405 protein-coding genes and 3 tRNA genes are annotated in these 457,574 nt (G+C 59.5%); 193 read left to right on the top strand and 215 right to left on the bottom strand.

The features are described 5' to 3' along the window. The coding region (locus tag A0251_RS06295) for a DJ-1 family glyoxalase III (protein ID WP_231874173.1) at window positions 1–565 on the top strand (565 nt) is incomplete at its 5' end. Between the two features lie 97 nt (window positions 566–662). After that, complete coding sequence (locus A0251_RS06290) at window positions 663–1,523, top strand: class I SAM-dependent methyltransferase (protein WP_062815974.1); 861 nt, start codon at window positions 663–665, stop codon at window positions 1,521–1,523. A gap of 141 nt (window positions 1,524–1,664) precedes the next feature. Here A0251_RS06290 and A0251_RS06285 read toward each other — a convergent pair whose 3' ends face one another. Beyond that, the gene (locus A0251_RS06285) at window positions 1,665–2,954 is read right to left on the bottom strand and encodes an alpha/beta fold hydrolase (protein ID WP_062815973.1); all 1,290 of its coding nucleotides are present in this window, start codon (window positions 2,952–2,954) and stop codon (window positions 1,665–1,667) included. Between the two features lie 229 nt (window positions 2,955–3,183). On the opposite strand from A0251_RS06285, the gene A0251_RS06280 reads away from it, so the two are divergent. The 24 genes from A0251_RS06280 to A0251_RS06170 all read left to right on the top strand — a co-directional run bounded on the left by A0251_RS06280 (window position 3,184) and on the right by A0251_RS06170 (window position 23,512). Then, window positions 3,184–4,440 carry a glutamate-5-semialdehyde dehydrogenase gene (locus tag A0251_RS06280; protein ID WP_062815972.1) on the top strand — a complete coding sequence of 419 codons (1,257 nt, stop codon included), beginning with the start codon at window positions 3,184–3,186 and terminating at the stop codon, window positions 4,438–4,440. After that, window positions 4,440–5,123, top strand: coding sequence for a nicotinate-nucleotide adenylyltransferase (gene nadD / locus A0251_RS06275; protein WP_062815971.1), 684 nt, complete (start codon window positions 4,440–4,442; stop codon window positions 5,121–5,123). Before A0251_RS06280 ends, nadD begins: the two co-directional genes overlap by 1 nt. After that, complete coding sequence (rsfS, locus tag A0251_RS06270) at window positions 5,113–5,469, top strand: ribosome silencing factor (protein ID WP_062815970.1); 357 nt, start codon at window positions 5,113–5,115, stop codon at window positions 5,467–5,469. The genes nadD and rsfS overlap by 11 nt, the downstream gene beginning before the upstream one ends. Then, a complete protein-coding gene (rlmH, locus tag A0251_RS06265; RefSeq protein ID WP_062815969.1) occupies window positions 5,469–5,939 on the top strand; it encodes a 23S rRNA (pseudouridine(1915)-N(3))-methyltransferase RlmH in 471 nt (156 codons plus the stop codon). The genes rsfS and rlmH overlap by 1 nt, the downstream gene beginning before the upstream one ends. Window positions 5,940–5,966: 27 nt before the next feature. Next, window positions 5,967–7,853 carry a penicillin-binding protein 2 gene (mrdA, locus tag A0251_RS06260; RefSeq protein ID WP_062815968.1) on the top strand — a complete coding sequence of 629 codons (1,887 nt, stop codon included), beginning with the start codon at window positions 5,967–5,969 and terminating at the stop codon, window positions 7,851–7,853. Then, the gene (gene rodA / locus A0251_RS06255; RefSeq protein ID WP_062815967.1) at window positions 7,850–8,995 is read left to right on the top strand and encodes a rod shape-determining protein RodA; all 1,146 of its coding nucleotides are present in this window, start codon (window positions 7,850–7,852) and stop codon (window positions 8,993–8,995) included. Before mrdA ends, rodA begins: the two co-directional genes overlap by 4 nt. 158 nt (window positions 8,996–9,153) lie before the next feature. Then, window positions 9,154–10,197, top strand: coding sequence for a lytic murein transglycosylase B (gene mltB, locus A0251_RS06250; RefSeq protein WP_063526839.1), 1,044 nt, complete (start codon window positions 9,154–9,156; stop codon window positions 10,195–10,197). Next, complete coding sequence (locus A0251_RS06245) at window positions 10,197–11,084, top strand: septal ring lytic transglycosylase RlpA family protein (RefSeq protein WP_062815965.1); 888 nt, start codon at window positions 10,197–10,199, stop codon at window positions 11,082–11,084. Before mltB ends, A0251_RS06245 begins: the two co-directional genes overlap by 1 nt. A 188-nt stretch (window positions 11,085–11,272) precedes the next feature. Beyond that, window positions 11,273–12,433, top strand: a complete 1,161-nt coding sequence (locus A0251_RS06240; protein ID WP_062815964.1) for a D-alanyl-D-alanine carboxypeptidase family protein — start codon at window positions 11,273–11,275, stop codon at window positions 12,431–12,433. 69 nt (window positions 12,434–12,502) lie between these two features. Further along, on the top strand, window positions 12,503–13,375 hold the full coding sequence (locus tag A0251_RS06235) for a D-amino acid aminotransferase (RefSeq protein WP_062815963.1): 873 nt from the start codon (window positions 12,503–12,505) through the stop codon (window positions 13,373–13,375). 3 nt (window positions 13,376–13,378) lie between these two features. Then, window positions 13,379–13,648, top strand: a complete 270-nt coding sequence (locus A0251_RS06230) for a DUF493 domain-containing protein (protein WP_062815962.1) — start codon at window positions 13,379–13,381, stop codon at window positions 13,646–13,648. 206 nt (window positions 13,649–13,854) lie between these two features. Then, window positions 13,855–14,157: a hypothetical protein gene (locus A0251_RS17150; RefSeq protein ID WP_082810780.1), complete on the top strand. Its 303-nt coding sequence runs from the start codon at window positions 13,855–13,857 to the stop codon at window positions 14,155–14,157. A gap of 429 nt (window positions 14,158–14,586) precedes the next feature. Then, on the top strand, window positions 14,587–15,273 hold the full coding sequence (gene lipB, locus A0251_RS06220) for a lipoyl(octanoyl) transferase LipB (RefSeq protein ID WP_062815960.1): 687 nt from the start codon (window positions 14,587–14,589) through the stop codon (window positions 15,271–15,273). Between the two features lie 16 nt (window positions 15,274–15,289). Continuing rightward, window positions 15,290–16,270 carry a lipoyl synthase gene (lipA, locus tag A0251_RS06215; RefSeq protein WP_062815959.1) on the top strand — a complete coding sequence of 327 codons (981 nt, stop codon included), beginning with the start codon at window positions 15,290–15,292 and terminating at the stop codon, window positions 16,268–16,270. 148 nt (window positions 16,271–16,418) lie between these two features. After that, window positions 16,419–17,927: a D-alanyl-D-alanine carboxypeptidase/D-alanyl-D-alanine-endopeptidase gene (dacB, locus tag A0251_RS06210; protein ID WP_062815958.1), complete on the top strand. Its 1,509-nt coding sequence runs from the start codon at window positions 16,419–16,421 to the stop codon at window positions 17,925–17,927. 126 nt (window positions 17,928–18,053) lie between these two features. Next, a complete protein-coding gene (locus A0251_RS06205; RefSeq protein ID WP_062815957.1) occupies window positions 18,054–18,722 on the top strand; it encodes a glutathione S-transferase in 669 nt (222 codons plus the stop codon). Window positions 18,723–18,726: 4 nt separating this feature from the next. After that, entirely contained in the window at window positions 18,727–19,392 is a 666-nt protein-coding gene (locus A0251_RS06200) for a bifunctional 2-polyprenyl-6-hydroxyphenol methylase/3-demethylubiquinol 3-O-methyltransferase UbiG (RefSeq protein ID WP_062815956.1), read from the top strand. Window positions 19,393–19,484: 92 nt separating this feature from the next. Beyond that, window positions 19,485–19,652, top strand: a complete 168-nt coding sequence (locus tag A0251_RS17375; protein ID WP_156478249.1) for a hypothetical protein — start codon at window positions 19,485–19,487, stop codon at window positions 19,650–19,652. A 69-nt stretch (window positions 19,653–19,721) separates the two neighbouring features. Next, the gene (locus A0251_RS06195) at window positions 19,722–20,159 is read left to right on the top strand and encodes a copper resistance protein NlpE (protein ID WP_062815955.1); all 438 of its coding nucleotides are present in this window, start codon (window positions 19,722–19,724) and stop codon (window positions 20,157–20,159) included. Between the two features lie 385 nt (window positions 20,160–20,544). Continuing rightward, the gene (locus tag A0251_RS06190) at window positions 20,545–21,216 is read left to right on the top strand and encodes a MotA/TolQ/ExbB proton channel family protein (protein ID WP_062815954.1); all 672 of its coding nucleotides are present in this window, start codon (window positions 20,545–20,547) and stop codon (window positions 21,214–21,216) included. Beyond that, entirely contained in the window at window positions 21,206–21,586 is a 381-nt protein-coding gene (locus tag A0251_RS06185) for a biopolymer transporter ExbD (RefSeq protein WP_062815953.1), read from the top strand. The genes A0251_RS06190 and A0251_RS06185 overlap by 11 nt, the downstream gene beginning before the upstream one ends. After that, window positions 21,583–21,996 carry a biopolymer transporter ExbD gene (locus tag A0251_RS06180; RefSeq protein WP_062815952.1) on the top strand — a complete coding sequence of 138 codons (414 nt, stop codon included), beginning with the start codon at window positions 21,583–21,585 and terminating at the stop codon, window positions 21,994–21,996. Before A0251_RS06185 ends, A0251_RS06180 begins: the two co-directional genes overlap by 4 nt. Beyond that, window positions 21,993–22,730, top strand: coding sequence for an energy transducer TonB (locus A0251_RS06175; RefSeq protein ID WP_062815951.1), 738 nt, complete (start codon window positions 21,993–21,995; stop codon window positions 22,728–22,730). The genes A0251_RS06180 and A0251_RS06175 overlap by 4 nt, the downstream gene beginning before the upstream one ends. Window positions 22,731–22,792: 62 nt before the next feature. Next, window positions 22,793–23,512 carry a ZIP family metal transporter gene (locus A0251_RS06170; protein ID WP_062815950.1) on the top strand — a complete coding sequence of 240 codons (720 nt, stop codon included), beginning with the start codon at window positions 22,793–22,795 and terminating at the stop codon, window positions 23,510–23,512. Between the two features lie 229 nt (window positions 23,513–23,741). On the opposite strand, the gene A0251_RS06165 is transcribed toward A0251_RS06170, so the two are convergent. From A0251_RS06165 to A0251_RS06150, 4 genes are all read right to left on the bottom strand, one after another. Next, on the bottom strand, window positions 23,742–24,344 hold the full coding sequence (locus A0251_RS06165) for a flavin prenyltransferase UbiX (RefSeq protein ID WP_062815949.1): 603 nt from the start codon (window positions 24,342–24,344) through the stop codon (window positions 23,742–23,744). Beyond that, the gene (locus A0251_RS06160; protein ID WP_062815948.1) at window positions 24,341–24,799 is read right to left on the bottom strand and encodes a DUF2214 family protein; all 459 of its coding nucleotides are present in this window, start codon (window positions 24,797–24,799) and stop codon (window positions 24,341–24,343) included. The genes A0251_RS06165 and A0251_RS06160 overlap by 4 nt, the downstream gene beginning before the upstream one ends. Before the next feature lie 158 nt (window positions 24,800–24,957). Further along, window positions 24,958–26,310, bottom strand: coding sequence for a UDP-N-acetylmuramate:L-alanyl-gamma-D-glutamyl-meso-diaminopimelate ligase (gene mpl, locus A0251_RS06155; protein WP_062815947.1), 1,353 nt, complete (start codon window positions 26,308–26,310; stop codon window positions 24,958–24,960). A gap of 61 nt (window positions 26,311–26,371) precedes the next feature. Next, window positions 26,372–26,896 carry a hypothetical protein gene (locus A0251_RS06150; protein ID WP_062815946.1) on the bottom strand — a complete coding sequence of 175 codons (525 nt, stop codon included), beginning with the start codon at window positions 26,894–26,896 and terminating at the stop codon, window positions 26,372–26,374. Window positions 26,897–27,076: 180 nt separating this feature from the next. Here A0251_RS06150 and A0251_RS06145 point away from each other — a divergent pair, with 180 nt between their 5' ends. Next, on the top strand, window positions 27,077–28,339 hold the full coding sequence (locus A0251_RS06145; protein WP_062815945.1) for a 6-phosphofructokinase: 1,263 nt from the start codon (window positions 27,077–27,079) through the stop codon (window positions 28,337–28,339). A gap of 345 nt (window positions 28,340–28,684) precedes the next feature. Here the strand turns inward: A0251_RS06145 and A0251_RS06140 are convergent, their stop codons facing one another. Both A0251_RS06140 and murI read right to left on the bottom strand, forming a co-directional pair. Further along, entirely contained in the window at window positions 28,685–29,089 is a 405-nt protein-coding gene (locus A0251_RS06140; RefSeq protein WP_062815944.1) for a VOC family protein, read from the bottom strand. Window positions 29,090–29,204: 115 nt separating this feature from the next. Then, a complete protein-coding gene (gene murI, locus A0251_RS06135; RefSeq protein WP_062815943.1) occupies window positions 29,205–29,993 on the bottom strand; it encodes a glutamate racemase in 789 nt (262 codons plus the stop codon). Window positions 29,994–30,379: 386 nt separating this feature from the next. On the opposite strand from murI, the gene A0251_RS06130 reads away from it, so the two are divergent. Then, a complete protein-coding gene (locus A0251_RS06130) occupies window positions 30,380–31,021 on the top strand; it encodes a DUF2459 domain-containing protein (RefSeq protein ID WP_197461857.1) in 642 nt (213 codons plus the stop codon). A gap of 206 nt (window positions 31,022–31,227) precedes the next feature. Here the strand turns inward: A0251_RS06130 and A0251_RS06125 are convergent, their stop codons facing one another. From A0251_RS06125 to upp, 3 genes are all read right to left on the bottom strand, one after another. Further along, window positions 31,228–32,304, bottom strand: a complete 1,077-nt coding sequence (locus A0251_RS06125) for a peptidoglycan-binding domain-containing protein (RefSeq protein WP_062815941.1) — start codon at window positions 32,302–32,304, stop codon at window positions 31,228–31,230. Window positions 32,305–32,525: 221 nt separating this feature from the next. Continuing rightward, on the bottom strand, window positions 32,526–33,824 hold the full coding sequence (locus A0251_RS06120; RefSeq protein WP_062815940.1) for a uracil-xanthine permease family protein: 1,299 nt from the start codon (window positions 33,822–33,824) through the stop codon (window positions 32,526–32,528). Window positions 33,825–33,906: 82 nt separating this feature from the next. Next, on the bottom strand, window positions 33,907–34,533 hold the full coding sequence (upp, locus tag A0251_RS06115; RefSeq protein WP_062815939.1) for a uracil phosphoribosyltransferase: 627 nt from the start codon (window positions 34,531–34,533) through the stop codon (window positions 33,907–33,909). A 316-nt stretch (window positions 34,534–34,849) separates the two neighbouring features. On the opposite strand from upp, the gene A0251_RS06110 reads away from it, so the two are divergent. Next, window positions 34,850–35,215, top strand: a complete 366-nt coding sequence (locus tag A0251_RS06110) for a rhodanese-like domain-containing protein (protein ID WP_062815938.1) — start codon at window positions 34,850–34,852, stop codon at window positions 35,213–35,215. Window positions 35,216–35,377: 162 nt separating this feature from the next. Continuing rightward, window positions 35,378–35,908: an inorganic diphosphatase gene (gene ppa, locus A0251_RS06105; RefSeq protein ID WP_062815937.1), complete on the top strand. Its 531-nt coding sequence runs from the start codon at window positions 35,378–35,380 to the stop codon at window positions 35,906–35,908. Between the two features lie 162 nt (window positions 35,909–36,070). Here ppa and A0251_RS06100 read toward each other — a convergent pair whose 3' ends face one another. Then, window positions 36,071–37,099 (bottom strand): AraC family transcriptional regulator, encoded by a 1,029-nt coding sequence (locus A0251_RS06100; RefSeq protein WP_062815936.1) that lies wholly within the window; start codon window positions 37,097–37,099, stop codon window positions 36,071–36,073. Window positions 37,100–37,192: 93 nt separating this feature from the next. On the opposite strand from A0251_RS06100, the gene A0251_RS06095 reads away from it, so the two are divergent. After that, window positions 37,193–38,056, top strand: a complete 864-nt coding sequence (locus A0251_RS06095; RefSeq protein WP_062815935.1) for a metal-dependent hydrolase — start codon at window positions 37,193–37,195, stop codon at window positions 38,054–38,056. A gap of 171 nt (window positions 38,057–38,227) precedes the next feature. Here A0251_RS06095 and A0251_RS06090 read toward each other — a convergent pair whose 3' ends face one another. Next, window positions 38,228–39,235, bottom strand: a complete 1,008-nt coding sequence (locus tag A0251_RS06090) for a DUF2333 family protein (protein WP_062815934.1) — start codon at window positions 39,233–39,235, stop codon at window positions 38,228–38,230. A gap of 440 nt (window positions 39,236–39,675) precedes the next feature. Between A0251_RS06090 and dsbD the strand changes: the two genes are divergently transcribed. The 12 genes from dsbD to A0251_RS06030 all read left to right on the top strand — a co-directional run bounded on the left by dsbD (window position 39,676) and on the right by A0251_RS06030 (window position 55,006). Further along, a complete protein-coding gene (gene dsbD, locus A0251_RS06085; RefSeq protein ID WP_062815933.1) occupies window positions 39,676–41,541 on the top strand; it encodes a protein-disulfide reductase DsbD in 1,866 nt (621 codons plus the stop codon). A gap of 231 nt (window positions 41,542–41,772) precedes the next feature. Beyond that, the gene (gene aroQ, locus A0251_RS06080) at window positions 41,773–42,213 is read left to right on the top strand and encodes a type II 3-dehydroquinate dehydratase (RefSeq protein ID WP_062815932.1); all 441 of its coding nucleotides are present in this window, start codon (window positions 41,773–41,775) and stop codon (window positions 42,211–42,213) included. Between the two features lie 3 nt (window positions 42,214–42,216). Next, window positions 42,217–42,675, top strand: a complete 459-nt coding sequence (gene accB / locus A0251_RS06075) for an acetyl-CoA carboxylase biotin carboxyl carrier protein (protein ID WP_062815931.1) — start codon at window positions 42,217–42,219, stop codon at window positions 42,673–42,675. Window positions 42,676–42,687: 12 nt separating this feature from the next. Further along, window positions 42,688–44,037: an acetyl-CoA carboxylase biotin carboxylase subunit gene (accC, locus tag A0251_RS06070; protein WP_062815930.1), complete on the top strand. Its 1,350-nt coding sequence runs from the start codon at window positions 42,688–42,690 to the stop codon at window positions 44,035–44,037. A gap of 166 nt (window positions 44,038–44,203) precedes the next feature. Beyond that, on the top strand, window positions 44,204–45,088 hold the full coding sequence (gene prmA / locus A0251_RS06065) for a 50S ribosomal protein L11 methyltransferase (RefSeq protein ID WP_062815929.1): 885 nt from the start codon (window positions 44,204–44,206) through the stop codon (window positions 45,086–45,088). A 131-nt stretch (window positions 45,089–45,219) separates the two neighbouring features. Then, window positions 45,220–46,422: a zinc-ribbon and DUF3426 domain-containing protein gene (locus tag A0251_RS06060; protein WP_062815928.1), complete on the top strand. Its 1,203-nt coding sequence runs from the start codon at window positions 45,220–45,222 to the stop codon at window positions 46,420–46,422. A gap of 254 nt (window positions 46,423–46,676) precedes the next feature. Continuing rightward, entirely contained in the window at window positions 46,677–47,717 is a 1,041-nt protein-coding gene (gene dusB / locus A0251_RS06055) for a tRNA dihydrouridine synthase DusB (RefSeq protein WP_063508533.1), read from the top strand. A gap of 44 nt (window positions 47,718–47,761) precedes the next feature. After that, window positions 47,762–48,043 (top strand): DNA-binding transcriptional regulator Fis, encoded by a 282-nt coding sequence (gene fis / locus A0251_RS06050; RefSeq protein WP_062815927.1) that lies wholly within the window; start codon window positions 47,762–47,764, stop codon window positions 48,041–48,043. A gap of 91 nt (window positions 48,044–48,134) precedes the next feature. Further along, window positions 48,135–49,703, top strand: a complete 1,569-nt coding sequence (gene purH, locus A0251_RS06045) for a bifunctional phosphoribosylaminoimidazolecarboxamide formyltransferase/IMP cyclohydrolase (protein ID WP_062815926.1) — start codon at window positions 48,135–48,137, stop codon at window positions 49,701–49,703. A gap of 111 nt (window positions 49,704–49,814) precedes the next feature. Continuing rightward, window positions 49,815–51,101 (top strand): phosphoribosylamine--glycine ligase, encoded by a 1,287-nt coding sequence (purD, locus tag A0251_RS06040; RefSeq protein ID WP_062815925.1) that lies wholly within the window; start codon window positions 49,815–49,817, stop codon window positions 51,099–51,101. Between the two features lie 82 nt (window positions 51,102–51,183). Further along, a complete protein-coding gene (locus tag A0251_RS06035) occupies window positions 51,184–52,239 on the top strand; it encodes a cyclic nucleotide-binding domain-containing protein (RefSeq protein ID WP_062815924.1) in 1,056 nt (351 codons plus the stop codon). Next, complete coding sequence (locus A0251_RS06030) at window positions 52,211–55,006, top strand: hybrid sensor histidine kinase/response regulator (protein ID WP_062815923.1); 2,796 nt, start codon at window positions 52,211–52,213, stop codon at window positions 55,004–55,006. The genes A0251_RS06035 and A0251_RS06030 overlap by 29 nt, the downstream gene beginning before the upstream one ends. On the opposite strand, the gene A0251_RS06025 is transcribed toward A0251_RS06030, so the two are convergent. After that, window positions 54,945–55,976 (bottom strand): AraC family transcriptional regulator, encoded by a 1,032-nt coding sequence (locus A0251_RS06025; RefSeq protein ID WP_062815922.1) that lies wholly within the window; start codon window positions 55,974–55,976, stop codon window positions 54,945–54,947. The two genes, A0251_RS06030 and A0251_RS06025, sit on opposite strands and share 62 nt — an antisense overlap. After that, complete coding sequence (locus tag A0251_RS06020) at window positions 55,963–57,438, bottom strand: AAA family ATPase (protein ID WP_062815921.1); 1,476 nt, start codon at window positions 57,436–57,438, stop codon at window positions 55,963–55,965. The genes A0251_RS06025 and A0251_RS06020 overlap by 14 nt, the downstream gene beginning before the upstream one ends. Before the next feature lie 125 nt (window positions 57,439–57,563). Here A0251_RS06020 and coq7 point away from each other — a divergent pair, with 125 nt between their 5' ends. Next, window positions 57,564–58,223 (top strand): 2-polyprenyl-3-methyl-6-methoxy-1,4-benzoquinone monooxygenase, encoded by a 660-nt coding sequence (gene coq7 / locus A0251_RS06015; protein WP_062815920.1) that lies wholly within the window; start codon window positions 57,564–57,566, stop codon window positions 58,221–58,223. 313 nt (window positions 58,224–58,536) lie between these two features. Here coq7 and speD read toward each other — a convergent pair whose 3' ends face one another. Both speD and A0251_RS06005 read right to left on the bottom strand, forming a co-directional pair. After that, on the bottom strand, window positions 58,537–59,343 hold the full coding sequence (gene speD / locus A0251_RS06010; RefSeq protein WP_062815919.1) for an adenosylmethionine decarboxylase: 807 nt from the start codon (window positions 59,341–59,343) through the stop codon (window positions 58,537–58,539). Between the two features lie 124 nt (window positions 59,344–59,467). Beyond that, window positions 59,468–59,893 (bottom strand): OsmC family protein, encoded by a 426-nt coding sequence (locus tag A0251_RS06005; protein WP_062815918.1) that lies wholly within the window; start codon window positions 59,891–59,893, stop codon window positions 59,468–59,470. 300 nt (window positions 59,894–60,193) lie between these two features. On the opposite strand from A0251_RS06005, the gene crp reads away from it, so the two are divergent. Continuing rightward, window positions 60,194–60,823 (top strand): cAMP-activated global transcriptional regulator CRP, encoded by a 630-nt coding sequence (gene crp, locus A0251_RS06000; RefSeq protein WP_062815917.1) that lies wholly within the window; start codon window positions 60,194–60,196, stop codon window positions 60,821–60,823. A 260-nt stretch (window positions 60,824–61,083) separates the two neighbouring features. On the opposite strand, the gene trpC is transcribed toward crp, so the two are convergent. Genes trpC through trpE form a run of 4 tightly spaced genes read right to left on the bottom strand, consistent with a single transcriptional unit; the run spans window position 61,084 to window position 65,028 of the window. Then, the gene (trpC, locus tag A0251_RS05990) at window positions 61,084–61,878 is read right to left on the bottom strand and encodes an indole-3-glycerol phosphate synthase TrpC (RefSeq protein WP_062815915.1); all 795 of its coding nucleotides are present in this window, start codon (window positions 61,876–61,878) and stop codon (window positions 61,084–61,086) included. Window positions 61,879–61,892: 14 nt separating this feature from the next. Then, complete coding sequence (gene trpD / locus A0251_RS05985) at window positions 61,893–62,936, bottom strand: anthranilate phosphoribosyltransferase (protein WP_062815914.1); 1,044 nt, start codon at window positions 62,934–62,936, stop codon at window positions 61,893–61,895. Next, a complete protein-coding gene (locus A0251_RS05980; protein WP_062815913.1) occupies window positions 62,933–63,535 on the bottom strand; it encodes an aminodeoxychorismate/anthranilate synthase component II in 603 nt (200 codons plus the stop codon). Before A0251_RS05980 ends, trpD begins: the two co-directional genes overlap by 4 nt. Next, window positions 63,535–65,028 carry an anthranilate synthase component I gene (gene trpE / locus A0251_RS05975; protein WP_062815912.1) on the bottom strand — a complete coding sequence of 498 codons (1,494 nt, stop codon included), beginning with the start codon at window positions 65,026–65,028 and terminating at the stop codon, window positions 63,535–63,537. Before trpE ends, A0251_RS05980 begins: the two co-directional genes overlap by 1 nt. A 365-nt stretch (window positions 65,029–65,393) precedes the next feature. Between trpE and A0251_RS05970 the strand changes: the two genes are divergently transcribed. The 3 genes from A0251_RS05970 to A0251_RS05960 all read left to right on the top strand — a co-directional run bounded on the left by A0251_RS05970 (window position 65,394) and on the right by A0251_RS05960 (window position 66,958). Continuing rightward, window positions 65,394–65,855, top strand: a complete 462-nt coding sequence (locus tag A0251_RS05970) for an MOSC domain-containing protein (RefSeq protein WP_062815911.1) — start codon at window positions 65,394–65,396, stop codon at window positions 65,853–65,855. Window positions 65,856–66,059: 204 nt separating this feature from the next. Further along, complete coding sequence (locus A0251_RS05965; RefSeq protein ID WP_156478252.1) at window positions 66,060–66,620, top strand: DUF1415 domain-containing protein; 561 nt, start codon at window positions 66,060–66,062, stop codon at window positions 66,618–66,620. After that, a complete protein-coding gene (locus tag A0251_RS05960; RefSeq protein ID WP_062815909.1) occupies window positions 66,617–66,958 on the top strand; it encodes a DUF3301 domain-containing protein in 342 nt (113 codons plus the stop codon). The genes A0251_RS05965 and A0251_RS05960 overlap by 4 nt, the downstream gene beginning before the upstream one ends. Before the next feature lie 175 nt (window positions 66,959–67,133). On the opposite strand, the gene A0251_RS05955 is transcribed toward A0251_RS05960, so the two are convergent. The 8 genes from A0251_RS05955 to cyoA all read right to left on the bottom strand — a co-directional run bounded on the left by A0251_RS05955 (window position 67,134) and on the right by cyoA (window position 74,511). Beyond that, on the bottom strand, window positions 67,134–67,556 hold the full coding sequence (locus tag A0251_RS05955) for a VOC family protein (protein ID WP_062815908.1): 423 nt from the start codon (window positions 67,554–67,556) through the stop codon (window positions 67,134–67,136). A 167-nt stretch (window positions 67,557–67,723) separates the two neighbouring features. After that, window positions 67,724–68,275, bottom strand: a complete 552-nt coding sequence (locus tag A0251_RS05950; RefSeq protein ID WP_062815907.1) for a response regulator transcription factor — start codon at window positions 68,273–68,275, stop codon at window positions 67,724–67,726. A 3-nt stretch (window positions 68,276–68,278) separates the two neighbouring features. Next, a complete protein-coding gene (locus tag A0251_RS05945) occupies window positions 68,279–69,607 on the bottom strand; it encodes an ATP-binding protein (protein ID WP_062815906.1) in 1,329 nt (442 codons plus the stop codon). Window positions 69,608–69,685: 78 nt separating this feature from the next. Beyond that, window positions 69,686–70,396 (bottom strand): SURF1 family protein, encoded by a 711-nt coding sequence (locus tag A0251_RS05940; protein ID WP_062815905.1) that lies wholly within the window; start codon window positions 70,394–70,396, stop codon window positions 69,686–69,688. A 111-nt stretch (window positions 70,397–70,507) separates the two neighbouring features. Then, a complete protein-coding gene (cyoD, locus tag A0251_RS05935) occupies window positions 70,508–70,864 on the bottom strand; it encodes a cytochrome o ubiquinol oxidase subunit IV (RefSeq protein WP_062815904.1) in 357 nt (118 codons plus the stop codon). Beyond that, complete coding sequence (cyoC, locus tag A0251_RS05930; protein ID WP_062815903.1) at window positions 70,861–71,496, bottom strand: cytochrome o ubiquinol oxidase subunit III; 636 nt, start codon at window positions 71,494–71,496, stop codon at window positions 70,861–70,863. The genes cyoD and cyoC overlap by 4 nt, the downstream gene beginning before the upstream one ends. Further along, a complete protein-coding gene (gene cyoB / locus A0251_RS05925) occupies window positions 71,489–73,489 on the bottom strand; it encodes a cytochrome o ubiquinol oxidase subunit I (protein WP_062815902.1) in 2,001 nt (666 codons plus the stop codon). The genes cyoC and cyoB overlap by 8 nt, the downstream gene beginning before the upstream one ends. Window positions 73,490–73,527: 38 nt before the next feature. After that, the gene (gene cyoA, locus A0251_RS05920) at window positions 73,528–74,511 is read right to left on the bottom strand and encodes a ubiquinol oxidase subunit II (protein WP_062815901.1); all 984 of its coding nucleotides are present in this window, start codon (window positions 74,509–74,511) and stop codon (window positions 73,528–73,530) included. 248 nt (window positions 74,512–74,759) lie between these two features. Here cyoA and A0251_RS05915 point away from each other — a divergent pair, with 248 nt between their 5' ends. Then, window positions 74,760–76,058 (top strand): MFS transporter, encoded by a 1,299-nt coding sequence (locus A0251_RS05915; RefSeq protein ID WP_062815900.1) that lies wholly within the window; start codon window positions 74,760–74,762, stop codon window positions 76,056–76,058. A 387-nt stretch (window positions 76,059–76,445) separates the two neighbouring features. Here the strand turns inward: A0251_RS05915 and A0251_RS05910 are convergent, their stop codons facing one another. Beyond that, window positions 76,446–77,555, bottom strand: a complete 1,110-nt coding sequence (locus tag A0251_RS05910) for an NADH:flavin oxidoreductase (RefSeq protein WP_062815899.1) — start codon at window positions 77,553–77,555, stop codon at window positions 76,446–76,448. A gap of 158 nt (window positions 77,556–77,713) precedes the next feature. Between A0251_RS05910 and A0251_RS05905 the strand changes: the two genes are divergently transcribed. The 4 genes from A0251_RS05905 to A0251_RS05890 all read left to right on the top strand — a co-directional run bounded on the left by A0251_RS05905 (window position 77,714) and on the right by A0251_RS05890 (window position 80,365). Next, on the top strand, window positions 77,714–78,175 hold the full coding sequence (locus A0251_RS05905; RefSeq protein ID WP_062815898.1) for a helix-turn-helix domain-containing protein: 462 nt from the start codon (window positions 77,714–77,716) through the stop codon (window positions 78,173–78,175). Further along, window positions 78,172–78,801 carry a hypothetical protein gene (locus tag A0251_RS05900; protein WP_197461855.1) on the top strand — a complete coding sequence of 210 codons (630 nt, stop codon included), beginning with the start codon at window positions 78,172–78,174 and terminating at the stop codon, window positions 78,799–78,801. Before A0251_RS05905 ends, A0251_RS05900 begins: the two co-directional genes overlap by 4 nt. Before the next feature lie 210 nt (window positions 78,802–79,011). Then, window positions 79,012–79,668: a hypothetical protein gene (locus A0251_RS05895; RefSeq protein ID WP_062815897.1), complete on the top strand. Its 657-nt coding sequence runs from the start codon at window positions 79,012–79,014 to the stop codon at window positions 79,666–79,668. After that, on the top strand, window positions 79,655–80,365 hold the full coding sequence (locus A0251_RS05890) for a hypothetical protein (protein ID WP_062815896.1): 711 nt from the start codon (window positions 79,655–79,657) through the stop codon (window positions 80,363–80,365). The genes A0251_RS05895 and A0251_RS05890 overlap by 14 nt, the downstream gene beginning before the upstream one ends. A 306-nt stretch (window positions 80,366–80,671) precedes the next feature. Here the strand turns inward: A0251_RS05890 and A0251_RS05885 are convergent, their stop codons facing one another. From A0251_RS05885 to A0251_RS05860, 7 genes are all read right to left on the bottom strand, one after another. Then, window positions 80,672–80,965, bottom strand: coding sequence for a hypothetical protein (locus A0251_RS05885; RefSeq protein ID WP_062815895.1), 294 nt, complete (start codon window positions 80,963–80,965; stop codon window positions 80,672–80,674). Window positions 80,966–81,089: 124 nt separating this feature from the next. Continuing rightward, the gene (locus tag A0251_RS05880; protein WP_062815894.1) at window positions 81,090–81,512 is read right to left on the bottom strand and encodes a hypothetical protein; all 423 of its coding nucleotides are present in this window, start codon (window positions 81,510–81,512) and stop codon (window positions 81,090–81,092) included. A gap of 76 nt (window positions 81,513–81,588) precedes the next feature. Then, a complete protein-coding gene (locus A0251_RS17370) occupies window positions 81,589–82,068 on the bottom strand; it encodes a hypothetical protein (protein WP_146063377.1) in 480 nt (159 codons plus the stop codon). 303 nt (window positions 82,069–82,371) lie between these two features. After that, window positions 82,372–82,977: an NlpC/P60 family protein gene (locus tag A0251_RS05875; protein WP_231874172.1), complete on the bottom strand. Its 606-nt coding sequence runs from the start codon at window positions 82,975–82,977 to the stop codon at window positions 82,372–82,374. A gap of 28 nt (window positions 82,978–83,005) precedes the next feature. Next, window positions 83,006–83,680: a ribulose-phosphate 3-epimerase gene (gene rpe / locus A0251_RS05870; RefSeq protein ID WP_062815893.1), complete on the bottom strand. Its 675-nt coding sequence runs from the start codon at window positions 83,678–83,680 to the stop codon at window positions 83,006–83,008. A gap of 160 nt (window positions 83,681–83,840) precedes the next feature. Continuing rightward, window positions 83,841–84,506, bottom strand: a complete 666-nt coding sequence (gene murU, locus A0251_RS05865) for an N-acetylmuramate alpha-1-phosphate uridylyltransferase MurU (RefSeq protein WP_062815892.1) — start codon at window positions 84,504–84,506, stop codon at window positions 83,841–83,843. Then, on the bottom strand, window positions 84,503–85,501 hold the full coding sequence (locus tag A0251_RS05860; protein WP_062815891.1) for an aminoglycoside phosphotransferase family protein: 999 nt from the start codon (window positions 85,499–85,501) through the stop codon (window positions 84,503–84,505). Before A0251_RS05860 ends, murU begins: the two co-directional genes overlap by 4 nt. Before the next feature lie 89 nt (window positions 85,502–85,590). Here A0251_RS05860 and A0251_RS05855 point away from each other — a divergent pair, with 89 nt between their 5' ends. The 9 genes from A0251_RS05855 (at window position 85,591) to A0251_RS05815 (ending at window position 97,419) form a co-directional block, all read left to right on the top strand. Continuing rightward, on the top strand, window positions 85,591–87,873 hold the full coding sequence (locus tag A0251_RS05855) for an LPS-assembly protein LptD (RefSeq protein WP_062815890.1): 2,283 nt from the start codon (window positions 85,591–85,593) through the stop codon (window positions 87,871–87,873). Next, the gene (locus A0251_RS05850; protein WP_062815889.1) at window positions 87,866–89,173 is read left to right on the top strand and encodes a peptidylprolyl isomerase; all 1,308 of its coding nucleotides are present in this window, start codon (window positions 87,866–87,868) and stop codon (window positions 89,171–89,173) included. The genes A0251_RS05855 and A0251_RS05850 overlap by 8 nt, the downstream gene beginning before the upstream one ends. Then, the gene (pdxA, locus tag A0251_RS05845) at window positions 89,170–90,174 is read left to right on the top strand and encodes a 4-hydroxythreonine-4-phosphate dehydrogenase PdxA (protein WP_062815888.1); all 1,005 of its coding nucleotides are present in this window, start codon (window positions 89,170–89,172) and stop codon (window positions 90,172–90,174) included. The genes A0251_RS05850 and pdxA overlap by 4 nt, the downstream gene beginning before the upstream one ends. Then, the gene (rsmA, locus tag A0251_RS05840; RefSeq protein ID WP_062815887.1) at window positions 90,171–90,965 is read left to right on the top strand and encodes a 16S rRNA (adenine(1518)-N(6)/adenine(1519)-N(6))-dimethyltransferase RsmA; all 795 of its coding nucleotides are present in this window, start codon (window positions 90,171–90,173) and stop codon (window positions 90,963–90,965) included. Before pdxA ends, rsmA begins: the two co-directional genes overlap by 4 nt. Before the next feature lie 87 nt (window positions 90,966–91,052). After that, window positions 91,053–91,430 (top strand): Co2+/Mg2+ efflux protein ApaG, encoded by a 378-nt coding sequence (apaG, locus tag A0251_RS05835; protein WP_062815886.1) that lies wholly within the window; start codon window positions 91,053–91,055, stop codon window positions 91,428–91,430. Window positions 91,431–91,457: 27 nt separating this feature from the next. Continuing rightward, entirely contained in the window at window positions 91,458–92,264 is an 807-nt protein-coding gene (locus A0251_RS05830; RefSeq protein ID WP_062815885.1) for a symmetrical bis(5'-nucleosyl)-tetraphosphatase, read from the top strand. A 333-nt stretch (window positions 92,265–92,597) separates the two neighbouring features. Then, the gene (locus A0251_RS05825) at window positions 92,598–94,520 is read left to right on the top strand and encodes a PrkA family serine protein kinase (protein WP_062815884.1); all 1,923 of its coding nucleotides are present in this window, start codon (window positions 92,598–92,600) and stop codon (window positions 94,518–94,520) included. Between the two features lie 98 nt (window positions 94,521–94,618). After that, entirely contained in the window at window positions 94,619–95,902 is a 1,284-nt protein-coding gene (locus tag A0251_RS05820; RefSeq protein WP_062815883.1) for a YeaH/YhbH family protein, read from the top strand. After that, on the top strand, window positions 95,899–97,419 hold the full coding sequence (locus A0251_RS05815; protein ID WP_062815882.1) for a SpoVR family protein: 1,521 nt from the start codon (window positions 95,899–95,901) through the stop codon (window positions 97,417–97,419). The genes A0251_RS05820 and A0251_RS05815 overlap by 4 nt, the downstream gene beginning before the upstream one ends. Before the next feature lie 203 nt (window positions 97,420–97,622). Here A0251_RS05815 and A0251_RS05810 read toward each other — a convergent pair whose 3' ends face one another. Next, complete coding sequence (locus tag A0251_RS05810) at window positions 97,623–98,540, bottom strand: DMT family transporter (RefSeq protein ID WP_062815881.1); 918 nt, start codon at window positions 98,538–98,540, stop codon at window positions 97,623–97,625. A 311-nt stretch (window positions 98,541–98,851) separates the two neighbouring features. Here A0251_RS05810 and A0251_RS05805 point away from each other — a divergent pair, with 311 nt between their 5' ends. The 4 genes from A0251_RS05805 to A0251_RS05790 are packed head-to-tail and all read left to right on the top strand — an operon-like array spanning window position 98,852 to window position 102,183. After that, window positions 98,852–100,102: a multifunctional CCA addition/repair protein gene (locus A0251_RS05805; RefSeq protein WP_062815880.1), complete on the top strand. Its 1,251-nt coding sequence runs from the start codon at window positions 98,852–98,854 to the stop codon at window positions 100,100–100,102. After that, window positions 100,081–100,818, top strand: a complete 738-nt coding sequence (locus A0251_RS05800; RefSeq protein ID WP_062815879.1) for a pteridine reductase — start codon at window positions 100,081–100,083, stop codon at window positions 100,816–100,818. The genes A0251_RS05805 and A0251_RS05800 overlap by 22 nt, the downstream gene beginning before the upstream one ends. Window positions 100,819–100,852: 34 nt before the next feature. Next, window positions 100,853–101,266, top strand: a complete 414-nt coding sequence (locus tag A0251_RS05795) for a DUF4124 domain-containing protein (protein ID WP_160052753.1) — start codon at window positions 100,853–100,855, stop codon at window positions 101,264–101,266. Further along, window positions 101,239–102,183 carry a DUF4124 domain-containing protein gene (locus A0251_RS05790; RefSeq protein ID WP_062815877.1) on the top strand — a complete coding sequence of 315 codons (945 nt, stop codon included), beginning with the start codon at window positions 101,239–101,241 and terminating at the stop codon, window positions 102,181–102,183. The genes A0251_RS05795 and A0251_RS05790 overlap by 28 nt, the downstream gene beginning before the upstream one ends. A 413-nt stretch (window positions 102,184–102,596) precedes the next feature. Here the strand turns inward: A0251_RS05790 and folK are convergent, their stop codons facing one another. Together folK and folB are read right to left on the bottom strand one after the other, a co-directional pair. After that, window positions 102,597–103,103, bottom strand: a complete 507-nt coding sequence (folK, locus tag A0251_RS05785) for a 2-amino-4-hydroxy-6-hydroxymethyldihydropteridine diphosphokinase (RefSeq protein WP_062815876.1) — start codon at window positions 103,101–103,103, stop codon at window positions 102,597–102,599. After that, a complete protein-coding gene (gene folB / locus A0251_RS05780) occupies window positions 103,096–103,458 on the bottom strand; it encodes a dihydroneopterin aldolase (RefSeq protein WP_035244902.1) in 363 nt (120 codons plus the stop codon). Before folB ends, folK begins: the two co-directional genes overlap by 8 nt. A gap of 202 nt (window positions 103,459–103,660) precedes the next feature. Between folB and plsY the strand changes: the two genes are divergently transcribed. After that, window positions 103,661–104,251, top strand: coding sequence for a glycerol-3-phosphate 1-O-acyltransferase PlsY (gene plsY, locus A0251_RS05775; RefSeq protein WP_255357608.1), 591 nt, complete (start codon window positions 103,661–103,663; stop codon window positions 104,249–104,251). A 291-nt stretch (window positions 104,252–104,542) separates the two neighbouring features. On the opposite strand, the gene tsaD is transcribed toward plsY, so the two are convergent. Continuing rightward, a complete protein-coding gene (gene tsaD / locus A0251_RS05770) occupies window positions 104,543–105,568 on the bottom strand; it encodes a tRNA (adenosine(37)-N6)-threonylcarbamoyltransferase complex transferase subunit TsaD (protein WP_062815875.1) in 1,026 nt (341 codons plus the stop codon). Between the two features lie 160 nt (window positions 105,569–105,728). On the opposite strand from tsaD, the gene rpsU reads away from it, so the two are divergent. The 5 genes from rpsU (at window position 105,729) to A0251_RS05745 (ending at window position 110,768) form a co-directional block, all read left to right on the top strand. Then, window positions 105,729–105,944, top strand: a complete 216-nt coding sequence (gene rpsU / locus A0251_RS05765; protein WP_007148705.1) for a 30S ribosomal protein S21 — start codon at window positions 105,729–105,731, stop codon at window positions 105,942–105,944. 14 nt (window positions 105,945–105,958) lie between these two features. Continuing rightward, window positions 105,959–106,405, top strand: coding sequence for a GatB/YqeY domain-containing protein (locus A0251_RS05760; protein ID WP_062815874.1), 447 nt, complete (start codon window positions 105,959–105,961; stop codon window positions 106,403–106,405). 229 nt (window positions 106,406–106,634) lie between these two features. Continuing rightward, a complete protein-coding gene (dnaG, locus tag A0251_RS05755) occupies window positions 106,635–108,536 on the top strand; it encodes a DNA primase (RefSeq protein ID WP_062815873.1) in 1,902 nt (633 codons plus the stop codon). 184 nt (window positions 108,537–108,720) lie between these two features. Further along, window positions 108,721–110,625 carry an RNA polymerase sigma factor RpoD gene (gene rpoD, locus A0251_RS05750; protein ID WP_062815872.1) on the top strand — a complete coding sequence of 635 codons (1,905 nt, stop codon included), beginning with the start codon at window positions 108,721–108,723 and terminating at the stop codon, window positions 110,623–110,625. A gap of 66 nt (window positions 110,626–110,691) precedes the next feature. Further along, a tRNA-Ile gene (locus tag A0251_RS05745) sits at window positions 110,692–110,768 on the top strand. A 165-nt stretch (window positions 110,769–110,933) separates the two neighbouring features. Here the strand turns inward: A0251_RS05745 and A0251_RS05740 are convergent. Both A0251_RS05740 and A0251_RS05735 read right to left on the bottom strand, forming a co-directional pair. Then, on the bottom strand, window positions 110,934–112,388 hold the full coding sequence (locus A0251_RS05740; protein WP_062815871.1) for a hypothetical protein: 1,455 nt from the start codon (window positions 112,386–112,388) through the stop codon (window positions 110,934–110,936). A 314-nt stretch (window positions 112,389–112,702) separates the two neighbouring features. Then, window positions 112,703–113,632, bottom strand: coding sequence for a DUF808 domain-containing protein (locus A0251_RS05735; protein WP_062815870.1), 930 nt, complete (start codon window positions 113,630–113,632; stop codon window positions 112,703–112,705). Window positions 113,633–113,780: 148 nt separating this feature from the next. On the opposite strand from A0251_RS05735, the gene A0251_RS05730 reads away from it, so the two are divergent. After that, window positions 113,781–114,473 (top strand): 4'-phosphopantetheinyl transferase, encoded by a 693-nt coding sequence (locus A0251_RS05730; RefSeq protein ID WP_062815869.1) that lies wholly within the window; start codon window positions 113,781–113,783, stop codon window positions 114,471–114,473. Here A0251_RS05730 and fhuF read toward each other — a convergent pair. The 8 genes from fhuF to A0251_RS05690 all read right to left on the bottom strand — a co-directional run bounded on the left by fhuF (window position 114,448) and on the right by A0251_RS05690 (window position 138,191). After that, window positions 114,448–115,212: a siderophore-iron reductase FhuF gene (fhuF, locus tag A0251_RS05725; protein ID WP_062815868.1), complete on the bottom strand. Its 765-nt coding sequence runs from the start codon at window positions 115,210–115,212 to the stop codon at window positions 114,448–114,450. The two genes, A0251_RS05730 and fhuF, sit on opposite strands and share 26 nt — an antisense overlap. After that, the gene (locus tag A0251_RS05720; RefSeq protein ID WP_062815867.1) at window positions 115,212–116,504 is read right to left on the bottom strand and encodes a lysine N(6)-hydroxylase/L-ornithine N(5)-oxygenase family protein; all 1,293 of its coding nucleotides are present in this window, start codon (window positions 116,502–116,504) and stop codon (window positions 115,212–115,214) included. The genes fhuF and A0251_RS05720 overlap by 1 nt, the downstream gene beginning before the upstream one ends. 99 nt (window positions 116,505–116,603) lie before the next feature. Next, window positions 116,604–117,584, bottom strand: a complete 981-nt coding sequence (locus tag A0251_RS05715; protein WP_062815866.1) for a GNAT family N-acetyltransferase — start codon at window positions 117,582–117,584, stop codon at window positions 116,604–116,606. Beyond that, window positions 117,574–119,907: a TonB-dependent siderophore receptor gene (locus A0251_RS05710; protein WP_231874171.1), complete on the bottom strand. Its 2,334-nt coding sequence runs from the start codon at window positions 119,905–119,907 to the stop codon at window positions 117,574–117,576. Before A0251_RS05710 ends, A0251_RS05715 begins: the two co-directional genes overlap by 11 nt. A 60-nt stretch (window positions 119,908–119,967) precedes the next feature. After that, window positions 119,968–125,457, bottom strand: coding sequence for a non-ribosomal peptide synthetase (locus A0251_RS05705; protein ID WP_062815864.1), 5,490 nt, complete (start codon window positions 125,455–125,457; stop codon window positions 119,968–119,970). Beyond that, window positions 125,454–136,259, bottom strand: coding sequence for a non-ribosomal peptide synthetase (locus A0251_RS05700; RefSeq protein WP_062815863.1), 10,806 nt, complete (start codon window positions 136,257–136,259; stop codon window positions 125,454–125,456). Before A0251_RS05700 ends, A0251_RS05705 begins: the two co-directional genes overlap by 4 nt. A gap of 32 nt (window positions 136,260–136,291) precedes the next feature. After that, on the bottom strand, window positions 136,292–136,492 hold the full coding sequence (locus A0251_RS05695; RefSeq protein WP_062815862.1) for an MbtH family protein: 201 nt from the start codon (window positions 136,490–136,492) through the stop codon (window positions 136,292–136,294). A gap of 40 nt (window positions 136,493–136,532) precedes the next feature. Further along, complete coding sequence (locus tag A0251_RS05690; RefSeq protein ID WP_062815861.1) at window positions 136,533–138,191, bottom strand: multidrug ABC transporter permease/ATP-binding protein; 1,659 nt, start codon at window positions 138,189–138,191, stop codon at window positions 136,533–136,535. Between the two features lie 227 nt (window positions 138,192–138,418). Between A0251_RS05690 and A0251_RS05685 the strand changes: the two genes are divergently transcribed. Continuing rightward, window positions 138,419–139,030: a TetR/AcrR family transcriptional regulator gene (locus tag A0251_RS05685; protein WP_062815860.1), complete on the top strand. Its 612-nt coding sequence runs from the start codon at window positions 138,419–138,421 to the stop codon at window positions 139,028–139,030. Between the two features lie 106 nt (window positions 139,031–139,136). Beyond that, window positions 139,137–139,772, top strand: coding sequence for an endonuclease (locus A0251_RS05680; RefSeq protein WP_062815859.1), 636 nt, complete (start codon window positions 139,137–139,139; stop codon window positions 139,770–139,772). Between the two features lie 157 nt (window positions 139,773–139,929). On the opposite strand, the gene A0251_RS05675 is transcribed toward A0251_RS05680, so the two are convergent. From A0251_RS05675 to A0251_RS05660, 4 genes are all read right to left on the bottom strand, one after another. Further along, entirely contained in the window at window positions 139,930–141,705 is a 1,776-nt protein-coding gene (locus tag A0251_RS05675) for an acyl-CoA dehydrogenase C-terminal domain-containing protein (RefSeq protein WP_062815858.1), read from the bottom strand. 185 nt (window positions 141,706–141,890) lie between these two features. Beyond that, entirely contained in the window at window positions 141,891–142,262 is a 372-nt protein-coding gene (locus tag A0251_RS05670; RefSeq protein WP_062815857.1) for a YbaN family protein, read from the bottom strand. 99 nt (window positions 142,263–142,361) lie between these two features. Next, the gene (locus A0251_RS05665) at window positions 142,362–143,840 is read right to left on the bottom strand and encodes a DUF945 family protein (RefSeq protein WP_062815856.1); all 1,479 of its coding nucleotides are present in this window, start codon (window positions 143,838–143,840) and stop codon (window positions 142,362–142,364) included. Window positions 143,841–143,972: 132 nt separating this feature from the next. After that, entirely contained in the window at window positions 143,973–145,769 is a 1,797-nt protein-coding gene (locus tag A0251_RS05660; RefSeq protein WP_062815855.1) for an acyl-CoA dehydrogenase C-terminal domain-containing protein, read from the bottom strand. Window positions 145,770–146,037: 268 nt separating this feature from the next. Here A0251_RS05660 and A0251_RS05655 point away from each other — a divergent pair, with 268 nt between their 5' ends. Continuing rightward, complete coding sequence (locus A0251_RS05655) at window positions 146,038–146,226, top strand: Trm112 family protein (RefSeq protein WP_062815854.1); 189 nt, start codon at window positions 146,038–146,040, stop codon at window positions 146,224–146,226. Between the two features lie 53 nt (window positions 146,227–146,279). Continuing rightward, window positions 146,280–147,374 carry a phospholipase A gene (locus A0251_RS05650; protein ID WP_062815853.1) on the top strand — a complete coding sequence of 365 codons (1,095 nt, stop codon included), beginning with the start codon at window positions 146,280–146,282 and terminating at the stop codon, window positions 147,372–147,374. Window positions 147,375–147,749: 375 nt separating this feature from the next. On the opposite strand, the gene A0251_RS05645 is transcribed toward A0251_RS05650, so the two are convergent. The 6 genes from A0251_RS05645 to A0251_RS05625 all read right to left on the bottom strand — a co-directional run bounded on the left by A0251_RS05645 (window position 147,750) and on the right by A0251_RS05625 (window position 153,735). Further along, window positions 147,750–148,877: a DUF3570 domain-containing protein gene (locus A0251_RS05645; protein WP_062815852.1), complete on the bottom strand. Its 1,128-nt coding sequence runs from the start codon at window positions 148,875–148,877 to the stop codon at window positions 147,750–147,752. Beyond that, complete coding sequence (locus A0251_RS17145) at window positions 148,868–149,104, bottom strand: DUF4266 domain-containing protein (protein WP_082810776.1); 237 nt, start codon at window positions 149,102–149,104, stop codon at window positions 148,868–148,870. Before A0251_RS17145 ends, A0251_RS05645 begins: the two co-directional genes overlap by 10 nt. Next, window positions 149,101–149,592 (bottom strand): TlpA disulfide reductase family protein, encoded by a 492-nt coding sequence (locus A0251_RS05640; RefSeq protein WP_062815851.1) that lies wholly within the window; start codon window positions 149,590–149,592, stop codon window positions 149,101–149,103. Before A0251_RS05640 ends, A0251_RS17145 begins: the two co-directional genes overlap by 4 nt. A 20-nt stretch (window positions 149,593–149,612) precedes the next feature. Further along, complete coding sequence (locus A0251_RS05635; protein ID WP_231866032.1) at window positions 149,613–150,161, bottom strand: outer membrane beta-barrel domain-containing protein; 549 nt, start codon at window positions 150,159–150,161, stop codon at window positions 149,613–149,615. A gap of 83 nt (window positions 150,162–150,244) precedes the next feature. Beyond that, entirely contained in the window at window positions 150,245–150,988 is a 744-nt protein-coding gene (locus A0251_RS05630) for an outer membrane beta-barrel protein (protein WP_103917496.1), read from the bottom strand. A gap of 137 nt (window positions 150,989–151,125) precedes the next feature. Beyond that, a complete protein-coding gene (locus A0251_RS05625) occupies window positions 151,126–153,735 on the bottom strand; it encodes a hypothetical protein (RefSeq protein ID WP_062815849.1) in 2,610 nt (869 codons plus the stop codon). Window positions 153,736–153,938: 203 nt separating this feature from the next. Between A0251_RS05625 and A0251_RS05620 the strand changes: the two genes are divergently transcribed. The 4 genes from A0251_RS05620 (at window position 153,939) to A0251_RS05605 (ending at window position 160,218) form a co-directional block, all read left to right on the top strand. Further along, the gene (locus A0251_RS05620; RefSeq protein ID WP_062815848.1) at window positions 153,939–155,123 is read left to right on the top strand and encodes a hypothetical protein; all 1,185 of its coding nucleotides are present in this window, start codon (window positions 153,939–153,941) and stop codon (window positions 155,121–155,123) included. Between the two features lie 4 nt (window positions 155,124–155,127). Then, the gene (locus A0251_RS05615; protein WP_062815847.1) at window positions 155,128–157,578 is read left to right on the top strand and encodes a LamG domain-containing protein; all 2,451 of its coding nucleotides are present in this window, start codon (window positions 155,128–155,130) and stop codon (window positions 157,576–157,578) included. 21 nt (window positions 157,579–157,599) lie between these two features. Then, complete coding sequence (locus A0251_RS05610) at window positions 157,600–159,180, top strand: hypothetical protein (protein ID WP_062815846.1); 1,581 nt, start codon at window positions 157,600–157,602, stop codon at window positions 159,178–159,180. Window positions 159,181–159,243: 63 nt separating this feature from the next. Next, window positions 159,244–160,218 (top strand): FAD:protein FMN transferase, encoded by a 975-nt coding sequence (locus A0251_RS05605; protein ID WP_062815845.1) that lies wholly within the window; start codon window positions 159,244–159,246, stop codon window positions 160,216–160,218. Between the two features lie 36 nt (window positions 160,219–160,254). On the opposite strand, the gene A0251_RS05600 is transcribed toward A0251_RS05605, so the two are convergent. From A0251_RS05600 to A0251_RS05590, 3 genes are all read right to left on the bottom strand, one after another. After that, window positions 160,255–160,866, bottom strand: a complete 612-nt coding sequence (locus A0251_RS05600) for a LysE family translocator (RefSeq protein ID WP_197461853.1) — start codon at window positions 160,864–160,866, stop codon at window positions 160,255–160,257. A 103-nt stretch (window positions 160,867–160,969) separates the two neighbouring features. Beyond that, the gene (locus tag A0251_RS05595) at window positions 160,970–162,838 is read right to left on the bottom strand and encodes a lipopolysaccharide assembly protein LapB (RefSeq protein ID WP_062815843.1); all 1,869 of its coding nucleotides are present in this window, start codon (window positions 162,836–162,838) and stop codon (window positions 160,970–160,972) included. Window positions 162,839–162,845: 7 nt separating this feature from the next. After that, a complete protein-coding gene (locus A0251_RS05590; protein WP_062815842.1) occupies window positions 162,846–163,343 on the bottom strand; it encodes a hypothetical protein in 498 nt (165 codons plus the stop codon). 125 nt (window positions 163,344–163,468) lie between these two features. Between A0251_RS05590 and A0251_RS05585 the strand changes: the two genes are divergently transcribed. Continuing rightward, window positions 163,469–164,224, top strand: coding sequence for an SDR family NAD(P)-dependent oxidoreductase (locus tag A0251_RS05585; RefSeq protein WP_062815841.1), 756 nt, complete (start codon window positions 163,469–163,471; stop codon window positions 164,222–164,224). Window positions 164,225–164,501: 277 nt separating this feature from the next. Further along, window positions 164,502–164,963: an LEA type 2 family protein gene (locus A0251_RS05580; RefSeq protein WP_062815840.1), complete on the top strand. Its 462-nt coding sequence runs from the start codon at window positions 164,502–164,504 to the stop codon at window positions 164,961–164,963. 139 nt (window positions 164,964–165,102) lie between these two features. Here A0251_RS05580 and A0251_RS05575 read toward each other — a convergent pair whose 3' ends face one another. Beyond that, window positions 165,103–166,110, bottom strand: coding sequence for an AraC family transcriptional regulator (locus tag A0251_RS05575; RefSeq protein ID WP_062815839.1), 1,008 nt, complete (start codon window positions 166,108–166,110; stop codon window positions 165,103–165,105). Window positions 166,111–166,211: 101 nt separating this feature from the next. On the opposite strand from A0251_RS05575, the gene A0251_RS05570 reads away from it, so the two are divergent. The 3 genes from A0251_RS05570 to A0251_RS05560 are packed head-to-tail and all read left to right on the top strand — an operon-like array spanning window position 166,212 to window position 169,343. Further along, window positions 166,212–167,669 carry an NAD(P)/FAD-dependent oxidoreductase gene (locus A0251_RS05570; RefSeq protein ID WP_062815838.1) on the top strand — a complete coding sequence of 486 codons (1,458 nt, stop codon included), beginning with the start codon at window positions 166,212–166,214 and terminating at the stop codon, window positions 167,667–167,669. Next, complete coding sequence (locus A0251_RS05565; RefSeq protein ID WP_062815837.1) at window positions 167,653–168,588, top strand: alpha/beta hydrolase; 936 nt, start codon at window positions 167,653–167,655, stop codon at window positions 168,586–168,588. Before A0251_RS05570 ends, A0251_RS05565 begins: the two co-directional genes overlap by 17 nt. Beyond that, window positions 168,585–169,343: an SDR family oxidoreductase gene (locus A0251_RS05560; RefSeq protein WP_062815836.1), complete on the top strand. Its 759-nt coding sequence runs from the start codon at window positions 168,585–168,587 to the stop codon at window positions 169,341–169,343. Before A0251_RS05565 ends, A0251_RS05560 begins: the two co-directional genes overlap by 4 nt. A gap of 90 nt (window positions 169,344–169,433) precedes the next feature. Here the strand turns inward: A0251_RS05560 and A0251_RS05555 are convergent, their stop codons facing one another. Then, a complete protein-coding gene (locus A0251_RS05555) occupies window positions 169,434–169,886 on the bottom strand; it encodes a 3D domain-containing protein (RefSeq protein ID WP_062815835.1) in 453 nt (150 codons plus the stop codon). A 30-nt stretch (window positions 169,887–169,916) separates the two neighbouring features. Here A0251_RS05555 and A0251_RS05550 point away from each other — a divergent pair, with 30 nt between their 5' ends. Both A0251_RS05550 and A0251_RS05545 read left to right on the top strand, forming a co-directional pair. After that, a complete protein-coding gene (locus A0251_RS05550) occupies window positions 169,917–170,780 on the top strand; it encodes an alpha/beta fold hydrolase (RefSeq protein WP_231874170.1) in 864 nt (287 codons plus the stop codon). A gap of 60 nt (window positions 170,781–170,840) precedes the next feature. After that, a complete protein-coding gene (locus tag A0251_RS05545) occupies window positions 170,841–171,674 on the top strand; it encodes an SDR family oxidoreductase (protein ID WP_062815834.1) in 834 nt (277 codons plus the stop codon). 122 nt (window positions 171,675–171,796) lie between these two features. Here A0251_RS05545 and A0251_RS05540 read toward each other — a convergent pair whose 3' ends face one another. Beyond that, window positions 171,797–172,393 (bottom strand): ACP phosphodiesterase, encoded by a 597-nt coding sequence (locus A0251_RS05540; protein WP_062815833.1) that lies wholly within the window; start codon window positions 172,391–172,393, stop codon window positions 171,797–171,799. A gap of 48 nt (window positions 172,394–172,441) precedes the next feature. Then, window positions 172,442–172,780: a histidine triad nucleotide-binding protein gene (locus A0251_RS05535; protein WP_062815832.1), complete on the bottom strand. Its 339-nt coding sequence runs from the start codon at window positions 172,778–172,780 to the stop codon at window positions 172,442–172,444. Window positions 172,781–173,027: 247 nt separating this feature from the next. On the opposite strand from A0251_RS05535, the gene A0251_RS05530 reads away from it, so the two are divergent. After that, window positions 173,028–173,936 carry a 6-carboxytetrahydropterin synthase gene (locus A0251_RS05530; protein WP_062815831.1) on the top strand — a complete coding sequence of 303 codons (909 nt, stop codon included), beginning with the start codon at window positions 173,028–173,030 and terminating at the stop codon, window positions 173,934–173,936. 333 nt (window positions 173,937–174,269) lie between these two features. On the opposite strand, the gene A0251_RS05525 is transcribed toward A0251_RS05530, so the two are convergent. Continuing rightward, window positions 174,270–175,217, bottom strand: a complete 948-nt coding sequence (locus A0251_RS05525; RefSeq protein ID WP_062815830.1) for a LysR family transcriptional regulator — start codon at window positions 175,215–175,217, stop codon at window positions 174,270–174,272. A gap of 351 nt (window positions 175,218–175,568) precedes the next feature. On the opposite strand from A0251_RS05525, the gene A0251_RS05520 reads away from it, so the two are divergent. Both A0251_RS05520 and A0251_RS05515 read left to right on the top strand, forming a co-directional pair. Then, entirely contained in the window at window positions 175,569–175,841 is a 273-nt protein-coding gene (locus A0251_RS05520) for an Arc family DNA-binding protein (protein ID WP_062815829.1), read from the top strand. 125 nt (window positions 175,842–175,966) lie between these two features. Then, window positions 175,967–177,196 (top strand): GGDEF domain-containing protein, encoded by a 1,230-nt coding sequence (locus A0251_RS05515; RefSeq protein ID WP_062815828.1) that lies wholly within the window; start codon window positions 175,967–175,969, stop codon window positions 177,194–177,196. A gap of 133 nt (window positions 177,197–177,329) precedes the next feature. Here the strand turns inward: A0251_RS05515 and A0251_RS05510 are convergent, their stop codons facing one another. Next, entirely contained in the window at window positions 177,330–178,148 is an 819-nt protein-coding gene (locus A0251_RS05510; protein WP_231874169.1) for a M23 family metallopeptidase, read from the bottom strand. A gap of 200 nt (window positions 178,149–178,348) precedes the next feature. Then, the gene (locus A0251_RS05505) at window positions 178,349–179,920 is read right to left on the bottom strand and encodes an HD domain-containing phosphohydrolase (RefSeq protein ID WP_062815826.1); all 1,572 of its coding nucleotides are present in this window, start codon (window positions 179,918–179,920) and stop codon (window positions 178,349–178,351) included. A 261-nt stretch (window positions 179,921–180,181) separates the two neighbouring features. Here A0251_RS05505 and thrS point away from each other — a divergent pair, with 261 nt between their 5' ends. From thrS to cysS, 3 genes are all read left to right on the top strand, one after another. Then, window positions 180,182–182,098, top strand: a complete 1,917-nt coding sequence (thrS, locus tag A0251_RS05500) for a threonine--tRNA ligase (RefSeq protein ID WP_062815825.1) — start codon at window positions 180,182–180,184, stop codon at window positions 182,096–182,098. A gap of 105 nt (window positions 182,099–182,203) precedes the next feature. Beyond that, complete coding sequence (hisI, locus tag A0251_RS05495; protein ID WP_062815824.1) at window positions 182,204–182,632, top strand: phosphoribosyl-AMP cyclohydrolase; 429 nt, start codon at window positions 182,204–182,206, stop codon at window positions 182,630–182,632. After that, a complete protein-coding gene (gene cysS / locus A0251_RS05490) occupies window positions 182,629–184,011 on the top strand; it encodes a cysteine--tRNA ligase (protein WP_062815823.1) in 1,383 nt (460 codons plus the stop codon). The genes hisI and cysS overlap by 4 nt, the downstream gene beginning before the upstream one ends. 150 nt (window positions 184,012–184,161) lie before the next feature. Here the strand turns inward: cysS and A0251_RS05485 are convergent, their stop codons facing one another. Beyond that, entirely contained in the window at window positions 184,162–184,821 is a 660-nt protein-coding gene (locus A0251_RS05485; RefSeq protein WP_231874168.1) for a hypothetical protein, read from the bottom strand. Between the two features lie 262 nt (window positions 184,822–185,083). Here A0251_RS05485 and yidD point away from each other — a divergent pair, with 262 nt between their 5' ends. The 5 genes from yidD to A0251_RS05460 all read left to right on the top strand — a co-directional run bounded on the left by yidD (window position 185,084) and on the right by A0251_RS05460 (window position 190,165). Next, the gene (yidD, locus tag A0251_RS05480; RefSeq protein WP_082810771.1) at window positions 185,084–185,359 is read left to right on the top strand and encodes a membrane protein insertion efficiency factor YidD; all 276 of its coding nucleotides are present in this window, start codon (window positions 185,084–185,086) and stop codon (window positions 185,357–185,359) included. Next, window positions 185,356–185,661 (top strand): hypothetical protein, encoded by a 306-nt coding sequence (locus tag A0251_RS05475; protein WP_062815820.1) that lies wholly within the window; start codon window positions 185,356–185,358, stop codon window positions 185,659–185,661. The genes yidD and A0251_RS05475 overlap by 4 nt, the downstream gene beginning before the upstream one ends. Before the next feature lie 146 nt (window positions 185,662–185,807). Further along, window positions 185,808–187,874, top strand: coding sequence for a TonB-dependent receptor domain-containing protein (locus A0251_RS05470; protein WP_062815819.1), 2,067 nt, complete (start codon window positions 185,808–185,810; stop codon window positions 187,872–187,874). Between the two features lie 78 nt (window positions 187,875–187,952). Further along, window positions 187,953–189,371 carry a hypothetical protein gene (locus A0251_RS05465; protein ID WP_062815818.1) on the top strand — a complete coding sequence of 473 codons (1,419 nt, stop codon included), beginning with the start codon at window positions 187,953–187,955 and terminating at the stop codon, window positions 189,369–189,371. Window positions 189,372–189,646: 275 nt separating this feature from the next. Beyond that, window positions 189,647–190,165, top strand: coding sequence for an outer membrane beta-barrel protein (locus A0251_RS05460; RefSeq protein WP_062815817.1), 519 nt, complete (start codon window positions 189,647–189,649; stop codon window positions 190,163–190,165). Window positions 190,166–190,272: 107 nt separating this feature from the next. Here A0251_RS05460 and A0251_RS05455 read toward each other — a convergent pair whose 3' ends face one another. The 12 genes from A0251_RS05455 to A0251_RS05405 all read right to left on the bottom strand — a co-directional run bounded on the left by A0251_RS05455 (window position 190,273) and on the right by A0251_RS05405 (window position 203,012). After that, the gene (locus A0251_RS05455; protein ID WP_062815816.1) at window positions 190,273–190,881 is read right to left on the bottom strand and encodes a PH domain-containing protein; all 609 of its coding nucleotides are present in this window, start codon (window positions 190,879–190,881) and stop codon (window positions 190,273–190,275) included. Between the two features lie 87 nt (window positions 190,882–190,968). Continuing rightward, the gene (locus A0251_RS05450) at window positions 190,969–191,334 is read right to left on the bottom strand and encodes a cupin domain-containing protein (RefSeq protein ID WP_062816013.1); all 366 of its coding nucleotides are present in this window, start codon (window positions 191,332–191,334) and stop codon (window positions 190,969–190,971) included. A gap of 103 nt (window positions 191,335–191,437) precedes the next feature. Then, window positions 191,438–191,746 (bottom strand): DUF3658 domain-containing protein, encoded by a 309-nt coding sequence (locus tag A0251_RS17725; RefSeq protein WP_082810770.1) that lies wholly within the window; start codon window positions 191,744–191,746, stop codon window positions 191,438–191,440. Window positions 191,747–191,816: 70 nt separating this feature from the next. Next, entirely contained in the window at window positions 191,817–192,392 is a 576-nt protein-coding gene (locus A0251_RS05445) for an FxLYD domain-containing protein (RefSeq protein ID WP_146063376.1), read from the bottom strand. A 21-nt stretch (window positions 192,393–192,413) separates the two neighbouring features. Next, window positions 192,414–192,707, bottom strand: coding sequence for a hypothetical protein (locus A0251_RS05440; RefSeq protein ID WP_062815814.1), 294 nt, complete (start codon window positions 192,705–192,707; stop codon window positions 192,414–192,416). Window positions 192,708–192,763: 56 nt separating this feature from the next. Then, on the bottom strand, window positions 192,764–193,372 hold the full coding sequence (locus tag A0251_RS05435) for a hypothetical protein (RefSeq protein WP_146063375.1): 609 nt from the start codon (window positions 193,370–193,372) through the stop codon (window positions 192,764–192,766). 90 nt (window positions 193,373–193,462) lie between these two features. After that, complete coding sequence (locus tag A0251_RS05430; protein ID WP_062815812.1) at window positions 193,463–193,879, bottom strand: hypothetical protein; 417 nt, start codon at window positions 193,877–193,879, stop codon at window positions 193,463–193,465. 89 nt (window positions 193,880–193,968) lie between these two features. Then, window positions 193,969–194,601, bottom strand: a complete 633-nt coding sequence (locus A0251_RS05425; protein WP_156478248.1) for a hypothetical protein — start codon at window positions 194,599–194,601, stop codon at window positions 193,969–193,971. A gap of 441 nt (window positions 194,602–195,042) precedes the next feature. After that, window positions 195,043–197,790, bottom strand: coding sequence for a peroxidase family protein (locus A0251_RS05420; RefSeq protein WP_062815810.1), 2,748 nt, complete (start codon window positions 197,788–197,790; stop codon window positions 195,043–195,045). 287 nt (window positions 197,791–198,077) lie between these two features. Beyond that, window positions 198,078–200,708: a LuxR C-terminal-related transcriptional regulator gene (locus A0251_RS05415; RefSeq protein WP_082810769.1), complete on the bottom strand. Its 2,631-nt coding sequence runs from the start codon at window positions 200,706–200,708 to the stop codon at window positions 198,078–198,080. 276 nt (window positions 200,709–200,984) lie between these two features. After that, complete coding sequence (gene folE2, locus A0251_RS05410) at window positions 200,985–201,944, bottom strand: GTP cyclohydrolase FolE2 (protein ID WP_231866133.1); 960 nt, start codon at window positions 201,942–201,944, stop codon at window positions 200,985–200,987. A gap of 183 nt (window positions 201,945–202,127) precedes the next feature. Continuing rightward, entirely contained in the window at window positions 202,128–203,012 is an 885-nt protein-coding gene (locus A0251_RS05405) for a TPR end-of-group domain-containing protein (protein WP_062815808.1), read from the bottom strand. Between the two features lie 471 nt (window positions 203,013–203,483). Between A0251_RS05405 and A0251_RS05400 the strand changes: the two genes are divergently transcribed. From A0251_RS05400 to A0251_RS05385, 4 genes are all read left to right on the top strand, one after another. Beyond that, entirely contained in the window at window positions 203,484–204,026 is a 543-nt protein-coding gene (locus A0251_RS05400) for a MarR family winged helix-turn-helix transcriptional regulator (RefSeq protein WP_062815807.1), read from the top strand. Between the two features lie 4 nt (window positions 204,027–204,030). Next, window positions 204,031–204,573: a diaminobutyrate acetyltransferase gene (gene ectA / locus A0251_RS05395; RefSeq protein WP_062815806.1), complete on the top strand. Its 543-nt coding sequence runs from the start codon at window positions 204,031–204,033 to the stop codon at window positions 204,571–204,573. A 52-nt stretch (window positions 204,574–204,625) separates the two neighbouring features. Then, window positions 204,626–205,930, top strand: coding sequence for a diaminobutyrate--2-oxoglutarate transaminase (gene ectB / locus A0251_RS05390; RefSeq protein ID WP_062815805.1), 1,305 nt, complete (start codon window positions 204,626–204,628; stop codon window positions 205,928–205,930). Window positions 205,931–206,000: 70 nt separating this feature from the next. Beyond that, a complete protein-coding gene (locus A0251_RS05385) occupies window positions 206,001–206,396 on the top strand; it encodes an ectoine synthase (RefSeq protein ID WP_062815804.1) in 396 nt (131 codons plus the stop codon). Between the two features lie 167 nt (window positions 206,397–206,563). Here the strand turns inward: A0251_RS05385 and A0251_RS05380 are convergent, their stop codons facing one another. After that, entirely contained in the window at window positions 206,564–207,757 is a 1,194-nt protein-coding gene (locus tag A0251_RS05380; RefSeq protein WP_062815803.1) for a DcaP family trimeric outer membrane transporter, read from the bottom strand. A gap of 199 nt (window positions 207,758–207,956) precedes the next feature. On the opposite strand from A0251_RS05380, the gene acs reads away from it, so the two are divergent. Together acs and A0251_RS05370 are read left to right on the top strand one after the other, a co-directional pair. Then, a complete protein-coding gene (acs, locus tag A0251_RS05375) occupies window positions 207,957–209,906 on the top strand; it encodes an acetate--CoA ligase (RefSeq protein WP_062815802.1) in 1,950 nt (649 codons plus the stop codon). Window positions 209,907–210,075: 169 nt separating this feature from the next. Then, window positions 210,076–210,732: a response regulator transcription factor gene (locus A0251_RS05370; protein WP_062815801.1), complete on the top strand. Its 657-nt coding sequence runs from the start codon at window positions 210,076–210,078 to the stop codon at window positions 210,730–210,732. A gap of 141 nt (window positions 210,733–210,873) precedes the next feature. Here A0251_RS05370 and A0251_RS05365 read toward each other — a convergent pair whose 3' ends face one another. The 6 genes from A0251_RS05365 to A0251_RS05340 form a co-directional block, all read right to left on the bottom strand. Next, window positions 210,874–214,353 (bottom strand): hybrid sensor histidine kinase/response regulator, encoded by a 3,480-nt coding sequence (locus A0251_RS05365; protein ID WP_062815800.1) that lies wholly within the window; start codon window positions 214,351–214,353, stop codon window positions 210,874–210,876. A gap of 34 nt (window positions 214,354–214,387) precedes the next feature. After that, window positions 214,388–214,603: a hypothetical protein gene (locus tag A0251_RS05360; RefSeq protein ID WP_062815799.1), complete on the bottom strand. Its 216-nt coding sequence runs from the start codon at window positions 214,601–214,603 to the stop codon at window positions 214,388–214,390. A 57-nt stretch (window positions 214,604–214,660) separates the two neighbouring features. After that, on the bottom strand, window positions 214,661–215,272 hold the full coding sequence (locus A0251_RS05355; protein ID WP_062815798.1) for a 3'-5' exonuclease: 612 nt from the start codon (window positions 215,270–215,272) through the stop codon (window positions 214,661–214,663). Between the two features lie 35 nt (window positions 215,273–215,307). Next, a complete protein-coding gene (locus tag A0251_RS05350; protein WP_062815797.1) occupies window positions 215,308–217,119 on the bottom strand; it encodes a DUF294 nucleotidyltransferase-like domain-containing protein in 1,812 nt (603 codons plus the stop codon). A 192-nt stretch (window positions 217,120–217,311) separates the two neighbouring features. Beyond that, on the bottom strand, window positions 217,312–219,108 hold the full coding sequence (locus A0251_RS05345) for a sodium:solute symporter family protein (RefSeq protein ID WP_062815796.1): 1,797 nt from the start codon (window positions 219,106–219,108) through the stop codon (window positions 217,312–217,314). A gap of 13 nt (window positions 219,109–219,121) precedes the next feature. Further along, window positions 219,122–219,379 (bottom strand): DUF4212 domain-containing protein, encoded by a 258-nt coding sequence (locus tag A0251_RS05340; protein ID WP_062815795.1) that lies wholly within the window; start codon window positions 219,377–219,379, stop codon window positions 219,122–219,124. Window positions 219,380–219,669: 290 nt separating this feature from the next. Here A0251_RS05340 and A0251_RS05335 point away from each other — a divergent pair, with 290 nt between their 5' ends. Continuing rightward, window positions 219,670–220,671, top strand: coding sequence for an MBL fold metallo-hydrolase (locus tag A0251_RS05335; RefSeq protein WP_062815794.1), 1,002 nt, complete (start codon window positions 219,670–219,672; stop codon window positions 220,669–220,671). Here the strand turns inward: A0251_RS05335 and A0251_RS05330 are convergent. Continuing rightward, window positions 220,625–221,569, bottom strand: a complete 945-nt coding sequence (locus A0251_RS05330) for a tRNA-dihydrouridine synthase family protein (RefSeq protein WP_082810768.1) — start codon at window positions 221,567–221,569, stop codon at window positions 220,625–220,627. The two genes, A0251_RS05335 and A0251_RS05330, sit on opposite strands and share 47 nt — an antisense overlap. A 338-nt stretch (window positions 221,570–221,907) precedes the next feature. Between A0251_RS05330 and dctP the strand changes: the two genes are divergently transcribed. From dctP to dxs, 8 genes are all read left to right on the top strand, one after another. Then, window positions 221,908–222,915: a TRAP transporter substrate-binding protein DctP gene (gene dctP / locus A0251_RS05325; protein WP_369798874.1), complete on the top strand. Its 1,008-nt coding sequence runs from the start codon at window positions 221,908–221,910 to the stop codon at window positions 222,913–222,915. A 179-nt stretch (window positions 222,916–223,094) separates the two neighbouring features. Then, window positions 223,095–223,670, top strand: coding sequence for a TRAP transporter small permease (locus A0251_RS05320; RefSeq protein ID WP_062815793.1), 576 nt, complete (start codon window positions 223,095–223,097; stop codon window positions 223,668–223,670). Window positions 223,671–223,676: 6 nt separating this feature from the next. Then, entirely contained in the window at window positions 223,677–224,960 is a 1,284-nt protein-coding gene (locus A0251_RS05315; protein ID WP_062816009.1) for a TRAP transporter large permease, read from the top strand. 35 nt (window positions 224,961–224,995) lie between these two features. Next, window positions 224,996–225,436 (top strand): universal stress protein, encoded by a 441-nt coding sequence (locus A0251_RS05310; protein ID WP_062815792.1) that lies wholly within the window; start codon window positions 224,996–224,998, stop codon window positions 225,434–225,436. Window positions 225,437–225,461: 25 nt separating this feature from the next. Then, complete coding sequence (locus tag A0251_RS05305; RefSeq protein ID WP_062815791.1) at window positions 225,462–226,529, top strand: porin; 1,068 nt, start codon at window positions 225,462–225,464, stop codon at window positions 226,527–226,529. Between the two features lie 514 nt (window positions 226,530–227,043). Continuing rightward, window positions 227,044–227,286, top strand: coding sequence for an exodeoxyribonuclease VII small subunit (locus A0251_RS05300; RefSeq protein ID WP_035244971.1), 243 nt, complete (start codon window positions 227,044–227,046; stop codon window positions 227,284–227,286). Then, complete coding sequence (locus tag A0251_RS05295) at window positions 227,276–228,172, top strand: polyprenyl synthetase family protein (protein ID WP_062815790.1); 897 nt, start codon at window positions 227,276–227,278, stop codon at window positions 228,170–228,172. The genes A0251_RS05300 and A0251_RS05295 overlap by 11 nt, the downstream gene beginning before the upstream one ends. A gap of 66 nt (window positions 228,173–228,238) precedes the next feature. Then, entirely contained in the window at window positions 228,239–230,155 is a 1,917-nt protein-coding gene (gene dxs, locus A0251_RS05290) for a 1-deoxy-D-xylulose-5-phosphate synthase (protein WP_062815789.1), read from the top strand. A 142-nt stretch (window positions 230,156–230,297) separates the two neighbouring features. On the opposite strand, the gene A0251_RS05285 is transcribed toward dxs, so the two are convergent. The 11 genes from A0251_RS05285 to glyA all read right to left on the bottom strand — a co-directional run bounded on the left by A0251_RS05285 (window position 230,298) and on the right by glyA (window position 239,988). Next, window positions 230,298–231,524 carry a diguanylate cyclase gene (locus A0251_RS05285; RefSeq protein WP_062815788.1) on the bottom strand — a complete coding sequence of 409 codons (1,227 nt, stop codon included), beginning with the start codon at window positions 231,522–231,524 and terminating at the stop codon, window positions 230,298–230,300. A gap of 178 nt (window positions 231,525–231,702) precedes the next feature. Next, a complete protein-coding gene (locus tag A0251_RS05280; RefSeq protein ID WP_062815787.1) occupies window positions 231,703–232,188 on the bottom strand; it encodes a phosphatidylglycerophosphatase A in 486 nt (161 codons plus the stop codon). A 118-nt stretch (window positions 232,189–232,306) separates the two neighbouring features. Next, a complete protein-coding gene (thiL, locus tag A0251_RS05275; protein WP_082810766.1) occupies window positions 232,307–233,260 on the bottom strand; it encodes a thiamine-phosphate kinase in 954 nt (317 codons plus the stop codon). A gap of 40 nt (window positions 233,261–233,300) precedes the next feature. After that, a complete protein-coding gene (nusB, locus tag A0251_RS05270) occupies window positions 233,301–233,753 on the bottom strand; it encodes a transcription antitermination factor NusB (protein WP_062815786.1) in 453 nt (150 codons plus the stop codon). Between the two features lie 60 nt (window positions 233,754–233,813). Beyond that, window positions 233,814–234,284: a 6,7-dimethyl-8-ribityllumazine synthase gene (gene ribE / locus A0251_RS05265; protein ID WP_062815785.1), complete on the bottom strand. Its 471-nt coding sequence runs from the start codon at window positions 234,282–234,284 to the stop codon at window positions 233,814–233,816. Window positions 234,285–234,374: 90 nt separating this feature from the next. After that, window positions 234,375–235,484, bottom strand: coding sequence for a bifunctional 3,4-dihydroxy-2-butanone-4-phosphate synthase/GTP cyclohydrolase II (ribBA, locus tag A0251_RS05260; protein ID WP_062815784.1), 1,110 nt, complete (start codon window positions 235,482–235,484; stop codon window positions 234,375–234,377). Between the two features lie 166 nt (window positions 235,485–235,650). Further along, window positions 235,651–236,316 carry a riboflavin synthase gene (locus A0251_RS05255; protein ID WP_062815783.1) on the bottom strand — a complete coding sequence of 222 codons (666 nt, stop codon included), beginning with the start codon at window positions 236,314–236,316 and terminating at the stop codon, window positions 235,651–235,653. Window positions 236,317–236,414: 98 nt separating this feature from the next. Further along, window positions 236,415–237,542 (bottom strand): bifunctional diaminohydroxyphosphoribosylaminopyrimidine deaminase/5-amino-6-(5-phosphoribosylamino)uracil reductase RibD, encoded by a 1,128-nt coding sequence (gene ribD, locus A0251_RS05250; RefSeq protein WP_062816007.1) that lies wholly within the window; start codon window positions 237,540–237,542, stop codon window positions 236,415–236,417. 254 nt (window positions 237,543–237,796) lie between these two features. After that, a complete protein-coding gene (nrdR, locus tag A0251_RS05245) occupies window positions 237,797–238,267 on the bottom strand; it encodes a transcriptional regulator NrdR (RefSeq protein ID WP_062815782.1) in 471 nt (156 codons plus the stop codon). Window positions 238,268–238,322: 55 nt separating this feature from the next. Then, complete coding sequence (locus tag A0251_RS05240; protein WP_062815781.1) at window positions 238,323–238,679, bottom strand: four helix bundle protein; 357 nt, start codon at window positions 238,677–238,679, stop codon at window positions 238,323–238,325. Between the two features lie 52 nt (window positions 238,680–238,731). Beyond that, on the bottom strand, window positions 238,732–239,988 hold the full coding sequence (glyA, locus tag A0251_RS05235) for a serine hydroxymethyltransferase (protein WP_062815780.1): 1,257 nt from the start codon (window positions 239,986–239,988) through the stop codon (window positions 238,732–238,734). Between the two features lie 253 nt (window positions 239,989–240,241). Between glyA and ettA the strand changes: the two genes are divergently transcribed. The 5 genes from ettA (at window position 240,242) to A0251_RS05210 (ending at window position 244,080) form a co-directional block, all read left to right on the top strand. Next, on the top strand, window positions 240,242–241,909 hold the full coding sequence (ettA, locus tag A0251_RS05230; protein WP_062815779.1) for an energy-dependent translational throttle protein EttA: 1,668 nt from the start codon (window positions 240,242–240,244) through the stop codon (window positions 241,907–241,909). 69 nt (window positions 241,910–241,978) lie between these two features. Continuing rightward, window positions 241,979–242,332, top strand: a complete 354-nt coding sequence (locus A0251_RS05225) for a PilZ domain-containing protein (RefSeq protein WP_062815778.1) — start codon at window positions 241,979–241,981, stop codon at window positions 242,330–242,332. 16 nt (window positions 242,333–242,348) lie between these two features. Continuing rightward, on the top strand, window positions 242,349–242,960 hold the full coding sequence (locus tag A0251_RS05220; RefSeq protein WP_062815777.1) for an RNA polymerase sigma factor: 612 nt from the start codon (window positions 242,349–242,351) through the stop codon (window positions 242,958–242,960). A gap of 9 nt (window positions 242,961–242,969) precedes the next feature. After that, window positions 242,970–243,203, top strand: coding sequence for a zf-HC2 domain-containing protein (locus tag A0251_RS05215; protein ID WP_062815776.1), 234 nt, complete (start codon window positions 242,970–242,972; stop codon window positions 243,201–243,203). 229 nt (window positions 243,204–243,432) lie between these two features. After that, window positions 243,433–244,080, top strand: coding sequence for a DoxX family protein (locus A0251_RS05210; protein ID WP_231866104.1), 648 nt, complete (start codon window positions 243,433–243,435; stop codon window positions 244,078–244,080). An 89-nt stretch (window positions 244,081–244,169) separates the two neighbouring features. On the opposite strand, the gene A0251_RS05205 is transcribed toward A0251_RS05210, so the two are convergent. The 5 genes from A0251_RS05205 to A0251_RS05185 are packed head-to-tail and all read right to left on the bottom strand — an operon-like array spanning window position 244,170 to window position 247,810. Continuing rightward, window positions 244,170–244,598 carry a hypothetical protein gene (locus A0251_RS05205; protein WP_062815774.1) on the bottom strand — a complete coding sequence of 143 codons (429 nt, stop codon included), beginning with the start codon at window positions 244,596–244,598 and terminating at the stop codon, window positions 244,170–244,172. Window position 244,599: 1 nt separating this feature from the next. Next, complete coding sequence (locus A0251_RS05200) at window positions 244,600–245,364, bottom strand: phosphate ABC transporter ATP-binding protein (RefSeq protein WP_062815773.1); 765 nt, start codon at window positions 245,362–245,364, stop codon at window positions 244,600–244,602. Continuing rightward, complete coding sequence (pstA, locus tag A0251_RS05195) at window positions 245,361–246,191, bottom strand: phosphate ABC transporter permease PstA (RefSeq protein WP_062815772.1); 831 nt, start codon at window positions 246,189–246,191, stop codon at window positions 245,361–245,363. Before pstA ends, A0251_RS05200 begins: the two co-directional genes overlap by 4 nt. Then, window positions 246,178–247,038: a phosphate ABC transporter permease subunit PstC gene (gene pstC / locus A0251_RS05190; RefSeq protein ID WP_062815771.1), complete on the bottom strand. Its 861-nt coding sequence runs from the start codon at window positions 247,036–247,038 to the stop codon at window positions 246,178–246,180. Before pstC ends, pstA begins: the two co-directional genes overlap by 14 nt. Further along, complete coding sequence (locus tag A0251_RS05185) at window positions 247,007–247,810, bottom strand: phosphate ABC transporter substrate-binding protein (protein WP_062815770.1); 804 nt, start codon at window positions 247,808–247,810, stop codon at window positions 247,007–247,009. Before A0251_RS05185 ends, pstC begins: the two co-directional genes overlap by 32 nt. A 174-nt stretch (window positions 247,811–247,984) precedes the next feature. On the opposite strand from A0251_RS05185, the gene A0251_RS05180 reads away from it, so the two are divergent. From A0251_RS05180 to A0251_RS05165, 5 genes are all read left to right on the top strand, one after another. After that, window positions 247,985–249,028, top strand: coding sequence for a methyltransferase domain-containing protein (locus A0251_RS05180; RefSeq protein WP_062815769.1), 1,044 nt, complete (start codon window positions 247,985–247,987; stop codon window positions 249,026–249,028). 93 nt (window positions 249,029–249,121) lie between these two features. Further along, window positions 249,122–249,259, top strand: a complete 138-nt coding sequence (locus A0251_RS17365) for a hypothetical protein (RefSeq protein WP_156478247.1) — start codon at window positions 249,122–249,124, stop codon at window positions 249,257–249,259. 18 nt (window positions 249,260–249,277) lie between these two features. Further along, a complete protein-coding gene (locus tag A0251_RS05175) occupies window positions 249,278–251,422 on the top strand; it encodes an FAD-dependent oxidoreductase (protein ID WP_062815768.1) in 2,145 nt (714 codons plus the stop codon). Between the two features lie 34 nt (window positions 251,423–251,456). Further along, on the top strand, window positions 251,457–252,236 hold the full coding sequence (locus A0251_RS05170; RefSeq protein WP_062815767.1) for a DUF547 domain-containing protein: 780 nt from the start codon (window positions 251,457–251,459) through the stop codon (window positions 252,234–252,236). An 18-nt stretch (window positions 252,237–252,254) separates the two neighbouring features. Beyond that, window positions 252,255–252,695 carry a hypothetical protein gene (locus A0251_RS05165; protein WP_062815766.1) on the top strand — a complete coding sequence of 147 codons (441 nt, stop codon included), beginning with the start codon at window positions 252,255–252,257 and terminating at the stop codon, window positions 252,693–252,695. Between the two features lie 182 nt (window positions 252,696–252,877). Here A0251_RS05165 and A0251_RS05160 read toward each other — a convergent pair whose 3' ends face one another. From A0251_RS05160 to A0251_RS05155, 3 genes are all read right to left on the bottom strand, one after another. Continuing rightward, the gene (locus A0251_RS05160; protein WP_062815765.1) at window positions 252,878–253,171 is read right to left on the bottom strand and encodes a hypothetical protein; all 294 of its coding nucleotides are present in this window, start codon (window positions 253,169–253,171) and stop codon (window positions 252,878–252,880) included. Further along, entirely contained in the window at window positions 253,164–253,430 is a 267-nt protein-coding gene (locus A0251_RS17360; protein WP_156478246.1) for a hypothetical protein, read from the bottom strand. Before A0251_RS17360 ends, A0251_RS05160 begins: the two co-directional genes overlap by 8 nt. Before the next feature lie 417 nt (window positions 253,431–253,847). Next, a complete protein-coding gene (locus A0251_RS05155; RefSeq protein ID WP_062815764.1) occupies window positions 253,848–261,500 on the bottom strand; it encodes a hemagglutinin repeat-containing protein in 7,653 nt (2,550 codons plus the stop codon). A gap of 179 nt (window positions 261,501–261,679) precedes the next feature. Between A0251_RS05155 and A0251_RS17355 the strand changes: the two genes are divergently transcribed. Further along, entirely contained in the window at window positions 261,680–261,820 is a 141-nt protein-coding gene (locus A0251_RS17355) for a hypothetical protein (protein WP_156478245.1), read from the top strand. 158 nt (window positions 261,821–261,978) lie between these two features. On the opposite strand, the gene radA is transcribed toward A0251_RS17355, so the two are convergent. From radA to rpsF, 7 genes are all read right to left on the bottom strand, one after another. Next, window positions 261,979–263,346: a DNA repair protein RadA gene (gene radA / locus A0251_RS05145; protein ID WP_062815762.1), complete on the bottom strand. Its 1,368-nt coding sequence runs from the start codon at window positions 263,344–263,346 to the stop codon at window positions 261,979–261,981. A gap of 275 nt (window positions 263,347–263,621) precedes the next feature. Beyond that, window positions 263,622–264,683 (bottom strand): alanine racemase, encoded by a 1,062-nt coding sequence (alr, locus tag A0251_RS05140; RefSeq protein WP_062815761.1) that lies wholly within the window; start codon window positions 264,681–264,683, stop codon window positions 263,622–263,624. 94 nt (window positions 264,684–264,777) lie between these two features. Beyond that, window positions 264,778–266,172, bottom strand: a complete 1,395-nt coding sequence (gene dnaB, locus A0251_RS05135) for a replicative DNA helicase (RefSeq protein WP_062815760.1) — start codon at window positions 266,170–266,172, stop codon at window positions 264,778–264,780. 278 nt (window positions 266,173–266,450) lie between these two features. After that, window positions 266,451–266,903: a 50S ribosomal protein L9 gene (gene rplI, locus A0251_RS05130; RefSeq protein WP_062815759.1), complete on the bottom strand. Its 453-nt coding sequence runs from the start codon at window positions 266,901–266,903 to the stop codon at window positions 266,451–266,453. 15 nt (window positions 266,904–266,918) lie between these two features. Next, on the bottom strand, window positions 266,919–267,149 hold the full coding sequence (rpsR, locus tag A0251_RS05125) for a 30S ribosomal protein S18 (protein WP_035245006.1): 231 nt from the start codon (window positions 267,147–267,149) through the stop codon (window positions 266,919–266,921). Between the two features lie 15 nt (window positions 267,150–267,164). Further along, window positions 267,165–267,479, bottom strand: a complete 315-nt coding sequence (gene priB, locus A0251_RS05120) for a primosomal replication protein N (protein ID WP_062815758.1) — start codon at window positions 267,477–267,479, stop codon at window positions 267,165–267,167. 2 nt (window positions 267,480–267,481) lie between these two features. Beyond that, window positions 267,482–267,823 (bottom strand): 30S ribosomal protein S6, encoded by a 342-nt coding sequence (gene rpsF, locus A0251_RS05115; protein WP_008927286.1) that lies wholly within the window; start codon window positions 267,821–267,823, stop codon window positions 267,482–267,484. Window positions 267,824–268,108: 285 nt separating this feature from the next. Here rpsF and A0251_RS05110 point away from each other — a divergent pair, with 285 nt between their 5' ends. Beyond that, window positions 268,109–268,843 (top strand): hypothetical protein, encoded by a 735-nt coding sequence (locus A0251_RS05110; RefSeq protein ID WP_062815757.1) that lies wholly within the window; start codon window positions 268,109–268,111, stop codon window positions 268,841–268,843. Between the two features lie 41 nt (window positions 268,844–268,884). Beyond that, window positions 268,885–269,478 carry a hypothetical protein gene (locus A0251_RS05105; RefSeq protein WP_062815756.1) on the top strand — a complete coding sequence of 198 codons (594 nt, stop codon included), beginning with the start codon at window positions 268,885–268,887 and terminating at the stop codon, window positions 269,476–269,478. Window positions 269,479–269,626: 148 nt separating this feature from the next. Here the strand turns inward: A0251_RS05105 and rlmB are convergent, their stop codons facing one another. Both rlmB and rnr read right to left on the bottom strand, forming a co-directional pair. Beyond that, complete coding sequence (rlmB, locus tag A0251_RS05100; protein WP_082810763.1) at window positions 269,627–270,394, bottom strand: 23S rRNA (guanosine(2251)-2'-O)-methyltransferase RlmB; 768 nt, start codon at window positions 270,392–270,394, stop codon at window positions 269,627–269,629. Between the two features lie 250 nt (window positions 270,395–270,644). Then, entirely contained in the window at window positions 270,645–273,062 is a 2,418-nt protein-coding gene (rnr, locus tag A0251_RS05095; RefSeq protein WP_062815755.1) for a ribonuclease R, read from the bottom strand. A gap of 130 nt (window positions 273,063–273,192) precedes the next feature. Between rnr and A0251_RS05090 the strand changes: the two genes are divergently transcribed. Then, a tRNA-Leu gene (locus A0251_RS05090) sits at window positions 273,193–273,279 on the top strand. 83 nt (window positions 273,280–273,362) lie between these two features. Further along, entirely contained in the window at window positions 273,363–273,590 is a 228-nt protein-coding gene (locus A0251_RS05085; protein WP_062816005.1) for a hypothetical protein, read from the top strand. Window positions 273,591–273,708: 118 nt separating this feature from the next. Here A0251_RS05085 and tatC (A0251_RS05080) read toward each other — a convergent pair whose 3' ends face one another. From tatC (A0251_RS05080) to A0251_RS04970, 23 genes are all read right to left on the bottom strand, one after another. Next, a complete protein-coding gene (gene tatC / locus A0251_RS05080) occupies window positions 273,709–274,443 on the bottom strand; it encodes a twin-arginine translocase subunit TatC (protein ID WP_062815754.1) in 735 nt (244 codons plus the stop codon). Further along, complete coding sequence (gene tatB, locus A0251_RS05075; protein ID WP_062815753.1) at window positions 274,440–274,727, bottom strand: Sec-independent protein translocase protein TatB; 288 nt, start codon at window positions 274,725–274,727, stop codon at window positions 274,440–274,442. The genes tatC (A0251_RS05080) and tatB (A0251_RS05075) overlap by 4 nt, the downstream gene beginning before the upstream one ends. A 7-nt stretch (window positions 274,728–274,734) precedes the next feature. Beyond that, the gene (locus A0251_RS05070; protein WP_062816004.1) at window positions 274,735–274,962 is read right to left on the bottom strand and encodes a Sec-independent protein translocase subunit TatA; all 228 of its coding nucleotides are present in this window, start codon (window positions 274,960–274,962) and stop codon (window positions 274,735–274,737) included. Window positions 274,963–275,138: 176 nt separating this feature from the next. Then, window positions 275,139–277,295: a PhoX family phosphatase gene (locus tag A0251_RS05065; protein ID WP_062815752.1), complete on the bottom strand. Its 2,157-nt coding sequence runs from the start codon at window positions 277,293–277,295 to the stop codon at window positions 275,139–275,141. A 253-nt stretch (window positions 277,296–277,548) separates the two neighbouring features. After that, complete coding sequence (locus A0251_RS05060) at window positions 277,549–278,841, bottom strand: adenylosuccinate synthase (RefSeq protein WP_062815751.1); 1,293 nt, start codon at window positions 278,839–278,841, stop codon at window positions 277,549–277,551. A 122-nt stretch (window positions 278,842–278,963) separates the two neighbouring features. Next, entirely contained in the window at window positions 278,964–280,142 is a 1,179-nt protein-coding gene (locus A0251_RS05055; protein ID WP_062815750.1) for an ATP phosphoribosyltransferase regulatory subunit, read from the bottom strand. Continuing rightward, window positions 280,143–280,334, bottom strand: coding sequence for a DUF2065 domain-containing protein (locus tag A0251_RS05050; RefSeq protein ID WP_062815749.1), 192 nt, complete (start codon window positions 280,332–280,334; stop codon window positions 280,143–280,145). 139 nt (window positions 280,335–280,473) lie between these two features. Continuing rightward, on the bottom strand, window positions 280,474–284,097 hold the full coding sequence (locus A0251_RS05045; RefSeq protein WP_062815748.1) for a CshA/CshB family fibrillar adhesin-related protein: 3,624 nt from the start codon (window positions 284,095–284,097) through the stop codon (window positions 280,474–280,476). Between the two features lies 1 nt (window position 284,098). Continuing rightward, window positions 284,099–286,957: a hypothetical protein gene (locus tag A0251_RS05040; protein WP_231874167.1), complete on the bottom strand. Its 2,859-nt coding sequence runs from the start codon at window positions 286,955–286,957 to the stop codon at window positions 284,099–284,101. Window positions 286,958–286,970: 13 nt separating this feature from the next. Then, window positions 286,971–287,555 (bottom strand): OmpA family protein, encoded by a 585-nt coding sequence (locus A0251_RS05035; protein ID WP_062815747.1) that lies wholly within the window; start codon window positions 287,553–287,555, stop codon window positions 286,971–286,973. Continuing rightward, window positions 287,552–293,827 carry a hypothetical protein gene (locus A0251_RS05030; protein ID WP_062815746.1) on the bottom strand — a complete coding sequence of 2,092 codons (6,276 nt, stop codon included), beginning with the start codon at window positions 293,825–293,827 and terminating at the stop codon, window positions 287,552–287,554. The genes A0251_RS05035 and A0251_RS05030 overlap by 4 nt, the downstream gene beginning before the upstream one ends. A 108-nt stretch (window positions 293,828–293,935) precedes the next feature. Next, window positions 293,936–295,732 carry a DUF11 domain-containing protein gene (locus tag A0251_RS17605; RefSeq protein WP_062815745.1) on the bottom strand — a complete coding sequence of 599 codons (1,797 nt, stop codon included), beginning with the start codon at window positions 295,730–295,732 and terminating at the stop codon, window positions 293,936–293,938. Further along, a complete protein-coding gene (locus tag A0251_RS17600) occupies window positions 295,707–296,861 on the bottom strand; it encodes a DUF11 domain-containing protein (RefSeq protein ID WP_062815744.1) in 1,155 nt (384 codons plus the stop codon). The genes A0251_RS17605 and A0251_RS17600 overlap by 26 nt, the downstream gene beginning before the upstream one ends. A gap of 164 nt (window positions 296,862–297,025) precedes the next feature. Further along, complete coding sequence (locus A0251_RS05015; RefSeq protein ID WP_231874166.1) at window positions 297,026–297,496, bottom strand: hypothetical protein; 471 nt, start codon at window positions 297,494–297,496, stop codon at window positions 297,026–297,028. A gap of 317 nt (window positions 297,497–297,813) precedes the next feature. Beyond that, window positions 297,814–298,878 (bottom strand): protease modulator HflC, encoded by a 1,065-nt coding sequence (gene hflC, locus A0251_RS05010; protein WP_062815743.1) that lies wholly within the window; start codon window positions 298,876–298,878, stop codon window positions 297,814–297,816. Further along, window positions 298,878–300,047 carry an FtsH protease activity modulator HflK gene (hflK, locus tag A0251_RS05005; RefSeq protein WP_062815742.1) on the bottom strand — a complete coding sequence of 390 codons (1,170 nt, stop codon included), beginning with the start codon at window positions 300,045–300,047 and terminating at the stop codon, window positions 298,878–298,880. The genes hflC and hflK overlap by 1 nt, the downstream gene beginning before the upstream one ends. Window positions 300,048–300,085: 38 nt before the next feature. Continuing rightward, complete coding sequence (hflX, locus tag A0251_RS05000; protein ID WP_062815741.1) at window positions 300,086–301,459, bottom strand: ribosome rescue GTPase HflX; 1,374 nt, start codon at window positions 301,457–301,459, stop codon at window positions 300,086–300,088. Window positions 301,460–301,612: 153 nt separating this feature from the next. Then, window positions 301,613–301,903 (bottom strand): RNA chaperone Hfq, encoded by a 291-nt coding sequence (hfq, locus tag A0251_RS04995; RefSeq protein WP_062815740.1) that lies wholly within the window; start codon window positions 301,901–301,903, stop codon window positions 301,613–301,615. Between the two features lie 254 nt (window positions 301,904–302,157). Further along, the gene (gene miaA, locus A0251_RS04990) at window positions 302,158–303,180 is read right to left on the bottom strand and encodes a tRNA (adenosine(37)-N6)-dimethylallyltransferase MiaA (RefSeq protein WP_082810762.1); all 1,023 of its coding nucleotides are present in this window, start codon (window positions 303,178–303,180) and stop codon (window positions 302,158–302,160) included. Beyond that, window positions 303,181–305,007, bottom strand: coding sequence for a DNA mismatch repair endonuclease MutL (gene mutL / locus A0251_RS04985; RefSeq protein WP_062815739.1), 1,827 nt, complete (start codon window positions 305,005–305,007; stop codon window positions 303,181–303,183). A gap of 179 nt (window positions 305,008–305,186) precedes the next feature. Continuing rightward, entirely contained in the window at window positions 305,187–306,539 is a 1,353-nt protein-coding gene (locus tag A0251_RS04980; RefSeq protein ID WP_062815738.1) for an N-acetylmuramoyl-L-alanine amidase, read from the bottom strand. Then, window positions 306,526–306,960 (bottom strand): tRNA (adenosine(37)-N6)-threonylcarbamoyltransferase complex ATPase subunit type 1 TsaE, encoded by a 435-nt coding sequence (tsaE, locus tag A0251_RS04975; RefSeq protein WP_062815737.1) that lies wholly within the window; start codon window positions 306,958–306,960, stop codon window positions 306,526–306,528. The genes A0251_RS04980 and tsaE overlap by 14 nt, the downstream gene beginning before the upstream one ends. An 11-nt stretch (window positions 306,961–306,971) precedes the next feature. Beyond that, window positions 306,972–308,483 carry a bifunctional ADP-dependent NAD(P)H-hydrate dehydratase/NAD(P)H-hydrate epimerase gene (locus A0251_RS04970; protein ID WP_062815736.1) on the bottom strand — a complete coding sequence of 504 codons (1,512 nt, stop codon included), beginning with the start codon at window positions 308,481–308,483 and terminating at the stop codon, window positions 306,972–306,974. Between the two features lie 45 nt (window positions 308,484–308,528). Here A0251_RS04970 and queG point away from each other — a divergent pair, with 45 nt between their 5' ends. Beyond that, window positions 308,529–309,584, top strand: coding sequence for a tRNA epoxyqueuosine(34) reductase QueG (queG, locus tag A0251_RS04965; protein WP_062815735.1), 1,056 nt, complete (start codon window positions 308,529–308,531; stop codon window positions 309,582–309,584). Between the two features lie 201 nt (window positions 309,585–309,785). Here the strand turns inward: queG and orn are convergent, their stop codons facing one another. Beyond that, entirely contained in the window at window positions 309,786–310,331 is a 546-nt protein-coding gene (gene orn / locus A0251_RS04960; protein WP_062815734.1) for an oligoribonuclease, read from the bottom strand. A gap of 67 nt (window positions 310,332–310,398) precedes the next feature. Here orn and rsgA point away from each other — a divergent pair, with 67 nt between their 5' ends. From rsgA to A0251_RS04935, 5 genes are all read left to right on the top strand, one after another. Continuing rightward, window positions 310,399–311,430 (top strand): small ribosomal subunit biogenesis GTPase RsgA, encoded by a 1,032-nt coding sequence (gene rsgA, locus A0251_RS04955; RefSeq protein ID WP_062815733.1) that lies wholly within the window; start codon window positions 310,399–310,401, stop codon window positions 311,428–311,430. 102 nt (window positions 311,431–311,532) lie between these two features. Then, complete coding sequence (locus A0251_RS04950) at window positions 311,533–312,348, top strand: sulfurtransferase (RefSeq protein ID WP_062815732.1); 816 nt, start codon at window positions 311,533–311,535, stop codon at window positions 312,346–312,348. Between the two features lie 19 nt (window positions 312,349–312,367). After that, window positions 312,368–313,246, top strand: coding sequence for an archaetidylserine decarboxylase (gene asd / locus A0251_RS04945; protein ID WP_062815731.1), 879 nt, complete (start codon window positions 312,368–312,370; stop codon window positions 313,244–313,246). A 209-nt stretch (window positions 313,247–313,455) separates the two neighbouring features. Next, window positions 313,456–314,601 (top strand): alpha/beta fold hydrolase, encoded by a 1,146-nt coding sequence (locus tag A0251_RS04940; protein ID WP_062815730.1) that lies wholly within the window; start codon window positions 313,456–313,458, stop codon window positions 314,599–314,601. 364 nt (window positions 314,602–314,965) lie between these two features. Further along, a complete protein-coding gene (locus A0251_RS04935) occupies window positions 314,966–316,048 on the top strand; it encodes a glycosyltransferase family 9 protein (RefSeq protein WP_231874165.1) in 1,083 nt (360 codons plus the stop codon). Between the two features lie 188 nt (window positions 316,049–316,236). Here the strand turns inward: A0251_RS04935 and A0251_RS04930 are convergent, their stop codons facing one another. The 7 genes from A0251_RS04930 to bioB all read right to left on the bottom strand — a co-directional run bounded on the left by A0251_RS04930 (window position 316,237) and on the right by bioB (window position 325,069). Then, on the bottom strand, window positions 316,237–318,348 hold the full coding sequence (locus A0251_RS04930; RefSeq protein WP_062815728.1) for a metallophosphoesterase: 2,112 nt from the start codon (window positions 318,346–318,348) through the stop codon (window positions 316,237–316,239). After that, complete coding sequence (locus A0251_RS04925; protein WP_062815727.1) at window positions 318,345–320,069, bottom strand: alkaline phosphatase; 1,725 nt, start codon at window positions 320,067–320,069, stop codon at window positions 318,345–318,347. The genes A0251_RS04930 and A0251_RS04925 overlap by 4 nt, the downstream gene beginning before the upstream one ends. A gap of 184 nt (window positions 320,070–320,253) precedes the next feature. Next, complete coding sequence (gene bioD, locus A0251_RS04920; protein ID WP_062815726.1) at window positions 320,254–320,898, bottom strand: dethiobiotin synthase; 645 nt, start codon at window positions 320,896–320,898, stop codon at window positions 320,254–320,256. 156 nt (window positions 320,899–321,054) lie between these two features. Next, a complete protein-coding gene (gene bioC / locus A0251_RS04915; RefSeq protein WP_231874164.1) occupies window positions 321,055–321,834 on the bottom strand; it encodes a malonyl-ACP O-methyltransferase BioC in 780 nt (259 codons plus the stop codon). A 7-nt stretch (window positions 321,835–321,841) separates the two neighbouring features. Further along, window positions 321,842–322,654 carry a pimeloyl-ACP methyl ester esterase BioH gene (bioH, locus tag A0251_RS04910; protein WP_062815724.1) on the bottom strand — a complete coding sequence of 271 codons (813 nt, stop codon included), beginning with the start codon at window positions 322,652–322,654 and terminating at the stop codon, window positions 321,842–321,844. Between the two features lie 75 nt (window positions 322,655–322,729). Further along, window positions 322,730–323,902: an 8-amino-7-oxononanoate synthase gene (gene bioF, locus A0251_RS04905; protein WP_062815723.1), complete on the bottom strand. Its 1,173-nt coding sequence runs from the start codon at window positions 323,900–323,902 to the stop codon at window positions 322,730–322,732. 3 nt (window positions 323,903–323,905) lie between these two features. Beyond that, window positions 323,906–325,069, bottom strand: a complete 1,164-nt coding sequence (gene bioB / locus A0251_RS04900) for a biotin synthase BioB (RefSeq protein WP_062815722.1) — start codon at window positions 325,067–325,069, stop codon at window positions 323,906–323,908. Between the two features lie 87 nt (window positions 325,070–325,156). Here bioB and A0251_RS04895 point away from each other — a divergent pair, with 87 nt between their 5' ends. From A0251_RS04895 to A0251_RS04855, 9 genes are all read left to right on the top strand, one after another. Then, window positions 325,157–325,840, top strand: a complete 684-nt coding sequence (locus A0251_RS04895) for a ComF family protein (RefSeq protein ID WP_231874163.1) — start codon at window positions 325,157–325,159, stop codon at window positions 325,838–325,840. 222 nt (window positions 325,841–326,062) lie between these two features. Beyond that, window positions 326,063–326,605 carry a hypothetical protein gene (locus A0251_RS04890; RefSeq protein WP_062815720.1) on the top strand — a complete coding sequence of 181 codons (543 nt, stop codon included), beginning with the start codon at window positions 326,063–326,065 and terminating at the stop codon, window positions 326,603–326,605. Window positions 326,606–326,630: 25 nt separating this feature from the next. Continuing rightward, complete coding sequence (locus A0251_RS04885) at window positions 326,631–327,320, top strand: 2-phosphosulfolactate phosphatase (RefSeq protein WP_062815719.1); 690 nt, start codon at window positions 326,631–326,633, stop codon at window positions 327,318–327,320. Window positions 327,321–327,414: 94 nt separating this feature from the next. Continuing rightward, entirely contained in the window at window positions 327,415–328,656 is a 1,242-nt protein-coding gene (locus A0251_RS04880; protein WP_062815718.1) for an acyl-CoA dehydrogenase family protein, read from the top strand. 165 nt (window positions 328,657–328,821) lie between these two features. Then, on the top strand, window positions 328,822–329,637 hold the full coding sequence (locus A0251_RS04875; protein ID WP_231874162.1) for a fatty acid desaturase: 816 nt from the start codon (window positions 328,822–328,824) through the stop codon (window positions 329,635–329,637). After that, on the top strand, window positions 329,634–330,038 hold the full coding sequence (locus A0251_RS04870) for a hypothetical protein (protein WP_062815717.1): 405 nt from the start codon (window positions 329,634–329,636) through the stop codon (window positions 330,036–330,038). The genes A0251_RS04875 and A0251_RS04870 overlap by 4 nt, the downstream gene beginning before the upstream one ends. Window positions 330,039–330,124: 86 nt before the next feature. Then, on the top strand, window positions 330,125–330,835 hold the full coding sequence (locus A0251_RS04865; RefSeq protein WP_062815716.1) for a hypothetical protein: 711 nt from the start codon (window positions 330,125–330,127) through the stop codon (window positions 330,833–330,835). A 185-nt stretch (window positions 330,836–331,020) separates the two neighbouring features. Then, on the top strand, window positions 331,021–331,362 hold the full coding sequence (locus tag A0251_RS04860) for a 4a-hydroxytetrahydrobiopterin dehydratase (protein ID WP_062815715.1): 342 nt from the start codon (window positions 331,021–331,023) through the stop codon (window positions 331,360–331,362). Between the two features lie 188 nt (window positions 331,363–331,550). Continuing rightward, on the top strand, window positions 331,551–332,009 hold the full coding sequence (locus tag A0251_RS04855; protein WP_062815714.1) for a PaaI family thioesterase: 459 nt from the start codon (window positions 331,551–331,553) through the stop codon (window positions 332,007–332,009). A gap of 162 nt (window positions 332,010–332,171) precedes the next feature. Here the strand turns inward: A0251_RS04855 and hemE are convergent, their stop codons facing one another. The 11 genes from hemE to A0251_RS04800 all read right to left on the bottom strand — a co-directional run bounded on the left by hemE (window position 332,172) and on the right by A0251_RS04800 (window position 347,815). Continuing rightward, window positions 332,172–333,233: a uroporphyrinogen decarboxylase gene (gene hemE, locus A0251_RS04850; protein ID WP_062815713.1), complete on the bottom strand. Its 1,062-nt coding sequence runs from the start codon at window positions 333,231–333,233 to the stop codon at window positions 332,172–332,174. A 163-nt stretch (window positions 333,234–333,396) separates the two neighbouring features. Beyond that, window positions 333,397–334,818, bottom strand: coding sequence for an FAD-dependent oxidoreductase (locus tag A0251_RS04845; protein ID WP_062815712.1), 1,422 nt, complete (start codon window positions 334,816–334,818; stop codon window positions 333,397–333,399). An 11-nt stretch (window positions 334,819–334,829) separates the two neighbouring features. Further along, window positions 334,830–339,293 (bottom strand): glutamate synthase large subunit, encoded by a 4,464-nt coding sequence (gltB, locus tag A0251_RS04840; protein ID WP_062815711.1) that lies wholly within the window; start codon window positions 339,291–339,293, stop codon window positions 334,830–334,832. Window positions 339,294–339,436: 143 nt separating this feature from the next. Continuing rightward, window positions 339,437–341,035 (bottom strand): SPOR domain-containing protein, encoded by a 1,599-nt coding sequence (locus tag A0251_RS04835; RefSeq protein WP_231874161.1) that lies wholly within the window; start codon window positions 341,033–341,035, stop codon window positions 339,437–339,439. Beyond that, window positions 341,025–342,104 carry a 3-dehydroquinate synthase gene (gene aroB, locus A0251_RS04830; protein ID WP_062815709.1) on the bottom strand — a complete coding sequence of 360 codons (1,080 nt, stop codon included), beginning with the start codon at window positions 342,102–342,104 and terminating at the stop codon, window positions 341,025–341,027. Before aroB ends, A0251_RS04835 begins: the two co-directional genes overlap by 11 nt. A 143-nt stretch (window positions 342,105–342,247) precedes the next feature. Beyond that, window positions 342,248–342,781: a shikimate kinase AroK gene (aroK, locus tag A0251_RS04825; RefSeq protein WP_082810760.1), complete on the bottom strand. Its 534-nt coding sequence runs from the start codon at window positions 342,779–342,781 to the stop codon at window positions 342,248–342,250. Beyond that, window positions 342,778–344,946, bottom strand: a complete 2,169-nt coding sequence (gene pilQ, locus A0251_RS04820; protein ID WP_062815708.1) for a type IV pilus secretin PilQ — start codon at window positions 344,944–344,946, stop codon at window positions 342,778–342,780. The genes aroK and pilQ overlap by 4 nt, the downstream gene beginning before the upstream one ends. Before the next feature lie 20 nt (window positions 344,947–344,966). Continuing rightward, window positions 344,967–345,500, bottom strand: coding sequence for a pilus assembly protein PilP (locus A0251_RS04815; RefSeq protein ID WP_062815707.1), 534 nt, complete (start codon window positions 345,498–345,500; stop codon window positions 344,967–344,969). A gap of 10 nt (window positions 345,501–345,510) precedes the next feature. After that, window positions 345,511–346,185: a type 4a pilus biogenesis protein PilO gene (locus A0251_RS04810; RefSeq protein ID WP_156478244.1), complete on the bottom strand. Its 675-nt coding sequence runs from the start codon at window positions 346,183–346,185 to the stop codon at window positions 345,511–345,513. Then, complete coding sequence (locus A0251_RS04805; RefSeq protein ID WP_062815706.1) at window positions 346,182–346,751, bottom strand: PilN domain-containing protein; 570 nt, start codon at window positions 346,749–346,751, stop codon at window positions 346,182–346,184. Before A0251_RS04805 ends, A0251_RS04810 begins: the two co-directional genes overlap by 4 nt. After that, complete coding sequence (locus tag A0251_RS04800) at window positions 346,748–347,815, bottom strand: pilus assembly protein PilM (RefSeq protein ID WP_062815705.1); 1,068 nt, start codon at window positions 347,813–347,815, stop codon at window positions 346,748–346,750. The genes A0251_RS04805 and A0251_RS04800 overlap by 4 nt, the downstream gene beginning before the upstream one ends. A 199-nt stretch (window positions 347,816–348,014) precedes the next feature. Here A0251_RS04800 and A0251_RS04795 point away from each other — a divergent pair, with 199 nt between their 5' ends. Then, window positions 348,015–350,591: a penicillin-binding protein 1A gene (locus tag A0251_RS04795; protein ID WP_062815704.1), complete on the top strand. Its 2,577-nt coding sequence runs from the start codon at window positions 348,015–348,017 to the stop codon at window positions 350,589–350,591. Window positions 350,592–350,684: 93 nt separating this feature from the next. On the opposite strand, the gene A0251_RS04790 is transcribed toward A0251_RS04795, so the two are convergent. Both A0251_RS04790 and rpmE read right to left on the bottom strand, forming a co-directional pair. Beyond that, window positions 350,685–351,959, bottom strand: a complete 1,275-nt coding sequence (locus A0251_RS04790; protein ID WP_062815703.1) for a malic enzyme-like NAD(P)-binding protein — start codon at window positions 351,957–351,959, stop codon at window positions 350,685–350,687. A gap of 129 nt (window positions 351,960–352,088) precedes the next feature. Beyond that, window positions 352,089–352,307: a 50S ribosomal protein L31 gene (gene rpmE, locus A0251_RS04785; RefSeq protein ID WP_062815702.1), complete on the bottom strand. Its 219-nt coding sequence runs from the start codon at window positions 352,305–352,307 to the stop codon at window positions 352,089–352,091. 147 nt (window positions 352,308–352,454) lie between these two features. Between rpmE and A0251_RS04780 the strand changes: the two genes are divergently transcribed. The 13 genes from A0251_RS04780 (at window position 352,455) to tatC (A0251_RS04720) (ending at window position 364,872) form a co-directional block, all read left to right on the top strand. Continuing rightward, a complete protein-coding gene (locus tag A0251_RS04780) occupies window positions 352,455–354,626 on the top strand; it encodes a primosomal protein N' (RefSeq protein ID WP_062815701.1) in 2,172 nt (723 codons plus the stop codon). Between the two features lie 101 nt (window positions 354,627–354,727). Continuing rightward, window positions 354,728–356,482, top strand: a complete 1,755-nt coding sequence (gene argS / locus A0251_RS04775; protein WP_062815700.1) for an arginine--tRNA ligase — start codon at window positions 354,728–354,730, stop codon at window positions 356,480–356,482. A gap of 21 nt (window positions 356,483–356,503) precedes the next feature. Next, entirely contained in the window at window positions 356,504–357,133 is a 630-nt protein-coding gene (locus A0251_RS04770; RefSeq protein WP_062815699.1) for an SPOR domain-containing protein, read from the top strand. A 203-nt stretch (window positions 357,134–357,336) separates the two neighbouring features. Next, window positions 357,337–357,861, top strand: a complete 525-nt coding sequence (gene hslV / locus A0251_RS04765; protein ID WP_035245145.1) for an ATP-dependent protease subunit HslV — start codon at window positions 357,337–357,339, stop codon at window positions 357,859–357,861. A 4-nt stretch (window positions 357,862–357,865) separates the two neighbouring features. After that, window positions 357,866–359,200 (top strand): ATP-dependent protease ATPase subunit HslU, encoded by a 1,335-nt coding sequence (gene hslU, locus A0251_RS04760; protein WP_062815698.1) that lies wholly within the window; start codon window positions 357,866–357,868, stop codon window positions 359,198–359,200. A 109-nt stretch (window positions 359,201–359,309) separates the two neighbouring features. After that, a complete protein-coding gene (locus tag A0251_RS04755) occupies window positions 359,310–360,005 on the top strand; it encodes an FFLEELY motif protein (protein WP_062815697.1) in 696 nt (231 codons plus the stop codon). Between the two features lies 1 nt (window position 360,006). Continuing rightward, window positions 360,007–360,759 carry a bifunctional demethylmenaquinone methyltransferase/2-methoxy-6-polyprenyl-1,4-benzoquinol methylase UbiE gene (gene ubiE, locus A0251_RS04750; RefSeq protein ID WP_062815696.1) on the top strand — a complete coding sequence of 251 codons (753 nt, stop codon included), beginning with the start codon at window positions 360,007–360,009 and terminating at the stop codon, window positions 360,757–360,759. Continuing rightward, on the top strand, window positions 360,756–361,427 hold the full coding sequence (locus A0251_RS04745) for an SCP2 domain-containing protein (protein WP_062815695.1): 672 nt from the start codon (window positions 360,756–360,758) through the stop codon (window positions 361,425–361,427). Before ubiE ends, A0251_RS04745 begins: the two co-directional genes overlap by 4 nt. After that, complete coding sequence (locus tag A0251_RS04740; RefSeq protein ID WP_062815694.1) at window positions 361,427–363,034, top strand: AarF/UbiB family protein; 1,608 nt, start codon at window positions 361,427–361,429, stop codon at window positions 363,032–363,034. The genes A0251_RS04745 and A0251_RS04740 overlap by 1 nt, the downstream gene beginning before the upstream one ends. An 81-nt stretch (window positions 363,035–363,115) precedes the next feature. Further along, on the top strand, window positions 363,116–363,451 hold the full coding sequence (locus A0251_RS04735) for a phosphoribosyl-ATP diphosphatase (protein ID WP_062815693.1): 336 nt from the start codon (window positions 363,116–363,118) through the stop codon (window positions 363,449–363,451). A 43-nt stretch (window positions 363,452–363,494) separates the two neighbouring features. Continuing rightward, window positions 363,495–363,728 (top strand): Sec-independent protein translocase subunit TatA, encoded by a 234-nt coding sequence (gene tatA, locus A0251_RS04730; RefSeq protein ID WP_062815692.1) that lies wholly within the window; start codon window positions 363,495–363,497, stop codon window positions 363,726–363,728. A gap of 39 nt (window positions 363,729–363,767) precedes the next feature. After that, window positions 363,768–364,121 (top strand): Sec-independent protein translocase protein TatB, encoded by a 354-nt coding sequence (gene tatB / locus A0251_RS04725; protein ID WP_062815691.1) that lies wholly within the window; start codon window positions 363,768–363,770, stop codon window positions 364,119–364,121. Continuing rightward, window positions 364,114–364,872, top strand: a complete 759-nt coding sequence (tatC, locus tag A0251_RS04720; RefSeq protein ID WP_062815690.1) for a twin-arginine translocase subunit TatC — start codon at window positions 364,114–364,116, stop codon at window positions 364,870–364,872. Before tatB (A0251_RS04725) ends, tatC (A0251_RS04720) begins: the two co-directional genes overlap by 8 nt. Before the next feature lie 12 nt (window positions 364,873–364,884). Here tatC (A0251_RS04720) and A0251_RS04715 read toward each other — a convergent pair whose 3' ends face one another. The 5 genes from A0251_RS04715 to pip all read right to left on the bottom strand — a co-directional run bounded on the left by A0251_RS04715 (window position 364,885) and on the right by pip (window position 369,767). Beyond that, entirely contained in the window at window positions 364,885–365,826 is a 942-nt protein-coding gene (locus A0251_RS04715; protein WP_156478243.1) for an alpha/beta hydrolase, read from the bottom strand. After that, window positions 365,805–367,634, bottom strand: a complete 1,830-nt coding sequence (locus tag A0251_RS04710; RefSeq protein ID WP_062815688.1) for a DUF4105 domain-containing protein — start codon at window positions 367,632–367,634, stop codon at window positions 365,805–365,807. Before A0251_RS04710 ends, A0251_RS04715 begins: the two co-directional genes overlap by 22 nt. 113 nt (window positions 367,635–367,747) lie before the next feature. Further along, on the bottom strand, window positions 367,748–368,230 hold the full coding sequence (locus A0251_RS04705) for a DUF3015 domain-containing protein (protein WP_062815687.1): 483 nt from the start codon (window positions 368,228–368,230) through the stop codon (window positions 367,748–367,750). A 179-nt stretch (window positions 368,231–368,409) separates the two neighbouring features. Further along, entirely contained in the window at window positions 368,410–368,847 is a 438-nt protein-coding gene (gene dtd, locus A0251_RS04700; protein WP_062815686.1) for a D-aminoacyl-tRNA deacylase, read from the bottom strand. Further along, window positions 368,844–369,767, bottom strand: coding sequence for a prolyl aminopeptidase (gene pip / locus A0251_RS04695; RefSeq protein WP_062815685.1), 924 nt, complete (start codon window positions 369,765–369,767; stop codon window positions 368,844–368,846). The genes dtd and pip overlap by 4 nt, the downstream gene beginning before the upstream one ends. Here pip and A0251_RS04690 point away from each other — a divergent pair. Beyond that, window positions 369,766–370,233, top strand: coding sequence for a nuclear transport factor 2 family protein (locus A0251_RS04690; RefSeq protein ID WP_062815684.1), 468 nt, complete (start codon window positions 369,766–369,768; stop codon window positions 370,231–370,233). The genes pip and A0251_RS04690 overlap by 2 nt on opposite strands. 139 nt (window positions 370,234–370,372) lie before the next feature. Here the strand turns inward: A0251_RS04690 and ntrC are convergent, their stop codons facing one another. From ntrC to A0251_RS04660, 6 genes are all read right to left on the bottom strand, one after another. After that, the gene (ntrC, locus tag A0251_RS04685; protein ID WP_062815683.1) at window positions 370,373–371,806 is read right to left on the bottom strand and encodes a nitrogen regulation protein NR(I); all 1,434 of its coding nucleotides are present in this window, start codon (window positions 371,804–371,806) and stop codon (window positions 370,373–370,375) included. A gap of 55 nt (window positions 371,807–371,861) precedes the next feature. After that, window positions 371,862–372,971: a nitrogen regulation protein NR(II) gene (gene glnL / locus A0251_RS04680; RefSeq protein WP_156478242.1), complete on the bottom strand. Its 1,110-nt coding sequence runs from the start codon at window positions 372,969–372,971 to the stop codon at window positions 371,862–371,864. Between the two features lie 139 nt (window positions 372,972–373,110). Then, a complete protein-coding gene (locus A0251_RS17130; RefSeq protein ID WP_082810759.1) occupies window positions 373,111–373,839 on the bottom strand; it encodes a DUF4124 domain-containing protein in 729 nt (242 codons plus the stop codon). A 153-nt stretch (window positions 373,840–373,992) separates the two neighbouring features. Further along, complete coding sequence (gene glnA / locus A0251_RS04670) at window positions 373,993–375,399, bottom strand: glutamate--ammonia ligase (protein ID WP_062815681.1); 1,407 nt, start codon at window positions 375,397–375,399, stop codon at window positions 373,993–373,995. A gap of 230 nt (window positions 375,400–375,629) precedes the next feature. Then, window positions 375,630–375,884 (bottom strand): sulfurtransferase TusA family protein, encoded by a 255-nt coding sequence (locus A0251_RS04665; RefSeq protein ID WP_231874160.1) that lies wholly within the window; start codon window positions 375,882–375,884, stop codon window positions 375,630–375,632. A gap of 149 nt (window positions 375,885–376,033) precedes the next feature. Continuing rightward, window positions 376,034–377,131 (bottom strand): tRNA (5-methylaminomethyl-2-thiouridylate)-methyltransferase, encoded by a 1,098-nt coding sequence (locus tag A0251_RS04660; protein ID WP_062815995.1) that lies wholly within the window; start codon window positions 377,129–377,131, stop codon window positions 376,034–376,036. A gap of 158 nt (window positions 377,132–377,289) precedes the next feature. Between A0251_RS04660 and A0251_RS04655 the strand changes: the two genes are divergently transcribed. Continuing rightward, window positions 377,290–378,228: a metallophosphoesterase gene (locus A0251_RS04655; RefSeq protein ID WP_231874159.1), complete on the top strand. Its 939-nt coding sequence runs from the start codon at window positions 377,290–377,292 to the stop codon at window positions 378,226–378,228. Here the strand turns inward: A0251_RS04655 and A0251_RS04650 are convergent. From A0251_RS04650 to A0251_RS04640, 3 genes are read right to left on the bottom strand one after another with little or no spacing between them, the layout of a single operon-like run. Further along, window positions 378,218–379,222 (bottom strand): alpha-L-glutamate ligase-like protein, encoded by a 1,005-nt coding sequence (locus A0251_RS04650; RefSeq protein ID WP_062815680.1) that lies wholly within the window; start codon window positions 379,220–379,222, stop codon window positions 378,218–378,220. The genes A0251_RS04655 and A0251_RS04650 overlap by 11 nt on opposite strands. 1 nt (window position 379,223) lies before the next feature. After that, window positions 379,224–380,750, bottom strand: a complete 1,527-nt coding sequence (locus tag A0251_RS04645) for an inactive transglutaminase family protein (protein WP_062815679.1) — start codon at window positions 380,748–380,750, stop codon at window positions 379,224–379,226. A 1-nt stretch (window position 380,751) separates the two neighbouring features. Then, the gene (locus tag A0251_RS04640; RefSeq protein ID WP_062815678.1) at window positions 380,752–381,345 is read right to left on the bottom strand and encodes a RimK/LysX family protein; all 594 of its coding nucleotides are present in this window, start codon (window positions 381,343–381,345) and stop codon (window positions 380,752–380,754) included. A 332-nt stretch (window positions 381,346–381,677) separates the two neighbouring features. Here A0251_RS04640 and typA point away from each other — a divergent pair, with 332 nt between their 5' ends. After that, the gene (typA, locus tag A0251_RS04635) at window positions 381,678–383,486 is read left to right on the top strand and encodes a translational GTPase TypA (RefSeq protein ID WP_062815677.1); all 1,809 of its coding nucleotides are present in this window, start codon (window positions 381,678–381,680) and stop codon (window positions 383,484–383,486) included. 106 nt (window positions 383,487–383,592) lie between these two features. Here the strand turns inward: typA and A0251_RS04630 are convergent, their stop codons facing one another. Then, window positions 383,593–383,913 (bottom strand): DUF2007 domain-containing protein, encoded by a 321-nt coding sequence (locus A0251_RS04630; RefSeq protein ID WP_062815676.1) that lies wholly within the window; start codon window positions 383,911–383,913, stop codon window positions 383,593–383,595. A gap of 19 nt (window positions 383,914–383,932) precedes the next feature. Then, a complete protein-coding gene (locus tag A0251_RS04625; protein WP_062815675.1) occupies window positions 383,933–384,259 on the bottom strand; it encodes a DUF4377 domain-containing protein in 327 nt (108 codons plus the stop codon). Window positions 384,260–384,550: 291 nt separating this feature from the next. Between A0251_RS04625 and trmL the strand changes: the two genes are divergently transcribed. Continuing rightward, complete coding sequence (gene trmL, locus A0251_RS04620) at window positions 384,551–385,021, top strand: tRNA (uridine(34)/cytosine(34)/5-carboxymethylaminomethyluridine(34)-2'-O)-methyltransferase TrmL (protein WP_062815674.1); 471 nt, start codon at window positions 384,551–384,553, stop codon at window positions 385,019–385,021. 154 nt (window positions 385,022–385,175) lie between these two features. Here trmL and secB read toward each other — a convergent pair whose 3' ends face one another. From secB to A0251_RS04605, 3 genes are read right to left on the bottom strand one after another with little or no spacing between them, the layout of a single operon-like run. After that, the gene (gene secB / locus A0251_RS04615) at window positions 385,176–385,649 is read right to left on the bottom strand and encodes a protein-export chaperone SecB (protein WP_062815673.1); all 474 of its coding nucleotides are present in this window, start codon (window positions 385,647–385,649) and stop codon (window positions 385,176–385,178) included. A 13-nt stretch (window positions 385,650–385,662) separates the two neighbouring features. Beyond that, the gene (grxC, locus tag A0251_RS04610) at window positions 385,663–385,941 is read right to left on the bottom strand and encodes a glutaredoxin 3 (protein WP_062815672.1); all 279 of its coding nucleotides are present in this window, start codon (window positions 385,939–385,941) and stop codon (window positions 385,663–385,665) included. A gap of 2 nt (window positions 385,942–385,943) precedes the next feature. Further along, a complete protein-coding gene (locus A0251_RS04605; RefSeq protein ID WP_062815671.1) occupies window positions 385,944–386,360 on the bottom strand; it encodes a rhodanese-like domain-containing protein in 417 nt (138 codons plus the stop codon). 112 nt (window positions 386,361–386,472) lie between these two features. Between A0251_RS04605 and A0251_RS04600 the strand changes: the two genes are divergently transcribed. The 3 genes from A0251_RS04600 to A0251_RS04590 are packed head-to-tail and all read left to right on the top strand — an operon-like array spanning window position 386,473 to window position 389,739. Beyond that, a complete protein-coding gene (locus A0251_RS04600) occupies window positions 386,473–387,633 on the top strand; it encodes a murein hydrolase activator EnvC (protein ID WP_062815670.1) in 1,161 nt (386 codons plus the stop codon). A 40-nt stretch (window positions 387,634–387,673) separates the two neighbouring features. Then, window positions 387,674–388,975 carry a S41 family peptidase gene (locus A0251_RS04595; protein WP_062815669.1) on the top strand — a complete coding sequence of 434 codons (1,302 nt, stop codon included), beginning with the start codon at window positions 387,674–387,676 and terminating at the stop codon, window positions 388,973–388,975. After that, a complete protein-coding gene (locus A0251_RS04590) occupies window positions 388,975–389,739 on the top strand; it encodes a divergent polysaccharide deacetylase family protein (protein WP_063508189.1) in 765 nt (254 codons plus the stop codon). Before A0251_RS04595 ends, A0251_RS04590 begins: the two co-directional genes overlap by 1 nt. Window positions 389,740–389,745: 6 nt before the next feature. Here A0251_RS04590 and A0251_RS04585 read toward each other — a convergent pair whose 3' ends face one another. The 5 genes from A0251_RS04585 to hisB all read right to left on the bottom strand — a co-directional run bounded on the left by A0251_RS04585 (window position 389,746) and on the right by hisB (window position 393,733). Further along, window positions 389,746–390,627, bottom strand: coding sequence for a bile acid:sodium symporter family protein (locus tag A0251_RS04585; RefSeq protein ID WP_062815667.1), 882 nt, complete (start codon window positions 390,625–390,627; stop codon window positions 389,746–389,748). 235 nt (window positions 390,628–390,862) lie between these two features. Beyond that, window positions 390,863–391,639 (bottom strand): imidazole glycerol phosphate synthase subunit HisF, encoded by a 777-nt coding sequence (gene hisF, locus A0251_RS04580; RefSeq protein WP_062815666.1) that lies wholly within the window; start codon window positions 391,637–391,639, stop codon window positions 390,863–390,865. Between the two features lie 12 nt (window positions 391,640–391,651). Beyond that, window positions 391,652–392,392, bottom strand: a complete 741-nt coding sequence (gene hisA, locus A0251_RS04575; protein ID WP_062815665.1) for a 1-(5-phosphoribosyl)-5-[(5-phosphoribosylamino)methylideneamino]imidazole-4-carboxamide isomerase — start codon at window positions 392,390–392,392, stop codon at window positions 391,652–391,654. 84 nt (window positions 392,393–392,476) lie between these two features. Then, window positions 392,477–393,118 (bottom strand): imidazole glycerol phosphate synthase subunit HisH, encoded by a 642-nt coding sequence (gene hisH, locus A0251_RS04570; RefSeq protein WP_062815664.1) that lies wholly within the window; start codon window positions 393,116–393,118, stop codon window positions 392,477–392,479. A 9-nt stretch (window positions 393,119–393,127) separates the two neighbouring features. Continuing rightward, entirely contained in the window at window positions 393,128–393,733 is a 606-nt protein-coding gene (gene hisB, locus A0251_RS04565) for an imidazoleglycerol-phosphate dehydratase HisB (protein WP_062815663.1), read from the bottom strand. Window positions 393,734–393,813: 80 nt separating this feature from the next. Between hisB and A0251_RS04560 the strand changes: the two genes are divergently transcribed. Then, entirely contained in the window at window positions 393,814–394,131 is a 318-nt protein-coding gene (locus A0251_RS04560; RefSeq protein ID WP_062815662.1) for an acetyl-CoA sensor PanZ family protein, read from the top strand. Between the two features lie 13 nt (window positions 394,132–394,144). Here A0251_RS04560 and A0251_RS04555 read toward each other — a convergent pair whose 3' ends face one another. Further along, window positions 394,145–396,088: a sensor histidine kinase gene (locus tag A0251_RS04555; protein WP_231874158.1), complete on the bottom strand. Its 1,944-nt coding sequence runs from the start codon at window positions 396,086–396,088 to the stop codon at window positions 394,145–394,147. Between the two features lie 100 nt (window positions 396,089–396,188). Between A0251_RS04555 and A0251_RS04550 the strand changes: the two genes are divergently transcribed. The 5 genes from A0251_RS04550 (at window position 396,189) to A0251_RS04530 (ending at window position 401,041) form a co-directional block, all read left to right on the top strand. Beyond that, window positions 396,189–398,396, top strand: coding sequence for an AsmA family protein (locus tag A0251_RS04550; protein WP_062815660.1), 2,208 nt, complete (start codon window positions 396,189–396,191; stop codon window positions 398,394–398,396). A 107-nt stretch (window positions 398,397–398,503) separates the two neighbouring features. After that, on the top strand, window positions 398,504–399,583 hold the full coding sequence (gene mutY, locus A0251_RS04545) for an A/G-specific adenine glycosylase (protein ID WP_062815659.1): 1,080 nt from the start codon (window positions 398,504–398,506) through the stop codon (window positions 399,581–399,583). A 34-nt stretch (window positions 399,584–399,617) separates the two neighbouring features. Then, the gene (locus A0251_RS04540) at window positions 399,618–399,902 is read left to right on the top strand and encodes an oxidative damage protection protein (RefSeq protein WP_062815658.1); all 285 of its coding nucleotides are present in this window, start codon (window positions 399,618–399,620) and stop codon (window positions 399,900–399,902) included. A gap of 53 nt (window positions 399,903–399,955) precedes the next feature. Beyond that, window positions 399,956–400,031, top strand: a tRNA-Phe gene (locus A0251_RS04535). A gap of 218 nt (window positions 400,032–400,249) precedes the next feature. Beyond that, window positions 400,250–401,041, top strand: a complete 792-nt coding sequence (locus A0251_RS04530; RefSeq protein ID WP_062815657.1) for a M48 family metallopeptidase — start codon at window positions 400,250–400,252, stop codon at window positions 401,039–401,041. An 81-nt stretch (window positions 401,042–401,122) separates the two neighbouring features. On the opposite strand, the gene A0251_RS04525 is transcribed toward A0251_RS04530, so the two are convergent. Further along, on the bottom strand, window positions 401,123–402,658 hold the full coding sequence (locus A0251_RS04525; protein WP_062815656.1) for an NAD(P)/FAD-dependent oxidoreductase: 1,536 nt from the start codon (window positions 402,656–402,658) through the stop codon (window positions 401,123–401,125). Window positions 402,659–402,764: 106 nt separating this feature from the next. On the opposite strand from A0251_RS04525, the gene A0251_RS04520 reads away from it, so the two are divergent. Then, window positions 402,765–403,784 (top strand): AraC family transcriptional regulator, encoded by a 1,020-nt coding sequence (locus tag A0251_RS04520; RefSeq protein WP_062815655.1) that lies wholly within the window; start codon window positions 402,765–402,767, stop codon window positions 403,782–403,784. A 16-nt stretch (window positions 403,785–403,800) separates the two neighbouring features. On the opposite strand, the gene hldE is transcribed toward A0251_RS04520, so the two are convergent. Continuing rightward, window positions 403,801–405,219 (bottom strand): bifunctional D-glycero-beta-D-manno-heptose-7-phosphate kinase/D-glycero-beta-D-manno-heptose 1-phosphate adenylyltransferase HldE, encoded by a 1,419-nt coding sequence (hldE, locus tag A0251_RS04515; protein WP_062815654.1) that lies wholly within the window; start codon window positions 405,217–405,219, stop codon window positions 403,801–403,803. 222 nt (window positions 405,220–405,441) lie between these two features. Here hldE and A0251_RS04510 point away from each other — a divergent pair, with 222 nt between their 5' ends. Together A0251_RS04510 and lpxL are read left to right on the top strand one after the other, a co-directional pair. Then, window positions 405,442–406,608, top strand: a complete 1,167-nt coding sequence (locus A0251_RS04510; RefSeq protein ID WP_062815653.1) for a hypothetical protein — start codon at window positions 405,442–405,444, stop codon at window positions 406,606–406,608. 18 nt (window positions 406,609–406,626) lie between these two features. Next, a complete protein-coding gene (gene lpxL / locus A0251_RS04505) occupies window positions 406,627–407,541 on the top strand; it encodes an LpxL/LpxP family Kdo(2)-lipid IV(A) lauroyl/palmitoleoyl acyltransferase (RefSeq protein WP_062815652.1) in 915 nt (304 codons plus the stop codon). Here lpxL and A0251_RS04500 read toward each other — a convergent pair. From A0251_RS04500 to A0251_RS17125, 3 genes are read right to left on the bottom strand one after another with little or no spacing between them, the layout of a single operon-like run. Further along, window positions 407,504–408,700, bottom strand: coding sequence for an O-antigen ligase (locus tag A0251_RS04500; RefSeq protein WP_062815651.1), 1,197 nt, complete (start codon window positions 408,698–408,700; stop codon window positions 407,504–407,506). The two genes, lpxL and A0251_RS04500, sit on opposite strands and share 38 nt — an antisense overlap. A 2-nt stretch (window positions 408,701–408,702) precedes the next feature. Continuing rightward, window positions 408,703–409,884, bottom strand: coding sequence for a glycosyltransferase (locus A0251_RS04495; RefSeq protein ID WP_082810757.1), 1,182 nt, complete (start codon window positions 409,882–409,884; stop codon window positions 408,703–408,705). Continuing rightward, on the bottom strand, window positions 409,875–410,810 hold the full coding sequence (locus tag A0251_RS17125) for a glycosyltransferase (protein ID WP_082810756.1): 936 nt from the start codon (window positions 410,808–410,810) through the stop codon (window positions 409,875–409,877). Before A0251_RS17125 ends, A0251_RS04495 begins: the two co-directional genes overlap by 10 nt. Before the next feature lie 102 nt (window positions 410,811–410,912). Between A0251_RS17125 and A0251_RS04480 the strand changes: the two genes are divergently transcribed. Further along, on the top strand, window positions 410,913–411,740 hold the full coding sequence (locus A0251_RS04480; protein WP_231874157.1) for a lipopolysaccharide kinase InaA family protein: 828 nt from the start codon (window positions 410,913–410,915) through the stop codon (window positions 411,738–411,740). Here the strand turns inward: A0251_RS04480 and A0251_RS04475 are convergent. The 10 genes from A0251_RS04475 to A0251_RS04430 form a co-directional block, all read right to left on the bottom strand. After that, entirely contained in the window at window positions 411,711–412,319 is a 609-nt protein-coding gene (locus A0251_RS04475; protein ID WP_062815647.1) for a lipopolysaccharide kinase InaA family protein, read from the bottom strand. The genes A0251_RS04480 and A0251_RS04475 overlap by 30 nt on opposite strands. Before the next feature lie 89 nt (window positions 412,320–412,408). Beyond that, window positions 412,409–413,551 carry a polysaccharide synthesis/modification protein gene (locus A0251_RS04470; protein ID WP_062815646.1) on the bottom strand — a complete coding sequence of 381 codons (1,143 nt, stop codon included), beginning with the start codon at window positions 413,549–413,551 and terminating at the stop codon, window positions 412,409–412,411. A gap of 14 nt (window positions 413,552–413,565) precedes the next feature. Beyond that, on the bottom strand, window positions 413,566–414,348 hold the full coding sequence (locus A0251_RS04465; protein WP_156478240.1) for a lipopolysaccharide kinase InaA family protein: 783 nt from the start codon (window positions 414,346–414,348) through the stop codon (window positions 413,566–413,568). Then, complete coding sequence (gene rfaP / locus A0251_RS04460; RefSeq protein WP_062815644.1) at window positions 414,345–415,178, bottom strand: lipopolysaccharide core heptose(I) kinase RfaP; 834 nt, start codon at window positions 415,176–415,178, stop codon at window positions 414,345–414,347. Before rfaP ends, A0251_RS04465 begins: the two co-directional genes overlap by 4 nt. Further along, entirely contained in the window at window positions 415,171–416,295 is a 1,125-nt protein-coding gene (locus tag A0251_RS04455) for a glycosyltransferase family 4 protein (protein ID WP_231874156.1), read from the bottom strand. Before A0251_RS04455 ends, rfaP begins: the two co-directional genes overlap by 8 nt. After that, window positions 416,265–417,290 carry a lipopolysaccharide heptosyltransferase I gene (gene waaC / locus A0251_RS04450; RefSeq protein WP_062815642.1) on the bottom strand — a complete coding sequence of 342 codons (1,026 nt, stop codon included), beginning with the start codon at window positions 417,288–417,290 and terminating at the stop codon, window positions 416,265–416,267. Before waaC ends, A0251_RS04455 begins: the two co-directional genes overlap by 31 nt. Before the next feature lie 23 nt (window positions 417,291–417,313). Further along, on the bottom strand, window positions 417,314–418,372 hold the full coding sequence (gene waaF, locus A0251_RS04445; RefSeq protein ID WP_062815641.1) for a lipopolysaccharide heptosyltransferase II: 1,059 nt from the start codon (window positions 418,370–418,372) through the stop codon (window positions 417,314–417,316). A gap of 8 nt (window positions 418,373–418,380) precedes the next feature. Further along, window positions 418,381–419,307, bottom strand: coding sequence for a branched-chain amino acid transaminase (locus tag A0251_RS04440; protein WP_062815640.1), 927 nt, complete (start codon window positions 419,305–419,307; stop codon window positions 418,381–418,383). Between the two features lie 36 nt (window positions 419,308–419,343). Next, entirely contained in the window at window positions 419,344–422,214 is a 2,871-nt protein-coding gene (glnE, locus tag A0251_RS04435) for a bifunctional [glutamate--ammonia ligase]-adenylyl-L-tyrosine phosphorylase/[glutamate--ammonia-ligase] adenylyltransferase (RefSeq protein WP_062815639.1), read from the bottom strand. Window positions 422,215–422,484: 270 nt separating this feature from the next. Then, complete coding sequence (locus A0251_RS04430) at window positions 422,485–424,221, bottom strand: GspE/PulE family protein (protein ID WP_231866159.1); 1,737 nt, start codon at window positions 424,219–424,221, stop codon at window positions 422,485–422,487. Between the two features lie 318 nt (window positions 424,222–424,539). Here A0251_RS04430 and A0251_RS04425 point away from each other — a divergent pair, with 318 nt between their 5' ends. From A0251_RS04425 to argA, 3 genes are all read left to right on the top strand, one after another. Then, complete coding sequence (locus tag A0251_RS04425) at window positions 424,540–425,220, top strand: TIGR00153 family protein (protein ID WP_062815637.1); 681 nt, start codon at window positions 424,540–424,542, stop codon at window positions 425,218–425,220. A gap of 10 nt (window positions 425,221–425,230) precedes the next feature. Continuing rightward, window positions 425,231–426,499, top strand: a complete 1,269-nt coding sequence (locus A0251_RS04420) for an inorganic phosphate transporter (RefSeq protein ID WP_062815636.1) — start codon at window positions 425,231–425,233, stop codon at window positions 426,497–426,499. A gap of 304 nt (window positions 426,500–426,803) precedes the next feature. Then, window positions 426,804–428,123, top strand: a complete 1,320-nt coding sequence (gene argA, locus A0251_RS04415; RefSeq protein WP_062815635.1) for an amino-acid N-acetyltransferase — start codon at window positions 426,804–426,806, stop codon at window positions 428,121–428,123. A gap of 146 nt (window positions 428,124–428,269) precedes the next feature. Here argA and A0251_RS04410 read toward each other — a convergent pair whose 3' ends face one another. Continuing rightward, a complete protein-coding gene (locus A0251_RS04410; protein ID WP_062815634.1) occupies window positions 428,270–430,057 on the bottom strand; it encodes an ATP-binding protein in 1,788 nt (595 codons plus the stop codon). A 99-nt stretch (window positions 430,058–430,156) separates the two neighbouring features. Continuing rightward, entirely contained in the window at window positions 430,157–430,666 is a 510-nt protein-coding gene (locus A0251_RS17350) for a hypothetical protein (RefSeq protein ID WP_156478239.1), read from the bottom strand. Window positions 430,667–431,290: 624 nt separating this feature from the next. Between A0251_RS17350 and ilvD the strand changes: the two genes are divergently transcribed. The 7 genes from ilvD to A0251_RS04375 all read left to right on the top strand — a co-directional run bounded on the left by ilvD (window position 431,291) and on the right by A0251_RS04375 (window position 439,886). Further along, the gene (ilvD, locus tag A0251_RS04405) at window positions 431,291–433,138 is read left to right on the top strand and encodes a dihydroxy-acid dehydratase (RefSeq protein ID WP_062815633.1); all 1,848 of its coding nucleotides are present in this window, start codon (window positions 431,291–431,293) and stop codon (window positions 433,136–433,138) included. A gap of 188 nt (window positions 433,139–433,326) precedes the next feature. Further along, window positions 433,327–434,643 (top strand): DsbA family protein, encoded by a 1,317-nt coding sequence (locus tag A0251_RS04400; protein WP_062815632.1) that lies wholly within the window; start codon window positions 433,327–433,329, stop codon window positions 434,641–434,643. A gap of 125 nt (window positions 434,644–434,768) precedes the next feature. Further along, on the top strand, window positions 434,769–435,155 hold the full coding sequence (locus A0251_RS04395) for an MAPEG family protein (RefSeq protein WP_062815631.1): 387 nt from the start codon (window positions 434,769–434,771) through the stop codon (window positions 435,153–435,155). An 89-nt stretch (window positions 435,156–435,244) separates the two neighbouring features. Beyond that, window positions 435,245–436,240, top strand: a complete 996-nt coding sequence (locus A0251_RS04390) for a 2Fe-2S iron-sulfur cluster-binding protein (RefSeq protein ID WP_062815630.1) — start codon at window positions 435,245–435,247, stop codon at window positions 436,238–436,240. Between the two features lie 222 nt (window positions 436,241–436,462). Further along, a complete protein-coding gene (locus A0251_RS04385; RefSeq protein WP_062815629.1) occupies window positions 436,463–437,749 on the top strand; it encodes a paraquat-inducible protein A in 1,287 nt (428 codons plus the stop codon). Further along, a complete protein-coding gene (pqiB, locus tag A0251_RS04380) occupies window positions 437,746–439,362 on the top strand; it encodes an intermembrane transport protein PqiB (protein WP_062815628.1) in 1,617 nt (538 codons plus the stop codon). The genes A0251_RS04385 and pqiB overlap by 4 nt, the downstream gene beginning before the upstream one ends. Next, on the top strand, window positions 439,359–439,886 hold the full coding sequence (locus A0251_RS04375) for a membrane integrity-associated transporter subunit PqiC (RefSeq protein WP_062815627.1): 528 nt from the start codon (window positions 439,359–439,361) through the stop codon (window positions 439,884–439,886). The genes pqiB and A0251_RS04375 overlap by 4 nt, the downstream gene beginning before the upstream one ends. Before the next feature lie 216 nt (window positions 439,887–440,102). Here the strand turns inward: A0251_RS04375 and A0251_RS04370 are convergent, their stop codons facing one another. From A0251_RS04370 to A0251_RS04340, 7 genes are all read right to left on the bottom strand, one after another. Continuing rightward, window positions 440,103–441,332, bottom strand: coding sequence for a heme biosynthesis HemY N-terminal domain-containing protein (locus A0251_RS04370; protein ID WP_062815626.1), 1,230 nt, complete (start codon window positions 441,330–441,332; stop codon window positions 440,103–440,105). Beyond that, window positions 441,329–442,294, bottom strand: coding sequence for a uroporphyrinogen-III C-methyltransferase (locus A0251_RS04365; protein WP_062815625.1), 966 nt, complete (start codon window positions 442,292–442,294; stop codon window positions 441,329–441,331). Before A0251_RS04365 ends, A0251_RS04370 begins: the two co-directional genes overlap by 4 nt. A gap of 335 nt (window positions 442,295–442,629) precedes the next feature. Then, the gene (locus tag A0251_RS04360) at window positions 442,630–443,328 is read right to left on the bottom strand and encodes a uroporphyrinogen-III synthase (protein ID WP_062815624.1); all 699 of its coding nucleotides are present in this window, start codon (window positions 443,326–443,328) and stop codon (window positions 442,630–442,632) included. A 5-nt stretch (window positions 443,329–443,333) separates the two neighbouring features. After that, the gene (gene hemC, locus A0251_RS04355; protein ID WP_062815623.1) at window positions 443,334–444,266 is read right to left on the bottom strand and encodes a hydroxymethylbilane synthase; all 933 of its coding nucleotides are present in this window, start codon (window positions 444,264–444,266) and stop codon (window positions 443,334–443,336) included. Between the two features lie 161 nt (window positions 444,267–444,427). Next, window positions 444,428–444,739 carry a TRL-like family protein gene (locus tag A0251_RS04350; RefSeq protein WP_062815622.1) on the bottom strand — a complete coding sequence of 104 codons (312 nt, stop codon included), beginning with the start codon at window positions 444,737–444,739 and terminating at the stop codon, window positions 444,428–444,430. 83 nt (window positions 444,740–444,822) lie between these two features. Continuing rightward, window positions 444,823–445,563 (bottom strand): LytTR family DNA-binding domain-containing protein, encoded by a 741-nt coding sequence (locus A0251_RS04345; RefSeq protein ID WP_062815621.1) that lies wholly within the window; start codon window positions 445,561–445,563, stop codon window positions 444,823–444,825. 15 nt (window positions 445,564–445,578) lie between these two features. Further along, window positions 445,579–446,616, bottom strand: coding sequence for a sensor histidine kinase (locus A0251_RS04340; protein ID WP_062815620.1), 1,038 nt, complete (start codon window positions 446,614–446,616; stop codon window positions 445,579–445,581). Window positions 446,617–446,808: 192 nt separating this feature from the next. Between A0251_RS04340 and argH the strand changes: the two genes are divergently transcribed. From argH to lysA, 3 genes are read left to right on the top strand one after another with little or no spacing between them, the layout of a single operon-like run. Then, a complete protein-coding gene (gene argH, locus A0251_RS04335; protein ID WP_062815619.1) occupies window positions 446,809–448,209 on the top strand; it encodes an argininosuccinate lyase in 1,401 nt (466 codons plus the stop codon). A gap of 57 nt (window positions 448,210–448,266) precedes the next feature. Next, window positions 448,267–448,434, top strand: coding sequence for an LPS translocon maturation chaperone LptM (locus tag A0251_RS17120; RefSeq protein ID WP_082810754.1), 168 nt, complete (start codon window positions 448,267–448,269; stop codon window positions 448,432–448,434). Between the two features lie 2 nt (window positions 448,435–448,436). Beyond that, a complete protein-coding gene (gene lysA, locus A0251_RS04330; RefSeq protein ID WP_062815618.1) occupies window positions 448,437–449,678 on the top strand; it encodes a diaminopimelate decarboxylase in 1,242 nt (413 codons plus the stop codon). A gap of 4 nt (window positions 449,679–449,682) precedes the next feature. Here the strand turns inward: lysA and nhaC are convergent, their stop codons facing one another. After that, on the bottom strand, window positions 449,683–451,167 hold the full coding sequence (gene nhaC / locus A0251_RS04325) for a Na+/H+ antiporter NhaC (protein WP_062815617.1): 1,485 nt from the start codon (window positions 451,165–451,167) through the stop codon (window positions 449,683–449,685). Window positions 451,168–451,389: 222 nt separating this feature from the next. Further along, window positions 451,390–452,232, bottom strand: a complete 843-nt coding sequence (locus A0251_RS04320) for a 23S rRNA (adenine(2030)-N(6))-methyltransferase RlmJ (RefSeq protein ID WP_062815616.1) — start codon at window positions 452,230–452,232, stop codon at window positions 451,390–451,392. 196 nt (window positions 452,233–452,428) lie between these two features. Between A0251_RS04320 and dapF the strand changes: the two genes are divergently transcribed. The 5 genes from dapF (at window position 452,429) to A0251_RS04295 (ending at window position 456,181) form a co-directional block, all read left to right on the top strand. Next, complete coding sequence (gene dapF, locus A0251_RS04315; RefSeq protein ID WP_062815992.1) at window positions 452,429–453,283, top strand: diaminopimelate epimerase; 855 nt, start codon at window positions 452,429–452,431, stop codon at window positions 453,281–453,283. Between the two features lie 14 nt (window positions 453,284–453,297). Further along, the gene (locus A0251_RS04310) at window positions 453,298–454,020 is read left to right on the top strand and encodes a DUF484 family protein (protein ID WP_062815615.1); all 723 of its coding nucleotides are present in this window, start codon (window positions 453,298–453,300) and stop codon (window positions 454,018–454,020) included. After that, window positions 454,017–454,946: a tyrosine recombinase XerC gene (gene xerC / locus A0251_RS04305; RefSeq protein WP_062815614.1), complete on the top strand. Its 930-nt coding sequence runs from the start codon at window positions 454,017–454,019 to the stop codon at window positions 454,944–454,946. Before A0251_RS04310 ends, xerC begins: the two co-directional genes overlap by 4 nt. 220 nt (window positions 454,947–455,166) lie before the next feature. Next, window positions 455,167–455,874 carry an HAD family hydrolase gene (locus tag A0251_RS04300; protein WP_062815991.1) on the top strand — a complete coding sequence of 236 codons (708 nt, stop codon included), beginning with the start codon at window positions 455,167–455,169 and terminating at the stop codon, window positions 455,872–455,874. Then, window positions 455,867–456,181: a YqcC family protein gene (locus A0251_RS04295; protein ID WP_062815613.1), complete on the top strand. Its 315-nt coding sequence runs from the start codon at window positions 455,867–455,869 to the stop codon at window positions 456,179–456,181. The genes A0251_RS04300 and A0251_RS04295 overlap by 8 nt, the downstream gene beginning before the upstream one ends. A 364-nt stretch (window positions 456,182–456,545) precedes the next feature. Here the strand turns inward: A0251_RS04295 and A0251_RS04290 are convergent, their stop codons facing one another. Next, window positions 456,546–457,508, bottom strand: a complete 963-nt coding sequence (locus A0251_RS04290) for a ChuX/HutX family heme-like substrate-binding protein (RefSeq protein WP_062815612.1) — start codon at window positions 457,506–457,508, stop codon at window positions 456,546–456,548. Window positions 457,509–457,574: the final 66 nt, after the last annotated feature.

Genomic DNA, 457,574 nt, shown 5'->3' with positions numbered 1-457,574 from the left:
TATATCTGGAGCTGTTATGCCCACCGCCCTGATCCCCATCGCCGATGGCAGCGAAGACATCGAAACCGTCACCCTGATCGACGTGCTGCGTCGTGCGGGCGTGGAAGTCACCGTGGCCAGCGTTACCGGCACACCTGACATTGTGGCCGCCCGTGGTACCCGTATCCGGGCCGACGCCTTGATTGACGATGTGATGGCACAGGACTTCGATCTGATCGTGTTACCCGGTGGCATGCCCGGCGCCAAGGCCCTGGCCGACAGCAAAAAGTTGATCGATAAACTTCACGGCCAGCGAGACAGCGGCCGCCTTTACGGCGCCATTTGCGCCGCCCCCGCGGTGGCTCTGGCCCCACACGGCCTGCTCGATGGCGTCGCGGCAACCGGCCACCCGGCCTTCACTGACGCCCTGCCGGATAAAAGTAGAATGGAAGAGAGGGTGGTCCACGACGGCCAGTGCCTGACCAGCCGCGGCCCGGGCACCGCTCTGGAATTCGCTCTGACGTTGGTAGAAACCCTGTGCGGCAGGGAGAAGCGCGATACAGTGGCATCGCCCATGGTGCTTTGAACCCTGACACCACCGGCAATTTGGCACAAATTGCCATCACTCAATGGCGGAATTCTGCTAGCCTGTCAGGCCTCTGCCACAACCAGCCAGAACAACAATGAGTGAACCCCGGGATACTTCATCCATCAGCTTTACCGCCCTGTACACCGGCCATGTATGGACCCGTGACGGCATCTCCGCCCCCTTCTTTCGCACCCGCGGCGGTGCCTTTCTTTATGGCGCCCTGGCCCCCTTCGAGTACGTGGGTCGCCATGTGGTCGGCGGCAACATCCGTACCTTCCTGCTACAGCGTCACCATCTGATTGATCATCGGCTTCATCAATTGATCAACGACGGGGTAACGCAGGTGGTGGAGATCGCCTGTGGCCTGTCACCCCGTGGCCACCGTTTCTGCCAGCAATACCCGCAGATCACCTATATCGAAACGGACCTGCCGGATATGGCCCGGCGCAAACAGCAACTGCTGAAAGAGCACGGTGTTCTGAGCGAGCGTCATCGCGTGCAGCCGATCAATATCTTCGCGGAAGACGGGGAACTGAGTCTGGGTCATGTGCTGGGCCAACTGGACCAGAGCAAACCTGTGGTGGTAATTACCGAAGGGTTGGTCAACTACTTCCCGCTGGAGGTGATTTCCGACTTCTGGCGCAAGCTGGCCAGCGCCCTCACCGCTTTTCCTCGGGGCACTTATCTCACCGACAATTACCCGCTCTACAAGGGCATGCCCTTCTACCGCACACTCAAGGTGCTGGGTGGCATGCTGGGCACTGTGTCCCGCAGCCAGGTAGGGTTCCACTTCCACTCCGACATGGAAGCCGTGGATCACTTTCATTCCCTTGGCTTTCACAACCTCACCATCCACAACCCGGCGGACTACTACGGCAAGCTACCGATTCCGAAAACGCGGGGGAATCCCATGGTCAGGATCATGGAAGCAACCGTTGGGGCAGTTAACAGTTAATAGTGAACAGTTAACAGCTCGCGAGCTGGTTTTTTATGGCCAACAACAAAGAGGCCGCGCCCATGCTTTGGGTGCGGCCTCTTTCGTTTTTATCTTTTTTAGCTGTTAACTATTAACTGTTTACTGTTAACTGCTTCCCCCTCATCCATAAATGCGATGCACATTCCCTTCGCTGTCCTGGTGCAGGAAATACTCGCTGTTTTTCAGCAGCTCGGTGAATCGCTCTGCGGCCTGGATATTGCCGTGCTTGAACAGGCAGCGCAGGTAACCGGCGTCGTCGTAATCAAACACCAGCAGCTCCAGTTTCAGCTCCGGGCTTTCCATGTAGAGCGTGCAGTCACGGGCGTGATCGGCGATGGAAAAACCGGGCTCGCTCAGTTTGATCAGACAACCAAAGAAATTGATGTCCACCACCTGTACCGGCTTGTTGAAGCGGAAGCGGTCGCCCACCCGGGATTCGCTGGTCACATAGCCGTGGTTGTTGCACGGCACCAGCCGCTCGGCACGACGGCGCTCGATACGCTGGTATTCTCCCTTGCCGAAACGGCGGATGCCCTGGACGCGTTCCAGTGACTCGCCCCGCAGGAAGGTAGAAAACAGGTCCAGAGACACTTCCCGCTTTTCCAGCTGCGGCAGGTGATCCGCCCCCTTGATCAGCGTGAACTGGGCATTGGGACACTTTTCGGCAAAAGAGGCGTTTTCCCAAGGCAGGGTAAAGCTGTCGAACTCGCCGGTAGTCACCAGGGTGTCGCATTCCGGATACCCCAACAGCCCTTCCACAGACAACAGACGCCGCCCGTTGATCTTGTAGCGTTCCCGCTCATTGTCGGATAGCTGCTTCATCTGCCGGTAGAACAGCTTGCGGGCCGTGGGCGTAATGCCGGTTTCCTTCATCTTGTCGTAGTTGACCAGGTAGAGCACCACCGCCTGGCTGAATTCATCCATGCGCCCCTGTTCCAGGACACGCACGGATTCTTCCACCAGCATGCGCCAGCTCTTGCGCGGACGGGTAACAATACCCGCCACAATCAGCTTGTCGGTGGCCCGGGGGTACTTGTAGGCAAAGGTGCTGGCAACGGCGGACCCCAACGACAGGCCCATCAGGTGGACTTTCTCGAGGCCGGACTGGCAGGTGAATTCGTATAGCAGGTCCGCCAGATCCTCCATGCTCAAATCCGGGGCAATCTGGGTGTTATTGCCCAGAGAGGGCAGATCCACCAGCACCACCGGGAAATCCTGGTAGATACGCTCAACACAGTACTTGTAGGAAGTGAAGTTCTGGAAGGCGCCACCCACCACCAGCAACGGCGGTTTGTGGGCATTATCCGGATGCGAGAACGCCAGGTAATCAATACGCCACTGGCCCACCCAGAGTTGAAACGGGGCAGCTTTAATGGCGGAGCGGGTGTATTCCTGGTAGCGAATGGCCATAAGTCTCTGGCTCCGTTCAAGTTTTTCTTGTTGTATCGGCTACCCTTACCCGGCAGGATGAGGCAGTCCGTGTTACGCCACACAAACGGTACATTCGTGCCACAAAATCAATAATTTAGGCCTACTTGTGTAGCAAAGGTTTTCAATTCTTCACCATTTGTGTGCAAGCGTAAAGGACCGGTTGTCGTTATAATGCCGCTCTTGACCACTTTTTTCAGCTTTGAGAACTATGGATATCCAGCAATATATGCAACGCCTTGGCGAGCAGGCCCGCGCGGCTTCACGGGCCATGGCCCGCGCCAGCTCCGGAGACAAGGACAAGGCCCTGGCCGCCATCGCCAGCGCCTTGCGCAGCCACCGCAATGCCGTGCTGCACGCCAACCAGCAGGATCTGGACAACGGTCGCAATAACGGCCTGGATGCCGCCCTGCTCGACCGTCTGGAACTCACCCCGGCCCGTTTCGACGCCATGGTGGAGGGCCTGGAACAGATTATCGGTCTGGCCGATCCGGTGGGCGTGATCACCGATCTGGCCTATCGCCCGTCGGGTATCCAGGTGGGCAAGATGCGCGTTCCGCTGGGGGTCATCGGCATTATTTACGAGTCACGCCCCAACGTGACCATTGATGCGGCGGCCCTGTGCCTGAAATCCGGCAATGCGGCCATCCTGCGTGGCGGCTCCGAAGCCATCCATGCCAATCAGGCCATCGCCGAGTGCATCCGCGTGGGTCTGCGCGAAGCGGGCCTGCCGGACACCGCCGTGCAGGTGGTGGAAACCACTGACCGGGCGGCGGTGGGAGAACTGATTAGCCACCCCGAGTACGTGGATGTCATCGTCCCCCGTGGCGGCAAGGGCCTGATCGAGCGTATCAGCAACGACGCGCGGGTACCGGTGATCAAGCACCTGGACGGCAACTGCCATACCTACATTGATGACCAGGCGGACATTGCCAAGGCCATCAAGGTGGCCTACAACGCCAAGACCCAGCGCTACGGCACCTGCAACACCACCGAGACCCTGCTGGTGGCCAATGCCATCGCCCAGCAGGTCCTGCCGGAGCTGGCGGCCAAATACCGCGATGCCGGTGTCGAGTTGCGGGGGTGCGAGCAGGCTCGCAGCCTGGTGGACGGCATGCTGGAAGCGACCGAGACCGATTGGGGTGAAGAGTACCTGGCGCCGATCCTGGCGGTGAAGCTGGTCCGGGACCTGGACGAGGCGATCGCCCATATCAACCGCTACAGCTCCGGTCACACCGAAGCCATCGTGACGGAAAACTACACCCGGGCCCGGCAATTCCTCACCGAGGTGGATTCCAGCTCGGTGATGGTGAACGCCTCCACCCGGTTCGCCGATGGCTTTGAATACGGTCTGGGTGCGGAAATCGGTATCTCCACGGACAAGATTCATGCCCGTGGACCGGTGGGACTGGAAGGCCTGACCAGCCAGAAGTGGGTGGTGCTGGGCGACGGACACATCCGCCAGTAGTGCGCCCCGCTCACGACACCACACCACTGGTGCTGTTCGGCGGCACCTTCGACCCCGTCCACCGGGCCCACATCAGTGCGGCCCGGTCGGTGTCCCGGGTGCTTGGCGAAGCCCCTGTGCATCTGCTTCCCAACTCAGTGCCGCCCCACCGGCCCCAGCCCCTGGCCAATGGTGAGCAGCGTCTGGCCATGCTGAAACTGGCCTGCAAAGGCCACCCAAAGCTGATTCCGGACGACTGGGAATTGAAGCAATCCGGTCCCAGCTACAGCCTCCTGACCCTGCAACACTATCGCAAACAGATCGGTGAGCGGCCGCTGGTATTCATGATCGGCGCCGACAGTTTCGCCAATCTGCACCACTGGCATCACTGGCAGGACTACGCCGCCCTCTGTCACCTGGCCGTGGTGCCCCGCCCGGACAGCCCGCTGGCGGACGACCGGGTCCAGGCCGCTTTCCCGGAAGCCGACGCGGACAGTCTGGCAGGACAAGCCTTTGGCCTGAGGTTGATGCTACAGAGGCCGTTTCTGGACGTGTCCGCCACCGCCATTCGTCAGGCGCTGACGGAAAAAGGCGACTGCCCGGCCCTGGACCCGGCAGTTGTTGACCATATTCATCGCCACCATCTGTATAATGTGGCCAAATCCTCCTCCCCCGAATCAGACACGAGGCCTCATGAGCGCTGACACCCCGCTATTGCAACTGGTTATTGACGCACTGGAAGAAGTCAAAGCCCAGAACATTACCCAGCTGGACGTGCGTGAAATCACCAGTGTGGCCGATAACATGGTCATCGCCAGCGGTACCTCCAACCGCCATGTGAAGGCTCTGGCCGACAACGTGGTGGAAGCGGCCAAGAACGCCGGCCACGAGCCCCTGGGCAGCGAAGGCCAGGACACCGGCGAGTGGATACTGGTGGATCTGGGCGACGTGATCGTGCATCTGATGCTGCCCGCCACCCGCGAGTTCTACGATCTGGAACGTCTGTGGCGTAATCCCCAGCATCACCCGGACCGCGAAACCAAAGAATAATGCGACTGTTCCTGCTGGCGGTGGGTACCCGCATGCCCGCCTGGGTCACCGAGGGCTTTGCCGAGTACCAGAAACGTATGCCTCCGGACATGCGTCTGGAACTGGAGGAAATCCCCCTGCCCAAACGGACCAAGGGAGACACCGCCAACCAGATACGCAACGAAGCCGACGCCATCCGCAAACGCCTGGAAAAATATCCGGGTGCCAAGGTCGTGGCGCTGGAGGTTAACGGGCGAGCGCTGGACACCCCTGCACTCAGCCGTAAACTGGGTGAACTGAAAGATCTGGGCCAGGATCTGGTCCTTTTGGTAGGGGGGCCGGATGGACTCTGCCCACAACTGTCCGCCAGTGCCCACGAGCGCTGGAGCCTGTCGACCCTGACCCTGCCCCACCCGCTGGTGCGGGTTCTGCTGGCCGAGCAGCTTTACCGGGGCTGGACGCTGCTTACCGGGCACCCCTATCATCGCTGACCTTTGCCCCCTGACGCAGACGCCACCATGCGCCGACCATTAACACTGAAAGACCACCACCATGAACAGCGCATTTTCAGCGTGCGTCTGGTCGTGGCTGTCTTTCTGGTGTTGTTGCTGACGCTGATCCTGATCAGCCGGATGATCTGGCTGCAGGTCATCCAGCACAGCCGCTATACCACCCTCAGCGATAAAAACCGAGTACAGGTGATTGCTGTTTCACCGCCTCGCGGTCTGATCACCGACCGTGACGGCGTCATCCTGGCGGAAAACAGACCGGATTTTTCCCTGGAAATCGTCATCGAGCAGGCCACGGATCTGGATGCGCTGATCGAAGATCTTGGCACCATGGTGGCGCTTGACGACAGTGATCTGGAGCGGTTCCACAAACGCAGGCAGACCGCCAGACGCCCCTGGGAACCCATTCCCATGCGCGCTCGACTCACGGAAGAGGAAATCGCCCGGTTGGCAGTCAACCAACATCGGTTGCCCGGCATTCGTATCTCCGCCAACCCGATTCGCCATTATCCCCACGGCGATGCCCTGTCCCACGTGATTGGCTACGTGAACCGCATCAACAGCCAGGACCTGGAAGCCATGACGCTGAACGAGCAGCGCGATTATGCCGGCACCCATTTCTATGGCCGCAGCGGGGTTGAGCGTTTTTACGAAGATCGTCTGCATGGTCAGGTGGGCTATCGTCAGGTAGAAACCAACGCCCGGGGACGGATTCTGCGAGTGCTTGAGGAACAGCCCCCGATTCCCGGCGAAGACATGCGCCTGCGAATTTCCATGCGTGTTCAGGAAGCCGCCAACAAAGCCCTGGGCGACCGCCGTGGGGCCGTGGTGGCAATTGATCCCCGCGATGGCAGTGTCCTGGCCTTTGTCAGCAAGCCCGGCTTTGACCCCAATCTGTTCGTCACCGGTATTTCCCACAAGGATTACTCGGCCTATCAGAGCGATCCGGACAACCCGTTGTTCAACCGGGCCCTGCAGGGCCGCTATCCCCCCGGTTCAACCATCAAACCCATGCTGGGTCTGGCCGGGCTCGACGCCGGCGTCACCAACTGGCAGCGCACCATCTCCGACCCGGGCTACTATCAACTGGAAAACAACCCCCATCGCTACCGGGACTGGAAACGTTGGGGCCATGGCCGGGTGGATATGCACAAGGCCGTCGTACAATCCTGCGATACCTATTTCTACGATATGGGTTTCAAGCTGGGCATCGCCCGCATGCATGAGTACATGACCAAGTTCTCGCTGGGCCAGCCCACAGGCATCGACCTTTACAACGAATCCCGCGGCGTCATGCCCTCCAAGGAGTGGAAGCGCGCCTACCGCAACAGCGCCTGGTTCCATGGCGACACCATCAACGCCAGCATTGGCCAGGGCTTTGTGCTGGCCACCCCACTGCAACTGGCCACTGCCACAGCGATTACCGCCTCCCACGGGAAGCAGATAGTCCCCACCCTGGGTGGAGAAACACACCCGGTGGAGCGTGACGATATCGTCCTCAAGAATGAAAGCGACTGGGAGAAAATGACCGAGGCCATGGTGGCCGTGACCGGCCCCAAGGGAACCGCTCGGGTGATGGCGGTGGATGCCCAGTACCCCATCGCTGCCAAGTCCGGTACCGCCCAGGTCTTTTCGGTGGGCCAGGATGAGACCTACAACGAGGAAGAGCTGGCAGAGCGAATGCTCGACCATGCACTGATGGTCTCTTTTGCGCCGGCAGAAACACCCGCCATCGCCGTGGCAGTGTTGATCGAAAACGGCCGCCATGGCGGTTCCGTGGCAGGGCCGGTGGCCCGCCAGGTTATGGATGCCTGGTTACTGGATGACAATGGCCAACTGGACGTACCGCCGGTATTCCAGGAATTCCTGCCCGTTCCCACCGAGGTTACGCCATGAGCCAGCGCGAATATATCCGTCAGATGCCGGGCCAGACCGGAGCCACACTGTCTCCGGGGCTGGCCATGCGACTGCACCTGGATGCCCCCTTGCTGGCGGGCTTGATGGTATTGATGCTTGGTGGCCTGGCTGTCCTTTACAGTGCCGGCGACGAAAGCATGGAGATGGTCGTGCGCCAGTGCATCCGTTTTGGCGCCGGACTCACCGCGCTGTTCCTGCTGGCCCAGATTCCTCCGCGCAGTTACCGGTTCTGGGCCCCGTTTCTTTATACCGCCGGCCTGTTTCTGCTGGTGTTGGTACTGGTGGCCGGCACGGAAGCCAAAGGCGCCCAGCGTTGGCTCAGCATCCCCGGCATCGGCCGCTTCCAGCCCGCTGAAGCCATGAAACTGGCGGTGCCCGCCATGGTCGCCTGGTACTTCAGTGAACGCACCCTGCCACCCAAGCTCATGGATGTACTGGTTGCCCTGGCATTGCTGGGAATCCCCGCAGCCCTGATCGGCATGCAGCCGGATCTGGGTACCGCCATCCTGATTGCCGCCAGCGGGCTGGTGGTGCTGTTCATGGCCGGGCTGTCCTGGCGATTGATCGCCGTGGCCGTACTGCTGGTGGTCACCGCCGCGCCGCTGATGTACTTCTTTGTCATGCACGACTACCAGCGCAACCGGGTGGATACCTTCCTGAACCCGGAAGCCGACCCGCGGGGTACCGGCTGGAACATTATCCAGTCGAAAACCGCCATCGGTTCCGGCGGCGTAGATGGCAAGGGCTGGCTGGACGGCACCCAGTCCCGTCTGGATTTTCTGCCGGAATCCTCTACCGACTTCATCCTGGCCGTCCTGAGCGAAGAGTTCGGTCTGGTGGGCGTCACCCTGTTGCTGATGGTTTATCTGGTGATTGTGGGACGGGGTTTCTTTATCAGTTGGCAGGCGCAGGACACCTTTTCCCGCCTGTTTGCCTCCAGCCTGACGATGACATTTTTTATTTATATTTTTGTGAACATCGGCATGGTGTCCGGACTCTTACCCGTGGTGGGGGTACCGTTACCCCTGATCAGCTACGGCGGCACCTCTATCGTTACCTTGCTGGCCAGCTTTGGCATGCTCATGTCGATTCACACCCATCGGCGACTGATGAGTTATTAGAAGCGAGGAGCGAGTTGCGAGAAGCGAAAACCCTGAAAAAAACGGTGTTGCTCTTCGCTCTTCCCAACTCGCAACTCGTAACTCGCCTTTTTCATCCAGCCGGGCACAAAACCGCCACAACGCGGTCAATGGATATAACGAAAACAGGAGATCACCCTTTGCGTCGTTCCTATCAAGCCATTCTGGCCACAGCACTGCTCTGTACATCCCTGCCGAGCCTGGCTGAGCATACCTGCCCGCAAAACAATGATTACCTGCAGCGGGATCTGGCCAAAACCATGATTCGTGAGCTGGTGGCCGAAGGCGGTGATGAGGCCCGTATTCGCCAGGTGCTCGGCAGTGCCGAATGCCAGCCGAAAATTCTGGAGTCCATTGCCCGTCCGGCGGAAAAAACCCACACCTGGGCGACTTACCAGAAAATCTTCCTGCAGGAGAGCCGGGTGCAGAAAGCGGTGGAATTTTACCGCGAACACGCCGATACCCTGGCCCGGGCCGAACAGACCTATGGGGTTCCCCAGGAAATCATCCTGGCCATCATCGGCGTGGAAACCCGTTACGGGCAGTATATGGGCTCCTACCGGGTGGTGGACGCCCTGGCCACCCTGGGATTTGACTACCCGCCCCGGGCCAGCTTCTTCCGCAAGCAGCTCAAAGCCCTGTTTGAGCTGGAGCAAAAGGCCCATATCGATGCCAACGTCATCACCGGCTCCTACGCCGGCGCCATGGGTTATGGTCAGTTTATCCCCACCAGCTACCAGGCCTATGCCGTCGACTTTGACAACGATGGCGTCACCGACCTGGTGAACAACCCGGTGGATGCCATCGGTTCCGTGGCCAACTACTTCCATGAGCATCGCTGGCAGCCGGACCTGCCGGTGGCGGCCCGCGCTCGTGTGGAAGGCAGTGGCTATCAACCGCTGGCGAAAAAAGGCTACAAGCCATCTTTCACCCTGGATCAGGCCCGCCAGGCGCAGGTGTCGCCAATCAGCTGCGAAGGTAGCGGCGTAAAGAGCGAATACTGCTTTGATCTGCCGGGAGACACCCGTGTCGCCCTGCTGGACCTGGAAGGCCTGCAAGGCACCGAGTTCTGGCTGGCCACCGATAATTTCTACGTCATTACCCGCTACAACCACAGTCGCCTCTACGCCATGGCCGTGCTACAACTGTCTCGAGAGATCGCTGCAGCCCTGGAGACCCACTAATGATGCGACTGGCATGGGCGCTGGCCACCTGCACGCTGCTGGGCGCCTGCGCCACCACCCCGGGCCCCTCTTCCTCCGGCGATAGTGTCCCCGACGATACTGTCAAAAACGGAGCACCGGGGTCGGACCGCTACAGCATGGACCAGGATACGCCACCGAAGGAACGGCGGGACGTCTCACAACTGCCTGAACCGGTGCCCAAGAACGAGCCCCGCAGCCGCTATGGCAACCCGGATACCTACAGTGTCTGGGGCAAGACCTACCGGGTGCTCCCCAGCGCCGAAGGCTACCAAGCCGAGGGGCTGGCGTCCTGGTACGGTCAGAAATTCCATGGCCACCGTACCTCCAGCGGCGAATCCTTCGATATGTACCGCTTCACCGCCGCCCATCGCAGCTTGCCCCTGCCCACTTATGCCCGCGTCACTAATCTGGATAACGGCAAGAGCCTGGTAGTGCGAATCAACGATCGCGGCCCCTTCCATGAGGACCGCATCATCGATCTGTCCTGGGCCGCCGCCGTGCGGCTGGGGATTGAACAGGCCGGCACCGGCCGGGTCAGAGTGGAAACCATCAGTGCAACCCCGGATCCCTCCCTGCCCGCAAGCAAAATACCCACGGCGGTGCGTGCCGCCGTGGACAGCCCGCCCCCGAACACCGGCAGCGAACCAAGACTGTTTCTTCAGGCCGGGGCCTTTCAGGACCGTGCTGCCGCAGAACGCATGCAGCAGAGCCTGCGGGATCAGCTGGGCCTGAGCAGCGAAATCCGCTCAGGCAAGGCGCTGCATCGCGTCTGGATCGGCCCCTATACGGACGACCAACAACGCCAACAGGTGCGTCAAACCATGGCCGACGCCGGGTTCGAACGGCCGGTGCCCATTACGCCCTGACAGGCAGTTTGGGCAAACTAAGCCGTTCCTCCGGTTAACAGCTCGGTTGCGCTCATCTAGAATGCAGCCATCCCGTGATGTCGGGGAATTTTTGCCCTTTTCTCTGTCAAAGACGCTCAGGGCTTCCCCCTTCGACTCACAGACCCCTGAATTTTCAGGCTGACAAGGACACAACAGGCAGGAAATCCATGCGCCCCCAGTCGTTTCGCTCTACCTTTTTTATCATCGTTGCCCTTCTCGGCACCCTGATGTCCCTGCAGGCCCAGGCCAGCACGGTCCCTCGGGCTCCGCAGGTTGATGCCCGTGGCTATCTGCTGATGGATGCGGCCAGCGGCAACATCATCGTCGAGCACAATGCGGATCAGCGGCTCCCTCCCGCCAGCCTGACCAAGATGATGACGGCATACATCGCCGAGGCAGAATTGCAGAAAGGCAATATCTCCGAACAGGATATGGCCCCGATCAGCGTACAGGCCTGGAAAATGGGCGGCTCACGGATGTTTGTCCGCGAAGGCACCCGGGTACCCGTTGGCGACCTGCTGCGTGGCATCATCATCCAGTCCGGCAACGATGCCAGCGTGGCAATGGCGGAATTCATTGCCGGCTCGGAAGACGCCTTTGCCGACCTGATGAATCAACACGCTCGTCGCCTGGGCATGAAAGACAGCCACTTCGTCAATTCCACCGGCTGGCCGGCTGAAAACCATTATACCACCGCCCGTGACATGGCCATTCTGGCCCGCGCTATTACCCGCGACTTTCCCGAACACTACGACATTTACGCGGAGAAGGAATACACCTACAACGGCATCACCCAGCAGAACCGTAACCTGCTGTTGTGGCGCGATCCCAGCGTGGACGGTCTGAAAACCGGCCATACCGAAGAAGCCGGTTACTGTCTGGTATCGTCCGCAGAGAAAGACGGCATGCGCTTGATTACCGTGGTCATGGGCACCGACTCGGAATCTGCCCGCGCGCGCGAGTCCCAGAAACTGCTCACTTACGGGTTCCGTTTCTTCGAGACCTACAAGGCCTACAGCGCCGGGGATATTCTCGATACCGTGGATGTCTGGATGGGCGAGAGCAAACAGCTGCGCCTGGGCCTGGCTGAAGATCTGGTGTTGACCATTCCCCGTGACAGCCATGAAAGCCTGAAAGCGGAAATGACGGTGAACCCGCAATTGAAAGCCCCTATCGTGCAGGGTCAGCAATACGGCACCGTGACCGTTCGTCAGAACAACGACGTGCTGATGGAAAAACCCCTGGTTGCCCTGGAAAACATTGAAGAGGCCGGCATCTTTACCAAGCTCTGGCATCATGTTCTGCTGTTCTTCAAGGGGCTGTTTTAAGCACGCCTGATGCTCGACGCCTGACACCCCACTGGCGGCGCCAGGCGTCAGACTGTCAGAGGAAACGACATGTCCCAGGTCTATCTCAATGGCGCCTTCATGGCGCCAGAAGAGGCTCGGATCTCTCCAATGGATCGGGGTTTTCTGTTTGCGGACGGCATCTATGAAGTGATTCCGGCCTTTAACAGCGTATTGTTCCGCTTCGAGGAGCATCTGCAACGGCTGGAACGGTCCCTGCGTGAAGTGGAAATCCGCAACCCCTTCTCGTCCGCACAGTGGCAGGCGCTGTGCGAAGAACTGATCGCACGCAATGGCGGCGGCAACCTTTCCGTCTATCTTCAGGTTACCCGTGGCGCCGCTCCCCGGCGTGACCACGCCTTCCCCACGCCACCGGTGTCTCCCACCGTGTTCATGATGACCAGCCCCATCGCCGTTCCCGCCGCCGATAGCCCGGACACCGCCACGGGGGGCAAGGCCATCACCCGGGACGATATCCGCTGGGCCCGCTGCGACATCAAATCCATTTCCCTGCTGCCCAACAGTCTGTTGCGGCAACAGGCAGCCACCAGCGGAGCCATGGAAACCATTCTGCTGCGGGATGGCTTCGTGACAGAAGGCTCCGCCAGCAACGTCTTCATCGTGCTCGACGGCACCATCCTCACTCCGCCAAAAAATCATGCCATTCTGGGCGGCATCACCCGCGATCTGGTAGTAGAATTATGCGCCCGACACAGCCTGCCCTTTGCGGAAACAGAAATCACCGAAGCCCAGTTGCGACAGGCAGAAGAGATCTGGATCACCAGCTCCACCCGGGAAGTGGTGCCGATCACGCAATTGAATGAGGCTGTGGTAGGCAACGGCAAACCCGGCGCCATGTGGAAAACACTGGCCCGGCACTATATCGATTTCAAACGCCGCCTGTGCGGCCTGGACCAGGAGTAAGCCATGGCGATTCAGGAACACCTCTGGGAGTTTCCCCACGATATGCAACTGAAGGTCATGGGCCTGGCGGACTCACCCCTGGAAACCGTATTAATCGAGATCCTTGAAACACACCTCGAGGACTTCGATGCTGACAACCACCTGGCGCGCAAGCCCAGTAGTAAAGGCAATTTTGTTTCCTTCACTGCCCAGGTGACCATGCGCAATCGCGAGCAGGTGGAAGCCATCTACAAAGCGCTCAATGAGTGCCCGCACGTGAAGATGTCGCTCTGACGTCACTCTCCCCAAACGCAGGGTTGGCAGAAAAATCCCGGACCGGGTTGCGAAAGCTGTCATTCCCTGTGTGTTTCACCGGCGCCATTACACAATTTAACCCTTGGTCACAGCCCGACACGCAAGCCTCACCAAGCCACCATTGGTTTGGTACCCGCGTGCCCGTATGGTCCCACCTATAAGAAGAATGTAACGGGATCACAAAAATGAAAACGCTGACCTTATTGTGTCTGTGCAGTTGCTTGCTGATTTTGGTCGCTGTTGATCTGCCGAGCCCCACGTCCCAAACGGTTCATTCCGTCAATATGCCCCATTCTGCGGACATTGTTCCCGCCATGCCGCGCAGCCCGCATATCCAGCAAAGCGTCCACGGCACCCCCGTACATTTCGACGCCTTTGAAACCATCAAACTTCGCGATGACGACCAGGACGGTATCGAGTACGGCATCAGCGTTCAGGAACTGAATCTGCATCTGGTAAACCAGAGGACAGGGAATCGCCTGATCTAGGCTAGTTATTCTGGTTCGATTGTTGTTACCCCAAACGGGGTCTGCCTTAAGCCCGGCTTTGCCGGGCTTTTTTTATGTTGACGGCAAGCGACAAGCTGCAACGCGAAGAAGCTCCTGTACCTCATGAATTCCCACAGGACTCCGCGCTGCCTGGCTGAGGGCCTGTCTGTAGGAGTTCCTCTTGAGGGACGAACCGAGCGTAGCGAGGCGGCAGAGCTCAACGGCTATCCACCATGGTTTCTGCGGAGACCTGTCGAGCCTTGATATTCCTGATCGCCCTACGGTCGATTTCCGCGCAAGCGCGGTTCGCACCTCAAGAGGTACTCCTACAGCGGCTTCGTAGAAACGCCAAGGTACCGGGAGCGTTCTAACCTTTCCCTATCCAACCGAGCGTAGCTTGTAGCTTGTAGCTGCCTTTATACTTCTCCCATGAACGATGCCTTGATTCGCTATCTCCCCCGGGTGGATTACACCCCCTGCTGGCAGGCCATGCGCACGCTTACCGATGGCCGTACCGCCGACACTGCCGACGAGCTCTGGGTGCTGGAACACCCACCGGTGTTCACCCTGGGTCAGGCCGGCAAACCGGAACATGTGCTCAATGCCGGCGAGATCCCGGTGGTCAACAGCGACCGGGGCGGGCAGGTGACTTACCACGGCCCCGGGCAGACGGTGATCTACCTGATGCTGGACATTAAACGCCTGGGACTCGGCAGCCGGGGGCTGGTCAGTGCCATTGAGCAGGGCATCATCGATTTTCTGGCCAGCCACGGCATCGACGCGGCCAACCGTGACGACGCTCCCGGTGTCTATGTGCAAGGCGCCAAGATTGCCTCACTGGGGTTGCGCATCCGCCGGGGCGCCAGTTATCACGGCCTGGCCATCAACCGCGACATGGACCTGTCTCCCTGGCAGCGCATCAACCCCTGCGGCCATGTTGGCCAGCCCATGACCACCCTTAGCCAGCAGGGCGTGGTGCTGGATCGCCACACCATGGAGCAACAGCTGGTGACGTTATTAGCCAAACGTCTGGGGCTGGCGCCACGGACAGCCCCCTTGCCAGACTGGTACAATGACGTTTCCGAATTTTCGCCGGCCCACAGCCCGGCACCCTGACAGTAACGGACACCCCATGAGCGAGCAGGCACAGGCCAAGCGCAAGGTTCAGATCGGCGACAAGCTGCGTGGTGCAGACAAGGTACGCACCATTCCCATGGTCAATGAAGAGACCGGCTACCAACGGAAGCCGGACTGGATCCGTGTGCGCGTCCCCGCCAACGGCGAGATCCAGCGCATCAAGTCCATGCTCCGCGAGCAGAAGCTGCACACCGTCTGCGAGGAAGCCGCCTGTCCCAATCTGCCGGAATGTTTCGGCGGCGGCACTGCCACCTTCATGATCATGGGCGACATCTGCACCCGACGTTGTGCCTTCTGTGATGTGGGCTTTGGCCGCCCCAACGCCCTGGACCCGGAAGAGCCCCTGCATCTGGCCGAATCCGTGGAAAATCTGGGGCTCAAGTATGTGGTGATCACCTCCGTGGACCGGGACGATCTGGCCGATGGGGGCGCCGAGCATTTTGCCGAATGCATCCGCCAGGTTCGCGCACGCACGCCGCAGACCAAGATTGAAATCCTCACCCCCGACTTCCGTCCTTGCCTGGATACCGCCGTGGATATTCTGGTGGACACGGCGCCAGATGTGTTCAACCACAACATCGAAACCGTCCCGGAGCTGTACAAGCACATCCGCCCCGGCGCGCGTTACCAGCATTCACTGGACCTGCTGCAGCGCTACAAGGCACGCCGCCCGGACGTGAGCACCAAGAGCGGCATCATGGTGGGCCTGGGTGAAACCTTCGAACAGGTGATCAACACCATCAAGAACCTGCGCGCCCACGATGTGGACATGCTGACCATTGGTCAGTACCTGCAGCCCAGCAAACACCACGCGCCGGTGGCCCGTTTCGTTCACCCGGACGAATTCCGCGAATATGCCCGTGTGGCGGAGGAGCTGGGCTTCCGCTCTGTGGCATCCGGCCCCATGGTGCGCAGCTCCTATCACGCAGACCTGCAACACAAAGGCATTGATGTGGGAATCCACAAACCCGCCTGATGCCGCCCCGCTCCAGCGCAGGAGTCGCGATGAATTTACATTTCATCGCGATTCCCCCCGCTGACCCGGCCCCGGCTTTGGTTTACGCTAGGGCCAGTTATTTTCTTGTGCCGTTCTACTTTCCGCCACTATCTGGCCAGGTCTGCTCATGTCTCACCCGGTTGCCGTCAAGGCACGCTTTTTACCATTGCTGTCAGCACTTTCATGCCTGACCCTGTTGAGCATGCTGGGCGCCATTCCCGCCCATGCCGGTTCACCCACCCCGCTTCTGGCTCCGGTACTGGAGGCAGCCAAGAATCTGCAGCTGGCCGACGAGCACCTGGCGGTCACCGCCATTCCCCTGAACGGCCCTGGTGATGCCCGCTTTCTGAATGCGGATACCCCCTTCAATCCCGGCTCCATCATGAAAGTGGTCACCACCTATGCGGCCCTGGAGCTGCTCGGTCCCACCTATCAGTGGCATACCCGGCTGTACACCGACGGCAAGATCAGTGGCAACACCCTGCAGGGCAACCTTTACTTTGCTGGCAGTGGCGACCCGAAACTGACCGAAGAGCGACTCTGGCTGTTGATGCGCGAGCTGCGCGCCATGGGCATTGACCATATCCAGGGTGACCTGGTGCTTGACGCCAGCGCCTTCAATCTGCCCAACGGTATTCCTGACTTTGATGATGACGGCGACAACCCCAATGCGCCCTTCCTGGTTGAACCCCACGCCTTGCTTACCAACCTGAATGTGTTGCGCATTCGTTCCCGCGCTGACGAGAGAGGCATCCATACCTGGACCGAACCCACCCTCAATGGGGTAGAGATCGATAACCGGATGGTCTTCAAGGATTACGGCCAGTGCCCGCGACGCTACCAGTTCGATTACCAACCGACCCTGACCGAAAATGGCCACACCCGCATCACTGTTACCGGCGTGCTGCCCAAAGGGTGCTCCACCAGCAGCTACCTGTCCGTCATGGACCAGGGCGACTACACCGGCGCCCTGATCACAGGCCTGTGGCAGCAACTGGGCGGCACTCTCACCGGTCAGATACGTCAAGGGCTGCGCCCCCGTGATGCCAACACCGAACTGCTCGCCACCACTTCCTCGCGAGACCTGGTCACCATGGTTCGTGACATCAACAAGTGGAGCAATAACGTGATGGTCCGCCAGCTGTTCCTCAGCCTGGGCGCCAAATTCCGTCAACCTGGAGACCGGGACGACCTGGCAGCGGCGGAAAGAACCATCCGCGAATGGCTGGCCACCAAGGGCATCGACAGCCAGGGCATGGTGTTTGAAAACGGCTCCGGCCTATCGCGCCTTGAACGGATCTCTGCCCGGCAGATGGCCAGCCTGTTGCAACAAGCCTGGGAAAGCCGTTTTGCGGCTGAGTTGATCGCGTCCCTGCCGCTGATCGCCATGGACGGCACCATGCGCCGGCGGCTTGGCAAGGCCGGCATGGCCGGCCTCGGCCATATCAAGACGGGCTCACTGAAAAACGTACGTTCCATCGCTGGCTTCACCCGGGATGAAAACAACACCACCTGGGCGGTGGTTGCCATGGTTAACCACCATCAGGCCTGGCGCACCGAAACCATTCTCGACTCGGTGATCAAGCAGGTTCATCTGGCGGCTCGCCCTCCCAGTATTGATACCGCCAGACACTGAAGTCCGGGGGGTTATGCCTTTGTTGCATGCTCCCCCCTCACCGATCACAGGTGTGCAGGGTGTCGCACGTGAATGGCGCATAACTCTGCTATGCTGCCGGGCAACACCGGATTAGCGAGACAGCCCATGATCACCCTTCACCACCTGGAAAACTCCCGTTCCCTGCGCATCGTCTGGCTGCTGGAAGAACTGGGCCTGGACTACGAGATTCGCCACTATGCCCGCGACAGCAAAACCATGCTGGCCCCGGCGGAACTCAAGCAGGTGCATCCGTTGGGGAAATCCCCGGTGATCACCGATGGCGACATCACCGTGGCAGAGTCCGGCGCCATTATTGAATATTTGATCCAGCGACACGGTGACGACAGCTGGAAAATCCGCACCGACGATCCACGCTGGGTGCAAGAGCGTTACTGGCTTCACTATGCAGAAGGCTCCCTGATGCCCCTGCTGGTGATGAAGCTGGTATTCAGCCGTATTCCCAAATCCCCCATGCCCTTTATTGTCCGTCCGGTCGCCAAGGGCATCAGCGGCAAGGTGATTGGCACCTTCATTGACCCGCAACTGGAAACCCAGCTGGCTGTCATTGAGGCTCACCTGGCCGACCATAACTGGTTTGCAGGCGAGACGCTCAGCGCAGCGGATATCATCATGAGCTTTCCGTTGCAGGCCGCCTCTGCCCGCGCCGATCTGAGCCGGTTGCCGGCAATCCAGCGCTTCCTGCAGCAGATGGAAGCACGTCCGGCGTACCAGCGAGCCGTGGAACGGGCGGGCCCACTGACCCCCATGCGCTGACCACATGACCCCGGAGCAACGCATCCTTGCCAGCTGGCAGGATAATGCCGCCCCCTGGACCCGCCTGATACAACAGCAGGGGCTGGCCAGCCGGCGCATCAGCGACCCGGCCATCGAACGGGCCATCCTCGCTCACCAGCCGAGCCGGGTGCTGGATGTGGGATGTGGCGAGGGCTGGTTGTGTCGCCGCCTGGCTGCCCGGGGCATTCACACCACCGGCATCGATGCCATCCCGGCCCTGGTGGAGGCTGCCCGCCAGCAACACCAACAGGGGGACTACCGCTGTCTGGCCTTCAGTGAACTGGCGCAGAACCTCACCGACTCCTTTGATCTGGCCGTGTGCAATTTTTCCCTGTTTGGCGAGCAATCCGTACAACAGTTACTGGCTGTGCTGCACCGCCGGCTCTCCCCCGGTGGCTTGCTGCTGATACAGACCCTGCACCCGTTGATGACCTGCGAAGGACACTATTGCGATGGCTGGCGAGAAACCCGCTGGCCAGCCGATTGCGTTGATTTCGGTGATGCTCCGCCCTGGTATTTCCGCACGTTGCAGAGCTGGCTGGCGCTGCTCCACAGTCAGGGCTATCGAGTCTCTCTGGAGGAACCTCTGGACCCGCAGCAGACACTGCCGGTTTCCGTCATTTTTCATGCCCGCCCAGAACCCCGATAACAGTAAACCAACAACTGATAACAAAGTGTTGCTGGTGACCTCCACCGTCCGGTTCTAGCCTGTCTGCACAACAATAACCGGGTAGGTGCTGCATGATTCTGTTCTATTTCCTGATCGTGTTCGCTTTCTTTCTGGCCATCATGCAATGGGTTTTCCGCAAGATTGATGCGCACCAGGCCCTGTCTGCCGAGCCCTCCGAGACTCCCTCCTGTCTACTGAGCAGTGCGCAAACGCGCCATGAAATTATCAAAAACTGTTAAAACGGCGAACCAAACACAAAAACACTTTTCAAAGGGGTATCTTTAAAGGAGTTGTCAGGGAGTACCAAGATGAAAACCTACCTCGCCGCCGCCGTGCTGGGCAGTGCCATTCTCGTTACCGGCTGCCAGAGCAAGCCACCGGAAGAACCGGTCAACCCTACCGCCCAGAAGCTGACATACAGCGGCATGCTGCCCTGCGCTGATTGTTCCGGCATTCGCACCACTCTGACGCTTTACCGAGATCAGTACGACAATCCCACTCGCTTTGAGCTGCGCGAGGAATACCTGAGCGGTTCCAAAGTGGAGTTGAGCGCGTCAGAGCGCGGTAACTGGGAGGCGGAAAAGCGCCTGCAGGGCAACATGCAATACGACATCTACACCATCAACCCCGATGATCCCGATGCCGACCGCCGTTATATCAAGGATGCCGTCAACGCCATTGAACAACTGGATCAGGACGGTAACCGCATCGAATCCAACATGAATTACCGCTTGCTGCTCAAATAACTCTGCCGGGCGTCCCACGGCGCCCTTCTGACTGGATGCCTCCCCCCGAAAGACCGCAAAGCGCTTTCGGGGGCGGCCACCAGCCTTACCCTCCCAGACGCCCGTTTTCTGTGGCTGTCGCCCGCTTCCCCATCGGCATAACCCCATCGTTCAGCAACACTGCGATGCAGTACCGTGAATGGCCCGCAAATAGGAATGACTTGCATTCAGGTGCCTGCGAACCTATTATTGCGACCCCTTATTCGAGCCTTCGCGCTGACCGTCTCGAATCCGTGTTCCCCGGTTTGTTGCTCAGTCACCGGGATGTCACAACCGCATGCCAGTATGCATGCTTTTTGAACTACTAACCGGGCCCGTTGGATTCGCCCGTAGCAGGAGTTTTTCCATGCCCCCGATTTCCCTGCAACTGCCTGACTGGTTTGTCAGTGGCGGCGCCACCATGTGGGTTCTGGCCTTGTTGTCCGTGATCGCCCTGGCCACCCTGATCTCCAAGATTCTGCAGTTCGCCCGCGTTCGCCCGGGCAGCGCCCGTCAGGCAGACCGTCTGCTGGACGCCTTGACCCGGGGCCAGCAGCCCGCCAAGCCCGGGAAACTGACCAGCCCGATTGATCAGGTGGTATGGCAATGCTGGCAGAACAGCAAACTGGAAGAAGCGGCCTGGCAGGAAGAAAGCCTGCGCCTGGCGCGCACCTCCCTGGATAATCTGCGCGGCGGCCTGCGCATCCTGGAAGTGATCAGCGCCGTGGCGCCCCTTCTCGGCCTGCTGGGTACCGTATTTGGCATGATCGGCGCGTTTCAGGCCCTGGAGACGGCTGGTTCACAGGTGGACCCGTCCATCCTCTCAGGCGGTATCTGGGAAGCCTTGCTGACCACCGCCGCCGGCCTGACCGTTGCGATCCCCACGCTGGCTGCCTTTCACTGGGCGGACCGCAGCTTGGAACTGTGCCGGGAAAAAATGCAGGACCGCTTGTCCCGTCTGAAGGTCCTTCGCAACAATCACGCGGAATCCGAGCCCCTGGAAGAGGACCGCGACCCGTCGGTGGCGCATGCATATTGAACCAGAGCGTCACCGTACGCCCTTTATCAGCCTCACACCGCTGATTGATGTAGTATTTATTCTGCTGGTGTTCTTTATGCTGGCGACCCGTTTCGGGCAGTTCTACGACCTGCCCGTCAACGTGCAGCCCGCTGAAAGCATGAATAAACCTGATGACAAGTGGCTGGTGATCGAAGTGGAGGCCGACGGCGACCTGAATCTGAACGGCGTCAGTTTCACCCCTGACGCCGTGGCAGATCGGCTCGACACCCAGAAAACCAAGGTCTGGGTCACCGTCAGTGCGGATGCCACCTTGCAGCAAGCCCTGGCCGCCGTGGATGCGATCAAGGCCGCCGGCGTGAAGGACGTACAACTGGAGCTGTTGCCATGATGATCATGGAAACCTCTTCCCGCCGCCCCCCACTGGAACCGGTGTTGCCACTGATCAATGTGGTATTTCTGCTGTTGATCTTCTTCATGCTGGCCGGCCAGCTGGCCAAGAGCCCCACCGTATCCGTGGATACCCCTCTGAGCCAGAGCGCCAATGGACCGGAAGCCCGGGACAAATTGTTGCTGGTATTGCAGAAGGACGGCCAGTGGTTCACCGAGGACAATGACACGGCGCTCACCGAGGCCACACTGCAAGAGTATCTGAAAGAACGCCCGGAAGGGGCGGAAGTCCGTCTGCTGGCAGATGCCGGCGTCACCATGACGACCCTGCGGGAAAGACTGGAAACCCTGCAGGAACTGGGCGTAGAGCAAGTGCGCCTGGTGACCCGCAATGACGGGGAGGGGCAATGAAATCCCGCACTCTTTTCGCCTGGGTCATCTCCGCCCTGATTCACGCCAGCGTCCTGGTTACCGTCGGAGCCCTTACCCTGGCCGGCGGACGGCCGGCCAAGCCCGGTGTCACGGAAATGGTGGTCAGCCTTGCGCCGCCAGCGGAAAAACCCGCCGCCCCACCCGCGCCGGCCAAAGCGGCGCCAGCGCCGACGCCCAAGCCCGAGCCAAAACCCAAGCCCAAGGTAAAGCCGAAACCCAAGCCCGTGGCCAAGCCCAAGCCGGAACCCAAACCGGAACCCACCCCGGAACCGGTTGTGGCCAAGAAAGAGAAGAAAACGGAGCAGGAAACCCGGGAAAAAAACGATAGCGAGCAGGCCGCCAGCCAGCCCCAACAAGTGGGCGCCAAAGGCATGGCCGGGGACCCGGGTGAAGGGGTGCATCAATCCGGCGACACGGAAAACGCCCTGAACAAATACCTGGCCAAGGTGCGCGATACCATCGACTACAACAAACAGTACCCGCACCGGGCCCGCATGCGTCGCCAACAGGGTACCGTGAAGGTCTCGTTCATGATCAACGCCTCCGGTCGGGCAGAACAGGTGGCGGTCGTGGAGAGCTCCGGCAGCCGGATTCTGGACCGGGCGACCCTGGAGCTGGTTTCCCGCCTTCGCTTTGATGCTCCCCCCAAGGATCTGAAACAGATTCCCGTGGAAGTCATCGCGCCGGTGGACTACAGCCTCAGTAACAGTTGATCGTCCACCGGTCAGACTTTAAGGTCTCTCGCTAACAGGCGTTTCACCTTCAAGGATGATCCATGACCCCACTTTATCTTGCATTACTGCTCAGCCTGGCCGCAGGCCTGAGCATGGCCGCCGGTGCCCTGATCGGTGTTAAACAGCACATCGCACGGGGCTGGCTGGAACAGGAGGTCCGCCATACAGTCATTGCCTTCGGTGGTGGCGCCTTGCTGGCCGCCGTGGCCCTGGTGCTGGTCCCGGAAGGGGCCCAACACCATAACCCGCTCTCTGCCACCCTGCTGTTCGTTGGCGGCGGCATTGCCTTTATGGTGGTGGACCGGGCACTGGCTGCCCATGGCGGTGCCATGTCACAACTACTGGCCATGTTGCTGGATTTTGTGCCCGAAGCCATCGCCCTGGGGGCGGCACTGGCAGTGGGAGGAGGCCAGGCCTACCTGTTGGCGTTCCTGATCGGCATGCAGAATCTCCCGGAAGGCTTCAACGCCTATCGGGAAATCCGCAACAGCGACGGCAATACCCTCTCCTCCCGCAAGATCATTCTGGCCTTCACCGCCCTGGCGCTGCTCGGCCCCGTCAGCGCCGCCCTGGGCTTCCTGGTGCTGGTGGACAGCCCACTGGTGCTGGGGGGCATCATGCTGTTTGCCAGTGGCGGGATTCTCTACCTGGTGTTCCAGGACATTGCCCCGCAGGTGCCCCTGAAAAAGCATTGGGCGCCAGCCCAGGGCGCCGTGGCCGGGTTTGCGTTGGGGTTGGTGGGGCATTTGCTGGTGCATTGAAACGAAGCCCCGTAGGAGCGCCGCTTGAGGCGCGAACCGAGCGACAGCGAGGCAGCAGAAACAAGCCCTATCCGCTATTCGGTCAGAAGCCTGTCAGACCCTGATAAACCTGATCGCCCGGCGGGCGATTTCCTTGCTTCGCAAGGTTCGCGCCTCGAGAGGCGCTCCTACGGGGCTTCGTAGAAATGAAAGCGAGTAGCTGCTTGTGTGGCTTTGTAGAGTGAGGAACTCATTCCCCCCAGCGCTTCACCAGCGTCTGTTCTACCCCCAGATGATCCAGTAACCGGGCGACGATGAAATCCACCAGGTCCTGCACCGTCTCCGGTTGATGATAGAAACCGGGGGCAGCCGGCATGATGGTCACACCCAGGCGAGACAGCTTCAGCATGTTTTCCAGGTGGAGAGGGGAAAAAGGCGCTTCCCGGGGTACCAGGATCAGCTTGCGCCCCTCCTTGATGGCCACATCGGCGGCCCGTTCGATCAGGTTATCGCTGGCCCCGCAGGCAATGGCGGAGAGGGTCCCGGTGGAGCACGGGCACACCACCATGGCGGCAGGCGCACCACTGCCGGAAGCAACCGGTGCGGTCCACTGTTCCAGCCCGCAGACCACCAGGTTGCCACGATCTGTCTGCACCCAATCGCGCAGGGCCTGCTCTGCCGCGCCGGTGCCGGCCGGCAGTTTCAGCTCGGTTTCCATGCCGATCACCACCCGCGCCGCCTTGGACAGGATGACGAAGACCTCGCAATCCGCATCCAGCAGACACTGCAGCAGACGCAATCCGTAGGGGGCACCGGAAGCGCCGGTGAAGGCCAGTGTGATCCGTTTTCTCATACACCCATTCCTACACCACGGGCCATCAATGCCGCGAGAATGGGCATCAACACCACCAGGTGGAGTTCCGCCACCAGCACACCGCGCAGATTGCGCTGCAGGGCGTCATCAATTTCCGGCACATGACCGGCCTTCACCGCTTTACGCCAGCCCAGCAACACCTTGGTGGGGTAAAGGCTCAACAGGCCGATCAGGACAAACAGGGTGACCTTGCCATGAAACCAGGGGTTGGACAGGTAAAAATCCCAGCCCTTTTCCGTCCAGCCGGCCCGCGCAATCCCGCTCACCAGTACCACCAGCGCCGCGAGACCATAGCCGATATCCAGCCATAGAAGAGTACGAATGTTGCGTTCGTTGATGCCGGTTCGCCACAACAGAAGTTCCCCGTAGAGGAAACCAAATAGCATCAGAATGCTGAGGTAATGCACCGATGCCCAGAATACGGACCAGAACATGACAACCTCCCGTGTTGATTCACGCCGAACACCAAGCTAACCGTAAAGCCGGCCACCGTTGGAGCTTTGCTTGCAAAGCGAAGGGCCCGGCCCCTGAGAGAATTCGCCTTGCGAGCAAGGCTCCAACGACCCCTCCGGAATAACATGTGGCGAAAAGCTTATGCTTTTAGCGCCTCCAGCAACTTCTGATGGATACCGCCAAAGCCGCCGTTGCTCATCACCACCACATTCAGTGGCTCGCCCTTGCGAGCCACCACCCGGGCAATGATGTCGTCAATATCATGACTCACCGAAGCGGGCACCGGCGATTCACTGACCACCGGGTCCAGCGACCAGTCCAGTCCCGGCGGCTGGTACCAGATTACCTCATCCGCCGCCCCGGTGCTGGCTGCCAGCGCTTCCTTGTGGCTTCCCATGCGCATGGTGTTGGAGCGGGGTTCGATCACCGCCAGAATCTTTCCGTCACCGACCTTGCGACGCAACCCGTCCAGGGTGGTGGCAATGGCCGTGGGGTGATGGGCAAAGTCGTCATACACCCGCACCCCATGAATCTCACCGCGTAATTCCATACGCCGCTTCACACCCTGGAATTCGCACAGAGCCGCCGCCCCATCCGCCAGCGTCACCCCCACATGGCGGGCAGCCAGCAAGGCGGCCATGCCGTTATTCACACTGTGCCGGCCAGTCTGATCCCAGCGCACCTGTGCCACTGGCTCACCGTTCTCCAGCACGGTAAAGGCGGAACCATCCGCGTTATCCAGCCGGTAGCCCAGGGAGTCGTTCTCACCGAAGCGTTCTATCTCGCTCCAGCAGCCTTTCTCCAGTGTCTCCTCCAGGGCGGTTTCGCCATGAGGAAGGATGAGCCGCCCGGAGGAAGGCACGGTGCGAATCAGGTGGTGGAACTGGGTCTGGATAGCGGCCAGATCGGCAAAGATATCCGCGTGGTCGAATTCCAGATTGTTGAGAATGACGGTGCGCGGACGGTAGTGAACGAATTTGCTGCGCTTGTCGAAGAAGGCGGTGTCGTATTCATCCGCTTCCACCACAAAAAACGGCGTCTCACCGAGTCGGGCAGAGACCCCGAAATTGCCGGGCACACCACCAATCAGATAACCGGGATTGAGCCCGGCGTGCTCCAGAATCCAGGCCAGCATGGAGCTGGTCGTGGTCTTGCCGTGGGTACCGGCCACCGCCAGCACCCAGCGCCCGGGCAGGATCACATCCTCCAGCAACTGGGCACCGGAGGTATAGGGCAGGCCCCGATCCAGCATGGCTTCCACGGCAGGATTGCCCCGACTCAGGGCATTGCCGACCACCACCAGATCCGGCGCCGGCTCCAGTTGCGCCGGGTCGTACCCCTGGGTCAATGCAATGCCCGCCGCTTCCAGTTGGTCACTCATGGGCGGATAGACGTTCTGGTCACTACCGGTAACACGATGGCCCTGAGCCTTGGCCAGCTGCGCCAGAGAGCCCATGAAGGTGCCACAGATACCGAGGATATGGATATGCATGGGAATAAACCGATCAAAAGAATCCCTGCACCTTAACGGCAAAGGGACTGTCAGGTGAAGCTTACCGGGTCACCGTCACCACTTCCGGCACCAGCATCACTACCGCGGCATAGCCGGCCACCAGCAGGGTCAGGGCGATCCCCAGGCCCAGGAACGGCCCCACATTCATGGCGCGATGGTAAACGAAGCTCTGGGCGGCCAGTTGCCAGCTCACCAGCAACAGATACAGCCCCTCGATCCAGCCCTGGGACTGGGCCATGCCCGCATTGATCGCCAGCAAAGGCAGAGTCACCAGGGTCAGCACCACGTCGATACCGACCAACGACAGGGCCGTCTGCAGCCAACGACTCTGCAGCCCCTTAAAGCCCAGCAGTACAAAAATCCCCGCCAGGATCACCGCCATTGAGGTGAGCTGGCTGCTCAGCAACACCAGCACCGGCAGGGCTGTCTGCAAGCTACCTACCAGCAGTTGCAGGGCACACCAGCCCAGCAACACCAGGCCCAGCAGGTTCGTTGAGTAAGGCGCGTTTTCGGGGCCGGCGCGAAATATGGCCAGCCGCCAGAACAATGTCATCAATGCAGTCATGGATCCTCCGGCGAGCTATTGTTCCAGAGCCGGGAGGAAATCACCATCAGGGGCAGTTGAAAGTTCAACATTCAACGTTGAACTTCCAACTGCCCTTTTCCTGTCATCGTCCGACAACACCGGGTGTGTTTCATGGCCTCCTTCGCTAGAATGCACGCAAATTGAATCAAGGGGTCTCTCATGGCGCGTAAAAACGCTTTCTATGCTCAGTCTGGCGGTGTCACCGCTGTCATCAATGCCTCCGCCGCCGGCGTGATCGAAGCCGCCCGCGAGAACAAGGATGTGATCGGCAAGGTCTACGCCGGGCGTAATGGCATCATCGGCGCCCTCACCGAAGAGCTGATCGACACCAGCAAAGAGAGCAAAAGCGCCATTGACGCGCTCAAGCATACCCCCGGCGGCGCGTTTGGCTCCTGCCGCTACAAGCTCAAGGACCTGAAAACCTCCCAGCGCGAATACGAGCGTCTGATCGAGGTGTTCAAGGCCCACAACATCGGCTACTTCTTCTACAACGGTGGCGGTGACTCCGCTGACACCTGCCTGAAAGTGTCCCAGCTGTCCGAAAAGATGGGTTACCCGATCCAGGCCATCCACGTGCCCAAGACCGTGGACAATGACCTGCCCTTCACGGATGTGAGCCCGGGCTTTGGCTCCGTGGCCAAGTACACTGCCGTGAGCTGCCGCGAGGCGGCCCTGGACGTGGCCAGCATGTGCGCCACCTCCACCAAGGTGTTCGTGATGGAAGTGATGGGCCGTCACGCCGGCTGGATCGCCGCTGCTGCAGGTCTTGCCAAGGAAGACAACGACGACGCGCCACACCTGATCCTGTTCCCGGAAATCGCCTTCGACAAGGCCGCCTTCATGAAGAAAGTGGAAGCCACTGTTCAGAAAGTGGGCTACTGCGTGATCGTGGTATCCGAAGGTGCCCGCTACGAAGACGGCACCTTCCTGGCCGACGCGGGTAACACCGATGCCTTCGGGCACAAACAGCTCGGTGGCGTGGCCCCGGTGATTGCACAAATGGTCAAGGATGAGCTGGGCTACAAATACCACTGGGCGGTGAGCGACTATCTGCAACGGGCTGCCCGCCACATTGCCTCCGCCACCGATGTGGAGCAGGCCTACGCCGTGGGCCGCGCGGCGGTGGAATTCGCCGTGGCCGGCAAGAATGCGGTGATGCCCACCATCGAGCGCAAGAAGACCAAGAAATACAGCTGGACCATCGGTGAGGCACCGCTGAAGAAAGTGGCCAACGTGGAAAAGAAGATGCCGCGCAAATTCATCACCAAGGATGGCTTCGGCATCACTCCGTTCGGGCGCGAATACCTGGCGCCCCTGATTGGCGGCGAGTCCTACCCGCCCTACAAGGACGGCCTGCCGCAATTCGCCAAGCTGAAACTGGTCCCGGTGGCCAAGAAACTGAACGACGCGTTCGAGGTGTAAGCGCACCCCGATACGACAAACGCCCCGCATTGCGGGGCGTTTTTATTTTACTCCGGGTTCACGCCTTCAACCCACTACGAATCTCTGTAGGAACGTAGCGGAGCGGAGTAACGCACGAAGTGCAGCCTGAAGGGTGAGCGAAGCGAATAAATTCCCTTCCAGGGGACGAACCCGAGCCTGGGCGAGGGAAACGGGTTAGGTTCACCTCATGCCTTCATTCAGTTTGTTCAAACCTGAAGTCCCTGACCGACCTTCGGTCGATTTCGTGCTTCGCACGGTTCGTCCCCGGGAAGGGAACTCCTTCAGAGGGGCTTGGTAGCCCGGACAGGAATCGGGGAGCCGGCACTAGCCCTCCATCGCCGCCATGTCCATCCACATCATTTCCCACACATGCCCATCCGGGTCCGCCAGGTTACGGTTATACATGAACCCCAGATCCTGAACCGGGTTGATATCTGCCGTGCCGCCATTGTCCGCAGCGGCCTTATTCACGGCATCTACCGCATCACGACTGTCAAAGGACAGTGCCAGCATCACTTCACTGGAAGAGGAAGGCGGAATCGGCCGGGCGGTAAAGGTCCGCCACTTGTCATGGGTCAGCAGCATCACATGGATGGCCTCACTCCACACCATGCAGGCGGCAGTCTCGTCGGTGAATTGCGGATTGTTCTCGAAGCCCAGCGCGGTATAAAACGCCATGGACGCTTTAAGATCTTCTACCGGCAGGTTTACAAAGATCATTCTGGTCATGCTGCTGTCTCCCAAGGGTTAGTTCAAAACAGCCATGCGTGCTGTCATCACCTTATCGAACTGCCCTTGGCGCTTTCGACACAGCCATCACGTTTTTTAGCGAGACGCTTCGCCCCTACAACGAATAAACCTCCTTCCCTGGCCCCCACAAGCGGTCGATCTGTCGGCTGAACACCGCCAGTTCGCCGCTGGTGTAAAACGCCTCATCCCCGGTTTTCCCGGATTCCGCCAGCAGCCCCTCGCACGCCAACCGCCGCACCACTTCCCGGGCCACCGCCGACTCGGTGCTGACGATCTGCACCCCGGGCCCTGCCACCTGCGCAATGCGGTCGGCCAGGTAGTTGTAATGGGTACAGCCCAGCACAATGGTATCTGCACCCTTCTCCAGCAGTGGTGAGATATAGCGATTCAGCAGTGCCAAGGTCCTGTCGTCATCAAAACGCAACGCCTCGATCTGGCCCACCAGGTCCGGACAGGGCTGCACCGCAATACTCACGGTGCTGGAAAACCGGGCCGCCAGAGCACTGAAGGAATGGGTCTGCAGGGTTCTGGGCGTGGCCAGCACCCCCACCACCCCACTGCGGGTGGCCAGCACCGCCGGTTTGACCCCTGGCTCCACGCCGATAATCGGCACCGACCAGGAGGCCCGTAGCTGTGCAATGGCGGAGGTGGTCGCCGTATTGCAGGCCACCACCACCGCCTTGGCCCCCTGCCCCAGCAGGAAATCCGTCACCGTGTTCATCCGCTCCAGAATGAAAGCATCGGACTTGTCGCCATAGGGCGCATGGCGGGAGTCGGCCACATAGAGGATATCGTCGTCGGGCAACAGCTCCCGGACTTTCGCGGCCACGGACAGGCCGCCGATACCGGAGTCGAAAATACCGATGGGATGGGAATGGGGCATGGCTGGATCTGTGGGTCGGGTTGGTCTTGGCTGGATAGTGTACTCGACCGGGATGCGAACAGGGAAAGACTTGCGCCAGGCAAGTCCGCTGATCACAGATTACCTCCAAGCCGCTCTGTCCAGAGATTGTCCTGCTTTTAATGCAAATTGCCCGTACCCTACTGGCGCAAATATGACATCTGGCCGACGGTGGCCTCGCCGTCTTGGCAAACGGTCTATTCCAACTGGCTACCACACCATCACAGCAGACTGCGCATATGCTTCATCAACGTATCGACGCGAATTATCGTGCCAGCCACGCTGCAGTTCTATAAAAACAAAAAAACAAGGAAAGTCGGCAAATCCGCATGCTTGATGGGACCGAATACGTATCACGGCGAGACTTGATGGCTTGGTACACTGTAGCCATGATGCGTTTATTGGCGATCTCTCTTACGGTGGTATTGGCGTTGCCGGCTCTGGCTTTAGCCGATGACGTGACGGTGCTGGTGGTACGCCACCGGTGGCATACCGGTATTGCCTTTCCGGCAGACCGGCTCTCCCCTGCCCTGGGGTTTCTTGAACCGCACTTCAGTGAGCCGTCGTTCTACGAGTTCGGCTGGGGGGATGATGCCTTTTATCGGCAGGATGACAGCTGGTGGCTACGGGTTCGGGCCATGCTGTGGCCAACCCGATCGGCAATGCACGTGGTAGGACTGGAGCGACATCCGGAACTGTTGCCCCATACAGATTTGCAGCCACTGTGCCTGAGTGCCGAGCAACTCGACCAGTTACAGGAGAGTCTGGCCGGGTATTTCCAACTGGATGTGCAGGGGCGGTTACCCGCCGGCGACCCGGGTCTGTACGGCGATAGCCGTTTCTTCCCTTCCAATGACACCTTCTGGTTCGGCAATACGTGCAACACCTGGACCGCCAGGCGCTTGCGCGAAGCAGGACTGCCGATACGTGCCTTTCTTACCCTCACTGCGGGCCAGGTTCTGGGCCAGCTACGCGAGGGCAATCAGGCCGGCGCCTGTGCCACCCGATAAACCAACATCAGGGATAAAGGGAGGCTTGGGCTGGTTGGGGCATGACCGGCCTGACCAAACCTCACCGGTGTTGCGACAGACCGTTTAATCTCTGGCCAGAAACATCTGCGAAATACCGGGGGTATCTTCGCTATTAACGCCAAGTCTGAGCACACATAAAAAAGGCCGGCAAAAGCCGGCCCTGAATACTAGGAAGGAGCAGAGCGTTACAATTCCACGCCCAGGTGCTCCAGCGTCTGCATGGTCAACTGGCCGGAGGCCAAATCGTTGTCCTTCTGGTAAGCGACCACGGCGGCGCGGGTCTTCGGACCATAGACACCATCAATCCATACCGGGTCGTAGCCCTTGTCTTCCAGTGCTTTCTGAAGGCGGCGGACCACATCCTGGGTGGTATTGGTTTCACAAAGAATTTCGCGCCATTCCAGATCCGCGTCGGTCACCTTGACCTGCTTGGGCACTTCCTTGTAGACGGCGGGGATAATGGTTTTCTTCTCTTTCGGCGGTTCTACCTGCTTGACCACATCAATGGTCTTGTAAACCGCTGGCACGGTGACTTTTTCAGTGCGCGCAGGCTGATCCACCACTTTCTTGGTGACGGTCTTGTACACCGCAGGAATTTTCACTTCCTCGGTACGCTCGGGTTGTACCAGTTCCTTACGGCTAACGGTCTTGTATTCCGCCGGCACTTCCACGAGACACATGATTTCACCGGTGGAATCATCGATTTTCTCGATGGGGCCACGGCCTTTCTTCCAGGTAGTGTAAGCGGGCTTCACCAACACCTGCTCAGTGACGGTTTTATATTCCGCCGGCTTGGTGATCAGCTTGGTGGTCGCCTCTTTCACCAGCACCTTCTCGGTCACTGTCTTGTAAGTGGCAGGAATCACTTTCAACTTGTCGTAGGCTTCACTGACAAGCACTCGCTCTTGAACGGTTTCATAGCGAGCGGGAGTGGTGGTGATCTTGCTGTCTTCCTGAGACACCATGACCCGCTGCATTTCGGTCTTGTAGGTTTCCGGAATCACAACCCGTGCGTAGCAATGGCCTGGCTTGGCATTGGGGGGAAGTAGCTGATTACCGGATTCTGACGGTGCCGGCGCTGGGGCGGGCTGCTGTTGGCTGGAGTTCAGCGCTGCACGCAACTGCTGGTTTTCCTGCTCCAGCTGCTGCTGTTGACTTTGCAACGACTGATATTCGGCAGTGTCCTGAACGGTCTGATTGCTGGCACAGCCGGAGGCAAGAGCGGCGACAACGGCCGGCAACACAAGACGATTAAGTTTCATAGTCTGTTCCCTTTTGACAGCTTCCTTGGTTCATCAGGAACAAACCATGCGCAATTAAAATGACAGAAACAGTTACAAAGATGTAATTTTACAAAAATATAGCTTAAAAATTATTTTGCTCAGATCATTTTGCAAAATTATAAGCAAAAAACTTTTTATCCTGAAAAGCATTCGCTTAAGAAAAAGAGAATAACGCCTCAATAAAGGCACGGATGTACCAGTTAATGACTGTCCTTGCGCTGCTCTGACCAGTTCTCCTTGCAGGCATGCTCCTCACCCAGATCTTCCTCTGTGCCGGTGTGATCCGGCAGAACCTGGTTCAGAATCACTGCCACCAGTCCGCACAGGCTGATCCCCTGCAAAGTGAAATCACCATTGCCCATCACCATGCCACCAATACCAAAGATCAGTGTCACTGCCACAATGACCAGGTTGCGTTGGGCGTTAAGGTCCACCCGGGCCTTGATCAGGGTACTCATGCCCACACTGGCGATGGAGCCGAACATGAGAATCAGGATGCCCCCCATCACTGGCGTGGGGATGCTTTGCAACAGCAATCCGAACTTGCCGATAAAGGCCAGGCTGATGGCAAACAATGCGGTCCAGGTCATCACCACCGGATTGAACACCTTGGTCAGCATCACCGCCCCGGTAACTTCCGAATAGGTGGTATTGGGCGGACCACCGAACAGGGCCGCCGCCATGCTGGCAATACCGTCACCGGTCAGAGTGCGATGCAGGCCGGGTTTGCGGATGTAATCCTTGCTGGTGACGCTGCTGATCGCCAGGACATCACCCACGTGTTCGATGGCCGGGGCCAGGGCCACCGGCACCATGAACAGGATCGCCTGCCATTGAAAACTGGGCGCCACAAAGTCCGGCATGGCCAACCAGCCCGCCTCTTCCACCGCCGAGAAATCCACCATCCCCATCAGCAGGGCTGCCAGGTACCCACTGACCACACCACAAAGAATGGGCAATAGGCGGAATAGTCCCCGCCCCAGGGTCGCCACCAGCATAGTGGCAAGCAGGGCCACCATGGACACCAGTAGTGCCTCGCCGTAGGGGAAGAGCCGCTCGGCGCCATTGCCGGTCATACCCATGGCAAAGTTCACCGCCGTGGGCGCCAGACTCAATCCAATCACCATGATGATGGGGCCAGTGACAACCGGCGGCATCAGACGATGCAAGAAACCCGGGCCACGCCATTTGACCAGCCCGCCCAGCACCACATAGACCACGGCGGTGCACAACAGCGCGCCCATGGTGGCGGACACGCCCCACTGTGCGACCCCATGGGCAATAGGCGCCACAAATACAAAGGAGGAGGCCAGGAACACCGGCACCGATCGGCGGGTAATCCACTGAAACAACAACGTACCCAGACCGGCGGTGAACAGGGCCACGCTGGGGTCCAGCCCGGTGAGCAACGGCATCAGCACCATGGCGCCGAAGGCCACGAACAGCATCTGCGCACCAATAAGGATAATTTTCCAGTTCCAGAATCCGGGCTGTTGCATGCCGATGGCTCCTTTGAGGCCGCGAACACCAATGACGGTAGTGATCCCTGGAGTCTTGCTCGCAAGGCTCCAGCGGGAATGGCTAGCGAGTCCCGAAGATCTTGTCCCCGGCATCTCCCAGGCCGGGCACGATATAGCCATCGTCGTTGAGCCCCTGATCCACCGAGGCGGTGTAGATGTCCACGTCCGGATGCGCAGCCCGGACCCTCTCAATGCCCTCCGGCGCCGCCACCAGCACCAGGGCACGGATCTGTTGGCAACCCGCCTTTTTCAGCATGTCGATACAGGCCACCAGGGAGCCCCCCGTCGCCAGCATGGGGTCCACCACCAGCGCCAGACGTTCATCAATGTCGTGGGCCAGCTTTTCAAAGTAGGCCACCGGTTCCAGGGTGTCTTCATTGCGATAGACCCCCACGACGCTGACCTTGGCGCTGGGAATCAGCTCCAGCACCCCATCGAGCATGCCGATACCGGCACGAAGGATGGGCACCACCGTCACTTTCTTGCCCTTGATGCGCTGGGCCGGCGCCGGTCCCATCCAGGTGTCCACCTGGTAATCCTCCAACTCCAGATCACTGGTGGCCTCGTAGGTCAGCAGGCTACCCACTTCCGCAGTAAGCTGGCGAAAGCTGCGGGTGCTCAGACTCTGCTGACGCAGCAGACCCAGCTTGTGTTTGACCAGAGGGTGAGTGATTTCATGAACAGACATGGCACGCGCTCCTTGGGGCCGGCTGGCAGAATACAGATGGCGAATATTGTGCCGTTTACACGTCAAAAGTCACGGACGTGCACCGGTTGACTGTTCTCCGCAGCCTCGCGGTGGTAGCGTCAGAAATAAATGGAGACCCCGTGAGCAAAAGCCTCGACGCGTTGTCTAAACCAGACGTTCGTGTATGAACGTGCCAGCCGCGCCCGGCAAGTTTTTCCCATCCCACGGCCAAGCCCTCGATTCCCCGGATGGTGAGAGGTGCGGACAGGCTGTGACAAGAGTTGCAGGAATGGCAAACCCGACAGGAGTCAACCTCATGAAACGTATCAACCTGGTTCTACTTGTAGTGCTCAGTGTCCTTGGCGCCCCGTTGTGGGCTGCCGACAGCATCAGCGTCAACGAGCTCAAACAGGCCATGCAGGCCGATCGCGCGCCCATCATCATTGATGTACGAAATGAGGATGAATACCTGGCCGGCCATATTCCCGGCGCCATCATGGTACCGGCCAAACAGATGGACCAGCACCTGGACATGCTCAAGCAATACCGCAAGCAGGAAATCGTGCTGTACTGCGTGTCCGGCCGCCGCGCCAGCGCCGCCGCCACGCTGCTGGAGGACGCAGGTTTCAAGAAAGTCCGCCTGCTGGAAGACAACTACCCCGGCTGGGAAGCCGCGCAATAACATTCCAGGACGCCCGGGGAGCCCCGCCCCTGGCTCCCTAACTCATTGACCATAAAGCCTTTCTTCTCTCCCTCCCGGTTACGCCCTTGCGCCATTAGCCGGAGCCGCCCTGCATTGCTATAATCCGCGCCCACCACCAACCCTGTTTGAGAAGGACAGACCATGGATTTTGCTAAGGTTCCCGCCGGTAAAGAGATTCCGGAAGACATTTACGTGGCCATCGAGATCCCGGCCAATGCTGACCCGATCAAGTACGAGATCGATAAAGACAGCAACGCCGTATTCGTCGACCGTTTCATGGCAACCCCCATGTTCTATCCAGCCAACTACGGCTACATCCCCAACACCCTGTCTGAAGATGGCGACCCGCTGGACGTGCTGGTTGTAACCCCGTACCCGGTGGTTCCCGGTTCCGTGATCCGTTGTCGCCCGGTCGGCATCCTGAACATGACTGACGAAGCAGGTAAAGATGCCAAGCTGGTTGCCGTGCCGCACACCAAGCTGACCAAGATCTACGACAACGTGAAAGACATCAACGATCTGCCCGAGCTGCTGCTGGCTCAGATCAAGCACTTCTTCGAGCACTACAAAGAGCTGGAAGCGGGCAAGTGGGTGAAGGTCGATGGCTGGGACGGCGCCGAAGCCGCCAAGGCCGAGATCCTGAAGTCTGTGGAAGCCTACGAAAAAGCGTAAGTTTTCACTCAACCGGCAAGTCATTGCCGGCGATTGAAAAGGCCGCGTCCGGGATCGGGCGCGGCCTTTTTATTGGCGAGTTTCGAAAAGCCAAATCCGGAATGCCAGCCCGGCCAAAGTCTTGATCTTCGACACGCGAAACTCGTCCCTCGCGACTGAGTGCTAACGCTTTTCCCGGTACGCCCGTGGCGTCGCCCCACTCCAGCGCTTGAACGCCTTGGAAAAGTTGGCCACATCGCTATACCCCAGCGTATAGGCCACTTCGCTGATGCTGTTATCCGGCTTGGCCAGCAGACGTTGTGCCTGCCGATAACGCTCCTCGTCCTGGAGCTGGCGATAGCTGAGTCCGGACTGTTGCAGGTGGCGTTTGAGAGTGCGGGGGGACACCGACAGTTTTTCTGCCATGGTCTCCAGGGAGGGTAACGGCGCGGGGCGATCCTGGAGAGCACTGCGGATACGCTCGGCCATGACACCATCCTCCTCGGTACGCCACTGACGGAATTCCAGCTCGCATTGCTCACGAGCCAGGGCCGCCACCTGGGGATCTGCCAAGCGAGGCCGGGCCGCCAGCGCTGACTGGGGAAAAACCAGGGCATCCTCATCCTGGTCGAACAACACCGGCACCCCCACTTCCTGTTTCAGGGTCGACAGATAGGCAGGCGCCGGCCCCCGGCGGCGAATCTCCAGGCCCTGCGGGGGCGCATCCAGCAACTGCTCGATCATGAACACGAGGCCCACCAGCATGGCTTCGACAACAAAATCATGGGCCACGCCCAGGGTTGCCGTACTGCGTAGCTGCAGATGGGCAAGCTCTCCCTGGCGGGTCTGGTCAATGACCAGAAACGGGGCTCGCAGCCCCAGAAACCGGCACGCGGCATCCAGCGCATCCTGGGCGCTGGCGCTGGACAGGGCCAGCAGACCCACCGGGCCGTGCAGGGTGATGCTCATGGCCCGGGCATAGCGGAATCCCAGCCCCTGCTCTCCCACCATGGCCACCCCCCGCTCGGCCACGGTCTGGGCCAGGGACATGGACACCCGCCGGTCCGGGGCCAGCAGCTCATCGCGGCTCACTCCCAGTCCCGCCAGCAGGGACGGGGCATCCAGCCCCATGCCCGCCAGCACGTCATAGAGCAACACCACATAAATACCCGGTATGCCGGCATTTCCCCAGGGACGGCCCGAACTCACCATTTGTTGGCCCTCCTCGACAAGACCTTGACTGCAAGACCTCGCATAGTAGATGTCATTGACTGATGTCAGCAATGACATCTTGAGGAGACACCAATGAAGCTACGACTGATCAAAAAACGGAAAACACCGGCTATCAGCATCACCCCTCGTCGCATGGGGTTCACCTTCGAGGGTCTGGAAGACCAGCCCTATTGGTTCGACAATGACCCGGTGCTCACCCATGTGTTGAACGTGATGTCGCTGACCTTCCCGGATGGCGAGCGTTTCTTCGTGGATTCCGTTCGCGCCCTGCGCGACCAGGCAAAAGGCCCGGACCGCCAGAAAGACATCTCCGGTTTTATCGGCCAGGAAGCCATGCACTCCCTGGAGCATCAGGCCTTCAATGATCTGATTGCCGACGGCCAATACGACGATATCGTCAATCATGCTCTGGCGGTAACCCGCAAACTGCTGGCCGGCGCCCGCAAGTACATGAGCCAGCAGCAGCAGCTGGCAGCCACGGCCGGTCTGGAGCACATCACCGCGATTCTCGCCGATGCCATTCTGCGTCGCCCGGACCTGGTGGAAAAAATGCATCCCTCGGTGCGCAACCTGTGGGTCTGGCATGCCATCGAGGAAACCGAGCACAAGGCCGTGGCCTACGACCTCTACAAGGACGTGAGCGACAACTACCTGGAGCGGCAGCGCACCTTCCTGTCCGGCTCTGCCTACCTGGTGGGCTTCACCTCCTACTTCACCTGGCAAATGCTCAAACGCGACGGCATCCACCGCCAGCCCCTGACCCTGGCCAAGGGCCTCTGGAAAGGCTTCGGCTACCGTGGCGTCATCAGCAGCGTCATCCCCGCCTGGTTCAGTTACCTGAAACCCGGCTTCCATCCCTGGGAAGACGACAACAGCGCCCTGATCGAAAAATGGCGCGCCAGCCTGCCGCAAGTGAAGGAAAAGAATGCGGCGTGAACATAGTTAATAATGAATAATGAATAGTTAATAACGCCGCGGACAGGATTTGTTTTGTCTGAAACGCAAGAGGCCGCGCCCAACCTGTGGGCGCGGCCTCTTTGCTTGGAGTAAAAGCTGACGCAGAGCGCGCAACTATTAATTATTAACTGTTAACTATTAATTGCCTTTTTACCCTTCCTGCAACAGTTTCCGCAGATCCACCAGGGCCGCATTGGCGCGGGTCACATAGTTGGCCATGACCAGGGAATGGTTGGCCAGCATACCGAAGCCGTCGCCGTTGAGAATCAACGGGCTCCACAGGGTTTCCTGGGTGGCTTCCAGTTCCCGGACCATTTGCCGGAAGCTGACAGTGGCATTCTTTTTACGGAGCACTTCGGCGAAATCCACCTCGGCGGCACGCATCAGCTGCGTCAGGGCCCAGGTCGCTCCACGCGCTTCATAAAATGCATCGTCAATCTTCAACCAGGGCGTTTTCACAAAGTCTTCTTCATTGCCGGGTTTGGCAACGGACTCGGCACTGCCCACATCCATATTCAGCTCACTGCGCCCCACACTCTGGCTCAGTTTCAAACTGAGAGAACCCAGCCGGCTCTGCACTTCGTTGAGCCAGTAGTTGAGGTTATCGGCCCGGGCATAGAAGGTACCGTCGCCTTCGTTGGCATCGGTGAGACGCTCCAGATAACGCTGCAGCGCCTTGATACCCCGGCGATATTCGCTTTCTGTGGCCGGCATGGCCCAGCTTTGCGCGTCAAAATTGAACTGGGGCTCGGCAATGGCCAGATCCCGGTCTTCCTGGCTCTGGGACTGGGAGCGGCTCATGTCACGACGCAGCACCCGGGTAAAATCTCGCACCTGAACCAGGGCACCGTATTCCCAGGACGGCATGTTATCCATCCAAAGACGATGCGGGAGAATATCATTACTGAGGTAACCCCCCGGTTTGGAGAGCAAGGTGTCCGCAACGAAAATCAGCTCCCGGGCAATGGTTTCACCGGCAACCGCATTGTCACGGCTGGGCAATTCACGCAGCTCCGGTTCCTGACTCCAGTACCAGCTCAGCAGCACGTCCACGAGCAACAACAAACCCAGTAGCCAGAGAGCGCCCTTCCAGATCCGGTTATGACGGGGGTCGAGCATGGCGTCGCCCATTTTTTCGGTGAATTTCTCGTTACTCATGATCACTCCCAAGATCCATCTGCGAATCACTATACAATAGGCTGCCGGTGAAAACTCACCCGCAGGCTGTTGAAAACCGCCTTGCTGACCCAGCGTGGCCTGAAGGGCCCATCTGTTGTGCTTTTTCGATGGATCCACATATCTCGATCCCCCTTGAGGGGACACCATCAAAACGCACCCTCTGTGCTCTGCGAGTATTGATGCCCCGCGGATATAGTGCGAACCAGCCTGAGGGACTGAGCATGCAAGGCGCTTTTCAAGAGCCTGCTACGCCTGGCCAGAAATATATACCGCCCGAGTCGTCATTTTTTGCCTTCTGCACGCCCACTGTAGAGAATAGCGACCCCAGGCCACAGGGCCAATCCGCTTATACGGGTTGCAGCCGATGAAACTTCACGCCCGTTTGCGCATCGAACCAGTGGCCATCACAGGAGACAGGCATGCGATCAGCTTGGCAACCGCTACTTTTCATTATTGCGTTCTTCCCGATGTGGGCGAGTGCCGATGGCCTGTTCGAGGACGACCCGCTTCCCACCGTGGACGAAGCCATCCAGCTTGTCACGGACGCCGACTGGGACAACCAGCAACTGCTGCTGGATTTCGAGCTGGTCGACGACGTTTACCTGTACCAGCACCGTTTCGGCTTCAGCTTGCGAGACCAGAATGGCAATGTGCTGGAGGATTTCGCCGACTACACCCTCCCCCCCGGTAAGGACAAGACCGACGAAATTTTCGGAGATGTGCAGGTTTACTACGACCGGCTTTCCCTGACCCTGCCGGTCGCCAGCGTACCGCTGGTGGCCACCGAGCTGGAAGTCCGTTACCAGGGCTGTATTGAGGACACCCTGTGCTATCCGCCCACCAAGAAGGTTATCCCGCTGGCCAATCCGTCACCGGCAAAAAAGTCCCCGGCCGCGACCGCGGCCACTCCCGCTGAGTCCCCCGGCACCCGCAATGATGACGGCGGTTTTCTCAGCACCCTGCAATCCGAAGACGCCAACGCCTTCAACCGGTGGATGACCGACCGCTCCCTGGGACTGATCATCGGTCTGTTCTTCGTGGGCGGCCTGCTACTGGCGTTCACGCCCTGCGTCTTCCCCATGGTGCCGATCCTTTCCGGGATCATCGCCGGGGAAAAGGAACCCAGCGCCAGTCGCGGCTTTGTGCTCAGCACCAGCTATGTGCTGGGCATGGCGGTACCCTATACCCTGGCCGGCCTGTTAGTGGCGGTATTTGGCGCCGGCCTGAATCTTCAGGTCCTGCTGCAACAACCGGCAGCCATCATCACCTCCACGGTGGTCTTCGTGTTACTGGCCCTGTCCATGTTCGGTCTCTACGAGCTGCAACTGCCTGCTTTCTTGCGTAACAAGCTGCACCAGCCCGGCGACAGCCAACGGGGCAATCTGCTTGGTGCCGCCATCATGGGCACCATCTCCGCCCTGGTGGTCTCCCCCTGTGTGACCCCGATTCTGGCCGGAGCACTGATCTATGTGGCCGCCAGCGGCGATGCCCTGACCGGCGCGGCTTCCCTATTCGCCCTGTCCATGGGCATGGGGGTGCCGCTGATCATTTTCGGTACCGGCGGCGGCAGCCTGCTGCCCCGGGCCGGCATGTGGATGGAAGAAATCAAACGCTTCTTTGGTGTGGTCATGCTGGGCGTGGCCATCTGGCTGCTGGATCGCATCATCAACGGCACCCTTACCCTGGGCCTTTACGGTCTGCTGCTGGCGATCTACGGGGTGCAGCTCGGCGCCCTGGAATCCGCTGGCGAGGGAATGGCCCGACTCAAGCGGGGTATCGCTCTGGTGCTGGCCCTCTATGGCTCGGTAATGATCGTCGGTGCACTCAGCGGTGGCGACGACCCACTGCAACCCCTGGCGCCGATGACACAACCGGCACCGGTGACTGACACCGTCAGCTCCCCCGGCGACCACGGCCCCTGGCAGACCATCCTGGGCCGCGACAATCTCACCACGGCCCTGGCCGATTCCCGCCGGGCCGGCAAGCCGGTGCTGGTGGATTTCTTTGCTGAGTGGTGCGTGGCCTGCAAGGTGCTGGAGGAAACCACCCTCAGCGATCCCCAGGTACTGGCAGCCATGGAAGACTTCGACCTTTACCGGGTGGACATCACCGAGATTAACGCCGACAGCCAGGCCATCATGGAGCAGTACAACATCCTCGGCCTGCCGGCATTGGTGTTCTTTACCCCGGCAGGCACGGAGCTACCGGAATCCCGGGTACTGGGGGAAATGAAACCAGCGAGGTTCCTGGAGCATCTGGACCAACGGGTGATGCCGGGGCTTTGATGCCCCTCCACGACCCCATGCCCTTGCCGTAGGAGCTCCGCCTAACCAAAAATCGTGAAACAGTACCGATTGCACGGCATCTTCCGGCAACTTGTAACGAATGTTGTAAAACCCTTTTTTCTGTCATGATTTCCCCCTAGTATTGCACAAGTGCCAGAAACACCGGGATAACCGGTGCATTTCCTGCACGTTCACGGTAGATAACGACAAATTCCCCAGGGGGGACCCGTTTTGGCTTCCATTCTGGTCTTACATGGCCCAAATCTGAATCTGCTCGGCACCCGTGAGCCGGACAAGTACGGCCATGTCACCCTGGCCGATATCAACCAGCAACTGCAGACCCAGGCCAGCGATGCCGGCCACCACTTGCAGCACCTGCAAAGCAACGCGGAATACGAGCTGGTTGAACGGATCCACGATGCCCGCACCGAGGGCATCGACTTCATCATTATCAATCCGGCGGCCTTCACCCATACCAGCGTGGCCCTGCGTGACGCCCTGCTGGCGGTGGACATCCCCTTTATCGAGGTGCACCTCTCCAATGTGCATGCTCGGGAAAGCTTCCGCCATCACTCCTATTTTTCTGATATTGCCCGGGGCGTGATCTGCGGGCTCGGCGCCACCGGCTACACGCTGGCGCTGACCGCCGCCCTTGAACAACTGGATGGTTAATACATGGATATTCGCAAGATCAAGAAACTGATTGAGCTGCTGGAAGAATCCGGCATCGAAGAGCTGGAGATCTGTGAAGGGGAAGAATCCGTGCGCATCAGCCGCGGCTCCCGTCACCCTGCGGCGCCCGCGCACTACTATGCGGCTCCGCAGGCACCTACACCGGCGCCCGCTCCGGCGCAGGCGCCAGCCGCTGACACTCCCGCACCGGCCGACAACACCCCCAGTGGTCATCTGGTGCGCTCCCCCATGGTTGGCACTTTCTACCGCTCCCCGTCACCGGGCGCCTCCTCCTTTGTCGAGGTGGGCAAGAAGGTCCAGGCCGGCGACGTGCTGTGCATCGTCGAAGCCATGAAGATGATGAACCAGATCGAAGCGGACAAGTCCGGCACCATTGATGCCATCCTTGTGGAAGACGGCGAACCGGTTGAATTCGATCAGCCTCTGTTCTCCATCGTTTAACGGAGGCATCTCATGCTGGAAAAGGTTGTCATTGCCAACCGCGGCGAAATCGCCCTGCGCATCCTGCGTGCCTGCAAGGAGCTGGGCATTCGCACCGTGGCGGTTTATTCCAAGGCTGACCGGGATCTCATGCACGTGCGGCTGGCCGACGAAGCGGTCTGCATCGGCCCGGCCTCGTCCACCGAGTCCTACCTGAACATCCCGGCGATCATCAGTGCGGCGGAAGTCACCGACGCCGACGCCATTCACCCGGGTTACGGTTTCCTCGCCGAAAATGCGGATTTTGCCGAAAGCGTGGAACGCTCCGGCTTCACCTTTATCGGCCCCAAGGCGGAGACCATCCGTTTGATGGGCAACAAGGTCGCTGCCATTGAAGCCATGAAGAAAGCCGGTGTTCCCACCGTGCCCGGCTCCGATGGCCCCCTGGGTGACGACGGCGATGCCTCCCTGGCCATGGCCGAGAAGATCGGCTACCCGGTGATCATCAAGGCCGCTGCCGGCGGCGGCGGCCGTGGCATGCGCGTGGTGGAAGACGCCAAGCACCTGCTCAATGCCATCACCCTGACCCGCTCTGAAGCCAAGAATGCCTTCGGTGACGCCACCGTTTACATGGAAAAGTTCCTGCAGAAACCCCGTCACGTGGAAGTGCAGGTCCTGGCGGATGGCGCCGGCCATGCCATCCATCTGGGCGACCGGGACTGTTCCCTGCAACGTCGTCACCAAAAGGTGGTGGAAGAAGCCCCTGCGCCGGGCATTCCCCAACACCTGAAAGATGAAGTGGCCGAGCGTTGCGTCAACGCCTGCAAGGAAATCAATTACCGGGGTGCCGGCACCTTCGAATTCCTGTATGAAAATGAAGGGTTCTACTTCATCGAGATGAATACCCGTGTACAGGTAGAGCACCCGGTGACCGAAATGATCACCGGTGTCGACATCGTCAAGGAGCAACTGCGCATCGCCAGCGACGAAGGCCTGCAGCTGCAACAGTCAGACATCACCTTCCAGGGGCATGCCATCGAGGTCCGTGTTAACGCGGAAGATCCGGTCCGCTTCACCCCCTGCCCCGGCAAGATCACCTATTTCCACGCGCCGGGTGGCAACGGCGTCCGTGTGGACTCCCATATCTACAGTGGCTACACCGTGCCCCCCTACTATGACTCCCTGATCGGCAAGCTGATCACCTGGGGCGAAAACCGCGAGATCGCCTTTGCGCGCATGAAGAATGCGCTGGACGAAATCGTGGTGGAGGGCATCAAGACCAATGTGGAACTGCACCGCAACAAGATCTTCAGGGACAAGGCCTTCATTGCCGGCGGCGTGGATATTCACCACCTCGAGAAAAAACTGGGAAGCAGTGAATAGTTAACAATGAACAGTGAATAGCTCGCGTTCACCATTAGCTGTTATATTATCCCCGAGGCCGCGCCCAGACCCTGTGCGCGGCCTCATGCGTTCTGAACGACGACCTCCTTTCTCGCGCAGCTATTAACTGTTAACTATTCACTATTAACTAGAGCGAAGCGACAACATGGCCTGGCTCCAGCTCCACCTTGCCACCACCGAAGCCCATGCGGATGCCTTTCAATCCGCACTGGAAGACATGGGCGCCTGCGCGGTTACGCTCACCGACGGCGCCGATCAGCCAGTCTTCGAGCCACCGCCCGGTGCTCGCCCCCTGTGGCAGAACACCGTGGTCAGCGCCCTGTTCGATGCGGACCGTGACCCGGCATTGATCCTCGCCGCCCTGCAACAACAGGGGCTGGAGGCCCAGGCCCATCATCACGAAACGCTGGATGATCAGGTCTGGGAACGGGCCTGGATGGATGATTTTGCGCCCATGCGCTTTGGTGAACGGCTGTGGATCGTCCCCAGCTGGAGTGCCTCGCCGGATCCCCAGGCGGTAAATCTGAAACTGGATCCGGGGCTGGCCTTCGGCACCGGCACCCATGAAACCACAGCCCTGTGTCTGGAATGGCTGGACCAGGCCGACCTGACCGGCAAGGCGGTACTGGATTTCGGGTGTGGCTCCGGGGTGCTGGCCATCGCCGCCCTGCTGCTGGGGGCCGGCAATGCCACCGGCACCGACATCGATCCCCAAGCGCTGACCGCCAGCGAAGACAATGCCCGCAACAACGGTGTCGCCGACGCACTCCGACTCTACCTGCCGGAAAATCTGCCGTCGGACTATCGCTGCGACGTGCTGGTGGCCAACATCCTGGCCGGCCCGCTGGTGGAGCTGGCCGGTCAGCTGGCCAGCTATTGTCGCCCGGGGGGCTCCCTGGCCCTGTCCGGCATTCTGGCCGAACAGGCCGAATCCGTCCGCAACGCCTACGCCCCCTGGTTTGATTTGAATCCCACCACTCAACAGGGCGACTGGGTGCGGATCGACGGAGTACGACGTAAAACTGAGTGACAGGTCCTTGCGGCCTGTCCCGCTTTTTCTGTAAAACATATTTGCGCACACGGCCCTGATTTGTGGCTGCGTCATAGTCTGGTCCGTGCAGCGCCTAGCGTCTCATCACCAATAACAATCAGGCGAAAGCCATGGCCGCCCAATACAAAACCCGCTGCCCACACTGTGCAGCCCAGTTCAAGATCACCGAAGAACACCTGAAGCAGGCCCGCGGCGCGGTACGCTGCGGCTCCTGCCTGCAGATTTTTCAGGCCAGTGACTACCTGATTGATGGCCCCCCGGCCAAACAGGACGCCGCCGATGATCGCTGGGCAGGCGCCCTGGAAAGCAATGCAGGCAACGCCAGCGAAGACTCTCGGCAGACGTTCGATGATGACGATGACGGGGCCACCTCCAGCCTCAGCATTGAAGGTATGGAGCTGAGCGACTCCTTCATCAATCTGGATGAAGATGCCGCCGACTCCGGGCTCGGGGAAGATTTTTCCGACATGCAGGGCGCTGGCCGCGCCAGTCATAACGACAATGCGGATGAGGCCTGGGCCGAGGCCCTGCTCAAGGAACTGGAAAACGAAGACGATCCGCCAGCGAAACAGACCGCCAGCCAACCCGCCAGTTTTGCCCCCCGGGACAGCCAGGCCAGCCCGCCGAAAGCCGCGGCACAACCGCCACAGGCCAAGAAAAAACCGGCCCCCAAACCGCCACAGGATGACGATGATGACAGCCTGTTCGGCGGCTTGGACCTGTTTGGCGACGACCTGACCGAAGAACCGGTCCCATTGTCGCAGCCGGTACGTGAGCGCGATACGCCCTTCCGCCAGCAACACGACTGGACGGGGATGCTCAAATGGGGCGGTCTGTCCGCCCTGGCCCTGGTGGTACTGGTAGCACAATACGCCTACTTCAATTTCGATGATCTGGCCCGTAGTCCGCAATGGCGCCCCCTCTACCAACAGGCCTGCGGCGTGCTGGGCTGCCGACTGCCCAACCGCACGGATATCAGTAAATTGCGCGGTGCCAATCTGGTCGTCCGCAGCCATCCCGACTACACCAACGCCCTGATCGTGGACGCCATCCTGTTCAACGAAGCCCGTTACCCGCAGCCGTTTCCGGAACTGGAACTGAGCTTCAGCGCCCTCAATGGTGATCCCTTCGCCAGCCGTCGCTTCAGCCCGGCGGAATATCTCCGGGGAGATCTGACCAACATGGAGGCCATGCCGGTGAACACTCCGCTGCACATCTCCCTGGAAATTGTCGATCCGGGCGAGCAGGCGGTGAACTATAACCTGCGCCTGCTGCCAGCCGTGGATGCCAAGGAACGGGTGAGCCAGCGATAGCGGCCCTGACCCGATGCCGACGCAGACGCCCCCGGCAGGATCAGCGAGTAACGAGGTACGAGTTTAGAAAAGCCAAACCGGTTTTGCCTTTCGAGACTCGTACCTCGCTCCTCGCTCCTCGCAACTAACCACTCAGATAACACCACCGCACCCGCCTGAGCCCGAAATTGCGCATTTTTTACCCTGCGCCCTTTCATCCCCGCGCGCCGCTCACTATCATTAGCCCCCCCTTAAACACATGCCATTCCGCCCCTATGCAAATCGGCCCATACACCTTGCCCAATTCGCTGATTCTGGCCCCCATGGCCGGCGTCACGGATCGTCCTTTCCGGCGTCTGTGCCGGGATCTGGGTGCCGGCCTGCTGGTATCGGAAATGGTGACCTCGGACACCCGTCTGTGGAACTCTCGAAAGTCACGCCAACGACTGGATCACAGTGGTGAGCCCGGGCCGGTGTCGGTGCAGATTGCCGGCGGCGAGCCGGCCATGCTGGCCGACGCGGCCCGCGCCAATGTGGATCATGGCGCCCAGATCATTGATATCAATATGGGCTGCCCGGCAAAGAAAGTGTGCAAACGCGCCGCAGGTTCCGCCCTGCTGGCCGACCCGGAGCTGGTGGCCCGCATCCTGGATGCGGTGGTCGCTGCTGTGGACGTACCGGTAACCCTGAAGATTCGTACCGGCCCCGATCGCGATCATCGCAACGCCGTGGAGATCGCTCGCATCGCCGAAGCGGCGGGCATCCAGGCTCTGGCCATCCATGGCCGCACCCGCGCGGACAAGTTCAACGGCGACGCCGAGTATGACTCCATCGCCCGGGTGGTGGCCGCAGTCAATATTCCCGTTATGGCTAACGGTGACGTGGATAGCCCGGAAAAAGCTAAACGGGTACTGGAATCCACCGGCGCGGGTGGTATCATGATCGGCCGCGCTGCACAGGGGAACCCGTGGATCTTCCGGGATACCCTGCATTACCTCGAGCACGGCTCGCTAGCCGCAGCGCCGTTAGTAACGGAAGTCCACGATTGCGTGCAACAGCACCTCGCCGAACTCCACCAGTTCTATGGAGAGTTCATGGGAGTGCGTATCGCGCGTAAACATCTGGGCTGGTACACGCAAAACCTGCCCGGTGGGGAAGACTTCCGGCGCGGATTTAACACACTGGAAAATGCCACCGATCAACGGTTGGCAATCGAGCAGTTTTTCCAACAGATAAACGCCACTACCGACCGGGTACGCTTCGGTCGCTATGGCGAGGTGTCTGCCCGGAAGAAAAACGGAGCCTTGGCCGCATGACCCTTTCTTCAGTTAACACAGCCGCTGCACGGACACTTACTGAAATGAACACCGCTGAAGCACGAAAGCCGCACCTGACCATTGCGCGCAGTGAAACTCACGACACCCTGCGCAATTGTGTGCGACGTTCGTTAAACGATTATTTCAACCAGCTGGACGGCGAGCCGGTGAGCGAGCTTTACCAGATGGTGCTGGCGGAAATGGAAATTCCGCTGCTTGAGAAAGTGCTCGAGTACACCCGCGGCAACCAGACCAAGGCCGCCGAGCTGTTGGGCCTGAACCGTGGCACCCTGCGCAAGAAACTCAAGCAGTACGGTCTGCTGTAAGCACGACCGCGAAGATGAAGGGCAGTCCTTACTGCCCTTTTTTTGTTTTTAAATGAACCACTTATTCCAGAACGTAACTTGGTGAAACCCCATGAGCAACGCGGTTGAACGTGCACTGATCAGTGTTTCCGACAAGACAGGTATCGTCGAATTTGCAAAGGCCCTGGCCGAGCAAGGCGTGGAGATCCTCTCCACGGGCGGCACCTACAAGAAGCTGCAGGAAGAGGGCATCGCGGTACGCGAAGTCTCCGACTACACCGGTTTCCCGGAAATGATGGCCGGCCGGGTGAAGACCCTGCACCCGAAAGTGCACGGCGGCATCCTGGGCCGTCGCGGCCAGGACGAGCAGGTAATGGCGGACAACGACATCAGCCGCATTGATCTGGTGGTGGTCAACCTGTACCCCTTCGAGGCCACCGTGGCCAACCCGGATTGCTCCCTGGAAGACGCCATCGAAAACATCGATATTGGCGGCCCCACCATGGTACGTTCCGCCGCCAAGAACAATGCCAGCGTCGGCATTGTGACCGCCGCTGCAGATTACCAGCGCGTTCTGGACGACATGGCAGCCAACAACGGCGCCCTGTCCGACACCCTGCGTTTCGATCTGGCCATCAAGGCCTTCGAACACACCGCCGCTTACGACAGCGCCATTGCCAACTACTTCGGCAAGAAAGTCGGTGAAAACAATGACGACTTCCCGCGCACCATCAACCTGAATTTCGAAAAGACCCAGAACATGCGCTACGGCGAGAACCCGCACCAGAAAGCGGCCTTCTACACCGAACGCAATCCGGCACCGGCCTCCATTGCTACGGCCAAGCAACTGCAGGGCAAGGAACTGAGCTACAACAACATCGCCGACACCGACGCGGCGCTGGAGTGTGTGAAGTCCTTCACCAAGCCCGCCTGTGTGATCGTCAAACACGCCAACCCCTGTGGTGTGGCCGTGAGCCTGGACGGCATCGGCAAGGCTTACGACCTGGCCTTCGAAACGGATACCGAATCTGCCTTCGGCGGCATCATCGCCTTCAACCGCGAGCTGGATGCCGCCACCGCCCAGGCCATTGTCGATCGTCAGTTTGTGGAAGTGATTATCGCCCCGTCTGCCACCGATGAGGCACTGGCCATTACCGCTGCCAAGAAAAACGTACGGGTACTGGTGTGTGGCGAGATCGACGGCCCGGCGACAGAAGGCCTGGACTACAAGCGCGTCAACGGTGGCCTGCTGGTACAGGACCGCGACATCGGCATGATCACCGAAGGCGAGTTGAAAGTGGTCACCAAGCGCGCCCCTACGGAAGCCGAGATGCACGACCTGATCTTCGCCTGGAAAGTGGCCAAGTTCGTCAAATCCAACGCCATTGTCTACGCCAAGAACCGCCAGACCGTGGGCGTGGGCGCCGGCCAGATGAGCCGCGTCAACTCCGCCCGCATTGCCGCCATCAAGGCCGAGCACGCCGGCCTGCAGGTGGAAGGGTCGGTGATGGCCTCCGACGCCTTCTTCCCGTTCCGCGACGGTATCGACAATGCCGCCAAGGTAGGCATCAGCTGCGTGATCCAGCCTGGCGGCTCGATCCGCGACGAAGAAGTCATTGCCGCCGCCGACGAAGCCGGCATGGCCATGGTCTTCACCGGCATGCGTCATTTCAGACATTAAGCGGTCGGACGTCTGAAGTCGGACGTCTGACGACAAAACCGGGTCAGCGTCCGACGTCCGACGTCTGACCCGTCTCCAATAGAGACAACGTCAGAAGAGGCAGTAACCTCAATGAAAGTTCTGATCATTGGCGGCGGTGGCCGCGAGCATGCGCTGGCCTGGAAAGTGGCTCAGGCTGAGCAGGTAGAAAAAGTGTTCGTGGCACCCGGCAATGCCGGCACCGCCCGGGAAGCCGGGGTGGAAAACGTAGCCATCGACGTGCTGGACCAGCCTGCCCTGCTGGCCTTCGCCAAGGACAACGGCATCGACCTGACCATCGTCGGGCCGGAAGCGCCGCTGGTGGAAGGCCTGGTGGATACCTTCCAGGACAACAACCTGAAGTGTTTTGGCCCCAGCAAGCTCGCCGCCCAGCTGGAGGGCTCAAAAGCCTTTACCAAGGATTTCCTGGCTCGCCATCACATCCCCACCGCCGCCTACGGCAACTTCACCGACATGGACGAGGCCCTGGCCTATGTCCGTGAACAGGGTGCCCCCATCGTCATCAAGGCCGATGGCCTGGCCGCCGGTAAAGGCGTGATTGTGGCCATGACTCTGGAAGAAGCCGAAGACGCCGTGCGCGACATGCTGGACGGCAACAAGTTCGGCGACGCCGGCCACCGCGTGGTGGTGGAGGAATTTCTGGAAGGCGAGGAAGCCAGCTTTATCGTCATGGTGGACGGCAAGAACGTATTGCCCATGGCCACCAGTCAGGACCACAAGCGCGTCGGCGACGGCGATACCGGCCCCAACACCGGCGGCATGGGCGCCTACTCCCCGGCGCCGGTGGTCACTGATGCGGTCTACCAGCGCATCATGGACGAGGTGATCACCCCCACCGTGGAAGGGATGGCCGCCGAGGGCATGCCCTACACCGGCTTTCTTTACGCCGGGCTGATGATCAACCCGGAAGGCGCCCCCAAGGTCATCGAATACAACTGCCGCTTCGGCGACCCGGAAACCCAGCCGATCATGATGCGCCTGCAATCCGACCTGGCTGCCCTGTGCCTGGCGGCCCTGGACGGCAAGCTGGACCAGACCGACATCCAGTGGGACCCGCGCCCCACCCTGGGTGTGGTCATGGCCGCCGGCGGCTACCCGGACAGCTACGACAAGGGCGACGTGATCGACGGCCTGGACCAGGCGGATTCCGACACCGTCAAAGTCTTCCATGCTGGCACCGCCGAGAAAGACGGCCAGGTGGTCACCAGCGGCGGCCGGGTACTCTGCGTGACCGGTGTCGGCGACACCGTCGGTGAAGCCCAGGCCAACGCCTATGCCGGTGTGAAGCAGATCACATGGCGCAACGCCTACCACCGCAAAGACATCGGTTACCGTGCAGTGGCCCGCGAAAAGTCATAAAGTAGTAGCAACTAAGAAGTAAGGGTGAGCCCGGCAGGGCTCATCCACCAATGCTGCACGTTTATACTGCCGGGGGTTAGCAATGAGCGATGTCGTCGCCGACATGTCTCGTCTCGAGAATTTCATTCCCTTTGACTGCCTGGGCGAATCACACCTGAAGGAAATCCAGGGCCAGATCGACGTCATCAAGATCGGTCCGGGGCGATTGTTGTTCAAACGTGGCCAGACCAGTGACAAGGCCTATTTTCTGGTGGAAGGCGCCCTGGACCTGACCGACGCCAGCTTCCAGGTGCGGCACTTTACCGCCGACGATGACGAGAATTACCTGGCGCTGGACAATTACCCGGAACACACCATCAACGCCATCAGCGCGGAAACCACGACCCTCTACGCCATCGACCGCAACAAGCTGGATCTGCTGATGACCTGGACCCAGGCCGCCGAATCCATGCTCGACGAGGATGATGACGAGAGCGAGCGGGACTGGATGGATGCGCTGCTGTCTTCAGAGCTGTTTTCCGCCATCCCGCCGGCCATGATTCACAGCCTGTTCGTGAAATTCGAGGAACGGGAAGTGCAGCTCGGCGAAACGGTGGTGCGCGAGGGCGAGGATGGCGATACCTTCTTCGTTATCAAGCAGGGCAAGGCCATGGTCACCCGCGCCAAAGGCGCCAAACAGGAAACCCTGGCAGCCCTCTCCGCCGGTCGCTTCTTCGGTGAAGACGCCCTGATCAGCGACAGCCCCCGCAACGCCACCATTACCATGACCAGTGACGGCACCCTGATGTGCCTTGGCAAGAAGGACTTTCAATCCATCCTGCAAGACTCGGTCATTCGCCACCTCAGTGAGGATGAGCTGGACACCATGGTGCTGGAAGCGGAAACCGCCTGCATTCTGGTGGATGTGCGGTTGCCCATGGAGTTTCGCCACGACCGCACCCCCGGTGCCCGCAACCTGCCACTCAACGAATTGCGCCGCGAAGTGCACACGCTGGAAAAGGATTTTTTCTATGTGGTGTGCGGTGATGGTCGACGTAGTGAGCTGGGAGCCTATATCCTCTCGGAAGCAGGCCTCAACGCCTATGTGCTGGACCGGGGAAAAGCGACGGATGCAAAAGAACCAACGGAAGTGGCCTGATTCGTTTTTATTCAGAGGAGCGCTGATTCTTCTGCTGGCCATGGTTGGCAGCCTCTGTCGGGCCAACCCGGAACCGCCGCCCCCCTTTGTGATCCACAGCCTGCCGGATCAGGCCCGCATTACCATCTACTCCGAGTACCTGCGCGACCCCTCCGGTGAGCTGGATATCCAGGCAGTCAGCCAACATCCCGCCACGGCCGGTTTCCAGCCGGCCACCCGCTATATCGAGCGTCTGGGTATCCGCAATGGACACTGGTGGGTGCGCGTTGCCATCAAGAACGAGCTGGGCAACCAGAACACCTTCGCCCTGCATCTGCGTGGCAATCCGGCAGCAACCCTCTACCTGCCGGATGGCAACGAGGGGTACCGCCAACTGGCCCCCCAGCAGCGCATTAGCGGCCGCGGCAGCAGCTTCCGGATAGACCTGCCCACCGGCGACACCCAGCTTGTCTATCTGCAATTGCCTCCCCGGGCCTACCTGACTTACGGACTGACACTGACCACCGTCAACGGCTTGCTTCAGACCCAGCAACAGCAAAACACAATCTACATGTTGCTGGCCGGCGCCCTGCTGATGCTGGCATTTTATAACCTGATTGTGGGCGCCCTGCGTGGCGGCGCCACTTACTACTACCACTGCGGCTTTATCCTCAGCATCCTGATGATCGGGCTGACCCTGGCGGACCTGCTCCCCGGGGATCTGAGTGAAAACAACCTGCTGCACCCGCGGCTGCTTTTTGCCGGCATGATGCTGGCCATGTGGTCGGCGAACGGCCTCTCGCGCAGCTTCTTCAACCTGTCCGAACAGACCGGCTGGCTGCAATACTCTACCCGCCTGCTGCAGGTACTGGCCCTGATCAATCTGCCCTTGACCATCATGCTGCCGCTGGCCGCCGCCGGCTACATCAGCTTTGCTCTGGTCACCCTGGCCACCCTGTTTCTGCTCACCATGGGCTACACCGCCTGGCACCGGGAAATCACCGGGGGAGGACTGTTTTTCCTCACCTCCCTGCTGATCAGTATCCCGGCCCTGGTGGTATGCCTGGCGTGCCTGGGGGTAGTACAAACCGGGGCGGAACTGCCCCAGTGGTTACTGGGAGCCACGGTGCTGGAGGCTGTGACCCTGGGGATCGGATTGCGACTGCAATACAGCCAGCAGGCGCGCCTGAAGATCGAAAGAAAACGCTCAGAAGCCATTGCCGAGACCGTGGACAGCACTCGCCGGGAAACCCTGTCCCGGATCGGCCATGACATTCGTACCCCGCTGAGCGGCATCCTTGGCATGGCGGAAATCCTAGGCGACACCCCACTGACACCCAACCAGCGCGAGTGCGTGGGCGCCATACAGAATGCCGGCGACAACCTGCTGCGCATCATCAATGATGTGCTGGAGCACTCCCAGCTCTCTACCCAGGGCACAGACATCAACCACAGCGCCCTGGACATCCATGATCTGGTCATGGAAGCCATAGACCTGTTCAAGGAAAAGGCAGAGGAAAAGCAGATTGAGCTGATCACCCATGTGCACACCAATGTCCCCACCCGGGTGATTGGCGACGCCGGCCGGCTACGGCAGATCCTCACCAACCTGATGGGCGCCCTGGTACGCCATGGCAGCCACGGAGAACTGGTGGTGGATGTATCCATGGAGCCCACCGGCCAGGCAGACCGGGTTCGCTTCGGCTTCTCCGGCAGCGCCCTCAACGACGACATCCTCAAACGCCTGCGCAACACCCAAAACCAGCCGGAAAGCAGTCATCTGAGCCTGGCCATCGCAGAGCAGCTGGTGGAAGCCCTGCAAGGTCGCATGGGCACCCTGCAGGACCAGCGCGGCGCCCATTACTGGTTTGTGGTTCCCCTGCCGGCAGAAACCAGCGAGGCTCCCCCACCAGCCATGGTGGATACCCGTACCCTGGAAGGGAAAAGCCTGCTGGTGGTGGACGATTCCAGCACCGTGACCCGGGTGCTTCGTCACCATGCCCTGTCCTGGGGAATGCGGGTCACGGCCTGCCACGATCCCCGCGAAGCACTGGCCTCCCTGCGAACCCAGGCCAACATCAACGAGCCTTTCGACGTGGTGGTGCTCGACCACAACATGCCCGGCATGGACGGCATGCAACTGGCCGCCCGCATCCATGAAGACCCGGTGATCATGCACCCCACCGTGCTGGTGATGCTGACCGGTGTCAGTCTGGCACCCAGTGCGACCCAGGCCCGCAACGTGGGCATCCACCGTGTGCTGTCCAAACCGGTTTCCTCCCCTCGCCTGCGTCAGGTACTGGCCGAGGAGCTGGGTCAGGGCCATCGACCGGTTCCCGGCAAGACCGAGCACAAACCGGACCCGCAACTGCGCATCCTGGTGGCAGAAGACCATTACCTGAGCCAGAAGGTGATTCGCGGCATGCTTGGCAAGCTGGGCCTGAAAGCCGACATTGCCTCGGATGGCCAGGAAGCCCTGTCACTGGCGGAAAAACACCGCTATGACCTGATCCTGATGGATTGCGAAATGCCGGAGATGGACGGCTTCGAAGCCACCCGGCGCATTCGCCAGTTCGAGCAGAAGCAGGGGCTGCCGGCGGTCCCCATCGTCGCGCTCACCGCCCATATCCTGCGCGAACACAAGGAGCGCAGCCTGGCGGCGGGCATGAACGCCCACCTGCCCAAGCCGGTGGAGCTTAACGTGCTCCGGGAAACCCTGGTGCGCTTTACCCGCCCCGACGCCACTGATTCGGACTTGTCCCTCGCCAGCGACGAAATGCCCGACTGAACGAGCTGGACTCGGCAAAGCCCAGCAACAGTGCGATCTCGGTGAGCGACAGGGCCGAATCCTGAAGATACAACTCAGCCAGACTCTGACGTAAGCCGTCCAGAATGTCCGCAAAGCGCAGGGAGCGCCGTGCCAGCCGGGCGCTGAGCGTGCGGGCCGCCATGCCCAGACTGTCCGCCACGGATTCCAGCGACGGCTCCCCATCCGCCAGCTGCTGATAAATCCGCGCACGCACGGCACTGACCAGATTGCTATTGATGTCGAAATCGGCGAGCAGGTCACGGGCTTCCCGCTCCATCATCAGCGATAACCCCGGATCCGCCGATTCCAGCGGCAACGCCAGATACTCCGCGGGCAATTCCACCCCGTCGAAGTCTGCCGAGAACCCCACCGGCGCATCGAAAAATGCCCGATAACGCTGTTCATCATCCGGGGCCCCGTGCCGAAAGCAGACCTGACTGGGGGCCAGCTCCCGGGCTATCAACGGGCGCATGAACGCCACCCAACCGGTCACGGCCGCCTCGGTGAGATAACGGGCAGGCTCACCGGCCAGAGGGCATTGCCAGCTCAGGCGGACCCTGTCTCCATGGTGAGAAAGCCGGGTCTCACCCAGCTTGCCGGACAGGCTTTCAAAGCGAATCAACCGGTCAATGGCCTGACCCAGATCACGGCTGGCCAGAATCACGTAACCGAGCACCTGATAGGAGCGGGGCTTCACCCGCTTGCCGATTTCGAAACCCAGGCCCGCATCGCCACTGGCCTGCAGTATCACCAGAAACAGTCGCAGCACATCCACCAGTGGCAACAATTGTCCCGGCTCGGAGAATGGCGCTTCGGTGAGCCCGGCCTGCTGCAGCACCGCGTCCCGGGACAAACCGTAATGCGCCAGTAGCGGTGGCAACACCGCATCCACATAGGCAGCGCTCAGGCTCTGGTCGGACCCGGCCAGGCCGGGGTCAAGCACCGGCATGGACCGCCCTGCCCTGGCACCACTGACGCAGGCGCGCCAGGGATTCTGCCATGGTCACCGACAGCGGCACGGTGGCCGCCAGTTCCGCTTCCAGCAGCGCCTGATCCAGAACCCCGTCAGCAGCCCCTGCGCTGTAGAGACCGGCCACCACGGCCTGCTCGATTTCCGCTCCGGTAAACCCGTCGCTGTGCTCAGACAGGGCAGGCAAATCGAACCGATCCACTGACAGGCCGCGTTTTTCCAGATGGATCCGGAAAATCACCTCGCGAACCGCCGGCGACGGCAGGTCCACAAAGAAGATCTCGTCGAGACGGCCCTTACGAATCAGTTCCGGTGGCAGTCGTTCGATATCATTGGCCGTGGCCACCAGAAACACCTGGCTCTTATTTTCCGCCATCCAGGTGAGCAGGGTGCCGAGCACACGCCGGGAGGTACCGCCATCATTGTCACCCACGGCGATGCCCTTCTCGATTTCGTCGATCCACAACACACAGGGCGACATGGTCTCCGCCAGCTCCAGCGCCTCGCGCACGTTACGCTCGGACTCACCGAAAAACTTGTTGTAGATGGCGCCCATGTCCATGCGCAGCAGCGGCAGCCCCCACAACCCGGCCACCGCCTTGGCCGCCAGGCTCTTGCCCCCACCCTGCACGCCCACCAGCATGATACCGCGGGGGCTGTCGATCCCATTCTGACCATGAAACGCTTTCTCCCGTTTCCCCAGCCAGTCCTTCAGCCCTTGCAGCCCCCCCACGCTGGCGAAGCTTTCCGTGTCGTACTCGTAGCTGAGGACGCCGTCCATTTCCATCAGGGCAAACTTGGCCTTGTTGATGTCCGGCAAGTCCGCCTCGGTGATGGCACCATCATGGATAATGGCACCCCGGGCCAGTTTGCGGGCGTCCTCCACGCTCAAACCGCGCAGATTCCGCACCAGACGATCCAGCGAGGCTCGGTCTGCCCGCACTCGCTCGCCTTTCTCCTGTTTGAAACGACGGGCCTCATCCTGAACGATGTGTTCCAGCTGCTTCTCGTCGGGCATGGACAGGGAAAACCGGGTGCAATAACGGCGAATCTCCGGGGGAATGGAAAACTGGTGGCTGATCAACACCAGGGTGTGGTGCAACCGCTCATGGTGCAGGGCGATCTCTTTCAGCAACCGGGTATGACGCGGCTCGTCCTTCAGAAACGGATGCAGATCGCACAGGGCGTAGATGCCCGGTTCATTGGTACCGCGAATCTGTCCCAGCAGCGCATCCGGTTCCACGGTGTGTTTCTGACTGGGGGCATCTTCAAACTCCAGCCGCCGCAGACCATCCACCACATTCCAGGCAAACACCGGTCGCCCCTCACGCATCCCCAGACGGCGTATCAGGTCCAGCGCCCGCAACTCCTCCCAGGTCTCGATGACCACGATGGGGTAGCGGGATTCCAGCAGCATTTTCAGGTCGTTCAGGTCACTCATTTGTTATCATTCTTCACAGGTCACTGTCAGCGCTATGCTAGCATGAAGGCTGGCACTGTTTTGTAGCGCCACGATACCTGCACCCCGAGGTGTGTGCCGTGGCAAACCGTATTGGAAGCCCCCCCATGAGCGAACGTCGACTGTCACCGCTGGATAAACTGCTGGCCCGGGCCGATAACGCCCTGCGCACGTTGACGCCAGGCACCATCCAGGCGGAACGGAAACCCGCCCATGCCTCCCCGGCGCCGGATGCCCCGGAGGCTGGCACCCTGCCCACGGACAAACGCCGCCATGTGCTGGGGCTCATGCGCATCAACCATACCGGCGAAGTCTGTGCCCAGGCCCTGTATCAGGGACAGGCCAGCACCGCCAGCCTGCCCCATGTGCGCCATGCCATGGAGGAAGCGGCCCGCGAGGAAGAAGACCACCTGGCCTGGTGCGAAGAACGCATTCGCGAACTGGGCGGCGTCCCCAGCAAACTGAACCCGCTGTTCTACGCCATGAGCTATGCGGTGGGCGCCACCGCCGGCCTGGTCGGTGATCGCTGGAGCCTGGGCTTTGTGTCGGAAACGGAAAATCAGGTGGTCAGACACCTGGAGTCCCACCTGTTCCAGGTCCCGGAAAGCGACCTGCGCACCCGCGCCATTCTGGAACAGATGAAAAGCGACGAACTCAAACACGCAGTCACCGCCAAGGACGCCGGCGGCGCCGAGCTCCCCCCACCAGTGCGCCACGCCATGACGTTGATGAGCAAGGTGATGACATTCACAACCTACCGAATCTGACCAGCGCACCAAAAGAACACCTGTAGGAGCGCCTCTTGAGGCGCGAACCGAGCGACAGCGAGGCAGGGTTTTCAAGGCTCGACAGGATTTCTACAGGAATCAGTGGTTGCGCTGAAATGCCTGATCGCCCTGCTGGCGATTCCGTGCTTCGCACGGTTCGCGCCTCGATAGGCGCTCCTACAGCGGCTTCGTAAGAGGAGCATGTCCATAAAACGCAAGAGGCCGCGCCCAACCTGTGGGCGCGGCCTCTTTGCTTTCTACTACAACTGACGATGGGCGCGAACTGTTAACTATTAACTGTTAACTGCCCTTCTTACCCCATATTCCGGCTGTAGAAGATCTCCAGCATCTCGGTGCGCAGGCGCTCCTCGATCTGCTCCAGTTCTTCCTTGTCGAACTCGTCGCTGCCGGCACCGAACAAATAGTTGTCGATGTCGAAGTCCTTGAGCAGCATCTTGGTATGGAAGATGTTCTCCTGGTACACGTTCACGTCGATCATCTGATAGGCGTTCTGGGTGTCTTCGGTCAGGAAGTTCTGGATCGAATTGATGTCGTGATCAATGTAGTGCTTGGTGCCGTCCAGATCCCGGGTCATGCCCCGCACCCGGTAGTCGATGGTGACGATATCGGAGTCGAAGCTGTGAATCAGGTAGTTCAAGGCACGCAGCGGGGAAATCACCCCGCAGGTGGATACATCCACATCCACCCGGAAGGTGGAAATGCCGTTATCCGGATGGGATTCCGGATAGGTGTGCACCGTCACATGGCTCTTGTCCAGATGCGCCACCACGGAATCCGGCAGCGGACCCGGGGCTTCCTCATCCCAGTCGGTACCGTCCGGCGGCGTCTCATGCTCAGCGATCAGCATGGTCACACTGGCGCCCTGGGGATCGTAATCCTGACGAGCCACGTTGAGCACGTTGGCACCGATGATCTTGGTCACATTGGTGAGAATCTCGGTGAGCCGCTCGGCATTATACAGCTCGTCAATATACTCAATGTACTCCTTGCGATGCTGTTCCGTCTTCGCATAGGCGATATCGAAAATATTGAAACTCAAGGATTTGGTCAGGTTGTTGAAACCATGAACCGTAATCTTGGGATTGGGATCTTTCACCACAGCTGTACCCCGTAGGCGTCACCGCCACAATAGAACCAACACACCACCGCAGCGTCTGCGGTTACCTGTTTGCGAGACCTCCTGGTCTCTCCGGCTTGCGCCGGACACCTTGACCGGCCAGGGGTCAAGCTTCCTGGCCCTCAATGGTATAACTATGGGTGATCTCAACACCACCTCGGGTCAGCATAATGCTGGCCGAGCAATACTTCTCCGCCGACAGCTCCACGGCCCGCTTCACCTGGGCCTCTTTCAGGTTATTACCGCTGACGATGAAGTGCAGATGAATCTTGCTGAATACCGCCGGCACCTCATCCACACGCTCCGCGGTCAGCTCGCAACGGCAGTCTGTCACGTCCTGGCGGGACTTCTTGAGGATATGTACCACATCAAAGGAAGAGCAGCCGCCGACACCCAGTAACAGGGTCTCCATGGGACGCGGCCCGCGATTCTGGCCACCATGGTCCGGCGGTCCATCCATGAGCACCGTATGGCCGCTTTCTGTCTGCGCTTCATAGCAGGCTTCGCCCTGCCATTTAACCACTGCTTTCATGGGGAATCTCCCAGCTTCCAGTCACCGCTCCAGGCCGGTATTTTCCAGCCCCGAAAGGGGGCGCAGAGTACCATAGCGCGGGGGCGCCGCCACCCCCTCAGGGGGCCGGATCGCAGATAATTTTTCCCGCCCGGCCCCCCGATCCATCCCCTGCCCATCCGGTGCCGGTCAGCCATAAGCCACCGTTGAGCCTGTGAAAATTGAGAGTGAGAGCCAGTTCCCTTGGCATCAATGATAAAAACAGGCAATATCCTTACGCTTATCAGCTAAGACATTTTTCTGGCTTAATATTGAGCGCCCATGACTGACGGCAACAAAATTATTCCAAATCTGGACCAGTTTCTGGCCCACTGCCATCGCCGCAAGTATCCGGCGAAGAGCACTATCATTTATGCGGGTGATGAATCGGATGCGCTTTACTACATTCTGAAGGGCTCCGTGACGGTCATGATCGAAGACGACGATGGTCGCGAAATGATCATGGCCTACCTGAATGAAGGGGATTTCTTCGGTGAGATGGGGTTGTTCGAGAATGATCCCTCCCGTTCGGCCTGGGTGAAAGCCAAGAGCGAGTGCGAAGTCGCGGAAGTCAGCTACGGCAAGTTCAAACAGCTGGCCCGGGAAGACGCCGACATCCTGTTCGCCGTCTCCGCCCAGATCGCCGGCCGCCTGCGCGCCACCACCCGCAAGGTGGGCGACCTGGCGTTTCTGGATGTCACCGGCCGCGTGGCCGGCACCCTGCTGGACCTGTGCAAACAGCCCGACGCCATGACTCACCCGGACGGCATGCAGATCAAGGTCACCCGCCAGGAAATCGGCCGCATCGTCGGCTGCTCCCGGGAAATGGTCGGCCGGGTTCTGAAGAACCTGGAAGAACAGGGCCTGGTGTCCGTGAAAGGCAAGACCATGGTGGTTTACGGGACGCGGTGAACAGCAATTAACAGTTAATAATGAATAGTTAATAGAACACCTTCAGGTACGGAAAACCAAGAGGCCGCGCCCAGATGATGGGCGCGGCCTTGTTGTATCTGGCACCCTGCCTCGCTGTCGCTCGGTTCGTCCCCTGGAAGGGAACTCCTACAGCGGCTTCGCACAAACAGAAAGGCCGCACCCACTTCATGGGCGCGGCCTCAAACATTCTCAGCGCGGCACCAACCAGGCCCTCGCAGCTGTTAACTATTCACTGTTAACTAAAAAAACAGCGACTTCAGCGCCGCCCCCGGATCCTCCGCCCGCATAAAGGCTTCGCCCACCAGGAACGCATTGATGCCGTTCTTGCGCATCAGCTTCACGTCCTCCGGGGTGTGGATGCCGCTTTCGGTGACGATCATGCGGTCGCCGGGCACTTTTTCCGCCAACGCCAGGGTAGTGTTCAGGCTGGTCTCGAAGGTGTGCAGGTTACGGTTGTTGATGCCGATCAGCTCGGCATTGAGATTCACTGCCCGCTCCAGCTCTTCCTCGGTATGCACCTCCACCAGCACATCGCAGCCGGCCTGCTGGGCGGCGTGATAGAGCTCGCTCATCTGCGCATCCGACAGGGCTGCCGCGATCAGCAAAATGGCGTCGGCCCCCATGGCCCGGGACTCGAAGATCTGCCAGGGATCGATCATGAAGTCCTTGCGCAGCACCGGCAGGTTCACCGCGTTGCGGGCGGCGCGCAGGTAGTGTTCATCCCCCTGGAAGAAGTCCTTGTCGGTGAGCACCGACAGGCAGGCGGCACCGTTTTTCTCATAGCTGCGGGCAATCTCCACCGGATCGAAATCATCCCGGATCACACCCTTGCTGGGAGAGGCCTTCTTGATCTCCGCGATCACCGCCGGTTGGTGGTCGCGCACCCGGTCAAACAGGCTGGCGATAAAGCCCCTGGCCTTGCGCTCGTTGTCGGCCATGGCCTCCAGCTCGCCCAGGGTGTAGTTGTTTTTGCCGACGGCGATTTCTTCCTGCTTGCGGGCAATGATCTTGTCGAGAATGGTGCCTGTGCTCATAACCGCTCTCCTTATCAGTCTGCAGCAGTCAGTGCCGTGGAAAACTGGGCCAGCTCACGCATGCGCTCCGCTGCCTCTCCATTGTGGATCAAGTCTTCCGCCATGCGTACCCCCTCTTTATGGGTCCGGGTAATCCCGCTCACATAGATGGCCGCCCCGGCGTTCAGGGCAATCATGTCCGCCGCCTTGCGGGCGGCATCGCTGCTGCGCTTGCCAAAGGCATCGCGAATCAGGGCCAGGGAGGCATCGGAGTCGGTCACATCCAGGCCCACCAGTGAATCAGAGTCCAGCCCCAGGTCTTCCGGGGTCACCGCGTATTCGCTGATTTCCCCGTTACGGAATTCCGCCACATGGGTCCGGGTGGCCAGGCTGATCTCGTCCAGGCCATCCTTGCTGTGCACCACCATCACGTGCTCGGCACCGAGGCGGCCCATGACTTCTGCCATGGGCCGGCACAGCTTCTCGGAGAAGACCCCCAACACCAGGCGCTGGACGCCGGCCGGGTTGGTCATGGGCCCGAGGATGTTGAACAGGGTGCGCATACCCAACTCCTTGCGCGGCCCCACGGCGTACTTCATGGCCTTGTGGTGATTGGGGGCAAACATGAAGCCCACGCCCACATTGTCCACGCAGCTGCCGATCTGTTCCGGGGTCAGATCCAGGGCAATACCGGCGGTTTCCAGCAGGTCCGCCGAGCCGCTTTTTGAGCTCACCGAACGCCCGCCGTGCTTGGCCACCCGGGCCCCCGCCGCCGCCGCCACAAAGGCACTGGCGGAAGACACGTTGAACAGGTTGGCACCGTCACCGCCGGTACCGACAATATCCACCAGATACTGGCGATTCTGTACCGGCACGGCGGTCACCAGCTCACGCATGACCTGCACGCCTCCGGTAATCTCATCCAGGGACTCGCTTTTCATGCGCAGGGCCACCAGGAAGCCGCCAATCTGGGCGTCGGTGGCGCCGCCGGTCATGATCTGACGCATCACCTCCTGCATCTCGTCCACGCTCAGATCAATCTGCTCGACCACCTTGGCCAGGGCCTGCTGGATATTCATGCGGCGTCCCCTTGTTGTTCGTTGTTCAGGAAGTTCTCAAGCAGGGCATGGCCATGCTCACTCAAAATGGATTCGGGATGATACTGCACCCCTTCAATAGGCAGGGTCTTGTGGCGCATGCCCATGACCTCGTCCACGCTGCCGTCTTCGTGGCAGGTCCAGGCGGTCATTTCCAGGCAATCCGGCAGACTGTCCTTTTCCACCACCAGGGAGTGATAACGGGTGGCCGTATAGGGCGACGGCAGGTTGCGGAAAATGCCCACGCCACTGTGGTAAATGGGTGAGGTCTTGCCGTGCATCACCTGACGGGCCCGCACCACCTTGCCACCGAAGGCCTGGCCAATACTCTGGTGGCCCAGACAGACCCCCAGAATCGGCAGCTTGCCGGCAAAGTGCTGAATCGCCGCAATGGAGATGCCCGCCTCATTGGGGGTACAGGGCCCGGGGGAAATCATCAGCCGGTCCGGGTTCAGCGCCTCGATCTCCGGCAGGGAGATCTGATCATTGCGGTGGACCAGCACCTCGGCACCCAGTTCCTGCAGGTACTGCACCAGGTTGTAGGTAAAGCTGTCGTAGTTGTCGATCATCAGCACACGCATTACCGCTGCCCTCCGTCTTCCAGGTTGAGGCCACCCAGTGCCAGATTCACTGCCCGGAACACGGCCCGGGCCTTGTTCATGGTCTCGTCCCATTCGGACTGGGGCACCGAGTCGGCCACAATGCCTGCGCCAGCCTGTACGTAGAGGCGCTGGTCCTTGACCACGGCGGTGCGAATGGCGATGGCGGTATCCATGTCGCCGTTGAAACCGATATAGCCCACGGCGCCGCCGTAGATGCCACGCTTGGTGGGTTCCAGTTCGTCGATGATTTCCATGGCGCGGATCTTCGGTGCTCCGCTCAGGGTGCCTGCCGGGAAGGTGGCACGCAGTACGTCCAGCGGCCCCAGGCCATCACGCAACTCGCCTTCCACATTGGACACGATATGCATCACGTGGGAGTAGCGTTCCACCACCATCTTGTCGGTGAGCGTGACCTTGCCCGGTTTCGCCACCCGGCCCACATCGTTGCGGCCCAGATCAATCAGCATCAGGTGCTCGGCGATTTCCTTGGGGTCCGCCAGCAGGTCCGCTTCCAGAGCCTGGTCTTCCTCGCTGTTGGCACCGCGCTTGCGCGTACCGGCGATGGGCCGAACCGTGACCGATCCCTGCTCCGCCCGGGTGAGAATCTCCGGGGAAGAGCCGGCAATATGGAAATCGCCCAGATCCAGATAGAACATGTACGGCGACGGGTTCAGATAACGCAGTGCCCGGTACAGGTCCAGCGCCGGCGCCTGGAACGGACAGCTCATGCGCTGGGCCGGCACCACCTGCATCACGTCGCCGGCGAGAATATACTCACGCACCTTCTCCACGCCGGCCTTGAACTGGTCTTCCGGGAATTCGCTGCGGAAATCGCTTTCGTCCACCGGCTCGCCGTACACGGTATGCTCCGGCTCCGGCAGGGGCGCACGCAGCTGCGCCTGCAGCGCATCCAGACGCTGTGCAGCCTGCTTGCCCGCATCTCCGTCACGGGGGTCCACATGCACCACCAGGAACAGGGCGCCGCGCAGATTATCGAACACCACCACTTCTTCGGAGCGCATCAGCAGGATATCCGGCACGCCGAGCACATCCTCACCAGGGGCCGGACCCAGCCGCGGCTCGAAATAGCGCACGCTGTCATAACCGAAGTAGCCCACCAGGCCACCGTTGAAACGGGGCAGCCCGGGGATTTCCGGTGAGCGATACTGCTGACGGTAGTCTTCAATCCACTGGATCGGGTCGGCGACCTCGGTGGTGGTCTCGCCCTGTTCATTGCTGACACTGACGGTCTGGCCGGTGATGCGGATCACTTCCGTGGCCGGCAGCCCGAGAATGGAATAGCGCCCCCAGCGCTCGCCGCCCTGAACGGATTCAAACAGGTAGCTGTAAGGCCCCTGGGCCAGTTTGCGGTAGGCAGTCAGCGGCGTATCCAGATCCGCCAGCACCTCGCGTACCAGCGGCACCCGGGTATAGCCCTCTTGGGCATAACGATCCAGTTGCTGTTGTGACATGGTTGTCCCTATTGGTCTTCGCTCGGCCATTCAAACGCACAGGCCGACAAGTGCAACGATTGTAGAGGAAAAACAAGGCAAAAAGGGCGTGTCCGTGCACTGGGCACAGTCACAAGGGGAGCGTCACCATCGCCAGCTGGCGGGTGAGGAAAGGAAGGCAAAGCTGTTGATCAGGGCACGGTCCAAGGGGGACGTCCTTTCTCAAACGTGAAGATGGGGAGAATTCTAGCGAATGACAGCGCCCGACGCCAGACACTCCCCCCAGGCATGCCCCGTTGGAGCCTGGCAACGGTGGATTCAGGCGCGTTTTGATAGACTGTCGCTCGAATGCCCGTGTCAGCGTCCGGCCAGAACCCAGGAGCCCCATGAAAGTCCTCGCCTTGTTCACCGCCAGCGAATCCCGCGGCCCGGTAGAAAGCCAGCCCGCCGTGCAATTGCGCGCCGGTTGCGGCATCGTTGGCGACCGGCATTACCGGCGCAATGCAAAGCCCGCCGAACAGATTACCCTGATCGAATCCGAAGCCATCGCCGACTTCAACCGGGATCATCAGCAGCGGGTTGAACCCCACATTCTGCGCCGCAATGTGCTCACCGAAGGGGTGGACCTGAATGCCCTGGAAGGCCGGGAGTTTTTGCTCGGCAACATCCGCCTGCGGGGCATCGAACTGTGCGAGCCCTGCTCCGTGGTGGGCAAGCTGCTGGCCGGCGACCTGACCCCACCCCAGGTGGTAAAGGCCCTGCTGGGCCGGGGCGGCCTGCGTTGTGAAATCCTGTCCAGCGGCGTAGTGCGGGTGGGCGACCCTATTGTGACGCCTGAAGACGCCTGAAGCCTCTGGGGCAACTAACAGCCCGTCGCGAGAAGCGAGTTTCGAGGAGCGAAAACCAACAGCAGTTTGCCTTTCGAAACTCGTACCTCACACCTCGCTGCTGAGTCATCAAACCCGTGCCTCCTCTCGCATTACGCATTCCGCCCGACGGCCACACGAATCCATGCTACCCTCGCCCTTTTACTGCCCCGTACCCCAATGAACATGCCTTCTTCCGATACCATCATCGCCGACACTCGCCAGTGGCTGGAACAGATCGTCGTTGGCCTGAACCTGTGCCCCTTTGCCCGTAAACCCCTGAACGCCGGGCAGGTGCACTTTGCCGTCAGCGACAGCCGCAATGTGGAAACCCTGCTGGTGGATCTTTATGACGAGCTGGAACGGCTGGATCGCACCCCCGCCGAGCAGATCGACACCACCCTGCTGATCATTCCGGATCAGCTGGATGATTTTCTCGACTACAACGACATGCTCGATCTGGCCGACGGCCTGCTGGAACAGCAGGGCTGGGAAGGCACCTTCCAGATTGCCAGTTTCCATCCGGCCTATCAGTTTGCCGATACGCAGGTGGACGACCGGGAGAATTTCACCAACCGGGCCCCCTACCCAATCCTGCATATCCTCCGAGAAGCCAGCCTGGACCGGGGCCTGGCCAGCTACCCGGACCCGGAACAGATTCCCGAACGCAACATCGCCACCCTCAACGGCCTCAGCGATGACCAGTGGCGCAGCCTGTTCGGCAACCTGACAGGACGTGCTCCATGAATCTGGATCTGACCGACATCGGCCTGGTCACTGCCGTGATAGTGATCGCCGCCCTGTTCTGGCGTTCCCATGGGATCCGTGAGCGGGCGCTGATCTACACCCGGCGATTTTGCGAGCGGGAAGCGGTGGAGTTTCTGGATGACACCGTGGGGCTGGAAAAACTGGCGCTGATCAAAGACCGTCACGGCAAACGGCGTATCACCCGCATCTACCGCTTCGAATTCACCGTCACTGGCGGCGAGCGCTACCCGGGCCACACCTATGTGCAGGGAGGCCAGGTACAGCGGGTGGAGCTACCGCCCCACCGTTTTACCCCGGACCCGGAACAGCTGCACTGACGCGACAAGCTTCAAGCGACAAGCCTCAACGCGCGTAAAGGCAGTCGCTCCCGACAAGATATGGGTTCCGCGCTGATCCGGTAATCGCGGGCACAGCCTTTGATTCTGCCAATGCGTTGACCGCGCCTTGCAGCTTGTAGCTTGCGACTGCTTTATCGCGCCACCAGCGATGCGCCTAGGGCATGGGTTTGTCGCAGTTGACCATCCAGGGCACCCCGAAGCGGTCGATACACATGCCAAAGCGCTTCGCCCAGAAGGTTTCCTCCATGGGCATGCGAATCTCGCCGCCGTCGCTCAACGCCGCAAAGATGGCTTCCGCCCGCTCGGAGGTTTCCGCCTGCACATTGATGATGGTGCCTTGCGGTTTTTCATACGTATCCGGCGGGCAATCCGACCCCATCAATACGATGCCCTCCCCCTCCAGGCAGACATGGCAGATGTGATGGTGGCTTTCTGCCGGCACCTCACTGGCCATGGGCGATTCGCCCATGGTGATCAGGAAACTGATCTCGGCCTGCAGGACACCGGCATAAAAATCAAAGGCTTCCCGGCAATTGCCCGGGAAATTCAGATAGGGATTAAGACGGACTTCCGACATGGCTTCTCTCCTTGAAGGAATTGGCTTTCCATAGTTAATCGATTGGGGTGACCGTTTTTCGACAGCCCCCCCAATTTTTGTAGGAGCGTCGCTGGCGGCGCGATTCCATAGGGTGGTTATCGCGCCGCCAGCGACGCTCCTACGCGGCGTTATTGAGAACTGCGAGATTATTTAACCCGCTGCTTGCCCAGCTTCCTGGCCAGGGTCCGTCGATGCATGCCAAGCCGGCGGGCGGTTTCGGAGATATTAAAGCCGGTTTCCGCCAGGGTTTCGTGGATGCGTTCCCATTCCAGGGTTTTCAGGTCGGTTTCCCGGGCGGTCAGAGCCACGTCCACGTCGCCCTCGGCGCGCAGGAAGGCCGCTTCGATATCATCGGTGTTGGAGGGTTTGGCCAGGTAATGGCAGGCGCCCAGCTTCACCGCTTCCACCGCCGTGGCAATGCTGGCGTAACCGGTGAGCACTACAATCAGCATGTCCTCGTTATGCTGATTGAGCATCTGCACACAGGCCAGACCGGACGCCTCGCCTTTCAGTTTCAGATCCACTACCGCGTAGCCCGGATCATGGTCCTCCAGCAACACCTCCATCTCGTCCATTCCCGACGCATGGATCACGGTATAGCCGCGCCGTTCAAAGGAACGACTCAAGGTACGGGCAAAGGCCTCGTCGTCTTCCACGATCAGCAGCAACCGCTCGGTCTGTTGCTCCAACTCACTCACAACCTATTCCTCTTCCAGCGTGACGGCGGACAGGGGTAACGACAGCATCACCACGGCCCCACCCTGCACCAGATTCCGGGCGCGCAGATTCCCCCCCAGGGTACGCAGCACATTCATGACCAGGAACAACCCCAGGCCGCTACCCGGTCGGCCCTTGCTGGACTGGTAGGGGCGCCCCAGGCTTTCCAGCATGGCCGCCGGGAAGCCGGGGCCCCGGTCGGTCACCGAAATCACCAGGTTATCGTCATGGCGATGTACATCCAGGCGCACCCATTTCGGCGATGCCTCCAGGGCGTTATCGAGCACGTTATGGATGCTCTGCTTCAGGGCCGAGTCGGAAACGATGCTCAGGTCCTGGCCAAAATCATTCAGGTAAATGAAATCCTTCACCGGGCGGGTTTCCCGCCATTCCGCCACCAGGTCATCCAGGAATTCCCGGGCAGTGGTTTCCTCCGACGACTCGCCCCGTGCCTCACCGGCAGACAGCAGGATGCCGCTGACGATGGACTTGCAACGCAGCACCTGGGTCTGCATCTCGCCGATTTCCTGGGCCATGTCCGGATCAGACTTGAACGGCTCCATGTGCCGCCAGTCGCCAAGAATCACCGACAGGGTGGCCAGCGGGGTGCCCAGTTCGTGGGCGGCGCCGGAGGCCAGCAGCCCCATGCGCACGATGTGCTCCTCCTCCGCGGCCCGTTGACGAAGCTCCGCCAGGTGCTCGTCGCGCTGGCGACGGTTACGGGTGATGCGGTTGATAAAGATCACCAGCAGCACCCCGTTGAGCACAAAGCAGATGATCATCCCCTCGATATACAGGCTGAACAGACCCTTGGAATGATCCAGCGGCAGCGGCAGCGGCTTGCCCGACCAGGCCAGCCAGGCAAAGCAAAAGGTAGTAGTGATCAGGATCACCCAGGTGGACCACACCTTGAGCAGCACGGCCCCGAGAATCACCTGTAACAGATAGAGAAATACGAAGGGGTTGGTGGCCCCGCCACTGAGATAGAGCAGGATGGTCAGCGTCGCCACATCAATCAGCAGCGACAGGAACAACTCGGTATTGCCGATGCTTTTCGGCAATTTCAGGCGCAGCAGGCTCACCGCGTTCAGCAGCAACAAGCCAAACAGCACCACCAGCATCTGCCCCAGCGGCAGCGTGATACCGAAACCGTAGTGCACCAGCAGGATGGTGGCCAGCTGCCCGCCCATGGCGATCCAGCGCAACTGGATCAGCAGCTGCAAATTCTTGCGACCGGCCACATCCTCACTGGAACGGCGAATGGCCGCCAGGGGGGCCGTGCCGGCGGGGGCTGTCATAGTCAGTTTATCCATGGCCAGTCAGTTTACCGACTTCGGCGTGAAGGTGTGAGGCAGTTCGCCATGCAAGCATGGCTTCAACAAACAACGCTTTCAGCCCTTGCGCTGTTCGCGCACCACCAGCCAGGCCGCCAGCATCACGCCCAGCGCCAGGGCAAACCAGGTGATGGCATAGACCCGATGGTTATTGGGGAAGCGGATCACGGTAAGCCCACCGATGGGTCCGGGCTGCGTGCTGGTCTCCGCATCAACAAAGTACGGCGCCACCGGCGCCAGGCCGTGCAGTTCGGCCATGGCCTGCACATCCCGGGAATACCAGCGGTTCTCGGTGGGCACATTGTCGCGCAGCACCCCGCCACCCGGTTGGTTGAGCCGCAGCAGGCCGGTCACCGAGACCTGGCCGCGTGGAGTGAAGTCCCCCCGGGCAGCCTGCTCGCGCAAGCGCTGGGGCACGAAGCCACGGTTGATGTAAACCCGGCTGCCATCCGCCCGCTGCAAGGGCACCATCACCCAGTAACCCTGCCCCTCTTCCGTGGCCGCCGCCACCAGGGAGAGGCCGTCGACCCGGTATTCACCCGTTAACTGAACGCGCCGATATTCGTGGACATCCTTGCTCACGCTGGCCCAGTCGACCGGAGCTGGGGCCGTCACCGGGGCGGCATGGACGCGGGCATCCACCCGGGCGATCAGATCCTCTTTCCAGGCCAGGCGCTGCACCTGCCAGACGCCCAGGGCGACAAAGCCGGCAAAGGCCGCCACACACAACAGCAGAAACAGGAAAGAAAGAAGACGCCGACGAGCCATGGCAATGCCTCTTCAAACGTGGGGAAGGAAACTGCAGGGGCTTTACCTGCAAGCGAACCCGATCAGGAGGGCGTCACTTGCAGGCAAGATCCTGCAGGGAGATGGAGCCTGCTAGCTCATCATGCCCGGCATCATGTTGTTGTTCAGGCTGATCATCACCCACAGGGAACCGGCCAGGGTGATGAACACCAGCACCAGGGTGAAGATCAACGCCAGCATGTTCCAGCCCCCTTCCGAATGGAAGTTCATGTGCAGGAAGAACACCATGTGGACAAAGATCTGCACCACCATGAAAGACAGGATCACCAGTGCTGTGGTGGTAGAGCTTTCAAACACATTGCCCATTACCACCCAGAACGGAATCACGGTGAGGATCACCGCCAGCACAAAGCCGGTCACGTATTCCTTCAGGGAAACGTGGGGGCCTTCCGCCTCGTGATGATCGTGATCGTGTGTATGCTCACTCATGGCAGCACTCCCATCAGGTAAACGAAGGTAAAGACACCCACCCAGACCACATCCAGGAAGTGCCAGAACATGGACAGGCAGAACACCCGGCGTTTGTTGGCGGGGATCAGGCCGTGCTTCTTGAGCTGGAACAACAGGGTCACCAGCCACACGATACCGAACAGCACGTGCAGGCCGTGGGTGCCAACCAGCGCAAAGAAGGCGGTCAGGAAACCACTGGTCTGCGGCGTCGCACCGATGTGGATCAGGTGATAGAACTCATACAGTTCCACCGCCAGAAAGCCCGCGCCCAGCAGGCCGGTAATACCCAGCCAGATCAGCGTGCCCTTCAGGCGGTTGGCCTGCATCTCCAGCATGGCGAAGCCATAGGTGATGGAGGACAGCAGCAGCATGGAGGTGTTGATGGCCACCAGTGTCAGGTCGAACACTTCCATCCCGGTGGGGCCACCGGCATAGCTGCGTGCCAGTACCCCGTAGGTGGCGAACAGCGCTGCGAAGATCAGGCAGTCGCTCATCAGGTAGAGCCAGAAACCCAGCAGGGTACCGTTCTGGGGGTGATGATCCCCCTTCACCAGGAACTCCAGCTGGCCGTCCTGGGTTTTCCCGTCAGCGGTCATGGTTGCTTCAGACATTGGCAAGCACCTTGGTTCGTTCAGCTTCAATCCGCTCTACTTCCTCGGCAGGAATGTAGTAATCACGGTCGTAATTGAAGGTGTGGTAGATGGCCGTGCCGATCAGAGCCACAAAGGTCACCGCCGCCGCCAGCCACATGTGCCAGATCAGGGCGAAGCCACAGGCCACGCTGATCGCCGACAGCACGACGCCCGCCCAGGTGCCCTTGGGCATGTGAATCGGGATGAAACCGGATTCCGGGCGCTTGAAGCCGTGCTGTTTCATCTGCCACCAGGCGTCCAGATCATGTACGCGCGGAGTAAACGCAAAGTTGTACGGCGGTGGCGGCGAGGAGGTGGACCACTCCAGGGTGCGGCCATCCCACGGGTCGCCGGTTTCGTCCTTGAGCGCTTCGCGACGCTTGAAGCTCACCACCAGCTGGATCACAAAGGCGGCGATACCTACAGCGATCAGGACCGCACCGAAGGCGGCAATCTGGAACCAGATCTGCAGGGACTGATCCTCGAAGTGGCTGACACGACGGGTCACGCCCATCAGGCCGAGCACGTACAGCGGCATGAAGGCGAAGTAGAAACCGATCAACCAGAACCAGAAGGACATCTTGCCCCAGAACTCGTCCAGCTTGTAACCGGTGGCCTTGGGGAACCAGTAGGTGATACCCGCAAACAGACCGAACAGCACGCCACCGATTATCACGTTATGGAAGTGGGCGATCAGGAACAGGCTGTTGTGCAGCACGAAGTCCACCGGCGGTACCGCCAGCAGCACCCCGGTCATACCACCGATCACGAAGGTGACCATAAAGCCCACGGTCCACAGCATGGGCACATCAAACTTGATGCGGCCACGGAACATGGTGAACAGCCAGTTGAAGATCTTCGCACCTGTCGGGATCGAAATAATCATGGTGGTGATCCCGAAGAACGAGTTCACACTGGCCCCGGAGCCCATGGTGAAAAAGTGGTGCAGCCATACCAGGTAGGACAGCACGGTGATCACCACGGTGGCGTAGACCATGGAGGTGTAGCCGAACAGCGGCTTGCGGCTGTAGGTGGCCACGATCTCGGAGAAGATACCGAACACCGGCAGGATCAGGATGTACACCTCCGGGTGACCCCAGATCCAGATCAGGTTCACGTACATCATGGCGTTGCCGCCCATGTCGTTGGTGAAGAAGGCGGTGCCCAGATAACGGTCCATGGTGAGCATGCCCAGTACCGCGGTCAGTACCGGGAAGGCAGCCACGATCAGCACGTTGGTGCACAGGGACGTCCAGGTGAATACCGGCATCTTCATCAGGCTCATGCCCGGGGCACGCATCTTGACGATGGTCACCAGCAGGTTGATCCCCGATAACAACGTCCCCACCCCGGCGATCTGCAACGACCAGATATAGTAATCCACCCCCACCCCGGGACTCTGCAATATCCCCGATAGTGGCGGATAGGCCAGCCAGCCGGTCTTGGCAAACTCGCCCACGAACAGGGACATCATCATCAGCGCGGCGCCACCGGCGGTCATCCAGAAGCTGAAGTTGTTCAGGAACGGGAAGGCCACATCACGGGTACCGATCTGCAACGGAATCAGGTAATTCATGATCCCGGTCACCAGCGGCATGGCCACGAAGAAGATCATGATCACGCCATGGGCGGTGAAGATCTGGTCGTAGTGGTCCGGAGGCAGGTAGCCCATGTTGTCGCCAAAGGCCATGGCCTGCTGCAGGCGCATCATGATGGCATCGGCGAAGCCGCGCAGCAGCATCACCAGACCCAGGATGATGTACATGATGCCGATCTTCTTGTGGTCGATGGAGGTAAACCACTCGGTCCACAGGTAGCCCCACAGCTTGTAGCGGGTCAGTGCCGCCAGCATGGCCACACCCCCTACCGCCACCACGGCAAAGGTAGCCAGAATGATCGGATCATGGAACGGAATCGCGTCCCAGGTCAGACGTCCGAATATGAGTTTGGTCAGGTCCAGGTTTTCAAACATGGGCGACACCTACTGCGACAGTATTCAGGGAAACAGGCTTATTCATGGTGGCCTCCATGCTGGGCATGGCCGGCGTGGGCATCGTGCCCCGTTTCGCTCGCCTCCTGCTTGCCATGGCCGCTGTGGTACATCATGTCTTCCATGCACACGGTGCCCGGGTCCACGCAGCGATTGAGAATGGCGTGGTAGAGGGTCGGATCGACGCTGCCATAGCGGGTCACCGGGTCCTTGATGCTGGGCACTTCCAGCTCCTTGTAGACCTCGCGGCTGAGGGTATTGCCGCTGGCCTTGTTCTTGTCCACCCAGGCCTGGAAATCTGCCTCGCTGAGCCCGTGGAACTGGAACTTCATATGCGAGTAGCCGGCACCACTGTAGTTGGCGGAGAAGCCCTGGTAGACGCCCGGCTCATTGATCACGCCGTGCAGCTTGGTCTCCATGCCGGCCATGGCATAGATCTGCCCGGCCATGGCGGGGATGAAGAAGGAGTTCATCATGGTGGACGCGGTGATCTTGAAGCGGATCGGATGATCCACCGGCGCCGCCAGCTCATTCACCGTGGCGATGCCCTGCTCCGGGTAGATGAACAGCCATTTCCAGTCCAGCGCCACCACTTCCACGGTGAGCGGCTCCAGATCCGCCGGCACCGGGGTGCTGGCATCAATGCGATCCAGCGGCCGGTAGGGGTCCAGCTTGTGGGTATACACCCAGGTCATCGCCCCCAGGGCGATGATGATCAGCAACGGCACCGCCCAGATCACCAGTTCCAGCACGGTGGAATGGGTCCAGTCAGGCTTGTAGGTGGCCTCGGTATTGGATGCGCGATAACGCCAGGCGAACCACAGCGTCAGCACGATGACGGGAACGATGACCAGCAGCATCAGGATGGTGGACCAGACAAGCAGGTCCCGCTGTTGCACTGCCACATCACCAGAGGGGGACATCACGACTGCATCGCAACCCGACAGCAGGGCAGCGACAAGCAACGTCAGCGACACTCCACGCAAGTATTTGAATATTTGCATTGGCGGCTATTCTGGTTGGCTTATGGGATAGGAGAACTCTAGCCAAGGCAATGGGAAGCGGGTATTGGACATTTTGTCCCATAGCCTTAAAGTGCTAGGGGAGTGGACCCTAACCCTGTAGGAGCCATGCTTGCATGGCGAAAGGTGCCAGCCCGGTTCGCCATGCAAGCATGGCTCCTACAGGGAAGACACATCCGCATCCATCACTGAACGGGCTCTTTAGCCCAGGCAGAACAAGAGCGCACAACATGTCCCAGCCCCAGCAGTCCCACGGTTCCAGCCATGCCCCGGTGGCGCCCAATGAAATCGCCGTCGGTGTGGTCATCGGCCGGACTTCCGAATACTTCGACTTCTTTGTCTATGGCATCGCCTCGGTACTGATCTTCCCGCAGGTGTTTTTCCCCTTCGCCGACCCGCTACAGGGCATGCTCTATTCCTTCTCCCTGTTTGCCCTGGCGTTTGTGGCCCGGCCCTTCGGTACCGCCCTGTTCATGACGATCCAGCGCCACTGGGGTCGCGGCATCAAACTCACCGCAGCCCTGTTCCTGCTGGGGACCGCCACCGCCGGCATCGCCTTCCTGCCCGGGTACGAGAAGCTGGGTGGCTACGCCATTACCCTGCTGGCCCTGTTCCGTATCATGCAGGGGGTGGCTTTCGGCGGCTCCTGGGATGGTCTGCCGTCGCTGCTGGCCCTGAACGCGCCAAAGGAAAAGCGCAGCTGGTACGCCATGATCGGTCAGCTGGGCGCGCCGCTGGGGTTCGTCATTGCCAGCGCCCTGTTCCTGTTTCTCTATAACAGCCTGAGCGCCCCGGATTTCCTGGGCTGGGGCTGGCGCTACCCGTTCTTCGTGGCCTTCGCCATCAACGTGGTCGCCCTGTTCGCCCGCCTGCGTCTGGTGCTCACCGAGGAATACACCGAAGCCCTGGAAGAAAGCGAGCTGGAGCCCATCGGCACCACCGAGATGGTGCGCAAGCAGGGCTACAACATCTTTATCGGCTCCTTCGCCGCCCTGGCCAGCTATGCCCTGTTCCACCTGGTGACCATCTTCCCGCTGTCCTGGATCGCCCTGCAGGGCAGCCAGACCACCGGCCAGGTGCTGACCGTACAGATCGTCGGCGGCATCGTGGGCATTATTGCCACCATCGGCTCCGGCTGGATCGCCGCGCGCATCGGCAAGCGCACCACCGTGGGCGCCCTGGCGGCGGTGATCGGCGTCTTCAGCCTGCTCACCCCGCTATTGATGGGGGGCAGCCCGGCCATGCAGGACACCTTTATCCTGCTCGGCTTTGCCCTGCTGGGGATTTCCTACGGCCAGGCCTCCGGCACCGTCACCGCCAACTTCGAGCGCCGCTTCCGCTACACCGGTGCCGCCCTGACCTCCGACTTCGCCTGGCTGTTCGGCGCCGCCTTCGCTCCGCTGGTGGCCCTGGGCCTGTCCGCCAAATTCGGCCTGCTGTCGGTCACCGTCTACCTGCTCTCCGGCGTCATCTGTACCCTGCTGGCGTTGGCGGTGAACCAGACATTGTCGGATCAAAGCGAGGACTAAGCTGCAAGCTACAAGCCTCAAGCTGCAACGCGGCTTGAGACCCAAGCCGCCGGAAACCCAGAGGCCGCGCCCAGACATTGGGTGCGGCCTCTCTCTTTATGACAACCCCATCCGTAGGAGCGTCGCTGGCGGCGCGATCAAAACAGTGGCGAGTTACGAGAAGCGAGGCTCGAAAGGCAAAACCCTGAACAATCCAGAAACCAGGTCTCCGTAACTCGCAGCTCGTCACTCGCTTCCTGGGTTGGTTATCGCGCCGCCAGCGACGCTCCTACGAAAAGGCCCTCAAAACAAAAAAGGCCGCACCCAGACTCTGGACGCGGCCTCTTTCCTATCGGATCCGGCAAACCCGGATCCGCGTTGTAGCTTGCAGCTTGAAGCTTGTAGCTCTTAACTCAAACTTCCCAACGCCTTCTTGGTAAACGGCGCAATCTCTTCCTCACGCCCTTCCTTCACCTTCAGCAGCCAGTTCGGGTCCTGCAGCAGCGCCCGGCCCACGGCGATCATGTCGAACTCGTCGTTATCCATGCGTCGGGTCAGCTCATCCAGCGCCGCCGGGTTGGCGGTGCCACCCATGCCTTCCGGGCTGTTCAGGAAATCCCCATCCAGACCCACGCTGCCCACGGAAATGGTGGGCTTGCCGGTGATCTTCTTGGTCCAGCCGGCCAGGTTCAGGTCGGAACCCTCGAACTCCGGCAGCCAGAAACGTCGTGTGGAGGCATGGAAAATATCCACGCCGGCTTCCACGAACGGCATCAGGAAGCGCTCCAGCTCTTCCGGGTTCTCGGCCAGCTTGGCGTCGTAATCCTGCTGCTTCCATTGGGAAAAGCGCAGCACAATGGCGAACTCCTCACCTACCGCTTCACGGACCGCCTTGACGATCTCCACGCCGAAGCGGGCGCGGTTCTCGATGGAGCCACCGTACTCGTCATCGCGCTGGTTGGTGCCTTCCCAGAAGAACTGGTCCAGCAGATAGCCGTGGGCACCATGAATCTCTACCCCGTCAAAGCCCACCGCTTTGGCGGCCCTGGCGGAGTCAGCAAAAGCCTGCACCACGTCCTGGATATCCTCATGGGTCATGGCGTGGCCATTTTCCTTGCCCGGCTTGAACAGGCCGGACGGCGAATGCCCGGGCACGTCCTTGTCCGGACCAATCCCGGGCTTGCGCACCGAGCCCACGTGCCAGAGCTGCGGGATGATCTGGCCACCAGCCTCGTGGACCGCATCCACCACCTTCTTCCAGCCCGCCATGGCGGCATCGCCATAAATGGCCGGCACCCGCTCATAGCCGTTGGCCGCCTTGTGGCCCACAAAGGTGCCTTCGGTGATGATCAGGCCCACCTCACCCTCGGCTCGGCGGCGGTAGTAACCCACCACCTCGTCATTGGGCACATAGCCCGGCGAGAAGGTGCGGGTCATGGGGGCCATGGCCACCCGGTTACGCAGGTTCAGGGATTTGTGCGCAAAAGGGCGCAGCAGACTGTCCAGGGAACCACTCATTGTTACTCTCCCGAATTTTGTTTCACTCTGGCGCTCAAGCGAGCGCGATAAAAAACAACAGAATCAGCGAGGCCACCAATCGACGGCCCTCAATTTGGTTGCGTTATAAAACCTTATTTGGTTTCGTTATGCAACCTTTCTGGCGTACAATGCCACCCATGACACGCAAACGCTTCGATGAAATGGGCTGCTCGGTGGCCTGCGCCCTCAATGAGGTTGGTGACTGGTGGTCCCTGCTGGTGGTCAAGCAGGCCATGCTGGGCACCCGCCGCTTTGTGGATTTCCAGCACAACCTGGGCATAGCCAAGAACATCCTCTGCAACCGCCTGACCCGGCTGGTGGACAACGGCGTCATGGTGCGCGTGGACGTGGGCGAGCACGGCAAGCGCTACGAATACCGCCTCACCGACAAGGGCCGCGACCTGTTTACGGTAGTCACCGCCCTGCGCCAGTGGAGCGAACGCTGGAATGGCGAGAAAGACAGCATGCAGCTGGTGGACCGCCAGACCGGAGAGCCGCTGGCGCCGGTTACCGTCCAGAACCAGCAGGGTCAGACCCTCACCGTGCGGGATGTGCGTTTTGTGGATGAAGATGGGAAGCCGCTGGAGGAAGCTGGATGACCACCGCGTCAGCCCTGCACCAACGATGGCGGGCCGTCGTCGCCCCGCTACTCCCTGACCCGGAGTCCACCTGGCAACAACTCACCACCCACTACAGCGAACCCCATCGCCACTATCACACCCTGGACCACATCGCCGCCTGCCTCGGATGGCTAGACCACTATCGCCATCTCGCCGCAGATCCCCTTTGCCTGGAACTGGCCCTGTGGGCCCACGATGTGATTTACGATCCCCGCGCCAGCGATAACGAAGCTCGCAGTGCAGACTGGTTTGCCCAGCAGTTTGCTGATAGCACGCTGACCGACCAACAGCGCGCCCGAGTACACGAACTCATCCTGGCCACCATCCACCCGCACCCACCCACGGACCCGGACATGGCCCTGCTGCAGGATATCGACCTGAGTATTCTTGGGGCAGATGTTGAGTTGTATGACCGGTATGAAGGGTGGATTCGGCAGGAATATGAGTTTGTGCCGGAAGAAGCGTTTCGGAAAGGGCGTAGTGCGGTGTTGCAGAGTTTTCTGGATCAGGCTGTGATTTATCACACGGTAGAGTTGAGGGAGCAACTGGAAGTGTCGGCGCGCAACAACCTTAGCCGGGCTTTGGGGACGCTTTCCGAGGACTGAGTGGCAGCCCGCTTTGGGAAGCTCGCGAGCTGCCCACGGATCGCCCAACGATGAGCCCGCAATAGCCTCCAAAAACACCATGTAAGAAATAGCTTACAAGCAAATAGGATTTACAGCGCTGCGATAATAGGCATGAATGTTTCCACTTTCAGCAGCGGATTCTGTTATTACATGTCTCGCTCCGGGAGAGGCGACTCAGGGGAAAATAAAATGAAATCATTGCTGGCTATGCTGTCATTTTTAATTTTGCTAAGCGCATGCCAAAGTCGAGGAATTAATGACGAGTACGCTGTTGCACTACAGGAGTGTCTAGAAGGCGACCTAATTGTTAGAGATATATCTTACAAAGAAAAACACTATTCCTCGCTGGCTATTAACAAAAACTGCCTCTATCAGGAAGAGGTTACAGGGACGTCAATGTTTAGTGGAAATGGCGATTTTCCTGTGATGGTATTCTGTCCCGGGCAGGCCTTGCCGTGCCAGGAATATGGCGCATTATTTGTTCGCTATCAGTTCCCTAGACGGGATGAAATAACTCATGGTCTTCAGATGTCGGCCATGAAAGGTGAGTACCTTAGGGACATTGGCCCATTTTCTTTTTACAAGAAAGGTAGGCGGATATATTTCTTTTCCCGGAAGGGAAAATTGTTCCATGGCAGTTGCAGTGAAAGTGAGCCTGGCTGGTCCCTTTGTCATATCGAAGCGAATGCGGGGAAAAGCGTCAGCTATCGACTGACTTATCCAGGAAGATTCCAGGATTATGACTGGCAGGCCTTGATGGCGTCACTGGATCAATTTGTGGCCCAGTCAATCAGAGTTGCTAAATTTAAAGCCACGCAGGAAAAAATTGATAATGAAAAGGAGTAACCGCTGGCGCTTCGCTCAGCCACTACTGATCGTCTTGTATTTGGGGGCGCCATTAGAAAGCCAAGCTGCAGATGATTCAGAGGCGCTTCATTACGATTGTCTATCGGGGCAGGCCAAGCCAATTTCGATTGGCTACTGCGCGGCTTACACGAATGTAGAAAACCAATGTGTCAAGACCGCTTGCGCCGACAGGAGAGAGGCTAGCTTTTTGATCTCTGACGCATGTCTTGAAGACTCTGACTCTAGCTGGGTTCCTAGCCTGCGAAAAAAGAGAGAAGCCCGAAAAATAAACGTGCATTTATGTCTACCAGGTTGGAATGCTTGCAAGGAACACTGGGAAAAAGAGGAGCGCTTTCATGGTGAAATTTATCTACTTGGGACGCGCTATTTTGATTATGGCTTAGATGAAAAGACGAAAGATACTGGCCTCTGGGATAAATATGGCGAATATAAAGTATATCGGAAGCAGCTAACAGCGGACTCCTCTTGGTATTACTTTGTCCGCGGCGACACAGAATTCAGGATTGAGTGTCTGGGCCGATTCCAGGGCTTTTGCAAAATGATAGGCACTCTTCCAGACCGTCAGCTTGGTTATGAATTCAAGTTTCATACACCAGAGCTTCGAAATTGGCCAAAGCTACATGGTCAGGCAGTAGAGTTCATTTCACGCTCTATGGATCTTGCAGCACAACAATAGCGAGTGCAGCCATTGAGGGTCAGGTATACTATTTCCCAGGCTTAGGTTTAATGGGAAATGGGAGGCCCGACCCCATTCCCGACCCCGGAGGCGGTGTTTCGGAAAGGGCGGAGTGCGGTGCTGGAGGGTTTTCTGGGTCAGGGGGCGCTTTACCACACGGCTGACTTAAGCGAGCGATTCGAAGTGTCTGCGGGGGAAAATATTAGTCGGGTTTTGGGAAAGCTTTCAGAGGGCTGACTGCCACACGCTTTGGGAAAGGAAAGACCTGCCACAGTGCCCTAAGGCATGCCCCAGTCACATTTTCCCTTATTTCCCACTCTGTCTTTTCCTGACCTCAAGAATAATTGACACTAAAAATGCAAACACAACCACTACTCCATTAATCTCAATGTAATCGTCCAGTGTCACATTGTCACCCGTCCTAGCATTTACCATAGGACTATTCAGCTGCCAATCAACCAAACTAACGATGGCCAGCATGACACCCAAAGCAAGCATCAAGGCTGCATTTGAAGACGCCATCAGGCCGCTTCTCGCCAGAAACTCCAACAGCACCCAAGCGAAAAGCATTCCCAGGCAATACAGAAAAATCGGATGCATATGATTACCACTATCTTCATTTAGCCAACAGCTGCATGCCAACCATTTTCCAGGCTGATGGGGATTGGGAGACCTGACCCAATGTTATTACGGCCCCGTGTTCACAATTTTCAATCCCGTTTTTTTAGAATTTCTCAGGAAACTCTCCGGCCTCCATATTCGGAATCAAATCCTTAATCTCATCAACGCGCTCTGGCGAGCAAAAACCTTCAATATTCTTGCTTTGCATATGATGAAAGCCAACGCCGTTCATGTCATGAATAAATGGATCATTGCCAAATTCATTACTCAGCCCCTTTAAAACTAGCGCCTTATCCATATCAACATTGCAGGTCATCGCGGCACCAACTCTTGACCAGGCGTACTGTAGATTAGGGTCCCAGCCCATAGCATCCTCCCCCGTAAAACCATGTTTGTAATGGTATTCATAAACCTCAGAACTAATATCATATGCTGCCATACCACCCTTACCGGAATATTCAGCAAAGGCATGACTGCACATAAAAAGGGATCCAGACAACAAAACCCCAAAAATTGAAACCTTCATGATCACCTCCATTTATAAAAAACAATAAGCGACTAGCAACAAGGCAGGCCTTCATTTCCCCTTCCCTCAACCCCCATCAATCACAATCCCCACGGAAGGAGGTGTTGGTAATATTTGTCATTGGATTAAATCTCATGACCACGGAAAGGCCGGATGTATTATCAGGGCGCTGAGACTCTGGATTATTAAATACCCAAACTTCGTACCAGATTGGAGGATCATGCTTAACAATCCGCACCTCCTTCAATTGGCTTTCGTCAAAACCACATTGGGTTCTAAAGCTATCGAAAATTCTTTTCCGGTACGCTGCGTTAGCCGCAGACTCGCCGGGAACACCCGCCCAGACTCCGAACTCTAGATTGGAGACGCCACCCGGAAGCTCCTTAAGCTCTGCCCGTGTAGGTGAGTATTGCGCTTCCTGTGCGGCATTGAATTGCTGAACCCGGTTATTCATCGCTGGCGAAGTCGAACAACCAGCAAGGAATGCTACAAAAAAACCAAGAAACGCATGAATCTCCCCAAAAAAATCGCGCAAAAAACGCAGCGCAACCCGCACTGCTATGCAAATGAAAATTCACTTTATCTCAGCAACTTAAAAAAATATGTAAGTCATATCCTACAAATCCAACTTGCGCGTGGGTGAAAACGGGCGGTGCAGTGGCCACATATCAGGCCGACAATAAGTGGAAGGTTTCGGGCACAACGGATGAATTGCGGTTTGCGTAGGGTGCACTGAGCCTGGGGCGAACTGCACCGCGTGGGCGGGAAATGGTGCAGTTCACCTTAGGCTCAGTGCACCCTACTCGTTTGGCAGAGGGGTTAGGTGCGGTAACGCCAGGCGCGCACGAGATGGCGCGTATTACAAACCGGCTAACCGCCGAGCCTGCCAGTACCGCCGATGCCAATAAGGATTACTCAGGGAGGACGTCATGACGCCCTGGCTGGAGGACGCATGCAAGAAATCGCCGTTGCCCATGTAGATGCCCACATGGCGGTTACCGGGGCCGGTGCGGAAGAACACCAGGTCGCCCACCTGAATCTCGTCACGTTTGACCTTTTCGCCACTTTGCAGCAATTCAGTGGTAGTGCGCGGCACTTCCATGCCCAGGCGGGACAGGAAGGTGAGATAGACAAAACCGGAGCAGTCCACGCCGCGAGGACTCAAGCCGCCGTAGCGGTAGGGAACACCTTTCCAGTCTTCGTGCTGGGCTTCCAGGGACACGCGCAGGGGTGGCACTTCGGCCATCACGTCTGCCACCAGTGCATCCATTTCCTGCTGGGCCTGCAAATCCGGGGCGCTATTGCCTGAGCGGGCTTTCTGCTTGGCACGGATTGCCGCCGGAGCCTCGGTCATGGATTCCGGGGCAACGGGCGACCTGCTGGCACAGCCGGCCAGCAGGAGCATCAGACAGGTGAATAGCAGGGTCGCGTAGCGCATGGAGGGATAAGGCAGCGGCAGGGCCATTCGGTTCCCTCCTGAGCGGTGTAGGCCCTCAGGCCTGCGCCAGCTCCTCGCGCATTTGCTGGATGACGGCGGCGTAGTCGTCCTTGCCGAAGATGGCGGAGCCCGCCACGAAGGTGTCGGCGCCGGCGGCGGCCACGTCACGGATGTTCTTTTCAGAGACGCCGCCATCCACTTCCAGACGGATGTCGTAGCCGCTGGCATCGATCATCTGGCGCACGGCGCGGGTCTTGTCCAGGGTGGAGGGGATGAACTTCTGGCCACCGAAGCCCGGGTTCACGCTCATCAGCAGGATCATGTCCAGCTTGTCCATGACGTATTCCAGGCAGTCAGGACGGGTGGCCGGATTGAGCACCAGGCCAGCTTTGCAGCCGTAGCTTTTGATCAGTTGCAGGGAGCGATCCACGTGCTGGCTGGCTTCCGGGTGAAAGGTGATGTAGCTGGCGCCGGCCTCGGCGAACATGCCGATCAGGTCGTCCACCGGGCTGACCATCAGGTGCACGTCGATGGGGGCGGTGATGCCGTGGTCGCGCAGGGCCTTGCAGACCATGGGGCCGATGGTCAGGTTGGGCACGTAGTGGTTGTCCATCACGTCGAAGTGGATCACGTCCGCCCCGGCGGCCAGCACGTTATCGCATTCTTCCCCGAGACGGGCGAAGTTGGCCGCGAGAATGGAGGGGGCGATCAGATAATCCTGCTTGGGCATGAAGATTCCTCAGTAAAGACAGTTGCGAGTAAGGAGTTTCGAGTGGCGAAAAGCAAAATCAAAAGCGCCGGTTTGGCCTTTCGAAACGCGTTGCTCGCAACTCGAAACCCAGTGATCGCGCCGCCAGCGACGCTCCTACAAAACCATTTTCGGCGCTGGATCAGGGGCTCTTGAGTAACCGATCCAGTTCCTCCAGGCGCTCCGGGGTGCCGATGTCCCACCATTGACCCGGGTGGTGCTCACCGCTGACAGCATCGTCGGCCATGGCGGCGCGTAGCAGCGGCGCCAGTTTCGCTTCGCCATCGGGCAGACCCCGGAACAGGGCCGGATCGAACCGCCCGATGCCCGCATAGGTCAGCCTGGGTTCGTCATTATCGCGCACCCGCCCCCCCTCTGTCAGATGAAAATCCCCACCCGGGTGGTGGTCCGGGTTATCCACCAGCACCAGATGCACCGGGTCGGGCCGCTCGGTCACCAACCGGGACAGGTCAAAGTCGGTCCAGATATCGCCGTTGACCAGCACAAAGGGAGCATCCCCCAGCAAGGGCAGCGCCCGGCGAATGCCGCCGGCGGTTTCCAGCGGGGTACCTTCATGGGAATAGACGATGGGAATGCCAAAGCGCCGACCATCGCCCAGGGTGGCGGCCAGCCGGTCGCCCAGCCAGCCGGTGTTGATCACCAGGGAATCGATGCCCCCATCGCGCAGTTTCTCGATGTGGTATTCGATCAGCGCCTTGCCCCCCGCCTGCAGCAGGGGCTTGGGGGTGTGATCGGTGAGGGGCCGCATGCGCTTGCCGTAGCCGGCGGCCAGGATCATCGCCTTCACTCGTTGTCCTCGAGCTGATCCAGGATCCATTCCAGGTCCGCCAGCTCCGGACGGCGGGCGATGACGGTGCGCAGGTAGGCGAAGAACCGGGCTACATCGCCCAGGTATTTGGGTTTGCCGTCCCGGTGGCAGATGCGCGCAAAGATGCCGATCACCTTGAGATGGCGCTGGGCGCCCATCAGGTCGCAATCGCGCAGGAAGGTATCGAACTCCGCCGGCACCGGCAGGCCTGCGGCGGTGGCCTTGTCGAAATACTCCCGCAGCCAACCCAGCACCCGCGCTTCCGGCCAGCTGATAAAGGCATCCTTGAACAGGCTGATCACGTCATAACTGATGGGCCCGGCCACCGCGTCCTGGAAGTCCAGCACCCCGGGGTTGGGGTCGGACACCATCAGGTTGCGGGGCATGTAGTCCCGGTGCACGAACACCTGCGGCTGGGCCAGGGCCGATTCGATCAGCACGGTAAACACCCGGTCCAGACGCTGGCGCAGCTCGCCGGTGACCACCTTTTCCCGGTGGCGAAACAGGTACCATTGGGGGAACAGCTCCAGTTCCCGCTGCAGCAGGGCCTCGTCATAGACCGGCAGACCGGCCACATCGGTATGCAATTGCTGGGTAATCAGGGTGTCGATGGCGGCGCTGTACCAGGCATCCGCATTACCCTCATTGAGGGCGGTGAGCCAGGTCTCATTGCCCATGTCGGTGAGCAACAGGAAGCCCTGCTGCAGATCCTGATGAACGATTTCCGGCACATGCAGGCCGGCACGCTGAAGACGCCGGGCCACATCAATAAAGGGGCGGCAATCTTCCTGGGCCGGTGGCGCATCCATGGCGATCAGGCTGCGGCCATCGTGCTGATAACGGAAATAGCGGCGAAAGCTGGCGTCCGCAGAGGCCGGCACACCCGCCAGCTCAGCGCCAATGTGAGCGCTTACCCACTGATCGAGAGCCTGCTTACGCAGATCTACGTGAGAATTACTTTTATCAGGCTGCATTGCCTTCCTTGTTCCATTACACTGCCGCTTTTACCGCGCCAGTTATCCGCGCGGTGCAAAACGGCCTTTTTACCTGTTCTGAGCAGCCGATGCCACTGCCCGTACAACGAATTCTGATCCCTGGCCTGCTGCTTCTGGCAGGCACCAGTACCGCGGACAACGACCTCAACTGGGTTGACCGCGAAGAAATGGCCACGTTCCCCGCCGTGCAACAGCGCAGCATTCCGGAATGGTGTGGCGGCATCTACTATAACCCCGCCGTGGGCATTCCTGTGGAAGGCAGCGACACCGTGGTCACCGCTGACCACTCCACCATGTCGCAGAATGGCCTGATCGAGCTGGATGGCGACGTGCTGATCGAACAGCCCGGCAGCCGCATTACCACCGACAGCGCCCAACTGGACCAGGCCACGGGCAAGTTCCAGCTGGAAAACGGCATGCGTCTGGAAAGCGACCAGGCCACCTTTATTGCCTCCAGCATGAGCGGCCAGACCCGCCGCAAGGAAGGCAGCCTGCTGGGGGTGCGCTATTCCCTGTTCAACACCGCCGCACGGGGCAGCGCCGACTACATCTTCCTCAATGAGACCACCACCACCATTACCCGTGGCTCCTATACCACCTGTGCGCCAGGCTCCAATGGCTGGTCACTGGAAGGGGAGCGGATTTTCCTGGACCGGGAAAAGGGCTGGGGCGAAGCCAACAATGTGGTGCTGAAAGTCAAAAGCATGCCGATTTTCTGGCTGCCCTGGCTGACCTTCCCCATTGATGACCGGCGCAAGACCGGCCTGCTGTTCCCCACCATCGCCATCGGCGACAGCAGCGGCGGCCTGGATATTACCCAACCGATCTACGTGAACATCCACCCACAGCTGGATGCCACCATCGGGCCCCGCTTTATTGATGGCCGCGGCGAAGGGGTGGACTCCGAATTCCGCTATCTGACGCCCTGGGGCGAAGGCGACATCAGCTACGGGGTGCTGTTCAACGACCGCAAGTTTGACGATGAAGACCGCCAGGTGGCCCGCTGGAGCCACCGGGGCAATATCAACCGCTGGAACCTGAAGACCGACTTCAACTATGTGTCGGACGACTTCTACTTCAAGGATCTGGATACCGGTCTGGAGATCAGCTCCCAGACGCACCTGCCCCGACTGGCGGAAGCCCGCTATTACGGTCGCACCTGGCAGGTACTGGGGCGCATGCAGTCCTGGCAGACCATCGACCCGACCCTGGAGGATCAGGACCTGCCCTACCGCCGTCTGCCCCAGCTGCAGCTCACCGGCGATCCCACCCTGTATGGCCCTCTCAAGGGTCTGTGGCTGTCGGACATCACCTCCTTCGAGCGCAGCGGTTCCGATGACAGCGGCAAGGCCACCGGCCTGCGCGCCCACGCGGCCCCGGCCCTGAACCTGCGCCTGCAGAAGCCCTGGGGCTATCTGGAACCCCGCGCCCGGCTATATCACACCCGTTATGAGCTGGACAGCGTGGACGCCAACGCCGAGGACAATCCGGATATCACTACCTGGGGCGCCAGCCTGGACTCCGGTCTGTTCTTCGAGCGCCCCAGCCGCTGGCTCGGCGAGGATTACACCCAGACCCTGGAACCGCGTCTGTTCGTCAACAAGGTGGCCTACAAGAATCAGGACTTCCTGCCCAACTTTGACAGCCGCGAGCTCACCTTTTCCTACAACTCCCTGTTCCGGGAAAACCGTTTTATCGGCTATGACCGCATCGGCGATGAGGAAAAACTGGCGCTGGGCCTGACCAGCCGTTTCCTCCATGATGCCACCGGCCGGGAACAGCTGCGGCTGCGGGTGGCCCAGGGGTTCTACTTCGAAGATCGCAAGGTAACCACCGAACAGACCGTGGAAGACCCCACCGATGACCAGACACCACTGGTGGGCGACGCCCGATGGAACTTTGCCCGCGACTGGTACCTCTACACTGAAGCCCAATGGGATCTGGAAGAAAACGAGCGGGAACGCTCCAGCTTCCAGATCGGTTACAACGACCGGGAACGCCGGGTGGTCAATCTGGGTTATCACGACCGCCCCGAAGACGACATCCGCGAATCGGAAATCAGCGGCATCCTGCCAATACATCGCCACTGGCGCATGGTGGGCCGCTGGATGTACGACCTGGAAAACAAGCGCACTCTGGAAACCATCGCCGGGGCCGAATACCGCAATTGCTGCTGGAAACTGCGCCTGCTGAGTCAGCGGGAGCTGGTGGACGATGACGGCGACGGCGATCTGGAGGCGGACAGCACCATCTGGTTACAGATCCAGATGGTCGGCCTGGGTGGCTTCGGCGGCCAGGTGGATGCCCTGCTGGAGCGCAGTATTCCGGGATACAGGAGACAGTATGATTAAGACAACCCTGCACGCCAGACACACTCTGCTTGGCCTGCTGACCATGGTCGCGCTGATGGTGCCGGTCTGGTCCCATGCCAAGGTGCAGATGCTCGATCGCATTGTGGCCGTGGTCAACGACGGCGCCATCATGGCCAGCGAGCTGGATGAACGCATCAGCACTATTGCCCTGCAGTTCCAGGAAAAGGGCCAGCCATTGCCACCCCCGGCGGTGATGCGCGAGCAGGTCCTCGACCGTATGATCCTGGAGCGCCTGCAACTGCAGCTCGCCGACCGGGCCGGTATCAAGGTGGATGACGCCACCCTCAACCAGGCCCTGGCCGGCATTGCCCGCCAGAACGGCATGACCCTGGAAGATTTCGCCGGCGCCCTGCGCCAGGATGGCTACAACTGGGCCCAGTTCCGTGAACAGATCCGTGAGGACATGCTGATTTCCCGTCTGCAACAGCGCAGCGTGGCGTCGCGCATCCGCATTACCGACCGGGAAGTGGACCGTTTCCTGAGTTCGGAAATGGGCAAGCAAATGTTCGAAGCCGATTTTCGTCTGGGGCACATCCTGGTACGCGTCCCTGCCGGTGCCAGCCCGGAGGTGGTGCAGGCCGCCCGCCAGAAGGCCGAAGGCATTGTGGAACGGCTGAACAAGGGTAGCGATTTCCAGCAGCTGGCCACCGCTGAATCCGATGGCCCCAAGGCGCTGGAAGGGGGCGACCTGGGCTGGCGCCCGGCGGCCCAGTGGCCCAGCCTGTTTGCGGAAACCGCCATCGACATGGACAAGGGCGAGATTTCCCCGCCCCTGCGCTCCGGCGCCGGCTTCCACATTCTCAAGCTGATGGACCGCAAGGGCGGTGTCGAGAAAGTAGTCACCCAGTATCAGGTTCGCCACATTCTGATCAAACCCGACGCCCTGATCAGTGCCGAGGAGGCCCGCGACAAGGCCATTCGCCTGCATGACAGCATTGCCGAGGGCAAGCAGGACTTTGCCACGGTGGCCGCAGAACATTCCGATGATCCGGGCAGCGCCCGCAACGGCGGCGAACTGGGCTGGATCACCCAGGGCGAGATGGTGCCGGAATTCGAGGACATGATGCTCAATACCCCGATGGGGGAACTGTCGCCGGTCTTTGAAAGCCAGTTCGGCTGGCACTTCCTGCGCGTGGACGCTACCCGCGATGCGGACATGAGCGAGGAATTCCGCCGTATGCAGGCCACCCAGGCCCTGCAGAAACGACGCTTCGAAGAAGAGCTGGAAACCTGGCTGCAGGAGCAGCGCAGCGAGTCCTACGTGGATATCCGCTTATGAGTCTGGCGTCTGACGCCGGACGTCTGACGCCAGAGCGTCCCATCGCCATCACCTGCGGAGACCCGGCAGGCATCGGCCCCGACCTGGTGCTGACCCTGCCGGCCTCCTTCCCGGATGCCCCGCTGGTTGCCATCGGTGACCGTGACGTCCTGAAAGACCGAGCCTCCCGGCTCGGCCTGACGGTCACCCTCTCCGACTGGCAACCCGGGCAACCATTGGCGCCCGGCACCCTGCCGGTATGGCACACCCCGGCTGGGGCGCCGGTCACTGCCGGCCAGCCGGACCCGGCCACCGCCAGCGGCACGCTCACCCTGCTGACCCGCGCCGCCCAGGGCTGCCTGGACAACACCTTTGCGGCCATGGTGACCGCCCCGGTGGCCAAGAACGTGATTTGCGAAGGGGCCGACCCGGCCTTCACCGGCCATACCGAGTTTCTCGCCGAGCAGGCCGGGGTGGACCAGGTAGTCATGATGCTCACCGCCCGCGAACTGCGCGTGGCCCTGGTCACCACCCATCTGCCACTCAGTCAGGTGCCCCGGGCAATCACCGCAGACAGCCTGACCCGCACGTTGACCATTCTGCGCAACGACCTGATCGGCAAGTACCGCATTGATGAACCCCGTATTCTGGTGCTCGGGCTCAACCCCCATGCCGGCGAAGGGGGTCACCTGGGCCGCGAGGAACTGGACGTGATCATTCCCACCCTGGAAGCCCTGCGCGGCCAGGGCATGGCCCTCACCGGCCCACTGCCGGCGGATACCGCCTTCCAGCCGGACCTGCTGGCAAAACATGATGCGGTGCTGGCCATGTACCACGATCAGGGTTTGCCCGTCCTCAAGTACGCCGGCTTTGGCGAAGCCATCAACATTACCCTGGGGCTGCCCTTTATCCGCACCTCGGTGGATCATGGCACCGCTTTCGACCTGGCTGGCACCGGCACGGCCAAGGCCGGCAGCCTGATCGCCGCCACCCGACTCGCTCTGGAGCTTGCCGCCACATGACAGAACATCGCACCCGCAAACGTTTCGGCCAGCACTTCCTGCATGACCGCAACCTGGTGGACCGCATGGTGCGCACCCTGGGGCTGCAGCAGGACGACACCCTGGTGGAAATCGGCCCTGGCCGTGGCGCGCTTACCTACCCGCTGCTGGAAGAGATACCTCACCTGCACGTGGTGGAACTGGACCGGGACCTGATTGCCCTGCTGCGCCAGGAAAACAGCCCGGAACGCCTGACCATCCATGAAAGCGATGCCCTGCGCTTCGACTTCCGCACCCTGAAACCGGCGGACAAGCCGCTGCGGGTCATCGGCAACCTGCCCTACAACATTTCCACCCCGCTGATCTTCCACCTGCTCAGCCAGGCGGACGCCATCAGCGACATGACCTTCATGTTGCAGAAGGAAGTGGTGGACCGGCTCACCGCCAGCCCCGGCACCCGGGACTGGGGGCGCCTGTCGATCATGGTCCAGTACCATTGTCAGGCGGACTATCTGTTCTTTGTGCCACCGGGCGCCTTCAGCCCGCCGCCCAAGGTGGATTCCGCCGTGGTGCGCCTGATTCCCCACGCCAGCCCGCCCCATCCGGCAAACGATGAAGAGCACCTGCGCCGACTGGTGGCCCAGGCCTTCACTCAACGACGCAAGGCCATCCGCAATAGTCTAAAATCCCAGGTAACGCTGGAGCAGTTCGAACAGGCAGGCATCGACGCCGGTCTGCGCCCGGACCAGCTCACCGTGGCGGACTATGTGACCCTGGCCAATCTCACCTGCCCCGGGGCAGGCAACGCCTAACGGGCCACTCTGTCACGTCAGCGCCCGCCGGGTAACCGGCATCGGGTGGCATCACCCTTCAGCGAGAATCACATCAACGGAGCAATCATGAGCCCGCGCCACAATATTCAGGTCTCGGTGGAAACCGAATTCCTTGCCGATCAGAGCGATCCGGACAGCCAGCGCTGGGTGTTTGCCTATCACATCACCATTCGCAATGAAGGCACCGTCAGTGCCCGCCTGCTCACCCGCCACTGGGTGATCACCGACGGCGAGGACCGTGTCCAGGAAGTCCACGGCGAAGGCGTTATCGGCGAACAGCCCCATATCGCGCCGGGCCAGACATTTTCCTATACCAGCGGCGCCATCCTGGAAACCGAGGTTGGCAGCATGCGCGGCAGTTACCAGATGATTGGAGAAGATGGCACTCACTTCGATGCAGAAATCCCCATGTTCACCCTGGCGGTGCCCCATGCACTGCATTAACCCCGGCATCCAAGGCGGAGGCAACTCTTGAGCGATTACGCCATCGGCGATCTGCAGGGCTGCCTGGCGCCGTTCGACTGCCTGCTGGAGCGGATCGGATTTAATGCCGATCGTGACCGGCTGTTCCTGGCCGGCGATCTGGTCAATCGGGGGCCGGACTCCCTGGGGACCCTGCGCCGTGTTTACGCGCTACGCGATAATGTGCATACGGTATTGGGCAATCACGACCTGCATCTGCTGGCCGTGGCCCAGGGGAGCACCGACAGCCGTCGCAAGGACACTCTCACGGATATCCTCGAGGCCCCTGACCGCAACGCCCTGCTGGGCTGGCTGCAGGATTGTCCGTTACTGATTGATATCCCGGAACACCAGGCAGTGATGACCCATGCGGGCATTCCGCCACTGTGGACACTGTCGCAAGCCCGGGAGCGGGCCCGGGAAGTGGAGCAGGTACTGCGTGGGCCACAGGTAGGCGAATATTTTGCCCACATGTACGGCAACCAGCCGGCCGGCTGGGACGACGCGCTGCAAGGCCCGGAGCGCTGGCGCGTCATCACCAATCACTTTACCCGCATGCGTTTTGTGAACCTGGCCGGCGAACTGGATCTGGCCACCAAGGGGGAAGCCGATGCCCCCCCAGCGGGCTTTATGCCCTGGTTCCAGCACCCGGATCGTCAGGTGACGGATACCCGTATCCTGTTTGGCCACTGGGCGGCACTGGAAGGCAATACCCACGTGGCCGGCGTCGACGCCCTGGATACCGGCTGTGTCTGGGGTGGCAGCCTCACCGCCTTGCGCCTGGACGACCTGACCCGCTTCGCCTGTCACTGCTGATCCCCGGCACCGGCAGGCAAGGCCCTGCCGGCTGCATTCCGTCCTTCCGTTTCCCCCTTGTGACCGACCGCCTCCCGGCCTGTCAGACATTCGCCACACTTCGTCCTTTTTCTGCAAAAAAAAATTTCCTTCCGCTTTGACTTCATCGGCCGTTTGGCTACATGCTAAAGACGTGACTGCACGGTCAGCCCTGCGCACACGAATCCCCATTTTCATTTTTTATTTACACGACTTTTTTTATTAATGAGAAAAGTGATCAAGGCATCTACCAAGGACACGTACCCCATGTAGTTTTGTTGTGACCATTGTTGGTTCCGCCAGGAGGAAGCAGGCATGAGCATTATCAGCCACTACCAGGCCCGGTTTGAGAGCACCCAGCAGGAAGAGATGTCGCTGGAAGAATACCTGGAGCTGTGCAAGCGCGATCCCAGCGCCTACGCCACCGCCCCCGAACGCATGCTCATGGCCATCGGCGAGCCGGAGATGGTCGACACTGCCAAGGACCCCCGCCTGTCACGCATCTTCTCCAACAAGGTCATCCGTCGTTACCCTGCCTTCGACGAGTTCTACGGCCTGGAAGAGGTCATCGAGAATATCGTCAGCTACTTCCGCCATGCGGCCCAGGGGCTGGAAGAAAAGAAACAGATTCTGTATCTGCTGGGCCCGGTGGGGGGCGGCAAATCTTCCCTGGCGGAAAAGCTCAAGGCGCTGATGCAGAAAGTGCCCTTCTACGCCATCAAGGGCTCCCCGGTGAACGACTCTCCCCTGTCCCTGTTTGATCCGGAGGAAGATGCTCCCATCCTGGAAGAGGAATACGGCATCCCACGCCGCTATATCCGCACCATCATGTCTCCCTGGGCGGTAAAACGGTTACATGAATTCGGCGGCGATATCAGCCAGTTCCGGGTGGTCAAACGCTATCCTTCGATTCTGGATCAGGTGGGCGTGGCCAAGACCGAGCCGGGCGACGAGAACAACCAGGACATTTCGGCCCTGGTGGGCAAGGTGGACATCCGCAAGCTGGAAGACTTCTCCCAGGATGATCCGGATGCCTACTCCTTCTCCGGCGGGCTGTGCCGGGCCAATCAGGGTATTCTGGAATTCGTGGAGATGTTCAAGGCACCGATCAAGGTGCTGCATCCATTGCTGACAGCAACCCAGGAAGGCAATTACAACGGCACGGAACACATGGGCGCGATTCCCTTCGACGGGATCGTTCTGGCCCACTCCAATGAAGCAGAGTGGCATACCTTCAAGAACAACAAGAACAACGAGGCCTTTATCGACCGGGTCTATATCGTCAAGGTGCCTTACTGCCTGCGTGTCACCGAAGAAATGCAGATTTACGAAAAGCTGCTGCGCAATTCCAGTCTGCGCGACGCCCATTGCGCACCGGATACCCTGCACATGCTGGCCCAGTTCTCGACCCTGACTCGCCTCAAGGAACCGGAGAATTCCAGCATCTACTCCAAGATGCGGGTCTATGATGGTGAGAACCTGAAGGATGTGGATCCCCACGCCAAGTCGATTCAGGAATACCACGACATGGCCGGTGTGGATGAAGGCATGAACGGCCTCTCCACCCGCTTCGCGTTCAAGATTCTGTCCAAGGTATTCAACTACGATCACTCCGAGGTGGCCGCCAACCCGGTACACCTGATTCATGTACTGGAACAACGCATCGATCAGGAGCAATTCCCCCAGGACCGTCAGGAGCAATACCGGAGATTCATCAAGGAATACCTGGTACCCCGCTACGTGGAATTTATCGGCAAGGAAATCCAGACCGCTTACCTGGAGTCCTACTCCGAATATGGCCAGAACATCTTCGACCGCTACGTGACCTATGCCGATTTCTGGATTCAGGACCAGGAATTCCGCGACCCGGACACGGGAGAAATTTTCGATCGCCAGGCTCTCAACGAAGACCTGGAAAAGATCGAAAAACCGGCGGGCATTTCCAACCCCAAGGACTTCCGCAACGAGGTGGTCAACTTCGTACTCCGCGCCCGCGCCAACAATCACGGCAAGAACCCGAGCTGGCTCAGCTACCAAAAGCTCCGCGACGTGATCGAGAAGAAAATGTTCTCCAACACGGAGGACCTGCTGCCGGTGATTTCCTTCAATGCCAAGGGCAGCGAAGACGACCAGCGCAAGCACAACAATTTCGTGCAACGCATGGTCTCCCGCGGCTACACGGAAAAGCAGGTACGCCTGCTGTCGGAATGGTATCTGCGGGTACGCAAGGCGCAGTAGAACGCTGTAGGAGCGCCGCTTGAGGCGCAAACCAGCTGTGCCAATTCGCGCCTCAAGCGGCGCTCCTACAATGCCGCCGGTGAAGTCGGGAGAAGCGAATGAGCTACATCATTGATCGCCGCCTGAACGACAAGCGCAAGAGCACCGTCAATCGCCAGCGCTTTTTGCGTCGTTATCGCAAGCATATCCGTGAAGCGGTCAACGATGCCGTCAACCGTCGTTCCATCAAGGACATGGAACAGGGCGAGCGCATCAGCATCCCTCGCAAGGACCTGTCCGAGCCCATCTTCCACCATGGCCCTGGCGGCCAGCGCAGCATTGTTCATCCCGGCAACAAGGAATTTCATCAGGGTGACCGGATTGCTCGCCCGGAAGGCGGAGGCGGCCAGGGTTCCGGCGATGGCCAGGCCAGCAATCAGGGGGACGGCGAGGACGCCTTCGCCTTTGAAATCGACAAACAGGAGTTTCTCAACTTCCTGTTTGAAGATCTGGAGCTGCCCAATCTGGTAAAACGCCATATGGAAGGTGCCCAGACCTTCCAGACCAAACATGGTGGCATTGTCAGCCAGGGCATGCCCGCCAAGATCAATATTGTCCGCTCCATGCGCCAGGCATCCATGCGACGCCGGGCGCTCACCGCCGCCACGCGCCGCCGTATCCGGGACCTGAAAGCAGAGCGCGAGGCGCTTTTGCAACAGGACCAGTCACCACAACGCCAGGCACGCCTGCAGGAACTGGACGAGCAGATTGCCAAACTGGAGCGGCGGGTGGAACGCATCCCGTTTCTGGATACCGTGGACCTTCGCTTCAACCATCATGTCAAAGTGCCGGTGCCGGTGAGTCGCGCCGTCATGTTCTGCATCATGGATGTGTCCGGTTCCATGAATCAGGACATGAAAGATCTGGCCAAACGCTTCTTCCTGCTGCTGTATCTGTTTCTGCAACGCAATTACGAAAAGATCGAGGTGGTGTTTATCCGCCACCACACCAGCGCCAAGGAAGTGGATGAAGAAGAGTTTTTCTATTCCCGGGAGACCGGCGGCACCATTGTCTCCAGTGCCCTGAAACTCACCCGCGATATCATCAATGACCGTTACCCGGTGACGGAATGGAATATCTATGCGGCCCAGGCCTCCGACGGCGACAACTGGAACGACGACTCCCCCGCCTGCGCCAAACTGATTGAGGAAGAACTGCTCCCCAAACTGCAGTACTTCTCCTACGTGGAAGTGATGCCACGGGCTCACCAGGCCCTCTGGGATCATTACCAGAACATCATGGCAAAGCACCCCGCCGCCTTCTCCATGGCACAGATTGATGAGCCCGGTGAGATCTACCCGGTCTTCCGGCACCTTTTCAAGAAACGCATGGAGGATGCATGAGCCGCTATCTCTCCGAAGGGTCCGACTGGGATTTCGAACTGCTGGCACGCTATGACGAGGCTATCGCCGATATCGCCCACAATAAATATGGCCTGGATACTTACCCCAATCAGATCGAGGTCATTTCCTCCGAGCAGATGATGGACGCCTACTCCTCGGTGGGCATGCCGGTGGGTTACAACCACTGGTCCTTCGGCAAGCAATTCGTGGAGGTGGAAGGCCGCTATCGGCGAGGGCAGATGGGGCTGGCCTATGAGATCGTCATCAACTCCGACCCCTGCATTGCTTACCTGATGGAAGAAAACAGTATCGCCATGCAGGCCCTGGTGATTGCTCATGCCAGCTACGGACACAACTCTTTTTTCAAGAACAATTACCTGTTCAAGACCTGGACCGATGCCTCGTCCATCATTGATTACCTGGTATTCGCACGAAACTATATCGCAGATTGCGAAATGCGCCACGGTGTTACCGCCGTGGAAGAGACTCTGGACTCCTGTCATGCCCTGATGAACTACGGCGTGGACCGCTACAAACGCCCTTCTCCGATTTCTGCCATCGAAGAAAAGCGGCGCCAGCGCGAACGGGAAGAGTCCCTGCAGAAACAGGTATCTGAATTATGGCGTACCTTCCCCCAGTTGCAGCCCGCCACTCAGCTGCGCGAGCAGAGCGATACCTTTCCCGCGGAACCGCAGGAAAATCTGCTCTATTTTCTGGAGAAAAATGCCCCACTGCTAAAACCCTGGCAGCGGGAGATCATCCGCATCGTGCGCAAGATGGCCCAGTATTTCTATCCCCAACGCCAGACCAAGGTCATGAACGAGGGCTGGGCCTGCCTGTGGCACTACACCCTGCTCAATGATCTCTACGACAAGGGTCTGGTCACCGATGGTTTCATGCTGGAGTTTCTGCAGAATCACAGCCAGGTGATCTATCAGCCCCCGTTCACGGCGCCCTTCTACAGCGGCATGAACCCCTATGCGCTGGGCTTCAACATGTTCCAGGATATCCGACGCATCTGCGAAACTCCGGATGACGAGGACCGGGAATGGTTCCCCGAAATTGCCGGCTCAAATTGGGTGGAAACGGTCAAGTTCGCCATGGAGAGCTTCAAGGACGAAAGCTTTATTCAGCAGTTTCTGTCCCCACGGTTGATCCGATACTTCAAGTTCTTCCAGATCGACGATGACGACCGCAACGATTACGTAGAGGTGGCCGCCATTCACAATGAACAGGGCTACCGCAAAGTCCGCGACGCCCTGGCCGAGCAGTACAACCTGAGCATTCAGGAACCCAACATCCAGATCGTCCGCGCCAACGTCCATGGTGACCGGGCCCTGACCCTGCGCCACCAGCGCAGCAGCGGCCGCCCCCTGGATGACGACAGCGCCCGGGAAGTCCTCCGCCACCTGCATCGCCTGTGGAAATTCGACGTGCACCTGGAAAGCGTTGAGAACGGCACCGTAGTCAGCCATCACAGCATGCCGCCAGAGCCGGCTCCTGCCGTTTCTTCGTAACCCATAGCCTGTGCCGCGAGACGAAACGGCAAAGGTCGCGGCCATCAGGAAACCCCGTAACAACCAGAATGTGCAGGGTGCACTGAGCCCAAGCGAACTGCACCAACCCAGGGCCGCAGCGGTGCCGTTCGCTTGCGCTCAGTGCACCCTGAAAGTGCCGCTTACTCAAAACATCCAAAATCGTTCGAGCCGCGTTGGCACTTTCAACTTTCCACTTGAAACTGCTTTATCTGTCGCCGCACCTGATGATCCCCCAGCACAAACAGGGATAACGCCAGCACAATCACCCCCGCGCCGATCAGGACCATGCTCCCCAGCTTTTCACCATTGAGCAGATTACCCAGCGTCAGCGCCAACACCGGCGTAATCAGGGTCACCAGGGCCACCGTGGCAGCAGGCAGCCGCGACAGAATCTGAAAATAGCAGTAGAAGCCCAGCAGGGACCCGAACACTGCCAGATAAATAATCGCGGAAAGCCCGCGCAGATCACCGCTATACGCAAAGGTCTGACCGGCAATCAACATGGCGACCCCATAGCAGGGCAATGACAGAATTAGCCCACCCACGGTTTGCTGCATGGGCTGCAAACCGGCGGCGACCCGCTGGACGGCAATACCGCTACCGGCAAACAGGGTTACCGCGGACAACATCCACACGAGTCCATTGCCCCGCTCACCCAGCGCTGCCCCTCCCAACAGCCCGGCCAGGCTCTCATCAAACACCAGTGCCAGCCCCAACAGGCCGAGCAGACAAGCGCTCCAGTGCCAGCCGTTCAGGCGAACGCTGCCCGGCAGGCTCTGCATCATCAGACCGGAGATCAATGGTGCCAGGCCAAAAATCACGGAAATCAGCCCGGAGGGCAAAGAGGTCGCCGCCATGTAACTGCATGCCATGGCTCCAAATATGCCCGGCAAGGCAACGGTATAACTCAGCAGGGCGCGGCCATGCAGGGGCAATGTCTGACGTTTCCAGCTCAACCACAACAGCCCCAGCAGCGCAGCAATTGCCATACGCACCCCGGCCGCCGCCAGCGGCGCCATGGCGTCACCACTCCATTTAATCCCCAGCGGTGTCGTCGCCCACACCGCTACCACGATCAAATATGCTGCCAGGGTAGGCATGTCGTTCTCCTTGATTAAGAGTCGCGAGTCCCGAGAATCGAGTTTCGAAAACCTAAAAACGCGCATGTTTAAAGATTTTCGCAACTCGAAACTCGTGCCTCGCAACTAAAGACCGACCTGCAACCCCCAAAACGAAAAAAGGCCGCAGGTCAGGGACACTGCGGCCTTTTGCAGAACTGAAACTATCAGTCACACAGCCGCGGTCCCTGCGCACGCCATTTGCGTGCACAGCGGTCTGCGACCAGCATGTGTAGTTTCAGTACGATAGAAAGCATGCGACCATTCTGTCCAAGATAACGAGAGCGCACAAGATGAAAATTTATCTGGTGGGTGGCGCCGTGCGGGATGCGTTACTGGGACTCCCGGTAACCGAAAGAGACTGGGTTGTCGTCGGCGCGACTCCCGACGATATGCAGGCCAGGGGGTTCCGCCCGGTGGGTCAGGACTTCCCCGTCTTTCTGCATCCGAAAACCCAGGAGGAATACGCCCTGGCACGGACCGAGCGCAAGTCTGGCCACGGTTATGGCGGTTTCACCTTTCACGCGGCACCGGACGTCAGTCTCGAGGATGATCTGGTGCGTCGTGATCTGACCATCAATGCCATGGCCCGGGAAGAAGGGGGCCGGGTGGTTGATCCTTTCAACGGTCGCATTGATCTCAAAGCGCGCCTGTTACGCCATGTCTCACCGGCCTTTGCCGAAGATCCCTTGCGTGTATTGCGGGTGGCCCGGTTTGCCGCGCGCTACCACTGGCTGGGATTCCGGGTGGCCGATGACACCCTGGCCTTGATGCGACAACTGGCTGACAGCGGCGAGCTGGATTACCTGGTGCCGGAACGGGTCTGGAAGGAAACCAGCCGGGCGCTGATGGAACGGGACCCGCAGGTCTTTTTTCAGGTATTGCATGCCTGCGGCGCACTGAAAGTGCTGCTACCGGAACTGGCGGCTCTGGATGGCGTGCCGCAACCGGAACAACACCATCCGGAAGTGGACACCCTGGTGCACCAATGGCTGTGTCTGGAACAGGCCAGTCGACTGAACCTGCCGTTGACGGCACGTTACGCGGTCCTCTGCCACGATCTGGGTAAGGGCAAGACGCCCAAGGAAGAATGGCCCCGACATATCGCCCACGAAATCCGCAGCGCGCGGCTGGCGAAAACCGTGTCAAAGCGCTGGCGCGTCCCCAAAGACGCCGCCACCCTGGCGGCTCTGGTGGCGGAATACCATACCCACTGTCACCGGGCGCTGGAGCTCAAGCCCGCCACGGTCTGGAAGCTGCTGAAGACGCTGGATGTGGTCCGTCGCCCGGAACGGCTGGAGGAGTTTCTGCTCGCCTGCGAAGCGGATGCCCGCGGTCGTACCGGACTGGAAGACCGCCCCTATCCCCAGGTGGATTACCTGCGCGGCGCGGCACAGGCCGTCAGGAATATTGATGTGGCAGCGCTGCGCAAGGAGGGCAATGAGGGGCCGGCACTGGGCGAGGCCATTGAGAAGGCCCGCATTCACGCACTCTCCCACTACAAAAGTGAGTTTAAAAAGACATGGCAGATTCCGTCGCCCTGATCACCGGCAGCGCCCGTCGCATTGGCGCAGAAATCGTTCGCACTCTGCACCGCAACGGCATGCGGGTCATCATTCATTATCGCAACAGTGCCGATGACGCTCGCGCACTGACTGACAGCCTGAACGCGGAACGGGCGGACAGCGCCGCCCTGCTGCAGGCGGATCTGGACCAGCCTGATCAGGTGCGCCAGCTGGCAGCCGATGCCCTGGCTTGCTTCGGCCGTATGGACCTGCTGGTTAACAATGCCTCCAGCTTTTACCCGACCCCCGTCGATCAGGCCGATGATGCCGACTGGGACAGGCTGGTTCACAGCAACCTGCGTGCGCCGTTTATCCTGAGCCAGAAGCTGGCACCGGCATTGAGCGAACGACATGGCAGCATTGTGAATATTGTGGATGTGTACGCGGAAAAACCGCTGCAACACCATACTCTGTATTGCATGGCCAAGGCCGGCCTTGCCATGATGACACGCAGCCTGGCCCGGGAACTGGGCCCGGATATTCGCGTCAACGGCGTGTCCCCCGGCCCCATCCTGTGGCCGGAGGCCGGGCAGATGAATCAGCAGGACATCCAGGATGCCACCGCACTGAAACGTTGCGGCACGCCCCGGGACATCGCTGAGACGGTATGGTGGCTCGGCACCCAGGCGCCGTTTGTCACTGGCCAGATTCTGGCGGTGGACGGCGGGCGCTCACTGACACTGCAAGGAAGCTAACCACCACTGATTAGGGGAAACCATGAAGGGAATCATGACACTACTGCTCGTACTGCCGCTTCTCGCCAACGCGGAGGTATATCGCTGGCAGGACGCAGAGGGCAACTGGCACTTTGGTGATCAGCCCCCCCAGGAGCAGCACGAGAAAATGGATATCAAGGCACCCCCCAAAATCGGCCAGGGTGATCGCGTCAGGGAAATCAACGAGCGCGCCCTGCGGCTTCGCCAGAGTGAGAAAGCAGAACAGCGCGAACAGGCATCCGAACAACGGGAACAGCAGGACGCTATCGCCAGACAATGCAAGGAAGCCAGGGCAAAATTGAAACGACTGCACGGCCGTTTCGTCTATCAGGATGAGGACGGCAAGGTCACCCACCCCACGCTGGATCAGGTTGAAAAGGACAAGGAAGAGGTACGTCAGTGGATTCAAAGAAACTGCAATTCCTGATCCGCACCGGTTTCAGCGCCGCGGTCCTGATCACCTCACTGGCAGCCCACGGGGACATCTTCCAGTGGCGAGACGAGAACGGCAAACTGCACTTTGGCGATCGGCCGCCGGAGCAACTGGAGAGCCAGAAGGTTACCCCCAGGACCTCGCCGGTTATCCAGGAACTGGAAATCTCCCAGCTACGCAAGGACTTCACCCTGCCCGGGGAACTTCACGACAGGACCCTGGAGGCGATTCGCTTCATCTACCGGCGCTACCGCAACGATTTCGGACTGGACTTGCACGGCACCGCCCAGGTGAACCTGTATCTGTTCGAACATCAGGCGGATTTCCGTCAATGGATGGAGGATCGTATCGGCTCCAGCAACGCCCACTATGCCGGCGTCTTCATACCTGCCAGTAATGAAGTGGCGGTCTGGCGCTGGGGAAACGATCAGCAAGTCGCACAGACAATTCTCCATGAAAGCAGTCACGTGCTGCTCTACCAGCTCTCTCCGGCGTCACCGGTCTGGCTCCATGAGGGGCTCGCCCAATATTTTCAGACCCTGCAGGTGCAGCCCGATGGGCGCCTGAAAGTGGAAGCGCTGGCCGATGCCCAGGCCCGAATTCGTCAATGGATGGATGAAGGACGGCTGATTACCCTGCGCCAGTATCTGTCTCTGGATGACAGGCAGTGGCGACGCATGGCCCATCAACTTGATGCCATTCCCTATACCGTGGCCTGGGCCACCACCGCTTTCCTGATGTCCAAGCCGGTAGGCCGCAGCACCTTGCGCAAACTGTTACAGGAACTGGAAAAAACCGACCGCCGCCCCACCCTGCAACGAATCGACCAGATCTATCCGGGGGGACTGACACGACTGGAATATGACTTTTTCCGCTGGGCACAGAGCGACATGACTCCGCACTGGTATTGAAAGAAGTGACACGCTGCACACTGCAACGCGAGAGAGATTCAGTAAAACGATTCCCGCCCAGCCCCGCGAACACAGGTTCGGCGCCCCACAAAACTGGCTACAAAGCCACTGTAGGAACGGAGCGCAGCGGAGTAACGCACTTAGTGCAGTGCGGCCCGAAGGGTGAGCGCAGCGAATAATACCTCTTGAGGGACGAATCCGAGCCAGGGCGAGGCGACAGAGATCCTGGTGCCAGCCATTCTTTTCTGAAACCTGTCGAGCTCTGAGATTCCTGATCACCCTGCGGGCGATTTCCGCGCAAGCGCGGTTCGCACCTCAAGAGGTACTCCTACAGGCGGCTTCGTAGGTATCTCGGAACTTGAGGAACTTTCCAGTCTTCCCCTCTCCAATCGAGCGTAGCTCGTAGCTCGCAACTACGCTTCCAACTCCACCACCCACAATGCCTGCCCGGCAAAATCCGACTCTTCCAGCAACTGCCGGTAGGGCTTGCCGATTTCCGGGTGAAATGCATCGGGAGCCAGGTCCACCAGGGGTTTGAGAACGAAGGCGTGTTTGAGGATTTCGTCACGGGGCAGTTGCACCCCGTCGATCTCGCCGGTGAGATCGTTATAAGTGAGGATGTCGATATCCAGGGTCCGGCTAGAGAATTTCTTCTCCCCACGCACCCGGCCATGGTCTTTCTCGATATCCCGCAACAGGGCGGCAAGCTCGCCCACCGGCAGGGTGGTATCAATACCCACCACCAGGTTGTAGAAGGCATCGCCGGAAAAACCCACCGCCTCGCTTTCATAGACCGGGCTGATCGCCAACCTGCCGAAGGCAGCAGCCAGTGCCTGCAGGCCGGAACGAATATTGTGCGCCCGGTCGATATTGGAGCCCAGACTCAGATACACCCGGGCGGTTTGATCCTTATTACCCATTGGGTTTTTGACCCCTTTCGATAATCACACCCACATCCCGCGACCCACGCAGAGCACCAGGCTTGCTCAGCCGCAGTTTCAACCAGGGCACATTGAATTCGCCGATCACCAACTGGGCCACGTTTTCCGCCAGGGTTTCCACCAGCTGGAATTCACTGCCTTCGATAAACGCGATCACACGCTTGCCAATAGCCTTGTAATCCAGCGCATCGTCAATGTGATCAGACGCTGCGCCCTTGCGGATATCCGCTGCCATTTCCAGATCCAGACTGACAGTCTGGCGGATACGCCGCTCCCAGTCGAAAATCCCGATCACGGTATCCACTTTCAAATCATTGATATAAACAATGTCCATACTCGCCCTCATTGGCGCAGGTTTCACGGGAAAGCGACTTTCCATCTGCATGAATCCCACTTTGGGTAATCAGATGTTACGCTTGCAACGCAGGCAGGCGTGTCGCCATGTGTACAATAAATGCCTGCCAAGCATGCAGAAGTCGCCACCCCGGCGATGTGAAGGGAGATTATAGCCGGTGCAAGCAGGGACATTACAGGACGTGTGGTTTTGGCTGCTGCCATTGTGTGCAGCCGGCTATCTGATGGGCTCCATTTCCAGCGCGATTCTGGTGTGCCGACTGTTCGGCTACCCGGACCCGCGCACCCAGGGCTCCAACAACCCCGGTGCCACCAATGTGCTGCGTATTGGCGGCAAGCCCGCCGCGGCGCTCACGTTACTGGGCGATGTGCTGAAAGGGGTGATCCCGGTGGTGCTGGCCCGCTATCTGGACATGGGACCCTTCGTGGCCGCGCTGGTGGGCACCTTCGCCTTTCTCGGCCATCTGTTCCCGGTGTTTTTCCACTTCCAGGGCGGCAAGGGCGTGGCCACGGCCTTCGGGCTGTTGTTTGCCCTGCACTGGCCCAGCGGCCTGGTGGCCGGCGTCGTCTGGCTGCTGGTGTTCGCTCTCACCCGCATCTCTTCCCTGGCCTCATTAAGCGCCTTCGTGGTGGCCCCGGCCTGTATCTTCGCCTGGCTACCCCAGGCCTTCTGGCCCATGCTGGCACTGTCCCTGGTGATGATCCTGCGCCACCGCAGCAACCTGCAAAAACTGCTGCGCGGGGAAGAACTGGGGTTCAGGAAGAAAGACTAGCCCCCTCACCGTAGGAGCGTCGCTGGCGGCGCGATTCTTGATATCAACAAAGCCGCTGTAGGAACGGAGCGCAGCGGAGTAACGCACGTAGTGCAGTGCGGCCCGAAGGGTGAGCGTAGCGAATACTACCTCTTGAGGGACGAATCTGAGGCTGAGCTAGGAAGCAGGACTTGCAGGTGCCACCAAATTACTCACGCGATACCTGTCAGTCCTGATCGCCCTACGGGCGATTTCCACGCTGACGCGTGGTTCGCACCTCAAGAGGCGCTCCTACAGAAAGGCAGGTAGCCGTTAGAGAGAGGCCAGTTCCGTCAGCGGCCAGCGTGGTCGGACCTTGATGGGCAGCTCCGCACTCTCCCCCGCCTGCAGGCGCAAGGCGCCGGCAAAAGCGATCATGGCGCCGTTATCGGTGCAGTACTGGGGCGCGGGATAAAACACACGTACCCCTCGCTTTTCCATCTGCTCTGCCAGCTTGGCACGTAATGCCCGATTGGCGCTCACTCCGCCGGCCATCACCAAGCGCTTGTCACCGGTCTGCTCCACCGCCCGGCGGCACTTGATCACCAGGGTATCCACCGCGGCCTCTTCAAACGCCAGGGCGATATCTGCCTGGTCCTGCTCGCTGAGAGCGTCCCTGCCGCCCAGATCGTTGATGGTGTTGAGCGTAAACGTTTTCAGGCCGGAAAAGCTCATGTCCAGGCCGGGGCGGTCAGTCATGGGCCGCGGGAAACGGAACCGGCCCGGCGTCCCTTTCTCCGCCAGGGCAGCAATACGCGGGCCGCCGGGGTAGCCCAATCCCATCATCTTGGCGGCCTTGTCGAAGGCTTCGCCGGCGGCATCATCCACGGATTCGCCCAGAATGGCGTAATCCCCCAGGGAGCGCGCTTCCAGCAACAGGCTATGCCCGCCACTGACCAGCAGTGCCACAAAGGGAAACGACGGGGCATCCGGCTCCAGCAGGGGGGCCAGCAAATGGCCTTCCATATGGTGGACTTCCACGGCGGGGACACCCCAGCCAAAAGCCAGCGACCGGGCCACGCCGGCCCCTACCAGCAGGGCTCCAGCCAGGCCGGGACCGGCCGTATAGGCGATGCCATCAAGCTGATCCGGGGTGGTAGCGGCTTCCGCCATGACCTGTTTTACCAGGGGCAGTACCCGCTGCACATGATCGCGACTGGCCAGCTCCGGGACCACGCCACCAAAACGGGCATGCATCTCCACCTGGCTGTACAGGGCCTGCCCCAGCAGACCGGCGTCGGAGTCGTAAATCGCCACCCCGGTCTCGTCGCAGCTTGATTCGATACCCAATACACGCATGTTGCTCACCCCTTGAAATCCGGGCGCCATGATAGCGCCAGACGCCCGGATTTGCATTTCTTCCCGACTCAGGTAGAATCCCCGCCCTCGCCGCACCCGGGACCACCTGAGCCCGCGGCGAATCCATATAACCCAAAGACTTTTAGGAAGGTGATTCTTCATGCCTCAGGTGAAGGTGAAAGAAGGCGAACCGTTTGATGTGGCCCTGCGCCGTTTCAAGCGTGGCTGTGAAAAAGCGGGCATTCTCTCTGAAGTGCGTCGTCGCGAACAGTATGAGAAGCCCACTCAAGAGCGTAAGCGCAAGCGTGCCGCAGCCGTCAAGCGTCACCTTAAGAAACTGCAGCGTGAGCAACTCGCACGCAAACGTCTCTACTAAGGTTTAGACGTCTGATGAGTGCGCTCAAAGAGCAGCTCACTGCAGCCATGAAAGACGCCATGCGTGCCAAAGAAAAGGCACGTCTTGGCGTTTTTCGTATGGCGCTGTCAGCGATCAAGCAAATCGAAGTGGACGAGCGCATCGAGCCCGATGACGCCCGCGTACTGGCATTGCTCGACAAGCTGATCAAGCAGCGCAAGGATTCCGCCACCCAATACCGCGACGCGGGCCGCCCGGAACTGGCGGAAACCGAAGAAGCGGAAATCCTGGTACTCCAGGAGTTTCTCCCCGCCCAACTGAGCGACGACGAGATCGACGCCCTGATTGATGATGCCATTTCCCAGACCGGTGCCGCAGGCATGCAGGATATGGGCAAGGTGATGGGCATTCTCAAGCCGCAACTCCAGGGCCGTGCCGACATGGGCGCCGCCAGTGGCAAGGTTCGCGCCAAGCTCAACTGATTGAGCCGCTTTCCTGTATCCGGCGACTCTGAATAACCTTATCTGCAACTTCAGCGGTTCTTGCTGCCCACCGTTTTCCGGCTTTTTCTGACCGTAAACCGTGAGAAACCGACACCGGGTTTCAAAGCGCTGCTACCGCCACCCTGCGGTTTCTGTTTGAATAAGAAGCCTCGGTATATCGCCCTGCATACTTAGCGGCCCCAACTCCCATTCTGGCAAAATCAGACCCATGGCACGCATTCCGGAAAATTTCATACAGGATCTATTGGCCCGCACCGATCTGGTGGAGCTGATCGACTCCCGCGTGCCCCTGAAAAAAACCGGCCGCAATTACAGCGCCTGCTGCCCCTTCCATCAGGAAAAGACCCCGTCCTTCACCGTGGCGCCGGACAAGCAGTTCTACTACTGCTTTGGCTGTGGCGCCTCCGGCAATGCGGTGGGTTTCCTGATGGAATACGAGCATCAGAGCTTCCCGGAAGCGGTCAAGCAACTGGCCAGCCGTGCCGGCATGGAAGTTCCGGAAAGCCGCCCGGAAACCCCCGCTGACCGACAGAAGAAGGACCGCCTGCAGTCCCTCTATGACCTGCTCAGCCGAGCCGAAAAATTCTACTGCCAGCAATTGCGCCAGGCCCCGGAGCGACAAAAAGCGGTGACCTACCTGAAGGGACGCGGGCTCAGCGGGGAAATCGCCAAACGCTTCGGCGTCGGTTTTGCCCCGCCGGGCTACGACAACCTGATCACCGGCCTGTCACTCACTGAAGCAGGGCTTGAGCAGGCCCTGACCGCCGGGTTGCTGGTGCGCCGGGAAGACACCGGCCGCACCTATGACAAATTTCGGGATCGTATTATTTTCCCGATCCGCGACACCCGCGGACGCACCATCGGCTTTGGGGGGCGGGTGCTGGGCGACGGCAAACCCAAATACCTGAACAGCCCGGAAACCCCGGTCTTCCACAAGGGCCAGGAGCTCTACGGTCTGTGGGAATGGCGGCAAAGCCGCGACCGCAGCGACCGCCTTTATGTGGTGGAGGGTTACATGGACGTGATCGCCCTGGCCCAGCACGGGGTACCCAATGTGGTCGCCACCCTGGGCACCGCCACCACAGAAGACCACGCCCGCAAGCTGTTCCGCCAGGTCAACGAAGTGGTGCTCTGCTTTGATGGTGACCAGGCCGGTGTGCGGGCCGCCTGGCGAGCACTGGAATCCCTGCTCCCCGCGCTGGACGACGGCAAACAGGTGCGCTTCCTGTTTCTGCCCGACGGGGAAGACCCGGACACCCTGGTGCGTCAGCAGGGCCCTGAAGCCCTGCGCGCGCTCACCGAAAAGGCCGACGCCCTTTCCACCTATCTTTTCCGGCATCTGTCCGACGGGCTGGACCTGTCCACCGTGGACGGCCGCGCCCGCCTGGCCCGGCTTGCCCTGCCCTATCTGGACAAGCCCGCCGGGCCGGTCTACCGGGCGTTGCTGACCCAGGAACTGTCACAACTGACACGCCTGGACAAGGAATCTCTGGCACAGCTTAAACCGGCCCCCAGGACGGAGCCTGCCCCCGCTCCTCGCGCCGAACCGGCACCGCACTCCCATGACCAGTTCATGCCCGAGGAATATGGCGACGCCATGCCGCCACCGGACGATTTCTACCCGGCGGACAACAGCGATCCGGCCGACTCCTACAGCCGGCCACCGCGCCACCCGGGAGGCAGCCGCAAGGGCCCGATGACCCTATCAGAACGACTGGTCCTGGTGCTGCTGGATTACCCGGACCTGGTCAGCGAGCATCCACTACCTGACGGCGTTGAGCGGCTCCCCATGCCGCACATTGATCTGCTGATACAGGTAGCCGGCCTGTGCCGACAGAACCACAGCCCCGCCGCCCTGCTCGGCGCCCTGATGGCACTGGAGCAGGGGGAAACCCTGTCCCGCCTGCTCAAGGCCAGTCTCAAGCCGCCCATGCAAAAAGAGATGGCGACCCGGCTCTGGCAGGATGCTCTCTCCCAGCTGGAAGTCACTCGCCTGGAGGCGGCTCTCCATGAAATGGAGCAAGCCGGCATCCCGGACACGGCCCAATGGCAGGAACTGCACCGGGCCCTTGCCGAAGCTCGCCAGCACGCCCGCCAGCCCTTCAACTAGGAAAAGCCTGTAACCCCATGATTTTCAAAGACAAGTAATACCAAAAACAATTCACCCCCATCCGGCCCGTAGTCTTGCAATTACTGGCCGAAATCCCCACATACCGGTATAATACGCCGTTTTCCCACGCCACAATCCGCTAGTCAGCCACGGCAAGCTAGCACGACGTTACGGGCTTTATTGCATGACGACTCAAAAGCAGCAGCAACAATCCCAGCTGAAGCAGTTGATCGCACTCGGCAAGGAACAGGGTTACCTGACCTACGCCGAAGTGAATGACCACTTGCCGGAGTCCATCACCGACACGGACCAGGTGGAAGACATCATTCAGATGATCAACGACATGGGCATCACCGTGGTGGAAAAAGCCGCCGATGCCGATCAGCTGATGATCGATGAAAGTGCTGACAGCACTGACGAAGTTGCCGCCGAAGAAGCTGCCGCTGTTCTCGCCTCCGTAGAGAGCGAGCCCGGCCGCACCACCGACCCGGTGCGTATGTACATGCGCGAAATGGGCACGGTGGAACTGCTGACCCGTGAAGGCGAAATCGAGATCGCCAAGCGTATCGAGGAAGGCACCCGGGAAGTTCTGCACGCCCTGGCCTTCTGGCCCGGCGCCGTGGACATGCTGATCGACGAATACGCCCGCGTGGAAAACGAAGAGCGCAAGCTCACCGATATCATCGCCGGTTACCTTGACCCCAATGATGACGGCGCGGCCGCCACCAATGCCAACAAGGAACCGACTTTCGCGGAGAAGGCCAAAAAAGCCGCTGAAGAGAAAGAAAAAGCCAAAGAAAACGACGATGATGATGACGACGCTGACGACAAGGACAGCGACGACGATAGCGATGAGGACGAGGGCGGTCTGGATCCGGTACTGGCAGCCGAGCGTTTTGCCGAGCTGAAGAAACTGCACGAGAAGGCCGAACGCGCGCTCAAGCGCAACGGTCGTGACCATGCCAGCACCGCCAAAGCCATGGAAGCCCTGGCCGAGCACTTCACCCTGTTCAAGCTGGTGCCGCGCATCTACGACGAGATGCTGGTCGGCGCCCGCAACAATCTGGACTTGGTGCGCAAATTCGAGCGTCAGATCATGTCCTCTGCCATCCGCCGCGGCGGCATGGACCGCAAGGATTTCATCAAGCTGTTCCCCGGTAACGAAACCAACATGGACTGGGTTGACCAGCAACTGAAGACCAAGAAAGGCAAAACCATTGCCGACAAGTTGAGCGTGGTCAAGGAAGACATCCAGCGCGCCCAGCGCAAGATCACCACCGTCGAGGAAATCATTGGCCTGCCGGTGGCAGACATCAAGGAAATCAACCGTCGCATTTCCATCGGCGAAGCCAAGGCCCGCCGCGCCAAGAAAGAAATGGTGGAAGCTAACCTGCGTCTGGTAATTTCCATCGCCAAGAAATATACCAACCGTGGTCTGCAGTTCCTCGACCTGATCCAGGAAGGCAACATCGGCTTGATGAAGGCCGTGGACAAGTTCGAATACCGCCGTGGCTACAAGTTCTCCACCTATGCCACCTGGTGGATCCGTCAGGCCATTACCCGCTCTATCGCCGACCAGGCGCGCACCATCCGTATCCCGGTGCACATGATAGAGACGATCAACAAGATCAACCGGGTACAGCGCCAGATGCTGCAGGAAATGGGCCGCGAACCGACCCCGGAAGAACTGGGCGTGCGTCTGGAAATGCCGGAAGACAAGGTCCGTAAGGTACTGAAGATCGCCAAAGAACCGATCTCCATGGAAACCCCCATCGGTGACGATGAAGATTCCAGCCTGGGCGACTTTATCGAGGACGGCAACATGGAATCCCCGGTGGACTCCGCTACCTCGCTGGGCTTGGAAGAAGCCACCCGCGAAGTACTGGCCAACCTGACCGCCCGGGAAGCCAAGGTCCTGCGCATGCGCTTCGGCATCGACATGAACACTGACCACACCCTCGAGGAAGTGGGCAAGCAGTTCGACGTGACCCGTGAGCGTATCCGTCAGATAGAAGCCAAGGCACTGCGCAAGCTGCGCCACCCCAGCCGCAGCGAACACCTGCGCAGCTTCCTGGACGGCGACCTGTAACACTTGAAAAAAAATGCCGGCCCCCGAATAATCGGCGGCCGGCATTTTATTGTCCTTCCGTTTTTCGGGCCTATAGCTCAGCTGGTTAGAGCAGTCGACTCATAATCGATTGGTCCCAGGTTCAAGTCCTGGTGGGCCCACCAATTCTTTCAGCGCATTCCCCCCCTGTGGCGTAAAGCATACGTTGTCCCAAACTGGCAACTTGTACTTCACATGCCGCATAAAATGCCCCCCGCAGTTTTTGACAGGAAATAGCCCGTCTATAGAAAGAAAAAGCGGCCCCATCTGAACCGCTTATATTTCCTTGATCACCTTATCGGCTGGAAGCGCATCAGATCATCAATACTGGGCGGCGTCCGGAACTCGGGGAAAAGGGGTACAGGTGAAAACAGTTCAGGCCAGTGTTCTTCGCTGGGCGCAAACTCCATGACAATACGCGTCTGCAGCACATGGCCATCATCCGGGTCGCCTTCGCGCCTCTGCACGGTGATCTTCGCCGGCGCGCCCTGTCGGTAGGAGACCAGCGTTCGCTCCGAGGGTACGTCGGACTCACCAAAAAATTGGTCGACCTGCTTCAATTTCCCATCGTTGTAGTAACCGTACCTAAGCACTATCGAACCGAAGTAGCTCACTTCGTAGAGCCTGCCGTTGCTATCATAGTGATAAGCCTCAACAGCCTCTTGCTGGTCGTCTTCTGTGCCCCAAATCCCGTCTTCCCCGTATGAGCTTCGAACCTTGGCCGTCACTTGTTCTGACGCATTGAAGAGATAGGACTCGTAATCCCTCCCCGATTCAGGACCGGCATCGGCAGTACCGCGATGAACGATCACGCGGTCGGTCTGGCGAGTGGCGGTATAGGGATACAAGTCTGCGGACGTCGAGCCGTTGTAGCGCTGAATGTCCTGTTCGACGCTATCATCCAGATAGCGGTAGGACCGTGTTTGATGGGCGGAAGAACATCCCCTCAGAAGCTTGATCGAGACGGCAACGGGATCAGCCTCCATGCAATACTCATCGAGCACCGCCGTCCAGACGCTATCGGCAGCGAGGTCAATGCTCAGAGGGCGTTGCTCGGCATCAAAGCTGACGGTATTGGTCTGCGTGTGATCGACGATGGCGGGCAGATCAGACTCATCCACCGTGGTGAGGTCGATATCAGAGGTAAATTCTGACAACGCCAATATCTCGGCAACCGTTGTGTCCAGGCCGACAAATTCGTAGTCGATCACCTCCGTTGCAGTCCCGCCAAAATGCTCAAGGTCGGCATTAATGAGGTAACTGTAACCAAAGTCCAAGCCAGGCATGAACAGGCCGGTGACGTAACCTGACTCTTGCTGCAGTCGTCGACCGTTACGTACCGGGCATTTCATCGGGCCGTTATTCGAAAGGCCTAAAGCTGCCAGTCCAGTCGCTCCCGTAGGCGATCTAGCCATGCCGAGAAAATACAGGTCTGGATAACGCAGCAAAGGGGTCGGCGCCGACATGTACTGGCACTGAAGATAAGGATGCGATGTATCATCCTCTGTACCCCAGGTCATATCCGGCCCGACAGAGTGCAACTGCACGTTGATCGTGAGTTCATCGGGATATTGGAACTGCATACGCGCCACCTGCGCGCCGTCAGCGTCATAAAACCAGGCCCGGGTTGGTACGCTGCTCGTGGTTTCCGTGACAGCATCGCCACGGGATGAAGAGCCTCCCCCACAGCCCGTCGCCATCAAGGCGACCAGGCATGCCAGACTATAGCGCATTGTTGTTGTCATAATGCTATCCAAGAGATTTCAGGCTAAGTAGCAGCCTACTGATGGCCGCCAGAAGCGATATCATTCTAATCGCAGCACCGCCTTATCAATACGGTGACGCGCATCCAGTTTTATTTTTCCCCGACCGCATAATAATCCAGTAGCTCGAAACTATCATTTTCGCCGCAACAGGATCTGGCGTGGGCAGCCCACAGGCTGCAATGAGACCACCTGCTTAAGTGGTATAAGGCAAGATCAGTCTGGCGGGACGGCCGGCGAAGCACCACTGAACCACGGCCTCCCCACACATCAGCAAGTGGACTATTGCGCTATATTCATGAGCCCTCACTGGCAGAGCGCAGCCGCCCCACCATCGTGACGACAGCAAGCACCATGGCGCCTGCCACCAGCCCGCCAATCAGGTTTACCAGTAACGGCACCAACCAGGACACTGCACTAACCATTTCCTGCAGGTGATGCACCCAGTCGTGGGAACCGGGAATGCCGTGGACCAGGATGCCACCCCCCACCAGAAACATGGCAGCAGTACCAACCACGGACAAAGTCTTCATCAACCAGGGGGCGAGAAACAGGATACCTTTGCCCAGGGCAATTCGCGCCCCGGCGCCAGATGCCTGGGGATCCGTCTTTGCCAGGTACAGGCCGGCGTCATCCAGCTTCACGATGCCGGCAACCAGACCGTAAACGCCGATCGTCATCAATACGGCAATGGTACAAATTGCCGCAACCTGAACACCAAAAGTCGCCGACTGTACCGCCCCCAATGAAATCACAATGATCTCGGCGGACAGGATAAAGTCGGTGCGGATAGCGCCCTTGATCTTCTGCTTTTCAAACGCCACCAGGTCCACCGCCGGGTCGGCAACCGCTTTCAGGGTTTCCCGATGCTCATGTTCCTGTTCTTCCTTGTGAAAGAACTTATGCACCAGCTTTTCGCAACCTTCGTAACAAAGGAAGGCGCCGCCTATCATCAGCAACGGCGTAATCAACAAGGGAAGGAAGGCACTGATCAACAAGGCGGCAGGTACCAGTATCAACTTATTGAGAGCCGACCCCTTGGCCACCGCCCACACCACTGGCAATTCCCTGTTTGCTTTCACGCCGGACACCTGCTCGGCATTCAACGCCAGATCATCGCCCAGCACCCCGGCGGTTTTCTTGGCCGCCACCTTGGTCATAACGGAAACGTCATCCAGCAAGGTGGCAATATCATCGATCAGGGCAAGCAGGCTGGTTCCGGCCATGAAAATCTCCTTTGTCGTCGTAACACGCTTGCACGTGCATTAGTGGCCGAGTCTACCGTCACTGATTCCCCAGCGCATCGCTAACCTGCCCCCTCTTTTCCTGCGAGTTTGTTATAGTGCGATCAACGCCATCAACAGCCCACAAACCATGCCGGAATATCAGCGCCCACAGTGTCTTTCCAACATCCATCGCGAGGAAATCGCCGATGGGTTGATCCGTGTTGGCTGCCACTATCACACTGACAGGCTACTTGATGACAGTTTTCAGCGGGCAGATATCTCCCTGCCGACATCACTGGCATCATCCGTGGGCAAGCGTAGAACCGAATATCTTGCCGGGCGCTGGTGCGCCCGGGAAGCCCTACGTCTGCTGGGCGTCGAAGGCATACCAGGCATGGGTTCCGACAGAGCCCCCCAATGGCCAGACGGCACTGTCGGAAGCATTACTCACAGCAAGGGCACAGCAGAAGTCATGGTGGCCGATGCCCGGCACTGGCTGGCGGTGGGTCTGGACACGGAGCAATGGTTAACGGCAGAACGGGCAGACCGCCTGTGCCGTGAATTGCTGACCAGCGAGGAAAGAGAGCATCTGAGAGGGCTCTCTCCGATACAACGGGCCAACCGGATCACCCTGATCTTTTCCGCCAAGGAAAGCCTGTTCAAGGCGCTCTACCCGCTCACCGGCAAACGTTTTTATTTCCATGATGCCGCCCGCCGCAACCCCCGTTCCCTGACTCTGCTGACCTCGCTGACAGAGCAGTGGAAATACGGCACCGAGATCCCCTTTCGCTGGCGGGAACGCCAGCAGGGCGTACTCAGCTGGATTGCCTTGCCACGGTAGGAGCCTGCGCCATCTGCCCTTTCTTGCAGAGGCGAGGGCAATCTTCGCAAAGGGGCATATCCGGTAAACGGAAGCGAATACAGCAGGTCCTACGTACGATCATCGCTTCACCGGTGTTCTGATTCAGCCGCTCCCGGTAGGCACCGGCCAACGGGTTGGCAGTGCCATCGGCAAAGGTTTCACATTCCAGAATGGCCTTGCCCGGCTGCCACATCATTGCCGGCAGACCGGCCTTTTCCAGCTCCCCCAGAAACCAGCGAATATAGCGGCTGGCATTACTCCACAGGACGCGTGGAGACAGACCCAACGCCTGTTGCCAGCCGCTGATCACTGTCTCCATATTCTCCCGAATCAGGGGCTCGAAACGGGTCAGGGGATGGGCGCCGACCGGCACACTGGCCCCTTCATGCTCCAGCACAAAGCAGGACGGCAAGCCTTCCTGATTCAGCTCCAGGTGCATGGCGCTCGGGTGTATCGGCAGACTGCGCTGCAGAATCAGATTGGCGCCCAATACCGGCGGCACCAGGTAAAGGAAGTAATACTTGCTCCAGATCGACAGCAAGGCGCGCTCATCTTCACCCTGGAGATCGGGGCGGAACCGGTGGAGTTGCCGGCGCAGGGCATCCGGCTCAAACAGAGCCACAAGGGGCAGGGCCGGCTCCCCCGCTGCCGCCAGACGCAACATCGGGGCATAGCTAGCAAAAGCCCCCTGGAACAAGGGGGCCAGGGACGGGATCATCAGCTGGCGCAAGCAGCGGCGGCGGGTCGCTTCTCTCGTCGCAGCAGGGCATCCACCACTTCCTGAGAACGCACCGCCAGCACCGACAACAGGGTATCGCTGAGCCCATGGGTTTCCTCGCAGCAGCCCTGCAGGAACACATTGGCATGGCAACCTTCAGCCATGGGCAGTCGGTAACAGCGCTCAATGCCCTGCGGCGACAGCCAGTCAGCCATGGGAGCGAGCAGGCGTTCATGGCCATCCCGGTTGTACCCGGTGGCCAACACCACGCCATCGTACTCTTCCACCTGCTCGACACCGGTATCCTTGTCGCGCAGGGTCATCTGCACCGTCTTGCCATCATTGACCACAGCCACAATATCCCGATTGGACAGATAGCGGTGCTGTACCTTGCCAGTGATTTTCTGCAGATAGAGACGCTCGTAGATTTGCTCGATCTCGGCCATATCCACCACCGCATAGTTGGTCTGGCTGAATCGCTGCAGGAAATCCCGACGCTCCGCTTCCGGGCGACCGTAGATGGTATCAGTAAAGGCCGGATCGAAGATTTCGTTCACAAAGGCACTGTCATCGGAGGGATGCAGAGCCCGGCTGCGAGACACTAGATCCATGTTGCCGTGGGGGTACTGGTTCATCAGATCCAGATAGATTTCCGCCGCACTCTGGCCAGCGCCGATCACCGCAATGCGAGGCGCCTCATGACGGGCGAAACGCTCATATTCATGTTTATAGCGGGAAGAATGGACCATGTTGTCGCCCATCTTGCCGGCGAACACCGGCGGTATCCGTGGATAACCGCCAATGCCGATGACCAGATTGCGGGTAAAGATTTCTTTCTCACTACCATCCGCTTGCCGGGATCGAACACGCACCCATTCCACCTCACCGCCCTGCACTACCGGCTCGATGGCGATTACCTCCTGGCCATAGTGCACCCGATCACTGAATTGATCGGCAGCCCAACGCATGTAGTCGTTGTATTCCACCCGGGTGGGAAAGAAGGTGCCCATGTTGATAAAGGAATCCAGCCGGTGCTGATCATGCAGGTAGTTGACGAAGGTAAAACGGCTGGCCGGGTTGCGGAGCGTGGCAAGATCTTTCAGGAAAGACACCTGCATGCGAGTGCCTTCCAGCAGCATACCGCCATGCCACTCAAAGCGGGGCTGTTTTTCCAGGAAACAATACTGCAGATCATCCAGTTCTGCCTGCTCTTGCAGGGCAATGGCAATGGCCAGGTTTGCTGGACCAAAGCCAATACCGACAACGTCGTATTCCTGAGTGTGAACGCTCATGGGGGGTCGTCCTCAATGTGCGGGTTATCCAATCACCGGCATGACATTCATGCCAGCCACCTGCTGCCGGATAGTGGTGGGCAGCGCGCCATGGGATTTTCAGCTCAGCTCGCAGCGCTCAAAAAACGCCTCGCGATGCAGCACCATCAGGGCTGCGCGCTTGTGCGGAAAATCAAACTCCTTTGGCTTGGCAAAACGCCTGGCTTGAAGGTGTTGAATCATCCTGTCGTTATCCGAGCGAGGCTCGGACACAATCCGCCGGGTACGGCAGTCATCGAGAAACAGATAGTGGCAAAGCGCGTTGAGCCACGCTTTTACCTTGTGGGGACCCCGGTGGTGCTCTTCACCCACCAGCATGTGGATACCCCGGTCAAAATCGTCCGCATCGTAATAGGGCGCGATACGGTCTTCCTTGGTCCAGTACGCCTCGAAATAGGCGAAGGGTTCATCATCAATACAACCGATCAGGTTAAGCACACGCGGATCCTTTGCCTGGCTTTCCAGGTAACGGCGGTGCTCTTCCCGCGTACCGCTCTGTTCCCAGAATGCGGCAACTCGTTCGCTATTCTGCCAGCGCATAAAGCGCTCCAGATCGGCATCAATATCCAGCATGCGCAATGACACCCAGGCATTGATGCCCTGGTCATAACGCCGGTAAACCTCACCCGTCGGCTTGGCCGGGCGGAGCGGATGGCGTCGCCCACTGGCGTCCATCACCATGGTGACCGGATAGGGTCTGCCCAGGTTTGTCGGCAGCCAGTCATCCGGCAACTGCCAGAGCATATCCCGCTCCAGCACATAGCCATCACCGTCATCCTGAACCATGAACCCGGCATGAAACCGGTCAGAAAACCGTAGCGAGTTCACCTCAGGATGGGTCACAAAAAAGGCATAGGCGGCCCGGCGCAACAGCGCCGGGTCGTCTATGGATTGCTGAACCATGCCACTCTTGTCACCAAGCTGGACGGTCAACAGGTCCTGATCATTGCACTGGCACAGCCAGTGCTCAGAGAGGTCAAACACATCCATCCGCTGCCCGTGGGGCAGCGGAATGGAAGCATGTTGGGACTTACCAGGCATAGCTAACGCTGCCGATCACGCTACGACGATCGCCATACCAGCACCAAAAGTTACAGGTCGCGACATATTCCTTGTCTTCGATATTTTTCGCAGCAACCTGGAATTTGAAGTTATCCCACTGATAACTGACGGTGGCATCCCAAAGCATATGGGAATCCACTTTGAATGAGCGGGTTTCCAAATCATCGCCATAGGTCGCTCCGACATAACGCACACCGGAGCCAACCGACAACCCGTTCATTACGCCACCCAATACCGTGTACTTGCCCCACAAAGAGCCAAGCCGTTTGGCGACCTGGTTGGGCTGGTTACCAATGACCGCATCACCGCGGATATCTTCGGTGATTTCAGGATCCAGGAAGGTCATGTTACCCACGACACTGATACTCGGGGTGATATTGGCCACCGCCTCAAGTTCAACGCCCTGACTTTCCACTTCGCCGATCTGCGTCAAATTACCTACCGTGTCATTGCGGGTCAGATTTTCATGACTGATATCAAAGACAGCAGCATTGAAGTAACCATCAAAGCCATCCGGCTGCACCTTTACACCTAGTTCGACCTGATCGCCCTGTTCCGGCTTGGCCGCATTATCATTCTGGTCCAGTTGAATGACCGGCTGGAAAAACTGCGAATAGCTGGCATAGGTAGTAACACCGCCATCAAACAGCCATGCAGCTCCGGCATTGGCCGTCCACTGCTCATCACTGACATCCAGATCGGCACTGGCATCTGCTTTGTTGCGGAACTCGGTATCGACCTTATCGAACCTGGTACCAAGAGTAAGAACCAGATGGTCCTGGATTTTTACCTGATCTTGCAGGTAGGCACCCAGTTGATAGCTGTCGGTGGTGCGACGTTGAAGATCCGCCTCCGTCAGCGGCTGTGCCACACCGGGGGTCGGACCATTCAACAGTACGATATCGCTTTCAGCGGAATACTGCGGGTTGTAGACATTCAACGTATTAGGCGCGTAGACGCCAGGGGCTATCTGCTCACCGACCACTGGATCATTGGCATAGTCCTTGCCATCGATTTTCAGCAACTGATAGTCCAGGCCAGCAAGAAGCGTATGCTCCATGCCATTGAAATCCCAGTTGTAGATAAAGCGGTTATCGGCATTCAAGCTGTCAGCATGGCCCTCTTCCGTGGAGATATAACGAACCACCTCGGTTCGGCCGGTCGGGACACCAAAGTCATCGGCATAGGCAAGGGCGTACATTTGCCGCAAATCCACTTCGATGCGGCCATAGCGGACATTTTGCTGGAATGAAACCTGATCACTGAAGTCATGATCCAGCTGGTAACCGAAGGTATATTGGGTTCGATCAAACCGCTCAAAATCCGGGTTTCCAACGGCGACATCGTCATCAATAAAACCGTTTCCACCCTCGCTTTTATTGAGTGTTCCCTCAGCAAGATGAAACTGCAGATAAGGATCGGAGTTATCTTCCTGATAGCTCGCCAGCAAGGTCAGGTTGGTTTTTTCACCCAGATTCAGCTTCATTGAAGGCGCAAACAGCACACGCTCCTGCTCGACATCATCAACCTGCGTGCCACTTTCCCTGGCCAGCGCAACGACTCGAAAAGCATGACCATCACCCACCGGCGCACCGGCATCCACAGATATCTGCTTGCGATCCCAGGTCCCATACTGCACACCTACAGATCCGAAGGAGTAATCCTGTGGTCGTTTGCTGATAACGTTAATGACACCACCGGGAGGGGTCTGGCCATAAAGGACCGAAGAGGGGCCGCGAAGGATTTCCACCCGCTCCAGCAGGAAAGGGTCAATCTGCCAGCTGTAGAAGCCGTTGGAATAGGTGCGGGTGCCATCACGATACAGACCGTTGTTAGCCTGTTTGAACCCTCGAACAATAAACCAGTCCTGCTTATTGTCCTCACCATAAAAACCGGCCTGGATACCGGGCGTATAACGCAATGCATCGCTGATGCTCACAGCAGCCCGGTCATTCATTTGCTCACGGGTCACGATGGAAATTGAGCGCGGGGTTTCACTGACCGGCGTGTCGGTCTTGGTCGCGGTCATGCTCCGTTGACCTACATAGCCGAAGTCATCGCCGCCGTAGGCGTCTTCAGACTGATCCGCATTTACCTCGATGGTTTGCAGCTCTTCTTGCTGTGTCGCATCCTGCTCTTCCGCCCATGCCGGCGTGGCGGCCAGGGCAATGGTAATGGCCAGAGCCAACGGATGACGGCTGGTTTGCAGCCCCCGGATCAGGCCAGTACTGGTCCGATTCCCCATGGTGGTTCTCCTAACGTTCGTAACGATCACAATAATAGGAATGATTCGCATCTGCATTATACAGATTGCCAAGCTGACAACCAGTGCACATTTATTTCGGTTTATTTGTCGCTTGGGTCAATCGATCAGGGATACACAGGTATCAAGGATGTCGGGCAAGCCGTTGATCAGACCCTCTTCCCTGACAATGCCAAGATGATCAGCCTGCAGGATTTCGCTATGCGCCAGGCAAGCGAATACCTGCAACCCTGCACGCAAGCGGTCTGCTCGACCCCGCGGCTCGCTGGCCCACCAGCTGTGTACCGGAGTCTCCAGCTGCGGTAATTGATATCCCCAGCACAGGGCGCGCAGGTGCTGTTCCACTGCCCAGGCATGCAGCAATTGGGACGCACTGTCAGCCATCACGGGCTCCACCGACTGCTCCTGGAGCCAGTGGCGGAAGAGCCCCGGCCATTGTGATGGCGCACCGTCCCGCAGCCGTTCGATGCAGCTATCCAGAGCCTTGCCGGTAAGCGTGGGCAGCAACATGCCCAGATGCTCCCGGAGCGTCTGTTGGGCCTCGGGCGACGTCCACTGATCTTCCGGTACTTCATGGCCCGGCACATAGGAATCCAGCAAACCGAGAAAGGCCACCGATTCCCCCGCGGCTTCCAGACGTTTGCCCAGCTCCATGGCCAGGGCCCCACCCAGCGACCAGCCCAGCAGATAATAGGGGCCTTGCGGTTGCGCCTGACGCAGGGTGCGGTAGTAACGTTCGGCCATTTCTTCCAGGGAAGGATCAAACCACCCTTCCTCCAGGAAACTGCGTGACTGCAGGCCATTGACCTGCCACTGCCCATCCAGCGCGCTCGCAATGGCTTGATAACCGGTCACGCGACCCGTGACCGGGTGCGGGCACCACAACACGGGCGCATCCGGGCTGTGATTCAATGGCGTGACCAGCGCCGGGTCGGCCTGGGCTTCACGAGGCGCCTCCGCCAGGGCCAGCAAGGCCAGCAACTCCTGACGGTACCGGCCACACAGGTGCTGAATACGCCGGGCATCATAGTGGCTGCTGGCGTAATCCCAGACCAGTTCCAGTTTCCCCGCAACGACCTGACCATTAATCGCCAGCGGAGCGGCCATGGGGTTGTTGTCTGCCTGTGGTTTGCCGCCACCCTGCAGCGGCGTAAAGCCCTGGATCAAGGCGTCGTCGTGGAACTGGCCCAGATAATTGAAGGTCACCGGCGCATCGGCACTGCCATTAAGCGGACTCTCCGTGAGATAACGCAAAACACCATAGTCCACTCCGCCATCGGCCTCGGTTTGCTTCAGTTGTTGTGACACCGCAAACAGGTTCTGGCGTGGGTCGCTGTCGTAGGGCAAGGCCAGCGGATATAGGCTGGTGAACCAGCCGAGCGTCCGGCTCAGGTCCAGCCCCGGAGCCAGGCGGTTCTCGCGACCGTGGCCTTCCAGGTTGACGGTAAGAGGTCGATTTGTCGTAGGAGCGTCGCTGGCGGCGCGATTTTCCACAATTGCGGTTCGCGCCGCGAGCGACGCTCCTACACGAGATTGCTGCAAGGTTCGTGTCAGTGCCGTCAGCAACAACGCCGGCACCGTTACCCCCAATTTGGTGGGCGCCTCCTGCAAAAGCCGGCGGGTGTCTTCGTGATTCAGGGACAAGGAAGCCGTCTGCTTTTCCCCATAGGCCGGCAAAGGCTCGCCGCGCTTTTCCGGTTTCTGCCCCAGCCAAAACGGCAGGCGTTGCTCGCCCTTCTCTTCCCACCATTGCTGCAGGGCCTGATGCCAGTCAGCCAGATTATGGGTCCGTTCCGGCAAGGCAATGTCCTTGCCTGCCTGCACCTGCTGGTAAGCATTCAACAGATCTTCCAGCAGGATTCGCCAGGACACCCCGTCCACAGCCAGGTGATGAATCACCAACAACAGGCGATCCGGCTGATCCGGTGCGGAAACATATAACGCTCGCAGCAACTCGCCGGTTTCAATGTTCAGGCTTTGCTGGGTCTGTTCACACAGTGCTGCAACCTGGTCTTCACTGGAGGCTTCACGCCACCACAGCAGCTCCCCCGGCGGTGTGTCGACAGACAGACATTCCTGCTGCCAGCCCTCTGCGTGATTGGTGAACCGCAAACGCAACGCATCGTGCTGTCGATACAAGGCGTGCAAGGTGGCCTCCAGTGCCTGCCGCTCCATCGGCGCGTCCAGAGCCAGCCACAAATGCTGGTTCCAGTGACTGGGGCTGGGCGGGTTCAGGGAGAAGAAGTGTTGCTGGATCGGCAGCAATGAAACCGGCCCCTGCATGGGCGCCTGGGAAATAACGGTTGCCTCTGCACTGACCACCACGGCCGCCAGATCCTTGAGCAACGGTTGCTCGAAGAGTGCTTTGGGGCTGACTGCCAGACCCTGCTGCCTGGCGCGGCTCACTACCTGGAGTGCCAGAATGGAATCGCCGCCCAGGGCAAAGAAGTGGTCGTCACGGCTGACGTTATCCACGCCCAGTAATGGCTGCCAGATATCGGCGAGAATTTTTTCGTTGTCGGTTTGTGGGGGCTCGCCTTGACCAGTGGTTTGCCATTGCGGTTCCGGCAAGGCTTTGCGGTCCACCTTGCCCGCCGGGGTTAACGGCAGAGCTTCCAGGGTGATCAGCTGACTGGGGACCATGTAGTCCGGCAGGGAGGCGGACAAGTCGGCGAGGATAGCGGCAACATCCAGCGCCTCGCTGCGCTCGGTTCGCGGCTCTAGCCCCGCTCCTACCGGGGGGCGTGGGACAATGTAGGCGACCAGGCGATCACCGGTGGGGGATGGTTGGGCTACCACCGCTGCGTCGCGAATTGTGTCGAAGGCCAGCAGGCGGCTTTCGATTTCCCCCAGCTCAATGCGGAAGCCGCGAATCTTCACCTGCTGGTCCACCCGACCCAGGTATTCCATGACGCCGTCGTCGCGGAATTGCACCAGGTCCCCGGTGCGGTACATGCGCTCGCCGGGTTCACCGAACGGATCGGGAAGAAAGCGTTCGGCGGTCAGGTCCGGGCGGTCATGGTAGCCACGGGCCAGCCCCACTTCATTACCGATATAGAGTTCACCGGCCACACCAACAGGAACACGATTAAGATCCTGATCCAGCACATAGAGTTTTCGAGGGCCGACGGCGGTTCCGATGGGGGCATAGGCACTGGTGAGCGTATCCCCCGGATAGGCCGCCCACAGCATGGGCGTGACCACGGTTTCCGTGGGGCCATAACCGTTAAGAATGCGCTGCGGTTTCAGCACCTGTTGCATGCGCTCGAAGGTTTCCCGGGTAAAGGCTTCGCCCCCCAGGGTCCAGGATCGGACCTTTAGTTCAGGCTTTTCCTGCTCAATCCAATCCAGTAACGGCCCCACATAGCTGGGTGGAAAACAGGCGATGGTGACGTTTTCTTTTTCCAGCACCTCGCAACATTTTTCCGCACTCCATAGTTCCTGGTCGCGGATGACCACGCGGGAGCCAAAGGCCAGTGGCACCGTCCAGCGCTCCACGGCCCCATCGAAACTGATGGAGGCAAACTGCAGTTCCACATCCTCCGGCGTCATGCCGTAGCGCTCGCCGATGGTCTGCACATGCATGGACAGACCGCCGTGGGTCAGTGCCACTCCCTTGGGTTTACCGGTGGAACCGGAGGTGTAAATGACGTAGGCAAGCTGGTCGGGATGCGGTTCGTTATGCAGGTTTGTCGGGGAATAACGTTGCAGAGCCAGTGTCTCCACTCGCACCGGGGTTAGTCCATCAACACGGGGCAGGCTCTCAGCCAGATCCGACGAGGTCAGCAACAGGCTCGCACCACTGTCTTCCAGCATGTAACGCAAACGATCCGCAGGGTACCCCGGGTCCAGCGGCAGGAAGGCGCCTCCGGCTTTCATCACCGCCAGAAAGGCTTCGATCATGGTGACGCCGCGCTCGAAGGAAACGCCCACCACCTCATCGGCGGCGACGCCCTGTTCGATCAGATAACGGGCCAACTGGTTGGAGCGGGCTTCCAACTCGGCAAAGGAAACCCGGGTATTGCCATGCACCAGGGCAATGGCATTTCCCTGCTCGGCGGCCTGCCGGGAAAGCAGGGACACAAAGCTCTCCGACTGCCACTCACCGCTGCCCTGCCCCCACTGTTCCAGCCGGGGCAGATCGTCGCCGGCCACCTCGATAGTACCCAGACGACACTGACCATCGCTGAAGGCATCCAGCACAGCGTCCATGGCCTGCTGCAAACGCCTGGCGGTTTCGCCATGAAAACGGTCCGCGGCATAGGTCAGCGTCAGTGCCAGCGCCCCGTTGTCGCTTTCGTGCACATCCAGCGCCAGATCAAAGAGTGCATGGGGGACGCCCTGGGACAGCGGCGTAATGGTGACATCCTGGTCCAGATGACGGCTGCCGCCATCGCGACGCTGATAGTTGAACAGCACCTGGAACAGGGGCGTTTCGCCCGGCTCTCTTTGCGGAGACAGGGACGCCACCAGCTGGTCAAAGGGCAGCACCTGATGAGCCTGGGCATCCAGCATGGTCTGATGCAACTTCCCCACCCATTCATTCACCGTTAGCGCCGCTTGCGGTTTGCCGCGTATCACCAGGGTGTTCACAAAGAAACCCACCAGCGCTTCCACTTCCGAGCGCTCGCGATTGGCGACCGGCACGCCCACCGGAATATCACGGCGACCACCAACCGCAGCCAGTGCCCATTGCCAGGCAGCCAGCACCACGGTGAACAGGGTGGTGTCGTTGTCACGGGCCAGCTTTTGCAGCGCCGCCTGCAAGTGTTGCGGCAGGGTCCATTGCACACTGGCCGCCTGACGCAAAGCGTTCTTTTCCGGGTTGCGATCATGGGCAATCAACAACGGCGGCTGAGCTCTCTCCTGTTGATCATGACCCAGTTGTTCCCGCCAATAGGCCAACTGCCGGTCCCGCTCACCGGCATCCAGCCAGGCCTTTTGCCAGAGGGCATAGTCCGCGTACTGAATGGACAAGGGAGACAGGGGCGCATCGGACAGATAGGCACGGGCCAGGTCGGTAAAGAACACGTCCATGGACCAGCCATCGGAGACCAGATGGTGCATGACCAGTTGTAGCCGCCATTGCTGATCGGTCACTTGCAGCAGCTGCACGCGCAACGGGTTGTCCCGCTCCAGTACAAAGGGTCGCCGGGCATGTTCGTCCGCCAGGGTCTGGCGGGCATTGTCATCCAGCGCTCGGGCATCACGCTGCTCCACGGACAGGGGCGCGGCTGCAATCCATTGCTGCGCCTGGCCATTTTCCTCTACAAAACGGGTGTGCAGACTGTCGTGCCGATCTGCCACCGCTGCCACGGCACGCAATAGGCGCGCCACATCCAGCGGACCTGACAACATAAAGGCGGCAGTCAGATGGTAGGCCGTGTTATCCGGTTCCAGTTGATGGATAGTCCACAAACGTTGCTGGGCCGGCGCCAGTGGAATTCGTTTCGGGCGGTGCCCGGCGACAATAGGCAACCGCTCAAAGGGAATGCCCTTTTCACTCAGCTTCTGCAGAAAGACGGCCTGCTTGCTTTCATCCAGCGCCATAAAACGCTGGGCCAGTGCTGCCTTATCAAGTTGACTCATAAATCTTCCAGGTCATCCAGCAGGTCGGCCATGGCCGCCAGATCGTCGTCTTCCTGCTGTTTTGCTTCACCGTTGTGCTGGTCCACCAGGGCCGCCAGCGCCTGCAGGGAGTCGGCCTCGAACAGGGCACGCAGGGGCACAGCCACCCCCCAACGATCACGTAAAGCCGCCACCACACGGGTGGCCAGCAGGGAGTGTCCGCCCAACGCGAAGAAATTATCATCCAGCCCGACGCGAGACTGGCCGAGCAGTTCTTCCCACAGGCCCGCCAGTTGCTGTTCCGTCTCCGTCTGCGGCGCACGATATTCCCGGGCCTGCCATTGCGGGGCCGGCAGGGCCTTGCGGTCCAGCTTGCCGTTGGGTGACAGGGGCATCTTTTCGAGCACCATGAACAGTGACGGCACCATGTAGTCGGGCAAGGCACCGGCCAGAGCCTGCTGCCAACGCTCCCGGTTATCGGATTCGCTGGCCACATAGGCCACCAGCTGATCCCCCGCCTCGCCGGGATGGGCCACCACCACGGCGTCGTCCACATCCGGCTGCTGCTTGAGCTGTTGCTCGATTTCTCCCAGCTCGATGCGCAGGCCACGAATCTTCACCTGATGATCCAGGCGGCCCAAATATTCGAGAATGCCGTCGGCCCGCTGCACCACCTGATCGCCGGTGCGATACATTCTGCTTCCCGGCTCCCCGAAGGGATTGGGGAGAAACCGTTCCGCCGTCAGGTCCGGGCGACCGAAGTAGCCCCGGGCCAGACCGATACCGGCCAGATAGAGTTCACCGGGAATCCCCCTCGGCACCGGATTGAGATCGGTGTCCAGCACATGCAGCTGGATATTGCTGATCGGCGCACCGATGGGCACGGTGTGACCCGCTTCAGAGCGGCATCGCCAGTAGCTCACATCGATGGCCGCTTCCGTGGGGCCATACAGGTTGTGCAGCTGCACATCATCCCGTGCCGCAAAGACCGTCTTCTGCAGCTCGCTATCCAGCGCCTCGCCGCTGCAGATCAGTCGCTTCAGATGCGGCAGGTCCTGCAGGCCGGTGGCACTCACGAAGGCGTTGAGCATGGAGGGCACAAAGTGCAGCGTGGTGACGCCTTCATCCCCTATCACCTGTTGCAACCACACCGGATCCGCATGGGCCTCCGGCGGGGCCACAGCAAGTCGCGCCCCCACCATCAATGGCCAGAAAAATTCCCACACGGACACATCGAAACTGAACGGCGTCTTCTGTAACACGCAGTCGCGATCATTCAGGGGATATTCGCTCTGCATCCACAGCAAACGATTTTCCAGGGCCGCCTGGGTATTGAGCACGCCCTTGGGTTTGCCAGTGGACCCGGAGGTATAGATCACATAGATCGCCTGGTCCGGGTGCCATTGCACCACCGGGGGTGTGGTCGGCTGGTCGCTCACATCCAGCTCGTCCAGACACCACATGGGCACCGCCTGCGGCCAGCTTGCCAGCAGACTGCTGTTGGTCAGCAGTAATGCCGGCGACGCGGCATCCAGAATGTAGGCCAGACGATCCTGTGGATAGGACGGGTCCAGCGGCACATAGGCTCCACCGGCACGGGTGATGGCAAGGATGCCGATCACCAATTCCAGAGAACGGGGCAGCCCGATGGCCACCCGCACTTCCTCTTTCACGCCGGCGCGGCGCAGGCGATTGGCGAGCTGGTTTACCCGGCGATCCAGTTGCGCATAGGACAGCTGTTGCTCGCCCATGGTCAGCGCAATGGCATCCGGTATTTTCTGTGCCTGCAGGCTTAACCGTTTGGGAACCGCAGTAAAATCACCCCAGCGTTTCCGGGTGTCATTGAAGGTCTGCTGCGCGCGGATTTCTTCATCGGTGAGCAGATCGATATCCGCCAGCAATTGCTGTGGATCGTGCAGCAATGCCTCCAATAGAAGACCAAAATGTTCACGCAAACGGGCAATGGTTTCCGGTTTGAACAGGCCGGTGTCGTAGCCGACAAAGCCCTGTAGCTGCTGCTCGTCTTCAAGAATATCCAGGGCCAGTTCAAACTGCGCACCCGCCGCACCGGGATCAAAGGGCGTCACCAACGCTTCCGGCCACTGCGGAGCAAAGTTCTGGCTGAGTCGCTGGTGGTTGAACACCACCTGGAACAGCGGATGGCGATCCAGATTTCGGTCCACAGCCAGGGCGTCCACCAGGCCTTCAAAGGGCAGCGCCTGGCGGCCCTGGGCCTCACCGATAAATTGCTGAATCGCCGCCACCTGTTCGGCAAAGGATTGCGGCTGATCAAAGTCCGCAGGAATCACCAGCGTATTGATAAAGCAGCCCAGCAGGGTTTCGGTTTCCGCCTGCAGCCGACCGGCCACCGGTACACCCACACGCACCTGTGACTGCCCGCTGTAGCGGTGCAGCAATGTCTGCCAGACACTGAGCAACAAGGTGGATACGGTGGAGCCCAGTTCCCCGGCACGCAGTTTCAATCCGGCCAATTGTTCATCGGTAAACCGAATCGGCTGGCGGGCGCCGCCTGCCTTGTCGCCTCGTGGAAAATCCGTGGGCAGGGCCAGGGGTTCTCCACCCTCTCCCAGCTGCTCCACCCACCACCGGGTCTGGGTGCGAGCCTCGTCGCTGTCCAGCCATTGTTGCTGCCAGGCGGCATAATCCGCGTACTGAATCTTTGCGGGCGATGCCGTCAGGGCATCACCCTGATGGGCCTGCCGATACAGCTCGCTCAGCTCCGTCAAAAGCAACTGCATGGAAACACCGTCACCGACGATGTGATGCTGCACCAGCAACAGGTGATAGCGTTGATCGGCCAGCTTGATGGCCAGCACCCGCAACAGGTTGTCACCGGCCAGATCGAACGGCTGACTCAGCACCTGATGTTGCACTTTTTCTGCAGCGGCTTCCGGGGCATTTTCCTGCGACAGATCCTGCCACTGAATCTTGATAACCGCGTCATCAAGGATGCGCTGACGTGGAGCACCCCCCGCATCCACAAAACGGGTGCGCAAACTTTCGTGGTTGGCCACCAGAATATTCAGCGCCTGTTGCAGGGCATCGCGATGTAGTTCTCCACGCACCTCCAGGCCCAGCGGCATATGGTACGCCCCGTTATCCGGCTCCAGTTGCTGCACAAACCACAACCGACGCTGCGCTGCCGAACAGGGAAGATCACCACTGCGCGGCACCGGCCTGATTGCCGGCATGGCTGCAACTGACTGACACAACGCGGCACAGTGCTTCAGAACCGGTTGCTCGAAGATGCGGTTTAGCGGCAGGTTCAGTTGATGCTGATGGCGCAGACGGTTGACCATCTGTACGGCCAGCAGTGAATGACCCCCGAGGTTGAAGAAATGGTCATCACGGCTGACAGTTTCCACACCCAGCAATGGCTGCCAGATTTCCGCGAGAATTTTCTCGTTGTCGGTTTCCGGTGCGTCCCCCTCACTGCTGCCCTGCCATTGCGGTTCCGGCAGCGCCTTGCGATCCACCTTGCCCGCCGGGGTCAGCGGTAGTTGCTCCAGCGTCATTAACTGGCTGGGGACCATATAGTCCGGCAGGGACTGGGAAAGAGAAGCCAGAATGGTCTCGATCTCGGTTCGCGGCTCCAGCGCCGCGCCTGCAGGATCGCGTAGCACGATATAGCCAACCAACCTGTCACCCGCCGGTGAGGGCTGAGCCACCACCACTGCCTCGCGGATTTGATCAAACGCCAATAGCTGACTTTCGATTTCCCCAAGCTCAATGCGGAAGCCGCGAATCTTCACCTGCTGGTCTACCCGGCCCAGATATTCCATGACGCCGTCGTCGCGGAATTGCACCAGGTCCCCGGTGCGGTACATGCGCTCGCCGGGCTCACCAAAAGGATCGGGGAGGAAGCGCTCTGCGGTCAGGTCCGGGCGGTCGTGATAGCCACGGGCCAGGCCCACTTCGTTACCAATATAGAGTTCACCGGCCACACCAACAGGAACCCGATTAAGATCCTGGTCCAGCACATAGAGTTTTCGTGGACCGACGGCGGTACCGATGGGCGCGTAGGCACTGGTCAGCGTATCCCCCGGATAGGCCGCCCACAGCATGGGCGTGACCACGGTTTCCGTAGGCCCATAGCCGTTAAGAATCCGCTGCGGCTTGAGCACCTGCTGCATGCGCTCGAAGGTTTCCCGGGTAAAGGCTTCCCCCCCCAGGGTCCAGGAGCGAACCTTTAGTTCAGGCTTTTCCTGCTCGATCCAATCCAGTAACGGACCCACATAGCTGGGAGGAAAACAGGCGATGGTGACGTTTTCTTTTTGCAGCACCTCGCAACATTTTTCCGCACTCCATAGTTCCTGGTCGCGGATGACCACGCGGGAGCCGAAGGCCAATGGCACCGTCCAACGCTCCACGGCCCCATCGAAACTGATGGACGCAAATTGCAGTTCCACATCCTCCGGTGTCATGCCGTAGCGCTGCCCGATGGTCTGCACGTGCATGGACAGGCCGCCGTGGGTCAGAGCCACTCCCTTGGGTTTGCCAGTAGAGCCGGAGGTGTAGATCACGTAGGCAAGCTGATCCGGATGGGGACCGTTATTCACTCGGCCATAGGCGTACCCATCCAGCAACAACCGGTCCACCGCCACAGGTTGCACGGCCGCAACCGACGGCAAGACATCCATCAGGTTCGACGAGGTCAGCAACAGGCTCGCACCACTGTCTTCCAGCATGTAACGCAAGCGATCCGCAGGGTACCCCGGGTCCAGCGGCAGGAAAGCCCCGCCGGCTTTCATTACCGCCAGGAAGGCTTCGATCATGGTGACGCCGCGCTCGAAGGAAACACCCACCACCTGATCGGCTTTGACACCCTGTTTGATGAGATAACGGGCCAACTGATTGGAGCGGGCTTCCAGCTCGGCAAAGGAGACACGGGTGTCACCATGCACCAGGGCAATGGCATCCCCCCTTGCTGACGCCTGCTGGGCAAACAGGGACACGAAACTGTCGGGGGCCCATTCACCGCAGCCCTCTCCCCAGGTTTGCAGACGAAACAGGTCATCACCGAGGCTATCCAGTTCGGCAAGCGGGCCATCCTGACTTTCTGCCAGTGACAACAGTGTCTGCCTGAATGCGGTCGCCATACGGTCCACCAATGCCACCGGCAAGGCGCCCGTGTCATGGGCAAACAGCATCTCCAGATGTTCACCAGGCAACACCGCCACGGTCAGCGGATAGTGGGTAAACTCATGACTGGTCGGCGTGCCCAGTTGCAGGCCGCTGTGATCGCCACCCAGCAGGGCTTCATCCAGCGGATAGTTTTCGAAGACCAGCAAGGTATCGAACAAGCTTTCCCCTCCCCAGCCGGCCTCCTGTTGCACCTCGAACAGCGGCGCATGACCGTGTTCGCGCAGGGAAGCATTGTCCGCCTGCAATGCCTCCAGCCACTGATCCACGGGCTGGTCGCCATCCAGCGGTACGGTCATCGGCAGGGTATTGATGAACAGCCCCAGCATGCTGTCGCTGCCGGCCAGTTCCGCCGGGCGACCGGCCACGGTATTACCGAACACTACCCGACGTTGTCCGGTAAATTGTCCCAGCACCCGGGCCCAGGCTCCCTGTACCAGGGTGTTGATGGTCAGCCCCTTGTCGCGAGCCGCCTGACGCAGGGCCCGGCTGGTGGCCTCGTCGAAGGTAATGGGATGACGGCGGAAGGCACCTTTCTCTTTCGACCCTACCGACTCCACCAGACGAGTGGGCGCCTGCAGGGGGGCGAGATAGTCCTGCCAGAACGCCCGTGTCGCATCCCGGTCCTGCTGCTGCAGCCAACGCAGGTAAACGCCATACTCTTTTGGGGCAGCAGGCAGGGAATGGCCGTGATACAAGGCCATCAGCTCGGTGAGCAACACCCCGGTGCTCCAGCCGTCCATAAGAATATGGTGCAGGGTAAAGACGCACTGCCAGGTTTCGTCGTCAGTCCGCAGCAAGTCCACCCGCCACAGCGGCGGGTTTTCCAGATCGAACCCCTGCTCCAGCAATTGCTGGCAGTAGCGATCCGCATCACCTTGCGACCGCAGGTCTACCTGCTGCCACGGCAGAACAACCTGATCCCCAGGCCAGGTTGCCTGATGGCGCTGTTCCGCCAGGTGATACGGCAGCAGCGCAGTGCGCAACACCGCATGGCGTTGCAGCAATTGCTGCCAGGCCTGTTTCATCCGCTGCGGCGACAGTCCCGTCAGTGGCAGTATCAACTGGTTCACATAGGTGCTGTTGCGGTCGCTCAAACGGGAGTGGAACAGCAATCCGGACTGCAAGGGTGACAGGGGCAGAATCTGCTCCGGCCGTGACGGTAACGCATCCAGTTGCGACTGGCTCAGGGATGCCAGCGGCATATCCGCCGGGGTCAGGATCGGCGGCGCCTGCTCGCAATGGCAGGCCAGCCGCTCGCATTGTTCCAGCCATTGGGCGACCAGCACTTCACCCTGCTCCCGGGACACACCCTTGCCATCCACGTCGATACGCAGACGCAGCGCGCCCTCCTGCTGATCCGCGTTGATGGTCAGTGGCGCATCCGCCGGGGCATCCGGCGCCTGCCACAGGCCCATTTCCCTGACGCTGACACCCGGCAGGGAGTCATGGCGAAACTGGCCCAGATAGTTGAACAGCACGTCCAGGTGGTGATCCGCGTCCGCCAGCTTGCCCTGCTGACACAGCAGGCCATAACCCAGGCCGCCATGGGCAGGTTGGCGCAGTTGCTCTTTCTGCCATTTGATGGATGCAGCAAGATCCCCCTGACAATCCAGTCGCTGGGGGTAGAGGCTGGTGAACCAGCCCACCGTGCGGCTCAGATCCAGACCGGCATGACTGTCGGCACGGCCATGGCTTTCCCGATGGATACGTACCGTGTCGCGGCCACAATAATCCGCCAGCGTCCCGGCCAGCGCGATCAACAGAAATTCTTCCAGATTCAGTGACGCATAACGGTCCGCACTTTTTACCCAACGACGCAATGTCTTCGCATCGGTCTGACACTCGAACCGGGCAGGCCCCGAGTCTTGATGCATCGGAAACAGGGGCGCCAGGGTTTGTGTAGCCTGCTGCCAGTACGGCAGTTCTTTCTCGGCCTCGGGAACGAAATGCTGGTTCAGTGCCTGGCGCCAGTCCTGCAGGTTATGGGTCTTGCGCGGCAGACTGGCGTCGCCTCCTTGCTGCAGTTGCTGGTAAGCACTGAACAGATCTTCCAGCAGGATTCGCCAGGACACCCCGTCCACGGCCAGATGGTGAAGGGTCAACAGCAGTTGCGGTGCATCCCCAACAATATAGAGCGCCTGCAGCACCTTACCGTCGGCAGGGCCAAGCCCACCCTGCGCCGCCGCCATGGCATGAGAAATGTCGGACTCACTGCGGGCTTCAACCACCTGCAGCAAGGGGCGCGTGCTTTCTGCCACACACTGCGCCTGTTGCGGATCGGTGGCGGAAAAGCGCAGGCGCAAGGCATCGTGCTGGGCCACCAGCATCTGCAATGCCACCTCCAACCGCTCGGGATCAAACGCGTCCTGGACGGAAAAATGGATGTACTGATTGCAGAGGGACAGGCCTCGCTGTTCGATAAAACGCTGCTGGATGGGCAGCAAACCAACCGGACCCGACAACGGTTCCTGACTGGCCGCATTGCCCGTCACGACCCGGGCGGACGCTGCCAATGCACGCAGAGAGGGTTGCTCGAACAGGTCTTTGGGTGTCAGCGCCAGCCCCTGTTGGCGGGCCTTGCTGACGATCTGCAAAGCCAGAATGGAATCGCCACCCAGGGCAAAGAAGTGGTCGTCACGGCTAACGTTACCCACGCCCAGTAATGGCTGCCAGATATTGGCGAGAATTTTTTCGTTGTCGGTTTGTGGAGCCTCACCCTCACTGCTGCCCTGCCATTGCGGTTCCGGCAAGGCCTTTCGGTCCACCTTGCCCGCCGGGGTTAACGGCAGAGCTTCCAGGGTCAGCAACTGGCTGGGCACCATGTAGTCCGGCAGAGTTTCAGAAAGGCTTTCCAGAATTGTTCGCGGCTCGAGCGCCGCTCCTACCGGGGGACGTGGGACGATGTAGGCGACCAGGCGATCGCCGGTGGGGGACGGTTGGGCGATCACCGCCGCGTCGCGGATTTGATCAAAGGCCAGCAGGCGACTTTCGATTTCCCCCAGCTCGATACGGAAGCCGCGAATCTTCACCTGCTGGTCCACCCGGCCCAGATATTCCATGACGCCGTCGTCGCGGAATTGCACCAGGTCCCCGGTGCGGTACATGCGCTCGCCGGGCTCACCGAACGGATCGGGGAGAAAGCGTTCGGCGGTCAGGTCCGGGCGGTCGTGGTAACCCCGGGCCAGGCCCACTTCATTACCGATATAGAGTTCACCGGCCACACCAACAGGAACACGATTAAGATCCTGATCCAGCACATAGAGTTTTCGTGGACCGACGGCGGTACCGATGGGGGCGTAGGCACTGGTGAGCGTATCCCCCGGATAGGCCACCCACAGCATGGGCGTGACCACGGTTTCCGTAGGCCCATAGCCGTTAAGAATCCGCTGCGGCTTCAGCACCTGCTGCATGCGCTCGAAGGTTTCCCGGGTAAAGGCTTCGCCCCCCAGGGTCCAGGAGCGGACCTGTAGTTCAGGCTTTTCCTGCTCGATCCAATCCAGTAACGGCCCCACATAGCTGGGCGGGAAACAGGCGATGGTGACGTTTTCTTTTTCCAGCACCTCGCAACATTGTTCCGCACTCCATAGTTCCTGGTCGCGGATGACCACCCGGGAGCCGAAGGCCAATGGCACCGTCCAGCGCTCCACGGCCCCATCGAAACTGATGGAGGCGAATTGCAGTTCCACATCCTCCGGTGTCATGCCATAGCGCTCACCGATGGTCTGCACATGCATGGACAAACCGCCGTGGGTCAGTGCCACGCCTTTGGGTTTGCCGGTGGAGCCGGAGGTGTAAATCACGTAGGCAAGCTGGTCGGGATGCGGTTCGTTATGCAGGTTTGTCGGGGAATAACGTTGCAGAGCCAGTGTCTCCACTCGCACCGGGGTTAGTCCATCAACACGGGGCAGGCTCTCAGCCAGATCCGACGAAGTCAGCAACAGGCTCGCGCCGCTGTCTTCCAGCATGTAACGCAAACGATCCGCAGGGTACCCCGGGTCCAGCGGCAGGAAGGCGCCGCCGGCTTTCATCACCGCCAGGAAGGCTTCGATCATGGTGACGCCGCGCTCGAAGGAAACGCCCACCACCTCATCGGCGGCGACGCCCTGTTCGATCAGATAACGGGCCAACTGGTTGGAGCGGGCTTCCAACTCGGCAAAGGAAACCCGGGTATCGCCATGCACCAGGGCAATGGCATTTCCCTGCTCGGCGGCCTGCCGGGAAAACAGGGACACCATACTGGTTGCCTGCCATTCACCCTGGCCCTGTTCCCGGGCAGACAGCCATTTCTGATCCTCATCGGAAAGGATCGTCAGTGCGGACAAGGTTCGGGAGGCATCTTCCAGAAACTGTTCCAGCAGGCTCTCGAACCCGGCCTGCAGGCAATCGGCAATACGCTCATCCAGCGCTCCGTCACCATACACCAGACGCAGACTCAGGCCGCCTTGCTGATCCGGCCATACATCCAGCACCAGATCGAACGGCGTTTCCGTCACCGGCAGATCCTCTACCCGGACGACGAGGTTGCCCAGATTCAGACTCATGCCCGCGCCCTGCTGGCGATAATTGAACGCCACCTGGAATAAAGGATGGCGCCCCTGACTTCGCGACGGGCAAAGTCGATCCACCACTTTTTCGAACGGCAGCTCCTTGTGCTGCTTGGCGCCTTCCAGGGATTGGTGAATGCGGGTAATCCATTCACTGACGGTGTCACCGGGACGAGGCGTCCCCTGCACCACCAGGTTATTCACAAAAAAACCGATCAACCCATTGTTGGATCCATTGCGGTTCGCGCTGGGCACACCCACCCGCACGTTATCCTGTCCTGTGATGCGGGCAAGCAGGTATTCCAGAACGGCCAGCAACACGGTGAAGCGGCTGACACCCTGCCGGGAGGCCAGCGCTTTCAACGCCTGGTTTTGTTGAACAGAAAGGGAAAAATCACGAAAACAGGCTTTCTGCGCTGCTGCGGTATTTTTCAGCGAAGGCAATGCCAGTGGCTCGCCTTCATGCTGCAAGGTCTCTTGCCAGTATGCGAGTTGCTGCGCTGCCGTCTCACCGGTCAGCCACTGTTGCTGCTCCTCGGCAAAAGCCGGGTACTGTCTTTCCAGCGGAGGAAGCGGCATCTCACGACCATCACGCAGAGAGTTATAGATAAGGAAAAACTCCTGCATGAAGACACCCAGAGACCAGGCATCGCCGGCAATATGATGCAGGGACACCATCAAGGCGTGGACCGGCTTGCCATTGATATCCCCCAGACTGGCCAGGCGATAGCGCAACAGCCCACCCACCGCCAGATCAAAAGGCATGGCATTCTGTTGGCTAGCCAGGGAATAGGTGGCCGCTACCGGGTCTGACTGATCACTGACATCATCGATGACCAGCGCCCTGTCCTGGTGGGCGTCAATGGTCTGCCAGGCCTGGCCGTCAAATTCCGCGAACCGGGCACGGAGGATATCGTGACGGGCTAAGACCACATTCATGGTGGCCTGAAGCGCCGAAATATCCAGCTCCCCTTCCAGCCAGAAAAGACCTCCCAGATTGTACGCGGTGCTGTCTGGGGATAACCGACTGAAAACCCACAAGCGTTGCTGGGAGTAGGAGAGCGGCGCCCAATGCGGCCCGGGACGGGCAGACAGGGAAGCAGACCCGGTCATGTCAGCTCCTTTACAAATTGCGTGACAGAGAATCAGGCCTGAGCGTCGCGCAGACGCCTGGGTCGCTGGTCAGTCCATACCTGGTTGATATGCTCCAGGCAGTGAGCCTTGTTGCCACTGATCCCCACGGGCTGCCAGCCAGCAGGAACGGGACGGTAGGTAGGCCAGATGCTGTACTGTTCCTGGTCGTTAATGACCACGTGAAATTCGGTATCGGGGTTATCAATACTCATGGTTTCCTCGCCTTGTCGGCATGATCCGTTGCGCCGGGAGTCAGGCCCCGGCTTCACGGAGGGCGTGCACGCTGTGTCTGGCGGACTGACCGTCCAGCTCGATGAGCTGGCCGGCGTCCATTTTCAACAGCCGATCCGCCCGGTCGAAGTAATGATCGTCGTGGGTGATGGCAATAATGGTTTTGCCCTGTGCCTGCAGACGCGGCAATAACGCGTGGTAGAAAAACTGCCGGAACTGCGGGTCCTGATCCGCCGCCCATTCATCCAGTAACAGACAGTCGCGCTGCTCCATGACCGCCATCAGCAACGCCAGCCGCTTGCGCTGCCCCTGGGAGAACCGGATGTCACTGAGCCGCCCATCCGCCTGGCGCACCTTGTGCTGCATACCCAGGGTCTTCAGCCAGTCGTCCACCTCGTCGACGCGCACCTCGGCGCCGTCACCCTGCAACAGGCGATTGAACAGGTAGAAGTCAGTAAAGACCGAGGAAAAAAGCTGTCGATAAGCGACCCGGTTGTCTTCGGTAATGGGCTGGCCATCCACGCTCAAGGCACCCTGCAGGGGGCGATAGAGACCGGTCAGCAGCCGCGCAAAGGTGCTCTTGCCACTGCCGTTGCCCCCCTGGACAAAAATCAGCTCACCCCGCTTTACGGTCAGGTCCAGCGGACCGACCTCAAACCCGGCCACACCATCCTGATCCGGATAACGGTAGCAGGCACCCTTCAGTGACAACTGCTTGAAGCCGGCCAGTGACTCCCCCTTCGGCGCAAAGTCGGTATTCCCTTCTGCCAACTGCAACCCGGCAAGCTTTTTCAGGGACACTCGCGCCGCCAGCAGGGTGGGCAATGCGGCCACAGCGCCAATCAGGGGGGTGCGCAGCAGCAGAATGGTGAGCGCAAAAACCGAAGCGGTATTGGCGCTGGCCCAGCCCAGCCCGGACGACAGATAGAACAGCACGCCGATCAGGGCCAGCATCAGCACATTGGCCATATTGCCGGCCACGCCATTGAAAATATCCGCGCGGGTGACGTGGTCACGGTAGGCACGGGCGTGATCGTCAAACTCTTCCTGGTAGAAACGCGCCGCCCGGGCGCGGTTCAGGGCCAGCTCCTTGCGCCCGTCAATCATGGCCTGGTAATCCTGGTACAGGTGATCATCACCCTCCCGTACCTTGCCCACATGAAAGTTGATCCGCCCCACCAGCCAGATGCCCATCCCTGCGGTCGCCACCAGCCATACCACGGTGACGGCAAACAGGGCCGGCGACAGCCAGGCCAGCCAGCTCAGAGCCGCCACACTGAGCGCGGCGCCGTAAACCAGCTCGGGCAGATGCACAAAAGCGATAGTGAGATTACGGGTATCGGTACTGAGTGCCGCCAGCAGAGGCGGCCCCCCCACCTTTTCCAGTTGCTCAATATCCGTGGCCAACACACGGCGCACCAGATCGCGCCGCAGGCCATAGACCATGCGATGCCCCAGCCGGTGGAGGGTGACCTGGGCACCGGTGGCAGTGGCCAACAACGCCAGCAGCAGCAGGGTAAACTGCATCAACACCATGCCCAGCTCCGCCCCTCCGGCCAGTAATCGCTGACTGATGAATGCCAGCACGGCCACACTCAGCAAGGCACTGAGCACACTGAGCACAACGACAGCCACAAAGGTTGCTTTGCGACCGGAAAACAGCAAATCCGGCAAGGTCATGACAGTGGTCCGCCTCCATGGCTGATACAAAAACGAATCGCAATGATATTGATTCTTATTTATATATCAACCATAAAATGATGACCCTTTGCCCGGATGTGACGGCTATCATGGACATACCGGTACCCACTGCTGACCTGCCTGCTCCCGCAGGGCACAATAGGGTGACCCGTTTGCCGAAACCCGGTGCCCGGACCCTTTTTTCCTGTTCACTTGTCGGCCCTTTCATGCAACAACCCCTTAGCCAGCGCGGCCAGAAGCGTCAGCAAGCCATTCTCGAAGCCGCCACGGAAACGTTCCTGCAGCATGGCTACGAAGGCACGACTCTGAACATGATCATTGCCCGGGCCGGTGGCTCCAGGCGCAGCCTCTATGACTATTTTGGTGACAAACAGGGGCTGTTCAGTGCGGTGATTCGCTATCACACCGACAAGCTGGTTGAGGACGTTCGCGCCATCGATGTCACCGGGATGCCGGCGCGGGAAGGGCTGACCGTGCTTGCCCGCAACTTCGTGTTTGCGTTGCTGGAACCGGTCAACCTGGAGTTGTACCGACTGTTGATCACCCAGGCACCGGCCTTTCCGGAACTGGCTCGCAGCGCGTATCTGGCGGGCCCGGCGTTGTTGCTCAATGAGCTGGAGAAATATCTGGATCACCTGCAACGACAGGGGCAATTACCTGCCTCACTGCCCACCCCGCACACTGCCCGTCAGTTCCTGGGTATGGTGAAAGCCGAGTTCCAGCTGTGCGCGCTTTTATCCCCGGAGCGAATGCCGCCAGACAGTGCGATTGACGCACATATTGGCGATTGCGTGGCGCTCTTGTTAGACAACCGCTAGTCCGACCATTGGCACCTTCCATCTCCCCGGTATACATTGTAGTTAGCTGTCACTCTGCCTTTGGGGGCTAAGATGGCAAGAGAAGACATGTGACGGGACTCACAATATGAACAAGTTTTCACTGGTCCTATTGGCATTTTTCTTGCCAGTAGCCACCAGCTATGGCGATTCACCTGAACAACAATTCCTGCAACAGGTGTATGCCAATGGCGGCAAGACGCTTTATTGCCAGGAAGCGTTTCAGCCCGGGGATCGGGTCTCTGTTGAACATATCTATGATGAACGCCGACTGGCTCAACACTTTGGCTGTCGCACCAGCCGCCTTTGCCAGAGCAACCAGCAGTTCGCCAATGCAACACGGGATCGCCACAGCCTGTTCCCGGTAACCCGCCGCGCCGAACTGGACCGGCGCCGTACCCTGCTGGGTGATCTGCCTGCCACCACAGCAACCGACTCCCAATGCGGCTATAAACAGGCCTTTCAGGTTTTCGAGCCACCCCGGTCCGCCAAGGGCGATGTGGCCAGGGCCATGCTCTATCTGTACGACCGCTACGACATCCCCTTGCTGGGAACGCTGGAAATGTACCAGCGCTGGAATCGGGATGACCCGGTGGATGACGAGGAACGTCGCCGCAACAACGTGATCGAACAGGTGCAGGGCAACCGCAACCCCTTTATCGATGAACCGAACCGGGCCGAATCACTGGAAGCAAGCTCTCCATTGAATATGCAGTTTCCGTAGAGGCCGTTGAACGTCAACGGTGTAAAGTTGAACCGCGGAAAAACGCACTGGTTTCACTAAACGCAAGAGGCCGCGCCCAGGTACTGGGCGCGGCCTCTTGGTTTTCAATGCGGGATAACCTCTCCCGCGTTTTAACGTTGCACTTTCAACTTTTCACTCAGAACAACTCGCCGTCCAGACCCATCATGGTATCCGCGCCACTCTTGATCTGGGCGAACAGGGATTGGGCCTTGGGCAGGATGCGCTGGAAGTAGTACTGGCACGTAATACGCTTGGCCTTGGCGAAGTCATCATCCCGACCGTCGGTGGCCGCCAGCATCTGTGCCCACAGCCAGGCGTAGAGCACGTAACCGAACAGGTCCAGATACTCCACAGCGGCAGCGCTGATCGCGTCCGGGTTGTTAGCCGCCTGGGACAGCAGCTCGTCGGTGGCGTCCTTGAGCAGGGTCAGTGCCGCCTGCAGCTCGTTGCTGATCGCAGCCAGCTGGCCGTTACCGCTGTTTTCTTCAACCCAGGCCTGGGCATCCGCCAGGAAGGCTTCCACGGATTTGCCGCCATTACGGGCCACTTTCCGGCCCGCCAGGTCCAGCGCCTGGATGCCGTTGGTGCCTTCGTAGATCTGGGAAATACGGCAGTCGCGCACGAACTGCTCCATGCCCCACTCACGGATATAACCGTGGCCACCGAAAACCTGCTGACCGGTGATGGTGGTATCCAGACCGCGATCGGTGAAGAAAGCCTTGGCTACCGGAGTCAGCAGCGCAACCCGGTCTTCCGCCTTTTTCTTGGCGTCCGCATCGTCGCTGAACTTGGCGGTATCCAACTGCATGCCCACGTAGGCAGCCAGGGCACGGCCACCCTCATTGATGGCACGCATGTTCATCAGCATGCGCCGTACGTCACCGTGAACGATGATCGGGTCCGCCGGACCGTTGGGATTTTTTGCGCCGGTGGCGCTGCGGCCCTGCAGGCGCTCGCGGGCGTACTCCACGGCGCTCTGATAGCTCACTTCACCCAGGCCCAGACCCTGCAGGCCGATGGACAGACGCTCGTAGTTCATCATGGTGAACATGCACGCCAGCCCCTGATTGGGCTCGCCAATGATCCAGCCCTTGGCGCTGTCGAAGTTCATGACACAGGTAGCGGAGCCCTTGATGCCCATCTTGTGCTCAATGGAGCCACAAGTAGCGCCATTACGCTCGCCCGCGTTGTTGTCCGCGTCGGGCAGGAACTTGGGCACCAGGAACAGGGAAATACCCTTGGAACCGGCCGGGGCATCCGGCAGTTTCGCCAGCACCAGGTGAACATGATTGCTGGTCATGTCGTGCTCACCACCGGTGATGAAGATCTTGGTACCGGTGATGTTGAAGGAACCGTCGTCGTTGGGCTCAGCCTTGGTACGCAGGATCCCCAGGTCCGTGCCGGAATGCGGCTCGGTGAGGCACATGGTGCCGCTCCACTCACCGCTGTACAGCTTGGGCAGATACTGCTCTTTCAGTTCCTGGCTGGCGTGGGCGTCGATGGCCAGGCAGGCACCGCTGGTCAGCGCGGGATACAGGGCGAAAGACGAGCAGGCGCTGTGCATCATTTCCTCGAACAGCACCGCCAGGGATTTGGGCATGCCCTGGCCACCGAATTCCGGATTACCGGAGAACGCACTCCAGCCATTTTCGGCAAAGGTTTTGAACGCGTCCTTGAACCCGTCCGGGGTGGTCACATCCCCGTCATTCCAGGTACAACCCTGCTCATCACCATTGCGGTTCAACGGAAACAACAGGCCTTCGGTCATCTTGCCCGCTTCTTCCAGAATGGCGTCGGACAGGTCGCGGGTTACCTCGGCGGTGGCAGGCATGGAAGCCCACAGCTGATCCGCTTTGAACACATCGTTGAGAACAAAACGCATGTCCTCGAGGGGCGCTTTATAGGTCGCCATTTGCACATCTCCTGAAAGTTGGCAGGGCGCAAATTTTAGGCAGCCAGGGCGCCGGGTAACAGGGTTATTTGTGACCCGCCGTTCATGGCCTCACGCTTCAATCACGCAGCGAGTGGAAGGAAGAGGGAGAAGACACGGTTTGCGAGCATCGGACAGCGTCGTTCGGTATCGGCGATACCCCTGGCCTATTCAATCGGCTCCGGCCGGCGCCACATCCACAGCAACACCCCGCAAAGCAGCAGTGGCACGCCGATTTTCACGTAATCAGGCGCCGATGACAGACTGATCAGCGCAATGCTGATGAGCATCATGGTGGACGCTGCACACTTCGCGCGGCGGGGAATGGCACCGTGTTCGCGCCATTGACGGATATGCCCCCCGTGACGGGGATGCTGTAACAGCCAGCGCTCAAGCTGTGGCCAGCCGTGACTCCCGGCCCATGCCGCCAGCAGCAGGAAGACCACGGTGGGCATGCCTGGAACGACCACACCGATCATTCCCAGTAGCACAAACAGCATCGCTAGTGAGCGCCAGCACAGCACTCTGACTGTCCCCATGTCTCCCCTCCTAGAAGGCAATGGACCCGCGAGAGAATAATTACAGCATGCCCGATTTTACGGGGAATAAAAAACCCGCCAGACGGCGGGTTTTGCGGGTCAATCGACCTGAAGGGTCTCGGTTTCCTCGGCCTGCGGGTCACTGTCAGGAGCGGAGATGGCCTGCACCCGTGCCTGCAGTTGGGTCCGGCTCACGGGCTGACCGTTGAGACTCAGGACCCCGTTACCGACATTGATCACACTACGCCAGCGCTCACCTTGTCGCTCCACAACGCCCTGCTCGGCAAGGGCCACCAGGCGGTCGGCATAGGGCGGCGGCACCAGCCCCTGGTGCATGTCCAAGTGCACCTGAATATCCAGCATCTGCTGGAACTGCTCTTCACTCAGGGCCATCAGTTCCAGGGTGGGCAGGTTGCCACCCTCGACCCCCAGGTAACGGGCCTTGCTGTCCAGGGTGAGCTGCCGCTCCCCCTGGTCATCCACCAGCATCTGCAATGCCAGTTCACTGTCCCCGGGGCGCAGCAGTTGCTCAGCGGCTACCTGCGTCATCTCCTCCAGCAGACTCTGCATACGCATCATCTGCTGCTCCATGTCAGCCTGCTCTCCGTTTCCGGACAGGGCGCCCATCAGGGCCCGGGTCTGGATTTCATCCATTTCCCGATTGAGGGCATGCACCCTGACCAGGGCCTGCTTGTCCAGGCCGGCATACTCCATGCCCAGATAGGCGCTGTCCATGGGCAGCGGCACCATGGGACCGGCCACCTGGTCCAGCCACAGTCGACTGTCGCCACTCAGGGTGTCACCGTGGTCCTTGGTGGTGCCCTGCAGGGTCAGATCAAACGCCAGCATTGGCTGCTGACCCTGGGACCAGCGCAGCTGCTTGCCGGTAAAATTGATATTTGCCAGCGGCAATTCTCCGCCCAACATGGCAATCACATCCACCGACCCGGTCAGCGAATCCACTGCAAACCCCATTTTCGGTGACGACACATCCAGCCCCTGCAGTGACAGGTAGGCATTGACCGGGTAGTCCCCCGCCGTCGGCCGCAACACGTCCAGCTGCAGCTCTTCAAGGACCACCTTACCCATGGGCGAATCCAGGTTTACCGGCGCCACCGCCACTTTCATGGTCAGGCTGCCGTCAAAGCCATAGCGGCTATAACCCGTCACCGGGGGCTTGCCCTGGAAAATCTCGCTCACCATGGCCGTCATTTCCGCAGGCAACTCGCTCAAATCCAGCACTTCCTCGCTGGCGGCAATGCCCACAAACAGACCGTCATCGGTCCAGGCGAAGGGGCCGTGGTGAATCGTGCTGAGAGAACAGATTTTTCCCGACATGGCACCCAGGTTGGCCGTTGACGCCATCTCACCCTGAATGATCAGGCAAGTCACCGCCCTGGCGCGGAATAGCCCGCGCTCATAACTGAACACATCAACGATGATATCCCGCTGCCCCGGAATCACTTCCAGGCCTGCGACCTCCTCGCGAAACAGTGTCTCCGCACGCATGCCCACATAGAACGTGGCCCCCAGCCACGCCACAACCAGCACCAGAACCAGTGCTATCAACTTCTTCATGGATATCCCCCATCCCTGTCATATTTTTGTGCCGACACTATAGCGAAAAATGCCCGTCATGGTGTCCGCTCCTACCGTCAAAAAAAAACCCGCCGGATGAGGGCGGGTTTTTTTACTGGCATCAACGCCGGATCAGAACGCGAAGTGTTCCGCGTCCAGTTCCATCAGGCAGTCCAGGCCGCCTTCGATGGAGCCCTTGTGACCCGCCGCTCTCGGCAGGATGCGCTTGAAGTAGAACTTGGCCGTGCTGATCTTGGCCTTGTAGAAGTCCTCGTCACCGGCACCGGATTCCAGTGCGGCGTGCGCCACGGCTGCCATGCGCGCCCACAGGTACGCCAGGGTCACGTAGCCGGAGTACATCAGGTAGTCCACGGACGCGGCACCAACATAATCCGGGTTCTGCATGGCCTGCATGCCAATGGCCTGGGTCAGCTCGCCCCATTCCTTGTTGTAGCCGGCCAGGGGCTCCAGCAGTTCCTTCAGGTCGGCATTGTCGGCATTGCTCTCGCAGAACTTGTGTACGATCTTGGTGAAGTTACGCAGGGCCTGCCCCTGGGTCATCATCACCTTACGGCCCAGCAGATCCAGCGCCTGGATACCGGTGGTGCCTTCGTAAAGGGTGGAGATACGGGCATCACGCACGTTTTGCTCCATGCCCCACTCACGGATAAAGCCGTGACCACCGTAGATCTGCACACCGTGGTTGGCCGCTTCCAGACCCGCTTCGGTCACGAACGCCTTGGCGATCGGGGTCAGCAGCGCCATCAGTTCATCCGCTTCCTTACGGGCGGCTTCGTCTTTCTCCAGCTTCACCTTGTCGCCCAGCTGGGCACACAGGTAAACCAGAGCACGACCACCCTCGGCGAACGCCTTGGAGGTGAGCAGCATGCGACGCACGTCCGGGTGAACGATAATCGGATCTGCCGGGCCTTCCGGGTTTTTCGGGCCGGACAGGCTGCGCATGGCCAGACGGTCCTTGGCGTAGGTCAGACCACCCTGGAAACCCAACTCGGCGTGAGCCACACCCTGGATAGCGGTACCCAGACGAGCGAAGTTCATGAAGGTGAACATGCAGTTCAGACCCTTGTTCTCCGGGCCGATCAGGTAGCCTTTTGCACCGTCAAAGTTCATCACACAGGTGGCGGAGGCCTTGATGCCCATCTTGTGTTCGATGGAACCACAGGTCACGGTGTTGCGCTCGCCAACGCCGCCGTTACCGTCGGTCATGAACTTGGGCACGATGAACAGGGAGATACCCTTGGTGCCCTTGGGCGCGTCAGGCAGACGGGCCAGTACGATATGGACGATGTTCTCGGCCATGTCGTGCTCACCGGCGGAAATAAAAATCTTGGTACCGGTAATATTGAAGGAGCCGTCCGCGTTGGGCTCGGCCTTGGTCTTCAGGATGCCCAGGTCGGAACCACAATGGGGCTCGGTCAGACACATGGTGCCCGTCCACTCACCGCTGGTCAGTTTCGGCAGGTAGGCCTGTTTCTGCTCGTCGGTACCGTGCTCTTCGATGGTCGCTACGGCACCGTGGGACAGACCCGGGTACATGCTCCAGGACCAGTTGGCGGTACCGGTCATTTCGCTGATGGCGATACCGGCGGAACCGGGCAGGCCCTGGCCGCCGAATTCCGGGTCGCCGCCCATGGCCGGCCAGCCGCCTTCCACGTACTTGGCGTAGGCTTCCTTGAAGCCTTTCGGCGTAGTCACCACACCGTTGTCGAAACCACAGCCTTCCTCATCACCGGAACGGTTCAGGGGAGCCAGCTCGTTCTCGGCAAACTTGGCGCCCTCTTCCAGGAAGGCGTTCAGCAGTTCGCTGTTGACCTCTTCCAGACCGAGGCCCTGGTAATGGCCATCGATGTCCAGGACTTCATTCAGCACAAAGCGCATATCGCGCAGGGGAGCCTTGTAATCCGGCATCTCAAATCTCCCTAAAATGATCGGTGAAAATGAGGCGGGCCGTGGGCTCGCCAGCTATTTGGGACGCTAATCTTAGGTCAGGCCTCAATCCCCCCTCTACCCCTATTTGTGACCCGTGAGTCAAACAAGCGTTTGAAACTTGCGTTTGCCTGTATAGGCAACTGTTTTAACAGGTTTTTTGCAAAAACCGGGAGGGATTGCGGGAGGATTCTCTCCCCCGCGGTGGACATTGGGTATACTCCCGGAATCACTGCAAAGGACGGTAAAAATGATTGATACCAACCTGCTCGACATTCTGGTTTGCCCGGTCAGCAAGGCACCGCTCATCTATGACGACAAGGCCGGTGAACTCAAGTGCAAGGCCAGTGGCCTGGCCTACCCGGTACGCGATGGCATTCCTGTCATGTTGGAGGATCAGGCTCGCTCAATGAGCGACGAGGAAGTCAGCAACCTGTAACAGGCAGCTGGATGAGCTAAACAGAACGCCCGGCAACGCAAAAGGATCCCCCCATGTGCAAATCTCTGGCGCTGGCCCTGACACTGGTAAGTGCCTCTATCTGTGCCTCCCCTGTCCTCGCCGAAGACGCTCCGAAAGCAACCGAACGCGAAAAAGAGCAGACGGCACAAACGCCGGAGAAAGAGACGCCGGTTCCCGATGCGCCCCCTGCGGAGATGAGTCAAACCCAGCAGGAGAACGACTGCCTGCTGCGCAGTGCCCAGACGGCCAATGAGCAGGTTACCCTGAAAGAGCTGCGAGGCTGGTGCCAGAACGGTGAAGAGCTGCCCGGCGAACGGACCAACGAGGACGCCCTGCGCGCCCGCCTGGCGCTGGAGAACACCACCCGCGGCAATCCCTTTGTGATTACCCCTCACCGCCGTAATTACTTGCTGCCCTATAGCTACTGGTCCAACCGGCAATGGAATGATCCGGAGAAGGATGACCGGGATCTGCAACCCAACGAGGTGAAATTCCAGCTATCGCTCAAGGCCCCCTTGAAGGAAAACATCGTCGATGATGTCACTCTGTGGATGGCCTTCACTGGCACCTTCTTCTGGCAGGCTTACAACAGCGAGATCTCCGCACCGTTTCGGGAAACCAACTACGAGCCGGAGATCTTCATTTCCAAGCCTGTCGACTGGCAGATTGGACCGCTGGACTCCGAGCTGCTGGTGGCCGGTTTCAACCACCAGTCCAATGGTCGGGATGTCCCCGTGTCCCGGAGCTGGAACCGGGTATTCATGAACTATATCTTCAAGACCGGTGACTATTACTGGTCCGTGAAACCCTGGTACCGGATTCCCGAAGAGAAGAAAGATGACCCACTGGACACGTCCGGCGACGACAACCCGGACATCGAAAAATTCATGGGCAATTTCGAACTGGAAGTGGCCTACCCCTTCCGCAACCACGTGCTTGAGCTGATGGTGCGCAACAACCTGCGCTCGGACAACAAAGGGGCCGGGCGGATCAACTACTCCTTCCCGCTAAGCAAGCGTTTCAAGGGACTGGTACAGGTATTCAGCGGTTATGGCGATTCGCTGATCAACTACGACGATTACGAAACCCGTTTCAGCTTCGGCATTTTGCTGACGGATTCGCTGTAGCACACAGGCCCGGAAGTTTTTTGCAGGAGCGTCGCTGGCGGCGCGATTTCCTCCCTGCCAGGCACTCATCCCGCTGGAGTCATGCGTGCATGGTGAATAGGGTTGGGGGGGATACCGGATCGGGAGGGTTTGGAAAGACCTGTCGAGCCCAAATATTCCTGATCGCCCTCCGGTCGATTTCCGCGCGAGCGCGGTTCGCATGTCATAGATCCCCGGGGGAGCAAGCATAGGTTATTCGCTTCGCGCACCCTTCGGGCCGCACTGCACTACGTGCGTTACTCCGCTACGCTCCGTTCCTACAGCGGCATCGTAGAAATGCCGAGGCCCGGGGGAATTTTCCAGCTTTTTCCCTATCCATCGAGTGTAGCTCGTAGCTCAATACCACAACGTAAACAATAACCGGGTTACGGTGGCATCAAAGCTGTACAGGGGTTCCGTGCCCGGGGTCGTATCGACACGGATATCGCGGTAGTTGTCGTAATCGAAACTGAAGCGATCGACCCACAGATTCAGCCCTGCCCGGTCGATGGTTTCCCAATTCGGCTTGCTGAACTCGAAACCGATGCCCAGCCCCACAACGGTGGAACTGAACTCGCTAAGCTCCTTGTCCCGGGCCAGAAAATTCTGCGCGTTCTGGAAAGGAAACAGGTCGGCATAAAAATCCGCATCACCCTGCTGGTAGGCCCGATAACGTCCTTCCAGTGTCCAGTTGCTACCCAGGGGTTGTATCAGCTTGACCTGCCAGCTACTGGCATCAATGCCCCAGGAGTCATCATAGATCCGGTATTCCCCATGCAGGCCCGCTCGCCAGGGTAGATAGTAGGACAGCCGCAGGGAGGTGGCTTCACTGGTGCGTGTTTCCGGATAACGTTCCGGCTCAAAACTGTAGCTGCCGCCGGAGGTCAGATAGCGCACCGAACGGTAGGGATTGTTCAGATAGCCTTCGTCGGTGATCAGCTCATGACCCAGGCTGGCCATCAGGTTCCGGGTCAGGATTTGTGACAGGTTGATACGAAAATGCTGTCGATCCGCCTCTTCCGCAAAGCTGTTGTCACCGGTGCGGAAGACTTCATCCCAGCCTTTGGAGTACCCCAGGCTCAGCGTCGTCAGGTCACCGAAAAAATCCTGACTCATGTCAAAGTGCACCGAGTTGGCCTCGAAATCATTTTCCTCGCTGTTGGCGTAGCTTAACGAGTAAATAGCCTTGCCATGCAGGTAGTCGACGCCCACGCTTTTTTCGGTACGTTCTTCCGAGTAGGGGCTGGCGCTGACCAGCACATCAATGGAGGCGGCGGAAACCTCATCCACATAATAGTTGGCATGCACTGCCACCTTGTCGGCAAAGGATTTTCTTACCAGCACGGAGGGGCCGTTGATTTTCATGCCGCCCCCTTCGTACTGATGGTAGAGCACATCCAGCCGGTCCTCAGGCAACACCGAGGCCTGCAGCAGGGTACTGGCCCCCAGCAGCAAGGCCACCGACAGCGTACGCATCAGTTGCATCCGCAACCTCCACCCGCACTACCTTCCGCTCCACGCATGCTTTCCCGGGCCTGATGCACATGGCCCATGTAGCTTTCCGCTATCGGGTGTGCCGATACATTCATCACCGGGTCCGCCAGTCTGGCGCGGTCATAGGGCTTGAGCCAGGGTCTGACGGCGCAACCGCTGGCGGTAAACGCCAGGAGCAGAATCAGTCCGGCAATACGTATCGTTCCCACTGTTTTCATTCCAGCACCAGCGCCTTCACCTGCTCTTCGTATTTATCCATGTAGCCATCCTTGTAACCCCGGTGGTGATGACGAACCACGCCATTGCGATCAATCAGTACGGTCGTGGGCATGGCATCCACGCCATAGGTTTCACTGGTGCTGTTTTGCGGATCAAACAGTACCGGAAAGGTCACCGGAATCTTGTCCAGAAGGCGATCTGCCTGGTCACGGTTTTCATCCAGATTGACACCCAGCACGGTAAATCCGTAATCCCGATATTCCTCATAGAGCGCGTCCAGCAGAGGCATTTCCGTCCGGCAGGGTCCGCACCAGGAAGCCCAGAAATTCAGCAAGATCACAGTGCCCCGCTGCTCACTGAGTTTCAGGTTGGTGCCATCAAGGGTCTTCAGCGTGAAGTCCGGCGCGGGCTCCCCCTCCGCAGAGTACGCATTGCTTGCCAACAGCAAAGCCAACGCGCCCAGTATCATTGTCAGTGTTTTTTTCATTATTGCTCCCCCTACCCTTTTCAGAAAAACAGGCTGACCCCGGCGGTCAGTTCAAGATTGTGAGTGGTCTTGTCTTCCCCCAGCACATCCAGATTGAAGATGTGATCTTTCATATCCACACGCACGGCGATCAGGTCATTGACCAGCAGCCGATACCCCACACCAACACCCAGAGTGAAATGCTCATCGCCGGCAAAATCCGTAATGCCCGCCCCGCCCAGCAAGTAGAGGGCATTGTTAAAGGTACGCCCCCCCGACAGGAAGGCTTCGCCTGGCAGCAGGTTGTAGCCTACCGACGCCTGGTAATAGGTAAACTCGCGCTCGTCATCATTGAGCAGTCGCACCCCGGCATTGAGGGTTTCGAAACTGGTTTCACCTGCCTCCGCCCGGCCCAATACCGCTTCGAAGAACACATCCTCGGACAAGTGGTAATCCAGCCTCACCCCGACTACCGGCTCGGCACCGAAATCTTCGATGGAAAGAATGCCCGCGTAGATACCCGCCTCAAAATTTTCCGTATCAATGTCCGCTTCCTTGATACGGCGGCGTTCGATTTCAGGATCCAGCACCGATCCCGGGTCAGCATCCTGGATGGAGGTTTGTTGATGGTTCGTCTCTTGCCCATACCCTGTGAGAGGCAACAGGCACAACGTTAAAACAGCAGGGAGAAACCGAGTTTCCATTCTTCCAGATTCCGGTTGTCGTTTTCTTCGGTGAACAGCACATAGCTCCGGTATTCACCCCGTAATACAAAGCCGCGGGCGAGATAGACTTTCAGGCCGCCACCGGCAAAGGCCAGTGTCTCGTCACGGTTTTCCGGGCGCACCAGAGTGGCCCGGGGTTCAATACTGGCACGGCCGGTTCCCAGCATCACGTAGGGGGAGACTCGCCAGCGCGGGAAAAGCTGATGCTGAAGGTTCAACTCAAGCAGCTTGTTGTTGGAAAAATTACCGCTGGCCTGGGTAAACATGGCTTCTGCTGTAAAGTTTTCGGTGAACCGGTAACCCATTCCGACGGCCAGTGAGGTCACCCCGTCCAGCTCCCCCGCCAGCACCGATGCCTGCCAGTGCCCCCCCGTGAAGTCCTCATAGCCCAGGTGTTGCAATTCCGGAGTCTCACCGGCGCCATCCAGGGTTTTCAGCAGGGCCTTGCGGGGCACCCAGCCAATGCGTCCGCGCGGTGTTTCCACCTTGATCCAGCCCGCGCGCTGAAACAACAGGGTCAGCGGAGCATGGCGCTCCACCACATGGAATACCGGATAGCCACGGCCCGGCCCGGTATGAACCTCCACATAGGGCTCGGCAACCTTGACTTGCAAGGCTGGCGCCGGTTCGGATGAGACCGCCTGGGCCGGGAACAGCACCAACATGGATAACAGGACAACTACAAGGCGCAACGGGTGCGTCTCCCCTTTCAATCAAACAGTCAATAAGCCCGGCGTCACAATCCCGGGCTTGTCTTCAGATGCCATCGGTCCAGTGGAAAAGATGTCATCGGCCCCTGTCAGGCTAACTAAGCCGACAGATCGCCTTCTCAGTTTTCGGGGACCCTGAACGGATCGTTATACAGTTGCGCCCCCAGGTCGATCCATTCTGCCAGCAATCGCAGTTCTTCTGCCGTCAACCAGCCATCGTGGATTCCCCCGCCGGTAAAGGTATCAAAGAATGCCGCCGAATTGCGCGCCTGCCCGGCACGAATCACCGAGGCTACCGGTACTGTTTCTGTCACCGGAACCGGATTACCCATGTTATCCAGAATCAGCTCGCCGTCTTCATCAGTTTGGTAAACGACATTGCCTTCCCCATCCGTGACGATCACCAGGCGATCCACCAACGCCCCGTCTTCCAGGATCTGCTCGTTGTCGTTGAACAGTAATTCCCGGTAACTGGTAGGTTGTAATGGCTGGTCCGCTGAAGCTTCACCGGTGAGCTCCAGCTGGGCAGGGGGTACCTGCAGCGCATTCATGGCATCGCGACGGTTGTGGCAGGAAGAACAGGTCACGTCCTGCAGATTGCCATCCACATCCGCCTGGCGGGGCAAATCCCAAAGCGGCTGGATATGATCCTCGTAGTGAATCACCATGCGGCATTCCGCTTGCCATTGCTGCTGACACTGCACGGTAGCCGGCGCCAGCGTCTCCAGGTCCGCATAGGCCAACAGCCAGTCTTCACTCGGTGCCGGGTCGCTCCAGGCATCAAAATCACGCATATCGATACTGGGAATTTCCCGTTCCGGGTAGAGCCGGGTCAGGGCCTGTGCCATGGTTTCGCCAGCATCGGCGAAGCCCACCACATCCGTGCGAGTGTTCGGGAACGGCTGACCGGTAGATGGCGCGCCGGTATTGATGGAGGGCGCCATGCCATCGGTACGGCCATGGGGCAGCGGCGAATTGTTGGCATGACACCCCTGGCACTGCAGGGTTTCTCCGGGCCGTACGTTGATCCAGGCACCATGCCGGTTATAGACCGACTTGCCGTCCGCATCCACCAGCTGCAAACCCAACGGCGCATCCGCCGGGACCTGCACCCGCACCGAGCCATCCGGCTCCACGGGAACATAGCCAACGATCTCACGCATGCCGAAATTCGCCGCCCGCCCGAATTGGGCACCGGCGATATCCCGCACATCCTCATCGGGAATCAGCACCCCCTTGGTAATACGCAGGAACCGAACCCGCCGTTGTGAAGGCGTCACCAGGGAGGGATCCCGGTACTGTTCCAGGGAGGCAATCCCCGGCAAGCCAGGCGTGTTGAAGGTGACGAAACGGCTGTCCATGTCGTAGACACTGCGGATATCCAGCCGTGCCAGATTTTCCTCGGCAAGCGCCTCATCCCGGACACTATCCAGGGCCTGGGACGGCAAGCTGCGCGGCGTGGCCACCGCCAGCTCGGTCACCCAGAGATTATCCCGGGGGGAGACGACAGGGCGCTGGGTACCCTCAGCGGGATCCAGTATCCACAGACCGAAAGCCGGCGGCGCTTCCGGCAGCCCCTGACCCAGGTAATCCGCGGTGCAGGGGCGCAGCGTATCGCCCTCCAGCAAACGACAGGGAGACCAGGCCATCAGAAACCGGCCTGAACCATCATCCATGCTCACCAGATCCGCCAATCGGCCTTCCACGGCCACTGTGTCATCCAGGGTGGCAGCCGGACCGGGCAGGACCTGCTCCGGTTGACTGGCCACCCGCCCATGGAGCGGACCCTCTCGATTGACGAAGTTATCGATATCGATGGCCAGCGGCTGCATTTGCCCGGCTCCGGCTTCACGCAAACGGGCGGCGGTCAGCAGGCGCCCATCCCCCATCAGGGACAGGGGCAGGAATTCCCGGGTGCGATCATCGCCGGCGTCATGACTGTCAGCGCCATAAAGCGGCGACAAACCACTGCCATCCGGATTCACCCGGTACAGATCAAAGCGATTTTCGTTGTCCTTGTTGTCCCAGCGCAGAAACAGGATTCGGCCATCACGCCCTACCAGTGGCGCCACATCATGGCTCATGTTGAAGGTGATCTGCTCAATCTCAACGCCATCGGCACTCATTACGTGCAAGGCAAAGGCGGCGTTATCGCGACCCTCCTCCAACGGGGTGAACTGGGGTTTTCCCTCGTCCAGCAAGCGGGCCCGGGCCTGGCGCTGACGGGTGGATGCAAACACGATGCGACCATCCGGCAAATAGGCTGGATAGCGATCCTGCCCTTCTTCGGCACGCAGGTCGCTGCTGATCAGCCGCCGGGCCGCGCCTGATTGAAAGTCGTACTCCCAGAGATTCCAGGTCGGTTGTTCGTCCTCATCCGCGTCCTCAATCTCCGGCGCCCGGGCAGAAAACAGCAGGCGGCTTCCGTCGTAGCTGACAGTGAGGTCACGAATATCATGGCCATCGCCCAGAATCGCCGTGGTGATATCGCGAGCCACAGCACGGGAGGAAGCGCTGTCGCGCACCATCAGCCTGGCACCGGCCTGGAATGAAACCGGCTCCTCCAGAGACTCCATCACGATGCCACCGTCTTCATCCCTGGGCAGATCTCGCTGCACATACGCCACCGGGATATCGGTTACCGTGGGGTCTTTTTGCTGATCCCCCCCGTCCATGCCACCACAGCCACTCATCCCCATGAGCAAGCCCAGCAGGACAGGTACCCTCATTATTTCCACCGTTCGTCCGTTTTTTTCTGGTTTGTGTCAGTATCGCGAATCCGATCTTGATTTTCTGGGCCCCAATTCACAGAGCCTGATGCAGAATGTCATGGACAATAACTGCGGGAAACGGGAAATCTGTTAAACGGTCGCTTTGGGCTGCCAACCAATGGCAACCAACCGACACCGTAACAAAGAAAAAGGATACAGCCATGAAAGGCTATCGGGGGATCTTTCTGGTGGCGCTGGCTTTGAGCCTGCCTGTAACAGGCATGGCCAACAGTCGCGACCAGGCGCAACGCATACACAACCGTCTTGCCGGCGTGCCGGCGGATGCCGCCACATTGAACACCATGGTGAACCTGATCGAGGGCAATGCCTCCAGCGGCCCCCGTGATGCCGCCGAATTGGCCATGGAGCACCCGGCGTTCTATAACGTCACACTCAAGCAATTCGCCACACCCTGGACCAATGAAGCCCAGGATGTGTTCGCTCCCCTGAATGATTACACCGCCACGGTGATTGGCGCGATTCGCGACGATCTGGACTTTCGCCGCATTCTCTACGATGACCTGCTTTATGTGGGCAACGTCAGTCCGGCAGCCTCTGCGGACAGCAATGCCCATTACCGCAACCTGGAGAGCCAGCACGCCAACCTGGCCGAGGTGCTTTCTGCCAGCAGCCAGGCCAGCCAGTACGGCACCCCCTCCCAGGCTGTGGCCGGTGTATTGACCACCCGTGCCGCTGCCAATGCCTTTTTCTATGCCGGCACCAATCGGGCCATGCTGCGCTTTACCCTGATGAACCATCTCTGCCGAGACCTGGAACAGGTCCAGGACACCACCCGCCCCTCCGACCGCATCCGCCAGGATGTGAGCCGCAGCCCGGGCGGCGACAGCCGAATTTTCCGTAACAACTGCATCAGCTGTCACAGTGGCATGGACCCACTGGCCCAGGGATTTGCCTACTACGACTGGGAAGGCCCCCAGGAAGGGGATGGTGGCCGCATGGTCTACAACACCAGTGCCGACCCGGACACCGGCACCCGGGTGCAAGGCAAATATCTGATCAACAGCAACAACTTTCCCTGGGGCTACATCACCCCCGACGACAGCTGGGACAATTACTGGCGTGAAGGCCCCAATGCCAACCTGGGCTGGGACCCGAACCTGAACGGCAGCGGCAGTGGCGCCGCCAGCCTGGGGCGGGAGCTGGCCCACAGCGAGGTATTTGCTACCTGCCAGGCAGAAAAAGTGTTTGAGGCCGTCTGCCTGCGCAAGCCCGCAGACGGGAACGACACCGCCCAACTGGCCAGCATGACCAGTCAGTTCAAAAATGATAACTACCGCATGAAGACGCTGTTTGCCGATGCGGCCACCTACTGCATGGGGGACTGAGGCGATGCGATATCTTCCACTTGTCAGCGTACTTTGTGCCGCACTGATCAGCGGCTGCGGCGGCAGCGGCAGCGGCTCCGACACCACCCCGAATCGCAACAATGGTGGCGGCAACAACAACGTCAATTATGATGGCCCGGCGCCGCGCAACGCCGACGTCTCCGCGTTCAAGATCTACATCTGGAATAACCTGGTCAGTGAACAGCGTTGCGGCGCCTGTCACCGTGACCAGCAACCGGCTTTCCTGCAGACCGGCGATATCAACCAGGCCTATTCAGCGGCAAACCCGCTGATCAACCTCAACCAGCCTGCGTCCTCGCAGATGGTTCAGAAAGTGGCCGGTGGGCATAACTGCTGGGAATCCGACCCGCAGTTCTGTGCCGACCAGATCAGCACCTGGATCAGCGCCTGGGCAGGCGAAAGCCTGGGACTGGGCGGCGGCACCACGGAACTGGAAGAACCGCCAATCAAGGACCCGGGAAACAGCAAGAACTTCCCCCAGGATCCCAGTCTCTTCCAGACCCATGTCTACCCGCTTCTGGATGACCATTGCAGCGACTGCCACCAGAGTGACGCCAACACTCCGCAGGGCCCCTACCTGGCCGCGGATGACGTGAACGAGGCCTACATTGCCGCGCGCAGCAAAATAGACCTGAACAGCCCGGAGCTGAGCCGACTGGTCGAGCGCCTGGGCGAAGACAGCCACAACTGCTGGAGCGACGACTGCGACAGTGATGCCCAGGCCATGGAAAATGCCATTCGTGCCATGGCGGATGCCATCATCCCCACCGCGCCGGACAGCGACCTGGTGCTGAGCAAGTCACTGAATGTGGACGACGGCACCCTGGCAGCCGGTGGCGGCCGCTACGAAAGCAACATCATCGCCCGCTACGAATTCAAGACCGGCGAAGGCCTGACCGCCTTTGACAGCTCCGGCGTGGACCCGGCCATTCACCTCCAGTTCAGCGGCGACGTGACCTGGGAAGGCGGCTGGGGCATCCGCCTCAACAACGGCAAGGCCCAGGGCAGCACGGCCACCAGCAAGAAACTCAGCGACATGATCCGTGCCACCGGCGAGCTGACACTGGAAGCCTGGCTGGTACCCGCCAGCACCGGCCAGGATGATGCGCACATCATCAGCTACTCCGCCGGCCCGGACGCCCGCAACCTGACCCTGGCGCAAAGCGGCAGCAACTACCAGGTACTTCAGCGAATCGGCGAAGCCACCGACGGCAACGGCGAACCGGCACTGGACACCGCCGATGACCCGCTACAGGCCAGTTTGCAGCATGTGGCAGTGACCTTTGATCCGGTAAACGGCCGGCAGATCTACATCAATGGCGTGCGTAATGGTGCCACTGACCCGGTCACCCCCGCCCTTCTCAACACCTGGGATGACACCTTTGCCCTGGTGCTGGGTAATGAAGCTTCCAGTGACCGGCCCTGGGAAGGCGTGATCCGCTTTGCTGCCATCCACAACCGCGCCCTCACCGAAGCACAGATTCGCACCAACTTTGACGCCGGCGTGGGCGAGCGTTACTTCCTGCCGTTCTATATTGGCCACCTGATCGATCAACCCGGTGCCTATGTGGTGTTTGAAGTGTCCCGCTTTGATAACTTCAGCTACCTGTTCGCCGCCCCCTACTTCATCAACCTGGAACAGGACATTGTCAGTGATGAAGTTCCCCTGGCCGGCCTGCGGCTGGGCATCAACGGCCAGGTGCCGGACGTGGCGCAAGCCTTCGCCACCCTGGATACGCAGATCGGTGGTGACGGCTACAGCGAACAGGGGGAAACCCTGTCACGCCTGGGCACCCTGCTACCGGTGGAACAGGGTCAGGACAATGACGAATTCTTCCTGACCTTCGAACGACTGGGCAGCCATACCCATGTTCACACCGAGCCACAGCCCCTGCCGCTGACACCCAATGAATACGGAGAGCAACCTCTTGCCGGGCTCCGCAATTTTGCGGAAATCAACGCCACCATGAGCACCCTTACCCGGGTCCCGGAAGGCTACGGCGATGTGCCCGACACTTACCAGCGCCTGCGCACCCAACTGCCCAGCGAGGAAAACATCGAGGCGTTCCTCACTGCTCACCAGGTGGGCGTCGCCCAGTTAGCCATCGAATACTGCAACGCGCTGGTGGAGGCCGAACGCACCAATGATGCCGCCATTCCCCCTCTGTTCGTGGGGCTCAACTACAACGCCGGCGCCAACACCATCACCCCTCAGCAATGGCGTGACTGGGTGATTTCACCGCTATTCGAACGCATGGTCGGCAATGGTCAGGCCGACCAGCCGGCCCGCGCCGATGTGGAAGGAGAACTGGAACAGCTGCTGTTTGATACCAACCTGACCCAGTGCAGCAGCGACTGCGTGGAACGCACCGCCACTGCCGCCAAGGCGGCCTGTGCGGCCATGCTGGGCAGCGCCACCATGCTGATGCAATAGAGCCTGTTTGGGGACAGAATCATGAAACGTAACTTTTTCAGAAAACGTCGACAGCCCCTGCACCCGGATGCACCGCTGTTAAACCTGGGACATGGCAAGCCGGTCAGCCGCCGGGACATGCTGGGGCGAGGCCTGATCACCGGGGCCGCCTTCGGCAGCGTGGGCCTGTTCGGGCTGTTCAGTAATCCCCGCGAGGCCATGGCCGCTCTGTCCGGCGACCTGGAAGGGATGAAAACCGATTGCGGTATCGCTGCCGCCGGCGCCGGCAAGATTCCCTTTATCTGTTTCGATCTGGCTGGCGGCGCCAACATCGCCGGCTCCAACGTGCTGGTGGGGGGCCAGGGCGGACAACAGGATTTTCTCAGCAGTGCTGGTTACTCCAAGCTGGGCCTGCCCGGCAACATGGCACCCAACAATGATCCGACCACCATCAACACGGATCTTGGGCTGGCTTTTCACAGCGATTCGCCTTTCCTGCTGGGCATCCTTGACAAGGCACAGAATGCCGTCGGCAACGTGAATGGTTGCGTGATTCCGGCGCGCTCGGAAAACGATACCGCCAACAATCCTCACAACCCCATGTACGGTATCTTCAACGCGGGCGCCGACGGCGAACTGCTTTCGCTGATTGGTTCGCGCAGCTCGGTTTCCGGCGGCAACTCCATGGCGCCGGACCGCTCCATCATTGCCTCGGCCCGCCCCACCAAAATCGATCGCCGCTCGGATGTGACCGGCCTGGTAGACACCGGCAAACTGGTCGGCCTGCTTGATCAGGCGGATGCGGTGTCGGTGATGGAGTCCATCGCCCGCATCAGCCACAAGCGCATCGACCGTATCGACAGCGGCCTGACCGATGCCAACCGCCGCGACAACCTGCGCAACCTGCTGCGCTGTGGTTATGTGGAAGCGGCCGATATCACCGACCGCTACGGTGATCCTTCCACCCTGGATATCCGTGAGGACATGGACATCCTCAGCATCTTCTCGGACGCCGAACTCAACGATCGGGAATTTGAAAAAACCGCTTCGGTAATGAAACTGGTCGTCAACGGTTACGCCGGTGCCGGCTGTATCAGCATGGGCGGCTTTGACTATCACACCGGCGAACGGGGTACCGGCGAAATCCGTGACCGCCGTGCCGGACGCTGCATGGGCGCCTGTCTGGAATACGCTCGTCGCAAAGGGGTACCACTGATGATCTATGTGTTCAGTGATGGCTCCGTGGCCAGCAACGGGCGCATTGATGATTCCGCGGATGGCCGTGGCAAGGGCGAATGGGCCGGCGATAATTCTTCCACCGCGGCATCTTTCTTCCTGGTCTACAACCCCAACGGACGTCCCACCCTGAATACCGTAGGCGGCACCGCCGAACAGCATCAGCAGTTGGGCTGGATGCGCCCGGATGCCTCGGTGGAGACCGCCGGCACCCCGGCCGCCAACAATGTGAACTTGCTGGCAGAGACTGTGTGGCTTAACTACATGGCGCTTCATGGGGAGCAGGGCTTGTTCTCGGAGAAGTTCCCCAATCACAGTCTGGGCAACAGCGCTTCCATGGACCGGCTCACCGCCTTCGAGCCCATCGTCAGTGGTACCATTACCTGACCGTCACCGTTGGCGCTTTGCTGGCAAAGCGCCAACATCCACACACTGGTCCCGGATACGCTGATGCTTCGCCCCCACCTGCTGCGCGCACTGTTTGCCTGCCTTGTGCTGCTATTGTCACTCCCCGTGTACGCCAACTGGCAACAGCACCACTGGGATGTGATGGGCACCCGCGCAAGCGTCTCCCTGTGGTCCGAAGACGATGCCACCGACCTGTTCCAGCGACTGGAAACGGAGATGGAACGGCTCAACCAGTTGCTCTCTCCCTGGGTGGACGATAGCGAGCTTGCCCGGCTCAACCGGCTGGGGCACAAGGCACCGCAAACCATCAGCCCGGAGTTTTACCAGCTACTGGAACGGTCTCTCTATTTCTATCAGCTCACCGACGGCGCCTTCGATATCACCTTTGCCAGTGCCGGTCATCTCTATGACTATCGGCAAGGCAAGGCACCGGATGAGACAGCGCTGGCCGATGCCACACGTCACATCGGCGCCGACCGTATTGCCTTGCTACCGGATCATCGCGTGCATTTTCGTTCGCCCGGCACCCGCATCGACCTGGGCGGCATCGCCAAGGGGTATGCGATTGATCGGGGCATCGCGCTTTTGAAAGAAGCAGGCATTGCCCATGCCTGGTTGTCACTGGGCGGCGACAGCTATGTGCTTGGCGACCACCGGGGGCGACCCTGGGAAGTCGGCATCCAGCATCCCCGTAACCGGGAAAAGGTGGCCATGCGACTGCCCATCGCCGACCTGGCCATGTCCACCTCCGGCGACTACCAGCGCTACTTTATCCGTGATGGCCGCCGCATCCACCATATCCTGTCGCCGCAAACCGGCAAGAGCGTTGATGGCCTGGCCAGCGTTACCGTACTGGCCGGCAACAGCCTGGACGCAGATGCTCTCTCGACCAGTGTCTTTGTGCTGGGAGTGGAAAAAGGTCTGGCGCTGATCAATCAGCTGGCGAACACCTCCGCCATCATCATCGATCGCCGCGGTAACGTGGTTTATTCCAACGATCTCACCGCACCGGAATAGGCGGCACTCCCCCTCCCGGCTATTCCCGTTTCGTTCCTAGGGGCGGGCTACCAGCCAGGTGCCGGCGCCAATCATGGTGCAGCCGGCGACCATGTTCAGGGGCTTTCGCCATTGGGGATGACGGTGACGGGCAATCCGCTCGGCCAGCAACGCATAGATGGCCTTAACGCCACCCACACTGAAAACCGTAATCAGCAATACCGTAACAAGATACCCGACAGCCGGGGTGTGCATATCCACAAACAGCGGAAACAGGCTCGCGTAGAACACCATCGCCTTGATATCGCCCAGGGTGACCGCCAGCCCGGCCAGAAAGCTGGCCACCTTGCTACTCCCCCTGATGGACGCGCCGCTGACGGTTGTGTCACGACTGCGGATAAGCGTGATGCCGAACCACACCAGCCAGAGCCCGGCGAGAATTCGGACCAGAGAAAAAAAACCACCCAGCTGCCGCGCCAATTCGGTCATGCCCCACAAGGCAAGGCCGGCAAACAGCAGATCTGCCACCACAATACCGGCGGCGACCCAGAGGCCGTGCCCCACGCCCAGTCGGGCAGAACGCACCACCACCAGCGCCACACTGGTACTGGGCAGCGCCGCCAGCAGCATCATCACCGGTATCAGTAACAGTACCCCGTATCCATCCATGGCCATGCCCTGCCATCAATCTGTTGCCCGTCAGCAAGGCAGCCATAAAGCCGCTACCCGGTTGTCCTCGGCACCCTGAGCCAGGCGACGAGAGTGTCAGCGCCTACTCTACCGGCGCCTCGACACCACTGGCAGCCGCCGGCTCCCGGCGATTGCGCAACGCCTTGTTATACAGATCCGCCAGCCCCTCATGGGCCGCCGCACTGAACCGTTTCAGTCTTTTGCGGGTTACCGTGACCTGTTCAAACGCCGACGCTTGCAGCGAGTACTGCTGACGGCGCATGAGTCGCTCACCACGCTGTTGCAAGCTGGCCAGCTCCCGCTCCAGGGCGGGCAGTTCCTGGCGGAAGTATTCCAGCCGCTGTACCCGGTTGCTGGCCACCATGACCCGGCTGCGTAACACCCGGGTCTGATCCAGCAGGGTGCTGATCTCACTGAGCTCCTGCTTTCGCTGCCATTGCCGCGGTACGATATCCTCCTGCATTTCCCAAAGCAGAATGCCTTTGTAGAAATCCAGCTTGGCGGTCATATCCGGCCGTTTGCGCTTGCCCCAGCCACGGGTCTTGCGCTCCGCTTCCTGCTGGGCCTCCCAAAGGCGTTGTTCCTTGTCGGTGGCAAACGGCAGGGGGTCCTGCTCGGATACCGCCGTGTCATAGTCTCGCTGCAATCGGGTCAGGCGCTCCTGAAAATCCTGCCGGGACAACTCCCGTAGCAGGGCCTTCGCTTGGGGTCTGACCTGCTGATGCTTTCGCTCATGGGCGGCGAGCATGGTCTGCATGGCAGGCAGGGTATTCTGCCATTGGGTGAGCAGATTCCGCTGACGCATCAGCTCGTGATAATTGTGCCAACCATGCTGGAATTCCGTGGTGGCAAACCATTCATAAAACGTGGGGAAGCTCTTTACCCGTTTCGGCAGAAACGGCGGCACCGGGTCCATGGCGGTGGACCAGCGGGGCTCACCCACCATTTCCTCAAACCAGGCGCCGCTGGCAATGCGTGCCTCCACCTCCAGCAGGTATTGCTCCAGCCCGTCAAAACGTTCCAATGCGGTCTGGAAAGCCTGACGCGCGGAACGCTGATCGCCCATCTGCTCGTAAAGGTAAGGGATGGCCAGCTGCGCTTCCTGCACCGTGGAGCGCTGAATTGATTGCCGGTCCAGTTTCTGCAGCACCGGCAGGGCCCGGGCCGGCTGGTTCTCGATCAGCAGGGCGCGGGCGTAAAGCAACAGGGATACATCGGCAAAGGGCCCTTCCAGGCGCGCATCACGAAGCAGTTGCAGGGCACGGTCTTCCTGGTCGCTGCGCAGCATGTAGATGGCCAGGGCCAGCATGGCCTTGTCCTTGATGGCATTCACTTCCGGTGCGCCGGGCGGCAGATTGGCCAGCTCCCACAACCATTCCTGGCCCAGCCCCGGGTGCTTGCCATTGATCCAGCTGATCGCCAGGTTGTATCGCAGATAGGCATTGAGCGGGTGGTTTTCAGCAAAGGCATCCAGGGATTCCGCCGCCTTCTCATAGCGACCCAGGCGCATCAAGACCCGTGCCCGCAGACTGAGGTAGACCTCTTGCAAGCCTTCAGGAGGGGTACCCACCTGCTGTTCCAGGGTCTCCAGGGCTCGCTGGTATTTTTGCTGGCGGTAGAAAAGACCGGCCAGATGAATCCAGGCTCGCTGGGCCACCTCGCCACTGACCTGCTGATCCAGCAGGGCACTGAAGACACGCTCAGCATCCTCCGGCATACCGTAGGCGCTGTACATGGCTCCCAGCAGCACCTCCAGGTCGGCCCGGTGCACATCCACCTCACCCCGCTCCAGGGCCATTTGCGCCCGGGTCAAGGCGGCAAAATAGTCGCCTTGCAGGTAGAGATAGGCCACTTCCCCATAGGCCAGTTCCTGTACCTGATGCGGCTTATCCAGCCGTCCCCAGGCCAGTGAGCTGACCAGCATCAACACCATGGCAGACCACTTCAGCATGCTCGCCTCAGCGCCAGTCACGGAACAGGAGACGGGGCTGCTGTTTGGCCTTGTCGTCCTCGATATGCAGCTGCACGAAATGGCGACCATGGCGCTTGTCGAATCGACCGGTCACACCCCGGCGGATCTCGCGGCCCTCTGGCCCCATACCGGTTACGAAAGCAACGATCTCATGCTCGCCGTTCTTTACGTTGGCCAGTGCCAGCCGCTGCACCGCCCCGTTTTTCAGGGCACGCAATTCCCGCTCGGTATAAAGGTGACTGGCCAGCACTTCACCATCCAGCTCCAGGGTCACACTGTCCGGCTGGAAGTAATGGCCCACATCCAGCGACACATAAATGCCCACCTGGGTATCCGCCGGGAACAGCAACTCCTCTTCCAGAAGCAACAGGCGTTTATTGACTTCCAGCACGTCGCGTTTGAAATCCGCCAGTTCCTTGTCCAGCTCGGCGGCATGAAGCTGGCTGGCAAACAACATCAACAGCAACACTACTACACGGCGCATTGCGCTCCCCCAATCCTGATGGTTTTTTGTGAATCTACCATAGCCATGTCCCTTTGACTGTTGTGATTGTCACAACTGATCCCCTCTTCACGTCAGCTTGTCCGACTAACGGCGATTCTTCCGCCATGACCAGCGAATCCCTTCCCTACCCGGTACTGATTACCGGCGCCAGTTCCGGTATCGGTCTGGCGCTCACTCACCTGCATCTGTCGCGGGGAGATCACGTCATTGCCAGCAGCCGACACCCTGACCACTCTCCACTGGCAACATTGAACGACCACAATGACCGCCTGAGGTTGATCCCGTCAGATCTGGCAACCGCCCAGGGGCCGGCCTCACTGGCTGCGGCCACCGCCGGATACACCGACCATCTGTCCCGTGTCATCCACTGCGCCGGTGTCTTGCACGACTCCGGTCACAATCGTTCCCCGGAAAAGCGCCTGGAAGATCTTTGCGCAGAAAACCTGGAATACAGCTTCCGTCTGAACGCCTGGGCCCCCATATTGCTGGCCCAGGGGCTGCTGCCACTGCTTCGTCAGCAACCGGCAGTCTTTGCCGCCATTTCCGCCCGGGTGGGCAGCATCACCGATAATCATCTGGGCGGATGGTACAGCTATCGCAGCAGCAAAGCGGCACTGAACCAGCTATTGCGCACCTTCGCGGTGGAAGCCCGCCGTCGGGCCCCTAAACTGACGGTGCTTGCCCTGCACCCCGGAACAACGGATACCCCCCTGTCGGCGCCTTTTCAATCCCGGGTACCGGAAGGAAAGCTGTTCTCGCCACCATGGGTAGCCGAACAACTGACCCAGCAGCTGGACAGGGCGACCCCGGAACAGAGTGGCCGCTTTATCAATTGGCAGGGGGACACGCTCCCCTGGTAACAGATACAAAATTGTCACACTTGTCGCTTGCCACACCCCGCCGATCCGCGCCACTATCAAAAGGTCGATACACCTCGTGTATTGGCATCCATGCCGGCGGCCCGATCAGGATGCCGCGCCATGCGCGCCCCGCCAGGGGCGCGGTGGCGTGGCGGGAGACCGGGCCGTTCGGCATGCACCTATCCTGTCTCTCCGCGACAACTCATCCGCCTGCTTCATTGATGCAACTTTCCCGCTATGCTTGCCTCTAACCGGGCCCATGCAAAGGAGTTAGGGAATGAGAAAGATTGCTGCCATCTGGCTGATCATGGCTGCCATGATCACAAGCGGCTGCCAGACACTGGGATCACTGGAAGCCCCGGAGGTCAGCGTTACGGGCATTGCCCTCAATAGCATCAGCCTGTTCGAGCAGGAATGGGGATTGACCCTGCGGGCCCGCAACCCCAATGATCGGGAGCTGACCCTCAAGAGTCTCGACTACGAGATCTTCATCAACTGGGAAAAGTTTGCCCGCGGCCTCACCGGTGAGAGCGTGACCCTGCCCGCCATGGGCGATGCCAAGGTCAACACCACCATTACCACCAGCCTGCTGAGTAGCCTGAAGCAGTTACAGAACATCCAGCAGCAACAGGACAAGCCCCTGCAGTATCGACTGGTGGGCAAGGCCCGCGTTGCCGGCGTACCGCTGCCGCTGTCTTTCGACAAGGAAGGCGAAATGACGCTGCCTGCGATGCCTTGAAGTGCCTGAGCGCATAGCAGCCTGATTTCGTTAACAACCCTTGCTGTAGGAGCGTCGCTCGCGGCGCGATGAAGGAGGCCAGAATCGCGCCGCCAGCGACGCTCCTACAGCCTATTCAAGAAACCTCTGTGATAACACGTCACTTCCTCTGCCGCTCGCGCCGAAACCGGGCCGGGGTCTGGCCGGTCCAGCGGCGGAAAGCGTGATTGAAGTTGGACAGCTCGGAAAACCCCAACCGCTCACTAATCTCTTCCATGCCCAGTCCGCCCAGAATCAACCACTGTTCCGCCAGCATCCGCCGCACTTCATCCAGCAGCTCCCGATACCCGGTACCTTCTGCTTGCAGCTGACGACGCAGGGTGCGGCTGGTGACGCCCAGGGCGGACGCCATGGCTTCCATACCCGGAAAGCTGCCCGGCTGGCTGAGCAGGCGCCGACGTACCTGCAACGCCACCCCGCCCTGCCGATAGCGCTGCACCAGTAATTGCTGGCACTGCTCCTCGCAGAGCCGGGCGGTGACCGGGTTGGCCTGGGGCAAGGGCATATCCAGCAGACCGGCCACAAAGCGAGCCTGGTTGTGTGACTGATCGAACCGGGGGGGCAGGCCAAAAATGGCCGTAAACGGCGCCGGGTCCTGAGCCGGTAAACGCAGGGCCAGGTAAGACAGGGGAATCCGGCTGGCGAACAACTCTTCCTGGATCATCATCACGGCGCTGGCATCCCGCGCCAGCAGATAGGGCCGAATGGTCTCCGGCAGCCCGCTGTCTTCCAGCATCAACACCGCCTCGCCCTGCACTTCATCGAGTCGGATATCCAGAAAGGCAAAGGTCAGATCCAGATAACGCACCCCCAGCTCCACCGCCTGCCGGAGGGTGGGGCTACTGAGCAGGGCAAAGCCCCACACTCCGTAGCTGCTCAGGTGATAACGCTGCCCCATTGCCAGGCCATGCCGGACCGGATCCCCCAGTTGTGCGCAGAGGTTCTCAACCACTCGCCGCTCCTGGGCCCGCTCGATGGTGGTTTCCGGCCGGTGCAGCATGGCCGGGTCGATGTCACTGCCCGACAGACAGGCTTCGGGGGCCAGCCCATGCTCGGCGGCGTAGGCCACCTGCAGACGCACACTGGTGATAGCTCGACGTACATCCATGAAATGTCCGTTTCCCACAATTTTATGTCCCAGAATGCCATAAACAAGGCGTATCCGTCCCGTTAGAGTGATCCTCAATAAAGTTTATCGGGATGTTTACCATGCAAGTGACCCACAACGTGGTGATTATCGGTGCCGGCTTCGGCGGACTCGGCATGGCCATTCGCCTGAAAGCCCAGGGCGAAGAGAATATTTTGATGATTGAAAAAGGCCACGACGTGGGTGGCTGCTGGCGTGACAACACCTACCCCGGCGCCGCCTGCGATGTGCCCTCGCATCTGTATTCGTTTTCCTTCGAGCGCCATTACCCCTGGAGCCGCCGCTTCGCACCGCAACAGGAAATCTTCGCCTACCAGCAATACTGTGCGCGCAAGTACGACCTGTACCGGCACATCCGCTTCCACACCGAAGTGGCCGAGGCCCACTACCGTGACGAAGATGGCATCTGGGAGCTGACGCTCACCAATGGCGACACCCTGACCACCCGGGTGCTGATCACCGCCACCGGCCAGCTCAACCAGCCCGCCTACCCGCCGCTGTCCGGTATCGAGGATTTCGGCGGCGCCCATTTCCATAGTGCCCGCTGGGACCACGACGTGGACCTGACCGGCAAGACCGTGGCCGTCGTGGGCACCGGTGCCAGCGCCATCCAGTTCGTGCCGGAAGTGGCCAAGGTGGCCGGCAAGGTAAAGCTGTTCCAACGCTCCGCTGCCCATGTGATTGCCAAACCGGATCGGGCCTACAGCAAACTGGAGCATCAGGTACTGAGCAAGGCACCGATTACCCAGACCCTGGACCGGCTGCGCATCTATGCTACCAATGAATCCCGGGCCCTGGGCTTCACCTCCTTCCAGAAAGCCATGAAGGTGTACGAGTGGCTGTTCCGCCGCCACCTGAAGCAGCAGATCAAGGACCCGGTCCTGCGCGAGAAGCTGACCCCGGATTACCCCATGGGCTGCAAGCGCATCCTCATGTCCAACGATTACTACCCGGCCCTGGCCCAGGACCATGTGGAAGTGATCAACCACGGTATCAGCTCGGTGGACCAGAGCGGCCTCACCGACAGCACCGGCACCCACCACGACGCCGATGTGATCATCTACGGTACCGGCTTCAAGGCCACCGACTTCCTCACCCCCATGACCATTACCGGCCGTGATGGAGCCGATCTGAATGCGGTGTGGAAAGACGGCGCCGAGGCCTATCTGGGCATCACCGTGCGCGGCTTTCCCAACCTGTTCATGCTCTACGGCCCCAACACCAACCTGGGCCACAACTCCATCATCTACATGCTGGAAAGCCAGATTCATTACATCCTGCAATGTGTGGCGCAGATGGACGAACAGGACATCAAGGCACTGGAAGTGCGTGACCGGGTACAGGACGAATTCAACAAGACGGTGCAGGACAAGATCAGCAATACCGTCTGGGACAAGGGCTGCCACAGCTGGTACAAGACCGAGAGTGGCAAGAACACCAACAACTGGCCCGGCTTTACCTTCGACTACCGCCGCCAGACACGGACCCTGGACCTGAGTGACTATGACCTCCTTCGTTGATCGAATCAGCCGGGCCCAGTCCGGCACCCAGCAAATACTGGCCGGCGCCCTGCGTCAGTCCCTGGCCATGCTGTTCAAACCGGTGGCCAACCCGCGCTTCAGCGTGAAGACGCAGCGCCGCTGGATGGACATCATGGCCAAGACCACTCTGGTCGCCCGTGATGTGCCCAGCCATGACGCGCCCCTGGGTGACGTGCCCTGTCGCCACTACGCGCCCCTGAATGCCCAGGGCACCGTGCTCTACCTGCACGGTGGTGGCTATGTGGCCGGCAGCCCGGAAAGTCACCGCTCGGTTACCTCACACCTGGCGAAATTCGCCAATGCCCGCGTGGTGGTTCCGGACTACCGGCTGGCACCGGAGCATGCCTGCCCCGCCGCCATCGAGGATGCCGTGGCCGTGTACGATGCCCTGCTGGCAGAAGGGGTGGACCCTGCCACCCTGGTGATTGCCGGCGATTCCGCCGGCGGCGGCCTCGCCCTGGCCACCCTGCAAGCACTGAAAGCGAAAAAAACCGCCTTGCCCAGCTGCACCATCCTGATCTCGCCCTGGGTGGACCTGAGCCTCAACGATCTTTTCGACACCGACCGGGACATCATGCTCAGCCCGGCCTGGCTGGCCAGCGCCGCTGACGCCTATGGCGGTGAAGATCCTGCCCGGCCGGCCTGCTCCCCCCTCAATGGCGACCTGACCGGTCTGCCCCCGGTACTGATTCAGGCCGGCAGCGACGAGATCCTGCTCAACGACAGCCACCGTCTGTGCAGCGCCCTGAACGACGCGGGCACGCCAGCCCGTCTGCAGGTCCACCCGCAACGCTGGCATGACTTCCAGCTCCATGCCGGAGTGTTGGCCGATGCGGACCAGGCCCTGATGACCTGCGCCCGGTTTATCCATAAACACTGGAAGGATGTCAGCGCATGAAACGTATCCTGATCACCGGTGCCGCCAGCGGCATCGGCCTGGCCACCGCCAGACATTTCCATGACAGCGGTTGGCGGGTGGGCCTCACGGATGTGAACGACACTGCGCTGGCCGAGCTGGCGGCCACATTGAACGACAGCTGGTACCGGCGACTGGATGTGACCGACAGCATTGCCTGTCAACACGCCTGCAGGGACTTTGCCGAAGACGGCTGCATCGATGTGCTGTTCAACTGTGCCGGCATCCTGCGCATGGGACCCTTCGAGTCCATCAGCGCAGAGCAGCACAGGCAGATCATCGATATCAACGTGACCGGGCTGATCAACATGAGCCTGGCCGCCCACCCTTTCCTTCAGGAAAGCCGGGCGGCGGCGATCATCAATATGAGTTCCGCCTCAGCCCTTTATGGTGTGCCACATTTTGCCTCTTACTCCGCCAGCAAGTTCGCCGTGCGCTCACTCACCGAAGCGCTGAACATCGAATGGGGCCGACAGGGTATTCGTGTGGTGGACATCATGCCCCCGTTCGTGAAAACCCCCATGGTGGAGCAAGCCAGCTTCCGTCCGCCGATACTGGACCGCATGGGTGTCAATCTGAGTGCCGACGACGTGGTGGCAAAGGTCTGGCAGGCCGCGAACGAAAAAGTCCCGGTGCACAACCCGGTGGGGCTCAGCTTCAAGCTGCTGAAGCTGTTGGACAAGGCGTTGCCCAGCGGCTCGACACGTCTGTTGCTGCAGTTCCTGAGCCGGGATTGACGCAGCTTCTCCGTAGGAGCGTCGCTGGCGGCGCGATAAAGGAAGTCAGAATCGCGCCGCCAGCGACGCTCCTACAGCCGGGGGGTCAAGCTAGGGCTCGTCCTGAGGTGCCAGGAAGGTAATCGTCACCTTTCTGCGGCCCCACTGCCTGGCCGCCTGTATGTCCTCACCCATGTAAATATCGATCTTCTTTTTCCAGCGCCAGTGCATCTTGTCCTTCACCTGCCAGGTCCCGGGCAAGCCCTCAATCTGCACCTCGGCATTGTAGTCCAGCCCCAGGGGGATCAGATCCCGTGACACCGCAATGGCCTTCATACCCGGCGTGAGGCGATCGCCCCAGGCGGCCAGGGCATGGTCCGCACCGGCGCCCTGACCGTGCAGGGAATTGTACGCCGTGGCAGTCACTGTCATGGTCACCGTGTCCGCTGCAGCGGGGGTTGCAGTATCCGCCTCGCAACGCGCCACCAGCCAGGTCACCGCCAGCAATGCCAGGGTAAAGGCGCAGGCATTCACTCGCCGTTGCGGGCGGATTGCTAGACTCATTCGATGATTCTCCGTCTGGTCACACTTGTTATGCTTCACGGTCTGCTGTCGGCCTGCAACCTGGTTTCCGACAAAAGGGCGGAGGATACGGCTGCCCCTGCGCCCCTCACCGATACCCTGCGCCAATGGCAACCCGCCGGGGAGCCCGATGCGGTGATACTGGGGTTGCACAGCTTCGGCGACTACGGCGCCGCCTTCGAGGCGCTGGGCCCTTACCTTGCGGATCATGGGCACCTGCTGATCAGCTATGACCAGGCCGGATTCGGCGACCGAATCCAGCAGGGCCAATGGGCCGGGGAGGAGCAACTGGTCTCGGAAGCCATCTTCCAGATCGAGCAACTCTATGAACGCTATCAACGTCCGGTGTTCCTTGTCGGGGAAAGCCTGGGGGGCGCCGTGGCGATCCTGGCAGCCCTGGAGGTGCCAGACAAAGTCGCCGGCATGGTGCTGGCCGGGCCCGCCGTACGTGAAGGCATTCGCCTGCGTTATGGCTGGAATGCGGCCATCGCCAGCGCCGCCTTCCTGGCCCCGGGATATCGTCTGACCGTGGACCGCCGCCCCGATGATCCGCACCTGGCAGACCATAGTGCCCAGCGGCTGGCAACGGATCCCCGGGTGATCCGTAATGTGCGCATGGATGCCTATTGGGGTCTGATCAAGCTGGCTGACAGCGCCAGCGACCGGGCGCCCTCGATCCAGACACCGTCACTGCTGCTCTACGGCGGCAAGGACAACTCCGTGCCTGCGGCCGGGATCAGCCATCTTCACGACCACCTGGCAGACCAGGGCGAATACCGCTTCTATCCCGAAGGGCCTCACCTGCTGCTCCAGGGTCCCCGGTGGCAACAGGTGGCTGATGACATCCTCGACTGGATTGATCGCACTCCGCATTAGATTGGCCTCACAGGACGCACTCATACTGGTAAGCTGGCGCAAACCACAGCGGAGCAAATCATGAGCAAGCGTGTCCTGATTACTGGCGGCAATTCCGGCATCGGCTACTGTACCGCCGAGCAACTGGTCGGCCATGGCGCAGAAGTGTCACTGGCCTGTCGGGACCAGACCAAGGGCCAGGCTGCCATTGCTCGCATCAAGAATCGCCATCCTGACGCCAAGGTCCGGCTGTTCCCGCTGGATCTTTCCGATCTGGAGAATGTCCGCGACAACGCCGCGATGATCTACCGCGAGCTGGGCGAGCTGGACGTGCTGATCAATAACGCCGGCGTCGTGCCCACTCAGCAGGAATTCACCCGCGAGGGTTATGAAATGCAGTTCGGGGTCAATTATCTGGCGCCGGTGCTGTTCACCCACCTGATGTTGCCGCTGCTGAAAAAAGGGAATCAGCCACGCATCCTGCACGTCGCCTCCGTGGCGCATTGGCTGGGACGGATCAACAAGAACACCTGGCGTGGCCGCAAGCCCTATCTGGTGATGGATGCCTATGGCCAGTCCAAGCTGGGCAACATCCTGTTCAGCAATGTGCTCGCAGAGCGCCTGCGGGATATCGGCATTACCAGTAATGCGCTGCACCCCGGCGGCGTGGACACGCCGATCTTCCGTCATGTGCCCAAAGCGGCCATGGCCCTGATCCGCCCCACCCTTACCACTCCGGAAAAGGCGGCGACCCTGCCGGTGAGCCTGGCGCTGGACCCGCAGTACGCTGACATCACCGGGGAATACTTCGCCAACCACAAACCGGCCCTGCGTTCGCCACGGGCACGCAACCAGAAGCTGGCGGAAGAGTTGTATTTCGACACCATGGCCGAGCTGGACCTGCCGACGCTGTGAGAATCCCACCACTGAGATAACGCCTTTCCCGCAGGAGCCATGCCGGCATGGCGGAAGGGGCTTCAGGTTCGCAGGAAGAACCTTGCAAGCAGAGGATCCTTTTCGCCATGCAAGCATAGCTCCTACAAAGAGAGCGATTCCTCCACCCGTGCGGCCTTGACCTCTTCCTGAAGCTCGGGGTAGAAATCCAGGAATCCCTGCTCCAGCGCCGCATAGCGGGGCGCGATTTCCTCAATGATGCCAGCGAAGCGGTTGGCAAAACGGATGCGCCCGGCAATCACATCCAGTGCCTGCCCCACCCGCGCCAGATCCCGGTATTGATTAAGCAGATCGTGTTCGATCAGCCGCTCCACCCTTTCACGCATGGGCGCATGCATCAGCGGCAGGCCGGATTGCAGATGCGCATAGTGACGGCGAATGGCGGCCTCCCGATCATGGCGATAAAACGCCGCCCAGTGCTGCCAGAGAAAATGATCAAACAGCACATCCAGGGCCACGCCGGCAAAGCGGCGACGGTCCGGTGAAAAAGTGCGACGCTGGGCCTGCACCCAGGGATGGTGATCAGTAAACCGGTCCACCAGACGATGGTTGTCCAGGCCCCGACGCACCGGCGCACTGAGCCGGGAGCGTTCCACGCCATGCATGAAATCCCCCAGCACATTGCCGACTTTGGAGGGCACCGAGGGCTGGGCCAGGGAGAGATGCGCCAGGTAGTTCATGATCTGTCCTGAAATCCTTGCACCATCAGCAACCCGTCCAGGCATCCCTCAACCGGGAGGCCAGCTGAACGGACGCCCCCCCAACACATGCACATGCAGGTGAAATACGGTCTGGCTGGCACCGGCCCCGTTGTTCACGTTCAGGCGAAAATCTTCCAGCCCCTCCTGCCCGGCTACCTGGCTGGCCACCAGCAGCAGGTGGCCCAGCAACGCCTGATCCTCTGCTTCTGCATCGGACAGCTTGGCAATCGGTTTCTTGGGGATCACCAGGAAGTGGGTGGGCGCCTGGGGATTGATATCCCGGAAAGCCAGACACTGGTCGTCTTCGAAAATGATATCGGCGGGAATCTCCCGGTCGATGATCTTGGAAAAGAGGGTTTCAGCCATGGTGGGTAACGCTCCGGATAGGCAGGAATGAACGATTTCTCCGGCACAAGGTGTGCCCCGGTTCACAGCTCGCACGCTAACTGCTCGTAAAATGCTCGCTGCGAGTGACGTGCACCTTAGCGGCAGACCAGAATAATGGCATTATAGCACCTGAATCCATGACGTCAGGGTCGCATGACGCGCCATGATGACGTCATGGACTCAGGAGACAGTCTGTCGAAACCCAACCTGATTCCACCGGAACCGCATGGCCACACTTTTTGTCGAAAATTTAACCGTCGCCGATTTCTCCTATCTGCATCCCAAACGCGGCATGGTCGGTGAATCCTGGCTGGTCGATCTGGAACTCACCGGCGACCTGGATCACCAGGGCATGGTGTTCGACTTCGGCCATATCAAAAAACGCATCAAGCAGATCATCGACGACAGCGTGGATCATCGCCTGCTGGTGCCGGTGGATAGTGAACACGCTACCGTGAGTGAACGGGACAACAACACCAGCCTGGAGTGGCTTTACCGGGGTGGCACCATCCGCATGGTGGCGCCCAGCGAAAGCCTGCTGCTGATGAACGGCCCGGAAATTTCCAAGGCCAACCTGACCCTGTTCCTGATGGACCTGGTGCAGCAGGTGGTACCGGAAAATGTGGCGGAAGTGCACATCGTGTTGCGCGAGGAAGATACCGGCACGGCCCCCTTCTATCACTATTCCCATGGCCTGAAGAAACACGACGGCAACTGCCAGCGTATTGCCCATGGCCATCGCTCCGGCATCCACATTTTCGAAAATGGCCGCCGCAGCCGCTACTGGGAAAAACTCTGGGCGGACCGCTGGGAAGATATCTACCTGGGTACCGAAGAGGACCTGGAAGGCACCTACTACATCGACGAAATCCCCCACCACCGCTTTCGCTACGATGCGCCCCAGGGGCATTTCGAGCTGGTCATCCCTGAGGACCACTGCTATCTGGTGGACACCGACACCACCGTGGAACAGCTGGCCGCCCACATTGCCGAGCAGCTGGCCACCGAAGCCCCCGGCAAACACTTTCGCGTGCGGGCCTTTGAGGGCGTGGGCAAAGGCGCCATCGCCGAAGCCGGGGAAAACCTGCCCGGCAAGGCCCACAGTGGTTGGCTAAGTGGGGCGGCGGTGATTTGAGAAGCAACGGCTAGCTATGAGCTTCAAGCTGTAACGCGGGAAAGACTGCACCCGTAACCGCGCCCCAGAGGCTGTAGGAGCGTCGCTGGCGGCGCGATTGAATGTAGGAGCACCTCTTGCAGGTGCGAACCGAGCGTAGCGAGGCAACAGAGGATTGTCGTCAGCCGTTCTTTCTGCAATCTGACGCACGCTGAAATACCTGATCGCCCTACGGGCGATTTCCGCGCAAGCGCGGTTCGCTATACAAGCATAGCTCCTACAAGCGGCTTCGTAGATATCTCAGCGCATGAGGAGCTTTTCAGGCTTGCCCTATCCCGGGAGCGTCGCTCGTAGCTACTCCTCCGCCAGAATACTTTCCGCCTCTTCCTGAATCAGCCGTCTCAACCAGCGATGGGCCACGTTGTGGTGCAGTAACGATGACCAGGCCATCTTCAGTTCGAACTGGGGAATATCAAAAGGCGGCTCCTTGATCAGCAGCCGTTCGTTCTGAGCCTGCATCCGCGCCACCCGGCTGGGGAGAGTGGCGACCAGGTCGTTGTTCATGGCCAGCAAGGCGGGCATCTGGTAGTGACGGGTAAAGATGCTGATCTTGCGGCTCTTGCCCAACTGCTCCAGGGCATGATCAATCCAGCCCAGGCCGCCGAGCTTTTCCGGATTCATGCCGAACCCCACCCCGAAACCGGTCTTCGAGACCCAGATATGTTGCGCAGACAGGTAACTGTCCAGATTGAAATCACCGGCAATGGGGTTATCCCGGTTCAGCAGACAGGAAAAGGAATCCTTCCACAGACTCACCTGGTGAAAGGAACCGGGAATCTCGTTGAACCGGTTCACCGCCATGTCCACCCGACCCTGCTCCATGTCCTGGTAGCTCACGTCCGAAGGGGTCAGGAAGTCCAGCACCACGTGCGGGGCTTCCGCACGCAGGCGCCGCACGATGTGGGGCACCAGGGTGGCCTCCGCATAATCGCTGGTCATGATGCGGAACACCCGACGGCTTTCCGAGGGCTGGAACACGTCCTCCGGGGTAAACAGCTGCTCCGCCTGGGACAGGATCTGTCGCACCAACGGGCGCAGTTCCTGGGCACGTTCCGTGGCGGTCATGCCGTCACTGGTCCGAATCAGCAGGGGATCACCGAATAATTCCCGCAGTCGCTTGAGGGAATTGCTCATGGCGGGCTGGGTAATGCCCAGTTGTTCTGCCGCCCGGGTCACATTCTGCTCGCGCAGCAGCACATCCAGGTACTTGAGCAGGTTCAGGTCAGCCGCACCAATATTCATGATATGAATCGACACCTAAGAAAACATCACCAAAATGGATTCTATAGCGCGGCATGCGGGGTGTCACATGGCAACGCGTTACGCCCCCAAAAGCAGACAATATCCGGGCATATCCCGCCACGTCGTGAGGTCTGCGTGAAAACATTGCAATGTAAAAGCAATTTTTACCGTTTTTGGTGTTAACCGGGTCGCTGTTTGAGGCTTAATGGCAAGCTGCCAGTATCGCCTAAAGGCAAAAAAATGCGTAAGGTCTAATGCACTGTTAACGCTACACCCTGTCGTGTTGTCTGGAACAGCCGCCCTGTATATAGAGGCTGATTTATTGTTCGCAGGTGTGATTCAGAGGTTACTATGACAAGCAGCGCAACCACGCGAGCCGAGAAGTTCGTGGTTCGATTTCCCAATGGCATGCGGGCCAGTGTCGCGGAAACCGCCGGCCTCAGCCATCGAAGCATGAATGCGGAGATCATTGCCCGCTTGCAACACAGTCTCAGCAATTGGCCCGCCACCTTGCCCCATGGCGAACCGGCAATTCCTGACGGCCAGGAAGAAGCGTACCTGCTGGAACGTTTCCGGCGTCTGCCTGCCGGTAAGCGACAGGCACTTTTGGCTCTGCTGGACTGAATGCAAACCGCCTTCTGTCCTTACAATGTGCCGCTGGCCGCCTGTGATTTTTTTCCATAGCCGGCATACTCTATGATGAAACATGGCCGTCATCGACGCACGGACACAAAGGAGCCCTATCGGCCGTGACCGCCCCCCAGAAACATAATCCGCTCCCCACCGGCAGTGACATCAAACTGCCGTGGCACCTGCGTCTGCCAAAGCCGCTGGAAAAAGACTTTCGCCTGTATTTTCTGGCCAGTGTGTCAAAGGTCGCACCCTGGGCGCTGGGCCTGGTCTCCACCCTGATTGCCACCGCCATGCTGATCGAGTCGTGGATCGGCACGGATGTGATCAGTAATTCCTGGCGGCCCCGACTCTTCACCTTGATGCTGGCCGGCGGCTGCGTGATTCTTGCCCGCAAACTCCAGTGGCGGGAATGGCTGCACCCGGCCACTCTGGCACTGGCGTTTGCCATCGCCCTGACTGGCAATTATCTGGGTGTGCATGTGGATCACCCTCTTGCCTACACCTTCTTCCTGCATACGCCCCTGTCGATCATCATGATCTGCATCCTCGTGCGGGTGCCTTTCTACTCCGCCCTGCTCAGTTCCACCGTGATGATCGGCGCCATGGTCGCCACTCTGCTGGCCAATCCGGAGCGGACCCCGTTCGAATCCATCACCCTGACCATGGTGACCCTGGCCTTTGCCAGCATGAGCCTGTTTGGCCAGTACGTGTATGAGCGGTTGCTGCGCCAGCACTTCCTCTCCGAGCACGTGCTTTACCAACACCGTAACGAGCTTCACTCCGCCAACCTGGTACTGGAAAACCAGGCCACCGTGGATGGCCTCACCGGCTGCATCAACCGGCGAGGCATGGAGTCCCGGCTCAATCACCTGTTCCACCTGCACAAGCAGGGCAATCCGGATGCCCCGGAACGCATCAGTCTTTTGCTGTTCGATATCGATTTTTTCAAACAGTACAACGATACCTACGGCCACCCGGCCGGGGACGAATGCCTGAAGAAAATATCCCATGTCCCCCTCTCGATGGTGCAGGCCGACACGGACTTTGTGGCCCGCTATGGTGGCGAGGAGTTCGTTATCATCCTTACCGATTCCAGCTTCAATGATGCCCTGGTGTTTGCGGAGCGGATGCGCAACCGGGTTGAACAACTGGGCCTGCCCCACAGCGGCTCCCGGGTTAGCCAGGTGGTCACCATCAGCGTGGGCGTCGCCTGCTCCGACCACGGCGCCAGCAATGGCGCCGAACTCCTGAAACAGGCTGACGAGGCCCTCTACCAGGCCAAAGGCGCTGGCCGTAACCGGGTGGCGATGACGAATAGTCAGGGATTGGTGGAGATGTTGAGTTAATTAATAGTTTCGCAGGCCAGCGACAGTGCCGCCTGCAAGCAAAGAGGCCGCGCCCAAAGCATGGGCGCGGCCTCTTACATTGAAGAACAGGAAAAGCCGTTTCGCGACGTTATTAATTATTCATTATTAACTATTAATTGCTTTCCATCTCCCCCACCACGGTCACCGGATCCAGCTTCTCCTCGAACCAGTTCAATCGCCAGTCCAGGTGCGGCCCGGTCGCGCGACCGGAGGCGCCGACCTTGGCCACCGGCTCGCCCTGCTTTACCGCCTGCCCTTTTTCCACCAACACCTCGCTGAGGTGGATCATGGTGGAGGAAACCCCGTAGCCATGATCCAGGATCAGGGTGCCACCGGAATAGTAATTATCGTCCTGCACCAGGGTCACCACCCCGTCCGCAGGAGCCACCACCACAGTGCCGGTGGGCCGGGCCACGTCCACACCATAGTGGGGCCGGCCCGGCTTGCCGTTGTAAACCCGCTGACTGCCATAGACACCACTGATACGGCCCGTGAGCGGCCACTGAAAATCACTGAGAAAGGCCAGCAGGGCAGAGTCCGTGTCCCGCGCCGTTTTGATTTCCGCCACCTCGCGACGAATCCGCTGGAGCACCGCTTCCGGTGGCGGCTCCACGGTACGCTGCGGCACCCCTTCGATACGCTGGATATCATACTCACGCTTGCTGAGGATTACCGGCACTTGCTGTGCCTTGCCCTGCTTTTCCAGCGTCAACACTTGCTCAAGGTCGGCATCCCGGCCAAAACCAACGGCAAAGAATCCTTCCGGTGTGGTCCGTACCGCCCTGTCACCCAGTTTGACCGTCACCCCGCTTGCCACCTGGCCACGCAACAGCGCCCCCTGGGTTCGCTGGCCTTCCAGAGAGAGCAGCCAGTCGCTGGCGAGGCACACAGATGACAGCAGGCAGAGCAATACAGCAAGAGTAATACGCACAGGAAACCTCAAGAAAACATTCGGTCGTCTTTCCGCAGGCGCGTCGCTGGCGGCGCAATACATTCCGTCTCGAGTGACGAATTACGGGACGCGACAATCAGCAGGCCCTACCGTTTTTCAGGTCTGCCTTTCGAAACTCGCTCCTCGCATTTCGCCGCTCTGGCTATCGCGCCGCCAGCGACGCTCCTACAGAAAACCCATCACAGAAAAGCACTGCCATCCTCCACATCCAGCTGCACCGGATCCAGATGTTTTGCGGCGTACTGACGCCACACCCCGGAGCGAATAAACAACCGGTACAGGTCCGGATCCAGGTGATCGTTGTCGCGCATTCGCTGCATGATGGCCAGGGCTTCGCTGAGCTTCAGCGGTGTCTTGTAGGGGCGCTCCTTGGCGGTAAGAGCCTCGAACACATCGGCGATGGCCATGATCCGCGCCGGGATCGACATCTGGTCACGGGTGAGCCCAAGTGGAAAACCGGTGCCATCCATTTTTTCATGGTGGCCGCCCGCATATTCCGGTACCTGGCGCAATTTGGGCGGAAACGGCAGTGACCCGAGCATGTCCAGGGTCACATCCATGTGGCCATTGATGATTTGCCGCTCTTCCGGAGTGAGCGTGCCCCGGGGGATACACAGGTTGTAAACCTCATCGTCGGTGAGCAGGGGCTTTTTCTGGCCCCAGGCATCGGTCCAGCGCCGCGCCGCGATGTCCCGCACCCGTTGCTGGTCCGCCTCGGCCATGGCTTCTCCGCCCCGATTGATGCGCTCCAGAAACGCCAGGTCCTCCTTCAACTGACCGATTTCTGCTTCCATGCGTTCACGGCTGGCTGGCTCGTCGGCGGGATCCAGCAAACAGGCCTTTTCATAGCGAAACTGGATCTCCCCGCGCAGGGCAGCAAAGCGGCTGGCCACCTCATCGATACGGTCATGGAGGGTGTGCAGCTTGGTGGACTTGTCCAACACCGAATCCGGCGTGGCCAGCTTGCCGCAGTCGTGCAACCAGGCCGCCACATGCAATTCGTACCAGCCGTCCTCATCCAGGGAAAAGTCCGCAAAGTCCGCATTATCCTCACAGGCCGCCTGGGCCAGCATTTCGGTAATCACCGGCACCCGCTGACAGTGGGCACTGGTGTGCGGACTCTTGGCATCAATGGCCTGGGCCAGCACCTTGATAAAGGCATCCAGCAGCTCCTTCAGCTCCTGCACCTGGCTTAGATTGCTCAAGGCAATCCCCGCGTAGGTCAGCAGGGACTGAAAGATCAGATCGCAGTGTTTCCCCAGCCGGTGCAAACGGGCCGGTAGCGAGCGGTTATAGGCCAGCTGCAGCACCCCGATCACCATGCCCTCATGATTGCGCAGGGGCCACAGCCGCAAGCCGCCGGCATCCGGTGCCAGCGCATCCAGCAAGTATCGGTCCTCCTCGCTGAGAGCACTCCGGGAGAGATCCACCGCCAGGGGCTTGCCGTCCTGGTAACACTGTTCCGGCAGGCCGCTTTTGCGCGCCATGGGGCAGAACAGGCTGGCCTCCTCATGCAGGGACGCATCACCGGCCCGGCGACACAGGCAGCTCAAACCCGGCTCAGGCTTGCCATCTGCATACAGCCACACCCAGCCGGTATCCGCCTCACACAGGTACAGAGCCTCATCCAGCAATACCTGCAGCAGGCGCGGCACATCCCGCTGCTCGCTGAGATGTTGCGCCACCCGCAACATGCGCGGCAGCAGATTTTCGTCCGTCACCGATGTGGTGTCAGGCAAAAAGGAGTTCATGAGCTATCCCGCTCCCAATGGTCATCCATAGCAAAATCGTGTGTTTGCCCAGCAAGCATAGGCTGAGCCAGGATTTCAGGCAAAAAACGTCGCTTTCCTCTATTCCTTTCGACCCACGCCCATACCGCCGGTTCAGCAACAATGGGATATCGCCGCTCGCCGCCCCTCTGCCTTGGCATATTCCGCCAGCAGCGACTTGAACGAAACACCAACAGCCCCTACCATCTGCCGGTTCCGAGCCAATCTGGATTCCTACCTCTCATGAGTGTCAGCTATCAACTGCCCGACGGGGCAACCATGGCGTTTGATCAGCCGGCGTCCGCCCTGGACATCGCCGAGCGTATCAGCAAAAAACTCGCCAAACAGGCTCTTGCCGCCAAAGTGGATGGCAAGCTGGTCGATGTTTATCTGCCCATCGAGGATGGCGCCACGGTAGAAATCATCACCCGCGACACCGACGACGGCCTGGAGTTGATCCGCCACGATGCGGCCCATGTCATGGCAGAGGCGGTGCAGGAGCTGTTCCCGGGAACCCAGGTCACCATTGGCCCGACCATCGAAAACGGCTTTTATTACGACTTCTACCGGGAAGATTCCTTCACCCCGGAAGACCTCAAATCCATCGAAAAACGCATGATGGAAATCGTGCGTCGCAACGAGGAAATTCGGCGTGAAGTCTGGGACCGGGACGAGGCCATCGACTTCTTCCTGAAAGCCGGTGAGGAATTCAAGGCGGAAATCATCCGCGACCTGCCCGCCGACCAGGAAGTGAGCCTCTACCGCCAGGGCGATTTCATCGACCTGTGCCGCGGCCCCCACCTGCCCAGCACCAGCAAGCTGGGCGACGGCTTCAAACTGATGAAAGTGGCCGGTGCCTACTGGCGCGGTGATGCCTCCAAGGCCCAGCTGCAGCGTATCTACGGTACCGCCTGGCGGGACAAGAAAGAACTCAACGCCTACCTCAAACAGCTTGAGGAAGCGGAAAAACGTGACCACCGCAAACTGGCCAAGGAAATGGGTCTGTTCCATATCCAGCAGGAAGCGGTGGGCAGCATGTTCTGGCACCCGAAAGGCTGGCGCATGCGCAAGAACCTGGAAAACTACATCCGCGGCAAGATGGAAAAAGGCGGCTACCAGGAAGTGGCCACCCCGCAGATGATGGACCGTATCCTCTGGGAAAAGTCCGGTCACTGGGACAAGTACGGCGATGACATGTTCACCGTCTGCACCCACGATCACCGGGAAATGGCGGTCAAGCCCATGAACTGCCCGGGCCACGTGCAGATCTTCAACCAGGGCATCAAGAGCTACCGGGACCTGCCCATTCGTCTCGGCGAGTTCACCACCCTGTTCCGTAACGAAGCCCACGGCGCCCTGCACGGCCTGATGCGCGCCCGCTCCTTCAGCCAGGACGATGCCCACATCTTCTGTACCGAAGGGCAGATCAACGAAGAAACCGCCGGGTTCATCACCATGCTGCGCGAGGTCTACAAGGATTTCGGCTTCGAGAGCTTCCGTATCAAGTTCTCCGACCGCCCGGAAAAACGTGCCGGTGCCGACGAGACCTGGGACAAGGCCGAAGGCGCCTTGCGCGATGCGGTGGAATCCCTGGGGCTGGAATGCGAACTGAACCCGGGTGAAGGGGCCTTCTACGGCCCGAAACTGGAATTTGTCCTGCGCGACGCCATTGGCCGTGACTGGCAGTGCGGCACCCTGCAGGTGGACTTCGTGCTGCCCGAGCGCCTGGACGCGGAATACGTGGCCGAAGACGGCTCTCGCCAGCGTCCGGTGATGCTGCACCGTGCGGTGCTGGGTTCCCTGGAACGCTTCCTAGGTATCCTGATCGAGTCCACCGCCGGGCACCTGCCCCTGTGGCTGGCGCCGGTACCGGTAGCGATCTGCACCATCACCAATGCGGCGGATGACTACGCCCGCAGTGTGAAGGAAAAGCTGGAAGCCGCCGGCATCCCGGCGGAACTGGACCTGCGTAACGAAAAGATCGGCTTCAAGGTCCGCGAGCATTCCCGCGCCAAGGTGCCGCAGATCTGGGTCATCGGTGAGAAAGAAGCGGACGAGCAACTGGTGGCCATCCGGACCCTGGGCTCCCAGGCCACCGACACGACTAGCCTGGACGCCGCCATCACCGCCCTGGCTAACGCGACCCGCCTGCCGATCTGAGGCCAAGAAACACCGTTGGAGCCTTGCTCGCAAGGCGAATAGAGGGTAACCCCCCTCGCTTTGCAAGCAAAGCTCCAACGGCCGCATTCAGCCCCCGGAGGCGTCATGTTCAAAGACAACGAACAACAGCCCGAAGGTTTCCAGGTACCGCTGCAAGAGGCCCTGGACAACCTGAAGCTCACCGACGACGGCCTGATCGCCGCCATCGCCCAGCAGCATGACACCGGCGAAGTGCTGATGATGGCCTGGATGAACCGGGAAGCCCTGGAGGAAACCCTGGCCACCGGTCGGGTCTGCTATTTTTCCCGCTCCCGGAAAACGCTCTGGCGCAAAGGCGAATCCTCCGGCCAGGTGCAGATACTGAAAGAACTGCGCATTGATTGCGACGCGGACACCGTGCTGGTGAAAGTGGACCAGACCGGTCCTGCCTGCCACACCGGCCGCCGCGACTGCTTCTACTGGAAAGCCGACGCCGACAGCGTCACCATCGACAAGACGCCGATCATCGATCCGAAAGAGCTTTACAAAAAATGAGCCTGAAACTGCACAACACCCTGACCGGGCAGAAGGACGACTTCATTCCGCTGGATCCCAACCGCATCACCCTCTACGTGTGCGGCCCCACGGTCTATAACTTCGTCCATATCGGCAATGCCCGCCCGGTGGTGGTGTTTGATGTGCTGTACCGGCTGTTGCAGCGCCTCTACCCGGAGGTGGCGTATGCCCGCAACATCACTGATATTGATGACAAGATCATCAAGGCCGCGGCGGAAAATGGCGAAGACATTGGTGCCCTCACCGAACGCTTCACGGCCGCCTTCGCCGAAGACATGGCGTCTTTGAATGCGAAAACCCCGAGCATCATTCCCAAGGCCACCGACCACATCAGCGAAATGATCGCCATGATCGAGACCCTGGTGAAAAAGGGCCACGCCTACGAGGCCGACGGCCAGGTGCTGTTTGCGGTGGAATCCATGCCCGACTACGGCAAGCTCTCCGGTCGCAAACTGGAAGACATGCTTGCCGGAGCGCGGGTGGAAGTGGCCGACTACAAGCGCCACCCCGGTGATTTCATCCTCTGGAAGCCATCTACCGATGACCAACCCGGCTGGGAGTCCCCCTGGGGCCGTGGCCGTCCCGGCTGGCACATCGAATGCTCCGCCATGATCCACAAGCACCTGGGTGACGTGATCGATATCCACGGTGGCGGCCAGGATCTGATCTTCCCGCACCACGAGAACGAGATCGCACAGGGCTGCTGCGCCCACGGCACCGACTACGTGCGCTACTGGATGCACAACGGCTATATCAATATCGACGGCGAAAAGATGTCCAAGTCTCTGGGCAACTTCCGTCTGGTCCGTGATCTGCTCACCCAGTACCACGGCGAAATCCTGCGTTTCGCGCTCATTTCCAGCCATTATCGGTCACCGCTGAACTTCTCCGCTGACCTGCTGGAGAATGCGGAGAAGGGGCTGGATACGCTCTACTACGCCCTGCTCGGCCGTGGCGAAACCGTGGAGCCGGAGGCCGGCTACCAATTGCCGGACAACCACCCGGTGCTGGCAGCCCTCAAGGATGACTTGAACACCTCCGAAGCGGTCAGCGCCCTGCACGCCATTGCCGGCGAGCTGAACAAGGCCGAGCTGGCCGACAAGCCGGCACTGAAAGCCGAACTGCTGGCCGCCGCCGACTTGCTGGGCCTGCTCACCGAGGACCCCACCGCCTGGTTCCAGAACAAGAACGCGGGCGAAGACGGGCTGAGCAACGAGGAAATCGATGCCCTGGTGGCTGAGCGCACCCAGGCGAAGAAAGACAAGAACTTCGCCCGCGCCGACGAGATCCGCCAGCAACTCACCGACGCCGGTATCCAGCTGGAAGACACCCGCGAAGGCACCCGCTGGAGTCGATAGAGAATAGCTACAAGCTTCAAGCCACAACACGGTGGAAGGTTTTCATGATCTAAAACGCAAGAAGCCGCGCCCATACTATGGACGCGGCTTCTTGCGTTGAAAAACACTTAACCTAGGATTCGCGTTGTAGCTTGTGGCTTGTGGCTCACATCACAGCTTCAGCGCTTCCATCCCCGGCAACCCTGGCAAATCCTCCCGGGTGGCATTGGCAAATCGCGGCTTCTCCAACTGCTCTTTCAACCCTTCCAGCGTCACCCGGGGCGCCTTGGTGGACACCAGATTCGCCAGCCAGACCGGCACATTGCCCCCCGGATCCACGAAGGTCTCGAATTTCACCCGTACCCAGCCGTCCGTCAGCGGCGTAATCACAAACTGGTTATCCAGGGCCGGGATGCGCACGAAGCCCGGCTGCTTGTCCTTGACGCCCTCGGCGTTCTCACTGTGCAGATGAATCTCGCCATCAGCGGTCTGGGTCAGTGTATTGACCAGCACCACATCCCGGTCCGCCACCGGCCAGATCCCGTTGAAACGCATATGGATGCGCTCTTTTTCCGTAATACTGAGGCGCTCTGCCCCCTGACTCTGGAAGATCCACTCCGGGAAGGTGTCCACCGCCGTGATCACCGCCAGTACCGAGGTGGCGCTGGCCTGTAATTCCACCACGCCCTTGAAAGCCTTCACCGGACTGTCGGAGACCTCGCGCACATAGGTAGTCACGTCACCCCGCTGCGAACCTTCATGGTTCAGCTCCCAATCCGCCGCCCAGGATGGGGCCGTCAACATCAACAACGTCAGAACAATGGCTCTCACAACACACTCCTCACAATCATGTCCGTGGCGCAGTATGCACCCGGCTTGCCGCCAGACAAGGGCATGCTCACAAATTGGCACAACCGGCCAAGGCGCCCCTAGGAGCCCATGCTTGCATGGCGAACCGGTGTGGGGAGGTTCGCCATGCAAGCATGGGCTCCTACAAGGACAGAATCAGCCTGCTCCCGCATCAAGGTAGCATCCGCCACCGGATTGGCCGTATCATGCCCCGTTGAGTTGACACCACACAGGTCTTGATACCGTGAAATCGCTTCTGCTCGGTATGCTCTGGTTATACCAGAAGCTGCTGAGCCCCTGGATCGGCAACCAATGCCGCTTCTACCCCACCTGCTCGGAATATGCCCGACAGGCGGTGGAAGTCCATGGCAGCCTGCGCGGCAGCGCGTTGGCAGCGAAGCGTTTGTGCAAGTGCCACCCCTGGCATCCCGGTGGTTTTGACTATGTGCCGGGCACCGAGCCCGGTCAGGAACAGCACCGCTGCAGAAAGCACAGCGCCCCGGGGGAGAACGCATCATGATGCCAGCTCGCCACGGCCTGTCGCTGTCACTGATTCTGGCGCTGTTCTGCGCCCAGCTACTCTTTGCCTGGCATGCGCCCGCTCACATCGATGCCCAGCCCCACGATTCCCACACGGAGCTGCTGGCCGCTGCGGATTGCCAGATCTGTACCCACGGCCAGGGCATGCTCGCCCTGCCCAACCACTATGTTCACGTCGTTTCCCTGCACGCCGAACCGGCCCCAGCCCCTGTGGCTGCCCCGGTACGACGCACCCTTGAACACCTTTCCTACCCCCCACGCGGCCCACCCGCCTCTGCTTGATACCGTTTGTTCAATCCGACAGCCCGCGCACGCTTCAACGTGATGGTCCTGCGTGCATAACGCTGTCGGACACCCGTTCCGGACCGCGACACCAGGCCCCTTGAATCCAGCGTCGCGGCCGCTCAAACGTGAAGACAGAGGTTTCTATGAATTCTCGACGCCACACCCTGGCCGGGTGCGTCGCCGTGGCGCTGGCTACATCGCTGGCCCCAACGGTCGTTCAGGCCGACAGCTCCGACTCTTCCGCCGCCAATGAACTGGAAGCGGTGAACGTCTCGGCCCTGCCTTTGGGCAGCGGCAGCCCCAGCACCCCGTACTCGGTGATGGATCAGCAAACCCTCACCCAGAAAAACGCCGCCACCCTGGGCGAAACCCTGAACAATCAGCCCGGTGTGCACAGCGATACCTTCGGTGGCGGCGCCAGCCGACCGGTGATCCGCGGCCAGAGCGGCCCACGCGTGGGCGTACTCAACGACGGCTCTGCGGTGCTGGATGCGTCCAAGATCTCCCCGGACCACACCGTCACCGTGGATCCCATGCTGGCCCGTCAGATCGAAGTCCTGCGCGGCCCGTCCACCCTGCTCTACGGCAGCGGTGCCAGTGGCGGCGTCGTGAATGTGCTGGACAGCCGTATTCCCACCGAACGCCCGCGTGAGGACGTGGAAGGCTTCGTAGGCGCCCGCGCCAACACCGTGGCCGATGAAAACGCCACCGCCGCCGGCATCACCTTCTCCGCCACCGACCATCTGGTGTTCCGGGTGGAAGGCAGCCGCCGGGACGCGGATGATTACGAAGTGGACGGCTTCGACCGCCTCACCGTGCCCGGCACCTACGCGGAAAGCGACAACAGCAGCATCGGCGCTTCCTGGATCGGTGACCAGGGCTTCTTCGGCATGGCCTACAGCTACCGTCGTGACAACTACGGCCTGCCCGGCCACAGTCACGAGTTCGAGGAGTGCGGTGTCAGCGGCAACAGCCTGGCCTGCCCGGACGAAGAGCACGACCACGAGCACGGCGAAGAGGTTACCCCCTTCGTGGACCTGGCCAGCCGCCGGGTAGACGCCCGGGGGGAATACCGCAACCCCATGGACGGCATCACCGCCATCCGCTTTCGCGGCAATCACACCGAATACCGCCACCATGAAATCGAGGAAGGCGAGATCGGCACCACCTTCCGCAACCGGGGCGGCGACGCCCGGCTGGAAGTGGAACATGCTCCCATCGGCGACTGGCGGGGCGTGGTCGGCATGCAGTACACCGACTTTGACTTCAGCTCCCTGGGGGGTGAAGCCTTCGTGCCGAAAACCGAAAGCCGGGCCCTGGCCCTGTTTGCGGTGGAAGAGTACCGGCTCAACGATCAATGGCGTTTCGAACTGGGCGCCCGCCAGGAGCGCCAGCGACTGCGCCCGGAAGACCGTCCCGGCGAAGCGCTACCGGATCTGAAGCAGGACAGCACCTCCCTGTCCGCCGCCGCCAACTGGGCATTCGTGCCGGGTTATGAGCTGGTACTGTCCGTGGGCCACGCCGAGCGCGCCCCCAGCGCCCAGGAGCTGTATGCCGAAGGGGTGCACCTGGCCACCAACACCTACGAGTGCGGTCTTCTCAGTGCCTGCGGTGGCGGCCAGCGGGACCTGGACGACGAGGTCAGCCTCAACGCCAACCTGAACCTGCGCAAGACCCAGGGCGACTGGCTGTTTGATCTGGGCGTGTTCGAGAACCGCATCAATAACTACATCTACGCCCGCACCCTGGACCAGATCGAAGATTTCCGCCTGATCAAGTACAGCCAGCGGGATGCCACCTTCACCGGTGCCGAAGCCTCGGCAAGCTACTACGGCGTCGACCCCATCGGCATTACCGTATTCGGCGACATGGTACGCGCAACCTTCGATGACGGCGGTTATCTGCCACGCATCCCCGCCAAGCGGCTGGGTACCCGGCTCAACACCTACGTGGGCCATTTCGATGCGGAGCTGGAGTACTACCGCACCTTCGCCCAGGACCAGATCACCGGTTTCGAGGAGCGTACCGATTCCTTCGACATGGCCAACATCACCGTCAGCTACCGGCTGCGCGGCGACCAGCGCTACACCTTTTTCGTGCGCGGCAACAATCTGCTCGGTGAGGAAGTGTTCAACCACACCTCCTTCCTGGCCAGCACCGTGCCGGAACCGGGCCGCAACCTGACCGTGGGCACCCGTATCGAGTTTTGACGCCTGGATCGTTAAGTGAAAACGACATACCCCGGCGCCATTATTCCGCCGGGGTCGCGAACCGAATTGGAGAACACCATGCAACGCTTCAAACACTCAGCCAAGCGGGGTCCGGCCCTGCTGACCTGTCTGCTGGCCGCCCTGCTACTGGCCGGCTGTGAAAACGAAACCGGCAGCACCCCGCTGGGCGGCGGTGAAGACACCCATGACCATGATCATGATCACGACCATGATCACGGTGACCACCCGGGCCGCCTGGTCATTGCCTCCAGCGATGGCGCCGGCGATCAGCTCTATATGTATGATCTGGAAGAGCAGGCCCAGCTTCCCGGCTCCCTGTCGCTGAATAGCGCCCCAAGCGCTCTGTACACCAGCCCCGGCAAGCGATTTGTCCTGGCCCCCCAGCGCAGCGCCAACCAGGTGCAGATCCTGGACGGCGGCCTCTATGTCCATGACGATCATGTGCATGAAGACGCCCCCTCAATGGCTGGCACCCTGAACGGGCCCGCCCCCACTCACTATCGGGTCCACGGCGAACAGGCGGCTCTGTTTTACGATGGCGATGCCGGCAACGCCATCATGGCCAGAGTGGAACTGCTCACGGATGCGTCCCTGGAAAATGGTGGCAGTGTGGCCAGCCAGACCCTGGACAGTGCCCACCACGGCGTCGCCGAACCCCGTGGTGACATTCTGCTGGCGACCTACCGCACCGCAGCCAACGGCCTGCCGGAAAAGGTGGACATCTATCACCAGCATAACGATCACTATCACCGGGAAGACACCGTCAACCTGGACTGCCCGGGCCTGCACGGCGCCGGCTCCAATGAAGACTATTCCGTGTTCGGCTGCAGTGACGGCATCCTTATCGTCCACCAGGACGGCGAGACCTTCACCGCCCAACACGTGGACAACGCCACCCTGGGCCTGACTGGCAGCGAGCGGGTCGGCAGCTTTGACAGCCACCATGAGTTGCCTCACTTCGTGGCCTATGCGGGCGACCGGATTCTCATCATCCATCCGGAAGATGGCGATGCCGAAGAGCTGGACTGGACGGAAGGGGCCGACGTTTCCCTGGACAACCACAGTCTCGATCCCCATGGCGAACACCTGGTTCTGCTGGATGACGCTGGCGACCTGCGCATCTTCGACACCGCGGACTGGAGCGAACATGCCCATGTGGAAGACGCTGTCGACCCCAGCACCGCTCCTGCGGCCTCTGGCCACGGCAGCCGGATCGCCATGGCCGTCGCGGGGGAGCCCGCCCACGTCTTCCTGGCCGATCCCGGGAATGACGCCATCGTCGTGGTGCATCTGGAAGACGGCGAACGGGAAGATCCTCTGCCCCTGACGTTTACACCCGGCAAACTGGCCTGGGTAGGCCTGGCGGGCGAACCCGCCCATGGCGATGATGAGCACGACCATGATCATGACCACGAGGGTGAAGACCATGACCATGATCACGAGGATGAAGAGCACGATCATGACCACGAGCATTAATCCCTGGTCCAACCCGGCAATCTTTCAGGAGGGATAACACTCCTGTTTGCCGGTCTACGGCGGATAAAGGCAAACACGTCTTTACCGCCGTAGCGCCCTTCACAACACTGCGGGGTCATCCCATTGCGGCCCGCAGCAAACAATCTGCCTGCAGGCCCCCCTTTGCGGGCAGGTTCCTGCAGCGCCTTCCTGATCCCCCGGTCGCCCTACCGCCTTCTTTTCACTACAATCCGTTTCATTACTTCGTCATACACATGACTCAAGCGGGAGATACCATGAAAAAAGTACTGCTAGCCGCGACCCTGGCCCTGCCCATGTTTGCCCAGGCCAGCGGCTACGCCGGGCTGGATATCGTCAGCAGCAAGATCGAGCCGGACAACACCAGCGCCTCCGCCAAACCGGAAGTGCTACAATTCAAATTCGGCACCTGGATCAACCGCGACGAGACCCTGGGTGGCGAACTGCGCCTGGGCCTGGGTATCGGTGAGGACGAACTGAGCAACAACGTGGACGTGGAGGTTGATCGTTCCTACGGCGCCTTCTTCCGCGGCCAGTTCCCCAACACCCTGCCGGTCCGCCCCTACGGCCTGATCGGCGTGTCCTACATCGAAACCACCGCCAACTTCCCCGGCGGCGGCTCCGACGGCGAAAACTACAAGGACCTGTCCCTGGGCCTGGGCGCCGACATCACCATCACCAACCAGATCTTCCTCAGCGTGGAATACCTGCGCGCGGTGGATCGCAGTGGCGATGAAGTGTCGAATCTTGGGTTCGGGATTAACGGGCGGTTCTGAAGTCTGTTGATCACTGAAGGCTGAACGAGAAACGCCCACCGGAAGGTGGGCGTTTTGGTTTGGGGTGACTTGAGGCGCTCTTTTGAGTGTCCATTAAAGCAGGGGAACTACAACGAAGATAAGACCTTTTGCTTTGCTGCATTAAATTCTTCGTCTGAAAGTGCTCCCATAGAATGAAGTTTTGCCAACTTCTCCAATTTATCTAATCCTGATTCCTCAGATAATTGCTGGGGCTGTGCAGTGGGAGTGCTTTTCTTATCCGCAATTTCTTTAAGCCATTTGTTCGCTAGATCAGCAACAACTCTTACTGTTGCCTTTTGGCAGTTATCTATAGTGAGCAACCGGCTACCCAAGTCAATCATTACCTTACCAAGAACCCAACCTTGAGATGCGGAAACAGCTTGAACTCGATCATGTCGAATGCTTTGGGTGTCAACAGAACTAGTAAGCATGGCAGCATCAAGAAACAGAAACCTGTCACTTGTTAGCACCACGAGCCAAGTGTTTGCACCAAAATCAAATGAATTGGAAGTTTCTGATTGCTCCATAACCCCCGATGTGAGCGCAAAAACGACCTCGTCAGGCTCTAAATACTCTGGCAGTACTTTCAATTCCTTTTTTGTGCCAAATGAATCAAGACCAACATTATTCAACTTGCAGAGTGACTTCCAGTCTTGCGACTTCGTGTATTCGGCGTATTTGTTGTAGTTTTCCATTATTTCCTCACATATGGATTTTGGCTGACACCTAAAAAAATGGCGCAGCCTATTGCGTCTGAGTGCCCCGACTTGATACTAGTATTTTTAAACCCAAATATCGTTTTCTGCGGTAAGAGTGCCACCAGATTCACCCGTGTTAACAACACCTTTAGGCTCCACAAGCAAAACCTGAACAAGGCCTTTGGCGAAAGGCCTATGCTTAACCCCTTTTGGAATTACATACATCTCTCCGGGATTTAACGTGACCGACCCATCACGAAATTCAATAACAAGCTCACCTTCAATCACGAAAAACATCTCATCGGTATCGGGGTGATCATGCCAGACAAACTCCCCCTCGCCTTTTGCGAGCTTGAACTGGTAGTTATTCATTTCAGCTATTACACAAGGAGACCAGAGCTCATCGAAAAGAGCCAGTTTATCTTTTATATTGATCGGATCGTAATTCATGCTTCCCTTCAAGATAACTCCAGAGCTCAGGGGCGTTTGATGCGATACCCGTTTTTGCGGAAGCAAAAGCGGGGGAACTACAAGGTCGGCCTGCTGCTTCTTGTTATGTTTCTTCAGTGCTACGCCGCACTTCACAATAGCGCATGCGACCAAGAAACCCCTGATGCTCCATAATACCTTGCTCGACGAAACCCCAAACTCTCTGTGCATAGTAAACGTCAGGGACTCCCGCTATTCGCTCTGGCATTTGATACATAGCATCGGCGACTACTTTTGCAACCTTTCTCCAGTGCCCACTTACACATGACAAGATACAAGCATCGATCTCGCTTACTTCCTTTTGAGTGAGACCGGCAATCAGATCTATCTGCTCCTGGGTCGGCTCTGAATCTGGCGCCCCTTCATCGAACATCCTGCTCTACCCCGAAAATATAACGCCTAGCACAGCCGCCGAAGGTCGGCCTGCTGCTACTTGTTACACATTACCGAACGTACCGAGCATCAGTTATTTTTAGCTCATATTTTTTATAATCACGTAGTTTGAATTGTGAGCATGCCCCACAGGACAACTTAAAATTTAACACCTGACCAGGAGCTATCGTTTCGCTTACGATCTCCGTACACTCATCAATAAAGTCACCACTCTCATTGAACAACTCAGCCTTCACGCTCACATAAGACCACTTCGCATCTCCGCGATTCTCGACCTTACCAAGCAACGTAAACTCACCAGGCTCAATACGTTCTTTAGTTACCTCAACATCCAATTTTGCAGTTTCATCGAAATCACGAAACATCAAACGCCGCTCTTCTTGTCGAGCTAGCTCTCTTTCTTTCCGCTTCTGCTCTTTAGCTTCTAGGTTAGAATCCACATAGGAGAATGCTAATGATCCTAGAAGCAAAGAAGCAATTACGAACCCGACACCATAAAGAAATCCTGAACCAATTTTCGCAAACACATATTTTATGAAATTCACCACTCCCCCTTTTGATTGTGTAACGCCCCAAGCAGGGGCATATTTTGCGCTTTGAGCGCAGCGATGCAAAATTTGTCCCAATGCCTTGGCTTGTTAGATTTTTCATGGATTGTCGAATGGCTCTATGACGATAAGGGCTACGATTCCCAAGTACGGAACCGTAACTACAAGACTCCCAACCGCCAACACCTTTTCTTTAAGCGAGCTCGAAGCCTCCCTACTAAGTGACCATAACGCCAGGATAGAGGCAACTGCGGATAGAGCAGCTAAAACCAGCACCGTTGCAATAATCAGCTGTTCAAAACCCGGCACTAGACGACTAAAAAACTTAATAAGCAGCAGCACGACCGATACGACCGTTGCAGCGACCACCATGTAGAAACGTGACACACTCATAAGCAATCTAACGCTGCGAGCAGCGGCGCGGTTTCCGCGTCCGCTGCCTTGCCTGGTTAGGCGTCCGTAGTCGAAATTTCACTTTTCAGCTGTTGGATCAGCTCGTTATATTGGGCAGACAGAATCAAGAACCTCGCTCTTTCTTCATCTGTTACCCGAGGCTCCCAACCTATTACTACCCCATCGTTATCATCCCACTGATTTCTTACTGCGACCATCTCTTGAGTATGATAGGTCCAGTCAACTTCGTATCTATTTCCGAGAAGCACTGAGGTTATATCTTCACAGTATTTTCTAACTCTTTCGCTGCCATGCAGCTCGAGTAACTTAAAATGCCGAGTCAACGAATAGAACAGCTTGTCATATTCTGTAGAACGAGAGATCTCGAAAAGCTTGTCCTCTACGGATTGGATGGAGCCGTCGGTAGTAATGTTACTCGCCATCTGATCAAGAGATATAACTTTAAAAACTAGCGAGGATGGTTCAGAAATACTCTCATCCAAGAATTTCTCGTAAGCAGAGACCTTTCTTTCATATTCCATCTGCCGGATTATCTGTTCGGTTTGATATGGTGCTGTCAAATAAATGCCTGCAGTCGATGCTGCACCCGAAAGAATTGCGGTTAGAAACACAAGAATGTAATGATGCTTAGCACCTAAATTCAATTTTAAACTCTCTTATTCTTGAAATCGCTGCCGAAGTGGGGCGAGGACGCTTAACGCTGCGCTCTGCCGCTCGTCGGCAGCAGCGCCTTGTTATGCGTCTCCTTCAATCTCGCGAAGACGCTTCTTTATTAATCCAGTTTTATCGTCGTATCCCTTTCTGCGGTACGAGGAAGCATCCTCAACTGCAGCAAGCCAGCACCGAAGAAAATGACGCTCATCCTGGATGGATATGCTACCCAGCGCCCAATCCGAGCTAAATTTCTGTTCTAATTCCCGCGCTTTTAGCCAATGCTCATTGCACTCTTGGCACAAAGCAGGAAGCCAGCCAGGAAATTTACCTTTTTCTTCGAAGGTTTCTTTTTGCTCCTTGGGCGCAAAAACGAATGAACGCTCGCACCTTAAACACTTACAGCGAATTCCCTCGTAGTAATCAGCGCCGTCATCGTAATGGCCACTATATGTCGACTTCTTCCACTTAGTCCTGTCTATAGGAACCAGCTTGATCAATTAATCCACCCTTCCTTCTATTCGCATAACGCCGCGCTTTGCGGCTGGTTTGGAGCGCAGCGGAAAACCAGTCCGACAACAGCGCCTTGTTACATGCTGAACAGATCATTCCACATTACCAGAACGATGATTAGTAGCCCCGAATAACTCGCCGCGTGCGCTTGCCAAATGAACTTATTGATGGAAAAGCTTGGATTAAAATCTGCCTTACGCCAATACCATTTGTAAAATGCCTTTTCACAAAACACGGTGAGTAGAAAGGTTACGAGTAGCCAAGCCAATGAAATATACCCCAGATATTTAATATGCGGAGCACTGTCATATATCCATGTACCTAGAGCTGACGCATAGCCCCCATATGGCTGTGGCAACTCCATTGCGAACGCGGTGATGACCGCTAACAAAAATGGAAACCCAAGACCAACAATTAAGGTGGACACTAAGTTAGCTAAAAACACATGCTTAAATGTTGTCTTCGTGCTAAGTCCTGACGCTTTTTTTAGCAGTACAGTCTCGATAAATAGAATCCAGACCTGCCCGAAGATAAATGCGCTACCGCTGATAAATAGTAGTAAAGGACCACCACCATTGGCATAAGCAATAGCAGGAAAACAAGCTAACAACAATGCAATGAACTTTTTATTCTTTGATATCACTAGATACTTCCATGGGCATGTAACAGCGTATTCAGTCGAACGATTCGACATATCTTTTTTCGACATAATTCGAACCGGAGTACAACATATAGTGCCGAAGAATCCACTATCTTCAGTACCTTACCGAAAAAATGGCAGCCATTCCCATTTGACAAAACTCGAACGAGCGGCCTATTTCCTGGATTTTCCCGATATCGACCCTTTCTGAAAAACACCTTATATCAACCGTTTAGCTTTTTCTGTAAGCCATATCCTACAAATTTATTGCTCGTTCTGTTGAGCATGGGTGGTGCTGGACGCATTGGAAGTTCGCCATGCAAGCATAGCTCCCACAGGGAGGGATATTCAGGGGTGGAGTTTTCCTGGGACGCGATAAGGGCACAGCCAAGCGGATTTCGCGGTCGGACGACCGCTCCCACGGGGTGTGGTGATGTGGCAGGCATAAAAAAGCCCGGGCAGCTTGTGGCTGCCCGGGCCTGGTGGTGGCGGGGTTAGCGCCGCTCTCCCTTAACGGTCCTCGTAGCGTTGGTGCTTGAAGAAGATGCCTGTGTCACCGAATTGGGACAGGGTGAACTCGGACTGGGTGACCAGTTCGCCGATTTTGACGGCGCTGTTGCGGCGCTCGCGGGCGTAGCGGGCGGTGACCCAGGGCCAGATGGATTTACGGATCTGCATGTCGGTGCCGTAGACATCATACAGCTTGGTGCCCGCCGGGATGGCCGTGAGGTCGTCGCGGAAATCGTGGGGGGCGGTGCTGATGGTATTTCTCAGCGTCGGGTTGGGTACGAAGTAGATCTGCGTCGGGGTTTTGACGCTGCCTGCGGCGCTGCCGTCCTGGTTTACTTTGGCCATGTCGCTCATCACCAGCAGGGTGGGCTTGGTGGAAACCAGGGAGAACAATGCGGTGGTGCCCAGCGTTTCATTCACTTCCGCCTGCACGTAGTTGGACAGTTCGTTGGCGAAGATGTTGTGGTTGTCGCCCTGGCCGCTGAGGGTATAGAGCGCCGACACGTTTTCGGAGCGTTTGCCATCCACCAGCAGTTTCAGTGCCAGGCCGGGGGCAAAACCGCGGTCGGAAGGATCACCGGTAACGGACAGGCGCAACAGCCCATGATCGGCGCCCTGGAACAGGCCGCTATAATCATGGCCGCCGGCGGACTGGAACTGTACCTTGGCCAAAGCACCGCGCGGATGAATCGGCTTGCTGTAGCCCGGGGGCGCCACGTCGGTGACATCCTGTACTTTCTTCCACAGTACCGAGTTGATCAGGCCGCCGATGTCGATGGGTTCGATGGCGGGCACCTCACCCTCTTCATAGCTGGTGCGCAGGGCGCCGTTGACCCACAGGTGATCCTGCTTGGCCTGGGCGGACCAGTCCTGATAGTCGTCCGGCATGTTCAGGCCCCAGGGTTTGAAGGCGTTGTCCATGCCCACCAGGCTGGTGGCCAGGGTGGGGAAATGACGACGGATCACATCCACCATGGTGTTATCTTCCACCCAGTCGATACCGGCGGCGGTGTAGACCTCGTCGGTATAGTCGGTGGTGAAGAAGCGGTCGGTCATCAGACGACGGGAAGCATTGAGAATGAAGATCTGGAAAGAGGTTTCGCCGAAACCAAAGCCTTCCGGACGGGTTTCTTCCGCCAGCTGCCCCACCAGGGTGTCGATCATTTCGATGTCGTTGTTGTAGAGCGACTTCAGGTCCGCCAGCAGTTCCGGGGCACTGGTGAGGTCCTCGAAACGGGTGATGGGCTTGAGGCCGATCTGGCGGCGGAATTCGTTGTAGCGCGGCACCCCGCGTTCGCGATCACGCAGTACATCGATGGCGGCCATGTCGATGTCGCCGATCAGCGGCATGGACAGGTTGCGCAGGAAATCCGGGTAATTGTTCAGGGTCAGCGCCCCCGGATGGGTGATGCCGAAGGAATACCATAGACGGTCTTGCCCCACGTCGCCGAGCAGATCTTCTGCGTCGCCGTTGCGGGTGTCCTGAATGGGAATTTCCTGATCAACGATGTTGGAGCCGATGTCATAGACCTTGATCTCGTCACGCAACAGCGGATGCATGCGGTATACCGAAACAAACTCTTCGGTCAGGGTGTAAGGCACACCGTAGTTGTTGGGCGTGCGCGATCCCACCAGGCCGGCCAGGGCATGCTCGATGGAACTGGTAGGGCTGTCGCCCAGGCCCGTATCGATGCCGACCAGGTCAAACAGACTGCCCAGCTGCCCCAGGTTGTTGTTGAGCATATCCAGGTCTTCCTGGAATTTGTCGCGGGTGTCGCGATCGCCGCCCAGGCCCCACCAGTTGGCGTACATGGCCCGCTCCAATACCGGATTGGCCAGGATCGCCGGGGTCCATTCCACGGTGTGAATCTTGGCCATCAAGGCGGAATTAATCAGGCGAGCCTTGTCGAACAGCCACTGATCAGACTTGCCGGGGTTGTTGGCCTTGAGCATGTCGGCGATGGCGTTGTGCTCCAGGGTGAACAGGTGATGCATCATGCTCAGCCCCACCCACCAGTTCTCGTTGAAACCGGTGACCGGTTTGCCGCTGAGAAATTCCGTGGGCAGACGGCCGTTGCCGTCCACTTCCAGCTTGCCGTCCACGAAGGAACGAACCTCGTCGTTGGTGTCCTTGTCGCTACCGTAAAGCTGGGAGCCATCCCACCAGTGGGTGTTGATGTTCTCGTAGGTGACCACGGACTCGTCACCACTCACATCCGGGTCCGGACGGGTGCGCTGAACGGACATGGTGCCGGAGCCCAGCACATCCCCCGGTGGCAACGGGAACTCAATGGGGTTGGCATCGGTACGCGGACCATGGTCGAACCAGTCGTGCACCATGAACTGAATCCAGGAAGTGGCGATAAAGTTCAGGGTCGTGGCGGGTTTGAAATCGCCGCCCCGGGACATGATCAGATTACTGACTTCCCGGGGGTTGGGGGTCAGCAGATTGCCACTGGCGTTTTCCGCATACACCGACGCCGGGTCCACATTTCGGCCGAAGTTGGTATGGACGGAGCCCTCCGCCGGGTTCTCCAGAATATTACAGGTGCCGTCTTCGGTGCGGGCGGTCAGGCTGCGTTCGTCACAGACAATGCTGGCGTTCTTTTCGTCCCAGCTTTCCATATCGAACATGTTGTTCTCGAGCAGGTCTTCCCGCTGCCCGGCCAGTACCAGCAACGCACCCATCACGCCCAGGGTGCCGAATTTGGTCAGGGCCGGCCAGGTAACCCAGGGGGTCATAGCCATGATAAGCCTCCGTCTTGTTGTTCTCGGGGTATGTCGGATGACAACGCCCGAACTCTAGCAACCGGGCCAGCCCCTCCACCCCCTCCTGCGGGAGGGGGTGGGCGGAAATCGCGAACCGGGTCATGGTTTGGCTTTCTGTAGGAGCGTCGCTGGCGGCGCGATAAATCAAACAGTGACGAGTCGCGAGAAGCGAGTTTCGAAAATCAAAACCGAGAAGCAGGGAAAGCCAGGTTTTCGCTTCTCGCAACTCGCCTATCGCGCCGCCAGCGACGCTGCTACGGCAAGGGCTAACGCGATGCCGCGCGCAGGACCGCTTCGGTGCGGCTGGAAACGCCGAGTTTGCTGTAGATGTTTTTCAGGTGCCATTTGGTGGTGGTGATGGAGGTGCCCGCTTTTTCGCTGATGCCGGCGTTGCTCAAGCCACCTTGCAACAGCTCGAAGATTTCCAGTTCCTTTGGCGTGAGCACCGCATCCGGGTCCACATCCAGCGGAGCAGTAGCCGGGGTCGCGTCGAAGACGGCGGGGAACAGGTCGGTATAAAACTCCGGCAGCATCAGCACGCCACGGCTCCACAGCTTTTTCATCAGCGCGGCCAGGCCCGGCGCTTCGTCGAATACCGAGCGGTTGATATTGAGCAGCCCGTAGCGGGTGATCAGTTCATCCACCCGTTTTGCCTGCTCACCGGCACTACTGCCACGGGCGGTGATTACCAACAGGTTGGCCTCCACGATGGAAGCCCGGGTCATGATCCCTGCCGCCTTCACAACTGAAAGCAACCGCTGCAACACGGCGTCTGCCTCGGCAAGGCGGCCATTGGCGATCAACCAGTAGGCCGCAGCCAGCCCTTTCCGTTCCCAGCTCTGGCTGTAAGTGGCCGGGGTATGGGTGCCGTTGTTCGCCACCCAACCGGCCAGGTCGAATCGTTCCGCCACCGCATCCAGCCGGCTCCAGCAACCGGCGGTGAAGGCCTGGCGCACCATTTCCAGCACCGTCATGTTGACGAAGCGCTGGTAGTTGCCCAGCTGCAGAATGCCCAGCAGTTTTTCCAGCATGCGCTCGGAGGGTTTCTGTTTGCCTTGTAGATGCTGAAGCCGCGACAGGGTCAGGTAGACCGTGGAAATCACTTCCGTGGCCGAGGCGGACGACACCATGGGCAGCAGGTCTTCGCACAGCTGTTGGGCTTCCTCCAGACGGTTCTGGTCGTACAGCACCACCACCATGCCGGTGGCCCACAGGGACCAGGTCGGGCTGTCCCGGGAGGTGCCATGGAAATGCTCGTTGATAAACGCCACCGCTTCACCGATATGGCCCAGCTGGTGGTTGGCCAGGGCGGTAATCAACCCGGCGTAGCCGGCGGTAAAATGATGCCCCAGGCGAAGCAAGACTTCTCTGGCCTGACTGGAAAACGCCAACGCGGATTCCAGTCGTCCATGCTGCAGGTGGTAGTAGGCCACCATGGCCAGGGAGAAGGCCCGGATGTCCCGGTGACCACTGCTTTCCATCAGCAGGGACAGATTGGCACCCTCCATGAAGTCGGTATCGTGCTGGAACAATTGCAGGTGCATTTCCAGAAAGTCGATCACCCGGGCGTGATTGTCGCGGGCTTGCTGATCGTTACGCGGCGCCTCTTTCAATGCATCCAGATAATAACGGGCCCGAAAGAACCGGCGAGACAGAGTCAGGGTGCTGATCAAGGGGGCGGACAACTCATCACGGCTGAGAAGGGTGCTATCCGACAGTGTTTCCGCCCAGTCGAGAATGTGGGCGGTATAACCCTCCCGTAGCCAGTAGTCGAAGGCCTGCTCCAGGCAGTGGATGAACAGGCTGTCGTCCCCGGCCCGTTTGGCATGCCATACGGCCTGCCGAAAATTCTGCTGGCGCACAAAGAAGCGGGTGGCACGGCGGTGGATCGGCGCGATGCATTCGGGCATTTCAATGGCGACTCGGGCGCGCAAAAAATCCTTCAGTAACCCGTGATAGCGATACCAGCCGGGCCTGCCCGATATCGGGATCAGGAACAGTTCCCGGGAGGTCAGCTCCTCGATCAGACGGGCGGCGCGATCGCTCTGCAGCACCTGGTTGCACAATTCCGCATTGAAGCTGTCCAGCAAGGCGCTCTGCATGAACAGGGTGCGGGCGGTATCGGGCAGACCTTTCAACACCGCATGGCAGAAGTAGTCCATCAGCTCCGGCTGGCTGGCATCAAAATCTTTCAGGGTCTGCATGCCCGAGCGCATGGCCGCCAGCAGGGCAATCTTGACCCCGGCCATCCAGCCTTCGGTAATGCTAAGCAGGTGGACCATCTCCTCCTCATCCAGCGCCCCGCCGCCCAGACCTTCATTGAGGGCAGTGACTTCCTCACGGCGGATTTTCAGTTCGCTGGCGCCGATTTCCAGTAACGCGTCCTCCAGCCGAAGGCGGCTGATATCCAGGGCCGGCTGGGTGCGGCTGGCGATGATCAGGTGCACGTCCGCCGGCGGCTGGTCCAGCAGGGTGCTGATGACACTGAGCGTTTCCGGGCTACGGATATGCTGGAAGTCATCAAAGACGATAAACAGGGGGCCGGCCACCTGCTCCAGGGCCTCGAAGAGCGCATCGGCAATGGACGATGGCGGCAGCTCAGCCACATCGAAGGGCATGAACCAGGAGGTATCGAACGCCGGCACGGCGGCCCGGGTCTGCTCGGCAAAACGGCGCAGGAAGCGCACCGGGTCATCATCCGCCGGGCGCAGGCTCAGAGAGACCACCACGCCGGGGCCGGGCCGGGATTGCCACTGACTGAGCAGGGTGGATTTCCCCGCTCCGGCGGGAGCCAGCAACAGGGTGAGAGGCACGCGGGCGCAATGATCCAGCAATGCCACCAGTTCCTTCCGGTAGAACCGACCTGCCACGGGCCGGGACGCATCAGTCGTACTCATTTCTGATCTGCCTAGCGTTTTTTATTGTTGTACTGCCATCGGCTGGCTGGGACGCCAGTGCCGATATGCAAACTAACGGATATTGGCTCACCCGAACCGGCATTTGATCACAAACCGAACAACAGGTAGCGGCATGGCCGCAAATCACAAAAGTCGTGATTGAGGGGACGCGGGGCTGAGGTCGGATCTCCGACCGGGGGCTGAGAGCTGGGGCGCGCCCCACAAAAAAGCCCCCTTTCCGTCAGGAAAGAGGGCTTCTTGTGGTGTGCTGACTGATCAGGGAATCGGCAGGTAACCGCCGTCCACTTCCTTGGTGACAATGGCCACCGCGTTGTGGGCGTGCAGGCTTTCCAGGTGATTGACCCGCAGCCAGAAATCCTTGTAGCAACCCTGGGGATTCAGGGCCTGCTTGAGGCGACGGGCCGCATCTTCACAGAACATCAGGTTCTGGCCGTTGAGCAGGGCGAATTCCTGTTCGTCCACCCGCTTCACGGCGGTCTGCACCGGGGTTTTCAGAGCCCCTTCGATGGAATCGATCAGCGCAGTGATGGGGAACGCATCGCCTTCGGTGTGATCCAGCAGGACCCGCACCTGGGCCACGGAGCGCTGGCTGTGCGGGGTGGCCAGAATACCCTCTTCGGTCCCCAGCCACTCAAACACCGCATCCGCATCGACCTTGCCTTCCGCAAAGTCACGGCGGAACTGTTCCTGAATCAGCTGGCGGGACAAGGCCGCTGAACACGGGCAAGTGGAGGAGTACGGCACTTCCACGTACATCTCGATCCGCATGCCTTCTTCACACAGGGTGCCCTTGATGCTGACCGGGTAGCTCTTCCAGCCGGAATAGCTGCTCTTCAGGGCAGGACGACGCATGGAGTATTCAAAGTCCAGCTGCACAAAGCCGCGGGTGCTGAGGCCTTCATGGGTCTGCAGGAAATTACGCAGCAGCTGCTCAATGGATGCTGCACTGACCGAATGATCGCCAAAGGTCTCTTCCAGCATCAGAAACAGCCGGGACATATGGATACCCTTGGAATCCGGGTTGGCCAGATTCACATAGGCCTGGATAGAGGTGCTCACCGGGCGCTCACCGGCCAGGGTGTCACTGACCCGGGCAGGCAGGTGGATTTCGCTCATGCCGACCCAATCCAGGGTGCTATGGATGTGATCCACCATGGAATTGGACGCGACGTCCGGCATCTGTTTGGTGCCACCGGCACCAGTTTCACGTGTCATGGGATTCTCCATAGGGGCGCACGAGAGACCATCTTATGGCCCGTCGGGTGAACAAAACGGTAACCCGACTGTCATCGCCCTGACTGACAAGGGGGGCAAGTCTAGCAGAAAGTCTCCCGCAAATTGACCATTTGCGGGCGCGGCTTTGGCTATGGGATTGACAGAATGGCCCTATCAGCCCGATCAGATCGGTTCGTCTGCACTACCCACCAGTTCCTGGAAGCGAGCCAGCGCATGCAGGGGGCGGAACATCTCTTCACTGCGGGCATGACGGCGCAGGGTTTCGGAGGTCTGGATGGCCGCATCCAGGTCGGCGAGCGCATTATCGATCTCACCCAACCCGGCCCAGGCGCAGGCGCGCTGGTACAAGGCATGGGAGTTTTCTTCATCCACTTCCAGCACCCGGTCACACAGGCTCAGGGCCCAGCGTTGTTCACCCAGCTCCAGGGCCGCATCGGCCTTCCAGGCCAGGGCTTCCGGATCATCCGGGCGTAATTCCAGAATCCGGTCATACAGCTCGATCTTGGCCTGGGCGCTGGGCTCCTTGGTGGCCTTGAGCCACAGGCTGTGGATCTCGTTGGTGCGCTCGATCTCTTCCTGGTTTTCGGCAATGGTCAGGGATTTCTTGCGCAGCTCCCGCTCCAGATCCGCCAGGCGAGCCTCGTACTCGCTGGTCAGACGGGCCATTTCCTTTTCCGCGTAAACCCGCACGTTGTCCTTCAGGTCACGAATGGTGGACCAGCCCACCAGCGCCAGAATGGAAGCGGCACCGGCAATCAGATAGAAGAAATAGGTCACCGTGTTGGTGGCATAGCCCATGGCCTTGTCTGCCACTTCCAGCTCCCGGTCAGTGACCAGCAGATTCATCTGGTTACGGTATTCCATCATGTCCTGGCGGAGGTTACGCAACTCCCCAAGGATCCAGTTTTCCCGGAACTGGGAAATGACCGGCCCCTTCTCGATTTCGCTTTCAGCCTCCTGGCGGGGAGCCTCATCGGTTTCCGCCATGACGGTGGGCGCCAGGCCCAGAAACAACACCCCCAGCAATGCCAGGCGCGCAAGTCGCATTCTCTGCAAGACTCTATCCTCAATCTGTCGACTTACGTTTAAACGGCGCAAGAAGCGGTCACTTCAGGCCCAGAGTATGGTCGCATTAAGCCCTGCCATGTGCCACCACTGTGGCCACATTCGCCAGGCCGGCCGGACCCCAGCCCCACCCACACATCCACCGGGGAAGGCTCTGACCGGGGCGCAATACTGATTCAACAAGGAGAGCAATTTCGGGTCATTGCCAGGCCTTTGGCAAATCCCGTGCAGGCCAGAAAAGACGCGGCATCGCGCCGTTTCGGCGGGCTTGCGTCAGCAGTTACTTTGACTTCTAAATGTTTTACCTCTAAAATAGCTTACCAATTTTCGCAAGGAATTACTTGGCGTTGCCCTGAATGGTGTGGGGTTGAATCCTTACATCTCAAAGGTGATTGCAGACTGATTATGTCCAATAACGGTCACATTACTTTGTTATCAAGAGAACGGACGGCAATGGCCAGACACGAAGACGTGCTGATTGCATTAAGACAGATTATTCGCGCCACCGACCTTTACTCTCGCAAGTTGAGCAAGGTCTCGGGGCTCACTTCGCCGCAGCTACTCATCATGCAGGCGATTTCGGCTCACGGTGAAATCACCATGGGCGACCTGGCCAATGAGGTCTCTCTCAGCCAGGCCACCATCACCACCATTCTGGACCGCCTGGAAAAGCGGGAGCTTGTCGAGCGCAAGCGCGGCGAGCAGGACAAACGTCGGGTCTACGCTCACCTGACCCCGGCCGGTGACGACATCATCGACCAGGCCCCTACCCCGCTTCAGGACGAATTCATCGAGCGTTTTGACCGCCTGGAAGATTGGGAGCAATCGTTAATCCTCAGCTCCCTGCAACGGGTGGCCGCGATGATGAATGCCGGGGATATCGACGCGTCCCCGGTATTGGATCTGGGCGCCATCGACCGCGCCCAACCAGCGGTGGACATGAGTAGTCGCCGCGAACGCGAAGCCAACTCTTTCTCTAAAACGGACCAAAAGTGAAACCATGGTTGCAGACAGTGCAAAGAAAACGGATTCATCCACCGACAATCAGGATGACATTACTTTCCGCAAACCGGAAAGCCAGGACGGCAGCCGGGTGCACAAGCTGATCAGTGAGTGCAAGCCGCTGGACGAGAACTCCGTCTATTGCAACTTGCTGCAGTGTACGCACTTTGCTGACACCTCCGTCGCCGCGGAAATGGACGGCGACCTGGTGGGCTTCATTTCCGGTTACATCCCGCCCAAGCAGCAGAATACGCTGTTCGTCTGGCAGGTGGCCGTACATGAGAAAGCCCGCGGCAAGGGCCTGGCCAAGCGCATGCTGGCCGAACTGATCAACCGTGAGGAAAGCACCGACGTTCAGTTCATCGAGACCACCATTACCCCCGACAACGAAGCCTCCTGGGGAATGTTCCGCAGCTTCGCCTACCAGCGCAGCATGCCCACGGAAGAATTTATTCTGTTCGATTCGCGCATTCACTTTGCCGGCGAACATAATGACGAATATCTGCTGCGTATCGGGCCATTCAACAGAGACGAAGCCTGAGCGAACTGAGCAGAACGTAACAAGCACCGAATTCAAGCGAGGAACAGGAATCATGGATACCGACATTTTTGAAAGTCACGAATCGGAAGTAATGAGCTATGCACGTAGCTTCCCGGTGGTGTTTGACCAGGCCAAGGGCAGCTACCTGTACGATGAAACCGGCAAGGAATACATCGACTTCCTGGCCGGCGCAGGCACGCTCAACTACGGCCACAACAACCCGGTACTGAAAGAGAAGCTGCTTGAGTACATCCAGCGTGACGGCATTGTTCACGGCCTGGATATGCATACCACGGCCAAGCGTGAATTCATGGATGCTTTCTACGAAGTGATCCTGAAGCCCCGCGATATGGATTACATCATGCAGTTCACCGGCCCCACCGGTACCAATGCGGTGGAAGCGGCGCTGAAAGTGGCCCGCAATATCAAGGGTCGCGAAAACATCATCAGCTTCACCAATGGCTTCCACGGTGTGAGCCTGGGTGCCCTGGCGACTACCGGTAACAGCCACCACCGTGGCGTTGCTGGCGTGACCATGGGCGGCGTCACCCCGATGCCCTATGACGGCTACCTGGGCGATGCCTTCGACACTACGGAATATCTGGACAAGGTGCTGGGCGATTCCTCCAGCGGCGTGGATCATCCCGCGGCGGTCATCGTAGAAACCGTACAGGGCGAAGGCGGCATCAATGCAGCCAGCTTTGAATGGTTGCGCAATCTGGAAAAAGTGTGTCGCAAACACGACATGCTGCTGATTCTGGATGACATCCAGGCCGGTTGTGGCCGTACTGGCACCTTTTTCAGCTTTGATGATATCGGCATCAATCCGGACATCATCACCCTGTCCAAGTCCCTGAGCGGTTACGGCCTGCCCTTCGCCATGGTGCTGCTGAAACCGGAGCTGGATCAGTGGAAACCCGGTGAGCACAACGGTACCTTCCGTGGTCACAACCTGGCCTTTGTGACTGCAGCGGCCGCGCTGAACCATTACTGGCGTGACGACAAGTTCGCCAAGGAAGTGCAGCGCAAGGCGGATATCATCACTGACCGTTTCCGTGAAATCGCCAACAGCTATGACGACCACTGGTTCTACCTGAACGGTCGCGGCATGATGCAGGGCCTGGTGGCCCGTGATGGCGAACTGGCTGGCGAAATCACCAAGGCTTGCTTCAAGCGTCAGCTGGTGATTGAAACCTCCGGTGCCGATGACCAGGTGATCAAGACCCTGTGTCCGCTGACCATTGCCGAAGAAGATCTGACCCGCGCGCTGGACATCATCAAGGAAAGCGTTGCCGAAGTCATGACTGACCGCATCAAGCGCGGTGAAGCGCACTCTGTTGCCAGCATGGCTAGCTAAACAGACTGCCCGCTCCCCCGGTTCCGGGGGAGCCTTTCTCCCTCCCTTTTTTGCTCAGGAGTCATAATTCATGATCGTTCGCACTCTGGCGGAAGCCGAGAAGTCAGACCGTTGTGTCAAAGCCGAAAACGGCAACTGGCAGTCTGTTCGCCTGTCCCTGAAAGACGACAAGATGGGGCATTCGTTCAACATCACCACCATCTTCAAGGGCACCAAGACTCACATCCACTACCAGAACCATCTGGAAACCGTGTATGTGATGTCGGGTAACGGCAAGGTAGAAACCATTTCCGATGGCAAGGTCTACGACCTGAAGCCCGGCACTGTCTACCTGCTCAATGAGCACGACGAACATTATCTCTATGGCGGCGACGAAGACATGGTCGTGGCCTGCGTTTTCGATCCGCCGCTGAGCGGCAAGGAAGTGCACGATGAAAATGGCGTTTACCCGGCAGATGTTGATTAAGCGACCGGGCACTCGCTGACAAGAAAAAACGGGGCGCTTCAAGCGCCCCGTTTTTTTGCCCTTCAGACTTTACCGTTGGAGCCTTGTTCACAAGGCGAACCTTCCACGTTCCCCAGCAAGCTTCGCCATGCCGACATGGCTCCAACACCTCAACCGAAGCGCCATTCTCAAAACGCGTACTTGGCAGTGAACTGCACACGCTTCAGATCACCATTGTCACCGGCTTCGGTTTCCCGTTCGGCATAAATCAGCTCTCCCCCCAATGACAGGGGCTTTGCCACCTGCCAGATCAGGTTGGCATGGGCGCTCTGGACGGTTTCGTTGGTGGTGCCGGCCACAGTCTCCGGGTTATCCGCTTCGCTCATGGACACCGCAAAGTTCGACCTCCAACGATCATTCCAGTTGTGGTGCAGGGCCAGTACCGCACTCCACTGATCAATCAGCTCGATATCGCCATCCGCTTCAATTTGCCCGGAGCGGAATGCATTCAGGGTGTGGTAACGGCCAATGGCATTGCCGTAATTGAGCTGGAAGCGTACATCATCCATCTCGCCCAGCATCATCTTGCCTGCCAGTGCCAGTCCGTAGCCATATTCGCTCTCGTCCCGGTCCTGGCCACCGATGTTGTCCTGGTAGGCCAGCTCACGCCCCATGCCGGACAGGCTCACATTGCCCCAGTCTCCGGTCAGGTTGTAGCGCAGCACCACATCAGGCACACCATTATCGTCGTAGGGATTTTCCGTGCCGCCGTAGAGCGTCGTGGAGGGGTTCTCCAGGGCCAGCATGATCGGGCCACTGGTGTAACGAATCTGCGGTTGGCGCTCGAAGACGGTGCCGGCAGCACCCACAAAATCCAGGGTTTCCGGCAACGCACTGACATTGAAAAAGGTGGACCAGGTCTGTCCGAACAACCACTTGTCCCAGCTCAGATAGGCATGGCGAATACGTGGCGCATAGCTATTGGTAATACGCTCGTCACCAAGGCCGGTGGTCTGAAAATCGATTTCGATATGGCCCTTCACATCCCCCACCGGAGTACGGGTAACACTCTTCAGCCAGAAGCGGCTCTGTTTGGCATGCATATGCAGCTTGCCGGAGCCCTCTTCCCCCGCCACAGGAATGGTGGAAGGCACCATAAAGTCCTCACCGATCGCCGCTGATGCTTCTTCACCATCGCTGTATTTGCTGTAGATCGTGTCAGCTTTGATAAAACCACCAAAGGTGATCTGGCTGTTTCCGCCACTGTGTTCCAGTTTGTTTTCCAGCTCGGCTACCCGCTCCTCCAGGGTAGCGGCACCCGCCATACCCGCATGGGCAAATAGAACGGCGGCACACAGGTACTTGGGTTTTATTGCTGTCATGGCCCTGCCCTCTTGTTTTCATCAACACGTAAGTCACTCCATCAACAGCTTGCTCGGCCCCTGAGCGCACAACTATTAGCCATAGGTCGAAAAGGGGCTGTCTTCCCTTAAGACCAAGGTCTAATTCAGGGCACCGCCGTGCTTTCGCACACTGGAAGCATCCTTGATAACAACCGCATCACTTCAGTGAGGAAGTCCCATGGAAACGGGTGCACGCGTGCCGGTAAAAGCCGCTCTGAAATCCCATTGCTGGATCGACGCCAACGACTACCAGTCTCTCTACACACAGAGTCTGCAGGACAGCGTCGGATTCTGGCGCAGCCAGGCCCAGCGAATCGACTGGGTACGCGAACCGCAGCAGATTCGCGACACCCGTTTCCATCCGGATGACGTTCATATTCGCTGGTTCCATGACGGCGAACTCAACGCCAGCAGCAATTGCATTGACCGTCATCTGGCCGCCAATGGAGACGCTGTCGCCCTGTACTGGGAAGCGGATGAAGCTGGCCTGCCGAGCCGGGAAATCACCTACCAGGCACTCCATCTGCATGTTTGCCAACTTGCCAATACCCTCAAGCGCCAGGGCGTCGGCAAGGGCGACCGGGTGATGATCTATATGCCGATGATCCCGGAAGCGGTTTTCGCCATGTTGGCCTGCGCCCGCATCGGTGCCATTCATTCCGTGGTGTTTGCCGGTTTCTCTCCGGATGCCCTGGCCGGTCGCATTGCAGACTGTGGCGCCAAAATGGTGATCACCGCCGATGCCGGACGGCGTGGCGGCAAACCGGTGCCCCTCAAGGACAACGTGGATGAGGCCCTGCGACAGGATGGCACTGGTGTGGTGGAAAAGGTTCTGGTGGTCCGCCACGTGGGCAATGACGTCCACTGGCAACCGGGCCGGGATCTGGACTATGCGGAAGAGCAGGCACAAAGCGACAGCCACTGCCCGGCTGAAGCCATGAATGCGGAAGACCCCCTGTTCATTCTTTACACCTCAGGATCCACCGGCAAACCCAAGGGGGTGCTGCATACCACCGGTGGTTACATGGTCTATGCATCACTGACCCATCAGCTGGCCTTCGATTACCACCCCGGCCAGGTCTATTGGTGCACCGCCGATGTGGGCTGGATCACCGGGCATACCTATCTGGTCTATGGTCCGCTGGCCAACGGTGCCACCTGTGTGATGTTTGAAGGCGTGCCCAACTATCCCAATGATCAGCGGGTGGGCGACATCATCGATCGCTACGGGGTGGAAATTCTCTACACCGCCCCCACCGCCATCCGCGCTCTGATGGCCGGCGGCGATCACTGCTGCCAGAGCAGCAAGCGCGATACATTACGGATCCTGGCCACCGCCGGTGAGCCCATCAATCCGGCTGCCTGGCAATGGTTCCACGATGTGGTCGGCAAAGGCCAGGCGGCCGTGGTGGACACCTGGTGGCAGACCGAAACCGGCGGCATCATGATCTGTCCGCTCCCGGCGGCCACCGAGGCCAAACCCGGCGCCGCCACCTTGCCCTTTTTCGGCATCCAGCCGGCTCTGGTGGACAACGACGGCAACCTGCTGGACGGCCCAGCCGAAGGCAACCTGGTCATTGCCGACAGCTGGCCCGGGCAGGCCCGCACCCTGTGGGGCGATCACGAACGTTTCGTACAGACCTACTTCAGCAGCTTCCCCGGGTACTACACCACTGGGGACGGTGCCCGCCGCGACGAAGACGGATACTACTGGATTACCGGCCGGGTGGATGATGTGCTCAACGTGTCCGGTCACCGCATGGGCACTGCCGAAGTGGAAAGCGCCCTGGTCGCCCACCCGAGGGTGTGTGAGGCAGCGGTGGTGGGATACCCCCACGACATCAAGGGGCAAGGCATCTATGTCTATGTGACCCTCAATGACGGGGAAGTGGCCAGCGATGCACTGCTCCAGGAATTGCGCCAGTGGGTACGCCGGGAGATTGGCCCCATCGCCACCCCGGATCTGATCCATTTCACTGGCGGGCTCCCGAAAACCCGCTCCGGCAAGATCATGCGTCGCATCCTCAGAAAAGTGGCCGCCAACGAACATGACAGCCTCGGCGACATCTCCACCCTGGCGGATCCGGCGGTGGTGGCAAGCCTGGTGGAAACCCGGGTCAATCGGTGAGTGAGAGGTGCGCCGGGGCGCTGAAACGGACCTGCGCGCACTCAGCACCCATGCACCACGGCCAGAGATTTATGCTGAAGGGAACCCGTTGTTTCCTGTTTTTCCCACGCTGCCCTGCGGGTCTTCCAAAGGGCAGCATCTTTTTTTCTTTCATGCTTAAATCGGGGCCATGACAACAATACTGATAGCCGATGACCATCCCCTTTTCCGCGCTGCCCTGAAACAGGCGGTAGCCGCCAGCTTTGTCGATGCCACCATCCATGAAGCCGACTCTCTGGCGACTCTGGAGACGCTGGGGCAACAGGCCATTCCCTTCGATGTGATTCTGCTCGATTTGCATATGCCGGGCACCCATGGCTTTTCCGGGCTGGTCTACCTGCGCGAACAGTATCGCAAGGTGCCGCTGGTGGTGATTTCCGCAACGGAAAGTGTTGATGTGATTCAACGGGCCATTCATTTTGGCGCCGACGGCTTTATCCCCAAATCCGCTTCCATCGAAACCATGACCGACGCCATGGGCAAGATCATGGCTGGCGAACGCTGGCTTCCCGAACACGCCCGCCGGGCCATGCCCCCTACCCTGCCCGATCACTCTGGCATGAGCGAGCGCATCGCCAGCCTGACACCACAACAATTCCGGGTCATGGGCATGTTGATGGAAGGCATGCAGAACAAGGTGATTGCCTACGAACTGGATATCTCGGAAGCCACCATCAAGGCCCACATGACCGCCATCTTCCGCAAACTGGGAGTGCGCAACCGCACCCAGGCGGTGCTGGCATTGAAGGACCTGGCGATTGAACCGCAGGGGGTGGATGGCAATTAATAGTTAATAATGAATAATTAATAGTTGCGCGCGAAAGGTAGTCACAGCCGGACCGCATGAGGCCGCGCTCAAAGACTGGGCGCGGCCTCATGCATTTTAGAAAGCGAGAATTTCTGATCGCGCGTTATTAATTATTCATTATTAACTATTAATTTGCTCCAACGCTCTTCTGAGCATCCCCTCCGTCAACGGCTTCTGCAGGAAACCAACCCCCTGCTCTTCCGCGCGCTCTCGGACGTGGGGGTTGCGGTCGGCGGTCATGAGGATGGCGGGGACCACGTCTTCCCAGCAGCTGTCCAGCCCTTCGATCACCGCAAAGCCGTCTTCATTATCCAGCTGGTAGTCCACCAGCAGCACATCCGGGGCCGGGTTGTTGACTGCTTTTTGCAGGGCGTCATCCAGACCGCTGGCCGCTACCACGTCGCAATCGAGCATCTCCAGGGCCGCCACCAGACTGGCCAGCAATGCCGGGTCGTTATCCACGCAGAACACCCGCAAACCCTCAATGCCCTTGCTGGCCGTTTCCGCTTCTTGCAGTAACGGCGGCAATTCGCCGCTGGCCAGCGGCACAGTGACACTGAACACCGTACCTTTACCGGGCCAGGAACGGACCGTTAACCGGTGCCCCAGCAATCGACAGATCCGGTCCGCGATGGCCAGCCCCAAGCCCAGCCCTTTAACCGGCTTTCGACTTTGTTGCGGCAGGCGCTGGAACTCCCGAAAAATCTGTTCGTGCTGATCATCGGGAATCCCCGGGCCGGTGTCCCACACCTCAATGCGTATGGCATTGTGCTGACGACGGCAGCCGAACAGGATGCGACCGTGTTCGGTATAACGAATGGCATTGGACAGCAGGTTCTGCAGGACTCGCCGCAACAGCCCCTCATCCGTCTCCACCACCGCCTCGCAGATCACCGATCGCAAACGTAAACCATTGGCGGCGGCCAGGGCAGAAAACTCCTGGTTGAGCGGGGCCATCAAACTGCCCAGACGCAACGGATGCACATGCGTGGGCATGGTGCCGGTATCCAGCTTGCTGATTTCCATCAGCGCCGAAATGATCTGTTCGGCGGCTTGCAAGGAGGTGTCGATATGACCAAGCACATCCACTTCACGGGAAAAACTTTCACCGTCACGTTTCACCAGCTGCTGGCGTAACGACGAGGTAAACAGCTGGGCGGCATTGAGGGGCTGCATCAGGTCATGGCCGGCGGCGGCCAGAAACCGGGTCTTGCCATCATTGGCCCGGGCCAGTTTCTCATTCACTTCGGTAAGTTTGCGGGTACGTTCGGCAACCCGGTTTTCCAGACTTTCGTTGATCTGGCGAAGCGCCTGTTCGTCACGCTTGCGCTCGGTAATATCCATGTAGGTACTGACAAAACCGCCCCCCATCATGGGCGTACCGCGCACCTCCACAACGATGCCGTTGGGCAACTCACGTTCGAACTGGTGAGAGTGACCCTCGCGCAACAGCTGTACCCGCTTGCTCACATCGTCTTCCAGATTCCCGCCCTCGTAATAGCCACGCTCCGCGTTATAGCGATACACGTCCTCGATGGGGCGACCCAACCGGATCAGCCCGTCCGGATAATCGAACAGTTTCACGTAGGCCTGGTTCCAGGCCACGACCTGCATCTGCCGATCCACCACGCAGATACCCTGGCTGATGGTTTCGATGGTGGTGCGCAACAGCTGGTGATTGAACTGGATCAGCTCGGAAGCCTCATCCATCATTCGCACCACATCGTCATGGCGGCTGTTCTGCTTGCGTAGCAGGGTGCTCATCACGATTCGCGCCGTGGACGCGCCCATGGTGCCGGCGAGTAGCCGCTCCACATAGCGAACCAGGTGCAACGGCGCCGGCAACGCCAGCTGCTCGGACACGTTGCGACGGCGCATGTAGTCGAAGAATAAAGGCTCGGCCCGGGGATGGCCCAGCCCACGCTTGCACACTTCCAGCAGTTCCGCGGTTGTGATGGACGGGTGACCAATGCCTTCGCGCCACCAGTCCATGGGCATGTCCACAAACCGGGCTGCCTGGGCCTCATCCAGGGCGTCATGATGGGCGCGGCGGGAGAAGTAAATAAACGCCGCCAGATTCACCGACAGGGACCAGAACACCCCATGGGTCAACGGTTCCAGCCCCTCAATGCCGAACATGGCATGGGGACGCAGCAGTCCCAGCCCCAACAGGCCCCGCTCGTTCAGGGTCTGCACCCACTCCACCGGCAGAATGACCGGCATCAACAGGCAGTAGAACCACAGCAGAAACCCGAAACCCAACCCGGCAAAGGCCCCCTGCTTGTGCCCGGTGCGCCAGTACAAGGCCCCCACCAGCGACGGCGCGAATTGCGCCACAGCGGCAAAGGACAACAGGCCAATACTGGCCAGGCCATCGAAGCGGTCAATCAGGGTATGAAAGGCAAAGGCCAGGCCCAGCAAGACCAGAATACTGGCGCGACGCAGAAACCGGAGCTGACGGCTCAGCCCGGCCAGCTGGTCCCGCTCATGAAGCCGCGACTGCAACCACAGCGGCAGCAACACTTCGTTGGTCAGCATGATGGCCAGCGACACCGTGGACACGATCACCATACCGGTTGCCGCCGCGATGCCGCCGATAAACGACACCATCAACATGGTCGAATTGTCCTGGGCCATGGGCAGCGACAGCATGTAGGTGTCCGCCTGACCTATCAGGTAAGGCTGGGTGATGACGCCGGCCACCACGATGGGCAGCACAAAGACCGCAAACATCAGCAGATACAGCGGAAAAAGCCAGCGGGTGGTGCGTAAATGCCGAAGATCGTTGTTTTCCACGACCCCGGCATGAAACTGACGCGGCAAACACAGGATCGCCACCATGGACAACAGCAAGGCGGTGACAAAACTCTGGGAAAACAGGGTGGGCTCGAAAATCTGGAAAACGTCATCCTGCAGCGCCACTTGCTGCCACATATCCAGGGGGCCGTCGAAAATAAAGTACAGGCAGTAAAGCCCCAGCAACACGAAGGCCACCACCTTGATAAAGGACTCGAAGCTGACCGCCAGCATCAAACCGGACTGGTGCTCCGTGGTATCGATATGGCGGGTTCCGAACAACAGGGTAAACACCGCCATCAGTACCGCCACCACCAGCGCGGTATCCATATCGTATTGCGCGGAGTCCTTGAGCACGTAATCGAATGACAGGGTGACTGCTTTCAGCTGCAGGGCGATATACGGCAGCACACCAATGATTGCCACCAGGGTAACCAGAACGGCCAGGCGGCGGGACTTGCCGTAACGGGCCGCCAGGAAATCCGCGATGGAGGTAATGTGATGCTGCTGGGCCACCGTGACCATCTTGTAGATCAGGGCACCACCGAGCAGCACGGTAAGGATGGGACCGAGATAGATAGGCAGGTAATTCCAGCCATTCTGGGCGGCTTCACCCACCGCACCATAGAAGGTCCAGGAGGTACAATATACGCCCAGTCCCAGGCTGTAGACCCAGGCATTCTGAAAGGTTTTACGCCCTGTCGAGCCGCCCTGTCGAGCCGCCCGGTCACCCCACCAGGCGATCACGAACAGCACCAGCACATACCCCAGTGCCAGGCCGCTCAACTGCCACAATGAAAACACCGCCGCTCCCGGTTAAACGGATACAGATTTCAGCTTATAGCAACGCCTGGACGAAGCGTAGCACCACCGCGACCAGCAACAGGGCGACGCCGGCCCGTTGCCACTTGAATTCACTCGCAGTGAGTGTCATTTCCCGCCGCCAGAACATCAGCAGCCCGCGGGTGTCCCGGGTCCGTTGCCAGTAACGCAGGTAGGCATACAGCACGATGCAGAGACCGGCGATCAAGGCCACTTTTTCGGCGTAGAGCATATTCCTCTCCATTATCTCTTCCGCAATCCGTTGGCGCCTTCCTGGCAAAGCGCCAACTTAATTCATCACGGGTCTCTGCAGCTGCAGGTACATCAACGCCGCCGTCACCGCATCGCCGCGGGCGGTGTGCCGCTCCATGACCGGTACCTGCAGGGCGGCGGCCATGGCATCGAAGTGCAGGTCCGGCTCCAGTTCCGGTTTCCAGTGACGCATTTTTTTCTGATACAGGCTGGACAGCTCGATAGTGGCATTGGGCAGATCGAAGCCCAACAGAGGCCGCAGGTAACGGTTGATCATGGCCACGTCGAAATCCACGCACCAGCCCACCAGGGGACGATTGCCGATCACATCCAGCAGCTGCTCCAGCGCTGCGACCACGGACTCTCCTTCCTCCAGATCGACCGGCCGCAAACGATGAATACGAATGGAACTGCCTTCCAGACTGTCCGGCGCTTGCAGTTTGATATCCAGCGCCTGGCTACTCAGCACCCGCCCCTGCTTCACCGGCACCGCCGCGATGGAAACCAGCTCCGCATGGCGGCTGTCCAGCCCGGTGGTTTCACAGTCGATGGCCATCACCTCATCGCCCTGATAGGGCATAAAAAGATGGGCAAAGGGCCCCTGCCCGTGACGATGTCGATCGGTATAACGTCGCCAGTGCCTCAGCATGCCTTTTATCCTCCTGCCTGCACCCATGGCTATTCTCAGTACTCCAGATGGAAACGACGGGACAGGCGCTGTTTAAAATCACTGACCAGATGCAGGGCATCCCGGAGCAGGTCTCGCTCCAGGGATGACAGCCGCTGCACCACGATATGGTTGTCGGGTATGTTCATGGCATCACCATGCAGATGTTCGAGCTGATGATTCAGGCGCAGCTCACTGAACAGCTCCATGGCTTCCCCCAGGTCCTCGGCAAAGCCGGGCTCCAACACTTTCATCGCCACCAGCTTTTCCAGCCGGGCCAGGGTGGAGGTTTCTGAGATGCGGTGCTGCAAGGCCAGGGCACGCACACCATGAACCACCGGAAACAATGCCCCTTTCTTGATATCGATACCGTGCTGGGGCTTTTTCAGGGAACCGAACAGGTTCAATGGCGTGGCGAATTGCAGGATCGGCCGGGCAAAGTGGGCCATGAAAAGATCATCATCGCTGCAACGGTCGAACAGTGCCGTGCGCACGCTATCCAGCAAGCGGTTATCCCCGGCCACGCAATGGGCGTCCACCAGGGTGGTAATGCGGATCAGTCCCTCGCCACCCACATCCGCCGCCCAGCCATGGATTCGTCGCTGCCACTGACTCAGGCTACCCACCCACTCCGGGTTGGAGACCATCACCTTGCCAGGACAGGGGGGATAGCCCAGGGTCAGCAGGGTTTCAGAAAAACGCCGGGCATCGGTTTCGCAGCGGGGCCAGTGTTGATCATCCGCCAGGATCAGACCATTGTCCTGGTCGGTTTTCAGGATCTGCTCCCCGCGCCCTTCACTGCCCATGATGATCAGGCAGGCCTGGTGCTGTTCAGGCGGCACCACCATGGCAAACGCCTTGGCCATGATGCGCCCGTTAAGGGCAGCCAGAAGCTCCATGGCAAAGCGCATTTTCACGCCCTGGGCCATCAGCGCTTCCACCAGTTCCGGCAACCGTTCACTGGCAAGCCGTAACTCGTCCAGGGATTCGGCCTTCTCGATTTCCAGACCCACCACATAGGAGCGGCTGGAAAAGAAACTGAGCACATCGGTGAGCTCCACCACCCCCACCGCCTGCTCGCCCGCCATCACTACCACCCGTGCCACCTTGTGGCGGGTCATGCTTGTCAGCGCGGTGAACAGATAATCGTCCGGGCGAACGGTGACAAGTTGCCGCTCTGCCGCCGCGTCCAGCGGGGTATCGGCACTTTGCTCGTTGAGCACCAGGGCGGTCAGCAGATCGGTTTTGGTGACAATGGCAAAGCCGTCATCACTGTGGATCAGCACGCTGTCCACACCATGTTGCTTGAGCGCCGTCACCGCATCCCGCAGGGTACCGTCGGCGGCCATGACCAGCGGCTCGCGCATGCACTGATCCACCCGCGCCAGCATGAACCCGGCCAGGGTGACACCACCTTCCCGTCGCTCCGCCAGGCGCTGGCTTTTTTCCGCCAGGCTCTGGCGAAAGAAGCGGCCGAACTCCGGCTCACTGTCGCATAACTCCAGAAACAGGGCTGCGGGAATCAGATGGCACAGGGTCTGTTGCTCTGCGCGAAAACGGTAACGGCTTTTGCCATTGAGCACACTGATGGCACCGAACAGATCCCCGGCAGCATACACCCCCACCTGGCTGCGCCCATCCGGAGCCTTCACATCCAGCTCTGCCACACTGCCCTTGTGGACCACATAGACATAGTCACTGGGACTGGCCGCCTCGAGAATAATGTCACCGGGCTCGTAATAGGACAGATCCGTGCCCTGATGCAGGCGATGTCGGCCTGCTGTTCCCAGCAGGCTGAACGGATACTGGTCGAGTTCCTGTTCAATCATGGCGGCGGACCGGTTAGTGAAAAGGTGAAAGGTCAAAGCGTAAAAGCGCGGAGATGGCGCGACAGGAACAGAAATGCTCTGCCCGCGTTTCAACGTTAAACTTTCAACTTTTCACTCTCCTCTATTCTTTCAGAAAGCGCAAAACCGGTGCGGACTGACTGTTTCCACACCGGCTTGGCTCAACGTCTTTCTTTAGTGCGCCACAGCTTCACCGGCACCACGCGGAACACGGATGTCCTCCACGATATGCTGGATATGCTCCGGCGGCGGTGCCGTCACCCGGGAAACAGCAAAGGCCACGGCAAAGTTCAGCAGCATGCCGACGGTACCAATACCCTCCGGAGAGACACCCAGCAGCCAGTGCTCGGCGCTGTTCAGCTCCGGGGACACGAACTTGAAATAGACGATATAGGAGAAGGTAAAGGCAAGCCCGGTAAGCATGCCGGCAATGGCCCCTTCCTTGTTCATGCGCTTGTAGAAGATGCCCATCAGGATGACCGGGAAGAAGCTCGCCGCTGCCAACCCGAAGGCGAAGGCCACCACCTGGGCCACAAAGCCCGGCGGATTGATGCCGAAGTAGCCGGCGATACAAATCGCCACCACCGCTGCGCCACGGGCCGCCAACAATTCCTGCTTCTCGGTAATATCCGGCTTCAGGGTTTTCTTCAGCAAGTCATGGGAAATGGCACTGGAAATTACCAGCAACAGACCTGCTGCAGTGGATAGCGCCGCAGCCACCCCACCGGCCGCCACCAGGGCGATGACCCAGGCTGGCAAATTGCCGATTTCCGGGTTTGCCAACACGATAATATCGCGATCGATATACACTTCCGCATCGTTATCGCTGGGTGCATTGGTGAGTACACGCTCGCCATAGGCACCGGTTACTTCGGCACGGCTGCCGGCGAAAGTGGGCTTGCCTTCAAAGGCTGCGCCGGCACTCATCTGCACTGCGCCATCACCGTTCTTGTCCATCCAGCCGATCAGCCCGGAGTTTTCCCAGTTATAGAACCATTCCGGCAGTTCCTCATACTGGGTCTGGTGAACCGTATCAATCAGGTTAAGCCGGGCAAAGGCACCCACCGCCGGAGCCGAGGTGTACAGCAGGGCGATGAAGAACAGCGCCCAACCGGCACTGATACGGGCATCCTTTACCCGAGGCACGGTAAAGAAGCGCACGATCACGTGGGGCAAACCGGCGGTACCACACATCAGTGCAGCCGCGATAAAGAACACGTCAACCGTGGATTTGGAACCATCGGTGTAGGCCGTAAAGCCCAGATCAGTGACCACCTGATCCAGCTTGTGAAGAAGATAGACACCGGAATCGTTACCGGCCGCATCCAGCACGGTGGCACCGAAACCGGTCTGCGGCAGCACATGGCCAGTCATCATGATGGACAGGAAGACCGCCGGCACCAGGAAAGCAAAGATCAACACGCAATACTGGGCCACCTGGGTGTAGGTAATCCCTTTCATCCCGCCCAGCACCGCGTAGAAGAAAACGATGGCCATACCGATCACCACACCGGTATTGACATTCACTTCCAGAAAACGGGCAAACACGATACCGGTACCACGCATCTGCCCGGCCACGTAGGTGAAAGAAACGAAGATCACGCAGATCACTGCCACGGTTCGCGCCACATTGGAGTAGTAGCGGTCACCGATAAAATCCGGCACCGTAAATTTGCCGAATTTTCGCAGATAGGGCGCCAGCAACATGGCCAGCAATACGTAACCGCCAGTCCACCCCATCAGGTAGACCGACGCATCGTAACCGGCGTAGGCAATGATCCCCGCCATGGAAATAAACGAGGCGGCGGACATCCAGTCCGCTGCCGTTGCTGCGCCGTTGGCAATGGGAGACACCCCACCACCGGCCACATAAAAGTCTTTGGTTGATCCGGCTCGCGACCAGATCGCAATCCCGATGTAAAGCGCAAAGGAACCGCCCACAAAGAGATAGGTGAGTGTTTGAACATCCATAATCTTACCCCTCTCAGTCTTCGTGGACGTCGAATTTACGATCCAGCTTGTTCATGGATCGCGCATACATGATGATCAGCACCAGGAACACATAGATGGCTCCCTGCTGCGCAAACCAGAAACCCAGCTTGAATCCGAAAAACTGTATCTGATTGAGTTCATCCACCAGCAGGATTCCGCAGCCATAGGAGACGGCGAACCAGACAGCCAGGTAGGTCAAAATCAATCGCAGGTTGGCAGCCCAATAGGCGCGGGCATTTTCTTCTTTCATTACTCGTCCCTCTGCGTCCTCGTTGTAGCGGGCTATCCGCAATATCGGGATAGGCTCGCTATCAAGACTAGCCAAAGGGCATCGGCGGCACAGTATGACTTTAGTCGAAGCCCGGAAAGACAGAGGGGATGGGGAGGAGACAAGGCTGACGGGAAAATCCGTGGGCACGACCGGGACTTTGCGACAGACCGCCATCTATCGCGGCAGTTTCCCTGTCAGAATGGCGCTTATGCGTTAAAATGCGCCCCTGGTCCGGAACGGCCTTTCAACAGAACAACAGTGGATGTCCCATGAAAATTGCGCGATGGATGATCGGCGCCCTTCTGGTAGCAGCGATAGCTATCATTGTGTCTTTCCAGCTATCCCCCTCCCGGGATCACTGGCCTGTTGCCGAGCCGCATCCCCCGGCCCAACCCGGTGACGTGACCCTGACCTTCCTTGGTACCAGCACCGTACTGATCAGCGACGGCACCACCCACCTGCTCACCGATGGCTACTTTTCCCGGGTCAGCATCCCCCAGCTTTTTGGTCTGATCGAGCCGAACCCGGAACGTATCGACAACGCACTCAAACAGGCAGGTATCCGTAAACTGGATGCCATCCCGGTACTGCACACCCATTTCGACCATGCCATGGATTCCCCCCTGGTGGCGCAACGGACCGGCGCCCAGCTGTTGGGATCCGCGTCCACCGCCATGGTGGGGCGCGGTGGCGGCTTACCAGAAGCGCGCATCACCACGGTGCAGACTCACCACCCCTATCGATTCGGGGACTTCACACTCTACTTCGTTCCTGCCGGCCACGTGCCCTTGCCACAAGCCATTGAAAACTGGACCGGCAAGGGAGAGGTCACCGAACCGGTGATCCCGCCAGCCCCCCTGGGGGCCTGGGAAGAAGGCACCAGCTACGGACTGGTCGTCAGCCATCCGGCGGGAACCCTGCTGATTCAGGGAAGTGCAGGCATGCAGCCCGGGGAACTGGATCGCTACCAGGCCGACTATGCGCTATTGGCCAGCGCCAGCCTGGGCAAACAGAGTGAGGCCTATCAACAGGCATTTATGGAAGAAACCGCTCAGGCGGTGGGAGCGCACACGGTGATCCCCGTGCACTGGGATGATTTTTTCGCGGAACTGCGTGACGATGTGGCACCACTGCCCTGGGCCATGGACAACCTGGATGCATCGTTCCGTGCCATGGCGGATCGTCACGACGGTGATTTTTTCGTGCTGCCGCCGTTCCAGCCGTTTACGCTGACACCGCCTGCTGCGCCGCCGACAGAAACGGGGCCATAGCCAAGGGGTCGGATTCCCGCTTGACCTGCTCCAGCAACGCCCCGGCCTGGGGCCACTGCCGACGCAGGTAGCTCAGCCACTGCTTGACCCGCCCCGCCACCTGGGCATCGGTCCCGGTGCCGATCACATCGGCCAGGAACCGGCTCAGCACCGGCGGGATATCCTCCCAGCGCGTGGCGCGACCATCCCGCAAAGCACTGACCAGCCACGGGTCTGCCACCGCTCCACGGCCTATCATCAAATCGACACAACCGCTTTCCTGCTGGCAGCGCCGGGCATCCTCCGGCGTCCAGATTTCCCCATTGGCGATAACCGGTATCGATACCACCTGGCGGATGTGCCCAATGCGATCCCAGTAGGCCGGCGGGCGGTAACCCTGACGCTTGGTCCGGCCGTGCACCGTCAACCAGGCCGCGCCCGCGGCTTCCACCCCTCGCGCATTGTCCAACGCCAGCGCATCTTCTTCATTACCCAGCCGCATCTTCACAGAGACGGTAATGGAGGGAGGTACTGCGCGACGCACGGCGGCGGTCACTGCGTGCACCAGCTCCGGGTCGTCCAACAACACTGCCCCACCGCGATGGCGGTTCACCGTTTTCGCCGGGCAACCGAAATTCAGATCGATGGCCGGCGCCCCCAGCTCCACCGCCCGGGCCGCATTCTCTGCCACACAAGCAGGGTCAGAGCCCAGCAATTGCAAATGCACAGGGGTTCCCGCCCGGGTGCGCGAGCCATTCTTGAGCTCCGGGCACCAGCGATAGAACACCTTGGGTGGCAGTAACAGCCCGCTGACGCGGACAAATTCGCTGACACACCAATCGTAATGACCCACATCGGTGAGGGCCTGGCGAACCCAGAAGTCCGCCAGGCCCTCCATGGGCGCAAGGATGAGTTTCATGGCGGCGATTCTAGCAGAAAGGCACCCCGACACGCCGTGATGATTTCTTGCCAATCCCCCGCGCGGTCCCGCGTTGCGCGCTGCACCAGCGGCTTCCATACCGCGAAAACCGCTTTACGGAACCCACCACATGGCTCCGCCACAGGCATTATCCGGAAATCACAAACGCGACCCGGTTTCTTGCACTTCGGTTTCTCCTTTGCCAAGGTAAACCACAATGTCCGTAAAAAATGGAAGAGTTTGCGAACATTGTTTGCGGGAAATTTCCGTCAACCAGATAGTGAGGGTACACCATGACCATTCGATCACTCGCAGGCGCCGTCGCGGCCACGGTGATGATGGCGACACTGGCAGCATGCAGCGATAACGCTGATGAACCCGCCGCCAGCGCCGAGCCACAGGGACAGAACTGGCGCTATGCCCACGAAGAATACGAAGGTGATGTGCAGGATGTGTTCGCCTACAAATTCAAGGAATATATCGAGGAAAACTCGGCGCATACAGTCCAGATTCACCGTTTTGGCGAGCTCGGTGAATCCGATGACATCATGGAACTGACCCAGGCGGGCGTACTGCAATTCGTCAACCAGTCACCGGGCTTTACCGGTTCCCTGATCCCGGAAGCACAAATTTTCTTTATCCCCTACCTGCTGCCGGTGGAGTCTGAAAAGGTGGTTACTTTCTTTGAAGAAAGCAAGGCCATCAACGAGATGTTTCCCAAACTCTACGCCGAACAGGGTCTTGAACTGCTGACCATGTATCCCGAGGGGGAAGTGGTCATTACCGCCGACGAACCGATCACCTCGCCGGAGGATTTGCAGGGCAAGAACATCCGCACCATGACCAACCCCTTGCTTTCCGAGACCTATCAGGCCTTCGGAGCCACACCGACGCCCCTGCCCTGGGGGGAAGTGTATGGCGCCCTGCAGACCAATATTATCCAGGGGCAGGAAAACCCTATTTTCTGGATCCAGTCCGGCGGGCTTTATGAAGTCTCCCCGAATCTTATCTTCACCGGTCATAACCAGTTCACCACCGCCATGATGGCAAACCAGGAATTCTTCAATGGCCTGTCGGAAGAGGACAAGGCACTGGTACATGACGCCACTGAGCATGCTTTTGATCATATCGCCAATTACGTACCCGGCCTTGGCGAAAAAATGCTCGACAAGATTCTTGAAGACAGCGACGAGGTCACCGTTACCCGTCTCACCAAGGAACAGCGCCAGGCATTCCGGGAGCGTGCGCCACAGGTGGAGGAGCGCTTCGTGGAGATGACCGGCGAGAGCGGCGCCAAGCTGCTTGAGCAGTTCAAGGCCGATCTTCAAGCCATAGAAAGCGAATAGACAGGGAATGACTCGCCGGGGCCTGCACCTGTATGGGCGGCCCCGGCAACATCTCTCTCCGGAGCCCTGAATAACGCAAAAATGATTTCACGGGTTTCCCCGGCCAAACCCGCACCACGACCAGCCGGGGTACGGATCAGGATGATCCGTTAAACCGGCCATTGCAGAAGGATGCAATCATGAACGATGAGGCTCCCTCTCCACAGAAATCCTCCCTGCCCGGGTTTCTCGGCACACTCGACAACGGCATCGCCAAAGTCGAAGCCATCATCCTTGCCACCGGGGTCCTGCTCATGGCCATCAATACGGTGGCAAACGTGGTCGGCCGTTTTCTGCTCGGTGAAAGCCTGCATTTTTCCGAAGAGGTCAACCGCATCCTGATCGTCATGATCACGTTCGCCGGACTGGGCTATGCAGCCCGCCATGGCAGGCATATCCGCATGTCTGCCATCTACGACATCTTCCCCACAAACATCCGTCGGCTGATGATGATTCTGATCAGTTTCGTTACCTCAGCAATCATGTTTTTCCTGTGCTGGTACTCGGTCAGCTACATCCATTCCGTGTACAGCACCGGCCGGGTACTACCGACCCTGGGTTTCCCCATTTACCTGATTTATCTCTGGGTGCCGGTCGGCCTCACGGTCACCGGTATTCAGTACTTCATGGCCGGGATAAAAAATATTTTCTCTCGAGACGTTTATCTGTCCACCACCGTGCTGGATGGTTATGACGAGCAGGAAACGGAGATCTGACGGATGATGGCCTGGATCATGTTTCTCGTCATGCTGGCGCTGTTGCTGTTCGGGTTTCCGATGATGGTGCCGCTGATTGTCGGCGCCGTGGTTGGCTTCGTGATGATGTTCGACGGCTTCGACAGAATGGACTTCTTTATTCAGCAAATGCTGGCCGGCATTCGTCCCACCGCCCTGATAGCGGTCCCCATGTTCATTCTCGCCGCCGACATCATGACACGCGGTCAGTCGGCCAATCGTCTGGTCAACATGGTGATGGCCTTTATCGGCCATATCAAAGGCGGCCTGGCGGTCAGCACCGCGGCCTCCTGCACGCTGTTTGGCGCGGTTTCCGGTTCCACTCAGGCCACGGTTGTGGCTGTGGGCTCACCGCTCCGACCGCGGATGCTGGAATCGGGTTACAAGGATTCCTTTACCCTGGCGTTGATTATCAATGCCAGCGACATTGCCTTTCTGATCCCGCCCAGCATCGGCATGATTATTTACGGTGTCATTACCGGCACCTCCATTGCCGAATTGTTCATCGCCGGGATCGGTCCGGGCCTGCTGATTCTGCTGCTTTTTTCCATCTATTGTGTGATCTACGCCCACACCCAGAACGTGCCCACAGAAGCGAAAGCCGGCTGGGGGGAACGCCTTTCTTCAGTACGCAAGGCGCTCTGGCCTCTGGGTTTTCCGGTCATCATTGTCGGAGGGATTTATGGCGGCATTTTCAGTCCCACGGAAGCCGCTGCGGCCTGCGTCCTGTATGCGGTGATACTGGAGTTCGTTATTTTTCGCTCTCTCAAGGCTATGGATATCTATGCCATCGCCAAATCCACGGGCCTGATCACCGCAGTGGTATTTATCCTGGTAGCGGTGGGCAACGGTTTTTCCTGGATTATTTCCTTTGCCCAGATTCCGCAAACCATTCTCGGCACGTTGGGTATCAATGAAGCCGGTCCGATCGGTGTCCTCACTGCTATCGCGGTGGCTTTCTTTATCGCCTGCATGTTCGTGGACCCCATCGTGGTCATTCTGGTTCTTACCCCGATCTTTGCGCCCGCCGTGGCATCTGCGGGACTGGACCCGGTACATGTGGGAATCCTGATCACCATGATGGTGGCCGTCGGCTCGGCCACCCCACCTTTCGGTTGCGACATTTTCACCGCCATCGCCATTTTCAAGCGGCCTTACTGGGAAGTCATCAAGGGAACGCCACCCTTTGTGGCAATGCTGCTGGGTGCCACTGTGCTGGTCATCTTTTTCCCGCAAATTGCCCTGTTTCTACGTGACCTTTTCTTCCTCTGATCAGGCACCGGACAACGACCCGCAAGGAGGCAGGTATGTATCAACGAATTCTCGTCCCCGTCGATGGCTCACAGGGCGCACTCAACGCCCTTGAACATGCCGCCAGGTTGCAGCAGGACAATGATGCGCAGCTGCTTCTGCTTTGCGTTTTCAAACACCACAGCCTCTTCGAGGCATCCCTTTCCATGGTTCGCCCCAATGATGTGCAGCTGCCGGATGATGCGCTAAAGGAGTACGCGTCTTCGGTGGCAGATCAGGCCAAACAGCTGGCCACGAAGGCCGGCGCCCGAAATGTACGGGCCTTCGTCAAGGGAGGCAGACCATCCCGGGCCATTATCCGTTTTGCCAAAGACAACAATGTGGATCTGATTGTGATGGGCTCACGGGGCACCAGCGGCGATGTGGACGGTTACTTTCTGGGCAGTGTCTCCCAGCGAGTGGCCAGCCTGGCGTCCTGCCCGGTACTGATTGTCTGAATCTGAAATAAAAGGGAGATCAAGGATGAAACACCCACATACCCTGCCGCTGAGCGCGGCCTTGCTCGCGGCCATGGCAGCCATACCGGCCCATGCAGAGTTGACCGTCACCCCCTACGGTTCGTTACGCATTCAGGCCGAAGCGGTCTCGGTGGATGAGGCGCAACCGGGCGAAGACGATTCCTACACGGGACTGCGTGATGCCTATTCCCGGCTTGGCGTTAACGCCAGCTACAATGACTTCGACAACGTGGATATCACCGCCACACTGGAGTTCCCGATCAACTCCGCCCGCCTGCGTGCCGAGGATCCCACTTTCTTCCAGGAGCTTTACAAGGAAGACAACAACAGCATGCCCCGCGTCGCCACGATTTCTGCGGCCCATGATCAATATGGCAGCGTCACCGTCGGCACCCAGTGGCTGGCCTACTACAACAATGTGGCTTACCCGGTGGATTTCTTCAGTTCGTTCTACTCCGGCTACGCGACCCAGTCCGCCTTTCGCCGTGACGCCCTGACCTATACCTCGCCAAGCTTGGCCGGCATCACCGCCACCGTATCCGGGGTGGATATGACCGACGAAGCCGGCACCCGCTACCTGGACACCATGCAATATGCACTGTCCTGGTCGCTGGACAAGCTGACACTGGCAGCGGCCTTTCAGGACACCGAACAGGACTCCGGCGACCGCCCGGATCAGGTCGGTGCTTCAGCCACCTACACCACCGGTCCCTGGCGTTTCGCGGCCAAGGTGGAACAGCTGTTGTCCCACAGCAGTGTCAGTGAGGATCCGGACCCGATCACCTACAACCTGTATGGTTCCTACAGCTGGAACAAGTACACCTTCAAGGCCATGTATGCCCAGGGAGAGGAAAGCGATGGTGAAGGCGAAGCCTTTTTCCAGGGCGATTCCGTCCATGTGGGGGTGGACTACCAGCACACCGAGGCACTCAAGTTGTTTGCCGAATATTTCTATGAAGAGCTGGGCTACGCGATCTACACCCCTAACTCGGACAGCTTTAATCCCCTGGCCGGTTATCAGGTGCAAAGCGACGGACAGGTCTTCACGGCGGGGCTGCGCTACGATTTCTGAATGGCGTCCCGCCGCGTTGTACCGTGCGGCCGCAAACACCACAGGCCCGGGCCGATCGGTCGGGCCTGTGAGGTGTTGAATTTCAGGAAATCACTCGCTTCGTTGGCGCGGAAGGAAAAGGATCCCGCCGGTGACGCGCAGACGAGACGCCATAGCTTAGGAGATCAGAGGAAGAAGCGGTCTACGGCCTCCGGCGGGTCTTTCACTATAAGCAGCCTCCCGCCGGCACCGGAACCCCCTGGTTAGAACCATTTGGAATCAATCTCTCACGGCTTCTGAAAATCCCGATTTCTTCCTTCGTTATCAGCTACTTGCAAATGATCAAAAAAATAGAACAGTGCTCCCCCTGCCCCCCGCAGATCGGTAGATAGCAATTGATTCACCACCGCCTGTGCATTACTGTTCCCGCCGGATGCACTGACCCGGACCCCCCAAATCGCCTGTCCAACTGCTATCATCGCACCGATGAATAGCTCAGCGCGTTTTGGTGACATACTCAGGCTAGGAGAGACCCATGGCAAAGCAGGCAGCCCCCGCGCTGGAAACCTCACTGGACAATCTGGAATCCCTGGTGGAACGGATGGAATCCGGTGACCTGACGCTGGAAGAGTCCCTGAAAGCCTTTGAAGAAGGGGTTCGCCTTTCCCGTGAGTGCCAGCAGGCTCTGCAGCAGGCCGAGCAAAAGGTGCGCATTCTGCTGGAACAGAACACTGACGCCGAACCGGCTCCCTTTGCCGGTGAAGACAATGGCCAGTAACTTCCCCGCCCTGGACCAGCTGGGAGAAACCAGCCGGGCCCGCCTGGAGCAGGCACTGGATACCTTCGTGCCTGCCATCAGCGCCGCCCCGCGGCTGAGCCAGGCCATGCGCTATGCAGCTCTCAGCGGCGGCAAGCGCATTCGCCCCCTACTGGTCTATGGCGCTGCCCAGCTGGCCGGCGCCGAACCCGGCAAAGCCGACGTGCCCGCCGCCGCTGTGGAGCTGATCCATGCCTATTCGCTGGTCCACGATGACCTGCCAGCCATGGACGACGATGACCTGCGCCGGGGCCAGCCCACGTGCCACAAGGCCTTTGACGAGGCCACCGCCATTCTGGCCGGCGATACCCTGCATACCCGCGCCTTCGAATTGCTCGCCAGCGGGGGGCATTATCGTGCCGAAACCCGCATCGCCATGATCCGCCACCTATGCCTGGCAGCAGGCGTGGACGGCATGGCCGCCGGCCAGATGCAGGACATGCTCGCCCAGGGCCAACAGCAGACGGTGGCAGCACTGGAAGAAATGCACTACCTCAAGACCGGCCGGCTGATCACTGCCAGCCTGCAACTGGGCTACTTTGCCGCCGAGGTGGAGGATGCCACATTACTTGGCGACCTGAACCGGTTTGGTGATGCCATCGGACTGGCCTTCCAGATCCAGGACGATATTCTCGATATCACGGCCGGCACCGAACAGCTGGGCAAACCCTCCGGGTCCGATCAAAAGCTGCAGAAAAGCACCTTCCCCTCCCTGCTTGGCCTGGCACAGAGCCAGCAACGGGCCCGGGAGCTTTGCCAGCAGGCGCAACAGACCCTGGCCGGCTATGGAGAAAGCGCCCAACCTTTGCAACAATTGGCACAATACATCATCTCCCGCGATCACTGACGCCTGACGCCCGGTGAAGGTATACTAGGCACTCATTTCGCCGTGCATTTCAGGCTGCATATCTCTATGCCCAAGACATTTACGCAAATTCCGTTGACTCGCCCGGCCACGCCGCTGCTGGACACCCTGACCAGCCCCGCCGAGCTACGACGGCTACCTGCCACCCGGCTGGAGCAGGTAGTCGACGAACTGCGTGAATACCTGCTTTACGCTGTGGGCCAGTGTGGCGGTCACTTCGGTGCCGGCCTGGGCGTGGTGGAACTGACCGTGGCGCTCCACTATCTGTACAACACCCCGGATGACCGGCTGGTATGGGATGTGGGCCACCAGTGCTATCCGCACAAAATCCTTACCGGGCGCCGCGAAGGCATCACCAGCATCCGTCAGCAGGACGGCCTGTCCGGTTTTCCCAAGCGCAGCGAATCCGAGTACGACACCTTTGGCGTGGGCCACTCCTCCACCTCCATCAGTGCCGCCCTGGGCATGGCACTGGGGGCAGAAATGGCAGGCAGTGACCGCCGTGCCGTGGCCATTATCGGTGACGGCGCCATGACCGCCGGCCAGGCTTTCGAGGCCATGAGCCATGCGGCCCATACCCGCTCCAACCTGCTGGTGATCCTCAACGACAACAACATGTCGATTTCCCACAATGTGGGCGGCCTGTCCAACTACTTCGCGCGCATCTGGGCCAGCAAGAGCTACATCGCCCTGCGCGAAGGGGGCAAAAAAGTGCTCTCCACCATGCCGGCGGCCTGGGATTTTATTCGCCGCACCGAAGAGAGCATGAAAAACATGGTCAGCCCGGACATGCTGTTCGAGGCCATCGGCTTCAATTACATCGGCCCCATCGACGGCCACAATGTGGACGAGCTGGTCCGTACCCTGGGTAACATGCGCGCCCTGGAGGGCCCCCAGTTACTCCATATCTACACCACCAAGGGCAAGGGCTTCGCCCCGGCGGAAGCGGACCCGGTGGGCTACCACGCCATCAACAAGATCGAACCCAAACCCAAGGTCCAGGTGGCCGTCCCCAGCCAGCCCAAAAAACCCAAGTACCAGGATATCTTTGGCCAGTGGCTGTGCGACATGGCCGCGCAGGACAAGCGGCTGGTGGGCATTACCCCGGCCATGTGCGAAGGCTCCGGCATGGTGGAATTCAGCCGGCGCTTCCCGGACCGCTTTCATGATGTGGCTATCTGCGAACAACACGCAGTGACCCTGGCCGGCGGCCTGGCCTGCGAAAACCAGAAACCGGTGGTGGCGATCTACTCCACCTTCCTGCAGCGCGGCTATGACCAACTGATCCACGACGTGGCCCTGCAGGACCTGGATGTGACCTTTGCTCTGGATCGGGCCGGACTGGTCGGTGAGGACGGCGCCACCCATGGCGGCGTGTTTGACCTGGCCTACCTGCGCACGGTCCCCAACATGATCATCGCCGCACCCTCCGACGAGAATGAGTGCCGGCAGTTACTGAGTAGCGCCTACCAGCACGAAGGCCCGGCGGCGGTGCGCTACCCCCGCGGTACCGGCCCCGGTGTCGCGATTGAAAAAGCGCTGGACACCCTGCCCATTGGCCAGGCACGTACCCTGCGCGACGGCCAGCAGGTAGCCATCCTGGCCTTTGGCGCCCTCACCCCCGCAGCACTGGACGCCGGGAAAGCCCTGAATGCCACCGTGCTGGACATGCGCTGGGTAAAACCGCTTGATCGTGACGCCATCCTCAAGGCCACCGCCAGTCATACCCTGCTGGTGACCGTGGAAGACCATCAGCGTATGGGCGGTGCCGGCTCGGCAGTCAATGAATTGCTCCACGAGGAGGGGCTGCTGGTCGATGTGCTCAATCTGGCGCTGCCCGATCACTTCATCCACCACGGCAAGCGGGATGCATTGCTGGCCCAGGCCGGCCTGGATGCCGAAGGGATCGAGACGCAAATCCGCGCGCGCCTGAGCGAACAGCAACGGCTGCGCGAAGCGCGCTGATTCCCGCAGCAAGCCGTCTTACCGTGTGTGGCCCGAGGAAAATCTTCCCGGAATTTTCTCTGATAGCGCGAACGAGGGGCGGTATGAAAGGCGGTGCCGGGATCCTGTACGGTACACCGAGAAGACACCCTGCTTCCGGGTCTTACAACCCTTTGTCATCCTTGACCAGCCGCACTTTGGGCGGCGGCTCATACAGTCGCCAGGTATCGCGGCCACTTTGTTTGGCTTGATAAAGAGCCCGGTCCGCCGCATCCAGCAACGCCCGGGGGGTCTGGTTGGGCGTCGGCACCAGCACGGCCACGCCAATACTGACCGTCACCTCATCGGTGCCGGGATTTTGGCTATGGGGCAGTGCCAGAGCCCGTACCGACCGGCACACCCTCGCGGCCAGCTGTTGTGCCTCGGTGTCGCCGATGCCCGGATACAGCATGACAAATTCTTCCCCGCCGAAACGCGCCACCACGTCACCGCCACGCCGGCCGTGACGGCGCAATTCATTGGACAGCTGCTGCAGACACCGGTCGCCCTGCAAATGCCCGTAGTGGTCGTTGTAGGCTTTGAAACAGTCCACATCCACCAGCATGAGAGTCAACGGCTGCTTGTCACGCTGGCAGCGTCGCCATTCACGATCCAGAGCCTCGTCAAAGGAGCGCCGATTGGCCAGCCCGGTCAGGCTGTCCTCCCGGCTCAGACGGTGCAGACGTTCCGCCAGGGCCTGGGTGCGCTGTTGTTGGCGCAGCAGTTGCCGCTGGTTGAAAAACAGCAGCCGATCCCGCACCTCGCTGGTATAGCACAGAAACATGCCCAACAGATTCACCCCGGTATAGGTACGATGGGTCATCTGCCAATCGACGCCCTGACCGAAGCGTTCCGACAACCACCAGCCCAATAGCCCGCCCCCCCAGCAAGCCGCCACCGCCACCGGGAAACGCAACCCCACCATGGCGTAGACAATCACCAGAGCATAGATCACCGACACATGGGCAAGCTGAACGGCAACGGGGCCGTCAATAAAGCCGGGAATGGCCATGGACACCGCCACGGCAAGAAAACTGCCCAGCCCCGCATACCAGGGAAAATAACGATTCAGCGCCGACACCTGGGCCAGACCACCCGCCACCAGCACAATGACGCCCACCCAGGTATACGTGGCCAGCCAGCGGCCACGCACGGCTTCCGGCGCCAGCGCGTAGATACCGGTGATCAACAGGACGTAAAGCAGAAGGATATAGAAGGCATTGACCCGGAAACCTTCCACGGCTTCCCGGCACTGATAGTCACGGTATTCGGTTTCCAGGCGCCGGGGAAAGCGTAACCAGCGCACCCCCGGCACCACCACCCGCCTGGAACGGGGATCGGTATCCGACATGGCAAATCCCTGCCTGCGGTTGGTCAGTTATTATTCGTTCAGGCTAAAAGTTAACACTGCGCGGCGCCATCCTTTTCGCGCCAGCGGTAGTGACAAAACGATATTAGGGGGGAATCCGGACAATGCAACAGCACGTGGATGCCGGGCGATCTGTGGCCTGCGATGGTCAGCCCTCGACTCAGGTAAACCACTGCGGCAAAAAGGCAATCAGTAATTGCACCACCACCGCCGCATACACCCCGGCCAACAGGTCATCCACCATGATCCCCAAGCCGCCGTCCACGCGACGGTCCAGCCAGCCAATGGGCCAGGGCTTGATGATGTCGAACACCCGGAAAGCGACAAACCCTGCCAGCGCCCCCCACCAGGTTACCGGTACCGCAATCATGGTGATCAGCAAGCCGGCAATTTCATCCCAGACAATGCCCGGGTGATCATGCACATGCATGTCGTGGGAGGTTTTGCCGCACAGGAATGGCCCCACCGCGATCACCAGCGCTGTCACCAGCAAATAACCCCACAGAGGCAATTGGGCACACAGCCACCAGATAGGCATGGCCGCCAGGGTGCCAAAGGTACCCGGCGCAATGGGCGCCAGCCCGGAACCAAAGCCGAAGGCAAGAAAGTGAACCGGGTTTGTCATCTTCGGGCGTTTCAGTTCCATCGACAATTCTCTTTCATTATGACGTAGCGTGCACTGAGCCGAAGGCGAACTGCACCATCAGACGTTGGGCCGGTGCAGTTCGCTTAGGCTCAGTGCACCCTACTCCAACTCTACGTTATCAAAAGTGCTGCCAGCCGCTGGCTTGCAACGTGGTTATTGTTCCATCCGGGGCTGCCAGTCGCAGGCCCTCCTGCTGCTCCACCGTCCCCAGACAATAGCAGCCCGGAGGCAGGCTTTCCTGTTCCGGCAAGGTAAAGAGCAGCAGATAATCATCACCACCCTGGAGCTGCAAGCGGCGCTGCTCCTGCTCGCTGCAACCGGCCAGCAACGCTGAATGCAACGGCAAGGCGTCTTCCTGCAAGCAGGCCCCCAGATCACCGGATGCGGCCAGGATGTGCCCCAGATCCGCCAGCACCCCGTCAGAAATATCAATGCACGCGGTGGCGCGGCCACGCAGGGCCAATCCCAGACTGAGCTGCGGAGAGGGGCGCCGGAAGTGATCAATGGCAGCACCGCTGCGCTTGCCCTGCTGCCATTGCTGCAGCCCCAGCAGCCCGGCGCCGGTCACCCCACCCACACAGATGCGATCGCCAACCTGCGCGCCATCACGGCGCAGGGCCTGCCCCGGTGGCACCGCGCCAGTGGCCTGAATGGAAACGGACAGCGGCCCCCGGGTCACATCCCCGCCCACCAGGGAAATACCGGCACGGTCCGCCAGCGCAAACAGGCCATCGGCAAACCCGGCCAGCCAGGCCTCATCCACATCGGGCAGGGTCAGCGAGAGCAGGAACCAGAGAGGATCCGCGCCCATGGCCGCCAGGTCCGACAGGTTCACTGCCAGGCAGCGGTAGCCCACATCCGCGGCATCCATGTCGGCGGGAAAATGGCGACCTTCCAGGCTGGTGTCCTGGGTCATCACCAATTGCTGGCCAGCGGGAGGAATCAGAATCGCGGCATCATCACCGGGGCCGAGCACCACGCCGGCATCCTGCCCGTGGTGGCCATGGCGATGAAAATAGCGCCGGATCAGGGAAAACTCATCCAGCGTGTGCGACGTGGGAGAAGCTGTCATGGGAGAAGCATAGCGCGCAGGCGGCCCTGCGCGCACCCGCTCAATCGCGGAAAGGACGTTCGGACGCTTCCTGGTAGCGCAGCTTGCGCGCCAGCTTGTCGAGTACGCCATTGACGTACTTGAAGGAATCGTCGGCACCGAACACCTTGGCCAGTTCGATACCTTCGTTGATCACCACGCGGTAGGGCACATCCAGCCGCTCTTTGAGCTCGAAGGCGCCCAACCGCAGGATCGCTTTCTCGATCTGGGAGAGCTCTTCCACCCGACGATCGAGAAAAGGCGTCAGCAGCTCGTCCAGCTCTTTCACCTGGGCCGGTACCCCGTGCAGCAGGTCATGGAAGTACTCACGATCTGCCTTGGCAAAATCCTGGTTGGCCAGGAACTGGGCTTCGATGTCGCTCACGGCGGCACCGGCCAGCTGCCACTGATACAGGGCCTGCATGGTGAATCGGCGCGCCTTGCGGCGGGCACTGGGTGTAGAAGGATTGTTCATGCTGCCTCAACGTCAGGAAGTGGTGCGGGACGCCTGCGCCCCGCGCCGCGTCCCGAATAATTACAGTGCCTTAAACAGGGAAACCATTTCCAGCGCGCTCATGGCCGCTTCAGCCCCCTTGTTTCCGGCCTTGGTACCGGAACGTTCGATGGCCTGTTCGATGGTATCCACGGTCAGCACACCGAAGACCACCGGCACACCAGTGGCATTCTGCACACCGGCAATGCCCTTGGCGGCTTCGCCGGCCACATATTCAAAGTGGGCGGTGCCGCCACGAATCACCGCACCCAGGGTAATTACCGCGTCGTAATCACGCTTTTCGATAATCTTCTTCACCGCCACCGGCAATTCCCAGGCACCGGGGACCCGGATGATCTCAATGTCATCCGCGCTGACGCCGTGACGCACCAGTGCATCCACCGCGCCTTCCAGCAGGGCTTCCACCACAAAACTGTTGAAACGGGCGACGACGATGCCGTAACGACCGCCCACATTGTTCAGAGTGCCTTCCAGGGTTTTGATGTTTTGCATGCTTGCCTTCCTGTCAGTGCCGGTGGCGCAAGGCGACCGACGCAGTATTTAACGTGCCGTCGAACGTCCGATCTCAGACGTTCGACTCGCTTAACTATCCGCTTCCACGTACTCGGTGATTTCCAGATCGAAGCCACTGAGCGCGTTGAACTTCATCGGCGAGCTGAGCAGGCGCATCTTGCGCACGCCCAGGGCCTTGAGGATCTGGGAGCCGGTGCCAATATTCCGGTAGGCACGGGATTCACCCTTGGGCTTGGCGGCGGTGCCGCCAAAGAAACTCTCCAGGCGCTCCACGGTATCCTGGGATTCATAATCCTGGCCGAGAATAATCACCACACCGGCATCGGCCTCGGAAACGGCTTCCAGCACCCGATGCATGTTCCAGCCGGTGCGACCATTCATCTTGGCGCTCATCAGATCCCGCAACGGGTCCACCTGGTGCACCCGAACCGTCACTTCCCTGTCTTCGCTGATCTCGCCTTTCACCAGTGCCACATGGGTGAGCCCGTCCACGGTGTCGCGGAAAGCCACCAGACGAAAGTCGCCATACCAGGTATCCAGGGCATTGTCGGATACCTGCTCAATGGTTTTCTCGTTCAGGGCGCGGTACTGAATCAGGTCCGCAATGGTGCCGATTTTCAGGTCATGTTCCTTGGCGAACACTTCCAGATCTTCCCGGCGAGCCATGGAGCCGTCTTCGTTCATCACCTCGCAGATCACCCCGGCAGGCTCGCAACCGGCCAGCATGGCCAGGTCACAGGACGCTTCGGTATGACCGGCGCGACGCAGCACGCCACCGGGCTCGGCCATCAACGGGAAGATGTGGCCAGGCTGCACAATGTCATAGGCGCGGGCATTGCGTGCCACGGCGGCCTGCACGGTGCGGGCGCGATCCGCGGCGGAAATACCGGTGGTCACCCCTTCACGGGCCTCGATGGACACGGTGAACTTGGTACCGAAACCACTGCCGTTGCTCTGCACCATCAACGGCAGCTCCAGCAGCTCGCAGCGCTCCCGGGACATGGGCATGCAGATCAGTCCACGGCCATACTTGGCCATGAAATTGATGGCCTCGGCGGTCACATGCTCGGCGGCCATGACCAGATCACCTTCGTTTTCCCGGTCTTCATCATCCATCAGGACGACCATCTTGCCCTGGCGAATGTCTTCGATCAGTTCTTCAATACTGTTGAGCTGCATAACTTCACTCGCTGTTGGAGTTGAAAGTTCAACGTTGAAAGTTGAAAAGCGCGGCTTGGCTCAGCTGTTCAGCACTGCCGTGCCCGCGCTCACCCCGAATCGCGGCTGAGACGGCGACAACCAACGTCCAGCCCTGATCCGCGTTTCTACTTTCAACTTTTCACTTTCAACTGCCCTTCAAAAACCCGTTTTCGGCCAGAAATGCCATGGAGATACCCTCCGCATTCGGCTCGGCGGCCTTGTCGCCCAGCAACAGGCGCTCCAGATAGCGGGCTATGATATCAACTTCCAGGTTCACTGGCGTCCCCACCTGCCATTGACCAATGGTGGTCACATCCTGGGTATGGGGAATAATGTTCAGAGAGAACACCGCACCCGCCACGCTGTTCACCGTCAGGCTGATGCCATCCACGGTAATGGAGCCCTTGTGGGCGATGTAGCGGGCCAGCTCCGCCGGGGCCTCGATATCAATGCGCACCGAGCGGGCATCCTGCTTCATCTGCACGATCTTGCCCAGGCCATCCACGTGGCCACTGACCAGGTGTCCGCCCAGCCGGGTGGTCGGTGTCAGCGCCTTTTCCAGGTTCACCTGGCTGCCCACAGCAATCTGCTTGAGAGAAGTCAGCGACAGGGTTTCACCGGACACATCTGCCTCGAAAGCACCGCCGGGCAGGGCCGTGGCGGTCAGGCAGACGCCGTTGACGGCAATGGAGTCACCCAGCTGCACATCGGAAAAGTCCAGTGCGTCGCTCTTGATCAGCAACGTCACGTCGCCCCCCTTGGGGGTCATGGCCGCGACCTGGCCCATGGCTTCAATAATGCCGGTAAACATGGAAAACCTCGTTATTTCTCACCGTAGGAGCGTCGCTGGCGGCGCGATCCCCGGCGTCGGTGATCGCGCCGCCAGCGACGCTCCTACGGCAGGGGTTGTCAGGCCGGAGTCAGCGTCAGGCGAAGATCACCACCCACCATCCGCACATCCTGCCATTTCAGGGCCACCTTCTCGCTCATGCTGGCCAGCTGCGGCAACCCCAGCAGCGGGCGCGCCGATGAGCCCAGCAGGGCCGGCGCCATAAAGACGATCAGCTCGTCGAACAGCCCCTCGCGAACGAAGGCCCCGGCCAGCGTGGCGCCACATTCTACCAGTACTTCGTTGCATTCGCGCCGGTTCAGTTCGATCAGCAACTGTTTCAGGTCAATCCCGGACCCGGAGGCCGGCAGAAGCATCACCTCCGCCCCGGCAGATTCCAGGGCATTCTGCCGCCCCGGATGCTGCTCGCCGGCCACCAGCAGGCAATGGCCCGGGGCGCTGACCACCGGCACATCCGGGGGCGTCTGCAGGGTGCGATCCAGAATCACCCGCAGGGGCTGGCGCACCCACTGGCCACCGGCCTGGCGATGATAATCGGCACGCGTCCACTGGGCCGGGCGTACGGTATAAGAGGGACGATCAGCCAGCACCGTTCCCACCCCGGTAATCACCGCTGAACTGCGGGCGCGCAACCGCTGCACATCCTCTCGGGCCGCCGGGCCGGTAATCCACTGGGATTCGCCGCTGGCCATGGCCGTGCGGCCATCCACACTGGCGGCAATCTTGATACGGATAAAGGGTCGCTGGCGTGTCATGCGCGAAATAAAGCCCGGATTCAACGCCCGTGCGTCGCTCTCCAGCAACCCCGTTGCGGTGTCGATTCCCGCCGTGGCCAGCCTCGCCATGCCATTGCCCGCCACCTGGGGGTTGGGGTCTTCCATGGCGGCGATCACCCTGGCGACCCCGGCGTCCACCAGGGCATCCGCGCAAGGCCCGGTGCGCCCCGTATGAGAACAGGGCTCCAGGGTCACATAGGCGGTGGCCCCGCGGGCCCGATCTCCCGCTGCGGCCAGGGCATGACGCTCCGCATGGGGCTCGCCGGCACGGGCATGAAAGCCTTCACCGACGATCTCTCCGTCGCGCACCAGCACACATCCCACCCGGGGGTTGGGGTCAGTGGTGTACAACCCCTGCTCTGCCAACTGCAGGGCACGGGCCATATATTGATGATCCAGACGTGTAAACATGGCGAGCATTCTACTGGATGCCGGACTCCGGTGCCGCAACAAAGCGATCTGACTCTCCCACAAACTACCCCGCGCGATGCCTGCACAGGCGAGCCGAAGCGGCGATAGCGTCAGCGAGAGGACGGAAACCCCGGGATATCCGCTGTTTGCATCATGGCGGCGAGGCAGTCGAATACTTCATTGGCAACAGAACCAAAAAGCCACCGCTCACCTCTTTGTGAACGATGGCTTCAGAGGCCCCGGAGCCGGAATAGCTAATCGTCTTTCTTGTCGCTTTTTCCGCGCAGGCGATCCACCTCTGCAGAAAACTCGGAAATATCCTGAAAGCTGCGATACACGGACGCGAAGCGCACATAGGCCACATCGTCCAGTTGCTGCAACTCTTCCATCACGAACTCGCCCAGCTCCCGGGCCGGCAGCTCACGCTCCCCGGTGGCCCGCAAGCGGTGGCAAACACGACTGATCGCCGCCTCCAGATCCTCCATGCTCACCGGACGCTTCTCCAGCGCCCGCAACATCCCGGCCCGCAACTTGGCTTCGTCGAAAGGCTGACGGGTCCCATCAGACTTCACCAACCGCGGCATTACCAGCTCTGCCGTTTCAAAGGTGGTAAACCGCTCGTTGCAGCTGAGACACTCCCGCCGCCGACGCACCTGCCCGCCATCCGCGACCAGACGCGAATCGATCACTTTGGTGTCCTGGGCGGCACAGAATGGACAGAACATCGGGAACCTCGAAATAGTTAACAGTGAACAGTTAATAGTTAACAGCGAAGACCCGTTAACTACGAGCTTTTGTGGTTTTAATAATGGCGATCAGAACGCGCAAAAGTTCACGGCAATCCGATTGCAGCGATACCCCCGCTTCTTCACTGAAATAGCCTGAATCCAGCAGCAGGTCTATCCAGTAGTCGGTTTCATTCGCCTCTTTCAAAGCAATGTGCATTTTATGAATAAAGTCCGCTTTACTTTCTGCATATTCCGCTTCACGGATCAAAGCACCAATAGCCGTGCCGCAACGTAAAAGCTGCTTACTCAGCACATATTCTCGTCTCTGGCTCTGCAGAAACTCGCAACACTTCACGATCCTAAACGCAAAAGCGCGGGATTTCTCCCGCGCCACATGCCGGTCAGCCATCCATGCCCCCGGTTTTCGCTGTTAACTATTCACTGTTAACTGTTCACTGCCTTTATCTTTCGTACACCGGCAACCGCGCACAAATCTCTTTCACTTTTCCTTTCACCTGCTCGATCACAGACTCATCGCCCATGTTGTCGAGGATGTCGCAGATCCAGCCAGCCAGTTCTTTGGCGTCGGCTTCGCTGAAGCCGCGGCGGGTGATGGACGGGGAGCCGATGCGCAGGCCGGAGGTGACGAACGGGGAACGCGGGTCGTTGGGCACGGCGTTCTTGTTCACGGTGATGTTGGCGCGGCCCAGGGCGGCGTCCGCATCCTTGCCGGTGATGTCCTGCTTGATCAGGCTGAGCAGGAACAGGTGGTTTTCGGTGCCATTGGAAACCACGTCGAAACCACGCTCGATGAAGACGCTGGCCATGGCCTGGGCGTTCTTCACTACCTGCTGCTGGTAGCCCTTGAAGTCCGCCTGCATGGCTTCCTTGAAGCAGATCGCCTTGGCGGCGATCACGTGCTCCAGCGGGCCACCCTGGCCACCGGGGAATACCGCAGAGTTGATCTTCTTCTGAATGTCTTCGTTGGCCTTGCCCATGATCAGGCCGCCACGGGGACCGCCCAGGGTCTTGTGGGTGGTGGTGGTGGTGATATCCGCAATGCCCACCGGGCTCGGGTACACGCCCGCCGCTACCAGACCGGCCACGTGGGCCATGTCCACCAGCAGGATGGCGCCCACTTCGTCGGCGATATCCCGGAAACGCTGCCAGTCCACGACCTGGGAGTAGGCAGAAAAGCCGGCCACGATCATCTTCGGCTTGTGCTCACGGGCCAGGGCTTCCACCTGCTCGTAGTCGATCAGGCCGGTGTCATTGTCCAGGCCGTACTGCACCGCCTTGTAGGTCTTGCCGGAGAAGTTCGGCTTGGCGCCGTGGGTCAGATGACCGCCCGCGTCCAGGCTCATACCCAGCACGGTGTCGCCCGGCTGCAGCATGGCCATGTAGACGGCGCCATTGGCCTGGGAACCGGAATGCGGCTGCACGTTGGCCCAATCGGCACCAAACAGCTCGCAGGCCCGGTCGATGGCCAATTGCTCGACCACGTCCACATTCTCACAACCGCCGTAGTAGCGCTTGCCCGGATAGCCTTCCGCGTATTTGTTGGTCAGCACGGACCCCTGGGCTTCCATGACCCGTGGAGACGCGTAGTTTTCAGAGGCAATCAGCTCGATATGCTCTTCCTGGCGGATTTCCTCGGCCTTGATGGCCGCCTGGATTTCCGGGTCAAACTCGGCGATGGACATGGATTTCGGGAACATGGGCTACCCTACGGAGTCATTGATGGATTCAGGGGCGCGTATTCTAACCAAAACCGGCCGCAAAGACACATGAAGTCGACTCATGAGAACCTGCCAGTCATCTCATGCCCCGGGCGGGGGCATCGGCTCCCCGGGAGAACCCGCGGTCTTTCACTCAGAGGCGCTTTCCGTTAGCTTAGGCGCCATTCCGCCGGGGTCCCGGGATGACTGTCCCCCTTGCCCCGCACACTCAATGACACTGCGGTCGGAGTTTATGAGCCAGTACATCTTCACCATGGACAAGGTGGGCAAGGTCGTCCCGCCGAAAAAGCACATCCTGAAAGACATCTCCCTGTCGTTCTTCCCCGGCGCCAAGATCGGCGTGCTGGGCCTCAACGGGTCGGGTAAATCCACCCTGCTGCGCATCATGGCCGGGGTGGACAAGGATTATCTGGGTGAAGCACGGCCGCAGCCGGGCATCAATATCGGCTACCTGCCCCAGGAGCCGGAACTGGACCCCAGCAAGAATGTCCGCGAGATTGTCGAAGAAGCCCTCACCGAAATTCTCAGCGCCCAGCAGCGCCTGGACGAGGTGTACGCCGCCTACGCGGAAGAGGATGCGGATTTCGACAAGCTGGCCGCCGAGCAGGCCAAGCTGGAAGCCATCATCGAAACCAGCGATGCCCATAACCTGGAGCGCAAGCTGGAAATCGCCGCCGACGCCCTGCGCCTGCCACCCTGGGATGCCAGCGTCGAGCATCTGTCCGGGGGTGAACGCCGCCGGGTGGCCCTGTGCCGCCTGATCATGAGCGCCCCGGACATGCTGCTGCTGGATGAGCCCACCAACCACCTGGACGCGGAGTCCGTGGCCTGGCTGGAGCGTTTCCTGCACGAGTTCCCCGGCACCGTGGTGGCGGTCACCCACGACCGCTACTTCCTGGACAACTCCTGCGAATGGATCCTGGAACTGGACCGCGGCGAGGGCATTCCCTGGAAAGGCAACTACTCTTCCTGGTTGGAACAGAAGGAGAAGCGTCTGGAACAGGAAGCCAAATCCGAGTCCGCCCACCGCAAGACCGTGGAGAAGGAACTGGAGTGGGTACGCCAGAACCCCAAAGGCCGCCGCAGCAAGAACAAGGCCCGGGTGGCCGCCTTCGAGGAACTGGCCAGCCAGGAATTCCAGAAGCGCAACGAGACCCAGGAGCTCTATATTCCGCCGGGTGAGCGCCTGGGCGAACAGGTCTTCGAACTGCATGACGTGGCCAAGGAGTTCGACCACAAGTTGCTCTACGAAGATCTGAGCTTCCAGATTCCCCGGGGCGCCATCGTCGGCATCATTGGCCCCAACGGTGCCGGTAAGACCACACTGTTCCGCATGCTGGCCGGCCAGGAAACCCCGGACAAGGGCGAAATCGTCATCGGCGACACCGTACAAATGGCCTACGTGGATCAGAGCCGGGAAGACCTGGACAGCAAGAAGACGGTCTGGGAAGAAGTGTCCGACGGCAACGACATTCTCAAGATCGGCAACTACGAAGTTCCCAGCCGCGCCTACCTGGGCCGCTTCAACTTCAAGGGAGGCGATCAGCAGAAACGGGTGGGAGACCTGTCCGGCGGGGAACGAAATCGACTGCACCTTGCCAAACTCCTCAAGCAGGGCGCCAATGTGTTGCTGCTCGATGAGCCGACCAACGACCTGGATGTGGAAACCCTGCGGGCCCTGGAAGAAGCCCTGCTGGCCTTCCCGGGCTGTGCCATCGTGATTTCCCACGATCGCTGGTTCCTGGATCGTGTAGCCACCCACATCCTCTCCTTCGAGGGGGATGCGCGGGTGGAATGGTTTGAGGGTTCCTATACCGAGTACGAGGAATTCAAGCGCAAACAATTGGGCGATGACGCGCTGCAGCCCAAGCGCATGAAGTACAAGCGTATCGAGGTATAAAACCGTAGAAGGGTCACCCCGGCAGCAGGAACGCCGCCGGGGTACGGGGATCGACAAGGACAAGACACCATGAACGAACGGCGCCGGGCCAACCGCGTTGCCTTTGATGGCGAAGCCACACTGATCTTTCAGCATGACACCCTGTCCGTGGAACTGGTGGACTTGTCCGTGATGGGCGCCCAGGTGCACAGCAGCCAGCCACTGGCTCTGCCCGACGCCTCCCCGGTTACCCTGGCCATTACTCTGGAAGACTCGGATATTCATCTGACCCTGCCTGGCACCGTAAAACGCCAGCAGGGCCGGGAAATCGGCATCATGTTCAGCCGCCCCTCCGTGGATGACATGCAGCACCTGCGCCGTCTGGTCGTGCTGCACCAGGGAGACGATGGGGAAGACGAACCCGGCAACATGCTGCCACGCTAACCAAACGGAACTGCCAATGGCCGATGCCCAGCTGGAAGATCCCCGATTTATTGAAAAACTCCGTCAGGGGGATCGGGCCGCCTTCGGACAACTGGTCAGAGGCCATCACAACATGCTGCTGGCTACCGCCCGCACACTACTGAACCCGGCAGATGCCGAGGAAGCGGTGCAGGATGCATGGATAGCCGCGCACAGATCCATCGCAAAATTCGAGGGGCGCAGCCTGCTTCGCACCTGGCTGACACGCATCGTCATCAACCAGGCCAAAATGATGCTCAGAAAGCGTGGCCGGGAAATCCAGTTTGATCCCACCAATGACCCTGATGCGCTGGCACACCGCTTCCACGATGACGGCCACTGGCAACACCCACCGCAACACTGGGAACTGTCCGGCCCGGACAATCTTCTTACCCGTGAAGAGCTGCGCCGCTGCATGGAGAAACATCTTCACTTCATGCCAGACACCCAGCGTCTGGTGCTGGAGCTGCGCGACCTGCAGGGCCTGCCCGCGGAAGATGTCTGTAACATGCTGGAAATCAGTGCATCCAATGTGCGGGTATTACTCCACCGGGCAAGGGCACGTCTGTTCGAAATGGTGGATCATTTTCAGGAAACCGGGGAATGCTAGGAGTCACCAATGCTTAAGTGCAAGCATGTTACCGAAAAGGCCGACGCCCTGGTCGACGGCAGCACGCTCAGCTGGCGGGAGCGCCTTGCCCTGCGTCTGCACCTGCTGATGTGCGGTCATTGCCGCCGCTACGTCCGGCAGATGGGCGCCCTGCTGGGCTTTCTCCCGCGCCAGGAAGCCCCGCTGGAGGATGCCCACACCAAGGCCATCCTGAAAAAGCTGGACTCGTTGCAGGACTCGTAATCCTGCCCTGCCTCTCCACGCCCTGCCCCGCGGTCTGTTCGCATATTCGTGCTGCCGATCACTCCTCAGCCGTAACATCCTTCCGCCAACCGCATCCATAACACATAACCGGTGCGCGCCTCGCAGAGCCCCCCTTCCCAGCGTTAACGCCGGCTGTGATCCGGAGCGCGACAGCCCACGACAACGACCACAACGAGGCAGACGCATGCAGAGAATTGGTACATGGGCGATGAGAATTCATTCCTGGCTGAATCAGACCCGCAGGCTGGATTTCCTTGCCCCCCTGTTGCTACGTCTTTTCCTGGCTAGCGTGTTTATTTCGGCGGGCTGGAACAAGGCAGCCAGCTTCGACTCCACCGTGGCATGGTTTGGCAACCCGGACTGGGGGCTGGGATTACCCTTGCCCACCCTGATGGCATTTCTGGCCACCGCCACAGAACTGGTCGGCGGCATTCTGCTGCTGCTGGGTCTTGCCACCCGTTATCTGGCCATCCCCCTGATGATTACCATGCTGGTGGCAATGTTTGCCGTGCATGGAGAAAATGGCTGGTTTGCCATTGCTCCTTCCAATCCGGAGACCAGCATGGCCCAGCCCCTTGCGGCCATCGGCATTCCTGCGGCAACGCGCAGCCTGGAAAACAGCGAAGAGGTGGGCAAACGTCTGCGTGCGGCGAAAGGACTGCTCCGTGAGCACGGCCAGTACCGCTGGCTGACGGAGAAAGGGCATTTTGTCATTCTTAACAACGGTATCGAATTCGCCGCCACTTACTTCATCATGCTACTGGTGCTGTTCTTTCACGGAGCGGGACGCTATCTGAGTCTGGATTACTGGCTTGCCAGACATGTCGCCCCGCAAGGGGAAGGCGGCGGGAAATAAACTCCTTGAGAGCCCAATCCTGCTGCTGACAACGGTGTGTCCTGACGAACGATAACCAAGAGATAGACGCCGGAACCGCGGCAGGCCCTCTACGGGCTGCCCGGAATGCCCGGGGTGGCACGGTCTCCGGCCAGCCATTTTGCGCTGTCCACCACGTCGAACATCAGGCTGATGCCATTGATAGCCAGCAACAGAGCGGCCAGGCCAAGCTCCATCCTGGAGGCATCGGCACGGAAGCCACTCTCCGACAACAGCATCAACAGATAGATTACCAGCGGCCCCCAGGCAATCAGGTGCGGGATCGACAGGACCTTGTTCATGCCCCGATACACCCACATCAGGGGCCCGTTAGTCACCAGTACCAGTAAGGCGGCCAGCGCCCCGGCCTGCCCCACAGTGCTCTCCAGCAGGAAAAAGGGCAGCACATTCACTGGTACCAATATGCCGGCCACCCAGATCTGTACCCACAGTGGCAAGCTCCGCCAGGAGCGCCAGATATCTGCCATCCGATCCATCATGCTAGCCGGCCTCCCCGGCACAATAGGCCGCGGTGATGGGGTGGCTGGGGTGTTCGAACACCTGTCGGCAGCCACTGGATTCCACCACACAGCCACAGCCTTCCTGTACCCAGCAGACCGTCACGCTGTCAGCAATACGTCGGGCCTGGGCCAGGTTGTGAGTCACCATCAACAGGGTATAACGCCCCTTGAGCGACACAATCAGTTCTTCCACCACTTTTGAGGACACCGGGTCCAGCGCCGAGCAGGGCTCGTCCAGCAGCAGCACCTGCGGTTCCAGCACCAGCGCCCGGGCAATGCACAGCCGCTGCTGTTGCCCGCCGGACAATCCCAACGCCGACTGCGACAGCCGGTCTTTGACTTCCTCCCACAGCCCCACCGCCCGCAGCGCCTGCTCGGCACGGGGGTCGCGCTCACGGCGCGGCACACCGTGCTCCGCCAGGGGAAAACGCAGGTTGTCGATAATGGAGAGCGGAAAAGGATTGGGCTGCTGGAACACCATGCCAATCCGGCGGCGCAGGGCCGTGGCATCCTGGCTGGCAGACAGCGCCTCTCCGCCGAGCATAATGGTGCCACTGACCCGGCACCCGGGGAGGCTGTCCGTCATGCGATTGATGCTGGCCAGCAGACTGCTCTTGCCACAGCCACTGGGGCCCACCAGCGCCATCAGCTCGCCAGCCTGCACCGTCAGGCTGGCCTGCTCTATGGCAGCCTGATTGCCGTAATAGACGGAGACCTGTTGCAGTTCCAGGGTCGGGGACGTCATTGCCAGGCTCCTTGTGCCGGGCGCAGCCAGCGCCGCACCAGCAGATTCAGTATCACCAGTATGGCCACCAGCACCAGGCCGGTGGCCGCCGCCCGGGGCATGCCGCCGGGTACGTTCATGGCCAGATCATAGATGTGCACGCTCAATGCCCGGCCGGAATCCAGCAACGAATCCGGCTGACGGAGCACATAACCGGCAGTGAAAAGCAGCACGGCGGTTTCCGCCAATGCCCGACCAATGCTGAGAATGATCCCCACCGCAATGCCCGGTGCCGCCTGGGGCACCAGAATGCGCCTGACCCAGCCCCAGCGGCTGATCGACAGAGCTTCACTGGCCTGCCGGTAGGACATCGGCACCCCACGCAGGGCCTGCTCGGCACTGCGTATCATCAGCGGCAAGACCATCAGCGCCAGCGCCAGACCGCCACTGAGAATGGAGAAACCCAGTCCCAGGCTGATGGCGAAAAACTGGTAACCGAACAGCCCGTAAACGATGGAGGGCACCGCCGCCAGCATATCCAGCACCCCGCCCAGCCACTGGGCACGGCGGGTGCCCGCCGGTACCTGCTCGCTCAGATAGAGCGCACAACCCAGCCCCACCGGCACCGCCACCAGCAGACACACTGCCAGGATCCAGCCGGTGCTGACCAGCAGCGCAGCAATGCCGCCAGCGCGGCCCGCCTGGCGCGGGTCTTCCAGCAGAAAGTCCATGGAAAGCACGCCGGCACCCTGCTCCAGCAGGGACCACAACATCAGGCCCATGGGCACCAGCACCGCCAGCAACAGCAGCCCGCCGATCATGCCGGCAAGGCGATCAGGCCATCTCATGCCGCTCTCCCCGCAGACGCCAGCTCAACATCAACAGCACCGCCGTCACCAGCAGCAACAACAACCCGCTGACAAACAGGGCCACCCGGTGGTCCCCGGTCGCATAGGCCATTTCCAGAGCGATATTGGCGGTCAGGGTGCGCACCGGGTCGAACAGGGACGTGGGCCACTGCACCACATTCCCGGCCACCATCAACACCGCCATGGTCTCCCCCAGGGCGCGGCCAAATTGCAGTACCAGACCACTGACAATGGCCGGCCCGGCCTGGGGCAACAGCACCCGGCGCAGCATCCCCACCCGGGACAGGGACAGTGCCTGCCCCGCCCGCAGATAACGGGCGGGCAACTGGCCCAGCGCCGTGTCGGTGACCAGCAACGCCAGCGGCAGAATCATCAGTGCCAGCACCAGCGAGGCGGCCAGCCAGGACGCCCCCGGCGGCGCCCACTGATTGATCCAGGGGACCAGCACCAGCATCCCCCACAGCCCATACACCACCGACGGAATCCCCGCCATCAGCTCCACCAACGCCAATACCGGCCGACGAATCAGCGGCGCGAAATAGCGTAGCCAGGCCGCCAGCAGCACCGCCAGCGGGCCGGCAATCACCAGCGCCAGCACGCTCACCAGCACGGAGCCGGCAATCATGGCCGCCATGCCATAACGGGCCTGGCCAGGCTGCCAGTCGTTGCGCCACAGGGCACTGCCATGCTCGACCAGAAACGGCGCGGACTGTATCAACAGCACGGCCACGATGCCGCCCAGCACCAGCACCGCCGCCGCGCCAGTGAGGCGCAGCAGCCAGCTCAGCAGCGAATCAGCGTGAAACCGGGAGGAAGTAGTAATCATGGTAGGTCGCGGCACGGTCCGGGTCAGTCATGAAGTCCAGCAGCTGGCTGGCCGGCTCGGACAGCTCGCCCTGGCTGACCAGATTCAGCTCCCGACTCAGGGGATAGCGCCCCTGATCAACGCTTTCCAGTGTGGCAGGCACACCGGACAGGGGCAGCAAGCGCAGGGGGGCGCCGGCATCCGCTTCGTAAATGGCGGTGCCAATGGACACGTAACCAATGGCATTCACATCATTGGCCACCGCCTTGATGCCCTGCTGGTTTTCACCAATGACCATATCCGGTTGCACCTGGTCATTGTTCAGGCCGAAATGGGCCAGAAAGAGCTCCTGGGTAGAACGACCATCCGCCTTGTGAACCACGGTGATGGGAGCGTCATCGCCGCCCAATGATGACCAGTTTTGCTGTTCCCCGGTGTAAATGGCGACAATTTCCGCATTACTGAGAGCGGTCACCGGGTTCGCCGCGTTAACGATCATGGCGATGCCGTCGCGGCCGATCAGGTGAGCGGTGAGATCCTGCTCATCTGTCTTCAGCGCCCGGCTGACCATACCGAAATCCGCCAGCCCCTGGCGGGCATCGCTGATGCCGCGACCGGAACCCCCGCTTTGCACATCAACCTGAATACCGCTTTGTGTTTCAAATTGCTCAGCCAGATCCGCCATCAACGGTGAGATGGTACTGGAACCGGTAATGACCAGCTTGTCCTCTGCCGGCTGACAGCCGCTCAACAGCCACACCAATAAAAAGCCTTTCAACGTCTTCCCGATCATGTGTCGTCCTTATTCACCTTTTCCTGCCGCTTTGGATGCCATCTTGACGCAAAAATTACAGCCAGAGACGCTCGTCGGTGTAACCTGATCAGAGAGACGGCATCAATATGTCATCGGGCCCCATCATTGCCACTGATCATACGTTACACCGATGCACCCACCAGAGGATCAACAATGCGTGAAGAGGTACAAAACTACTACGGCCAACAGCTGCACTCCAGTGACGATCTGCAGACCAATGCTTGCTGTGACCAGGAGCCACCGGCCTATCTGAAACCCCTTCTTGCGCAGCTCCATGATGAAGTTGTCATGCGCTACTACGGCTGCGGTCTGGTAGCTCCCCAGCTATTGAAGGGGATGCGTATTCTCGACCTGGGCTCCGGCTCCGGGCGCGACGTCTATCTCCTTTCTGCCCTGGTGGGTGAACACGGTGAAGTGGTGGGCGTGGACATGACCGACGAACAACTGGAGATCGCCCGCCGACATCAGGATTATCACCGTGACACCTTCGGCTACGCGAAGAGCAATGTGCGCTTTCTGAAGGGCTATATCGAAGAACTGGACAAACTGGATCTGGAAGACAGCTACTTCGATATCATCATTTCCAACTGCGTGATTAACCTGAGCACTGACAAGCCCAAGGTGCTGCGGGATGTGAAACGTCTACTGAAGCCCGGGGGCGAATTCTATTTCTCCGATGTGTATGCAGATCGCCGTGTGCCGGATAACCTGCGCAACGATCCGGTCCTTTATGGAGAATGTCTGGCCGGCGCCCTGTACTGGAATGATTTCCTTAACCTGGCCAAGCAGAGTGGCTTTGCCGATCCGCGCCTGGTGGAATCCCGCCGCCTGACCATCGAGAACCCGGATATCGAAGCCCGCCTGGGTCGGCAACGTTTCTATTCCGCTACCTACCGACTCTTCAACATTGATGGTCTGGAACCCGCCTGTGAAGACTACGGCCAAGCCGTGGTCTATAAAGGCACGGTGGATCAACATCCCCACGCTTTTTCGCTGGACGATCACCATGTGATCGAAACCGGCAAGGTATTTCCGGTGTGCGGCAACACCTGGCTGATGCTGGAAGAAAGCCGCTTCGCCGAGCACTTCACTTTTATCGGGAACTTCGACACCCATTACGGCATCTTTGAAGGGTGTGGATTAAATGTTCCCTTTGAAGATAACGATGCCGGCAACGATGGAGCTCCCTGCTGCTGACGAGGCAATATCACGCCTGCTGTCATCGCCCCCGGTGTAACACCGATTCTCTCCACGCATCTTATTGCTGTACCGGGCCAGCAGGAGAGAAAAATGCAACAAGCCATCAACGTGCTGATGTTAATGGCTCCCGGTTGCTTCACCCTGGCGGGCACGGCCTATGCTCCCGCCGAGGAGGAGCGTCGCTCGCTCTGGACCCTGATTGACCAACCCTGGGTTTACCAGGGTTAACCCGGCAAGGACTCACCCATGAATGTTCGCAAACTCATCTTGCTGGCGGTTTTTGCCATTCTGATCGCCAGCTACTTTTTTTTCGATCTTGCCCAGTACTTGAGCCTGGAGTACATCAAGAATCAACAAGCCTCTTTTGATGCCCTCTACCAGGAAAACCCGGCACTGATTCTTGGCGGCTTTTTTATCATGTATGTGGTGGTTACCGCCCTGAGCCTGCCTGGCGCCGCCATCATGACACTGGCCGCCGGCGCTCTGTTCGGTTTCTGGGCCGCCTTGCTGCTGGTGTCTTTTGCGTCCTCCATGGGTGCCACCCTGGCTTTTCTCGCTTCCCGCTTTCTGTTTCACGATACGGTGCAGCAACGCTTCGGCGATCGCCTGAAAAAACTTAACGACGGTGTCAGAAAAGACGGGGCGTTCTATCTTTTTACCCTGCGTCTGGTTCCGGCTTTTCCGTTCTTTGTCATCAACCTGGTCATGGGTCTCACCCCTATCAAGGTGCGCACATTCTACTGGGTCAGCCAGGTGGGCATGCTGGCCGGCACCGCTGTCTATGTGTTGGCGGGCACTCAACTGGGGCAAATAGAGAGCGCCAGCGGGTTGCTGTCACCGGAACTGATCGGCGCCTTTGTATTGCTGGGCATCTTTCCCTGGATTGCCAAAGCCGTCATGGCGCAACTGCAGGCCCGCAAGGTCTATCGTGGCTGGCAGAAACCGGATCATTTTGATCGCAACCTGATCGTCATCGGTGCCGGTTCTGCCGGACTGGTGAGCGCCTATATCGCCGCCACCGTCAAAGCCAAAGTCACCCTGATCGAAAAACACAAAATGGGCGGCGACTGCCTGAATACTGGCTGTGTGCCCTCCAAGGCATTGATCAAAAGCGCACGACTGGCCTGGCACGACAAGGAAGCGGACAAGTACGGCTTCGATGCCATCCGCAGCGACTTTCGTTTCAGCAAACTGATGGCCCGGGTGCACAAGGTCATCGAAAAGATCGAACCCCATGATTCCGTGGAGCGCTATACGGAACTGGGCGTGGATTGCCGCCAGGGTGAAGCGCGCATCATCTCCCCCTGGGAAGTAGAAATTCGCAACGGGGACAGCACAGAAACACTCACCGCCCGCAGCATCATCATTGCCAGCGGCGCACGCCCCTTTGTGCCACCCATTCCCGGCATCGAGGACATGGATATCCTGACCTCTGACAATCTCTGGGAGCTTCAGGAGCAACCCGGACGCCTGGTGGTGCTGGGTGGCGGTCCCATTGGCTGCGAGCTGGCACAGACCTTTGCCCGCCTGGGCAGCCAGGTCATGCAGGTGGAGATGCTGCCGCGCATCATGCCCCGCGAGGATGACGATGCCGCCGCCCTGGTTACCGCCGCCCTGCGCGAAAGCGGTGTCGACGTGATGACCGAACACAAGGCCGTGCGCTTTGCCCGGGAAGGTGACGACAAGGTGCTGTATGTGGAACACAACGGCGAAGAAAAGCGGCTGACATTCGATGCGGTACTGGTGGCCGTGGGGCGGCGCGCCAACACCGATGGCCTGGGCCTGGACGCGCTGAACCTGCCCACCAACGGAAACGGCACCGTCACGGTCAACGAGCAACTGCAAAGCCGCTACCCGAACATCTACGCCTGCGGCGACGTGGCCGGGCCTTACCAGTTCACCCACACCGCGGCACACCAGGCCTGGTATGCCGCCGTCAATGCCCTGTTCGGTTCCTTGAAACGGTTCAAGGTTGATTACCGGGTTATTCCCTGGGCCACGTTCACCGACCCGGAAGTGGCCCGTGTAGGGCTCAACGAACAGGACGCCGAGGAGCAAGGCGTCGATTACGAAGTGACCCGCTACGGCATCGACGACCTGGACCGGGCCATTGCCGACAGCAATGACCGCGGTTTCGTGAAAGTGATTACCGCCAGGGGCAGCGACAAGATTCTCGGCGTGACCATCGTCGGCAGCGGTGCCAGCGATCTGATTGCCGAATACGTGCTGGCCATGAAACACGGCCTGGGCCTGAACAAGATCCTAGGCACCATCCACATCTATCCCACCATGGCGGAATCCAACAAGTTTGCTGCCGGCGAATGGAAGAAAGCCCACAAGCCCGAGGGGGTATTGCGCTGGGTAGAACGCTTCCATAACTGGCGACGTTAGGCGTCTCGCCATCGGCAACGCCAGAGGAGACATGATGATTGCGCGTTTACTGCTACCGTTACTGTTATTGGTTGCCAGCCCACTCCTTGCCTTTGATCACCAGCGCTGGGACCGGTTGCTGGCTGAGCATGTTCAGTGGCAACGGAGCGGGGTTGCCACCAGTGTGGATTACCCCGGTTTCCGGGCTGATCGGGCCGCACTGGACCAGTACCTGCAAGCCCTGTCGCAGGTCTCCGCTGCCGACTTCCAGCGCTGGTCACAGGACGAACAACTGGCATTTCTGATCAACGCCTACAATGCCTTTACCATCGATCTGATCCTGCGCCAGGATTCCCTGCCCGACTCCATCCGTGACATCGGCTCTTTTTTCTCCGGCCCCTGGGATCAACGTTTCTTTACCCTGCTGGGTGAAACTCGCACCCTGGATGAAGTGGAGCACGAGATGATTCGGGGCAACCCGGCGCTGATGGACCCCCGCATTCACTTTGCAGTCAACTGCGCCTCGGTGGGCTGTCCGGCACTGCGACCGGAAGCCTATCGTGCAGAGACACTGGAACAACAACTGGCCGACAGTACCCGCCGCTTTCTTTCCGATCGCCAGCGCAATCGCTTCAACAAGACAGGGCCACGCCTGGAAGTGTCGAAGATTTTCGACTGGTACGAAGAGGATTTCGTGGATGCCGCCGGCAGCCTGCACCATTACCTTTTGCAGTATGCGGATACGCTGGAGATACCCACCGACCACCGAAAGTCACTGGACGATGAGACTCTGAAGATACAGTTTCTGGATTATGACTGGTCACTGAATCAATAAGCCCGCAGGAGCAGAGTCATGGAAGGCCACACCGCGTCGCACCGCCTACTGGGCATTTGGTACTCGTTCCGGAATTTACCGCTGTGGCTGCAGGGCTGGGTGCTACTGGTCCTGATGCCACTGAACGGTGCCAGCCTGCTGTTTCTGGACAGCTTCAGTGGCCAGGCCACCGCTCTGGCCCTGCTACTGGTGCTGACGGTCAATTTTTCGCTCATGTGGCACCACGGCGGCATGAACAAGGACATGTCCCTGGTTCATCTGCTCGCCTGGATTCCGCTGGAAATGGGGTTGCTCGGCCAGCTAGCCGGCATCTGGGGAGACGACTTCCTCACTCCCACGCAATGGGCCTTCACCGTGGCCGTCGTGATGGTCAACGCGATCAGTCTGTTCTTCGATATCGTCGACGCCTGGTGCTGGGCGCAGGGAGATCGGGTGACGCTGCACCCAAAACATAATTAATAATTAATAGTTAATAATGAATAACTCGCGATTCAGCTTTGCGGGTTTTGCAATGCAAGAGGCCGCGACCATCCCTGGGGCGCGGCCTCTTGCGTTGGGGAGAAACAAAGGGGTCAGATACCCTCATTGTTGCCAGGAAATGGGAGACCTGACGCTCATTGTCTCATTTTACCCTCACTGCCTCATTGTGAATCCCTAATGAAGCCAAATAAAACAGAAAAAATTAGTATAGAAAAATACAAAGATAAAAGTATTATCTTTTGCACTTTTACCTCAAAATCATCCCACTCTTTTTCAATCTCAACCCCCATCCCAACATAAAATCTATCCATGACAACCATTAAATAAATTTGCGCAGCACTTAACAGGAAAGCCAACAAAGAAAGAAAAAAAAGAAAGTCATACCTCCCCCAAGAAAGAGCAAAAGAAACAAAAAAAAGAATAGCCAAACATGACAACAAGAAACTCTTAATCATTTTCCCTTTCCTCGATTGATTTAAGTGCACCATCGAATGCTTTCGGCACATAAAAATCCAAAACCGGAGGGAACACATTATGAAAGCTCGCACCTTTGGCGGCAAAAGAAGATGTCTTACCACCCAAGAAACCAACCAAATTAGGCAGCAAATGCTCAGCACCTCCTATCGAATAAGCATTGCCCGCCTGAGCTAAACTCACACCAATATCTGTGTAAAATAGTGAAGCTGGCACTACTCCACCAGTTGCACCTATCACAATACCTGCCCCCCAGTAAACACCTGATATATGGCGTCATTAAATCCGGGATGCCATTTAATGCTGAAATTGCAATGAATGGGCTTGACCTTCAAGAGGGTATCTGACCCCCATGATTCCCATGATTTTCTTTAATTAATAATTCCGTAAGATGCAGAAAAAACAAATATAAATATATAAAAAATCAGAAAAGATAATTTTGGAATAACAACATCTACATCACTCCACCCTTTATTTACAAAGAAACCTAGAGCAACATAACACGAATCCCGAAAAATAATCGAGTAAATCTCAAACCCTGACCAAATAAAACATCCTAAACTTACAAAATAGTAGACTCCATAATCATCTCTTGAGGTCCAAAGAGAAAACATTAAGAAAAAGAAAACAATAACAGAAAAAAAATACTTCCACATACTATCTATCTTCCAAATCTTTGACTGCAGAATCAAAAATAAAAGGATAGGTAAAATCAATCAATGAAGAGCCACCGCTACCGTATCCAGCAGATGAGGCAGCACGCCCCCCTAACTTACCAAAGCCCATTCCTAGCGCTCCAATAAAAGCCTGATCCTTTCCATCAGTGAAATATGAGTCAGCCACTTTTGCGACATTAACAGCAAAATCCGGAGCTGATAAGGATAACGGAACCCTACCACCCAGCAATGCAACACTAGTAGCAGAACCACCAGTAAAAACACTTAAAGCCGTCATATAGTCCCTTCTCGCCTTTCGATCCCGAGCCTCAAGCAGTCTGTTTGTTTCCGGGTTATCCATATAACTAACCCCTATACAGCTCACATTATAACAACCCCATTTCCCACCAGTATGCAATTCACCATCAATAATCTCAGATAGCACTCTTTGATTTTCCCCCGTGCCCCATCCATAGAAAACGGGGGCATTATGAGAATCTGGGTCATATACGGGCAGGTCTCCTGAGAGCACCATTTCCCTGTAACTCATTACAGAATCATAGATCGCCATAGACAACTCACTATCTGGCGGCATATTCAAGAAGGCGTCATTTTTTTGAGCATCATTAGCCACAAACAGCCACTGTTCATTCTCAACAGCCTCTCCAAACCGGTTGGAATTGACGATAAAATCAAGCGCCCTCTTGTCTGGCCCTACACCCGAATCTTTTCTGTTATCATCAACCAACCATTTCCCCGCATCTTTTAGAAGAAACTGAGCAGTTTTTAGCCTGTCGATAGATACGCGCCTATCACTTATTTGATAATATTCCGCCGCAAAAGCCACACCATAACGATCAATAAATTTATGCTCACCATCATTAAGAAAGCGGTAATCCAACTCACCATTTTCGGCATCACCTACAAAATCATCCCAGTTCTTACTCAATAACCGTTGCTGCCGGAACGGGTTCATCACCGGCACTATCGCCTTGTGCTGGCTGATCTGATCACTATTAGCCCAGGCATTCAGACGATAAGTAAGATCACCAAGAAAACCAGTCAGGCCAGACATAGGCTCACCCGCACCATCCAGGTGCATTCCTTCATGGATGAGGGTATTGACCATACTGCTTCGACTGTCATCGCCCAGATCCAAATACATGGTATTGGTGCTGGTATTCGCAGCACCTGCTACAGCGTTACCATCTGGATTAAATGCACCATCAGTCACTTTCACCCGATCACCGTCACCGCCATTGATCAGCTTGTCGGCATCATTCAGCGAATCCTGCGCATACTGAGCATCTTCCACTTCACCATCGCGGACACCTTCGATATCGCCAGCCAATTTACCATCTTCATGATAGGCCGCTGCCTGGCTACCACTTATCTTGTCCAACGCATTTCCTATCTGTGAGGCTTCCACCACACCACCAACAACGACTCCTATACGGGCAAGATCACCACCTGCACCACCGATAGTCGCCTTAGCGTTGTTTTTCAGGTCTTTATGCTGCTGAACGATTTCTGTACGTCCTGCCTCAGAGAACACCCGATTATCCACCGTCACATTGGCATTCAGTGCGCCAGTCTGCTGGTCGAGAGTGACGACCTGAGATTCGCTGACGTCTCGGTTGAGGCTGGCGAAGCCAGTCTTATCATCCAGGCTCTGCCCCCCTACGGTGACATTCCCCCCGCCAATGGTGGCCCGGGTCTGGCCTTCCATGCGGTGGCCGCTGTCCTGGACACTGATAGTGGTGGTTGCCTTGCTCAGTTGCAGCCCGCCGCCCTGCTGATCACTCTTGCTGTAATCGCGCAGGTCTTCGACGGTGAGAGTATCCGTGCTGAAGTTCAGGTTACCGTGATCCACCAGAGCGAGTTCACCGGTTTCGGAGTTTTCTTCGTAGCTGGCATTGGCGATCATCCCGCCAATCAGGGTGGTGTCTTTGGCGGTCACTTGGCTATTTTCACCATCGGCGATGAGAATGGTGCTTTGTTGATTGGTTCGGGCGCCTTCACTGCTGCCTTTGCCGATATTGAAGCCCGCACTACCGCTTTGCGGTTGGCCGGTGCTACTGGTGCCGCCACCGATGCCCACATTGGCACCCACACTGCTGTTACTGCTGCTGTGTGTATCTTGTAGGCTTTCAATGTGTAGGGTGCCGGTGTCTATATTCGCCGTGTTGGCGGTAACGACACCCCCTTTGACGGTGAGGCTGTCGCTGGTGCTGTTCAGGTGGCCAACATTGAGCTGGCTGTTGACGTACTGGGTCGCCTGGCTCTCTGACTCGGCTTCGCTAAAGCCGGCATTGGCATTCCAGCTACCCGCACCGCTGGTGCTGACGCTGAAGCCACCGTTTTTACTTTCTTGCTCAAAGCGGCTGCTTTGTTCGTTGGTGCCCGCTCCGATAAGGATATCCGCCGCATTCAGATCAAGAACACCGGCATTAACCTCACTACCGATAATACTGGCTGCCTTGTCCGCATTGATGCTCATGGCGGCGGCATTGAGGCTGCTGCCTTGCCAGGTTTTTTCTGTGGCGGTGCTAGTGGAGGTGGTTTCGCTATGCTGGGCACTGCCGCTGACATAGAAGCCGGTGCCCCCCGCTACCGCCCCGGCGGCGGTGGCAGCCAGGGCCTGGGTCGATGCCAGTTCTGCATGGACCAGGTTGGCGGAGGCTGCAGCCAGCATAATGCGATAGTCCTCCAGTGCCTCTTTCGCCAGCTCGCCCCGCTCGACACGCCTTTCTGCATCTTTCAGGTCATCACGCGCATCATCAACAGCATCTACTGCCTTCTTGAGACCTTCAACGGCATACGCAGCATCCACATAGGCATTGCGGATACCCACCGTGGTTTCTGTGGTTTTCTCTTTTAGCGTATCTGTGACGGTTTGCTCATCTTGCACACCGGTGATTTCGACGGTTTCGCCTGCCAGCGATAAAACACCGTCTTCACCCGTTGCGTTGATATCAGCATTGATCAGGCTGAGTGCATTGTCTGCCTCAAGAACGATCTGGTTTCCCGTAATACTGCTACCACTATGGGTCAAGCTATTGGTGACTGTGCTCTGCTCCAGCTCGGTCAGTCGCAAGCCGCCAAGGCTGACCTCATCCTTTTTCAGCGAGGGGTCGATACTAGAAGCGGTCTCCGTTTCATTCCGCTCTGTCGTAGTGGTTTCCGTTACTGCCGTATCCAGCAAGATATTGTCGGCCAGCATCACCACCTTGCCGCTTTCTTCATCGGCTTCTAGGCTGGAGCCCGTCAGGGTCATGTCGTTTTCGGCGGAAAGCTGAATATTCTCTGCCTGTAGCGTCGAGCCAACCTCACGGCGCTGATGAACCCGGCTCTCTGTACTCTCCGAGATCTTTATTTCCGACTCTTTGCCGGCAAGCGCCAGCCCGGGCATATATAGCGCACCGACACCCATCAGCGCAGAGCTGGCTTTGGCCAGCTCTTTAACGGGGCCGCGCAGGGATCGGGTCCTTACATCCCAGTTCTCGTTCTCAAGAGCGACGGTACCAATGTAAAGGTTGTCGATACTGCCTCGCTCAATGATGGGATTACCGTCGTCGTCCAGCCGCAGGGCACCGTTCTCAGCCGTTGCCAAGGCGGCATCCCCGATGCGCAGATCATCCAGTGCTTCAAGTTGGGCAGCCCCCAACACCACATCGCCTTGCGCATCCAGGGACAGGTCCGCTCCCGATGACAGCCCGGCTTGTGCCAGCGTCTGACTCATGCTGCCGGTGTCACGGGTTTTGATTCTGGCGGCGTTCTTCTCTTCGACCTGCGTTCGGTGATATTCACTATTCACTGCGGACTCGATACGGATGCCGCCACCCGCCACAGCCTCAACGTCTTGCTCTCCATGTCCCTTGGAAGCAAGAACCTCAATATCACCCTCTTCTGCATTGAGAATAAGATTTCCCATCGCCATCAGATTACTGCCAACAACACGCTTTGAGTCCGCTTCCGTCGTTTGTTTTTTGCTGCTACCAAAACTCCCATCATCCTTGCGGTAGCTATACAGCGAATCATTCTCTGCCGCATAGCCTACGGTGATATCACCCTTTGCCTGTAGCCGGATATCACCTTCGCTATTCAAGTCACTGGCCATGATAGACAGATCATTTTCTGCCGCCAGTAACATGCCCAGGCTGCTATCAAGAGTGGTGCCCAGTTGGCGAACCTTGCTCTGGGTAAATTTCACATCCCCATGGTCCATGTGGCTGCCCTGGCTGACGGCAACGCTTTCTACCGCAAGGTCACCATCTGACACCAACTCCAATAGCCCCGCATTCACCTGCGCTCCCTGCAAGCGGGTATTGCCGCCACTGTTTATTGACAGCGTCTCTGCCTCAAGGCGAGCCTGCTCTGTCAGTCGGGTCATCCAGTTCATCGAATCGCCAACCGCATCGGCCAACGTCGCAACGACTACATCATTTTCTGCATCCAGTGACAGCGTCTTCGCTATCAAGGCACCACCCAGGTTTTGAATATCCTCGGCGCTCTCCAGGCTCAACGCCTTACCCGCGCCTATTGTGCCTGTGTTGGTGATACCGCCCTGCCCGGCATTAATAGTGACATCATTCTCTGCAACAATGCCGCCGTGGTTGGTTACATCATCACCCGCGATAAGCACATTCTCGCCCTGTAGCTGCGGGCCATCCAGGGTGGCACTCCCTTGAGCAAGGTACAAAACAGGAACCAGAACCTGATGGCCAGCCACCTCCTTTTCTTCTAGCCACACGATATCCTGCTGCAAGGCGTTGATCTGGTCCGCCGTAAGGCTGACGCCAATACTGAGTTCTAGCGATTCAGCAGCCACCAATGCGTTGTCCATCAGCCAGCGATATTGCTCTTCATCACTCTCGAAATCCGGATCCAGGAACCGAGTGCCTGTAGCAGCAAGTACCGCATCACGGATCAGGGTGGTTTCGTAGTAGCTATCGCCTAACCGCCTGGTGCTTTCATTCGGATTCAGCCCGAGACGGTCCAGTAGATACTCACTGCCCAAGAACCCGTCTAGGGTAGCAAAAAGTGGATTGGTTTCGATGAGGTAAAGGTGGCCAGGATCATCGCTCAGGATGAACAACCCATGCGCTCCGGGAAGATCAAAACCCAGCGCCAATGGATCAAAACGAAACAAGGTATCCGCGCTATGTTCGCCAGCATCCCCATAGATAGCATCCATGGTGGCCCCAAAGCTGAACTCTGCGCCCTCTTCTTCTCCTCCATTTCCCACTTTTTGCGCATCAATAGTGAGTGTTCCACCCGCGCTGACTAGCGCATTCACGATTGTTTCAGTCACAATATTCGTATGACTTCTTGCTCCACCACGGTTGCAGCGAACCCGGCTACTGTCACAAAGATACCAGTTCTCCGACGTCGGAATGGTCGTGTAGGTATAGTATTTTTTCTTGGTTCCTCCTCCTGAGTCTTTTTTCCTGAGCCAGGACTTATCAACACGGGTAACTTCTTTCAAATCTACCGTATAGGCCGTGTTCTCAAAACGCGTCGCTTTGATATTAATGTCATTATTAGCAGCAATGACGCCAGCATCATTGATCAGATTGTCCCCGAGAAGCCAAAGATCGTTCCCCGCCAGCAGTCGGGACTGTCTTGGCGCAGAAAAGCTCTGCACGATTTCTTTTTGGTATTTCGTCCGGTAGGTGGTGCTGTGGCAAGCACTGTTTCGGTTTCGGTTAAAACAACGTCGATCATAATCACGATCATAGTGATAGTCTGGATCATCCCAAACAATATCTACTTCAGGATCGCTGATTAGCTTTTGCTCGAAATCATGGGCAGCAATGCGGGTATTACCTCCACTGGCGATTAGCCCGGATGTATTTCTGACTCGGTCCGCCCAGCTTGACGGGGCTTTCCATATTGCATCAACGCTATCCGCAAGCTGACCACCCGCGATATCCATATCCCCTACTGCATAAATATCGCCCTTGTTATCCAGTTCACTCAGGTACAACCCCATATTACCTGCGGATAACAGTAGAGAATGTTCACCATTACGCAGTATCTCCCCGGTAGAGGTCAGGCTTCCCAGCCCAGCAATATCACCCTGATTCTCCAGATCTATCACGGCCAATTGTAAATCGCCGGTAGAGCTGAACACGCCCTCATTGCGCAACTGATCGGCAGTGACAGACACGTCACCCCTTACCTGCCAGTCAGCTTCCGCACCAATAGCCACCGTATCGGCGTCTAGCTGCAAGGCACCATCCGCCTGGACCTCACCTTGATGCACATAATGCCCGGTGGTTAACGACAGGGTTTGTTCAGCACGTAACGCCCCAGCCGTGTTATTCAAATCCGCTGTCGAAATTGTCAGATCACCCACCGCATCAACTTGGCCGCTATTAGAGATACTGTCGGTCGCATTGATAACCACATGGCCCTGACCTGCTACTTTGCCTGTGTTGGTGAAGTCAGAGGCTGTCACCTCCGCCATCTCACCGGCCAACATGTCGCCGTGATTGGTCACGATGTCTTGTACGGCAAGTTTTAGCTTGTTTTCTGCTGAAACGGATACACCGCTATCTACCCTGGCCTGCTCTGCGGTAACGGTGATGTCGTTGGCATTGACTTCCCCACCCTGCAAATGGACCTGCCGGCCATCCACAGACAGATAACCACCGGCAGCCACATTCCCTGCCGAGATCAGATCTCCCGCAGACGCCAGCTGAATATCACCCTGGGCACTGGCATCACTGAAGCGCAAGTTGCCATTGGCCGACAACTGCAAATCCCCATTCTGCGCCGCCACCGGCGCATCCAGTTTCACCCCGACGCCGTCTTCGTTGGCGATCAGCCGGATGCGGTTGGCGTACATGCCGCCCAGGGCCGAGGAGTCGATGGCGAACTGGGGTTTGTCGCCATCGCTGGTAGCGTTGCTGGTGGCCAGGGTCTGCCGGTCTACCTTTTGCTGGCCGGTGACGATGTTCAGGCTGTCAGCATGCAACTCACCCGCCAGGGTCACGGAGCGGGCGATAATGTCGAAACGTTCGGTGTTGGAGGCATTCAGACCATTACCAAGAATGGACACGGCGCCGCCCTGTACATCAAAGCCGTGCAATTCCCCGTCTTCCATGATGGATTTTCCGGTGGTCAGGGTGGCGTGGTTCGTATTGATGAAGCCACAGCCGTTACAGCTGATGCCGTTGGGGTTGGCCACCACCACATCGGCGCGGGCGCCGCCCACTTCGATGTAGCCCGCCAGGTTGGAGGGGTTCTGGCCGATGACTTCATTGAGGATCAGGCTGGCGGAGCCGTTTTTCAGGTTGGGGTTACCTTCGATGTAACCGCCCAGCTGGGTCTGGGTGAGTTTTTGACTGTTGTTGAGGACCAGGCCTTTATCACTGACGTTGAGGTCATTGTAGAAATTCTGCGAGACACCCTTGCCGTTGGGGTTCTGGATATTGACCACCGGCACCCCATTGGCTGCCTGATCCAGGGTGGGCCGCCCATTGGTGCCATGGGTGGGCGTGATGGGCTGGGCGGACAGCAGCATGGGCTGCCAGATCAGCAGTAGCGACAGGCCGTAAACCAGTGATTGTCGAGCAAAGAGAAATAAACGACGTGAAAAAACGTCATTAGGCACACGGGCCAAAACGACCGGCAAGAATCCCCACATAACTGTCATCCATGAACATTGTTATGATAAAAATTTTCTACCGGAAAGCTTAGCAGGCCCTGCTTCCCGCAAGGCACTTATTGTACGACAACCAAGATTTTCACAAGCGAGGCAATAGAAAATGTGACAAATATCACATTTTAGCCCGCAAGCAAGCGTTACATTCCACCCGCTCAAGAGTGACGTCCTATCTCCCCATTGAATGGGCCTTCACCGTGGCCGTCGTGATGGTCAACGCGATCAGTCTGTTCTTCGATATCGTCGACGCCTGGTGCTGGGCGCAGGGAGACCGGGTGACGCTGCACCCAAAACATAATTAATAATTAATAGTTAATAATGAATAACTCGCAATTCAGCTTTGCGGGTTTTGCAATGCAAGAGGCCGCGACCATCCCTGGGGCGCGGCCTCTTGCGTTGAGAAAAACCAAAGCCGCTGCTCGCGCAACTATTAATTATTCATTATTAACTATTAATTGCCTCATAAGTATTCCAACGCCTGCGCCACGGTACTCACCCCAATCACCTCCACCCCTTCCGGTAGCTGACGGGGCAGATTGGCTTTGGGCACGATGGCTTTCTTGAAACCGTGTTTGACGGCTTCGTAGAGCCGCTCCTGGCCCTGGGGCACCGGGCGGATTTCGCCGGACAGGCCCACCTCGCCAAACACCACCAATTCCCGACCCAGTGCCCGGTCCCGGAAGCTGGAAACAATGGCCAGCACCTGGGCCAGATCGGCGGCGGTTTCAGTGACCTTGACGCCACCCACCACATTCATGAACACATCCTGGTCGCCCACCTGAATGCCACCATGGCGATGCAGCACCGCCAGCAACATGGCAAGCCGGTTGGCCTCCAGCCCCACACAGACCCGTCGCGGATTACCGAAATGGGAGGCATCCACCAGCGCCTGCAACTCCACCAGCAAGGGCCGAGTGCCTTCCCAGACCACCGTCACCAGGGAACCGGAGGCGATCTCATCCGCCCGGTTGAGGAAGATGGCGGAGGGGTTCTTCACTTCCTTCAGGCCCTCACCGGTCATGGCAAACACGCCCAGCTCGTTCACCGCCCCGAAACGGTTCTTCAAGCCACGCAGGGTACGGAAACGGGAATCCGTGGAGCCTTCCAGCATCAGTGAGCAGTCGATCATATGCTCCAGCACCTTGGGCCCGGCCAGAGTGCCGTCCTTGGTGACATGCCCCACCAGCAGCAGCACGGTACCGGTCTGTTTGGCAAAGCGGGTGAGCGCGGCGGCGCACTCACGCACCTGGGCCACACTGCCGGGAGCGGATTGCAGGGCGGCCAGGAACATGACCTGGATGGAATCCACCACCAGCACCCGTGGCTGTTCCTTGCGGGCCAGATCCAGGATCTGCTCCACATCCGTCTCTGCCGCCAGCCGCAGCTGTTCCTTGGGCAACTTGAGGCGGTCCGCCCGCATGGCCACCTGGGACAGGGATTCCTCACCGGTGATGTAGAGACACTTCTGGGAGGACGCCAGCTTGCACAGGGTTTGCAGCAGAAGGGTCGACTTGCCGGCGCCGGGGTGACCGCCAATCAGAATGGCCGAGCCCGGCACCAGGCCGCCACCCAGCACCCGGTCCAGCTCCCCCATGCCGGAACTGATGCGCGGGGTTTCCGCCAGCACAATCTCGTCCAGGTTTTGCACCTCGGACAGCTGCCCGGAAAACCCGCCACGGCTGCCGGCCCCTTTTGACATGGGCGTCGCCGGATCATGCACGAATTCCTGCAGCGTATTCCAGGCGCCACAGGCCGGGCACTGCCCCTGCCACTTGGGGAAATCAGCACCACAATCCGTACAGACAAAGGCGGTTTTTTTCTTGGCCAAAACAATTCCTTCTTGTGTATTACTCTCTACGGTAGTCGCTGCAGGAACCTAGCGCAGCGGAGTAACGCACGGAGTGCGGCCCCAAAGGGGTGAGCGCAGCGAATAAAACCGCTTCAGGTGCGAACACACCCGAGTTTCGAGAAGCGAGTTTCGAAAACCAAACCCATCAGGGTTGATCGGTTTGGATTGTGCTTTTCGCAACTCGAAACTCGAAACTCGTTACTCGCTAACGCTCGGATTCGCACCTCAAGCGGTGCTCCTACAGCGGCGTCGAATCAAACGATGACGCATTCCGGCCGACCGGTGATCTGGCAGAACAACTCATAGCTGATGGTGCCACAGGCGCGGGCGACCTTGTCCACGTCCACGGCATCGCCCCACAGCTCGACCTCATCACCAATGTCGGCCTGGATGCCGGTCAGGTCAATCGTCAGCATATCCATGGAGACACGGCCCACCAGCACGGTGGGCTGGCCATTGACGGCGACAGGAGTCCCGCTGGGAGCATGGCGCGGATAGCCATCACCGTAACCGGCGGCTACCACGCCGATACGACCGGGGCGTTCGGCGGTCCAGGTGGCACCGTACCCCACCGTGTCACCGGGCTGAATCTGGTTGATGGCAATCAGACGGGCGGTGAAACGGTGACTCACCCTCAGCGCCAGTTGTGCGGCGCTTTGCCAGTCGAACGGCGACGATCCATACAACATGATGCCTGGCCGCACACGCTGGGCCCGGGCATGGGGGTAACGGATCAGCGCCGCGGAGTTGGCCGTAGACAGGGGCAAACCCAGGGCATCGGCAACCTGAACGGCCTGGCGCAGCTGACTCTCCGTACGACCATCTTCGGCGTCGTCCGCACAGGCAAAATGGGTCATCACGCCCACCGGCGTCATCCCGGCAGCGATCAGCTGCTGCGCCGCTTCCAGCGCCATGTCCGGACGCAGGCCCAGCCGGTTCATACCCGTGTTCAGCTTCAGCCAGATACGCAGCGGACCGGGATGCTCGAGCAACAGGGCCACTTGCCAGGCAGAGTGCACCACCACTTCCAGTGACAGCGCCCGGGCCTGCTCAAGCTCGTCCCGGTCGAAAAACCCTTCCGCCACCAGAATCGGGGCGCTGACGCCGTGTTCGCGCAGGACCCGGGCCTCTTCCAGCACCGCCACACCGAAGCCATCCACCTCCCCGGCCATGGCGTCTGCGGCCAACACCAGCCCATGGCCATAACCATTGGCCTTGACCATGGCAAACACCTGAGCGCCCTGCGCCAGGGCTGTCGCCCGACTGGCGTTATGCCGGAGCGCCCCGGGGCGGATTTCGATACGGGTTCCTCTCACAACGGGACGCTCCCAAACCGCCAGGCCTCAACCGGATTGAGCAACCCGGAGCCGCGCTCTCCCTGGATTTTGCCTTGTGAAATTTGCAACTCGCTCACTCATCCATCGATGCCAGCTGGGCATAGTATTCCGGCGCCAGATCATCAAAACGCGAAAATTGCCCCTGGAAGGCCAGCCGGACCGTGCCGATAGGGCCGTTACGCTGCTTGCCGATGATCACCTCGGCAACACCTTTTTCGTTGGTGTCCTTGTTATACACCTCGTCCCGGTACAGGAACGTAATCAAGTCAGCATCCTGTTCGATCGCCCCGGATTCCCGCAAATCCGACATTACCGGCCGCTTGTTGGGGCGCTGTTCAAGGGAGCGGTTAAGCTGCGACAGCGCCAGTACCGGACAATTCAGCTCCTTGGCCAGGCCTTTCAGCGAGCGGGAGATCTCGGAGATTTCATTTACCCGGTTATCCACCCCCGGTACCTGCATCAGCTGCAGGTAATCCACCATGATCGCCCCCAGTTCGCCACCGCATTCGCGGGCAACCCGGCGGGCCCGAGCGCGCATTTCCAGCGGGCTGAGCGCGGGCGTGTCATCGATAAAGAACTTTTGCTCACTGAGCATATGAATGGCAGAGGTAATCCGCGGCCAGTCATCCTTTTCCAGCTGACCGGAACGAATGGATGTCTGGTTAATGCGGCCCAGGGACGCCAGCATCCGCATGACGATGGAATCGGCGGGCATCTCCATGGAGAACACCAGCACCGGCTTCCCCGCCTTGATCGCCACGTTTTCACACAGGTTCATGGCAAAGGTGGTCTTACCCATGGAAGGACGACCGGCGATCACTATCATGTCCGAGGGCTGCAAGCCACCGGTCATCTTGTCCAGTTCGTCAAACCCGGTCGTCACCCCGGTGATGGCACTCTTGTTCTTGTAGAGCTCATCAATGCGATCCACGGTTTTCTTGAGGACCGATTTGATGTCCTGGGGGCCCGAGCCTTTCTTCTGCTGCTCGGCAATCTCGAAAATGGCGGATTCCGCCTTGTCGAGAATTTCCAGGGATTTGCGCCCTTCCGGCTTGAACGCACTGTCGGCCACATCATGGGACACATTGATCAGCTGCCGCAGAATGCTCCGCTCGCGGACAATTTCCGCATAGGCGGTGATATTCGCCGCACTGGGTGTATTGCGCGCCAGCTCGGAGAGATAGGTCATGCCGCCAATCCCCTCCAGCTGCCCCAACTGGGTCAGGGCCTGGGAGACGGTGACCAGGTCACAGGGATTCTCCTCTTCCACCAGCTGCGCAATCACCTCAAAAATCTGCCGGTGAGCCTTGCGGTAGAAATCGCGGGCACCCACGCGTTCCGCCACATCATCCCAGGCACTGTTATTGAGAAGCAGACCACCGAGAATGGCCTGTTCCGCTTCCAGGGAATTGGGGGGAATCCGGAGGTTTTCCGGCAGGTGTTTATCCAGCGGCAAAGGTTCGTTCATCGGGAATACCAGCACTCATGGGACTGTGAGTTGAAAGTTCAAAGTTTAAAGTTGAAACGCCATCAAGGCACGCGTCAGCAGCGAAAGGCTGCTGACCGCGAAATGGCTCAAGTCGCGGACTCCAACATACAAAAACTGCCAGTGCTACCCGCGTTTTAGCTTTAAACTTTCAACTTTGAACTGCTCTGCAACGAAAAAGGGCACTGCCCTCGCGGACAATGCCCTGATTCTGTCACCGCGCCCCGCAAGGGGCAAACCGGTTGTCGGTCAACTGTCGATTACTCGGCAGGAACCACAGCCAGCTTGATGGTCACGGTCACGTCGGCGTGGAGAACCACGTCGATTTCGTACTCACCGGTGTTGCGCAGCGCGCCGTGGGGCAGCTTCACTTCCGATTTTTCCACTTCCACGCCGGTGGCAGCGGTAATGGCTTCGGCGATGTCGCGGGTACCCACGGAACCGAACAGCTTGCCTTCGTCACCGGCCTTGGAGGACACGGTTACGCTGGCTTCGTTCAGTTTTTCACCACGTTCCTGGGCAGCGGCCAGCTGCTCGGCGGCGTGCTTCTCGAGCTCGGCGCGGCGCTGTTCCACTTCGGCCAGGTTGTCTTTGGTGGCCGGCAGGGCTTTGCCTTGCGGGATCAGGAAGTTACGGCCGTAACCGGAACGTACATCCACCACAGCACCCAGGTCGCCCAGGTTCTTGATCGTTTCCAGCAGGATCACTTGCATGATGGTCCCCTCGGCTTAATTGTCGTGGCTGTCAGTGTACGGCAGCAGCGCCAGGAAGCGGGCCTGCTTGATCGCAGAGGCCAGCTGACGCTGATAACGTGCCTTGGTGCCGGTGATACGGCTGGGCACGATCTTGCCGGTTTCGGTGATGTAGGCTTTCAGGGTGTCGAGATCTTTGTAATCGATGTACTCAACACCTTCCGCGGTAAAGCGGCAGAACTTGCGGCGGCGATAAAAACGGGCCATTGGATAATCTCCTCTCTAATCCTGGTTGAGGGTGTCCAGCGTCTGGGCAATCAGTTGCAAACGATCCCGGGCATCACCTTTGTAACCGGCGCGACTCAGGCAGCCGGTCACTTTAATGCGCTGACCTTCTTTCAGGCCCTGGGCCTGTCGGGTCATCCCGCCTGCCAGTATCACGGCAATGCGAGCCTGGACCTCTCTGGGATGGCCGTCTTCCAGTTGCCGGGAGCGATGCTCCAGCCACAGGCGTTGACGGGGTACCCCAGCCGGTGTCAGTGCCACTTTTTCCAACGTGACGATTACACCGGTGAGTTCACAGCGATTGCTTTCCAAAATCAGCTGGCAGCCCCCTCCTTCTCGTCGTTCTTCGCCAGCGGCGACGGCTCGGTAACGGCATTGTCGCGACGAATCACGAGGTGACGGATTACGGCATCGTTAAAGCGGAAAGTGTTTTCCAGCTCGCCCAGGGTCTCGCCGTCACATTCGATGTTCAGCATCACGTAGTGGGCTTTGTGGATCTTGTTGATCGGGTAAGCCAGCTGACGACGACCCCAATCTTCAAGACGGTGGATGGTGCCCTTACCATCAGTCACGATCGCGCTGTAACGCTCGATCATGGCCGGCACCTGTTCGCTCTGGTCCGGGTGAACCAGGAACACAACTTCGTAATGACGCATATTAGCTCCTTACGGTTGCGATACCTCACGGCATCAATTCAGCTTCCCATCCGCACAGGCGTGACGGTGAAGCAAGGAGACCTGCCCGACAGTTAATCCCTGTCGGACGCAGGAAGCGCGCGATTCTATCCCATAGCACGCCCCTTCCTCAAGGTATATCCGTTGCCATCCGGCAAAGACGGACGTATGCTCAGAAGAAACAAAACGCTACAAACGCTTACGAGAAGCGTCGTTAACCCTAAGCCCCTGAAATACAGGGGAAAACAACAAGAACGGGATACGACCATGAAATTCAGCGCTCTGGCCACCGGCCTGTGCAGCATTTTTCTGCTGAGCCCCCTGTCCGCCCAGGAACCGGCCCCGCCACCCTGTGGCAGCCCGGTGTCCGTACCAAGCAAGCCAGCCCTCGAGGATTACCCGGATTACTCGGATTTCCTGTTGCAGGTCATGCAGTACAAGCAAGCCAATCGCAGCCGGGCCGCCCATCAGGCCGCCTGCCCCCAGGATTATCAGCCGGAGCCGGTGACCAGCAGTGACCCCACAGTGATCGAGCAGCCGGAAACCCTGGACAGCGCCCTGGCCCGTACCGAGCGCCTGAGCCCCATTGATTATCAGCGCAACCGAACCTGGTACGACCGGTCCACCTCGCAGAGCTTTGGCCTGCCCGCCCTGCCCGGCAACTCCTTGTCGGGGGAGCATATCCGCACCCTGCTCGGCAATGCCGGCTCCGATACCCCCCTGGTGCTGCCCATGACCATTGTCGGCATGCAACTGGACGGGCTGAACGACGGCGGTGACGCCAGAAATCTGCTCACCGAACAGCTTTACCGAAACCTGTTTAACGAAGAGCGCAAGGCAGACCTGGCCACCCTGCTGGCCAGCAATCCCAATGCCATCGTCGAGATATCCCGCAACGGCAACCTGATGCTCTATCTGGATCTGAACGATGAGGCCGTGCTGACCACTGGCATCATTGAAGTGGAAAGCTGTTTGAGCAGCGGCTGCGACAGTTCCCCCTAGCGCCGCCGGAGACACGAAGGAGAGGAGCCCCGGAGCACATCATGACCCTGATCCGCTTTATTGCCTTTCTTGCCCTGCTGGGCCCGATGTTGCCAGCGGCCACGTTGGCGGCCGGTGACAACGGGCTGAGCCAAGGTCAGCAACAGGCTCTAGAGCAGGCCCTGGGGCCACGCCCGGACATCCAGAACTACCGCCGTCAGGACCAGTTCGTCACCGACTTGCTGGCCTGGCAGCAACGCAAAACCCGCCTGACCGCCAGGCTGTCCCGCGGTGAGTCCATCACCCCGCCCCGACCCAGTACACCCAACGATTGGCACCATGTCACCGGCCCTGAGGACCTGGATACCGCCGTGCGCAATGCCCATGGCTATGTACAGCCCACCTACCGGGAACCGATCCGCTTCAACCGCACCACCCATGTCAGTTTCCCGCTGGCGCCCCTGCCCGGCCAGCAACTGGCCGACAAGGCGCTCAGCGTGCCCGGCACTTTGCCGGACAACCACGATGATGAAATCCCCGAGATATTGCTGGAGGACAACGTGCGCATCCAGCGGGAACTCTCCGCCCGCCGCACCCTGCTACCACTGCCCACACTGGAACGCGAAACCGTCGTCAACCAGGCTGAGCTGCGGTAGCAGTTAATAGTGAACAGTGAATCGTTAATCGCGGGTCAGTCTTGTGGCTTCCAAACGCATGAGGCCGCGACCAGAATCTGGTCGCGGCCTCATGCGTTTGGAAAACCGAAAACCGTTGCTCGCGCAACTATTCACTCTTAACTGTTAACTATTCACTGCTCTCCCGCTGCGCCCGTACATGAAACAGCATCACCCCCGTGGCCACGGACACGTTCAGGCTCTGCACTTCCCCAGCCATGGGAATTTCCAGTAGCTGGTCGCACTTGTCCCGGGTCAGCCGTTTCAGGCCGGCACCTTCCGCCCCCATCACGACGGCCAGGGCGTCCGGGGCCTGGAACGCAAACAGGGACTCACTGCGCTCCTCGAGGGCGGTACCGACTACCCAGACCCCTCTTTCCCGCAGCTGATCCAGCAGGTTGGCCAGGTTGCCCACTTCGTAATACGCCAGGCTTTCCGCCGCTCCCACCGCGGTACGACAGGCCACCGGGGTGAGCCCGGCAGCGTTGCGACGCGGAACAATCACCGCATCCACCCCGGCCGCATCGGCACTGCGCAGGCAGGCCCCCAGATTATGGGGATCAGTGACGTTCTCCAGAATCAGCAGCCAGGGGCGGGCGGGCTTGCCATCCAGCCACTTGAGCAGACCACTCTCATCACCGGGTTTGCGCGGTCGCGCCCGGGCCACGATGCCCTGATGCTGAGGACCCGCGTGCTTTTCCAGCACCTCCCGCCGGGCACGCTGTACCGCAATGCCGAAATCCCGGGCCGACTGTATCATGGCCGCCAGGCGGGGCTCCTCACGCTCGGCACGGCTGTCCTGCACAAACAGCTCAAGCACCGCCTCCGGACGATGCCGCAACAGGGCGTCCACCGCATGGAAGCCGGAATACATCAGGGGTTTCTGGGGTTTGCTCATTGGGACGCCTGCACGCTTCATGCACCGCGCCATACGCGGTGAAAAATAATGCTGCAGGAGCGGCGCCCGGGTCGCGAACACCCGGGAACCCGGAATGTTCACGGCTCATACTCGCAGAGCAGAGCGCGCGCCGCGCCTGCAGAGGGTTAGGGACCCCCTGAATAACTCCATGCACTCTCAGCGTGACCTGAAGGCCCGGATTGCGAACCGGCCCGAAAGCCTGATTGGCAAGGAGTTATTGACGGGCTTTCTAGCTTTTCTTGCTTCGCCGGGCCGCCTTCTTGCCGCGGGGCGGGCCCTTGCGCTTGGCCTTGGGCTTGGGAATCTCGCCCTTGGCCAGCTTTTCCCGTTCGCTGGTGCCGCCTCTGCGATTACCGCCACCGGCTTTCTTGCTGCCGCCCTTGGGGCGCCCCTTGCCGGACGGGGTGGAGGATTCCAGCTGAAGGTCAATCTTGCGGTCCTCGGTATGCACTGCCGCTACCCGCACGGTCACCCCATCACCAAGCCCGAATTTGCGGCCACTGCTTTCCCCGGTGAGGGTCAGATTGACCTCGTCGAAGTGGTAGTAGTCGCTGTCCAGATTGGCCACGTGCACCAGACCGTCGATATGCAGTTCATTGAGCTGCACAAACAGACCGAAGTTGGCCACGCCACTGATCACACCTTCGAACACATCACCGATGTGCGATTCCATGAACTGACACTTGAGCCAGGACACCACATCACGGGTGGCATCGTCTGCCCGGCGCTCGGTCATGGAGCACTGCTCACCAATGGCCACCATGTCCGCCTGGCTGTAGGGAATGATCTTCTCGCGGGGAATCTTCGGCAGCTTGCCGGGATTGTCCACGTGATTGGGCTCACCCTCACTGCGGATCAGGAAGCGGATGGCCCGGTGCACCAGCAGGTCCGGGTAACGGCGAATCGGCGAGGTGAAATGGGTATAGGCCTTGTAGGCCAGCCCGAAGTGCCCCTTGTTCTCGGCTTCGTATTTGGCCTGGGTCATGGAACGCAACATCATCGTCTGGATCACGTTGCGATCCGGGCGCTCCAGGATCTGCTCGCGCAAATCCTGATAGACATGGGGCCGGGGCGCCCCTTCGGACCAGGCCAGGCTCAGGCCCAGGCCACCCAGGAATTGCTGCAACTTGCTCAGTCGCTCTTCCTTGGGGGGCTCGTGGTTACGGAACAGGGCCGGCACGCCGGCCTTTTCCAGCAGCTTGGCGGAGCAGATGTTGGCGGCCAGCATGGCCTCCTCGATCATAATGTGCGCCACGTTGCGGGTCACCGGCACAATGGCCTGAATTTTCTGGTTTTCATCGTAGATGATACGGGTGTCATCGCTGTCGAAGTCGATGGCACCCCGTTCCGCCCGGCGCTTGCGCAGGGCCAGGAACATTTCATGGAATGACCAGATCATGTCCAGGGATTCGTCGTCCAGACTGGCCACGGTGTCCTGGGCCAGCTGGGAATCCGGTTCCTCGATCATGGCGCCGACCTTGTTGTAGGTCAGGCGGTGCCGTGAACGCATCACCCCTTCGCGGAACACGAAGCGGGTCAGGCGGCCGTTGGCAGAAATTTTCATGTCGCAGTACAGGCACAACCGGTCCACATGGGGGTTGAGCGAGCAAAGGCCGTTTGACAGGGCCTCTGGCAGCATCGGAACCACCCGGTTGGGGAAGTACACCGAGTTGCCCCGGGTAGCCGCTTCCCGATCCAGCGCGGAACCGGGATGCACATAATGGCTGACATCGGCGATGGCGACGATCAGACGCCAACCGCCCCGGGGGCGGCGCTCCACATAGACCGCATCGTCAAAATCCCGGGCGGTCTCGTCATCAATGGTGACCAGTGGCAGATCACGGAGATCGACCCGGTGGGCCTTGGCCTTGTGGGGGACGCTGTCGCCGAACCGCTCGGCCTCGGCTTCCACTCCCTCCGGCCAGACGTGGGGGATCTCGAAACGGCGCAGGGCCACTTCGATTTCCATGCCGGCCTGGTCCGGCGTGGCAATAATTTCCTCCAGACGCACCAGCACATGGTGATCGCGGCTGGGGTACTGGGTAATCGTGGCGCGCACGTGATCGCCCGGGTTGGGCTGGAGGCCGTTCTTGTCCTCCACCAGCACTTCCTTGGTGATACGACGGTTTTCCGGTTCCACAAAGCTGATACCGGCCTCACGGCGGTAGCGGCCCACCACTTCGGTGGCGACCCGCTCGGTAATCTCCACGATACGGGCTTCTTTCTTGCCGAAGCGGTTGTAACCGGCATCACTGACCAGAACCCGGTCCCCGTCCATGACCTTTTCCATCTGCCGTGGGCCGAGGAACAGGTCGCTCTGGGTCTTGTCATCCGGAATCAGGAAGCCGAAACCGTCCTTGTGGCCCTGCACACGACCGGGAATCAGGTCCATGCGCGACACCACACCCAGCTTGCCATTGCGGTTCTGCACCAGCTGGGCATCACGAAGCATGGCCTTCAGGCGGCGCTCGAGACCGACTTCTCCGTCTTCATCCACCTCCAGCAGGGAGGCGATTTGCTCGAACTCCATGGGCTTGCCATGGTCGTTGAGCACTTCCAGGATCAGCTCCCGGCTGGGGACGGGGTTCTCGTAATTTTCGGCCTCACGATCGGCATGGGGGTCGCGGTAACGTTTTTTAGGGGGCATTAAACTTTTTTCGGAAAGAGGGTTTGACATCCGGCCATCATATACTAGAATGCACGCGCTTTCGCGATGAACCGGCCGGAAACGGTAAGAAACTTTACCTTATCTACAAGGGTCCGGTACAGCACGAAACGCCGAGGTGGTGAAATTGGTAGACACGCTAGCTTCAGGTGCTAGTGGGGGCAACCCCGTGGAGGTTCAAGTCCTCTCCTCGGCACCAATTCAAAGGGCTCCCAGACGGGGGCCCTTTTTCGTTTCAGGCCAAACACCGCCAGCCGTCCCAGAGCCAAGGTGCAGAAAGCCATGAAAATCCTACGTTCCCTGATCGCCACCGTCGTATTGGCCACCAGCCTGTTCCTGGCACCGGTTGCCACCTACGCCGAAGCGGATAGTGCCAAACATCCCGCCATCCAGCAGGCCGACGCCCAGCGCGAGAAAGAAGCCAGCCGCAAACGCTACCTGCTGGTGTTTCCGGCTGCCGTGGTGGGCATCACCGTGGCACTGATCATTATTACCCGCCGCCGCAAGTAACCCTGCCAGCAGAGGGCGCATTGCTGGAACGCAAGGCGCCACCCCGGCAACCTGGTTCGGATGGCAGCCCGGCCCTGCTCCGCGCCCTGCCCATCCACGTTCGGCAGAGCGACATTTTTCAGGTCAGGGCCTCACTGTCTTCGGCCAAAGGCTGCACCCAGCGCGAACACAGCAGCCCTGCTTCAAACAAGCCCCACATGGGGATAGCCAGCAAGCTCTGGGAAATAATGTCCGGCGGCGTAAGCAGCATGCCTGCCACAAAACACCCCACCACCACATAGGCCCGTGCCGCCGACAAGGCGGCCGGCGTGGTTATGCCCGACGCCACCAGCAACACCACCGCAACCGGCAACTCAAATGCCATACCGAAGGCCATGACAAATGTCATGGTGAAGCCCAGCCAGGCGCCGATATCTGTCATCACCGCGACCCCTTCCGGGGCCACCGAAATAAAGAAGGCAAACAACAACGGCATGACCACGAACCAGGCAAACAGGGCACCGAGATAGAACAACAACACGCTGGCAAGCAGTAGCGGTCGCGCAAAACGTTTCTCTCGCCGATACAGCCCCGGCGACACAAAGCTCCAGCATTGATGCAGCAGAAACGGCATGGCCAGCAACATGCTCAAATACAACGCCAGCTTGAAGGGCACCAGAAATGGCGCGGTCACATCCGTGGCGATCATGCTGCCACCCTCAGGCAAGGCCTGCATGAGAGGCTGCGCCAAGTGGGTATAAATCTCCCCGGCAAACATGAACAGGGGAATAAAGACCAGCACGATGGCAATCACCGAACGCAGCAGCCGCTGGCGCAATTCCAGCAAATGGCGAGTCAGCGGCATGGCATTCATGGGGATTCCACGTCTTTCAACGGTAGCGACTTCTGTGCCGCTTCCTTTTCAACCGGATTGCCCTGCAACAATGCCAACTCACGCTGGATCTTTTCGCGCCGCTCTTTCATATCCAGGTTGCGCGCCTCATTCTCCAGCTGTTGCTGCATCTGCTTCATCATTGCTCGCCCTCGCCCCACCCACTGGCCCAGGGTGCGCACCAGCCTGGGCAGCTTTTCCGGCCCCAGCACCACCAGCGCCACCACGCAGACCAGCAGTATTTCCATGAAACCGAAGTCGAACATGTTCCTGTCAGCTCCCTACCGTGTCTTTCTGCTTGTTCATGTCACTGGAGACCAATGAGCCCTGGTCACCCTGCTCCGATTCCAGGCTTTTTTCGCCATCCTTTACGGCATCACGGAAGCCCTTGAAAGCGCCACCCAGATCCGAACCAAGACTGCGGATACGCTTGGTACCGAACAGCATGATGACGATGACCAGAACAATAAGAAGTTGCCAGAGACTGATACCGGAAAGCATGGGATTCACCTGTGTTTGCCTGATGGGATAATCTGCATTGTCATGGCTCTGCATGACTCCGGGATGACAGCAACACACCACCCCCGGCAGCACCTGTTGCCTTTTAAAAAAACGGGCCACAGAAAAAGAAAAACCGCCCACACAGGGTGGGCGGTTTTGGTGTTGCATCGACTCACCTACACCGCAATCTCACCATTGTCTTCGCGGGTGATCACGATGGTGGCCGAGCGGGGACGACTGACGCCATTACCCAGCGCCAGGGCATCGCCGTTGGGGTTGGGCCAGGTGCTCACATCCGTATTGAAGTTGGCGGCAGAGCCCCCTTCACCGGGGTGCTGCACATTGATGAACAGGCTGCGGCCATCCGGGGTCATGGTGATACCGGTAATCTCGCAACCCTTGGGACCAACCAGGAAACGGCGCAGGTCCACCGCGGACGCATCCTTGCCAACGAAGGTGGTATTTTCCTCACCACCAAAATCATTGGTAAAGGTCAGCATGCCGCCATCACCCACTTCTCCCGGAATAGCCACCAGCATCTGGTTATTCACGGTATCGCGGTAAGCGCCATCATCCGTCTGAATCCACAGCAAACCACGATGGTCGAAGTAGAGACCGTCCGGGCTGGAGAAATCATTGTCCGCAGTCAGGCCGGACAGGTTGATGCTCTGGGCATCCTTGTCAGCAGGGGACCCGAACAGGAACACATCCCAATCGAAGCGGGTCGCGCTATGGTCGCCGCCCTCTTCGCGCCAACGGATGATATGGCCGTTGGGGTTGCCACCCGAGCCGCCATAGGTACGCGGGTTGGGCCCGTCAACGGTATCCGGATTACGGTTGCTGCCGCGGTTGTTGGTCAGGGTAAGGTAGCACTCACCATTGATCGGGTTGACAGCTGCCCACTCCGGGCGATCCATTTTGGTCGCACCGACGTGATCTGCGGCAAGGCGAGTCGCCAGCATCACATCCCCCTGACTGGAGAAAGGATACAGGGGGTTCATTGCATCCAGCCCATTGACCCCAACGCTCAGCTCTTTCCACTCGCCGGTACCGTCATTATTGAACACGGCCACGTACAGCTTGCCGTCATCCAGGTACTTGTTGCCCGCAGCCGTACCGGTACCCACATCAGCGGGATCCCAGTTGGCCGCACTGACGAACTTGTAGAGATATTCGTTGCGGGAATCATCGCCCATGTAATAGACCAGCGGCTTGCCGGCTTCGGCAGGAGCGAAGATCGCCCCTTCATGGGCAAAGCGCCCCATGGCCGTCCGTTTGACCGGTTTGCTGGCGGTGTCGAAAGGATCGACTTCCACAATATAGCCAAAGGTGTTCGGCTCATTGCGGAAATCCTCCGTGGCTGAGGCGCCAGTGACACTGATATTGAAGCGCTGGTACATGTCGCCGGCCACAGTGTCCCATTCCCGATAGGAGAAGCCTTTGCTCACCAGCCCCATGCCGTAGCGCGCGAACAAATCATTCTCGGTCGCACTGCGCGCATCAGACGCGTCGTTGCGATTGAAATAAGAAAACCAGTTTTCTTCACAGGTCAGGTAGGTACCCCAGGGAGTGCGGCCGCTGGCACAGTTATTAAGGGTGCCGAAACCCTTGTCGCCGGCAGGGCTCAGTTTGGTTTTCAAGGCGTCATGACCGGCGCAGGGGCCTGAAATCACCGCTTCAGTGGCGCCGGTAACACGACGGTTGAATGCGGAATCCTTGACGTAACGCCACTGGCCATCCTCTTTGACTACTTCCAGACATGCCACACCATGGGCAAGAATTTCCCGGTCAATCTCTACCTGCGGGCGGGCGCCACCATTATCGGCGGCAGCGGTCACACCATTCTCATGCAAGGTGTCATCTTCCAGATTCTCGTGGTTCATGCACAACACACCACGCTCTGACGCATTCGGATCCCAGGCCCCGTCGGCACCCAGACCGAAGTACTCCATGCCATCGTGCTCATCACCGGAACGCTTGTCGAAATCCTCACCGCTGCCATCGTTCTGATAATCCGCAATATCAGAAAACAGCGCATCACCCTTGGCGATCAGAACACTGGCCCGGTAGCCCTCCGGCAGCACCACGCGATCCTCCAGCGAACGCGGAACTGCAGCAAAGCCCAGCTCGGTGGGCACCTGGCCACCAGCATCGCCGCCATTACCGCGATTGTTGCTGTCACCACCACAGGCCACCAGACTGGCACCGGCCACCATGGTGGCCGCAGTCGCACCGCCACGCAGAATCTGGCGACGGGAAAGGTGCTGTTCCAGCACAGTATTGATGGTGGTGTTGTCGGAACGGTTACTGTCTTCTACGGGATGGTGGCCCATCTCTGTTCTCCCTGTTTCTGTTTGCGTTGCCTGCCTGGAGCCGGACACACCGGCCACGGAGTCGGTAAAAGTACGAAACCGAGCTTAGGCAGAACGAATGACAGAAAGGGGTACGACGCATGTCATTTTCAATGCATGGATGTGTCTATCAAAAGACAATCGTCAGGGAAGGAGAGGAGGGAGAAAAACAGGCATAAAGCGGTCACGTCACCGGGCACCCTGGCGGGGACCCGGGGACGTGATGAAGCGGCGATCAGGCGAAGGGGTGCCGCTTGATGATGGTTTCTACGCGGTCCGGGCCGGTGGAAATGATATCGATGGGGGCACCGGTCACTTCCTCGATCCGCTTCAGGTAAGCCACCGCATTGGCCGGCAGCTCATCCACGGATTTGGCACCCAGCGTGGATTCGGTCCAGCCGGGCAGGCTTTCGTAGACCGGCTTCACCTCTTCATAGCTGTCCGCATCCCAGGCACAGGTCAGGGAGTTGCCCTGGGCATCCTGATAACCGATACAGATATTCACTTCTTCCAGACCGTCGAGCACATCCAGCTTGGTCAGGCACAGGCCGGTAATGGAGTTGATCTGGATGGAACGCTTCAGGGCCACCGCATCAAACCAGCCACAACGGCGGGCACGGCCAGTGGTGGAACCGAACTCGTGACCCTTCTCTGCCAGGTAGCGGCCGTTTTCGTCGAACAGCTCGGTGGGGAAGGGACCACTGCCCACCCGGGTGGTGTAGGCCTTGGTGATGCCCAACACATAGTCCAGATACAGCGGGCCGAAACCGGTGCCGGTGGCGGCGCCGCCGGCGGTGGTGTTAGAGCTGGTCACGTAGGGGTAGGTGCCATGGTCGATATCCAGCAGGGTGCCCTGGGCGCCCTCGAACATGATGTTCTCATTACGCTCACGGGCACCGTGGAGCACGGTGGTCACGTCGGTGACCATGCTGCGGACTTCCTCGCCCATGGCCAGGGTTTCATCCAGGGTCTTCTGGAAGTCCACCGGCTCGGCATTGTAATAACTGCGCAGCACAAAGTTGTGGTAATCCATCACTTCGCCAAGCTTGGCAGCAAAGCGCTCACGGGAATAGACATCCCCCAGACGCAGACCGCGGCGGGCCACCTTGTCTTCGTAGGCGGGGCCGATACCGCGACCGGTAGTACCAATCTTCTTGTTGCCACGGGCCGCTTCACGGGCCTGATCCAGGGCCACGTGTACCGGCAGGATCAGCGGGCAGGAGGCGGACAGACGCAGACGCTCACGCACCGGAACACCCTGTTCTTCCAGGCCACCGATTTCCTTGAGCAGGGCGTCCAGGGCCAGCACCACACCATTACCGATCAGGCACTGGACGTCATTGCGCAGAATGCCGGAAGGAATCAGGTGCAGGACGGTTTTCTTGCCGTCGATCACCAGGGTATGGCCGGCATTGTGACCGCCCTGAAAGCGGGCCACCAGAGAGGCCTGATCGGTGAGCAGATCGACGATCTTGCCCTTGCCTTCATCACCCCACTGGGTGCCGAGAATGACTACGTTCTTACCCATGATTGCTTGCTGCCTGTTGATTGAACGCTTGTACGTGACACGCTTCACGCACAGTTTGATTCACCCCGGGCTGGCGAATGCCAGCCCGGAGGTTGTACCAGACACTTCCCCGGGGAAGTGTCCTAGGAAATATCCTGGATTACCCAGCGGCTGCCATCCTGCACCAGCCGGCGCTGGCATCCCAGTTCCTGCGGGTCATTATCTGCCCCGGTCAGCGCCAGCACCACCCGCTCACCGGCATCGCGCAAGGCGCTCACCTTGTCGGCGAAGCCCGCGTCTTGCAAAGAGCCTTCCGCCAGGATGCCGTTGAGTGCGGCGGCGTCAGTACGCGCGGCCAGCATTTTCAGGTCGGCACTGAATCCGGTAGCCGGGCGGGCCCGACCAAACACTTCACCGATATGGTCATAACGGCCACCCTTGGCCACCGGCTCGCTCTCGCCGGGCAGGTAGGCGGCAAAGACACAACCCGTGTGATAGTGATAACCCCGCAACTCACCCAGATCCAGGTGCAACTGCACACCGCGGGCATCCAGGACGCCGGCCAGCACAGCCAGTTCATCCAGGGCCGCCAGGGCACCGGGGAAATCGCCAAGCAGGGTGCGGGCCTGGTCGAGAACACCGATGCCCCCTGCCAGCCAGGGCAGCGCCGCCAGGGCACGAGCCGCCGGCGCTGGCAGGTCGCGTTCTGCCAGGAAGGCATCCAGCTCCACCCGTGCCTTGCGGACATAGATATCTTCCAGCTGGCCCTGTTCGGCATCGCTCAGGTCACAGGCATCCAGCAACCCACGGAACAGCCCCACATGCCCCAGGTCCAGCACGACCTGATTGGCCACGCCGGCCAGGGCCAGGGTGTCCAGCAGCAGGGTCATCACTTCCAGATCGCTGTCACTGCCGGCATGGCCGAAGAGTTCCACGCCCAGCTGGTAAGGCAGCCGGGTGGCGCCGGCCACCGCCGGGCGGGTGCGCAGGGCACTGGAGCAGTAACACAGTCGGGAGGGAGCCGAACGGCGCAGACTATGGGCATCCATGCGCGCCACCTGGGGAGTGATATCCGCGCGAACGCCCATCAGACGGCCGGTCAGTTGGTCGGTGATCTTGAAGGTTTCCCGTTCCAGGTCACGGCCTGCGCCGTTGAGGAGGGATTCGAGAAATTCGATCAGCGGGGGAAAAACCAGTTCATAGCCCCAGCGCTGGTACAGATCCAGCGTCTGCCGGCGTAATTGCTCAATGGCCCGGGCTCGCCCCGGGAGAACCTCTTCCACCCCGTCGGGCAGTAGCCACTGTTCTTCCTGGTTCATCATTTACGACCGCATCAGTAGTAACAGGCCGGCACCCAACACCATCAGCACCAGCCCCAGAATTCTCAGTGTTCGCCCGGGCATGCGGGCAACCTGCAAGGCCGCCTCTCGGGCACGATTAGGCGCCAGAAACAGCGGAATGCCCTCGATCACCAATACCAGGCACAGGGCCTTGATCAATAAGCTGAAGTCCATTGTTCCTGCCAGACAGCCACAAAAAAACCGGGAGCCTCGGCCCCCGGTTGCAGCATTCTACCACGGTCGTCCGGCGGCGGACAGGTTCCGGGCGCCCCTTCCGCCACAGGCCGGCAAGGGGCCAGAACCGCAGCCTGGTCTAGTCCTCGCTCACCCGCACGTCATAGCTGACCACCCCCTGGGCACCGGGTTGCAACTCGCCGGTAAACCGCCATTCCAGACCGCCCTGATAGCCAATACCATTACTGCCATCCGGTGTGGACAAGGCACAGGCACTGAGACCCGCCGGCAGTGACGCCGGACACGCCGCTGGCGCACTGAGTGCGCTGTAAGCCGGGGGGCTGTCGGTAATGATGACTTCGCTGAGCGCGTTCGTGCCCTGGTTACGGAATGTCAGCCGGTATCGCAGCACGTCTCCCGGCGCAGCCTGGTTGGCGGTGGTAGCTGCCGTATCCACATCATCGCCGGAATTGGCGACCCCGTCCGGGCCAATGTTGCGCACCTGCTTTTCCAGTTGCAGCTGGCCGGCAGCGACCCGCGTGGTGTCCGTTACCCTGGCAACAGCCTGGAAGGCGGTACCAGTATAACTCTGGGTCGCCGCCAGCGGCCGGCTGTGCAGGGCCTCGACCGGGGCATCCGCAGGCGCAAACACTTTCACCAGCAGGCAAAGCTGCTCTCCGGCCTGCACATTGACTGCGGTAACAGGCAGGGACGCATCGGCGCCGTCCAGTTCGCCGTTACAGTTATCATCCCGGTACAGGGTATCGTTCCAGGCCGGTGCGGCCGGGCTGGTGGCGGCTGGCTCAAGGGCAAAATCCACACTACCAGCGCTTCGGGCGGTAAAGCGGTGGAGGTAGAAACGGCTGCCGCCCGGTGCCACTACGCCCTGCTGGTCCGGCTCCAGGATGGGCAGCCCCGCATCGCCAAACAGGATGCCATCCCAAACGGTACCGGTTGGCGGTACCGTCAGCGTCATCACATCATCATTGGCCGCCCCGGTATCAATCCCGGCACCCGCAGCACCGCTGTTTTCCGAGACCGACAACAAGCCAGTCGGTGTCGCCGTGACCAGACAGGCGTTTTTGCCCACATCGGCCAGCGCCGCCACCAATTGCCAGGCACCGTCGCCATCGGTAAAGGTCGATGCCAGCACCGGGTCGCTGTCACTGCACTCACCGTTATTATCCACATCGTGATACAAGATCACCGGCACATTGGCCAGCCCCGGTTCATCGCTGCCTTTCAGGCCATCGTGAGCGGTAGCGCCGACACCATTATCTTCAAACACCCAGCCGGACAAAGGCCCTGCCGTGGCCGCCGGCGCCACCGTCACCTTGTAGTCTTCCACTTCCCCACCCATGACCAACAAACCACCTGCTGGTACGTCCGGGGTATTGGAAAAACGGAAGCGGACATAGGTATCGCCCACAAAGGCCCCCGGAGGGACAAACACATTCAGGCGGATTTCACCCACCGCCGGATTGGCATCTTCGGGACCATTATCCCGCACGTTCAGTGCCACCTGCTCACCAGCATCATCCAGGTCGCTATCCCGGTTCCAGTCGATCCAGCCCTGCAGGTGGCCCTGGCCCGGCATATCTTCCGTCACCACAATATCCAGTGTGGCGTTGCTGCCCGGCACCAGCGGCGAGAACGTCACCCCGTCCTCTTCCGGGCCATCTGCGTCAGCATTGGCCGAATTCTGGTCCGACTCCTCCGGGCCGGGAGGAATCACTCCTAGATAGGGCCTGGGAGCTACCAGTGTCGCCAGCGTAATATTATTGATATCGGTATTGGTGGTCGGCTTGCCCCCCCCTTGCGCCACTTGAGAGGCAAAATGACCGCCACTCTCCGGGTAGCCACCGGCTATATCACCATGGTCCTTCTGCACAAACACCCCGAACGCCACGGCCTGCCCACCGGCGGTACTAAGGGTATGCCGGGTTGTCGTGACACCCTGCGTCATGGCAAGAAAGCTGCCGACACCGTCACCGGGCAAGCTGGATAACAGCATTCTTGATCCTGCATTCTCAAAACGCATTTGCAGATCATTGGTGCCCGGTGCCACGGCAAACAGTTCCCACGGATCCCCGTTGGTTTCCGAGACGATGGATTCCCCATCATCGGTGTCTTCCGCATCGGCAATGATGATTTCAGCGGATATGGGTTCTCCTTCGAGCAGAACCTGCCAATCGATCCGAAATGAAGGATTGCCACTGTCAACATTTCCCAATCCGATGGGGTTAACCCCCACATAAAGATCATCAAGAAGATCGCCACTCCAACTGCCCGTCGTATAAGGCTCAATGGGAGCACTGATATCCGAAACTGTGGCGCGAATCTCAACGGGCCCGAACAGCCAGCTTTTGCGAATCACATCTCCAGGCGCAAACGCGCTTTTCCCTTGGCACCCCCAGTCGAGCCAGTAGACCGCATCACGGTAAGGACCACTGCCGCCGGAGGCGAGCCCGCCCTGCCCGGTTGGCGGGCAGACCTCCGCCACCAGCACATCCAGAGAGGCCTCATCATCCTCCGCCGGATCCTGGAAGCCATTGCCGGGGGTCGAATCCGGGTCATTCCCGGTCGCCGTGGCAATCTCGGCAAACATGGCTTCGCTGCCCAGAGAAACCGCCGCGCCAGTCAACACAATGGAGCGGGATTCGCCGGAAGGCAGGTGGCTGATATTCCATAACTCGGTAGCCTGGGAATACAGGCCATCACCTGCGGCACTGTCAAACGTCAGATTGGCCGGAAACGGCGCGTCGACGGAAACACCGAAGGCATCATCCGGGCCATCGTTGGTGACGGTCAGGGTCAGGTTAACCGTCTCACCCAGCTCGGCCACACTCACATCCGATGTCAGCGACAGCGACAAATCCGCCTCGGCGCTCCAGCTACTGGAAAGAAAGCCGAAAAAACCGGCACTGTCGTAGCGGGCATCCGCCGCATCAGCAATCTGGATGGAAACCCGATAGGTCTGCCCGGGCGTCACCGACTCGGCAATCGTAATCGGCACTGTCATCCCGTTGAATGCCAGCTCTGTGGAGGTGGCGTTTGGCCGATAACTTGCCGGTGAACCACAGGTATCATTGGCCAGATTGGGCTCGCCTATCAGGCTGCCGTTGATATTGTTAATGGCGATTTCTGACTGGGAAGCGGGGTCGATGGCAATATTTTTCGGCGTCGTACCAAACTCGCCCCCGGTAATAAAAACCGCAAAACCATCGTTAAAGTTCGAACAGGCATAATTTGGATATTCTTCCGAAGAAAACACCATCTGCATGTTCAAGGTGTCTCTTTCCGGCACGATATCAAAAGACACCACTACAGGATCACGGTACGCCTGAGGCTCCACAAACTGGGTCAGCCAGCTACCATTATTATTAGTACCATTTGAGAAATCTGCACGGTTATTACCATTACTGCCATCCGGTGCAGTCCTGGTGACATCTGAAACTCTACCGGTGGTAAATAGCACCCCCTCACTGATACCCAACGGCCCTTGCCCTTCGGTAAAATACCCCAGTTGCCGACTGTTCGAGCTGGTATTACTGGTACGCCCACGCTCGATAGCCAGATTGCTAACCGTAATGCCAGGGTCAACCGCATCGCCGAGCAAGCGTTCTGCAATCAGGTTGGTAGCGGCCGTTCCGGTGCCGACGTGATCCACCGTAAATGCCTGGGCAACCCCGGCCCATAACAAGCATAAAACGATGACACCACTGTTGCGGACTGCACGACGGTAAAAATGCAATGTCTTCATATCATTCCACCCGCAAACCAAAAATCAGCACGGCGGCTTCGCCCGGGCCCAGTAGCCCGGCTTCGGCAGACACATCCCCTGTGCTCGCATCTGGCGGCGCGGTGACACTACAGGTGCTCGCCGGCGACTCACACTCGGTGGCGGAAGCCAGCATGCTGGTAAAGGGCTGGGTACGATCGTTGATGGTGACCTGGTACATGGGCTCGGCACCAGTATTGGTGGCGGTTAGCCGATAGATGACACAGTGCTGGCCAGGTGACACTTCGAAACGGGTGAAGACAAAACAGTCATCCCCACTGCAGCTACCCGGACCATCGGGAACACCATCGCAATCCGCATCCAGCGCCTGCTCTTTGGTAATGGACACATTGGTATTACTGGTGGTGGTGGTGTCCGTTGCCGTATCAGTCAACGTGTTTCCCGCTCCATCAGCTGTTACCGTCAGCGTTTTCACATTGGTGATGCCGTAGGCCACTGACGCCGGCGCAAAAATCCTGGAGAAAATCGCCAGACTTTCGCCCACCTCAAGAACGCCGTCATTGCCCGCTGTTTGCAGTGCCACGCTGTCATTGATCACAGCATCAGCCGGGTCCCAGACACCATTCCCGTTCGAGTCTTCATAGAGCACGATCGACCAGCCGTTATCTGCCGCCGCATCAGGAGTGCCCGCCAGCAACACATTATTTAGCGGCACATTGCCGGTATTGGTCAGTTGATGGGTATAGACCACCGAGCTACCTGGCTCCACTTGCCCCACCTGATCCGGGGTCAGCGCCAGGGCCGGGCCGGCCACCACGACCACCGCATCCAGCTTGATATCACTGGCGCCGCTGGTCGGCGACAAGGCACGGAAATACACGGAGAGGGTATCGCCCCCTTGTGCTTCTGCCGGTGCAGTGATCTGGGCACAGATCAGCCGGTTGTCACCGGCGGGGATCAGTCCGGTGTTGTTGAGCCCCGCACCCAGTGAGGCGCAGTCACCGTTACCGCCGTCGCGATAAAAACTCACTTGCCACCCCGAAGGTAGCTGACCCGGTGCAAAGTCCGTATCGCTGACAGCCAAATCATAGGAGTCCTGACGGGCGCCGGTATTATTCACCACCAGACGCAGTACCGCCTGCTCGCCGGGGGCCGCATTCACGGTCTGCACCGGTGAGGCTTCCGGACCAGCGCCCTCACCGGGAGCCCCGCCATTGACCGGGGAATCATTGGTCAGGTCCACGCGGTTGGCCAGGATACTGGTGAGCACATCACTGACCGCATTGCTCACCTGGGAGTCCGTCACTGAACGGGCAACCTTGGTGACTTCAAACGGCCCTCCGAGGGCATCCGGGGGCAAGGTAGCCTGCAGCACCACACGCACACCACAGGCCAGATTCAGGCTGTCGGTCACAAACCGTGGCGGACATTGGCCTCCCGCATCCGGTAGCGGGATCGGCCCCGTATCGGGCACCCCATTGCCGTCGGTATCCACCAGCGGCGTTCCCCCATCACTCTTGTAGAGCTGGAACACGGTGGCTGCAGGGAAGGGATTGGCCAACGCCGCACCCAATCGATCTACCGAGGGTTCTACCAGCATGTCGAAGGTATCTTCGCCATCCCCCCGGTTCCAGATCACATTGCTGAAGGATGCCACGCCCCCCTGCCCCAGGGATGCCAATTCCACCCGGTTGCCGGTATTGCTGGCATCATCTTCACCGGTCTGACTGTCAGTCTCGCTGTTGTTGGCAACCACCGCGGGCAACAGTGCCCGGTCGATAATCCGGTAATCCACGGTATTGGTGGCGAAGGGACCGAAGTTGGTGCTGCCATCATTATTCTGATAGCTCAGTGTTGCCTGATTGCGGACCCGGTCGCCGGCATCGAGCCCGCTGTCGATGTTGACATCGAAGGTCAGGGAGCCCACTGCGCCCGGTGGCAATTGCGCCAGCACCGCACGAACACGATCATGGCAATCGCTGTTGGCGGCACCGGGGTCGTAGGCACAGAATTCAATCAGATCCGGGCCGCTGCCCTGGCTACCGTCATCACCGTCATCCGTGAGCTCGGTGCTGCCGGTGACGGTCCAGCGTGCCGAACCCGGCACATAGGTCATGCCCGCATTCACGCCGTCCACGGAGAACAGGGGCAGAACATCCTCGATTTCTATCTGCGTGGCGATCTGGTCAGAAGGATTGCGGTACGACAGGGTGACCGTCACCGGCCCGGATGGAGAGCGGCCCTGACGGGCACTGAGCGACTTCACCACTTCCAGTACCGGACCATCAATCAGGTTGATGGTATCGGTATTGCTCGCGGTCAGTGCCGCATTGCTATGACTGGCAGCCTCCACATCCAGTGCCAGAGATTGTCCGCTAATGGCGGCGCCACTGACCTGCGCTTCAATGACCAGGCCATAGCTGTCACCGGCCAGCAGGTCCGGCGTCAACGTATCCCAGCAACCATCCGGATCCGAATCGGTAAACAGTGGCGCACCACTGTCCGGCTGACCATCACCGTTCCCGTCCGGGAATACGGACCACGCGGCAATATTGCCATCCACATTGTCCAAGCAGAGCTGGTAGCGATCACGGCCGTTGCCGGTATTGGTGAGGGTATGGGGGAAATACACCACGCCCCCGGGAAGAGATGGCTTGTTCTGGGCGCTGACCAGCTCAATGCCCGGCACCGCCTGTATCAGGGTTTCGACCAGGTTGGAGGTGACACGCTGGGCCTCGGCCAAACGGGTACAGGCATCATCCAGACAGGCCCGATAGCTGGCCGATGCCTGGTTCTTGATGACGGTGCCCGCCACGGGTGCCGCCGCCTTGACAGCCACGGCCGTCAACAGCAGCAACACTATTCCCAGAGACTTGCGCATCAGCATCATCCCGTTACCTCACCGGCTCGGGGGCCTGGAAGCTGTCGCCGCCACTTCGGTCAAAGTCCACCCGCAATACCAGCGGACGCCCCTGGGCATCCAGTGGCATCAATTCCACACGGCGGTTGACGATACGATCCCGCTCGCTGTCACTTGGCAGAATCGGAAGCTCCTTACCCAGGGGGGCGGATTTTATTCGTGAAGCATCCAGACCGTTGGCTTGCAGATAATCATTGACCCGCTGCATCCGTTTCTCAGCCAATACCCGGTTGTATTGTTTGCCACCGCGCTGATCCGTGAATGCCTGAACGCTTACCTGTAGCGTCGGGTACTGTTTGAGAATGGCCAGATTCCGGTCCAGGCGTTGGCTTTCTTCTTCGCCCAGCCCATGCTGGTCAAAACCAAAATACACTGCCGGCTCCCACAGCTGTCCCTGCGACTGGGAAGCCAGCCCCGTCACCATCACCATACCGGTATCGGTGACGCTGGCCTTTACCGGGCAGACCTCATCGTATTCCGCGTAGAGCGCTTCCGTGCTGACGCAACCGGACAGCATGCCTCCCAGCAACAGTGCTGCGGCCATCACAAAACGGTTCATTGCGCGTCTCCCATATAACTGCGCTGACCCGCAGCTTTGCTGCCCAGCCAGCCCAGATCATCTTCATCAAACTTGTATTCCAGGCCGATGTAGAGGCCTTCCACGTTGTAGCCTTCCGGGTCCAGGTCGTCGTCACGGAAACCGGAGAAGTTATAGCCCACGCCCATGCGCAGATTGCGGCGAACCAGCGCGTTGACTCCCACACCATAGCTGTAGCGTCGCTCGCTGACACCTTCAGTGGTCAGCGCCCCGCCATGCAGATCCAGATCAAAGCGGCGGGAGATGTCCCAGATAATGCGACCATCCGCCACGTAGGCATCGGTCTCCACATCCAGATTGCCCAATTCGGTCTGCTGCCACTTGGCACCGATACGACCGGAGAAAATCCAGTCGTCATGGGGCTGGAAGTTGTGGTGATTGGAAAGAATGTGAACCCTGCGATCACTGGCCGCGTCCCCACCCCACTGGGTCTTCCACTTGTACATGAACAGCATGTGGTGACGGTTATCCAGACGCGGGCGGCGTGCCATGCCCAGGGTGACGATATTGTCCCCCTGTTTGGGCTGGCCATCGAAATACTGCAGACGCAGGTCATCACGGACCACCGCAGACCAGTCCAGGTTTACCCGCCAGATATTGGCGGCACTCAGACCGTAATAGGTGCGCTCGTCACCAAAGCGGGTTTCCACCCGACCCAGAGTACGGCGATTGGGATTGCGCTTGTCTTCCGCCGCCAGGGACAGGGCCGTGGAGTCCTGGCTGGTGCTACCTTCCAGCGTTTCGATCCATTCCGCCGAGGGGCTGAATGTGAGGCCCGGTTCAATCTCGAAATGGGAGCGGATACCGTTGGCGGCGGCCACATCACGACCATCCTGGGCACCCCGCAGACGGTATTCCGAAAACACATCTGTGCTGCGGCTCAGGGCGGAACGAACACCGAAGGTAAATTGCCGGGTTTCCACATCGTTGTTCAGCAGGTTCACGCCGCTGAGGCTGTTGATCAGCTCATAGCGGCCATACAGGCTGGTCTTGTCAGTGATACCCAGATCCGCATCAGCGGCAATACGGCGGCGGTCGCGGTCATTGAAGGCCTGCTCGTACTCCGACCCCACCGTCAGCGGCTTGCCAAACACACTGGTGCCCTGACTGGCGCCGAGAATCCAGGTGGCAAAGCGATCACTGCCTTCGTCATCCTGCTGCTCGATACCACGCGCACCGGCACGCAACTGGGTGGCACCGATCTGCTTCTTGCCGATCACACCCAGGCTACTCTGCGCATCGTCATTCTCCAGGGACTGGGAATGCACGGCTTCCACCTGAGCAGACAGGCTGCGTGACAACACCTGCTCATGATCCAGGCGCATTTCCTCACGGGATTCGGCAATCCCTGCCGCCGGATTACGGAAACCTTCCTCGGCACGGGCCCAGCGCAAATCGGTACTGGAACCATTCTGCCAGCGCCACTGGCTGCCCAGGCTGAACGCACCCCCTTCCATACCGTCGTCGTTGTTTTCCATGGTGGCCGAGGAGGCATAAATACTGTTTTGTTCGGTCAGCGCGTACTCCGCCGCCACACTGGTCAGATCAAAACCTTCGCTGTCATGTTCGTCCCGGGTGCGGCTGGCACTGACCGTCAACTTGTCATTGAGTTGATAGCGGAAGCGGGCGCCCAGCACGTTGTACTCCTCGGCATCCGACGCTTCCACGTTGTAGCTGGCGCGGATAAAGACCGGGTTCAGGTTTTCGTCCACGGAGGGAATCACGTCGTGGAAGCGGATATCCCCGGTGAAGTAATTCACCGAGTAATCCACATAGCGTGTCAACGGCTGAGTCGAGATCACCAGGCCCGGGTTATCCCGGTCCCTGACTATCAGTTCCAGGGTTTCGCTGTCCCGTGCCGGGCGATTGGCCAGGGTGAACAACAGCGCCGTGCCGTTACCGGGAATTTCCTCGCTGACCTGTTCGTATTCCGGCCGCGCGCCGAACACCTGGAAACGGGCCCGATCATTTTCGTAAATGGCATTGAGGCCGGTAAGGGTGCGCTGCACACGTCCCAGATCCTGAAAATCGTAATTGGGGTCGGTCAGGTAATCCCCCCACAACAGGCTGCTGCGATCTTTTTCCAGCTTGGCGTACAGCTTGCTACGACTGCGCGCGTCATAACCCCGCACCGAGGCGTCGCCCGCAATCGGGTAGGAATCCGACGGGTTCAGATCACGACGAATTTCTTCATCGTCATCCAGGTCATTATCCGTATCGTAGGCCAGGGTCAGATGGGCACCGCCCCGGACTGCCCCTTTCAGGAACACCGCACCATTGGCATCCAGCCCTTCCTCGGGCAGGGAGTCACCGATCTCGGTGGGCGCATTGCCGTTATCACGCACATTGCCGCCAAAGCCCTGACGCAGTTGCACATAGCCGGTGGCCACCAGTGGACGCAATGGGGCGACCTGCTCCACCCGGGCAGTGGCGACAAAGTCTTCCACCAGAGCCCGCAGGCGGATCGGACCGGTGTATTCGGTACTGCGCAGATGGACCAGACCCTCGCCATCGCTGACCCGCACCTGATGGCCGGGATTCTCCGGTTGCAGATCCTCTTCCAGCCAATCGCCCTTGTCGTTTTCCAGAGTGACGAAATAGGTTCCCCGGGCCGGATTGCCCCGGGCATCCTGCATCCGTACCCGGATAGCCAAAGTGGAGCGGCCGCCATCGGCTGCCAGGGTGGGCTCTTGCGGTTCCAGCGTCAGGCTGCGCGGTGCTTCCGGACGCAGGATCTCGGTGCTCGCCAGCACTCGCTCATTGCCGAAAGGATCCATGGCCCGGACTTCCACCTGGTTGTCACCTTCTTCCAGGGAAACCCCGTACCAGCTAAGTACCTGGGCTTTCTCGCGACGGTTGAGCACCTGCTCACCCAACTGGCTGCGTGGCACTTTCTTGTCGTTTACATAGAGATGCGGTTCTACCCCGCCGCGCACCACCACCTGCAGACGGCCATCGCGACTGATGCCATCCCGTGGCCACAGCCAGGTACCGGCCACGGCCTGCTCGCGGGTTACATTGGCCGCCATGTCCTTGGTGGCTCCCATTTGCGCTTCCTCGGCAGGTGCCTGGGTCAACTCTGGCCGGGCCGCCGGCTGGCTGCGGCTCACCTGCTCCCAGACCTCGGTCAGGTTGGCATCACCGGTCTGGGTGTACACACCGCTCCCCAGATCCCCGCTGCCATCCGCCTGACGCAGGCGGTTGTTCACGTTGTTCTGGCGCAGGGGATCGAAGCGGGCGGCTTCATCCAGCATCCAGTCACCGGACAGGGACGCATTACGGGCCTTCAGGTTTTCCACGATGGCATCACGCTGGTCCGCCGTGGGGCACATGGCGGCAAAATCCGCCCGGTGATACTCCCCGGGGCGCAGATCCAGAAAACGGCTTTGTGGATCCGCCGCGTGACGATTATCGATGGGCTTGAGTTTCAGCCCTTCCGGCAGCGTCAGCGGGTCCACCTTGATGGTGTGCAGCCCCGGGCGCAGCCCATAAAGGCTGTACTGGCCATTCTCATCGGTAATGACCCAGGAGCCATCGGACAGGTACAGCTTCACGCCGCCCACCGGATATTCGCCGTCGTTCTGCAGGTTGTTACAGTCGTTGTCCACGTAGATCTTGCCGAACACCATGGCCCGGTCAGACAGCACGCCTTCATTACGCACCTGGACTTTCGCTTCACCCTGGTTGGAGAAATAGGTGAATCCGGAAGCAGTATTTGCCTGGGCGGTGGCCCGGTTGATGCCATCACTGTCCACCGCACCGGCGGAAAGACGCAGACCGTAATGCAGCGTGACGGTACTGCCCGGCTGCAACGGCAAAGGCTGCGGACCGCTGGCGGTCTGCTGCTGGATCACAAAGGTCAACTGGTTACCGCCATTGTTGGTGGGATCCGGAATCTCGATACGCTGATCGTTGATCTCCAGCCAGGCACTGTCCTCGATATACCGGAACCCGTAAGGCAGCCGGTCCACGATACGCGCAGCGAATAGCTCCGCGTCATGATTGCTGGTCAGGTCAATCCGGTAAGCCAGGACATCACCCACCGCCGCTCGCTCCGCTTCGACCTGCTTGTCCAGCACCAGCACGCCTGCGGTGGTTGCCGTGGAGGGGTCCAGGGGAATATCCACAAACACATCGGCCAGGCCCAGCAGGAAGGCACCCGGGTTGTTCACAGCAGCCATGCGCGCCGCTGCGCGCCCCACCGGGGCCACATCCGGATCATAGCCCCCCAACCCATAGGAGCTTTGCGAGATATTGCTGAAAAAGACTTTGGCCGCTGCGGGGGATACGGCAGAGGGGAAGGAATACCCCTCCGGGGGAACCACATCCAGATAATAGCAGTGGCCAGGGGTCGCCAGAGGAAACTGGTAACGGCCCGGTTGCTGGGTATTATCCGCCGCCGTCGCGTTGGTGTTTTCCGTTGGCAGCACGTCCCCGGTAAAGGGATGCAAGGCACGCTCATAGCCGCTTTCCGGCAAGGCCGCACAACTGGCCAGCCCGGTATCCGCCAACGGCTGACGGGACTGGTACAGGGTCACCACCGCATCCGGCAAGGGGCGGCCGTTACTGGAGTCATACACGGTGCCCGCCGGGTCCACAGCGGCCAGAGCCGTGACGGTCTGGACATTCACCACGCTGCCATCCGGACCAAAGGTGGGCACCGAGAAGGTGGCCGTGATGCGATCCTCGGCGCCGGTTTGCAGCACACAGCCCAGGCCCAGTACCTCATTGAGCGTGGTGCTGCCGGAGTACTGGGCCAGACTGTTCTCGTTGGCCGTTGCCGGGCACAGCCCACCGGCCCCGGACCGGGATTCATTAAGGGAGAACGGGTATACACTGCGGAAAACCCCGGTATTCACGCCGGTTTCCCGCACCGCCATCACCAGGGAGTCGCCGGTGAGACGGGAGTTCAGTGACACCTGCAACAACCGCTCACCGCCGGGGGTGGTCTGCACAAAATCCCGGTCCGCCAGCACCTGATTCAACTGGGATGCCGTCACCCGCAGGTAGACGCCGTCCAGCAGGATACGCTGACTCGCCTCGGGCAACAGGGGATAGATGGCCGCATCGACAAAATCATTGTCATTGCCATGCTCCGGCGCCCGGTTCTGCTGGAAAACCGCATTGGAGGGCCGCTGGAAAGTAATACCCGGAGACAAGGTCGCCGCCACCCGGTGACAGACGCGGTTACTTTCCACATCGGCCAGGCCATCGCCGTCCAGGTCCACGCTGGCCCGGTTGAACAGCAAAGTGCCCTGGGTCAGGCCACTGTTAATCAACACCTCAAAGGAGAACCCGCCGGTCTGGTTATTCTGAATCTGGTCGGCAGGGATGAGCAGACCGACCCGATCCACCGTTCCATTTCCGGTCCAGTCAGCGTAACGCTGCCAGACATCCGCCGAGTCGCCAGCAAGATGCACCACAGGCAACGCCTGCAAGGGGGCAATATCCGCCATCGAGGCCGCCAGCAAGGTCACGTTGCCTGGCAAGGCATCTTCCACCAGAACGCCCTGCTCCGCTTGCCCCCCCACTTGCAAGGTGCGCTCCACGGGGACGCTGTTGCCCACGTTGGTGACCGAAACCTGGTAGTCGATGATGGCCCCTTCCTGCTGCGGCACGTCACAACTCAGGCTCGAGGATTTGCTCAGCACCAGGGAGGCACCATCAGCAATCACCACCCGGTCCAGCACCGCATCCGTGAGGGTCCCGTTCAGCTGGGACTGGGCGTCCAGGGACAGACGAATTTCATCACCACTGACCAGCGAGGCGGGAACCGTGCCGCTGATGACCAGATTGACTGTCACCCCGGGAAGCACCGAGGGCAATTCCGTCACCGCCGGCTCGCCCGGGTCGGCAACACCATTGCCATTGCTGTCCAGATAAATCGTCAGCCCTTGCAGGTCACCCGCATCGCCGCCCAGATTGGTCAGCGACAGGGAATAACCGTCAGTCACATTACCGGTATTGGTCAGGGTATGGTCGATGCTGATGGACTGCCCCGGCGACGCGGCCCGGGTCTTGTCTTGATCCAGTTCAAACGCGGGACTTTCCGCCACCATGACCCGGGAAATATTGGAACGCACGACCACAACCCGCCCTTCCAGCGGGTCGAAATAACGCATTTCCGCCTGATTCAACAACGCGGTGCCCGGCGCCGTGGCAGCATGCAGCAGCACGCTGGTCATGACCAGCATGCTGATAACAGCAATGCGAATGGCGGCAAGCAGTTTCATTGAGCGTTCTGTACCCGTTGTTTTTATGCCTCAGGGGCTTTTCCAGACCCGGCGCACCGGCCCTGGAAAAGCCCTCCCCCGAAGGGGAGGGCAATGCCTGGGGGAGCGTTAGTTCACTTCGACACAGAACTGGGCGGTGGCACTGTTACCCGGCACCAGAGTACCGATTGCCCATTCCACCACCGGCAAACTCGAGGTATCCGCAGGCGCGGTACCACCAGAGGCAATAACCGCCTCGTTCGCCACCAAATTGGAGGTAAACTCGGTTTGCTCATCGGTGATCACCACCTCATTGGCAGGGGTCGCCCCTTCGTTGGTGGCGGTCAGCTGCCACACCACACACTCGCCAGGTGCAACCGGATTGGATTGCACCGCCGCGAAACCGGCGTCATCGATAGCGGGCCAGGTACCCCCCGCACAATCACAGGCCGTATCAATCGCCGCCTGCTTGTCCAGACGCACCTGGCCGATCACCACTTCGGTGGTGTCGGTACCAGTATCAGACACATTGGCGTTGCCGGCGGTCAGGGTATAGGTGTCCACCGTGCCGGCAGGCGCATTGGACGGCGCAAAGACGGTGACTTGCACATCCAGACGCTGGCCGGGTTCGAGGGTAACTACCGTGTCAGCACCACTGTTATCCACTTCCACGGTGATGAATTCACCGTTGGGCTTGCGCAGGGATACCGGTCCGGTGGCCAGGTTTGACAGCTCAACCCACCCCGTACCGTTCACAAACAGCTGGGTATTACTGCTCCAGCCATCGCCGGCCAGGGAGTTCTCGCCGGTGATTGCAAGGTCTTCCGTAGTGTTACCGCTATTGGCAATCACATGGTTGTAGTCAATGTTCCCGCCCGGCTGTACTTGGCCGGAACCATCCGGAGTTACCGACACATTGCGGTTGGCAATCACGTCTACCGCATCCAGTTTCTGGTCGCTGATGGAGCCATCAGGTGTGGCCACGGTAAAGCGCACCGGGTAATCACCGTCGCTGTCGCCGTTGGCATCCACCCCGTTCAGGCCGGAACTGGTAACGGTGCCGGTAAAGTTAGACAAGGCCTCGGATACCGTCGCAGAGACCTGTACTTCCGCCTCATAATGGTAAACCGCGCCAGCAGGCAGGTTCGGCGTAGCGGTGACCACGTTGTCTTCATTGGCAGTGTTATCCACGATGCCATCGGCTGGGCCGCCCGACCCGTCATCGGTATCGATACCGACTTCACGGAAGACCACCGACCAACCTTCCGGCAGGTTGGCACCCAGGGTGAAGGACTGCGGGTTGCCAGAGTTGTTGGCAACGAACAGCGGGAAAGTAGCAACGCCACCGACAGCAACGCTTCTGAAATCGGTCGGCGCCGCCGCATTGAACGCATCCGCGTCCGTGTTGCCATCGATAAGATCGGCGGAGTGGCTATTCGCCAGATCCACTGCCGGGGCGATAATCTCGTTCAGCACTTCCAGCTTGTCATCGCTGATAGTGTTATCACCGAACGACGTTGCCAACATGGTAGCGACAAAAGGTCCTTGGGGACTCAAACCGGCCGGTAATTTCGCCCGCACGGTGATACGACGCACAGCGCCGGATGCGAGAGTGCCGGTATCCGGCACCCCATTGCCGTTGGTATCGGTCAACTGGGTATTGTTTGTTTCGTTCCAGAAAGTGAATAGGGTACCCGCAGGGAACGCCTGAGCGCCTGGCGGAACAACACCAATACCATTAATGTCGTCATAACTTTCACCAGCGTCATTATCGATGGTCAGATCAAACACATCGCTGCCGTTACCGTTGTTGGCAACGATATTGGCAAACGCCACCGTAGCGCCGGAGCTGGCTTGATTCTGCAGAGCAACGTCGTTCAGCCCATCGTCATCGTCCCCATCACCAGTATCCGTCGTCCACGGCATAGATCGGTTGAATGGTCGTGGTAGTCGTGTTGGACGTGGACGGGTCATCCGTATTGCCGTCGCCATCCAGATCGCCCTCGGCGGCAAAGGTATTACGGATCGTGGTGCCTGAAGGTAGGGTCCCGCTGAAGGAGACTTTATAGACAACGGTTACCGTGGTATTCACCCCCATCAGGGCATCACGGAAGTTAATCCCTTTGACGGTTTCGCCGGTAGCACCGTTACCATTCAGATCTTCGCCCGGCGGTTCAGTCACGTCTGCCAGATCGCCATCACCTGGGTTGGAATATCCGTGCGGCAGGTTCGCCAGGTCTCCCGTGCTGTTCAGCCACTGGTCACCGCTAGAAGCAAGCAGACCGTTCACGGAAACGATTTCCGCGAAGGTGGCATTGGCAGGAATCGGGTCGAAGATGTCCACATTTTCCGCCGCCCGGCCACCGTTGTTCTTCACTTGCAGGGTGTAAGTGATGGTGTTGCCAGTGACGACCGCGCTTTTGCTGAGCTGCAACACGGCATCGGTGGTCACCGTTACCCTGTCGTTGTTGGTGCCTTCCAGGGTGTCCCGACCGTTCGCCGACGTCAGGTCGTCCACAACGCCATTTGGGGTCTCTGCCGTCAAGGTGGCATTGATTTCATCACCGGCCACTTTGGACGCAGGCACCGGAACGGCGACGATCAGCTCGACGCTTTCATCCGCATTCAGGGTGACAGAGGTAACAGGACTCTCACCGGCATCGGGAACACCATTGCCGTTTTCATCCCGATAAACCGTATAGCTGTCGGCAGGCGTGTCATCATCAACGGCACCCAGGGTATAGGTGTCCTGCGCGTTACCCGTGTTTTTCAGGGTATGCGGGAAGTAAACGGTTTCACCCGGCGCACCGAATTTCTCCCCATCCTCTTCGAGGGTAGCGAAATAGACTTCCGCTACGGTTACCGTGGATTCATTGGACTGGGCCGAATAGCTGTTGCCGATGGCGTCCTCATAGGTCACTGTCGCCCGGTTGTTAATGTCGGTCCCGGCAGGTGTCAGAGCCAGTGTTTGCCCGGCGGCAAGCACCAACCCCAACCCCATGACCGAGGCGGACACACGCGCAGACAACAGGCCCCTTTGAAAGGCGAGTTTCATGGCTGTTTCCTTTAATTGGAGTTTAAGTTTCGGACTACTTCTGATCTGAAAGCCTTGCCAGAGCGACCCTCCACACGCGGTGTGAGCCACTCCCCCAGTGCGACATACAAGTCGCTCGCACAAGACTTCCCGGGCCCGGGTGGGCCCTGATCATGTTCCTCCGGTTACTGCACCTTTACCCGGTACCGGTATTCCAGTACCTGGCCTGGCTGGATTCCGCTTTGCGGAACCCAGCGCAGCTGGGTGTAGTCACTCGGAGGAACAATGACGTTCTGTGTCTGGCCATCAGGGCCAGTGATTGAGCGCGTAACCGGCTCCGCCTCAAAACTGCTGCCATCATCGATGCTGACAGTAAATACTGCCTCCACATCGGTGTCGGCCGAGTTGGCGAGGTAAGCGGTATTGGCGGGAATCGGCCCGGTGATTTCCAGGCCGGAAAGCGGTTGTTCCGACTGGTTGGTATAGATCAGTCGGTATTCGATCACATCACCGGGAGACGCTTCCTCAGTGACGGTCATTACTTCCTGGCCATCCTTTTCAGCCACCAGGTAGGTTTCCATTTGGCTGGTCAGTGGGCCATCCGCCCACAAGGTGGTTGCCCAGCACAGCAAAGCCCCAAGAATAAAGCGGTTCATCTGGCGATCCCCTATGATCTTGGCAGGCTTTTCTTTTCTGGTCCCAACACCAGTTAACAAGGCATCCTGCCGGATTCGGTACGCGAAAATTGTTTTTCGGCTTGTTTCATCACGTCAAAACTGTGACTCAGGTCGAATTTTGCACGTTTTTTGTGTTGTTTTCATGTGAAGATTGTAAAAAACAAGGTAGGGAATTTACATTTTGAGCACGATTCAGGAAAAAGCTAAGTAAAAACAATGAGATCGCCAGCAATCACAACATCGTAGAGGCCAAAAAAAACCCGCCGAAGCGGGTTTTTTTCAGGCTTTTTAAGTGTTTACTGCCCCTGAGAGCCTTTCAGGTAGCGGAAAAACTCGCCATCCGGCTCCAGGATCAGCACATCTTCCTTGTCCTTGAAGCTCTCCTTGTAGGCCTGGAGGCTGCGGTAGAACCGGAAGAATTCCTTATCCTGATTATAGGCCTTGGCGTAGGTCGCCGCGGCCTTGGCATCCCCCTCACCACGGATGGCCTGGGCTTTGCGGTAGGCCTCGGCCAGAATCTCGCTGCGCTGGCGATCCGCGCCGGCACGGATTTTCTCTGCCTCTTCCCGGCCCTGGGACCGATGCGCCGCCGCATCACGCTGACGCTCTGCGCGCATGCGATCAAACACCCGGCCACGAACCTGGTCCGGCCAGTCCACTTGCTTCACGCGAATATCCACCACTTCGATACCCAGATCTTCCAGGGTGGATTCGTTCACTTTCTCACGAACCTGATCCATCAGGGCTTCACGTTGGTCGTTGGCCATTTTCAGGTTGTCGCCGGCCGGCTTATCGGCACCGCTTTCACCTTCCGCCTCACGAATGATGGACTCATCCAGCTGGTCGCGGGGTACCTCGGTCATTTCACCGGTCACTGGATCCCGCAGCACCGCCTTATCGCCTTCAAGCTTTTCCACATTGCTTTCACCGGCAACCACCTGGAATACCGTCCGCGAGGCAAACTCGTTCCGCAGGGCCTCATTCACACGCGGGTCCAGGAGCTGGCGGGCACGCCCTTCCATGACCTGGGCATTGGAAGAACCGCCCCCCACACTGACGATGTAGCGTTGCACGTTGTTGACCCGCCATACCACGAAGGCATCCACGTTGAGCAGCTTTTTCTCGGCGGTCAGGAAAGACTGGGTGGGCACGTCATACACCAGGGCACGACCATCTACCCGGACCACTTCTTCCACCAACGGCCATTTGAAGTAAATGCCCGGCTCCACATCAGCCTTGTCGATCCGACTGAACTGTTTGAGCACCGCTTTTTCGGCCTGGTTCACAATAAAGAAGGAATCCAGCGCCAGCAGGGCCAGAACCCCGAAAGCCAGCAGCGCCAACCATCCACGATTATTCATTAGCGCAACTCCCGATTTGGTGTGCTGTAGAGGCTGCGAGAAGCCTCGCGACCACTGCCGCCATCATCCGCGCCTGCGGATGAGCCAGTGCTCTGGCTGGCGCCGCTCTGCTCCAGCACCTGGGTCTTGGCATTGCGGCCCTTGACCAGCTGCTCCAGTGGCAGGTAGATCAGGCTGTTGCCTTTCTCCACATCCACCAGCACCTTGCTGGTAGCACTGTAAACACCGGTCATGGTTTCCAGATAGAGACGCTCGCGGGTCACATCCGGAGCCTTGCGGTATTCCGTCAACAGGTCGGTAAATCGCTCCGCATCACCCTCGGCGCTGTCGATAAGACGGTTCCGGTAAGCTTCCGCTTCCTCCTCCAGGCGCTTGGCTTCACCCCGAGCCTGGGGGATCACCGCGTTACGGTAGGCTTCAGCTTCTTTCTTGAAACGGTCTTCGTCTTCCTTGGCCCGGGACACATCATCAAAGGCATCACGCACCTCATCCGGTGCCTGGGTGCGATCCAGCACCACCTGTTTAAGTACCAGGCCCGTGTCATAACGGTTCAGGTATTCATCCAGACGCTCGCGGACCCGTACCCGGATCGCCTCCCGGTTATCCTTGAGCACATCATCCATGGTGGAGGAGCCCACCACATGACGCAGGGCGGAACTGGTCGCGTGTTCCAGGATGGTTTCCGGTCGGGCGACTTTCAGCAGGAACGGGATCGGATCCAGCACCTGGTACTGCACCTGCAAGGTCACGCTGACGATGTTGGTATCACGGGTCAGCATGGCTTCGGTAATTTCGAAGCGGCGATTCTGCTCCACGTCCACTTTCTGGTACTGCTCGATGATCGGAGCGCGCCAGCGCAGACCCGGATCCACGGTGCGATTGTATTCACCGAAACGCAGCACCACGGCCCGCTCCCGTTGATCCACCTGGAAAAAGCCGACCAGGCCATACACTACGGCAGCGATCACGGCAGCGATAATCAGCATCGGCCAGGGAGACCCACCGCCACTGCCGGCGCCACCACCGGGCTTGCCGCCCTTGCCACCGAATACACTGTTGATCTTGTCTTTCAGGTTTTTCAGGGCTTCATCCAGATCCGGCGGTCCCTGGTCACCGCCTCCACCCCAAGGGTCCTTCGGCTTGTTGCCGCCGGGTTCATTCCACGCCATGTAGGTCTCCAATCGGTCCGGGCCCTGGGCCCACCGGATTATTGATGGCTCGCATCGTGCGAGCGTTGTGAATTGTAGGAAGGGGCATCCTCCCCTGCAACCGCAGGGGCCGGCACCACCAGCTCATCTTCTGTTAGTCCCTGCTCACGCAACAGACGTTCAAAATGCACCCGGTTCACATTGATGCGCAGCAGCATGCTGCCATCCAGGGCCGCCTGCTCTTCCAGCACTTCGCCGGCTTCATGCAGGCGGGCGCGCAAACGCCCTGCGGTTGCCGGGAGACGCACCCAACAGTCCACCCAGCCTGCGGCCAATCGCTCTGCAATGGCCTGGAACAGCAGATCAAAGCCGTCGCCAGTCTGGGCGGAAATCCATACACGCCAGGGGAGCCCATGCTCATCCCGGTCGATCTTCGGCGGATGCCCCAGGTTATCCACCTTGTTGTAGACATGCAGCACGGGCAGTTTATCGCCGCCGATTTCTTCCAATACCTCATTCACCGCCGCCACGTTACTGTCGCGCTCCTCGGCACTGCAATCTGTCACATGCAACAGCAAGGTGGCGTTAACGGTTTCTTCCAGCGTGGCGCGAAACGCCTGCACCAAACGGTGGGGCAAGTGACGGATAAAGCCCACCGTGTCCGCCAGAATGGCGGGGCCCACACCCGGCACCTTCACCTTGCGCAAGGTCGGATCCAGAGTGGCGAACAGTTGGTCGGCCACGTAGACATCACCGGTGGTAATGGCATTGAAGAGGGTCGATTTACCGGCGTTCGTGTAGCCCACCAGGGAAATCAGTGGCGTCTCGGAGCGCTGCCGGGCCCGCCGCCCCTGAGCCCGCTGTTTACGGACCTTCTCCAGGCGCGATTCAATGGCACGGATACGATCGCGCAGCAGCCGTCGGTCGGTTTCCAGCTGGGTTTCCCCGGGGCCGCGCAGACCAATGCCCCCCTTCTGCCGCTCCAGGTGAGTCCAGCCTCTCACCAGCCGGGACGACAAGTGGCGTAACTGGGCGAGCTCTACCTGCAGCCGGCCTTCATGGGTACGAGCGCGCTGGGCAAAGATATCCAGGATCAGGCCGGTGCGATCCAGCACCCGGCATTTGACTACCCGTTCCAGGTTGCGCTCCTGGGCAGGACTCAAGGCATGATTGAACAGCACCACATCCGCTTTGATCTCGCTGACCAATGCGGCCAGCTCGTCGCTCTTGCCGGTGCCGATGAACAGGGCCGGATCGGGTCGATCGCGCTTGCCGGTGAGCTCCGCCGCCGGCTCCACGCCGCTGGAGGTAACCAGATGGTAGAACTCATCCAGGTCTTCGCGCCCCATGGCGTCAGGAAGGTCCAAATGCACCAGAACGGCACGTTCACCGGCGCCGGTTCGGGTTTGCTCTGTGCGATCAAATAGGTCCATAAAGAACTGACATGGGGGATGAGACCGCCAGTTTAAACCAGTCAGAGCAAGAAGACAGGGAAACCGGCGGGAAAAGTATCGATCAGGCACCGATAGAGGCCTGAACGCAAAGAGCCACCCGAAGGTGGCTCTTTACTGGGGCTGTGGCAACGATTACTGGTTGCCGAAACCCTCATCGGCAACAGGCGCGCCCGGGGCACCGGCACCGGTGGAGGTCATCGCCGGGTTGCCGCCACCGCGAGGGTTGCGAGCAGGCACGACGGTGGAAATCGCATGTTTGTATACCATCTGGCTGACTGCATTTTTCAGCAGCACGACATATTGGTCAAAAGACTCAATCTGCCCCTGCAGCTTTATTCCATTCACCAGAAAGATAGAAACCGGAATACGCTCTTTACGAAGCGCGTTGAGAAAAGGGTCTTGTAGCGAGTGCCCCTTTGACATGGCAAGTCTCCTTGAAATAACAGTAAAAAGTAGTGCCCAACACTTCGGGCAATCAGCGCTGTAACACAGTGAAACCGTCCCATGCGGTCACTGCCTTCACCCGATGCGCTATCGGGCAAATTTTTTGTCAACAACCCAGCAAATTGGTTCCAGGTCCCGACCCAACACATTCTGCGCCGTGTGTCTCAAATCACCGCAAAATGGCCCAAAATCCATATTCGGGACATTATAAACCAAAAAGTCCAGAAACAGGGCTAACTAAACACAGATTTACAGATCTTCGCAAGCCGCTCAATTAGCCGCTGTCGTTGTGACGGATCGTTACTGTCCACGCTGTCCAGATAGGGCCATTTTCGCAGCCAGGTGAACTGTCGCTTGGCCAGTTGCCGGGTGGCCACAATCCCCTTCTCTACCATAGTGTCGTAATCATGCTGGCCATCCAGGTAGTCCCACACCTGCCGGTAGCCCACCGCTTTCATGGCTGGCAGATCCCGGTGCACTCCGGGCCGCTGACGCAGTGCCTGCACTTCCTCCACCAGACCCTGTTCCAGCATCTGCAGGAAACGCTGCGCGATCATGTCATGCAGCCAGGCACGGTCCGGGGGTAACAGGGCCGCACTGTACACCGGCCAGGGCAAGGCGCTGAACTCACTCAAACCATCCCGGTTCTGTGTGACAGTTGTATGATGCTCTTCGTGGAAGGCTGAGAGGGGCCGACCGGTGACCCGATACACTTCCAGGGCCCGTTGCAAACGCTGACGGTCCGTGGGCTTGAGCCGCTCGGCACTGACCGGGTCCACTTGCGCCAGGGCCCCGTGCACTGCCGCCCAGCCTTGCGCCTCGGCCAGGTCAGCAATCTCGGCGCGCACCGCCGGATCCGCCTCGGGCAGGGGCGCCAGCCCCTCCACCAGTGCCTTGAAATACAGAATGGTGCCGCCCACCAGTAGGGGCAGTCTGCCCCTGGCATGAATCGCTTCGATTTCCCGCAGGGCATCGGCGCGGAAATCCGCCGCCGAGTAAGGCGCATCCAGCTCACGGAACCCCATCAGCCGGTGCGGCGCCGCCGCCAGCTCCTCGTCGCTGGGCCGGGCCGCTCCGATGTCCAGGCCCCGATAGACCAGCGCGGAATCCACATTGATGATTTCGATGGGCAGGGTTTGTGCCGCCTCAATGGCCAACGCGGTCTTGCCGGAACAGGTGGGCCCCATCAGCAGCAGCACCGGCAGCCTCTGATCGGCCTGGCTCTCAGCGGACGATACCGGGCTTTCAGGCGCCATTTACTGTCCCCGCATGAACAAGCGGTCCAGATCCTTCAGGCTCATCTGGGTCCAGGTGGGACGGCCATGGTTACACTGGCCGGAGCGCTCGGTGGCTTCCATGTCCCGCAGCAGGGCGTTCATTTCCGGGAGGGTCAGGCGACGATTGGCGCGCACACTGCCGTGGCAGGCCATGGTGGAGAGCAACTCATCCAGCTTTTGTTCGATCCGCTCACTGCTGCCCTGGGCCAGCAGGTCGGAAAGCACATCCCGGACCATCGCCTCGCTGTCACTGTCTCGCAGCATGGCAGGCACTTCACGCACCACCAGGGTCTCCGGCCCGGCACGATCCACCATAAACCCCAGCCGGGAAAACACCTCCGGCTGTTGCTCGGCAAAATCCGCCTCCCGGGAAGACACCGCCAGCGACACCGGCACCAGCAGCGGCTGGCTGCGTACCTTGTCCTCGGACCAGCTCTGTTTCAGCCGTTCGTAGGTAATGCGCTCGTGGGCGGCGTGCATATCCACCACCACCAGCCCCTGCTGGTTCTCGGCGAGAATGAAGATGCCATGCAACTGCGCCACCGCATACCCCAGTGGTGGCACGGTTTCCTGGTCGGATGCCGGCGGCATCACCGGATTTTCCGCCACCTGGGGCCGCACCAGGGCGCCGTAGGCATCCGCCTGCCGCAGGCCCTGACCGTAGCTGAAATCCTTTCCCGTCGGTGGTGCATAGGAGGGACGCCCCGCCGGGGCCGACAGGGACATGCTGGCCTGGCTGGGCTCCATGGCCGGCATCACCGCCTCCCCCTCGTCCACCATCGTGGCCGCTGGCGACTGCCCCGGGCGCACCTCCGCAATGGCACGATGCAAAGAGCTGTAAAGGAAGCCGTGAACCATGCGCTGCTCACGGAAGCGCACTTCGTGTTTGGTGGGATGCACGTTCACATCCACCTGGGCCGGGTCCAGCTCCAGAAACAACACATAGGCGGGGTGACGCCCATGATAGAGCACATCCGCATAGGCCTGACGGACCGCATGGCTGACCACCTTGTCGCGAATCACCCGGCCATTCACGTAGAAATACTGCAGGTCTGCCTGGGAACGGGAGAACGTGGGCAGCCCCATCCAGCCGTGCAGGCGGATACCGTCGCGCTCCACATCCACCGGTATGGCCTGCTCCATGAACCCCTTGCCGCACAGCTTCGCCACCCGCGCGGCGCGCAGTGTGTCATCCAGACCCGCGGGTAACTGATGAATCACCTTCTGATTGTGGGTAAGACGGAAGGCGGTATTGAACTCGCTCAGGGCGATGCGGCGGAACACCTCTTCCAGGTGGTTGAACTCTGTCTTTTCGGTGCGCAGAAACCGCCGTCGAGCCGGGGTATTGAAGAACAGATCACGCATGGTCACGGTGGTGCCACGGGGGTGCCCGGCGGGCGTCACGGTCGGCGCCATATCGCGCCCTTCCACCTGCACCTGCCAGCCTTCCGCTTCACCTTCCACATTGCTGGCCAGGGTCAGCCGGGATACCGAACTGATCGCAGCCAGCGCCTCACCACGAAACCCCAGGGTGCCGATGGCTTCCAGATCATCCAGCCCGCGAATCTTGCTGGTGGCATGGCGTGACAGGGCCAAAGGCAGATCATCACGATCAATACCGCTGCCATTATCGCGCACCCGCACCAGTTTTACGCCGCCCTGTTCCACATCCACGCTGATGGATTCCGACCCGGCATCCAGGGCATTTTCCAGCAACTCTTTCAATACCGAGGCCGGGCGTTCCACCACCTCACCGGCGGCGATCTGGTTGGCAAGGCGGGAATCAAGCAGTTGAATCTTTGTCACGGGCGTCTCTGTTGATGGGGTTCAGGTAACGATACGGGTTATGCAGAAGCGATCTGACAGGCCAGTGGCGAGAAAAGAGTGACGAGGAGCGAAAGTCAAAACCGGTTTTGCTTTTCGCAACGCGTTACTCGCAACCTGTGTCCAATATTGCCCCCACACAACGCTGCACTTCTGGCCATTCACGAACCGGGAATTTTCAGCACCTGCCCGACCACAATGCGATCGCCACTCAAGGCATTGGCATTGCGGATCGCCTGTTCGGACACACTGTACTGACGGGCAATTTCCGACAGTGTATCACCAGGCTGAATGCGGTATTGCTCACCATGTTCACGCCGCTGGGCCGCATACCAGCTATGCGGTGCGGGATGGTTACGGAAATAGGCATCTACCCCGTTAACGATGGAGCGGGCCAGTTTATCCTGGTGAGCGGAAGAGCGCAGATTTCGCTCTTCTGTCGGATTGGAAATGAAACCGGTCTCCACCAGGATCGATACCATCTCCGGCTCCTTGAGCACCGCAAACCCGGCTTGCTCTACCCGGTCACGGTTGCCATGTAACTTGGTCACCTTGCCCATTTCCAAAAGCACTTGCCGCCCCAGATAAAGGCTGCCCGCCATGGAGCCGTTCATGCGCAGATCCGCCAATACGCTGAGCAAGGAACTGTCGTCTTTCTCTTCCTCGTAGACCCCGGCCACCCGGTCGGATTCGTTGGCAATCTTGGCAAGATAGCGTGCCCGGGCACTGGTGGCGCCGCTGCTGGAAAGAGCGAACACGGAAGCACCGTTGGCGCGAGCATCCGTAAAGGCATCCGCGTGGATGGAAATAAACACATCCGCACCATGATCCTCCCGGGCGATGCGGCGACGCTCGGCGAGGGGCACATAGTAATCACCGTCACGCACCATCACCGCCCGCATGCCAGCCTGATCATTGACCCGCTTCTCCACCTTCCTGGCAATCTGCAGCACCAGGGTTTTCTCATAAACGCCGCTGGGACCACGGGCTCCGGGATCTTCGCCACCATGGCCGGCATCAATAGCCACCACCATCAAACGGGGCTCGCTGGGGGCCTCCTTTTTCTTTTCCGGTTCCGGGCTGGTCTTGGCAGGGCTCTGCAGTTCGCTGTCAAACAGGTCCACCACCAGACGCCAGCCATGGGGCTCAATGGGTTTGAGCAGGTTGGTGCGGGTACGCACACCGTCTTTCATGTCAAAGACCACACGGGTCTTGTCACTGTGCTTGCCCACACGAATGTTGGCGATGGGGCTGCTGGCGTAGTCCAGGGTGTTGACGTCGAACCCCAGGCTGGCATCCAGCAGATCCAGCACGATGCGATCCGGGTTAGCCAGCTTGTCGAGTTTGTGATCCACCGGCGCGGGCAGATCGAAAACGATACGGGTGTGATCCGGCGCCCGGTGCAGACGCACGGAATCAATGCTGGTTTCGGCAAATGCCAGGCCCGCCCAGAAGCCACTGACCAGAAGGACGAACAGTGCCGTCAGTTTGTTGTTATTGTCACGATGCATCATAGGCCCAATCCAGGGTCGCCTTTCTTCCATGGCCGTTAACGGCCAGTGTAATGGTCAAATCCGGCGAAGGCACCACCCCGGCGCCCCGCTCCGGCCACTCCAGCAAGCACAGGCTGTCGGGGGAGAAATAATCACGCACACCGATCATTTCCAGCTCTTCCGGATCAGCCAGACGATACAGGTCGAAGTGATAGATATGGACGCCGCCAAGCTCGTAGGGTTCCACAATCGTATAAGTGGGGCTTTTTACTGCACCCTCATGCCCCAGGCCGCGCAGCATTCCCCGCACCAGGGTCGTCTTGCCGGCACCCAGATCCCCCTGCAGATAGACGCAGCCACCTGCAGCAAGACGCTGTGCCAGACTGGCACCCAGTGCCAGAGTGGCCGCTTCATCGGGCAGGTCCACATGCTCAACAGTCATCGACGCTCTCGTCATTCAGCCAGACAGGTTTCATTCAACTCGGTTCGCAAATACGGCAACAGGTCCGTAGCCACCATCCCTCTGGGGCCTCGCCGGGCAGCACAGGCATCGGCAGCGCGGGCGTGAATCATGGCTCCCAGCCGCGCCGCATCATAGCTTGTCAGACCCTGACCACGTAAGGCGGCGATCACGCCGGTGAGCACATCGCCCATGCCTCCGGAGGCCATTCCCGGATTGCCCTCACGAATCAGGGCGCGCCCCTGCTGGCCCAGGTGGTCCTCTCCCTGAATGACAGTGCCCAGGCCTTTCAGTAATACCGTGCCGCCATAGCGGGCCGCCAGACTCTCCAGGGCGGCAAAGCGATCCCGTTGAATCTCCGCTGCGGACACCCCAAGCAGGCGACCGGCTTCTCCCGGGTGGGGCGTCAGCACCCAATCTCCGTGGCCGATACGATCATCGGCGGCCATCAGGGACAGGGCATCCGCATCCACTATCAGCGGTTTACCACTCTCCAGGGCCAGAGCGAGTAGCGCCTGCCCCCAGTCACTGCGGCCCAGGCCCGGCCCAATGGCAATCACCGTGGCCGCTTCAAGCAGGGGCTGCGCCTCGCGGGCGTTTTCTATGCCGCGGACCATGATCTCCGGTTGCCGTATCAGCGCCACTGCCACATGCTCCGGGCGGGTAATCAGGCTCACCTTGCCGGCCCCGCAGCGGGCAGCGGCCTGGGCACTCATTACCGGGGCGCCGGCAAAGCCATGGTCGCCGCCGATAACCAGCACATGGCCATAATGACCCTTGTGACCATCGGCCCGTCTCGGCGGCAGCAAGGCAGCCAGGTCCGCGGGCTCCGGCACCCGGCAATTCGCAGGCACCCGGGAATAGACATCCCGATCAACCTGCAGATCAAAAAAGTACAATTCACCGCTGTACACCGGACCCTCACCGGTGAGCAGGCCGCGCTTGAGGCCGATAAAGGTACAGGTCAGATCCGCCGCCAGCACCGCCCCCAGTGGCACGCCGGTGTCGGCCCCCAGGCCAGAGGGAATATCCAGCGCCATTCGCGGTACCGGCAAGGCATTCAGTGCGGTCAGCAAGGCTGCCATTTCATCGCGCAGCGCACCGCTCAGCCCGGTGCCCAACAACCCGTCCACCAGGACATCCGCTCCCTCCGGCAGGCTGTCCAGGGTCAGCGGGGTCATGGGAATGCCGGCATCCCGGCAACGGTCAGCCATGGTCAGGGCATCCCCCTTGAGCGTGTCCGGCGGCGTGGTGAAATGTATCTGTGGCGCCAACCCGGCGGCATGGGCCAGCCGCGCCACCACATAACCGTCACCCCCGTTATTGCCACCGCCACACAGCACCGCGATACGCCGGGCTTCCGGCCAACGCTCACACAACGTATCGAAAGCCGCCTGCCCGGCTCGGGCCATCAGTTCAGCCCCCGGGGTACCGGCAGCAATCGCCAGCCGGTCCAGTTCTCGGGTCTGGGCTGCGGTATAGAGAGCCTTCGGCAGTGTCGTCATGTTACGCTTTGCTCCTCATTTCCCGGCATTATATCCCTTCAAACCATGGACCTGCAGGCACTGAAAGAAAAGATCCAGCTCTGGGGCCGGGAGCTCGGCTTCCAGCAAATCGGCATTGCCGACACGGATCTGCATGCTGCGGAAAGCGACCTGAAGGCCTGGCTGGAAAAAGGCTACCAGGGCCAGATGAACTGGATGGCCGCCCACGGCAACAAACGTTACCACCCGGAGGCACTGGAGCCCGGCACACTGCGGGTGATTTCCGCACGGATGGATTATCTGCCGCCGGATACCCAACCGGTAAAAATCCTGCAGCAAAAAGACAAGGCCTACGTATCCCGCTACGCCCTGGGCCGCGACTATCACAAGCTGATTCGCAAGCGCCTGGCCACCCTGGCCGCCCGAATTCGCCAGGAGGTGGCCGACAGCCAGCTGGCCCGCGCCTTTGTGGACAGCGCTCCGGTGATGGAGAAACCCCTGGCCGCCAAGGCGGGGCTGGGCTGGCAGGGCAAGCACACTCTGGTGCTGAATCGCGAGGCGGGAAGCTGGTTCTTTCTTGGCGAAATCTATACGGATATTCCGCTGCCGGTGGACCTGCCCGGCGAAGACCATTGTGGCAAGTGTCGGGCCTGCATCACCGTCTGCCCCACGGACGCTATTGTCGCCCCCTATGAACTGGATGCCCAGCGCTGTATTTCCTACCTGACCATCGAGCATGAAGGCAGCATCCCCGAAGACCTGCGCGAAGGCATCGGCAACCGCATTTTTGGTTGCGACGACTGCCAGCTCATGTGCCCGTGGAACCGCTTCGCCCAGCATACCGGGGAAGGGGATTTTCATCCCCGTCACGGTCTCGACGACAGCGATCTGGTGACCCTGTTTTCCTGGAGCGAGGAAGAATTTCTGGAGCGCACCGCAGGCAGCGCCATTCGTCGGGCCGGATACACCAAATGGCTGCGGAATATCGCCGTGGCACTGGGCAATGCACCGGGATCAGATGACGTCATCGACGCCCTCAAGGCACGGCAGGATTACCCGGATGAGACGGTGCAGGAGCATGTGCAGTGGGCGCTGGAACAACACACCCCACCCCAACCGTAGGAGCGTCGCTCGCGGCGCGATCACCCAACCCCGGAAAAGCAGATTTACCCCAGAGGTCAAAGACCTCACCGAGGAAAAGACAGGGTTTTCTCTGTGCCTCTCTGGTGAAAGGACTTTTGATCCTGGTGTTTTATCGCGCCGCCAGCGACGCTCCTACGGCGAAGATTTTGCATGCCGCGTGTTGCGTATCGCGTGCAACCATCAGCAATCAATAAAATGCTCACGGTAGTACTGCAGTTCGGCGATGGATTCGCGGATGTCGTCCAGCGCCAGATGCTTATTTTCCTTTTTAAAGCCGTCCAGAATTTCCGGTTTCCAGCGTCGCGCCAGTTCTTTCAGGGTCGACACATCCAGATTGCGATAGTGAAAGAAGGCTTCCAGCTCCGGCATGCAGTTGGCCAGAAAACGCCGGTCCTGGCAGATACTGTTACCGCACATGGGTGACATCCCGGCTTCCACATACTCTTTGAGGAAATCCAGGGTCTGGGCCTGTGCCTGCATCTCGCTGATGCGGCTTTCCTTTACCCGCGCCACCAGACCGGAGTTGTTGTGGTGTTCGGTATTCCACTCATCCATCCCGTCCAGCAGGTCGTCGCTCTGATGCACCGCCAGCACCGGCCCTTCCGCCAGCGGGTTCAGCTGGGCATCGGTGACAATGGTGGCAATTTCGATGATGCGGTCTTGCTCCGGGCTCAGGCCGGTCATTTCCAGATCAATCCAGATCAGATTGTTGCGCTTGTCAGTCATGGGGATTCCGTATCATGGCTTTGTACCGGCATGGTAGCATGCAGCCACCAATCAACCGGAATACCTCGTGGCCAAACGCAAGCTCAACCGGCGCCAACGCTGGCGCATTGAAAAAATCCAGGCAGAGAAACGCCAGCGGGCCCAGCGCCGTAACGCGGAACTGGAGACCCTGGTGGCGGACGACCTGGGCGACGAGCAGATCGGCACCATCACCGCTCATTTCGGCCAGCAGGTGGGCGTGGAAAGCGCCGACGGGGATGCCATGCGCTGCCATTTCCGCGCCACCCTGGAGCAACTGGTGGTGGGCGACCGGGTCATCTGGCAGCCGCCAAAAAGCGAAGGCCTGGGCGTGGTGGTGGCCATTGAGCCACGGCAAACGGTACTGAAACGGCCGGACATGTACGGCAACCTGAAACCCGTGGCCGCCAATGTGGAGCAGATGCTGGTGGTATTCGCCCCTTTGCCGACCCCGTCCAGCGCCCTCCTGGATCGCTACCTGGTGGCCGCAGTACTCTCTGACATTCCTGCCACCCTGGTGCTCAACAAGGCGGATCTGATCGATGAGGAGGTGCGGCCCTTTATCGACGAATTGAAAGCCCTGTACCAGCGCCTGGGCTATCCCGTGCTGGAAGTGAGCGCCCATGACAGCCGCGGACTGGCCCCGCTACAGGACGCCCTGGTGGGCAAGACCAGTGTATTCGTGGGGCAATCCGGTGTCGGCAAGTCCTCCCTGGTCAATGCGGTGTTGCCGGAAGCTGATCTGCAGGTGGGCGACCTGTCCGCCAGTTCAGGCCTGGGCCAGCACACCACGGTCACCGCCCGGCTCTTCCACCTGCCCACCGGTGGCGAGCTGATCGACTCCCCCGGTATCCGCGAATTCGGTCTCTGGCATATCAGCGAGGACGAGTTGCTACACGGCTACCGGGAGCTGTCCGACCTGGCCGGCCACTGCAAATTCCGCAACTGCTCCCACCGCAACGAGCCCGGCTGCGCCCTGATCATGGCGGCAGAAAGCGGCGAGATCAGCGAGGAACGGCTGGCCAATTTTTACCAGATCGCCGATACGCTGGATGAAGACGGCCGGGAGAGATACCAGTGAACAGTTAACAGTGAACAGTTAATAAGGGACAATGCCCCAACGCTGACAGCGATATGTCTGTTTTCGCTGTTCACTATTCACTATTAACTGTTCACTGATCCCATGCTTCCTTTGCTGCTCGAACCCGCCGACCTCGCCACACATCTGGGCGATGACAAGCTGCTCATTATTGACCTGAGCAAGCCCACCATCTATGTCCAGGCCCATGTGCCCGGGGCCATTCACCTGGATTTCAAGCGGTTGCAGACCGGCGCCCAGCCGGCGCCGGGCATGTTGCCCGATGACGACACCCTCAGTGACCTGTTTTCCCAGCTGGGGCTGACGCCGGATACCCATGTGGTCGCCTACGATGACGAGGGCGGCGGCTGGGCCGGCCGGCTGCTGTGGACACTGGATGCCATTGGCCACAAGCATTACAGCTACCTCAACGGCGGCATCCATGCCTGGCTGGCGGAGGGTCACCCCACCAGCAGCGAATCCACCGAACCGACCCCCAGCGACTATGAAGTGGGTGAACATGATCCGCTGACCGAGGTGAACCTGGCGTACCTGCTGGACCATTATCAGGACCCGGCGGTGGCGATCTGGGATTCGCGCTCGGAAGAGGAGTTCTCCGGGGTACGCGCCTTTGCCCAGAAGGCCGGCCATATTCCCGGCGCGATCCACTATGAGTGGACCGATCCCATGGACAAGCAGAACAACCTGCGCCTGCGCCCGCTGGATGAGATCCGCGCCGAACTGGAAGCCCGCGGCATCACCCCCGACAAGGAAGTGATCTGCCATTGCCAGACCCACCATCGCTCCAGCTTTTCCTGGCTGGTGGGCAAGATCCTCGGCTACCCCACCCTGCGCGGCTATGCCGGGTCCTGGGCAGAATGGGGCAACCACCCCGATACCCCGGCGGAAAAATCCGAATAACCCACGTTAAGGACATCTCTTGAACAACTGGCGCGACAAGCTCTTCGTTACTCTGCAATACCTGATTCCCCAGCATGGTTTGTCCCGACTGGTGGGCATGCTGGCGCGTAGCGAAGTACCGTGGATCAAGACCACCTTCATCAGCCTCTTTATGAAACGTTTCGGCATTGATCTGTCGGAAGCCCAGATCGAAGACCCGGACCGGTTCGAAACCTTCAACGCCTTCTTCACCCGGGCGCTGAAGCCGGAAGCCCGGCCGCTGGAAGCGTCTGACGCCGCCGACATCGCCTGCCCGGCGGACGGGGCGGTAAGCCAGCTTGGTGCCATTCGTGCCAATCAGGTGTTCCAGGCCAAGGGTCACGACTATTCCCTGTACGACCTGCTCGGCGGCGACAGCGCCCTGGCCAGCGAATTCACCAATGGCCAGTTCGCCACCATCTATCTGTCTCCCCGGGACTACCACCGTGTGCACATGCCGGTGACCGGCACCCTGCGCGAAACCCGCTACGTGCCCGGCGACCTGTTTTCGGTGAACGAAGCCACCGCCAACGGCGTGCCCAATCTGTTCGCCCGCAACGAGCGACTGGTGTGCATTTTTGACACCGAGCACGGCCCGGCGGCGGTGATTCTGGTGGGAGCCATGATTGTGGCCGGCATCGAAACCGTATTCAGCGGTCAGGTCACGCCCCTGCCCAAACAGGTGGTGACCACTGACTACCAGCGCACCGCCCCCATTACCCTGGAAAAAGGCGACGAACTGGGCCGCTTCCTGCTCGGTTCCACCGTGGTATTGCTGTTCCCTGAAGGCAAGGCCCGCTTCGAGCCGGACCTGAAAGCCGGCAGTCTGGTCAGGGTGAAAGGCAAGCTGGGACAATACAACCAAGATAACCCGGCCTGATTGGGCGCGGCGGGCCGATACCATCGGCCCGTTTCTGCCCTCGGGCAGGAACATTTCCCTCCCTGCCGTCTACCTCATCTCCCCCGATCATTCAATGACCCGGATTGACCGGGTGTCCCGCCTGACATCAGGCCCGGTCCGCAAAGCAACTGCAGCCTGACGCATCTTCCCTACAATAGCCGCCCAATGAATTCATCGCCGGTGGAACCATGATCACTGACACCCTGCAACAGGCTCTCCACAACACCACCCGCCCCTGGCGGCAACGCCTGGATAACGGCCGCGCCCGTCTGTTCCAGGCCGACGCCCTGAGCCAGGCGGAACAAACGCCCTACGAGACCCTGTTCGACGACGGTCTTGTGAAACTGCGCTACTACCCACCGCTGCAGGAAAACGCCATCCCTCTCACCGATGGCACCGTCATGTCCGTGAGCCGGGACACACCGCGCACTCCGCTGGTGCTGGTGGCACCGCTGGCTGTGAACATGCTGATCTACGATCTGTTCCCGCAACGTAGCCTGGTGCGCTATCTGCGTGCCCGCGGCTTCGAGCTCTACATGGTGGACTGGGGCCGGCCCGGCAAATACCACAACCACCTGAGCCTGAGCAGTTATTTTGCCGACTACCTGCCCAAACTGCTGGTGCAGGTCCGCCAGCATAGTGGCAAGCAGCAACTCAGCCTGCATGGCTGGAGTTTCGGCGGTCTGTTCAGCCTCTGCTACACCGCGCTGGGACGGGATCCGGATATCAAGAATCTGGTACTGGTGGGCGCGCCCACGGATTACCATCGCAACGGCGCCCTGGGTGCCCAGTACCGTCGCTTCAGTCGTCGCGCCAAATGGATACGCCGCAGCACCGGGCTGCGCATTCATGACGTACCGGCAGGGCTGTTGCGCTCCCCTGGCTGGGTGAACAGCCTGGCCTTCAAACTGACCAATCCGGTGGGCAGCCTGCAGGGCTACTGGAATCTGGTGAAGAACCTGCACGACCGGGATTTCGTCTCCGCCCATGCCACCAACGGCGCCTTTCTGGATGACATGGTGGCCTACCCCGGCGGCGTGATTCAGGACATCATCCGTTACCTGTGGACCGATAATGTGGTGGCCCATGGCCAGCTTCCCATGGAAGGCACCGACGGCCACCTGAACCGGGTGACTGCCAACGTGCTCAACGTTACCGGCGCCAGCGATCCCATCGTCACACCGGAATGCAGCCAGGCCATGGAGCCACTGATCCGCAGCAAGGACAAGACCTTCATCACCATTGAAGGGGGTCACATGGGCATCCTGGGCAGCGCCGCAGCCCAGAAGCAAAGCTGGGGCCGCATTGCTGACTGGTTGATTGAGCGGGATTGAAAGCAGCGGCGAGCGACTAGCTACGAGCTCCTAGGCGGGCGTGGTCGTGCAACCGAATTGTGCCGTGTCCCCATTTTTTGTAGGAGCTATGCTTGCATGGCGAACCGCGCTTGCGCGGAAATCGACCGGAGGGCGATCAGGAATCTCGGAGCTCGACAGGTTTCAGAAAAGAATGGCGGCTAGATTGAACTCTGCCGCCTCGCTACGCTCGGTTCGCCATGCAAGCATAGCTCCTACAGCGGCTTCGTAGAAATGAAGAGACACCGGGAACTTTCCAACCTTTCCCTATCCAATCGAGCGTAGCTCGTAGCTGCCTGTTGTCATGTAACCGACACGCAATCCCCCTAGGCTGTTATGCCATGTTATGGATAACCGTCTGCCTGTCATGTCCCGCCTGTTGATTCTTTTTCCCTGCAGCCACATGGGCAATCTGCTGATAGCCCTGCCGCACCTGCGTGCCATGCTGGCGGCACACCCCGAATCACTGCTGATGGTGAATCAGCGCTATCAGACGCTGGTGGAGCAGAGCCTGCCCGGTGAGTCGCGATTGCTGTATTACCCGGAACAGTCTCTGTCACGACAGGTGCCGTTGTTTCAGCGCGTCCACAGTTACCTGAAACTGGTCATGACCATGCGTCGCTTCCATTCCAAGGTGGTCGTGGATATCGAGGGGGAGCAAAAGTCTGCCACCCTGGCGCGACTCAGTGGCGCCGCAGAGCGCATCGGCCCGCATCGCCGCCATGGCCAGTGGTTCTATACACAGCAGCCACAGGTAGACTGGTCCGGCCATCGCTGGCAAGCCTACGCCAGCCTGAGCCGGCCGGCGGCACACTCACCGGCACACTATCTACCACTGAATGACAGCCCGGCGGGCCAGGCTGAACTGGACAGCATCCTCAGCGACGGACCGACAAACGACAATCTGGTGGCCATTCATGCCGGCGCCACCAAGACCTACAAGATCTGGCATGCGGAGCAATTTGCTGCCCTGTGCCAACAGTTGCGACGAGCCGGTCTCACTCCGCTGCTGATTGGCGCTGGCCAGAAAGACCGGCAACAAATTGCCCGCATCCAGAGCTTTCTCAGTGACCCGGTGCTGGATCTGTGCGACCAACTGAGTCTGGCCGGTCTGGTGGCCTTGCTGAAACGCAGCCGGGGGTTTATCGGTAACGACAGCGGCCCCATGCATCTGGCCGCCGCCTGCGGGGTTGCCACCGTGGCCCTGTTTGGCCCCACCGATGACACCCTCTGGCAACCCCTGTCTCCCCATGCACGGGTACTGCGGTGGCAGCATTGTCTACGCAATTGCGAACGCAGCAGCTGCGCCCTGGACAGCTACCCGTGTCTGCAACGGATCACCGTGGACCGGGTAATCCGTACCCTGGACGAACTGGGCGTGATGCCTGACGCCCACCTGGGCGCGCTGAAGACATTGCGTATTTCCTGACGCGACACACCTTCCCGGTTGGAGCCTTGCTTGCAAGGGGAAGGGTCAAAATCACCCCGGAGCCTGCTGATACCATCGCTTTGCAAGCAAAGCGCCAACGAGCGCTTTCCCCTGTCAAAAAAAAAACCGCGAGGCGTTTCCACCTCACGGTTTATGGACAAGGAAGACGGCTTTTTTGTTATTGGAAATCAGAACCCATCCAGTAGCCCGGCCAGCAGATCGGTGACCGGAGATAACAAATCCAGCAAGGGGGCCAGGGGACTGAGGAGACGCTCATCCAGTTGCTCAGTCACTTCCCGCACCACAATCAGCAGTCCGGAAGACAAGGCATCGCCAGGCAAGGTGGTGTATTCCTCGGCACCGGGGATCTGGTTGAGCCAGAGCACATCATTGACCAGGTTTTCCAGGGTTTGCTGCACCGTGCCCACCAGTTGCTCACCGGTGGCGCTGGTATCCAGCAGCACCAACTGCTCCAGGGTATTGGCCAGCCCCAGGGACACCGTGGACAGCACCGAGGTCAGACCGGCAAACACCGGCACTTCTGCCGGCACCTGTTCTTCGATGCCGTCGAGGATGTTATTCAGGTTGCGGGACAGCGCCACCAACGGGCCGGCGATAAAGGCGATGTCTTCCACCGTGCTGCCATCACCCGCGTCGCTGCCATCGCCACCAAAACCGTCCGCCAGGGCATCAAAGGCACTGCCCAGCTGATCAAAGGGTGCCGGCAAACTGCGGGTATCGATGGCCTGCAATTGCTCCGCCGCCGCCAGCACCGCCTGCACGGACTGGCTCATCTCGCTGCTGTCGCCTTCCAGGATGGCAGCCGTGGCCGCGTCCAGCGCATTGAAGAGAATGTCGGTGCCGGCAATCATCTGATCAAAGACCTGACGCTGCTCTTCGGGCAGGTCTGCTCCCACCTGTGTGAAGCCGGAAACCAGGGTTTCACGGAGTTCTTTCAGTGGCCCGGTAAAGTCCGCATCAAAGCCATCCGGCAAGGGCAGCGGCAAGGCACCTTCCCCCAGTGGCAAGCCGGAGAAGTCATTACCCGGAGCAATACCCGCCATGGGCTGTTTGTCATAGCAATGGGTATAGGCCGGCGTCAGTTCGCCATCGCTGATCACACCGAGCCCCTCCGCCTCTGGATCCACCACGTAGGCATCCAGGCAGAGCCTGGCCGGCGCCAGCGTGACCGGGTCGGCTTCGGTAGCCTTCATCCAGAAGAAGCCATAGACATCGCCCTGCTGGAAGCGGGCCACATTGCGCTCCGGGTCATCAATGGAGCGAGTTTTGCCCGCCGCACCACTGACCACGAATTCGGTACGACCACACTCCGGTACCGCTTCAAGCACCTGCAGGTCATGGTCGTGACCGGCAAAGAAAAAGTCGGTCTGATCACAGACCGCTTCTTCCATAAAGGCTTTCCACCGCTCGCCGGCCAGCACTGGCAGGATCTCACTGGGCACACCATCGTAGTTACCGGCATTACCGTGAGTGCCGTTGGACAGGTAGGGGTGGTGGGCCATGGCGATCTTGAAGACCGCATTGGAGCCGGCCAGCGTATTGACCACCCAGTTACGCTGATCAACGCCGTAGGTGTGGTAGGCATAGGCGATATCCGGATCGCCAAAGCCGCCGGCAATCGGATTGGAATCCAGTGCGACAAAATCCACCAGCGGGCGCGGGTTGGTGTGGGTGGTGCCGGCACTGTGCAGGAAGTAACGATCCGGCATGTTCCAGCGGTTGGACAGTTTTCCGTCGAAGTAGGTGTAATCCACCTGGAATTCGCCACGGGCATTACCGGCGCCATCACCGCCCACATAGGCCGTGTTGTCGTGGTTGCCAAGCACCATGTAGAAAGGCAGTTGCACCGGCTCGAAAGGCTTTTCGAATTTTTCCGCGAACTGGGGATCATCCACGCTGGTGACACCGGATTCATAGATATTGTCACCCAGACCGACGACAAGATCACAACCCGGGAACGCCATATCACCCACGAACTCGTCTTTTTCCTCGCAGACGCTGGCGATGGCTTTACCCACCGCATACTGACCGGCGGAGCCACTGCCGGAATCGCCGATCACGATAAACCGCACGGCTGCCGGCGGGTTGCTGGCCACCGGATTGTCGCCCCCGTCATCATCGCTGCCTCCGTCACCGGGCTGGGACGGATTGTTTGGGGTTTCCGTATTCCCCCCCGAGCCATCGTTATTGGCGGGGTTGGAACCGGAAGATCCCCCGCCGCCGCAGGCGGTCAGCGTCAGTGCCGCCACCAGGGGCAGCAATTTCCAGGGAAAAGTCATGACATCACCTCATTGGAACTCGGTACGGGGGGGTGGAAAAACGCGGTGCGCAGCGCACGGGGACGCGAGGGCGGCAGGTCTTCGACAATGCGACTATCGCCGCTTTTCACCGCTACCACCTTGGTTTTGCCGGTATCAATCTGGCCGCGCAGGTCGAAGGACTCGATGCTCTGCGCGTAATAGAACTCGCCCTGGGTTCGCTGGCGATCCACATCCACCAGAATGAAACCGCGGGATTTGGCTTCCACATAACGGATATGCGGGTTGACCACCGGAATCAGTGCGCCGGCCACTTCCGCGGCACCATCCGGGAAGCCCGGGCTGGTCACCGCCGGGGTGACCAGTTCTGCCGCCAATGGCTTGTCGAACAGATCCCCGAGCAGCGAGCCTGGATTGCGGTAGATTTCACTGGCCCAGGAGGTATGAATATCCCCGGTGAGAATCACCACATTGTCGATACGGTTGTCATCGATATGGTTGAGAATTTTCAGCCGGTCTGCCGCATAGCCATCCCATTGATCCATATTGATGGCAGACAGATTGCCGCGCAGTTGGGCACTACGCTCATCCAGGGTCGGCAGCTCGGCAATATTGAGCTGGGCAAACATGACCTGCTGACCGATGAAGCGCCACTGGCTGGTGGAGGCGCTCAGGCTGTCGAGCAGAAAGTCCATCTGCTCGGTACTGATCAGATGGCGATCTTCACTGTTGCGGGCCGGGTCAGCGGGGATCGTCAGTTGCTCGTCACGGCCTTCCAACCGCGTATCGAGCATGGTCAGATCCAGCAGATCACCGAACTGGAAGCGGCGATAGATCACACTGTTATTCCCCGGCTCGCGGGGACGAATGGGCAACCATTCAAAATAGGCCTGCTGGGCGATCTGCTTGCGGCTCTCCCAGTCGCCTTCGGTGAGCGGCTGGTGATTCTCGGCGCCGTCGCGGTAACTGTCGTTGGTCGATTCGTGATCGTCCCAGACAGCAATCATGGGGAATTGCTGATGCACCGCTTGCAGATCCTGGTCGGTCTTGTATTGGGCATGGCGCTGGCGGTAATCGCTCAGGGACACCATTTCATGGGGCGGCTGGGGATCGCGCTCCGGGAAGTTGCCGTATTCACCGGCACCGTACTCGTAAATGTAATCCCCCAGGTGCAGAACAAAATCCAGATCCGCCTGATTGGCCACCGCCCGGTAGACGGAGAAGAAACCATTGGGGTAATTGGAACAGGACACCACCGCGAAACGGGCACGGTCCGCAAAGCGATCGGCGGCCGGGAAAGTCCGGGTACGCCCCACCGGGGAGACCTGCTCGCCCACCGAGAATTGATAGTAGTACCAGCGGTCCGCCTGCAGGCCGGTCGCATCCACCTTCACACAATAATCCGCTGCCGCTGAAGCGGTGACCCCATAGGAGGCAACGGTCTGCTGCATGGCCGGGTCACTGGCAACAGTGACGGTCACAGCCACATCCTCACCGTTACCCAGGTCCGGGGTGACCCGGGTCCACAGAATCACCCGGTCAGCAAGCGGGTCTCCGGAGGCCACACCATGCAAAAAGGAGACGCCGGGCAAGGCATCAGGCTGATCCGGTACGTCCGGCTGATTGGGTGTGGGCGTATTGACCGGTACCGGTGATGAGCTGCTGCCCCCGCCACAGCCCGCCAGTGCCAGGGTGCTGCCTGCTCCCAGCGCCTGCACCAGACGACGTCGTTTGCGATCCATGGAATTCCCCCTGATTGAAACGTCAGCGCTTCACGCGATAACGACTCAAGATTAGGCAGGAAATTGCATCGCAACAGTGGGCCTTGGGTAGTTGCACTGTAGTGCTATGTAGCCCCCTGTAACTGCCCAGTTAAAGGTGACAGGGGCATGACCGGGCATTGAAGCGCTGATGATTTTTGCGGCTTCAGAGGACCGCAAAGGCGCCGGGTAAGTGCTGACGCAGCGTAAGCAGGTTCTCTTCCTGCACCGCCATGGGACCAAAACAATTGGCCATGGTGCCGGCATAGCGCAATCCGTCTTTCTGGATCGCTTCAGCGGTAAGCAGGGCATGATTGATGCAGCCCAGCTTCATGCCCACCACCTGAATCACCGGCAGCTCCAGTTCGGCAGCAAGGCCGGACAGCATTTCCCGATCATTGAGCGGCACCCGCCAACCTCCCGCACCTTCGATCAGGATCAGGTCCGCCTTGTGGGCACTCAGGGCACCACGTACATAGCCGGCCAGGCGCGCCAGGGAAATCGTTTTACCTTCCTGCCGGGCGGCAATGTGCGGCGCCACCGGCGCCTTCAATGCCACCGGATTAACCAGCTCATAGGGCAATGTCTCGGAGCTGGCCGCCATCAGCTGCAGGGCGTCATCATTGCGCCAGCCCTCCGCCGTTTCCTCACAACCCGCCGCCACCGGCTTGAGCCCATAGCAGCTCAACCCGGCCTCACGGGCCCGCTCCAGGAGACGACAACTTACCCAGGTCTTGCCGACTTCGGTGTCGGTACCGGTGACGAAGAAGATGCCCTTGAGGGCAGGAAGGGGTGGCTTCTGATTTTCCATAGCTATCCTTGGATTGAACTTATCGCTTTGATCACCCTGCGGTCGATTCCGTGCTTCGCACGGTTCGTCCCTCAAGAGGAACTCCTGCAATCGGCCTCGTAGACACTTCTGACCCCCCGCGAACGTCCGGGCCTTGCTTAATCCAATCAGCGCAGCTCAAAGCTTTTCCGCTTCCAGAAACAGCACATTCCACGTCAACGGCAAGCCTTGACCGGTCCTTTTGGTTTCATACTCGGCCACCATGGCTTGCCAGGCATGCTTGCCGGTCAGGCCGCTGGCGCCACTGACGTGGTCGGCGCCGGTGGCCTTGAGGCGGCGGGCAATCTGTTTGACCGATTCGTAATATTCCACCATCACCTGTTGCTGAATTTGCACGTCAGCAAACCCGACCCGCAGTGAGGCTTCTTGCCAGTCGCCCAACGTTGGCAAGGCATTCACATGGGGGCGATGATTCACCGCTTGCCAGCTCTGGCTCAATTCCCGCAGGGAGCCCGCCAACGGCACCGCCAGCAACAACCGCCCGCCCGGTGCCAGCACCCGGTGCACTTCCGCCATCACCCGGGTCGGGTCACACCATTGCAAGGCAAAACAGGAAAAGACCAGCCCCTGGGACCCACTCTCCACGGGCAGCGATTCTGCATCGGCGCACAGTGGCCGGTATTGGTCGTTGAGTCGGCCCCGTTCAGCGGCCTCATTCAGCATATCGGAAGACAGATCCACCGCCTGCCACAATACGCCTGGCAGGGCCTGTTGCTGGGCGCGGGCAAACGGTGCGGTGGCGCAGCCCAGATCCAGTGCAGCCGGTATCACCAGCTGCGCAGGCAAGCGCTGCACCAGGGAGCGCCCTACCGCCAGCTGCAACGCCGCATGGGCATCATAGCTGCGCGCGGCGCGACTGAAGTGCTGGCTGACCGCCGTCTTGACAGGTCTGTCCACAGCAGCCTCAGTGGACCAGTTGATGGTCGCGATAGAAGTCATAGACCGCCCGGGTAAAGGTATCGGGAGCGGACAGGAAAGGCACATGGGCCACCTGCTCGATCAGTGCGGTGCGACCGTTCTGGATCAGGGGTTCCACCGCTGCCATGGCCGCCGCCGGTACGATATGGTCGTGCTCACCAAACACCATCAGCACCGGCATGGGCAACGCTGACAGGGTGTCACGCAGATCCGTATCGCGGAGGATATCGAGCCCGCCGCGCAACGCCCTGGGGGCAGGCAAACCACAAAAATAGAGAATTTCCTTCAAGCGCGCCGTGTCCTCACGCATGGCCACGCTTCCCTTGCAGTTGAGGGCCAGGAAGCGCACCAGGGTGCCTTCATTATCTTCATCAAACAGCTCGGCAAACTTGGCCAGGATGTCCGCCTTCATGGCCGGCTCCCAGCCCGCTGCCGCGGTAAAGCGCGGCGAGGTGGCCACGGTGACCACGGACTGCACCCGCTGCGGCGCCTTCTCGGCCATGGCCAGTGCCACCAGCCCCCCCAGGGACCAGCCCAGCAGATGGGCCTGTTCCGGCATGATGGCCAACACCTGGTCGGCGAGGAAGTCCAGGGTGTAGTCATCATTGGGCAGCGGGCTTTGCCCCATGCCCGGCAGATCCACCACGGTGACCCGGAACCGCTCCAGTAATGCCGGCACAATGTCGTCAAAGACAATGGCATGCAGACCCCAACCATGGATCAGCACCACGTCCTGGGCATCCGCATCCGCGACGCCAGTGGCTTTGTAGGTGTTATGGAAAGGGATCAGCTTGGGCATTCGAGTTCCTTTGGTCAGACGTCTGACGTCGGAGGTCTGACGACAAAAACAAACAACATAATCCGGTTATCGTGGTTAGCGTCCGACGTCAGACGTCAGACATCCGACCTTTTCCAGCGCCGCCAGCAACGCATCCACGTCGCTTTCTTCATGGGCCGCCGACAGGGTGACCCGCAACCGGGCTTGCCCGTCCGGCACTGTGGGCGGGCGAATGGCGGTGATCAGAAAGCCCTGCTCGCGCAGTTGCTGGCTGAGGGCCATGGCCTGCTGATCAGCGCCGATCAGCAAGGGCTGGATCGGGGTAGCCGAGTCCATCAGGGTGAAACCCAATTGCGCGGCTCCGGCCCGAAAACGCTGAATCAACACAACCAGTTTTTCGCGACGCCAATGCTCTTCACGGGCCTTGGACAGACTCACCAGGGTGGCTGACGCCACCGCTGCCGGCATGGCGGTGGTATAGATATAGGTGCGCGCGAATTGTATCAGGGTCTCGATCAATGCATGGCTGCCAGCCACAAAGGCACCGGCGGTACCCAGCCCCTTGCCGAGCGTGCCCATCAATACCGGCACTCGCTCATTGACGCCCTGTGCAACGACACTGCCACGCCCCTGGTCATCCAGTACGCCTAGACCATGGGCATCGTCCACCATCAACCAGGCATCATTGTCTTCGCAGGCAGCGGCATAGTCAGACAACGGCGCCACGTCGCCATCCATACTGAACACACCGTCAGTGACCACCAGCTTGCGGCGCGCATTACTGCGCTGCAGCTGACCCCGCAGGGCGGATGCATCGTTGTGGGCAAAACGGCGAAACCGGGCGCCACTGAGCAACCCGCCATCCAGCAGGGAGGCATGGTTCAGGCGATCATGAAAAACCGCATCGCCCTTGCCCAGCAAGGCGGTCATCACCCCCAGATTGGCCATGTAACCGTTGGAAAACAGCAACGCGCTTTCGCGACCGACATGATCGGCCAGCGCCTCTTCCAGCTGTTGGTGGGGGCGCTGGTGGCCGCAGACCAGGTGGGAGGCACCACTGCCCACGCCCCAGTCTGCCACGGCCCCCTGAAAGGCGTTGATCACCGCCGGATCATTGGCCAGCCCCAGGTAGTCGTTGCTGCAAAAATTCAGATAGCGGCGTCCTTCGACCACCGCATAACGGCCACAGGGACCGTCCTGAATCACGGGTTCGCGGTAACGGTGCTGCTCACGGCGGGCCGCCAGGTCGGCAGCCAGATCGAAAGCCATGGCTCAATGTTCGGTGGCAGCGGGACGGCCGGTGTCCTTGTCCAGCACATGTTTGGCCGGTCGTTTGCCGCCCTCGCTCTGCGCCATGGCGTTATAGAACAGCCCGGCGTCTTCTGCCTGTTGCTCGGCCACCTGGGCCTTGATCACCTCTTCGTGGGCCTCGTCGGAGGCTTCATGGCGGAGGTCCAGAGGGTGAATGCCCAGCCTGTTGAACAGCTGCTTGTCGTGGCTGGCTTCCGGGTTGTCCGTGGTCAACAACCGCTCGCCGTAGAAGATGGAATTGGCACCGGCCAGGAAACACAGGGCCTGGGCCTCATCATTCATCTCCTGGCGACCGGCGGACAGGCGCACATAGGATTCCGGCATCAGAATACGGGCCACCGCCACGGTGCGGACAAACTCGAACGGGTCCAGATCATCCACATCCGCCAGCGGTGTCCCTTCGATCTTCACCAGCATATTGATGGGCACGGATTCCGGATGGTGCGGCAGATTGGCAAGCTGCTGCAGCAGACCGACCCGGTCATCACGCTGCTCGCCCATGCCAACGATACCGCCACAGCACACTTTCATGCCCGCATCGCGCACGTTGGCCAGGGTAGAGAGTCGGTCGTTATAGGTGCGGGTTGTAATGACCTGGCCATAGTATTCCGGCGAGGTGTCCAGGTTGTGGTTGTAGTAATCGAGGCCGGCATCCGCCAACGCTTCCGCCTGTCCCGGATCCAGCATGCCCAGGGTCATGCAGGTTTCCAGCCCCAGGGATTTCACCTGCCGCACCATGTCCAGCACATAGGGCATGTCCTTGTCGCGGGGGCTACGCCAGGCGGCGCCCATACAGAAACGCGAGGCGCCCTTGTCACGGGCGGCCCGGGCTTCTTCCACTACCCGCGCCACTTCCAGCAGCTTTTCCTTTTCCAGCTCGGTGTTGTAGTGGCCGGACTGGGAGCAGTATTTGCAGTCCTCCGGGCAGGCCCCGGTCTTGATCGACAGCAGCGTACTCACCTGCACCGCATTGGGATCGAAATGGGCCCGATGCACGCTGGCTGCCTGAAACAGCAAATCGTTGAATGGCAGGGCAAACAGGGCGTCGATCTCACTGCGTTTCCAGTCATGGCGTACAGCAACGTCAGAAGCTGACGATTGGGCGGGGCTGGCGGTTGCGGGCATGCTTCTTCTCCATTCGGGAATCCAAGCAGGCTAGGGAGCAACATGGCATCTGTCAACTTGATAGAGGCAACAAAAGTTTACTGCAGTATGATTTTCAACCAATCCTGCCAGTGCCTGCTCTGCGGCCAGACACAGCGCTCCCCGGTTTGTCCGCTGTGCCTGGCAATGCTGGCCCGTCTGGATGGCCCGCTGTGCCGATGCGGCCTGCCCCACCCCGCCGGTGATCCCGGCAACACCCTCCCTGCTCCGCTATGCGGGCGCTGCCTGAAGCGCCCACCATCCTTTACCGTCAGTCAGGCCCCGCTGCATTACCGTTTCCCGCTGGATCACTTGATTCGTCGCTACAAGTACCGCGGTGACCTGGTCGCCGAAAGGGGCATCGAAAAATTGCTGACGGACACACCCTGCCCCTGGCCAGAGATGGATGCCCTGTGCCCCCTCCCCGCGCATTGGTACCGTCGCTGGTGGCGGGGGTTTGACCAGAGCCAGCGACTGACCGACCGCCTGGCGACGCTGTGGAAAATACCCTGCTTACCGGCATTGCAACGTCGCCAATCGACCCCCATGCAGCAGGGCCTCAGTCGTAGCCAGCGGCAACGCAATCTTCGCGGCGCCTTCGCCTGTACACGACCGGTCAGTGGTCTGAGGCTGATACTGGTGGATGACGTCATGACCACCGGCAGCAGCGCCCGCGCCGCCAGCGATTGCCTGCTGCGCCAGGGTGCCGCGGAAGTACGGGTGTGGACCCTGGCGCGGACACCGGAGCGTTAAATGCGCAATTGCGCTCACTGCGCAAACGCCGCCTTATGCGCTGTATTTCACCTGCCTGTTAGGCATAATGATGCCCAGCAGTTGCAGCATCGCCCCCTTGAGGAAAAAGGGGCACAACTTTGAAGGTGTCTGTCCACCCATCGAAACGCTCACCTTCAAGAACGGCCATAACGAGTACGCCAGGGGCTTTTCAACAGCCTGCCGGTTCACGGAGGGATACCCATGAGAACAATAATAAGCGCGATAACCCTGTTTTTTCTGTCCACTACCTTTGCCAGCCATGCTTATGCGGAAGACCGCTATAGCGGTGTTACCCTGATCCGTGGCACCGTTGTCTCGGTGGGCCGTGTCGACCCCACCGAAAATGTGGACACCGGTTTCTTTGTGGACGCCAACTACACCAGCGTGGCCATCAATGCAGGCATCGGCACCAAAAAATTCGGCGACTCCCCGCTACGCTCTGACCAGCGGGAAGACGACCTGTCTGCAGCGGATGGGGAACGGGTCAACAATGCCTACGCCGGTATCGGTTTCGGTCGCATCGTCCAGATTCAATACGGCTACGGTAACCACGGCGATCTGCTGCGCTTCCGTTCCGATTTCAATTACCGCTCGGTGGTGGATTTCTTTACTGGCAAGCGCACCCCCAAGGACCGTATGACCTTGGGCGACCGCATCACCTTTACCATTGCGGTCGAGCAATATCAGGACAGTGACGAGGAAATTTTCGACAACGCAACCTGGGGCGTGGGCTTACTGTTCTGACACGTCTCCCGGGAAAGGATCATTCATGGAAGTCCATATTGCCCAAGGACATAACCCGCCCCACAACATCCACGGCATCACTGTGGTGATCGACGTGATCCGGGCGTTCACCACCAGCCATCACGCCTTCCGCCGGGGACTGCGCTGTATCTGGCCGGTGGCCAATGCGGAGCAGGCCTTTGCCCTGCGTGACGAGCACCTGCCCGACGCCCTGTTGGCTGGTGAAGTGGACGCGCTGCCAATCAAGGGCTTCGATTTTGGCAACTCCCCCTGGGAAATCGACCAGGCGGACCTGCAGGATCGCGAGCTGATCCTGCGAACCACCAATGGTGTAGTGGCCACCCTGAAGGCCCAGGACAGCAAGGAAGTCCTGGTGGCCGGCCTGGTCAATGCGGAAGCCACCGTCAACTATCTGCGGCAGCAGAACCCACCCACCGTGGTACTGGTCGCCTCGCACCCCACGGGAGATGAAGACGTGGCCTGTGCGGAGTACATGCGACACCTGCTGGGCGGCGAGGGCGTGAGCTACGCCAATGCCCGCGAGCGGACCCTGAACGCCCGGGCCGCCAAAAAATTCTATGACGGCACGCACCCCCGCCTGCGTCCCGAGGACATCGAAGCCGCCGCCAGCAGCGATGGGCCCGGCGCCCTGATCATGCGGGTCCGCTTTGATCCGATTCCCTGCATCACCGCCCACCCGGCGCCACAGGACTGACCCCGTACGTCAAGGTTTCCGTTCTTTTTGATCAATGCGGCACCCATCACGGCCTTGCTACTGTTGAGACCAATTCAACAGACAGGGCAGCCCCATGATCCAGTGGTCCGAACAACAACAGATGATCCAGAAAATGGTGCGCGATTTCGTGGAAAAAGAAATTGTGCCGCAACTGGATGACATCGAATACAACGGCGTTCCGCCTTACGACATCCTCCGCAAGCTGATCAAGACCTTCGGCATGGATGTCATGGCCAAGCAGTCTTTCGAGAAACAGCTGGCCCGTGAGAAAGCCATTGCCGCCGGGGAAACCATCGAGGAAAAGAAAAAAGACGGCCCTTCTGCCATGGCCGGCGAGGAGGCGGCCATGCGCATGATCCCCATTATTGAAATCTGCAAACATGCCCAGGGGCTTGTCACGGCCATGGGGGTGTCCATGGGGCTTGGCGGTGGCGCCATCATGAGCAAGGGCACCATCGAGCAGAAAGAGCGCTGGGCCTTGCCCCTGCTCACCCTGGAAAAGGTGGGCGCCTGGGCAATTTCCGAGCCGAATGCCGGCTCCGACGCCTTCGGACAGATGAAGACGCTGGCCAGACGCGACGGCAATGGCGGCTATATCATCAACGGCAGCAAGACCTGGATCACCAACGGTCCCTATGCGGATACCATTATCCTGATTTGCAAGCTGGATGAAGAGGGCGTGCCCGCCGACCAGCGCAAGATTGTCTCTTTCATCCTCGACAGCGGCATGGAGGGCCTTGAGCAGTCCAAACCCTTCAAGAAGATGGGAATCGGCTCCTCGCCCACCGGTGAACTGTTCCTGTCCGATGTGAAGGTGGGCGCCGACCGGCTGCTGGGCGGCAGCGAGGACGGTTACGGCCGCAGCGGCGCCAAGGGCACCTTCATGCAGGAACGCGCCGGCGTGGCCGCCATGGCACTGGGTATGGTGGAACGGGCGCTGCAACTAAGCACCCAGTACGCCCATGACCGGGTCCAGTTCGGCAAGTCCATCGGCCAGAACCAGTTGATTCAGCTCAAGCTGGCCAAAATGGAAGTGGCCCGCACCAACCTGCAGAACATGGTATTCCGCTATATCGAAATGACTGCTGCGGGCCAGCAGATGACCCTGGCAGAAGCCTCGGCCATGAAACTCTATGCCGCCCAGGCAGCCATGGAGGTAGCCACCGAAGCGGTGCAAATTCACGGCGGCTACGGCTACATGCGTGAGTCACGGGTGGAACAGCTGATGCGTGATGCCAAAATCCTGCAGATCTACGCGGGGACCGACGAAATGCAGATCATCGCCATTGCCAGGGATCTGCTGGGTCGCCTGTAAGCCTTTGACCACAAATGATGTAAGCATTCTGCTTGGCGCAATATCAGCATATTGACCTTTGCGCCCGGCAGAATGGTTTTTGTGGTCTTCATCACGCTCTGGATTACGGCATAAACTCAACCATTATTCGTAGTAAAGGCTGAGAAATCAGCCTGGGTGGTTGAGATGTTAGTACGCTATAGGGCTGATCGTGCCGCAGTAGCCCTGGTGTTGGCGGTGTTTGCCATTCAACTGGGCCTTTTCTTTTACAGCGAGGGCCTGACGACCTGGCTGGCCATGCTGGCACTGCTGCCCATTCAGGTGTCCTGTGGCGCCATCTGCCACAATCATCACCATGTGAATGTGTTTGTGAAAAAGCCACTGAACCGGCTTTTCGAATGCATTCTCTACCTGCAGACCGGCACCAGCCCCCTGAGCTGGACCCTGCATCACAATATCGGCCACCACAAGCACTACCTGGACCCGGAACAGGACCCCTCGTCCTGGCAGCAGGCGGATGGCTCGCTGATGCCCCGCTGGCGCTATGTACTGGTCAACACCCTGAAGGTCTACCCGGAAATTCATCGGATCGGACAAAAGCACCCTCAGTTATACCGGCGCTTTCTCCGTTTGTTGGTACTTGCAAACCTGCCCCTGCTTCTGGCGCTGCTGTACGACCCGCGGAACGCCGTCATTCTTTTCGTCCTGCCCATGGCGGCCATGTTGTTCATGCTGCTGGACAATACCTACGGCCAGCACGCCGGCACCGGTTTTGACGACCACTACCACGCATCACGGAATGTGGAACTGAAGCGCTACAACCTGCCATCCTGGAATCTGGGCTACCACACCGCGCATCATATGCTGCCCGGCATCCACTGGAGTCAGTTGCCACAACTCCATGACAAGATCCGCCACCGCATCCCCGACCACCTGATCACCGACAACGTCCTGCTGCAGTGGGAACCCGCCCGCCAGCAGCGCGAGGGGATTCCCTCATGATCCGCGTATTGCTGGTTTTCCTGATCATGGGCTGCGCGGCAGTCGCCCGGGCCCAGGATTGTTATTACTACTGGGTCCACCAGTGCATTGAGGTGGTTGACGCCAGCCAGCGACAGCTGCAGCAATATGTACTGATTTCACCGGCAGTGAACTACCTGCAAGCTGACGAGGGTCAGCAATGCAGCGAGGCCGTGACGCTTCGCCAGAGCCCCATTGCCACCGAATTGCTTGCCCGCTTCAACCAGGCGGCCAGCAAGATCAGCGCCTGCCGGACCCCCATCACGGAATTGCCAGCCAGAATCTACGACAAGCCTCACCAGGCCACCTGGCACTATAACCGCAGCCGCAAGAGCAACCCCCGGAAAACCGTGATCCCGTTGGCGGACTTGCCGGTGCTCTGACAATAAGCCCTGAAGATCACTGCCAATCGCTGCACATCCGGCTGGTTGTGCTATGATCGACCTGCTTTTTTCATCCGGGGCGAATAATGAAAACAATCAAAACTGCCGCGTTACTGATCTGCACCCTACTGCTCGCCAGCTGCCAGAATCTGCAGGGCGAACGACAAGGGGATTACTACTTCTCTCCCGCCGGCGCCTATATTCTGGATATGAGCATCAACACCTTCCGGGGTGAAGTGGTGCTCGACGAACGATGTGACCGTCAGGGTGGTTCCACCACCTTCTGGGACGGGAGCGGGCGACTGTTTCGCGTTGATTACCTGAGCGCCGAAGACCATCCGATGATCCAGGCACCACGGTTTGCCTCCGATCTGACCCTGCTCAACCTGACCCTGAACAGCTACCTGCGTGAAGTGGTGGCCAAGGCCCCCATGATTACCAGTGCGGAAGCCTCCTACCGGGAATTCCTGGAAGACGCCGATCCCCGCGCCCTGTTCGCCATTATCGGCATCAATGTGGATGCCGCCCAGGTCAAAGACAGCGAAGTGGAGAACGGGACTTACTACTACGGCTTCATGCTGTTCAAGCGCGGGGATCGTATCTATGTGCTGCAGCATCGCCAACCGGTACTGATGCCCGAGAAAATGAAGGCGGTACTGTTGAATCTGGCTGACGGCATGGAAATTCCCGGTCGCGTCCGCGACGACACGGACATGGAAAAGCTGCGTCGACTGCTGAAGAAAATGGCTCCCGGCGGCACCAGCGGCGATCCGATCCGGTTGTGTGAACCTGCCTGATATTCGTTGCGTCGTAAGCGCCTGACGTTGCAACAAGCGCCCGACAAGGTGTTTACTAAACCTGTGTAGCCCGCGTTTCAGAATGATGCGACGCCGGGCTGACGGCGCATACAAGAAACAGCGCCCAGACCCTCTTTACGGGTCTGTCGCTGTTGAAATTCATCCTCAAAACGATTCGTGCTGTTATGACTTCATTGACACAACAGAGCTGCGACGCATGCCGAGCCGATGCTCCCCGGGTAACCGATCAGGAACGCCAGGAGTTACACGGCCAGATCCCAGACTGGATTCTGGTGGAAGAAGACGGTATTGAGAAACTGCAACGGGTGTTCCCGTTCGGCGATTTTGCCGAGGCACTGACTTTTACCAATCGCGTGGCCGAACTGGCTGAAGATGAGGGCCATCACCCCGCCATCCTCACCGAGTACGGCAAGGTCACCGTCACCTGGTGGACCCACAAGATTGGCGGCCTCCACCGCAATGATTTTATCTGTGCTGCCAAAACCGACGCGCTGCTCAACGACTAACTGAGAAGCGCGTTTCGAGGTACGAGTTTCGAAGAGAGAAACCGGTTTTGCCTTTCGCTCCTCGTACCTCGTGCCTCGCCCACCGTATTTCGCTGCCCTGACCATTTCCTCCACCGCCATGATCAAAACGGCTTGCGGCAACCGCCGTTGCCTTTGCTAGCATTCTTCTCAACTGAAGGAGAAACAGCATGGCCCTTTCTGAAGAACAGAAAACCCTGATCAAAGCCGCCAGTGACAAGACCTTTCCGTTTGTGGAGCGCTGCGGGGTGAAAACCCTGGATGTGGAACGGGGCTACTGCAAAATGATGATGCCCCTTGAACCCAATCTTAATCATGTGGGCATCATGTATGCGGGCGCCCTCTACACCATCGCCGAACTGCCCGGCGGAGTGATCTACCTGACTTCCTTCGACAGCAAACGCTTCTACCCCATCGTCAAGGACATGTCGATCCGCTTCCGCCGCCCGGCCACCACGGATATCACCGTGGAGATCACCCTGAGTGAAGAGGAAATTGCACGCATCGAAAGCACCACGGAAGAGGTGGGCAAGTGCGATTTCGAGTGGGACGTGGAATTGAAAGACGCCAATGGCGAGGTGGTTGCCATCTCACATAACGTGTATCAGATGCGCAAGATTGGCGCGTGACCCGATTTCCGGCGCGCCCCTGAGATCCTGGAGATACAACGCGCGCCCCCTGGGTGTCGGGACACGAGTTGAAAGAAGCGCAACGCAAGCTTGGTCTTGTCTTTCGAAACTTGACTTCCGGAACCCGGGGATTCGCTTTACAGCTCGTCGCTTATCGCCTTGTTATTTCCTGCTGAATTCCTGCACAGCGTCAATAAAGACGCCGGCATGGGCCGGATCCACCTGCGGGGTAATACCGTGCCCCAGATTGAAAATATGGCCCGGGTGGTCACCAAAATCCTCAAGAATTCGCTTCACTTCCGCACGGATCGCATCCGGGGAAGCGTATAGCACCGCCGGGTCCATATTGCCCTGCAAGGCCACCTTGTGGCCGACACGACGACGGGCTTCACCGATGTTGATGGTCCAGTCCAGTCCCAGGGCATCACAGCCGCTCGCTGCCATGGATTCCAGCCACAGGCCGCCGTTCTTGGTAAACAGGATCACCGGCACCTTGCGGCCTTCGTGATCGCGGATCAGGCCGTCAACGATCTGCTGCATGTATTTCAGGGAAAACTGCTGGTAGGCCTCCGCGGACAGGGCGCCGCCCCAGGTGTCAAAGATCTGTACTGCCTGCGCACCATGACGAATCTGGGCGTTGAGATAGGAAGTCACCGACTGTGCCAGCTTGTCCAGCAGGGCGTGAGCCAACTCTGGCTGGCTGTAGACCATACCCTTGAGATGGCGAAAGTCCTTGCTGGAGCCACCCTCGACCATATAGGTGGCCAGGGTCCAGGGGCTTCCGGAAAAGCCGATCAGGGGAACCCGGCCATTGAGCGCGCCACGAATGGTACTCACCGCCTTCATCACATAACCCAGGTCGCTTTCCGCATCCGGGATTGGCAACGCCGCCACGTCTTCCTCTGTACGCACGACCTTGCGGAATTTCGGCCCTTCGCCGGTCTCGAAATACAGCCCCAAGCCCATGGCATCGGGGATGGTCAGGATATCCGAGAACAGAATCGCGGCATCCAGCGGGTACCGCTCCAGTGGCTGCAGGGTGACCTCGCAGGCCAGATCCGCGTTCTGGCACAGATCCATGAACGAGCCGGCATGCTCGCGACTGGCCCGGTATTCCGGCAAATAACGCCCGGCCTGGCGCATCATCCACACCGGTGTCTGATCAACGGGTTCACGATTCAGAGCACGCAGAAAACGGTCGTTTTGGAGGGGTGCGAAAGTCATTATTGATCCTATCGGTCTGACATCGGACGCCTGACGCCGGTCGCCCTGAAACACATTACAGAACCCCGCACTTTACCCTATTCCGGGCTCTGTGCGCATAACAAAAAGGCCCGCAATGCGGGCCTTTTGCATCCTGCGTCAGACATCAGATGCCTGACCGGATTCATACATCCAGATAATCAAGAATACCCTTGGCCGCTTCGCGCCCTTCCCAGATGGCGGTCACCACCAGGTCGGAGCCGCGCACCATGTCGCCGCCGGCAAAGATCTTCTCATTGCTGGTCTGGAACGGGAATTCCTGCTCTTCCGCCGCCTGCACACGACCGGAATCGTCCGTAGCCACATTTTTGGGCTCGAACCAGTCCGCCGGACTGGGACGGAAACCGAAGGCCACGATCACCGCATCCGCCGGCAGAATTTCCTCACTGCCCGGGATCGGTTCGGGACGACGACGACCGTTGTTGTCCGGCTCGCCCAGCTTGGTTTCCACGACTTTCACGCCGGTGACCTTGCCGTCTTCTCCCACCACTTCGATGGGCTGACGGTTGAACAGGAACTGCACGCCTTCTTCCTTGGCGTTGGCCACTTCCTTACGGGAACCGGGCATATTCTCTTCGTCGCGGCGATAGGCGCAGACCACGCTGTCCGCCTGCTGGCGAATGGAGGTGCGGTTGCAGTCCATGGCGGTATCACCACCCCCCAGCACCACAACACGCTTGCCTTTCATGTCGATGAAGTCGGCCGGATCTTTCTCGAAGCCCAGGTTGCGGTTGGCATTGGCCACCAGGAACGGCAACGCCTCATGCACACCCTCCAGGTCTTCACCGGGGAAACCGCCCTTCATGTAGGTATAGGTACCCATACCCATGAAGACCGCATCGTAGTCAGCCAGCAGTTCATCAATGGTGATGTCCTTGCCCACTTCCACGCCCAGGCGGAATTCCACGCCCATGCCTTCAAACACCTCACGGCGCTTGGCCATGACCGGTTTTTCCAGCTTGAACTCGGGAATGCCGAAGGTCAGCAGACCGCCGATTTCCTCATAACGATCGAAGACCACCGGCTTGACGCCGCTGCGTACCAGCACGTCAGCACAGCCAATACCCGCGGGGCCGGCACCGATCACGGCGACTTTCTTGTCGGTCCACACCACCTTGGACATGTCCGGACGCCAGCCCATGGCCAGGGCGGTGTCGGTGATGTACTTCTCGGTGGCACCGATGGTGACCGCACCGAAACCGTCATTCAGGGTACAGGCCCCTTCACAGAGACGGTCCTGCGGGCAGACACGACCACAGACTTCCGGCAGGGAGTTGGTCTGGTGACTCAGCTCCACCGCTTCCATCAGGTTGCCTTCACTGATCAGCTTCAACCAGTTGGGAATGTAGTTGTGGACCGGGCACTTCCACTCACAGTACGGGTTGCCACAGTGCAGGCAACGATGTGCCTGGTGCTCCACTTCCCGGGTTTCGAACGGGTAGTAGATTTCCTCGTACTTGTGCTTGCGGTCTTCAATGTCCTTTTTCTTCGGATCGTGCCGGGGCACGTCGAGAAACTGGAAGTTGTTGCTCAAACGTTCAGCCATGGTCTCCCCCGTTATGCCGGATTGGCACGCGTGCTCTTGAGCAGGTTTTCCAGGCTTGCGGCCTTGGGCTTAACCAGCCAGAACTTGCGGCTCATGGCATCAAAGTTATCCAGAATGTACTGGCCCCATTCGCTGCCGGTCTCTTGCACGTAATCGGAGATCACGCCCCGCAGGTGACTGCGGTGAGATTCGGTGGCTTCGGAGCTGATGCGATGCAGTTCGATCAGTTCCGGGTTGATGCGGTCGAAGAAGTCGTTGTCCTCGTCCAGTACAAAGGCGAAACCACCGGTCATGCCGGCACCGAAGTTATGTCCGGTGCGACCCAGCACGGTGATGGAACCGCCGGTCATGTACTCACAGCAGTGATCGCCGGCGCCTTCCACTACGGCGTGGGCGCCGGAGTTACGCACCCCGAAACGCTCACCGGCCGTCCCGGCCGCCAGCAACTTGCCGCCAGTCGCCCCGTACAGACAGGTGTTACCGATGATGGCAGTTTCCTGGCTCTTGAACGGGCTGCCATTGGGCGGACGAATCACCAGCTTGCCGCCAGCCATGCCCTTGCCCACGTAATCGTTGGCATCACCTTCGATGTACATATGCAGGCCGCCGGCGTTGAACACACCGAAACTCTGACCCGCGGTACCGGTGAAACGCACCTTGATCGGCGTCGTTTCCATATCCAGGTTACCGTGACGCTTGGCAATCTCGCCGGACACCCGGGCCCCCACGGAGCGATCACAGTTGGTGATCTCGTAGTGGAAGGAACCGCCGGATTTGCTGTCGATGGCGGTCAACATGTCTTCCACCATCTTCTGGTTCAGCAACGCCTTGTCGAACGGCTCGTTACGGCTGACCTGACAGTGGGTGGGCTTGTCCGCCGGCACCAGGTCGTTGCGCAGGATCGGGGTCAGATCCAGCTTGCCCTGACGCACGGTCTCGCCTTCCAGCACTTTCAGCAGGTCGGTACGACCGATCAGCTCGGGAATGCTTTTCACGCCCAGCAACGCCAGCAGCTCACGGACTTCCTTGGCCACAAAGGTGAAGTAGTTGATCAGCAGCTCAGGAGCACCAATGAAGTGCTCCTTGCGCAGATCGTCACGCTGGGTCGCTACGCCGGTGGCGCAGTTGTTCAGGTGACAGATACGCAGGTACTTACAACCCAGCACCACCATCGGCACGGTGCCGAAACCGAAGGACTCTGCACCCAGGATGGCCGCCTTGATCACGTCCAGACCGGTCTTCAGACCACCATCGGTCTGCAACCGGATCTTGTCGCGCAGGTCGTTGCCACGCAGGGCCTGATGGGCTTCCGCCAGACCCAGCTCCCAGGGAGAACCCGCATAGCGGATGGAAGTCAGCGGGCTGGCCGCGGTACCGCCATCGTAGCCGGAAATGGTGATCAGGTCCGCGTAGGCCTTGGCCACACCAGAGGCCACGGTCCCCACGCCAGGCTCGGACACCAGCTTCACGGACACCTGGGCATCCGGGTTGACCTGCTTGAGGTCGAAGATCAGCTGGGCCAGATCCTCAATGGAATAGATATCGTGGTGCGGCGGCGGCGAGATCAGGGTCACGCCGGGCACGGAGTGACGCAGACGCGCGATCAGCGCATTCACCTTGCCGCCGGGCAGCTGGCCGCCCTCGCCGGGCTTGGCGCCCTGGGCCACCTTGATCTGCAGCACTTCGGCATTGACCAGGTAATGCGGGGTCACGCCGAAACGACCAGAGGCGATCTGCTTGATCTTGGATACACGCTCGGTGCCGTAACGGGCCGGGTCTTCGCCGCCCTCACCGGAGTTTGAACGACCGCCCAGACGATTCATGGCGGTGGCGATGGCCTCGTGGGCCTCCGGGCTCAGGGCGCCGAGGGACATACCCGCGGAATCGAAGCGCAGCAGGATGTTCTCCAGCGGCTCCACCTCTTCCACATCAATGGCGTCCACATCATCGCGCAAGGCAAAGAGATCCCGAAGGGTCGCCACCGGGCGCTTGTTCACCAGCTCGGCGTACTCCTTGTAGGCATCGTAGTCACCGTCCTGGGTGGCCCGGTGCAGAGCGTAGATCACGTCCGGATTGAAGGCGTGATATTCCTTGCCATGGATGTACTTGAGAATACCACCGGCATCAATGGGCTTGCGCTGTTTCCAGGCATCCTTGGCCAGGCTCTGCTGATCCGCCTCGAAATCCTCGAAGCTGGCACCCTGGATACGGCTGGGCACACCCCGGAAGCACAGATCCACCACATCACTGGCGATACCCACGGCTTCAAACAGCTGGGCACCCCGGTAGGAAGTGATGGTGGAAATCCCCATCTTGGAGAGGATCTTCATCAGGCCCTTGTTGATGCCTTTGCGGAAATTCTTCTGCAGTTCCACCGCATCACCGAGCAGCTCGCCGGAACGCACCATGTCGGAGATCACGTCGTAGGCCAGATACGGGTAGACGGCGGTGGCGCCGAAACCAAACAGCACAGCGAAGTGATGGGAATCACGGGCGGTGGCGGTTTCCACGATGATATTGGCGTCGGAGCGCAGCCCTTTTTCGGTCAGGGAATGGTGCACCGCGCCGGTAGCCATCAAGGCGTGGATGGTCAGCTTGTCCTGGACAATACCGTGATCGGTAAGCACCAGGATCACCTTGCCATCGCGGACCGCCTGGGCAGCCTGTTCGCAAAGGTTTTCCACCGCCTTGCGCAGACCAATCTGCGGATCGTAATGCAGGCTCAGCTTGGCCACATCGTATCCGGGACGATCGATCTTCATCAGGTTGGTGAACTTGGAATGGGACAGCACCGGCGTGGACAAAATCGCCCGGTCGGCATGGTCCGCCGTTTCCTCGAACACGTTCCGTTCGGCACCCACACAGGTTTCCAGGCTCATCACGATCGCTTCGCGCAGCGGATCGATGGGCGGGTTGGTCACCTGGGCAAACTGCTGCCGGAAGTAGTCATACAGGGAACGCTCACGGCGTGACAGCACCGCCATGGGCGTGTCATCGCCCATGGAGCCGGTGGCTTCCTGGCCGGATTCGGCCAGAGGGCGCAGCACCTGATCGCGCTCTTCGAAGCTGATCTGGAAGAATTTCTGATAGCTCAGCAGGTCCTGCAGATCCACCTCGTCGGTACGCTCCACTTCGTGGTCGTAGTCCGCTTCGATGCGCAGGGCATTGCCTTTCAGCCAGTCCCGGTAGGGGTGACGCACCTTGAGACGGTTGTCGATGTCCTTGGTGTGCAGTACCTCGCCGGTTTCGGTATCCACGGCCAGGATCTGGCCCGGTCCGACCCGACCCTTGGCCACCACGTCTTCCGGCTTGTAGCCGTACACGCCGATTTCCGAAGCCAGGGTAATAAAACCGTTCTTGGTCACTACCCAGCGAGCCGGGCGCAGACCATTACGATCAAGCATACAGACCGCATAACGGCCATCGGTCATCACCAGGCCGGCAGGACCGTCCCAGGGCTCCATATGCATGGAGTTGTATTCGTAGAAGGCACGCAGATCCGAATCCATGGTTTCCACGTTCTGCCAGGCCGGCGGGATCATCATGCGCACGGCGCGGAACAGATCCATACCCCCAGCCAGCAACACTTCCAGCATGTTGTCCATGCTGGAGGAGTCGGAACCGGTACGGTTGACCAGCGGGCTGAGCTCTTCCAGGCCGGGCAGCAGTTCGTTTTCGAACTTGTTTTCCCGGGCCAGCGCCCAGTTACGGTTACCCTGCACGGTGTTGATCTCACCGTTGTGGGCAAGGTAACGGAACGGCTGGGCCAGCGGCCACTGCGGCAGGGTGTTGGTGGAAAAGCGCTGATGGAACACCACAATGGCGGTTTCCATGGCGCTGTCACCCAGATCCGGGAAGAACGCCGGCAGATCCACCGGCATCATCAGACCCTTATAGGAGATCACCGAGGCCGACAGGGAGCAGACGTAGAAGTAACCATCGTTCTCGATGGCCTTTTCCGCGTGGCGGCGGGCAAAGAACAGGCGGCGGTTGAGCTCCTGCTCGGTGTTGCCGTCGGCCGCCACCAGCACCTGCCAGAAGCCGGGCAGGGAAGCACGGGCCAGGTCACCGAGACAGGCGTCGTCGGTGGGCACTTCCCGCCAGCCCAGCACCTGCACATCCTGGGCTTCCAGCGCGGCATTGATAGCCGCTTTCTGGGCGTCAGCCTGGGCCGCGTCCGGGTGGGTGAATACCATCCCCACGCCGTAGTTTTCCGGCAAGGTAATGGACTGGGCCTCCGCAACCTTGCGGAAGAAAGAATCGGGTTTCTTGAGCAACAGACCGCAGCCATCACCGGTTTTTCCGTCGGCATTAATGCCGCCCCGGTGAGTCATACATGTCAGTGCTTCGATGGCCGTTTGCAAAAGCTCGTGGCTGGCGTTGCCCTCCATATGGGCAATCAGACCAAAACCACAGTTGTCCCGGAATTCTCCGGGCTCAGTGAGCCCCCGCACCAGCGTTGAGTTCTGCTGCATCAAAACCTTTCCTCTTGAAATTCAGAGACTTACAGAAGGCGAATGGCGTCAGGATAGTGGTGACGGCAAAAAAGGGATATGCATTCTACACATTGCGCCCTTGAGCGACAAATTGAACAGTCACCCAAGGGCCATTTTTGTTTTCAGAGCTCGCTGCGAATGTCGGCCATCTTGCGGGGAAAAGGCCCCGCTGAGCGCAACTTTGCAGGCAACGTCGACTTTGCATCCAGGGCAGCCTGACGGCTGGAATAGTCCCCTGAGAGCACCAGATAGACGGATTTCCCGTTCCGCTCGGCCCGATAATAGGCCCCTTTGCGCTCCAGCTGATCCAGCACCCCACGGGCGCTGGCCTCCTGACTGGTGACCGTAATCTGCAGAAACCAGCGGCTGTCGTCCAAGGTCGCCAGCCAGTCTTCCCGCTGATAGCCCAGTTCCGCATCCAGCCCACTGAGGGCCGGCTCACTGGCAGGCACCGTATCCGGCTGATCAGGCTCTTGCGCAGACACTGGCTGCGTTTCTGGCCCCTCCGCAGGCTCAGATTCCTGAGCTGCCGGCTCCTGTGTCACTGCCACCTCAGGCTCCTCACGAGCAGGGGCGGATTGCATGACCGGGTCCGTCACCGGCGTCAGGGACACATTGGCCGCTTCCTCATTGGCTTCCGGCTCGGACTCTGGTGACTGACGTTCCGGCAGGTCCTCCAATCTCGCCACCGGCTCCATGGAAGAGGCCAACGGACGTGTGGGCGCATCGTCTGCGCCACTGGCATCAGCATCTGCCGTGGCGGGCTGCTCGGGCACCGGTAAGGCAAGCTCACGAGATTGCCCTTGGCCCTCGCCGTCATCACTGCCACCTGAGAAAACCGACCAGACGATCGCCACCACAACGAGCAGGCCAACAGCCGCTGCCACATGACGCCATGGCGGCGTCACCGCGGCGCGACGATCCTGCCCCTCTTCCGGACTGTCCCGGTCATCAAACTCCGTATCGTCTTCATCCTCGACGTCCACTGCCGATGAGGAAAAGGACAGCTCTTCCTGGGAATCGTCATCCGCCGGGCGGGACGCGAAGGCAGCAGCAGGCTCGACACCGGCTTCTTCTTCACGAGAGGCAGACATCATCATTGGCGCCCCCGCATCCTGGCTGCGCAGCAGCTCCAGAAGGCGGGCGATATTGCCATCACTGTCATGGCGCAAGCGGTCAGCCTCGTCCGCCTCCAACTCGATTCCGAGCACGAACCAGGCAAAATCCTGAATGTCATCAGCAACCAGGGAGGGCAGATCGAGCACATCATCCAGCGCCAGATCCGCGCCCTTGAGTTTTTCCACCGTGCCCGGCAGTCCCCCGAACACATAACCCAGGCGGGCGCCCAGCTTCTGCTTCAGGGCAGCCATGGTAGCGACCGCGTCGTCCTGCAGATCCTCACTGTTGTCGACCACCACCAGGATCCGGCCGTCGGCCAGAGTCTCGCGAAGCTTGTCAGGAAGTGCCGCCCTGTCGATATCGAAATGCCGCAGCAAAGACTCAATGACCACGTTGGCATTGTGCTCCGCCGCGCCGTCGATCCGCACAATTTCCATATCGCCAAGCAACGCCATCACTGTATGGCCAAGCAACGTAGAGACACCGCTACCGCTATCGCCTTCCAGTGCCACCACGGAACCCAGTCCGGCATGGGCAGTCAGCGCATCCAGATAATCGCCACGGGATGCACCACTGAAAAAACGGTCGTCATCATGTTCCACAAAAAGCCTCCAGTGTCTGGCGTAATGCCCCAGCATCATAGTCTGCCGTGACCACAGCCTCACCCAGCTGTCGCAGCAACACAAGACGAAGCTGGCCGTTTTGTACTTTCTTGTCCAGCGACATCAGATCCATGAACTGATCCGGCGTCATCCCGGCAGGCGTTGCCACCGGCAACTGCCATTGTGCCAGCACATCGGCCAGCCCGGCCTCCAAACCCGCGTCTACCCAGCCCAGCCTGACCGACATATTCACTGCCATGAGCATGCCGACCGCGACTGCCTCTCCGTGCAACCACTGACTGTAACCCGTGGCCGTCTCAATGGCATGGCCAAAGGTATGACCCAGATTGAGCAAGGCACGGTTACCCTGCTCGGTTTCATCATCAGCCACCACCTGAGCCTTGTTATCGCAACTGCGATAGATCGCTTCAGACAATGCCTCTGTGTCTCTGGACAACAGCTTTTCGTTGTTGGTTTCCAGCCAATGGTAAAAATCCGGGTCGCGAATCAGGCCATACTTGATCACTTCCGCATAGCCAGCGGCCAGCTCACGCTGCGGCAGGGAGGCCAGAACATCCGTGTCGATCAACACCAGGCGCGGCTGGTGAAACGCACCAATCATGTTCTTTCCACGGGGATGATTGACGGCGGTCTTGCCACCAACAGACGAATCCACCTGGGCAAGCAACGTCGTCGGCACCTGAATAAAGTCCACCCCACGCTGATAACAGGCGGCAGCGAACCCCACCATATCGCCAATCACGCCGCCGCCGAGAGCAACAAGCGTGGTCGTGCGCGAGTGGCGCTTGGCCATCAACGCATCGAAAATGCTTTCCAGCGTTTCCAGCGTCTTGAACGCCTCACCATCCGGCAGGACCAGGGTATCGCACTGACATCCCGAAAAATGCCGGGTCAGTCGCTCCAGATACAGAGGGGCAATGGTCTCGTTGGTAACGACCATCACCTGATTGCCGCGCACCTGCTCGGCAAGAGGGAAGGTGTCGAGCAAGCCGGCACCGATATGAATCGGGTAACTACGCTCGGCCAGGGCCACCTGAAGTGTTCGCATTGGATCTCCGACAGACATTGGGATGGTAGGCGATGGCAAGAGAGAAGCATCGGCGACGGCCAGACAAAGCGATGCGCCACATCGCCGACGGCCACTCAGTCAGCACCGTTCATTCGATGCAACAATCGCCAGCCAAGGCCATATTATCCTTGTCGGTGAGACGCCAAACAAGCCAGCACGTCATCCGCCACCTTTTTCAGGTTACCAGAGGCCGTAGATACCAGGTGATGAGACACCTGTCGATAAAGAGGATCCCGCTCGGCGAACAGCGCTTCAAGTCTGGCGCGCGGGTCTGCGGTTTGCAGGAGGGGGCGATTCTTGTCGTTTCGGGTGCGGGCAAGCTGAACGTCAACAGGGGTCCACAGATAGACCACACAGCCGCGCTCATGGAGCATACCCCTGTTCGCTGGCGTCACCACAACGCCACCCCCAGTCGCCAACACAATACCATCCTGGCGAGTCAGCTCATCAATAGCCTCTTGCTCGCGACGGCGAAAACCGGCCTCGCCTTCCATATCGAAGATCCACGGGATATCCGCCCCCGTCTTCTCCTCAATAACCCGATCAGAATCGAAGAAAGGATAGTCCAGTATCTGGGAAAGGTGGCGCCCCAGGGTGCTTTTCCCAGCACCCATGGGGCCAACCAGTATTAGAGAGGGATTCGTCGTCTTGGTCACCGATTTGCCAAAGCATCCTTCATCAGGCGGGGAGTGATGAAGATCAGGAGTTCCTGCTTGTTATCACGCTTGATGGTTTTCTTGAACAAGTTGCCAATCCACGGCAAGTCACCCAGGAAGGGAGTCTTGGTCACGGAATTGATCTTTTCTTGCTGGAAAATACCACCAAGCACGACAGTCTCTCCATCATTCACCAGAACAGAGGTTTCAACACGGTTGGTGTTGATGGCAGCTGAACCTTCCGCGTTGAAAGAATCGTTGTTCACCTTCAGCTCCATGATGATATTACCATCCGGAGTGATGTGTGGCGTCACCTCCAACTTGAGCTCCGCCTCCACAAAATCAATGGCAGTTGCACCAGAAGCAGTGGCAACCTCAAATGGTACCTGTTGCCCGGAGGCAATAATTGCAGGCTGCTGATCGGCGGTAAGGACCTTGGGAGTCGCCACCAACTCTCCATGCCCTTCAGCCTCCAGGGCGGACAATTCCAGCTCAATCAGGCCGGATGTCAAGGATGTGAAACCAATGGCAAAACGAGAAGCATCCGTTGAGTCCACTCCCAAGTCCACGATCAAGTCATCGCCATTCTCAATATCTTCAAATTCAAAATCATCTGGCCCAAAATCCACATCATCCGGGTCAATAGCCGGCGTTCCCTGAGCAACCGTAGAATCCAAATTGGTTGCATGCAGGTTTCTTAGAGACTGAAGCCGGCCGGAAAAGCCAAAGGTCTTTTTATCCTGTAACATTGATTCGGTATTGAAACCCAATCCGCCCCACCGCACACCGAACTCGTCAGCAATGTTATTGCTTGCGACGACAACACGAGCCTCAATCAGCACCTGCCGAACAGGCACATCCAGGGTATCGATCAGGTCCCTGACTTCCTGCAACTTTGCCTGAGTATCCTGAATAATCAGCGTATTCGTCCTTTGGTCCACAACTACCGAACCCCGTGCCGATAACAGCGCCTCACCTTTGCCACCAGCATTACTGATCAAGGCTTTCATATCGCTGGCATTCGCGTAATTGATATTAATAAACTGAGTACGAAGGGGCGCCAGGGCCTCAATTTTCTTTTGGCTTTCCAGTTCCAGTTGTTCCCGCGCAGCGATTTCATCGGCAGGCGCCACCAGCAAGACATTGCCCACCTGACGCTTATCCAGACCTTTGGTCTTCAGAATCAGCTCCAGAGCCTGATCCCAAGGAACGTTCTGCAGCCGAAGGGTAATTCGGCCATCAACCGTATCTGACGCAACGAGATTCAACCCTGTGAAGTCAGCAATCAGCTGTAAAACCGACCGCACCTCGATATCCTGAAAATTCAGAGACAGCTTCTCACCGGTGTACTCAAAAGCATCCTTGTTTTTGCGTTCAGCCTCTGCACGGGTAATGGGCTTAACATTGATGCTGAACTGATTGTCCGCCTGATACGCCAGATACTCCCAGGTACCGGTTGGCTCAATGGTAACAACGACGCTGTCATCGCTACTCTTCGTGTCCACAACTCGGACTGGTGTGGCAAAATCAGTGACATCCAGTTTTCTGACCAATTCATTGGCAACACCAGCGCCAACGAATTTGGCAACAATTCTTCCACCCTCTTCTTTCACATCGACAGGTATGGAGGCTTTGGAAAGCCCAACAATGACCCGACCTTCGCCGCTGTCGCCGCGTCTGAAGTCAACACTCTCTACAGAAGCATCATCGTCAGCCGCTACGTCACTGGTCTGGCCGGAAGCCGGCTCCCGTTGCTCATCGCCCAACAATACAACAAGGTCATTCCCTTCAACCCGGGTTGAGTACCCTGTCAACGAGTCCAGATTAAAAATAAGCCGAGTTCTGTCCTTTGCCTCAACGATGGTGACACTGCGGGCATTGCCCGTTCCAAGGTTCTTTTGTTTTTCCGCAATTTCACTATCAGCCCCAACAAGGTCCAACGCGATTCTGGCGGGTTTTTCGATGCTGTAACCTTTTGCCTCGGGCACACCACCATCAAACTTCAGGCGGACTTCCATGCCATCGCCGGACAGAGAATTCGCTTCAATGGACGTGAGAGTGTCCGCGGCTGCGAAAGAGCTGCAGACTGACAAAACCCCCATAGCGAGAAAGCCCGCCAAGCGCCGGGAGAAGCTCATTTTTGTTGTCAATTTTTTGATATTCATAACTGGATCCCCAGCAACTGTTATTCTGAAATGGCGACGTTACTAGAACGCTCGACCCAGCCATCACGACCATCTGGCACGATTTCTATAAGGCTAACCCTGCTTTCGGAAACATCCTTCACCAAGCCAAAGTTTTTCCCCATGTAGCTCCCTGGCTTGACTCGGGTAACCGCACCGGATGGATCAGCTATCAGCGCCTGAAGTGATTCTCCCGGCTTGGTAATCGTACCTACCATTTTCAATGCATCCAGAGCGAATCGCTCCAGGTACTCTTTTGGCCTACCCATGTCAGGCTCCACTTTCCGCCCATCAGGTACAGCCATGATTTCTTGGTCGGAAGGTGCAGAAAAGGGCGAACGAAGCTGATGCGCACCATATGCATAGGTTGCAATTGGCTTGAACTCCGGCGGCGGCTCAATTCGTCCTCTTGGCCTCGCCTTTATTTCCTGCAACCGGGCCTCAAGCTCGCCCAGGTTCGCCCCTGTTCCACACCCCGTCAAACCCAGAAGGAAAAGTATCGCAACAGGAACCGCTGCATATTTTTTTGCCAACATCTCCTGCCCCCTATTTATTCTGACCACGAGCCGGTCCTGTACTTTGAGAACCGCCGTCCTGACTTGAATAACGATACGTCTTGGCGGTGATATTCATATTCAGCAGGCCCAGAGCCTTGGCTTCTTTATCGGTAGGCCACTCAATCACAAAATCGTGGAGCGTCACAATTCGCGGCAATGCTGCCACACCAGAAACGAAGGAGCCGAAACCATGATAATCGCCCAAGGCACTGATCTCGATGGGAAGCTCGGCATAAAACTCTTTTTCGGCCTCTTCCTTGAGTTCGATTTTCTCAAACTCCATCCCACTTCCCAATCCGGTATGGGTAATATCCTCGAGCAAACCCGGGACTTCAGTATCCTTTGGCAGCTGCTTCAGAAGCGCCCCGAAAGTTTGCTCCATTTCGACAAGCTGCGCCCGGAACTGATCAAGGTTGTGCGCCTCAAAAGCTTTATTCTCATAACTCTTGAGTAGCGATGCCTCTTCTCTTTGCTGTTGCTCCAGAGCAGCATTTAAATCCTTGATAACCAGGAAATAGCCCATCAAGAGCACGGCAATCAAAACGAGAACTGCGGCACCCGCTTTTATTGGCGCAGGCCATCCCCCCACATTTTCAAAGTCGAGACTATTGAGCTCTTCGATCAGCTCTCGCATATCCATGTTTTTCAGCTCAGAGGCTTTCATTGTTTTTCTTCCTCATTATTGCTGGTCGGGGAGGCTTGCTTAACCGTCAATGTAAAGCTGTTTGCCTGCGAGCCATCTTCCAGAGCCGTTACATTTTGCAGATTCGCTTCTTTGAACCATTCAGATTGATCCAGATTACGCATCAGCCTTGAGATACGGTTATTGGACTCGGCGATCCCGTTGATCGTGTAAAGATCGCCTATACGACTCAATTTTGAATAAAACACGCCGTCCGGCAAGGTCCTGACCAACTGATCAAACACATAGACGATTGTTGGGCGGTTGCCCTGGAGGCTCTGTATCACCTCCATTCTCGCAACCAGCTCATCTCTTCTGGTCTTTAGCTCTTTGATCTCTTTAATTTTCCCATCAAGCTCCGCTGCCTTGGTCTGGATATGACTATTCCTGGCGCGCTGGTCAGCAATTTTTTGATCCACCACGCTTTTCCAACCAAAAAACAGCACCGCACCCAAAACGGCGGCCATCACCAAAAGAACGATAAATTCCTGTTGCTGGCGCTTGCGGCGCTCTTCCCGCCACGGCAGCAGGTTAATTGTTGTTGTCATTGGTCAAAGCTCCTCAATGCCAAACCGCATGCGATCATCAATGCCGGCGCGTCATTGGCAATAGCAGAAGCCCCCACCTTGTTTGCCAGCGCCATATCATTGAACGGGTTGGCCACGGAACAGCTGGCGCCCACTCGCTCTTGAATCAAGTCTGCCAGGTCCTGGATTGACGCTGAGCCCCCGGCCAGCAGGATATAGTCCACCTCATTGAACTGGGTGGAGCCATAGAAAAATTGCAGGGACCGATTGACCTGCTGAACCACAGCATCCTTGAAGGGCTGCAGCACTTCCGCTTCATAATCATCCGGCAGCTCGCCGGTTTTTTTGGCAAGCCCGGCCTCTTCCATGGAAATACCGTAGCGGCGCTGAATTTCTTCGGTCAGCTGCTTGCCTCCGAACAGTTGCTCGCGGGTGTAGACGCTGCGGCCCTGATGGAAAACGTTCAAGGTCGTCATGGTGGCACCGATATCGAAGACAGCGACGGTCTCCAGTTCCTCGGCGTTGGGCAGTCCCGGCAACACCAGCTGGAAAGCCCGCTCCATCGCGTAGGCTTCCACATCGACGGCCTTGGCCTGCAAACCGCCAATTTCCAGAGCATCGGTCCGCATTTCCACGTTTTCTGTCCGGGAGGCGGCAACGAGAACTTCCACACGCTCATCATTACCTTCAACAGGCCCCATGACCTGGAAGTCCATGCGGACCTCGTCCAGCGGGAAGGGAATATACTGGTCGGCTTCCACCTTCAGCTGGCTCTCCATCTCGTCTTCGCTGAGAGAGGCATCCATTTCAATCAGTTTGGTGATCACGGCAGAGCCGGACACTGCCACCGCCGCGGTTTTCGCCCCGGGACGGGCGCGGCTGACCAGACGGGCAATCGCATCCCCGACGCCCTCCACGTCACTGATGTTTTTTTCGACAACCGCATTGGCAGGCAAGGGCTCAACCCCATAGCTCTCTACCTTGTAGCGGTTCCCCGATTTGGACAGCTCTAGCAGCTTCACCGCCGTGGAGCTGATGTCGATCCCCAGGAGTGTCTGGGCCTTTTTTCTGAGGAAAGGCAGCACTGTTGTCGTCCCGTCTGGTTATTATTAAAGTGTTTTTTTCTTGATAAAGATACACTTACAGGTTTTTTATGTCGAATCACTTTAGGTCTAGTAATAGCAGAACAGATATTAGATCACAACAACCTTTCCACCATATAATGACCCACTTCACGGGCCCACTAGGCCTTTCTACCGATCCCAGCCAGTAGTTGCCGAAAACATGCGCTTACCCACCTGGACCCGATACCTGCTCCTTCTCCTGATTGCCGGCGCCGGTGGCGGGTTATCCATTCTGGCCGCCAGCTATCTGTATCTGGCTCCACAGCTCCCCCCAGCCAGCCAGATCCGCGAAGTGGAATACCAGATTCCACTGCGCATTTACAGCAATGATATAAAACTTATTGCTGAATACGGGGAAAAGCGCCGACAACCGGTATCCTTTGACGAATTGCCGGAAACTCTGGTCCAGGCGGTGCTGGCCGCAGAGGATGAACGCTTTTTCAGGCACAACGGGGTCGACCTGAAAGGCCTGGTGCGGGCCGCGGTGGAATTGGCACGCTACCGGGAAATCCGCTCCGGCGGCTCCACCATCACCATGCAGGTGGCGCGTAACTTCTTCCTCAGCCGTGACCAGCGCTTCCTGCGCAAATTCAACGAAATCGTGCTGGCCATCCAGATTGAGCGGGTACTCAGCAAGGAAGAGATCCTCGAGCTTTACCTGAACAAGATCTATCTTGGCCACCGGGCCTATGGGGCAGAAGCCGCCGCCCAGGTGTACTACGGCAAATCCGTCGGCGAACTCAATATCGCCCAACAGGCCATGATTGCCGGCCTGCCAAAGGCTCCTTCCGCTTACAACCCGATCACCAACCCGGAGCGGGCCAGAATAAGACGTAACTGGATTCTGTTCCGTATGGAAGAAACCGGGGCGTTGACTCGCGAAGAACGCGAAATTGCCCAGTCCGAGCCCGTCAGTGCCCGCTTCCATGCCGCCCAGCCTGAAGTGGATGCTGCCTATGTGGGCGAAATGGTACGCCTGCAGGCCGCCAGGCTGGTGGAGCAGGACATTTTCACCGACGGCATTCGCATCATTACCACCATCGACAGCAAACGGCAGACCGCGGCTGTCCAGGCGCTGCGAGCCGGCCTTCACAGCTATGACGAGCGCCATGGTTATCGCGGGCCGCTGGCACAACGGGACGTGAGCGCAGCGCCGACGCTGCCAGCCATCAGCGCTTCCGACAATGAGCAGCCCCCTGCGGAGGAGAGCGAACTGCCCGCACAGGCAGAAAAAGCGGAAATAGAGAAAACCATTACCGGACTCGACCCCAGCGTGGCCCACTGGGTTGCCATGATCCGCGACCAGCAACGTATCGGCCCGCTGCAACCGGTCATCGTTACCCGAGTGGGAGAAGAGGATGCCGACATCCTTTTCCGTGACGGCAAACGCGCCCGGCTTGCCTGGGAGGACATCCGCTGGGCTCGCCCGCAGCTCAACAACAAGTATGTGGGAGAAGAACCCAAGACCGCCGGCGATGTACTATCCCGTGGCGATATTATTCGCGTTCGCCCCGTGGGCCCGGAGGAAAGCCGCCGCTGGCGCCTGGCCCAGCTCCCCGCTGCACAGTCGGCACTGGTCTCGCTGGACCCGTCCAATGGCGCTGTGGTCGCCATGCAGGGCGGCTACAGCTTTGCTGCCTCCAACTTCAACCGGGCGGTACAGAGCGAGCGGCAGGCCGGCTCCGTGTTCAAACCCTTTATCTATACCTCGGCCATGGAAAACGGCTTCACCCCCGCCTCCATCATCAACGATGCGCCGGTGGTGTTCGATGACGACAAACTGGAAACCGCCTGGCGTCCCACCGGAGCCAGCGGCAAGTTCTACGGCCCCACCCGCATGCGCGAAGCCCTGTATCGCTCGCTGAACCTGGTCTCCATTCGCATTCTGCGCCAGATCGGCATCAGCCAGGCCATGAACACCCTGAAACGCTTCGGCCTTCCTGCTGACGGCTTCCAGCGCGACCTGTCCCTGGCACTGGGCAGTGCCAGCGTCACCCCGATGGATATCGCCACCGCCTACAGCGTTTTTGCCAACGGTGGTTACCGGGTCACCCCCTGGGCCATTCAACGTATCGAGAACGCCGATGGCGACATCCTCTGGCAGGCACCGGAAGTGATACTCTGCGAACCTCCCTGCCTGCCCCCCCTGGCGCTGACAGACGACAATATCGAACCGGCCTCCCCGGAGGACTCCAGCCCGGACAGCGAGGACAGCGCCGACGAGCCAGTGGTGACAATACAGCCTGACCCGGTAATGGCCCCCCGGGTACTGGATCCGCGTATTGCCTGGTTGATGGACTCCATGCTGCAGGACGTCATCCGCGCAGGGACTGGCAGCAAGGCAAGGGCTCTGGGCCGCGATGACCTGGCTGGCAAGACCGGCACCACCAACGACCAGGTGGACGCCTGGTTCTCCGGTTATTCTCCGGATCTGGTCGCCACCGTCTGGGTCGGTTTCGACAACCCGGCCAATCTGGGCTGGGGCGAATATGGCGGCAAGGCGGCCCTGCCAATCTGGATCGACTACATGGGCCCGGCCCTGGAAGGCGTTCCTGAACGGCAGCTGGAGCAGCCCTCCGGCATCGCCACCGTGCGCATCGACCCGGACAGTGGTCTGCTGGCGCGCCCGGACAACCCCAATGCCATCCGCGAATACTTTATTGAGGATCAGGTGCCCGAGCTGGAGCCCCAGCGCGGCCCGGGTGGTGGCACCAGTGCCCCCGAGCAAATTTTCTGAACGGCCCGCGATAGCGCCGGGCATTGCCTGGCGCCTGACCAGCCATAAAAAAACCGCCTTCCGGCGGTTTTTTTTTATGGCTGACTGCTTTTCCTACAACTCGGGAAAAATCTCATCCAGCGAGTTCAATGGATAGTGGGACGGATATCCCTTGCGAGCCACACCACAATCCACTGCCGCACGGGCGACTGCGGAGGATACCCGCCCCAGAAGACGCGGGTCATTGGGCTTGGGAATAATGTAATCGGCACCGAAGGTCAGCGGCTCCCCACCATAGGCATCCAGCACTTCCTGAGGCGGCGCCTCTCGCACCAGCTCGGCAATGGCATGGACTGCGGCGATCTTCATTTCCTCGGTGATCGAGGTGGAACGCACATCCAGCGCCCCCCGGAACATGTACGGGAAACACAGCACATTGTTCACCTGGTTGGGGAAATCAGAACGCCCGGTAGCCACAATCGCATCCGGGCGAGCCGCCTTGGCCACCTCCGGACGGATCTCCGGATCCGGGTTGGCCAGCGCAAAGATGATCGGCTTGGGCGCCATCTTCTTGACCATTTCCGGTGTCAGCATGTCCGGTCCGGACACACCGATAAACACATCCGCATCTTCCACCGCATCGTTGAGAGTGCGCTTGTCAGTGTCGTTGGCCAGTGCCGCCTTGTACTGGTTGAGATCATCGCGACGACTGTGAATCACGCCCTTGCGATCCAGCACCAGGATATTCTCCTTGCGCGCGCCCATCTCGATCAGCAGCCGCACCGATGCCACGCCTGCGGCACCGGCTCCCACACAGACCACCTTGATGTCTTCGATACGCTTTTTCTGAATTTCCAGCGCATTGATCAGACCCGCACCCACCACAATGGCGGTACCGTGCTGATCATCGTGGAACACCGGCACATCGCACTGTTCTTTGAGGATGCGTTCGATCTCGAAACACTCCGGCGCCCGGATATCTTCCAGGTTAATGCCGCCAAAGGTGCGATGGATGCGCACCACCGTGTCGATAAAGGCCTGGGAGTCTTCCGCGTCCACTTCGATATCAAACACATCGATACCGGCAAACAGCTTGAACAGAATCCCCTTGCCTTCCATCACCGGCTTGGACGCCAGGGCACCCAGGTTGCCAAGACCGAGAATGGCCGTGCCATCACTGATCACAGCTACCAGATTGCCCTTGGCAGTAAAACGGTAGGCCAGCTCCGGCTCGCGGGCGATCTCACGCACCGGCTCCGCCACGCCCGGACTGTAGGCCAGGCTCAGGTCACGGCTGGTTGCCGCCGGCTTGGTCACCTCAACGCTGATTTTCCCTGGCCGCGGTTTGGCGTGGTATTCCAGGGCCGCCGTTCTCAAATCCTCAGACATGCTGGTCTCCGCTGGTCCCTAAGTCGGGCTAAACTGTCAGGCTAAACACTGTGTACGCAAGGTCTTAAAGCAAAAAGCACCCCGCAGGGTGCTTTTCAAAGGCTACATAAACTGCGGTGAAGACGCCGTTCAGTCCTTCTTGCTGCGCATCATGCCGAAACGCTGCTTGAACTTGTCGATCTGACCACCGCTGTCGGCCTGCTTCTGCTTGCCAGTATAGAAAGGATGGCAAGAAGAACAAACGTCCAAAGCCATGTCACCACCACGGGTGGAACGGCTTTCGATAACATTACCGCAGCTACAGGTATAGGTTGCTGCCTGGTATTCGGGATGAATCTCTGGTTTCATTGCTGAGCTCCAATCTGTGTCGCTACCTGCCTCTACGACAGGCACCACACGGCTTGCGTCTGGGAAAAAGAAGGCGAATCATAACAGCTTGGCCCCAATCCGCAAGCGCTGAGCGCCTCTCAGACGCTTCAGGCTTCAGGAAATCCCGTGTCAGCCAAGAAAACCCTGCAAATTGCCCTGCCGGTGCCGTTACCGGGTTGCTTCGACTATCTGTACCCGGGAACCACTCCGCCAGCGCGTGGCTCACGGGTGCAGGTCCCTTTCGGTCGACGCACCCTGGTGGGCCTGGTTCACGGCCACGGTCTCAGCGATCACCCGAAACTGAAAGCCATCCAGCGGGTACTGGACGACACCCCGGTCCTGCCGGAGGAACTCTACCAGCTATGCGAACGGGCGGCCCGCTACTACCACCACCCACTGGGCGAAGTGCTCAGCTATGCCCTGCCGGCCCTGCTGCGCCAGGGCAACGATGCCGAGGCCAGCCAGGAAAAACGCTGGCGAATTACCGAACGCGGGCAGCATGTCAGTGACGACCAGCTCAGCCGCGCCCCGCGACAGCGCCAGGCCCTGCACACCCTGCGCGACCACCCCAAAGGCCTGAGCAGCGCCATGCTGGCGGCCCTGGATGTACCCGCCGCCGCCCTGGCCAGTCTGCGTGACAAAGGCTGGGCGGAACAGGTATCGCAGGAGGACAGTGCTCCCCCCAGGGACATTCTGGCCCAGGCGCCACTGGCCGCCAACGCGGAGCAACGCAAGGCGATCCGCGCTTTAGAGGAGGCCCGGGGCTTCTCCCCCTTCCTCCTTGACGGCGTTACCGGCAGCGGCAAGACCGAAGTCTACCTGCAGGCCATGACTGCGCATCTGGCCGCCGGCAAACAGGTACTGGTGCTGATTCCGGAAATCGGCCTGACGCCCCAGACCGTACAGCGTTTCCGCCAGCGCTTCGCCGTGCCGGTGGCGACCCTGCACTCCGGGCTCACCGACCGGGAACGTCTGGACAACTGGCTGGCCGCCCGTGACGGCAAGGCACGCATCATCATCGGCACCCGCTCCGCCATCTTTACGCCGCTGGCCGCCCCGGGGCTGATCATCGTCGACGAAGCCCACGACGCGTCCCTGAAACAGCAGGACGGCTTTCGCTTTCACGCCCGCGACCTGGCCACCTGGCGGGCCCAGCAACTGGATATTCCCGTGGTGCTGGGCAGTGCCACCCCGGCCCTGGAAACCCTGCAACTGGCCCGAGATGAACGCTTCCAGTGGCTGAAACTTTCCCATCGCGCCACGGACCAGGGGCGCCCGCCCATCGAAATCCTCGACGGCACCCTGGCCGCCCCCGGCCAGCCACTGCTGCCCCAGTCCCTGCAAGCGATCAAGCACTGTGTGGAGCAGGGCAACCAGGCGCTGGTCTTTATCAACCGGCGCGGTTACGCCCCCATGATTCTCTGTCAGGATTGCGGCTGGCAGGCGGATTGCCGCCGCTGCGACAGCACACTGACCTGGCATCGCAGCGAGGGCAGCCTGCGTTGCCATCACTGTGGCTACCAGCAACGAGTCCCCCCGCGCTGTCCGGAATGCGGCTCCAGCGCCATCCACGAAGCCGGTTGCGGCACAGAAAAAATCACTGAACTACTGGAGCAGTCACAACAGGCCCCGGTGATTCGCATCGACCGGGACGCCACCCGTCGCAAGGGCAGCCTGGACGCCCACCTTGCCACCATCCAGCAGGGCAAACCGGCGGTTATGGTGGGGACCCAGATGCTGGCCAAGGGTCACCACTTTCCGAATCTCACCCTGGTGGTCATTCTTGAAATGGATGCAGGGTTCCTCAGCGCTGACTTCCGCGGTCCGGAACAGGCCGCGCAATTGATGCTGCAGGTGGCCGGACGAAGCGGCCGGGAAGGCAAAGGCCGGGTTTTATTGCAAACCCGCCACCCGGATCATCCGCTCCTGCAACTGGCCGCCAGCGGCGACTATGCGGCCCTGGCCAGTGCCCTGCTGGAAGAGCGGAAGATGGCCGGCCTGCCCCCCTTTGGCCACCTGGCCCTGTTCCGTTGCGAAGCCATGAGCATGGGCAAGGCCATGGAATTTCTGCAACAGCTGGCCGGCATACCGCTACCCCCGGACGTCCATCTGCTGGGGCCGGTACCGGCGCCCATGGAAAGGCGCGCCGGGCGCTATCGCACCCAGATGTTGCTGCAGTGTGCTCAGCGCGCACCCCTGCATCAGGCCATCAGTGTGCTGCTGGAACAGGCGCGCACCCTGCCCGCCGGCCGCCAGTGTCGCTGGCATCTGGATGTGGATCCGATCGATATGCTGTAAGACACCGCCGGACCTGACGTCCGGCGCATGCGCCAGCGGGCCTTTTCCCGTACAATCGCCGCCCACCAGAACGGCCCCGATGCCCTCCACCAAAGAATGTCATGAAAGAACGCCTGATAACCCTGATCGACAACGCCCTGGACACCCTGATAGCCGAAGGGACTCTGCCCGCCGAGGCCAAACGCCCGGCGCAGATCGACCGTACCAAGGACAAGAGCCACGGCGACTTCGCCACCAATATCGCCCTGATGCTGGCCAAACCCGCCGGCATGAAGCCTCGCGATCTGGCGGAAAAACTGATCGCGGCCCTGCCTGCCGACAACGCCGTGGCCAAGGTGGAAATCGCCGGACCCGGCTTCATCAACTTCTTCCAGGCCGATGACTGGCTTACCGGCCTGCTGGATCAGGCCCTGGCCGACGAGCATCTGGGCGTGGCCCGTCCGGCGCAGGCACAGACCGTGGTGGTGGACTATTCCTCCCCCAACCTGGCCAAGGAAATGCACGTGGGGCACCTGCGCTCCTCCATCATCGGCGATGCCGTGGTGCGCACCCTGGAATTCCTTGGCCACAAGGTGGTTCGCCAGAACCATGTGGGCGACTGGGGCACCCAGTTCGGCATGCTGCTGGCCTACCTGGAAGAACAGAAAAGCGAAGAAAGCGACACCGAGCTGTCCCGTGAGCTGGGCGACCTGGAAGGCTTCTACCGCGCCGCCAAGCAACGTTTTGACGAATCCGACGCCTTTGCCACCCGAGCTCGCAGCCTGGTGGTAAAACTGCAGGCTGGCGACGAAGACTGCCTGGCCCTGTGGCGGGAATTCAACAGCGTGTCCCTGAGCCACTGCCAGGCCGTCTATGACCGCCTGGGCGTCAGCCTCACCCCGGCGGACGTGCGCGGCGAGAGCGCCTACAACGATGACCTGGCCCAGGTGGTCAGTGACCTGGACGCCAAAGGCCTGCTCAGCGAAGACCAGGGCGCCCAGTGCGTGTTCATGGACGAATTCAAGAACAAGGAAGGCGCCCCGCTCCCGGTGATCGTGAAAAAAGCCGACGGCGGTTATCTCTACGCCACCACCGACCTGGCTGCCCTGCGCTACCGGGCCGGCACCCTGCATGCCGACCGCATGCTCTACTTCGTGGACCAGCGTCAGGCCCTGCATTTCCAGCAGATGTTCAGCCTGGCCAAACGGGCCGGCTTTGTCCCGGAAAACACCGAGCTGGAACACATGGGCTTCGGCACCATGAACGGCCCGGACGGTCGCCCGTTCAAGACCCGCGACGGCGGCACCGTCAAACTGATCGACCTGCTTGATGAAGCCGAACAGCGGGCCTACACCCTGGTCCGCGACAAGAACCCGGAACTGGACGACTCGGCCCTGCGCACCATTGCCCATGCCGTTGGCATTGGCGCGGTGAAATACGCAGATCTGTCCAAGAACCGCAGCAGCGACTACATTTTCAATTTCGAACAGATGCTCAGCTTCGAAGGCAACACCGCCCCCTACCTGCTTTACGCCTACACCCGGGTGGCCAGCGTATTCCGCAAGGCGGGCCTGGACATGGCCGACGTCAACGGCGACTTCCTGCTTCAGGAAGAGGCGGAACAGGCCCTGGCCGCCCGTCTGGTGCAATTCGGGGAAGTGCTGGAAAGCGTGGCCGAAAAGGGTCTGCCCCACCTGCTGTGCACCTATCTGTATGACGTGGCCGGCCTGTTTTCCACATTTTACGAGCATTGCCCGATCCTCTCCGGCGACAATGAGGCCCTGAAGCAGAGCCGCCTGAAACTGGCCGCCCTCACAGCCCGCACCCTGAAACAGGGCATGGAACTGCTGGGCCTGAGCCCTCTCGAACGGATGTAGCCGAGAACCACAGGACACCCCATGGCAAAGAACACCAACAAACGAGGGGCCAGCCGCGGCCCGGTACGCAAGAAGACCCAACGCCAGGTCCCGGGCTGGGTGTGGCTGTTCACGGGGCTGATGGTCGGTCTGTTCGTGGCCTTCCTGTTTCACCTGGGCAAGACCCAGATGGAGCAAGGCGGCAACGGCAAGGTGGCACAGAAACCGGCACAACCTGCCAAACCGACCAAACCCGCCCCGAAAAAGGACAGCAGCGACGAGTCCCCGCAGTTCGACTTCTATGCGGTACTGCCGAAAATGGAAGTGATCGTGCCGCAGAATGAAGGCGACTCCGGCACTCGCAAGAGCCGTGATACCGCCCAGGACAAACCCGCCAGCGAGCGCAAGTCAGACGCTGGCACCCGCTCCAGCAACGAACGCTATTTGCTGCAGGCGGGCAGCTTCCGCCGCAACGAAGATGCCGACCGTCGCCGGGCGGAGTTGATCCTCAAGGGGTTCGACGCCGCCATCCAGTCCGTGGATCTGGAAAGCGGCGACAGCTGGCACCGGGTCATGATCGGCCCCTACGACAACCTCAACGCCATGCATCGGGCCCAGGACCAACTGGCCGGTAACGGCATCGAGACCCTGCCGATCAAAATGAAAAAATAGGCACAGGCACACAGCGGAGATGGGCGCACGCCCATTTCCGCCCTTAAGATCCCGCCTTCACCCTGCGACTGTGCGCGGCCACCCTGCGCTCGGCTCCACCTGCAGCCAGCCGCGAAGCGATTAACGGTTAATTGCCTTCAATTCCCCTTGAATCCCCCACCACCAGCCCCACATCTGCAGAATCACTGTGAAAGGAGCTGAATGTGACCACGATCGTATCCGTACGCCGCGGCAATAGCGTTGTGATTGGCGGTGACGGCCAGGTGTCACTGGGCAACACCGTCATGAAAGGCAATGCCCGCAAGGTGCGCCGGCTCTACCACGGCAAGGTCATTGCCGGGTTTGCCGGCGGTACCGCCGACGCCTTTACCCTGTTTGAGCGATTTGAAGCGCAGCTGGAAAAACACCAGGGCCATCTGGTTCGTGCCGCTGTGGAGCTGGCCAAGGACTGGCGCACCGACCGCGCCCTGCGTCGCCTGGAGGCCCTGCTGGCCGTGGCCGACAAGGAAGCCTCCCTGATCATCACCGGCAATGGCGATGTCATCGAGCCGGAAAATGACCTGATCGCCATCGGCTCCGGCGGCCCCTTTGCCCAGGCAGCCGCCACCGCCCTGCTGCATAACACCGAGTTGGCCGCCGGGGATATTGTCGAAAAGAGCCTGACCATCGCCGGCGATATCTGCGTCTACACCAATCAACAGCAAACCATTGAAGAATTGAGCTGGTAATCCGATGCCAAACCTGACCCCGCGCGAAATTGTTCATGAACTGAACAAGCACATTGTCGGCCAGGAGCCGGCGAAAAAATCCGTTGCCCTGGCCCTGCGCAATCGCTGGCGGCGCATGCAGTTGCCGGCAGAAATGCGTGCCGAAGTGGCGCCCAAGAACATCCTCATGATCGGCCCCACCGGCGTGGGTAAGACCGAAATTGCCCGCCGCCTGGCCAAGCTGGCCGACGCTCCCTTCATCAAGATCGAAGCCACCAAGTTCACCGAAGTGGGCTATGTGGGCCGCGATGTGGAGTCCATCATCCGCGACCTGGTGGAAATGGCCATCAAGATGCTGCGCGAGAAAGCCATCGCCCGCGTGGGCAGCCAGGCGGATGATGCCGCCGAAGAACGCATCCTCGACGCCCTGCTGCCCGCGGCCCGCGGCGAAGAAGAGAGCAAGACGGACAACAGCACCCGCCAGATCTTCCGCAAGAAGCTGCGCGAGGGCGAGCTGGACGACAAGGAAATCGAGATCGAGGTGTCCAGCAATCCGGCCGGGGTGGAAATCATGGCCCCTCCCGGCATGGAAGAAATGACCAGCCAGCTGCAACAGATGTTCTCGAAAATGGGCGGGGGCGGCCGCAAGCGCAGCCAGAAGCTCCGTGTCCGCGAAGCCTACCGGCTGATCCGGGACGAGGAAGCCGCGCGCTTCGTCAATGAGGACGAACTCAAGGTGCAGGCCATCGATGCGGTGGAAAACAACGGCATCGTCTTCCTGGATGAAATCGACAAGGTGGCCAAGCGTGGTGAAAGCGGCGGCACTGATGTGTCCCGTGAAGGGGTACAGCGAGACCTGCTGCCGCTGATCGAAGGCTGCACCGTGTCCACCAAGTACGGCATGGTCAAGACTGACCACATCCTCTTCATCGCCTCCGGTGCCTTCCATCTGGCCAAGCCCAGCGATCTGATCCCGGAGCTGCAGGGCCGTCTGCCCATCCGCGTGGAACTGAGCGCCCTGACCCCGGATGACTTCCAGCGCATTCTCACCGAACCCCGATGCTCCCTCACTGAGCAGTACAAGGCCCTGCTGGATACCGAAGGACTCAACCTGGAGATCACCGACGACTGCATCCGGCGGATTGCCGAAGTGGCCTGGCAGGTCAACGAACGCACCGAAAACATCGGCGCCCGCCGCCTGCACACGGTACTGGAAAAACTGCTGGAAGAGATCAGCTACGATGCCGACTCCCTGGCCACCCAGTACCACGACAAGCCCCTGGTACTGGATGCGGAAGCGGTGGATCGCTATCTGGGTGAACTGGCCGATGACGAGGACCTGAGCCGCTATATCCTCTGATTGCCCGAGGCCTGACCACAGACGTCTGACGCTGAATTGATTGGCGTCAGTCGTCTGACTTCCGACGGCCGACCGCTTTCCTGCTATGATCCCCGCCGGAGGAAAAACCATGACCGCCGGCGAACAGCTTCAACACTATCTCAACCGTTTCTTTGCCCTGCGCCAGCATGGCGACGACACCGTATTTCTGAGCCGCCTGCGGCGCTTGCAGGACTGGCAGAGCCAGCGCCTCAGCCATACCCACCGCCATCTTCTGGACGACCCGGCCACGGCGGCGGGGATCCGCTTTCTACTCGACGAAGTCTACGGTGGTCGGGAGCTGCTACCGGTGGCCCGGGAAATCCGGCGCGCCCTGCCCAAGGCCATGAAACTGCTGCCGGACAAGGTCATGGCCACCTCTGCCAGTGCACTGGAGGCTGCGATCCTCACCCAGGAGCTGGATGAGCAGATCACCGACTCACTGGGCAGCGAGCTTGATCAACCACTCACCGAGCCGACCTACCTCAAGGGCTTTCGACAGGACCACCACCTCGAGGCCCGTCAGCGCCAGCTACAATTGGTGGCCGAACTGGGTCATCGCCTGGACCGCTATATCCGCTCGCGGATGATACAGACCACCTTTCGCATGGTCCGCAAACCGGCCCATGCGGCAGGCTTTGCGAACCTGTATGATTTCATGGATCGCAGCTTCCGGGTGATGAAACCGGTGCCCAGCGTGGGCCTGCTGCTGGAGCAGCTGGCCGCACGGGAAGAGACCATCATGCAGAAGGTCTTCGACCATCACCCGGCCCCCTTCGAGGACTGACATGAACGACGAAACCAAGGTCACCCACTTCGGTTACCAGCAGGTACCCTGGCAGGAAAAGCAGCAGAAAGTGGCCGGCGTATTCCGCTCCGTGGCGGGCAAATACGATGTCATGAACGACCTGATTTCCATGGGCAGCCACCGCCTGCTCAAGCGCATGACCATCGAGCTGGCCGGGGTACGACCGGGACACAAGGTGCTGGACCTGGCCGGAGGCACCGGCGACCTGGCCATCAAGTTTTCCCGCCTTGTCGGGGAGACCGGCCAGGTGGTGCTGGCGGACATCAATGACGCCATGCTGGCAGTGGGCCGCGACCGCCTGTTCGATGCGGGCTGCAGCCATAACACCCAGGTCACCCAGGTAAACGGCGAATGTCTGCCTTTCGAAGACAACAGCTTCCACTGCATCACCATTGCCTTTGGCCTGCGCAATATCACCGACAAGGATGCCGCCCTGCGCTCCATGCTGCGGGTATTGAAACCCGGCGGCCGGCTGCTGGTGCTGGAGTTTTCCACCCCGGTGCACAAGCCCCTGGCCAAGGCCTATGAGCTGTATTCTTTCGGTGTGTGGCCCAAGCTGGGCAAGCTGATCGTCAACGACGCGGACAGCTATCAGTACCTGGCCGAGTCCATCCGCATGCACCCGGACCAGGACACCCTGCAGGGCATGATGGATCAGGCCGGGTTTGCCCGCACCGAATACTTCAACATGCTAGGCGGCATCGTGGCACTGCACAGAGGGTTCAAATTTTGAGTCTGAAAGACCAGTCCCGCTCCCCCGGCCTGCTCTCCACCACGGCCCTGGCCACGGTGGAAAGAGCCATCAACACCGCCCTGCGCTCTGATCCGGCCAGTGCTGACCGACTGGCGCTGCATGCCGGCCGCCTGCTGGCCATCGAAGTGACCCTGCCGCCGCTGGCCATCTATGCGCTGATCGTGGAAGACGGGGTGGAGTTGTATCACCGCAGCGATGCCAACGCGGATGTCACGGTAAAGGGCAATCCCATGGACCTGGCTGCCTTGCTGCTGAACTGGAATACCCGCCCCGGCGTCATTGGCGGCCCGGTAGACATTCGCGGCAACCGGGAACTGTTGCAGGAAATGCAGCAACTGGCCCGCGAACTGCAAATTGATTGGGGCGCCATCCTTGAGCCGGTGACCGGCTCGGAACTGGCCCAGCAACTGGACTACAGTGCCCGTCGCCTGTTCGGCTGGGCCCGCCAGGCCGCCGGGCGACTGACCGAGCAGCTGGCCGACTACGTGGGCAACGAATCCGGCCTGACCCCGGGCCGTCGGGATGTCTACGAATTCGGTCAGGATGTGGACGAACTGCGTATGGACGTGGATCGACTGGACGCCCGCATCCAGCGCCTTCGCGCGGCAAGGGCCGGGGTGAACAGCAACGGGAGCGCCACCGACTGATGCTGCCCGTTACCCGTATTCTGGTGGTCATCCATGTGGTGTGCCGCTATCGCCTGATCGCCCTGCTCCCCGCCCATCCGCTGCGCAACCTGCTGCTGGTGATGTCCTTTCTGTTACCCTCCAGCTGGCTGGGCACTGGCAAGCTCAGTGAAGGCGAGCGGCTGCAAAAGGCCCTGGAACGTCTCGGCCCCATCTTCATCAAGTTCGGCCAACTGCTGGCCACCCGCCAGGACATGCTGCCACCGGAATGGACCCGTGCCCTGGCCCGCCTGCAGGATCAGGTTACTCCCTTCGACGGACAACAGGCCCGGGATCTGGTTGAGGCCAGTCTCAACCAGCCCTTTGATGAGGTCTTCCGCGACTTTGACAGCACACCCATGGCCGCGGCCTCCGTGGCCCAGGTCCATGCCGCCACCCTGCATAACGGCCAGCAGGTAGTGGCCAAGGTGCTGCGCCCCACCATTCTTCCGGTGGTGCAACGGGACCTGAAAGTCATGGCCTTCGGCGCCCGCTGGCTGGAACGACTGTGGCGCGATGCCCGTTACTTCCGCCCGGCACGGGTGGTACAGGATTATCGGGATATTATCCTGGGCGAACTGGATCTGGCCGCCGAAGCCCGCAACAGTGAAACCATGCGCCGGCATTTCCTGTTCAGCCCGCTGCTGCACATTCCGGCCATTCATCTGGAGCTGTCCAGCCCCACTGTGATCATCATGGATCGCATCCATGGTATCCCGGTGAATGACATCGAGCGCATCAAGGCCGCCGGCATTGATCCCAAGGTACTTGCAGAACGGGGCGTGGAGATCTTCTTTTCCCAGGTATTCCGTTTCAATTTTTTCCACGCGGACATGCACCCGGGCAACATCTTCGTCAACCCGGAACACCCGGAATCTCCTCAATACATGGCCGTGGATGCGGCCATCGCCGGGCGGCTGTCGAAGGAAGACCTGAACGTGCTGGGCCGCATGGTGCTGGCCGTGATGCGCGAGGATTACAGCGCCCTGGTGGATGCCGTGATTCGCGCCGGCTGGAATACCGCCCCCATCGATCGTCCCCGTTTTGAACGGGCCGTCATCGACATTGTCGAGCCGGTGCGGTCCGCTCAACTGGACCAGCTGGAATTCGCGCCGCTGGTGATGAAGCTGTTCGATATGGCGCGCCACTACCAGATCGAAATGCCGGTGCAGTACATCCTGCTGATGAAGACACTGGTACATATCGAAGGCCTGGGGCGCAGCATCTACCCGCAACTGGATATCTGGAGCACCGGCCGGCCTCTGCTGGAAGCCTGGATGCTGGCGGAATACGGCCCCAGCGCCACACTGAAAAAGCTGCAGAATCGCATGCCGGAATGGACCGCCCAGCTACCGGAGATGCCCGATTTGCTGCGCGACGGCCTGGAAAGCCTGCGCGAACTGCCCTACCAGCAGGATCGACTGGAAGCCCGCTTCGAACAGGCCTTGCTTCGCCACCGTCACAAGCTGTTTGCCGGCCTGGCGGGGCTGGGCTGCGCCGGTACTGCCATCTGGCTGGCAACACCCCATGTCAGCTGGCCGCTGGCCGCTGTCGCTGTGCTGCTGGTGAGCTGGAGCTGGCGGCGCTAGACTGTGGCACCGCACCGCGGCACATCGGATAATCCGTCGGCGCTCGCCGCAGGCGCCAACCATAAAGAAAGTGCAAACGCTATGTCAGATATACTCAGCCAGCTCCACCAGGTGCTTGAGTCCCGCAAGGGCGCCGACCCGGACAGCTCCTACGTGGCCAGCCTGTACGCCAAGGGGCTGAACAAGATCCTGGAGAAAGTGGGCGAGGAAGCAGTGGAAACCATTCTCGCGGCCCGCGACGCGGAGGTCAGCGGCAAAACCGACGCCCTGATCAGCGAAACCGCGGATTTGTGGTTCCATAGTCTGGTCATGTTGGCCAAACTGGGAGAACACCCGGACAAGGTGCTGGCAGAACTGGAGCGCCGCTTCGGCCTGTCCGGCCATGACGAAAAAGCGGCGCGCGGCAGCAAGCACTGACACGCCCTGACTATCAGCGCCCTATCTATCGGAGAGAGACAGCATGTTTTCCGGCATCAGCATTTGGCAGTTACTGATCCTTCTGGCCATCGTGGTCCTGTTGTTCGGCACCAAGAAACTGCGCAACATGGGCGGCGACCTGGGTGGCGCGGTCAAAGGCTTCAAGAACGCCATGAAAGACGGCGAGGAAGAGCAGGACCAGAAGCGTCTTGCCGATGATGACAAGGACACCAGCGGGCAGAAAACCGAGAAGGACAAGGAAAAAGACCAGGCCTGATCTGGCTCCGCCTTTCCCTGGCCCCGTTAAGAGGTTTCCATGTTCGATATCGGCTTCGCCGAACTGACCCTGATTTTCATCATCGGCCTGGTGGTACTCGGCCCGGAACGCCTGCCCAAGGCGGCCCGGACCTTGGGCCAATGGGTCGGTCGTGCCCGCTCCACCTTCAATCATCTGAAAAACGAACTGGAACGCGAAGCGGTAACCCAGGACATGCGCGAGCGCATGGAAAAGCAGATGCGGGAAATGGGCCTGGACGAAGACAGTATCCGCGAAGCCAGGGAAAGTCTGCTCAGCCCGGAGCAGATCGCCAAGGCACGCAGCCCCAGGGACAAACAGGCCGACCCTGGCGACGACCGCGAAAACCCCCAGGAACCCCCGCGCCATGAATGATGCCAGCAACGATTCCGGCCAGCCATTGATCGCTCATCTGCTGGAGCTTCGTAATCGGCTACTCAAGGCCATGGCCGCGATTTTCGTGGTGTTTCTGGGGCTGTTCTACTTTTCCCGGGAGCTGTACACCCTGGTGGCCAAGCCGCTGATGCAGGCCATGCCGGAAGGCACCAGCATGATCGCCACCGGCGTCGCCTCGCCGTTCCTGGCGCCCTTCAAACTGACCCTGTACCTGAGCATCTTCGTGGCCATGCCCTTTATTCTTCATCAGGCCTGGGCCTTTGTGGCTCCCGGCCTGTACCGGCATGAAAAGCGCCTGGCAGTGCCCCTGCTGGGCAGCAGCGTACTGCTGTTCTACGCCGGCGCTGCCTTCGCCTATTTCGTGGTGTTCCCGCTGATGTTCCAGTTCTTTACTGCTATCGCCCCGGAAGGGGTGGCGGTGACCACGGACATCAGCAGCTATCTGGATTTTGTCCTGGCCCTGTTCCTGGCATTCGGGCTGGCCTTTGAACTACCCATCGCCATCGTGTTGCTGGTGAGCACCGGGGCAACGACGGTGGAAAAACTGGCCGCTGCCCGCGCCTATGTGGTGGTGGGATGTTTTGTGGTGGGCATGCTGCTGACTCCCCCCGACATCATCAGCCAGACCCTGCTGGCACTGCCCATGTGGGTCCTGTTCGAGATCGGCCTGTTGGCGGCCCGCCTGATTCGCCGGGAAAAACAGAAACAGCAAGACGCACCTGACGCCTGATATCCGCTCTGATCAAAAGCGGTAGCCATTATTGCCGGTTGCGGCAGGAGGCAACGGCAGGGGTGTCATATCGTCCATCACCTCATCACGGGCCGGAGGCTGGGGAGCCGGAGCGGCGCAGCCATTCCCTTCCAGGAAATTCACAATGCGCTGCTGCACCGCCGGATCCCGAGTGCTTTCGATATGCCCACCGCGCAACCGCTGAAACTGCTTGGGCTCATTCGCGGCGGCAAACAGTCGCTTACCGTGGGGATAGGGGATAACCGGATCGTCTTCGCTGTGCATGACCAACAAGGGGGTTGGCGCCAGCCCGGCAATCCGGGACTCCGGGTCCAGATCCGCGCCCGGCATGCCCGGTACCACCAGCCAGCGCAGCGGCCACAATAGCCAGCTACCCTTCATCACATCATCGGTAATCCCCCGATAACTGGCAAACGCCGCTTCCAGCACCACACAGTCTGCCGCGTTCTGATTTTTTTCATCCCCCAACACCGTGGCGGCCATGGCACCACCCAGGCTCTGACCAAATACGGTCAGCGGGCCTTGCGTCTGCCTGGCATTGCGCAACCAGTCCAATCCCAACTGCACATCGTCAAATACCGCCGGCAGTTTCGGCTTGCCCTCAGACAGGCCATAACCCCGGTAGTCGAGGAGAAAAACGTTATAGCCCTGTTCCGGCAACCATTGCACGCTGGCCAGGTGGGTACTGATGTTCTGGGCATTCCCATGAAGAAAATACACGGTGCCACGGACATGCCCCTCACCGGCGGCCGGCAACCACCAACCATGCAAGCGCAGCCCGCGCGGATGGATCAACACCACATCCTCGTAGCTGAGCCCCTGGTTTTCCGGGTTTTGTACCCAGGGCTCCATGGGATAGAAGAACAGTTTGCTGCAGCCTGCCAGCGCCGTGGCCAGGCTGGCCAACAGAATCAGTCGAAGTACCATCGCCATTGTAATTTGAACTCGTAATCGCCATCCCCGCGCCAGCCTTCCCGGCTCAGCGATGCCCGCAACCCATGCTGACGGGCAAAAGCCCAGTGCACGGCGAACTCGGAAGTATGTCGATAGGTATCGTTGGTGAAGTAATGTCCCACACTGCCCAGTTGCCACTGCCAGCGTCCGCGCTGATAGAGCAGCCCCGCATCCAGACCAGCCCCGGGGGTGAGGAAGGTATCAAAGTCGCTATTATTTTCCATTCGCAGGCTGGTTAACAGGTAGGGCTGCCAGTTGCCCAAGGCCCAGCTGCCACCCGCGCCGCCCTGGACATAGCGCACCAGACGTCGGCGCCCTGCCCAAGCCCTCTCCAGTCCTCCCTCCACATACCAGCTCAACGGCTTGCTAAAGCGATTGCGGGGAGCCAGCGAGCGAATGCTTACCACATCCAGTTCTTCCAGGCGTGGATCACCGGATTCCGTGCTGCGCAGGGTCAATCCCAGCCCTTCAATCTGGGCCCCGCGTAGAAAACCGTAACCATTATCCAGCAGGTCGTGGTAGGTCAATCTGTAGCTCAGCTCGCCGAAATCCTGATTCGCCTCACGCTGACCACCGGCCAGAGCCAGCATCTGCGTGCCATGGCCCGCTTCCGGAGGTTCAGGATTCACGGTTTCCGGCACATCCACCTTCGGCAACCGGTTCATTTCCGTGAGTAGCGTAAAGGAATCCCGGGCAGCTTGCGGCTTCCTGACGCCTTTCCGGTTGACCAGTCGCAGATAGCGATAGGCGGTGGTCACCATCAGCGCCTGCTGCCGGGGCTCGGCCTGTTGAAATGCTTCCGATTCCAGCAGCCCCGGGTCATCCGCAAGAGCGAGGGCCAGCCGCTGCTGCTGTGCCGTCATCTGGCGACGCAGGTTATCCAGCTCAACCGCCTTGGAGGGCCGGTAATGACGCTCACTGATCAAGCCCCGATCATCCAGGGCGCGGACCGTATTCACTGGTACTTCGGCAAAACGCAGTTCCGTGAGCAGCTGCGAGCCCGGACGCGCGACCTCCACCAGCTCCAGCAGACGGAAAGAACAGTTTTCATCGAAAAAATAATAATCAAAATTGATGTCTTTCAGTTCCCACAGGTGCTCTATCAGCCAGTCAATTTCCTGCTGATCCAGATCCAGGGTGTACTCCCACATATCGCGATTTTCCATGTGGGAATATTCCTGAATTTTTTGCACATAAGGGACCAGGGCAAAGCGGCCAGGATAGCCGCCGGCTAACCCGCGATAAATATAGAAAAAGGAATTATCGGCCTCCGTGGATACGGCTCCGAAATTCACCGCCCAGGACAACCAAACCGCACTATCTTTACCCTGATCCAGGCGCAGTAGTGTATGGCCGAACATGGACGACGGGCTGTTCAGATAGGCCGCAGGAAACACCAGAACTGCCCGGCTGGCATGTACTGCAGAGCGCCACCGGGAATACTCCTCACAGTGGGCAAAAGGCGCATCCTCCTGCCAATCCAAATGTCCGGCAAGAAAACGGTAACGGGCGGGGTAACGGCATCGCTCAGGGGCTTTGGCAGGCTCTAACGCAGCCAACGTTGCTCGCAGCTCTGCAAGCACATCATCCTTGCCATTTTTCGCCAGAAAATAATTATCATCATCGATATAACTGCGACCCCGATCGCGCAGCGTAGCACCGGGATTCACATGCATGAGCGCCTGCCACCGTGGCGACGCAGCAAGATCCGCCAGGGAGAGAGAGGAGTTCGCGGCCAACGCCGGGGCAATCCAGCACAGCAGCACACAAAGGAGTCCAGTGCGCATCCGGTATTATCCGTGATTCGGGCGGGAAAATTCCGACCTGGGTCTGTGATTCCAGATCGGACAAACAAAGCCCCGCCGTTGGGCGGGGCTCGTCAATAAACGCAGTTTATCGTTTAGGCCAGGTACTTAGACAGGCTCTCGTCCTGCTTCATTACCTCGGTGATGTTGGCCATGACTTCCTCGGCGGTTACATCCTGGTGCGGGAAAATAACAGCGAAGTTTTCATGCATGGCAGCATTGAAACGGGCACGATCGTCGGCCTGGATCCCCATGGATACGGACAATGCGGTCAGGGCTTCGCCTTCACCGGTGGCCATATCCTGAGCCACTTCTTCCATCACACCGGTCATGCCGAGCAGGCTCTGGCCGCTGTAGGTCAGGGAACCGTTGGTATCACAGCCGTTGGTACCGGTGGTCATACCGAACGTTGCGTTGCCGGAGGTGCCGTTCACAATAGTCGCCAGCAGGTGCATGGGCAAACCGGAATTGCCTTCGAACAGCATGTTACCCCAGCCACAACCGGGACCACCCGGAGCTACAGCCATGGCAGAAGTTGAAGCGCCGAGCAGAGTGGCAGCAATAAGCGTCTTTTTCATTCTGAGATACCTCCAAGTTTTTATATATCATCCCTGGGGATACTTCACAGCACCAGGCTGTATTTAGCAACCCTGTCGCAGCGATGCTGCTCAGTGCTCTCCCCGTCACCCGCAAAACAGGCAACTGACTTCATCATAAACAAGGCGAGGACCTTTGCAATACAATTGCAAAACTACGGTCATGAGCTCAAAAGAAATGTGACAGGGCCATCATTGACAAGATGTACTTGCATATCGGCACCAAACACACCATTGGCCACTGGAATATTCTTTTCCCGTAATTCCCGCAAATAACAATCGTATAGCTGCCTTCCCTGCTCCGGCGGGGCCGCCTTGCTGAAACTGGGCCGACGGCCCTTTCGGGTATCCGCCGCCAAGGTGAATTGGGATATGGCAAGAATTTCTCCATCAATATCGCGCACGTCCAGGTTCATCTTGTCATCGCTGTCGGCGAACACCCGGTAACCCACTGTCCTTTCCGCCATTCGCGCCACCGTCGCCTCATCGTCACCGGCCTCGATCCCAACCAGCAGCAACAGACCCTGCCCGATACGCCCCACACACTCGCCGGATACCGCCACCGAGGCTTCGCTGACACGCTGCAACAACACTTTCAATCGTCGATCCTCCTCTCCAGTCTTTTCACTGCCTCCACCAATGCATTGGCAATCAACGGGTCAGAGGATGAATGACTGCCCCCTGCCACCCAATGCAACTGACTGCCCGGCAATACCCGGTGTAGCTCAAGCGCCTGGTCCGCCGGGCAGACGAAATCCCGGGTGCCGTGAACAATCTCTACCGGCAGCCCTATCCCTGCGCATGCCTCCAGCAAGGGAGCGGCAAGAAAACCATCATGAAGAAAATAATGGGTTTCCTGCATAGCCATACACAGCTCGTCATCGCTGGCTTCTCCAGGGGGCGACACCGGCGTTAATGCCAACACGGATTCCCAGTTACACCAGTTACGGGCATGGTAGCGGGCGCGCTTGCCCTGCAAGCCCTGATGGTAGCGCTGCAGCAGGTCCCCCTCCCCCGGCGGCGCCTGCTTCTCAAATGCTGCCCATGCCTCGGGAAAGAGCCGCGCAGCCCCGAGAGGCGTATAAAGCCAATCGCGATCCTGTTGTCGACAGAGAAAGACGCCCCGCAACACCATACCGGCGACCCGCTGGGGATACGCCGCCAGGTACGCCAGGGCCAGAGTGACGCCCCAGGAGCCAGCGAAGACTCGCCAACGCGTTATCCTCAGCGTCTCCCTCAGACTCTCCAGGTCTGCAACCAGATGGGTGGTGGTATTGTCCTGAATCGACGCAAAGGGTCGGCTTTGACCACTGCCTCGCTGATCAAAGAGAATAATGCGGTACCGTCGGGGATCGAAAAACCGGCGCATGAAGGGGGAGCAACCGCCGCCGGGACCGCCATGAAGGACAACCACAGGCACGCCGTCCGGATTACCGCTTTCTTCCACGTAAAGCTGGTGCCCCTGACCCACTGATACCAGAGACTGCCGATAACTGTCCGGCAAGGGAAATAACGCCATGAGAGCTGCACTTATCTGCAGAAAGACCTCAGCATACCTGCTGGTGATTACCCTGCAACTGTTGCTGGCAGGCTGCAGCAAAACCCCACCGGAGCAGGCTATCCTGGACGCCCTGGAGAATCTTGAGGCGGCTATCGAGGCTGGCGATACCGGATCGGTGATGGACACACTCACCGATCCTGCAGAGATTCAGCGTGGCGGCCACACCCTGCAACGGAACGAGGTACGGCGCCTACTGATGGGCACCTTCCTCCGCTACCCGCAACGCCAGCTGGCACTCACCCAGATCAACATCGAGCTGGACCCTGTTACCCAACGCCACGCCCGCGTCACCTTCACCGCCTTCGCCTGGGGCGGACAGAACGTCATGCCCGAGAACGTGGACAGCTATCGGGTGGTGAGCGACTGGCGCGAGGACGGGGAGTGGAAAATTGAGGCGCTGACAGCGAATGGGCTTAGGGAGTGAACAGCTCGCGATTTTGCGCTCGTTATTTCCCAACGCAAGAGGCCGCGCCCAGAGTATGGACGCGGCCTCTTGCGTTGCAGAACCTGAAGTCCAGTCCCGCGAACTGTTAACTATTCACCATTAACTGTTAACTGCTTCATCAATCCTCATCGCCGCCAGCCAACTCTCCCTCCATGTCCAGCTCCTTGATCTTGCGGGTGAGGGTGTTGCGACCCCAGCCGAGCAAAGCGGCGGCATCGCGCTTACGGCCGCCGGTGTGCTGCAGGGCCACTTCGATCATGGTGCGCTCGAACCCCGGAACCGCCTGTTCGAGGATGCTGCGCTCACCCTGGGACAGGGCCCGGTCGGCCCAGTTGCGCAGGGACTTGAGCCAGTCGCCAGTCACGTCGGCGCCCTTGGCGGCACCGGCCTCTTTCAGTTCCGGCGGCAGATCATCCACCAGCACCTCTCGACCGGATGCCATCACCGTCAGCCAGCGACAGGTATTTTCCAGTTGCCGCACGTTACCCGGCCAACCCTGGGCGGCCAGGTATTTTTCCGTGTCCTTGTGCAGCACCTTGGGCTCCACGCCCAGCTCATTGCCCGCCCGCTGCAGGAAGTAGTTGGCCAGGCGGGGGATATCTTCACGGCGCTCAGCCAGCCGGGGAATATGGATACGGATTACATTGAGGCGGTGGAACAGATCCTCACGGAAGTCTCCATCCTTGACCAGCCGCTCCAGATCCTGGTGAGTGGCTGCAATAATGCGAACATCCACATGGATCGGAGTGGTACCACCAACGCGATAAAACTCGCTCTCCTGCAATACCCGCAACAGGCGAGTCTGCGCTTCCAGCGGCATGTCACCGATTTCATCAAGGAACAGGGTGCCACCGTTGGCCTGCTCAAAACGCCCCACACGCTGGTTATTGGCACCGGTAAAGGCCCCCTTTTCGTGACCAAACAGCTCGGATTCGATCAGGTCCTTGGGGATAGCCGCCATGTTCAGTGCCACAAAATTCTTTTCACGACGCATGGAGTGACTGTGCAGGGCCCGGGCAACCAGCTCCTTACCAGTACCAGACTGGCCGTTGATCAGTACCGTGACGTTGGAATGGCTGAGTCGGCCAATGGCGCGGAACACCTCCTGCATGGCCGGCGCTTCGCCGATAATTTCGGTGGACTCTTCCTCCACGGCGGCCGGCTGCTCACCGCGGGATTCTTCACGATGCTTGATGGCACGCCGCACCAGAGCCACCGCCTCGTCCACATCAAACGGCTTGGGCAAATACTCAAAGGCTCCTCCCTGATAGGAGGCCACCGCGGAATCCAGATCAGAGTGGGCGGTCATGATGATCACCGGCAGATCCGGGTTCTTGCGCTGTAGAATCTTGAGCATCCGCAGGCCGTCGGTGCCCGGCATGCGCACATCACTGATCAGCACTTCCGGCTCCTGCCCCCCCTCCTCCAGGGTGTTCAGCGCCTCATCGCCATCCTCGAAACAGGTTACTGCGTAACCCTCCTGGCTCAATGCCTTTTCCAGCACCCAGCGAATGGACCGGTCATCGTCGACTACCCATACCGTTACGCTCATAACCGGCCACTCCCTGGTGTTTCACTGTTGTCGTTGTTCACGGCTGCAAAGGCGCTCATGACTGTTCGCTCTCCGTTATTTCCGGCTGCTCCATTGGCAGCAAAATACTGAACACGGTGTTACCCGGTGCGCTCTCGCACTCAATCAACCCCTGATGCTGACTGATAATGGACTGGGCAATGGACAAACCCAGCCCGGTACCACTGGCCCGGCCGCTGACCATGGGATAAAACAGGGTCTCCTGCACATCCGGGGCAATACCCGGGCCGTTGTCGATAATATCTACCCGCAGCACCAGACGGTGGCGCAACGAGCCAATGGTGAACTGGCGCAATACCCGGGTGCGCATGATGATGCGGGCATCTTCTGTATGCGATTCCAGCAAGGCCTGGGTGGCGTTGCGGATAATATTGAGCAATACCTGAATCATCTGATCCCGGTCGGCAATCACATCCGGCAGGCTGATATCGTAATCCCGCCAGATCGCGACCCCCTGGGGGTGCTCCGCCAGCAACAGCTGACGAACATGCTCCAGGCATTCATGCACATTCACCGGCTTGAACTCCGGCGGCTTGCGCGGACCAAGCATACGATCTGCCACCGTGCGCAACCGGTCTGCCTCATCGATGATGACTTTGGTGTACTCGGTCAGCTCCGGGTCCGGCAGAGCGCGCTCCAGCAACTGAGCCGCCCCGCGGATACCCCCCAGAGGGTTCTTGATCTCGTGGGCCACCCCTCGCACCAGCGCCCGGGTCGCCTGATGCGCATGGATCAACGCTTCTTCCCGGGTGATGCGCAGCAGCCGATCCAGCGGCTGCATTTCCATCAGCAGGCTCAGGGTCTGCCCGGGTTCATTAATCGGACTGACGGAATAATCCACAGTAATTTCATAACCCGGCGCCACCGCAAGACGAGCCTCCCGCCGCGTGAAGGGATGCTCATCCTGGATGCACTGGCGCAGGGCATCACGGGCTTCTTCGTCATCAAAAAAATAATCCGGCAGCGGCTGCCCCATGGCACGGCTGGCGCTGGTGGCAAGCAGCATCTCTGCCGCCGGATTCAGATAGCGGACCTGCAGCTTGTGATCCAGCATGACCACCGCAGTGCGCAGGTGATCCAGTAAACGTTTGTGCAAGGTGACACCACCCATCAACTGTTGGCCCATAACAGGGCATAAGCAATTATCAGGCCACCTCTGCCAACGCCGCAGGTGCACGGCTATAGGTCTTCAATGCAGAGAACGCAGCCCCATGATGATGAGTGTAGCGAGATCAGAGGAAAGATTGCACTATAATGGTGCAGGACTAGGGAGCCAGAATGGGTCGCCGCTGAGACGGTCGAGCAGGATCTCCTCGCCCCGCCGGGTCACCGGCCCCGGCGGGACCGCCTGACGATGCGGATCCACCCGTTTCCGCAGCGCCACCCCGGCTGGCAGGGTCACCAATAACACCCGGCCCCCCATTGCCAGGCGAATTCTGGAAATTCTGCACCGTACTGCGATGGATATACACCTGCACCGGCTCAGAGCTGATCAGAACCTCGTCATCAGAATTGAGCACTTTGACCACGAGAGTGTGCGCACCCCGAATAACGGTATTCAGCGCCATACCTGGCTGGGCCTCCCCATTATCGAAAAGCACCAGTCGGTCATCTCCCTGAAGGGACGGCTGCAGATCCACAGAGACCACTACCGGTTCTTGCTGATTACGGATAGTGCTTTCCGGCTCAGGACGGGTAATCACAAGAGAACGATACCCTTCGGGCGGCTCGTCCTCCTCAATCTGAGATTCAGCTTCAGGCAATTTGACCCTCTTCATGGGCACCGCATTGGGAGGTCGAAGGTGCACCTCTTCGGAAGCGCTTGCGCCCTCTGCAGGCTGATCACTGAAAATCACATTGCCATTCTTGTCGACAGACCGATATATCTTTGCCGATGCATTGGGCTCTTCCCCGTCAACCTCTACCGCTGTTTCGGCACGTAGCCCGCCAGAGCACACCAGCAAAGCAGTCAGCAACATTCCTGCATTCTTCATGATTGCCTCCCTTGAACACCCTTTGATTCTCACCCGCCAAGCCGGCACAAGAAAGGGCCAAATGCACAAATTCTGCGCTTATTTCAGACTCATACAGACAAAAAAAGCCCCCGACTAGCGGGGGCCTTCTTTCTGCAGATTTCCCGAAGGAGATTAGCAGGAGTAGTACATGTCGAACTCGACCGGGTGCGGAGTCATGTTGAGACGCTCGATCTCACCACGCTTCAGGCTGATGTAACCTTCCAGCATATCCTTGGAGAACACGTCGCCTTCGGTCAGGAAGTCCATGTCGGCTTCCAGGCAATCCAGCGCCATGGTCAGGGTATGGGCCACGGTCGGGATGTCCTTGGCTTCTTCAGCCGGCAGATCGTAGAGATCCTTGTCCATGGCATCGCCCGGGTGCAGCTTGTTCTTGATACCGTCCAGACCTGCCATCAACAGGGCCGCGAAGCACAGGTACGGGTTGGCAGACGGATCCGGGAAGCGCGCCTCGATACGACGGGCCTTGGCGTTGCTCACGAACGGAATACGGATGGAAGCAGAACGGTTACGGGCAGAGTAGGCCAGCATTACCGGGGCTTCGAAGCCGGGCACCAGACGCTTGTAGGAGTTGGTGGAACCGTTGGTGAAGGCGTTCAGGGCACGAGCGTGCTTGATGATGCCGCCGATGAAGTACAGGGCTTCGTCGGACAGACCTGCGTAGCCGTCACCGGCAAACAGGTTCTTGCCATCTTTACCCAGGGACACGTGAACGTGCATACCGGAACCGTTATCACCGATCAGCGGCTTGGGCATGAAGGTGGCAGTCTTGCCGTAGGCGTGAGCCACGTTGTGCACACAGTACTTGAGGATCTGCACTTCGTCGGCCTTGGCGGTCAGAGTGTTGGCGCCAACACCGATTTCACACTGGCCCGCAGTACCCACTTCATGGTGGTGCACTTCGATGTTCAGGCCCATTTGCTCCATGGCGGAACACATGGCACCACGCAGGTCGTGCAGGCTATCTACCGGCGGAACCGGGAAGTAGCCGCCCTTCACACCCGGACGGTGACCGATGTTGCCACCTTCGAAGTCCTCGTGGGATACCCACGCGGCTTCTTCGGAGTGAATGTTGTACATGGAACCCTGCATGTCGGATTTCCACTGCACGGAATCAAATACGAAGAATTCCGGCTCAGGACCAAACAGCGCAGTGTCGGCGATGCCAGTGGATTTCAGGTATTCCTCGGCGCGACGAGCCACAGAGCGGGGATCACGCTCGTAACCCTGCATGGTGGACGGCTCAAGGATATCGCAACGCAGGTTGACGGTTGCCACGTCAGTGAACGGGTCCAGTACAGCGGAGGAATCATCCGGCATCATCACCATGTCGGACTCATTGATGCCTTTCCAGCCGGCAATGGAAGAACCATCGAACATTTTGCCGTCCTGGAAGAAATCTTCGTCGATTTCACCCACGGGGAGGGTTACGTGCTGCTCCTTACCACGGCTATCGGTGAAGCGCAGGTCCACCCATTTCACATCATTATCTTTAATCAGCTTGAGGGTCTTTTCAGACATTGTCGTGCGTCCTCCTAAGGAACAGCGGGTTTGTCTCTGACTCGTTGCCCCACCCCGCATCAGGGCAGAACAGAGAGCCGGTATTCTCGGCCACCAGGCCTGCTTTGCCAATAGGGAGGCAAGTTCCATGCCAGCCCTTTTTTAGCGCATTTGACGGTTAAACGCGCAACCGAAGGAAAGCATACACTCTTACAGCGCATTAATATGGTGCGATGCACCATTATTATGCACTAAAAAAGTGCACCGTTATCCTCCCCGACCCGCAAAACCACAAATACCTCGTTGCCGGCCTCGCCGGTTTCCAGCACCTCATGGCCATTGATGCGGCACCAGGCGGGAATATCGTTCAGTGCACCAGGGTCGGTGCAGACCACTCGCAGGCAATCGCCAGTCGCCAAAGTGCGCACCTTGTTCTGCGTCTTGATCACCGGCATGGGGCACAACATGCGGCGCACATCCAGTTCATGAAGAGCTTCGGTCATCATCAAAGCGTACCTGCTTCAGCGTGTTGAGGGAGCGGTTCTATTCATGGAGAAAGAGACGAACAAGTCAGTGGCGAGTTGCGAGAAGCGAGGCTCGAAGAGCAACCCGGGTTTTGCCTGTCGCTCCTAGAGACTTGCTTCTCGTTACTGATTTACCCCACATTCCATGCCAGCGGCACCGCATCCGGTTGCACCGGCGCCACGGTCACCTGGCGTGCCACGCCATCCGGGCTGCGCACCTCCAGGGTCACCTCGTCCAGGGAGCGGCCCTTGGAATAGCGGGCAACAATAGCGGCGGCCTGCTGCAGCTCAGCTTCGCTCTCGAAGTTGCCATCCACCAACGCAAGGGGCCCCGGGCAGCTGACCGTGGTAATGCTGGTGAACTGGTAACGGTAACCTTCCAGAAAACGGTTCTCCCCTTCCTCACGACTGATGATCAATTTGTAGTGGGGCTGCGGACGCAGATGGCGCCCCACCTTCAAGAGCATGATGTCATCCAGTTCATAGCGGCGCTCGTTACGCGCCTTCCAGAGATCCGCCAGCTTGTTGGAATAGGATTCGTCGGTGAGGAAACAGCAGCCGCCGGCAGGCTGGGCAAAATCATCCAGCCCAAACTCCTTGGCCAGCGCCATCTGCGGCTTGCGGTTACGGCCGGTAAAACCGTATAGCGCTTCGCGATTCACCCAGCCCTCGCGCTCCGGCAGGGTAGGAGGCAGGTTTCTGGCGCACAACGGGCGCAGCAAGCGGTCATCCGCCCCGGACTCCTGGCTGATGATCGGCATGGTTTCCTTGCGCTGGCTTTTGGGTCGCTGGCCAATCACTTCGCCGGTCACAATAAAATCGAATCCCCGGTCACCGGCCAACTCCCGCGCCTTGTTGATCATCAGGGTGGCCTGATTGACCATGAAAATCTTGCAGTCAAGGCAGGGGTTCAGATTGGCCCCGTAGCCATGTTTCGGGTTGAGCACCACATCCTTGTACTCCTCGGAGATATCAATGATGTGCATTTTTATGCCCAACTGCTCAGCCACCCACAGGGCATTGTTGCGCTTTTCCTTGTTCTGGTCTTTCTTGCGGATGGCATGGGTATGGCCTTCCACACAGAAGCCGGTGAAGAAATTAACGCCTTCCACCTCGATCCCTTGCTCCTGCATCACTTTCACTGCCAGCATGGAGTCCAGCCCGCCAGACACCAGAGCGATAGCGCGGCGCTTGATCGGTTGGATTGACTCAGTTACCGAAGACGTCATGTGAAAAAACCTGCTGCCTTGATTGGCGCTCAAAAAATGGGCGGCGAAGTATAGCAATCACGCACTCCTGACGCACCCTTCACACCCGGGGTATGTCACTTCAGGGTCATATCAGCACAGCACAATTGGGCTTCAGACCGGCCCGGGAGCCCATTCGTTTGCGACAACTGCTGCGCCTACTTACCCTGCTGATTGCTGCAGCCAGCCTTGGCTGGTGGTGGCATACCCCCCATGGCCCCTGGCTAATGCACAAGGAGCCACTGGCGGGGCAGCGCCTTTGCGTCATTGGCGACGGAGGCTGGGGCAATGCCCCCTCCCTGGCAGTGGGGCAAGCGCTGGTGAAGCTGAACTGCGACCAGATCCGCTATCTGGGGGATCTGGTCTACCCGGACGGCATCACGGGTCCGGAAGACCCCCTACTGGAAAGTCGCTTTTTCGCCCCACTGGGCCCGGCACTGGATGCCGGCATCCCGGTTTATCTGGTATTGGGCAATCATGACTGGAAACAGAATGCCGAGGCCTGGCTGGAGGTGGCCCGGCAACACCCGCTGATCCACTTCCCTCACTACTACTATTTCGAGCAATGGCCAGACGCCTGCGCCTTCAGCCTGGAAACCACCTGGTTCGAGAAATGGTATTACCTGCGACGCCAGGGTGCCTGGCTGACACAGGCCATGGAGACCGCACAAGATCGGCAATGCGGGTTCAGCATGGCCTTTTCCCACCACCCCATGATCAGCTCCGGCTCCCATGGCAATGCCGGGGAAATGATTCAACTGCACCTCAACAGCAAGCTGATTGGCAGACTGGACCTGCTGCTGGGCGGCCACGATCACATTCTCTCCGACGAGGGGGAATACCAGGGCACCCGGCAGCTGATCTCCGGCTCCGCCAGTATCAACAATGACCTGGGCCCGCCCAGTGACAACCAACGCTTCACCCGCGCCACCCATGGCCTGGTGACCCTGGATATCCGCGACGATGGCAACAGCCTGCGGGCAAACTACCGCTTCTACAGTGTGCTGGGCGACCCTGACGACCCACTGATCACGCTGTTATGGGAGGGAGAAAAACGCGGCCAGGGGATCAGGGGGTGACAGGGGGAGCCGGCTCGCTCACCGGCACAGGGCCAGCAATGGCAAAGTGGGTTTTCGAAAAGGCAATACGCTCGGCCGCCGGGCGACGAGTGTTGCCCAGCCTGTCCAGGTGATCCTCAATAATTCGGCAGCGACGCAGCAGACCATCATCCATGGCAATCTGGATATTCAGCCCGGGACGGGCATTCAGCTCCAGCATCATCGGCCCGAACTCCCGATCCATCACCAGATCCACACCGAGATAACCCAGGCCGGTGAGATCATAGCAGCGAGCGGCGAGCTCAAGACATTCTTCCCAGTCAGGCACGGTAAGACCCGCCACCGCATTGGCGGTATCCGGGTGCCGCTCGATCTTCTGGTTGTGCCATGTGCCCCCCAGGGTCACACCACTGGACAGGTCTAGTCCCACACCGATCGCCCCCTGATGCAGGTTGGCCTTGCCCTGGGACTGGCGGGTGGGCAAACGCAGCATGGCCGCCACCGGGTAGCCTTGCAGCACGATAATGCGGATATCCGGCACCCCTTCGAAGCTGATGCGATTGAACAGCTCGGTAGAACGCACACGGTATTCGATCAGGGCCTGGTCACGGTGGCCGCCCAGGGAATAAATGCCGGAGATAATCCCGGAAATATGATGTTCCAGCTCTTCGGTGGTCACGATGCGCCCGGAGGCAGAACGGAAATAATCTTCAAAGCGATCGGCAATCACCATGATACCGTCACCGCCCGCCCCCTGGGCCGGCTTGATGACGAAATCCCGATGGGTCTCCACCACCCGGTGCAGGGTGGAAATACCCTGCTCCGTGGCGATGGCACCGTACAGTTCCGGCACCCGGATGCCCGCATCCAGCGCCATCTGCTTGGTCTGCAACTTGTCATCAACCAGCGGATACAGGCTGCGCTTGTTATAGCGCAGAATGTAATCGCCGTTGCGCTGGTTGATACCCATCACGCCACGGGCACGCAGTGCTTTGCGGGTCTTGGACCAGAACATGTCAGCGCTCCACCATGGCCCGGAAGCGCATCAGCTCGGTGAGCCGGTAGCCCCGGTAGTGCCCCATCAAGACCATCACCGCCGCCAGACAGAGCAACACGCCCGGGAAGGTAAAGACGAAATACACCAGGGGCTGCCACACCATCAACAAGTGGCACAACACCGCCGCAACCAGGGTGCCCAGCGCCACTTTCAGGGACTGGGAACCGCCCCGCTCTTCCCAGACGATGGAAATCCGCTCGATCACCATGGTGAGAATGACCATGGGGAACAGCGCCACGGACAGACCCGAAGACACACCCAGCTTGTAGCCAAGCAGGCTGATCACCGCCATCACTATCACCACAAAGGTGAGCACAATGGACAACCGCGCCAGCAGCTGAAGCTTCAAGTGCTCAAGATAAGAGCGCACTGACAGGCCGATGGCAGTGATAAAGGTAAACAACAACACCCCCCAGATAACCTGGGTTTCCCGGAATGCCAGGGCGATCAACACGGGGGTAAAGGTGCCCAGGGTTTCCATACCAACCAGGGAACGAATCAGCAGCACCAGCAGCACCCCAACCGGGATCATCATCAGGATGCGGAACAGCTGCTGCGAGGGCAGAGGCAACTCATAAAGCGAAAAGTCGATAAAGCTGCTGGCATCCTGCAGCCGCAAAGAGCGCGCCAGCTGCAGGGCACTCATTTCATTGCGATGGACGCTCAGTGTCAGGTTGGCAGAACGCCCCCCTTCGATATTCAGCAATGGCTCGTTGCCGCTCCACCACACCACACGATCACTGGGTAACCCCTGCTGGCCATCCAGCGGGTTGAAGTACAACCAGCGTTTGCCGTTGTAGGTGCGCAACCACAGTTCCGGCTGTTGCTCCTGGCTTTCCACCAGTCGCAGGGTATGCACCGGCTGAGCCGGAATGTGGGACATGGCCAGCAGCAGATCCACTACCTGGGCCCGGTTCTCCGGACTCACATCCCCACCAAGCAACAGCTGGACGTTGTCGTTTTCCAGCTCGTTCACGCGCTTGATGGTTTCGCCAATAAAGGTTTCCACATCGGCGGAGTGCTGACGGATCGGTTGCAACAGCGCCTCAGCGGCCAGCTTTTCCGCGCCATCCAGCACCGGTGCCGGCCGGAACTGTGGCCCGGGCTCATTCTCGCGGGTTTCCGCAAAACGGGGGGTGAGCATCAGCCGGTAGTAAAGGTATTGATTGCCCTCGGCACGGCGGGCCGACCAGGTGACCTGCCGGTTACCCTTCTCCACATTGACGTTCACGCCGTAGTTATTGGAGACAAAGCTCTCATTGAGGGTGGTGTAGCCCGCCCCTTGCGGTGGCACAAACATACGCACCTTGATGGGCTTGTTGGCCCTGGCCGTAAAACTGACCTGGGCGTCCACCACCCATACCGGGTCTTTCTCGTCCTGGGTCAACGGCACTTTCTGCACCAGCAACTGGTACGCAATGCTGCCGCCACCCAATAGCAAAAGAAACACGGCCAGAATCCGTGCCTGAAATTTGACAGACCCCATGTTAATGCGCCCCGGCAGCCTCCATCGTCAGTGTATCTTCATTCTCATCACGGCAGCGTGGCTTGCCCAAAGACATGGACAGCGACGGATCTATCAAGGCGCCCAGGCCCTTCAGGGCGTCAGCTCCAATCAACAGCGGATAACGAAACTCGCTGCGATCGGTCAGATTGACATCAATCTGTTGACGCCGATTGCCTACGCATACCGTCAACGTCACCATCGGCCGGCGACTGAAATCCCGCTCGCCATCCTGCACGCTTTCCGCCCGGCGTTTAATCCGCACATGCCCGGCCAGGGGCAACTCTATGTCATCCCACTGGCTCTGAGTGATGCCCCATTCTTCGCGGTCATCTCTGTCGATGGCGATATCAAACTCAACCATTTTCACCCCGTCACGCTCAAAGGTCTTTATGTAACGGGCGCTCAGGGAGGCTGAATCCGCTCCCGTGTCCAACTTTGCCGGCACCGTAATGCCCAATTCACGGATATGCACACTTTCGTGCAGACCATAGATTCTCTTGTTGGCTGGCGGCGCCTCGGACAGAGTCACAGCAGGCACCAGCACCCCTATCAACACCAAGGGGATTCGCATCATAACAACCTGATTATAAAAGCATTATTGCCGAAAAATCGGCACCGACAACGGAGAATGACAGTGGCTCTGACTCTTCTCCGAGGAAATGGTTGCGCCATTCTAGGCGATCCGCCGCCGACTCGCAGGAACAACTGTGAATTTTTGAATCTTTTCACATTCGCAAATCTTACGCGAAAGCCTGACCGACGGGCTATCACCTGCGCGCAGCGCTGGTATAATGCGCGCCCCCGCGAGATGCAAGCGCCTTTTTTCAGGGCCACCAGGCGGGGCCACGTCCATGTCGGAACAAGGCCCCTGGCGCATTTCGCCCATTTCTTAACGGAGCTACATCTGTGATTGAACGTCTGCGCAATATCGCCATCATCGCCCACGTTGACCACGGCAAGACCACCCTGGTGGACAAGCTGTTGCAACAATCCGGCACCCTGGGAGATCGCGCTGGCGATATTGAGCGGGTAATGGACTCCAACGATCTGGAGAAGGAACGTGGCATCACCATCCTCTCCAAGAACACCGCCATCCAGTGGAATGAATACCGCATCAACATCGTCGACACCCCCGGCCACGCCGACTTCGGTGGCGAGGTGGAGCGGGTTATGTCCATGGTGGATTGCGTACTGCTGCTGGTAGACGCGGTGGATGGCCCCATGCCGCAAACCCGCTTTGTCACCCAGAAAGCCTTTGCCGCCGGCCTCAAGCCCATCGTGGTCATCAACAAGATCGACCGTCCCGGCGCCCGTCCGGACTGGGTCATGGATCAGGTGTTCGACCTGTTCGATAACCTGGGCGCCACTGACGAGCAGCTGGACTTCCCGGTGATCTACGCCTCCGCCCTGAACGGCATCGCCGGCCTGGAAGCGGACAACATGGCCGACGACATGACCCCGCTGCTGCAGACCATTGTCGACAAGGTGGACTACCCGAACGTGGACGCGGACGGCCCCTTCCAGATGCAGATCTCTTCCCTGGACTACAACAGCTACCTGGGCATCATCGGCATCGGCCGGGTCAAGCGCGGCAAGATCAAGGCCAACAGCCCGGTCAAAGTCATCGGCGCTGACGGCAAGGTCCGTAGCGGCAAGATCCTCACCATCATGGGCTACCACGGCCTGGAGCGGGTCGACGCCCCCACGGCCTCCGCTGGCGAAATCGTCTGCATCACCGGCCTGGACCCGCTGAACATTTCCGACACCCTGTGTGACCCGGCCAGCGTGGAAGCCCTGCCGCCACTCAGCGTGGACGAGCCCACCGTGAGCATGTTCTTCCACGTGAACACCTCGCCGTTTGCCGGCCAGGACGGCAAGTTCGTCACCAGCCGCCAGATCCGCGAGCGCCTGGAAGCCGAGCTCAAGCACAACGTGGCCCTGCGCGTGGAAGAAACCGGCAGCGCCGACCAGTTCCGCGTTTCCGGCCGTGGCGAACTGCACCTGTCGGTGCTGATCGAAAACATGCGCCGGGAAGGTTTCGAGCTGGCCGTGGGGCGTCCCCAGGTCATCATCCGTGAAGTGGATGGCGTCAAGCAGGAACCCTACGAAACCGTGATTGCGGATGTGGAAGAGCAACACCAGGGCGCCATCATGGAGCATCTGGGTCTGCGCCGCGCAGAAATGACCAACATGGAACCGGACGGCAAGGGTCGCGTTCGCCTGGAATTCCTGGTGCCAAGCCGCGGCCTGATCGGCTTCCGCAGTCAATTCCTGACTCTCACGTCCGGCACCGGCATCCTCAACAGCACCTTCAGCCATTACGGTGAATTCAAGGCCGGAGACATGGCCAAGCGCATCAACGGTGTGCTGGTGTCCATGGTGAAAGGCAAGGTGCTGGGCTTCGCCCTGTTCAACCTGCAGGAGCGTGGTCGCATGCTGATCGACCCGAACGTGGATGTGTACGAAGGCCAGATCATCGGCATTCACAGCCGCGGCAACGACCTGGTGGTCAACCCCACCAAGGGCAAGCAGCTGACCAACATGCGTGCTTCCGGCACCGATGAAAACATCGTCCTGACCCCGCCGATCCGTTTCAGCCTGGAGCAGGCCCTGGACTTCATCGAAGATGACGAGCTGGTGGAAGTCACCCCGAACTGCCTGCGCATCCGCAAGAAGCTGCTCACCGAAACCGAGCGCAAGCGCGCAGGGCGCTAACCCAACACTGGCCAGAGCAAGCAATACTCACAGTCGCATTGCTTGCCCAGCGCCAAGGTTGCATAAAAAAAGCCGGGCATTGCCCGGCTTTTTTGTGTCGATTTTTTTAACGCAGCAATACCAGCATCATCACCACACCAAGAATCATCCCCAGCAACAGACCCCGCGTAAAAGAAGCCTGCGCCTGTGGGCGATGGGTCTCCGGGGAGTCCGCCGGCTGACTGGCCTCGAAATCCGTGATCACTTCACGGGCCCGCGCTTCATCACTTTCGGCAACCCACACCGATGCCAGCCCTGCCGCAGGCAATTCGCCGACAGCCCCCTGCAACATGTCGCCCTGCACCTGTGCCATGATGCCGGCCTGATCCAGCAGGTCCGCCAGCATATGCGCCTCAATGGCATCGCGGGCCCGAAACACACACTTCACGACACCCTCCAGCCTTGCATCAAGGGTTGACCGCCTCCTTCTTCACCACCTCCAACAGGGTATAACGCAAACTGCTGGCATCCGCTGGCGGTGACGCCACCTCTTCTATCCGCACGCGCAACGTGTAATTGTGCCCGGGCTCGAACTCAAACCCTTCGATATGATTATAGAAAAGCTGAAAGTTGGTCTCGCCATCACTGCGTACCCGCAGGCAGTCCATGGGCCCCGCGCCGATACAGGCCGAGGTATAAGGAGCGACATGCAGGATTTCACCGGCCTTGTCTTCCTTTTCACCACAGGCCACCAGTAAAAACAGCACCGCAAACAGCATGTGTTTCAGTATCATGGTACCAGCCTTGTTCTTTTCGCTTATCAGGCGTTAAGCAGTACCATGAGCCGCACGCCAAGGCAAAAGAAAGAACCTTTTTGCCGCCTGTATACACCCACCGAGCAACTGTAAATGTCGCCATACCGTAACGAGATGTGGGGACCTGGCTCACCGTCCCCCAGGGGAAAACGGCCGCCAGCCCGCAAGGCTCTGCTGATAATGTAAGATGCCCGCACGGCTCAATCGCAATCACGCCCTGGCGAAAAACGTCCTCGGGCGCCACTGCGAACACACTTGAAACAGGTCCCCATGCTCCATATCGCACTGTTCGAACCGGAAATCCCGCCCAATACCGGCAATATCATCCGCCTGGCCGCCAACACCGGGGCGCATCTGCACCTGATCGAACCACTGGGTTTTTCCCTGGAAGAAAAGAAGCTGCGCCGGGCTGGCCTGGACTACGACGAACTGGCCCATCTCACTGTGCACGCGGATTTTAAGGCTTTTCTGCAAGCCATGGCCGGCCGCCGCCTGTTTGCCCTCACTACCCGGGCCAGCCAGCCACACAGTGATGCCGTTTTTGCGGACGAAGACGTGCTGCTGTTCGGCCCCGAAACCCGCGGCCTGCCCACCGACATTCTCAACAGCCTGCCACCCACACAAAAACTGCGACTGCCCATGGTGGCCAACAGCCGCAGTCTCAATCTGGCCAATGCGGTGGCGATAACGTTGTATGAGGCGTGGCGGCAGTTGGACTACATAGGGGCAGTGAATAATTAATAGTTAATAATTAATAACGGCGCGATCCCGCTCTATACTAGCCCGAAGCACAAGAGGCCGCGCCCAAACCCTGGACGCGGCCTCTTGCGTTCAAAAGCAGCGAGGATTACCCCCGCGGAGTTATTAATTATTCATTATTAACTATTAATTGCAGTTACTGCACCGTCTCACCCTCAGCTTCCGCCTGCGCTTTTGCCTGCTGTTGGCGTTGCTGCTGGTACAGGGCATCGAAGTTAATGGGCTGCAGCACCATCTGCGGGAAGGAGCCCTTGGCGACCAGATCCGAGACCACTTCGCGTACGTAAGGGAACAACAGGTTCGGACAATAAGCACCCAGAAGCTGGGCCCGTTCTTCGCCTTCCACACCCTTTACGGTGAAGATACCGGCCTGCTTCACTTCTGCCAGATAGAAGGTTTTTTCTTCCTTCTCATCCTTGGCGGTGACGGTAACGGTCAACTCCACTTCGAATTCATCGGTCTCACCAATGCGGCGGGCACCGTTGTTCAGCTGTACGTTGACCTTGGGTTTCCACTCTTCAAGAAACACCTGCGGCGCGCCCGGGCATTCAAACGACGCGTCTTTCAAGTAAATGCGCTGCAGCTGGAAAACCTGTTGTTGTTCGGCCATCTTTTTTCTCCTGTTACCGTGTTCCCGACTCCCCCGAATTGGCACCGAGCAGCGTATCCAGCTCCCCTGCGCGCTCCAGAGCGTAAAGTTCATCACAACCGCCGATGGGGCGATCATCAATAAAGAGCTGTGGCACCGTGCGCGCCCCACCGCGCTGCATCATGACCGCACGCTGGTCCGGCTGACGGTCCACATCCGTTTCCTGGTACGACACATTCTTGCTGTTAAGCAACTGCTTGGCACGAATGCAGAACGGGCACCAACCTGTGGTATAAAGCTCGACCTTAGCCATGCCTACCCCTTCACCACGGGCAGGCTGGCACCACGCCAGGCATTGAGCCCGCCCTGGATGCGATACAGTTCCACAAAGCCCTTGCTGCGCAGCTGACGACCAAGATGTGAGGCCTTGGCACCCATATCACAAGTCAGAATAATGGGTTTGTCCTTGTATTTTTCCAGTTCTGCAATACGCTCAAGGGCCTGACTGGCAGGAATATTGATGCTGCCGGCGATATGACCCGCACGAAACTCATCGCTGTCGCGCAGGTCGACTATCACCGCATCCTTCTGGTTCACCAGATTGGTGGCCAGCTGAGGACTCAGAGCCTTGCCGCCACGGCGGGACTCAAGCACAAAGAAAACGGCCCACAGCAGAAAGAAGGCGGACACCAGAAGGTAATGGTTACTGGCAAATTCAAGCAATTGGCTCATTGGAACCCCGAATCAGTGGCAATGGGCGAGGCTGTGCAGAAAATTGGACAGTCCCGCGCCGACGGAAAATCGGCGCCAAGTATACACACCCGCAAGGGGGTAAGGTAAAACCATGCGCCCCGGATTACTGCTGTTACTCCTTCTACCCGCCCTGGCCTGGGGCGAGAGTGCGCCGTCCAAAGCCGAACTGAAGCAGCTCAAGGAACGCATCAGCGAACTCAGTGCTGCCCAGAACCGGGAACTTCGCGAGCGGGATTCGGTTCAGGCTGATCTGCGTGAGGCAGAGCTGCGCATCAGTCGTCTGTCCCGGGAACAACGCAGTCTGGAACAACAGGCCGACAAGGCCCGCCAGCGGTTGGCAGAACTGGAACAGGAACAGGCTCAGCTGGCCCGGGAAAAACAGACCCAGCTCCGCTGGCTGGCCAAAACCGTTCGTGCCAGCTACCAGGCCGGTCGCCAGGAACGCATCAAACTGCTCCTCAACCAGGAGCAACCGGACCAGATTGCCCGCCTGCTGCGCTACCAGGAATACTACCAGCGTGCCCGCAGCCAGCGCTTGCAGCAGGTTAATGGAGAACTGGATGAGCTGATGGCGGTCAGTCTGCGCGTGGAACAGGCCCGCCGGACAATGCTCGACAAACGAAGCGAAATGCAACAGCACGCGAACAAGTTGCAGGAAGCCCAGAAAAACCGTCAGCAGACCCTGGCCAGCCTGAACCGCTCACTGGACGACCGCAGCACAAGCCTCAGCCAACTCAAGCGGGACCAGCAACAGCTGGAAAAACTGCTTTCAGACATGCAACGCAGTCTGGACGACATCCCCGCGGACCTGGGCGGCAAACCCTTCGGCACGTTGGCCGGCAAGCTCCCATGGCCGGTACAGGGGAGCATCGGCACCCGCTATAACAGTGCCCGCGAAGGCGCCCTGCGCTGGCAGGGCGTGATCCTCAATGCCCCTGCTGGCACACCGGTACGGGCGGTCTACGCCGGGCGGGTCGTGTTCGCTGACTGGTTGCGCGGCTACGGCCTGCTCACCATTGTCGATCATGGCAATGGTTACCTGACGCTGTACGGCTATAACCAGAGCCTGCTGCGGGAAGTGGGCGAATGGGTATCCGCCGGGGACAGCCTGGCTCTGGCCGGCAATTCCGGCGGCAACCGCGCCAGCGGTCTGTACTTCGAGATACGCCATCGGGGCAAGGCGGTGAACCCCACACGCTGGTGTAATCGCCGTGTTACACTGCCGCCACTGGCCCACAACACAAACGATTAAAGCACGCCCACTGAGACCGCGTGCCTGCCGGGGATTCTGAATGCCAACGCCGACCTTCTCTTTTCTGCGCACCGCCATGGTGACAGCATTATTGTCCGCCGCCCCCCTTGCCATGCTTCATGCTGAAGACCCGGCGCTGGATCAACAGGCCCGTCAGCAAGGTGTACCGGTGGATGAACTGCGTGCCTTTGCCGAAGTGATGGAGCGTATTCGTGGCGCCTACATTGATGAAGTGGATGACCGGGAACTGCTGGAGTCAGCGATTCGCGGCATGCTCTATGAACTGGACCCCCACTCCAGCTACCTGACCCCGGATCAGTTCGACGATCTGCAGGTCACCACCACCGGCGAGTTCGGCGGCCTGGGTATCGAAGTCACCATGGAAGACGGCTTCGTCAAGGTCGTCACCCCGGTGGACGGCTCCCCGGCCAGCAAGGCCGGCATCCAGGCCGGCGACCTGATCCTGAAAATCGACGAGACGTTTGTGAAAGGCCTGACGCTGGGCGAAGCGGTGGAGCTGATGCGCGGCGAGGTCGGCTCGGAGATCGAACTGATGGTGCTTAGCGAGGGGGACGAAAAACCGCATCAGGTCACCCTCACACGCGACAAGATCCAGCTGCACAGCGTCAAATCACGCATGCTGGAACCGGGAATGGGCTATTTGCGGATTTCCCAGTTCCAGAACAACACCGGCGACGATGCCCGCAAGGCACTGGACAAGCTGGCCAAGGAAGATACCTTGCGCGGCCTGGTGCTGGACCTGCGCAACAACCCCGGCGGTGTTCTTGGCGGCGCCGTGGAAGTGGCCGACCTGTTCATGGACAGCGGCCTGATTGTCTACACACAGGGCCGTGAGCAAAGCAGCCGAAGTGACTTCAATGCCAAACCCGGCGATCGCCTGAATGGCATGCCCATGGTGGTGCTGGTGAACGGCGGCAGCGCGTCCGCCTCGGAAATTGTTGCCGGTGCCCTGCAGGATCAGGGCCGCGCCATCGTGGTAGGCAATCGCACCTTCGGCAAGGGTTCGGTGCAGACCGTGCTGCCGCTGAGCAAGGACAAGGCCCTTAAGCTGACCACCGCCCGCTACTACACGCCCGATGGACGTTCCATCCAGGCCGAAGGCATTGAACCGGATATTGCCGTGGATGTGGTCACCAAACTGGAAGTCCGTGAAGACATGCAGGTACGGGAAGCCGACCTGCCACGCCACCTGAACAATGAAAACGGCGAGAGCCAAAACGATGGCAAGCGCCAGTCGCTGGCCCAGGAAGATTATGCCCTGGCGCAGGCGCTGTCCGTGCTGAAAGGCGTGGTATTGGCCCGCAGCAACGAAGGCCGCTGATGCGCCGTTTCGCAACCGCTCTGGTGCTGCTGCTGGCTGTCACCGCAGCCACGGCAAAGCCGCGCATCGCCATCATCATTGATGACCTGGGCTATCACCGTCACCACGGCCAGGCCATTGCCGACCTGCCGGCAGCGGTTACCTGTGCCGTAATTCCCTATTCCCCCCATGGCCGCAAGCTGGCCGAACGCGCCAGTCTGGCCGGCAAGGAAGTGCTGGTGCACATGCCCATGGACGCCGGAGACCACATCCGCCTGGATCGCGGCGGCCTGCGGCTGGGAATCAGCGAACAAGAACTGCTGGATACGGTGCGTCAGTCTCTCAGCCAGATCCCCCAGGCCCGGGGCCTGAACAATCATATGGGCAGTGCATTCACCGAACAGCCAGAGCCCATGGGCTGGTTGATGGCGGAACTGAAAGCCCACCAGCTGTTCTTTGTAGACAGCCGCACCAGTGGCCGCTCGGTGGCCCAGCGGATAGCCCGGCAACAGGGACTGGCCAACGCCAGTCGTGACATCTTTCTGGATAACGATCGCAATCTGGTCAAGATCAACGACCAGTTCAACAAACTGATCCGCCTGGCCCGTGAACGGGGCCAGGCCATTGCCATCGGCCACCCCTATCCGGAAACCGTGCACTATCTGCAGCAGGTATTGCCATTGATGGACGATGCCGGCATTGAGGTGGTGCCCGTCTCGTCCCTGCTGGAAACCCCGGCTCTGGATACCGCCACCACCGGTGACGGTAGCCACGCCGGATCGTGAACCCGGTTACGGGGTCACCTGGCCCTTGCCAATCCCGGTAAGCCGGGCAAAACCGATCATCAGGAAACCGAAAACAAACATCAGCACCCCGTAAACCGCCGATGGCACCGACATGGCTTCCGAATGCAACAGGGTCAGGGTCACCATCAACCCGAGTGTGCCATTCTTGATGCCCAGCTCGATGGCCACGGTAAAGGCCTGGTCCCGGCTCAGGCCGATCAGGCGCCCGCCGACCAGGCCCAGCAGCAGGCCGGCAACATTCAGAATCATCGCCGACAACCCCGCCTTGCGGAACAGCTCCAGGGCTTCCTCACCCAGCTCCACCATCAGCAACACGATGACTGCCACCAACACCAGCAGGCCCAGCAGCCCCACGGCCTTCTCCCCTTTTTCCGCCCAGTCCTGGCGGAAATGGCGAAGGGTCATGCCGATGGCCACCGGCAGCAGGATAATCACAAACAGGGTGATGATGGTGCGCAATACCGGCAGCTCCAGCACCTTGTCCGCATCCTGGAAGCGCTCCAGTGCCCAGCCGGTAAAGGCCGGCAGGGTAACAATGGTAATCAGGCTTGCCAGCACTGTCAGCACAATGGACAGGGCCACGTCACCGCGACCCAGATAGACGAAAAGGTTGGACGTCGTGCCACCAGGGCAGGCAGCAATGACGATCAGGCCCACCGCCAGTGCCGGGGACAGGTCCAAAGCCAGCGCCACGCCCAGGGCAATGATGGGTAACAGGAGAATCTGGGCCAGCAGACCAAAGAAGGTGCCGCGGGGGGCAATGACGACTTCGCGGAAGTCCTTGGGGGTAAGGGTCATCCCCATCCCCACCATAATCAGAAACAGCGATACCGGCAGGCCGACATCGATTAGCGCATTGGAACCCATTGCCACTCTCCCGAGGTATTATTCTTGGTAAAACCTCGAGAGTAGAACAGGATTTCACCGCCATCCAGTACAAAGCGGCTAGGTTGACGCATATGCCACCCGGGTCTGACGTTTCCCGACCTATATCCGTTGGCGCTTTGCTCGCAAGACAAAGGGTAAGGGCAACCGAAAGATTGACGCTGCCAGCAAAGCGCCAGCGCGCCAGGCGGCACGCGCCGGGGAAGTATCGCGGACGCTAGTCCAGGCGCATCTCCACACCGGCGGCCTGCATGAACTGCTTGGCCTCCTGCACGGAATACTCGCCGAAGTGGAAAATGGATGCCGCCAGCACCGCATCGGCACCGCCCTGTACCACGCCGTCTACCAGATGCTGCAGGTTGCCGACCCCGCCGGACGCAATCACCGGCACCGGCACCGCATCGGCGATGGCGCGGGTCAGGGCAATATCAAAGCCGTTCTTGGTGCCATCCCGGTCCATGCTGGTCAACAGGATCTCGCCGGCGCCGTAGTCGGTCATCTTCCTGGCCCAGGCCACCGCATCCAGCCCGGTGGGCTTGCGGCCACCATGGGTGAAGATTTCCCAGCGATTGGTCTCGCTCTCGGCACTGACCTTCTTGGCATCGATGGCCACCACGATGCACTGGGACCCGAAACGCTCCGCCGCCTCACGGACAAATTCCGGATTGTGCACTGCCGCCGAATTGATACCCACCTTGTCGGCACCGGCATTGAGCAGATTACGGATATCTTCCAGAGTCCTTACGCCGCCGCCCACGGTGAGGGGAATAAACACCTGGCTGGCGATCTGCTCCACCGTGTGCAGGGTGGTGTCACGCTCCTGGTGACTGGCGGTGATATCCAGAAAGGTAATCTCGTCAGCGCCGGCGTCGTTATAGCGCTTGGCAATCTCCACCGGGTCACCGGCGTCGCGGATATCCACAAACTGGACACCCTTGACCACCCGACCGGCATCCACATCGAGACACGGAATAATGCGTTTGGCTAAGCCCATAATGCGTTCCCGTCAGGCGCTGGTCAGTTCGTCGGACAGAGCCTGGCCTTCGCCGAAGTCCAGGGTGTTTTCGTAGATGGCGCGGCCGGTGATGGCACCACTGATGCCCTGGTCCGCCACCGCGCACAGATGACGCACGTCATCCAGATTGGTGATGCCGCCGGAAGCAATTACCGGGATGGACATGGACTGGGCCAGGCGCACGGTGGCGTCCACATTGACGCCCTGCAGCATGCCGTCACGGCTGATATCGGTATAGACGATGGCAGAGACACCATCGTTCTCGAACTGTTTGGCCAGATCAATCACATCCACATCGGTCACATTGGCCCAGCCATCGGTGGCGACCTTGCCATCCTTGGCGTCCAAACCAACGATGATGTGGCCGGGGAACTGCTGGCACATTTCCTTGACGAACGGCGGCTCATTGACCGCCTTGGTGCCGATAATGACCCACTGCACCCCGGCATCCAGATAGGCCTGGATGATTTCCGGACTGCGAATACCGCCACCGATCTGGATCGGCAGATCCGGGTGGGCCTTGGCAATCGCCTTGACGATGTCGCCATTCACCGGCTCACCGGCAAAGGCACCGTTCAGGTCCACCAGATGCAGACGACGGGCACCGCGCTCCACCCAGTGGCTGGCCACCGCCACCGGGTCATCGGAAAACACCGTGTCGTCTTCCATGCGCCCCTGCTTCAGGCGTACACATTTACCGTCTTTCAGATCAATGGCGGGAATCAAAAGCATAGCTAGGTCTCAAAACGAAGGCCGCCCTCGCAGAAGGGCAGCACAGGAAATAGTGGTTTGTGCTGACGCGGTTCTGCCGCTGTATCAGGGCCGCCAGCGCAGAAAATTTTCCAGCAGGGTCAGGCCGGCATCGGCGCTTTTTTCCGGATGAAACTGCACCGCAAAAACATTCTTTCTGGTCGCCGCCGCCGCAAAACTCAGACCGTACTCACAACGGCCCGCCACTTCCTCATCGGCCAGCCCGGTAACGCAATAGCTGTGCACGAAGTAAAAACGGGTGTTATCGGCAATGCCGGCCCACATGGGATGCGCCATACCCTGCTGCACCTGATTCCAGCCCATGTGGGGCACCTTCAGGCGGCCACCGGTATCGCTCTGCAGCTCCCCGAAAAAAGTGACCTGGCCGTCAAATACGCCCAGGCACTCGACGCCGTTGTTTTCCTCACTGCGCGCCATCAGGGCCTGCATGCCCACACAGATACCCAGCACCGGCTTGCCGGCAGCAATCACATCCAGAATGGCCTGATCCAGGCCGGTTTCGCGCAGCACGGCGATACAGTCCCGGATGGCACCCACACCGGGAAACACCACGCGGTCGGCGGCTCGTACCTGGGCCGGATCACCGGTAATCACGATCTGCTGACCACTGGCAACCTTCTCCAGCGCCTTGCCGGCGGAGTGCAGATTACCCATGCCGTAATCAATGACGGCTACTACTTCACTCATACGCTACGGTTACTCGCTTTCGCTGAGGGTGCCCTTGGTGGACGGGGTAATGCCGCTCATGCGCGGGTCCGGCTCCACCGCCATGCGCAGGGCACGGCCAAAGGCCTTGAACACGGTCTCTGCCTGGTGGTGGGCGTTTTTGCCGCGCAGGTTATCAATGTGCAGGGTAATCATGGCGTGGTTGACCAGCCCCTGGAAGAATTCGTAGAACAGGTCCACATCGAAGCCGCCGATGCTGCCCCGGGTAAAGTCCACGAACATCTCCAGGCCGGGACGGCCTGACAGGTCCAGCACCACGCGGGACAGGGCTTCATCCAGTGGCACATAGGCATGGCCGTAACGGCGCACCCCTTTCTTGTCGCCAATGGCTTTGGTAAATGCCTGACCCAGGGTAATACCAATGTCTTCCACCGTGTGGTGGGCATCGATGTGCAAATCGCCCTTGGCGTTGATCTCGATATCCACCAGGCCATGGCGGGCCACCTGGTCCAGCATGTGCTCCAGGAACGGCAGCCCGGTATCCAGTTTGCACTGGCCGGTGCCATCCAGATTGATGGAGACCTGGATCTGGGTTTCCAGGGTGTTGCGCTCAACAGTGGCGCTGCGCTTGCTCATCTCTATCTCCAGGGGTTACCCAGGGCAGTGGGCCGGTTATTATACGCACCCTGACAGAGCCTAACCAGCGGAGCAATTCCATGCCGATCAGTGCCGAATCCCACCCCCTGTCGCCGGAGCAGGCCGCCACCTTCGATCAGGTACTGCGCGATGACCCGCAATACCGGAAAAAACTGGACGCGGCGGTGGCCGCCGGAGGCAAACGGTTGTTTGCCGCCCATTTCAACGGCAAGCGCGTGGCGGTGGCGCTGGTAGAAGAAGACCGGCCCGAGCTGGACTGGGTGGTGGTACACCCGGCCACCCGGGGCCGGGGCGTCGGCAAGGACTTCCTGCGTCTGATCGGCCAGCAACTGGGGGCCATTCTGGCCATGCCCAGGGAATGCGGCCCGACACGCTGATGGGCTGTCAGGGCTAGGCCCGCGGTGCCTGCATGTCCGAAAGCGGCAACCGGATATGCAGGGTAAATCCCTGACCGGGGCCGGGGCTTTCCGCCCACAACTGGCCGTCCACCTGCTCAATCATCACCCTGGCCATGGCCAGGGAGAGGCCAAACCCTTCCTCGTGGTGGCGCGAACCCATGACAAAGAACGGCTCGAGGATATGTTCAAGCTGCTCCGCGGTCGCGCCCTTGCCCTCATCCTGAATGCGAATTTCCGCGTAACCGCCGGGCACGTCCACTTCACTGGATATATCCACACTGTCGCCTTCGGCACTGAAACGCAGCGCATTATCCAGACCAATGGACAATACCTCCTGCAACTCCCCCTCACTGGCATTGACCCGCAAGTTCGGTGATACCCGGTTGCGCACGGCAACGCCGCTTTTCTCAATCCTTGCCGTCTGTTCACGCAGAATCGCATCCAGCACCCACATGGGCTGACAGTTACTCACCGGGGGCGGCTGATTCCGGTCAGACAAATCAAAATAGCGCAGCGAGGTACTGACTATACCCGTCAGCCGCCTCTGCCCCTTGCGCACCATGGCCCAGACATCCACCTCCTGGTCGCCCCTGGCATCCTGGCCCAGGGAGTCCGCCGCCCCAATCCAGTTGATCGGTGTATTGAGCTCATGACTGATGTACTGCAGGAACATGGACTTGTCCTGGTTCATCTGCTCGATATCCGCCAGGTGGCGCTCCAGGTTCTGCTGGGCCTCATGGGCAAGTTGCTTGCGCTCGGTTTCCAGAAAGCGAATGCGATCCCCCAGGGCCAGGGACAGCATTACCACCACCCAAAGAGCGCCAAAGTGCGGCAGATACGGCACAAACACACTGTAGGGCATCAACCCCAGGTTCCCCATGGCGAACAGGAATATCGTCAGAAGAAATACGGACCATGCCAGCACATAGAGCCGTGCCACCCGAAACCCTTGTCGCCAGACCATCCAGCCCAGCCAGCTGAACAGCACAATGGTCAGCAACGCAACCGCGGTGGAGAGGTGGTAGGTCCAGGGCGGCTCCATCAACCACTGCAGCAGGAACGCCCCACCAATCATGATCAGGTAGTGCTTGAGCAGGCGGTCATATCGGGGGAAGCGCTGGGCCAGTTGCAGGAATTGTCGGGAATACAGAGCCAGCGCCAATGCAATCACATAGGTACTTAGCCAGAAGTATTCATTAATCCCGGGCGTTTCCGGCCAGAGGTATTGCAAGCCGAAGCCACTGACATTGATATTGAAGAAAATCACGCCGCCCAGAAACATAACGAAATGCAGGTGCACATTGTCACGCAGCGAGAGGTAGAGCAGCAGGTTATAGACCAGCATGATGCCCAATGAACCGTAAAACAGGCCCTGCATCAATTGCTCAAGGTAAGTAAATTCCACCAGCCCTTTGGCGCTGAACAACACCGGCATCATGTTCAGCGCGCCCTTGCCGCGCACTTTCAGGTAATACTCTTTGACACCGGGCTCGTCAGTGTCCAGTGCAAACACGAAGGCCCGGTGATTCATCGGTCGTTGACCAAAACCCCGGGTATCGCCCACTGCCTGGGCGATGTAATTTCCCTGGTCGTCAGGGGCATAAAGCGTTAACTCATCCAGGATCGGGTGGCGTTCCACCAGAAACCAGCTGCCCTCCACCCCGGACGTATCCACCGCAATGCGCAGCCAGAAAGTGCTGCCGGTAAAGCCGAAGTTCAGGGCACTGCTTTCACTGGCACGAAAGCGACTGGCAAACTGATCCCGCACCTGATCCAGGGTCCAGTCGCCTTCCGGATCTTCCAGTATCTGCATGTGTTCGCCCAGCAATACCTTATCCCCGGCATTGCTCAGCGCCACCGTCCTGTCCTGGCCGGCCGTCGCCAGGCCGAACCACATCAACAGGAGCGTCAACACTGAAATTTGGAACTTTTGCAAAGGCCCTTCCCCTAAACACATACCATCAATGCTAAGTTATGGTCAGTTATTTCCGACTGGTATAATCCCGATCCATCGGCCAACACGCAAGGAGAGCTCCATGGGACGCCTCGTAAAAATTTTGCTGATCACATTTTTTGCCATCATTTTGCTATTGGCCATTGCCGTTTTTGTGATCACCCAGGTCATTGATCCCAACGAGTTCAAACCGGAAATTGAAAAGCAGGCCAGGGAGCAGGCCAACCTCACCCTGGATATCCAGGGTGACCTTGCCTGGCAATTCTGGCCCTCCCTGGGTGTCAGCCTGGGCAGGACCGAGGCGCGCATTGCTGACGAGGAAGAACTGTTCGCGGCCCTGGACGCGGCCAGCGTCAGTGTTGCGGTCCTCCCCCTTCTTTACGGTCAGGTTGAAATGGACGGCATCACGCTGGCTGGCCTGGATGTGAACCTCGTCGAAGGGCCTGATGGCGCCAACTGGGAGCAGATTGGCCCGCAAACCACAGCGGAAGAAACGCCGGAAGAAACCCCCGCCGACCCGGAAGGAGAAAGCAGCAGTCTGGATATCCCCCTGACCATCCCCAGCGTGGCCATCACCGACGGCAAGGTTCGCTATCGCAACACTGCCGATGGCACCGATATCGTGGTGGAACACTTCAACCTGAACGCCCAAGACGTCAATCTGGACGAGGCTTTCCCGCTTCAGATGTCCCTGCGTTATCAGGACCAGAGCGACATGCGCGTGGACCTGAATCTGGAGACCACCCTGACCGCCAATCTTGACGCCAACCACTTCATCCTCGACCCGATGACACTGGACGCCAACATTGCCGGCGCCACCACCATGCCGGTGGATGTTCATCTGGAGCAGAAGCTCGACGTGAATCTCAACGAGGACACCGTGTCCATCAAGGATCTGCTGCTCACCGCAGCCGGCACCGAAACCCGCGGCAATATCGATATCACCGCGCTCACCGGCGACATGCAGCTCAGCGGCAAACTGGCCACGGCACCCTTTGATGCCAACAAGGTACTGGAAGCCATCGGCGAAGCGCCCATTGAGACCACCGACAGCAAGGCGCTCAGCAACATCGCCATGGAAACCACGCTGGGGGGTGAGCCCGGTAGCATCATGGCCAATCCGCTGAAAATTACACTGGATGACAGCACCCTCAGCGGCAGCGCCGGCCTGGCCAGCCTGGAGAGCGGCAAGATTGTCTTCGATCTGGCATTGGACCAGATCACCTTGGACGGCTACATGCCCCCCTCCTCCGGCGAGCCCGCCACTGCGGCGGCAGGCGGCGGCAAGGAAGGCGGCACCGCCAATCTGTCGACCGCGGAACTGATACCGGTAGACACCCTTCGACCGCTGGTGCTGGATGGCAAATTGCGCATCGGCAGCCTTAAATACGACACCATCGATGCAAAGAATCTGAAGTTTGCCGTGACGGCCAACAACGGCGTGCTGCAGCTTAGCGAAGCCAGCGGCGAAACCCTGGGCGGCAGCTTCAGCGCCAAGGGCAAACTGGATGCCTCCGGGAATACGCCCAAAATCACCGCCAGCAACACCGTTACCAGTGTGCAGCTCCAGCCGCTGGTGCAAATGGCGTTGGGAGACGATCTCGGTAAGGGCGTGTTCGCCATGAACGGCACTTACAGCGCCAGCGGCAACAGCGAAAAAGCCCTGATGGATTCCGCGAAAGGCAACATCGACATCTCCCTGGCTGACGCCACTGTGCGCGGCCTGAACCTCTACCAGACGCTGGTTGGCGGAGTGAACGACATGCTGGGCCAGTTCCAGGGTCTGGCGACGGCTCTGATACCCAACCAGGAGTCCGGCAAACTGCCCAGCGCCCTGTCTGAGGACACCAAGATCGTGGACCTGACCACCAAGGCCCGTCTGGAGAAGAACGTGGCCTACCTGGACAGTCTGGATGCGGTTCTCAGCAAAGGCGAAATCACCGGTAACGGCTGGATGAATATACTCAACCAGGATTTTGACCTGAAAATCGGCATGCAGTCCCCGGAACTGGGAACATCCAAGTATCTGCAAGGCACCACCTGGCCCTTGCGCTGTGAAGGCAACCTGGCTGGCAGCCCCGCCAAGTGGTGTGGCCCGGACAAAGACGGTTTCAAGGACATCGGCAAACAGGTTGCTGCCAAGGCTGCCCAGGAGAAAATCAAGGATAAGCTGGGCATCGAGGGTGAAGGCGACACCGCCGAGGAAGTGATCAAGGATGCCGCCAAGAAAAAGGCCAAGGAAGAAGTGGACAAGCAAATCAAGGACGGCCTGAAAAAGCTGTTCAATTAATTTCCGTCCGCACCCGGCCGGAGCGACCCTCGCACGCTCCGGCCTCTTCCGCTGCAAACACACCGACGCGCTTGCCCTGCCCGGTGTTTCCGGGTACAACTCGCGGCATGCCCAGTCCTTCCCCCATCGATCCCGCCACTTTCAGCGCCGCTGTGCTGACCTGGTACGACCAGTACGGACGCCAGAGCCTGCCCTGGCAACACCCGCGCACGCCCTATCAGGTGTGGATCTCGGAAATCATGCTGCAACAGACCCAGGTTGCCACCGTAATTCCTTTCTTCCAGCGGTTCATGGAACGCTTCCCGGATGTACACAGCCTGGCCAGTGCCGCCCAGGACGAAGTGCTCCACCTGTGGACGGGCCTTGGCTACTACGCCCGCGCCCGCAACCTGCACAAATGCGCCCAGGTGCTGGTGAATGAGCATGATGGCGATTTCCCGCATACCGTTGAAGAGGTCTCCGCCCTGCCCGGCATCGGCCGCTCCACCGCCGGCGCCATTCTTGCCCAGAGCCGCGGGGTTCGAGCCGCCATCCTCGACGGCAACGTGAAACGGGTCCTTGCAAGGCTGCACGCGGTAGAGGGATGGCCCGGCAAGAAGCCGGTGGAAAACCGTCTCTGGGAGCTGGCCGAGCACTACACGCCCCATGAACGGCTGGCCGATTACACCCAGGCGATGATGGATCTGGGCGCCACCGTCTGCACCCGTGGCACCCCGAACTGTGGCGCCTGCCCACTGCAGCCCCACTGCCACGCCCATGGCAACGGCAATCCCCAGGATTACCCCGGCAAGAAACCCAAAAAAGCGCTGCCGGTACGCACCACCATCATGCTGATTCTCCGTGACCACGAAGGCCGGGTCTGGCTGGAACCCCGCCCCTCACAGGGCATCTGGGGCGGCCTCTGGTGCTTCCCCCAGACGGAGCAGAGCGACGATGTCGAAAACGCCCTGAAACAACGGGCCTTGCGGGCCATTGGTACACCTCAGCCCCTGACGGAGTTTCGCCATACGTTCAGTCATTTCCACCTGGATATCTCCCCCCGGGAGATCCGGGTGGAGGTGGTCGGCACCGGCGACAACAATGGCCGCTGGGTGAACCCGGCCGCCCCCGGGGAACTGGGGCTCGCCGCCCCGGTAAAAAAACTGCTGGGCCGACTCGACACACCCCGCCAGACCAGCATGTTATAGTCTCGCCACACAAACGCCGTATCACGGAGACGTTATGAGTCGCACGGTTTTCTGCCGAAAATACCAGAGCGAGCAGGAAGGGCTGGCACGCCCGCCCTTCCCCGGTCCCAAGGGCCAGGACATCTACGACAACGTATCGAAGCAGGCGTGGCAGGAATGGCTGCATGAGCAGACCATGCTGATCAACGAAAAACACCTGAACGTGATGGACCCGGAAGCGAAACGCTTCCTGGATGAACAACGTGATCGTTTTCTGAACAACGAAAACTATGAAAAAGCGGAGGGTTACGTTCCCCCTGCTCACGATGCGAACAAATAAACGCGCATCCCTTGACGCCCCCGGCTCTAGCCGCTTTAATACGCGCCCTGATTGCCCGGATAGCTCAGTCGGTAGAGCAGGGGATTGAAAATCCCCGTGTCGGTGGTTCGATTCCGCCTCCGGGCACCATACAAAAGGCCTCGCTCAACAGAGCGGGGCCTTTTTTATGGTGTCTGGCCACGCCTCCCCCGCCGGTTACCACCACCTGTTGGCGCTTTGCTCGCAAAGCGAAAGCCGCAGAGGGCACGAAGCCAGCCCCCCCATTAACTTGCCAGCATGCACTCAAGGGACTACCCCCCTCCGCGCGTCCCCCTTATCCTGTCAATGCACACACCGCAGGATAGTCCATGCTAATACGTCTTCTCATCATCGCCGCCTCGCTGCTGGTCAGCGGCTGCGACAAGACTCCCACCGGTCGCGATCAGCTGGCTCTGATACCGCCCTCCATGATGGCCCAGTTTGGCAGCCAGGCCTTTCTGCAGATGCAGCAGCAGATCCCCGTGAGCCAGGATGCCGACAGTAATGCCCGGGTGCAGTGTATCGCCCGGGAGATCCTGCTGGTGGTGGGCGACCGCTTTCCCGGCATCCCCATGCCGGAAACCTGGGAAATCGTGCTGTTCGACGACCCCACTCCCAACGCTTTCGCCCTGCCCGGCGGCAAGATCGGGGTCAACCAGGGGCTGCTGAAAGTGGCGGTCAATGATGCCCAGCTCGCCGCAGTGATCGGCCATGAAGTGGCCCATGTGCTGGCCCAGCACGGCAATGAACGGCTCACCCAGGAACTGGGGATCAAGGCACTGTTGCTTCTGGTGGGGCTGTTCAGTGAGGGGGATGCGGACAGCGAACGCATTATTCAGGCGCTGGGCCTGGGCGCCCATCTCGGCATTGCCCTGCCTTTCAGCCGCGCCCATGAGGAAGAGGCGGATGTGATGGGGCTGGAACTGATGGCCAGTGCCGGCTTCGATCCGCGGGAGAGCACGCAACTGTGGCGCAATATGGCCGCTGCAGGGGGCGGGCAACCCTTGGAGTTTCTTTCCACCCACCCAAACCACGAATCGCGAATCGAGGAACTGCAAGCGCGAATGAACGAAGCGTTCCAGCGTTATCAGAAGCGCCCGCCAGCAACCTGCAACCAATAATCTTCGCCTTGCCAGCAAGGCTCCAACAGCATGAAAACCACCGTTGGGGCCTTGCTCACAAGACGAAATCGCCACTGACCGCTATACAGCCCTGGCCGACTCTGCGCCCGCAGTCACTTGCTCGGTGGCCGGCTGCCAATCGTAGTCCTTCATGTTCACGGTCCAGGTGCGGGCCATGAACTGGAAGGTGGCATGGGGCCACAGTGCCGTGTTGCGGCCATCGGCCTGCTGGTACCAGCTCATGCAGCCGCCGGTCTGCCAGACGGTGCCTTTCAGCTCATCCTGCAGCTTGGCGTTATAACGGTCCTGCACGTCCTGCTTCACATCCAGCCAGGCATCGCCGCGCTTATCCAGCTTGGTGATGGCATCCATGATGTAACGGACCTGGCTTTCGATCATGAAAATGATGGAGTTGTGACCCAGGCCGGTGTTCGGCCCTACCAGCTGGAACATGTTCGGATAACCGCTGACGGTGGTACCCAGGTAGGCCTCAGCGGCGTCTTTCCAGTCATCCTGCAGGCGATGGCCCGGCAGACCCGTGATCTCGAAATCCTTCATGTAGATGCGCGGATCCACGATGAAACCGGTACCCAGCACGATGCAGTCGGCCTGCTGTTCGGTGCCATCACTGAACACGATGCTGTTCTCGCGGATTTCCTTCACACCTTCCGTCACCAGTTCCACGTTGTCGCGGTTAAAGGTGGGGTAGTAGTTGTTGGAAATCAGGATGCGCTTGCAGCCCAGGGTGTAGTTCGGCACCAGCTTGCGGGCGGTCTCCTTGTCCTTCACCTGGTAATGGATGAAGGCTTTCAGCGCCGGCTCGGCCAGCTTGGCCAGGCGCGGATTGAAAATCGGCAGTACCCGGGCTTCATTGCTCAGGTAGAGGCGCAGGCGGTGGAGTTTGCGCAGGGCCGGGAAGCGACGGAAGATCCATTTGCTCAGGCCGGAATAGGCGCGCTCGTCCCGGGGAATAATCCACGGCGGGGTGCGCTGCACCACCGTCAGATGACCCGCCTCCTTGGCCACGTGGGGCACATACTGGATCGCGCTGGCCCCGGTACCAATGGACACCACCTTCTTGCCGGCCATGTCATAGTCATGGTCCCACTGGGCCGAGTGAATGATCTTGCCCTTGAAGGTGTCCATGCCCTTGAAATTGGGGAACGACGGCACGTGCAGGGGGCCACTGGCCAGCACCCAGTGCTGACAGATCACCTGGGAGCCATCCGCCAGGTCCAGGGTCCACAGGGCTGCCCGGTCATCAAAACGGGCTCCGGTCACTTCCGCATTGAAACGGGTGTACTGACGCAGCGCATGTTTGTCGCTCACGCCCTGGATGTAATTGTGAATTTCCTGCTGGCCACTGTAGCGATGGCTCCACTCCGGGTTACCCTCAAACGAGAAGGAATACATGTGTGACTGCACGTCACAGGCCGCACCGGGGTAGCTGTTGTGGTACCAGGTACCGCCTATGCCGCTGCCTTTTTCCAGCAGCAGAAAATCATCAATGCCGGCCTCACGCAATTTAATGGCCATGCACATGCCACCAAAGCCACCACCGACGATGGCCACTTTGACGCGGCGGGTTTTCACATTGATCTTGGCCTGACTTGTCATTGGTATTCTCCTGGGATGCTCATGGGCTCCTTGATGACAACACTCTAGCCTTGTCCATCGTCAGTGAATACATGTTAACCTGACTGAAAAATTGATAATTCCGGCCATGTCTGAACGTTCGATCCTCGCCCTCATCTACACCATCGACCTGCTCGAAGACGAGAAGGGGATCGACTGTGCGCCCGTTTTGGCAAAGCATGGCCTAGACCGCAACAAGCTGGACCCGAATAGCGAAATCGGCCGGGACCGGGAACTGCTGATCTTTACCGAATTGCTGCCCCGGGTGGACGACCCGCTGCTGGGCTTCGAGATGGGCAGTCGCTTCGGCTTTGCCGGCTACGGGCAGCTGGCCATGTTACTGATGACCAGCGAAACGGCCTTTCAGGGCTTCCAGTTCGGGGTGAGGTATCAGGCGCTGACCTACCTGTACGGGGAAATCGCCCTGATTCCCGGTGACACCACCACCGCTCTGGAGCTGCATCCCATCCCCCTGCCCACGGAGGTGAGCCGCATCCTGATCGACCGGGATATGGTGGGCACCTTCAAGCTGATCAACGATATCCAGACCCAACTGAACCTGCATCTGAAACCGTTGGAAGTGTGGATGCCCTACCCCAGACCGGACCATGCCCGGATATTTGAGGATTATTTCGGCTGCCCGGTGCACTACGACCAACCCTATTGCAAGGCGGTAATCCGCAACCAGGACATGGCCTTGCGCATGCCCGGCTACAACAAGATGGCCCAGGACATGTACCGGGAACAATGCGAGGCCATGCTGGCCCGCCGGGAGACCCCCACCGATCATCTGGGAGACCGGGTCACCGCTTACCTCAACCTGTTCGTTCGCACTTTTCCCACCGCAGAACAGGTGTCCCGGGCCTTCGGTATTCCCGAGCGCACCTTTCGCCGTCAGCTGAGCAAGGAGAACCGCCCCTTTCAGGGACTGGTGGATCAGGTGAAAGCCGATAAAGCCAGGCGCTACCTGGCCGACTCCGGACGCAGCGTGGCCGAAATCGCCGAATTGCTGGGTTACAGCGAATCGGCGGCTTTTGTGCGGGCCTTTGAGCGGTGGACAGGAAAGACGCCCGCCCGCCATCGCAAAGAAGCCAGGGACGGGCAGTAGGGGCGTCGTAGAACGATCAGTCCTGACGAATCCGTTCAACGATCTTGGTGGTGGAGATGTCGTCAATAAAGTCCAGCACCTTCACCTCGCCACCGTAGCCCTGAACAAATTCATGGCCGACCACCTGATCCACACTGTAGTCGCCACCCTTCACCAGCACATCCGGCTTGATGGCCTCCAGCAGTGGCTCAGGGGTATCGGTGTCGAAAGGCACGACCCAGTCCACTACCTCCAGGGCTGCAAGCACTGCCATGCGGCGCTCCAGGGGATTGATGGGACGGCCAGGGCCTTTCAGGCGACGGATGGATTCGTCGCCGTTCACTGCCAGCACCAGGCGATCGCCCTGGCGTCGTGCAGAATCCAGATAGCCCACATGGCCCGCGTGGATGATGTCGAAGCAGCCATTGGTGAAAACAATCCTCTCCCCCTGGGCCCGGGCATCCTCAATGGCGATCAGTAACTGCTCTTCAGTCATCACCCCGCGGCCCAGCCCCCCTTCCTGATGCACCGCCCGACGCAACTCCGGGGCAGACACCACGGCAGTGCCCAGCTTGCCGACCACGATACCCGCGGCGATATTGGCCAGCGCCACCGCGTCCGCCATATCTGCACCGGCAGCCAGAGACACCGCCAACACCGATATCACGGTATCCCCGGCGCCGGTCACATCGAATACCTCGCGGGCTCGGGCAGGCAGATGCAGCTCCGGCTGACCATCGCGCAACAGGGTCATCCCCTTTTCGCTGCGGGTCACCAGCAGGGCCTGCAGGTCCAGATCCCGGATCAGTTGCTGGCCCTTGGCGATCAGATCCTGTTCATCCTTGACCTTCCCCGCCACAGCTTCGAACTCGCTGAGATTGGGCGTCAGCAAGGTAGCGCCACGGTAATGACGGAAATCGGTACCCTTGGGATCCACCAGGACCGGGACACCGGCCTCCCGGGCCAGGGCAATCAGTCCCGGGCAATCACGCAAGGCCCCTTTGGCGTAATCGGAGAGAACCAGAGCACCGCAATGGACCAGCTGGTCTTTCACCCTGTCGGCGAAGGGCGCCGGGTCCTGGTCATGGAAGGCTTCCTCGAAATCCAGGCGCAGCAACTGCTGCTGGCGGCTGATCACCCGCAACTTGGTAATCGTCGGCAAACCGTCGATTTTCTGAAAGTGACAACCCACTTCCGCCGCACCAAGCCGCTCTTCCAGAATCGCAGCGGCCTCATCATCACCGGTAATTCCCACCAGCTCGGCACGGGCGCCCAGCGCAGCCATATTGAGGGCCACATTGGCGGCCCCGCCGGGCCGGTCTTCCAACTCGGTTACCCGCACAACAGGTACCGGCGCTTCCGGCGAAATACGCCCGGTCGGGCCGTGCCAGTAACGATCGAGCATGACATCGCCAGCCACAAGAACGCGGGCCTTGGCAAAAGCGGGAATTTGCATAGATTCTCCAAAACGCAACAGTGCCGGACTTCGATGCAGTGTAGCATAGGCAAGTAACCAGCTAACCTGCTGAAAGGACTCAAGGAAACGGTCAGATGAACCGGTGAGGGGCAGAGCCAGTGTAGTGGATCCACCTTTACACTTTGCCGCGGCTACGCATCCCTCCATCAGACAGGTATCATGTGCGCCAATTAAGCCGACTTCAGGAGCTACAGGAACGCTATGCCGCCTCTTCCCCCCAACATCATGCAAGGTCGCTGGCTACGCTGGTGGCTGACCCTGTCCTTTGCGGTGATGTTCAGCGGCACCTTCCTGTTCAATTCCCGCATTGGTTTTCTCAACGTGCTGGATGTGCTTTTCTTCCTGCCGGCACTCACCTTGCTGACCCGCGCCGTGGTCAGCGGCGACTATCGGCTGATGACTTCACCGCTGCTGGTCCCGCTCTACCTGTTTATCGGTTGGGCCGCTCTGAGTTTCACCTGGGCGGAAGAACCCAATACCTCACGGGCGGTGCGGGGCATGGTGCAGATCATCGTCATGGTGGGTATTTTCCGTTGGCTGCATCTGTATTTCCGCAATACCTTCAAACAGGCGCTGGCCAATGGCGCCCTCTGCGCCATGGTTGTGGTTACCATGGTGATGATTAGCTACTACACCACCCAGCCGCTTAGCAGCCCGCTGTTCAGTGAACCGGCCAACCTGATCTTTCATCTGCCGTCCCTGGACCCCAGCGTCGCGCTGATGGCCATGGTCGCCCCAACCTTTATTCTTCTCGCTCAGGGAATGGAAGAGGGATTCAGCGGCAAAGGGGGTCGCCGACTGGTGGGCGCCGCCGTGGGCTTTGTCTTCTTGTGCCTGACTTCCCTGCCTTTGGGCCTGATGGCAGTCATGCTCGCCCTGAGCTGGCTTGCCAGCCGTCAGCGCCGGGCCTGGCTGGCCGTTGTCCCTCTGTTGGCCGGTGTCTATTTGATGCTGGAGGGGCGTAGCGACTTCACCCTCAGCAACTATTTCCTGCATCCACTGATCGGTAATGGCCTTAATCAGGAGACACTCAACAGCGTACTGGCCCGGGACAATGACCGTCTGCTCAGCCTGGCACATCCACGAAATCTGTTTGTGTTGCTGATTCATAGCGTAGGCCTGGTCGGGCTGGTGCTGTTTCTCGCCAGCTGGATCAGCCCTTTTACTGCACTTCTGCAACGGCAGATCAACTGGCATGAAGACGCGGCCTATTCCATCGCCGTTCTACCCGGTCTTTTCATGGCATTTTCCGCTGGTGCCTTCCTGCTGGTGCCCTTTCATGCCAGCTGGCTCAGTGTCTGGTTGCCTCTGGCCCTGTTACTGGCCCGGCTGAGCGAGCGTCCTTCAATCAGGCCCAATAGCCGATAGATCTGTTCCGAGTCTTGCATGGGAAAACGTACAAACCGCCCTACCCGATTGTCTGATCCCAGACTGTACCCTTCCTGGATCGGTGTGGGACTGTTCTGGCTGGTTGGCCAGCTCCCCTGGAACTTTTTGCTGGCGACAGGCAGAGGGCTCGGGCATCTGGCATGGCGACTGGCAAAAAGACGCAGCCACATCGCCCGTACCAACATCCGGCTTTGCTTTCCTGAATTAACCCCTGAGGAGCAGGAGAATCTCGCCCGCCGCAGCGTGGTCAGCACCGGCGAGGCTATCCTGGAAATGGCCGGCAGCTTCAGCAATCACCGCATCGATCTGGATAAGCGCCTGGTGATCAAGGGAATGGAGCATATTGAACAGGCCCGCGCTGATGGCAAAGGAGTCCTGTTGCTGGGAATGCACTTCAACAGCATTGATGTGGGATCGCGGCTGCTTGGATATCTGATGGATTTCTACGCCGTTTACCGACCCAATGACAATCGGGTCATCGACCGTTTGATCAATCAGGGCCGCGGCAACTACCTGAAAGGCAATGTCCCCCGCAGCGATATCCGGCAAATGATTCGTCTGCTCCGCAATGGCGAAGTGCTCTGGTACGCACCGGATCAGGACTACGGCATCGCCCACGCGGTATTCGTACCGTTCTTTGGTATCCCCGCCGCCACCATCACCGCCACCAGCCGCATTGCCAGAATGGGCAAGGCTCGCGTTATCCCCACGGCTCACTACCGCCTGCCCGGCGGCCGTTACCAGATTGAATTCGGTCCGCCACTGGAGAATTTCCCCAGCGGCGACGACGAGGCGGATACCGCACGCATCAATCAGACCATCGAACACTATGTCCGCAAACACCCGGAACAATATTTATGGGTGCATAAACGGTTCAAACATCAGCCTGATGGTGCGCATATTTACCGCTAGACGCCTTGCTGCGACCTGACATGCCAAGTGCCAAGCCAACAGGCACAACAAACACCATCCACACAGGGCCTGGGTACGTCAGCAACAAGTTCCCGTCAGTAAGCATCGAAACCAGACCAAAACACAACAGGCCCAGCCCAAGCATGGACAGGGTGCCCCCCCGACATCGCCATAATAGCCAAGCTGTTCGGCAGCATACCATCCCGAGTAGCATGACTCCCACTACCCCTCCCCAGTACATATGCCCTAGCCAGATATTGTGCGCGTGCTGCCAACCATAAGTTTCACTGAAATAGACATAATTTTCAGTTGTCGCACCGTGTCCGAACCATAATGCCTTAGGCACACTGTCAAAAACCGTATGCCATATGATAAAGCGACCTGTATCCAGCCGAGCGAGCCATTCTTCCTTCATGAGAAAAAGAAATACTGCCACTAAAGCTACCGCAACCAAAGGCAGAACCCACCGCCTCCACCCTCTCATCAAAAAAAGCAGAAACAGAAAGGTCGTCACAACCAGTCCAAGCAAGGGGCCACGGCTTCGAGAAAGAAAGAAAATAAGAAAAAGAACTCCGATACAAAGCAAGGCAATCAGCATGCTTTTACTACTCTTGCTGCGCAGCAGTATAATACCCGCTAAAATCAGAGAAAAGGCATAGTAGTACATACCAATGATGGGATGCTCTGCCTCACCGAGAGGCCGAATACGTTCATGCAAGCCATTACCAGAAAGCAGGTAGAAATTAAACACCGAAAGCCCAGCAATCACAGCACCCGCCACAACAAAAAAAAGCATTTCACCGTTTTCATTTTCATGGCGCAGCACAAGCCAGGCCAAAAGAGCAACCAACAATATCGCTTGCATCACAGGCCGAAAATAGTCAATTGACGCATCTATCGGCCCGGACCATCCTTCCCTGCGCAAAAGGTAATAGGCACAATATATGAGGAAAAGAGATACTAGCCAGCCATCAACCTTGCATAACGATGCTCTTCGTGAAAAAAGAAGGTAGATGGAAAAACCACCCAGCAGCGGCTCAAAAAACGAGGAGATTTTACCCCCCCCTCTCTCAAGACCAATCAACACAAAAATGAAAAGAAAAAGCAAAAACAACCAGCCTTCCTGTGAAACCGGCTTTACAGAAATCCGATGGAGCATCTTTAAGACTCCTTCGTTCGCAACCGCAGGTACTGTTTTACAAGTGCATCAAACCCATATCGATCAAGAGCAAGCCCATCCTCACAAGCCACCCCCGGTTTGAACTGGTCTAACAATTCACTCAACCCGTCGACATCTCCCGCCTCGAACATCACGCCGCCACAATGCCGAACTATCTCCTCAAAGCCACTTACCCTGGAAGCCATTACCGGCACCCCCAGAGCAATTGCCTCAAGCAGTGCCAGACCAAACCCCTCATGATATGAAGCCCCCACATATAGATCCGCCTTACGGACAATGCTAAATGGCGGGCTAATATAGCCAGGAAAATGAATCTTTTCTGGAACCCCCACTTCATTTGCAAGCGCCGCGAGGCCGTCCAACTCCTTCCCTTCACCCACAATCACCAGATCATGAGTTTTACTAATAGCGGACTTACCAAACGCCCGGATTAGGACATCAAAGCCTTTGACCGGCACAAGACGCCCAACTGAAACAATATAAGGGCGAGAAAAACATGGCCCCTTCGAAGCCTCAGAAAGAGCGATCACCCTAGCTGAATTAATACCATTACTGATAACCTCAACAGCGCCTTTTCCCTTTATTTTCTCTCTGTAATCCAGCTTAACCGCTTCGGAAACGGCTACTCTTGCCCCTTTAACGTAGCAAGCCCTGACGAAATAAGCCCTAAGAGCTCCCAACCCTCCCCCAAAAGGACCAACATGGTCACTCTGCATTTCGTGCATTACCTTGATCAGTCCTGGATGATCAAATTGGCGCAGTGAAACAACGGTTCTGAAGCCATGCAAAATGACAACGTCATCGCAGGCAACACCAAGCTCCCGCAAAAACTGGTTGAACCTTTTACAGTTATATCTGGCAGAAAACCAGTTCCCAATCCCTTTAAGAAAAGGACGAAAAAGCGCATAAAGAACCCGGTGACGCAACCGAACATGAGAATCACTGAGGGGAAGATAATGAACCGAGCAGGGGGACTCCTCAGCCGCTTCACTGTTGCTATTAAGTAGCACTACATGTACTTCACACCCTGCACGATCAAACGCATGAGCCTGCTCTACAATGACAGAGCAAAGCCCACCCACCATCAGGCTATTGGTAACCAGAACAACTTTCTGCCTATCAGCCGGCATTGAACTCTCGACACGTACCAACATCATCTCCATGCAAAAGCAGCCCTGATCAGGGCCTTCATATATTTTCTAAAATAAGAAACAAGGAAAAAATTGCGAGGACATACCCTCACGCCCCGCATATATAGATTTATACACTCAGAAAACATATTGTTGACATAGTAAAGCCTTGACATTTCCAAATAACGATAAGACAGAAAGCGGGACCGATATTTTCTATACTCGGCAGGCAACATATCATTATCAAAAAGACACTCTGCGGCTTTAAAACCGCTCTCGACATTCATGGATATGCTATTTCGCAGACTTGTTTCATGGCGGCGGGTAAATACTACGACTTCACTAACAGAAAAGACCTTGCCGGTAGCGATAACAAGGGAATACATTACTGTATCCTCACTATTATGCACACCAACAGGGAAGCGGACCTTCATGAACGTTTCCCGCTTTATGATGGATGAACCGACACACAGACCGACAAGCTCCGAAAAAATGGATTCTAGAAAAAGCGCTTTGCTCTCTCTCATGCCTGTGACAGGAACGTTTTTTTTCCCAATACGTCCATCATTAAAGGATTGATAGCCACCAAAAAGCATATCGAAGGGAGGTAAGTTTTCGACAGATTGATCAAAGCATGAAAGGGCTCCAGCAGCCAGCCGGTCATCTGCATCCAGAAACCAAAGATATTCCCCTCGCCCCCTCTCTGCACCGGCATTCCTTGCCGCGGACGGGCCTTGGTTATCCTGACGAAATACTCTTAGTCGACTTTCTTTACAAGCCATGGAGCTCAACAACTGCCAAGTTTCATCGGTTGATCCATCATCAACCACCACAACTTCAACGTCGCTACGTGCCTTCGCTGCCTCCAATACTGAATTGATGGCGCTGGCAATATAACCAGCATAATTATAAGTGGGAATGACAAATGAATAGCGTATGGCATTAGCTTTATTCTTCATCGGCCTTCACTGCTCCTAACGACACGACCCTAAAATAACTGCTATAATTTTTTCCTTGACGACCTCTACTGGCCCAAGAACGTGATCATAAAAGAGCGATCCATGACTGTAGTGACATTCACCTATATCGCCAAAGGCATCGACGAGATCTCGCTGCATAGCAGCGTACAAAGTTTACTAGAACGCGAGTCAGACTGGCGCATCATCAAGGAAAATCACCGTAACATTATTGCCTATCAGGATTACGGTCGCCTCTATTTTAAAAGCTTCAACAATAACCGGCTCAAAGAAAGCCTTAAGCGCGCAACCGGAGGCAGCCGAGCCTGGAGAACTCTTAAAGCCACAAAGAGTCTGACGAAAGCAGGCTGCCTTGCGCCGCAGGTTATCGCCTGCGGTCACTATGAGGCATGCGACTTCGTCTTGATGGAGGACCTAACCGGCCCTCAACTAATGAACGCCATCCACAGTTACCTGCAATCAAGCGAGACAAGCCGATGGCGAAAGACATTATTTCGAACCCTCGGCTTAGCAGTTGGGCAACTTCATTCATCGGGTCTTGTTCACGGCGATCTGCGGCCCAATAATGTCATTATTCACCCCTCCAAGGAAGGGTATCAAATTGGCTTCATCGACAATGAAAGAACGCGTAAACCAATTCGCTTCAAACGCGAACAAAAACGCAACCTTCGTCAGATCATGCTTCTAGGTGATCGCTACATAACAAAAGCCGAGCGAATCAGCTTTTTTGCAGCCTATTTCTCTCGCATGTCATACAAAAACGCTGTTCGCAGAAGCCTCTATCGTCAAACCCTTGCGGATGTAGCTGCACTCTTCGAACAACGCCCACCAGGCCAAGGCACCCAAGCTCCTGAAGAGTTATGGTGGCTACTGAAAGATCTCTCACCGGCCCCCGTACCCCGACGAAAATGAGACCCGCTCCTGCAGCAGTTTCCACTGCCCCTCCTGCAGCCGGGCTCCTTTACTGTAACCTTGCCAGAACGCCATATCAGCCTGTTCATTCGCCCTTATCCCACTGCGCTGATTTCGATACAACGTTCGCCGCAGAGACTTTAGAGCTTTTCGGTAGTTCCAACTATTACCCGTACGACTTTTCTCGCGGTCAAGCAAGACCAATTCTCCATCATCCAGAAGTAAATCCTTGGCCCTGCAATCATCAAAGAACCCGCAAGCATGAAGGCGCCCCACCAAATAACCATAACGCCGCCATAATTCACAATCGATACCCAGGACATCCTCAAGCAATGGAAAGTCAAGCCCCTCCGTGACCATAACCCCTTTTACAGGTATCCCGAACCGAAAAACGCTGCCCGCCGCAACCACTGGCACTACCCGAAACCCTTCTGTGACTAACTGGCCTAAAGTCCGCGCTTCCTGCTCCGGCATAGAGCACCACTGCCCTCCACCAAAGATACGATCCAGCAAACGGCCAAACCTCTCATTGCACGACTCTTTTCTGTAATACGTACGCCCATCCAGCTGGAAACGCACTACCTTTATCCTTTCACCATCAGAAACCACATCCCCTCGGCACCACAGGTTTTCCCCAGATAATCCTGGCCCTACATACCACCGCCAATTCACCATTGACTCCCTTCCAGAATTTCCCCAATACGTTGTTTCATTCGCTTAGGATGCTCATCTCGATAGCTCCGGAATCGTCCCGGCACCAAATACTGCTCTGACAACCAAGCCACAAAATGCCTAACCAACTCTTCGTCATATACCCAACTCTCCGGGGAGGCTATCAGTTGGCTTAATTGCTCTTCTGAGGCTGCATGAGAAACAAGCTCGGGAATATTATAAAAAGCATTTCCCAACGTAAGCACTGGACGCCCAAGCAGCAGGCTCTCTATACCAACCGTTGAATTTATGGTGATGACAAGCCGCGCCCCCTCAATAAGCTCTTGGGTATCGTTTGCATTTGCGAACACGATCCGCGAGTGATTATCATGAATATGCTCGTAGGACTTCCGGGCAGAAGGATGCTCCTTGACGATAAAGCACCACCCTTCCGGGAGAGAAGAAACACAACGTTCGAGGGCCCAGTATAGAGATTCCATACTATCGACCCACGGAGAATGAAGCAGAATCTGTGTGTCGTCATAAACCTGAAACGGGACAAAAATATAGCGTGCAGGCAAGTCCACCGGCTCACCGACTGGCTTCCTGGGGGGTCTTTTGATCAAAGTTGCATCGACATCTTTAGATGGATGATAGCCACGATAGAAACAAGGATCGCGAGGAACAGCTCCGTTGTAATTCACCCCCTTTCCGTCTATCGCGGTGGTATCAGGCAAGCATCCCAGCTCCATATAAAGAGGCTGAACACCTTGTTCACGAATATAGGCCAGTACAATCTGCTGTTTATAGTGAGCGCCATTCATCAGCACTATCCCATCCGGGGCACGGCTTTTGCAGAGACTTTGTACCGCCGCAAGGCATCCAGTGCTTCTCAAGATCAAACCAAATCGGAACAGCTTTCCCGCCTTTTGGCCATTCAGCCTTCCCTTCTGAACACGAAAAAACAACCACTGACTCCATAAGTGACGACGCCGTAACAGCCAGACTAGAGCTGAAAACCTTCCTCCCCATCCAGGGTGCTTGGCATTAAGCACCACACCCCCAACGGCCATATCCTGCTTAAGACGGCTGAAGTAACTCTCCTGGTTACGGCTCATCGCAAAAAAAAGAAGCCAGTACGAAGCGTTGTTAATCGACATGGAACCCTCATAAATCAGAGTGATACGTTATATTTCTTTCGATGTCGGCGAACAAATTTCGCATAAAATGGAGCCATACCTTTCTCAACGTCATCAACATCCACGTCTAGATACATTGAGTACTGGGAAAGCCAGTATCTGACATGATCTTCGGGCAAGCCGAATTCCCGAGCATTGACCACAAATCTCGCTGCATCACGACATGCCTTCGTGAAAGTTGCGATTTTGGGCCTACGCATTCCATCCAGGTCAATCAGATAAAATTGCCCGTCACCAGCAACCATGAAATTAGCCCACTTCATGTCATAGTGGACAAAACCTTTTGCATGAAGGTTTGCAGCGACTTCAGCAGTCCTGCCCATGACTACTTGTGCACCACCCAGCGACTCGAATTTGTCTTCAAAAAAGTGGTTTCTCAAATCTTTCCCGCCCTCTAATCCTTCACAAACAAACCAGGAATCCAGTTGAAAACCATCTCGACACATCAGACACGCTGACGGCTGCGGAACATTAACTCCTTTCTCCCGCAGACGAAAACTCAACTCAAACACACGCTCCCCCCTAGTCCAGCCAAGCAATGCCTGGAGTACACGGAACAGTGAACGCGAACGATAACGCTTTACAAACCAGACATGCCCCTTTTCATCATTGATCAGGCGCGCCTCCACATTCTTAGAAACCTTGATCTTTCTACCGGCTGCCAACCATCTCTTCAACATGTCCAGATTTTCGAATTCTGCCACAGGTGAAGAGCCGATAAAGCGTAGCAAACCATGTGGAAAGCGTCTGACCTTCACTCTTTTACAAACCACTTGGGCGCCTCCCTTCCCATATCTTTCCGATACAGCTTCTCGGCTCTCACTTTTACCGCAGACCAAAACTGGTGATCGTTGATCATTGTCTCTCTCCAGGCAACCCCGCTGTATATAGCCATGGCCCGCAGCAGGTCCCGGCGGGTGAGGCCGATATCCATGGCGGAATAGAATAGCCCGGCCACATCTTTGATACGCCAGCGCAACGGCACCGTCCGGCGCAGACCGGCCCGGTGCAGGTCGATCAGATGACAGCGAATCTGCGTCACACTGTTACCCTGCTCCAGAGTGTCCGGCACCAGCAGGAAATGACATAGGTAAAAATCACGATGATTGATACCGCAGCCATGCATGGTGGCCGCCATCCACATCACCTTGTTCAGCAGGCGCCGCTTTTGTGCCACCGGCGGTGGCTGGTCCGGCCAGCCCCGGCAGTAATCCTCCAGGCTGACAGTGCCGACCAGGTCATCGGTAATCAGGAAACTTTCCATCGCCGCCGGGTTATGGCCACGACGGCCATAGGCCGCCGGCGTCAGGGTATCCACCCCGGCCTCAGCCAGGGCCAGGCTGGCTAGGTACTCGTTACAGGCACTGACCACCGGCGCTCGCCCCTGCAGCAGATTCTTGATCACCTCGCCCCAACCGACGCCCTGGTGGTATTTGAGAAAGTAGGGCCGCCCCGCATGGAAAAAACGCAGGGTGCGGCGCCCTTCCTTGCTGCGAAAGACGTCGCCGTCCAGCGCCCGGACCTGGCCGAACGGATCCTGCCCCTGCCAGGCGACTCGGAATTCCTCGCGCAGGAACAAATCAGTCACGGACGCTCTCCTCCAGCCAGTTCACCACGGTTTCCGGCAGCCGATAGAGGCTCTCCTGCTGGCCGTATTCAACACCGGCGGCGGACCAAGGCCCAGGCCTCTGCGCCAGCATGTTGGCCATAGTGCGATTGAGAGCCTGCTGGTCAAAGGGCGAGGCAATGACTTCGCCGGCACCGGCCTCCCGCACATAACGGGCATAGCCACAGGTATCGGTGGTCAGCACCGGCAGGCCGGCCACCGCGGCCTCCAGCAGTACCATGCCGGCGGATTCTCTATAGGCCGGATGCAACAACAGGTCCGCCGCCTGCAACAGGGCCGGCACGTCATCCCGAGGACCAAGCACGCTAACGCGGGCGCGCTGTTCATCGCTGAGCACTTTCAAGTAAGGCGCAGCATCATCATTGCCGACGATAAGCAGGCGCAGTGGCGCCGGCTGGGACGCAAACGCCGCCAGCGCCCGATCCAGGCCCTTGATCTTGAACCCGGAGCCGAGGAACAGCAGTGCCGGCTCATCATCAGCCAGCTCCAGATCGGCACGCAGCCTTGCACGCAGTTGCTGATAATTATCCGTCCGCCGACGGTCCCGCTCAATGCCCGGTGGCAGAAGGCGATAACGTGCCTCAGTCAGCGGATAATGCGCTTGGTACTGGCTGCGCTGATCGTCATTGAGAAACAGGATGAGCGGCCCATCCGCTGCCGTTACCGCCTTCTCCAACTTCAGGTAGGTCGCGTAACGAGGCAACCATCCCACCGCTGCCGGCTTGCTGCTGACATGCTCGGCAAAACAGCTGTCCGCAGCAAAATACACATCCAAGCCGGGCAAGCGATTGAAGCCCAGCACCCTGTCGAAATCACCCTGGTCGATGGCGCTCAAGACACCACTGGCAAACGATTGCATACGACCATGATTGCTGCGTCCCGACACGGCAATCGACTGCACGGTGACACCATCAATGGTTTCACCTTGCCAGTCGCTCACCAGCGCCACGACCTCATGCCCCCGACTCACCGCCTCACGGGCAATGCGCGCAAAATCCCGCTGCAGGCCGCCATAGGGGAAGTAATGATAGAGCGCCATGGCCAGCTTCATGCGGTGCGCCTCCGCAATTCCCGCCACACCTGTTTCGGTTTCAGGCTGCTGAAACAGGGCGGCTCCACTCCCTTGCCCAGCTCACCGCGATAGGTGCATTTCTCCTGTACGCAGGGCGCACAGGGAAAATCCGCTGCCAGAGAGTGGGCGCGGGCGCCCTGCACCCCGGTGAGCACCGGGTCGGTGGGGCCGTAAAGTGCCACGCCAGGCAGACCCGCCGCCGCCGCCAGATGGGCCAGGCCGGTATCCACGGCAATAAAGGCGTCCCAGCCGAGCAACTTGTCGGTGAGGGCATTCAGGCCCATTTGCGGCAGCACGTGCGCCCCGCTCAGCCCATCGGCGAGACGAGTGGCGCGGTCCTTTTCCATCGGGTTGCCCCAGGGAAGAAAAACGCTATGCCCCTCCGCGCTGGCCAGCTCCACGAGCTGGCGCCAGAAGGCTTCCGGGTAATGTTTGGTGGGCCAGGTGGTGCCATGACAGAACACCAGCTGCGCCGGTCGATTCAAGGATGTGGGAACGTGGCTGCGCGGCAAGCCGTAGTCCGGAGCGCTGCCGGGCAATGTATAACCCAGCGCCAGGGCAAAAAGCTGTCGCACCCGATCGATGGCATGCTGCCCTTTTGCCACGGCCAGAGGATGATCCAGCACCCGGGCGGAAAGCCCTTCCCGGGCGGAGTGCTTGTCCAGGCCGAAACTTGGTCCCCGCCCCAGCCGGGTCACAAAGGCACTCTTGATCAGCCCCTGGGCATCGATGACCGCATCGTATTTACTGGCTTGAACGGCAGATTTGAAGGTCGCCCACTCACCGGAACGGCGCGCCTTGAAAGGATGCTTGCGCCAGCGACGCAGGGCACAGGGAAACACCTGATGCACCGCCGGGTGGCGGCGAGCCAGATCGGCAAAGGCCTCCTCCACCACCCAATCCACCTGTAGATCGGGGATGGCCGCCAGGGCATCGGTCAGTGCCGGCAGGGTGTGGATCACATCCCCCATGGAGGAGGTTTTGATCAGCAGCACACGCATGTCAGAACCCGCTCGCCGTCAACTCAGGCATCCGCGCTTTCCAGCTGCTGCAGGGCATCGATCACCTGCGAAGGGGGCAGCTGGCGCAGACAATTCAAATGCCCCAGCGGGCATTCCCGTTCAAAACAGGGGCTGCATTCCAGCCCCAGCCTTACCACTGCCACTCTATCACCCAATGGCGGAGTAAAACCCGGGGACGTGGAACCGTACACGGCCACCAGCGGCCGCTTGAGCGCCGCAGCGATATGCATCAGGCCGGAATCGTTGCTGACCACCGCGGTGGTCGCCGACAGCAGATCCACCGCCTGTTCCAGGGAGGTATTGCCCGCCAGTACCGCTGCCTGCTCGGCGGCGCCGTTTTCGAGCATCTCGACAATGGCTCTGGCCACCGGCTGATCCTTGCCGGAGCCAAAGATCCATACCTGGCCCCCATGGTCGATCCAGTGCTGGGCCACCGCCGCGTAATGATGTTCCGGCCAACGCTTGGCCGGGCCGAACTCCGCACCGGGGCAAAGGCCCAGCACCGGTCGCTGCGTCGCCAACCCATGGGCCACCATGGCCTGCTGCAGTGAGTCTTCACTCACTTCCAGGTGCGGCGCGGTAATGGTATCCAGCTGTGGCACCGACGCGTCGGCCGGCTGAGCCAGCGCCACAAAGCGCTGCACCATCAACGGATAGCGGTCCTTGTCCAGCTTGCGGACATCGTTGAGCAACCCATAGCGCATCTCTCCGCGCCAACCGATGCGACGGGGAATCTTCGCCGCCCAGGGCACCAGGGCAGACTTGAGGGAATTGGGCAGCACATAGCTTTGCTGGTATTTGCCCCGCAGGGACTTGCCCAGGGCATGCCTCTCACCCAGCTTCAGGTCACCATGGTCGAACGGCAGCGACAGGGCCTCGCGCACTTCCGGCATGCGCGACAACAGTGGCCGACACCAGGCCGGTGCCAGCACATCAATGGCGCAATCGGGGTATTGGCGACGCAGTTCGGAAAACAGGGTCTGGGCCATGACCATGTCGCCGACCCAGGACGGGCCGACGACAAGGATGGCGGAAGGCGAGTCGGACAAGGTAGCCGGCATACGCCTGCTCAGCCCACGTAAGTGAGCCAGTCTCCGTAGTCATCATCCAACTTGCCGCGCACCAGATCAAAGTACACTGCCTGCAGCTGCTCGGTGATCGGGCCACGCTTGCCTTCACCGATGATACGGCCATCCAGTTCACGGATCGGCGTCACTTCGGCAGCGGTGCCAGTAAAGAAGGCCTCATCCGCCACGTAGATTTCATCACGGGTGATGCGCTTCTCGCGAACTGTGTAGCCACGCTCTTCGGCCAGCTGGATGATGGTCTTGCGGGTGATGCCATCCAGGCAGGAGGTGAGCTCCGGGGTGTAGAGGACCTGCTCCTTGATCACGAAAATGTTCTCACCGGAGCCTTCTGCCACGTAGCCTTCGTTGTCCAGCAGCAGGGCTTCGTCGGCACCGCCGGACAGGGCCTCATTCAACGCCAGCATGGAGTTGATGTAGTTGCCGTTGGCCTTGGCCTTGCACATGGTGATATTCACGTGGTGGCGGGTGTAGCTGGAGGTGCGCACCTTGATGCCCAGCTCCAGGGCTTCCGGGGACATGTAGGCCGGCCATTCCCAGGCCGCGACCATCAGGTGCACCTTCAGGTTATGGGCGCGCAGCCCCATGCCCTCGCTACCGTAAAACGCCATGGGGCGCAGGTAGGCATGGGGCAGGTTGTTCTCTTTCACCGCAGCAATTTGCGCAGCGTTGACCTCGTCCTTGGAGAACGGGATCTTCATGTTCATGATATGGGCACTATTGAACAGGCGGTCCGTGTGTTCCTTCATGCGGAAGATGGCCGGACCCTTGGCCGTTTCGTAGGCGCGCACCCCTTCGAACACCCCCATGCCGTAGTGCAGGGTGTGCGTCAGCACATGCACCTTGGCCTCCTGCCAGGGAACCAGTTCGCCATCCAACCAGATAAAACCGTCTCTTACAGCCATCGACATGGCAGTGATACTCCCAGAACTAAGGACCGGCAGGTGTCAGCCCTGCAGGTCGAACCAGTGCTTCCAGATCGCTCGCACGCCTTCACGCAAATCGCGGAATTGGGTGTCGTCGACGATGGATTTCTCTTTGCGCAACGAGGCGCGATGAGCCGCGGATCGGTAAGCGAGGTACGCTTCCCGCAGCAAGCCGGCATCCTGCGCCGACATAATATCCAGTGCAGCCAGTGTTTCGAGCAGCCGCACATTATCGGTGAAGCGGGTCAGTTCACCGTGGGAGGAGGCCCATCTCAGAACCCCGTATTGCACCATAAATTCGATATCAACGATACCTCCCGGGTCCTGCTTGAGATGAAAACGGTCCTCGCCCTTTTCGCCCAGGTGGTCAACCATCTTGTCGCGCATGGCCAGGACATCCTCGCGCAACTTTTCCAGCGGTCGCTCCAGGCACAGCACCTGATGGCGAATGGCGTCAAAGCGGGCCCGCGCCCGGTTGCAGCCAGCCACCACACGGGCCCGCACCAGGGCCTGATGTTCCCAGGTCCAGGCATCGTTGAGCTGGTATTTCTCGAACGAGTCCATGGAGCTGACCAGCAGACCGGCACTGCCGGAGGGGCGCAGGCGCATATCCACTTCGTACAACTGGCCACTCATGGTACGAGTGGAAAGAATATGAATGATGCGCTGGCCCAGGCGGGCGTAGAACTGTTCGTTGGACACCGGCTTGTCGCCGTCGGTCATGCCGCCGCTGGCCGCATCATGCAGGAACACCAGATCCAGATCGGAGTTGTGCCCCAGCTCGATACCGCCCAGCTTGCCGTAACCGGCCACCACAAAATCCGGATTGCAGGGCTGGCCATCCAGACGCGAGGGGCGACCGTGGCGCTCAACCAGCGGCTCCCAGGCCAGCATCACCACCTGGTTGAGGATGCTTTCCGCCAGCCAAGTCAGGTAGTCGCTGACCTTCATCAACGGCAGCACTTCGGTGACTTCCGACGCAGCCACGCGCAGCAGGTGGGCCTGCTTGAAATTACGCAGCACCTCCATCTGCTGTTCCAGATCATCCTCGGCCACCCGCAACAGCTGCTGACGCAACTCGTCATCCAGCTCCGCCCGCTCCGGCGGCGAATAGAGGGTGCGAACATCCAGCAACTCGTCCAGCAGCACCGGGTGCAGGGTGAGACGTTCGGCGATCCAGGGGCTGGCCCCGGACAACTTCACCAGCTGGGTCAGGGCGCTGGGGTTTTCCACCAGCAGCGCAATGTAGGCACTACGACGCAACACGGCTTCCACGAAGGCCAGCAGGCGCACCACCGTGGTTTCGCCATGGCCCTGATAGCCCAGGGCTTCCAGCAGCAGCGGCATCAGCCGGTCCAGTCGCTCACGGCCAATCGCCTGCATGTTCTGCACCGAACGGCTTTCGCGGAAATCATTCAGGTGAGCGTAGACCTTGTCACCTTCCTGCACCCCAATGGCTTCCAGCTGGGCAGCCGCCTGGGTGGCATCCAGCTCGCCCAGCCACAGATCCAGCAGCTCCTGATCGGCGCCCTGGGCCGCATCGGTTTCCTGTTCCGGGTCGGCAATCACTTGGCTAAAATGGTGACGGACACTCTCCCGGTAACGCCGCAACTTGCGCTCGAAGGCGGCACGGGCAGAAAAGCCCATGGCAAAGGTCAGCCGTTGCCAGCCCAGCTCGTCGTCAGGCAGGCGCTGGGTCTGCTTGTCCGCGATTCCCTGCAGCCGATGCTCCACATCCCGCAGGAACAGATAGGCTTCGGTCAGCTCCTCCGCCACGTCCTCCGGCAACAATTCCAGTTCCACCAGTTGCGGCAGCACCTTGATCAGGTTGGGCTCCCGCAGGGCCGGCAGCTGGCCACCCCGGATCAACTGGAAGGCCTGGACGATAAATTCCACTTCACGGATGCCGCCGGCACCCAGCTTCACATCCGCCTGCATGCCCTTGCGGTTCACTTCCCGTTCGATCAGGGACTTCATCTCGCGCAGGGAATGGAAAGCGCCGTAGTCGATATAACGGCGGTAGACGAAGGGATTGAGCCGCTTGATCAGGCGCTTGCCGGCCTGCAAATCGCCGCCGACCGGGCGCATCTTGATCAGCGCGTAGCGCTCCCACTCACGGCCCTGGGTTTCGTAATACCCTTCCATGGCATCGAAGCCGATGGCCAGCACGCCGCTCTTGCCCCAGGGACGCAGGCGCATGTCCACCCGGAAGACAAAACCATCGGCGGTGGGCTGGTCCAGGGCCTTGATCAGCTGCTGCCCCAGACGCACAAAAAACTGGTGATGGCTCAGGCTGCGCCGATCACCCTCGATTTCCCCTTCATGCTCGTAGGCAAAGATCAGGTCGATATCCGAGGACAGGTTCAGCTCCCGCGCCCCCAGTTTGCCCATGGCCAGCACCACCAGCTGGACCGGCTTGCCATCCGGCCCCAAGGGGGTGCCGCTTTTTTCGCAGGCCCAATCATGCAGCACGCTCAGTGCTTCCTGAATCAGAGTGTCCGCAAGCAGGGACAGGTCCGCCACGGTGGTGTGGTAATCCCCCATCCCGGCCAGGTCCCGCCAGATGATGCGCACCATGTGCCGGTGACGCAGCCGACGCAACGCCCGTTTCAGCTCATCCTCATTATCGCAGTCGCCCAGCAATTCGCGCACGGTCTGGCGCAGGGACGCCTCCGCCAGGGGCTGAGTCGGATCGCTGTCCTGCAGCCACTGACCCAGGCCCGGATCACGCTGAAACTGTTGCGCCACATAGTCGGAGCCAGCCCACACCCGGGGCAGGTCATCAAGAAGGGAGTCAGGGATACGATGACCGGATTCCACGAAGTGTTGCCAGTGCTGACTGACCAGCACCGATAGTTCATCCGGCAGAGCGTGATATTGGGGTTCTGTCATGGGCGGCTATTGTCGTACGGGAGGGCGCGAAAGGCTAGAGGCCAGGAGGGAGTTGCAAGTTGAAAGTTCAAAATTGCAATCAGGAACAGCCGGGGACGCTTAACGCAGGCCATGCCCGCGATTCACGATCCGCAGGTTCGCCATGCAAGCATAGCTCCTACACCTGCCGCATGAGCCATGTTCACAGGGCGAGCCAACCCTGCCGCGCGACGTGCCGCCTTTCCCGGCGACGGCCAATCCTTTGTTCACGCCCTTCAACCTGCTCCTTTTCTACCCCAACAAAATATCCTGCGACGGCGTCACCCGCATGACCTCTTCAATGGTGGTCAGACCCTTGGCGACCTTCATGGCACCACTGATGCGCAGGGGCTTCATGCCGTTTTTCAGGGCCTGGCGGGTCAGGGTTTCCAGCTCGGAGCCCCGGGAAATATGGTTTTTGAGGCTGGTATTCAGGGGCATGGTCTCATAGACCCCCACACGCCCCAGGTAACCGGTATCCCGGCACTCCAGGCAGCCCACCGGGCGATAGGTCTTTTCCGGCGGCTTCATCTTGAAGGGGCGAACCAGCTCTTCCCAGGCCTGCACATCGGTTTCCGTTGCCTGCTTGCAATGGGGACACAGGGTACGGATCAGACGCTGGGCCATGACCCCAAGCACCGTGGCACTGATCATGTAGGCCGGCACGCCCAGATCCACCAGACGGGTAATGGACGAGGGGGCATCGTTGGTGTGCAGGGTGGACAACACCAGGTGACCGGTGAGGGCGGCCTGGATGGCCATATCCGCTGTGGCCAGATCGCGGATCTCACCAATCATGATGATATCCGGGTCCTGACGCAGCATGGCCTTCACCCCCTGGGCAAAGCTCACATCAATATTGGCCTGCACCTGCATCTGATTGAAGCTGGGTTCCACCATTTCGATGGGATCCTCAATGGTGCAGACATTCACCTCGCTGGTGGCCAATTGCTTGAGGGTGGAATAGAGGGTGGTGGTTTTCCCCGAGCCGGTGGGGCCGGTCACGAAGATGATGCCGTGGGGATGGGAAGTCATCCGCTGCCAGGCCTGGTAATCCTCATTGGTAAAGCCCATCTGCTCGAAGCTGCGCACCAGCACATCCGGGTCGAACACCCGCATGACCATTTTTTCCCCGAAGGCGGTGGGCAGCGTGGAAATACGCAGCTCGATCTCTTCCCCCTCCGGTGACTTGGTCTTCAAACGCCCGTCCTGGGGTTTGCGCTTTTCCGCCACATTGAGGCGGCTGAGAATCTTCAGGCGGCTGGTAACCGCCGCCATGATCGCCGCCGGCAGCTCATACACATCGTGCAGCACGCCATCGATGCGGAAACGCATCTTGCCGGTCTCCCGGCGCGGCTCCAGGTGAATATCGCTGGCCCGCTGGGAAAACGCGTATTGCAGAATCCAGTCCACAATATTGACGATGTGCTGATCGTCCGCGTCGTGGTGCCCCTTGCCCACTTCCAGCAACTGCTCGAAGTTGGTAATACCGGACATTTCCTGGCCGGTATTGCCGGAGGCCCCGGCGATGGAGCGGCTCAGGTTGTAGAACTCCACCCGGTAGCGGCGCAACTGCTCGGGATTGGCCAGCACCACCTCCAGCTCCCGGTCACGCAGCACCTGCTTGAGATGGGCCTGCCAGTCGCGCACAAAGGGCTGGTCGCAGGCCACCACCACCTTGTCCCGCTGCACTTCCACCGCAACGATGCCGTGACGCTCGGCAAAGGCATAACTCATCACATTGGTCACCTGATCCACATGGACCTTGAGCGGATCAATGTGACACACCGGCATACCCGCCTTTTCCCCCAGCCAGCGGGTCAGGAAATCCACATCCAGCAGCTGGTGGGTATTGGTCCGGTCGGTGAGCCGATACTTGGCCAGCACCTGAATCGGGTGCCAATTCAGCTCCTTCTTCTCCCGTGGCGTGGTGGAAATGACGTTGAAGTCTTCCTGGCTGACGCGACCTTCTTCCAGCAACTCACGCATCAGCCAGCGCACATCAATCAGCAGACCATCCAGTTTGGCGGGGTGGGCAGTGACGTTCACGGATACTCTCCGGGTCAATAGGCGGGCAGAACCGCCTGTCTAATTATTTTGTAGTACTGTAACGATAACAGGTAAACCCTGACAGCCCCGATGGCTTTGACTATACTCGCGGCCAGATTCATGACACATCTGTGACAGTTGCACGACTGTGCCATGAACATTCCTTTCCCCATGGGCGATTGCCCGGGAAAGTGGGACACTGATTCTGCCTGAAGCCCCTGCTTCAGGTTTTACTCTGACTCTGGACCCGAGGCGCCTATGTCCTTTGGAAGCTCCATTGCCGGCCTGTTTGGCCGCTCACCGATCAAGCCCCTGCAGCAACACTACGACACCGTTCACGACTGTGCCCGAACCCTGGCGGACTTCTTCGCCGCCGTGACCGAAGGCGACTGGGACAAGGCACGGGCAGCCCGCAAGCGCATTGCCGAGCTGGAAAACCGGGCCGACGAACTGAAAAAAGAATTCCGCCTGAACCTGCCCAAAAGCCTGTTTTTGCCCATGCCGCGCACCGACCTGCTCGACCTGATCAGCGTGCAGGACAAGGTCGCCAACAAGGCCAAGGACATTTCCGGGCTGATGCTCGGCCGGCAGATGACCATTCCCCCCATACTGGCCGATGTGATGCGCGACTATGTGCAGGGCGCCATCGATACCTCCGCCCAGGCCCAGAAAGCCATCAACGAGCTGGATGAGCTGATCGAGACCGGCTTCAGCGGTCGCGAAATCCAGATCGTGGAAGAGCTCATCGAGGAGCTGGACCGCCTGGAGCGCAATAACGACGAGCAGCAAATCACCATTCGCTCCACCCTGTTCAAGCTGGAAAACGAACTGCCCCCGGTGGATGTCATTTTTCTCTACAAGATCATCGAATGGGTAGGCGATCTCGCTGATCGCGCCCAGAAAGTGGGCGGCCGCCTGCAGATGTTGGTCGCACGCTAGGAGTTGTCTTATGGAGTGGATGATTGAACACAGCTACCTGATGCTGTTGCTGGCCGGCGCGTTCGGCTTTCTGATGGCATGGGGCGTGGGCGCCAACGACGTGGCAAACGCCATGGGCACCTCGGTGGGCTCCGGGGCCCTGACCGTGAAACAGGCGGTGATGATCGCCATCGTCTTTGAATTCTGCGGCGCCTACCTGGCCGGTGGCGAAGTGACTGCCACGGTTCGTAAAGGCATCGTCGATGCCAGCGTCTTTGCCGAATTCCCCCATTATCTGGTCTACGGGATGATGTCCGCCCTGCTGGCCGCCGGCATCTGGCTGGTGGTGGCCTCCTGGTTTGGCTGGCCGGTTTCCACCACCCATTCCATTGTCGGTGCCATCGTGGGCTTTGCCGCCGTGGGCGTTGGCATGGATTCGGTACAGTGGGACAAGGTTGGCAGCATTGTCGCCAGTTGGGTCACCTCACCCCTGCTCGCCGGCTTCATCGCCTTTGCCCTGATCAAGAGCGTGCAGCGCCTGGTGCTCAACCATGATGACCCATTCGAACGGGCCAAACGGGTGGTGCCCTTCTACATGTTCCTGGTGGGCTTCGCGATCACCGCCGTGACCCTGCTCAAGGGCCTCAAGCATATCGGCCTGGAAATCAGCTTCGCGGCCAGCCTGGGCTGGGCCGCCGTGGGCGGCGTCATCATTGCCCTGATCGGCGCCATGATTCTCAGCCGCATCAAGCCCAACCCGCAAGCCGACAAGGAATTTCGTTTCCACTCCGTGGAGCGCATCTTTGCCGTGCTGATGATCTTTACCGCTTGCGCCATGGCCTTCGCCCACGGCTCCAATGACGTGGCGAACGCGGTGGGCCCGCTGGCCGCCATCAACAGCGTCATCGTCAATGAAGGCGTTATCGGCGGCGAAGCCGCCATGCCCAGCTGGATCCTGCTGGTGGGCGCCATGGGTATCGTGTTCGGCCTGGCCATTCTCGGCGCCCGGGTCATGGCCACCGTGGGCAAGAACATCACCGAGTTGACCCCCAGCCGCGGCTTCGCTGCCGAGCTGGGCGCCGCCGGCACCGTGATCCTGGCCTCCGGCACCGGCCTGCCCATCTCCACCACCCACACCCTGGTGGGGGCGGTACTGGGCGTGGGCATGGCCCGCGGCATCGGTTCCCTTAACCTGCGGGTGATCGGCACCATCTTCACCTCCTGGGTGGTCACCCTGCCCGCCGGCGCCCTGCTGTCGATCCTGTTCTTCTACTTCTTCAAGGGCCTGTTCGGCGCCTAATACCGCCGACCCGCCACGGAGAACACAACGCCGCCTTCGGGCGGCGTTTTGGTTTCTGTTGCAATGCCCAGCCTGCAAGCAAAAGGATCGAGTGACGAGAAGCGAGTTTCGAGCCGCGAAAACCTTTAAAGCGGGCAGGGTTTTGCCTTTCGAAACTCGGTACTCGCAACTCGAAACTGGCTGCTTCGTTCGGATGCCTTTCGCTTGCAGGCAAGGTCCTCACCCCACCCCGCCGGCACATCTGGCATCCAACGCCCCCCGCTGGCTATACTGGCCTGTCAGTCATCCATCACCGAGACACGCCGTGCCCAGCACCACCCCCGACAATCAGGTCCACTGGTTCCGCAATTCGTCCCCGTACATCAATGCCCATCGGGGTCGCACCTTTGTGGTGATGCTCTCCGGCGAGCTGCTGGACGGCCCGCGCCTGCCCACCCTGGTTCACGATCTGGCGCTGCTCAACAGCCTCGGCATCAAGCTGGTCCTGGTCCACGGTGCCCGCCCGCAGATCAGCGCGCGGCTGGCGGAATCCGGCATCGAATCCACCTTTGAGCAACACATGCGGATCACCGACAGCGCGGCGCTCAATGGCGTCATGGCCGCCGTGGGAGCCCTGCGCCTGAAACTGGAAGGGCTGTTTTCCATGGGGCTGGCCAACTCCCCCATGTACAACGCGGGCATCCGCCTGATCAGCGGCAACTTCGTCATCGCCAAACCGGTGGGCGTGCGCAACGGCTTCGACTACCAGCACACCGGCGAAGTCCGGCGCATCGAAGTGGATGCCATTCGTCAGCAACTGAGCAATGGCAACGTGGTACTGCTGTCACCGCTGGGCTGCTCGCCCACCGGCGAACTGTTCAATGTGAACGCGGAAGAGGTGGCCTCCACCGCCGCCATCGCCCTGGGCGCCGACAAGCTGATTCTCATGGGTAACGACCTGCGGCTCGCCGACAGCAACGGCGACATGGTGCGCGAACTCAGCCCCCAGCAAGCCGGCAAACTGCTTGCCGACGACCAGCTCCAGGACAATGGCGTGGACCGGCAGCTCACCGCGGCCTGCCACGCCGCCAGCAATGGTGTGGGTCGCGCCCACCTGATCGACGCCAACGACGACGGCGCCCTGCTCAAGGAACTGTTCACCCGTGACGGCTGCGGCACCCTGGTCACCCGGGAAACCTACGAAACCCTGCGCGGCGCGCGCATCGACGACGTGGGCGGCATCCTGGAACTGATCGAACCCCTGGAAGCGGACGGCACCCTGGTGCGCCGCTCCCGGGAACTGCTGGAAAACGAAATCCAGCGCTTCGCCATCATCGAGCGGGACGGCATGGTCATCGCCTGCGCCGCCCTCTACCCCTTCCCGGACGACAAGACCGGCGAACTGGCCTGCGTGGCCGTCCACCCCGGCTACCGTAAGGGCGAACGGGGTGCCCAGCTACTGGCATACGTGGAACGGCGAGCAAAGGAACAAGGGCTCACCAGCCTGTTCGTGCTCACCACCCTGACCGCCCACTGGTTTCAGCAGCAGGGCTTCGAAGCGGCGGGCGTGGAAGCGCTGCCGGGAGCCCGGAAGTCGCTGTATAACTGGCAGCGGAATTCGAAGGTGTTTGTGAAGGGGCTGTAGCGCTGCCCAACCAGCTACCCAGCCACCGCACGGTTGGCGTTGGAGCCATGCTCGCATGGCGAAGGGTTTGCAAAAGTGAATGCCGCGCTCTGCGGCAAGTTTGTAGCGCAGCGGAAAACTTGTCCGACAGCAGTGCCTTGTTAGCCCTAGCTGCATCGCTGCAATATTTCATTAAACCAGCCTAGAATTTCTCCATCTGGGTCCCTTCCATCAAGTCTTTCTTTAGTCATTTTCTTGGCTGCAACTCGATTTAGTCTTCTTTTTGCCGTTCTATCATTCACTCCGAGAGCAGCGCCTACGAGTGACGGCACATCACAGTCATCTGTATAAGTAACACTTATATTTAGCGCTTCTTGAATCGCATCTGGATGGAGATAGTTTTCGGCTTCCCGCTTGGACGTAATAAATGCCATGGAACCATCGCCTCTAGCATTTACTGCGTCACATGTTTCTTGATATTTGGGTGGGTTCTTATCATCGCGATCATAAATATGTACTTCTGGCTTCCCTATATTTTTAAGGTAGTGGCCATTAACCCAATCCCTAAGAGTGTCTCCACCCAAGGGAAGCAATACTATTCTTGGATCATTTTCAAAGTCAGGGACCATATAACCCTCATCGAGCAAAAGTGCCGACAGATTTTTAAAGAACGCTATGTCATTTGGCCCTTCAACGCAGACTATCACCTGCGCTCTGCTATCAGGAAGTACACCTAAGTCTTTAGCTATAAGCTTAAACACATCATCTTGATTAGAGTTGACCTCAATCTCACCATCTTGATTCTTGAAAATATGTCTTATGGATTTGATTGGTAATTGCTCAGCGAGTGCCGGAACATGAGTAGTAATAACTATTTGGCATCCATCTTTATCAGCCATTTCAGAAAAGGCTTCAACGAGTAGCTTTTGTTTATCGGGATGTTGAGAAGTTTCGGGCTCTTCAATAGCGTAGATCACACCTCGATCCTGATATTCTCGCTTAATGCGCTCCGCCTCTGCTTTAAAAAAGCTAATCAGAACCAATCGTCTTACTCCGCTACCTCTTTTGTTTATGGGGATATCATCGTCTCCAGCTAAGGACAACTTAAAAATACCCTCCCATTTTGGATCTGCCTTAAAGTCAGGAGTAAGTGACATGGCGAGTTCAGGGTCTAAATCGGCCAAATGCGACAAAGTGCTATTTGCGACCGTAAGAGCTCTTTGTTTGACTTGATCTTTAATATCTTCCAACTGTGGAGATATATCCTCAATTGCTTGAGATATTGCCACTTTCATTGGGTCTTGAACTTCGGCTTCTTCATCAGTGCTAGGTCTATCTGCTCTAAATAGCGCAAAGTGCGGTAAGTGGTTCTGAATTTGCTCTAAAATAGCTTTTCCATCTTCTTTCGATAAGGCTACAGATTGTTCTTTAAGCTTTAGATCACCAACAGCGCCATAAATAGCCTCTCGCAAGCTTACATTAGATCTATTGTCCTCAGCCGCTATTCCTAGCGACTGAGCAATAGATTTCAATTCATCATTCTTTTTTAAGAGAATCCCCTTGGCATTCCTTGCGCTCGGATGGACACAGTTTGCCATATAGGCTCCTGACCCTTTTCCTTTTTTGAATACCTTCGATAACGAAAGCGTCCCACCATCGGTTAACAAATACTCTCGGCCCAAGCTTGTTATAGATGCGGCATCAAGCACTATTTCTTGTGGCAGCTCCTCAAACTCACAGGTGATAATCACATCTTCATTTTCACCGGCATAGACACATTTATCCCCAGCTTCATATTTGCATAGCTTATGGCCAAAAAATATTCCTAGCGCATCGAGTATTGATGTTTTTCCAACATCATTTCTTCCAATCAGGCCTGTCATATTGCTGAAATATATTTCAGTTTCTGTCTGATAGGCTCGAAAATTCTGAACTTTAAGTTTCTTGAGCTTCATATATCTTCCTTGGGGCCGAATTCTTTTTGGGGGCTAGCGCGAAGTACAGCGGCGCGCTTTAGCGCGTTCGGCGCCGAAGACGCGCACTGCTGCGTATTGTTAGCTCTTTTTAGCAACTTCAACTCCAGTTCTCACCCAATCTTTCGTGTGCGTGTGACGAATATCTACGGAAAAATAAGGAGTTTTATTCTCTTCACTAAATTTGGTCACTTGATGCTGATCGAAGCGACAAAGCCAAACATGGCCGGCCTCCAATACGACAGGCAGGGGTGATGAGAATGGATCATGTTCACTTTCGCTTATCATGCTCTTCTTGCGGCCTTTAGGTGAATCGCATTGAGCGAATCGAATATCTAAAAGCGTGGCAGCAGATCGACCTACATTCCTAACTTCGACGATAATGAAAGGCTTCATTTTTTTCACTTCCCCTGGTGGTTTGCGCTCTTCTCCAGGCATTAGTTCAACACATCCTTTCCATCGATATTCATTTGGAGATATACATACATCGAGCTTTGGCGCTGACAACTTCCATTTAACTATGTTCCAAACAAACACAACGCTTGAAAGAATAGCGCCCCACCATGCCACGTAATCAATATTTTCGGTCATGCTTGGAATCTCAATGTAGAGCTAACAGGTATTAGGAGGCCGGCTCGAATATCCAAAGAACGCGCCGACTCCCTATCACAATTGCAAGCCTTACATAACGTAAAAATCATAATTTTCAGCATGTTACAAACCCCAGACTGGTCGCATGATTCAATATGTTGACTGCTTCGTTTGCCCGGACCAATAACACTGGCCAAACGCCAACCGTTTTTTCTCCGCTGTAACGCTTACGCGACCGCAAGCCAGGAAGCCCCCATGCGTTTTTCTCAGCGCTTCGAGCTTGAGGAAAATTCAATCTATCTCAGCCACTTACAAAAATATGTAAGCCATATCCTACATATTCAACTGGCGCGCTGGTGAAAAAAGGCGCTGGCTCTCCGTAATTTAGCGCCTGCATTCCCGAAACGCTTGGGCTAATTCGCCATGCGAGCATGGCTCCAACGGTGGATGGGGGGTGGGCTGGCGGGTGAAGGCGACCGGGCTGATTGCGTCGAGTGGGCGGGCTCGGCTCAAGGAGAGTGCCTCCTCCCCCGCTTCTTCGCCTTGCGAGCAAGACTCCAACAGTGGGGTGCTGTGGGTTACAATGCTCGGCTATGTCCCGCTAGTTACCATTACGAGGTTCCCATGCCGCAGTATCGCTCCCGTACCACCACCCATGGCCGTAACATGGCCGGCGCCCGTGCCCTGTGGCGCGCCACGGGCATGAAGGACGGGGACTTCGGTAAACCGATTATTGCCATCGCCAACTCCTTTACCCAGTTCGTGCCCGGCCACGTGCACCTGAAGGACATGGGCCAACTGGTGGCCGGCGAGGTGGAGAAGGCCGGGGGCATCGCCAAGGAATTCAATACCATTGCGGTGGACGACGGCATCGCCATGGGCCATGACGGCATGCTCTATTCCCTGCCCAGCCGGGACATCATTGCCGATTCTGTGGAGTACATGGTCAACGCCCACTGCGCCGATGCGCTGGTGTGCATTTCCAACTGCGACAAGATCACCCCCGGCATGCTGATGGCCGCCATGCGCCTGAACATTCCGGTGATCTTCGTGTCCGGCGGCCCCATGGAAGCGGGCAAGACCAAGCTGGCCGAGGGCAAGCTGGACCTGGTAGACGCCATGGTGATGGCCGCCGATGACAGCGTGGACGAGGAAACCCTCAACGAAGTGGAGCGCTCCGCCTGCCCCACCTGCGGTTCCTGCTCCGGCATGTTCACCGCCAACTCCATGAACTGCCTGACCGAAGCCCTGGGTCTGTCCCTGCCCGGTAACGGCTCACTGCTGGCCACCCACGCGGACCGCCGCGAACTGTTCCTGGAAGCGGGCCGGCGCATCGTGGATCTGGCCAAGCTGTACTACGAACAGGATGTGGAGGCGGTACTTCCACGCAATATCGCCTCGGTGAAAGCCTTCGAGAACGCCATGAGCCTGGATATTGCCATGGGCGGTTCCACCAACACGGTACTGCACCTGCTGGCGGCGGCCCTGGAAGGCGAAGTGAACTTCACCATGGCCGATATCGACCGTCTGAGCCGCAAGGTGCCCTGTCTGTCGAAAGTGGCCCCAGCCACCCAGAAGTACCATATGGAAGACGTGCACCGGGCCGGTGGCGTGATGGGCATTCTCGGCGAACTGGACCGGGCCGGGCTGTTGCACCGGGATATCCCCATGGTGCACTCCGCCAGCGTGGCGGAAGCGCTGGAGCACTACGACATCATGCGCACCAGCGATGAAGGCGTGAAAAAAATGTTCACCGCCGGCCCGGCGGGCATCCCCACCCAGACCGCCTTCAGCCAGGACACCCGCTGGGACAGCCTGGATAACGACCGGGAAAACGGCTGTATCCGTAATTACGAAAACGCCTACAGCAAGGATGGTGGCCTGGCCGTCCTTTACGGCAACATCGCCGAGCGCGGCTGCATCGTGAAGACCGCCGGGGTGGATGATTCCATCCTCACCTTCACCGGTCGTGCCCGTGTGTTCGAATCCCAGGATTCCGCCGTGCGCGCCATTCTCGGCGACCAGATCGTGGCCGGGGATGTGGTGGTGATCCGCTACGAGGGCCCGAAAGGGGGCCCGGGCATGCAGGAAATGCTCTACCCCACCAGCTACCTGAAGTCCAAGGGCTTGGGCAAACAGTGCGCCCTGCTCACCGATGGTCGCTTCTCCGGCGGCACCTCCGGCCTGTCCATCGGCCATGCCTCCCCGGAAGCGGCGGAAGGCGGCGCCATCGCCCTGGTGGAAGAAGGCGACACCATCGCCATCGACATCCCCAACCGCACCATCAACCTGGACATTTCCGATGAGGAACTGGCCCATCGTCGCAGCAAGATGGAAGCCCGCGGCAAGCTGGCCTACAAACCCATGGAAATGCGCCCGCGCCGCGTTTCCACCGCCCTGAAGGCCTATGCGGCCCTGACCACCAGCGCCGACCGCGGTGCCGTGCGGGACCTGAGCCAGCTCAACCTGTGACCGCCCCGGGCGGCCTTCGGGCCGCCCTGTTCGTTGCCCCTCTTGGCATCCGCCCCGCCGGTTTCATGACCGTTGCCGCACCCCGGTAGACAGGGTGTTGCCACACGGCGCTTTCTGAACAAGTATCGTAGGCGTGTTTTCCCGTCGGCGACCCCGGCCTGTGCCCACTTACGAGGAGCACTCTGTTAATGAGTCTGAGACAACGTTTGATGCCACTGGTGGCCAAGCTGATCACCAGCGAACGCCTGCAACAATGGCGCCGGGCCTTTCGCGAATCGCGCCGCAAGCTGCAACGGCGCCCTCATCAGGCGGTGTTCTACTTCCGCATTGATGACCCTTATTCCGTGTTGATGGCCCAGGTACTGCCCCGCTTTGCCCGCCACTTCGGCATCACTATTACCCCCCGGGTCATGCTGTACCTGGATCAGCAGATGTACCCGGCGGCGGACATGCTGGAAGAACTGGCCCCCCGCGACGCCACCCAGCTGGCGCGCCTGCATGACCTGGACTTTCCCCACCACTGGCAACTGCCGCCCCGGGAAGTGAGCCTGGCAGCAACACGCTGCCTGCTGAAACACGAGGGTGACGAGCGTTTCTGGAGCCTGGCCGCCGCCCTGGCCGATGCCCTGTGGCGCAACGACCACGACAGACTGGAAGACCTGCTCACCGAACACGGCCAGATGCCCGCCGACCGGGCCCAGCTGGCCCTGGAAGCGCGCCGCGACCAGTTCCTCAAGGACGGCCACTATCTCACCGGCACCCTGCACTACGAAGGCGAGTGGTACTGGAGCGTGGAACGGCTGGACCATCTGGCCCACCGCCTCAACGACCTGGGGCTGGGCAGCGCGGACTGGCCGCTGCCCTACGGCCGCGCCAAGCGGGCCCGCCTGAAAGACGTGCCGGAGGGCCTGAAAGGCAAACCCCTGGTGCTGTTCTTCTCTTTCCGCAGCCCCTACTCCTATCTGGCCCTGGCGCGCACCTATGCCATGGCGGACCATTACGGTCTGAACCTGAAGATCCGCCCGGTCCTGCCCATGGTCATGCGCGGGCTCTCGGTGCCCAAGGCCAAGCGTTTCTACATTCTCAAGGACGCCGCCCGGGAAGCCCGGCTGCACAGGGTGCCGTTCGGCAAGGTATGCGATCCGGTGGGTGCCGGCGTGGAACGCTGCATGGCTATCTGGCCTTTCGCCGAAAAGGAAGGTCGTCTGCGTGAATGGCTGCGCGCCGCCGCCACCGGCATCTGGAGCCAGGGCATCAACGCCGCCACCGACAATGGCCTGAAGTTCCTGGTGGAAAATGCCGGGCTGGACTGGAACCGGGCCCGCCGCTGGCTGGACGACGACAGCTGGCGCGATCGCGCGGAAGACAACCGCAACGCCATGATGGCCGCCGGCAGCTGGGGCGTTCCCAGCTTCCTGACCGAAAAGACCATGGTCTGGGGCCAGGATCGTTTTGCGGTCATCGAACAGTGCCTGCTAGCCTCACAGGCCGATGACAAGGACTGAGATAGCCTCAGCTTCATTTCCGTAGGAGCGGCGCTCGAGCCGCGAAGCCGTTTTCGAAAAGATCTCTGGGCGCTTCGCGGCTCGAGCGCCGCTCCTACGGCTTATAAAAACCACGGAGAATCACTATGACCCTTGCTTACTGGTGCGTGCTTGCCGCCATTTTCCTCCCTTACCTGAATACGGCTCTGGCCAAGTTCCAGGGCGGCTTTGGCCCGAAACAGAACCATAACCCCCGGGAATTCCTGGAAACCCTGGAGGGCAGCCGCAAGCGGGCCCATTGGGCCCAGCAGAACAGCTTCGAGGTGACCCCCGCCTTTGCCGCAGCCGTGATCATTGCTCACCTTGTGCAAACCGCGCCCCAGGGCACCATCGACGGCATCGCCCTGGCCTTTGTGGTCAGCCGGATCATGTACACCGTCTGCTACATCGCCGACTGGGCCAGCGCCCGCACCCTGGTATGGGCCTTCGGTATGGGCTGTATTGTGGCCCTGTTTGTGGGCGTAGGCAGTTAACGAAAGTCGCGAGTGACGAGGCGCGAGTGGCGAAAGACAAAACCGGTTTGGGTTTTCGAAACTCGCTCCTTCTCAGTCGCAACTTTTCAATGCCCAGGATCTATACCATCTCCGTCAACGGCAGGGATCAGTTCCCCTGCCGCCCTGACCAGACCATTGTCGAAGCCGGCCAACAGGCCGGCTTTGGCTTTCCGGTGGCCTGTCGCAATGGGGTGTGCGAACGCTGCATGGGCCGCCTGCACAGCGGACACGTTCAGCAAAGAAACCACATCATTCATGCGGGCGATGCCGATAGCTCCCGGGTGTTATACTGCGTCGCCCAACCACTCAGCGATTGCGAGATAGATGTGCCCGAGGTGACCGTTCCCGGCGAACTGCCAAGCCACGACGTCAACTGCCAGATTCAGCAGATCGAAGTGCTCAACCATGACGTGAGCCGGGTCTGGCTACAATTGCCCGCCGGCAAGCGGATCCAGTGGCATGCGGGCCAGTACCTGATGCTCAACCTGAACGGCGAAGGCTACCCCTTTTCCATTGCCAACCACTGCGATGGACGCGCTCTGGAACTGCATATCCGCCATGGCGACGATAACAGTGCAGCCCAGGACATCATGGCCTACCTGGAATCGGCCAGCACTGTCAGCATCACGTTGCCCGCCGGCCTGCGCTTTATCGACACGGCCCCGGCACAACCGGTGTGGTTTATCTGCGGTTCCACCGGATTTGCCCCGGTGAAGGCCATGGTCGAGCGGCTGATCGCCCTGGATTTCGATCAGCCGGTGCGTTTGTTCTGGGGCGCCCGCACCCCGGAGGACCTCTATCTGTCGACCTTGCCGGCCCAGTGGAAAACCGCCCTCAAGGACTTCGATTTCACCACCTCCCTGTCCGACATCCGCCACCCGGATCACGCCGAGGGTCTGGTCCACGAGGCGGCGCTGGCCGCTCTGGACGAACCGGACCTGCCCCTGTTCTATCTGGGCGGCTCCCCGCCCATGGCTTGGGCGGTGTTCGATGCACTGGTGGCTGAAGGAGTTCCCGCCGGCAATATCCATTGCGACGTGTTCGATTACGCGCCGAGGGATTAGCGGCAAGCTTCAAGCTGCAAGCTACAAGCTACAAGCTGCAACGCGGGGTTGGGCTCGTGCTAATCGGCAAGGCCTGGGCCTCGCGCTGCAAGCCTGTTCGGTCATGCCGCATCGAGTACCCGCTACAAATCGCGGCCAAAACGCGCCCGGACTGGCAACAACCGGGCCCGCGTTGTAGCTTGTAGCTTGCGGCTTGAAGCTTCACACCAAGGAAAGGATGCGATGGCGCAGGATTCTCCGCCCACAGTGCATAACCAGATACTTCTGCTGCCCTGCCATGAATGCGATCTGGTCTGCGAAGTGGTCCCTGGCGAGAAGGGCGGCTGGCTGCAATGTCCCCGCTGTCGGCACCCGCTGATGCGCCAGGCGCAGAGTGATCAGCTGACACCTGCGCTGGCGTTCACCGCCCTGATCCTGCTCGGCCTGTCTTTGCTGTTCCCCTACATCGGCTTTGAAAAAAGTGGTATCGAGCGTGCCATGACCGTCACCGATGCGGCCTGGGAACTGGCGGTCTATCACCACCCGGCACTGGCGGTGATCGTGATTGCCACCATCATCGTGATACCGGCCCTCTATCTGTTGTCGATCTGCTGGGTGCATCTGAGCCTGGCAGCGCCCCACCAGCTGCCCGGCAGTCTGTTGCTGGCCCGCTGGCTGCCCCGCATGCAGCCGTGGATGATGGCCGATGTGTTTGCCATTGCCGCCCTGGTCAGCCTGGTGAAGATCGTCGCCATGGCCCATATCCAGCTGCTCTCTGCCTTCTGGACCTTTTCCGGCTATGCCCTGTTATTGCTGATCACCGTCACTCGCATGAATACCATTAGCCTGTGGCAGCGGCTGCTCGGCAATCTGCAGCAGCCCGTTGCTGCCCGCAGCGGACTGACCGCCCGCGCCCAGGGCCTGATCGGCTGCCAGTGGTGCGGACAGTTGCAGGCCATGCACCACCACCATTGCCAACGTTGCGACAGCCCCCTCCATGGTCGTCATCCGTTGACCCTGCAGCGGGTCTGGGCATTGCTGATCACGGCCATTCTCTGTTGCTTCCCGGCCCACCTGTTTCCGATCATGACCACCACCAGCCTGGGACAGAACGAGCCATCCACCATCATTGCCGGTGTCATGCTGTTTCTGCGCCACGGCGACTGGCCCATTGCCCTGATCATCTTTACTGCCAGCGTGCTGGTGCCGTTCGGGAAAATCCTGGCCCTGGGTTGGCTGTGTATCGCCAGCCGCCGGCGGGACACCCTGGACATGAAAAACCAGATGGCGCTTTACCGGATCACCGAATGGGTGGGCCGCTGGTCCATGATCGATGTGTTCGTGGTGGCCATCATTGTCGCCCTGTTCCAGATGGGCAATATTCTTACCGTGACCCCGGGCGTGGGTGGCGTGGCCTTTTCCGCCGTGGTGATATTTACCATGCTGGCCGCCCACCAGTTTGATCCGCGCCTGATTTGGGATCAGCAACAAACCCTCACCCGCAACACGCAACCGGAGCATCAGCCTTGAGTGACACCCAAGCCGAACCCCGCCGCACCCGGCTTTCCGCCGTCTGGCTGATCCCTCTTGCTGCCGCCCTGATCGGCCTGTGGCTGGTGTTCAGTTATCTCTCCAGCCAAGGGCCGGTGATCACCCTGAAACTGGCGGATGCAGAAGGCATCAACGCGGGCAAGACACCAGTAAAAACCCGCAATGTGCAGGTCGGCCTGGTAGAGAGCGTGAGGCTGTCGGATGACATGAGCCACACACTGCTGACCGTACAGATGCAATCAGATACCGACCGTATGTTGGCCGAAGACACCCGCTTCTGGGTGGTCAAACCCCGTATCAGCCGGGAGGGCGTGAGTGGCTTGAACACGGTGCTGTCCGGCTCTTATATCGAACTGATGCCCGGCGAAAGCCGCAAGCAGGGCAAACGCTTTCAGGTACAGGACACACCACCGCCGGAAAAAACCGGTGCCGGCCTGTTCCTGAAACTGGTCAGCGACGCAGGCACCAATGTGGACGTAGGTGACCCGGTGAACTTTCGCAGCCTGAAGGTGGGCCGGGTGGTGGAAACCCGCTTCAACGCCGCCGACAAACGCTTCCATCACCGCATCTTTATCCAGAAACCCTATGACGTGCTGGTCTCGGACAGCAGCCGTTTCTGGCAGGTCAACGGCCTGGGCTTTCAGCTCGACGCCCGCGGCTTCCAGGCCCAGATCCATTCCCTGGAAGCCTTGATCGGCGGCGGCATTACCTTCGCGGTGCCCGATGGCAACATGCGCGCCGGCGACCCGGTAGAGGACGAGCGGGAATTCACCCTGCACAACGATGAAGAAAGCGCCCGCCGGGCGCTCTACACCGACACCCTGGATTATGTGTTGCTGGTGGAACGCAGTGTGCGCGGCCTGAAAAGCGGTGCCCCGGTGGAATATCGGGGCATCCGGGTGGGCACGGTGGAACAGGTGGCCTGGGGCTTTGGCCAGTCCGGCCCGGCCACCATCAGCAGTGCCCCGATCCCGGTACTGATCCGCCTGGAGCCCCAGCGCATCACCCACCAGAACCACGAAGACACGGCACAATGGCGACAGGAAATCGACCGCATGATCGGTGACGGCCTGCGCGCGAGCCTGAAGCCGGGCAACCTGCTCACCGGCTCCCTGTTCGTGGACCTGGATTTTCACCCGGAGAGTCCCGCCAACTCTGGCGGTGAACGCTATGCAGACGTGGCGGTGTTCCCCACGGTCAACAGTGGCGGCATCAGCAAGATCGAGGACCAGATCCAGCAACTGCTGGACACGCTCAACGACCTGCCCATGGAGTCCATCGCCGGCAACCTGAACCGCAACCTAGATAACCTGGCCGACGCCACCCGGCGCCTGGACACCCTGCTCGCCAACCCGGCGCTCAATGCCCTGCCGGAACGACTCACCGGCACCCTGGGCGCCCTGGAGGGCACTCTGCAGGGCTGGCAGTCCGGCGGTGAGGGCTATCAGCAGCTGCAAGGCACCCTGCAGAAGCTGAACCGTCTCCTGAATGAAGCGGAGCCATTGCTGGATACCCTGAACCGGCAACCCAACGCCCTGATCTTCCAGCGCCAACCGGCCCCCGACCCGCAACCCAGAGGCCCCCGCCAATGAAATCTGTCCTCATTCCCGGCCTGCTGGCCGCCCTGATGACGTTGCTGAGTGCCTGCAGCCAGACCCCTCCGGCACCGGCGCCGGATTACCTGCTACCGTGCGCCAGCCATAGTGGCCACACCCCGCTGCGGATTCACGTGACCCTGGCCAGCTACCTGGACCAGGGCGGCATTGTGTTGCAACTGAGCGATACCGAGCTGCACGTGGCTCGCCAGCACCGCTGGGCAGAACCGCTGGGCTCACAATTGCAGCGGGCACTGGCGGCGACGCTGGCAAGCCAGGCAACACTTCCGCAACAGGGAAAACTGGCACTACAAATCAGCCGCTTTCAGGGCGTGCAGAACGCTGAGGGGGGTGTGGCCAGGATCACCGGCACCTGGCAGTTCTCGTCAGATGCGCAAAGCCGAAAGGGCCCCATCGAGTGGCAGGGACCCATTAATGGCGAGGGCTATGCGCCACTGGTTGAAGCCCTGGATCAGGGGTGGCAGGACGTCGGGCAGGCCATCGGCCAGGCCCTGAAATAAGCCGCCACACGGTATCGCAAAGGCCCGATAGGTTTTGTAGGAGCGCCGCTTGAGGCGCGAACAGCATTAGAAGCGAGTCACGAGGTTAGAGTTTCGAAAATCGTTTCGTCCCTCGTAACTCGACCCTTTTCGCGCCTCAAGCGGCGCTCCTACAGCAAAAAGGCCGCACCCGGATTCCCCGGCGCGGCCTTTTGATTTTCGTTTTCCAACACCGCTCTACAGCGACTTCTCCGGCATCGGCAACGCGGGCAACTGCCCTTCCAGTTGCTGCAAGCGCCGCTCGAACGCTTTCTGCGCCTTGCTGGAATCTCCCAGCGCCTGATACAAGCGCGACAGCTCGGCCAGCGCTGTGGCGCTTTGACTGGAGTTGGCGGCCGCCTCGAAGAAGCCCTGGGCCTTGCCCCACAGGCGCGCCTTCAGCGCCACCCGGCCAGCGGTAATCAGCACCGCCGCATTGCCAGGACGTTCCGCCAACCAGCCTTCCAGCACCTGTAGCAGGTCATCCGGAGAAATATCGTCGATGGCTTCCAGCACCGGCGGCAGACGATCATCCCATTCCCGGGAAAGGTGTTCCCGCACCAGATTCAGAGCCCCTTTGCCGCCACCCAGCTGTGCCAGAAAACCGGCATAGCGGGCCACCATGGCCGGGTCATTTTTCAAATGCACCGGCACATCTTTCCACAGCTTGCGCAGTTCTTCCCGGCGGCCATCCGCATCGTTAAACCCGGGCTTGCGGGCGGTTTCCTGCAACAGCGCCAACCAGGCCCGGCGCTCACGACGGGATTCCTTGCCCTCACCGAAAGCACGCTTGAGCCGCGGCATCAGAGCGCACAGGGCCGGCCAGTCCTTCTGGCTTTCCAGCACCTCCGCATAGGTACGCAGGATACGTTTGTTCCGCGGCGCCAGGTCCGCCAGCACCTTCAGTTCCTGGCGGGCCTGCTCCGGATAACCATCGTCCAGGGCGAAACGGGCCTTCATCAGCCCGGCCACCAACTGACCGCGACGATCACTACTGGCGTTTTCCAGATACCGCTGACTGGCCTCCACGTTCTCCTGCTCCTGGGCCGCTTCCGCCGCCAGCAACCAGGCCAGCAACGGCCAGTCGCCGTCTTCACCGGCGGCTACCAGCAGGCGCTCGGCCTTTTCCTGCTCCCCATCCACCAGTTGCAGAAAACCACTGCGCAGACGTCGGGCCGCCACCGCTTTTTTCCAGCGACGGGTGGCACGCACCGGCTCCAGGGCATTCCAGGCGGCATTGCCGAGCAGGGTCAGAATGACAATGGCCACCGCCGTCAGCAACGCGGCCAGCACCACGAAGCCCAGGGTGGTATCCATGGAAAAATCATCGCGGATCACCAGCACATAGCCGGAGTCCGCCGCCATCCAGCGCCCCAGCGCCAGAGCGGCAACCAGGGCGATGACGATCAGCAGGGCGACTTTTTTCATGCACCGCCCTCCTTGCGTTTCAGTTCTTCAATGGCGGCCAGCCCCGCACCGATTTCTGGCAGCGCCTGGGCCACATTGCTGCCGCCCAGTTCTTGCAGGGCCTTGCGCATCTGCGCCGCCCGCGGCTCATCTTCACGGAACCACTGGGCCAGCGTGGAGCGCGCCGTATCCAGGGCCTGCTGATAGGCCTTGGCCCGGCCCTGCATGAGGGCCAGTTGCGCCTGCTGCAGGCTACCGTCCAGCGTCAGCCGCACCAGGGACGCCTGCTCCGCGGACAACGGCAGCGGCACCGCACCATCATGATGGCGCACATTCACGGGGAGCCGGTCGAGCACATCCTGCCACCAGGGCTGGCTCACTTCCGGCATGTCGCGCTCGGGGGGAGCTTCTTCCACCGGCACCGCCAGCTCGGCAACGATCTGACGCAGGGCGCCTAGGCGCAGCACCATGCCCTGCACGTCCACCTGGCCGGCGCCACTGAGCTTTTCCATATCCATGGCCAGCGCCTGACGGGCCGGCAATACCTTGGGATCATCCAGACGTGCCAGGGTCTCATCGGCGGCTTTCAGCAAACGCCGCGCCGCAGACGCGTCCTGGGTCAGCAGCAGGCGCTGACTGGCCAGGCTGGCCAGCGCCCGCGCCTCGTTGACCAGCCACAGGGTCTGGCCTCCGCTCTGCATGTCGGCCAGCACTGCCCGATCCTTGACCATGCGGGCGGCCAACTCCGCCTGCTTTTTCTCGAAGGAGGACAACGCGCCCTGAACGTCGCTGCGCTGACTGGCCATGGCGGCTTTCAATTCGCTGATCTGACCGGCAAGACCGGCCTTCTCTTTCTGCATCTGCTGGAACTGCTGCCAGCCCCACCAGCCACCGGCCCCCAGGGCCGCCAGAACCACCAACACCACCAGTACTACCCAGACGCTCTTGCCTGTCTGGCGGGAATAAAGACGTTCCTGCGTCATGTCAGCTCCATGTTCTGATTATCTGGCACCCCCGAACGGGCGATCCGTAAAGCCTATTTAGGATCTATCCGCGGCTGCGTTGCCAGCCGCCGGCAAGAGCACAGGCTTGTGCAGGACAACATCACCGCACAATCCGACTCATGTACCCGATCAAACAACGAATTCCGGCGCGGCGGCATATAGATCTTAAATAAGCTCTCAGCGAAAACCTTAATTGGGGCTGCGCTGAGTGTCCATTAAACAATGTAATAGGGAAGGCAAACAGGGCATCAAATCGCGGCATGGATGACAAATCGCTACCTTTGCCCGGAGAGGGACGCCGTTATGCATGGACGTCACATGGAAGGCAGCGCCGCCAGCATATCCTCATCGTGGGCGCTCGCCGCCACTCGCAATGGCCCGCCATGTTGCGCACGGACAGGTGTGGCCACCCGCTCTCCGGCGGCCACGACACCCACCGCAGAGGGGATGTGTCCGCTGATTGCCTGCCAGCTTTCCACGCTGGTGACCATGACCCAGTCGCATCCCTCGGGGCAATGGAAAGCGGTGCTGGGCACGCGACGGTAAAACGGCAGGGATACAACCTCGGCACCGCGCTCGGCAAGGGTCTTCGCCAACAGTTCCCGGCCGCTTTCTCCACGGCACAGCAACACTTTCTTTTCAGCCAGTTGCTGCAGGCAAGGCAGCGCCAACACCGCTTCGGAATTGAACCCGCCATCCGGCACCGTCGGTTGCAGATGCCAACGGGAAATCTCTGCCGCCGTGGCCTTGCCCACCGCCAGCCAGTGAAGCCCCACCGGCCACTGGGGCCAGATATCCGCCATGGCGGTCAAAGCCAGGCGCGCAGCATTACTGCTGGCAAAGAAAACCGCATGGAACAGGTCCAGATCCATGAGTACCCGGCGGCTGGCATCGCTGACCGGCAACGGCTCGATATGCAGGGCCGGGCTGTGCAGGGGCCTATGGCCAGCCCGGCTCAGGGCATCCATTAACGCCTGCTGCTGGCCCCGGGGACGGGTAATCAGCACCTGCATGGCCGTTAACCTCGCTCGTAGAGCGCCTTGAGGATCTCGTCCGCGCCCTGGGCCAGCAGCTGCTCGGCAATCTCTACGCCCAGCTCGGCACCGCGCTCGCGATGGGCGCGGCCCTCTGCCCGCAGCACCTGCTTGCCGTTTTCCTCGGCAACCAGACCGCGCAGCCAGAGCTGGTCGTCCTCCAGCAGGGCAAAACCGGCAATTGGCACCTGGCAACCGCCCTCCAGGCGACGGTTCATGGCGCGCTCCGCCACCACCCGATCCCAGGTATCCCGGTCACTGAGGGGGCTGAGCAGTTCGATGGTGCGGGCATCACCATCGCGGCATTCGATACCCACTGCGCCCTGGCCCACCGCCGGCAAGGATTCTTCCGGCGGCATTTCGTAGCGGATCCGCTCGTGCATTTCCAGACGCTTGAGGCCGGCAGCCGCCAGGATAATGGCATCAAACTCCCCGGCATCCAGCTTGCCCAGCCGGGTCTGCACATTCCCGCGCAGGCTTTTTACCACCAGATCCGGACGATTGGCCTGCACCTGGGCCTGACGGCGCAGGCTGGACGTGCCGACGCAGGCCCCCTGGGGCAGCGCCGACAGGCTGTCGTGATGATTGGAGACGAAGGCATCGCGGGGATCTTCCCGCTCGCAGATCACCGGCAGCGCAAAGCCTTCCGGCAATTCCATGGGCACATCCTTCATGGAATGCACGGCAATATCCGCACGACCGTCCATGATGGCCTCTTCCAGCTCCTTCACGAACAGGCCCTTGCCACCGATTTTTGCCAGCGGGGTATCAAGAATCTTGTCCCCCTGGGTCTTGATTCGCACCAGCTCCACACTCAGGCCTTCGTGCAGACTTTCCAAACGCTGCTGAACGTATTCCGCCTGCCAGATGGCAAGCGGACTGGAACGGGTGGCGATACGCAAGACTTCGCGGGACATGGGGGATCCTGTGATTCTGAAATGAGGAGGACAGTTTACAGGAAGAGACGCTCATACCGTAGGAGCCATGCTCGCCATGGCGAACCTGCTTGCGATCTCGATGGTTCGCTACGCTCAGTTCGCCATGGCGAGCATGGCTCCTACAAATTCAAAGGGAGGAATCAGTTGCCGTAAACCACCACGGTGAATTCCGCCAACACCCCGAAGAAATTCTGGGACTCGTAATCCACGTGGTGGATCTCGGTGATGCCCCCGTTGCGGGCAGCGGTCTGGATGCTGGCATCGCCGGAGGCGATGATGCCGAGAATGGAACGGGCACTGGCTCGGCCGACCCGGGTGGCTTTTTCCGTGGACGCGGTGGCAGTCAGGGGCGCTTTCACATTACCGTACAACAGACCGGTCACCGGCATGGCGGACGAGGCACAACCACTCAGTGCGACAGCACCGACCAGCAGAAGAAGAAGCTTTTTCATGGCAGATTTCCTGTTCTTGTTATTAATGATTGGCACATCTTCAGGGGCTCAAGGCTAGCACGCCCACCCCCCTCTGTTAACGCTTACAGATTCTGCAACACCCGGCGCAAACCTGCCACATGACGGCGGCTGACGGTCAGCCGTTCATCGATACCACGCAGACGTACCTGGTGGTGGCCGGCGGTGGCCATTTCCATCCCCTCGATAAACTTTAACGCCACCAGGGCATTGCGGTGTATACGCACAAACTGGTCACCAAATTCCGTTTCCAGCTCCTTGAGGGTTTCATCGATCAACACCTCACCTTCCCCGGAGCAGACGGTGACGTATTTCTGGTCGGCCAGGAAGTAGCGCACCTCATCCACCGGCACCAGTTCCAGCCCGCGATGGGTCCGGGCACTGATATGTCCACGGCGGCGGGGTTTTTCCTCACTGACTTCCCTGCCGATTTCCGCCAGCTGCACCCGGTTCAAGGTACGGGCCTTGCCCAGGGCCGTTTCCAGGTCCCCGGCGCTGACCGGTTTCAGCAAATAATCCACCGCATGGACCTTGAAGGCCTGCAGGGCATGCTCATCATAGGCCGTGCAGAAAATCAGCGCCGGCGGATTATCCATCTTGCTGAGATGCTCGGCGGCTTCCATACCATCCATTTCCGGCATGCGAATATCCATCAGGATCACATCCGGCCTGGTGGCCTGGGCCTGCTCAATGGCTTCCCGGCCGTTAGCCGCTTCTGCCACCACTTCAACCCCGTCGGTCTTTTCCACCAGCCGCTTGAGCCGGTCCCGCGCCAGTTGTTCGTCGTCGCACACAAGCACCCGCATAATTCCCATCCTTTTTTATTGCAGCGGATATCGAATTTCGATCTCGTATTCTTTTTGTTGCGGCCGTGACTCCACCGCCACCTCGTCACCATACAATGCTTCCAGCCGGTGACGAATGTTCTCCAGCGCCATACGGTTACCCTGGTGATGCCCCCCGCCTTCCGGTTTGGGGTTACTCACCGAGAGCACCAATTCGCCATTTTCTGCCAGCGCCCGGATTGTCACCACGCCGCCGGCGGTTAATGGCTGTATGCCATGATAAATGGCATTTTCGAGCAAGGGTTGCAAGGTTAACAGCGGAATCATCACGGTTTTTGCTTCCACGCGAATGTCCCACTCCACCTGCAACCGCTCGCCCATGCGCAATTGCTCAATATGAATGTAGCGCCGGCACAGCTCCAGTTCTTCTTCCAGCGTCGCCTCATTGCCGATATTTTTCAGGCTGGCACGGAACAGTACCGACAGGTCTTCCACCACCTTTTCGGCGGCGTCCGGGTCCACCGCAATCAGGCTGGCAATAATGTTCATGGAATTAAACAGGAAATGCGGGCGGATACGCGACTGCAAGGCCTGGATGCGCGCCTGCAATTCTGCCTGCCCCTTTTGCCGCAACTGCTCCTGTACATAGAAATAGCGCATGACCAGGCCGGCAATAATCGCGGCAATCAGGCCATTAACGGCAATTTCCCAGGACCACAGGGTGCCCGGTACAAGACTTCCTGTGACCCAGCCCATGACCAGAGTCGCCACCACACTGAATACCAGCGTGTCGATCACCACCAGCAACACCACGGCCACCGCCGCCCACGCCGGCGCCAGCCGATTCAGACGGGACCGCAACTGGCAGACCAGTGCCGCCGAGGTCAGCCCCACCCATTGCACAAACAGGGAGGTAATCGCCAGCCGGCCCACGCTGAAATCGCTGTAGTACGTGGCCACCAGGTTGATCACCAGGGCCATCAGCTCGGCCACCACCACCACCACCAGTACCGCACGGGTGCTGCACAGGTCGGGCAGGAAACTGGAGTTGGGCTGGTCGTCCGTGGCCGCCATCTTGGCTCCCGTCAGTAAAAATCACTAGTTACAGGCAGTTATACCTCAAGCCGTCAGATCACCCAAGTAATACCCGCAGGACACACTGAGTATGCCAGGAGTGATTCAGCGGCTCCCTGATGTTCAGGGGGTCCCCGGTCCCTGCTATACTGCGCGCCTCGCAAATCCGGCTTTATGCATGGGAACCGTACGATGACCGACAAGCAGCAGAACAAACTCTGGGGCGGCCGCTTCAGCGAATCCACCGACCAGTTCGTGCAGGAATTCACCGCCAGCGTGAATTTCGACCGACGCATGTACCGTCAGGACATCTTCGGCTCCCAGGCCCACGCCACCATGCTGGCGGAGGTAGGCGTGCTCACCGAGGAAGAGCGCGACGCCATCATCAATGGCCTGGCGGAAATCCAGAAAGAGATCGAAGCCGGCGAATTCCAGTGGTCCGTTGCCCTGGAAGACGTGCACATGAACATTGAAGCGCGGCTCACCGACAAGATCGGCATCACCGGCAAGAAACTGCATACCGGCCGTTCCCGGAACGACCAGGTGGCCACCGATATCCGCCTGTGGCTGCGTGACGAGATGCTGATTCTGGAAGAACAGTATCTGCACCTGATGACCGGCCTGCTGGATCTGGCCGAGCGCGAAGCGGCCACCATCATGCCCGGTTTCACCCACCTGCAGACCGCCCAGCCGGTGACCTTCGGTCACCATCTGCTGGCCTGGTTCGAAATGCTCAAGCGTGACCGTGAGCGGTTGCTGGACTGCAAGAAGCGGGTCAACCGCATGCCCCTGGGCGCCGCGGCACTGGCCGGCACCACCTACCCGATCAACCGGGAGCGCACCTGCGAGTTGCTGGGCTTTGACGGCATCTGCGAAAACTCCCTGGACGCGGTGAGCGACCGGGACTTCGCCATCGAATTCTGCGCACTGGCCGCCCTGACCATGACCCACCTGTCACGGATCAGCGAAGAGCTGGTGCTGTGGACCAGCGCCCAGTTCAACTTCATCAATCTGCCCGACCGCTTCTGTACCGGCAGCTCCATCATGCCGCAGAAGAAGAACCCGGATGTGCCGGAACTGGTTCGCGGCAAGACCGGTCGCGTGAATGGTCATCTGATCAGCCTGCTGACCCTGATGAAGAGCCAGCCGCTGGCCTACAACAAGGACAACCAGGAAGATAAAGAACCGCTCTACGACGCCGTGGACACCCTCAAGGGCAGCCTGCGCGCCTTTGGCGACATGGTGCCGGCCCTGGAACCCAACCGGGAAGTGATGCGCGAAGCGGCCCGCCGTGGCTTCGCCACCGCTACCGATCTGGCCGACTACCTGGTACGCAAGGGCATTGCCTTCCGCGATTCCCACGAAATTGTCGGCAAGGCCGTGGCCTATGGGGTAGAGAAGAAGAAAGACCTGAGCGACATGTCCCTGTCCGAACTCAAGCAGTTCAGCGACCAGATCGAGGACGACGTGTTTGACGTGCTCACCCTGGAAGGCTCGGTCAGCGCCCGCAACCATATCGGGGGTACCGCCCCGGACCAGGTGCGCGCCGCAGTTGCCCGTGCCCGTGAAGCGCTGGACAATACCGGCAACTGATCAACGTCGGGCGGAAAGCACGCCGCGATCCGCCTTCGCACGCACACTCGGAGCTTGATGATGCGCATCATCGCCCTGCTATTTGTCGTTCTGCTGGCCGGCTGCGGCCAGAAAGGTCCGCTTTACTTCGCCCCTGAAGAACCCGCCGCCGAGCCGGTCGCGACTCAGGACGACAACACCGACCAACCCGCCGTATCCGACCAGGATGACGGGGAACAGGAATAATCATGGATCACTTTCAGTACCGCGACGGCGAGCTGTTCGCTGAAGAACTGCCGGTAGAACAGCTGGCGGACCGCTTCGGCACACCGCTGTATCTCTATTCCCGCGCCACCCTGGAGCGTCACTTCCAGGCCTTCGACGAGGCCTTTGGGGACCATCCCCACCAGGTCTGTTATGCGGTAAAAGCCAACTCCAACCTGGCGGTACTGAATGTGCTGGCCCGTTGCGGCGCCGGTTTCGATATCGTTTCCGGCGGTGAGCTGGAGCGGGTACTGCGGGCGGGCGGCGATCCGGACAAGATCGTGTTTTCCGGCGTAGGCAAAACCGCCGACGAAATGGCCGCCGCCCTGAAAGCCAACATTCACTGCTTCAACGTGGAATCCGCCGCCGAGCTGGAACTGCTCAACCTGGTGGCCGGAGAACTGGACCGTGAAGCCCCCATCGCCATCCGGGTGAACCCGGATGTGGACGCCCAGACCCACCCCTATATTTCCACCGGTCTGAAGGACAACAAGTTCGGTGTGGATATCGCCAAGGCACCGGCGCTGTATCAGCGCGCCGCCGAGCTGCCGCACATCAAGGTACTGGGTATCGATTGCCATATCGGCAGCCAGCTCACCAAGCTGTCTCCGTTCGAGGACGCCCTGGAGCGGGTACTCAAACTGCTGGATCAGCTACAGCACCTGGGTATCGAAATTCACCATCTGGATCTGGGCGGTGGCCTGGGCGTCACTTACAACGAGGAAGCGCCACCGGCGCCGGCCGATTACGTGCAGGCCCTGCTCAAGCACATCCCCGGCGACCTGCCAGTGCACATCGAACCGGGCCGGGCCATTGCCGCCAACGCTGGCATCTTTGTCACCCAGGTGCTGTTCCTCAAGCCCACCGAACACAAGAACTTCGCCATCGTCGACGGCGCCATGAACGACCTGATCCGCCCAAGCCTGTATTCGGCCTGGCAGAACATCGTGCCGGTCAAACCCCATGATGCGGATTGTCGGGATTGGGATATCGTCGGCCCGGTCTGCGAAACCGGCGACTTCCTGGGCAAAGACCGGGCCCTGTCCCTGGAGACCGGCGACCTGTTGGCGGTACGCAGCGCCGGCGCCTACGGCTTTGCCATGGCCAGCAACTACAACAGCCGCAACCGCCCCGCCGAAGTGATGGTGGATGGTGATCAGGCCTTTGTGGTGCGTCAGCGGGAAACCGTTGAGGACCAGCTGAAGCTGGAATCCCTGCTGCCCTGAACCCTTACCCTTGAGACGCGCGCCCCTCGCCGGCCACTGCCGGCGGGGTCAGGCGCAGCACCTTGATCCCCAGCCAGGCATACACCAGCGCCAGCAGCGGATTGATCAGGTTGAAAAACGCAAAGAACAGATAGTCCGTCACCGGCACCAGCAGCACCGACTGCATGTAGGCCCCGCAGGTATTCCAGGGAATCAGCGGGCTGGTGATAGTGCCACCGTCCTCCAGCGCCCGGGACAGATTCACCGGCGCCAGCCCTTCCTTTTCATAGGCCTCGCGGAACATGCGCCCGGGCATGATGATGGAAATGTACTGGTCGGCAGTGAGGATGTTGCTGCCCAGGCAGGTGGCCAGCGTCGCCGTGATCAACCCCGCCGCGCCCTTCACCGCCGCCAGCAACCCTTCAATCAGCTTTGCCAGCAAGCCCGCATACTCCATGACGGCGCCAAACGTCATGGCGCAGAGAATCAGCCAGACCGTGTTGAGCATGGACGCCATGCCACCCCCGGACAGCAGATCATTGAGCGCCGCATCGCCGGTTTCCACGGTGATGCCCGCATAGAAGGTCTGCCACACCACTTTCAGTGACGCCATCATATCCGCCTGCGCCACGCCCGCCTGGGCGGCAATGGCCTCGGGCTGGAACAACAGCGCCCAAATACCCCCCAGCAAGGCCCCCAGGAAAATTGCCGGCAACGCCGGCATGCGTTTGAGCGCCAGTACCAGCAGCACCAGCAGGGGAATCAGGTGCAGAAAGGAAATATGGAACTGGCTATCCAGGCCGGCCAGTAGCGGACGAATACGATCCACCGAGTCACCGACCACCTCCGCGTTAAATCCCATGAACAGGAAAATCAGCAGGGCGATGACGATGGAGGGGACCGTGGTCCACAGCATCAGGCGGATATGCTCGAACAGGTCCGAGCCGGCCACCGCCGGTGCCAGGTTGGTGGTTTCGGAAAGCGGTGAAATCTTGTCGCCGAAATAGGCCCCGGAGACCACCGCCCCGGCGGCCACCGGCAGCGATAACCCCAGGCCGCTGGCCACCCCGATCAATGCCACCCCCACGGTGGCCGCCACCGTCCAGCTGGAACCGATACTCAGGGCAATAATGGCGCAGATCAGACAGGCCGCCGCATAGAACAGGGCCGGATTCATCAGCTCCAGCCCGAAATAGATCAGCGACGGTACAATGCCGGCCAGGCGCCAGGTGCCGATCAGGGCGCCCACACTAAGCAGAATCAACACCGCCCCCAGAGCCACGGCAATGCCCTTGATCATGGCGGTCTCGATCTCCCGCCAGGTCATGCCGTTCTTGAAGGCAATCAGTGATGCCAGACCCGCGCACAGCAACAAGGCGATCTGGTTGGGGCCAGAGGAGGCACTGTCGCCATAGAGATAGACCGCCGCCGCCAGCAACGCCACCAGCACCACGATGGGCAGCAGGGCATCGAACAGGCTGGGGCGACGGTGTGAAGAGGACTGTGTCATGGCTGGCTACAAGACGGTGTCTTTCCGGTTATGGGCCTTCGCCGGCGAGTGAGCGCTTACCGGGGGCACGAAAAGCGGCGCAGTCTACCAGCACCTTGGCAAAGGCGCATTGCCGGTGGTCGGCCTGCTCGACGAGTAACGAGTAGCGAGTTTCGAAATGCGAAGCAGTGGATTTTCGCTCCTTGCTCCTCGTATCTCGTATCGTATCTCGTAAAGGCGCTGTCAGTCCTCGCCAGTCAGCTCTCTAACCAGAGTATGGCCGTTGGGTTCGCACAGTGCACTCTTGAGCACCGGCATGGCCTGGGCCATATGCTGGGCCAGCGTATAGGGCGGATTGATGATCAGCATGCCGGAGCCGGTCATGCCCCGGCCGGAGGCATCCGGGCGCGGACAGCACTCCACCCGCAGCAGGTTGGGGATCTCCGCCTTGACAAAACGGCGGATGAAACTTTCGGTACGGTTGCGATCCAGCACCGGGTACCAGATGGCATAAGTGGCAGTGGAGAAACGCTCCATGGCCATCTGCAGCGCCGGCAACAGCCCCAGGTAGTCCGCTTCCATTTCATAGGAAGGATCGATCAGCACCAAGCCACGGCGATGCTGGGGCGGCAGCATCGCCTTGAATCCCTGCCAGGCATCCAGCTTCTCCACCCGCACCCGCTTGTCATCGGCAAAGCGACGCTGCAGCAACTCGAAGTCGGTGCTGTGCAGCTCGGTACATTGCAACCGGTCCTGTTCCCGCAACAGGCTGGCGCTGATCAGCGGCGACCCCGGGTACTCGGTAAGCTTGCCCACCGGATTGAGCTTTTTTACCAGCGCCACGTATTGATCAATCACCCCCACGCCAGTGCGGCTATCCATCAAGCGGGCAATGCCATCCTGGTATTCCCCCGTCTTCTGCATATGCTCGCTGGCAATGGCATAACTGCCGGCCCCGGCATGGGTATCGTGCACCGTGAAGGGTTTATCCTTTTTCTTCAGGTACTCGATGATCGCCACCTGGACGATGTGCTTGAGGACATCGGCAAAATTGCCGGCGTGATAGCTGTGGCGGTAGGAAAGCATGGTGGCAACCTGAAGAAATGTAAGGGCACATTGTACACCTGACGCCGTCCATGTAGGAGCGTCGCTTGCGGCGCGATCCCAGACATTGAATCATCGCGCCGCAAGCGACGCTCCTACAATAAAGCCGAAACGCCATCACCTGACGCCACCGGAATCCCGGAGTACAATGGCCTTTTACCCGTACCGGACAATCCGCATGAACCTGCGCTTTACCAAAATGCACGGCCTGGGCAACGATTTCATGGTGATCGACGGCATCCGCCAGTCGCTGCCGGAAACCGGCGTGCCGTTTTCCGCCGACGAAATCCGCCGTCTGGGCGACCGGCATTTCGGCGTGGGCTTTGACCAGATGCTGATCGTGCAACCGGCCCGCAGCGCCGGGGCGGATTTCCGTTATCGCATCCTCAATGCGGACGGCTCCGAGGTCAGCCAGTGTGGCAACGGCGCCCGTTGCTTTGCCCGCTTCGTGCGCGATCATGGGCTGACCGACAAGGCCGAGATCGTGGTGGAAACCGCCGCCGGACAGATGACCCTGGCCGTGACCGACGACGAGCAGGTGACCGTGGATATGGGTGCGCCGCGCTGGGCGCCGGACGCGATTCCGCTGATCGCCAAAGCCGAACAGGACACCTATTTCCTCATCGCTGACAATAACGCCTATGAAGTCGGCGCCGTCGGGCTGGGTAATCCCCACTGCACCCTGCTGGTGGAAAATGTGGACACCGCACCGGTGAACACCCTGGGGCCGCTGCTGGAACGCCACGAACAGTTCCCGGAACGGGTCAACGTGGGCTTCATGCAGATCGTCAGCCGCAATGAAATTCGCCTGCGCGTCTACGAACGCGGTGCCGGGGAAACCCTGGCCTGCGGCTCCGGTGCCTGCGCCGCCGTCCTGATTGGCCAGCGCCGGGGCTTTCTGGATGAGGACGTGACGGTCCATTTACCCGGCGGCACCCTGCGGATTCATTACGATGGCCAGGGCGGCGTGCGGATGACAGGCCCCGCCACCCCTGTCTATGATGGCAGCATTGATGTAATCGCGGCGCAATAAAAAGGACACCCCCCATGACGGAGAACACCAAGGCCAGTGCCGACCAGGTTGCCGCTTACCTGCGCGACAACCCGGATTACTTCCAGCACCGCCCGGAGTTGCTGGAGCTGCTGCGCCTGCCGGACTCCAAGGGGGAGGCCGTCTCCCTGCTGGAGCGCCAGGCCTCCATCCTCCGCGACCGCAACAATGAACTGCGCGACCGCCTCAACGGCCTGCTGGACGTGGCCCGGGAAAATGATCACCTGTTCGACAAGACCCGTCGCCTGACCCTGTCCCTGCTGGAAGCGCGCGGGGCGGAAAAACTGTTCCGCAACCTGCTCGCCAGCCTTGGCGATGATTTCCACTGTGACCGTGTCGCGCTGATGCTTTATGACCGGGAAATCCCCATCCTCGGCGACCTGCGCAACCAGATTCGCTGTGTCGACAGCGACGCCCTGCCCAGCGCCCTCAACCACCTGCTGCGTAACGGCAAGGCGGTGTGCGGTGCCATGCGCGAAGAGGAAATGCAGGCCCTGTTCCAGGAGCACGCCACCGACATCCGCTCCGCCGCCATGGTCCCCCTGGAGTACCAGGGCAAATTGGGACTGCTGGCCATCGGCAGCAAAAGCGCCATGCATTTCCGCAGCTCCCTGGGCACCCTGTTCATTACCCACATCGGCCAGGTACTGAGCCGACGCCTGCATGAAGTGCTGCGGCAATACCCGCATCAGGCAGCCAAAAAGATCAATGAACAGTGAACAGCGGAAGCCGCGATAAAGACACCGTTACTGCCTTCCTGCAACATCTGGAGTTCGAGCGCCGCCTCTCCCCCCACACCGTCAGCAATTACCAGCGTGACCTGAAAGACGCCTTCCGCCTCACCGGGCAGCGGGACTGGGCCACGCTCACCGTGCACGACATGCGCTCGCTGGTGGCCACCCTGCACCGGCAGGGAAAAGGCGGCAAGACCATTGCCCGACTGCTCTCCACCCTGCGCACTTTCTACAGTTATTTGATGCGTGAGGGGCTGGCCCGGGATAATCCGGCGGTGGATGTGCGACCACCGAAAAGCGGCAAGCGTCTTCCCAAGGCCCTGGATGCGGATCAGGTAGGCCAGCTGCTGGATGCGGGCACGGAAAAAGGCGACCCACTAAGTCTGCGCGACCAGGCGATCATGGAACTGTTCTACGCCTGCGGCCTGCGCCTGGCGGAACTGCTGAGTCTGGATCTGGATAGCCTGGACCTGAGTGCCGGCCAGCTACTGGTCACCGGCAAGGGCAACAAGACTCGCCAGCTGCCCATCGGCAAGCCGGCCCTCACCGCCGTACGCCGCTGGCTCAAGGCCCGCACCCTGTTTATCAAGGACAGTGAAGAGAAAGCGCTCTTTCTGAGCAAGAATGGCCGACGACTGTCCCCGTCCAGCGTGCAACAACGTCTTAAACGTCACGCTCTGGAGTGGGGCCTGGATGACCACTTGCATCCCCACAAGCTGCGCCATTCCTTTGCCACCCATTTACTGGAATCTTCCGGCGACCTGCGTGCGGTGCAGGAACTGCTGGGCCATGCGGACCTGGCCACCACCCAGGTCTATACCCACCTGGATTTCCAGCACCTGGCCCAGGTCTATGATGGTGCTCACCCCCGAGCCCAGCGCCGCAAGGGGGACGACGAGGAGTCTTCCTGACCTCTGCCGCTTCCCGTAGGAGTTCCCTTCCAGGGGACGAACCTCAGGTAGCGAGGCGCCAAAGCGGATCATTGTTCACGGCTCTATCGCGCCTGGATATTCCTGATCGCCCTATGGCCGATTCCGTGCTGCGCACGGTTCGCCCCCTGGAAGGGAGCTCCTACAGCAGCTTCGCCTTCATGGCCGGGCCTCAGCCCTTGCCATGCGCTACAATAGCGCCATGAGCCGACTCAAACTGATTACCTTTGATCTGGACAATACCCTCTGGCCGGTGGACGAAGTGATTCGCCGGGCGGAGAAGGCATGCAGTGACTGGATCATCGACCGCCACCCGGAAGCCGCCCAGGCGTTGAGCGCCGAACGGGTCCGCGCCGTACGTACCGCCCTGCTGCGGGAACGACCGGACTATCTGGACAACCTGACCGCCCTGCGCCAGGACGCCATGGCCCGGGCCTTTACCGAACACGGCTTCAGCGCCGGCGAGGCGCGCAAGATTGCCGAGGAGGCCTTCCTGGTTTTCCACCGTGCCCGCAATCAGGTGACCTTTTTCCCCGGGGCCCTGGAGGTGCTCGAACAGCTGGCCGATAGCTACCAGCTGGGCGCTCTGACCAATGGCAACGCGGATCTGCAGCAGATCGGCATCGCCGGTCTATTCAGCTTCCACCACTCCGCGGAAACCATCGGTAAACGCAAACCCGCCCCGGACATGTTCCAGGCGGCCCTGGCATCCGCCGGCGTCGACGCCAGCCAGGCAGTCCATGTGGGGGATCATCCCCTGGAAGATGTGCATGCCGCGCGTGAACATGGCATGCATGCCATCTGGGCCAACCTGATTGATCTGGACTGGCCGGTTGATCTGGCCCATCCGCGTCACCATATCCATAATCTTCACGAACTCACTGACCTGGTACCCCTTTTCGATGACTAAGCGCGCGCAACTCGCCACCCTTCTGGACGACCTGCAGACAGAACTGGACCAACAGGGCCTGTGGGAACAGCAACCCCCTACGCCCGCTGCTTTCAACAGCAGCACGCCTTTCTTTGCCGACACCATGGCGTTCAGCCAGTGGCTGCAGTGGGTGTTTATCGCCCGCTTCCGGGCCATTCTCGAGGCCGAGCACCCCCTCCCCGGTCAGTGCGACGTGAGCCCCATGGCGGAAGAAGCCCTGAAGGGCATGGAGCAGGATGTGAGTGAGATCATTGATCTGCTGAAGCAGTTCGACGAGCACTTTTAAGGGCGGCGGCAACAGGGAGCCGGAGGCATTTATCTGTAGGCGGTTACCTGCAAGCGAACCCGCAAGACTGTAGGAGCGGAGCTCGAGCCGCGAACCGGGAGTGACACCAATCAGCTGGATTTGGCCTCGCACTGAGCAGGACCTGGCGCGCTCTGATATTCCTGATCGCCCTGCGGTCGATTTCCGCGCAAGCGCGGTTCGCACCTCAAGAGGTATTATTCGCTTCGCTCACCCTTCGGGCCGCACGGAACTACGTGCGTTACTCCGCTGCGCTACGTTCCTACAGCGGCTTCGTAGAAACGCCAAGGTACCGGGAACTTTCTAACCTTTCCCTATCCAATCGAGCGTAGCTTGTAGCTTGTAGCTACCGAATCACGCTATCTCTCAGTAACGCCCGCCAGTCAGACTCCGCTTCGCCGGCGGACAGCGTCCACAACCAGTCACCGTTTTCATCCAGCGCCTCCAGCGCCGTGATCACCTGCCCATCACCGGGCTTGCGCAGCCGCCACAGGCTCTGCATTTTTGCCATATCCAGCGACACCAGGGCACCGTTATGGACCAGATGACAATGGCTGTCTTGCCAGCGCGGTGACGACCAGGGTGCCGTCATGCACAGACGCACACCTTGATTGCCCACACACAGCGTGGTCGCCTCATCACGCCGCGAGGCTTCCGCCAGCACCGCCGGCAGGGTTTCCGGGCGTACCGGGCAGGCAAAGCTATCCCGCACCGAACGGTACAGAACCGACCGCTGGTTATCACAGCGCTGCAACAGGTGGGTGAAGTCCTCGTCATCGGCACTGCCGGCCCAGTCCCGCTCCAGCTGAGAGAGCGGCCCCAGTTCACCCGCCACCGCGCGGGGAAGACCGGCGGGCAAGTTCAGGGTTTGCTGATCGGGATGCAACATGGCGCAAACCAGCTCCTCGAATGCCAGACCTCCACTGTTCGGGGCCACCGCCATCTGTTGCAACGGTTGCCCCTGGCGATCAAAGAACACCAGACTGCGGGCGGGTAACGCACCGGTGGGCTCCAGCACCGCCAGCACCGAATGCCACTGGGACACCTGCAGACTTTGCCGTAACCGACAACGATCGCCCACCGATTCCAGCCACCATTCCCCTTCATGGAACGCCGGGTAATGCATGTTCTGGGAAACCCGAGAGCCACTGGTAAACGTCGTTACCACCAGTGAACCAAGTCGGTAGAGGGCCTTGAGAATGGCCAACGGTTCGTCCTGCAATCGTAAAACCCGATCACCGAGTGCGGCACCGCACTGACGAAGCAGAGGGGATGCCGCCGGCGCCGGGGACCACGCCATCACTGACATGCTGCCTCCAGATCGCCGCACCATCGATGCCTTGTCGACGGTGCTTGTTATTAGGTGTGGAAAGCT

Origin of the sequence: Alcanivorax sp. NBRC 102024, from assembly GCF_001602235.1 — a bacterium.
GTDB lineage: Bacteria > Pseudomonadota > Gammaproteobacteria > Pseudomonadales > Alcanivoracaceae > Alcanivorax.
Note: the sequence above shows the minus strand (reverse complement) of the source record. Positions and strands in the feature narration are given on the sequence as shown.

Bases quoted from the DNA above. Each gene is read 5' to 3' on its own strand.
- A0251_RS05540 (WP_062815833.1), bottom strand. From the start codon at position 172,393: ATGAACTACCTGGCGCATCTCTCCCTGGCCCAGCCCTCGGTGCCCTCC.
- A0251_RS06200 (WP_062815956.1), top strand. From the start codon at position 18,727: ATGACCCCGGAGCAACGCATCCTTGCCAGCTGGCAGGATAATGCCGCC.
- hemE (WP_062815713.1), bottom strand. From the start codon at position 333,233: ATGACTTTCGCACCCCTCCAAAACGACCGTTTTCTGCGTGCTCTGAAT.
- A0251_RS04715 (WP_156478243.1), bottom strand. From the start codon at position 365,826: ATGGCGATGGTACTTCGACTGATTCTGTTGGCCAGCCTGGCCACGGCG.
- A0251_RS05105 (WP_062815756.1), top strand. From the start codon at position 268,885: ATGACCCTGATCCGCTTTATTGCCTTTCTTGCCCTGCTGGGCCCGATG.
- A0251_RS05885 (WP_062815895.1), bottom strand. From the start codon at position 80,965: ATGCATCCGATTTTTCTGTATTGCCTGGGAATGCTTTTCGCTTGGGTG.
- cyoB (WP_062815902.1), bottom strand. From the start codon at position 73,489: ATGTTTGAAAACCTGGACCTGACCAAACTCATATTCGGACGTCTGACC.
- A0251_RS04530 (WP_062815657.1), top strand. From the start codon at position 400,250: ATGCTAATACGTCTTCTCATCATCGCCGCCTCGCTGCTGGTCAGCGGC.
- A0251_RS06090 (WP_062815934.1), bottom strand. From the start codon at position 39,235: ATGAGTAACGAGAAATTCACCGAAAAAATGGGCGACGCCATGCTCGAC.
- A0251_RS04430 (WP_231866159.1), bottom strand. From the start codon at position 424,221: ATGCGTGAGTTGCTGGAAGAAGGTCGCGTCAGCCAGGAAGACTTCAAC.
- folE2 (WP_231866133.1), bottom strand. From the start codon at position 201,944: ATGACACGTGAAACTGGTGCCGGTGGCACCAAACAGATGCCGGACGTC.
- bioF (WP_062815723.1), bottom strand. From the start codon at position 323,902: ATGGCTTTCGATCTGGCTGCCGACCTGGCGGCCCGCCGTGAGCAGCAC.
- A0251_RS17350 (WP_156478239.1), bottom strand. From the start codon at position 430,666: ATGACCGAAAATATTGATTACGTGGCATGGTGGGGCGCTATTCTTTCA.
- A0251_RS05585 (WP_062815841.1), top strand. From the start codon at position 163,469: ATGACCAGCGAATCCCTTCCCTACCCGGTACTGATTACCGGCGCCAGT.
- A0251_RS05035 (WP_062815747.1), bottom strand. From the start codon at position 287,555: ATGAACCGTTTTGTGATGGCCGCAGCACTGTTGCTGGGAGGCATGCTG.
- trpD (WP_062815914.1), bottom strand. From the start codon at position 62,936: ATGAATATCCAGCAGGCCCTGGCCAAGGTGGTCGAGCAGATTGATCTG.
- ribBA (WP_062815784.1), bottom strand. From the start codon at position 235,484: ATGCAGCTCAACAGTATTGAAGAACTGATCGAAGACATTCGCCAGGGC.
- A0251_RS04600 (WP_062815670.1), top strand. From the start codon at position 386,473: ATGCGCCCCGGATTACTGCTGTTACTCCTTCTACCCGCCCTGGCCTGG.
- hflC (WP_062815743.1), bottom strand. From the start codon at position 298,878: ATGAATAATCGTGGATGGTTGGCGCTGCTGGCTTTCGGGGTTCTGGCC.
- A0251_RS04300 (WP_062815991.1), top strand. From the start codon at position 455,167: ATGAGCCGACTCAAACTGATTACCTTTGATCTGGACAATACCCTCTGG.
- aroB (WP_062815709.1), bottom strand. From the start codon at position 342,104: ATGCGAACACTTCAGGTGGCCCTGGCCGAGCGTAGTTACCCGATTCAT.
- A0251_RS04650 (WP_062815680.1), bottom strand. From the start codon at position 379,222: ATGTTCTGGTCCAAGACCCGCAAAGCACTGCGTGCCCGTGGCGTGATG.
- A0251_RS17150 (WP_082810780.1), top strand. From the start codon at position 13,855: ATGAAAACGCTGACCTTATTGTGTCTGTGCAGTTGCTTGCTGATTTTG.
- secB (WP_062815673.1), bottom strand. From the start codon at position 385,649: ATGGCCGAACAACAACAGGTTTTCCAGCTGCAGCGCATTTACTTGAAA.
- grxC (WP_062815672.1), bottom strand. From the start codon at position 385,941: ATGGCTAAGGTCGAGCTTTATACCACAGGTTGGTGCCCGTTCTGCATT.
- A0251_RS04585 (WP_062815667.1), bottom strand. From the start codon at position 390,627: ATGGGTTCCAATGCGCTAATCGATGTCGGCCTGCCGGTATCGCTGTTT.
- A0251_RS04295 (WP_062815613.1), top strand. From the start codon at position 455,867: ATGACTAAGCGCGCGCAACTCGCCACCCTTCTGGACGACCTGCAGACA.
- A0251_RS06160 (WP_062815948.1), bottom strand. From the start codon at position 24,799: ATGTTCTGGTCCGTATTCTGGGCATCGGTGCATTACCTCAGCATTCTG.
- A0251_RS06170 (WP_062815950.1), top strand. From the start codon at position 22,793: ATGACCCCACTTTATCTTGCATTACTGCTCAGCCTGGCCGCAGGCCTG.
- A0251_RS05220 (WP_062815777.1), top strand. From the start codon at position 242,349: ATGGCCGATGCCCAGCTGGAAGATCCCCGATTTATTGAAAAACTCCGT.
- A0251_RS05880 (WP_062815894.1), bottom strand. From the start codon at position 81,512: ATGAAGGTTTCAATTTTTGGGGTTTTGTTGTCTGGATCCCTTTTTATG.
- A0251_RS05595 (WP_062815843.1), bottom strand. From the start codon at position 162,838: ATGCTGAAGTGGTCTGCCATGGTGTTGATGCTGGTCAGCTCACTGGCC.
- rpoD (WP_062815872.1), top strand. From the start codon at position 108,721: ATGACGACTCAAAAGCAGCAGCAACAATCCCAGCTGAAGCAGTTGATC.
- A0251_RS05505 (WP_062815826.1), bottom strand. From the start codon at position 179,920: ATGAACTCCTTTTTGCCTGACACCACATCGGTGACGGACGAAAATCTG.
- A0251_RS05065 (WP_062815752.1), bottom strand. From the start codon at position 277,295: ATGGGCCACCATCCCGTAGAAGACAGTAACCGTTCCGACAACACCACC.
- A0251_RS05040 (WP_231874167.1), bottom strand. From the start codon at position 286,957: ATGCGCAAGTCTCTGGGAATAGTGTTGCTGCTGTTGACGGCCGTGGCT.
- dxs (WP_062815789.1), top strand. From the start codon at position 228,239: ATGCCCAAGACATTTACGCAAATTCCGTTGACTCGCCCGGCCACGCCG.
- argS (WP_062815700.1), top strand. From the start codon at position 354,728: ATGAAAGAACGCCTGATAACCCTGATCGACAACGCCCTGGACACCCTG.
- hisI (WP_062815824.1), top strand. From the start codon at position 182,204: ATGTTCAAAGACAACGAACAACAGCCCGAAGGTTTCCAGGTACCGCTG.
- A0251_RS05730 (WP_062815869.1), top strand. From the start codon at position 113,781: ATGCCGGAATATCAGCGCCCACAGTGTCTTTCCAACATCCATCGCGAG.
- nrdR (WP_062815782.1), bottom strand. From the start codon at position 238,267: ATGTTCTGTCCATTCTGTGCCGCCCAGGACACCAAAGTGATCGATTCG.
- dusB (WP_063508533.1), top strand. From the start codon at position 46,677: ATGCAAATCGGCCCATACACCTTGCCCAATTCGCTGATTCTGGCCCCC.
- dsbD (WP_062815933.1), top strand. From the start codon at position 39,676: ATGCGATCAGCTTGGCAACCGCTACTTTTCATTATTGCGTTCTTCCCG.
- A0251_RS06025 (WP_062815922.1), bottom strand. From the start codon at position 55,976: ATGCCGGTGCTTGACCCCGGCCTGGCCGGGTCCGACCAGAGCCTGAGC.
- A0251_RS05670 (WP_062815857.1), bottom strand. From the start codon at position 142,262: ATGGGGACAGTCAGAGTGCTGTGCTGGCGCTCACTAGCGATGCTGTTT.
- A0251_RS04770 (WP_062815699.1), top strand. From the start codon at position 356,504: ATGGCAAAGAACACCAACAAACGAGGGGCCAGCCGCGGCCCGGTACGC.
- gltB (WP_062815711.1), bottom strand. From the start codon at position 339,293: ATGCAGCAGAACTCAACGCTGGTGCGGGGGCTCACTGAGCCCGGAGAA.
- waaF (WP_062815641.1), bottom strand. From the start codon at position 418,372: ATGCCGGCTACCTTGTCCGACTCGCCTTCCGCCATCCTTGTCGTCGGC.
- ubiE (WP_062815696.1), top strand. From the start codon at position 360,007: ATGAACGACGAAACCAAGGTCACCCACTTCGGTTACCAGCAGGTACCC.
- A0251_RS06005 (WP_062815918.1), bottom strand. From the start codon at position 59,893: ATGAAAGCAGTGGTTAAATGGCAGGGCGAAGCCTGCTATGAAGCGCAG.
- A0251_RS04340 (WP_062815620.1), bottom strand. From the start codon at position 446,616: ATGGCGGCCACGGACGACCAGCCCAACTCCAGTTTCCTGCCCGACCTG.
- A0251_RS06060 (WP_062815928.1), top strand. From the start codon at position 45,220: ATGGCCGCCCAATACAAAACCCGCTGCCCACACTGTGCAGCCCAGTTC.
- A0251_RS05560 (WP_062815836.1), top strand. From the start codon at position 168,585: ATGAAACGTATCCTGATCACCGGTGCCGCCAGCGGCATCGGCCTGGCC.
- A0251_RS05665 (WP_062815856.1), bottom strand. From the start codon at position 143,840: ATGAAGAAGTTGATAGCACTGGTTCTGGTGCTGGTTGTGGCGTGGCTG.
- A0251_RS04540 (WP_062815658.1), top strand. From the start codon at position 399,618: ATGAGTCGCACGGTTTTCTGCCGAAAATACCAGAGCGAGCAGGAAGGG.
- A0251_RS05815 (WP_062815882.1), top strand. From the start codon at position 95,899: ATGAGCCGCTATCTCTCCGAAGGGTCCGACTGGGATTTCGAACTGCTG.
- A0251_RS05420 (WP_062815810.1), bottom strand. From the start codon at position 197,790: ATGGCTATGACCCCCTGGGTTACCTGGCCGGCCCTGACCAAATTCGGC.
- trpC (WP_062815915.1), bottom strand. From the start codon at position 61,878: ATGAGCACAGGCACCATTCTCGACAAGATCATTGCCCGCAAGCAGGAA.
- A0251_RS05180 (WP_062815769.1), top strand. From the start codon at position 247,985: ATGCGTGAAGAGGTACAAAACTACTACGGCCAACAGCTGCACTCCAGT.
- A0251_RS17600 (WP_062815744.1), bottom strand. From the start codon at position 296,861: ATGAAACTCGCCTTTCAAAGGGGCCTGTTGTCTGCGCGTGTGTCCGCC.
- A0251_RS05960 (WP_062815909.1), top strand. From the start codon at position 66,617: ATGAATCTGGATCTGACCGACATCGGCCTGGTCACTGCCGTGATAGTG.
- A0251_RS05805 (WP_062815880.1), top strand. From the start codon at position 98,852: ATGAAAATTTATCTGGTGGGTGGCGCCGTGCGGGATGCGTTACTGGGA.
- glnA (WP_062815681.1), bottom strand. From the start codon at position 375,399: ATGTCTGAAAAGACCCTCAAGCTGATTAAAGATAATGATGTGAAATGG.
- A0251_RS04625 (WP_062815675.1), bottom strand. From the start codon at position 384,259: ATGATACTGAAACACATGCTGTTTGCGGTGCTGTTTTTACTGGTGGCC.
- A0251_RS05320 (WP_062815793.1), top strand. From the start codon at position 223,095: ATGAACGATGAGGCTCCCTCTCCACAGAAATCCTCCCTGCCCGGGTTT.
- A0251_RS06240 (WP_062815964.1), top strand. From the start codon at position 11,273: ATGCGCCCCCAGTCGTTTCGCTCTACCTTTTTTATCATCGTTGCCCTT.
- tatC (WP_062815690.1), top strand. From the start codon at position 364,114: ATGAATGATGCCAGCAACGATTCCGGCCAGCCATTGATCGCTCATCTG.
- A0251_RS05280 (WP_062815787.1), bottom strand. From the start codon at position 232,188: ATGGAACTGAAACGCCCGAAGATGACAAACCCGGTTCACTTTCTTGCC.
- A0251_RS06100 (WP_062815936.1), bottom strand. From the start codon at position 37,099: ATGGTGAGTTCGGGCCGTCCCTGGGGAAATGCCGGCATACCGGGTATT.
- A0251_RS05060 (WP_062815751.1), bottom strand. From the start codon at position 278,841: ATGGGTAAGAACGTAGTCATTCTCGGCACCCAGTGGGGTGATGAAGGC.
- hflX (WP_062815741.1), bottom strand. From the start codon at position 301,459: ATGGACCTATTTGATCGCACAGAGCAAACCCGAACCGGCGCCGGTGAA.
- A0251_RS05330 (WP_082810768.1), bottom strand. From the start codon at position 221,569: ATGAAACTCATCCTTGCGCCCATGGAGGGCCTGGCGGACTTCTGGGTT.
- bioD (WP_062815726.1), bottom strand. From the start codon at position 320,898: ATGGAAAATCAGAAGCCACCCCTTCCTGCCCTCAAGGGCATCTTCTTC.
- A0251_RS05680 (WP_062815859.1), top strand. From the start codon at position 139,137: ATGAACAAGTTTTCACTGGTCCTATTGGCATTTTTCTTGCCAGTAGCC.
- purH (WP_062815926.1), top strand. From the start codon at position 48,135: ATGAGCAACGCGGTTGAACGTGCACTGATCAGTGTTTCCGACAAGACA.
- A0251_RS05405 (WP_062815808.1), bottom strand. From the start codon at position 203,012: ATGCGACTTGCGCGCCTGGCATTGCTGGGGGTGTTGTTTCTGGGCCTG.
- A0251_RS05225 (WP_062815778.1), top strand. From the start codon at position 241,979: ATGAACGAACGGCGCCGGGCCAACCGCGTTGCCTTTGATGGCGAAGCC.
- A0251_RS05455 (WP_062815816.1), bottom strand. From the start codon at position 190,881: ATGGAAAACTACAACAAATACGCCGAATACACGAAGTCGCAAGACTGG.
- A0251_RS05380 (WP_062815803.1), bottom strand. From the start codon at position 207,757: ATGACAGCAATAAAACCCAAGTACCTGTGTGCCGCCGTTCTATTTGCC.
- A0251_RS05900 (WP_197461855.1), top strand. From the start codon at position 78,172: ATGACCACCGCGTCAGCCCTGCACCAACGATGGCGGGCCGTCGTCGCC.
- A0251_RS05355 (WP_062815798.1), bottom strand. From the start codon at position 215,272: ATGCTGAGGCACTGGCGACGTTATACCGATCGACATCGTCACGGGCAG.
- A0251_RS05550 (WP_231874170.1), top strand. From the start codon at position 169,917: ATGCTTCACGGTCTGCTGTCGGCCTGCAACCTGGTTTCCGACAAAAGG.
- dnaB (WP_062815760.1), bottom strand. From the start codon at position 266,172: ATGAACGAACCTTTGCCGCTGGATAAACACCTGCCGGAAAACCTCCGG.
- hfq (WP_062815740.1), bottom strand. From the start codon at position 301,903: ATGTCAAAGGGGCACTCGCTACAAGACCCTTTTCTCAACGCGCTTCGT.
- A0251_RS04290 (WP_062815612.1), bottom strand. From the start codon at position 457,508: ATGTCAGTGATGGCGTGGTCCCCGGCGCCGGCGGCATCCCCTCTGCTT.
- A0251_RS05315 (WP_062816009.1), top strand. From the start codon at position 223,677: ATGGCCTGGATCATGTTTCTCGTCATGCTGGCGCTGTTGCTGTTCGGG.
- rlmH (WP_062815969.1), top strand. From the start codon at position 5,469: ATGCGACTGTTCCTGCTGGCGGTGGGTACCCGCATGCCCGCCTGGGTC.
- A0251_RS05525 (WP_062815830.1), bottom strand. From the start codon at position 175,217: ATGAATATTGGTGCGGCTGACCTGAACCTGCTCAAGTACCTGGATGTG.
- A0251_RS06165 (WP_062815949.1), bottom strand. From the start codon at position 24,344: ATGAGAAAACGGATCACACTGGCCTTCACCGGCGCTTCCGGTGCCCCC.
- A0251_RS04390 (WP_062815630.1), top strand. From the start codon at position 435,245: ATGCCCAGGATCTATACCATCTCCGTCAACGGCAGGGATCAGTTCCCC.
- bioH (WP_062815724.1), bottom strand. From the start codon at position 322,654: ATGCCCAAGCTGATCCCTTTCCATAACACCTACAAAGCCACTGGCGTC.
- A0251_RS05645 (WP_062815852.1), bottom strand. From the start codon at position 148,877: ATGCAACTGATGCGTACGCTGTCGGTGGCCTTGCTGCTGGGGGCCAGT.
- A0251_RS05045 (WP_062815748.1), bottom strand. From the start codon at position 284,097: ATGAAGACATTGCATTTTTACCGTCGTGCAGTCCGCAACAGTGGTGTC.
- A0251_RS05170 (WP_062815767.1), top strand. From the start codon at position 251,457: ATGATTGCGCGTTTACTGCTACCGTTACTGTTATTGGTTGCCAGCCCA.
- A0251_RS06185 (WP_062815953.1), top strand. From the start codon at position 21,206: ATGCATATTGAACCAGAGCGTCACCGTACGCCCTTTATCAGCCTCACA.
- A0251_RS05705 (WP_062815864.1), bottom strand. From the start codon at position 125,457: ATGAGTCAACTTGATAAGGCAGCACTGGCCCAGCGTTTTATGGCGCTG.
- hisF (WP_062815666.1), bottom strand. From the start codon at position 391,639: ATGGGCTTAGCCAAACGCATTATTCCGTGTCTCGATGTGGATGCCGGT.
- folK (WP_062815876.1), bottom strand. From the start codon at position 103,103: ATGGGTAATAAGGATCAAACCGCCCGGGTGTATCTGAGTCTGGGCTCC.
- coq7 (WP_062815920.1), top strand. From the start codon at position 57,564: ATGAGCGAACGTCGACTGTCACCGCTGGATAAACTGCTGGCCCGGGCC.
- cysS (WP_062815823.1), top strand. From the start codon at position 182,629: ATGAGCCTGAAACTGCACAACACCCTGACCGGGCAGAAGGACGACTTC.
- A0251_RS06035 (WP_062815924.1), top strand. From the start codon at position 51,184: ATGAGCGATGTCGTCGCCGACATGTCTCGTCTCGAGAATTTCATTCCC.
- A0251_RS04665 (WP_231874160.1), bottom strand. From the start codon at position 375,884: ATGATGACCGAAGCTCTTCATGAACTGGATGTGCGCCGCATGTTGTGC.
- A0251_RS05085 (WP_062816005.1), top strand. From the start codon at position 273,363: ATGAAAATCCTACGTTCCCTGATCGCCACCGTCGTATTGGCCACCAGC.
- A0251_RS04440 (WP_062815640.1), bottom strand. From the start codon at position 419,307: ATGTCGATGGCTGTAAGAGACGGTTTTATCTGGTTGGATGGCGAACTG.
- ntrC (WP_062815683.1), bottom strand. From the start codon at position 371,806: ATGAGCGTAACGGTATGGGTAGTCGACGATGACCGGTCCATTCGCTGG.
- A0251_RS05625 (WP_062815849.1), bottom strand. From the start codon at position 153,735: ATGAGGGTACCTGTCCTGCTGGGCTTGCTCATGGGGATGAGTGGCTGT.
- A0251_RS04370 (WP_062815626.1), bottom strand. From the start codon at position 441,332: ATGAAAAAAGTCGCCCTGCTGATCGTCATCGCCCTGGTTGCCGCTCTG.
- A0251_RS06280 (WP_062815972.1), top strand. From the start codon at position 3,184: ATGGATATCCAGCAATATATGCAACGCCTTGGCGAGCAGGCCCGCGCG.
- A0251_RS05345 (WP_062815796.1), bottom strand. From the start codon at position 219,108: ATGGATGTTCAAACACTCACCTATCTCTTTGTGGGCGGTTCCTTTGCG.
- apaG (WP_062815886.1), top strand. From the start codon at position 91,053: ATGAGCCCGCGCCACAATATTCAGGTCTCGGTGGAAACCGAATTCCTT.
- A0251_RS04845 (WP_062815712.1), bottom strand. From the start codon at position 334,818: ATGGCTGAACGTTTGAGCAACAACTTCCAGTTTCTCGACGTGCCCCGG.
- hisB (WP_062815663.1), bottom strand. From the start codon at position 393,733: ATGAGCAAGCGCAGCGCCACTGTTGAGCGCAACACCCTGGAAACCCAG.
- A0251_RS06180 (WP_062815952.1), top strand. From the start codon at position 21,583: ATGATGATCATGGAAACCTCTTCCCGCCGCCCCCCACTGGAACCGGTG.
- A0251_RS05175 (WP_062815768.1), top strand. From the start codon at position 249,278: ATGAATGTTCGCAAACTCATCTTGCTGGCGGTTTTTGCCATTCTGATC.
- hldE (WP_062815654.1), bottom strand. From the start codon at position 405,219: ATGCAAATTCCCGCTTTTGCCAAGGCCCGCGTTCTTGTGGCTGGCGAT.
- lpxL (WP_062815652.1), top strand. From the start codon at position 406,627: ATGGGAAAACGTACAAACCGCCCTACCCGATTGTCTGATCCCAGACTG.
- rpsR (WP_035245006.1), bottom strand. From the start codon at position 267,149: ATGGCCCGTTTTTATCGCCGCCGCAAGTTCTGCCGCTTTACCGCGGAA.
- pdxA (WP_062815888.1), top strand. From the start codon at position 89,170: ATGAGTCTGGCGTCTGACGCCGGACGTCTGACGCCAGAGCGTCCCATC.
- A0251_RS05360 (WP_062815799.1), bottom strand. From the start codon at position 214,603: ATGCTCTACGCCGAAAAAGTGGCCTTGATCGCCGGTCTCTGCATCGTG.
- A0251_RS05760 (WP_062815874.1), top strand. From the start codon at position 105,959: ATGAGTGCGCTCAAAGAGCAGCTCACTGCAGCCATGAAAGACGCCATG.
- miaA (WP_082810762.1), bottom strand. From the start codon at position 303,180: ATGGCGCCTGAAAGCCCGGTATCGTCCGCTGAGAGCCAGGCCGATCAG.
- A0251_RS05740 (WP_062815871.1), bottom strand. From the start codon at position 112,388: ATGACAACAACAATGCGCTATAGTCTGGCATGCCTGGTCGCCTTGATG.
- dacB (WP_062815958.1), top strand. From the start codon at position 16,419: ATGTCTCACCCGGTTGCCGTCAAGGCACGCTTTTTACCATTGCTGTCA.
- crp (WP_062815917.1), top strand. From the start codon at position 60,194: ATGACTGACGGCAACAAAATTATTCCAAATCTGGACCAGTTTCTGGCC.
- A0251_RS06130 (WP_197461857.1), top strand. From the start codon at position 30,380: ATGGCTTGGTACACTGTAGCCATGATGCGTTTATTGGCGATCTCTCTT.
- A0251_RS04740 (WP_062815694.1), top strand. From the start codon at position 361,427: ATGCTGCCCGTTACCCGTATTCTGGTGGTCATCCATGTGGTGTGCCGC.
- A0251_RS04480 (WP_231874157.1), top strand. From the start codon at position 410,913: ATGACTGTAGTGACATTCACCTATATCGCCAAAGGCATCGACGAGATC.
- A0251_RS04980 (WP_062815738.1), bottom strand. From the start codon at position 306,539: ATGATGCATCGTGACAATAACAACAAACTGACGGCACTGTTCGTCCTT.
- mrdA (WP_062815968.1), top strand. From the start codon at position 5,967: ATGCGCCGACCATTAACACTGAAAGACCACCACCATGAACAGCGCATT.
- acs (WP_062815802.1), top strand. From the start codon at position 207,957: ATGGAAACGGGTGCACGCGTGCCGGTAAAAGCCGCTCTGAAATCCCAT.
- A0251_RS06030 (WP_062815923.1), top strand. From the start codon at position 52,211: ATGCAAAAGAACCAACGGAAGTGGCCTGATTCGTTTTTATTCAGAGGA.
- rsfS (WP_062815970.1), top strand. From the start codon at position 5,113: ATGAGCGCTGACACCCCGCTATTGCAACTGGTTATTGACGCACTGGAA.
- trpE (WP_062815912.1), bottom strand. From the start codon at position 65,028: ATGTCACAACAGCAACTGGATCGTTATGCCCAAGAGGGCTATACCCGG.
- hisH (WP_062815664.1), bottom strand. From the start codon at position 393,118: ATGAGTGAAGTAGTAGCCGTCATTGATTACGGCATGGGTAATCTGCAC.
- A0251_RS04810 (WP_156478244.1), bottom strand. From the start codon at position 346,185: ATGAAAGCCTCTGAGCTGAAAAACATGGATATGCGAGAGCTGATCGAA.
- hslU (WP_062815698.1), top strand. From the start codon at position 357,866: ATGCCAAACCTGACCCCGCGCGAAATTGTTCATGAACTGAACAAGCAC.
- A0251_RS05660 (WP_062815855.1), bottom strand. From the start codon at position 145,769: ATGCCGGATTACAAGGCTCCCCTGCGCGATATGCGCTTTGTGCTGAAT.
- A0251_RS05605 (WP_062815845.1), top strand. From the start codon at position 159,244: ATGCTTCGCCCCCACCTGCTGCGCGCACTGTTTGCCTGCCTTGTGCTG.
- A0251_RS05610 (WP_062815846.1), top strand. From the start codon at position 157,600: ATGAAACGTAACTTTTTCAGAAAACGTCGACAGCCCCTGCACCCGGAT.
- A0251_RS06140 (WP_062815944.1), bottom strand. From the start codon at position 29,089: ATGACCAGAATGATCTTTGTAAACCTGCCGGTAGAAGATCTTAAAGCG.
- A0251_RS05475 (WP_062815820.1), top strand. From the start codon at position 185,356: ATGATGCCAGCTCGCCACGGCCTGTCGCTGTCACTGATTCTGGCGCTG.
- thiL (WP_082810766.1), bottom strand. From the start codon at position 233,260: ATGACAGCTTCTCCCACGTCGCACACGCTGGATGAGTTTTCCCTGATC.
- A0251_RS04875 (WP_231874162.1), top strand. From the start codon at position 328,822: ATGTTAGTACGCTATAGGGCTGATCGTGCCGCAGTAGCCCTGGTGTTG.
- A0251_RS05545 (WP_062815834.1), top strand. From the start codon at position 170,841: ATGAGCAAGCGTGTCCTGATTACTGGCGGCAATTCCGGCATCGGCTAC.
- fis (WP_062815927.1), top strand. From the start codon at position 47,762: ATGAACACCGCTGAAGCACGAAAGCCGCACCTGACCATTGCGCGCAGT.
- A0251_RS04495 (WP_082810757.1), bottom strand. From the start codon at position 409,884: ATGGAGATGATGTTGGTACGTGTCGAGAGTTCAATGCCGGCTGATAGG.
- upp (WP_062815939.1), bottom strand. From the start codon at position 34,533: ATGTCTGTTCATGAAATCACTCACCCTCTGGTCAAACACAAGCTGGGT.
- A0251_RS05850 (WP_062815889.1), top strand. From the start codon at position 87,866: ATGATTAAGACAACCCTGCACGCCAGACACACTCTGCTTGGCCTGCTG.
- A0251_RS04605 (WP_062815671.1), bottom strand. From the start codon at position 386,360: ATGAGCCAATTGCTTGAATTTGCCAGTAACCATTACCTTCTGGTGTCC.
- purD (WP_062815925.1), top strand. From the start codon at position 49,815: ATGAAAGTTCTGATCATTGGCGGCGGTGGCCGCGAGCATGCGCTGGCC.
- A0251_RS05910 (WP_062815899.1), bottom strand. From the start codon at position 77,555: ATGAGTGGTTCCCTGGACAGTCTGCTGCGCCCTTTTGCGCACAAATCC.
- A0251_RS06230 (WP_062815962.1), top strand. From the start codon at position 13,379: ATGGCGATTCAGGAACACCTCTGGGAGTTTCCCCACGATATGCAACTG.
- ectA (WP_062815806.1), top strand. From the start codon at position 204,031: ATGGTTGCAGACAGTGCAAAGAAAACGGATTCATCCACCGACAATCAG.
- murI (WP_062815943.1), bottom strand. From the start codon at position 29,993: ATGCCCCATTCCCATCCCATCGGTATTTTCGACTCCGGTATCGGCGGC.
- accB (WP_062815931.1), top strand. From the start codon at position 42,217: ATGGATATTCGCAAGATCAAGAAACTGATTGAGCTGCTGGAAGAATCC.
- A0251_RS05215 (WP_062815776.1), top strand. From the start codon at position 242,970: ATGCTTAAGTGCAAGCATGTTACCGAAAAGGCCGACGCCCTGGTCGAC.
- rpsU (WP_007148705.1), top strand. From the start codon at position 105,729: ATGCCTCAGGTGAAGGTGAAAGAAGGCGAACCGTTTGATGTGGCCCTG.
- A0251_RS04595 (WP_062815669.1), top strand. From the start codon at position 387,674: ATGCCAACGCCGACCTTCTCTTTTCTGCGCACCGCCATGGTGACAGCA.
- A0251_RS05340 (WP_062815795.1), bottom strand. From the start codon at position 219,379: ATGAAAGAAGAAAATGCCCGCGCCTATTGGGCTGCCAACCTGCGATTG.
- A0251_RS05710 (WP_231874171.1), bottom strand. From the start codon at position 119,907: ATGCAGATGCGAATCATTCCTATTATTGTGATCGTTACGAACGTTAGG.
- A0251_RS05810 (WP_062815881.1), bottom strand. From the start codon at position 98,540: ATGCCTACCCTGGCAGCATATTTGATCGTGGTAGCGGTGTGGGCGACG.
- A0251_RS05370 (WP_062815801.1), top strand. From the start codon at position 210,076: ATGACAACAATACTGATAGCCGATGACCATCCCCTTTTCCGCGCTGCC.
- A0251_RS05295 (WP_062815790.1), top strand. From the start codon at position 227,276: ATGGCCAGTAACTTCCCCGCCCTGGACCAGCTGGGAGAAACCAGCCGG.
- A0251_RS05715 (WP_062815866.1), bottom strand. From the start codon at position 117,584: ATGCCTGGTAAGTCCCAACATGCTTCCATTCCGCTGCCCCACGGGCAG.
- mpl (WP_062815947.1), bottom strand. From the start codon at position 26,310: ATGCATATCCATATCCTCGGTATCTGTGGCACCTTCATGGGCTCTCTG.
- A0251_RS04815 (WP_062815707.1), bottom strand. From the start codon at position 345,500: ATGTTGGCAAAAAAATATGCAGCGGTTCCTGTTGCGATACTTTTCCTT.
- orn (WP_062815734.1), bottom strand. From the start codon at position 310,331: ATGACTGACAAGCGCAACAATCTGATCTGGATTGATCTGGAAATGACC.
- A0251_RS05385 (WP_062815804.1), top strand. From the start codon at position 206,001: ATGATCGTTCGCACTCTGGCGGAAGCCGAGAAGTCAGACCGTTGTGTC.
- A0251_RS04375 (WP_062815627.1), top strand. From the start codon at position 439,359: ATGAAATCTGTCCTCATTCCCGGCCTGCTGGCCGCCCTGATGACGTTG.
- ribD (WP_062816007.1), bottom strand. From the start codon at position 237,542: ATGTTTACACGTCTGGATCATCAATATATGGCCCGTGCCCTGCAGTTG.
- A0251_RS05720 (WP_062815867.1), bottom strand. From the start codon at position 116,504: ATGAGCGTTCACACTCAGGAATACGACGTTGTCGGTATTGGCTTTGGT.
- dnaG (WP_062815873.1), top strand. From the start codon at position 106,635: ATGGCACGCATTCCGGAAAATTTCATACAGGATCTATTGGCCCGCACC.
- A0251_RS06235 (WP_062815963.1), top strand. From the start codon at position 12,503: ATGTCCCAGGTCTATCTCAATGGCGCCTTCATGGCGCCAGAAGAGGCT.
- rodA (WP_062815967.1), top strand. From the start codon at position 7,850: ATGAGCCAGCGCGAATATATCCGTCAGATGCCGGGCCAGACCGGAGCC.
- hflK (WP_062815742.1), bottom strand. From the start codon at position 300,047: ATGGCGTGGAATGAACCCGGCGGCAACAAGCCGAAGGACCCTTGGGGT.
- A0251_RS05535 (WP_062815832.1), bottom strand. From the start codon at position 172,780: ATGGCTGAAACCCTCTTTTCCAAGATCATCGACCGGGAGATTCCCGCC.
- A0251_RS04795 (WP_062815704.1), top strand. From the start codon at position 348,015: ATGCGCTTACCCACCTGGACCCGATACCTGCTCCTTCTCCTGATTGCC.
- lipA (WP_062815959.1), top strand. From the start codon at position 15,290: ATGAGCGAGCAGGCACAGGCCAAGCGCAAGGTTCAGATCGGCGACAAG.
- A0251_RS05240 (WP_062815781.1), bottom strand. From the start codon at position 238,679: ATGGCTGACCGGCATGTGGCGCGGGAGAAATCCCGCGCTTTTGCGTTT.
- tsaE (WP_062815737.1), bottom strand. From the start codon at position 306,960: ATGACTGTTGAGCATGTGGACCTGCCCGATGAAGCGGCCACTCTGGCA.
- A0251_RS04590 (WP_063508189.1), top strand. From the start codon at position 388,975: ATGCGCCGTTTCGCAACCGCTCTGGTGCTGCTGCTGGCTGTCACCGCA.
- A0251_RS05415 (WP_082810769.1), bottom strand. From the start codon at position 200,708: ATGAGTACGACTGATGCGTCCCGGCCCGTGGCAGGTCGGTTCTACCGG.
- A0251_RS05955 (WP_062815908.1), bottom strand. From the start codon at position 67,556: ATGTCGGAAGTCCGTCTTAATCCCTATCTGAATTTCCCGGGCAATTGC.
- A0251_RS05655 (WP_062815854.1), top strand. From the start codon at position 146,038: ATGATTGATACCAACCTGCTCGACATTCTGGTTTGCCCGGTCAGCAAG.
- A0251_RS06145 (WP_062815945.1), top strand. From the start codon at position 27,077: ATGGCGCGTAAAAACGCTTTCTATGCTCAGTCTGGCGGTGTCACCGCT.
- ettA (WP_062815779.1), top strand. From the start codon at position 240,242: ATGAGCCAGTACATCTTCACCATGGACAAGGTGGGCAAGGTCGTCCCG.
- A0251_RS05305 (WP_062815791.1), top strand. From the start codon at position 225,462: ATGAAACACCCACATACCCTGCCGCTGAGCGCGGCCTTGCTCGCGGCC.
- A0251_RS05735 (WP_062815870.1), bottom strand. From the start codon at position 113,632: ATGGCCGGAACCAGCCTGCTTGCCCTGATCGATGATATTGCCACCTTG.
- folB (WP_035244902.1), bottom strand. From the start codon at position 103,458: ATGGACATTGTTTATATCAATGATTTGAAAGTGGATACCGTGATCGGG.
- tatA (WP_062815692.1), top strand. From the start codon at position 363,495: ATGTTTTCCGGCATCAGCATTTGGCAGTTACTGATCCTTCTGGCCATC.
- A0251_RS05980 (WP_062815913.1), bottom strand. From the start codon at position 63,535: ATGCGTGTGCTGATGATCGACAACTACGACAGCTTTACCTACAACCTG.
- A0251_RS06175 (WP_062815951.1), top strand. From the start codon at position 21,993: ATGAAATCCCGCACTCTTTTCGCCTGGGTCATCTCCGCCCTGATTCAC.
- nhaC (WP_062815617.1), bottom strand. From the start codon at position 451,167: ATGACACAGTCCTCTTCACACCGTCGCCCCAGCCTGTTCGATGCCCTG.
- trmL (WP_062815674.1), top strand. From the start codon at position 384,551: ATGCTCCATATCGCACTGTTCGAACCGGAAATCCCGCCCAATACCGGC.
- A0251_RS04690 (WP_062815684.1), top strand. From the start codon at position 369,766: ATGAGAGCTGCACTTATCTGCAGAAAGACCTCAGCATACCTGCTGGTG.
- A0251_RS05165 (WP_062815766.1), top strand. From the start codon at position 252,255: ATGGAAGGCCACACCGCGTCGCACCGCCTACTGGGCATTTGGTACTCG.
- A0251_RS06195 (WP_062815955.1), top strand. From the start codon at position 19,722: ATGAAAACCTACCTCGCCGCCGCCGTGCTGGGCAGTGCCATTCTCGTT.
- A0251_RS05875 (WP_231874172.1), bottom strand. From the start codon at position 82,977: ATGGCCCTGCCGCTGCCTTATCCCTCCATGCGCTACGCGACCCTGCTA.
- A0251_RS05335 (WP_062815794.1), top strand. From the start codon at position 219,670: ATGAAAATTGCGCGATGGATGATCGGCGCCCTTCTGGTAGCAGCGATA.
- A0251_RS04930 (WP_062815728.1), bottom strand. From the start codon at position 318,348: ATGACTTTTCCCTGGAAATTGCTGCCCCTGGTGGCGGCACTGACGCTG.
- thrS (WP_062815825.1), top strand. From the start codon at position 180,182: ATGAGTGTCAGCTATCAACTGCCCGACGGGGCAACCATGGCGTTTGAT.
- rplI (WP_062815759.1), bottom strand. From the start codon at position 266,903: ATGCAAGTGATCCTGCTGGAAACGATCAAGAACCTGGGCGACCTGGGT.
- waaC (WP_062815642.1), bottom strand. From the start codon at position 417,290: ATGCGTGTGCTGCTGATCAAAACCTCCTCCATGGGGGATGTGATCCAC.
- A0251_RS05965 (WP_156478252.1), top strand. From the start codon at position 66,060: ATGCCTTCTTCCGATACCATCATCGCCGACACTCGCCAGTGGCTGGAA.
- hisA (WP_062815665.1), bottom strand. From the start codon at position 392,392: ATGCTTTTGATTCCCGCCATTGATCTGAAAGACGGTAAATGTGTACGC.
- A0251_RS04895 (WP_231874163.1), top strand. From the start codon at position 325,157: ATGATTTTCAACCAATCCTGCCAGTGCCTGCTCTGCGGCCAGACACAG.
- ppa (WP_062815937.1), top strand. From the start codon at position 35,378: ATGGATTTTGCTAAGGTTCCCGCCGGTAAAGAGATTCCGGAAGACATT.
- nusB (WP_062815786.1), bottom strand. From the start codon at position 233,753: ATGAACAATCCTTCTACACCCAGTGCCCGCCGCAAGGCGCGCCGATTC.
- cyoC (WP_062815903.1), bottom strand. From the start codon at position 71,496: ATGTCTGAAGCAACCATGACCGCTGACGGGAAAACCCAGGACGGCCAG.
- tatB (WP_062815691.1), top strand. From the start codon at position 363,768: ATGTTCGATATCGGCTTCGCCGAACTGACCCTGATTTTCATCATCGGC.
- A0251_RS04500 (WP_062815651.1), bottom strand. From the start codon at position 408,700: ATGCTCCATCGGATTTCTGTAAAGCCGGTTTCACAGGAAGGCTGGTTG.
- A0251_RS05615 (WP_062815847.1), top strand. From the start codon at position 155,128: ATGCGATATCTTCCACTTGTCAGCGTACTTTGTGCCGCACTGATCAGC.
- A0251_RS05640 (WP_062815851.1), bottom strand. From the start codon at position 149,592: ATGAAAAAAACACTGACAATGATACTGGGCGCGTTGGCTTTGCTGTTG.
- A0251_RS04310 (WP_062815615.1), top strand. From the start codon at position 453,298: ATGACGGAGAACACCAAGGCCAGTGCCGACCAGGTTGCCGCTTACCTG.
- A0251_RS04885 (WP_062815719.1), top strand. From the start codon at position 326,631: ATGGAAGTCCATATTGCCCAAGGACATAACCCGCCCCACAACATCCAC.
- A0251_RS06150 (WP_062815946.1), bottom strand. From the start codon at position 26,896: ATGACTGCATTGATGACATTGTTCTGGCGGCTGGCCATATTTCGCGCC.
- accC (WP_062815930.1), top strand. From the start codon at position 42,688: ATGCTGGAAAAGGTTGTCATTGCCAACCGCGGCGAAATCGCCCTGCGC.
- A0251_RS05895 (WP_062815897.1), top strand. From the start codon at position 79,012: ATGAAATCATTGCTGGCTATGCTGTCATTTTTAATTTTGCTAAGCGCA.
- A0251_RS17130 (WP_082810759.1), bottom strand. From the start codon at position 373,839: ATGAAGAATGCAGGAATGTTGCTGACTGCTTTGCTGGTGTGCTCTGGC.
- A0251_RS17145 (WP_082810776.1), bottom strand. From the start codon at position 149,104: ATGAAAACAGTGGGAACGATACGTATTGCCGGACTGATTCTGCTCCTG.
- argH (WP_062815619.1), top strand. From the start codon at position 446,809: ATGACCGACAAGCAGCAGAACAAACTCTGGGGCGGCCGCTTCAGCGAA.
- A0251_RS04805 (WP_062815706.1), bottom strand. From the start codon at position 346,751: ATGACAACAACAATTAACCTGCTGCCGTGGCGGGAAGAGCGCCGCAAG.
- A0251_RS04395 (WP_062815631.1), top strand. From the start codon at position 434,769: ATGACCCTTGCTTACTGGTGCGTGCTTGCCGCCATTTTCCTCCCTTAC.
- A0251_RS05465 (WP_062815818.1), top strand. From the start codon at position 187,953: ATGCAACGCTTCAAACACTCAGCCAAGCGGGGTCCGGCCCTGCTGACC.
- pip (WP_062815685.1), bottom strand. From the start codon at position 369,767: ATGGCGTTATTTCCCTTGCCGGACAGTTATCGGCAGTCTCTGGTATCA.
- A0251_RS04525 (WP_062815656.1), bottom strand. From the start codon at position 402,658: ATGACAAGTCAGGCCAAGATCAATGTGAAAACCCGCCGCGTCAAAGTG.
- A0251_RS04385 (WP_062815629.1), top strand. From the start codon at position 436,463: ATGGCGCAGGATTCTCCGCCCACAGTGCATAACCAGATACTTCTGCTG.
- A0251_RS05600 (WP_197461853.1), bottom strand. From the start codon at position 160,866: ATGGATGGATACGGGGTACTGTTACTGATACCGGTGATGATGCTGCTG.
- A0251_RS17365 (WP_156478247.1), top strand. From the start codon at position 249,122: ATGCAACAAGCCATCAACGTGCTGATGTTAATGGCTCCCGGTTGCTTC.
- A0251_RS05555 (WP_062815835.1), bottom strand. From the start codon at position 169,886: ATGAGTCTAGCAATCCGCCCGCAACGGCGAGTGAATGCCTGCGCCTTT.
- A0251_RS04755 (WP_062815697.1), top strand. From the start codon at position 359,310: ATGACCGCCGGCGAACAGCTTCAACACTATCTCAACCGTTTCTTTGCC.
- A0251_RS05310 (WP_062815792.1), top strand. From the start codon at position 224,996: ATGTATCAACGAATTCTCGTCCCCGTCGATGGCTCACAGGGCGCACTC.
- A0251_RS05685 (WP_062815860.1), top strand. From the start codon at position 138,419: ATGCAACAACCCCTTAGCCAGCGCGGCCAGAAGCGTCAGCAAGCCATT.
- A0251_RS05570 (WP_062815838.1), top strand. From the start codon at position 166,212: ATGCAAGTGACCCACAACGTGGTGATTATCGGTGCCGGCTTCGGCGGA.
- A0251_RS06245 (WP_062815965.1), top strand. From the start codon at position 10,197: ATGATGCGACTGGCATGGGCGCTGGCCACCTGCACGCTGCTGGGCGCC.
- tatC (WP_062815754.1), bottom strand. From the start codon at position 274,443: ATGAATGCCATGCCGCTGACTCGCCATTTGCTGGAATTGCGCCAGCGG.
- A0251_RS05160 (WP_062815765.1), bottom strand. From the start codon at position 253,171: ATGATTAAGAGTTTCTTGTTGTCATGTTTGGCTATTCTTTTTTTTGTT.
- A0251_RS04970 (WP_062815736.1), bottom strand. From the start codon at position 308,483: ATGACGACACTGCCGAAGGCTCTCTATACCGCAGCCCAGACCCGAGAA.
- A0251_RS05350 (WP_062815797.1), bottom strand. From the start codon at position 217,119: ATGATTGAACAGGAACTCGACCAGTATCCGTTCAGCCTGCTGGGAACA.
- A0251_RS05855 (WP_062815890.1), top strand. From the start codon at position 85,591: ATGCCACTGCCCGTACAACGAATTCTGATCCCTGGCCTGCTGCTTCTG.
- A0251_RS06205 (WP_062815957.1), top strand. From the start codon at position 18,054: ATGATCACCCTTCACCACCTGGAAAACTCCCGTTCCCTGCGCATCGTC.
- A0251_RS06095 (WP_062815935.1), top strand. From the start codon at position 37,193: ATGAAGCTACGACTGATCAAAAAACGGAAAACACCGGCTATCAGCATC.
- A0251_RS04345 (WP_062815621.1), bottom strand. From the start codon at position 445,563: ATGCGGGTGCTTGTGTGCGACGACGAACAACTGGCGCGGGACCGGCTC.
- A0251_RS04870 (WP_062815717.1), top strand. From the start codon at position 329,634: ATGATCCGCGTATTGCTGGTTTTCCTGATCATGGGCTGCGCGGCAGTC.
- fhuF (WP_062815868.1), bottom strand. From the start codon at position 115,212: ATGATCCCGTCCCTGGCCCCCTTGTTCCAGGGGGCTTTTGCTAGCTAT.
- A0251_RS05700 (WP_062815863.1), bottom strand. From the start codon at position 136,259: ATGACCGGGTCTGCTTCCCTGTCTGCCCGTCCCGGGCCGCATTGGGCG.
- A0251_RS05440 (WP_062815814.1), bottom strand. From the start codon at position 192,707: ATGAGTGTGTCACGTTTCTACATGGTGGTCGCTGCAACGGTCGTATCG.
- A0251_RS04860 (WP_062815715.1), top strand. From the start codon at position 331,021: ATGACTTCATTGACACAACAGAGCTGCGACGCATGCCGAGCCGATGCT.
- A0251_RS04890 (WP_062815720.1), top strand. From the start codon at position 326,063: ATGAGAACAATAATAAGCGCGATAACCCTGTTTTTTCTGTCCACTACC.
- A0251_RS04520 (WP_062815655.1), top strand. From the start codon at position 402,765: ATGTCTGAACGTTCGATCCTCGCCCTCATCTACACCATCGACCTGCTC.
- A0251_RS05200 (WP_062815773.1), bottom strand. From the start codon at position 245,364: ATGACGTCCCCGACCCTGGAACTGCAACAGGTCTCCGTCTATTACGGC.
- lipB (WP_062815960.1), top strand. From the start codon at position 14,587: ATGAACGATGCCTTGATTCGCTATCTCCCCCGGGTGGATTACACCCCC.
- A0251_RS04660 (WP_062815995.1), bottom strand. From the start codon at position 377,131: ATGACGTCTTCGGTAACTGAGTCAATCCAACCGATCAAGCGCCGCGCT.
- A0251_RS05285 (WP_062815788.1), bottom strand. From the start codon at position 231,524: ATGTCGGATACCGATCCCCGTTCCAGGCGGGTGGTGGTGCCGGGGGTG.
- A0251_RS04640 (WP_062815678.1), bottom strand. From the start codon at position 381,345: ATGATGCGAATCCCCTTGGTGTTGATAGGGGTGCTGGTGCCTGCTGTG.
- A0251_RS04425 (WP_062815637.1), top strand. From the start codon at position 424,540: ATGTCCTTTGGAAGCTCCATTGCCGGCCTGTTTGGCCGCTCACCGATC.
- A0251_RS05565 (WP_062815837.1), top strand. From the start codon at position 167,653: ATGACCTCCTTCGTTGATCGAATCAGCCGGGCCCAGTCCGGCACCCAG.
- ectB (WP_062815805.1), top strand. From the start codon at position 204,626: ATGGATACCGACATTTTTGAAAGTCACGAATCGGAAGTAATGAGCTAT.
- A0251_RS05800 (WP_062815879.1), top strand. From the start codon at position 100,081: ATGGCAGATTCCGTCGCCCTGATCACCGGCAGCGCCCGTCGCATTGGC.
- dapF (WP_062815992.1), top strand. From the start codon at position 452,429: ATGAACCTGCGCTTTACCAAAATGCACGGCCTGGGCAACGATTTCATG.
- A0251_RS04935 (WP_231874165.1), top strand. From the start codon at position 314,966: ATGGATAACCGTCTGCCTGTCATGTCCCGCCTGTTGATTCTTTTTCCC.
- prmA (WP_062815929.1), top strand. From the start codon at position 44,204: ATGGCCTGGCTCCAGCTCCACCTTGCCACCACCGAAGCCCATGCGGAT.
- A0251_RS04705 (WP_062815687.1), bottom strand. From the start codon at position 368,230: ATGAAAAAGACGCTTATTGCTGCCACTCTGCTCGGCGCTTCAACTTCT.
- A0251_RS05030 (WP_062815746.1), bottom strand. From the start codon at position 293,827: ATGAAACTGCTTGCCGCCATTCGCATTGCTGTTATCAGCATGCTGGTC.
- rnr (WP_062815755.1), bottom strand. From the start codon at position 273,062: ATGCCCCCTAAAAAACGTTACCGCGACCCCCATGCCGATCGTGAGGCC.
- A0251_RS05580 (WP_062815840.1), top strand. From the start codon at position 164,502: ATGAGAAAGATTGCTGCCATCTGGCTGATCATGGCTGCCATGATCACA.
- A0251_RS04710 (WP_062815688.1), bottom strand. From the start codon at position 367,634: ATGCGCACTGGACTCCTTTGTGTGCTGCTGTGCTGGATTGCCCCGGCG.
- A0251_RS05590 (WP_062815842.1), bottom strand. From the start codon at position 163,343: ATGCGCCGTGTAGTAGTGTTGCTGTTGATGTTGTTTGCCAGCCAGCTT.
- A0251_RS05460 (WP_062815817.1), top strand. From the start codon at position 189,647: ATGAAAAAAGTACTGCTAGCCGCGACCCTGGCCCTGCCCATGTTTGCC.
- A0251_RS06020 (WP_062815921.1), bottom strand. From the start codon at position 57,438: ATGAGTGACCTGAACGACCTGAAAATGCTGCTGGAATCCCGCTACCCC.
- A0251_RS05820 (WP_062815883.1), top strand. From the start codon at position 94,619: ATGAGCTACATCATTGATCGCCGCCTGAACGACAAGCGCAAGAGCACC.
- A0251_RS04940 (WP_062815730.1), top strand. From the start codon at position 313,456: ATGATCACTGACACCCTGCAACAGGCTCTCCACAACACCACCCGCCCC.
- lysA (WP_062815618.1), top strand. From the start codon at position 448,437: ATGGATCACTTTCAGTACCGCGACGGCGAGCTGTTCGCTGAAGAACTG.
- A0251_RS04420 (WP_062815636.1), top strand. From the start codon at position 425,231: ATGGAGTGGATGATTGAACACAGCTACCTGATGCTGTTGCTGGCCGGC.
- A0251_RS05650 (WP_062815853.1), top strand. From the start codon at position 146,280: ATGTGCAAATCTCTGGCGCTGGCCCTGACACTGGTAAGTGCCTCTATC.
- A0251_RS05945 (WP_062815906.1), bottom strand. From the start codon at position 69,607: ATGGATAAACTGACTATGACAGCCCCCGCCGGCACGGCCCCCCTGGCG.
- A0251_RS06285 (WP_062815973.1), bottom strand. From the start codon at position 2,954: ATGGCCATTCGCTACCAGGAATACACCCGCTCCGCCATTAAAGCTGCC.
- A0251_RS06290 (WP_062815974.1), top strand. From the start codon at position 663: ATGAGTGAACCCCGGGATACTTCATCCATCAGCTTTACCGCCCTGTAC.
- A0251_RS05015 (WP_231874166.1), bottom strand. From the start codon at position 297,496: ATGAACCGCTTTATTCTTGGGGCTTTGCTGTGCTGGGCAACCACCTTG.
- A0251_RS05050 (WP_062815749.1), bottom strand. From the start codon at position 280,334: ATGGACTTCAGCTTATTGATCAAGGCCCTGTGCCTGGTATTGGTGATC.
- A0251_RS04410 (WP_062815634.1), bottom strand. From the start codon at position 430,057: ATGAAGCTCAAGAAACTTAAAGTTCAGAATTTTCGAGCCTATCAGACA.
- A0251_RS04735 (WP_062815693.1), top strand. From the start codon at position 363,116: ATGTCAGATATACTCAGCCAGCTCCACCAGGTGCTTGAGTCCCGCAAG.
- A0251_RS04560 (WP_062815662.1), top strand. From the start codon at position 393,814: ATGCCGATCAGTGCCGAATCCCACCCCCTGTCGCCGGAGCAGGCCGCC.
- A0251_RS04350 (WP_062815622.1), bottom strand. From the start codon at position 444,739: ATGAAAAAGCTTCTTCTTCTGCTGGTCGGTGCTGTCGCACTGAGTGGT.
- tsaD (WP_062815875.1), bottom strand. From the start codon at position 105,568: ATGCGTGTATTGGGTATCGAATCAAGCTGCGACGAGACCGGGGTGGCG.
- A0251_RS05300 (WP_035244971.1), top strand. From the start codon at position 227,044: ATGGCAAAGCAGGCAGCCCCCGCGCTGGAAACCTCACTGGACAATCTG.
- A0251_RS05890 (WP_062815896.1), top strand. From the start codon at position 79,655: ATGAAAAGGAGTAACCGCTGGCGCTTCGCTCAGCCACTACTGATCGTC.
- A0251_RS05915 (WP_062815900.1), top strand. From the start codon at position 74,760: ATGTCCCAGCCCCAGCAGTCCCACGGTTCCAGCCATGCCCCGGTGGCG.
- A0251_RS05940 (WP_062815905.1), bottom strand. From the start codon at position 70,396: ATGGCTCGTCGGCGTCTTCTTTCTTTCCTGTTTCTGCTGTTGTGTGTG.
- A0251_RS05205 (WP_062815774.1), bottom strand. From the start codon at position 244,598: ATGATGGATCGGATGGCAGATATCTGGCGCTCCTGGCGGAGCTTGCCA.
- A0251_RS05675 (WP_062815858.1), bottom strand. From the start codon at position 141,705: ATGGCGACCTATAAAGCGCCCCTCGAGGACATGCGTTTTGTTCTCAAC.
- ilvD (WP_062815633.1), top strand. From the start codon at position 431,291: ATGCCGCAGTATCGCTCCCGTACCACCACCCATGGCCGTAACATGGCC.
- A0251_RS04865 (WP_062815716.1), top strand. From the start codon at position 330,125: ATGAAAACAATCAAAACTGCCGCGTTACTGATCTGCACCCTACTGCTC.
- A0251_RS04510 (WP_062815653.1), top strand. From the start codon at position 405,442: ATGCCGCCTCTTCCCCCCAACATCATGCAAGGTCGCTGGCTACGCTGG.
- A0251_RS04320 (WP_062815616.1), bottom strand. From the start codon at position 452,232: ATGCTTTCCTACCGCCACAGCTATCACGCCGGCAATTTTGCCGATGTC.
- A0251_RS05795 (WP_160052753.1), top strand. From the start codon at position 100,853: ATGACACTACTGCTCGTACTGCCGCTTCTCGCCAACGCGGAGGTATAT.
- A0251_RS05825 (WP_062815884.1), top strand. From the start codon at position 92,598: ATGAGCATTATCAGCCACTACCAGGCCCGGTTTGAGAGCACCCAGCAG.
- A0251_RS05110 (WP_062815757.1), top strand. From the start codon at position 268,109: ATGAAATTCAGCGCTCTGGCCACCGGCCTGTGCAGCATTTTTCTGCTG.
- A0251_RS05695 (WP_062815862.1), bottom strand. From the start codon at position 136,492: ATGAGTATTGATAACCCCGATACCGAATTTCACGTGGTCATTAACGAC.
- A0251_RS04400 (WP_062815632.1), top strand. From the start codon at position 433,327: ATGAGTCTGAGACAACGTTTGATGCCACTGGTGGCCAAGCTGATCACC.
- A0251_RS17375 (WP_156478249.1), top strand. From the start codon at position 19,485: ATGATTCTGTTCTATTTCCTGATCGTGTTCGCTTTCTTTCTGGCCATC.
- A0251_RS06125 (WP_062815941.1), bottom strand. From the start codon at position 32,304: ATGAAACTTAATCGTCTTGTGTTGCCGGCCGTTGTCGCCGCTCTTGCC.
- A0251_RS04645 (WP_062815679.1), bottom strand. From the start codon at position 380,750: ATGGGGTCTGTCAAATTTCAGGCACGGATTCTGGCCGTGTTTCTTTTG.
- A0251_RS05070 (WP_062816004.1), bottom strand. From the start codon at position 274,962: ATGCTTTCCGGTATCAGTCTCTGGCAACTTCTTATTGTTCTGGTCATC.
- glnL (WP_156478242.1), bottom strand. From the start codon at position 372,971: ATGGGCCAACAGTTGATGGGTGGTGTCACCTTGCACAAACGTTTACTG.
- A0251_RS05575 (WP_062815839.1), bottom strand. From the start codon at position 166,110: ATGGATGTACGTCGAGCTATCACCAGTGTGCGTCTGCAGGTGGCCTAC.
- A0251_RS04855 (WP_062815714.1), top strand. From the start codon at position 331,551: ATGGCCCTTTCTGAAGAACAGAAAACCCTGATCAAAGCCGCCAGTGAC.
- A0251_RS05400 (WP_062815807.1), top strand. From the start codon at position 203,484: ATGGCCAGACACGAAGACGTGCTGATTGCATTAAGACAGATTATTCGC.
- queG (WP_062815735.1), top strand. From the start codon at position 308,529: ATGGACCTGCAGGCACTGAAAGAAAAGATCCAGCTCTGGGGCCGGGAG.
- A0251_RS05620 (WP_062815848.1), top strand. From the start codon at position 153,939: ATGAAAGGCTATCGGGGGATCTTTCTGGTGGCGCTGGCTTTGAGCCTG.
- A0251_RS05530 (WP_062815831.1), top strand. From the start codon at position 173,028: ATGGCCACACTTTTTGTCGAAAATTTAACCGTCGCCGATTTCTCCTAT.
- A0251_RS04550 (WP_062815660.1), top strand. From the start codon at position 396,189: ATGGGACGCCTCGTAAAAATTTTGCTGATCACATTTTTTGCCATCATT.
- A0251_RS05905 (WP_062815898.1), top strand. From the start codon at position 77,714: ATGACACGCAAACGCTTCGATGAAATGGGCTGCTCGGTGGCCTGCGCC.
- rlmB (WP_082810763.1), bottom strand. From the start codon at position 270,394: ATGAGCAAACCCCAGAAACCCCTGATGTATTCCGGCTTCCATGCGGTG.
- pstA (WP_062815772.1), bottom strand. From the start codon at position 246,191: ATGAGATGGCCTGATCGCCTTGCCGGCATGATCGGCGGGCTGCTGTTG.
- bioB (WP_062815722.1), bottom strand. From the start codon at position 325,069: ATGCCCGCAACCGCCAGCCCCGCCCAATCGTCAGCTTCTGACGTTGCT.
- A0251_RS17725 (WP_082810770.1), bottom strand. From the start codon at position 191,746: ATGTTCGATGAAGGGGCGCCAGATTCAGAGCCGACCCAGGAGCAGATA.
- rpsF (WP_008927286.1), bottom strand. From the start codon at position 267,823: ATGCGTCATTACGAAGTTGTGTTCCTGGTTCACCCGGACCAGAGCGAA.
- rpmE (WP_062815702.1), bottom strand. From the start codon at position 352,307: ATGAAACCAGAGATTCATCCCGAATACCAGGCAGCAACCTATACCTGT.
- A0251_RS06190 (WP_062815954.1), top strand. From the start codon at position 20,545: ATGCCCCCGATTTCCCTGCAACTGCCTGACTGGTTTGTCAGTGGCGGC.
- A0251_RS05155 (WP_062815764.1), bottom strand. From the start codon at position 261,500: ATGTGGGGATTCTTGCCGGTCGTTTTGGCCCGTGTGCCTAATGACGTT.
- A0251_RS04790 (WP_062815703.1), bottom strand. From the start codon at position 351,959: ATGTCTGAGGATTTGAGAACGGCGGCCCTGGAATACCACGCCAAACCG.
- A0251_RS04925 (WP_062815727.1), bottom strand. From the start codon at position 320,069: ATGGATCGCAAACGACGTCGTCTGGTGCAGGCGCTGGGAGCAGGCAGC.
- glnE (WP_062815639.1), bottom strand. From the start codon at position 422,214: ATGACAGAACCCCAATATCACGCTCTGCCGGATGAACTATCGGTGCTG.
- A0251_RS04365 (WP_062815625.1), bottom strand. From the start codon at position 442,294: ATGACGCAGGAACGTCTTTATTCCCGCCAGACAGGCAAGAGCGTCTGG.
- A0251_RS17605 (WP_062815745.1), bottom strand. From the start codon at position 295,732: ATGCCGTGGACGACGGATACTGGTGATGGGGACGATGACGATGGGCTG.
- A0251_RS05255 (WP_062815783.1), bottom strand. From the start codon at position 236,316: ATGTTTACCGGCATTATTGAAGCCATGGGCCAGGTCGCGGCCATGACC.
- ribE (WP_062815785.1), bottom strand. From the start codon at position 234,284: ATGCAAAACATCAAAACCCTGGAAGGCACTCTGAACAATGTGGGCGGT.
- tatB (WP_062815753.1), bottom strand. From the start codon at position 274,727: ATGTTCGACTTCGGTTTCATGGAAATACTGCTGGTCTGCGTGGTGGCG.
- A0251_RS04360 (WP_062815624.1), bottom strand. From the start codon at position 443,328: ATGCAGGTGCTGATTACCCGTCCCCGGGGCCAGCAGCAGGCGTTAATG.
- rsmA (WP_062815887.1), top strand. From the start codon at position 90,171: ATGACAGAACATCGCACCCGCAAACGTTTCGGCCAGCACTTCCTGCAT.
- pilQ (WP_062815708.1), bottom strand. From the start codon at position 344,946: ATGAATATCAAAAAATTGACAACAAAAATGAGCTTCTCCCGGCGCTTG.
- rpe (WP_062815893.1), bottom strand. From the start codon at position 83,680: ATGCCCAAGCAGGATTATCTGATCGCCCCCTCCATTCTCGCGGCCAAC.
- dctP (WP_369798874.1), top strand. From the start codon at position 221,908: ATGGCGACACTGGCAGCATGCAGCGATAACGCTGATGAACCCGCCGCC.
- A0251_RS05470 (WP_062815819.1), top strand. From the start codon at position 185,808: ATGAATTCTCGACGCCACACCCTGGCCGGGTGCGTCGCCGTGGCGCTG.
- glyA (WP_062815780.1), bottom strand. From the start codon at position 239,988: ATGTTCCCGAAATCCATGTCCATCGCCGAGTTTGACCCGGAAATCCAG.
- A0251_RS04880 (WP_062815718.1), top strand. From the start codon at position 327,415: ATGATCCAGTGGTCCGAACAACAACAGATGATCCAGAAAATGGTGCGC.
- A0251_RS05690 (WP_062815861.1), bottom strand. From the start codon at position 138,191: ATGACCTTGCCGGATTTGCTGTTTTCCGGTCGCAAAGCAACCTTTGTG.
- A0251_RS06110 (WP_062815938.1), top strand. From the start codon at position 34,850: ATGAAACGTATCAACCTGGTTCTACTTGTAGTGCTCAGTGTCCTTGGC.
- A0251_RS05425 (WP_156478248.1), bottom strand. From the start codon at position 194,601: ATGTCGAAAAAAGATATGTCGAATCGTTCGACTGAATACGCTGTTACA.
- A0251_RS04950 (WP_062815732.1), top strand. From the start codon at position 311,533: ATGCTTCCTTTGCTGCTCGAACCCGCCGACCTCGCCACACATCTGGGC.
- A0251_RS05185 (WP_062815770.1), bottom strand. From the start codon at position 247,810: ATGATCGGGAAGACGTTGAAAGGCTTTTTATTGGTGTGGCTGTTGAGC.
- A0251_RS05520 (WP_062815829.1), top strand. From the start codon at position 175,569: ATGACAAGCAGCGCAACCACGCGAGCCGAGAAGTTCGTGGTTCGATTT.
- A0251_RS05860 (WP_062815891.1), bottom strand. From the start codon at position 85,501: ATGCAGCCTGATAAAAGTAATTCTCACGTAGATCTGCGTAAGCAGGCT.
- A0251_RS05210 (WP_231866104.1), top strand. From the start codon at position 243,433: ATGAGAATTCATTCCTGGCTGAATCAGACCCGCAGGCTGGATTTCCTT.
- cyoD (WP_062815904.1), bottom strand. From the start codon at position 70,864: ATGAGTGAGCATACACACGATCACGATCATCACGAGGCGGAAGGCCCC.
- A0251_RS04470 (WP_062815646.1), bottom strand. From the start codon at position 413,551: ATGTCGATTAACAACGCTTCGTACTGGCTTCTTTTTTTTGCGATGAGC.
- mutY (WP_062815659.1), top strand. From the start codon at position 398,504: ATGCCCAGTCCTTCCCCCATCGATCCCGCCACTTTCAGCGCCGCTGTG.
- A0251_RS17125 (WP_082810756.1), bottom strand. From the start codon at position 410,810: ATGAAGAATAAAGCTAATGCCATACGCTATTCATTTGTCATTCCCACT.
- A0251_RS06120 (WP_062815940.1), bottom strand. From the start codon at position 33,824: ATGCAACAGCCCGGATTCTGGAACTGGAAAATTATCCTTATTGGTGCG.
- A0251_RS05055 (WP_062815750.1), bottom strand. From the start codon at position 280,142: ATGATGAACCAGGAAGAACAGTGGCTACTGCCCGACGGGGTGGAAGAG.
- A0251_RS17120 (WP_082810754.1), top strand. From the start codon at position 448,267: ATGATGCGCATCATCGCCCTGCTATTTGTCGTTCTGCTGGCCGGCTGC.
- A0251_RS05450 (WP_062816013.1), bottom strand. From the start codon at position 191,334: ATGAATTACGATCCGATCAATATAAAAGATAAACTGGCTCTTTTCGAT.
- hemC (WP_062815623.1), bottom strand. From the start codon at position 444,266: ATGTCCCGCGAAGTCTTGCGTATCGCCACCCGTTCCAGTCCGCTTGCC.
- cyoA (WP_062815901.1), bottom strand. From the start codon at position 74,511: ATGCAAATATTCAAATACTTGCGTGGAGTGTCGCTGACGTTGCTTGTC.
- A0251_RS05970 (WP_062815911.1), top strand. From the start codon at position 65,394: ATGAAAGTCCTCGCCTTGTTCACCGCCAGCGAATCCCGCGGCCCGGTA.
- pstC (WP_062815771.1), bottom strand. From the start codon at position 247,038: ATGATTACTACTTCCTCCCGGTTTCACGCTGATTCGCTGCTGAGCTGG.